Below are 461,373 nucleotides of genomic sequence, written 5' to 3' on the forward strand. Positions count from 1 at the left end.
GAGCCAACCTGGGCACAACAACCGGCGCGTGGCTATTCGCCACCGTCGGCATGAAGATGAGCCTCTCGGCTTTCGCATTGCCGATGCTCGTCTTTGGCGTGGTACTGAGTTTCCAACGATCCGGCGCACTGAAAGCTGGCGGCGCGGTCCTGGCCGGTCTGGGCTTTCTGTTTCTCGGCATCGATTTCATGAAGGAGGGATTCGAAAGCTACCAATCGGCGGTCGATCTGCGCGAATATGCGATGACGGGCCTGGCAGGACTGCTCGTTTATACGGCGCTCGGCATTCTGGCAACCGTCGTGATGCAATCAAGCCACGCGACGCTGGCCCTCACCCTCGCCGGCCTGGCCACAAACCAGATAACCTACGAGAACGCTCTGGCTCTGGCTATCGGTGCCAACATCGGCACCACGGTGACCGCGCTGATCGGCGGTCTCGGCGCGAACATCGCCGGCAAGCGCCTCGCAGGCGCCCACCTTTTGTTCAACGTGACGACGGCAGTAATCGCTCTGGTGCTGATCGAGCCCTTGCGCTGGTCCGTCGACAGCCTGTCAGCGCTTATGTCGATGCCTGACGATGACTATACGGTCAAGCTCGCCATGTTCCACACCCTGTTCAACTGCCTCGGTGTTGCCGTCATGCTGCCATTGATCTCTCAGATGTCGCGCGCACTGGAGCGCTGGATGCCGGAACGGGCGGAAGAGGCCGCAGCGCAGCCCAGGTACCTGAATCCGGCTGCGATGGATTCCCCCGATAGCGCGAACGCCGCCGTTCGCAGGGAGGTCTGGCACCTGTTCGACCAGGCGTTCATCATCCTCGCCCACGGTCTCCACCTGCACCGTGAACAGATCCGCAACTGCGATGACCTCGAAGTCATGATCAACAACAGCCGAGAGCGCATCGACATCGACATCGACCTGGTCTACCGACAGCGTGTCAAGCGCCTTTACAATGCCATCCTCGATTTCATTTCCGGGCGCATGACGCGCGCGTCACCGGCCAGTTCCACCGAATCACTCTACCGTCTGCAGCACGCCGCCGCCGAGATGGTGGAAGCCATCAAGCACGTCAAACACCTGCGCAAGAATCTAACGACTTACATGGCTGCGGATAACGCCGCTATCCGTAAGGAATACAATGATCTCCGGCTGCGGGTCGCGATGGTACTCCGGGAAACCCATCGATTTTACGAGGGCAGATTTGACGACCCCAGCACGGCAATACTGGAACTCGACGAGATCGCTGTGAGTGCCCGGGTGGACCGTGAATCCATGGTCGCGCGCGTGACGAAACTCCTCGGTGCAAAGCGGATCGATTCGGCAATGGCCACGTCCCTGCTCAACGACTCGGCCTATGCCAGCGAGACAGTAGATGCTATTTTGACAGGGACCCGAGAGCTCCTTACAGCCATGGATGTGGAGGCAGCCCGGACCACGGAAGCCCTGTCAGTGAGCGATGAGGGTCAGGCTGAGGTCTCCATCTGACGGGTAACGGGCTCGGATGGCGTCCCGGCCGACCAACCTTCGAACACAGCGGAGTTGGACAATGGGTTTCAAGGATCTGGTAGCGAAGCTCGACGATGCACTGGGCGAACTCGACAAGGGTAAGTCCCTCAAGCGCAAGGAACTGAAGCGCCTCGAGCAGGCGTTGAAGAAAAAGCGCGCAACCTATCGCGATCGGCTGAAATCGGGCTCGTCAGAGGAAACACGCGCTCAGACCGAAGTACGCCTACGCGTGGTCGAGGCGCAACTCGCCAAGCTGCGAGAGCTTCTGAAAGAGGACACGGCCCCGGCCGGCGGCACAGGCGAGCACAACTGACTGGCGTCCCTACCCGGGCTCTCAGGGCAGAAGCATCCCTCTAATGGTAAAGAACAGCATGGCCGCCAGCAGCCCCGATAACGGTACCGTAATCAACCAGGCAGCCACGATCTTGAACACCGCCGATCGCTTGACGAGCTCTTGCCGGTACAACCTTTTCAGGCCCTTGCGGTCACTTTTCGAGATCGGCGCCGGACGACCATTTTTCCCTTTCAGGTTCTTGAGGATTTCTCCTTTTTCCTCAAACGATGCCTCGTCGAATTCCTTCAGCACACGCTCGACTTTCTCCCGGTCCTCCCCGGCATGGTGTGCCTCGATCTCATGAATCTTCTGTCGATAGGTGGTTTTGAGATGCTCGCGCAGAAAGCCGACTCCGAACACCCCCCCGATGGCAATATGGGTCGAGCTCACAGGAAGGCCCAGCTGGCTCGCGATGATGACCGTTATCGCCGCCGCCATGGCAACGCAGAAGGCACGCATTCGGTCGAGTTCCGTAATCTCCGAGCCGACGGTGCGTATGAGCTTGGGGCCGAACAGTGCCAGGCCGAGGGCAATCCCGAGTGCTCCCACCAACAACACCCAGCTGGGAATCGCCGCCTTCGTCGCGACGCCCCCCTGAAGGACGGCTTCATTGATTGCGGCCAGCGGGCCCACCGCGTTCGCGACGTCATTGGCTCCGTGCGCGAAGCTTAGAAGCGCAGCCGAAAAAATCAGCGGGAAGGTAAACAGGCTGTCGACGCCCGCTTTACTGTTTTCCACCTCGGCCGAAGGTCGGGCAACCAGCCATTTTGTAAGTCGCCATACGATGACACCGACGATCGCGCCGAATCCAACGGCAGGTAGTATCCCGACGTCGACGACCTTACCGAGCCCCTTTATCATCAAATACGTGGCAAAGGCCCACGCCATGATGGCGACGAAGAGCGGCACGTTGTGTCTGGCGGCCTGAGCAATGTCCCGTTTGTAAGTGATTCGGCGCTTTAGCAGATACAGGGTAAGTGCTGCGATGCCCCCACCCAGTACCGGCGAGATAACCCAGCTGGCGGCGATTTGGCCAAACTGGGCCCAGTCCACGATGTCCACACCGCCCGCCGCTATGCCTGCGCCCATGACACCGCCGACGATTGAGTGGGTCGTGGAGACGGGGGCTCCAACGTAGGTGGCCGTGTTCAACCAGAGCGCCGCGGCAAGCAGCGCGGCTATCATGAGCCAGATAAACGTATCGGAATCTCCGATCAGCGCCGGATCGATGATCCCCTTTTTGATGGTGCTGACGACATCGCCACCCGCGATCAACGCGCCACTGGCCTCAAAGATCGCCGCTATCGCGATTGCCCCGGCCAGGGTCAAGGCCTTGGATCCGACGGCAGGCCCCACGTTATTGGCGACATCGTTGGCGCCGATGTTCATCGCCATGTACCCACCGATCATGGCCGCCGCCACCAGAATGACCATGTTCGGAGCATCCGCCCCGATCGAGCGGACATACAACATAATCCCGGCAAGAAAGACCACCGCCACGCCGATCCGAAATACCTCGGCCCGACCGTAACGCGTCGCTCTTTCTATGGCATTGATCTGCTCCAGTTCCATGATTCTGGCGCCATCCGTGAGTTACCGTTCATCCCAATACACTGTAGTCTATAGCCACACAATCTCTAGCCCCACGGTCCAGAGCGCTCAGGCCGGGCACGAATTCGATGCCTAACCCATACATTTCCAGAATCTCGCCGAGCTGCCCATTCTCTCGAATAGTCTTAAAGCCGCGCTCAAAAGCCCGGGCAATGGCGTTTGATCGGTCCGGCTCCTGCGGGGAAAGTGCCAGGTAACCCGCATGGCGCTCCTCGAGACAGCCGGCATTCACCAGACCCACCCGGTTCTGACTGGATTCGAACAGAAGCCGGTCATCGAGAAGTGCGTCGAAGCGCTCCCGTTTTACAAGCTCCCGGAGGCGATTGGACACGTCACCGCCCCCGATCAGAGTGACGCGCTCACCCTGATGGGTGGCAATATAAGCATCCATTTCTTCACCGTAACTGTAGCCTGAAGTAGCCACGAAACGCAGATTCTCGAGTGAATCCTGGCCGGTGTAGCGGTGGGGGTCATCTTCCGGGACGTAGAAACAGTATTCGGTGAGCGACACCGCATCGGCGGGAAAGATAAAATCGGGGGCCTCGCCCCTGAACGCAGGGACGATGGCGTCAATACGACCGTTCTCTGCCTCCCGAAGAGCCCGGTCGTAGGGCAGGTTCTTATACACGACCTCATATCCCTCGGACTCCAGCGCAGCACGGGCGATATCGACGCTGAACCCCGAGCGGGATCCAGCCGCATCACAGGCATACGGACACCAATAGGCCGGTGCGGCAATCGTCACCGTGAGCGATTCCTCGGCCTGGCTATCAGACCAGGCAAGCGAAACGGCCAGAGCTGCAAACGTCCCTATCAGAGCTTTCGCGACAATTCTCAACTCGAACGCACCAAAAGATATTCGGGATGACTTTTAAAATAAACCGGGGCGAGATCAGTCTGCCCTTGTTACTTTTTCAGGTTAATCTGCTTTGAACTGGAAGAGGCGATCTGCCCGCTCTTACCCTTGCCAACATACTCAACGGCACCGCCTGACTTTAGAAAAGCAGCCGTCTGCTCTTCAATCGTGGCGGACGTTAAGGTTACTTTTTCAGGTTTCTTGCTCATTCTGTTCTCCAAGGTAATTGTTGGCTTATTAACCAACTTCAATGGCCCATACTATCCGAAACTGGATGAAATTGTATGGCGTGAGCATCACCACCCGTCGCCGCTGGCTCAAATGCTTGGCCGGATCAGTCATAGTTGAACCGCTCCGACAGAATTCGGTGGGAGGGCGTGCCCCGCCCAATCAGATGCTCTTCAACGATATCCATCATGATCGCCGGCCCGCACATCACGAAGCCCCATTCGCTGAACTCTTGCTCTGAAAAAACGCGATCCATCAGCGCTGCATCTATGAAGCCTGTCTCCCCATGCCAGGTTTCTGGCGGTTCTGACAGCACATAGACTGTGTCCTCCGCGTCCAACTCCTCACGATAGGCAATCTGATCGATCTTGCGATTTCCATAGATCACCTTCACCTTGCGCGAATCGCCGGTCAGGCGCATTTGCCGGAGTATGCCCAACAGCGGAGCAAGCCCTACGCCACCGGCGATGAGAGCGACCCCAGGCTCAGTGCGAGCATCAACAGAAAGGTTGCCATAAGGGCCGTCAACGTAGGCCATTGTTCCAGCTTCTATCTGGCCAACGGTTCGTGTGAAGTCGCCAAGCTCCTTGATCATGAAGGATAGTTCCGGTCCGGCCGCCGGCGCTGAGCAGATGGAAAACGGGTTTTCATTCATCGAGAAAGTGCTGTGCCCCACGTTCAGCCAGACAAATTGCCCGGCTTTGTAATCAAGGCCCCGATGACCGTCAGGTTCCACGGTCACCTCCCACTGTTTTGGCGTCAACTGGACCACGGAGCTCACACGCCAGGGGCGAGCCTTTTGCCAAATGGGAACCACCAGGTAAACAGACAGCAGTGACCCAACCGCTACGCCCGTCAGTGCCAACCACACCCAGGTCATCACAGGCTGCGATCCATAGCGCCCCGCATACACGGTGTGATGCAACAGCAGAACCGCGATCAAAAGCGCGCCGAGCCCGTGTAACAGGCGCCATGTCTCGTATTTGTAGCCCAGTTGGGTCCGCCCGATGGCCATGACAACAAGCCCGGCAAGCAGCAGATAGGCGACAATGCCGGTCGACAGAGCGGAAAAATCGGTCGTGATCGTCAGTGCGCGCGTGGGGTCCCAGGGGCGCGGACCGCCGGACGGTGTCCCCTGGTAAAGGAACGGGTGCAGCAGCGCGAAGACCAATGCCGTGCGCGCCATGATCTGGTGAAAGCGCATGGTCACGTCCATGCCGATGCCCTTTGAAATGGCCTTGAACCGGCCGGACAGGATGAATTCCATGAGGATCATTGAGAAGGCGAGCATGCCGAGGCCGGATGCCAGTTCCTGATGGAATTGGCGCGGCGGCCCTCCGAGCCACACGGACAGAATCAGTGGCAATGTGACAACGGCAATGTAGACAACGACCAAAAAGAGCGGCTTCATCCGTTTAACCTGTTTCATTTCCTATGGCGCCGTCGCACAGTTTCACCCAAAAGCTCCCTTATTCGAAGCCCCAATAAAGACGACGTCAGAACACCCCTGTCGCCGCCAGCTCCCGGATAATCTCAATCGTTTCAATATCTGTGGCCACATAGGCCTCGTGGAGGTACTGGTCGTAAGGCATCGCATCTCGTCCGCTCTCGATGCTTGCTGAGCGGTATCGGAAACGGACAAAAAGCGATCCCGGTTCCGGCTCTTCGATATCCATGACAAGCGTTGCCGCCGGATCCGTATCTGTTGGCAGGGTTCGGTACTCTATTCTCGCCTCCGACCAAAACGTGACTTCGTCACATACCGCCAGTCCCGGCAGCTGCAGGCACCGTTTCATATAGGCCGGTTTCTGTTCAAGAATCTCGAATTCATCAACGCCCACCAGAAACTTGTCTGGCCGCCGGGCTCTGAGCACCAAGCCCTCCCACAACTGGAATCGAGTCAGAATCGGTAGCTCTGGCTTCGTCAGGTCGTTTATCTGAACAATATGCTCAAACGTCATTGGATCACCTGTCTGCTGATATGCTCTATCAGACACAGTGCCAGTCCTAAGGAATTTCGGAAAGCGAAAGAACGATGACCAGCAACCACAGAACCCCCATCGACCGTGAACGCCTCGCCGAGCTTGCCGCAGAGCCCCATTTCCACGGGGGCCGATATCGAAACCTGGCCCCGGTGCCCCGCCATGGGTTGGGTGACTTCCTGCGCTGGCAGCTGGCCCCCGGCCGCCGGTTCCCAAAGGGTAGAAGCGCGGCATCCAAAACCTGGTAGAACTGGACTGGTGGCAATCGACGCCACTGGCCAACAACAACGAGGTGTTCTGCCTGCCCACCCAGCACTTCAGCGGACGAACCCCGACGGATACCAACACCTCGCTATGGTGTAGCTGGCTCCTGGAGATGGACGGCTATCGGTTCTATTTCGGCGGTGATACCGATTATGGGCCGGTGTTTCGCGACATTGGCGAGCTGTTTGCGCCCATCGATCTGGCACTGCTCCCCATTGGCGCCTACGACCCACGCTGGTTCATGGCCCCGGTGCACGTGGCGCCCGAAGAGGCCGTCAGTTGCGCGCCTTCAAGACCGAGTGAATGCGGCGAACGGCGTCAACGTCTGACGCGCTCGATTCGATCAGATTCTCCAGCAGTTCCAGAACCCGCTTCTCATCATTGCTCCGAAGACCCGGCCAGAACACATAGGGAATGACATCCGGATTCCGGATGTAGAAAAGCGCGGCTTCCTGCGGTTTGGCGGTATCGCCCCTCAGACCGACGGTAAATCGCTGCCCGTCTCTGTCCACCAGTGTCACCACCAGCGAGTGTTCCGACTGCACTTCCCGGACCTCACCGACGGTGATCGGCGCCTCGAGCGCAGGGACGGACGTGATGTAATACTGAACACCGATAGCCCCCAAAAGGACGACTAACAGTGCCGCCAGAGCGATTGATTTCATGATGGACACTGCCTGAATGGATTAAACCGGTAATTCGATGGTGTCACCCGTGACACCGTCTTCGTTTACCGCCAGGGCTTCGGGGCGCATTTTGCTGTGGGTGTCTGCGATGACGCCGATTTGAATGCTCACGCCCCCTCTGCCCTCAGTGGTGATGGCCACCCGGCCCATGCACGTGGCCATGCGCGATTTCTTCCGGATCGGCGGCGCGAACGTCAAGGATTTCGAGATCGAAGGTCAGGGTCTTACCGGCCATCGGATGGTTAGTATCGACATCGGCAAACTTGTGCCCGACCTTAACGACAACCACATGGCGCGGACCCTGCTCGGTTTGCACCTGCGCGATCATTCCCTTTTTCCAGCGCTTGGCACCGACCAGATGCTTGATTGGCACACGTTGCAGGGCATCATCCTTGCGCGGACCGTAGGCTTTGTCCGGCGTGACGGTAACGCTGAAGGTATCGCCGGCGTCGCGACCGTCCAGGGCTTCTTCCAGTCCCCGGATAACGCCACCGTGGCCATGCAGGTAGGCGTTCGGCTCGCCGCCGTGGGAGTCTTCAATAACGTTGCCCTGGTCATCACGAACGCTGTAGTGAAACAAGACCACTTGATTCTTTTCGATTGGCATAGGGTTCTCTGCGACGGTTAAAAGTACGCCATTATAACCGGCCGCGGCGCTGACTTCAGGGGAGAAAGAGATAACACCTCAGCCTTGCCAATATGCCTTGGTAGGCTCATCCATCGGAAAGAAATGCTCAATCCGCAAATTCTGGGCGGTGACATCCAGGGGCGTGCCAATGGTTGCGATGGTGGAAAAGATTCTGAGCTGTTGATCCCCCAGATTCAGGGTGAAGGGAATCGCCGGGTAGTCCAGGTGTTCCACCACGTGGCTTTTCCAGTTTTCAGGCACACCCGGCATCGCCAGGGCCTGCTCCAGCAACCGGTTGGGCTGGTCCCGGAAGGGGCCGGCGAGATGCTCATGGTAAAGACGTTGCAACATGTGGCAGGCGATGTTCTCCCAATCGCCCACGAAGGGTTTCATACCCTTGCTATCCAACAGCGACAGCGGGAAGTTGGGCCGGGCCGGAAACTCGGCGCCCAACGCCACCATGCGGGCCATCATCGCCTGCATGGCCTGGTTGGCCATCACCAGATAATACTCGTTGTCGAACACCACCGCCGGGTACGGCATGTGCCCCTGCAACAGGTGCTCATTGGGTTCCCTGCTAATACCAAGTGTTCAGCCATTATCCTGACCGAGGGTAGGCCAAACCATTACCTCACAGGTAATTGAGACAATCACCACCCGGGTAGAAGCTTTGTAGTGTAGTCCAACCCATTGCGAAACCCGATTGAGGTGACTCCATGAAAAACTTCGTCCGTCAATTCAGTGTGAAGCAGATCATCCTGAGCGATGTCTTCCTCTCCACGCCCCTGGCGCTGGCGCTCATCCTGGCCGCAGAGCCCATTGCCCAGTTGGCCGGCGGCCCCGGCGCCACCTTCTACCTGGTGGTCGGCGTTGTGATGCTGCTGTGGTGCGTGGATATGGCCGCCATGGCGATGAATGAACGGTGGCACGAGAAATATTTCAACCTGATGATTGTGGTGGATGTGAGCTGGGCCCTGCTGTCCATTGCCCTGATGGTTTGGTTCGCGGCAACCCTTCAGCCCCTGGGCTGGGTGCTGTTCGCCCTGAACGTGCTGGTACCGCTGGATATGGCGTGGATGAAGCGGGTTGCTGCCGGTAAACCGCACCAGCCTGCGTTCAGATAAGACCTCGTTATTGAGATTGAAAACGTGCGGCTGAGCGCTCCCCGCCAGCCTCACGCCTCATTCGCCTTCCGATAGTGACCCTGATAATCAAAGATCCGTTCCTGCACCTGCCAATAGTGCTTCTGCTTGCGGGCAATCACAAAATCCGGTGCCGCCAGCAAGGCTTGCATCTCAAGCACCTCATCCGCCCTGCTGAACGCTTTCGGGGCCTGGCTGTTCGCGAACCGACGCCCGAACAGCTTGTTGAAGACGGTTCGCTGCGCCGGCTTGCCGAAATCAAACGACTCGCTGAGCTCCTCCCCATCTTCACCGTGATAGGTAATTCTCAGTGTGCTGTCGTTTTTGCCGGTCGGCGTGCTCAACGTCATCCCGGCGCAACGGATCACCATGGCATCCTTGAGTTTCAGGGCGTCCCGCAGCTGATCATCCGGATCGATGATCGCTTTCTGGCACCGGTGGCAGTTGCGGGCCGCGATATCGTTCTCGACGCCGCAGTGCGGACACTCCTTGAATCGGAAACGGTAGTCGCACTGTTGCGGGCGCTCATTCTGAACCCCATCCGCAGGTTCCAGCAGCCCCTGACACCGGCGTCCGTAATGTTCAACCACGCGACCGTCACTGTCGGTTTTGCCCCAGAAGATATTGGCGAAGCCACAACCCGGGCAGAACACCTGCACCGGCTCACTGTCGGGGTTCGGTTTCGGCTCCCCCACTTCCGGGTGATGCAGGTTCACGTGGTTGCCCGCGTAATCAATCACCAGACAATTCTGCTTGCCGTCGTCCAGGCGAAGCCCGCGGCCCACAATCTGCTGGTACAGGCTGACCGACTGGGTCGGCCGAAGAATGGCGATAACGTCCACATGGGGCGCATCAAAGCCCGTGGTGAGCACGGACACATTCACCAGATACTTCAACTGCCGCTGTTTGAAGTGCTGGATCAGCCGGTCCCGATCCTTCCGATCGGTCGCGCCGGTCACCAGGGCGGTCTGGCGTTCCGGCAGATAGCCGGTGATCTCCCGGGCATGCTCCACCGTGGCCGCAAAGATCATCACCCCCTGGCGCTCAGCGGCCAGTTCCATCACCTGCTCGATGATGGCGCGAGTCACCCGCTTGTGTTTGCTCAGCAGCTGGTTGACGTCCTTCTCGGCGTATTCGCCAAAGCGGTCCTGAGCCAGTGCGGAGAAATCGTATTGCGCCACCGCCGCGTTCACCAACTCGGGCTTGGTGAGGTACCCCCGGTTGATCATGTAGCTCAACGGCAGTTCGTAGATGCAATGCTGGAAAGGCTTGTCCCGCTCGTCACCCGAGCCGCGAACAAAGCCCCGGTAGTGATAGCGATAGATCCACCCCATGGCCAGGCGATAGGGTGTGGCGGTCAGCCCGAGTACCTTGAGGGCGTCATTCTGCTGCCGTAGCAGCTCAATGATTCGTTGGTACTGGCTGGTTTCCTCACCACTGACCCGATGACACTCATCGATGATGACCAGTGAGTACTCAGCCCGGAACTGATCCAGGTTCGCCGATACCGACTGCACACTGGCAAAAGTCACCTGATGCCGGTTTTCCTTTCGTTTCAGCCCCGCAGAGAAGATGCCGCCTTCCAGCCCATAACTCTGGTACTTGGCGTGATTCTGCTCCACCAGCTCTTTTACGTGGGTCAGCACCAGAATCTTGCGTTTGGCGAGGCGGGCCAGCTCGGCAATGACCAGACTCTTACCCGCACCGGTGGGCAACACGATGACGGCAGACTCATCGGATTGGCGGAAGTGCCTCAGCGTGGCATCGACCGCTTCCTGCTGGTAAGGCCGCAGCTTGAAAGGAGCATTCATTTGCAGAGCTTAATCGCTATCCGGATAAAGAGGCGGCCATACTAGCAAAAACCGGCACCTTTACCTGTGAGCCCGATAAATCTGGCTCGAACAACATCATCCGAAGCTGCGCGGGTCGGGCTTCTCTTCATCAAGCCAGGTGCCGCAGTGTTTACAATATTTGGCGTCGATTTCATGTCGATGTTTACCGCATCCCGGGCAGGCTTCATCGGAGTAGCGTTCCGCACGCAGGGTGCGAATCACTTCCGCGGAAAAAACCCCGACGGGAAGCGCAATGATCGAGTAGCCCGTCAGCATGATCATCATGGAAATAAACTGGCCCCAGGCCGTCACCGGCGTTATATCGCCGTAGCCCACGGTTGTCAGTGTCACGACTCCCCAGTAGATGGATTTGGGAATACTGGTGAAGCCCGCCTCGGCCGGCTCAATGAGATAGAGCAGCGAAGAGAAGATGGTCACGAGCATCAGTACGGCAAACAGGAAAAGCAGGATCTGGTGCCGGCTGCGAATCAGGGCGCCCATCAACAGCCGGCCCTCGCCTACGACCGTCATCATTTCCAGAACCCGAAACAGACGCAGGGTCCGTAGTAAACGCACGACGACGAGAGTCTGCGCACCCGGGAACAATAGCGCCAGCCAGGTAGGCAAGACGGCCAGAACGTCGATAACACCATAGAAGCTTTTCAGGTAAAGCTTCGGTTTTTCCAGGCAATAGATGCGTAGCGCCAACTCAAGGGTGAACAGCAGCGTTACGCCCCATTCCACAACATAAAAAAGCTCACCGTAACGGGCGTGATATTCCGGAACACTGTCCAGGAGAATTATCCCGACGCTGAGGAATATCAGCAGCACCAGGAAAACATCAAAGCCCTTGGCCAGGCGGGTATCGGATTCGAAAATGACCTGAAACAGGCGTGTTTTAATCCCCAGGCCACCAGGTTTTATCGTCGCCATCCAAGTTGCCTCCCTAACAGTCGCTGAAAATCGAAAATCCGGCGATTTCGTTCAACCCAGGACCACGTCCGAACCTTTCAAGACCTCCAGGGCTTCTTCCAGGCCCTGGATAATGCCACCGTGGCCAAGTAGATCATTATAACCAGCAGCGGCGGAGGCGCGGAAACGACGACCGGCAAAACGTGGACAAACTGGCGAGCGAGTCCTTTCCTGCCCAACAAACTGCTGGGAGGCCCCGGGCACTGAAACCGGGACATAGTGATTTTCCCCAGATCCGAAAACTTTGCTATGCAGGGCCTGTTAATTAGCGTACCGTCTCTTCCGTTGGAAAGATTTAGCAAAGCATTTCACGAATAAGACCTCTTGTGTTGCCACACCTTTTGTCCTGTTTTTGATCCTGCACGTTTTTTTGTTTCCCGCATATCGCTGATCAAAGATCACAACGATCCTTTGGCGGCACCTTATTGATTAATTTCAGGATAGCTATTTATGTCTACAATTACCGGCAACGTTAAGTTCTTCAACGAAGCAAAAGGTTTTGGTTTTATCACTCGTGAAGGCGGCGCAGACGTCTTTGTTCACTACAGCTCTATTCAGGGTAGCGGTTTCAAAACTCTGGCCGAAGGCCAGGAAGTTGAGTTCACCGTGACCCAGGGCCAGAAAGGCCCGCAGGCAGAGAACGTTATTGGCCTGTAAGTAACAGCCAATACGTGATGAAAAAAGGCAGCCTCGGCTGCCTTTTTTATTGATAACCAGAACCGGTTTAATCTCCAGCGCCCGGCGGAAAGAACAAAAACAAACCTGTTCCGGCTTTCCCTATATCACCGTTTCCGCAAGCATGCTAAAAGATGCCTCCCGGCAGTCGCCTGGGCATTCTCCCCATCAGGATATCAGCATGTCAGATAAATTTTTCTTCAAGGGTCGGCAGGACGCCCGCCAGCACCACACCGCTTACGGCGGCTTTCAGACCAACGCCAGCCAAAAGAGTGGCAGCCGGAAGTATCCGCTAACGCTGGTGGTTACGAGTGAAGCGCGCAAGCAGGAGGTTGAGGCCCAGGTGGCCAGGGCGAAGCTGCACGCGACTATTTTCGTTGATACCCGCGAGGGCGCCGTTGAATCCATCAACGAGCTCACCGCTATCCTGAATAAAGGAGGGACGGTCACCACGGCAAAATCGCCCTCCCGTAACGACCTCTGCAACTGCGGTAGTGGACTCAAATTCAAGAAGTGCTGTGGCTGACGACAGCCGGGGCACAGAGGGTAATGGCTATGATTGTTTGCGGAGTTGAGCTGACGGGCAGCGATGCGGTGGTGTGTTTGCTGAATATGGACAGGGGGCAGTTCAACCTGCCGGAATGCAAGGTGCGCAAACTGTCCCTGCCGAAAAACCACAGCCGTGAAGATCTGAAGCGGTTCCAGGCGGCCTTTGCGGAGCTAATGGCCGAGTACGGGGTCACCCGTGTCGCGATCAAAGAGCGGATGCCAAAAGGCAAATTTGCCGGCGGTGCCATCAGCTTTAAAATGGAAGCGGCCATTCAACTGATCACCGGCATTGATTTGACGGTGACCCTGCTGCCGCCGGCACTGATCAAGTCCACCCTGGCCGCCAACCCGCTGCCCATTGCGTTTGCCGACACGGGTTTAAAGGCTTTCCAGGAGACGGCTTTTACCGCAGCCTATGTAGGGCAGCTTCACGGTTGCGGCACCTGAAAGGATTACTGTGAGCACCCTCCATCGAAGTCAAAAAAACCAGGCCAGGCCGGTTCGCAAAGGTCTGCACCCGAGGAATCGACACAACCAGGGCTATGACTTCCCTGCTCTCATAAAAAGCCACCCGGCACTAGCGCCCCATGTAAAACCGAACACTCACGGCGACCTTTCCATCGATTTCGCTGACCCATTGGCCGTAAAGACGCTCAACGCCGCGTTATTAAACCGATACTACGACATTGCCCACTGGGATATACCAGATGGCGCGCTTTGCCCTCCCATCCCGGGCAGAGCCGACTATATCCACTACATTGCCGACTTGCTTGGGCCTGAGCAGCCCAACATCAAGCTGCTCGATGTAGGCACTGGAGCAAATGGCATCTACCCGATACTGGCCTGCCAGATTTACGGCTGGGAGTGTGTCGGTAGCGACATTAACACGGAGTCGCTTGAGAACGTCGCCACGATTATCGCCAACAACCCCACGCTCAAAGACCGCTTCACGCTGCGCACGCAACCCGATAAAAACCACATGTTTGAAGGGATCATTCAAGCAGGTGAGTTCTTTGACGTCAGCGTATGCAACCCGCCCTTCCATGCCTCGCTTGATGAAGCACTGAAAGGTAGCCAGCTTAAACTCAATAACCTTGCTCGTAGTCGCGGGGAGCGAAAAGCAAAAAACCAATCCCCCACACTGAACTTTGGCGGATTGGGAGCAGAGCTTTGGTGTAAGGGTGGCGAGCAGCTGTTTCTAAAAAAGCTGGTAAGAAAAAGCCAGGTGTACTCAACGCAATGCCGCTGGTTTACCAGCCTGGTTTCAAAAGCAGAGAATGTTAAGCCCGTAAAGAAGATGATTCGTAAGCTCGGTGCAACTGATGTACGGGAAATAGAGATGAAGCAGGGCAATAAGATTACGAGGGTATTGGCCTGGACATTCAGCCAGTGAACATCAACACCACACCAAGCCCGTAGAGCACCATGATCGCCACACTCTCGGCCCCGATTCGTCCGAGACCATAGCGTTCCCGACGTATCAGCCCCATGATCAGGATGGCCGCCATCAGCAGGGTCAGGGCGACCCAACGTTCCGAGTCGGCAGTCATCGTGTGGTAGATCGAGCCGTCCCGGTAGGCGATGTCAGAGGCGGCCATGAACAGCGTATCGAAGGCATTCCCGCCGATGATGCCGGCCACCGCGAGTGTGAGCGCGCCCCGCCTTACCGCAGCCACTGACGTGACCAGCTCCGGAATGGACGTACTGATTGCCGTCAGAAGAACACCCACGATTGTCTGGCTCAACCCGGCTTCCGAGCTGATCGCCGTGGCGGCGGGCTCCATTACCAGGCCGGCCACTCCGAGCGTTGCCATGAACACTGCAAATTCTGTCCAGAGACGGCTCATTGATGCCAGTTGGTTCTTGCTCTCCGGTTCGTCCTGCTTGGTATCACCGGTAACGGAGGGGTGCCACATGGGTTTGTCGCCGGCACTCTGGATGAGCCGGGTGCCGTAGAAATAGAAGCCAAGCAGTATCGGAGTAACGGGGTGGATGCTCCAGACGGTCACATCCGGCAGGCTCGGTGCCAGAAGGATCAACGCCAGGAGCGCGATCAGCAGTCCGTTCTGCATCATGTTCGGGGCTGAGGCAGCCGCGTGTTCCAGGTTCGCACGACGATAGACAATGTCGGCAATGGCCAGGAAAAAGGTCTGTACCGCGATACCCCCAAGAGCATTACTGACAGCCAACTCCGGATGCCCCCGGTAGGCTGCCGTGACCGAGAGCACCGCTCCACTCAAGGATGTCGCTGCCCCCAGAAGCACGGCGCCAGCTGTCGCCTCACCCAGCCCGGTCCGGTCGGCAAGCTGGTCGACCACGCGTGTGATGCGTGTTCCCGCGATAGCGATCACCAGGGCACAGACACTGAACACCCCCACGCTCTGTAACAGTGTCCAGCTGTCCGGATCCACGATCAGCACTGTCGTCCTCCCGCTGCTTCTGAATCTTACCGCTCGGCCAACGCATAACGGCGATGCAGCTCTCGCAAGGCGTCTGCAAGCTCGGAGAAGGGGCCCTCAGTGGGAACGCCCGGAACCACCTGATTGATGGGCAGGGTCGCGACGGGCGGTGGCGCCACGTTGAGTTCGTCCAGCCAGCTTGAAAGCTGTTCTGACGAACTCGCATAGACGATTCGCCCCAGCCCTACCCAGCCATGGGCTGCCGCGCACATCGGGCAGTGTTCGCCTGAGGTATACACGGTTGAGGCGGCTCGCTCATCCGGCGTCATATTGGCGGCGGCCCAGCGCGCTATTTCGAACTCGGGGTGGCGGGTTTCATCACCGCCAGCGGTTTCATTGTGGCCCTCGTACCTGACGGCACCGGTTTCATCCACCAGCACAGAGCCGAAAGGCGGGTTCCCGCTATCAACCGCCATCGAGGCCAGTTCCACGCAGCGGGCCAGGTGTTTCATATCGGTTTCGTTGATCACGATCTCTCCTTCATTGACCTCTGGCGTCCAGATAATGCATCCAAAGCAGGCGGGCGGCGACCGCTCGCCACGGCGCCCATTGCTCGGCAAACCCCAGTTGTCCCCCTCTCGTTGGCCGGGCATCCAGCTGCTTGATGTCCTGTATCGCGGATGCCAGTGCCAGATCGCCCTGAGGCCAGACATCCGGCCGTCGCAGCGCCATCATGTAGTAAATGTCGACTGTCCAGGGACCCAATCCGGGTACGTCTAAAAGGTGACTGCGGCCCTGTTCATCGTCAAGCGTTTCAAGCCGGGCTCGGACCTTGTGAAGATCGGGATCCCTTTCAGCCAGAGCATCAACGCCCATCCTCAAGGTGTCGTCGGTAATCGTCTGGTGGTGCATAAAGCCCTCGTCATTGGGGAAACACGGAGGTACTTCCCATAAGGACATGCCCTTAGCCCCGCAACGAATCCCGCCATGGACAGGATGCGTAAACCCTTAGGATTTCAATGACCCATCAATGAGGTGAAGCCAGTATGAAACCAATCTTCAAACACGGTTTAGCCGCAGTTGCACTGACACTGATTTCCGGCACCGCGATGGCAGCCGAACATGTTGTCGAAATGAAAAACGCCGGCGCTGACGGTGCCATGGTTTTTGAGCCCGGGTTCTTGAAGGCTGAACCGGGTGATACCGTCAAATTTGTCCTCACCGATCCCGCCCATAACTCGGTCTCTGTCGAAGTGCCAGAGGGTGCGGAAGGTTGGCAGGGAGCCATCAATAAGGAGATTACGGTAACACTCAATGAGGAAGGCGTGTATGTCTACAAATGCACTCCTCACGCCCCATTGAATATGGCCGGCGTCATTCAAGTGGGTGAACCGGTGAATTATGATTCTGCGAAAACCGCCGTCGATGAAGTGACCGCCGCAGCCGCGACGAACAAAGATCGGCTGGTCGGATATCTCGAACAGGTCGAGAAATAGTCCACCCCACCCAGTCGCGGCCACAAGGCCGCGGCCTTCTCAATTGACCTTATTAAAAGGGTAGCCACAAATTGGATATTGGTGGCCTCCAGCCTAACTTAGCGATTGGGCCGGGATTGTTTCTGGGACTATAATAACGTTGTCGATAACAGACTGGGCGTCCGAGACGTCGATTGTCAGTCTCCGGTTACGCACTGTCGAGACCAATTACTTTTGAGTGCATCCGGATGAAAGTTGGCGGTTTTTTCTTATTCTTCCTGCTTCTCTGTGCTCAGCCTGTCCGCAGTGATGAGTCATCCAGCCATCCGTTGGTTTTCTGCAACAGCCATTGGCCCCCGTATAGCTATGGCGATACTAACGGTCGTGCTATTGGCGGATATGCGATTGATTTTATGGAAGAGATATCACGGCGAACAAAGCAATCCCTGGACCTGCGGATCCTTCCCTGGCTCCGGTGCCTGCAAATGGCGCAAGATGGCGATGTTGACGGCATTATGCTGCTCACCGAGAACGAGGAGCGAAAGCAGTTCCTCCTTATGAGTGGCCCGATCATCTCGGATGCCAACCTGCTTTGGTACCGAAAGGACAGCCCGCACGCCCGTTCGAGGTTGACCTTCGCTGATTTGCAGGGGCTCAGAATAGGCGTGGTGACAGGTTTCAATTATGGCGAGCCGTTTAATCAGGCGGTGGCTCATTTGAACCTGACTCTGGATGAGGGGCCTTCCATTCAGAGCAATTTCAAGCGACTGGATCGTGGCTGGATTGACGTTGTTCTGGTTAACCGTATGGCCGCAAATTATTCACTTCACGACTACCCCCTTTTAAGAGCCCGCGTGATCTCAAGGGACGGGCCCTTTGAGCCTGCCGGTTTCCGAATAGGGCTGGCAAAAGCCGGGCGTGCTGCCCATTTGTTGGCAGATATCGATAATGCGATCGCCGATATGCGCACGGATGGCACTATTGACCGAATAATGCTCGAAAAGCCATTCGAGTACCGCTGATGTAACGGCAAGCCTCGATAGCTCTACCCCCCTGAGGACAGGCTTAAATACTGTCTAATTGATTACGTCGATAGCCCCAAGGGTTGGTTCAATTCCCCTCCCCCAAACAAGATTGACCATCCTTGCATCAAAATTGTTACAGACCGGCTGCTCTCTCCTCGGCAACCGCCCGTGGTGCGCCCAGGGCGAGCAGAACCGCGCCCGTTGAACAGGCGAGCATGGACATGACAATGGTCGGCAGCGTTGGATCCCCGGACACCGAGGAAAGGGTGCTGATGGCCCCCGCAATGGTGAACTGGGATGCGCCCAGCAGGGCCGCCGCCGTGCCACTGAGCTGAGGAAAAAACTCCATGGCGTTGGCCATATTATTGGGCACGATGCCGCCCTGACAGCCAATTGCGACAATGATGCAGCTCGCCACCAGCCAGAGTGACCCCTCGGAAAAAACCGTTGTCGTCAGCACGATCAGAGCCAGCCATTGAGCGATGACCTGGGCGCGCACCAGCTGCACCGACGCAAACTTTCTCAGCAGAGGACGATTCACCAGGTTCAGCCCCGCCATGAAGGCAATATTGGCGGCAAACAACACAGCAAAGGTGCCGTTGGATAGGCCGTACCATTGTTGATAAATGAACGAGGAATGAGTAATGAAAAGCAGCATGGTACTAAAGCAGAGCACCTGGATACCGATAAACCGCATTGTGGTCCTGTGCTTCATTACCAGCAGGTAGTTTGTCACAAGGGTACGAACCGGAGTGGCTGTCCGTGGCCTTGGCTGCAGCTTCGGGAAAAGGGCCAGATTGAGAATCAGGACAAGGAAGACGGCATAGCCGGCCAGCATCAGGAATATCCACTGCCACTCGCCCAGCGCCAGCATCAGCGACCCCAGAGAGGGCGCAGCCGCCGGGGCGATGAACATGATCAGCCCGATGAGCCCGAACAATCGAGCAGCATCCTGCCCGCTGACCTCGTCGCGAACGATGGCCGGCACCGATACAGCGCAGAAGGCCCCGCCAACTCCCTGCACGACACGCCAGACCATCAGCTCAGACAGGGTTTCTCCCAGGGATACCAACATTGCACCGGCAGCAAAGATCAACAGCCCTCCGACAAGCACGGGCTTACGGCCATACCGGTCGGACAGGGGCCCGCCAACCAATTGCGCCAGACCGAGCGTGGTGACATAGGCGCTGAGCGTCAGCCCCACGTGCCCATGATCAATACCCAGACTGTCGGCGATGTCCGGGAACGCGGGCAAGTAAGCGTCGAGCGCCAGTGGCCCGATTGCCACCGTCATGCCCAGCAGGATGGCCAGGTGCAGGTGCGACAAGGGAGATCTCCACAAAAGATAGAATCCTAACCATACGGTGTCATCCCTTATCGGACCATGCGTATTATCAGAAATCTTAAAGGATCGCGCCGAATCGGGGATCATCGGTGTCCAGCGCAAGCGACGCCCCAAGGGGACAAAAACGGGGTGTCGCGGTATTCAGTTCGACGTCAGTGCTTTGCTTTCGTCACTACGTCCGGCATGGCCGCTTCACCGGTCGTGCCGGCCAGAATTCGGTCAGCATCCAGTGAAGCAATCGGTACCCGGGCGTCCCTGGGGACGTCGCCGCTCAGTTGCAGCTCAAGGTAGCGGAGCGCACACACCCGAAGGAAGGACGTGAAGTTACCAAGATCATGGCCGGCATCAATGGATTCGTGGTACAGCCGGGTGATCATCTGCGGCAGGTTCATGCCATCCCGTTCGGCCAACTCGGCCAACACCTGCCAGAAGGCGTTTTCCATCCTCACACTCGTTACCATGCCATCAATACGCAGGGAGTGGGTCCGGCTGACCCAAAGCTCGGGATCGGCGTTGATGAAGAGCTTGCACATGACGACCTCCCTGGAAGCGATGGAGAGTGATGGAAAGTACTGAGGGGCCGGTGGACTGGCCCCGGTTGCGTTACTGGTCCAGCAACTTGAAGAACTGCGCCAGCCAGGCCGGGTGGGCGGGCCACGCGGGCGCTGTTACCAGATTAGCATCGGTGACCGCCTGATCAACCTCGATACCGGCGAAGGTTCCGCCGGCCAGTTCCACTTCCGGCTGGCAGGCCGGGTAGGCCGAGCACTTGCGGCCTTCGAGAACCCCCGCGGCGGCCAACAACTGGGCACCGTGGCAGATCGCCGCCACCGGCTTATTGGTCTCGAAGAAATGACGAACCAGCTTCTGCACCTCCTTATTCAGGCGAAGGTACTCCGGGGCGCGACCGCCGGGCACCACCAGCGCGTCGTAATTAGCCGGGTCCAGCCCCTCGAAATCCGCATTCAGGGCAAACCGATGGCCCGGTTTTTCGGTGTAGGTCTGGTCGCCCTCGAAGTCGTGGATGGCTGTCGCCACGGTGTCGCCCGCTTTCTTGTCCGGGCACACGGCATGAACCGTATGGCCCACGGCCTGCAGTGCCTGGAAGGGCACCATGGTTTCGTAGTCTTCGGTGAAATCACCGGTGATCATCAGAATCTTCTTCCCGCTCATGGCTGTCTCCTTGTGCTTGTTTTGTGCGTTTGGAAACAGTAGCAGCGGCAGTGATTAAGCGGGTATTAAGGGAGTACTACAGATCTCACAGCGCAAGCGCTTGGAAGAGGCCCCCATAACCGGAATACCCCACTACCTCAGCAGGCGGTTCAGGGTCGAAAAAAAAGCCTTCCCGTTAGAGGAAGGCTTTTTCTGAGGCGCAAAGATCAAATTGCAGGCTTGTCGCGTTTCAGCACCTGCCCTTTTTCGCCTGGCCCGGTGGGCAGAAATGGCCACCAGACTTCCGGTAAGACCGGCGATCGTCATAATCATAGTCATGACGACGGCGATCATGTTCGCGATAGTATTCTCTATCATGGTCTCTGGTGGTAATGGCTGTTCCCGTTGCCGCACCGACGGCACCGCCGAGAATAGCACCGTCCCTGCCACCTACCTCGTTGCCGATGGCAGCCCCAATGGCTCCGCCAATACCGCCACCCAGCGCGGCGTCGGCTGTGTCATCCGCAACGGCACCCAATGAGGTGGCACTCAGAGATAGAAAAACGAGCAGTGATTTCATGTTCATTGATGTAAATCCCATTGTTCAGGTGGTCTGACCTGCCCGGTATGACGGGTAGGAATCCAGTGGCTCCATCGTCCCATCAGTCACATACCAGGTTTGTGAACCACTCCGAGACTATCAGAAATACACGCGATGCCACCCTTACCTTTTATTTATATTTCAACATGTTACAAAGTGTAAAGGGGGCAGACTGACCCTCCTGAAGTCAATCCGCCCCCTTTTGATCCTGCGTCAGCGTCTGGCCTCAGGAACCGGCTCCCGGGGATTCCACGGGCACACCCTGCGTCTGGCGCTCAAAGTAATCCCGCGTCAGCCGGAAGACCACCGGGCTGAGGGCAATGATGGCAATCAGGTTGGGCAAGGCCATCAGCGCATTCAGCGTATCGGCCACCAACCAGACAAAATCCAGGCTGAGAACCGCGCCGAGGGGAACGGCGAGGATCCACAGCACCCGAAACGGCTTGATCGCCCGGGTGCCGAACAGGAACTCCACGCATTTCTCGCCATAGAACGACCAGCCCAGGATGGTGCTGAAGGCGAACAACGCCAGCGCGATGGCGACCAGATAATTCCCGACCCCCGGCAAGGCAAGACCGAACGCCGCCGAGGTCAATGCCGCGCCGGACTCGCCGGAATCCCAGATTCCGGAGGTGACAATCACCAGGCCGGTGACCGAGCAGACGACGAGGGTGTCCAGCAGGGTACCCAGCATGGCAATCAATCCCTGGCGAACCGGGTCCCGGGTCTTGGCGGCCGCATGGGCGATGGGGGCAGAGCCCAGGCCGGCCTCGTTGGAAAACACACCACGGGCGACACCGAAGCGAATGGCCGCCCAAACGGCCGCCCCGGCAAAACCACCCTGCGCCGCGTGCCCTGAAAACGCACTCTCAAGGATCAGCGCCATGGCCGGGCCGATCTGATCGGCATTGATGGCAAGCACCACCAGACCGGCCAGGATGTAGGCGACGGCCATGAACGGCACCAGTTTGCCGGCCACTGAGCCGATGCGCCGGATTCCGCCCATCAACACGGCTCCCACCAGCACCATCACCACCAGGCCGGTCGCCAGTTCGGGCACGCCAAAGTTGGTTTCGATGACCTGGGCAACGGAGTTGGATTGAACCGTGTTACCAATACCAAATCCGGCGACGGCACCAAAGATCGCAAACGCGGAACCCAGCCAGGCCCAGCGCCGGCCCAGGCCGTTCTTCAGGTAGTACATCGGGCCCCCGACGTGGTTGCCCTCCTCATCCACTTCGCGGAACCGCACGGCCAACACCGCTTCCGAATACTTGGTGGCCATACCCACCAGAGCGGTCACCCACATCCAGAAAAGCGCGCCCGGGCCGCCGAGGAACACCGCCGTGGCAACGCCCGCAATGTTCCCGGTGCCAACCGTGGCCGCCATGGCGGTCATCAGCGCCTGGAAAGGCGACACCTCACCGGTCTGCTCGTCATCCTTACCGACCTTGACGCCGCCGGCGAGCAGTTTGAACCCGGTGCCGATGCGCAGGATCGGCATCAGTTTCAGGCCAAGACTCATAAAAAAGCCCACGCCCAGAATGAGAATGAGCATGGGCCAACCCCAGACGATGGCGTTGATGTCCCCTAATACAGAACTCACAGAATCCATTGGATCAATACCTCTTGTTGTTGTCGTATGGTGCGTAGAGCGTTAAGGATCAGTGCATCAGTGCCAGCCCCTGTTCCGGGGTCACGGATTCGATACCCTGGGCCGCGCCCACCGACGGGCAGGTCAGCACGCCATTGACCACATTCAACCCGTTCAGCAGCCCCGCGCTGTCCGCCAGTGCCCGGGGAGCCCCTTTGTTGGCGATCTGGAGGACATAGGGCAGCGTGGCGTTGTTCAGGGCGTAACTGGAGGTTCGGGCGACCGCGCCGGGCATGTTGGCCACGCAGTAATGAACCACACCATCCACAATGAAGGTGGGCTCGGCGTGGGTCGTCGGCGTTGAGGTTTCAAAGCAACCGCCCTGGTCGATGGCCACATCCACCACCGCCGCGCCGGGCTTCATTCGGGAAATCAGTTCGCGACTGACCAGCTTGGGCGCGGCCGCTCCCGGGATCAGCACACCACCAATGACCAGATCCGCCTGCGATACGGCGTCCGCAACGGCCTTCGAGGACGAAAACAGGGTCTGCACCCGGTTGCCAAACACCGCATCGAATCGGCGCAACACGGAAATGGAGGTGTCCAACACAGTGACACGGGCGCCCATTCCAACCGCCATCTGGGTGGCATTGAAGCCCACCACGCCGCCGCCAATTACCACCACCGTGGCCGCGTTCACACCGGGAACACCACCGAGCAGCAGCCCCCGACCTTCCCGGGAGCTCTCAAGGCAGTGAGCGCCGGCCTGGATGCTCATACGGCCCGCCACTTCCGACATGGGCGCCAGCAGCGGCAATGCGCCGTTACTGTCCGTCACGGTCTCATAGGCGATGCAGGTAGCGCCGCTGGCCAGGAGGTCTTTGGTCTGAGGTACGTCCGGCGCCAGATGCAGGTAGGTAAACAGCGTGTGGTGAGGCCGCAGCAGGGACCGCTCGCTGGCCTGTGGCTCCTTGACCTTGACGATCATCTCCGCCTGTTCGAAGACGGCTTCGGCCGACGGGACCAGCCTGGCGCCTGCTGACTCGTATTGTTCATCGGTAAGATCGATACCCGCGCCGGCACCAGTCTGCACCACCACCGAATGGCCCTGGGCAACCAGCTCATGGACCGCCTCTGGCGTCAGTCCAACCCGGAATTCATTGTTTTTGATCTCTTTGGGTACACCCACAATCATAGGCATTTGCTCCTGTCGGGCAGTGAATGAACGCGACCCGCGGGTCACGCTGACGTTTTAAAGTCTAAAGAGGGCCGACAGGATAAAATCCCGAATAAAACTACTAATTCACGATTTGATCCTTTTGTTTTCTCAACTACAGTATTTTCTTCTATTTCGGCGAAACATACTGGTATGAGGAGCAACGCCATGCGGAAACTGGATCGTATCGACCTGGCCATCCTGGATGAGCTGCAGAACAATTCGAAGATCACCAATCATGAGTTGTCCAACCGGGTGAACCTGAGCCCGACGCCCTGCCTGGAAAGAGTCCGGAAGCTCGAACGGGACGGCTATATCAAGAACTACCGTGCCATCCTCAACGCCCGGAAATTGGGTATCGGCCTCACGGTGTTTGTCGAGATCAGCCTGACCCGAACCGGACCGGACGTGTTCGCACAGTTCAAGGAAGCGGCCATCGACGTTCCGGAAGTCCAGGAGTGCCACCTGGTGTCCGGCAATTTCGATTACCTGATCAAGGCCAGGGTGGCGGATGTCGAACACTACCGTTCGCTGTTGGGCGCAACCATCCTGGCGCTGCCGGGGGTGAATGATTCACGGAGCTACATCGTCATGGAGACCGTGAAAGAGGGGCAGGTACTGAGCATGAAGAGTGTTATGGAGCATACCGTCGTCTGAACGAGCTCACCGCTGTCCTGAACAAAGGAGGAACGGTTACCACGGCGAAATCGCCCTCCCGCAACGACGTCTGCACCTGCGGCAGCGGCCTCAAATTCAAGAAGTGCTGTGGCTGACAACAGCCGGGGCACAGAGGGCAATGGCTATGATTGTTTGCGGGGTTGAGCTGACGGGCAGCGATGCGGTGGTAGTTTGTTGAGGGCGTTTCAGGAAACGACTTTTATTGCTGCCTATGTGGGGCAGCTGCAAGGTCGTTGAGCCGGCGAGAGGCTATTCTGGTCACTAACCTTCAGCTTTCCCGGACAGTGGAGATACCGTCAATCTCGGTCACCGTTTTGGCATCGGCCCGCTCAATGATTTTCAGCAGGGTGGATTGGATCGTTTCGTCTTCGCGGGCATCACCGCCACTTACAAACGTCTGCTTCTGGGGATCCGCACCCGCTTCCTCGGTATAGGAAATCACAACCTCGCTGGCTGAATCCGGCGTTTTGCCAAAGTCCGCTTTACCAAAGTACTCCAGCGAAACCAACGGATAGCCGTGAAAGCCCTTCTTAACCTGCTTCGCAATACGCTTCTTTGCTTTATCCACATTCATAGTAAGGGCCTGTCGCTGCGGTTGTAATCTGAGTGTATATCAGCACCCAGTCGATACCATTCACCAATTCTATGCCCTTAACCCCATCCAAAATAGCTCTGCCCCGGTTTTTACTTTCACCGGAAAGCCCGGGCCAGGAAATCAAGCTGGTCCTCGATGGACTGCTCCAGAGCCTCGCCCTGATACACATCAAAATGACCGACCGGATAGTGCTTCACTTCCGCGTTCGGCATTCGCTCGGCCGCCTTGGCGGCAACATTCGCGGGGGCGACCGTATCCTGGTCGCAAATCAACATCAGTGCCGGGCAGGCGACTTTGCTGGCCGACTGGATGGGCCGGAAAAAGGGAAACGTGTAACTCACGCCCGCTGCAACGTAATTCGACGCATTGTCGGCCAGCAAGGGCACATACCCCTCCTGGCAGTCCTCAGCCGTCATCATGCCCAACTCGCCGGGGCGGGCGGCCGAGGCAATATACCGGGGAGACATCCCCAACCCACGACGAAGCCAGTCCACCGTTCCGTACCAGGTCAGGCGCACCGCCTGCATAGGGCCGGCATAATCGACAACACTCATCAAAGACGCCAAACCATCCATCATCGGGCACTGGGCGATGGTGCATCGCACGTTGCCATCCTTTGCCGCGGCCGCAATCACAAGCCCGCCCGAAAACGACGTGCCCCACAGGCAAATGCGTCTCCCATCGATACGATCCAGCTGCCGCACAAAATTCAGTGCCGCCAGCCAATCGGCCACCTCCTTCCGAGCACTCAGCGCCTGCCGTGGCTGACCATCACTTTCACCAAAATGGCGGTAGTCAAAGGCAAAGACCGCATAACCCGCCTTGCAGAAGGCTTCTTTAAACGGTGCCAGACCACTGGCATGAGTCAGCCCAAAACCATGCGCCATCACGACACACGGCAAATTCCTGCTATCGACATCCGGCGTGTAAAGAACACCGCGACAGGTTGTACCGTGACTCGGGAATTCCAGTGGGGATTCGATCATTGCCCGGCTCTCGTATGTGAAGGTTGAGGATCTCAGGATAGCTCATGGATTCAAGGCCAGACCGTAGGATGGCCGGCGATCACCAAATCATCATCCTGGCCCGGGGATGTTTTTCAGAAGCTCGGCATTGGTGGGGTACTTCTCAAGCAGCTCAACCAGCTTTTTTGTGCCCTCTAGCGGTTTGAGACCGCCAAGCGCCCGGCGCAATGCTCTTATTTTGTCTGAATCTTTGGGATCCAACAGCAGCTCTTCACGTCGTGTACTGCTTTTCGAAATATCCAGCGCGGGAAAGATTCGCTGACTCGCAACGTCTCTCGATAAAACCAGCTCCATGTTCCCCGTGCCCTTAAATTCCTCAAAGATAACCTGGTCCATACGGCTGCCGGTATCCACCAAAACGGTTGCCAAAATGGTCAGCGAGCCGCCATTCTCAATGTTTCGTGCCGCGCCAAACAACCTCCGCGGGATCTCCATCGCTCGAGCATCCATCCCGCCAGACATAGTACGACCGCTGCTCTTTCGCTCCGCATTATGCACACGCGCAAGCCTGGTGAGAGAATCAATCACAATCATGACGTTGTGACCCTCGCCCGCTTGTTGGCGGGCGATATCAAGAAGCTCATCGGCAACGCGAACGTGATGAGCATAGCTCTCATCCGAAGAAGAAGCGTGTACCTCAGCCGGGACGCTACGCCTGAAATCGGTGACCTCTTCGGGACGCTCATCTATCAATAACGCGTAAAGTTTAATCTCGGGATACGCCTTTCCCACCGCCTGGCAAATGTGCTTTAAGATCGTCGATTTTCCAGACCCCGGCGGTGCCACGATCAAACCTCGCTGCCCCATTCCAATCGGCGTGATCAAATCCATCGCGCGCACCGTGAGCTGTTCGGAGCCCAACTCCAGGCGAATCCCCGGCGCTGGATTGATAGCCACAGCGTTTAAAAAACGTTTCTGTGGATCAGCTTCGACCTCAACCACAGCTTCGGCTTCCTCAGCCACTGGTTTAGGGTCCTGATTTCGTTTTCGGGTTAAGCTTAATGTCTTTCTCGTCATGATTGTTTGATAGCCCTTGTTTTATAGTATCCAAAAAATAAATCTGTCCCGGTTTTCGGACCTTCGAGCGACGGCTCCACGGGCCCAACGGAGGGAATTCAAACTGCAATCAGGTGACATTGGCAATGAGTGAGACAACCGAGGACAAAACAGCATCAGCGCCGCCACCCGCAAAGAAGGGCTTCAGTGGCTTGCATGTCTTTGGCATTGTCCTGATCACCATCGTTGCCACCGTCGGCGTCGGTTACTGGTGGTTAAGCCACTATGTGTTTCCTGAGAACTTCGAACCCGTAACCCTGAATGCCAGTGAACAGGATTCCCTCAACAATAAACTGAATACTCTGGGCATTGATACCCAAGGCGGCGAATCCGGCCGCCCGTTGCAGCCGGTCCCCTACAGTGAGGAAGGCGCCAGCCGGGAAGTACGCTTTAGCGAGCGGGAACTCAACGGTATGCTGGCCAATAACACTGATCTGGCTCAGAGACTCGCGGTCGACCTTTCGGACGACCTGCTGAGCGCCCTCCTTCTGGTGCCTCTTGACAAGGACTTCCCGGTACTCGGCGGCAGGACCCTACGAGTCAATGCCGGTGTGGAACTCTCCTTTGCCAACGGTCGCCCCCTGGTCAAGTTAAGGGGCGTCAGCCTCATGGGCGTACCCATTCCGAATGCCTGGCTGGGCAACCTCAAGAATGTGGACCTGGTTAACGAGTTCGGCGCCAACCCGGGATTCTGGCAATCGTTTGCAGCGGGTGTGGATTATATCCAGGTTGAGGATGGCCGGTTGCTCGTCCGGCTCAAGGAATAGCGCTGGGCCACCAGAGAAGCCGAGAAAATAGATCTGCCCCCGTTTTCCAGGTGAGTCCGAGACGGGTGTCCCCGCCCCGGACTGGCCCTCAGACCCGCTCAAGGGTTACCGGAACCGGCCGGCATACAGTGTTGCAGACCGGAGAGTGGTCCCTGGCAAACGACAAGAGATCATCCAGCTCCTCGTCGCTGCAGTCAGCCTCAATGTCCATGAGGATACGAATGTTCTCGTAGCCGGCTACAGCCTCGTCATTTAGCGCCAGCAGTCCTTCCAGGTTGATATTGCCCGACAGTCTGGTTGACAGTTTTCGGATGGTGATGCCCCGTGCCGCGGCATGCAGGACCGTGGTGGTGGTAACACAGCCGGCCAGAGCATGCAGGAGAAATTCCACCGGGTTGGCACCTTCGTTATTGCCCAGCAGGATCGGGGGCTCACCATTGGTGAAGACGAAGTCTTCGTGACGGGATTCGTCTTCAGCGCCGGCTCCGTAGAATCCGCGGATGGCAGAGCGATTTTCACCTCCGTCCACCCATTCGTTTCTTGCCCGGAATTCGAACTGCGCGAGGCCTGGGTCGTTTTTCAGGGCTTCAACGGTCTGGCCCATCTGGATCAGATCAAGGCCATTACGGGTCTGAATATTTACTTGTGTGTTCATTTTTCTCACCTTGCTTCGTCGTCTAAAGGGACCCGGCGGACCGGGAGGCGCTCTTTGTGGCGTCTGGGTATACATTAAGGGATCACTGCGTACTGAGTCAGATGGAGTTCTGACAAAAAGAAGGCATTTGTGCCACCAATTGCAGGGAGGATGAAACATGGGCCAACAGCAGAAAAAAGTTCTGATTCTGGCTCTGCCCGAAACGGCAGGTTCGGCGCTGTATGGAATGGTGGATGTGCTTATGGCGACGGGCAAAATCTGGCAGACCCTGGTGGGGGATCCAATTCCATATCAACCGTTTGATGTGCAGATTGTTTCCGTCGACTCGGCGCCATTTCATTGTGGCCATGGCATTCCCGTTGAGCCGGCGTACGCCATTGCGGATGACCCTGCCGCTGATATCCTGATCCTCCCGGAGATCTGGCTGGGGCCCCAAGAAGAGATCGGAGGCCGCTATGAAGCGCTTATGGACTGGATTAAGCTCAGATTCCGTTCGGGTACAACGATCTATTCCGCCTGTTCCGGATCGGTATTACTGGCAGAGAGTGGTTTGCTGGATAACTGCGACGCAACGTCTCACTGGGGTTATCAGGAGCTTTTTCGAACGCACTATCCCCGGGTGCATTTCCGGCCGGAGACCAACCTTGTTTATGCCCACCCCGATGGCCGGTTGGTGACGGCGGGCGGAACGACATCGTGGCATGACCTGGCACTGCATATCATTGCCCGATACGTGGGTATCGGTGAAGCGCTCCGCATTGCAAAAGTGTACCTGCTGAAATGGCACGGAGAAGGCCAACTGCCGTTCACGGGGCTGGTCCGGCAAACACACCATGCCGACTCGGCTGTGCGCAAATGTGAGGAATGGCTCAAGGTGCATTGGCGGGATCCCCGGGCCATTGCCCTGCTGGTAGAGTCCTCCCCTCTGCCAGAGAGAACACTCAAGCGGCGGTTCAAGGCTGCCACTGGTTCCTCAATGATTGAGTACCTTCAGAACCTTCGCATTGAAGCGGCCAAGCGCGCACTGGAACAGGGCAGATTGTCAGTGGAGGAGGTAAGCCTGGAGGCCGGTTACGAGGATGTATCCTTTTTTCGCCGGTTATTCAGGCGCCTGACGGGCCTTACACCTGGCGAGTACCGGCGTCTGTTTCGACCTCTTGTTGAAGAATTGGCGGATCTTTCCGAGGCTTAGGCATTGATCGGAGGAAATAAATCTGTCCCGGTTTTCCATCATGTTAATCCCTCGGTTCATTGAACGTTGAGCCAGTGTGATACCACGGCGGTGATATCGTCGAAAACACCGGCGCCGAGTTCCGCGGCCCGGGCCCCATCCGATTCCTGATACTTGCCCGTTTTCACCAGCGCCGCCTGGAGCCCCGCCTTCCGGGCGCCGCCAATATCCGCTTCCACATCGTCGCCGATCATCAGGCAGTCGCCCGGCGCCAGCCCCATGCTGTCACAGGCCTCCTGGAACATGGCCTCGCCGGGCTTGCCAATAATGGTGGCGTCCACCCCGGCCGCATACTCCAGGGCGCGAATGAAGGGGCCGGCATCCAGGTGCAGACCGTCGGATGCCTTGAAGTAACGATTCATGCCCACCGTCAGCAAGGGCGCGCCTTCCATCAGCAGAGCGAAGGCCTGATCCAGCCGACGGTAATCGAAGCGTTCCCCGGCATCACAGACCACGACCGCATCTGCATCGGAGAAGGAAGCCGGTTCGAACTCTTCCTCAATGTCAGGATGCACCAGCAGCCAGGCTTTCAGCTTCCGGGCCTTCACGTAACGCGCGACTGCGGCCGGTGCCGTCAGCACCTCTTTCTCATTGACCTCGAAACCCAGTTTGCGGAGTTCGTCCAGCACGGCCCGGGAGGGCTTGCGGGACGTGTTGGTGAGAAAGCGGCAGGGCACACCCGCCTCGCGGACCCTGGAAAGGGCGGCCCGGGCGCCGGTGACGGCCTCTCCCCCTTCGTGGAGCACACCGGAAATATCGAGACAGAATCCCTGGGGTTTTGGCATGGCCAGTTATCACGCCACAATCCATTCCCGCGCCTGAGCCGCTTGATCCGTCGAAAACACGCGTAGATCTCCAGGCATCAGGAAACTGAAAAGCTTCATGGTGTGGCCTATCCAACCCACATCGGTTACCACAGCAAACTTCTCCCAACGATCCCGGTGACCCAAGCCCGCCTTGGTATCTTCCCAGACGGCTCCAGGGGCGATGCCATCAAAATCCGAGGCCGTTTCATAGTAGAGTCGCAACTTGGACTGACCCTCAAGCGCCGTCTCAACAGCGGGCATAAGAACCGACTCGTAATCTTGCTTCGTGACATGGCCATGACAAGCGAACGCCAGTACGTTATCCGGAAAGTCCGTTAACACTTCAATCATCGCCGTTCCCCCTACCTGCAATGGGCCTTACCTCAGTGTAGTCAACTCGGCATGGGATTTTTCAGGGGGCAGATGAAGGGGCTGGAGCTTGTGGTGAGCAGAGAACGGATGCCAAAAGGCAAATTTGCCGGCGGAGCATTGAATCTTATGGTGGTTCCGCAAATTTAATCGCCGGTGCGCATCTCGCGAATGCGCATCGGCATGGCATCGATACGGCGGAAAATAGCGTCAAGGTCGAGGCTGGATTCGCGGCTTTTGATCCCGCCGTCTTTTCCGATCAGCAGCACCCGATCTTCAGAATGGCCCTTTGCGAGCAGTTCGTTGATGTCGTGCTCAACACCACCGGACACCGTTGCCTGATTTGAAACCAGACCCTCCCCGGTGTTCACGAACCAGATAACGTCACGGTCATCGAGTTCGGCGCGGGCATCCCTGAGGATTTCAGCAGCGCCCTCCGTTTCCGACGCTGCCTGAACCAGGATCAGGCGGTTTTTCCATTGATAGTCGCCCAGATTGTTCATCTCCGCTCCGTAAGCCGTTAGCGAAACAAGCACCAGCAGCGTTGCCAAAAACCGGCGGACGTTGTGCAAATCAGATCCTCCGTAACGCATCATCAAGATCCAATTTACGAAATGTTTGGCGCAACGTCTCTCCGGCCAGTCGTGCTTCCCATTGCCTACGTTGTTCCAGCACCGAGTCTTCGGCAGGTACGGAATCGAGAACGGACAATGCATAACTCCGGAGCCATTCACTCTGGTACTCAATCACAAGATCGGACGAAGCCGCAGTACCGGACCCGGAGTAGGCAAAGCAGTGCCGGACATTGCGCCTGAGGCTTTCCCGATTCTGAGCGGTCACGACTGGGCAGTCAAAAGCCATAGCAACAAGCCAGCGCCCCCGAAAAGAAGCACTGCAAAATGGACCGTCAGGTTCTTCTGGATGGTTGGGGCGGGCTTAGCGGTGAAGCTGAAATAATCCTCACCGAACAGCCCTACTCCGCAGCGCTCACAGTAGTTTTTCGAGTAAGAGACCCGGAGCTCAGATGGCTCAAATCTTTTCCGACAGCTGTAACAACTGGGCTTTATCACTTCTTGCTCCGATTTGTCTGGAAACCCGGGCACAATCACCCTGGCCTGTCTTGGCATCAGCGCCCTTTGCTGTATTAATACTTCGACCATCAACCGCCGACCAGCTTAATGACCCGCTCCAGCATCGGGTCTTTGCCTTCCTCGCGCCCTTTTCGGCCGAGGTACTTGAGACGGATGTGTGGCGGGATGCCGACATCTTCGTAGATCTCACCGTCGTAGGCCCGATAGATTTCATTCGACAGGGTCAGGTGCCAGCCATTTGGCAAATGGCGCTCGAGCGTGTCGGAAAGGATGCCCTGGGTAGGCTCGCCTATAAGAGTGAGACGGGGATGCTGCAGCAATGAGAGCACGAAGATTTCTGCGGCACTGGCCGTTAGCTCGCTGGTCAGCACAAACAGGTTGCCCTGGTAAGTCTCATTGACAGGTGTGACATAGACAGACTGCTTTCCGGTGAATCCATTGCCATGACGGGCTGACTTCGTGAACGCCAGCCGTTTGCGATCCATCAGGTACGCTGCAAAGCGCAGTGCGACACCATCGTACCCCCCACCATTATTGCGAAGATCGATCACCAGATTGGGCAGCTCGCCAACATCTGCCAGCACCCGCTTCATCACACTATCGACCGCCCTGAGATCCGCAGCCGGTTTGCCTGACTTGCCGCTTTGCCCGGCCATGGCCCGGATATTCAGGTAACCGATGAGGCCATTAAGCCGCCCCCACTCCACCAGCCGGTTGCCGCCATGGCTAACGGCGCCTGAAAGATAATCTTCATGGATCAAGTCACGCGCCGACTCGTTGATCTCGCCCAGGTAGCTGGTGAGCTCACGGTCATCATTGGCATCTTCAAGTTCCCGTGTCAGCCGCCTGAAGAGCGCCGGCTCGGCACCTGCCCGGTAATGACCCAAGGGTGAATGCAGGCGAATATGGCCATCCTTCAGGGGCCGTAGCATCGCAACCATGATGGCAAAGAGCGTTTCCTGTGATGGGTTCGCGTTAATCTGGGGAAGATAGTGCTGATGCGCCTGGTCCCAGGCCACACCCTTGAGTTCAAACAGGGCGTATTGCTCGTGAAAGGTTCGCCAGAAAACGTCAAAGTTGTATTGCGGATCCTTTGCCTTGTGCCTGTGACTTTCAGTGACACTGGCGGGCAATCCTTTCAGGCGACGGAAGCTGATGCGTGCTACGCCCGTTACCCGATGGGCACTGAACGCCTGGCCACCAGGGGATACCACCAGATCTTCGTAATAGTGATCGAGTTCTTCAATACTGCCCTCATGAATTTTCAGGCAGCTGATGCTGGTTTCTTCAAAAAGGGTGTACCAATCTTCCTCGATCAGCAACACAGTGCCGTAACCCTGGGAACGCCAGACACCCTGCAGGCTTGCAAAATCAGGGCTGGAAAGAGAACTGCCGGGACGTTGGGCGGGTTTCATAGAGGACTCCAGGTCCATTTCTGTTGTTTTCAGACGTCAGGCTACAGTCACACAACCGGGCTTTAGCCCATCGGACTCACGGGCCGCCATGTATTCACAACAGTAAATCTGTCACGGTTTTCCCACCCGATCAAACCGGCAGTTCAATAATCTCACCAACCACGCCCTCTTCACTCACCTCCAGCCGCCCTACCGTGATCGGCAGCGTAAAACGCCGGGGCCCGGCACCACCGGGATTGAAGTAAAGCACGTCGCCAATCCATTCATTGCGGGGTTTGTGGGAATGGCCGGCGATCACCACGCGGTAACGGCCTTGCGGATTGAATTCGAGGGTTTTGACGTCGTGAAGCATGTAAAAGGCGTGGCCGAGAAATTCCAGATCCTGAACATCAGGGAGCGTCGCTGCACGGCCTGCTGTATCGATATTGCCGCGGATAGCAACCAAGGGAGCGATGGCCTGCAGTGCTTCCAGAACCTCATCCCGACCCACGTCACCGGCATGAAGGATCAGATCCGAGCCCTCCAGAGCCTCCAGGGCTTCGGGACGCATCTTGCTGTGGGTGTCTGCGATTACCCCGATTTGCATGTTTACGCCTCGTTCAGTCTCTCAGTCGACCCACCTGGCCCGTGCGCGTGGCCAGGCAGATAAGCGTTGCTATAGTGAAACAAGCCCGCCTCACTCACATAGTGGCGAGATCCAGTGCAAACGTACAACCCATGGCAGGAGTTTCCCCATGCCCACATACACCGTCACGGTCGCGAATCTGTCTCTGTCGCCGCAGCAGAAATCACAGATCGCCGAAGCCATCACAGCCGCCCACAACGCGCAAACCGGCGCTCCCCGGTTCTTTGCCCAGGTTCTGTTTTCTGCGGCCAATAAGGACGACCACTTTGTGGGTGGCAGAGCGAACACCGCGCCTCAGGTGTATGTGCACGGCCTGGTGCGGGAGGGCAGAAGCATCGAGATCAAACAGGCCCTGATGAGCCAGATGCTTGAAGAAATCGCCCACATCGTGGACATCACAGCTGAAGATGTCTGGATCTATCTGCAGGACATTCCGGCCACCCAGATGATCGAGTTTGGGCGGTTTTTGCCAGCGCCGGGAGATGAAGCTGAGTGGGAGAAGGGATGTCTCCAGGAAAGCGGGCCAGCTTAACCAAATAACCGCAATAATAGATCTGAAGCGGTTTTCTGAAACACGTCGACACCTCTTCATCATCCATTTTCATCAAGTTTCTTGTAATAAAGTTCGTCAATGAGCTTTTGCAATGCAGCAGGGTGAACTGGTCGTTTCTTTTGTTTTAGAGTTACCCCAGACTTCCCGGCCCCAAAGATCCCAGAAACTCCCCCTAAAATAAACAACAATGAAAAACCCAAAGTGAACGGGGCCAAAACCAACCCGATTAGCACCATAAAGCATCCATCCTTAACGTCCTCATGCTCATCTTTTAAAGTTTTTAACGCACTTTCATCCAGCACACTGTAGAGGTCATTATCTAAACCAAGCACATCGTGAGTGAACAGTTCAGACTGACCTCGACCACAGAGGGGCTTAGCCGGATCGTTGCTATATCTTCCAAATGCGCGCTGCTTATCAAAATGATCTAGGAGCGTTTGCTCAACGTCCCAAGCATCCGCCCGAAAAGTGAAGAAAAACTCACGCTCAATTAATCTTTCGTCACCTGTATTTCCATACGCCATACGCTCCATCAGGGTCGACTTGCTTGTAAAGCCAACTTTATAAAACGTTCCTTGTGCTGTTCTGAGTCTCGCATAGTAGACATGGCCCGATGGGTCTCGTGGCCTTCTAAACCACCTTTTAAGCTTTTTTAGCATCGATAGGTTTTCCGAAATATTTTTTTTATAAGCCAGCATTGCTAAGCCAAAAAAGAAACTACATCTAACTCATTACCCAGAGTTCACGGAAAACCGGGACAGATCTATTTTTGGCCAGCACCCCGCCCTGTCTAGGCCTTATTATATCCTTGGTTTTGAGCCATAGAATCCATTCCACTTTTCGGCATTTCACAGTTACCGAAGCTCGGGGGGAGGGACCCAAATAAGCACTTGCCGACAAGAGGAGTCGCGAAAATAAATCTGTACCGGTTTCATGTACAAAAAAGAGGAATAGAAAAAAACACAAATCTGTTCAGGTTTTCCTTGGACGACATGACGCAATTGCGCCCTCTTTTTGGCAAAGAAATATCCCTCACATCTTTCATAATTTATATTTTTTTAATTCTTTTTCGTTTACAAAGTACAAATTACCCTTAGCTCTAGTACAGGCCACATAGAGCTTATTCTTAGTAGTCGAGGGCAATTGATCTAGTTTTCCTGAACTAAATGCATGAAACGTTTTTTGATTAAGTACCACACATACATCTTCAAAGTGATCGATCCCCTTAGTGCTTCCCCAGTTTTCAGTATATCCATAGTAGGAACTAGACTTTTGATAAAACAACTTAACTATGGAATTGTTGAAAACGATATCTTCGATCTCCTGACTTTGGTCAACTAGGCGAACATCTACTTCATCTTTACGATGAGACTCAATTTCAATTGCCAATTGATTTTTTACAAAGGAACAGACGCTTGGGCTACATCGGTAACTGTGTGACAGAGACTCAAGGTCTATATAAAAGCCCGCTTTGGATAATTTTTCACAATACTTATCGAAGCAGGCGTGCAAATTTTTTTGAGTATTTCCATCTCTGCTGGTATCAAACGTGTGCTGATAGAAATCGCCCACGAGCTGAATGTCAATGTTTGCGCTAGCCAGTGCGCACAAAAAATTGAAATCATTAGCTGCAAAATCCTGCACTTCATCAATACATACGAGGTCGAAAAAATTCTCTATTCGCTCAACTACTTCGGGGAGAACGTCAAACTCAATTAGAAATTTGGCTATTCTGCTAGAAAGCAATCGACCATTTTTGTCAAAGTAGTGTTCAATCTTATCTTTTCGACTCCGCTGAGAATATTTCGGCAGCGGATAATTAAAATTAATTCCCTTAGATTTTAGCTCGTAACCACACAAAGGTCGAAAGCAAAAAGAATACAAGAAAGTAAAATACGAATAAACCTTAATTCCTTCAGGGATTCTTCCAAATTTTCTTAATACTCTATTTCTTATATTTCTGGTGTTGTTATCCGTATACGTCACGATAAGACATCGGCTGTCTTCCTCAAGCCAGTCAATAATTCTTGATGTTTTACCGGAACCAGCAACTGCGAAGATTACTCGTTTATCCATGCAACGGCCTGCTTAATATATCTTGGGATATCTAGATCATCTGCATGCTGGTCTAAAAGTTTAAATGCTGCCTCAGCCTTATTATCAAGCATAAATTCAAGCGGCGTTTTTTTAATCTTTCCTCCTGAGAACAATTCATCGCAAATAGCCTTATTATCTTGATAAATGCAGACTTCAAATGTATAGCGAGAATTGTCTTCATCTGAGAAAACTCGAACATTACTTGCAACATAATCCACATAATTATCTATGCAATTAGATTGATAATTTCTATCGTTATCTCGAATGACTGCAACTTTTATCCCTAATGCCCTTGCCAATTCTATGTACCTTTTAAAACTGGTTCCACCGACAGAAATTACATGTACGGAGTCTTCCTCAAGGCTTCTATTCGTTTCGCTAGAATATAATGCTTCCAGAAGCATATATTCAGCATCCCCCTCTACAAGGACAACCTTGTCTGAAAGAACAAACTCTAGAATATTGTTGTCAGGGGCCTTCATAAAAAACTTGGCCGTCGATTCTGACAGATCCCTCATAACCAGGGGGTTATCGCTAGAGCTGTTGAGTAGTATCGAATTACGTAAGCCTAGACGCGTACTGATTAGGCTATTATGTGTTGCAATTATTATTTGGTTTTGGTGAGACTCCGATATCTTGGAGATTAACCTCTTCATATTGGAATGGCTCAAATGATTCTCTGGCTCTTCCAGCAACAGAGTATTTATTGACGTCTGATCTTGGATTCTATTTAATGCGAACTCGGTTTTAATGAAGCATTGCTGGCCTTTCCCTCTTTCATCTATCGGAATCTGGTCTTGCAAAAGTGATATATCTGTTTCTAAATTAAATTTTGCGCCAGATTTTACTGAAAAATCATATTCACCTAACCTATCATTCACATCTTTAAGATTATTTTCCTTAAACACAATCTTGTGATTTCGGTATTCATTCTTCAACCTAACTCTAGTTGGATGATCAACTATTGAATCATATATCGACTTTGTATACTCCCTATTGGCATAGTCGCTATTAATTTGCGAGCTATCAATAGTCAAGCAATTTAAGAAACGGCGATATCCAGAATATGCCTCTCCATTAAACGTAATAAATTTTACAATATAATATTCAAAGGGAAAATTTTCGTTTTCCTCAGCGATAACCTGATTTATTTCGGCAGCTAATTCTTCATTCGGCTGACAAATCATGTGCAATCCGCTCAAGCTTTTATTTTCGGAATTGTGCTTCCCAACCAAATCGGGATTTCTATCATCGCTTAAATAAAGCTCGACGTGTATTTCTGGGAGGTTTTCAAAGGATCTATCCGTGGCAAAAAAATTTTCTATAGAAGTTTTATTCAGAATAGATTCAATACCAATAGTCTCTACCTTATTGCGACTACCGCTCGCTACTAACTCTATCGCTTGAAGGATTGAGCTCTTTCCTGCCTCATTGTCACCAATTATCGTATTGGTCTCAGAGTTAAACTCAACCTCAAAGTACCCAAACCTTTTAAAGTTAAATAGCTTTAGCTTTTTAATATACTGCATTGCTCACATCCTCATGAGACACAAAAGTAATACCCAAAAATTTCAGTTCGCCGCATAGTGATTAGACAAAGATCCAGTCTTTCATTTTTTGGTCTCGACCTCGAACTTGCCATACCGGGAGACGATCATATGGTCGATCTGGGTGGTGCCGTCTTCGGTGGGCAGGGTGACGTTTTTGATGAGGTGGTAACGGGTTTTATCGAGGAATAGCTTGGCTGAAAGATTAACCACCGCTTCCCCAGATTTGCCTTTGAACCAAGGCGATTTGATGACCGCCGCAACGAGGAAGAACGGAATCAGATACCAGATGGCCGTTGGAATGGCGTTTTGGAGGGTGTGCAGTAGCTGTGTGTAGTCCATCCGTTATCCTTAACAGCGGCGTAAATCCGTTTCTTATAACTACACACTAGCCTAATCGTAAGGAAACTTCCTACCCGTCGGACGTAAAATTTGGTAACCCCAGTACAAAAAAACCGCCCGAGTTAGGGGCGGCTTTTAGAATCAGCAGCGAACAGATCAGTTGAGGCTTTTCCTCAGTCCCGCCCGTCACGCTTGTGCCGCATCAGCGCATAGATGCCAGCAGCCACGGCCGCACCAGCCGCCAGGAAGTATTCAATATGCACACCATCGCCCAGGGCTTCGTGGCCTGCATGGCCAAAGGCAGCACCTGAAATCAGCAGCAGGCTGGCACTAAGAGTCAGTCGGTTAGTCAGTTTCATGATCGTTTCTCCGTAGTCCGTTTGTATCTCAAAATCCGGTTTCGTTAAGCAGTCTCGGCAAGCTTCTCAGGCCGACGCTCCGGCAACATGCCCCGCTCCAGAATGAAGCTGATGATCGTCTCCAGTCCTACCCCGTCGTACAGGTTGGTGAACACGAAGGGGCGTTCGCCGCGCATTTTCTTGCTGTCCCGCTCCATTACCTCCAGGGAGGCATGCACCTGTTCGGCGATGTCGATCTTGTTGATGATCAGCAGGTCGGACTTGGTGATGCCGGGACCGCCTTTGCGGGGGATCTTGTCGCCGGCGGAGACGTCGATCACGTACAGGGTGAGGTCGCTCAGTTCCGGGCTGAAGGTGGCGGAGAGGTTGTCGCCGCCGGATTCCACCAGTACCAGTTCCAGATCCGGGTGGCGGCGCTGGAGGTCGTCGATGGCTGCCAGGTTCATGGAAGCGTCTTCGCGGATGGCGGTGTGCGGGCAGCCGCCGGTTTCCACGCCGAGGATGCGGTCTGCGGCCAGAGCTTCGTGGCGCAGGAGGAAGTCGGCGTCTTCCCGGGTGTAGATGTCGTTGGTTACGACGGCGATGTCGTAGTGGTCCCGCAGGGCTTTGCACAACTGGCGCAGCAGGGCGGTTTTACCGGAACCAACCGGTCCACCGACTCCAACTCTCAGGCAATGTGTCATGGCAGATCTCCTCAATTGTTATTCAGCTTCTGAAAAGCCGTGAATACTGTGTTTCGTGTAAGGCACTTCCGAGCGCCAGTCCCGGCAGGATGGGCCCGAGTTCGTGATCGTCTCGTTCCAGGGCAGTGTCTACCGCCGCCACCAATTGCGGGCGCAGCCGTTCGATGATGCGTTGCGCGGCGGTGTGCCCCAGGGGCAAGGCTTTGCAGGCTACGGCGAGCTGGTTTTCCAGCCAGGCCCAGGCAAAGCCGAGCAGCGTCTGGCGCACAGGCACAAACCGTTTGTGGGCGGCCCAGGCGAACATGGTGATGTAGCCCGGCTCTTCCGGGATCAGATGTGGCTCCGGCAGCAGCTCGAGGTTGCGCAGCAGGGTGACCAGGGCACCGCCCAGGCGGGTGTCTTCGTCGCTCAGCTCGGCGGTTTCCCGGGTGGCGTGCAGCCAGTCGTTCCAGTGGGCCAGCTTGTCGGCATCGCTTTCCGCCCAGGCGCCCTGCAAACGCGCCAGCAGGGGCAGTTCGCAGCGGCTCAGACCATCTTCCAGCACGCCTTCAACCCACTCGGCCAGTTCGGCTTCGTTGTTCACCCAGCCCAGTTCGAAGGCGCTTTCCAGGCCCTGGGACCAGGCGAAGGCACCGATGGGCAGTGCCGGGCTCACCAGTTGCATCAGGCCCAACAGGGCCAGATCGCCAGCCGGGCCCGCGCCGGCCTCAGTGGGTGTGGGTGTGTTTGTGACTGTGGCCATGGCTATGCCCGTGGTCGTGGTCGTGTGAATGGCCGTTCCCGTGGGAATGGCCGTGGCTGTGACCGTTTCCATGCCCGTTCCCATGAGAGTAGCCGGCCTGGGTGTAGGCACCGGGTTCGGGGTCGAACGGGGCGGTGTGGTGAATCAGCGTGGCGCCGAGACGTTCCGCCAGTTCTTCCAGCACGTGGTCCGGGGTGATGCGCACATAGGCGCCCTTGTCGTCCATGCCGATGGCCAGGGTCACGTGGCGATTGCCCAGGTGGTAGCACAGGCGCGCCAGGGGCTGGCCGTTTTCGATGCGGGCGGTCACCACCTGCTCCTCGGCCGCTCGGACGCGGATGACCTCGCCGGTTTTGGCCTGCAGCAGGTCACCGTCACGCAGTACGGGGCCACGGTCGAGAAACAGGCCCACGTCCACTTTTGTTTGAGTGGTGGCGCGCAGGCGACCTCGGATGCGCAGTTCGTAGGGCAGGATCAGGTTGTCGAGAATCTCGGAGCTCTCGATCCCGGCCGCTTCCTGTTCACTCAGTCGTTTTGTCAGTTCCAACATAGTGTGTTCCTCTCAGAGCAGCCCTGAGCTGTCTTGATTAAAAAAGATGATAACGCTGGGCCAGGGGCAGTTCGGTGGCGGGCTCACAGGTGAGCAGCTCGCCGTCGGCGTGTACTTCGTAGGTTTGCGGGTCCACGGTGATGTGTGGGCAGCCATCGTTCAGTTTCATATCGCTCTTGCGCACCTCGCGCACGCCCTTGCAGGCAGACAGCGGGCTGTCCAACCCGAGCTCTTTACCAATATCGGCGTCCAGGGCGGCCTGGCTCACGAAGGTCAGGCGGGTGGCACTGGCGGCCTTGCCGAAGGCCCCGAACATGGGGCGGTAATGCACAGGCTGGGGCGTGGGGATGGACGCGTTGGCATCGCCCATGGGCGCTGCGGCAATCATCCCGCCCTTGAGGATGGTGGCCGGCTTCACGCCGAAGAACGCCGGGCTCCACAGCACCAGATCCGCCAGCTTGCCCACTTCCACGGAGCCCACTTCGTGCGCAATGCCGTGGGTGATGGCGGGGTTGATGGTGTACTTGGCGATGTAGCGTTTGGCGCGCAGGTTGTCGGCGCCCAGGGCTTCGTCTTCCGGCAGCAGGCCGCGTTGCTGTTTCATCTTGTGGGCGGTCTGCCAGGTGCGGCACACCACTTCGCCCACCCGGCCCATGGCCTGGGAATCGGAGGCGATCATGGAGATCACGCCGAGGTCATGCAGGATGTCTTCCGCGGCAATGGTCTCCCGGCGGATGCGCGAATCCGCGAAGGCGACGTCTTCCGGGATGTTCGGGTCCAGGTGGTGGCACACCATCAGCATGTCGAGGTGTTCGTCGATGGTGTTCACGGTGTAGGGCCGCGTCGGGTTGGTGGAGGACGGCAGCACGTAGTCCTTGGAGCAGGCGGTGATGATGTCCGGTGCGTGGCCGCCGCCGGCGCCTTCAGTGTGGTAGGTGTGGATGCAGCGTTCTTTGAACGCGGCCAGGGTGTCTTCCACGAAGCCGGATTCGTTCAGGGTGTCGGTATGGATGGCCACCTGCACGTCGTACTTGTCCGCCACGGTGAGGCAGTTGTCGATGGAGGCCGGGGTGGTGCCCCAGTCTTCGTGCAGTTTCAGGCCGATGGCGCCGGCTTTGATTTGCAGTTCCAGGGATTCCGGCAGGCTGGCGTTGCCCTTGCCCAGGAAGCCGATGTTCATGGGCATCGAGTCCACGGCCTGGAGCATTTTACCCATGTGCCAGGCGCCCGGGGTGCAGGTGGTGGCGTTGGTGCCGGTGGCCGGGCCGGTGCCGCCGCCGAGCATGGTGGTGATGCCGCTCATCAGCGCTTCTTCGATCTGCTGGGGGCAGATGAAGTGGATGTGGGCGTCGATGCCACCGGCGGTGAGAATTTTGCCTTCACCGGCGATGATTTCGGTGCCGGGGCCGATGACGATGGTTACGTCCGGCTGGGTGTCGGGGTTGCCGGCTTTGCCGATGGCGGCGATGCGGCCTTTCTGGATGCCGACGTCGGCTTTGACGATGCCCCACCAATCCAGAATCAGGGCGTTGGTGATGACGGTGTCCATCACGGAGTCATCGGCGCGCTGGCTTTGTCCCATGCCGTCCCGGATGACTTTGCCGCCGCCGAATTTTACTTCGTCGCCGTAGTGGGTGCTGTCGCTTTCCACTTCGATCCAGAGGTCGGTGTCGCCCAGGCGGACTCGATCACCCACCGTGGGGCCGTACATGTCGGCGTAGGCTTGTCTGGTTATCTTCATTCTATTCCCTCATGTTCTGGTGCCTGGGCCGGTCGAGACATCCCTTCCGGGAAACGCTCCTGGCGGCACATCCATGTGGCGCTTGGGCTCCGCCATCCATGGCTTCGCACATTCCCGGAAAGCTCTACCCGACCGACCCTGCTAGTCATTTCGTGGAGTCCAACTTGCCCATTACTTCGGCTCGGAAACCGTAGATTTCGCGGCTGCCGCTGAATGGAATCAGCGTTACTTCGCGGCTTTGGCCAGGTTCGAAGCGGATGGCGGTACCGGCGGCCACATCCAGTCGGTAGCCCCTGGCCTTGGCGCGGTCAAAATCGAGAGCGGGATTGGCTTCGGCGAAGTGGTAGTGGGAGCCGATCTGGACCGGGCGGTCGCCGGTGTTGGCGACTTCAATCTGGATGCGCTCGCGGCCTTCGCAGAGTTCGATGTCGCCGTCTTTCAAATCGTATTCACCGGGGATCATGGCGCGCTCCTTAGACAATCGGGTTGTGGACGGTGACGAGCTTGGTGCCGTCCGGGAAGGTGGCTTCCACCTGCACTTCGTCGACCATTTCGGCGATGCCGTCCATCACGTCGTCGCGGGTGAGGATTTCGGTGCCGGCGGTCATGAGCTCGGCCACGGTGCGCCCTTCCCTCGCCCCTTCCATGATTTCGGCACTGATGAGGGCGACGGCTTCGGGGTAATTGAGCTTCAACCCCTTGGCTTTGCGGCGTTCAGCCAGCAGGGCTGCGGTGAACAGCAGCAGTTTGTCTTTGTCTCTGGGCGTTAATTCCATCGGTTATCGCTCCGTTAATCGCATATCGTTCAGGTCAGCCAGATTCTTGGAATGCTGGCAGGCTGACCGGTGAGTCTTGGTCTGAGCAGTTCCCAGGCTTGCTGGCATATCGCCCAGGCTTCGTTTCGTTCCTGCCCCAGGTAGCGCAGCAGCACCACGCCGCGACGGCGGGTGACCGCCCAGCGGTGGTTGGCGGGCAGGGTTTCCCGGAGTTCTTCGATGGCGGCGGCTTCGTCGTCCAGGCCGACCACCCACAAGGTGGCCTGGACGGTGGCGCCGCCCTGGCCCCAGTGGCCTTTGAATCTGGGGTGGTTCGGGTCCATGGGCTGGCGTTCCAGCCACAGTGGGCGGCCGTCCATCAGCAGGCGGAATTTCTGTTCCAGGTGGCCGGAGACGAACGGCAGTTGGCTGGCCGGGCGACCGAGGGCGAGGATTTCCCAGCCGATGCATTTGGCGCCGGTGGCCAGTTCGATGGTGGTGCTCTGTTCGCCCCGGGAGCCGTCGAAGGCGAGGGTTTCCTGGGGCAGGTATTCGAGGATGCCGCCCTTCTCCACGCTCAATTGAGTGTGCTGGGCCCAGGCGACGCCGTGGCTGTCGGCCTTGTAGAGTTTGGCGGCGGCCGGGGTGGTCAGCAGGGTGTGAGCGCCCTCACCGACCCGGGCCTGGATGCTCAGGGCATCGCCGCTGACCAGTCCGCCCGGTGGGTGCAGCAGGTACACGTGGCAGCAGCCGTTGCGGCCTTCCGGGTAGAACGGGCGCTGGACCCGCAGCGGCCCCTGATGACGCACGTGGGTCATGCGGGTGGCGGTTTTCTCGCCATCCGGGCGGGCGTTGAAGCCCAGCGAGATCGACGCCGCCCAGCGCCGGCCTTCGTCGAAGCGGTGGCCGGAGTCGTTGGCGGCAGGCAATGGCTGAAAGACCGTCATACCGTCAGGTGCTTCTTGATCAGGTCATCGGTCAGTTCCGCGATTTCACCCTCGGCGACGCGGCGGCCGCGGTCGAGGATGGCGAAGCGGTCGGCGTACTTGCGGGCGAACGGGAGCTTCTGTTCCACCAGCAACACGGTGAGGCCGTCTTCCTGGATCAGCCGCTGAATGACCTCGCCAATCTGGGCCACGATGTTGGGCTGGATGCCCTCGCCCGGCTCATCCAGAATCAGCAGGCGCGGTTCGATCACCAGCGCCCGGCCGATGGCCAGTTGCTGTTGCTGGCCGCCGGAGAGGTCGCCGCCCCGGCGGTGGCGCATTTCTTTGAGCACCGGGAAGAGTTCGTAGACCCGCTCGGGGATTTTCTTGCTGCCGTCGGCGCGCACGGCCAGGCCGGTGCGCAGGTTTTCTTCCACGGTCAGCAGCGGGAAGATCTGCCGGCCCTGGGGCACGTAGCCGATGCCGAGGCGGGAGCGGTCTTCGATTTTCTTTTTGGTCAGTTCCACGTCCTGGCCGAATTCGATGGAGCCGCTTTTTACGGTTTCCTCACCCATGATGCATTTCATCAGGGTGGTCTTGCCCACGCCGTTGCGGCCCATCACGCAGGTGCACTGGCCCTGGGGCACGTCCAGGTCCAGATCCCAGAGGGTGTGGCTTTCGCCGTAGAACTGGTTCAGTTTGTCGATCTTCAGCATCACGCCTCCTCCCCGAGATACACCTTGATCACTTCCGGGTCGTTGGCGACCTGGTCCATGGAGCCTTCCGCCAGCACGCTGCCCTGGTGCAGCACGGTGACCTTGCGGGCGATGGAGCGCACGAAGCCCATGTCGTGCTCCACCACAACCACGGACTGCTTGCCCGCGAGGCTGGTGAGCAGCTCGGCGGTGCGTTCCATTTCCTGTTCGGTCATGCCGGCGACCGGCTCGTCCACCAGCAGCAGGCGCGGCTTCTGCATCAGCAGCATGCCGATCTCCAGCCACTGTTTCTGGCCGTGGGAGAGGATGCCGGCCAGGGCGTCACGCAACTCCTTGAGGCCGATCATTTCCAGCACTTCGTCGATGCGGTCCCGGAATTCCGGTTTCATGATCGCGGTGAGCGTGGGGAACACGCGCTTGTCCGCCGCCATGGCCAGTTCCAGGTTTTCGAACACGGTGAGGGCTTCGAACACCGTGGGCTTCTGGAACTTGCGGCCGATGCCGAGGGAGGCGATGTCTGGCTCGTTCATGGTGAGCAGGTTGTGGCGGCTGCCGAACCACACCGAGCCAGTGTCCGGGCGGGTCTTGCCGGTGATGATGTCCATCATGGTGGTCTTGCCCGCGCCGTTGGGGCCGATGATGCAGCGCAGCTCGCCGTCGTCAATGGTGAGGTTGAGGTTGTTGATGGCCTTGAAGCCGTCGAAGCTCACGTTCACGTCGTCCAGATACAGGATCGGGCCGTGGCGGACGTCTACCGGCGACTGCACCTGGGTGAGAAACTCGAACACGTGTTCCCGGTCACTCAGCTCCTGAAAAATGCTCATGCGGTGGACTCCTGCGCGGCGGGTGTGTGGCTGGTGTCATCGGCTTTCTTTTTACGGAACAGCAAGCCGGCGATGCCCTTGGGCAGGAACACGGTGACCAGTACGAACAGGCCGCCGAGGGCGAACAGCCAGGCGTCCGGCATGATGCCGGTGAACACCGTCTTGGCGTAGTTCACCAGCAGCGCGCCGATCACCGCGCCGTACAGGGTCGCGCGGCCGCCGAGGGCCACCCACACCACGATCTCGATGGAGAACAGCGGCGAGAATTCACTGGGGTTGATGATGCCCACCTGGGGCACGTAGAGCGCACCGGCCACGCCCGCGAGCATGGCGGAGACCACGAACACGAACAGCTGCACCCGTTCCACCCGGTAGCCCAGGAAGCGGGTACGGGCCTCGGCATCGCGGCAGGCGACGCTCACCCGCCCAAGCTTGCTGGTGACAATGCCCCGGCAAACCACGTAGCCAATGGCCAGGGCGATGCCCGTGGCGATGAACAGGCCGAGCCGGGTGGCGTCGGTGCGCAGGTCAAAGCCGAGGATGTCCTTGAAATCGGTCAGGCCGTTGTTGCCGCCAAAGCCCATTTCGTTGCGGAAGAACGCCAGCATCAGCGCAAAGGTGAGCGCCTGGGTGATGATGGAGAGGTACACCCCGGTGACCCGCGAGCGGAAGGCCAGGAAGCCGAACACCAGGGCCAGGATGCCCGGCGCCAGCAGCACCATCACGAAAGCGAACCAGGCCATGTCGAAGCCGTGCCAGTACCAGGGCAGCTCCTGCCAGTTCAGGAACACCATGAAGTCCGGCAGGATCGGGTCGCCGTAGACGCCGCGATCGCCGATCTGGCGCATCAGATACATGCCCATGGCGTAACCGCCGAGGGCAAAGAAGGCACCGTGGCCCAGGCTGAGGATACCGAGGTAACCCCAGACCAGGTCCACCGCCACCGCCAGCAGGGCGTAACACAGGTATTTACCCAGCAGGGTGACCGTGTAGGAGCTGACGTACAGGGCGCTGTCCTGCGGCATGAACACGTGCAGCGCACTTACAACGACCAGGGCGGTGAACAGCACGCCCAGGAAAATCTGAGTGGACCGTTCCTGCAAGGGTCTCGTTAACCACATACCTCAACCCTCCGCGGCTCGGCCTTTCTGGGGGAAGAGCCCCTTCGGCCGTTTCTGGATGAACAGGATGATCAAGACCAGCACCAGGATCTTGGCAAGCACGGCACCCGCCCAGGGTTCCAGCAGCTGGTTGATGGTGCCCAGGGACAGGCCCGCCAGCAGGGTGCCCCAGAGGTTACCCACGCCGCCGAACACCACCACCATGAACGAATCGATGATGTAGCTCTGGCCCAGGTTGGGGCCCACGTTGGTGATCTGGGACAGCGCGACACCGGCCAGGCCGGCCACGCCGGAGCCCAGGCCGAAGGTCAGGATGTCCACCTTGGTGGCCTTGATGCCCATGGAGCGGGCCATGGCCCGGTTCTGGGTGACGGCGCGGACTTCCAGGCCGAGGCGGGTCTTGCGCATGATCAGCATGAGGCCGGCGAACACCACCAGGGCGAAGCCGATCACGTACATGCGGTTGAGGGTGAGCGACAGCGCTTCGTTGATCATCACCGAGCCACTCATCCAGTCCGGAGTAATCACGGTGCGGTTCAACGGTGAAATCACCGTGCGCACCAGTTGTTGCAGGATCAGGCTGACGCCGAAGGTGGCCAGCAGGGTTTCCAGCGGGCGGCCCTTGAGGTGCTGGATCACGCTGCGCTCGATGGCGATGCCGGCCAGCGCCGCTACCAGGAAACCGGCGGGAATGGACAGCACCAGCGCCAAACCGGGCTGGCCCGGCAGCAGTTGCTGCATGCCCCAGGTGGTGTAGGCGCCGAGCATGATCAGCTCGCCGTGGGCCATGTTGATCACGCCCATTACGCCGAAGGTGATGGCCAGGCCGATGGCGGCCAGTACCAGCACCGAGCCGAGGGAGAGCCCGAAGTAGAGGGTCTCGGCGGCGCGGTTCAGTTTCAGTTTCTGTTCGATGCTTTTCATCGCGGTTTGCGCGGCCGAGACCAGCTGCGGGTCGTCGCTGCGCATGGCCTGTTGGAGTGCCGCGCGGGCTTCGGAGTTGAGGCTGCCGGAGAGGGTGGCCACGGCGGCCACATCGCCCTGCTCTTCCACGCGGTAAATGGCCAGCGCTTCGGTCAGGGCCGCCTGAACCGACTCGCTCTCTTCGGCGTCAATCAGTTCCGGCAAGCGCTCGGCCAGGGTGTCGTCCACGCTGCCTTTGAGGGCGCGGGCGGCGGATAAACGGTTGTCCTCATCGGGACTCTTGAGATCGATCACCGACAGGATGCCTTCCAGCTCATTACGCAGGGCGTTGTTGACGCGGATGGTGTCGATGTCGCGGCGGGAGACTTCGCCGAGGTTTTCGCGGGTGAGCGCACTTTCCACGGTCCAGTCACGGCCGCGGTTTTCCAGCACGATGATGAACTGGCCGCTGGATTCGATGCGGCCCAACTTATTGCTGGCAAAGGCTTCGAGCCAGCCCCGGGCGCGGTCATCGCCACTCTCGGCGATGCGGTTAACAACCGCTTTTTTTTCCTTGAAGGAAGATTCCGCCAGGGCGGTGAGCAGTTGCTGTGCTTCCGTGTCTTCCACCTGGGCCTGCGTGAGGGCGGGCCAGAGCAGAAAACAGACGAGCAGAAGCTGACTGAGCGATCGGAGGATGCCCATGGTTGCGTCCTGTCCTTGAAATTAGATGGGTTGCCAGTTGAAGGCGGGCGGGGAGTATTTACCCCGCCCGCAGGCTCAGTCAGCCCTTACTCGGAAGCAACTTCTGCCTTGCCGCCACAGGTACCGGAAACCACGTTGAAGTTTCCGCAGAACAGCGGCTTGCGCCAGTCACTGATCAGGTCCTTGGAACCCGGCAGGAAGTCAGACCAGGCATCGCCAGCCACGGTGGACGGGGTCTCCCAGACCACGGAGAACTGACCGTTGTCCTGGATCTCGCCAATCAGCACCGGCTTGGTGATGTGGTGGTTGGGCATCATGGTGGCGTAGCCGCCGGTGAGGTTGGGCACGCTCACACCGATGATGGCATCTTTCACCGCGTCCACATCGACCGTTCCGGCTTTCTTGACCGCCTCGACGTACATGTTGAAGCCAATGTAGTGCGCTTCCATCGGATCGTTGGTGACGGCATCTTCCTGGCCGGTGTACTCAACCCAGGCATCGATGAAGTCGTAGTTGGCGTCGGAATCCACGCTCATGAAGTAGTTCCAGGCGGCCAGGTGGCCAACCAGAGGACCGGTGTCGATACCGGACAGCTCCTGCTCACCCACGGAGAAGGCCACCACCGGGATGTCGGCGGCATCGATGCCCTGGTTACCCAGCTCGCGGTAGAACGGCACGTTGGCATCACCGTTGATGGTGGAGACCACGGCGGTCTTCTTGCCGGCGCTGCCGAACTTCTTGATGTCGGACACGATGGACTGCCAGTTGGAGTGACCGAACGGCGTGTAGTTGATCATGATGTCGTCGGCGGCCACGCCCTTGTCCTTGAGGTAGGTCTCGAGGATCTTGTTGGTGGTGCGCGGGTAGACGTAGTCGGTACCGGCCAGTACCCAGCGCTCAACGCCGATGTCGTTCATCAGGTAATCCACCGCCGGAATGGCCTGCTGGTTGGGCGCGGCACCAGTGTAGAAAACGTTCTCGGAGGATTCTTCACCCTCGTACTGGACCGGGTAGAACAGAAGGCCGTTCAGCTCTTCCACCACCGGCAGTACGGACTTGCGGGATACCGAGGTCCAGTTGCCAAAGATCACGTCCACTTCTTCTTTCGCCAGAAGCTCGCGGGCTTTCTCGGCAAACAGCGGCCAGTTCGAAGCCGGGTCAACCACCACCGGCTCCAGCTGACGGCCCAATACGCCGCCGGCTTCGTTCTGTTTTTCGATCAGCATCAGCATGGTGTCTTTCAGGGTGGACTCACTGATGGCCATGGTGCCGGAGAGGGAATGCAGGATACCGACCTTGATGGGATCTTCCGCAGCAACGGAGTTAAAGGAGATGGAAAGCGCCAGTGCAGAGAGACCCAGTTTCACGTGTTTTTTGATGCTCATTTCGTCATCCTTTTCGATTGTAGTGGGGTTGCGCAGTTCGTCTGTAACGCACCCCTGCTCTGCATTAGCTGTTCCAGACCCACAACATTTCAAATATTTTCAGTTACTTAAGTAGTATACAAGGCGGTGTCGGCTGCCTTTACGCCCCATTCGGATGCACCAAAACATGAGATACGGGTGCATGTTCGCCCCTTCCTGGTGCGCGCCACCCCATAAGCATCTAACTTTCAATATATTTATCAATTACTTGACCAGATGACCACAGATCAAACGCACCAAAAAACCCTCAGTTAGCATACTCATTAAATATCGTTGTTTTGGTGCCTGCGCCCCGTTCCAGTGCGCACTCTTGCCGTTACCGGAACAGCTACGCCACGAATAACTGACTGAAAAACAAACACATCCAGGGTTTATCCAGGGGTGGCACGGGCCTTGCCAATCAGGTTGTATACAAGTTCACAACCCACATGAGGACCCCACCGTGTCGACAACAGGCTGGACCATTAATGACTGGAAACGGGCATACCACGATGGCGCAACTCCGGAGTCCCTGATCGGGGCCTTGCTGGATAGTCTCGATACCGGTGATAACGCCTGGATAGCCCGACTGGACCGGAATGGACTGACCAAAGCGCTGACGACACTCGACGCTCTTGTTGCGGCCGCCGGAGGCGATAAAAGCGCACTGCCGCTGTACGGCATTCCCGTAGCGGTGAAGGACAACATCGACGTGGCCGGCTTCGAGACCACCGCAGCCTGCCCGGAATTCGCCTATCGCCCCGAAACCGACGCCACCACGGTCGCCAGGCTCAAGGCCGCTGGCGCCATTGTCATTGGCAAGACCAATCTGGACCAGTTTGCCACCGGCCTGGTGGGCACACGGTCCCCTTATGGCGCCGTGGCCAACAGCTTCAAGCCCGAGGTGATCAGCGGCGGGTCCAGCTCCGGCTCGGCCTCGGTGGTGGCCCGGGGGCTGGTACCCTTTGCCCTCGGGACCGACACCGCCGGGTCCGGTCGCGTACCGGCCGGCCTGAACAACCTGGTCGGCCTCAAGCCCACCAAGGGGTTGTTCAGCATCAAGGGCGTCGTGCCAGCATGCCGCTCGCTCGACTGCGTCTCGGTGTTTGCGCTGACGGTGAACGATGCCGGCGACGTGGCCGAGGTGCTGTCGGGCTTTGATCCGGACGACGCGTTCTCTCGCAACCTGCCGGAAAGCCTGCCCCTGAATGCCCCGGCGATCCGCCGGCCGGGCCCGATACGGCGGCTGGCAGTCCCGGAGCACCCGAACTGGTTCGGGGATCAGCAGGCCGAGGCCGCCTGGCACACCGCCCTTGGCCAGTGGCGACTGCAGGATATCGAGCTGGTGCCCATGGATTTCAGCCCGATGCTGGAGCTGGCCGCGCTGTTGTACGAAGGCCCCTGGGTGGCGGAACGCAAGGCCGCCGTGGAGGACTTCATGGCCAGCCACCGCGACGCCATGAACCCGGTAGTAAGGGGCATCATCAACAACGCCGACCGGTTTGATGCCACCCAGACCTTCAAGGCCCAGTACCGCAAGGAGGAACTGCTGCGCCACATTGATGACCTGCTCGCCGAGGTGGACGGGCTTCTGGTGCCCACGGCCCCGACCGCGCCCACCATTGACGCCGTGAATGCCGACCCGGTGGTTCTCAACAGTCAGCTGGGCACCTGGACCAATTTTGTAAACCTGGCCGACCTCAGTGCCCTCGCAGTGCCCGCGGGCTTCCGCGACGATGGCCTGCCCTTTGGCGTTACCCTGGTCAGTGGCGCCTGGAAGGACCGGGAACTGCAGCACCTCGCCTGTCAGTGGCTCAACGCCAACCCGACGCCTCTCGGTGCCACCGGCATAACCCGGCCCGAAGCGCATCCGGCAACCGGCAGCTCCACGCCTCTGATCCAGGTCGCGGTGGTCGGCGCCCACCTCACCGGGATGCCCCTGAACCCGCAACTGACCGACCGCCATGCGGTGCTGCTGGAACACACCACCACGGCGAACGCCTATCGCCTTTTCGCCCTGGCGGGTACCACGCCGCCCAAGCCCGGCCTGAAACGGGTGGCCCAAGGCGAGGGTCGCGACATCATCGTTGAAGTCTGGGAAATGACACCGGCGGCTTTCGGCTCCTTTATCGACCTGATTCCGCCGCCGCTGGGCATCGGTAACGTCGAGCTGGCCGACGGCCGGTGGGTAAAAGGCTTCATCTGCGAGGGTTACGCCCTGGAGTCGGCCCGGGACATCACCGAGTTTGGCGGCTGGCGGGCGTTTATGGACGCCTCCTGAGCGACAGGGCCCCACAATACGGAGCAAGCATCCTATGGGTGAACAACCCTCCCGCAGAAAGGCGAGCATGTCGGACCAGGTGTACGACAGCCTGAAAACCGACATCTTCGAATTTCGCCTGCTGCCCGGCGACAAATTCAGCGAGGGTGATATCGCAACCCGGCTGCGTGCCAGCCGGACACCGGTTCGGGAAGCGCTGTACCGGCTTCAGCGGGAGGGCTACGTTGAGGTGATGTTTCGCAGCGGCTGGCAGGTAAAGCCACTGGATTCCGAGCTGATCGAAGAGCTCTACGATCTGCGCATCACCCTGGAAAAAGCCGCCATCGACAAACTCTGTGCCCAGGCCGAACAACCCCAGGTGCTGCGTGCACTGACCGCCATCTGGAACCCGGACCACCCCTCCGAGCGCGCGGTGGGTAGCACCCTGCGGGCGCTGGATGAAAGCTTCCACTGTGACCTGGTGGCTGCCGCCGGAAACCGGGAGATGACCCGCATCCATCAGGAAATCACCGACCGCCTGCGCATCATCCGGCGGCTGGATTTCACCCGTGAAGACCGAATGAACGACACCTATGCCGAACACGCGGCCATTCTGGAGGCGCTCCGAAATGACCGGCCTCAGGCGGCCAAGGAACGACTGAGCCAGCATATTCGAAGCAGCCAGCGTGCCGTTCGTGAAATCACCATGGAGCGGATTCGTGAGGCTGCGGCCGAGCACCGGCGTGGCGACGCCATCTCGCCCCGAGGCGCATGAATACTGAATTCCCGTTCACTTTTGTCGTCGTCGAAGCGCTTACATCCCCGTAGGATATATCGCACAGATCCCGGAGCGATTCTCCGGTTTTGCGCCCGCGCGCCCTCGATAGAATGGGAAGTGTCAGGGATGACAAGCCAGCAAGGAACGTTGGCTCATGGAAGATAACTCCAGGGATTTGGAGTTGCCCTACGGATCAGGGCGTACATGGAAGATCGCACGGATGAAGTGCTCAGGATGGGCACGCGGCCTGAAGGATCAGGCAGGGGTCAGCCACGGGCTTCGGGACCACAGGGAATGTGGTCCTGGCCGTGCACTCGTTCCGGCTGTTTGCGTCCCGGCAAAACCACAAGACGACAACCAGTATCAGGAACCCACTTCCATGAAACGAACTTCCCTTTTCGCAACCCTCGTTCTGCTGTTCAGCCTTGTTACGGGCTTTGCCCACGCCGAGCCGGCCGCCATCAACATCAACACCGCCGACGTCGCCACCCTGGCTGAACTGACGGGTGTCGGGCAAAGCAAGGCCGAAGCCATTGTGGCCTATCGCGACGCGAACGGCCCGTTCACGGCACCGCAGGATCTGGCCAACGTGAAAGGCATTGGCGAGCGCACCATCGAGAAGAATGCCGAGCGCCTCGCCGTGAAGTAACTCCCTGTTCAGGCAGCGGCTGCCGTCGCTGCCTTTCACCTGATCCCCTACCCAAAAGTCGCCTGGCAACGCTCCGCACGTCACCCTATTATTGAGGGATAAAAACACCGACCGGTTCGAGCGCCTGCACTATGGTTGATCCCATCAAGGTTTACCCACCCAAACCTTCCAAAGTTTATTTTTTCGGCACCTGCCTGGTGGACATGTTCTACCCGGACGCGGGTATGGCCGGCATCCAGCTGCTGGAGCGGGAAGGCATTGAAGTGATCTTCCCCCAGGACCAGACCTGCTGCGGCCAGCCCGCGTTCACCTCCGGCTACCACGACGAGGCCCGGGCCGTGGCCCGCGCCCAACTGGAGCTGTTTCCGGAGGACTGGCCTATCGTGGTGCCATCCGGCTCCTGTGGCGGCATGATGCGCAAACATTACCCGGACCTGTTCAGAGACACCGGGCACGAGGTCAAGGCCGCGGAAGTCGCCGGGCGGGTCTGGGAACTGACGGATTTCCTGCTGCACGTCTGCCACATCAAGCTGGACGATCTGGGTGAGCCCACCACCGTTGCCATGCATACCTCCTGTTCAGCGCGCCGGGAAATGGGCGTGGCCGAGGTCGGCCCCAAGCTGCTGAGCCAGCTCGAGAACGTGAACCTGGTGGAGCAGGTCCGGGCCGAAGAATGCTGTGGCTTCGGCGGCACCTTCGCCATCCGCCATCCGGAAATCTCCGGTGCCATGGTCAGTGAAAAGGTGGATACGTTGGTTAATGCCGGCGCGAAGGAATTTGTGACCACCGATTGCGGTTGCCTGATGAACATTGACGGGTATGCCGAGAAGAATCGGAAGCCCCTGGCGGGCCAGCACATCCTGAGTTTTCTGTGGGAGCGCACCAACGGCAAGAAAGGGGACCCATCATGAGCGAGACAGCCGAGCATTCACCCCATCACATTGATGTAAAGGAATTCCATCCCCGCGCCCAGGCGGCGATTCACAACCCGAAAATCCGCCAGAACTTCCGCAAGGCGATGGACGGGCTGATGACCAAGCGCAAGAGTGCGTTCGAAGGCTGGGACCTGGAAACCCTCCGGGATCTGGGTGCCAACATCCGCCTTGGTGCACTTGCGAACCTGCCGGACCTGCTGGAGCAGCTGGAACAAAAGCTGACCGACAATGGCATCAAGGTGCACTGGGCCATTGATGGCGATGAGGCCTGCCGGATCGTGCGCGACATCTGTAAGGCCCGGGACGCCAAGACCGTCATCAAGGGCAAGTCCATGGTCTCGGAGGAAATGGAGCTGAACCATTACCTCGACGAGCAGGGCATCGAAGCTTTGGAATCGGACCTCGGGGAATACATCGTCCAGCTGGCCGGGGAAACGCCGTCGCACATCATCATGCCGGCGATTCACAAGAACACCGATGAAATCTCCCAGTTGCTGCACGAGAAAACCGGCACCGACCTGTCCCACGATGTCGAGTACCTGACCGCCAGTGCCCGCCTGCAGCTGCGTGAGAAATTCATGAACGCAGACGTGGGCGTCTCCGGCGTGAACTTCGCGGTGGCGGAAACCGGTACCCTCTGCCTGGTGGAAAACGAGGGCAACGGCCGGATGACTACCACCGTGCCGCCCTGCCACATTGCGGTTACCGGCATTGAAAAAGTGGTTCCGAACCTGGAAGACGTATCCGGCCTGCTCGCCCTGCTGACACGTTCGGCCACCGGCCAGCACATCACCACCTACTTCAACATGATCTCCGGCCCGCGCAAGCCCGGGGAACTCGACGGCCCGGAAGAGGTGCACGTGGTGCTGGTGGACAACGGCCGGTCGTCCATCTACCAGGACGATGAACTGCTGGACACCCTGCGCTGCATTCGCTGCGGCGCCTGCATGAACCACTGCCCCGTGTATACCCGTGTTGGCGGCCACACCTACGGCACCACCTACCCGGGCCCGATTGGCAGCATCCTGATGCCGCACCTGATCGGTCTGGACGAGGGCCAGCACCTTCCCACCGCTTCCAGCCTCTGTGGCGCCTGCGGTGAAGTCTGCCCGGTGAAAATCCCGATTCCGGACCTGCTGGTTCGCCTGCGCCAGGAATCCGTGGACGGCGACAAACTGCATCCGGCCAAGGTCCGTGGCCATGGCGCCAAGCGTGGTGCCATGGAAGCGATGATCTGGAAAGGCTGGAGCTGGATGCACGCGCGCCCCGGCGCCTACCGGTTCGGCACCAACATGGCGGCGCGTTTCCGCAAGCTCCAGCCGGGCCAGATAGGTGGCTGGACCCAGTACCGGACGGCGCCCAAACTCGCCCCGAAAACCCTCCACGAACGACTCAAGGAGCGCGGCCAGTGAGTTCCCGAGATACCATCCTTCAGCGCCTGCGAAACCGCTCAGGCGGCGAACTGACCGCTCCCGAGTGTGATTTTTCCGTGCTCAAGCGGCCGGACTGGCCGGTTTCCGAACGCATCGCGATGTTCGAGAAAACCATCGAGTCGGTTCACGGCGAAGTGCATCACTGCACCGAGGAAACCTGGGTGGACCGGCTGGCTGAGGTCCTCACCGCCCGAGGGGTGCGCAACCTGCTGGTTGCCAAAGAACATGAGATCGGCCTCAAGCTCCGGTCCGCAGTAGAGCGGGAAGACCTGCCCAACCTGGTGATTTACGACGAACCCATCGAAAGCTGGCAGGCAGCCCTGTTCCACGATGTGGACGCTGGCATTACCTCCACTCGCGGTGGCATTGCCGAAACCGGCTCCCTGATCCTTTGGCCCACCGCCGACGAGCCGCGGCTGATGAGTCTCGTGCCACCGGTGCATGTGGCGGTGCTGTACGCCAGTGAACTCTACACCACCTTCCATGAAGCGATGCAGGTTCAGGACTGGGGCGCTGGCATGCCCACCAATGCGCTGCTAGTCTCTGGACCTTCCAAGACGGCGGACATCGAGCAAACCCTGGCCTACGGTGTCCACGGCCCCAAAGAACTGATCGTGTTGATTATTGAATGATTCGAGGCGCTCTGCTGATCGCCCTGGCAGCCCTGCTCTGGGCGACCACGGGGATCGTCGCGAAATTTCTGTTCACCGGTACCGAGCTTGAAGCCATCACCCTTGGCTTCCTGCGCCTGGTGGTGGCCCTGCCATTTTTCTGGCTGCTGATGCGGCGCGAACAGCGCCGGCTCAAACGGTCCGGCCCGGACTCCCGAGTGCCCGGAACGTCGCTGCGACACCTCGGGCTGAAAGCCCTACTTCCGCTGGCCGCCCTCGGGCTGTTCCAGGCCTTCTACCAGGGCAGTTACCTGCTGGCCGTCGACCTGACTGGTGCCGGCATTGCCACCCTGATTGCCCTGTGCCTGCCGCCGGTTCTGGTGGCGATTCTGGCAGCTCCCCTGCTGGGCGAGAAACCCGGCTTGCTGACGGTGCTCTCACTCATCGCAGCCATCTTCGGCACCGCCATGCTGGTACTGAGTGACATGGACACCACCGGCACCCTGCGCCTGGCAGGCATCCTGATGGCCCTGCTGGCAGCCGTGGTCTATACCGGGTTTACCCTCACCAGCCGCTACAGCTCCGCGGGCACTCCCGTGTTCACCACCGCGTTCATCTGCTTCTTCACCGCCGCGCTGATCCTGTGGCCGGTGGTCTGGCTCACCGGCGGTTTTGAGGGGGTGGAAACACTGGGGATTCAACAGTGGCTGATGGTGGCCTACATCGGCGTGGTGCCCACCTGCATCGGCTACGTGAGTTTCTTTTCCGGCATGCGCACCACACCAGCCACCCTGTCCAGCATCATCGTGACGCTCGAACCGCTCTTTGTAGCCCTGCTGGCCTGGGTGTTCCTGGGAGAGATTCTGGGGCCTATCGGCATCGCCGGCGCCCTGATCCTGACGGCCGCCGTGATCGTGGCCTCACGCTATGGCGGGAAAGCCGGTACCGGCGCAGAGGCCGATACCAAAGGCTAGCGAGGATCAGCTAACCTTGCTTTGCTTCTGCATCATGTTCGGCTGCAGGATTTCGATCCAGTAGCCGTCCGGATCCTTGATAAACGCCAGACCTTTCATCTTGCCGTCGTCCGGCTTCTTGACGAACTCAACCTCAAGCTTCTCGAAACGCTCACACGCCGCGTAGACATCCGGCACCGCGATGCCGATATGGCCAAAGCCCTGGGGCTCGTCGTTGCCGTTGTGGTACGCGAAATCGTCGTCGTTCTCAGTGCCCCAATTGTGGGTCAGCTCGAGCATGGCTTCGCGGCCGAAGGTGTAGGTTGTGCGGTAGGCCTCGTCTGCTGGCACCTGTTGAGCCTGACGATCGTCCAGATAGCCCAGAAAGTAGAGGGTGAACTTCATCTCAGGGAAGTCCAGCTTGCGAACCAGGCGCATGCCCAAAACACGGGTGTAGAAATCCATGGATCGCTCGGGATCCTTGATGCGCATCATCGTCTGGTTGAAGACAAAGCCTTCGGTTTCGGGAACGGGTTCTTCGTAAAGGCCGGCAGCTTGTTCGAAATGCTTGGGCATGTTTTTCCCTTCTTTAGTTCGCAGAATTCAGAGGATATACCTGCGTGCGTTTCAAAGGGATTTCAAGGGTGTGAAAAAAGACCCCGCGGGCAGAGACGAACCGGCGGGGTCGGAGGGCCGCTTTGGGGCGGCGTTTCTTCAGAGACGCTCTGAAGTTTATTGCTCTGGGGTTTGGGGACTGGCCGAGGCGTGGGGGTGGTGATCGGGGGTGTTTTTCGGAAGAAAATCGCTGTCTGAGCGAAGCGAGTTTGCGATTCTTCTGGAGAAAAATTCCCCCGGTCGCCATCTCCCCCAAGACCATGGTAAGAAGGTATCGCCCAGATCAGGAGGCCAGCTGATGCTCCTCCCCCCGGTAATAAGCCTCCACCCGGGGATTCATGATCCGCTTCCACAGCGGCGGGATCATGGCGACAACGATCATGGCCGCATAGCCGGCCGGCAGTTGCGGGGCGATTTCGTGGTGCCTCAGTACCTGGTAGCGGCGCTTGGCGTAGGCGTGGTGATCGCTGTGGCGCTGGAGGTGGAACAGGAACACGTTGGTGAGGAAGTAGTTGCTGTTCCAGCTGTGCTCGGGCGTGGTGCGTTCGTAGCGGCCGTTATCCAGTTTGCGGCGGTGCAGGCCGTAGTGCTCGAGGTAGTTGACGATCTCCAGCAGGGTAAAGGCGACAAAGCTCTGCCCGAGGAAGAAGGCGGCACCCAGCCAACCAAAGGCTGCGGTGAACCCGATACACGCCAACGCACTGATGCTGTACCACCAGATCAACTCATTGCGCCAGCTCAGCGCTGTCAGGCCCTTGCGCTCCAGACGCTGAGCTTCCAGTCTCCAGGCGTTGAGAAAATTGCGCACATAGGCCTGGGGCAGGAACTCGTAAAGCGACTGATTGTAGCGGGACGAGGACGCGTCTTCCGGCGTGGAGACGTGCACATGGTGGCCGCGCAGATGTTCCACCTTGAAACCGCCGTAGCACACCAGTGAGAGCAGCAAACCACCGGCTCGGGTTTCCAGTTTTGCATCCTTGTGGATCAGCTCGTGGGCGACGTTGATCCCAAGGCCCCCGACGATGCCAATCGACAGGACCCAGCCAAGCCCACCGACCGCACTGAACGTGCCCGAGGCCAGCTCCAGCATGCTCCATACCAGCAGGATGGCAAAGCCGGCCACCCAGCCCAAGGTGATGAATCGGTAAAAGACTTCGCTGTTCAGCCGGGGCACATCCGCCTCTTCATCGGGGTTCAGGGCATCTTTTCCCAGCAGCATGTCCAGCACCGGAATGATGCCGAATACCACCACCGGCACACCCCATGAAAACAGGTTGACCAGGCCAGTGGCATGGCCCGCCGCCAGCAGCAGCGGCGGCAGAACCAGCGGAATCATGGCGATCAGGTAGCTGTATTTCTTCAGGGTCAGCAGGACTCTCCTGCGTGTGGCCTCACGGCTGACCGACATCTGACTGGTACTCATTGGACTCTCTCCTTCAGCATTCACTTGGGCGACCGATCGCTCGCCTGTTATTTTCTGCATTATTGTCCTACAATATGGCAGTCGTCAACATCTAATAAGAAATTTTCGACCACGCCCGGGAAGCCCCGCCGGATCAACGGGTTGTGGCTGTCCTTTTACACGGCTGTGATAGACTCATGCGCACAGATTCCAGCGCCGGGCTGATTCCGTCTGCGGCCAGCCGGCTTTTACGTCCTGTTCAGAGAGCCCTTATGGATTTTCAGGTGCCGAACACCCTGGCCGAAGAAATTGCCAACTACATGGCGGAGCGGATCATGACCGGGCAGATCCGGCCGGGCGAGCGCATCCAGGAGGCGACCCTGGCGTCAGAACTGAAGGTGAGCCGGGCCTCGGTGAAGGAAGCCCTGTACACGCTGGAACGCTGGCATTTGGTGGACATCACGCCGCGCAAGGGCGCATCGGCAACCCGGCTGGACGCCGAACACGCCTCCGAGCTTTATGACGTGTACATGCACCTGCTGATGATGCTCGCCGCCCGGCTGTGTGAGCGCTGGCAGGAAGCGGACCGGCAGCCCCTGCTGGATGCAGTGGCCCGAGTGGTTAAACAGATGAACCAACCGTCCGCCAACATCACGGCCATTGTCGAAGCCAGCTTCGGCGTCATGGAGGCCTGCTGCGATGTGGTGGGCAATCCCTACCTGACCGAGGCCCTGTCCAACTTCAAACCGGCTGTCAGCCGGGCCTACTATCTGAGCGCGGATCGTTACCGCAAGGGTCTGGACCAGACCAGCCAGTTCTTCACGCACCTGCCCCAGGCGGTTCTCGCCCGGGACGGCGACAAGGCCCAGACCCTGATTCGCGATTTTGCCGAACACCAGAAACTGCTGATCCAGCAGGCATTGACCTCATAGGACCAGGCCGCCGAGGTTGTGATTCAGCTCACAGACCTGTCGCGTTTTCCCACCTATCGTAACAACGTGTAACAAAATCGAGTTTCTGCTGCATTGGTTGTGCTGTCCTGCGGCCCGGAAGGCATTGATACGCTTTCCCTGTAAACAACAACAAACACCGAAAACGGATTTTGGGGCCACCATGACTCTGTCACACGCCTGTTCCAGCTGCGCACCGTCTGCCCACCAACGACTGTCCAGTCGCGTATCCGCACTGGTGTTGGCGCTTTCCCTGCCCTTGCCCGCGATGGCCGAATTCAGACCGCTGGACGACGGCGCCCTGGCCGGCGTGACCGGTCAGGCCGGTGTGACGATCGAAATGGAAACCAAAGTCTCGGTGGATCGGCTGAGCTGGATCGACGAAGGCTCGATCAATGTGAACGGCCTCAGGCTCTCCGGCCAGAACGACACGGTTCTGGACAACATGAAGGTGACCATCGATATCGCCGGCCAGGGTGAAGTACTGGAACACGGCTTTTCGGAGATTGCCCGCCGTGCCGATGCCGGGCTTTTGAGCACCGGCAACGCCGATGTTGCCGATGCTCTCGCGAAATACAGTCTTGCTGGCGAATTCGGCAAGCAGTTCAACAGTGGTGATCTGGTGATTCACCTGGGCGCAACCGACTACGGCGACCCCACGGTCCTGGACGATTACCTGAGAGCGGTGGACTTCGAACTGGCCGTCGACAGCCTGACGACCAGCGGCAGCGAAGGCACCACCAGTCTGTTTTCCAATGTCTTGCTGCAGGGCTACGTGGGCCCGACTGACCTGGTGATCCGTAACGGTGGTACCAATACCCGCACCCTGGCCAACGGCAACACGGTCTCCGGTTCGGAACTGCAGCTGGACACCCACTTTGAAATCACCAATGGCCACCTGAACTGGGACGCTGCCGATCTGCTCTTTGTATTCAACTTCGCCGCTGTCGGCATTGAGGGGCTCCAGATCCACAACCGGCGCGGTAACGACACCCTGGGCCATTTCGGCATGGCCAGCGCCACCGCCAAGCTGTCCCGGGGCACCAGCGCGGCCTCGGGCAAGGAAGGTCTGTCGGTGCACGATGTCGAGTTCCGGGCGGACATCGACATGCCCACATTCCGGATCGGCCCCAACAGCATTGGCAGCGTCCAGTTCACCGACTTCGCCATCACCGACACCACCATGATGGTGTATGGCCACTGACCCCCGACTGGACAACCCGCGCCTAACCTCCTGTAAACTGCCCGTCTTAACCTGACGGGCAGCCCATGACCGACTCCACCGAAAGCGATTACTCGAAACGGACTTCCTGGCGACGACTCACCGTCTTCAGCCTGATTTTTATCGCCATGACCGCCGCTGGTCTGTATGCGGTCTACGATCAGTTTGCCGGACGCAGCATTACCTTTGACCCCCGACTGATCGCGCCCTCCACCCTGCTGATGGCGGGGCTTCTGCTGCTGGTCTACTTCCTGTCCGATGGCCTGCGCTTGCACTTTACCCTGCGGGCCCTCGGGCACCGGTTGCCGTTCAAGGTGATGTTCCGCCTGGTGTTCATCAACCTGTTCTTTTCCAATGTCACGCCCATGGCAACCGGGGGTGGCTTCGCCCAGATCTGGTACCTGCACCGACACGGCGTGCCCATGGGGCGGGCCACCGCGGCCACAACGATTCGCACGGTGCTGGCCGTGCTGTTCATCTTCACGCTGACACCGGTGTTCCTGCTCACGCTAAGGGCGCTGAAGGACCACACCATCACCGGCAACATCGGCGTCGCCCTGGCGATTTTCATCTTTCTGTACCTGGGATTCTTTGCCATCCTGCTGTTCCGGACCCACTGGCTGATTGTGCCGCTGACCCGGCTGCTGGTGGCCCTTCGCCATCTTCACCTGATCAGCGAGGAACGCCACCGGCGCTGGCAGTTCAAAGCCCGGCGGGAGATGCTTCGGTTCTCGGACAGTTTCGGCGATTACATCAAGGGCGAGCCGCGGTACGTCATCCTGTCCATCCTGTTTACGGCCCTGTTCCTGCTCAGCCTGTTCAGCTTTCCGGCCCTGCTGATTCACAGCCTCGGCTATGACGTGGACTACCTGGTCACCCTGGGGTTGCTGGTCGTTACCACATTCATCATGTATTTCTCGCCCACGCCCGGCGCCTCGGGCATTTCCGAAGGTGTATTCGGAAGCTTCTTTCGCGATATTCTGTCGGGCAACCACCTGGTGCTGGTGACGGTAAGCTGGCGCCTGCTGACCATCTATCTGGGCATGATCATCGGGCTGATTGTGTTGCAGAGGGAACTGATCAAAGATCGCAGGAATCCGGAATGATTCTCCGAAACCCCTTGAAGCTGCTGTTCTACCTGTGCCTGGTGATTGTGATCCTGCTGGTGGGCTACAAGGCCTACCTCAATCTTTTCATGGAAGATTTCAAAGGCCTGCATACCGATCAGGTGGAGCGTATACAGAAGCGCACCAGCCCGGATGCGCCGATCAGCTTTGCCGTGGTTGGCAACATCAACAACTCCATCGGCATTTTCGAGGAACGCATCATTCCCGAGCTGAACAACTCCGGGATTGATTTCATGGTATCGGCGGGCAACGCCGTCAGCGGCGGGGGCGAGGACAAGTACCGGGCGCTCTATGGCAGCCTGGGACATCTCACCATTCCGTACCTGCTGACCTTTGGCGCCCACGAATACGAGGACTTCGGCAGTTTTCGCTTCTACGACCACTTCGGCCCGCATTTTTTCAGCATCAAGGCCGGCAGTAGCCGGCTGATCTTCCTGGACAGCACCGGCAAGACGCCCTGGCAGTGGCAGATTCGCTGGCTCAACGACCTGCTGGCCCAGGACGACTCCAGGGCCCGTATTCTATTTATCGGCCATCCGCCGCTGGAACCGGAGAAGAATGCGCCGTTCGATCAGCAGGATGATTACCTGCAGCCTCCGGAATTCCGGCAGGCACTCATGGCGGAAATCGAGCGACACGACATTGATCTGGCGTTCTCTGCCAACCTGTCGCTGTATTCAGAGGCCGAACAAGGCACTACCACGTTCATCACCACCGGTGGCGCCGGCGGCCTGGTGCTGAACAACGACACCAGCTTCTACCACTTCGTCAGGGTGAGCGTCGGCGCCGATGGCGAGATCAGCCATTCCCTGGAACGGCTTAAGGTTGGCCAGCATCCGGTTCTGAAACAGCTGGAGAGCCTCTGGTTCTTCATCTACTCCCTGATCTATTCCGGTTACCTGAACTTTATCCTGATCCTCGCGGTGTTCGTGGCCATTACCATCAAGCTCTACACCACGATTTTCGTCGGCAAGGACTACTACCCGGACTACGACCTGGACCCCTCCCCCTGGCTGGAAAAACCGCTCCGGGTGGCCATGTTCACCAACAACTATCTGCCATTTATCGGGGGCGTTCCCATCTCCATCGAGCGACTGCGACGCGGACTGGAAGAGCTGGGCGACAAGCTCCTGATCGTTGCCCCCCGCTACAAGGATCAGCCGGAGAACGAGGAACAGGTTCTGCGCGTGCCCTCTCTCCTGGCCATGGGCGAGAAGCGGGAGTTCCGTCTGGCGAATATATTCCTGGCCAGAATTCGCAAAGGGGTGAAAGCCTTCCGCCCGGACATCATTCACCTGCACCACCCCTTCTGGCTGGGCTCCCTCGGACTTTTCCTGGCCCGGACCCTCAAGGTGCCGGCCATCTACACCTACCACACCCGGCTGGAGCACTATGCCCACTTCGTGCCCCTGCCCGGCATGCTGTTTCGCAACCTGATCTCCCACGCCCTGATCAAGCGTTTCGCCAACAAGTGCGACGGTGTGATCGTGCCCACTTACTCCACCGAAGAGTACCTGCGCATGATTGGCGTAAAGACGCCCACGCACGTTCAGCCCACGGGCATCGAATACCAGCGCTTTCAGGAGGTCCGGGACGAGGATGTTCAGCGCTTACGAAACGAGCTGGCGCTGGATGACGAGAAAGTGTTTGTCAGCGTTTCCCGGCTCTCGAATGAGAAAAACATCGATTTCATGATCGAGGCGATCGATTCCCTGCGTCGGCAAACGCAGGTGCCTTTCCGGTTCCTGATGATCGGCGATGGGCACCAGCGCGACCGCCTGCAACAGAAAATCGACGATCTGGACCTGCAACGACATTTCACCCTGGTCGGCGCCGTGCCGCCTGAAGACATGGCCAACTGGTATCAGCTCGGGGATGCGTTCCTGTTTGCCTCCAAGTCGGAAACCCAGGGCATGGTCATCCTGGAAGCCATGGCAGCCGGCCTGCCGGTGGTTGCGGTACGCTCCAGCGGTATTGAGGACGTGGTCCGCCACGGCTTCAACGGGTTCAAGACCCCGGAAAATCAGGAGCTGTGGGTCCATGAAGTGAAACGACTGCTGGAAGACGATGAACTCCGCCGGGAACTGGCGGCCCAGGCCCTGGAATTCGCAGCGGACTACTCAGTGGAGCAGTTCGCCCGGGACGTTCGCAGTATCTACGCCAACACCCTGGCACTGGAGGCCAAGAAACGGAACCGGCACTGGCACCAGGAGCATTGATCGGGTTCACCTTGTGAGCCTGATCGGTTTAGACTGAATTCACGTATTACAAAAACCCTTTTATTGATCGGAGAGGTTACGTGAGCGAAATTCCCGTCGGTATCAGCACCTGCCTGCTTGGCAAGGAAGTCCGCCACGATGGCGGCCACAAGCACTCCCGATACTGTACTCAGGTCCTGTCCAGACACTTCCAGTTCCGCTCCATCTGCCCGGAACTGGAAGCAGGTCTGGGCGTACCTCGGCCCGCCATCCACTTGCGCGAATACACCGACGGTCTCCGGCTCATCGAAACCAAAGGCGAGAACGACCACACCGATGCCATGCAGGCCTTTATCGACGCGGTTATGCCATCTCTGGGCAATCTGCGCGGCTACATCCTGATGGCGAAATCGCCCAGCTGTGGCATGGAGCGCATCAAGGTCCATAACGAAGGTGGCAAAGTGACACGCCGCGACGGACGGGGCATGTTTGCCGAAGCTCTGATCCGCACCTACCCGCTGATGCCGGTGGAGGAAGAAGGCCGGCTGAACGATGACATGATCCGTGAAAACTTCATTGAACGCGTTTTCGCCTACGACGACTGGATGCAGAATGTGGCCGGAGACAATCTGACCGCGAAGACACTGATCGAATTCCACACCCGTCACAAGTTCCAGTTACTGGCGCACTCAGAGAAAATATACCGGCAGCTTGGCCCGATGCTGGGCGATCTGAAATCGGAGCCGCTCGAAACCATCGCCGACCGGTACATCCACCTGTTTATGGAGGCCATGAGCCAGAAGGTCAGCCGGGGGTCGCATATGAACGCCATGCAGCACCTGATGGGCTACCTCAGAGACTCCATGGGGGACGAGGACCGGAAGGTGCTGATGGAACAGATGGAAGCCTACCGACGCGGCGAGGTGCCGCTCGTTGTGCCCATGACCCTGCTGCGTATGGCCCAGCGCAGAGAACCGGTGGACTACCTCAGCGCGCAGCAGTACCTCACGCCCTATCCGGACGAGCTGGGGCTTCGCAACAACGTCTGATCAGAAGGTGTACAGTAGGGTCAGGGCGGTTTCGGTGTCCGTTCGCTCTTTTCCCTCAGGCGGGTCGGAGACGTGTTTGACCCGGAATGCGGTTTTCATGGACAGATTGCCAACCACCGTGGCCTGCAACGCCGTTTCCGATTCACTGATGGTGTTGTTTTCCTCCAGCCCCACCTCGGTGCTGAGCTTCTGACGAAACAGGGCTCGGTCAGAAATCGCGTAATCCAGCTGGGTGGCAAATCGGGCGATGGCAGAATCTTCCGCCTTGTTGCCGCTCTCATTGGGTTCATCCAGCCGGTTGTACCGGTAACCCAGACCGGTGGACACACTCCAGAACGAAAGGTCACCGGACTCCCACAGCCGGTTACCGTAGCCTGCGGTGACCGACGACTCGAAGTCATACCCGGAAAAGCGGTCGTCCTCCCAGCCACCCCGGAGAAACCAGTACTGGCGCTCGTCGAACTTGTAGTTGGTCTCGCCCTCCACCCGGTACTGCTCGGCGGTGGTTTCGTCATCAGCCTCGGTATGCCTGCCGCTGAATTCTGCGGTGTTGCGCCATCGAGGCAATTCATTACCAATGGCCAGCCGGCCATTGAGGTTGTTTTCCTCGGTATTGCCTGACGTCACCAGAACGCCCACTTCGAACTCAGCCTTGACGTCCCCACGATCCTGAGCCTGGGCTAGCGGCACGGCCCCAAGGAGGGCAACCGCAACGGCATTCCTGAGTTCCATGACGTTCTCCTGCTTCGTCGATTCAGGCTCCCGCTGATTTACGGGCCTTTTCACCTGCCACGCTCTTTTGCGCGTGGCGTTCACGCTCGGCCTTTTTACGGGCCTTGCGCTCGGCAATGATGCGGGCGGCTTCCCCCCCGACATGGGCCTCGCCGCGCTGCTCCGCCAGCCGCATCTGACGCTCACGCTCCGCAAACCGGGCTTTCTGCTCCTCGGTCAGCGAGTCGATGCACTGGTGGCAGCTCACACCCTGTTCGTATTCAGGACGCTGCTTGTCGTCCTCGGTAATCGGGCGCCGGCAGGCGTGGCACTGGTCATAGTCGCCGCGCTCAAGCTGGTGGTTCACCGTCACCCGGTCATCAAACACGAAGCACTCTCCGTGCCACAGGCTCTGCTCCTGGGGCACTTCCTCGAGGTATTTCAGAATGCCGCCCTTGAGATGGTAGACCTCCTCGAAGCCCTGCTCTTTCAGATAGGCCGTCGATTTCTCGCAGCGAATGCCGCCGGTGCAGAACATCGCGACTTTCTTGTGCCGGGACGGATCCAGGTTCTGCTTCACGTAGTCCGGGAACTCCCGGAAGGTATCGGTAGCCGGGTTCACGGCGTTCCGGAACGTGCCGATTTCCACTTCGTACTGGTTACGGGTATCGACCAGCACCACCTCCGGATCGGAGATCAGGTCATTCCAGTCCTGGGCCTCCACGTAGGTGCCAACGATGCGCTTCGGGTCGACCCCGTCCACGCCCATGGTGACGATCTCTTTCTTGAGTTTCACTTTGGTGCGTTTGAACGGCTGGATGTCCACAAACGATTCTTTGTAGTCGATTCCGTCGAAACGCCGGTCGCTGTCAATCCAGGCTTTGACCGCATCAATGCCTTCGCGGCTGCCGGCGATGGTGCCGTTGATCCCTTCACGGGCCAACAACAGTGTCCCGTGGACGTCGTTGGCCAGCATAATGTCCAGCAGCGGCTGGCGAAGGGACTGGTAATCATTCAGGACTGCGAACTTGTAGAGCGCGCAGACAACTACATCATTGCTCATCGATTTCTCCTGCGGGCCGGACCGTAAATCCGGAGCATGGGTTTGGTTTCATTCAAAGGCTCAGGCCAGAGAGGGCGCAATTTTTAACCAACTCTGGCCCGGGATCAAGTGCGGGCTGGCCGAAGCATGCCAGCCACCCGGTCAATCGGCCTTGCTGGCCAGCTCCCGTTCCACCACGGCGGACAACTGTCCCCAGCCGGGTCGGGGCAGGCGAATGTTATCCACAAGCACCGTCGGTGTGCTGGCAACCCGCAGTTGCATCGCCACACGGCGGCTCTGCTCCACGGCTTCCCGATGCAATTCCGTGGTCATGCACCGGCGAAAGCGCCGTTCCTCCAGCCCGAGATCTCCGGCGTAGCGGGTGAAGGTGGCAACCGGATCGCCGGAGCCACTCCATTCGGACTGGGCCGCGAAAAGCTGGTCATGCATTTCCCAATAGGCATCCTGGTCTCCGGCACAACGGGCAGCCAGTGCGGCGGGCATGGCATTCTGGTGCTGCTGCAACGGCAGGTCAAAATAGACAAACCGGACCTTGCCAGCCTCAACGTACTGTTCTTTCAGCTTCTGACTGGCATCGGAAAAGCGGCCACAGGCCGGGCACTGATAATCAGCGAACTCGCGCACCACAACGGGGGCATCAGCCGGACCCACCGACATACCGTACTGATCCAGCTCGGCCGGGAACGCATCGGCGTTGGGGGCGGCAACAGGCAGTTCATCCGAGGTAGGCTTCGGCTTGGCCGTCAGGAAGAACAGACCAATGGCAACCGCGGCCAATACCAGCACCGCCACCCCGATATAAAGGGGCTGATTTCCAGATTTCTTGGGCGCAGGGGCTCCGGTTTCCCTGCGACGTTTTGCTTCACCCATTACGGGCTCCTTCTTGTTGGTAGAGTTTTTTCCACGCATTCGACGGGCAACGACCATTTTCAGCGCCACCCCGGCAGGCTAAGATCCTTTATAACCTATATAAGTTCCAACAAAAATTAAGGAAAACTCATGGCCTTACCCGAATCCATCTCCAGCAACCTGACCCTGCCGCTCGTGGCGGCGCCGATGTTTCTGATCTCGGGCCCGGAGCTTGCGCTGGCCTGCTGCAAGGAAGGCGTGGTCGGCAGCTTTCCCGCCCTGAACCAGCGCACGAGCGAAGGCTTCGAGGCCTGGCTTGAACAGATGAACAGCGAACTCGACCGTTTCCGCCAGGAGAATCCTTCGGCCCCGCTGGCGCCTTACGCGGTCAATCTGATTGTCCATCGCACCAATCCGCGCTGGCAGGCGGACCTGGAATTGTGCGTCAAGCATCGGGTACCCATTGTCATTACCTCTCTGGGTGCCGCCAGCCAGGTTGTTGACGCGGTACACGGGTACGGCGGCCTGGTGTTTCACGATGTCACCAACCAGAAGCACGCGCGCAAAGCCGCCGAGGCGGGGGTAGACGGCGTCATCGCCGTGGCCGCAGGGGCCGGAGGCCATGCCGGCACCATCAACCCTGTTGTCCTGGTGCACGAAATTCGCGACGTCTTTGACGGCACCATTCTTCTGGCCGGCGGCCTGTCCCATGGGGAAGACCTGCTGGCAGCCCAGGCCATGGGCGCCGATCTGGGCTACCTGGGCACCCGCTTCATCAATACGGTTGAATCGCAGGCCGAGGAGGCCTACCGCAACATGATTATCGAGGCGGTGTCCGCTGACATCATCCACACACCGGCCGTTTCCGGCGTGCCCGCCAGCTTTATGCGCCAGAGTCTGGAAGCCGCGGGCTACCCGATGGACAAACTCAACCAGGCCGGCGACATTGATTATGGGGAAAAGCTGAAACCGGTGGACGACGAGGCGAAGGCCTGGAAAACCGTCTGGTCAGCGGGCCAGGGTGTCAGCCAGATTCACGACGTGCTCAGCGTCGAGGCCCTGGTCGGCCGCCTGAAAACGGAATACGACGCGGCCCGCACCCGACTCTGCGGTTGACGTGACGGGCAGCCTTCGCGCCGGCTGCCCGTTGATCCGGTTACACCCTGAACTGTGAGGCCTTGGCCTGAAGCGCCGACAACAGCTCGCCAATCTGGTGACTGGCCTTGTCCGAGCGGTGGATAGCCTCAACGGTGGTTTCCGAAGATCGGGCGATATCCTCGACGCTGACACTCACCTTGCCGGCATGCCGCCCTTCTTCCTCAGCCACCGAGGAGATGGTCAGTGCCCGCTCCTGCAGACTGCCCAGCAACTGATTGATCTGTTCAAAGTGCTCATCTGCCTTGCGGAATTCCGTCGAGGATTCGGCAACCTGCCCCGAGACCTGGTCTATCACCGATACCGCCTGGCGACTGCCCTGCTGCAGCCGCTCGATGATGGCCTGGATCTCGGTCGTGGATTCCTGGGTCCGGCTGGCCAGTGTGCGGACCTCGTCGGCAACAACCGCAAACCCCCGGCCGGACTCGCCCGCCCGTGCGGCCTCGATGGCCGCGTTCAGCGCCAGCAGGTTAGTCTGCTCCGCGATGGCACCGATCACCGACAGCACCGAGTTGATTTCCGTGCTCTGGTGGTTGAGTTCATTGACGGCGGCCACCGCCGACTCGACATTGCGCACCACGGCATCAAGCCGGTCCCGGACATCCCGTGAAATGCCCGCCGTCGCCTCGCTCTCGGCGCCAATGGTCTGCACCGAACCCGCCACTTCCTGAATGCTGGCGGCCACCTCGGCAATACTCCGGGACATGGCGGCCATCGTCTCGGAGACATCCGCCACTTCCCGCTGCTGGTGGTTTACCGCCGATACGGCGTCGCGGCTGATCTCCCCCTGCGCCCGGGCCTGCCCGGCCGCAGACTCCGCCGAGGCCTTCACATCCGACACCAGCTCCTGGATCCGCGCTATGAACTGATTCATACCCCGCGCCATTTCGGTCAGTTCGTCCCGGCCCTTCAGGGACACTCGTCGGGTCAGGTCGGCTTCGCCATCGGCGATGCTCCAGATTGCGGAACTCAGCCGGAGCACCCGCGGCAACAGGCCACCCCCGAGCACCGCCGCCACCAGGACAATCAGCACCAGCACCGAGCCGATGGCGAGAATCGAGAGATTCGCCGCCAGACTCGAGGCTTCGTTGTTCAGGGACTCCACCGTGTTGTGGATTCGCGCCTGGGTATCGGCTCCCATGCCGGCCAGTTGCTGCTGAAGCCGCTGGTTCACCTGCTCCGTCTCCGCTTCGAGAGTCTGGCGTGAGGCGTCAATGCTACCGGTGATGGTGGCGCTGAATTCCTGCTCCAGCTGAGCCAGATCCTGATTGATACCCTCCAGGGACAGACCCAGCTTGAGCTGGCCGATGGCGGAGCCCTGAGGCTTGATGTCGGCGGTAATAATCACCACATTGGGGTCACGGCTTGCCGCATCGAGGACCCGATTTGCCGCACCCCGGCCCTCACCCTGCTTCATAAGGGTGCGTACCCGGTCGTCGGTACGGTCCACGTAACGGGTCATGCGCTCGCCATACTGGTCGTAGTAAATGGCAAACAGGACCGACTCACGAGCATCCGCCAACTCAACCAGATCGGTCAGGCGGGGAATATCCCGGTCCCAAATCAGGGGCGCGGCAACCGCCGCCAGCACGTTGGCGAGACCCTGCGCCTCAGCCATAACCGCGTTTCGAACATTACTGGCCACACGCTCCTGCTGTTCGGTCTGCTGACGGGTCAGTTCGCTGGCCAGTTCGTCAATGGTCTTCTCTCGCATGGTCTGCAGACGACCACGCACATCTTCACGGGTTTCCCCAAACGACTCACTGACTTTCGTGCTGCTGGCTTCAAGGGCCGAGCCGGCAGTCTCCACCAGGCGCTCCACCTGGTTCGAAATCAACCACTGGCTGACCACAACCTGCGCCAGACCGGCGATAACCAGTATCAGGAAAACAGGCCTTAGCAGCCGACTTGTGATCAGCTGTTTCAAAAAACGAGGGGTCATAGGGACTCCGTCAACGTGTTTACTGCTGCATCCTTCGCGTTTATTTTCAGCGTCCCGTGCGATGGGTCTCGCATAGTTTTAGCAAAACCCGGACCATAGGGGAGCGTTTTTATGTAGGGATTTGTTGCAGGTATTTACACGTAGGGTTTTTCGGGGGGATTTATAACCAGGGGCTCCAGTGAACTTTTGCACAACTACCCCGTAACTCTTCAGGACATTCGACGGAAGGAGCACCACTATGCTCGGATTTTTGAAAGGCGATCCCAAGAAAAAGCTGCAAAAAGCCTATGAGGACAAACTCGAAAAGGCACTGCATGCCCAGCGCAACGGGGACCTTCGCACGCATGGCACACTGATGGAGGAGGCTGAAAAGATCTACGCGGAAATCCAGAAGCTCTCCGACGGAAAATAAACCGTCGGTTTACCGGTCAGTCACGATCCTGATTCTGCGAAAACTGGTCCAACTGCTGACGAAGCCGGCCGATTTCCCGGCGCATGGTATCCACTTCGTCGAGGAGTTCCAGTGACATGGCCAGCCCCGGCAGGTTCATTTTCAGATCCCGCTGCAGCCGCATGGCCTTCTGAAGACGCAGTAGTGCTGTCAGGTCGAATTCCCAATTCCGGACTTCCTCATGCTCAAGGGCTTCAACCGGCTCGATAATCCCGTAACTCACCATTTTCAGGACCAGTTCCGCATGGCAATCACCTCGCTCGCATATCTCGCGAAGCGTGAAGGTTGCCTGCTGCTCAACAATCTCGACCGTCAGCGTCTCGGTGTTTCTGCTCATGCCTTTACTCCATGATTACACGTGCAGCCTACTGCGTGGATTGAAGCTCTTTTCTGCCTCCGCCAGTTGCTTGTAGAGTTTTTCTGCCTCCGGTGCATGCTGCTCCGGCATCACAACCTGGAGAACGACAATCTGGTCGCCCGGGTGCTTGCCCGGGAATCCCTTACCCTTGAGCCGCAACTTCCGACCGCTGGACGATCCTTTGGGCACTTTCACGTTCACCCTCGAACCGACCGTCGGCACGGTGACAGTGGCGCCAAGCGCGGCTTCCCAAGGCGTAATCGGCATAGTGACCAGAATATCCCGCCCCTCGACGGCAAAGGTTGGGTGCGGCGCCAGCTCAATTTCCAGCAAGAGGTCACCCGCATCCCCGCCACCACTGCCCGGCGAGCCCTGCCCTTTCAGTCGCAGGTGCTGCCCCTCCCGCATCCCGGCCGGAATTTTGACCTTGAGGGTCTTCTGTCGAGGCATGATGTGGCCGTGTTCGTCCGGTTGGTGAACCGTGAAGGAGACCTGTTTTTCGCAGCCATGAAACACTTCCTCCAGAAACAGCGAAAGCCGGGCGTGAACGTCCTCACCCCGAACCCGCATGTTTTGACGGAAACCGCCGGCCCGACCGGTTGCGCCAAATCCGCCACGGGAGAAGCCACCGCCGGCCCGACCGCCACCACCAAAAATCTCCTCAAAGAAATCACTGAATTGAGCGGCATCGGCTTCAGTGTAGCCGCCACCGCCAAATCCGGACGCACTTTGCCAGCCCGGTGGCGGCTCAAACGAGCCATCCCCTCGGGCGCCGTACTTGCGCAACTGGTCGTATTCGGCCCGTTTCTCAGGATCCTTCAATACTTCGTAGGCCTCACCGACGTCTTTGAACTTTTCGTCGGCATCCGTTTCCTTACTGACGTCCGGGTGGTATTTCCGGGCCAGCTTGCGGTAAGCCCTCTTGATGTCCTCGGGAGAGGCAGACTCGCTCACACCGAGCGCGGCGTAATAGTCTTTGAAGTCCATTCTGGTCCTCACCACTGATTCCTGGTTCCGGACGAATTGTCCGGTTACTAAGAACAATATTTGATGAGGTGAGGGAAATTACAAGGCTGATGTTGTTTTCAGTTGAGACAGATCAGTTAGCGCGGGGATCAGGCTCAGAGAGCGCAGGGGGAGGAACCGTTCAGAAATGTGGAGCGCCAGGGATGGCGCGACCAAGCCCTACAGGGATGTATTCACGGGCGTTTTCTGAACGGTTGTTCGTCCTGGGCTCTGCCCCCGAGCTCTTAAAACCAGGGGGCAGTAGCACCGGAATTTACTTCACTTTCGGATCCAGCTCGCCGGAAGCATAACGCTCGAACATCTGCTCCAGGTTGATCGGCTTGATCTTGCTGGCGTTGCCGGCGGTACCGAAGGCCTCGTAACGGTCGATACAGACGTCCGTCATCGCCTTCATGGTCGCTTTCAGGAATTTGCGCGGATCGAACTCGGCCGGATTCTCGGCCAGGAAGCGACGTACGGCACCGGTACTGGCCAGGCGCAGATCGGTGTCGATGTTGACCTTCCGCACACCGTGCTTGATGCCTTCCACGATTTCCTCAACCGGAACACCGTAGGTTTCCGGAATCTCGCCACCGAACTCGTTGATGATCTTCAGCCACTCCTGGGGCACGGAGCTGGAACCATGCATAACCAGATGGGTGTCCGGAATCCGGGCGTGGATGGCCTTGATCTGGTCGATCGCCAGGATGTCGCCCGTCGGCGGACGGGTGAACTTGTAGGCGCCGTGGCTGGTACCGATGGCAATGGCGAGTGCATCGACATGGGTTTTCTGGACAAAATCGGCCGCCTCTTCCGGGTCGGTCAGCATCTGGCTGTGATCCAGGGTGCCTTCCGCGCCAATGCCGTCTTCTTCGCCGGCCTGACCGGTTTCCAGAGAGCCCAGGCATCCCAGCTCGCCTTCGACGGAAACGCCACAGGCGTGCGCCATTTCCACGGTGCGACGGGTCACGTCGACGTTGTAGTCGTACTCGGTCGGTGTCTTGCCGTCTTCACCGAGGGAGCCGTCCATCATCACGGAGCTGAAGCCCAGCTGAATGGAGCGCTGGCACACCGACGGGCTGGTACCGTGATCCTGGTGCATCACCACCGGGATATGCGGAAACTCCTCAACGGCCGCGAGAATCAGGTGGCGCAGGAACGGCGCACCGGCGTATTTGCGGGCACCGGCGGAGGCCTGCACGATCACCGGGGAGTCGGTCTTGTCGGCCGCTTCCATGATGGCCCGCATCTGCTCCAGGTTGTTTACGTTAAAGGCTGGCACACCGTAACCGTGCTCGGCGGCGTGATCCAGAAGTTGCCGCATCGAAATCAGGGCCATGGGTCGTCTCCTTCGTTTAGACGTTAATTAGTCGATTGAAACCTTTGCAGACTACGGAGCCTGCTGCGGCAGGCGGGACAAGCCATCCGGGACACGCTGTGAATACGTCCATGTACGCTTGAGCGCAGCTTCCCTGCTGCGCACAGTCCCGGATGGCTTGTCCCGCCTACCTTGCTTGTCTGTCTTCGGGCTGTTAAGCCCCCCGCTCTTCCAATACCGCTACTGCTGGCAGGGTCTTGCCCTCCACGAACTCCAGGAAGGCGCCACCGCCGGTGGAAATGTAGGAAATCTTGTCAGCTACGCCGTATTTGTCAACGGCGGCAACCGTGTCTCCGCCGCCGGCCAGGGAGAAAGCATCGCTTTCGGCAATGGCTTCGGCCAGCGCCTTGGTGCCGTTGCCAAACTGGTCAAACTCGAAAACCCCAACCGGACCGTTCCAGAGGATGGTCCTGGCGTTCTTGAGCAGGTCCGCGAACTTGCCGGCGGTTTCCGGGCCAACGTCCAGGATCATGTCGTCTTCGGACACATCCGAGATATTCTTGGTGGTGGCCGGGGCTGTCTCGGCAAATTCGCTGGCAACCACAACATCCACCGGCAGCGGAATTTCCACGCGGGCCGCGATGTCTTTCGCGGTGTCCACCAGGTCGTGCTCACACAGCGACTTGCCAACCGGATGACCGGCAGCGGCGAGGAAGGTGTTGGCGATACCACCACCGACGATGATCTGGTCGCAGACTTTTTCCAGGGCGTTCAGAACGTCCAGCTTGGTGGATACCTTGGAACCACCAACAATGGCAACCACCGGCTTGGCGGGGTTGTCGAGAGCCTTCCCGAGAGCTTCCAGCTCAGCAGCCAGCAGCGGGCCGGCACAAGCTTCCGGCGCGAAACGGGCAACGCCGTGGGTGGAGGCCTGGGCGCGGTGGGCGGTGCCGAAGGCGTCCATGACATAAACGTCACACAGGGCGGCGTACTTTCTGGACAATTCCTCATTGTCTTTCTTCTCGCCCTTGTTGAAGCGTACGTTCTCGAACAGCACGACTTCGCCGTCCGCAACGTCCACACCTTCAAGGTAGTCCTTGATGAGGCGAACGTCCTGGCCCAGTGCGGCGGACAGATGCTCGGCCACCGGCTTCATGGAGGAAGCCTCGTCGTAAACGCCCTCTTCCGGGCGGCCAAGGTGGGACATCAACATGACTTTGGCGCCGGCGTCTCTCGCCGCCTTGATGGTCGGCAGTGACGCACGGATTCTCGCATCACTGGTCACCTTGCCAGCCTTGACCGGCACGTTCAGATCTTCACGGATCAACACCCGCTTGCCGGCGAGGTTCAGGTCAGTCATCTTTTTGATGGCCATACTCTTGTTCCCTTGATTTGGTCTGTAATTCAGTTGTCAGTCTTACTCAGCCAACACCGGCTGACGTCGAGCATCCGGTTCGCAAAACCCCACTCATTGTCGAACCAGCACAATACTTTCACCAGATGCCCTCCGGTTACCCGGGTCTGGCCGCCGTCGACCACGCCGGAATGGGAGTCGTGGTTGAAATCGGAACTGGCGAGCAACTCATCGGTGTAACCAAGGATACCGCTTAAAGCACCGCTTGCGGCGCCCTCTAACAGTTTGTTAACCGCCGTCACCGACGTGGCGCTGCGCACATTAACCACCATATCGATGGCCGACACGTTCAGCGTTGGCACCCGCATGGCGACCGAACTGAAACGGCCGTCCATGTGGGGCAGCAGGCGTTCAATTCCGCGCGCCAGCCCGGTGTCCACCGGGACGATGTTATGGAGGGCACTTCGGGTGCGGCGCAGATCCTGATGGTGATAGGCATCGATCACCGGCTGGTCGTTCATCGCGGCGTGGATGGTGGTTGTGGTGCCCCACTCAACACCCAGGGCATCATCCAGCACCTTGATCACCGGGACCAGGCAGTTGGTGGTGCAGGAGCCGGCGGCAACAATCAGGTCATCGCCGGTCACTTCGCTGTCGTTGATACCGAACACCACGGTGCGATCCACATCGGATTCGGCGGGCTGCGAGAACAGCAGGTGCCCGGCCCCGGAATCAATGTGCTTCTGGGCGGTCGCCCGATCCGAGAACGCTCCCGAGCACTCAAGCACCAGATCCACGTCCAGCAGTCGCCACGGCAGGTCTGCGGGATCCGGGTGGTTCAGGATCCGGATCCGGTCGCCGTTTACGAGCAGGTCGTCGCCTTCCACGTCAATGGCACCCTGGAACCGGCCATGGGTGGAATCATAGCGTGTCAGGTGGGCAATGGTGTCGATATCCGACAGCTCATTGATCGCGACCACCTGAAGATGGTCGCGATAGCCGTTTTCATAAAGCGCCCGCAACACGCACTGACCGATTCGGCCGTACCCGTTGATGGCAATGCGAAACGGCGAGGTCTCTGTCATCACGCTTCCAGAAGTTCGGAGGCCACCTCGAGGACGTTATCGACGGTAAAGCCGAATTCCTTGAACAGCTCACCCGCCGGGGCAGACTCACCAAAGGTGGTCATGCCGATGATTCGACCATCCAGGCCAACGTACTTGTACCAGTAGTCGGCAATGCCGGCTTCGATGGCGACGCGATTGGTCACATCCAACGGCAGAACCTGCTGCTTGTACTCGGCGCTCTGGGCATCGAACACGTCGGTGGACGGCATGGAGACCACGCGTACTTTCCTGCCCTGCTCACGAAGCTTGGCAGCCGCGTCCTGCGCCAGGCCGACTTCGGAGCCGGTCGCAATCAGGATCAGGTCCGGTGTGCCTTCGCTGTCGGACAGGATGTAGCCACCCTTGGCGACATCGGCCAGTTGCTGGGCGTCCCGGGCCTGGGCCGGCAGTCCCTGGCGGGAAAATACCATGGCTGTCGGGCCGTCATTGCGCTCAAGAGCCGCTTTCCAGGCTACCGCAGACTCCACGGTATCCGCCGGGCGCCAGGTGCTCATGTTCGGCGTGGTGCGCAGGCTCGCCAACTGCTCGATCGGCTGGTGCGTCGGGCCATCTTCACCGAGGCCGATGGAATCGTGGGTAAAGACGAAGATGGAACGCTGCTTCATCAGCGCGGCCATCCGCACGGCGTTACGGCAGTACTCCATGAAGATCAGGAAGGTCGCACCGTAGGGTACGAAACCACCGTGCAGGGCAATGCCGTTCATGATGGCGGCCATGCCGAACTCGCGTACACCGTAATAAATGTAGTTGCCGCTGGCGTCTTCCTTGGTCAGGCCTTTGGTGCCGCCCCAGATGGTCAGGTTGGAACCGGCCAGGTCTGCGGAGCCGCCCATCAGTTCCGGCAGCAACGGGCCATAGGCGTTCAGGGTGTTCTGTGACGCCTTACGGCTGGCGATGGTTTCGCCCTTGTCCTGACACTCCTGGATGTAGGCCTGGGCCTTTTCCGAGAAATCGGCAGGCAGTTCACCGGCCATCCGGCGTTTGAACTCCGCCGCCAGCTCCGGCTCGGCTTTTTCATAGGCCGCGAAGGCCTGGTCCCACTCGCTCTGGGCCACTGCGCCTTTTTCCCGGGCATTCCAGGCCGCCGCAATCTCGGACGGGATCTCGAAGGCATCGTGGTTCCAGCCCAACTGCTCGCGGGTGAGGGCAATCTCGTCGTCGCCCAGAGGGGCGCCATGACAACTTTCCTTGCCCTGCTTGTTCGGGGAGCCGAAGCCGATCACGGTCTTGCAGCAAATCAGGGTCGGTTGCTCGGTGTTGGCACGGCCGGCCTCAATGGCGGCGCGGATCGCGTCCGCGTCGTGGCCGTCAACAGCCGGAATAACCTGCCAGCCATAGGACTCGAAACGCTGGGGGGTGTTGTCGGTGAACCAGCCATCGACCTCACCGTCGATGGAAATGCCGTTGTCATCGTAGAAGAAAATCAGCTTGCCGAGGCCCAGCGTACCCGCCAGTGAGGACACTTCGTGCGAGATACCTTCCATCAGGCAGCCGTCGCCGAGGAACGCATAGGTGTAGTGATCCACGATCTCGTGGCCGGGACGGTTGAACTGCGCGGCCATCGCCTTTTCGGCGATCGCAAAACCAACGGCATTGGCAATGCCCTGTCCCAATGGACCGGTGGTGGTTTCAACACCCGGGGTGTAACCGTACTCCGGGTGGCCCGGGGTCTTTGAATGCAGCTGACGGAAATTCTGCAGATCACTGATGGAAACGTCGTAACCGCTCAGGTGCAGCAGCGAGTACTGCAGCATGGAGCCGTGACCGTTGGACAGTACGAAGCGGTCACGGTTGGCCCACTGAGGGTTGGCCGGGTTGTGGCTCAGGTAGTCGTTCCACAGCACCTCGGCGATATCCGCCATACCCATGGGCGCACCCGGGTGGCCGGACTTGGCTTTCTGAACCGCATCCATGCTCAGCGCGCGAATGGCGTTGGCGAGATCTTTACGAGACGGCATTGACGTTTCTCCAGTATTTTTCGGGAAAGAATTCGGACTGTCTAAAAAAGAGGCGCGTATTTTCGCCGATTACTGTGTGCCGGGGCAAATCGGTATGTGGGGATTCCAGAAAACAGCCCCTGTGGATTCCCGAAACGGGCTGATTTCAAAGAATGATAAATCTATATCAAAATTTTTTGATATGGCTATTGATTGACCACCGGAACCCACCTACACTTCGCAACCATGACATCCATGAACGCACACGCGAACGACCTGTCCTCCGTGGACGCCCTGGCCCCGATCTTCAAGGCAAGCGGCGACCCACTGCGCCTGGAGATCCTGCGTGTGCTGCGCCGGGACACCTTCGGCGTACTGGAGCTGAGCCAGCTCTTCGAGATGCGCCAGTCCGGGATGAGCCACCACCTGAAGGTGATGCACAAGGCCGGCCTGCTGGAGCCGCAGCGTGAGGGCAACGCGATCTTCTATCGTCGCCCCCTGCATCTGGACAGCGACAAGTTGACGGACCAGACCATTCGCCAGATCTTCGAAACCGTGGACAAGGTGGAGCTGCCGGCCCATCTGCAGGCGAAGATCGAAGCCATCCGGACCCAGAGGGCGGACCAGTCCCAGGTCTTCTTTGCCCGGCACGCGGAGCAGTTCCGGGAGCAGCAGGAACTGATTGCGGCCTTCGACCTGTACGCCGAACCGGTAGCGGAGTTGTTGCGCAAGCGCGCGGCCAAACAGTCGTGGCAAACCACTCTGGAAATCGGACCGGGCGAAGGGGCCTTTCTCAAGGTGCTGTCTGAACTGTCCAGTCACGTCGTTGCCCTGGACAACAGCCGGGATATGCTCGCCAAGGCCACCCGGACCTGCATCGACGAGCGACTGAACAACGTGGACATGATTGAGGGCGTGACCGACACCCTGCTCGCCCGGGGCGACGCCTTTGATCTGGTGGTTGCCAACATGGTCCTGCACCACGTGCCCAGCCCGGCGGATATCTTTCTGGACGCGGCGGCCCTGATGAACAACGGCGGCTGCCTGGTGATCAGCGAACTGTGCAGCCACGACCAGGACTGGGCCAAGGAAAACTGCGGCGACCTCTGGCTCGGCTTCGAGCCGGAAGAGCTGACAGCCTGGGCCGCGGAGGCGGGATTGAACGCCGGAGAACAACTGTTTATCGGCCTGCGCAATGGTTTCCAGGTGCAGGTCCGGGAGTTCTGGAAGACATCGAGCCAGTCCTGAAAAGGGGCCGGCGAAAGGGAATATCAAAAAACTTTGATATGGGTGTAAGTAGTACTACGTATACCCGCAAAACACCAACAACGCGGTCACCGGCACCTGTCATTTTTGACACCCACCGGTACGAATTTGAATCGCTCAACGAGGAGCAATGCTATGGCTGACTACAACATCTTCACTTCCGAGTCGGTTTCCGAAGGCCATCCGGACAAACTCGCGGACCAGATTTCCGACGCGGTTCTGGATGCCATCCTGACCGATGACCCGCACGCCCGCGTGGCCTGCGAAACCATGGTTAAAACCGGTGTTGCCATCGTAGGCGGCGAAATCACCACCAGCGCCTGGGTGGATCTGGAAGACCTGGTACGTGGCGTGATCAAGGACATCGGCTACACCTCCTCGGAAGTTGGCTATGACGGTGACACCTGTGGCGTGATCAACATTATCGGCAAGCAGTCCGTCGACATTGCCCAGGGCGTTGACCGCCAGAAGCCGGAAGATCAGGGTGCCGGCGACCAGGGCCTGATGTTCGGTTATGCCAGCAACGAAACCGACGTACTGATGCCCGCTCCCATCACCTTCTCGCACCGTCTGGTCCAGCGCCAGGCCGAGGCCCGCAAGAGCGGCTTGCTGCCATGGCTGCGTCCGGATGCCAAGAGTCAGGTAACCTGCCGTTATGAGAACGGCCGTGTTGCCGGCATCGACGCCGTGGTGCTGTCCACCCAGCACGATGAAGACGTAACCCAGGCCGACCTGAAAGAAGCGGTGATGGAACTGATCGTCAAGCATGCCCTGCCGGCAGAGCTGCTGCACAAGGACACCCAGTTCCACATCAACCCGACCGGTAAGTTCGTGATCGGTGGCCCGGTTGGTGACTGTGGCCTGACCGGACGCAAGATCATCGTCGACACCTACGGCGGCATGGCCCGCCATGGTGGCGGTGCGTTCTCCGGCAAGGATCCGTCCAAGGTTGACCGCTCCGCCGCCTACGCAGGCCGTTACGTTGCCAAGAACATCGTTGCGGCCGGCCTGGCCGACAAGTGTGAGATCCAGGTGTCCTACGCCATCGGCGTGGCGCAGCCGACGTCTATCTCCCTGAACACCTTCGGCACCGGCAAGATCAGCGACGACAAGATCGTCCAGCTGGTACGCGAGCACTTCGACCTGCGCCCGTACGCGATCACCAACATGCTCGACCTGCTGCACCCCATGTACCAGGCCACCGCAGCATACGGCCACTTTGGCCGCGAGCCGTTCGTGATGACCGTTGGCGGCAAATCCTTTACCGCCTTCCCGTGGGAAAAGACCGATCGCGCGGCGTCACTGAAAGACGCCGCTGGTATCTGAATCTGTTTCGGGCGTATGTCAGATAGCATGCGCCCAACCCAAAATGACTGACAGGAGAACATCCATGAGCACTCCGGCAGAACAACTGAACAAGTTTGACGACTACAAAGTCCGTGACATTTCCCTGGCCGGCTGGGGCCGCAAGGAAATCAACATCGCCGAAGGCGAGATGCCGGCCCTGATCAAGCTCCGCGAGAAGTACAAAGCCGAGCAGCCACTGAAAGGCGCTAATATCATGGGCTGCATCCACATGACCATCCAGACCGCTGTGCTGATCGAGACGCTGATCGAGCTGGGCGCCTCTGTACGCTGGTCCTCCTGCAACATCTTCTCTACCCAGGACCAGGCCGCTGCCGCCATCGCGGCCCAGGGCATCCCGGTCTTCGCCTGGAAAGGCGAAACTGATGAAGAGTACGACTGGTGCCTGGAGCGCACCGTTGGTGCCGACGTCGACGGCTGGGAACCGAACATGATCCTGGATGACGGTGGCGATCTGACCGCCCTGCTCCACGAGAAATACCCGGAGATCCTGGCCAACTGCCACGGCGTCACCGAAGAAACCACCACCGGCGTTCATCGCCTGCAGGAAATGCTGCGCGAAGGTACCCTGAAAGTGCCGGCCATCAACGTGAACGATGCCGTCACCAAGTCAAAGAACGACAACAAGTACGGCTGTCGCCACAGCCTGAACGATGCCATCAAGCGTGCCACCGACCACTTGCTGGCTGGCAAGAAAGCCCTGGTGATCGGCTACGGTGACGTGGGCAAGGGCTCGGCCGCGTCCCTGCGCCAGGAAGGCATGATCGTGAAGGTGACCGAGGCCGATCCGATCTGTGCCATGCAGGCCTGCATGGACGGTTTCGAAGTGGTTTCTCCGTACCTCGAGGGCGTTAACACCGGCACCGAAGCCGGCGTCGACAAGGCCTTGCTGCAGAATACCGATCTGTTGGTCACCACCACCGGCAACATGAACGTGTGCGATGCGCACATGCTCAAGGCGCTCAAAAGCGGCGCCGTGGTGTGCAACATCGGCCACTTCGACAACGAGATCGACACCGCCTACATGCGCAAGAACTGGGAGTGGGACGAGGTCAAACCTCAGGTCCATGTGGTATACCGCGACAAGGCTGCCAACGATCACCTGATCCTGCTGTCCGAAGGCCGCCTGGTGAACCTGGGTAATGCGACCGGCCACCCGTCCCGGATCATGGACGGTTCCTTCGCCAACCAGGTACTGGCCCAGATGTACCTGTTCGAGCGCAAGTTTGCTGACCTTCCGGAAGACGCGCGGGAGAAAGGCGTTTACGTGCAGGTTCTGCCGAAGCACCTGGACGAGGAAGTGGCCCGCGCCATGGTTGAAGGCTTTGGCGGCGTGATGACCAAGATGACGCCGGAGCAGGCGAAATACATCGGCGTACCGGTCGAAGGCCCGTACAAGCCAGAAAGCTACAAGTACTGATCGGACGGGATCATGGAAAGTCAGACACAGTTCAAGCGCCGCTTCAGCTTTGAGTTTTTTCCGCCCAAGACCGATCAGGGCAAGGAAAAGCTGAAGAATGTGCGCAATCAGCTGGCCGAGGTGGACCCGGATTTTTTCTCGGTCACCTTCGGTGCCGGCGGTTCCACCCGGGACCGAACCATTGAGACCGTGCTCAACCTGCATTCCCAGGGCATTTCCACAGCGCCCCACCTCTCCTGCGTGGGCGGTACCCGCCAGGAAATCGGCGAACTGCTGGATGTGTATAAAGAGAACGGCATCAACCGGATTGTTGCCCTGCGGGGCGACATGCCCTCGGGCATGGGGGCAGCCGGCGAGTTGCGCTACGCCAACGAGCTGGTGGAGTTCATTCGCGAGCACAGCGGCGACACCTTCAATCTGGAGGTGGCAGCCTATCCGGAGTTCCACCCTCAGGCCCGCAACGCAGAAGAAGACCTGAAGAACTTTGCCCGCAAGGTGAAGGCCGGCGCCAACAGCGCCATTACCCAGTACTTCTTCAATGCGGACAGCTACTTTTACTTCATCGACCGTCTGGAGAAGATGAACGTCACCATTCCGGTGGTTCCGGGCATCATGCCCATCGTCAACTTCTCCAATCTGGTCCGGTTCTCTGACATGTGCGGTGCGGAGATCCCCCGCTGGATTCGCAAGCAGCTGGAAGCTTACGGTGACGACACCGACAGCATCCGCAAGTTCGGCGAAGAAGTGGTCACCAACATGTGTGAAAAGCTACTCGAGGCCGGCGCGCCCGGCCTGCACTTTTACACACTGAACCAGGCGGCACCGAGCCTGAACATCTGGAAAAACCTCGGCATCAACGAACGGGAAAAGATCTCGTTCTAATCACGCTCTGGCAGCCACGAAAAAGGGCGCTGGCCGACACGCACGTGCGTTGACGGCCAGCGCCCTTTTTCTACCCATACTAATAGTATCAGCAGCGATCCCGACTACCGGCTAATGGATTGATTGTTGATCATCTCACTGAGGTTGGTGACCTGCACTGACATACCTTTCTGGCTCGGCGGGTATTCTTCGAAGGTCTGCACAAACCTGGCAATGCCTTTCCCTGCCTGCCCCAGAATCCAGCTCCGGTTCTCGGCCCACTCGTCGTAGCCGCGTGCCTCGATGAAGCGCTCGAAAGGATCCAGCTTCAGATTGATCACAATAGGCGTGGACAGGGGGGTCTGTTCTGCCCGGAACCATTCTTCCTGATCGATGAACAACAGCTTCCAGTCGCCATAGCGCATACCGTGGAAGACCGTCTCGGTGAAGTAGAAGAACTCCTTGCGATTGCTCTTGCCGTTGTTGAGTAGGAGATCGCTCTGATCGTAGCCGTCCAGGTGAACTTTGTAGTCCTTCCCACCGATTTCCATTCCATCAAGCAGGTCTTCCTTGATGTCATCGTCGCCGACCCAGGCCATCAGCGTGGGCACCCAGTCCTCCATGGTCATGAATTCCCCGGTGTGGGTTGCCGCCGGAACCCTGTCCTTCCACTTCACCAGCATCGGCACCCGAAAGCCGCCTTCCCAGCCGCCAACCCCCTTCTCGCCATGGAAGGGATGGTTGCCGCCATCGGGCCAGGAATTGGAAGGGGCTCCGTTGTCGGTGGAGAACATCACGATGGTGTTGTCGTCTACTTCAAGCTCCTCTAGAAGCTTGAGCAGTTCGCCAACGTCGTCATCCAGTTCCATCATGCCGTCCGCGTAGAGTCCGTAACCGCTCTTACCTTCATACTCCTCGTTGAGGTTGGTGCGGTAATGCATGCGGGTAGTGTTGTGCCAGACGAAGAACGGCTTGTCGTCATTGACCGCCTCCTTGATGAAGCGCTTGGACTCCTCCAGAACGTCCTGGTCAAGATTCCGCTGAACCTCCCGACCCCAGGGGCCAAGGTCCTTGATCTCCTGTGTACCGTCCGGCATCGCCCTGGAGTGGATGATACCCCGCTGCTTGAGTCCATACTTCTCCAGCACCTCTTCATCTTTGGGGTAGTCATACTGCTCCGGGTATTCGCCGGCGTTAAGATGGTAGAGGATACCGTAAAATTCGTCGAAGCCGTGGGCGGTGGGAAGATGCTCATCGCGATCGCCAAGGTGGTTCTTGCCGAACTGGCCGGTGGCATAGCCATGATCCTTGAGCATCTGTGCGAGAGTCGGGTCACTGTCCTGAATCCCCTCCTTGGCTCCTGGCAGGCCAACCGTGGTCAAGCCGGTGCGGATCGGATACTGACCGGTGATGAAGGCCGCCCGCCCCGCCGTACAGGAGGCCTGGGCATAATGATCCATGAAGATCATGCCTTCGGTGGCAAGGCTGTCGATATTGGGGGTGGAGCCCCCCATCATTCCGCGATGATAGGCGCTGATATTCCACATTCCGACGTCGTCACCCCAGATGATGAGGATATTGGGCTTATCCGCTGCGGTGGCGGGCGCCAGGGAAAGGAACGTCAACGCGCAGGCCACCAGGGCAATCCGAAACATCTCCATTGCATAAGACTCCATCAAAAAGGTTTTATGGGGGCGCCTCGAACAGAAATCCTGCAATCTGCCGTGACCGACTCCCGCCTCGAACTCAGTTTAGACCACCCTTTGTATCCCGCTACCAGGCAGCACTTCGGAGGCATGATCCCCGGCGCATTTAGGCCTGCGCCTGCAAATTGCTGATCATTCAGCTAAACTCCCTGCGATGCAGTTCCATTAACGCTCCCCGGCGTTCACAGTCACCAGCCGTGATTGCCGGCCTGCCTTACCGGGCATACGGGGCATCATAAAAAAGCGAAAGGAGAAAGCATGAGTACAAAATGGCTGAAAACAGTTGGCGCCAGCCTGGCACTCACCGTCGCCGCAGGAACCGTCAGCGCAGAGACCCTGCGCGTCGTGACTGACCCGAGTTTTGTTCCGTTCGAAATGATGGATCAGGAAACCGGCGAGATGATCGGTTTCGACATGGAAATCATCCGCGAGGTGGGCAAGCGTGCCGGCTTCGAGATCGACCTCAACACCATGGATTTCAACGGCATCATCCCGGCCCTGCAGACCGGCAACGTGGATATCGCCATTGCCGGCATCACAATCACCGAAGAGCGTGAGCAGATTGTTGATTTCTCCGACCCGTATTATGACTCCGGTCTGCGCATTCTGGTGCGCGAGGGCGAAGACAGTGTGAAGGCCCTGGAAGATCTTGAAGGCAAGAAGATCGGCACCAAGATCGGCTCCACCAGTTACGATTACCTGATGAAGAACATCGAACAGGACGACGGCGTGACCCCGTATCCGGGCAGCTCCGACATGTACATGGCTCTGATGTCACGCGCCATTGATGCGGTGTTCTATGACGCTCCGAACGTTGGCTATTTCGCCCGCACCAAGGGTGAAGGCAAGGTCATGACCGTTGGCAAACTGTACGAAGGTCAGCAGTACGGCATTGCGCTCAAGGACGGCAGCGAATGGGTTGACGACGTCAACGACGCTCTGGCTTCCATGAAGGAAGACGGCACCTACAAGACCATTTACGAGAAGTGGTTTGGCCCGATGCCGGAAGGCATGTAAGGGCAACCGGACCTTCAGGGTCTGATTCCCTGCGCCGGGGTGGCACCACCCCGGCTATTCCTGACTGCAAAACCCTTCGGAGATTCTCACTGTGGAATTCCAGTTTCAGTTCGACTGGCAAGCAGCCATCGACTCTATCCCTTTTCTCATCAAAGGGATTCCCTACACTCTGTTGATCTCATTCGGCGGCCTGCTTATCGGCTTCGCCCTGGGCATCTTCTTTGGCCTTCTGAGCATCAACAAAAAATGGTTCCTGCGCTGGCCGGCGACCGCCTACATCGAAATTTTTCGCGGCACGCCTATCCTGGTCCAGGTACTGTTCATTTTCTACGGCCTGCCTGACCTGATCGGCGGCCCCATTGAGCCGCTGACCGCCGGCATTGCGGCCATCGCCCTGAACTCCGGCGCCTACATTTCAGAGGTTGTGCGTGGTGGCGTCCAGTCCATCGACAAGGGCCAGACCGAAGCCGGGCTTTCCCTTGGCCTGTCCCGGACCCAGACCTTCTGGTCCATCATCTGGCCCCAGGCGTTCCGCCGGATGATCCCGCCCCTCGGCAACCAGGCCATCGTCAGTATCAAGGACACCTCCCTGTTCTCGGTCATTGGCGTCGGCGAACTGGTCCGCCAGGGCCAGATCTACATCGCCAATACCTTCACCGCGTTTGAGGTGTATTTCGTGGTCGCGATCCTGTATCTCGCCATCACCCTCTCATTGTCCCTGATCCTCCGCTATGTTGAGCGGCGCGGTCTGGCCTCTGTCTGAAGGAAAGCGACTCATGACTGATATCGTAGAAATGAAGGGCATGAACAAGTACTTCGGCAAGCTGCATGTCCTGAAAGACATTGACCTGACGGTCGCCAAAGGCGAAGTGGTGGTGGTCATCGGCGCCAGTGGCTCTGGCAAATCCACCCTGATCCGCTGCGTCAACGGTCTCGAAGAGTTTGAATCCGGCCACCTCAAGGTGGATGGGCACCCGCTTGCGCCGAAGAGCGGCAATCCGAAATCCCTGGCCGAGATCCGCAAGGAAGTCGGCATGGTGTTCCAGCAGTTCAACCTGTTCCCGCATCTGACGGTGAAAAGAAACATCATGCTGGCGCCGAAAAAGGTTAAGAGCACCTCGGAAACGGTCGCCAACGCTACCGCTGAACGACTGCTGAACCGGGTCGGGATCGGTAACCAGGCGGACAAGTACCCAAGCCAGCTGTCTGGCGGTCAGCAGCAACGGGTGGCCATTGCCCGGGCACTGGCCATGGAACCGCGGCTGATGCTGTTCGACGAGCCCACCTCGGCACTGGATCCCGAAATGATCGGCGAGGTGCTGGACGTCATGCGCGAACTGGCCAAGGAAGGGATGACCATGATGGTTGTCACCCACGAAATGGGCTTTGCCCGCGAGGTGGCCGATCGGGTGATCTACATCCACGAAGGCCAGATTGTGGAACAGGGCAAGCCGCACGACGTGTTCGACAACCCTCAGAATGAGCGCACCCAGGCGTTCCTGTCCCGGGTTCTCGCCCACTGATCACGGTTTCGCCCTGACCGGCTGATGTGCATGTCTCCACGCTCGATCCTGGTGTGGAGACCATCCGCCGGCCCCTCTCCCATGGCAAGGTGGCCAGCTCGCGCTGTTAACTGTAATATCCGCTCAGGTTAACAGCCGACATTTTGAACCTGACAGCCAGACCGGAGATTCACCATGCGCAACGCCGATCTCGTCGCCCGCGGCCTCAAGTCCGTGTGGCACCCCTGCACCCAGATGAAAGACCACGAAACGCTCCCCCTGGTCCCCATCAAACGCGGCGAAGGCGTCTGGCTGGAGGATTTCGAGAACAACCGGTACATCGATGCGGTCAGCTCCTGGTGGGTCAACCTGTTCGGGCATGCCAATCCAAGAATTAACGCGGCCATCCAGGAACAGGTCAGCCAGCTGGAACACGTCATCCTTGCGGGCTTTACCCATGAGCCGGTGGTGAATCTATCCGAACGCCTGATCGAAGTGACCCCGGAAGGCCTGAACAAGTGCTTCTACGCGGACAACGGCTCCTCGGCGATCGAAGCCGCACTCAAAATGAGCTTTCACTACTGGAAGAACCACGGCAGGCCGGGGAAGAAAAACTTCGTGAACCTGAGCAACAGCTACCACGGGGAAACCCTCGGGGCGCTGGCACTCGGTGATGTGGCGCTGTACAAGGACACCTACCAGCCTCTATTAATGGAAGTCCTCACCGCCCCCTCCCCCGATGCCTTTAACAAAGAGGCGGGCGAGACCGACGAGGCCTACGCCCTGCGTCAGTTCGAGGCCATGGAAAAGCTGCTGGCCGAGAAGCACGACGAAATCTGCGCCGTGGTGGTGGAACCCCTGATCCAGTGTGCTGGTGGTATGCGCATGCACCACCCGATCTACCACACCAAATTGCGTGAAGCCTGCGACCGCTACGGTGTGCACCTGATCGCCGACGAGATTGCCGTCGGCTTTGGCCGCACCGGCACCCTGTTTGCCTGCGAACAGTCCGGCATCACCCCGGACTTCATGTGCCTGTCCAAGGGGCTAACGGCCGGCTACCTGCCATTGTCCGTGGTACTCACCACCGACAACGTCTACAACGCCTTCTACGACGATTACGAAACCCTGAAAGCCTTCCTTCACTCCCACAGCTACACCGGCAACCCCATCGGCTGCGCCGTGGCACTGGCCACCCTGGATATCTTCCGGGACGACAACGTCATCGAAAGCAATCGCCGGCTTTCCGCCTGCATGGCGGATTCCGTGGCGCACCTGGCCGACCACCCCAACGTTGGCGATATCCGCCAACACGGCATGACCCTGGCGGTGGAAATGGTCAAGGACAAAGCCTCCAAAACGCCTTTCCCGTGGCAGGAGCGCCGCGGCATTCGGGTTTATCAACACTCGCTGACCCGCCAGGCCTTGCTTCGCCCCCTGGGTAATGTGGTTTACTTCATGCCGCCTTACGTCATCACCGAAGACCAGATCCGCCACCTGGCACAGGTGGCGACCGAGGGCATCGAAATCGCCGTCCGGGACTGATCAGGGAACACAGGCATGCGCATCCCCAGAATTTACACCGACTCGCCGCTGAGCAGCGGCGCCACAGCCGAGCTGGACGACAACGCCGCCCAGCATGTCGGACGGGTGCTGCGCATGCAGCCGGGACAGGAACTGCGCCTGTTCAACGGCGACGGCCAGGACTACCCGGCCACCATAACAGCCGCCGGCAAAAAGCAGGTGGAGGTGATGGTGGGCCCTCCGGAGACCAATCCCACCGAATCGCCCCTGGAAATTGTCCTGGGGCAGACCCTGTCCAAAGGCGACCGCATGGATTACGCCGTCCAGAAAGCCGTGGAGATGGGCGTCACCCGCATCGTGCCCCTCACCACCGAACGCTGCGACGTGAAACTGAAAGGCGATCGGGAAGACAAACGCCTGAGACACTGGCAATCGGTGGCCGTCAGTGCCGCCGAGCAGTGCGGCCGGGCCAGGGTTCCCGACATTCTGCCCGTTATGACAGTCGCGCAATGGCTCGAATACAGCCGCGACTGCGACATCCGGCTGGTACTGCACCACCGCACCGAACAGTCCCTGAGCGCCATGACAAAACCTGGCCGCGTTGCGCTCATGATTGGCCCGGAAGGCGGGCTATCCGCGGACGAGATTGCCCTGGCTGAGCAAGACGGGTTTCTGCCAGTTGCCCTCGGACCGCGCGTACTCAGGACCGAAACCGCACCGGTTGCGGCCATGGCCCTGTGCCAATGGCTGTGGGGCGATATCGGAGAACCGGCCTAACGGCCGTAACGCCGTCTCAGACTGGCACCCAAGTCATTGACAGCACTCACCTCGACCAACATTATCCGGGTCTGACGACATGACTGATGCGAGTAGCGGATGACTAGCTTGTTCACCACCCCCGAATTCTGGCAGTACCTCAGCATTCCCATCATTGCTGCCCTGATCGGCTGGACCACCAACTGGCTCGCCATCAAAATGACTTTTTACCCGCTGGAATTCATCGGCAAGCCCCCCCTTCTGGGCTGGCAGGGCATCATCCCCTCCAAGGCCCGAAAAATGGCGGCCATCAGCGTCGACGCCACCATCTCCAAGATCGGCACCGTGCGGGAAATCTTCCAGCAGATCGACCCCAAGGTCCTCGCCACCCACATTGTTCATTCTGTCGAACCGCGCATCGAAGAATACGTCGATGAGATGATGCTACGGGAACACCCGACCTTCTGGGAAAACCTGCCCGCCTCCGCCCGCAACATGGTGTATGACCGGGTCCGGAAATCCACGCCACAACTGGTGGATAACCTGGTAGAGGACGTTTCCGCGAACATTGAGGACCTGCTCGACATCAAAGGCATGGTGATCGAACGGCTGGCCAGCGACAAACAGCTGCTGAACCGCATCTTCCTGGAATGTGGTCAGGTGGAGTTCCGTTTCATCGTCAATTCCGGGCTGTATTTCGGGTTCCTATTCGGCCTGATCCAGATGACGGTCTGGTACTTTTACCAGAGCTGGTGGGTGCTGCCGTTCTTCGGCCTGCTGGTAGGCTGGGCCACCAACTGGATTGCCCTGAACGTCATCTTCCGCCCGCTGCACGCCAAAAGGGTCGGGCCTTTCCGTATCCAGGGCCTGTTCCTGAAACGCCAGCCCGCAGTCGCGGAATCCTTCTGCCACATCGTGACCCATGAAATCCTCACCGTGGGCAACATCATCAACGCGATTCTGGATGGGCCGAAAGGCGACCGTGCGCGCAACATGGTGAAAAAGCACATCAAGCCGCTGGTGGACGAAACCGCCGGCCTGGGCAAGGCCCTCACCCAGGTGGCCTTCGGTCCCACCGGGTTTGCCACCCTGAAACACCAGGTGGGTGAAAAAGCGATCGAAATCTCACAAACCTCTTTCAACAACCCGGTCTTCGAGAAGGACCGGGCCCGGGCGGTTGAATCGATCATGGTGGAACGCATGATCGCCCTCTCCTCCGAAGAATTTCAGGACCTGCTCCGGCCCTGCTTCCAGGAAGACGAGATCAAGCTGATACTGGTGGGCGCGTTCCTGGGCATGGCCGCGGGTATCTGCCAGTTGGTGTTCGTGTTTGGTCAATCGGTAATGTAATCGATAGCCTTAATCAATCAGTCCTTTGCTGTGCAACCATTGGGTCGCCGACTATACTGCGCGCAGTTGGATGCGTACTTTATGACGACTGATTGGCCCGGAGGCAAGGGATGCCAGGTTTTCTGTCCTGGATTTCAGGATTATTTTCACACCCACAGCCGGCGGCGCCGGCACCAGAGCCGCGACTTTTCAACCCGGCCCAGGACCAATCCGAAAATGACGACCCGGAAACAGGCGCACTGCTCGCCCGGCAACTGGAAGAGCATCTGTTCTGCTGGCTGCTTGATGTTGAGCCGTCTGAGCTGGAAGGAGATCTTTCTTCTGCCACGGAGGTTCTTGAGGAACTGGAACATCGCCTGAGTGCTGGGCGAATGGAAGAACTTCCCCGGCAACCCATGAGCCTTCCCATGCTGATGCGCGCGCTGTCAGACGATGCCGCCGACCGCCACAGCCTGACCGAGATCATCCTTGGCGACCCGGCTCTGACCGACCAGCTGCTGCAAATAGCCAACAGCCCCTATTTTCGCCATGGCGAGCACACAATCGACTCGGTTGACCAGGCGGTCTTTCTGCTCGGAGTGGACGGCATTCGCAACGTGGTCTCCGCCGCCGTCATGCGCCCCATGATGGCGGCCCGAAATAGCCGGGAGGCGCTGTTTGCCCAAAGAGTCTGGCGCTGGGGGCTGACCTGCGCACGTGCCTCCGAACTGAGCGCCCGGGCACAGGAGGCTGATTCCAGCGCACATTTTATGGCAGGACTCCTGCCAGCGCTGGCCTACATCACCGTTCGCCGGGAATTGCACCGGATCTGCAGGGCTCGTCTGAAATGCGATCCCGATCCGGCCCTGACCCGGCACGCACTGGCACGTCACCAATGGGCAACCAGTCAACTCCTGGCCAACGAGTGGCACCTTCCTCCCAAGTTCAACGCCCTGCTCCTCGCCGCCGAGCGACCGGCGCCCCGGCAAACCCAGACGGCGCTGAACGATGGCATGATCATCGGGACCCGGGAAGTGCTGCAGCATGCCAACCAGCACAGTCTGGCCGAAGAGGACCTTCCGAAAGTGCTCCGGCTGGCGCCGGAGCAGATCGATCAGTTGCGGCAATCCTTGCGGGCAATGCTTCAGGAAGGCGGACGGTCAGCTGTGCGAGTGTGAGACCGTCTCTTTCTCAGCCTCTTCAATGGTTTCTTCAACCGTCCTGCCCGCTTTCAGAAGTTCCGCAAAGGATGTTGAGAGTCGTTCCTCGGTTCCGTGCAGTAGATCGAACGGCAGGTAAACCGGCAGCCGGTCGACCACACGGTCTTCATCACGACGGACAACCTTCAACACGTCAGCAAGGGATATCCCGTCCAGGCTTCGGCCCGGCACCAGCTGGTCTCCCTGACGTCCGGCCAGCGACAGCAACCCGGCACGGATCAGCTTGTCGCTCACGCCCCGGGTAACCTCACCGGGCACCCGCAACCGGTGCTCAAGCACTTCCTGCTGCGGGGCTCTCTCACCGTCACTGAACGGTTTAGCCACCATCCACATCAATGCCAGGGCCACCTTTTCCTGTAGCTCCGGCGCTAACTGGACCTTCTCCCGCTTGGCCACCGAACCGGGGTTCTGTAGGTAGAACGCCAGACTGGCGCCAAGGAGCAGGATCATCCAGTTCAGGTAGGTCCAGATCAGCAGAATGATCCCGATGGCAAAGCTGGAGTAGATGGCCGCATATTTGGCGGAGCCGGCCACAAACGAGGCAAACAGCATTCCGCCGGCCTGCCAGGACACGCCCGCGACCAAGCCGCCGATAAAGGCATAGCGAAGCTTCACCCGGGTGTTGGGCATAAAGATGTAGACGAAGGTGAAGGCGCCCACTACCAGGAAAAAGGGCGTGAACCGGCTGATCACCAGGATAAGCGAACCAAAGGGCTCGATATCCATCAGCGCCTGAACATAGGTAGAGGAGAAGATGGTGGCACTGGCACCAATGGCGGAGACCATCAACAGGGGGCCTACCATGATGACGCTCAGGTAATTACTGAAGCGCTGGGCCATGGAGCGCATGTCCGGCACCCGCCAGATCATGTTGAAGGAGCGCTCGATCTTCTGAAGCAGCGAGATCACCGTGTACACCAGCAGCGCCAGCCCCACCGAGCCCAGCACGCCAACTTTCATGTTGTCGACGAAACCCAATATCTTTTCCGCCAGTTCGATGCCCTGCGGGCCCATCGGCTCAAAGAACTGGAACAGAAACGGCTCCATCCGTTGGTGTACCCCCAGGGCCTTTAGCACCGAGAAACTCAGGGCCAACAGGGGAACGATGCTGAGCAGCGTGGTGTAGACCAGACTCATGGCGTGCAGGGTCAGCTGCCCACTCACGACATCCCGGACCAGGGCATAGGCCGAGCGCCCTACCTTGTAGAGCCAGGTCCACGGCCAGCTTTGTGGCGGATTCGGGTTTGCCAGGATCCAGTCTTCCGCCGACTGAAGCCGTTCTCGAAATTGGAATGAAGCCACTGAACACCCTGCTATGGAAAAGTTTTATACAGATTATCAGGCAGATACCCGACACAACAGAGTATGGTCGATTCCCAACTTTTTGCGACCAAAAAACTTTTAACTATAACCATATCAATTTTAATCACTTCCAATCATAAAGGCTCTTCTGTACAACGACGCGCACACGTGACTGTAGTATACGAACGGGTGTTCACTTATGCGTCTGAAACTTGCACTGGCCGCGATCACGGCCCTCGTCCCGGCCTCTGCGCTGGCAACCAACGGGTATTTCAGCCATGGATACGGCACCATTAATAAAGGCATGGCCGGCGCCGGAAGCGCCCTGTCCCAGGACAGCATCGCCGCCGCCACCAACCCAGCGGGCATGGCCTTCATTGGCACCCGGATTGACGGTGGTGTTGAGGTGTTTTCGCCAAAACGGAAGTACTCGGTAGACGGCAATCCGGCCCAGAACGACATGTTCCCCCTGACCCCGGGTACCTACGAAAGCAGCCGCGATGCATTTGCCATTCCCCATTTCGGCTTCAACCGGTCGCTGTCTGATAACACAGCGTTCGGCGTCTCGGTGTTCGCCAACGGCGGCATGAATACCGACTATCCGGGCGGCAATGGTGGTCCTTTCTACGCTGGCCGTACCGGCGTCAACCTCGAGCAACTGTTCATTGCCCCAACCTGGTCGTGGGAGTTTTCCGATAATCAGGCGATCGGTATTTCACCGGTGTTCGCGTATCAGCGCTTCGAGGCAGAAGGCCTCCAGGGCTTTGCCGCCTTCTCCTCTGACGGCGGCGCGGTATCGAATCAGGGTACCGACGATGCCTGGGGTTACGGTTACCAGATCGGCTGGCAGGGCGAAATCACCGACACCCTCCGGGGTGGGATAAGCTGGCGCAACATCCTGAAGATGGACGAGTTCGACAAATACCGCGGCCTGTTCGCCGAACAGGGGGACTTCGACATTCCGCAGATGTTTAACGCCGGCATTGCCTGGTCAGGCATTCCGGATCACTGGTTCCTGCTGGACGTTCAGCACATCCGCTACAGCGAGATCAACAGTGTCGGCAACCCGCTCCTGCCCAACCTGATGACTGCGCCCCTCGGGGCGGATCAGGGTGCCGGTTTCGGCTGGGATGACATGACCATCGTCAAGCTTGGCTGGCAGTGGCAGCAAACCCCCAGTCACGCCTGGCGCGCTGGTGTGAGTTATGGTGAAAACCCGATCTCCGATGAGGACGTGCTTCTGAACATCCTCGCGCCGGGGATTCAGGAATGGCATTTCACCGGCGGCTTCACCCATAACGTCACCAGCAACCTGGAACTGTCTGGCATGGCCTTCTTCTCACCCAAAAACAAGGTGACAGGGCCGAACCCACTGGCAGCCAACCAGACCATCACCCTCGAAATGCACCAGCTTGGCGCCTCTGCGAGCGTGGGCTGGACCTTCTGATAGGGTAATAAGCTCCCGACAAAAAGCCCCGGCCAAACCCGGGGCTTTTTTATCACGGTACTCAGGCGACCGACGCAAGATTCCGCGCCGTAATATCCACAATGCGTTGCCGGGCCTCGCGACTTGCCCAGGCCGAGTGTGGTGTGATGATCAGGTTCGGAATGTCGTTCGCCAGAAGCGGGTTACCGTTGCGCGGCGGCTCCTCGGTCAGCACGTCAAAGCCGGCGCCGCCAATCTCTCCGGCCCGAAGTGCATCCGCCAGCGCCTGCTCATTCACCAGCCCCCCGCGACTGGTGTTGATCAACAGTGCGTCGTTTTTCATCATCTTCAGCTCCCGCGCCCCAATCAGGTCCCGGGTCTCGTCGGTGAGCAGGCAATGCAGTGACAGCACATCCGCCTGCGGCAGGAGCTCGTCCAGAGGCAGCCGCGGGTAACCATCCACCTCGCCGGCTGACTGTCCGGGCCGTGCGCCCAGCAGAATTTTCATGCCGAAGGCCTCGGCGCGCTCGATCACGCCCTGCCCCAGATCGCCATACCCCACCACGCCCAGGGTGCGCCCTTCCAGCTCCAGGATCGGATGATCCATCAGGCAGAACATGTCGCTCTTGCCCCAGCGACCGGCTCGCAGGTCCCGGTCGTAATCCAGCAACCGGGTCGCCAGCGCCAAGATCAGCGCCATGGTGTGCTGGGCGACGGTGGACCGACCGTAATTGGTGACATTCAGCACACGAACGCCGTGCTCCTTCGCCGCTGCCTGGTCAATGTTGTTCAGACCCGTGGCAACCACGGCGATGGTGTTGAGCTCCGGGCAGGCCTCGAAATGCTCCCGCGTCAGCACCACCTTGTTGACGATCACCGTATCAAAGCCGCGGATACGCTCGAGCACCTCACCCGGCGCGGTTTTGCCATGCTTCACCAGATCTCCGGTGATACGCTCAATCGGGGTAAGGTCGACATCACTGCCCAACGTGTTGGCATCAAGGAATACGGCTTTCATACTTTTCTCCTGAATCAAGACAGGCAAAGATTAGGGTAGACTGAACCAAACGTCCAAATCGGGGAGAGCAAAACCATGGAACACCAGTTCTGGCACGAACGCTGGGCCAAGAAGGAAATCGGCTTTCACGAGGGCACGGTCAACCAGTACCTGTATGACCACTGGCCGGAACTGGCCGGCAAAGCCACCAGTGCCGTCTTCGTTCCGCTCTGCGGCAAGGCCCACGACATGTGGTGGCTCCACGACCGCGGTCACCCGGTGATTGGCGTCGAGCTCAGCGACGTGGCCTGCAAGGACTTTTTCGAGGAAGGCGGCGAGAAAGCCAAGGTCCATCCGGGCGAACCCTTCACCACCTTCAAGCACGACGACCTGCAACTCTGGTGCGGCGACTTCTTCCAGCTGGTGCCGGACGACCTCAAACACATCCGTCTGGTTTATGACCGCGCCGCACTGATCGCCCTGCCCCCGCACATGCGCAAAGGCTACGTCGAACACCTGACCGCAATCATCCCCGACGGCACCAAAATCCTGCTGATCACCCTCGATTACGACACTGAGATCAAGGGGCCTCCGTTCAACGTCAGCGACGACGAAGTCCGGGAACTCTATTCAGGGGACTACGAGATTGAGCACATCCTCACCAACACCCTGGCTAAGGACCATCCGTTCACCAAGCGCAAAGGCCTGGCTGGCGCCACCGAAAGCGTGTTTCGTCTGACCAAACGGTAACCTTCAAATCGCGTTACCGCATGTAGCGCGACCGGCGTGTGTGAGGGGACTTCCTGCAATGTCTTGTTTGTCTGAGCAAAAGCGAGTTTCAACAAGACATTGCAGGAAGTCCCCTCGCGCGCTCCAGCCATCAAACTCCCGCCTGACGTAACACAATTTAATGAACCTTAACCACTTCCCCACTGTCCAATTTTTCGAGCGTGAACTAAGCTCAGATTAAGCAAGCCGCCGTAGCAGAGTGATCGCAGGGCAGCTTGCAAGTATCCATTCCTTCCACCCATAACTAAACAGACCGCCCAGACCGGCGGAACCGATGCAACGGGGACATTGCGTGAACTAAGAGCCGACTATAAGAGAGCAAGCGAGGGGCTATCTATGACTATCATGCAGCACTTTAAAGACAGGTATGAGAGTACCCAGGAAGAAGAATTCAGCCTGGAGGAATACCTGGAGATCTGCAAAAAGGACCCAACGGCCTACGCCACGGCCGCTGAGAGAATGCTAATTGCCATCGGCGAACCCGAACTCGTCGACACCTCTCGTGACCCCCGCTTGTCACGCATCTTCTCCAACAAGGTTATCAAGCGATACCCTGAATTTTCCGAGTTCTACGGCATGGAAGACGCCGTGGAAAATATCGTGTCCTTCTTTCGCCATGCCGCCCAGGGCCTGGAAGAAAAGAAACAGATCCTGTACCTGCTCGGCCCGGTGGGCGGCGGCAAGTCCTCCCTCGCGGAAAAGCTCAAGTCTCTGATGCAGAAGGTGCCCTTTTATTCCATCAAGGGCTCGCCGGTGAACGAATCGCCACTCGGCCTGTTCGATCCATCGGAAGACGCCCAGATCCTCGAAGAGGAATACGGGATCCCGTCCCGGTACCTGACCTCCATCATGTCACCCTGGGCGGTCAAGCGCCTGCATGAGTTTGGCGGCGATATCAGCCAGTTCCGGGTGGTCAAGAAATACCCCTCGGTACTCGACCAGATCGGCGTATCGAAAACCGAGCCAGGGGACGACAACAACCAGGACATCTCCGCCCTGGTCGGCAAGGTCAACATCCGCATGCTGGAAGATTTCTCCCAGGATGATCCGGACGCCTACAGCTTCAGCGGCGGCCTGTGCAAGGCCAACCAGGGGCTTCTGGAATTCGTGGAAATGTTCAAGGCACCGATCAAGGTCCTGCACCCGTTGCTGACCGCGACCCAGGAAGGCAACTACAACACCACCGAAGGTATGGGTTCGGTGCCCTTCGATGGCGTAATCCTGGCCCACTCCAATGAATCCGAGTGGCAGACGTTCCGCAACAACAAGCACAACGAGGCCTTCCTTGACCGGGTGTACATCGTCAAGGTGCCCTATTGTGTGCGGGTGACCGAAGAGATCGAAATCTACAAGAAGCTGCTGAAAAACAGTTCCCTGTCTGGCGCACCCTGCGCTCCCGACACACTGGACATGCTCGCGCAATTCACCGTGCTGTCGCGCATCAAGGAGCCGGAGAACTCCAGCATTTTCTCGAAGATGCGAGTCTACGACGGCCAGAACATCAAGGACACCGACCCCAAGGCCAAGTCGATCCAGGAGTACCGCGATGCGGCCGGGGTGAATGAGGGCATGGACGGGCTGTCCACACGCTTCGCGTTCAAGATCCTGTCCAAGGTGTTCAACTTCGACACCGCAGAAGTGGCGGCCAACCCGGTCCACCTGCTGTATGTGATCGAGAAACAGATTGAGCAGGAGCAGTACCCGGCCGAGGTCCAGGAACGCTATCTGCGCTTCATCAAGGAATTCCTGGCGCCGCATTATGTCCAGTTCATTGGCAAGGAGATCCAGACCGCCTACCTCGAAAGCTACAGCGAGTACGGGCAGAACCTGTTTGACCGCTACGTCACCTACGCCGACTTCTGGATTCAGGACCAGGAATACCGCGACCCGGAAACCGGCGAGATCCTCGACCGCTCTTCCATTAATGACGAACTGGAGAAGATCGAGAAGCCCGCGGGCATCAGCAACCCGAAAGATTTCCGCAACGAAGTGGTCAACTTCGTACTCCGGGCCCGGGCCAATAATCAGGGACGCAATCCGTCTTGGCTCAGCTATGAGAAGCTGCGCAGTGTGATCGAGAAGAAAATGTTCTCGAACACCGAAGACCTGTTGCCGGTTATCTCGTTCAACCCGAAAGCCAGCCAGGAAGATCAGAAGAAGCACAAGCAGTTCGTCGAGCGCATGGTCGACCGAGGCTACACGGAGAAACAGGTACGTCTGCTTGCAGAATGGTATCTGAGGGTTCGCAAGTCTCACTAAGTCAGCGACCAAGTGCTGAACTGGAGTAACGTTATGGGTATGACCCACGTAGTCGACCGGCGACTGAACGGGAAAAACAAGAGCGCGGTGAACCGGGAACGGTTCCTGCGCCGCTACCGCCACCACATCAAGAAAGCGGTGGCGGACGCGGTGCAGCGGCGTTCCATTACCGACATCGAACGCGGCGAAAACGTCAGCATCCCGACCCGGGATATCGAGGAACCGATCTTCCATCATGGCCAGGGTGGTCGCCGGGAGGTGGTGCACCCGGGTAACCAGGAGTTCGTGGCCGGCGATACCATCCCGAAGCCGCCCGGAGGCGGTGGCGGAGGTCAGGGTCAGGGCAAGGCAAGTCCCGACGGCGAGGGCATGGATGAATTCGCATTCCAGATCACCCAGGAGGAATTTCTGGACTTCCTGTTTGACGACCTGGAACTGCCTAACCTGGCCCGCAAGAAGCTCAAGGACACCGATGCCTTCAAATACGTGCGATCCGGCTTCACCACCCAGGGGGTGCCGGCCAAGCTTGACGTGGTGCGTTCACTCCGTGGCGCCCACGCCCGCAGGCTTGGTCTTGGCGGGGCGCGCAAGAAGAAGATCCGGGAACTGGAAGAACAGCTGGCCGCCTTGAAGTCGGCTCCGGAAGATCTGGACCCGGCGTTCAGCCACGATGATCAGATACAGGTACTGGAAGAGGAAATCACCCGCCTGAAGGCGAACGTCCGACGCATCCCGTTTATCGACGAGATCGACCTGCGCTACCGGCAGCACCTGAAGCATCCGCAGCCGGCAACCAGCGCGGTGATGTTCTGCCTGATGGACGTCTCCGGCTCCATGACCCAGATGCATAAGGACATCGCCAAGCGCTTTTTCATTCTGCTCTACCTGTTTCTGAAGAAGAACTACAAGAAGATCGACGTGGTCTTCATTCGTCACCACACCAGCGCCAAGGAAGTGGATGAGGAAGAGTTCTTCTACTCGCGGGAAACCGGCGGCACCATCGTGTCGAGCGCGTTGAAGCTGATGAAGAAGATTGTCGAGTCCCGGTATCCGCCCTCCGAATGGAACATCTATGCCGCGCAGGCATCGGATGGGGACAACTGGAACGATGACTCACCGGTCTGCAGCAAGATACTGGCCGAGAGCATCCTGCCCCTGGTGCAGTATTACGCCTATATCGAGATTACGCCCCAGGATCACCAGATGCTCTGGTACGAGTACGAGAAGATCATGGAGCGTTTCCCCCAGAGCTTTGCCATGCAACAGATCGCCGACCCGGGGGAGATTTACCCGGTATTCCGCCACCTGTTCGAGAGGAAAGCCGCATGACCGATATGATGGACCGTCCCGGCGTTCCGGAAAGCCCGCATGCCGGCGACCGACAGCCCATATCCACGAGTTCCGAGTGGACCTTCGATCTGATCAGACAATACGACGACGAAATAGCCAAATGCGCGGCCGAGTTCGGCCTTGATACCTACCCGAATCAGATTGAGGTCATCAGTGCCGAACAGATGATGGATGCGTACAGTTCCGTGGGCATGCCGGTGGGCTATCACCACTGGTCCTTTGGCAAGCAGTTCCTGAGCACATCGAAAGGCTACCAGCGGGGCCAGATGGGTCTGGCCTATGAAATCGTCATCAATTCCGATCCCTGCATCGCCTACCTGATGGAGGAAAACACCCTGCCCATGCAGGCTCTGGTGATTGCCCACGCCTGCTATGGCCATAACTCCTTCTTCAAGGGCAACTACCTGTTCCGTACCTGGACCGATGCCAGCGCCATCATCGACTATCTGGTGTTTGCCCGACACTATGTGGCGGAATGCGAGGAGCGTTACGGCGTGGATGCCGTGGAACAGATTCTCGATTCCTGCCATGCCCTGATGAATTACGGCGTTGACCGTTACAAGCGCCCTGCGCCTATTTCCGCGGTGGAAGAACAACGCCGGCAAGTGGAGCGCGAGGAGTACCAGCAGCGTCGGATCAATGACCTGTGGCGCACCATCCCCAGGCTCGACGACGACGAGGATCCGGTCAAACGCCAGATGCGTTTCCCAGAAGAGCCCCAGGAAAACATACTCTATTTCATCGAGAAGAACGCGCCGCTGCTGGAAACCTGGCAGCGTGAAATTGTCCGCATCGTGCGCAAGCTGGGACAGTATTTCTACCCGCAACGGCAGACCCAGGTGATGAACGAGGGCTGGGCAACGTTCTGGCACTACACGCTCACGCACAAAATGTACGAGAAAGGCCTGGTCAACGATGGCTTCATGCTGGAATTCCTGCAGAGCCATACCGCGGTGGTCTATCAGCCGCCGTTCAACAGCCCCTGGTATTCAGGGCTGAATCCCTACACGCTGGGTTTCTCCATCTTCATGGATCTGCGGCGGATCTGCGAGAACCCCACCGATGAAGACCGCGAGTGGTTCCCGGACATCGCCGGCTCCGACTGGCTGGAAACCTTGCATTTCGCCATGAAGAACTTCAAGGACGAGAGTTTCATCCAGCAGTTCCTGTCACCGAAAGTCATGCGGGATCTGAAACTGTTCGCCATCCAGAACGACGACGAGGAAGACGTTTACCGGGTTACCGCCATTCACGATGACCCCGGTTACCGAATTCTGCGCGAGAAGCTGGCACGCCAGTACAACCTCAGTTACCGGGAACCCAATATCCAGGTCTGGAACGTGGACGTGCGCGGCGACCGCTCACTGACCCTCCGGCACATTCCCGTGGACCGGGTGCCCCTGGGCGACGAGACGGATGAAGTGCTGCGTCACGTACACCGGTTGTGGGGCTTCGACGTGCATCTGGAAAGCGTCGATGAGGGCACCATGGTTGAAGAGCACCATTGCCCAGCCCGGGAGTTTGAGGAGGACTGACCTGGAACCCACTGGCTTCACCGGACCGGCGCTGGCTGGTCCGGTCCTGCGCCATTGCGCCCCAGACTTACTGGTTCTCTGGCTGGCCACCAGCAGGAGCGAAACCTTCCATATCCGCATAATCGACGGCAAGGACTGCCTGGTGGATCGACCGGTGAGCGACCACGAACTTGTCCGGCTCAGAATTGGGGCTCACGCCTGGCTCAATCTCCTGACCATCTCTCCGGACTCCCCTCTGCCCCGCAATACCCGGCTCGAGTATGACCTCGGGCTAACCCGCGCTTCCGACCATGAGCACACGTGGATACAGGACTGGGCCCCTCACCTGTGTCCCGACGACCGCGAGCGCCCCGGCTTCACCCTGAAAGCGAAGCTGGACCGCATCCTTCATGGCTCCTGCCGGCGGCCACACCATCCCGCAGCCGACGGCCTGGTGCGGGCCGACGAGGAGCTGCACAAGGCCGAGCAGCTGGAAGATGTTCCGTCCCTGTTACTGATGACCGGCGACCAGATCTACGCCGATGATGTGGCCGGGCCGATGCTGCATGCCATTCACTGTGTTATCAATCAGCTTGGGCTTTACCATGAGCCCCTTGAGGGGGCTTCGCTCAGCCATAGCCGTGAGCTGACCTCCATGCCAAAGGCCTACTACCACCGGGATGCCCTGCTGCCGGAATCGGAATTCAACGAGGATCTGACCGAGCGTTTCTTCGGCGGCGTACGGAAGCCGGTTTTTACCACTGCCAGCGCCGGCAATCACCTGATCTCCTTTGCCGAAATCATGGCGATGTATCTGCTGGTGTGGTCGCCGGAACCCTGGGCCCTTGTCATCGCCGCCGAGCCCGTCAAAGACCCGAAAGAGCTGGCCCGATACCGCAGGGAACAGGCAGCCGTCGATGACTTTCGCAGGAGCCTGCCTCGGGCAACGCGCGCCATGGCCAACGTACCTGTCTACATGATCTTTGATGACCATGATGTGACTGACGACTGGAACCTCTCGGCCCTGTGGGAGACTACCGCCTATCAACATCCCTTTTCGCGGCGCATCATTGGCAATGCGCTGCTGGGTTATCTTTTGTGCCAGGGTTGGGGCAATCAGCCGCAATATTTCCGGGACATCATCGACCATTGCCAACAGCTGTTCGAAACCAGCAGCGAGCAGCATGAACTGGACAAGACGCTCCAGGACGAATTGATCGACCAGTTGTTTCAGTTTGATCACTGGCATTACACCCTGCCCACCTCACCCAGACTGGTGGTGCTGGACACGCGCACCCATCGCTGGCGCAGCGAGATTCGCCGCAGGCATCCTTCCGGGCTGATGGACTGGGAATCGCTTACCGATTTCCAGCATGAAATCATGGGCGAGCAGGCTGTCGTGGTGGTTTCGGCTGCCCCCATGTTCGGGGTGAAGCTGATTGAAATAATCCAGCAGATGTTTACCTTTTTCCGCAAGCCGCTGCTGGTGGACGCGGAAAACTGGATGGCGCATCGGGGCGCCGCCAGTGTGTTGCTCAATATTTTTGGGCATTCCCGAACGCCCAGACACTTCGTGATCCTTTCCGGGGATGTCCACTATTCCTTTGCCTACGACGTGCGCCTGCGCCACAAACAGAACGGCCCCCGTATCTGGCAGATCACCAGTAGCGGCATCAAGAACGAATTCCCCAATGGCCTGCTGGAGTGGCTGGACCGCCTCAATCGCTGGCTGTTTGCGCCCTGGTCGCCACTGAACTGGTTCACCAAGAGGCGGCGCATGTGGATTTCACCCAGACTGCCCGAGGGCCGGGAGGCCGGTGAGCGGCTGTGGAACTGCTCGGGAATCGGAGACGTGCGACTCGATGACGAAGGCGCACCAACCGCCATCCGGCAACTGGACGCCGGAGGCGGGGGCACAATTTTTCAGCCGCGGATCAAAGACGACTGATCAGGCATTGACCGAAGGCAGCCCGGACAATGCCATGGCCAGCTCCTGTTCGTCGTATTCATGGTCGCTCAGTTCACCGGCAAAATAGGAGGTGTAGGCCGCCATATCGAAATGGCCGTGGCCGCAGAGGTTGAACAGGATCACCTCGTCTTTGCCTTCCCGCTTACAGCGCAGCGCTTCATCAATGGCGCCCTTGACCGCATGATTGGCCTCCGGGGCAGGTACGATACCCTCGTTCTTCGCAAACAGAACGCCAGCCTCGAAGCACTCACGCTGGGTGTAGGACACTGCGTCAAACAGCCCCAACTCCTTGGCGTGGGACACCAGAGGTGCCATACCGTGATAGCGAAGACCGCCGGCGTGGAAACCCGGCGGTGTGAACCCCGAGCCCAGGGTGTGCATCTTAGTAAGCGGCGTCATGTGTGCGGTATCGCCGTAATCGTAGGCGTACTTGCCGCGGGTCAGGGTGGGACAGGCCGAGGGCTCTACCGCGACGATCCGGGATTTTTCACCGCCTCTCAGCGCGTGGCCCATAAACGGGAAGGCGATGCCGGCAAAGTTGGAGCCGCCACCGGTACAACCGACAATCACATCCGGCCAGCAGTCCGCCATTTCCATCTGCTGCATGGCTTCCAGGCCGATGATGCTCTGATGGAGCAGCACGTGATTGAGAACCGAGCCCAGGGCGTACTTGGTATTCGGGTCCTGCACGGCAAGCTCAACCGCTTCGGAGATGGCGATACCGAGGCTGCCGGTGTGGTCCGGTGTCTCGGCCAGCACCTTGCGGCCAAACTCGGTCAGCTCCGAGGGTGAGGCCACACACTTGGCACCGTAGGTTTCCATGACCGCCCGGCGATAGGGCTTCTGGTTGTAGGAAACCCGCACCTGAAACACCGTAACGTCCATATCAAACAAGGAACCGGCGAAGGACAGTGACGTGCCCCACTGACCGGCCCCGGTTTCGGTGGTGAGGGTACGAATGCCCGCCTCGCGGTTATAGAACGCCTGGGGAATGGCGGTATTGGGCTTGTGACTACCGGCCGGGCTCACGCCTTCGTATTTGTAGAAAATCTTTGCTGGAGTCCCGAGCGCCTTTTCCAGGCGATGGGCCCGGTACAGGGGGGCCGGCCGCCACAGGTTGTAGACGTCGCGTACCGGCTCCGGAATCTCGATTTCCCGTTCAGTGGTTATTTCCTGCTCGATCAGCGCCATCGGAAACAGCGGCTCCAGATCCGATGGCCCGACCGGTTGCTGTGTGCCCGGATGCAGCACCGCCGGAAGCGGCTCCGGCAGATCCGCCTGCAGGTTGTACCAGTACTTGGGCATCTGGCTTTCATCGAGAAGAAACTTGGTTTGCATTTTTTGGATTTCCTCGTTTTTGTTTGATTTTCAGACCGGTAACAGGGATTCAATCAGATCAACCAGCCAGGGCACCAGCAAGGCCGTAGCGAACGCTGAAAGCGCCATCGCGAGGCCGGAAAAGGCGCCCATTTGGGAGCTTACCTGAAACGCACGGGCGGTCCCGATACCGTGAGCCGCAACCCCCATGGCAATGCCCTTGGCGGTGTCGTCCCGAACGCGGATCCACTCGAACAGTTTGGTACCCAGCACGGCGCCCGTGATGCCAGTGACAACCACCAGCACCGCCGTCAGCGACGGAAGCCCACCGATTTTTTCAGAAATGCCCATTGCCACCGGCGCCGTTGCCGACTTTGGTGCCAGGGACATCTGAATCTCCAGAGACCCGCCCAGAAGCCGGGCCAGGGCAATGGAGCTACCGGCGGCAATGACAACGCCACAGAACAGCGAAATCGTCACCGGCAACCAGAGCTGTCGAAGCTTGGAAAACTGTTGATACAGGGGAACGGCCAAAGCCACCGTCGCCGGCCCCAGCAGAAAGTGGACGAACTGCCCACCCTCAAAATAATCGTTGTAGGACGTGCCGGTGAGCAGGAGCAGCCCGATCAACATCGCCACCGAGGTCACCACCGGATTGGCCAGTGGGCTGGCGTCGGTGCGCAGATACAGGCGGTAGGCCAGTCCATAGGCGACCAGGGTAATGGTCAGGCCCAGCAGCGGTGAGGCGGAGAGGTAGACCCAGATGTCTGTCAGAGCCGCGTCATTCATTGCCACGTCCCTCCCCGCCGGCACCGGGTTTAACCAGCCAGCGCGTGGTCAGTTGCATAATCAGCGCGGTCGCCACCATGGTGATGACCGTGCTCAGCAACAGGGACAGCGCGATAGGAATCCACTCATCGGCAATGCGGTTAAAGTGCGCCATCATGCCAACCCCGGCCGGAACAAAAAGCAGGGACAGGTGAGAAAGGAGCGCCGACGATGCCTGCTCGACGGATTCCGGCGTCTGGCCGCGAATCCACAGGGTGATGAAGAGCATGACCATGCCCAGCACCGGCCCGGGGATGGGTACCCCGGCAAGGCGTACGGTCACTTCGCCAATCAGCTGATACACCAGCAACAGCGTTATTCCATTGAGAAACTGCATCACGAGGGCTCCGCCGACAGACACCGGTTAATATCAGAGCATAGCCACTAACGGCCGGAGTGAACACTCAACGGAAGTCTGACAGGTGACCGCGGGCTCGTTCCGTTGAAAGCGTTAAATGTCGCAAAAGCCGGAACTTTCCGCTCACTAACATCGTGAACATGTCTGGTTATCAGTATACTTGCAGCTAACAACTAAAACCCCTTACACCCGTGGAGTACAACAAGGAATGAAACGCCTGGGAACATTGGATGCCTCCTGGCTGGCCGTTGAGTCTGAAGACACCCCGATGCACGTCGGAAACCTGCAGATTTTTTCGCTGCCCGATGGCGCTCCCGACACCTTTTTACGCGACCTCGTCACCCGGATGAAAGAAACCGGCGACGTGGCACCACCCTGGAACCTGAAACTGGCCTGGTCCGGATTCCTTGGACGCCTGGTGGCACCGGCCTGGAAGGTCGACAAGACCATAGACCTGGATTACCACGTACGCCATTCAGCCCTGCCCCGCCCCGGCGGCGAACGGGAGCTGGGCATCCTGGTTTCCCGGTTGCATTCCAATCCGCTGGATTTTGCCCGGCCGCTTTGGGAATGCCACGTCATCGAGGGGCTGGAGAACAATCGCTTCGCCCTCTACACCAAGATGCACCACTCCATGATTGATGGCATCAGCGGGGTTCGTTTGATGCAGCGGGTGCTGACCACCGATCCGGACAAACGCGACATGCCACCGCCCTGGTCCGTCAAACCGGAACGTCGGCGCGGCAGCAAGACCGACTCCGAGGCAAGCATTCCCGCCGCGGTGTCTCAGGCGATGGACGCACTGAAGTTGCAGGCCGATATGGCCCCACGGCTCTGGCAAGCCGGCAACCGTCTGCTGCACTCCGTGCGTCACCCGGAAGACGGGTTGACGGCTCCGTTCATGGGGCCGGTTTCCAAGATCAATCACCGGGTCACCGGGCAGCGTCGTTTCGCAACCCAGCACTATCATCTGGATCGCATCAAAAAGGTTGCCCATGAAACCGGGGCGTCCCTGAACGATATTGTGCTGTATCTGTGTGGCACTGCGCTGCGTCGTTTCCTGCTGGAGCAGGACGACCTTCCGGACACCGCGATGACAGCCGGCATTCCGGTTAACATTCGTCCGTCCGATGATCAGGGCACAGGCACCCAGATCAGTTTCATGATCGCGTCTCTGGCAACCGATGAGCCTGACCCGCTGAACCGGCTGCAGGAAATCAAGTCCTCCACCCGTCGCGCCAAAGAGCACCTTCAGAAGCTGCCGAAGAGCGCCCTGACCCAGTACACCATGCTGCTGATGTCGCCCTACATCCTGCAGCTGATGTCCGGGCTCGGCGGCCGGATGCGGCCGGTGTTCAACGTGACCATCTCCAACGTGCCGGGCCCGCAACGCACCCTCTATCTGGAGGGCGCCAAGCTGGAGGCAATGTACCCGGTGTCGCTGATTGCGCATGGCGGTGCACTGAACATCACCTGCCTGAGCTATGACGGTTCCTTGAACTTCGGCTACACCGGTTGCCGGGACACCCTGCCCAGCATGCAAAAACTGGCGGTCTACACCGGAGAGGCGCTGGATGAACTGGAAAGCCTGGTGATTCCGCCCAAGCCGAAAAAGGCCCGGAGCACTGCACGCAAGAAAGCCTAGTTCTTGCCGCTTTGCCAGTGGGCGGCGCCCACGAAGATCAGTTGAAGGAAGCGGATGGTCCGCTTCCGGATCTGGTCAATCTGGTAATCGTCGTCCGCCGCCACCCCGAGCAGATCCGTCAGACTGAACGCCACGCTGCGGACCACCAGGTCACAGGTCATTTCCAGATCACCGTCGCTAAGGTGGTCAACCAGCCTTAACCGTCGAAGGTCATTTGCCAGTTCACTGGCAAAAAATCGCATCTCGCTCCGAATGCCGTCCTGAACCGCCCGACTCTCGCCGGCCAGCCCCTGCGCCATGAACAGGAAAAAATTGCGGTTGGCCCGGGCATGACTGATAAAGATGTCGACTGACTCCTCAATCAGTTTATCCGCCTGTGATACATGGGCCCGGGCTTCACGCATCATACGCCGCAGGACCAGACCAAGCTCGTCCACCAGCTGCAGCCCCAGGTCGTCCATGTTCCGGAAGTGACGATAGAACGAGGTCGGCACCACGCCGGCCTGCCGGGTCACCTCCCGTATTCCCAGACTGGCGAAATGCCGCCCCTTGCCCACCAGTGTCAGCGCCGCCCCCATCAGTTTGTCGCGAGTTTCACCCGGCTTCCTGCGTTGTTTTTCCGCCATGGTCTGCTCATACCGATTGCTGTTGAACTCCGGTGACAAGTGTACACATCCGAAAAAATTAAAGTACCGAATGCTTGTCATTTTATGCCAGAACGACACACCTCATTGTGAAACCCCGACGCCCTGTGTACATTCGTACACATTAGTGAACAACTGTACACACGCGTGCGAATGGCACCACGGAGAAACGCTATGTTAGCGAGACATAACCAGAGCAAGGCGCTCCAGTGGCTCGGCAAGCAGCTGTTTAACCGGGAAGACCCGGCTGCCTTTTTTGACCCGCTGCTGGAACGCATCAACCCGATGTGGGTACAAGAGTACACACCGGCCCGGGTAGAGCAGGTCCTGCAGGAGACGTCGGACACCCGGACCTTTGTCCTGAAACCGGCCCGGCGCTGGCAGGGCTTCGAAGCCGGACAACATGTGAACATCTGTGTCGAAGTGGATGGCACGCGTCGCAACCGGACCTTCAGCTTATCCAGCTCGCCGATCCTGTGGCAGAAGCAGGGACTGATCACCCTGACCATCAAGCGTCTGCCCGGCGGACGGGTGACCAACTGGCTGCACGATCACCTTGATGTCGGGTCCGTGCTGGGCCTGGGCGAAGCCTTCGGCGACTTTACGGTACCGGAACCGGCCGCGCCGGTTCTGTTTATCGCCGGCGGCAGCGGTATTACGCCTGTCCTGAGTCAGCTCGAGACCATGGCAGCGCAGGATTACCGGGCACCGGTCACCCTGCTCTATTACGTGCGCACGTCTGAGGACGTGATTGCCCGGGAAAAGCTTGAGGCACTGACGGCCCGCCATCCCGCTCTGACCCTGACTATTATTGCCACCCACGACGGAACCGCACCCCGATATCTGTCGGACGCCGATCTGGGCACGGTTCCGGGACTCAACGCCCGCCAGGTCTTCCTGTGCGGCCCGAAAGGCCTGATGGACCTGGCAGGCGAGCTGCTCCAGAGCCGCGGCGTGCGGGAACGCGACATTCACTGCACCTTTTTTTCCGTGCCCCAGGCAAACATTGAAGATCAACCCCTGGGTGGCCAGGTCCGGTTTGCCCAGAGCGATCTTGAGGTGGGCTCGGAAGGCGACGCCAACTTGCTGGAGATCGCCGAAGCCGCAGGCCTGACGCCCCGCTACGGCTGCCGCATGGGCATCTGCCACCAATGCAGCTGCCGGAAGACCAGCGGCACCGTGATCAACCGCCTGACCGGCCAGAAGTCCGGTCCCGGCGAGGAGAACGTCCAGCTTTGCATCTCGGTGCCCCAGGGCCCGGTGTCCATCGACGTTTAATCCATGACCGAATGAGAAAGCGGTGCGCTGAAGCACCGAAGGGAGCACGACCATGAACACAATGACCGAAGCACAGCTCAGTGAACTGGAACAGGATCTCAATGCGATCCGGGACGAAGTCGTCGCGGATCTCGGCGAGCGCGATGCCCGCTACATCCGACGCATTGTTCGGCTGCACCGCACTCTGGAAGTGGGCGGCCGGGCGATGATGCCGTTTGGCTTCATCCCGCCGGTTTTCGTCGCAGCCACTGTAGCGCTCGGCCTCTCCAAGATCATTGAGAACATGGAGATCGGCCACAACGTGATGCACGGGCAGTACGACTGGATGAACGACCCCAGCCTGCACTCCCAGAGCTACGAATGGGATACCGTGTGCACCGGCGATTCCTGGCGCCGGACCCACAACTACGAGCATCACACGTACACCAACATCATTGGCAAGGACCGGGACTACGGTTACGCGCTGCTGCGCCTCAGTAATGACGACGAATGGAAACCCCGGCACAGCCTGCAGTTCATCAACTACATCCTGCTGAGTGTTTTCTTTCAGTGGGGGGTTGGCCTGCACGAACTGGAAAGCGAGCGCATTCGCCGCGGTGAGATCCGCCTGCGCGACAAGCTTCCGTTCCTGATGGATTTTTTCCGCAAGGGCGGGCGTCAGGCGTTCAAGGATTATCTGTTCTTCCCGCTGATCACCTTCCCGGTTGCCCCGATTGTGTTGGCGGGAAACGTCAGCGCAAACCTGATCCGGAACCTGTGGTCATCCACGGTGATCTTCTGCGGCCATTTCACTCAGGATGCGGAGACGTTTACGGGAGCGGAGTGTGACGGTGAAAGCAAGGGCCACTGGTACCTGCGCCAGCTTACCGGTTCCTCAAACTTCACCGGCGGCAAGTGGGTGCACCTGCTCAGCGGCCACCTCAGTTACCAGGTTGAGCACCACGTCTTTCCGGACCTGCCGGCCCACCGCTACCCGGAAATCTCGGCGCAGGTGCAGGCGGTGTGCCAAAAGCATGGCATTCCGTACAACACCGGCAGTTTTGCCCGGCAGTATGGCACGGTACTGAAGCGCATCTTTGCCTTTTCCCTGCCCGACCGGGTTCGCTCGAAAGTGCCAGCCCTCAGCATGGGTCAGGCGACCTGAAGCAACCTCAACAACTGTGGCCGGTGCTGATCCTGGATCACATCGGCCAGGGTGTAGCTGTCCAGCACCGCAAGAAATGCCTGCAGAGCCTCCCCGAACATGGACTTCAGGCCGCACACCGGCGCAATCCGGCAGGCATTCTTCGAGGAAAAGCATTCCACCATATTGAGATCCTGCTCCGTCTCACGCACCAGAATCCCGATACTGATATCGGTGGGTGCCATATGAAGGCGCATGCCCCCTTTCTTGCCTCGAATCGTTTCGATGTAGCCCTTCTTATTGAGCTGGTGGACCACCTTCATCAGGTGGTTTCTGGAAATGTCGTAGCTCTCGGCAATTTCCTGAATGGTCGCCAGGCGATCACCCTGCACCGCCAGATAAATCAGCACGCGCAGTGAATAGTCAGTGTAACGGGTGATGTGCATTCAGTACTCCAGTGTTTCGTTTCAAAAGGAAGGCCTTGCCAGTAGGTAGCATGCCGAACAGACCATCGCACTACCGGCCAGGGCCAGGACCATCATTGATGTACCCAGGGCAAAAAGTATCCCCCAGCTCAACGCCATCATGACGCATGCCAGACTCTTGGCCTTGGCTGGCACCACCCTGTTCCGGCGCCAATCTGCGATCACAGGGCCAAAACGGGGATGCTCCTCCAACCATCGGGCAAACGTCGGAGAGCCCTTACTGGCAAAAAAAGCTGCCAGAAGCACAAACGGTGTTGTCGGCAGAAGCGGAAGCACAACCCCTATTGCTGCCAGCCCTAAAGCTATATACGAAAGAATGCGAAATCCGGTTTTCCCGGAATGCTCAGGCATTGCAACGCCCCCTGAAATATTCATATCTGCATCCATTTTACCGGGATTCAATGAACAGGTCTCCCGAGACGACTCAGGAAAACCAGCCGGGCGACGTAGGCAATCTTGATGCCCACGGCAAACAGCAGGGTCCCGATGTGCGCCAGAATTTGCCATGGCAGCGACACAGCATAGGCAAACGGGTAAGCCAGAAGAATGGTCACCACCAGCCCAACGGCTGACCAGACCAGTGCACTATTTGAAAACGCCAACCACCTTTCCATACCTTCACCATAACATTGATACTAGTTACATCTTTAACTATAGAAAAGTTATCTGCGATCCACAACCAAAGATTCACTCTTTAGGCACAGAAGATACTCGGCGACGTTGCCCACCCAATTTAATTTATCTTGTTTACTTCTTTACAAATTAAGATGTATTATTTTTACACCTTTTAAAGAGGAGAAATGCCATGAACATTACATCATTGCCCTTAGGCCAGATCGCACGGGACTTTCCAGGCGCAACGACCATCCTCCATCAACTCAAGCTGGACTTCTGCTGCGGTGGCCACACAACACTGGAGCAGGCTGCCAGCTCCAAAGGACTCGACGCGAATCTGATAGCCGCAGACATTCAGGCACGTACCGACCAGCGTGAAGGCCAACCAAACCCTGCGACTCTCTCGATGGAGGCGCTGATCGAACACATTCTCAATCGCTATCACGACGTCCATCGCGAACAACTGCCAGAGCTAATCCGGATGGCAAAACGCGTTGAACGTGTTCACGGCAGCCACCCGAAGTGCCCATCGGGGCTCACAGGGCTACTCGAGGCGATGCAAGGCGAGCTGGAAAATCACATGAACAAGGAAGAGCAGATCCTGTTTCCGATGATCACCCGTGGCATCAACGGCATCGCCGTAGCGCCCGTCTCGGTCATGCGAGAGGAACACGAAAGTCACGGCGCCTTCCTGGATCAACTCAACGACACCGCCAACGGCATGAGCCTGCCCCGGGATGCCTGCAACACCTGGACAGCGCTTTATCTGGGGCTTGAGACCTTTCGGGACGATCTGAAACAACACATCCATCTCGAAAACAACATTCTTTTCAACCGCATTGATGGCCGCATGGGAGGAGCTTCCAATGGCTAATTACCGCCGACTCTGGCTAATCCTGATCGCAATACTTGCGCTGACTTTCGCCCTGCTGGGTTATTTCGGCACCGAAGTCTATCGCTCCGCCCCTCCAATTCCTGACCAGGTCGTCAGCGAAACCGGCGACGCACTGATGACGGAAGAAACTATCCTCGATGGCCAGACCGCCTGGCAATCCGTGGGCGGGATGCAACTGGGCTCGATCTGGGGCCACGGCGCCTACCAGGCGCCAGACTGGACGGCCGACTGGCTGCATCGGGAGTTAAAGGCCTGGCTGGAACTTGCAGCCGAGGAGAAATTCGGCCTGGCTTACCAGGACCTGAACGGGAAACAGCAGAATGCCCTGCAATACGAACTGAAAACCGAATACCGAACCAATAGCTACGACCCGGCGACAGGAGTCCTGACTCTGTCCGAGCGCCGTACCCGGGCCATTGCCGACACCGCCGACTATTACAGCCGGCTGTTTAGCAATGCCCCGGAACTCCGCTCCACCCGGGAAAACTATGCGATGAAGGAAAACACCCTGCCCAGCCCGGAGCGGCGCCAGCGGATGACCGAGTTCTTCTTCTGGACCGCGTGGGCAGCCGCTACGGAACGACCCGGCAGCAACGCCACCTACACCAACAACTGGCCCCACGAGCCACTGATCGACAACAAGCCGACTGCCGAGAACATAATCTGGTCTATCGTCAGTGTGGTCCTGCTCATCGCTGGTGTCGGTGGTTTGGTCTGGGCCTGGGCGTTCCTGCGCAAACACGATGAGGAAGAGCCGACCGCCCCCGTAAAAGATCCACTGGCCGGTTTCGCCCTGACGGCCTCCCAGAAAGCCCTCGGGAAATATCTGTTCCTGGTCGTCGCCCTGTTCGGGTTCCAGGTGATGCTGGGAGGCTTTACCGCGCACTACACGGTTGAAGGCCAGAGCTTTTACGGGATCAATGTTTCCGAGTGGTTTCCCTATTCCCTGGTTCGTACCTGGCATATCCAGGCCGCCCTGTTCTGGATTGCGACCGGTTTCCTGGCCGCCGGCCTGTTCCTGGCACCGATCATCAACGGTGGCCGGGACCCGAAATTCCAGAAACTGGGCGTGGATGTCCTGTTCTGGGCGCTGGTGGTCGTGGTGGTCGGCTCCTTTACCGGCAACTACCTGGCGATTGCCCAGATCATGCCCGAACATTTGAGCTTCTGGCTAGGCCATCAGGGCTATGAGTTCGTCGATCTCGGTCGCCTCTGGCAGATCGGCAAATTCACCGGCATCGCCTTCTGGCTGGTGCTGATGCTTCGCGGCATTGTCCCGGCTCTGAGACAACCCGGCGACAAGAACCTGCTGGCACTGCTGACCGCCTCCGTGGTGGCTATCGGACTGTTCTATGGCGCCGGCTTCTTCTATGGCGAGCGCACCCACATTTCGGTCATGGAGTACTGGCGCTGGTGGATCGTGCACCTGTGGGTCGAAGGCTTCTTCGAGGTATTCGCCACCACCGCCCTGGCGTTCATCTTCTGTAGCATGGGTCTGGTGTCCAGAACCGTGGCGACATCCGCCAGTCTGGCCTCCGCCAGCCTGTTCATGCTCGGCGGCGTGCCGGGGACCTTCCACCACCTGTACTTTGCCGGCACCACCACCCCGGTGATGGCGGTTGGCGCCACCTTCAGTGCCCTGGAAGTGGTCCCGCTGGTCGTTCTGGGCTACGAAGCCTGGGAGAACTGGCACCTTAAAAACAAGGCGCCCTGGATGGAAAACGTCCGCTGGCCACTGGTGTTCTTCGTGGCAGTTGCCTTCTGGAACATGCTCGGAGCCGGTGTACTTGGTTTCATGATCAACCCGCCGGTCGCGCTCTATTACATCCAGGGGCTGAACACCACGCCCACCCACGCCCATGCCGCCCTGTTTGGCGTCTACGGCTTCCTGGCCCTTGGCTTCACGCTGCTGATCCTGCGATACCTCAGGCCACAGGTGGTCTTCAACGAGCGACTGATGAAGGTAGGGTTCTGGGGGCTGAACCTGGGTCTGGTGCTGATGCTGTTTACCAGCCTGCTGCCAGTCGGCCTGATCCAGTTCTTCGCCAGCGCCAGTGAAGGCCTGTGGTATGCCCGCAGTGAAGCCTTTATGCAGAGCGACATACTGCAGTTTCTGCGCTGGGTGCGCACCATCGGCGATGTGGTGTTTATCGTCGGCGCCCTCGCCGTCGGTTGGCAGGTGGTAAAAGCCCTGTTCTTCCCTACCCTGGTTGCGGCCGAGGACGACGGAGCGCCGGAACAGGAACCCGTCCGCGCGTGAATCTGACCTTACCGGCGCCATGGAGGGCTCCGGAGGGTTACCCCTCGCGGGGTATCGGATTCGTTACACTAATTTGCGATACTGCGTCTATACTTGATCGAAAAGCATGCAGTAACAGGAAGCGACTCAATGCCGCAGAGCCCTCTGACAGACCGATTTGGCCGCACCGTGAACTACGTTCGGCTGTCCGTCACCGACCGGTGTGATTTCCGCTGTGTGTACTGCATGGCCGAAGACATGACCTTCCTCCCGCGCCAGCAGGTCCTGACCCTCGAGGAGATTGCCCGGGTCGCCCGCAACTTTGTTAGCCTCGGCACCGAAAAAATCCGCCTGACCGGCGGCGAGCCGCTGGTTCGCAAAGACATCCTGGAACTGGTAAAGGAAATCGGCACCTACGGTCTGCGCGATTTTGCCATGACCACCAACGGCAGCCAGCTGACGACCATGGCCGAGCCGTTGCGCAAGGCCGGCATGCACCGGCTCAACATCAGCCTCGACTCCCTGGACGCCGAAAAATTCCGGAACATCACCCGCACCGGGAACCTGAACCGGGTACTGGACGGCATTGATGCGGCTCGCGAAGCCGGTTTTCGGGGCATCAAACTCAACACCGTGGTGATGAAGGGCCGGAACGACGAGGAAATCCCGGAACTGATTGAGTTCGCCCGCAAGAAACAAGTGGACATCAGCTTCATCGAGGAGATGCCCCTGGGTGAGATTTCCGAGCACGATCGGGGACTGGCCCTATGCACCAGCGATGAAGTCCAAAGCATCATCCGCCGGCACCACGATCTGGTGCCCGCCACTGAAGACTCCGGGGGTCCGGCGCGCTATTACCGCATGCCGGACAGCCCGATCCGCGTGGGCTTTATTTCCCCCCACTCCCACAACTTCTGCTCCACCTGCAACCGGGTCCGGGTCACCGTGGAAGGCCGTCTGCTATTGTGTCTCGGCAACGAGCACTCGGTAGATCTGCGCCGAGTACTGCGAGGCAACCCGGTCACGGACGACAAGCTTCGGCAGACCATCATTAACGCCATGGACCTGAAGCCGGAGCGCCACCACTTCTCCAGTGAGGGCGACGTGCAGATCCTGCGGTTCATGAACATGACCGGGGGCTGATCCAACCCCGCTTGATGCCACGGTGCTCCTCACACTCCCCCAGCTCATCCTGTTCGGCGTTATTGCGCAGTTCCTGTTCTTGATTCTGCTTTGCATTACGCCCGCCAGGGGCCGGCGCATGCCCCGACTGTTATTGGCGATCATGATTGCCGGCTTCACCGGCACCCTGCTGGAAGTGTTCCTGCACACCACGGGACTCACCGCTACGTTTCCCGATGTCGCCTTCTCAGGCACCATCATGGCCATGCTTCAGCCCGGCGCCATTTACCTGTATACCAAATCGGTCATGTACCGGGATTTCAAGCCAAAGGCCCGGCACCTGTTACACCTTTTGCCGCTCCTCGCGGCGAGCCTGGTGTTCTTGGTCGGCTACTACAGCCTGCCTACAGAAACACAGGCCAGGATGCTGTCGGATAGCCACTACCCCGGTGTAATGAACTCCATCGCGGTGGCCCTCGCCCTGCACGGGATAATGCTCGGTTATCTGGGTGCAACGCTGAGGATGATCTCGCGCTTCGGACTTGAACTCCGCAACATTTTTTCCGATCTGGGCAACAAGGAACTGAGCTGGCTCAGAATCCTGCTCCTGGCCTACACCGCAGCCTGGTCCCTGAGTCTGGTTTACTGCGTGCTCGCCCACGTGATGCGAGTGACAGGCAGCCACGAAGGGCTGACTATTGCCACCACAGTCGTGAGTATTCTGGTTCTGCTCCCCATGTCGGTACTGGCTTTCCGGCAACCCGAGGCCTTTTCCGGAATTCCGAGCCCCGCGCTTTCCGAAGTGAAACCCGTTTCGTTAGAGACTGACGGCCCACCGGTCGAAGAACTTGCAGCACGAATCGAACAGTTGATGGAGCAGCAGCGTCCCTACCTGCACTCCAACCTTACCGTGAGCCGGCTTGCCCACCAGGCAGAGCTGACACCGAGGGACCTATCTCGATTTCTGAACCAGAAAATGGGCATGAACTTTTATGAGTTCGTGAACGGTTACCGCATCGAGCATGCCCGGGTGCGCCTCGCGAATCCCTCAGATAACGCATCCATCACCGACATCCTTTACGAATCCGGCTTCAACTCGAAATCCGTCTTCAACACCCTGTTCAGAAAAACCACCGGCAAGACTCCCTCAGAGTACCGACGCTTGAACCCGAACCGGTCATCGGCGTTCGATGGAAAATCCGAACGTTCGGATTCCTGAATCCGGACGCCGGCAGCCCTCCTTTCAGTCACCGTGGATTTGCAGCTGGCAACATGTGGCGTTTTCCCATGTCGCCCATCAAACCCGGACACGACCGAGAGGTGCATCATGAACACATCCCGTAAAACCAAACGAATCCTCATCCCTGCCCTGATCAGCGGAACACTGCTTTGGAGTTCATTCAGTTTCGCACACTGCGATTCCCTGGACGGGCCGGTTATCGAGGACGCCAGAGAGGCCCTGAATGAGCAATCCCTGAAGCCGGTTCTCAAGTGGGTTGGAACAGAGGATGAAGACCAACTGAAGATCGCCTTCCAGAGCACCATGGAGGTCCGGAGCCTTGATCCAAAGGCCCGTGAACTGGCTGACCAGTTCTTTTTCGAGACACTCGTGCGCCTGCACAGGGCAACTGAAGGAGCACCCTACACCGGATTGCAGCCGGCAGGCAGCGCGTCCGTTGCGGCCAAAGCTGCCGACAAGGCGCTTGCCGACGGTGCTGTTGATGCCCTGGCACAGAAGCTGGGTGACAACGTCACCAAATTTGTCCTGACGCAATTTCACAAGGTCAGGAAAGGCGCTGACGCAGAGACCGTCGCCGAGGGACGCGAATTCGTAGAAAACTACGTTCGTTACGTGCACTCAATCGAAGAAATCCATAACATCATCGCCGATGAACATGTAGGACACTGACACTACTTGCGGGGGGGAGGAACCGTTTACTGCTCCATCGCTGAAGCGTCCATGTCTCCCATATCGTGCATGTCCCCCTGGGGCATCTCGGTATTGATATGTTCCAGGGTGACTTCCCCGTAGGCGAGCACCTGCCCCCCGTACTCCTTACTGAACGCCTCGGCAGCTGCCTCCTCGGCAAAGGACGCCAGGGTCGGACCCATGGCACCGTCGCGCTCCGATCCGACCACGAAGAACGCCTCCCGGGCGTCGATCAGGGCAGTGTCATCCGGGCTTTGCCATTGGGTCTGGGCCATATCGTGAACATACAGGGTGTGGGCGCGATTCACGTTTTCCGGCTGCAGCATCCAGGCAAACATATCGCGGGTCGAGCAGAACTTGCGCACGTGCTGGTCTTTCTCGGTGATGGCCTCGCCTTTCGGACCGGGGAAGCCCTCAATCACCATGCCACACACATGGCATTCGTCACCGGATGCGATGTGCACGGGGTCGGGCCGGGTGTTGGCCTGCTCCTCATTATTGCCGCAGGCAGCAAGCAGGATGGTCGTCAGGATCAGGAATACCCAACGCAGGTATTGGTTGGTGCAAGTCATCAAGGAAACTCCGTTCAGATGCGACGATTTCGAAACAGCAAAAGGGCCCCGGCCAGCGGAACCGCAAACCAGAGTACCAGACCCAGCCAAAGCCCGGCGGCACTGATTGGCAGATCTGCACCAAGGCTGAGAACACCGCTGAGCTGAGCGTTATCGCTGAAGGCCACGATATTCAGCAGGCGATAGATATCGGTCGGATTGAGCATCAACAGCCACGGTAAAAGCTGCGAGCTGAACTGGCCCTCGCTCGCCACAAGGGTACCCAGCAGCGCGAGGTCGAAGATCAGCACAAAGAAAAACCAGATCGCCAGGGCCAGGCCGGCCGCGACTGGCTTCTCGCTGACTCTGACGCTGACCATATAAGCCAAAGCAATGAAGCCCCAGCCCAACAGGACCGTGGAGGCAATAAACCGGAACATGGCAACGGCCAGGCCGGCAATATCAACATCCTCCACCAGGAGTGCAATGGCCACGCCGGCAACGCCAAAGCCGATGAGCGTGGCAAGGGCCAGGGTCAATCCGTGGCCGAGAAATTTTCCGAGCAGCAGCTGGCTGCGACTGAGCGGGTAGGTCATCAACAACAACAGGGTACCGCCCTCCTCTTCACCAACGATGGCATCGTAGGCCAGCAACAGTGCTATCAGCGGGATCAGGAAGATTCCCAGGCTGGCCAGGCTGGCGATGGTGGCGGGCGTCGACGCGTAGCCGACCTGCCCCGAGGCAGCAGCGCCGAACCAGGCGATACCCAGGGCCAGGGTTGCGAACACCAGTGAGATGGCCATTAGCCAGCGGTTTCGCAGACTATCGCTCAGTTCCTTGCGGGCAATGGTCCAGATGCTGTTCATTGGCTGCCTCCACGGTGGGCAAGTCCACCAGAGCCGATGAAGTGCACGTAAATGTCTTCCAGACTCGGCTGGTGGATGCTGATATCAGCCAGCTCCCCGGAAGCCATCAAGGCCTGCAACAGTGGCATTTTATCCCCGGACTGCACGTCCACCGTCAAGCGCCCGCTGTCAGTACTGACCATCAGGCCATTGCTGGACGAGGCCCCGTCAATCACCTGTTCAAGAGCCGAAATACTGTTCACCGGCTCGAGCGACAGGGTGACCGGCATATTGGCCTGCCGCCTGAGGGCCGACAGGTCACCGACAGCCCTCAGGGCGCCCTCGGTGAGGATGGCTGCGCGGTCAATATAAGGCTCAACACCCGGCAGTACATGGGAACAGAGCACAATGCCGGTGCCTTCGTCGCGCAGCTTCCGAAGCAGCCGGTAGAGGTCTGCCGTCGCTACCGGATCAAGACCCACGGTGGGCTCATCAAGCATCAATAACTTTGGCCGCCCCAACAGCGCCTGGGCCAGGCCGAGACGCTGACGCATGCCCTTGGAGTAAGTTTTGGTGCGGGCATCCATGGCGTCGCCGAGTCCGACCCGCGCGAGCAGTTCGGGAACTTGCCCCGGCGACGCCCCTTTCAAACGGGCAAAATGTTTGAGGATCTCCCGCCCCGTAAGTTGCGGGTAGAACATTACATTTTCCGGCAGATACCCGATGTGCTGGGTCACCTCGGGATCGCCCGCCTCCCCGCCAAGAACAGACATCGCTCCCTGAGTGGGCTGCATCAGCCCCAGGATGAGTTTGATGGATGTGGTTTTGCCAGCCCCATTGTGACCAAACAGGCCCAGGATCTCGCCCGGCTCCAGGCGCAGGTCGACACCGTTCAGCACTGGCTTCTTGCCATAACGGAAACTCACATTCTCAAGACGAAAGCAGCTCATCAATGCTCCGGTTGCAGATCAGCGGGGATACGCATAAGGGGGTGGGAATCGGCTACACCTGCAGACTTGACCACGGGAAAGGTATCCTGAACCCAGCGCAGGGTATCCACCGCCGGGCTGAACATCAGAATCTTTGCCTCGGGATATTTCCACAGCAGGCGGTCGACATTGTCGTTGGGCTCGTAAGGCACGTCGCCCAAACCGTCCTGGTCTCGATCCCAACCCAGATAATCACTCCAGTAATTGCCTTCTCCCTTCCTTGACCACTCCTGGGTGCGGGTCGCGACATATTTAACCTGACGTTTATTGTTAAGAAAGGCATTCCCGAACACCTCGTTGTCTTCCGATCCGGCGGTCAGATGAATGCCAATGTTGCTTTCGGCAAACACGTTGCCTTCAAACGTGTTGTACAGGGAGTTATAGATAAACACGGCTTTGCCCTCGGCCCCATCAATCGCAACACCGGCAGTCTGCCCTTGCGACACCCCGGTCACCACGTTCCCGCGCAGTTCGGACTGGGTAATGAAGTTCATCAGGATGCCGTAGTTCTCGTCGTTCTCCGACCGGTTATTGAATACCTTCAGGCGCTTACTCTGCATCAACGCATAGCCGGTGCGGGTGCCTCGGGTGACGTTGTCCTCTAACAAATTATCCATCGAGTACATGTAATGAATGCCGTAACGCAGATCGGCCATCACATTGCCGCGGATGACATTACCATTAGCGGTTTCAATATAAATCGCATCCCGGGTCTGACGGATACGGTTGTCCTCAATCAGCGCCCCGGTGGTGTTGAACAGATGAATCCCGTTACCCCGGTCGTTAGGACGCATACTGGCGTCGCCACGGATCGTGTTGTTGCGAACAATCGCATCCGGTGCTGCATCCAGCCAGACCCCAAACGCCGGGCCTTGCAAACGGTTGCCCTCAACCACCACGCCACGGGACTCCCGAGCCACAAATATGCCAGCATCCAGCTCGTTCAGATCCCGGCCCCAGTTGCGCACCGAACAACCGGACAACGTCACCTCTTCAGCGACAATATCCACGGCATTCCCCTGCCCGCCGCCGTCGATCACCGTATCAGGATGGCAAGACACGGTTACCCCAGGCACCCGAAGAGCGAGGGATGCAACCTGCTCCGGGGGAAGTTGAAAAGTCGTGCCCGGTTCCAGGGCATCTAGTTGCTGTTGCAGGTCCGCATTCGCGGTCAGCGATAACAGAGCGACGCTCAGGGCCACCCCATAACGCAAAAGTTGGCACATCAATGTTTCTCTGAGAGGTGGATTTTCCTCGGGCTTTGCCAGAATTCTGGCAATTCAAGAGGAGGCTGCTTTCCAAAACTGTGCGAAGCCATGGATGGCGAAGCCCAAGCATCACATGGATGTGCCGAAGGAGCGTGTTTTGGAAAGCAGCCTCCTCTTGGATTGCTTCTCCCATGGTGAAGGTAAGGCCGGAACTCCCAAAGGAGCCCCGGCAAAGAGGAGGTCAGGCCTTCTCAACTATCATGCGACCGCGCATTTCCATGTGCAGGGCATGGCAGAACCAGTTGCAGTAGTACCAGTGAACCCCCGGGCGGTCTGCCACGAACGTCACCGACGAAGTCTGCTGCGGGCTGATTTCCATGCTCACGCCGTGGTTCACCATACAGAAGCCGTGCGTGACGTCTTCGATGGTGTCCTGGTTCGACACATACACTGTCACCTCATCGCCTTGTTTCACCTTGAACTCGGTCATACCGTACATGGGAGCAACCGAGGTCATGTACACCCGTACCTTGTTGCCGTCACGGATAACCTTGTTGTCAGCCTCCAGGGTGACACCATCCTGCTTCGCCTGCTCACGGGCCGAGGCAAAGTAAGGATCGTCGCGATCGTAGATCTTCTTCGTCTTGATCTGATCACGGCGCACCAGAATACAGTCGTGGGGCTCGGCAAAGGTTGGACCATCGTGCACCAGCTTCATTTCCTCACCGGAGATATCGATCAGCTGATCATTTTCCGGATGCAGGGGGCCCACCGGCAGGAACCGGTCCTTGGAGAACTTGGACAACACCACCAGCCACTTGCCATCGGCATCACGGGACTCGGTCAGTGAGGCATGGTTGTGGCCGGGCTGGTAATGCACATCAAGCTTCTGGCGGATGTAGTTCACCTTCTCGCCATTATAGTGCTTGATGGCATCGGCGATGTTCCATTTGCAGACCTGGCTGTCGATGAACAGCGTGGTGTACGCATTACCGCGACCATCGTACGTGGTGTGCAGAGGCCCAAGGCCCAGTTCCGGCTCGGCAACAACGACATCACGTTCTTCCTTCAACTTGCCGGCGAACAGGTCATCCAGCTTGTCGATTGCAATTACCGTACAGGTCGGCGACAGCTTGCCATTGGCAATGAAATATTTGCCATCGGGCGACGTATTCAGACCGTGCGGATTCTTCGGGACAGGTATATACCGGGTCAGTTCCGAACCATGGCGACCATCCACCACCGGTACCTTGGAATCGCCCAGGGTCTTGTAGTCGCCATCTTTGACGGCTTTCTCGATCCGTTCGATGTTGAAGACCACTGCCCAGTCGCGATCATTGCGCATGGTGCCGGCGAGATCCAGAGCCTTTTCGGAGTTATAACAGGTCGAGCAGGCATACTTGCCAGTGTAGTCCGCGTCGGTATTGTCGAGGTTACCATCGACGATCACCTGGAAGGCGACCTCCATGGTCTCGGCGTCCACCGCATTGAACATGGTAAAGCTGCTTTCAAGGCTGGTGTCACCGCCATCGTTCGGATGGGGAATCACGTACTCGGCGTTGCAGAACACGTACTTGGTCTTTGGCACCTTCTGCAGGCGCAGGCCATGGATCGCCTGCACATTGGGTATGGTGGTGATCTTGTCACACTTCATGATGTCGAGGCGGATGCGGGCCACCCGGGTATTGGCCTTGTCGTTGATGAACAGGTACTTACCGTCATACCGGCCATCGGTCATGGAAATGTGCGGGTGGTGGGCATCACCGTTCAGATGCGTGTTGTCATGCCCGAGGACATCCTTGCTCTCATTGGTGATACCCCAGCCCGTTGCCGAATCGACATTGAATACCGGAATCCGCATCAATTCCCGCATCGAGGGCACACCCAGAACGCGCACTTCGCCGGAATGGCCGCCGCTCCAGAAGCCGTAATATTCGTCCAGCTCACCCGGGTGCACCACAAAATTGTTGCGGGCGTTCTCGGCGGCTTCGGCAAAGGCCTCCCGGGACATCACTGCAGTACCAAGACCCGTTGCTCCTGCAACCCCTGCAAGAGCGGCGGCCCCCATGAAACGGCGGCGGCTAAGGCCGCTCTCGGTCGTTTCGGAAGCGTCCTTGATCAGCTCATCTCTCTTTTTCATCACATCCAACTCCGTTATTGGTCATGGCGGTTTTGCTTCTCGTTTTTCTGGTTATTTTCCTGCACTGCTTAGGGCACCTGCTTCACCGGAATCTCATCCGGGTGGCCTGGCGCGTTGTGACCACGGCGTTTGCCACGACGTTTGACGATCAGTGGCGGGCACTTGTGGTCGTTGAAATAGGTCACCTGACAGTCGAGGCAGTAATGGCACTCCATGTAATTGATGTGGCCGTCAGGATGGATGGCCTGGACTTCGCATTCGTGGTCACAGAGCCGGCAGGGATTGCCGCACTCCTTCCGGCGTTTCAGCCAGTCGAACACCCGCAATTTGCTCGGCAGTGCGAGGGCGGCGCCCAGCGGGCACAGGTACCGGCAGAAGACCTTGCGAGTGAACAGGTTGACCACCAACAGCACGACGGCATAGCTGACGAAGGGCCAGCTACGATCGAACTTGAGGGTGATGGCAGTTTTGAACGGTTCCACTTCGGCCAGTCGCTCGGCCGCCGCCATGGACTCCAGGGACACCCCGAACAGCACCAGAAGGATGATGTACTTGATCGCCCACAGTCGCTCATGCCAGGCGAAAGGTACGGTGTACTGGGGCACCTTTAGCCTGCGAGCGAGCTCGTTGAGGAGCTCTTGTAGGGCTCCGAACGGGCACAGCCAGCCACAGTAAACGGCGCGCCCCCACAACAATATGATCGCGGCCACCACCGCCCAGAGGATGAACAGCATCGGGTCAATCAAAAAGGTTTCCCAGGTGAAGCCGCTGATCATGCTGTTCACGAAAGTCAGCACGTTGACGATGGACAACTGCCCCAGGGCATACCAGCCGATGAAAAACAGGGTATAGACCAGGAAGCCAAGACGGATCCATCGGAAGATCTCCGGCTTTTGCACCAGCCAATCCTGGAAGAACAGGATGAACAGCAGCACACCGATCCCCAGGCCCAAGACCACAATCTGGAAATCGCGCTGGTACCACACCTGCACCCACATGGGCTGCTCCGCCAGCATTTCCTCTTCGGACAAAACGGGTTCCGGGCGGGTGTAGTACTGGTCTGGTAACTGGTAACTGAGCGGGAAAACCTGAAACTCACTGTCCAGTGGTCCCGTCTGGCGCTTGACGGTTAGCTCGAGGGTCCAGTCCGTGCCCGGGTCGAAGTCGTACTGTTGACGAACGATGAAGATGGCCATTTCACCGAAATCGGGCATGCCGTCAGCGTAGACATCGCTCAGACGGTAATAATCCAGGTCTCGAAAATTGAAGGTGTCACCGAATTGGCGAATCTGGATACGATCAAAAATGCCACCGCGTACATAGCCGGACCCCTTGAAGGAATAGTCTCCCTCAGCCATCACGGCTATGGCATGTTCGTCCTCCTTGAGTTCCGTGGTCAGCCACTGGTACTGGCTCTCGCCCAACAGGTTCCGGCCGATGGTGGGGACATTCAGATAAGCGGCATAGAGATCAATCAGCGGGTCGTCGCGTTCTTCCGGCGCGGCCTTGCCCACCTCCTCGGCGTCCGTGCCCTTGAAGGCATCATCGACCTGACCACGGGGCAGCAGCAGCCGGCGCACAGAACCCTCTCCGGTCAGTTCCTGCCAGCTCTTCGGCTCGAAGGCGCCGGTTTTCAGCTCCGACATGGGCGGCCGGCTGTCACTGGCGCCTTTCACCAGTCCCAGTTCGGCACCAACCTTGTGAGCCGTGCGCATGATCACTTCGTTGATCACCATCACCGTCACCGTCGCGCCGGACAGACCATCCACGGCAACTTTTCGCTCGCTGGAGGTGCCGCCAACGGTTACCCGCTGGTCGGCTTTCAAGCCGATGTACTGGTCGGTAAAATCATGCATCTTGCTCTCGGGAATACCCACCAGCAGGATCGGCTCGTGGTGTTCGATGACCCGGTTCTGGACGATCTTGCCCTTGGTGTCCAGGACCACTACCACATTGATCGGCTTGCCCGAATAGGCCGGTGTCTGGACAAAATCCAGGCTCTGATAGGCGTAGCCCTTGAGCTCATCCCCGGCGTACAGCTCCTGTATCGCCCGGTTGCCGTCACGGGGCGCCAGCTCTGTTACCGAGGGAAACGCTTTCTGGATGACCTGGCGGGCGGCAACCGGTTCATAGCCGGACAACGGCTCTGCCCAGGCGGCTGGCGCCAGGACGCCAGTCGCCCAGGTAATGGCAAGAAGAAGGCGGGTAGCGGTGCGTAACCATGCGTTCACTTCAGTCTCCCGAAGACGGCAACCTGTTTGAAGCCTAGACAAAATTTACAACAATCAAATACCGCTTATGGGATATGCCGCAGCACACGCCGCGAACAGTAGGCCTATTGAAGCGCGACCGCTTCGCCCCGGGTATTCAACGGCAAGTAGTTGGAGATATGCCCCAGACGGATAGACTCCACCATCATGGTGAGGGGCTGCTGGGCTTCGTCGGTGGAAGGCTCCATGCCGCCGCGTCCCGACATGGCCGCGACAAAGACCACATCCCAGGCCTGCCCGGTCGCGCGGGACTCCTCCACAAGCGCCGGGAAATCCGGGGCCTCATCGGGGGACTTATCCACGCAGATGACCGGCGTCAGGGCACCGCCCTCACCGCGCTCGAAAGCCTCTTTTTCCTCGACGGAGGCGTCGTCGGGCAACTCGGCCCGACAGAACACGAAAAGAAACCGCTGGGCATCGGTCTGGCCGCGGCTTGCTTGTACTAAATCTCTGTAGCTACTGATCATCAAACGAGTTCCTGAATAATGTGTGGCAGGGCAGGCTTAGGCCTGCCGGGCTATCAGTTGTGCGTGGTCACGACGCGCAAGGACCTGCTCGCAGACGTCCCGGATTGCCGCCTCGCCGTAACTCTGCCCATAGCGTTTCTTAAAGCCGGATTCATACAGCCGGACGTGCTCATCCGGTGTCACACCCACGTTTTCAAGGCAGCTCAGGGCGCATTGCAGCGGGCAACCGTCAATTACCGTGATCGGGCGACCGGAGCGGGCGGTCTTCACCAGTGCCGGCACCCTGCCGCCGACGCCGGAGATACAGGACATTTCGAACTCGCCGGCGTGGTCCAGCCTGACAGCCACGTTGTTCGCGAGCTGCGCCACGTCCGAGCAGCCGGAACAGGAATAGATAAGTGGACGTTGCTTTCTTGATGTCATACAGCCTCCTTCGAACAGAACCTGCAGGTATCAGGGCACGGGCATACCAGGGGTTTACTGGCTGACCTCGATCAACCGCTGCGGGTCGGAGATGAACAGCTTGCTACGATTCACCCGAATCAGGCCGTTGGCTTTCAGCTCGGCCAGGATCCGGGAGAAGGTCTCCGGTTGCATGGCCAGGCGCGAAGCCACCAGGCACTTGGGCAATGGCAACTCCACTTCGCCGGCCTGGTCGGTACCATTGGGTAGCAGGTCGATCAGATAACGGATGAGCCGGTCACGGGCATTCTGAACCGTCATGATTTCCAGATCGTGGAACCGAGAGACTGCGCGCGCCGCGTAATGGGCGAGTGCCTTCTCAGCGTAATCCGGACGTGCCGTGATGAGTGCCCGGTAGGCCTGGATCGGAATGCTCAGGACCACACTGCGTTTCATTGATTCCGCGTAACAGGCGTACCGGGCCGGGTTGGCGTAGATCATGACCTCGGCGAAACAGTCGCCCGTTTCCAGACTGTCAAGCGTTCGCTCGAAACCGGAATAGTCCAACCGGTACAGCCTTAACCGACCCGACACTACAAAATAGAAATGCTTGGCTTCGGTATCCTGGCGGTAAAGCAGTTCATGTTTCTCCAAGTGGATCTGCCTTGTACGCATGGACAGGTCACGGAAGTCTGCGCTGCTCAGGTCGCTGAAAAGAGGATGACGACGCAGTGCTGAAAATTCCTCCGGGCCGTCGTCAGCGTCAGGGTTCGGAAAGCCGATAACCGGGTCAGTAGTACAACTGGTCACGATGGACAAAGGCATAGTGCGATCCCTCGGTGATGGAGTTGTTTGGTGGAACGATCAAGTAACCGTCGGCCCTGCTGGCCACGGACAGCACGCCCGAACTCTGGGATCCGGCCAGGTCAGCCTTCAGGGCGCCTCCGTCGCTGCTGAGCATCACGCGCAGGTATTCCTGCCTGGGATTGGAGCGGGCACGGGCAAAGCCGGCAGCTACGGGTACCGGCAGGAAAGGCCGGTTTCTGGCGCCCATCAGCTGACGAATGAAGTCCACGGCTAAAACCTCGAATGTCACCAGAGCAGCCATGGGGTTTCCTGGTAATCCCAGAAAGGGAGTCTGGCCAATGTGGCCGAAAGCGAAGGGCTTGCCGGGCTTCATGGCGACCCCCCAAAGATGAAGGTTCCCCAGGGCCTGTACCGATGGCCGCACGTGATCTTCGTCGCCGACCGAGACGCCACCGGTAGTAATGACCAGATCGTGAGATTCGGCGGCGTTGGCGAGGGCGTCGCGAGTCGCCTCAAAGGTATCCGCGACCAGACCGGTCTGGGTAACCTGGCAGCCCAGACGCTCCAGGGCTGCCCGCAGTGAAAATGAATTGATGTCGTAGATTTGCCCGGCGCCCAATCGTTGGCCGGGTGAGACCAATTCGTCACCCGTCGTGACGACCGCCACACGAAGGGCGGCGAACACGTTGACGTCCGAGATGCCCTGGCTTGCCAGCAGGCCGATTTCAGCCGACTGGAGGCGGGTTCCGGCCGCCAGGAGCGGGCTGCCCGCCTGTATGTCCTCGCCAGCGCGCCGGATGTTCTGCCCCAGTGCCGGAACCATCTGGAGCTCGATTCGGCCATCAGCGAGCAGGTTCACCTGCTCTTGCGGGACTACGGTATCGATACCTGCCGGGACGGGGGCTCCGGTAAAGATTCTTACAGCCGTGCCTTTTTCCTGACCGGCAGGAAAAACGCCAGCCGGAACCCGCTGGGCGACCGCAAGAATCCGGTCCGCGGGCAGATCCTGAAGCTTCAACCCATATCCGTCCATAGCGCTGTTGTCATGAGGCGGCACGGTCTCCTCGGCATACAGATCTCGAGCGAGAATGCGCCCCTGGCAATGCGCCAGCGGGATCTGCTCCCGGCCCACCACAATTCGCGCCATGTCACTCAGGGCATGCTGGGCACGGTCGACAGGCATCAGCGACTTTGCCTGTTGGCCGGAGTACGACGGGCGCTCAATATCGCAGATACAATCGAACATCACGCTGCTCCCGAGAGAGATCGAGTGATGCAGGTTCCCTCGGCTTCGGGGATGAGCTGGTCGACGAAATTACAGGGACGGTGCCGGATATCCAGCTGTGGCCCAATGACCTCGTCCCAGGCCAGGGCGCAGGCTCGTGGCGCGCCGGGCATGGCGCAGATAAGAGTGCGATTGGCCAATCCCGCGACGGCGCGGGACTGGATAGTGGATGTTCCAATGCTGGCGAAGGACAGTTGACGAAAAAGTTCGCCGTAGCCCTCAACCGTTTTGTCGAACAGCGGCAGCAGAGCCTCGGGTGTGCTGTCTCGACTGGAGAAGCCGGTGCCGCCCGTTACGAGGATCACCGGCACTTCAGGATCTGCGATCCACGCTGAAACCAAGGCACGGATGGCGTAGATGTCATCTTTTACCAGTTTCCGGTCACACAGGCGGTGCCCGCCATCGCTGAGCCGCTGCTGCAGCGTATCGCCCGACTGGTCGTTGGTCAGTGAACGGGTGTCGGAGACGGTCAGCACCGCAATATCGAGCGGCTGAAAAGGCGCGTCGGCCGAAGCGTGTGACATGCTTAAATCCTCGCGGGAAAAGGGTTTCGACTGACATTAATGTTACCGGCAGAGGGAGCGCAGAGCGCTCCCTCTGAGGGGGTAGTTCGGTGGTTGTAAAGGGGTAGATCGAGAGAAGGTTATTGCATCAACGGTGTGTCGGGCAGATCCAGATCCACTCCGTGCACGCCATATTCAAAGGCCAGAACCTGAAGATATTGGCGGAATGCCCGCCTGGTCACGCTCTCGCTCAGGTACTGCCGGATCTGCGGTTTGACGTGCTCGTAGGGCAACTGTTCGCCATCGATGCGCTGGTCCACACGGACGATGTGCCAGCCGTACCGGGACTCGATCAGTTCCGGGCTGAGGCCTTCCTGCAGGCTGAGCACCGGTCGTTCAAACTCTTCGACGGTCTGGCCCTTGCTGATCTGGCCCAGACTGCCGTCCTGGTGTCGGGACTCGCAGGCAGAGTATTGTTTGGCCAGATCGGCGAAGCGGGAACGGCCATCCAGCAGGGCGGAAAGCAACTGGCGACCGGCTTCTTCCTGCCGGATCCGTTCCTGTACGTCGTCCGGGGCGGCCGCCAGCAGGATGTGGCTGACTGCCATGAGCGTGGGGCTCCGGAAGCGGACAGGGTTCGCCGCGTAGAAGCGTTCGCAGTCCTGCTCAGTCGGATCGGGAACGTTGAGTTCCAGCTCCAGCACCCGGGCAATGCGGTCTTCTTCATCGGCGATGTCATCCAGTTTCAGGCGGCTTGCCTGCTTCAGGAGAAGTTCGCGGAGAACGAGGCTTTTTGCCGCTTCGTGCCAGGCTTCGTCGACTTCTTCGGCCGGGTGGTGCTGCATTTCCCGGGCGATCTCCTCCTCTCCGATCAGGGTGTCACCCACGTAGACCGGCGGGAACTGGTTTCTGGGTTTTTCGGCGTCGCCGACGGGGATGAGTTGCATGGTATTCACCTCTGTCATCTCGGGGCCGATGAACGAGTTCACCAGCCCCGCTGTTTTGCTTTACGCGCGCTTGCGCACCACCTGGTACTTCCGCCCGAAATACTCCACCGGCACACTCAACATGTGTACCAGACGGGTGAACGGGAAGAGCACGAAGATGGTCAGGCCCAGGAAGATGTGGGTCTTGTAGATCCAGTGCACGTCGGCAATGTAGTCCGCCACACCGCCCTGCAGGGTGAAGATACCCTGGGCCCAGGCCGAGAACTTGAGCATGGTTCCGCCATCCAGGTGGCCCAGGGTGGGCAGGATGGTGAGCAGGCCCAGTGCCAGCTGGATAACCAGAATCACGATGATCATGTTGTCGGCAAATGAGCTGCTGGCCTTCACGCGCGGGTCGGTCAGCCGGCGCCAGGCCAACATGCCGCCACCAACAATGGCCATCACACCCGCGATGCCTCCGACTACGATCGCCATCACCTGCTTGGTGCCAGGGGTCATGAACGGCTCGTAGAGCGCGTGCGGGGTCAGCAGGCCAACCAGGTGGCCGAAGAAGATCACCAGCACACCGACATGGAACAGCACGCTGGCCATCACCATGTTTTTCTTGCGCAGCATCTGACTGGAATGGGCTTTCCAGGTGAACTGGCCCTGGTCATAACGGGCCCAGGTCCCGAGCACCAGTACCGCGATGGCGACGTACGGGTAGATTCCAAATAGCAGTGTGTTCAGGTAAGACATTGTCATTTCCTCCTGCGCCCTCAGGCGCGCCCTGCCTGACGGGGTGTGGCATCCGTCATCAGCTGATCACTCAGGTGAATGGTCTGGGTCTGTTCCAGTTCGCGGCGGCGCTGGCCTACAACGCCGCCGGTACTGCAGGAGCTGCCCTGATCGTCGACAAACTTCACCATTTCCTCTTCCCAGACTTTATCCAGGGCCTCCGGGGTGTCGTCGCGCTCTTCCGAGGCCACGATCTGCGCCAGCTCCTGGCGATTGACCTTGCGGCCGGATAGCACCAGCAGGGAATCCATCACCACGTGATAGAAGCTCTCACGCTGGTAAAGACGCTCGGCGAGCAGCCCCAGGATGTGGTGGATATCCTCCAGCCAGTTCCGGATTTCATCCCACGGGCGGGTGGAGAGATATTCCAGGAACAGCGGCAGGTAGTCCGGCAGCTCCCTGGCGTCAATCTCCAGGCCGTTGGCCCGGTATTGCTCCATCAGATCCACCATGGCCTGGCCGCGGTCACGGGATTCCCCGTGCACGTGTTCGAACAGCAGCAGGGACGTTGCCCGGCCCTTGTCGAAGATGCCGACGTAGTTCTCCTGCATGTCCATGAGGTCGCCGGCGCACACGATTTCCACCCCGCGGAGTAGCTGCTCCTTGTTCTGCCGGGGCAGCCGGGTGTCTTCAAGGACCGCGGCTACCAGGGCGTCCTTGGAGGCCTGGAGCTCTTCAGTGGGGTACTCAAGAACCCGTGCCAGTACTTTCAAAAGTTGCATCTCGGCCTCCTTATTCCTGCAGCTGTTTCGGGTCAACCTGCTTCACGGTCGACAGCTTCTGCACCATGCTGGTGGTCTGCTTGCGGCCACCGAACATGTTGAACTCGCTGTCCCCGTTGCAGCCGTCGCCGAAGCTGAAGCCGCAACCGTTGCGCTCGCCATAGGCGGTGGCGTCCGGGAAGGCTTCTTTGGCCAGCTCGCGGTGGCTGGTTGGAATCACGAACCGGTCCTCATAGTTGGCAATCGCCAGGTAGCGGTACATTTCGTCCGCCTGGGCCTTGGTGAGCCCAGCCTCCTCAAGGGCCCGCAGGTCTTCCCTGCCTTCTACGGTTTCAGCGCGCTTGTACAGGCGCATGGCCATGATCCGCTTGAGGGCACGCACGATGGGTTTCTCATCACCGGCGGTGAGCAGATTGGCCAGGTACTTGACCGGGATCCGCAGGCTTTCGATCTTCGGCAGCACCCCATCAAACTCGACCTTGCCGGCTTCCGCCGCCGACTGGATCGGGCTCAGCGGCGGCACGTACCAGACCATCGGCAGGGTGCGGTATTCCGGGTGCAGCGGCAGGGCCAGTTTCCAGTCCACGGCCATCTTGTAGACCGGGCTCTGCTGGGCCGCTTCGATGACATTCATCGGGATGCCGTCTTTCTTCGCCTGTTCGATCACTTTCGGGTCAAACGGATCCAGGAAGATTTCCAGCTGCTTCTCATACAGCTCGTGCTCCCCCGGAGCGCTGGCCACTTCCTCGATACGGTCGGCGTCGTACAGCAGCACGCCGAGGTAACGGATGCGGCCGACACAGGTCTCGGAGCACACGGTGGGCATGCCGGCTTCAATGCGCGGGTAGCAGAAGATGCACTTCTCGGACTTGCCGGTTTTCCAGTTGAAGTAGATCTTCTTGTACGGGCAGCCGGAGACACACATGCGCCAGCCGCGGCACTTGTCCTGATCAATCAGGACGATGCCGTCTTCCTCGCGCTTGTAGATGGCACCGCTCGGGCAGCTGGCCACACAGGCCGGGTTCAGGCAGTGCTCGCACAGACGCGGGAGGTACATCATGAAGGTGTTCTCGAACTGGCCGTAGATGTCCGCCTGCACCTGGTCGAAGTTCTTGTCCTTGCGGCGCTTGGCGAACTCGGTACCGAGGATCTCCTCCCAGTTCGGGCCCCACTCAATCTTCTGCATGCGCTGGCCGGAGATCAGCGAGCGCGGCCGGGCAACCGGCTGGTGCTTGCTGTCGCCCGCGGTATGCAGGTGCTGGTAATCGAAATCGAACGGCTCGTAGTAGTCATCGATCTCCGGCAGGTCCGGGTTGGCGAAGATATTCGCCAGGACCCGGAAACGGCCACCGATCTTCGGGCGGATCTTGCCGGAGCTGTCACGCATCCAGCCGCCCTTCCACTTGTCCTGGTTCTCCCACTCTTTCGGGTAGCCGATACCGGGCTTGGTCTCGACGTTGTTGAACCAGGCGTATTCCATGCCTTCACGGCTGGTCCAGACGTTCTTGCAGGTTACTGAACAGGTGTGGCAACCAATGCACTTATCCAGGTTCAGTACCATGCCGACTTGGGAACGGATTTTCATTTTACAGCCTCCTGAACAGTGTCATTGCCTTCGCCATCGAGCCAGTCGACGTTGTGCATCTTGCGCACCACCACGAATTCGTCGCGGTTGGAGCCGACCGTGCCGTAGTAGTTGAACCCGTAGGAATACTGGGCGTAACCGCCGATCATGTGGGTCGGTTTCGGGCAGACCCGGGTAACCGAGTTGTGGATACCACCCCGGGTACCGGTGATTTCCGAGCCGGGCACGTTCACGATCCGCTCCTGGGCGTGGTACATCATCACCATGCCGGGCATCACGCGCTGGCTGACCACGGCCCGGGCCGCGATAGCACCGTTGGCGTTGAACAGCTCGATCCAGTCGTTGTCCACGATGCCCATTTCCTTGGCGTCGTCCTCGCTCAGCCAGACGATGGGGCCACCGCGGGAGAGGGTCAGCATTAGCAGGTTGTCGCTGTAGGTGCTGTGGATACCCCACTTCTGGTGCGGCGTGATCCAGTTCAGCGCTTTCTCCGGGTTACCGTTGCTGCGCTGGTTAAGCATGCTGCCCACCGCCTTGGTGTTGATCGGCGGACGGTACACCAGCAGGCTTTCACCGAAGGCGCGCATCCACTCATGGTCCTGGTAGAACTGCTGACGACCGGTCAGGGTGCGCCAGGGGATCAGCTCATGAACGTTGGTGTAACCGGCGTTGTAGGACACGTGCTCGTCTTCCAGACCAGACCAGGTCGGGCTGGAGATGATCTTGCGCGGCTGCGCCACGATGTCCCGGAAGCGGATTTTCTCCTCTTCCTTGTTGGTGGCCAGGTGGGTGTGGTCCAGCCCGGTCATCTCGGACAGCGCCGCCCAGGCTTTTACCGCCACCTGGCCATTGGTTTCCGGCGCCAGGGTCAGGATCACTTCCGCCGCATCAATGGCGGACTCGATCTTCGGACGACCCGCGTTGGCACCCTCAATGTGGGTGTAGTTCAGGTCCTTGAGGAAGTTCACTTCCTTCTCGGTGTTCCAGCTGATGCCCTTGCCGCCGTTACCCAGCTTGTCCATCAGCGGGCCAAGAGAGGTGAAACGGGCGTAGGTGTTCGGGTAGTCGCGCTCCACAGTGATGAAGTTGGGGGCGGTCTTGCCCGGGATCAGGTCGCACTCGCCCCGCTTCCAGTCTTTTACGTCGAAGGGCTGGCCCAGCTCCGCCGGTGCGTCGTGCAACAGCGGCAGGGTCACCACGTCCTTCTCGACACCCAGGTGGCCCTCGGAAGCCTTTGAGAAAGACCTGGCGATGCCCTTGTAGATCTCCCAGTCGCTGCGGGCTTCCCACGCCGGGTCGGTGGCGGCGGTCAGCGGGTGAATGAACGGGTGCATGTCCGAAGTATTCAGGTCGTTCTTCTCGTACCAGGTGGCGGTCGGCAGAACGATGTCGGAATACAGGCAGGTGGTGGACATGCGGAAGTCCAGGGTCACCAGCAGGTCGAGCTTGCCTTCCGGCGCCTCGTCATGCCATTTCACCTCTTCCGGCTTGGCGCCGCCTTCATGGCCCAGGTCCTTGCCCTGCAGGCCGTTCTTGGTACCCAGAAGGTACTTCAGCATGTACTCATGGCCCTTGCCGGAGGAGCCCAGCAGGTTGGAGCGCCAGATGAACAGGTTGCGCGGGTGGTTCTGGGGCGCTTCCGGGTCCTCGCTAGCAAAGGCCAGGGAACCATCCTTCATGGACTGCGCCACGTAGTCGGCCACCTCCATGCCGGCCTTTTCCGCCTCGGCCGCGATCCCCAGAGGGTTGCGGTTGAGCTGCGGCGCGGAGGGCAACCAGCCCATGCGCTCGGCGCGTACGTTGTAATCGATCAGGCTGCCGCCGAACTTGGACTTGTCCGCCAGCGGCGACAGGATCTCGTCCACACCCAGTTTCTCGTAGCGCCACTGACCGGAGTGAGCGTAGAAGAAGGAGGTGGAGTTCATGTGCCGCGGCGGACGCTGCCAGTCCAGGCCAAACGCCAGCGGCTGCCAGCCGGTCTGCGGACGCAGTTTCTCCTGGCCGACGTAGTGGCTCCAGCCACCACCGCTCTGGCCGATGCAGCCACACATGATCAGCATGTTGATCAGGCCACGGTAGTTCATGTCCATGTGGTACCAGTGGTTCATACCGGCACCGACGATGACCATGGAGCGGCCCTTGGTCTTGTCAGCGTTATCGGCGAACTCACGGGCGATGCGGATTACTTTCTCGGCGGGCACACCGGTGATCTTTTCCTGCCAGGCCGGGGTGTAGGGCTTCACTTCCTCGTAGGAGATGGCGCCGTCATCCTCGCCCAGGCCCCGGCTGATGCCGTAGTTGGCGACCATCAGATCGTAAACGGTGACCACGCGACCTTCGGAGCCATCCGCCAGCTGGACCTTGCGGGAGCCCAGCTTGTGCTTGAGGACGTCCTTGATCTCCACGTGCTGGAAATGGTCGTGCTCGATACCGCCGAAATAAGGGAAAGCAACATCGACAACGTCGTCGTGTTTCTCGACCATGGACAGCTGCAGGTTCACATCAGAACCTTTCGCGGTCTGCTTCAGGTTCCATTTGCCCTTCTCGCCCCAGCGGTAGCCGATGGAGCCGTTAGGCGCGGTGAGCTCGCCGGAGGCTTCGTCAATGGCAATGGTTTTCCACTCGGGGTTGTTCTCTTCACCGAGGCCATCCACCAGGTCACTGGCGCGCAGGAACCGGCCCGGCACGTAGCTGCCGTCGTCCTTTTGCTCCAGCATCACCAGGTACGGCATGTCGGTATACCGGCGCACGTAGTCGGTGAAATAGGCACTGGGCTTGTCGACGTGGAATTCCTTCAGAATCACGTGGCCCATGGCCATGCCCAGCGCCGCGTCGGTGCCCTGCTTCGGGTTCAGCCACTCGTCAGACAGCTTGGACACTTCCGCGTAGTCCGGCGTGATAGCGACAGTCTTGGTGCCCTTATAACGAACCTCGGTGAAGAAGTGCGCGTCCGGGGTCCGGGTCTGGGGTACGTTGGAGCCCCAGGCGATGATGTAACCGGAGTTATACCAGTCGGCCGATTCCGGAACGTCGGTCTGTTCGCCCCAGGTTTGCGGCGAAGCCGGTGGCAGGTCACAGTACCAGTCGTAGAAGCTCATGCACACGCCACCGATCAGCGACAGGTAGCGGCTACCGGCGGCGTAGGACACCATGGACATGGCAGGAATCGGCGAGAAACCGATGATGCGGTCCGGACCGTGCTGCTTGGCGGTGTAGACGTTGGACGCACCAATCAGCTCGTTGACCTCGTCCCAGCTGGAGCGCACGAAGCCGCCCATGCCACGGCGCGGCTTGTATTCGGCGGTTTTCTTGGGGTCTTCAACAATTGAGGCCCAGGCTTCGACCGGATCCTTGTGCTGTGCTTTCGCCGCGCGCCAGAGCTTCATCAGGTGCTTGCGCATCAGCGGGTATTTCAGGCGGTTGGCGCTGTACATGTACCAGGAGTAGCTGGCGCCGCGAGGACAACCACGGGGCTCGTGATTGGGGAGGTCGGCACGGGTACGCGGGTAATCGGTCTGCTGGGTTTCCCAGGTGACCAGACCGTTCTTGACGTAGATTTTCCAGCTGCAGGAACCGGTGCAGTTAACGCCGTGGGTGGAGCGCACGATCTTGTCGTGCTGCCAGCGCTTGCGGTAGCTGTCTTCCCAGTCGCGGGAGACATCGTGGGTTTCGCCGTGCCCGTTGGCGAACGGCTCGCGCTTCTTCCTGAAGTAGTTCAGCTTGTCGATCAAATGACTCATGGTCTCTCTCCGTCTGCCGGATCGTTGTTCCGATTTGAGACCATTGTGTGTGAGAAAAAGCCCGAAATCTGCGTGGTTACTACCACATAACCCGGCCCTACCTCACTGGTGGTAGGGCGCTCATATCACCCGGTGGAGGAACGATTGACGCTCACGTTGGCGGCTGTCCCGGGCGAACATGAGCAAACAGCCCGCCAGCAGGATAAACAGAATCATGAATACCGCAGTGCGAATGCCCAACCAGTAGTTCACGGCACCAAAAATCACGGGCAGTAGAAACGCAACGGAACAGGCACCGACCAGTAGCAGACCCGACACCAGGGCCACGGACGCCTGGCCATTCAGAATGGCCAGGCGCTGAAGGCTGCCCATGGCACAGCCCATGGCAAGCCCCAGCGCTATGATGAACGCGGCCTCCACGGACAGGGGCAATGCAAACTCCAGCTCTATGACAGACTCACTGCCTCGGATGAACAGTGTCATCGGCGGGTAGGAAAGCACGAACAGGGAGACCAGACAGACTACCAACGACCGACTTATAACAGCCGCGGAACCATACCGGTCAGACAGGGCACCGCCAACGATCTGCGCAAGTGCCCCGGGAATCACAAACCACTGTGACAGACGCGCTCCTGCCTGGACATCCAACCGGAACTGGGAGGAAAGGTAATCTGGCAACCAGAGTGCCAGGGCAAAGAAACTACCTGCGACCACGCCGAAGAATGCGCAGGCCTGCCAACGCCGGATCCGTTTGTTGTTGCTGTACCTGCGCCGCAGCCCACCTTGGACAGCGGGGGCCGCCTTTGCATCCTCGGATGATGTCAGCATGAGCATCAACGCCAGAATCAGAAGCAACACCACCAGGTACGCGAGTGCCACGCCCCGCCACGAGAATGCCTCGGCAAACAACGGCACCAGGTAGTAGTTCAAACCGGCTCCGGTCACGCCACTGCCAAACACACCCAGTACCAGCCCCAGTCGTCTGAGTTCACAGTGGGCGGTCACAAATTGCAGCCCGGCGCAATAAAACCCGCCTGCCAGGCCCAATCCACCGGCCGCCAGCAGGTATCCGAAAAAGCTCCTGGTGCTCAGCAGAATAACCATACATCCAGCCAGGCCGGCCAGACACAGCAGCATAACCCGGCGCGCACCGACGTTCTGGGCCGCAAGACCCGCCGGAATCGCCAGCAGGGCGCTGACGGCCATAGGCATTGCCAGCAGGAAGCCAAACTGGAGGCTGCTCAGCGATAACTCTGCCCGCACATGCACACCAGCAACGGCAAAGAGGGTCCAGCAACCGGATGCAACAAAAAATCCCACGAGCGCCAGCGGAAGAACAACAGCCAGAGAGGTCAGTCTGTCTTCCTTGCCCTCCAGATCTTCCACCATTGGTCGCCTCCCATCGAAACCCAACTTTTAGTTTCATCTTTTGCCCTGCAAGGGGTCAAAGACTATGATGGGCTATCGCCTCTTGGGGTAAATGACTATTCTCAAGGAGGTAGAAGGCTTACTCCGGTTCAGTCACCATGCACATCGGGAACTGAGGTCGCCCGCTCTATGTCGAGGCAACCCAAAAGACGACGATCAATGAAATCCAGAACATCTCTCGTGAACCGGCTCGCGGTTGTTGTCGGAGCTGTGGTGCTCACCGCCCTGGTCAGCATGGCAGCCACCCTTGCCGTTTCAAAAAGCATCGAAGGCAACGCAACGGCCATCAACCAGGCTGGTGCACTCCGGATGGGAGCGTTCCAGCTCCTGTCCAGGGCCGCTGGCCCCAAGCAATACGAGCGGGATACCGGTTCCTTTGCCGGGCTCACCGAGAAGTACACAGCACGCCTGATTAATGTCGGCATTACCAAGGCCATTCCGGAAGACCCGGAGCACCCCCTGGCGAAGCAGTATCAAACGATTCTGGACTCCTGGAAATCCGGCCTCAAGCCCACGCTGGAGAGCCATACCCCCGGCGCACTGGTGAACGCCGATCTGATTGAGGCAACAGACGCCTACGTTCGCGAAGTCGACCAGATGGTCACCATGCTTGAGGAGCGCACGGAAGCCCGAATCGACCTCCTGCACCTGATCCAGATTATCAGCCTGGCCTTTTCCATCCTGATCATTCTCGCGCTGTTCATTGACCTGAAGAACCGTGTATTGCGGCCCTTGCGGAAGCTTGTTGATATTGCCGGCGCGGTCCGGCAACAGGATTTCTCACACAAGGCCCGCCTGAAAGGCTCTGATGAACTCGCCCAGCTCGGGCATGCGTTCGACCAGATGACCAGTGAGCTGGCTCTCACCTACCACGAGCTGGAAGAACGCGTCCGCAGCAAGACCGAAGAGCTGGAAAAGAGTCACGCCGCCCTGCAACTTCTTCATACTTCCAGCCGAAGCCTGTTCGCCAATCACGATCTGTGCGACGGCGCCGTGCCGATGCTGCAGCAACTGGAGCAACTGCTTGGCATTGGTCCTATGCAGATATACCTGCATGACAAAAACTCGTCCCAGCCCGTTCAGGCCGTCACGACCGCGACCCGCGAGCGGCCTTTCTACTGTCGGGACCATCACTGCAATGCCTGCCTCGTAGAGCCCGAGCAATACGAAGAACTGCCGGTCGAAGATAACGACGGCCGCCGCCTGTTGCTGCCCATTCGCACTCCCGGCCAGTTGCTGGGTACGCTGGAAGTCTGGTATCCGGCCGACCGGGAACTGTCCCAGACGGCCCGCCGGTTGCTGGAAACATTGAGTGACCAGTTGGCGACAGCCATTTTCCTTGAGCGCCAGATCACCGAGGAACAGCAACTGACACTGGCCGAAGAGCGCACCGTCATTGCCCGTGAGCTGCACGATTCACTGGCGCAGTCTCTGTCGTACCTGAAAATGCAGGTGGCCCGTCTGCGCAGACTCAACATTGTCGGTGAACAGGAGGCCACCCACGAGGCCATTCTGGATGAGCTCAGTACCGGCCTGAACAGCGCCTACCGGCAACTGCGTGAGCTATTGACGACCTTCCGACTCAAACTCGACACGCCCGACCTGTCGTCGGCACTCCAGTACACGGTTGAGGAATTCTCGGAACGACTCGGTAAGCCCGTGCAACTGTTTTACAATCTGCCGCCGAATACGCTGTCCCCGAATGAGGAAATCCACACCCTTCAAATCGTTCGCGAGGGGTTGGCCAATGCTGTGAAGCACGCCGACGCCAGCGAGGTCGCAGTCGAGGTAAGCTTCGAATCACCGAAGGTGAAAGCGCGGATCCGCGACAACGGCAAGGGGCTGCCCGGAGGCGACCAACCGGTCAATCACTACGGTCTTGTCATCATGCAAGACCGCGCCAGGACACTTGGTGGGCAGGTGCAGGTGAAGAACCGCGAGGAAGGGGGTGTGGAAGTGTCGCTGTCTTTCATCCCCAAAAGTCGAAACCTCATTCCGACAGAAGCGCCAAGCGCCTGACCCGGATTACATACAAGGTCTGCCATTGAGCAGACCGGAAAGCAGAAAAGGAACCAGAGTCCCCATGTCAGAGACCCCCGCGAGCATTCTGCTGATTGATGATCATCCGCTTCTACGCCAGGGCATCAAGCAGTTGATTGAAATGGAAGACGATATGGAAGTCGTAGGCGAGGCCAGCAACGCCTCCGACGGCATTCGTCTGGCCACGGAAATCGAACCGGACCTGATCCTGATGGATCTGAACATGCCCGAGATGAACGGCATCGAAGCCCTTGAGAAACTCCGGCAACAGAACATCAGCTCCCGGATCATCATGTTCACGGTTTCCGACTACGAGGACGATGTGGTTGCCGCCCTGCGCGCTGGTGCTGATGGCTACCTGCTCAAGGACATGGAGCCCGAGGACATGATCCGCCAACTGCACCAGGCAGCAGTGGGCAAGATGGTGATCAGCGAGCGACTGACCACGCTGCTGGCCCAGGCGCTGCGATCCAACAAACCGCAACAGGCCTCACGCCCGGACTTTGACAGCCTGACGCCCCGGGAGAAGGATATCCTGCGCCTGATTGCCGAGGGCCTTTCCAACAAGATGATTGGCCGTAAACTCGATATCAGCGACGGTACGGTAAAAGTGCACGTGAAGCATCTGCTGAAAAAGCTGAACCTGCGCTCCCGGGTCGAGGTGGCAGTTTGGGCGGTCGAGGAAGGCCTGCACCGATAGGCGTACCGTAAGCCGGGGCCCGAAAATGGTGGGTCGGGATCGGAAGAAGTCTTCTTTTGATCCCGCTTTCCGCCATCACTGCCTGAGTTATATCAAAGCCCCCAGCTGCCACGTCACCTATGCTGCTCCCGTTACCCAAAACGGAGCCAACCATGCCCCTGTCGCTGCCCAAACCTCCCTCATTTTCCGCACCGCCCCCATTGCTCAAGCAATCCATGGCGATGTTTCTGGAATTCTTGCCGTCTCCCAGTCCGGTACTCAGCGCCATCGACCAGCGCACTCCCATGCTATTCAAACAGCTGGTCGCCGAGGCGCCGTTGAATCGAATGTTCGCTGTCGCTATAGCCGACGGTGAGTTCGATTACTTTGAGGGCCGACGAGTACGACTGGAGGCCAACGGAGGTCAGCCAGGCGTGACCATCGGATTCTGGGAGGGAAGATTGCGGGTCATTGAAGGTCCCGGTGAAGCCACCATCCGGGGCTCTCTAACAGCTTTCAAAACTCTCGCCGAGCGAAAGCAGGATCCGGATCAGCTGTTCTTCCAACGCCGCCTTGTTATTGAGGGAGATACCGAACTGGGGCTTGCGTTGAAGAACCTGCTGGATGGCCTGGAGTGGAGTGTCAGCCTCAGGGCCATCCTGTTTCCAGGCCCCTGATGCAGGCCTCCAACTCCGGTATTTGTACAATCCGGCGGCTCGGGTCAGCCGTTACCAATCAGATCCATCCCCGGCTTGCCATACCAGTACCCGTTACAGGGTGGCGCTTCCACCAGCTGTAACGGGTCTGTAGCCGGCGCCTCGCCCCGGCGTACCTGATCGAAGCGCCTGATTACCTCATCCATGCCTTGATGCTCCGGGCTCAGGCGCACCGTGCTCACACCCATCCGCTCCATATCCGGCAGTTCCCGCATCAGGTCATAGCGGGAACCCGACAGGGTGGAAATACCGTTCAGGCGGAACAACTCCTGGGACTCTCTTGAGCGCAGTTCCATGCCATCCGGGTGCTGCAAACAGCGGAACTCACAGTTGTCCTTGGGCAGGTTGTAATGGCGGGCGGTGAAACAGCGGGAGGACCACGCCAGAGGCAGAAAGCCCCAGGCGAACACTTCGGCAGGCAACTCCAGGCCTTCCTGTTTCAAGCCGGTGATCAACTGTTCAAGGGTTTCCCTGCCCAGTTCCACTGGCAGGCTCCAACCTTTCAGTCCCTGCTTCGCCAGCATCTTGAGAGTGGCGACGTTATAGATGTTCATGGAGGGGCCGGTCACAAATGGAATGTGGTGATGGATGGCGACCTGCACGGCGCTCTGATCGTTGGCCTCCACCAGGAATTCGTTCTGATCGCAGATCCGGCGCAGGCGCCTCAAGTCGGCGTCGGACTCGATCAGGGTCTGGGTAGAAATCACCACCTCCTTGCCGCAGGCTTTGAGGTCCCGGGCCAGGTCAAACCAGTCGTCGGGCTTCAGTTCCCGCCGACGGGAGCAGACCGCCTCCCCCAGGTAAATGGTATCCACCGGCCACTCCGCCGCCTTGGCGTAAAAATCGAACACGCTCTGCCTGGACCAGAACCAGAGGATGGGGCCGAGAGAAAGTTTCATCATGATTGAAAGAACCTTATTTCCACTTTCGGTGATAGGCGCCCAGGGTGGTCAGCCCACCTTCGGAGAGCCCGGACAGAGTGTTGCGCCAGCCATCCTCTACGGCAAACATACCCGGTGTTCTTTTCAGGCTGTCCAGAGCCTGACGCCAGGTCCGTGCCACGTCGGCAATGTAGGCAGGGCTGCGCTGGCGCCCCTCGATCTTCACCGCGCTGATCCCCAGCGCCTGCAAGTCGGGCAACAGATCCAGAGTACTCAGGCTCACCGGTTCCTCGATGGCGTGATAGACGCTGCCTTCCACCTCGAACCGGCCCTTGCAGAGGGTCGGGTAACCGGCGGATTCACCCGGACCGTAACGGTCGATCAGCACATCGTTCAGGCGCGACTCCAGCCCCTGGGTGGTCTCCTGCCAGCGCACGGCCTTGGCGGGTGAACAGGCGCCGCGGGTGTTGGGGGATTCGTCCGTCAGGTAGGACGACAGGTAGCAGCGGCCCTCGGCCATAATGCACAGACTGCCAAAGGCGAAAACTTCCAGCTCAACCGGGCTTTGCTTTGCAACACCCCGCACCTGATCGAGGGAAAGTACCCGGGGCAGGACCGCCCGCCGGATATCGAAATTGTCCTTGTAGAATTTTAGGGCTTCATGGCTGGTGGCAGAGCCCTGAACGGACAGGTGCCGGGGAATGGTCGGATAACGGTTGGCGGCATAATCCAGCAGGCCCATGTCGGCCAGGATGATGGCGTCCACCCCCAGGCCTGCCGCCCGGTCCACGGCGCCTTTCCACAGTTCCCAGCCATCCGGTTGCGGGTAGGTATTGATGGCACAGAACACCCGGCTGCCCCGTTTATGGGCATATTCAATGCCTTCGGCGGCACGTTTGTCGTTGAAGTTCAGGCCGGCGAACTGGCGGGCATTGGTGCTGTCACGGAAACCGAAGTAGACCGCGTTGGCACCGTTATCGACAGCGGCTTTCATCGCCGGCAGGCTGCCGGCCGGACAGACGAGCTCCATGATTTTCTCCCCAAAAATAGATACTTGGAGAATAACGGCGAGAGCTCGGCGATGCCTTGACCTTTATCAGAGCCATAGCTCGGCGGGGTTTTACCTGCAAAGTTTCCTGACGGGGCAAATGGCAGAAAGCTTAAGCGTGGCCGACCGAGGGAGAAAGTGACCGACACCGGCAATTGCCGGTCTGCCGGGAGCAATGCGGAAACACCGCGATTATTAGCCTCGCACTTGCCCCAGTTTGCTATAGTTTACTTCCAAGGATTTTGTCTCCCGTGCTGGGAAGTTCCCCCCTTTTATCGCCAAACACCTTCGCGATCCCTAACGTGAAGCTGTTTTGCACATTCGAATCATCCATTGCCCGCTTCAAGGAAGAACGACCGGTGAAAACAGCGATACCGCCAGACCTACCTTATTCAGTTCCGTCCTCCGGCCTACCCGAGCCCGACGAACCCCAGGAAATCGTTGTGTATTATTGGGGGCGCATCATTGCTGCTCTTTTCGTATTAGTTCTGGTGGTGGGGGGCATAACCTGGGGCGCCTTTGAGATTTTTGGCACCGTGGAACAAAAGGAAGTGCTGGCAGAGAATCAGGAAGGTGAGGCGCCCCCTCTCCCCTCGGTATTCATCGACCAGCCCGCGTCCGCCGAGCCTGCATCTATCCAGTTCCCGAAGACCGCATCAAAAGAAAAACCGGAATCTGGCGCAAGCCCTCGCATGCCGGACCAGGCACTTTCGGTTCAAGCGGAAGTCGCAGAAACGCCTGTCTCCATGTCCGAAACTGCGGCCGGGACAGCGTCGAGTGAATCCAGTGCTGAACCCGCACCCCCTGAGCTGGCCAGGCAGGCGAGCGAACCGGTGTCATCGGTAGACCCCTCCTCCCTTCCGGCGCCGGCTGCAGGAGAATCCGAACCGCCCCCCGAAGATGCTGCGTCGATCAAGATACTGTCTGATCACTTGATCCGGGCGCAACTGAGTACCGGCCTGGCGGAAAAAGAGCCCATCGACGAAATCCCGAACGTTTTGACGATGGACAGCGACGGACTGATTCGAATTTACCTGTTTACCGAAATCCAGGGCATGGAAGATCAGCTGCACTTTCACGACTGGTACCTGGAGGACGAACGGGTTGCGCGGGTGGAAATCAAGCCGTCGGTTGACCCCATGCGCGCATCCTCAGCCAAGTATATCGACCGACACATGTTGGGAGACTGGCGAGTTGAGGTGATCACAGCAGAAGGCGAGCTTTTGGCCACGGGGGCGTTTTCCATTCTGCCTCTATAACCGAAGCCGGAAGCAGCATGGGAGCAAGGAGAAGTGCACCGTCTGAGTGACGCGGCTTGTTTTCACTGCCTCAGTCATACTCCGTATGCTGAGGCAGATCGTCCGTGATCTCGAACCAGGGCGCCTTACTGCCCACGAATACGTGGCGCTCCGCTTTTACTCCCGGGTCTATATCGAGTGTTCCGAGTGGAAAGCCATAGATCTCGGGGTTTGCATCGAATTTTGTGTAGAGGCTGGAACCGCAATTTGAGCAAAAGCCCTTGTGCTCACCCGGAGAGGATTCGTAGAACTTCATCAATTCCTGACCCTTGACTGTGTGCCAATCGGAAGACTGCACCTTTGCGCGGGTTCTGAACGCTGAGGCGTGTAGCTTCCGGCACATTGAGCAATGACAGTTCAGGACATCAGTCAGCGGACCGTTGATTTCGTATTGGATGCCTCCGCAGAGACAGCTACCCGTTTGCTTCATTGATGCACTTCCTTGTGTGACAACGCGAGCAGCAGGGGCGCGATGTCAGGAGCCTCCCTTGCCTGCATTGGTTATATCTTTTTTTTGATTCGCTGTACGAACTTTCTCCCAACACCGCAACGATGCACGTTGCCATCAGTGACGGGAAGACTTGTCTCCCCATTTTCCCGAGCGACTTTCAATCGTATGCCAAACAACAGTGACCTCGATTCTCTGAGCAAATCCAACAAAGTTTGAGCTTCAATTTGGTGCTTGGGGATGGGATTCTGGCCCGTAATGGTAGCTTTAACGTTATGCGCAATTACTAAGTCTCGGTAATCTTTAACATTGATCTTTTGCTTTAATTTCAGGATTTTATTTCGATGTTCCTGCAACTCCTGATCAACGTGCTCTTCATAGGTGGAAACCAAGTTGTACAGACTGAGATATTCGTATGTGGTTCCGGATGACTCATAGCCTTTACCGTCGAATAACAGTCGTGCGGTTGAGAGAATGATGTCATTGTGAACCGAAAGCTGAATTATCTTTGCAGCTTTCAAAGATAACCCACTGATCGCCTTGATGCCTTCCTCGTTGGAGTAGACCTCGTCGTAGAAGTGGACTGTCGTAATCAAACGGTCTAGCTCAACGATAAACCTATCGAGGTCCAGCATCTAATGCTCCAGTTCCGAGAAATATAACAGCTGATGCAACGACAAATGACGTCTATCCCTCACGCGGTTATCCCTCAACACCCAAGGAGGAACGGCATCGCTTTATCTTTAAAAATCAGATATATAGCCTTTCGAGCCACAAAAAATCCCGCGGAGATAAACGCAGTTTGTCGTTTTTGGTGCGAACTTCAGGTTCGTCTATCCCGCTTTCATCCAACCGCACTATTCCATAAATTTCATAGACTTGTAAGCTTTAACGCACTTATTCCACGACGTTTTGCGACACTTGTCGTTGATCTCCATAAGACCGTATGGCTCCCCAGCGTTCGTCAGAGTGCCTGCCGCCCCCGGCTTATGGGGAGGGAAGCGTAAATCGAAACTCGTCTGGGCTGACCCAAGCCATCCAGGGACTCAACCACGGATTCACCCGTGGAAAGGCCCTGAGAGATCACTCTCAGGGCTATTGGAGATCAGATAATCCGGGAAAACCGCTGGCTGGCGCCTTCCTTGCGGTACAGGTCGAAGATCTGGCAGATGGCGCGAATCAGCAGGCGGCCGGAGGGCTGTACCTGCAGGACCGTGCCCGCGTCGGCGATTAGCTCATCCTGCACCATCGGTTTGAGGCGATTCAGTTCATCGGCAAAGTAGCGATCGAAGTCTTCCTGCCACTCGGCGGCAAACTGCTGGCGATCCAGCCGGAACTGACAGATCAGCTGACCGATTACCCAGCGGCGGATGCGGTCATCCCGGCTCAGGCTCACACCCCGGGTGATCGCCAGCTGGCCGGCATCGATGGCCGCTTCCCAGGCTGGCAGGTCGTGGTTGTTCTGGAAGTAGGCATCGTCGGTCTGGCCGATGGCGGAGACACCCAGGGACACCAGATCGCAGTCGGAATGGGTGGTGTAGCCCTGGAAGTTCCGGTGCAGGCGACCTTCGCGCTGAGCCACCGCCAGACTGTCGTCCGGTTTGGCAAAGTGGTCCATGCCAATGTATTCGTACCCGGCCTCGAGCAGCCGGTTGATGGTGTTATGCAGGATGGTCAGCTTCTGCTGTGGACTTGGCAGGGTCTCGCTCTGGATGCGGGTCTGCGGGTAGAACCGGTCCGGCAGGTGCGCGTAGCTGAACACCGATAGCCGGTCCGGGGACATTTCGATCACCGCCTCCAGGGTCTCGGCGAAACTCTCCGGTGTCTGGTAAGGCAGGCCGTAGATCAGGTCGAGGTTGATGGAGCGGAAGCCAATCCGGCGGGCCTCGTTGAGAACCGCCTCGGTCATGTCCCGTGGCTGGATCCGGTTTACCGCTTTCTGCACCTGCGGATTTACATCCTGGACACCCAGACTAATGCGGTTAAAGCCCAGTTCCCACAGTGTCGGCAGGGTATCCTGATCGACCTCGCGGGGATCGATCTCCACGCTGTAATCCCGCTCATCACCGGTCTGCAGGTTAAAGAGTTCCGCGTAACCGGCCATCAGGTGCTGCATCACATCCCGCGGCAGGAAGGTGGGTGTGCCGCCGCCCCAGTGCAGCTGCTTGACCGGTCGGTCCGCCCCGAACAGCCTGGACTGGATGCCCGCCTCTTTCAGTACCCGCTCCACATAGGGCATCGCCTTGTCGCGCTTCTTGGTGATGACCTTATTGCAGGCGCAGTAATAACAGAGGTGGGCACAGAACGGCAGGTGGGTGTACAGGGACAAGGGCCGGGCACTGGCCTTGCTGCGGGCAGCCGCTTTGACCATGTCTTCCACCGTGTAATCGGGCGTGAACTCCACGGCCGTCGGGTAGGAGGTATAACGGGGGCCGCTGAGGTCATAACGGCGGATCAGGGCATCATCCCAGATGAAAGCCGGAAGTTCGTTTGAAGCAGCTGCAACGGCGGTTTCGGAAGACATAATAAAAACTCTGAACGTTGGAAGGAATCAGTAGACCGGAAAGTCCCGTCATTATCGCGAACTCCGGCCCGGCAACGATTGATGCGGGTCAGTTGGTGATGACTTTCAGTCTATCACTCGGCCTCCTGAACCACCCTTGCGCCCTTGGCGTATTCTGGCTACCCCCTTTGGGGCATACCGGAATCTATGGAGTAACCTGACATGGCCAACCTGATCCTGATCCTGGGCGATCAACTGACGCCCGACATCAGTGCCCTCGACGATGCCGACCCGAGCCAGGATCGGATCGTTATGGCCGAAGTCGGCGACGAGGCCGGCTACACCAACCACCACAAGAAAAAACTGGTGCTGCTGTTCAGTGCCATGCGGCATTTCGCCAGGCAACTCGAACAGGACGGCTGGCAGGTGCACTACCAGGCCTATCAGCCGGACAATGAATGCCAGAGCCTGGAAGCGGTGATTGCCGAACGGGTGAAGGCGTGGACGCCGGACAAAGTCATCACCACCGAGTGCGGGGAGTGGCGGCTGCATTCGCAGATCAGCCAGTGGCACGAAAGACTGGGTGTGCCCGTGGAGATTCGCCCGGATACCCGTTTCATTGCCAGCAAGCAGGAGTTTGCGGACTGGGCCGAAGGGCGAAAACAGCTGCGTATGGAGTTCTTCTACCGGGAAATGCGCCGAAAAACAGGCTTGTTGATGACAAGCGACGGCGATCCGGAAGGTGGCCAGTGGAACTTCGACGCCGACAACCGGAAAAAATGGACCGGCAAACCGCCGGCACCCGCCCCCTTCCGTGTCGAGCCGGATGCCATCACCCGGCAGGTGATCGCACTGGTGGATGACCACTTTGCCGATCACTTCGGCACCACCGAGGATTTCCACTTCGCCGTCACGCCCGAGGATGCCGGGGCGGCGCTCGAGCACTTCATCGATTTCGCCCTGCCCTGCTTCGGTGATTTTCAGGATGCCATTTCAGATACCGAAGACTGGCTCTTTCACTCCATCCTTTCGCCCTACATCAACTGCGGCCTGCTGGATCCACTTGCAGTCTGTGAGGCAGCCGCAAAAGCCTGGTATGCCGGGCAGGCGCCTATCAATGCGGTGGAGGGGTTCGTCCGGCAGATCATCGGCTGGCGCGAGTTCGTCCGGGGTATCTACTGGCTGCACATGCCGGAATACGCCCGGGAAAACCGCCTCGGCAACACCCGGGCCCTGCCCTGGTTCTACTGGACCGGGGACACCAAGATGCGGTGTATGCACAAGGCCATCGACGCCACCCGGCGCAATGCCTATGCCCACCACATCCAGCGACTGATGGTGACCGGCAACTTTGCCCTGCTCGCCGGTGTCACACCGGAAGAAATCTGCGACTGGTACCTCGCGGTCTACGCCGACGCCTACGACTGGGTGGAATTACCCAATGTGCTGGGCATGGTGATGCACGCCGACGGCGGCTATCTCGGCTCCAAACCCTACGCCGCCAGCGGCAAATACATCAACCGCATGTCCGACCATTGCAGCAACTGTCACTACAAGGTGAACAAGAGCACGGAAGACGATGCCTGCCCCTTCAACGCACTGTACTGGCACTTTATTGACCGGCACCGGGATGATTTCGCGGGGAATCCCCGGATGGGCATGATGTATCGCAACTGGGACAAACAGAAACCGGAGAGGCGGGAAGCACTGCTTCACCGGGCCGACGCGTTACTGGCGAATATTGAGAAACTATAGGTCGGACGCATTGGAAGACACATCCTAAAGTTCAAAGGCGCCCCCCTCGCAGGACTGTTACGCTCAGGTATCAGTGGCGCAACGAGAACGGTCATCATGAAGATACCGCCTATCATTGCTGGCCTGCTGGGCACCCTTGTATTACCGGTATGCCAGGCTCAGACCCGTGAACTCAATCTTTACACCTTTGAGGCCCCGCCTTATCAGGTGACGGACGCCATTGCCCCTGAACTCGGGAAGCAGGTTGCCGGCGAGACGGTCGAGACCATTGCCTGCGCGGCCGGACAGGCCGGCTGGTCTGCGAACATTCGCGTAACGCCGCCCAAACGTGCCATCCATTCTCTGCGCCGCAACCGAGTCGATGGCTATTTTGCGATTGACCCCTCGGCGGAGCTGGACGCCACTGCCCACCGTAGCGCGCCCGTTGCCAAGGCCAAATGGTATTTCTTCACCGTCACCCCCCAGGTCGACACACGTCGTGCCCGAATCGGCGTCGTGGATGGCAGCAACGAGGAATCCTGGCTCAGGGCGAACGGCTATGAGGTCTTTATGAGTGTGGCCTCTCCCGGTCAGTTACTCGCCTTGCTTGAGCGCGACCGGATTGATGCTGCGTTGATGGACGAGCGGGTAATGGCCGGACTCAAAGCCGACAGCTATGGTGCCGAGAAAAAACTGCACAAGCGATTCCTTCGCCAAGCGCCGCTTTATCTGTACCTCAGCAACGACTTCACCAGCGAGCATCCGGGATTTCTTGCCCGCTTCAACCGGCACCTGCCGGCCTGCATGAGCGATCAGGTCTCCCTGAAAACCGGTGATATCCCGCCCACCATCTAGCCACCCTGGCGGTTACGGCGGCCCGACCTCACAGGCGAGGACCAGGGCCCAGAATTCCGAGAAATCATTGACCACCACGTCCGGCTTGTCCGGGTGTTTGTGGGTGCCGGGGAAAATCCGGTTCAACCACGGCAGGTCCCATTGGGCGCCGTTGAAGAATACCGAGGTCATCCCTGCCCGTTTGGCGGCAATCACATCGGTGGTGCTGTCGCCGACATACCAGACGCTGGGGTCCGGCGGATAATCCAGTTTCTGCACCGCCAACAGCAACTGGTCCGGGTGGGGTTTGCGCAGGGGTGTATCGTCGCCGCACACGTCCACATCGAACAGATCCGTCCAGCCAGTGTCTTCCACGGCTGCCAGTTCGTGCTCAAAGAACTCGCGATCCCGGTTGGTGATCACCCCGACCTGCATGTGCAAACGTCTCAGTCCCTCAAGCACATCCCGCACCCGGGGCTCGAAAGCTTTCACGGTGCCGTAGTGAGTGCGGTAGTGATAATTGAAGGCCCGATGAGCAACCTGCTTCGACTCCTGATCGTCGCCAAACAGCACCTCAAAGATATCCGTCCGTGAAATCTTGCGGTCCGCCTTTACCTTCGGGTGAAGGCGTGCAAACTCCCGGACATAAGCCACCAGCCGGGCATCTTCCGGGGTCTTACTGTCTTCGGGCGCCACCATGCGGTCCATCAGGTCCAGCTTGTGAAAGTCCGGCAGCATGTCGTCCACGGCGTGGTACATGGCATCAAGGGTATCCACCAGCGTCGCATGCCAGTCGAACAGCACCACCGAGGGACGGATGAGCTTGACCACGGCAGGGTGCCAGTCCGCCTCCACCCGCGGTTCCGGCCGCCGGGGTGGTGGAAACGGTTTGGGCCGCACTTCGGCCGGTGCCTGACGAAACGCCTCCGGGTGGCTGCGTTCCAGCAGCGCCAACAGGTCCAGCAGGTCTTCGAAGCTGTCGAGAATGGCCGACGGGGCATCGCGAAAGGAAAACCAGCTGTTAATGCGATCAGGTTCCCAGCAGGCCCCGTTGTAGAACACGCCCGCCACCCCCGCCTTGTTCGCCGTCAGCATGTCGACGTAGCTGTCACCCACGTACCAGGCGCGATCATCCGCGGGCAACCCCAGCTTCTCCAGGGTCTTGAGGATGACTTCGGGATCCGGTTTGTACTCGGTAACGTCGTCGGCGCACACCGTCGCATCAAACAGATGCTGCCAGCGGCCTTCGTCAACGGTGACCATTTCCTTATCCAGGAACTCCCGGTTCCGATTGGTGGAGACCGCCAGCTTGATGCCCATGGCCTTGAGCGCCGACAGGTACTCATAAGCGCCGGGCTGGAAGGGTCGGACCTTGCCGAAGTACCGACGGTAGGCCTCGTTATAGGCGTTATGGGCGATCAGCTTGGCGTCCCGGTCATCGCCAAAAATCGCGTTGAAGATGTCGGTCCGGGACACCCGTCGCTCGGCCAGTATCCGCGGGTGCAGGCGCCGAAAGATCCGGATATAGCGAACCAGCCTGGCGTCATCCGCCGTCCGGCACTTGTCCTCGGGCAGCAGCCGTTCCACCAGATTCAGTTCTTCTAGCTGCGGCAGCATGTCTTCCATGGCACTGAACATGGCGTCGTGGGTATCCACCAGGGTGCCATGCCAGTCAAAAATCAGCACCGAAGGCGCCGCTATGGAATCGCTGAATCGGGCCATACATTCACTCCGTCAGAAAACCTTTTTCGACCGGCCTTGAAATCCGCAGCCATGCCGGTAAGACTCGAGGGGCTCTGATAAAAAAGATAAACGCAGTTTCCCGAACTTGCACATAACTCGCACATTAAAGAGTGCTCTCGATGTCTGCCGCCAGCTATCTTCTGCCCTACGATTTTTCGCCGATAACGGTGCTCAGCTTCGCACTGGTGCTGGGGCTGTATGGGGTAGCGCTGCTACGACTTCCAGAGGCCGACCGGCCGGGTCCCGGGCGAATCATCACTTTTGTGGCGGGGGTACTGCTGTGTTACGGCGTAATGCAGACCCGGTTCGACTACTATTCCCAATACATGTTTTTTGTCCACCGCGGCCAGCACCTGATTCTGCACCACCTGGGGCCGATCCTCATTGCACTGTCCAACCCGTTGCCGATACTGCGGTTCTGGTACGGCAGACTCGGCCCTGGAGCCCACCGAATGTTCAGGCCCCTCGGTCTGGTCTACCGGATACTGCAGCAGCCGGCCATCGCCTCGATTCTATTCGTCGGACTGATCTACTTCTGGCTCTGGCCTCCGATCCATTTCGACGCCATGTTAAGCCGCCAACTCTACTGGCTGATGAACTGGAGCATGCTGCTGGACGGCCTGCTGTTCTGGTGGCTGATCTTCGATCCACGGTCACCAGCCATCAGCAATGCCCTGGGCTACGGCAAGCGCATCCTTCTGCTGGCACTGGTGGCGATCCCGCAGATGATCCTGGGCGCCTGGATCGTGTTCTCCCGGGGCATGGTTTACGACGTTTATGAGGTCTGTGGCCGGGCCTGGCCGATGCCACCGGAGACCGACCAGCTGTTGGGCGGGCTGCTGACCTGGATCCCCCCGGCGATGATGAGCATTCTCGGCATCCTGATCATTCTTCGTCGTGCCATGCATGAGGATGGCAAATTCACCAGCCGCAAGACCGTAACGGAAGGGCCAGCATCATGAGACAGTACCTCACTCCCCGTAACCGGATGGCCGTGCTGGCAATACTGGCGCTCCTGCTCGTCCTGCAAGGCTGCTCCGACCGCAACGCCGACTGGCATGGCAAGGACATTAGCGGACTGATGCCAGACCTGGAATTCAGGTTGACCGGCACCTCGGGCAAACCGTTGACCGAGGCCGATACCGACGGGCAGATACGCCTGGTGTATTTCGGTTTCACCTCCTGCCCGGATGTCTGCCCGGCCACACTCAGCGGGCTCAGCAAGGCCATCAAGCAGATGCCGGAGGACTTGCAGGATGACGTCACAACCCTGTTCGTCAGTGTGGACCCACAACGGGACACACCGGAACGCATCGGCAGCTACGTGAATTTCTTTGGGGAGAACATCCTCGGCATGACCGCAGAGCAACCGACGCTGAGGGACCTGACCAAGCGTTACCGCACCACCTTCGGGTATGACGAGCCCGACGCTGACGGCAACTACCAGGTATCCCACAGCGCCGCGGTTTATGTGTTTGACGGAGCCGGCAATGCCCGTCTGCTGTTTCGCCCCGACCTGACGCCGCAGATGATGAGTGAGGACCTGACTACCCTGGCCCGGGAAAGTCGAACGTGATCCCGATCCTGCACCAACCAAGGCATTACCTGCTGATCTTCACCGGTGCCGGTCACGTATCTGTCCGCTACTGACTGGATGCCCGGCCCGCACCATGCACAAGAAACCGCATCTGCCTTCAAAAATCTGTCCGGTCTGCCAGCGCCCGTTTACCTGGCGCAAGAAATGGGCGAAAGACTGGGAGACCGTTCGGTACTGCAGCGAACGTTGCCGACGTAACCGGAGCAAACCAATATGACTACCGTCGTCTGGTTCAAGCGCGACCTGCGCACCCGCGACCATGCGCCGCTAAGTGCCGCGGCCGAACTCGGGGAACCGGTGATTCCGTTGTACGTGGTCGAACCTGAGTACTGGCAACTGCCGGACACTTCTGCCAGGCAATGGCAGTTCATCGAGGAGTCACTGGCGGATTTGCGACGCCAACTCCGGCGCATCGGCAGCGACCTGCTGGTGATGGCCGGACCGGTGCCCGAGGCGCTTGCCCGGCTGCACGCGGCGCATGGTATCGAACGAATCTTCTGCCACCAGGAGACTGGCGGCCAGTGGACTTTCGAGCGGGACAAAACGGTGATCGGGTGGAGCCAGAACCAGGGCATCGAGTTCCGGGAATGGCAGCAGTTTGGCGTGGTCCGCCGGCTGCAGGACCGGGACCTCTGGGACGACGCCTGGAGCCAGCTTATGCGCCAGGAAACGCCCCTGGCGCCGGAGCGGTTGGAGACCCCGGCCGATCTCGCCAGCCTGGCCACCTACCTCAGCCCACCGGCCGTGGCTGACGCGTCGGCCTGCCCGGATCGCCAGGCCGGCGGCAGCCAGCGTGGGGAGAAACTGTTGACCTCATTTCTGGAACGACGCTGTGTCGGCTACCAGTACAACATATCCAGTCCGGTCAGTGCGGTGCGCGCCTGCTCCCGCCTTAGCCCGCACATTGCCTACGGGACCGTCAGCCTGCGAGAGATTTACCAGGGCGCCAAGGCCACCGGTCAGCACCCCAGCAGCCTGCCCCGGAAGAAACGCAGCCTGACCAGTTTCCGCTCCCGCTTACACTGGCACTGCCATTTCATCCAGAAACTGGAAGACGAACCCGAACTGGAGTTCCGGGCCATGCACCAGGACCTGGAAGGGCTTAAGTCGGGCCCCGGCGATTCAGAGCGGCTGCAGCGCTGGCAGGAGGGACAGACCGGCTGGCCGCTGGTGGATGCCTGCATGCGCTCACTTCACCATACCGGCTGGATCAATTTCCGCATGCGCGCGATGCTGATGGCCGTGGCCAGTTACCAGCTCTGGCTGCACTGGCGCGATCCGGCCCTGCACCTGGCCCGCCAGTTCACCGATTTCGAGCCCGGCATCCACTACCCGCAGGCCCAGATGCAGTCCGGGCTCACCGGCATCAACGCCGTGCGCATCTACAACCCGGTCCTGCAGAGCCAGAAGCTGGACCCGGATGGTGAATTTATCCGGCGCTGGCTGCCCGAATTGCAGGGCCTGCCGGTGGACTTCATTCACACGCCCTGGCTGATGACCCCCGCCCAGAAGGAACGCTACGGCGGCAACACCTACATCTCCCCGGTCTGTGATCATGAGCAGGCGGCTCGCGTCGCCCGGAAGGCCGTTGGCGAGTTTCGGAAACAGCACGTCTCCCAGGCAGAGACTGATCGGGTATTGCACCGGCATGGCAGCCGCAAAGGTACCGTCCAGCAGCGGCCCAAAACACCCTCAAAGCCGGGGCCAGACAGCTCACAAATGTCGCTGTTCGACTAGCGACCTTCCCCGTCGTCTTCGGGTTCCTTCACCAGTGCCGGAAGCACAAGAACCGCGCAGGGCGCATTGACGGACACATGCTCCACGGTGGCCCGGCGCAGGGGCCATCTTCCGGTCGCCCCACGAGACACCAGGATCATCAGATCCACACAGATATTACCGGCCAGAGCGACCAGCTTCTCGCCCGCGCTGCCGGCCACCACATGCAGGGTCGCATTCTGATTCAGCGGCAGATATTTCCGGGCCAAAAGACTCAGCGTCCCCCGGACCTCGGCTTCCTTTTCAGCCGGTGCATCTTCGGTGACGTGGGGAAAGAAACCAGCGCCCCCGGGACTGAAGACACTGGCCAGGTGCAACTCGCCACCCTCGCTGAGCAGTCTGACGCCCTCTTCCAGGGCGCGCTTGCCTTCCCCGTCATCTTCAGGATCTATGGCGATCAAAATCTTACTGTACATCCTGGTTCTCCTCTTTGGGCACCGTAACGGCTTCCACTTCCGGGAAAGCGCGCCCCTGCACCAGCTCACTGACCGAGTAGCCCCGGTAATCCGCTCTCAGGGCCCGGAACAGAGCCACCGCCATAAACAGCAGCAGCACGCAGAACGGCAGGCCCAGGGACGTAATGACATTTTGTAGCGCATCCAGACCACCGGCCAGCAACAGGCTGGCGGCGATCACACCCTGGGCCGCTGCCCAGAAAATGCGCTGGCGTATCAGCGAAGGCTGGTCCTCCCGACGCGTGAGCAGGTCGATCACCAGCGAGGCGGAATCCGACGACGTGGTGAAGAAGATGATAATAATGACCACACTCAGCAACGATGCGAGCTCCGCAAGGGGAAACGCTTCAAGAAACGCAAAGATGGCCACCGAGGGATCCTGCTGGACCTGCTCCGCCAGTGCGACCTGACCGTTCATTTCCACGTTGATCGCGGAAAGACCGAAAACGCCAAACCACACCACTGTGAAGGCCGTCGGCGCAAACAAAACCCCCGCGACGAACTCCCGGATTGTTCGGCCGCGGGAAATACGGGCGATGAATATACCCACGTAGGGCGCCCAGGAAATGGTCCAGGCCCAGTAGAACAGGGTCCACTGCCGTTGCCAGTCCGTCTCCCTGAAAGACTCGGTCCAGAAGGCCAGCCAGGGTAGCGCATCAAGATAGTCGCCCACGCTCTGCACCATGCCCTCGGCGATGTGGACTGTGGGGCCGAAGACGACCACAAAGAGAACCAGCAGGACTGCAAGCAGAATGTTCAGTTGGGACAGGCGACGCACGCCTTTATCCAGACCCAGCGCCACCGACGTTGCGGCAATGCAGGCTATGACCGCGATCAACAGAACCTGGACCATCCCCGTGGAAGGAATACCAAACAGGTAGGACAGGCCGCTGTTCAGTTGCAGGGTGCCAAGGCCGAGCGAGGTCGCCACGCCGAACAGGGTACCGAGTACGGCAATGACATCCACCGCCCAGCCCCAGGGACCGAAGGCCCGATCCCCCAGAATCGGATAGAACAGGCTGCTGATCCGCATGGGCAGATTGTGCCGGTAGGCAAAGTAGCCAATGGCCAGCCCCGGCATGGCGAAGATGGTCCATGTGTGCAGGCCAAAATGGTAGAGCGATACCGTCATGGCATCACTGGCCGCCTGTTCGCTGCCTGCCCGGACACCCGCGAACGGAGGGGCCGAAAAATGGGAAATCGGCTCGGCCACCCCCCAGAACATCAGGATGGTGCCAATACCGGCCGCGAACAGCATGGTGAACCAGGTCAGATTGGAGTAGTCTGGGCGGGAATCGTCACTACCCAGCCGGATAGCGCCATAACGACTGACCGCAAGAGCCAGGAGAAACAGCAGCAGGGATGTGACCGAGAGGATATAGAACCAGCCGAGATTACGGGCCACCCAGCCAGTCAGAACCCCGAAGAATCCGGAGACTTCCGCATCAAACGGGATGGCGAAGATCACAAACAGGACCGCCATCCCCGCAGAGGTGAAAAATACCCCCGGTATCGTCTGCAGCCCTAATCGGCGTTGCAGCCGTTCCAGCACAAGAGCCTCCGTTTGCCTCAGAAAAGATTCGCGAAAGCCCTCACGCTATCACACGTTTTCGGGGTTCGGTGGAACAGAGATCAATTCCGGTTCAGTTGCTGCTGATGCTTGAACATCTGTTCCATCATGATCTGCATCTGGTCCATACGACGTTCCATCATTTCCATGCGCTGCCCATAATCCATATTGGCAGTTCCCGCCCCATTACCCTGGGCGTTTCCAGACTGCTTTTGTCCCTGATTGTTCATCATCCCCTGGCTATTACCCATCATTCCGGGCCCCATCATTCCGGGACCCATCATGCCCTGGTGCATCAGCTCCATCTGTTCTTCCATCGCCTCCCAGTGTTCCTCCATCAGACGCTGGCGCTCGGCTGGCGAACTGGCTTCCGGAACCTGCTGCATCATACCGTCCATTCTCGACCAGTTACGGTGCATCTGTTCCATCTGTTCCGGGCTCATCATCATGCCAGGCCCGTGTCCTGAGTAGGGGCCCTCACTGCCGTGGGCAAACGCCCAAACCGGGGCGGCTGCCAGGACACCAACGGCAACGATTTTTTTAATGGTAACCATGGTGAAACTCCTTGTTTAGGATTGTCGGTACTCTTCCAATGTAGTTGCCAAAACTGAACCGAAACTGAATTTTCCCAGTGCATTGACACAGGTTTGATCTGTATCAGTTATGCTAGTTCAGGGCCCTTCAAAAAGAAAAGGCGGGCATTGTCCCGGCTTGCTGATGGCCTCGAAAATCAAGGAACGCTATGAAAATTGGTGAAATCTCGAAACGCGCCAACATCCCCGTTGAGACCGTTCGATACTATGAAAAGATCGGTTTGCTTCCGGAGCCTGACCGCACGGACAGCGGCTACCGGTCCTATCGTCCGGCCCACCTCGATCGCCTGCTGTTCATCAAACGGTGTCGCAACCTGGACATGGCTCAGGACGAAATCCGCGAACTCATCCGCCTGGCCGAGAATCCGGAGGCGGATTGCAGCGGCGTGGACGCCTTGCTGGCGAGACACCTGCACCACGTTCGCGAGCGGCGGCAGGAGCTGGCAAGTCTGGAACAGACGCTCGAGAAGCTTCAGAAAGCCTGCACGGAAGGCCGGACGGTCCGGGAGTGCGGGATTCTTGGCGGCCTGACAACGGAACTGGAAGCCCTTGAGACCTCGGACAAGCACAATCACGTGCCCGGCACCCACGGCCAGGGCCACAGCTGACCGCCGCCTGATTCCTTGCACCGCTTGACTCTATAGTTGCTACAGGGTTTTAACTGTGTGAAAACATCATCAGGAGGTTTCTGCCATGGCATGCAGCTGCTCTGCGCCCGAACCCAAATCCCCGGCACCGGGATTCCGACGCGCTCTTTGGATTGCGCTCTGGGTTAATCTGGCCATGTTCTTCGTTGAAGGGTTAGCCAGCCTCCAGTCCAATTCGGTTTCCCTGCTCGCCGACGCCATCGACTTCTTTGGCGACAGCGCCAACTACATCTTGTCCCTGACCGTGCTCTCCATGGGCATGATCTGGCGCGGCCGCGCCGCGATGATCAAGGGGCTGACCATGGCTACGTTTGGCCTGGTGGTCTGGACCCGCGCCATCTGGATTGCCCAGAGTGGCATCACCCCCGAGCCTCTGACTATGGGTGCCGTCGGCCTGCTGGCCCTCGTCGCCAATGTCAGTGTTGCGGTCATGCTGTTCCGATTCCGCGAAGGCGATTCCGACATGAGATCGGTGTGGCTGTGTAGCCGTAACGATGCGATCGGCAATATTGCGGTCATGGGGGCGGCATTCGGGGTATTTGGCACCGGTAGCGCCTGGCCCGATCTCATCGTTGCCGCCATCATGGGTAGCCTCGCCGTCACCGCCGGGGTCAGCGTGGTCCGGCACGCCCGGAAAGACATCGCAGAGGCGCGGGCCACCAACGCTCAGGCAGCGTCCCCGAGCCCGGCCACGGGCTCGCGCTAGAACGCCAGCGAGACCATTACCGGAATAAAGACCAGGGCAAACAGCGTGGTCAGCAGTACCGTGCCCGCAGCCTGCCTCGGCGAGGTGTCGAGCAGAGTCGCGATGACCACGGTATTGGCGGCAATGGGGGTAATGGAAATCAGGAACATGGCCTTGTGGACCGCGGGCTCGTAGACACCGAGCACATTGGCGTCCAGCCACCAGAACACGGTGGCCACCAGCGGCCAGACCACAAACTTGCCAACGAAGGCCAGGCCGGTAAAACGGATATTGCCGGCCAATCCCCGGAAACTGGTGATACTCATTCCGATGATCATCATGCCGAGCACACTGTAGGCACCCCGCAGATTATCAAACAATGGCACAAACACATCCGGAATCCGGAAGCCGGACAGGTTCAGGAATACCGCAGCCAGGAACGCATAGACCGAAGGCAGCTTCGCGACCCGCCAGAGCGCCGCTTTCAGATCGTAACGGCCCCGGGCCGCCAGGTAGAACCCCACGGAGTTTTCGAACAGAGTGGTGCCGAGCATGCACACGATGTAGAGGCCCAACCCCTCTTCCCCGAACAGCAGCAAGGCCACGGGAACCCCGAAGTAGCCGGTATTGCCGGAGCCCACACACAGGGGAATAATGCTGGCACTGCCGTCGCTGATCACCCTTCTCGCCAGCTTGAGCTGGACAATACCCAGCACCGAGGCAATCCCGAAGGTCAGGAACGGGAGGAAAATGACTTCCGGGGACAGTGGCGCGGCCATCACACCCGAGAACACCACGGAGGGTGTCACGATATACAGCATGATACCGGCAATGTGCTTGCCGCTGGCCTCCAGATAACGCCCTGCCACCCAGCCGAGAGCAACGGTCACGTACAGCGGGATCAGTTTGATAAACAGTGCCAGCGCAGCGGCCATGAATGCTCCAGGCTAGAGAAGGGTGGTCGGGCGAAACCGCAAAGTGTAGCGTGAACCCGCTTTGACGGCCATTTTCCCGGCCCCGGGGGTTACGAGTTTTTCCCGGCAGCTCAGCGTCTTAACATACCTCAATGACTTAGATCATTTCCGGTCCGACGGCTCTGCTACCATAATTGCGAGATCGCTCATTACAGGGTTCACGCTATGAACAGCATCCTCAGGCCGGACGTGACCTCTTCCCCCTGTATGCTGGGAGAAGACCACGCAGACATTGTCCGGCAAGAACCGGGTCCGCAATCCGACGCATTGCTCCACGGACTGAGCCGTGTGTTCGGGATCCGCCCCAATGACAACCCGGATGACACGGACACCCGCCTGCTCACCGATTTGTCCCAGCTCTTCCAGCGCCAACAGATCGATAGCGAATCCCCGCTGGAAAGGCACGACCAGCCGTGGGCTCGCGTGTACCTGGTGCAACACGGCCTTCTGCGACTGTTTCGGGAGGCGCCAAGCGGAAAAGTGGCGATTCACCACTTCTTTTCCGAGGGTGACCTGGTCTGGCCGGTGTTTGGCCGCACCCGCACCGTGCGCAACACGTTGTGTCTAACCTCGGTGACCCCGGCAACGCTCTGGGTCGCGGATTTTTCCCGATTTCGCTCGACCATCCGTGCCCACGGCGAGGGGCTCTGGCCCCGCTTCGCGCTGGCACTGACCGAAGAACTGGCAGAGCTGACCAGCATGCGCGAATTCCGCAAACACACCATGCCTGCCCGGGAACGATACCAGCTGCTTCTTGAAGAGTATCCGGAGCTGGTCAAACGCGTGCCGGACAACCAGCTGGCGTCCTGGCTGGGCGTTGTGCCCGCCACCTTCTCCCGCCTGAAAACCGGAGCCATCAAAAATCCGGGCCGTTGAGGAACCAAAAAAAAGCAGCAGGGGAATACCCTGCTGCCCGAATTGCTCAACGCTTTCCGCACTAAATCTGTGTAGTTCTACGTTAAGGAGTGATTAAGTGATCACCTCAACGACCTGAACTAAACTTGTAATTAAAGTTTAGGGACCCTGACGTCCGGATGAAATTGGAACTTTTCAGGCAGGTTGTTCAGTTTTTCTGAGCATGATCACAGGATGTTCATCCTGCGGTATTGCGTACACGTGTACGCTAAAGTACCTTACCGCCATGACTAATACGGGTACTGTTTCCATGACTACCAACGAACTTCCATCGTCTTCCATCCACCATCGCATCGAGGAATGGCTGAACAGCGCCACTCATGGTATCGGCGCCATTCTGAGCGTGATTGGCACGATCGCGCTGGTCGTTGGAGCAAGCCAACTCGGTGACACCTGGAAGGTGGTGAGTTTCAGTATTTTCGGCGCATCGCTGATCCTGCTTTACATGGCCTCAGCGCTCTACCATGGTGCGCGACACCCGAAACTGAAGACAGCCTTCAAAACTCTCGATCATTGCGCCATCTTCCTATTAATTGCAGGCACCTACACGCCGTTCCTGCTGGTCAACATGCGCGGCACCGTGGGCTGGACTCTGTTTGCCGTCATCTGGTCGCTGGCGCTGACCGGCGTCGTGCTCAAGATCATTTTCAAGAACCGGTTCAAACTGGCCCGGGTCGGCATCTACATCGCCATGGGGTGGCTGATCATCTTCGCGTCTTCGGACCTGGTGGCCAACCTCAGCGAAACGGCATTGAACCTGACCATCGCTGGCGGTGTCGTTTACACAGCGGGCGTCGCCTTCTATCTGGCCGACCGCATACCCTATATGCACGCTGTGTGGCACCTGTTTGTTCTCGGCGGCAGCGCCTGTCATTTCAGCGCCATCTATTTCGGCGTGCTACCCCACGCGGTCTGATCAGAACGCCCAGACCATCGCCATCAGAACTCCCCACGCCAGCAAAGAGGCGGCCATCACGGTATAGGTGGCCGACATGGCTACCACATCGTTATCCGTCCGGTGACAGATCGCGCGTACGCCCTGATAGATCAGGGCACAGGTGAGAAACATGGCGACAAGCACCGCCACAACGCTCACCATCAGCACCGGGACCAGCAATGCCAACGACGAAAGCCAAAGAGGCAGTGGCGCGATTGCCGCCAGCAGGTAGGCATCCCGATAGCCGATTTCAAGTTTATGCCCCTCCAGAACCGCATGGATAAGCCAACCCATCACAAAAAAGGTCAGCAGTTCCGCCAAAAACAGGATAGTGGTTATCAGCCGCCACTCCTTCTCGCCGAAGCCGGCCATAAAACTGTCTCCGTACTGGGTACCGGCGTAATACAGAAGCACCGGCGGGAGGAAAGACATGGGGACGACGATCACCCAGGCCAGCAACGGGATTGAAAGATCCATGCGGCGTAACTCCTGCCACCCGCCGCCTTCAGAAAACGGCATTTTAATCAGATGACTGATGTTCATACCCCACCTCCGTGATACCAAAGATTGAGATATACTCGGCCCCAAAAGTCGCAAGCATAATACCTCTTATCTATTGTTTAGGCTTTCCACACCCAGCGGTCAAGGAGACGGAATGCCCCCAGGTGAAAAGAATGTTCATGCCTTCTGGCTATTTTTCCCGGCAGCATCGGTTCTGGCCGCCATCGCGGTGCCTCTTTCAATTAGGGCTGTCCTGTCGGGTACCGGCTGGCCTTCGGGTCTGACCGGTGCGGGCCACGGACATGAACTGATCTTCGGTTTTGCTCTGGCACTGATTGCCGGCTACACCCTTGGCCCACAGCCTCGTCGAATTCTGCTTCCGCTTTTTGCGTTGTGGCTACTGGCCAGGGTCAGTTGGCTACTCGCCCCCGATACCGCCCTTGCACAGTTGCTAAGCCCCGCGTTTGCTCTGGCGCTGGCGCGATACGCCGTGCCCCGCTTCAGCGCAGCCAAGAAATGGCGCAACAAAGCAGCCGCCCCCCTGATCCTCTTACTTTGCCTGCTGGCCGTGGGATTCCTGATCAGCCGGGACGCGAATCGCCATTTGCCATTTTCATTTCCAGACGCACACCAGCTCATGCAGAGTGCCATCCTCGGTCTGCTGATGCTGATGACATTTATCGGGGGGCGAGTGATTGCTCCGGCCGTTGCCGGAACTCTGGAGAAGCAGGGAATCCCCCTTAAAGCGCGCGTTCAGCCTCATATCGAGGGCACACTTATTCTCCTGCTCTCGGCATCTGTGGCGCTAAGCCTTGTTTCCGCGCCAGCGCTGCTTATTGGCTTCCTGCTTCTGGCAACAGCGGTGGGTATCATTATTCGTAGCGTCCGCTGGAAACTCTGGCTGTGCCGAAAGAGACCAGACTTGCTGGTCCTGGCTGCCGGCTACCTGTGGTTGGCTATCGGAGCCGGAATGACCGGGCTGCATCTCCTTGCGGGCGCATCCCCGGTCCCGGCATTGCACCTGATCACCATCGGCGCTCTGGGTACGCTGTCGACCAGTGTTATGCTCCGGCTTGCTTGGCAGCGGTCACATCGGATGTTTCCGCCTGCCTGGCAGGCACTTACCTCCGGCGCTGCCATCGCGACTTCGGCGATCAGCCGCTACCTCGCCGGTCCAACCCCGTTCAACGAGCCTGGGTGGTTATGGCTCTCGAGCAGCCTCTGGTCCTTAGCTTTTCTGGGTGTTGCGGTGCAACTGCTCATGCTGGCGGGATCCTCAAAAAATCGGCGGAAATGATTGGCTACCTCTACTGCGCCCGGTATCAAATCAACTACCACCTTAGGCCTACAACCTTCACAACCAACTGTTTTTATTGATTTTTAAAGACACCTTCTCGTTCTAAAAAAAGACCAAAAATCCGACCTTCATCCGAGCGCGCTATTCCTTGACATTTATCAGACATCGTCTGGCTAGTTGATTTGCACAATGTCTGCAAAGCCCAAAAAGCCACGGGTGCCGTGGCTCCGGGTTAGCAAACCAAGGAGCAAAAACCATGGCCAATAGCACCGCTGACGCCGGATCCACTGGCGTTAAAGACAGAACCAACGCCGACATCGAACACTGGGATGTCGAAAACCCACAATTCTGGGAGGAACAGGGCAAAGGCATTGCCACCCGCAACCTCTGGATCTCCATTCCCAGCCTGCTGATGGGCTTCGCCGTCTGGCTGATGTGGGGGATGATCACCACCCAGATGAAAAACCTGGGTTTCCCTTTCTCCGTTGAACAACTCTTTACCCTGAGCGCGATCGCCGGTCTCTCCGGCGCGACCCTCCGGATTCCGGCCTCCTTCATGATCAAGATTGCCGGTGGCCGCAACACGGTGTTTCTCACCACGTCGCTGCTGATGCTTCCTGCCCTGGGTACCGGCCTCGCCCTGATGAATCCGGACACCCCCTTTATTGTGTTCCAGGCTCTGGCTCTGCTCTCCGGTATCGGCGGCGGCAACTTCGCCTGCTCCATGAGTAACATCAGCACCTTCTACCCGAAGAGCAAGCAGGGTTATGGCCTCGGCATGAACGCCGGGCTCGGTAACTTTGGCGTCACCACGATGCAGGTTGTAATTCCCCTGGTCATGACCGTTGGCATCTTCGGCGCACTGGCCGGCGACCCGATGCAACTGCAAAGCCCCAGTGGCACCCTGATTGGTCGCATTGAAGCCGGCACCGACACCTGGATCCAGAATGCCGGATTCATCTGGTTGCTATTCCTGATTCCCCTGGCGTTCGCCAGCTGGTTCGGGATGAACAACCTGAAAGTGGTCACACCCAACCCGGGCAGCCCGATTTCCGCCTTCAGCAAGATCCTCGGTCTCTACGGCGTCGGTCTGCTGACGTCCATCGCCGGCGTCTGGGCACTGCAGATGATGAACATGTGGCTGGCATTGCCGGTGACCATTGTGCTGACCGTGGTGCTCTTGCGACTGATCCCGGGCGACATCAAGCCGAACATCAAGAACCAGTTCGCGATATTCAGCAACAAGCACACCTGGTCGATGACCGTGCTGTACATCCTCACCTTTGGCTCGTTCATCGGTTTCTCTGCCGCCCTGCCGCTGTCCATCACCGTCATTTTTGGCAATATGATGGAAGTCGCCGCGGACGGCACCATGACCCGCGTCGTTAATCCAGATGCGCCCAGCGCTCTCACCTGGGCCTGGATGGGCCCGTTCGTCGGTGCCCTGATCCGGCCGGTTGGCGGCTGGATTTCCGACAAGGTCGGCGGCTCCATCGTGACCCAGATTATCTCGGTGGTGATGGTGGCTGCGTCGGTCGCAACCGGCTATGTGATGATGCTGGCGTACAACAGCACCGATCCGAATACCTACTTCGCGCCCTTCCTGATCCTCTTCATCATCATGTTCGCGGCCAGTGGTATCGGTAACGGCTCCACCTTCCGCAGCATCGGTTTCATCTTTGACCAGCAGCAGAAGGGCCCGGTGCTGGGCTGGACCTCAGCCGTTGCCGCCTACGGCGCGTTCATTGCACCGCGGGTGATGGGTCAGGAGATTCAGGCAGGAACACCGGAAGTCGCCATGTACGGTTTTGCGGTCTTCTACGCTGTATGCCTGCTGGTTAACTGGTGGTTCTATCTGCGCAAGAACGCCTACATCAAGAACCCGTAATAACGACTGATCCGCCGGAGCCCCGGCCCCAGCAATGGGGCCGGGGCTTTGCTTTGCACAGAAAGTCACTGCCGCCGGCCAGAATGGTTTTGTAACCCATGGACTGCTACTTTTAATGTATTAACAAAGCATCTTAACGGTTACCGGAATTAAACCATGTCTTTCGATGATATCTTTGACGAAAGCTATGACCGCGCCCTGCTCACGTCGCCCAATGGCATTGAGTTCTTTGAAGCCTTCTACCGGCGATTTCTGAAATCCTCGGCAGAAGTCCGCATATTATTCCGCAATACCGACATGACGGCACAACGCCGGATGCTGAAGAAATCGTTCTTCAGCCTGATCGCATTCTATGCCAGTGGCACCATTGACGATGTACTGCGAAGGATCGCTTACCTGCACAGCGCCGACCAGCTCAATATAAAACCCCACCTTTACGATCTCTGGCTGGAATGCCTGATCGACACCGTCGCGGTGTACGATCCCGAATTCTGCGATGACGTCGAACTGGCCTGGCGGCTCATTCTGAGCCCCGGAATCACTTACATGAAGTTCGGATACGACCACTTCTGAAACCCTGACAACGTCCCGCTGGAACTGGGTAAAGGCGTGAAATAAAAAAACCGCCAGGATTGCGCCTGGCGGTTTTTTGATCCCCTCTCTAAGGTCAGCCAGCGGTGGCGGCCGCCTGCCGGCGACGCTCCTCTTCCTCGATCTGAAGATCCACCGATGACACCTGGTACTCCTCGGCAAAGCCGGATTCAGGCTCTTTCAGCCACATCACGCACAGAACCCAACTGATAAAGGCGCCCGCGGCGATAATGTAGAAGAACTGGGTCGGCGTGACGAAGGTGAAGATGGTGAGATAAACCACCGCTCCCACGTTACCGTAGGCCCCCGCCATGCCGGAAATCTGCCCGGTCAGCCGGCGCTTGATCGAGGGTATGATGCCGAAGGTGGCACCCTCCGCCCCCTGGACAAAGAAGGAGGTGAACACGGTAATTCCCACCGCAATGATCAGCGGCCAGCTGGAGTTCATCAGCCCCATCAGGGCGAAGCCCACGGAAATGCCAAACATGTAGCTGAGCATCACGAAGCGGCGGTTCCCGAGCCGGTCAGACACCAGACCACCCATGGGCCGGGCCACAAGATTCACGAAGGCAAAAGAAGCGGCGATGAGGCCTGCAGCTGTGGCGCTCAGGCTCCAGGTTTCCTCGAAGAACATCGGCAACATGGAGACCACCGCCAGTTCAGCGCCAAAGTTGGCAAAGTAGGTGCTGTTTAGCGCGGCGACGCTGTTGAACGGGTACTTGTCGTCCTCAGGTACGCCTTTCTTCAGGATAGGCACGTTTACCCGCAGGATCTGGATGATCTGGTAGCAGACGATGGCGATGATTACCGCGTAGCAGATGGTGGCCCCGGTAACACTCAGGTAGCCCATGTTCTGGATGCGCCAGACCAGAATGCCCAGGACGCCAACCAGGGGAATGGTCCACAGGATCAGCTTGACCATGTCGCCCCAGGTGCTGACTTCCAGCGCCACCGCTTTGCGCGGCTTGCGGTGCACCGTACCAACGGGGCCATCGGTGATCGCGAACCAGTAGTAGATACCGTAGGCCGCCATCACAATCGCGCTCTGGGCGATGGCCCAGCGCCAGCCGTCCTCACCGCCGTACATGTGCAGGGCGATGGTCGGCAGGGAAATGGCCGCAGCCGCAGAGCCGAAATTGCCCCAGCCGGCGTAGAAGCCTTCGGCAAAGCCGATGTCCTTGGGCTTGAACCACATGGCGGTCATGTGAATGCCCACCACGAAGCTGGCGCCAATGGAGCTGAGTACCAGCCGGCTGACGAGCAACTGGGTCATGGTATTACCAAACGCGAACACCAGCGCCGGGATGGCCATCAACACCATCAGCACCGAGAACACCCGACGCGGGCCGAAGCGGTCCAGGGCCATGCCCACGATGATCCGGGCGGGAATCGTCAGCGCCACGTTACAGATGGCGAACAGGCGGATATCGTCGGTGGTCAGCCAGTCGACGCTCTTTAGCATGCTTGATGCCAGCGGCGCCATGTTGAACCACACGTAAAAGGTTATAAAGAATGCAATCCAGGTCAGGTGCAGCGCCTTGATCTCGGCGTTCCTGAAGTGGAAGACGTCAGCGACTTTCATGTCAGCCTCCTTGGGCGATCAATTGAAAACTCGAACTTGCCGACTCAACGGCTGGGTAGGATAAGAAGCGGGCACTGAATCCGTCGGGCGAGAAACGAACTCACGCTGCCGAAGGTCATGTAATCCAGTTCGTCCACAAAACAGGTGAGGGAGCGGGCGATGAAGCCGCCATCCGGTTCATGGCTGTGGCGCGCAATCACCAGCATCTCCGGATGGACTTTTTTCTCGGCGGCGTACAGCAGCATCTTGCGCGGGTCGCCCTCCAGCAGCATGGTCTCGGCACCGACGTCTTCGTTCTGGCACACCTCCATGGCTTCGTTCAGGTAGCCTTTGAGTTCCGACACTTCCTGCTGGAACAGGTCTTCGTTGCCGGAGGTAATATCCCGAGGGTTCTCGGCAACCGCCACCAGAATGAGCTGGGGCTTCAGGTCGCGGAACATGGTGATCGTCTGGGCCAGCGCCAATCTGGCGTTCCGAGATCCGTCGTAGGCAATCATGATTTTCATGGGCTTCTCCGATGACAGGCACCCGCCCCGTTTGCCGGGGCCGCAATTGATATCTGTCAGCCATTACCCCACATCCCGAACACTCGCTTACTTGATGCAAATCAACGGATTCGGCGGGTACCCCACCAGAGAAATCAATGCCCTATCACCTACCCGGCGATTCGCGTCCATTCTCTACCACCGCGCCACCCTGCTGGAGGTACCTCCAATGCCCCGCATGAAAAAAACCCGTCTTTGGTATGGTTAAACCATCATCACATGCAGCAATGGAGGGCGGACATGACGACCCCGACACAGCCACAGCAGTACCGCGCCCTGGGTTTATCGACATTCTCGTTCACCCTGTGCTTTGCGGTCTGGACCATCTTCTCCATCATCGGCATCCGCATTGCCGAGGACCTCTCGCTCTCGGATACCCAGCTCGGGTTGCTGATGGCGACCCCGATCCTGACCGGCTCCATCAGCCGTTTATTCCTCGGCATCTGGACGGACCGATATGGCGGCCGCTGGGTATTCGGGATCCTGATGCTTACCACCGCCGCGTGCGTCTACCTTCTGACCCTGGCTACCACCTACCCGATGCTGCTCGTGGGGGCGCTTGGTGTGGGTCTGGCCGGGGGTTCGTTCATCGTGGGCGTGGCCTACACCGCCGCCTGGTTTGAGCCGGCGCGCCAGGGCACCGCGCTGGGGATATTCGGCGCCGGCAACGTTGGCTCCGCCGTAACCAACTTCGGCGCCCCCTTCCTGCTGGTGGCTCTGGGTTGGGAGCATACTGCGCAGGTCTACGCCACGGTCCTGGCGATCATGGGGGTTCTGTTCATCCTGCTGGCCAAGGAGGATCCGCTGGCGGCCGAGCGCAGGGGCGCGAAGGCGAAGTCATTCATGGAGCAGATGGAGCCGCTACGGGAACTCAGGGTGTGGCGCTTTGCCCTGTACTATTTCTTTGTCTTCGGGGCCTTTGTCGCCATGGCGCTGTGGCTGCCGCACTACCTGATCGGCGTTTACGGCCTGGACATCAAGACCGCCGGCATGATCGCCGCCCTGTACACCATCCCGGCCTCGCTGTTCCGTATCCTCGGCGGCTGGCTATCGGACCGTTTCGGCGCCCGGAGGGTCATGTACTGGACCTTTGGCGCCTCGGTCATCTGCAGCTTCCTGCTCAGCTATCCGCCCACCGATTACATCGTCCATGGCATTGAGGGCGACGTCAGATTCACTCTGGACATGACCCTGCCCATGTTCGTGGCACTGATCTTCACGCTCGGTTTTTTCATGTCCCTTGGCAAGGCTGCGGTGTACAAGCACATTCCGGTGTATTACCCCATGCACGTGGGCGCGGTTGGAGGCGTCGTGGGCATGATCGGTGGCTTGGGGGGCTTTATCCTGCCCCTGGCATTTGGCGTGCTGAATGACGTAACCGGCATCTGGCAGAGCTGCTTTATGTTGATGTTCGTTATCGTCGCCGCCGCCCTGATCTGGATGCATTACGCGATCCGTAAGGCCGAGCGTGTGGAGTGGGCTGCCCAGGAAGAGCGCACCGACCTGCCGGAGCTGGCCACCCCACATCTGTTCTACCCGCTGAACCGCCCTCACCGGCCGGAGCTTCCGTCATCCATGCCGCCGGGCGTGAAGCAATGATCCTCCATCGCCACTGAAAATCTCGCTCAAAACCTGCGCCCCCGATTCCGGGGGCTTTTTTGTCGGATATACTGGCCTGGGCAATCAAGAGAGGAATCCATGGCTAAGTGGCTGGTCAAGACAGAACCTTCCGAGTGCGGCATCGATGACTTCGCAGACGCACCCGAAAAATGCATTCCCTGGGATGGCGTGCGTAATTACCAGGCAAGAAATTTCCTACGCGAGATGGCGGAAGGCGATGAAGTGTTTGTCTATCATTCCAGCTGCAAACACATCGGCATCGCCGGTATTGTGAGAGTGGTCAAAGGCGCCTATCCAGACCCGACCCAGTATCATGCCGCCTCTCCCTACCACGATCCCAGGAGCACCCCGGACCAGCCTCGGTGGCAAGCGGTGGACATGAAATTTGTTCGGAAACTCCCCCGGCTAATCCCTCTGGACGAGATCAAATCCTTGCCCGGACTGGAGGAGTTGCCACTGGTTCGAAAAGGCAGTCGACTCTCGGTTATGCCGGTCAGTGAGGATGAATGGCAGATTGTTCTTGCGCAGGCCTGATAAGAAGATGAAATTCGACTGACAACGCTACCCCCGGCCCCACCGGACCATTAGAATCCCCCCATTCGAAGTTATCTGGAGTGTCAGAATGTCCCCGGAAATGAATTCCGCCACGGGTTTCAATCAGCTACGCCGAATCGAATCCAGCAAGCTCTTCCAGGGCATCGTCATTGCCATCATCATCCTGTCGGCGCTGACCATTGGCGCCAAAACCTACGATCTGCCCCCGTTCGTGGAGCAGAGCCTGACAGTGATGGATAATGCCATCACGGCGTTCTTTCTGATCGAGATCCTGTTTCGCTTTGCCGCCTGCCCCACCAAACGCCGTTTTCTGCTCGACGGCTGGAACCTTTTCGACACCATAGTGGTCATCGGCAGCCTGATCCCGCTGGACAATTCGGAGGCGGTGCTGCTGGGTCGTTTGCTGCGAGTCTTCCGGGTACTGCGCCTGGTTTCCGTCGTGCCCGAACTGCGATTCCTGATCAACTCGCTGCTCAAGGCCATCCCGCGCATGGGCTACATTGCGCTGCTGATGTTCATCATTTTCTACATCTACGCCGCCATGGGGGCGATATTCTTCGCGAAAGTGGATCCGGAGCTTTGGGGCGATGTCGCCATCGCGATGCTGACCCTGTTCCGGGTTGCCACCTTTGAGGACTGGACCGACGTCATGTACGCCACCATGGAGCAGTACCCGCTCAGCTGGCTGTACTACCTGACCTTCATCTTCCTAACCGCGTTCGTGTTCCTGAACATGATGATCGGGGCCATCCTGGAAGTGATGAGCGAGGAACAGAATGCCGAGGAGGCCCAGAAGGCCCACGACGAACGCGACGAGATCGCCCGTCAGCTCCAGTCGGTACAAACCCAGCTAGAGGAACTGACCCGGCAAATATCGGAACGGCGCTGAGTCTTCAGCCAAAGACCGGCTTGGACAGCGCCAGATGGAAGATCGCCGCCACTTGCACCAGAGCCAGAATGGCGGCAACTACCCGAACTGGTATGCCAAGGCTGGGCTTCAGGGCAAACACACCGGCAAAGATATAGCCGATCAGCAGGACAACCTTGGCTGTCAACCAGCCGTGAACGAGGGGCATCCATGGCGTCACGATTACCAGCCCTATGGCCGCCGTGAGCAGGACGGTGTCATTAGCATGGGGGATCCAGCGCAGTGGCGTCTGACGCCAACCGGGCCTGCCGACAAGATCCATCAGTAAACGGACGGCAAACAGGATGACCGTAATCAACGCTGTGGTCACGTGCAGGTGTTTCAGGATCAGATACGCACTCATCAGGCTTCCTTTTAAATCAATGCAGTAGCAACATTGTACGCACAAGTACCCGGTAGGGGGTATGTTCATTCGACGTAAAACCCTTCAACATACATATAAAATAAATGTATTGACGGGAGCCCAGTCATGAAGGCCATTCCTAACTCAGGCACAATGGAATCCGCCAGCATCCGCCAGCTATTCAGTTACCCGTTCCGCATTTTCTTCCTGTCCATGAGCATTCTGGCGCTCCTGGTCATTCCGGTCTGGGTGATGCTGGTGACAGGCGCCCTCAGCCTGCCCCTGGCCATGCCGGGCATTTTCTGGCACCAGCACGAGATGCTGTTCGGTTTCCTGTCCGCTGCCATCGCCGGATTTCTGCTGACTGCCGTTTGTGTCTGGACCCAGACCCCTCGTACCCACGGCAGCAGACTCGTCGCTCTATGGGGCGTCTGGCTTGCCGGCCGGCTGTTGCTGGCCTTCGGCAGCAGCCTGCCGGACTGGCTGGTCCATACCGTCAACCTGGCATTCCTGCCCCTGGTAATGCTGGATGCGGGCTGGCGCATCTGGCATGCAAGACAAGAGCGGCAATTGTTGATCATGGTAGTACTGGGGCTATTGTGGCTGATGCAGGTCGGGTTCGTACTCGAACTGGACATGACCTACAGTTACGGCGCACTGATTATGGCCATGGCGCTGATCAGCATCATCGGCGGTCGCATCACGCCGGCATTTTCCTCAGGCTGGATGCGCCAGCAGGGCCTGGATCCCTCCTCCATCAGAATCGTGCCCGCCCTCGACCTGGCGTCACTGGTTGCGATGATTCTGCTCATGGCCACTTTGGTTCTGGGCTGGCAAACCGCCAGTGGCTTACTCGCCATCGGCGCGGCAATCCTGATGGCGGTTCGGCTGGTCGGCTGGAAGGGCTGGCTTACCCGCAGAGAACCATTGTTGTGGATCCTGCACCTGTCGATTCTCTGGGTTCCGGTGGCCTTGGCATTACTGGCCGGCACCCTCCTGGCAGACTGGCCCTCCAACGCCTGGAGCCACGCCGCCGGAGCCGGTGCGGTCAGTTGCCTCATTCTGGGCGTGATTGCCCGGGTATCCCTCGGTCACAGTGGCCGCCCCCTGATTTTGCCACGAGGCATGGTTCTGGCGTTCGTGGCCATTCATCTGGCCGCCGCCATCCGCGTGCTGACGGCACTGACCCTGATTCCCTGGCATCCGGGCATTGGCATCAGCACCCTGCTGTGGCTATTGGCCTTCGGTCTATTCCTAGTGCGCTATACGGGGATCCTGGCCTCGCCCAGACCGGATGGGAAAGAGGGGTGACCAAAGGAGGAAAAGCTGGCGGCCTCACGCCGCCAGTTTGTCTTTGGCCAGGTCGGCAAAAAACTCCCGGGCATGGCGGAAGCGATCAGCCGGAAAATGAATACTGATGCCCTCAAGCGCGGCCATGAGCATTTCCAGATGGGCATCCCAGCCGGCGCCGGCGATAGGAACCAGGTCGTCATTGGGCAGGGACACCGTCAATCGAAGCCGGGTCGCGCCAGAGGATTCGCCCAGGGGATCGAGGATCCAGGTGAGTGGCCGTTCCGGATCATCTCCGGCGCTCCAGGAATAGGCCAGAAGGCGCTGCGGCTCGCAGGCGCGGAGCCGGCAATCGATGGGCGTACCACTGTTGCCGAAATCCAGCTGAACCCTGCCCCCGGGATGCAACTGAATCACTCCCGGCGCCAGCCAGCGAGCGAGGCAAACGGAATCGGTCAACATCTCCCATACCCGCGCGGGTGAATGCTCGAGTTCTCGCTCCAGGTGAATTTCCACCCGGCCATCACGCAACTCCAAATCGCCTTGGATGATCAGATCTGTTTCATTCATACCAGTCTCCTCACGGCCTAGACCCGCAACTGACTCCAGACTAGCAATGCTCCCGGTGCCGGTCTTTGATGACTATCAATCGTCCAATCGTCGGCGCGCCGGCAATCATCCACTAAAGGTCAATAGCTCCTCGCCAGATTCGAGCTACAGTTAGAGTAAATCATTCTGTAACAGAGACACTGGCACTATGAACCCGGATCATTTTGACAAAGAAGACCTCATCAAGTGCGGGCATGGCGAACTCTTCAAGGGTTCCATGCGCCTGCCCATCGATGAAATGCTGATGGTCGATCGCGTTACCCACGTGAGCGCGGACGACGGCGCCTACGGCAAGGGCAGCCTTGTCGCGGAGCTCGATATCAACCCGGACCTCTGGTTCTTCAAGGTTCACTTTGTCGACGACCCGGTGATGCCCGGCTGTCTGGGTCTGGACGCGATGTGGCAGCTGGTAGGCTTCTACCTGGCCTGGAGCGGCGGTGAAGGCAAGGGCCGCGCACTGGGTGCGGGCGAGGTCAAGTTCTTCGGCCAGGTACTGCCAACCGCCAAGCGGGTGACTTACCGCCTGGACATCAAGAGGCTGATCAAGCGCAAGCTCACCATGGCCATTGCCGATGGCAGCATGGAAGTGGACGGGCGGGAGATCTATACCGCCAAAGACCTTCGGGTTGGCATGTTCACCTCCACCGATGATTTTTAGGAGTTAACAAGATGCGTCGTGTTGTAATTACCGGCATGGGGATCGTCTCCAGCCTTGGTACCAACCAGAAAGAAGTCACCGAGTCCCTCAGGGAATCCCGCCCCGGCATCGGGTTCAGCGAAGAGGCACGGGATAACGGTCTGCGCAGCCACGTCTGCGGCCAGATCAACCTGAACCTGTCGGAATTGATCGACCGGAAGCTCTTTCGCTTCATGTGTCCAGCGTCCGGCTACGCCTACCTGGCCACCCGTGAGGCCATTGAGCAGGCCGGCCTGAGCGAGGAACACATCAAGGCCAACTCCACGGGCGCCATTTTCGGCACTGGCGGCGCGTCCACCGTGGAACTGCTGGATGCCATCGATACTCACCGGGAAAAAGGCATTCGTCGGGTTGGCCCCTACCGGGTACCCCGCACCATGGGCAGCGCGATCAATGCCTCCATTGCCACGGCGTTTGGCATTACCGGCGTGAATTACGGCATCACGTCGGCCTGTGCCACCAGCGCCCATGCCATCGGCCATGCCGCCGACCTGATCGCCCTGGGCCGTCAGGACATTATGCTGGCTGGCGGCGGTGAAGACATTCACTGGAGCCTCAGCCTGCTGTTCGACGCTATGGGTGCGTTGTCCACCAAGTACAACGAAACGCCGGAACTCGCCTCCCGCACCTACGACAAGGACCGGGACGGATTCGTCATCTCCGGCGGCGGCGGAACCCTCGTACTGGAGGCACTGGAGCACGCGGAAGCCCGTGGCGCGACCATTCTGGGTGAACTGGTAGGGTTCGGCGCCACGTCCGACGGCGCAGACATGGTGGCCCCCAGTGGCGAGGGCGCTATTCGCTGCATGCAGCAGGCCATGAAAAATGTCGAAGGTGACATCAGCTACGTGAACACCCACGGCACCAGCACGCCTGCCGGGGACGTCACCGAACTGAAAGCCCTGAAAGAGACCTTCGGGGACAAGATTCCCCCGCTGAGTTCGACCAAACCCCTGTGCGGCCATGCACTCGGCGCGGCCGGTGTGCACGAGGCCATCTACAGCCTGATCATGCAACGCGAAGGCTTTATTGCACCGTCGGCTAATATCCAGAATCTGGATGAAGGCGCCGAAGGTTACCCGATCGTGCGGGAACGGATGGACAACCAGAATCTGGATCTGGTGATGAGCAACAGCTTCGGCTTTGGCGGCACCAACGCGACACTGGTGTTCAGGAAAGTCTGACGGAGCGGTATTCAGCCGGTGACGTTCCCATCCAGCGCTTGAACGCCCGGCTGAATGCGCTCAATTCGGAGAACCCAAGCTGCTCGGCTATTTCAACCAGCGGCTTGGTTTTATCCTGCATGTAGGTAAGCGCCTGCTTACGCCGGACATCTTCCAGCAAACGCGCAAACGTAAGACCTTCCCGCTTCAGCTTCTTATGCAGGGTGTAACGGCTCATGTGCAGCTGAGACGCCACAACCTCCACGCCCACCTTACCTCGAGCGAGCTGAACGCTGATCAGCGAACTTACCCGCGCACTCAGGTTTACCCGCGCCACTTCCGGCCTCAGAGGCTCTGATGCCATGCAAAACTCCTCCCTTAACACAATATGGCCCAACAAGACACGGCGCCCAGCGTACACTTGTTAGCTGAAAATAATCAATAATACCTTTGAGTAGGATCAAGGGGGCACCGGATCGTTTGCGGCAAAATGCGCGCACTCACGCCTGCGCCCCAGGCCATCATTACGATCGAACCGATCCCACGGAGTCATCATGAACCCCCCTGAACTGCTCGCTCCCGCCGGCACCCCGGACCACCTCGAAACAGCTTTCGCCTACGGCGCCGATGCGGTTTATGCCGGACAACCACGGTACTCGCTGAGAGTAAGAAACAATAGTTTCAAGGACGTTGCAGCGCTTGGCGCGGGCATAGCGAGAGCCCATGAGCTCGGCAAGCAATTCTACCTGGTGTCCAACATCGCCCCCCATAACGACAAGGTGCGGACCTACCTGAGGGATCTGGAACCGGTGCTTGCCCTGAAACCCGACGCTCTGATCATGTCCGACCCCGGACTGATCATGCTGGTGCGCGAGAAGTGGCCGGATCAGCCCATCCACCTCTCGGTTCAGGCCAACGCCGTCAACTGGGCAACCGTTGAGTTCTGGCGCCGACAGGGCATCAGCCGTGTGATCCTGTCCCGCGAACTGGCGCTCGACGAGATCCGCGATATCCGGGAGCGAGTGCCGGAGATGGAACTGGAGGTGTTTGTCCATGGCGCGCTCTGCATGGCTTACTCCGGACGCTGCCTGCTGTCGGGCTACATGAACCATCGCGATGCCAATCAGGGCGCCTGCACCAACGCCTGCCGATGGAACTACAAGGAAGTCAGGCACCACCAGGATCAGAACGGCGACCTCATCCCCACCAGTGCCGACAACACCGTTGAGCAGGTATCGCCCCGGGAAATTCTTCTGGAGGAACCCAACCGCCCGGGTGGCTTCATCCCCGCCTATGAAGATGAGCATGGCACCTACATCATGAATTCCAAAGACCTTCGTGCGGTCCAGCACGTGGCGGAGCTGGCAGCCATGGGCGTGCACTCCCTGAAAATAGAAGGGCGCACCAAGAGCACCTATTATGTTGCCCGCACCACCCAGGTCTACCGCCGCGCTATTGATGAAGCCGCGAAGGGTATTCCTTTCGATATGGGCCTGATGGATGAGCTGGAAGCCATGTCAAACCGGGGCTACACTGAAGGCTTCCTCCGCCGCCATCCTCCGAGTGAATACCAGGCTTACGAGCACGGCTCGTCGACGCTCGGCACCCAGCAGGTCGTTGGCGCCATCAGGGACGACGACGGGCAATGGCTGACCATCGAGGTAAAGAACCGGTTCGCAACGGGAAATCCGCTGGAACTGGTCACCCCGGCTGGCAATCTCCGCTTTGCCGCCGAGACCATGGAAACCCTGAAAGGGAACAAAGTGGACTGCGCTCCAGGCAGCGGCCATACCGTCCGGATTCCCCGACCCGACGGCCTGCCGGCCAACCTGGATCACAGCTATCTGACCAGACTGTTGCACACGGAGGCCTGACTTGTGCGCCCAATCATCCCGCTCACCCTGACGTGGCTGTTGATCGCCAGCTCCATGACCTCTGCCGAGGTACTCTCAACCCGTGAAGCCATCCGGCAGCAAACCGGCGCGTTCATGGACATGATTGCCAACGGGCGGGTTGTCGCCGCGTACAACAGCCTGCGCCCGTTCCTGGGCGTTGACGCCGGCGCCTACGACGAATCAGCCAAAGAGGCCGCAACCTATTTTCAACAGGTTCGGCAACAGGCCGGCGAACCGGTGGGCAGCTCGCATGTGACCACGGAAGTCATCGCCAGCGACTTCACCCGGGAAACCTGGCTGCAGAAGTTCGAGGCCGCCGCCATCGCCTGGCGTTTCACCTACTACCAGCCAGACGTGAGCGGGTGGAAACTGATGGGCGTCAGCTACTCGACGGAACTGGATGCCCTGTACCACTCCCCCGATTAGCCATTCGTCGAACGTCGTACCAAACCTATCGGCCCAATAACCACTGCCTTGGTGCCGCCCACCCTGATTACGGTATAATCACCGCGCGCTCAATTTAATACCTGACTAATTTACTCTGGTATTGTATAATCGCTCGCCAGAAGCAGCGGGTTCAGCCGGTTTTTTCCGTTTGCAAACAGCAGCCGGCCAACATTGCCCGTCATCCAAAAACCGATTGCAGGGCGTACTCACGGAGTGAGCGACCACTGCAACACCCAAACTGATGACATCCGCCCGGCGGCCAGACTGAACAGGCCGCCGGCACACCAAGGGCCACAAGGCCCGTGATGAGAGAATACGGAGCGACGATCATGGCGACCACCGACAAAGAGGTGAACGAGCTGATCAAACGGGAATACGAACACGGTTTCGTGACTGACATCGAAGCCGACACGTTCGAGCCCGGCCTGAATGAAGACGTAATCGCCCGCCTGTCCGGGATCAAGAAGGAACCGGAGTGGATGCTGGAATGGCGTCTGAAGGCGTATCGTCGCTGGCTCGAAATGGAAGAGCCAGACTGGGCGCATGTGGGCTACCCGAAAATCGACTACAACGCGATTTCCTATTATTCCGCGCCCAAGCGTAAAGAAGACATGCCCCAGAGCCTGGACGAAGTGGATCCGGAACTTCTGAAGACCTATGAGAAGCTCGGCATCCCCCTGCATGAGCGTGAAAAGCTCGCTGGCGTTGCCGTGGATGCGGTCTTCGATTCCGTGTCCGTTGCCACCACCTTCAAGGAGCCGCTGGCCAAGGCCGGCGTAATCTTCTGCTCCATTTCTGAAGCGATTCAGGACTACCCGGAGCTGGTTAAGAAATACCTGGGTTCCGTGGTCCCTGCCGGCGACAACTTCTTTGCCGGACTGAACTCCGCGGTCTTCTCCGACGGCACATTCGTGTACGTTCCCAAGGGCGTGCGCTGCCCCATGGAACTGTCCACCTATTTCCGGATCAACGCCGCCAATACCGGCCAGTTCGAGCGCACGCTGATCATCGCCGAGGACAGCAGCTACGTCAGCTACCTCGAAGGCTGCACCGCGCCCATGCGCGACGAAAACCAGCTGCATGCAGCCGTGGTTGAACTGGTGGCACTGGACGATGCCCAGATCAAGTACTCCACGGTGCAGAACTGGTACCCGGGCGATGAAGAAGGCAAGGGCGGCATCTTCAACTTTGTGACCAAGCGCGGCGCCTGCATCGGCAAGAATTCCAAGATTTCCTGGACCCAGGTCGAGACCGGTTCAGCAGTCACCTGGAAATACCCAAGCTGCGTTCTGCGCGGTGAGAACAGTGTGGGTGAGTTTTATTCCGTCGCACTGACCAACAATTTCCAGCAAGCCGACACCGGCACCAAAATGATCCACCTGGGCAAGAACACGTCCAGCACCATCATTTCCAAAGGGATTTCAGCCGGCAAGAGCTCCAATGCCTACCGCGGCCTGGTCAAGTTCGGCCCGGGCGCCGAGGGGGCCCGCAACTTTACCCAGTGCGACTCCCTGCTGATCGGTGATCGCTGTGGGGCCCACACGTTCCCCTACATTGAGAGCAAGAACAAGTCCGCCATCGTTGAGCACGAGGCGACCACCTCCAAGGTCAGTGACGAGCAGATGTTCCTTTGCCGTCAACGCGGAATCGAACCAGAGCAGGCCGTATCCATGATTGTTAACGGCTTCTGCAAAGAGGTGTTCAAGGAACTCCCGATGGAGTTCGCGGTGGAAGCGGGCAAGCTCCTTGAAGTAAGCCTCGAAGGCTCGGTTGGTTAAACGCAGCGCCGCCCCAGGACACTGACAAACGAATTCATACAGATTAACGAAGAGAGAACCCGACAAATGCTGAGCATCAAGAACCTGCACGCATCCGTTGAGGGCAAAGAAATCCTCAAGGGCATCAACCTGGAGATCAAGGCCGGGGAAGTACACGCCATCATGGGCCCGAACGGCTCGGGTAAGAGTACCCTGTCCCAGGTGCTGGCAGGCAACGAGGCATTTGAAGTCACCAGCGGCGAAGTCAACCTTAACGGCGAGAACCTTCTTGACCTGGAAACCGAAGAGCGGGCGCGCGAGGGTATCTTCCTGGCATTCCAGTACCCGGTGGAAATTCCTGGCGTCAGCAACCTTCAGTTCCTGCGCACCGCGGTGAATGCCATGCGCGCCCACAAGGGCGAGCCGGAAATGAACGCGGCAGAGTTTATGAAGCTGGCGAAGGAAGTGTCCACGCAGGTCGACCTTGACCCGGCCTTCCTCAAGCGGGGCGTCAACGAAGGCTTCTCCGGCGGTGAGAAAAAACGCAACGAGATTCTTCAGGCGCTGTTGCTGCAACCCAAACTGGCCATCCTGGATGAAACCGACTCAGGCCTCGACATCGACGCCCTCAAGGTAGTGTCCGACGGCGTCAACGCCCTGCGCTCGGAAGATCGCGCCATCCTCATGGTGACCCACTACCAGCGCCTGCTTAACCACATCGTTCCCGATCACGTGCACGTACTGGCAGGCGGCAAGATCATCAAGTCCGGCGGCCGTGAACTGGCCCTGGAACTGGAAGAGCGCGGCTACGGCTGGCTGGGCATCAACGATGAAGAAACTGCCGACAGTTCAGCCAACTAAGGAGACCGTGGAATGAAACCCGCACCAACTCTTTCCACCGCGTTTCTGCACCCGGCCGGACAATCCCTGCCGGAGCCGCTGCTTGCCCTGCGCAAGCAGCGTGGCACTGCGCTGGTCGACATGCCGCTGCCAACGCGGAAGACGGAAAACTGGAAGTACTCCAGCAAGTACCTGAAGCTGACCGACGACATGGCTATTTCCCTGCCAGCCGAAGGTAAGGCCGGCAGCAGCCTCGCGGTGCCCGGTTACAAGGTGGTATTCCTGAATGGCGTCATGATGCCGGAGGCGAGCGAGTATCCGGATCTCGACGGCATCTCCATTCAGAATTTCGGCGACCTTTCCGACGAGGAAGCGACCGAATTGGCTGACCGTCTGGACAGCACCCTGGACAACAAGGCCGTGCAAATGGCCCGTCTGAACTCGGCCCGCTTCGAGGATGGCCTGCTGATCCGCCTGAAGCCGGACGCGGTTCTCGATCAGCCGCTGTTTATTGTCCATGAAGTCACAGCAAGCGCGAGCGGTTCTGCGTTTCCGAGAATCTTTGTCGACGCCGGCCGGCACAGCCAGATCACCCTGGTTGAGGAGTATATTTCCAGCGGCTCGGAAGCCGTGATGGTCAACACGGTCACGGAATTCAACCTGGCCGACGGCGCCAACGTCACCAGCGTGCGCCTGAACATGGAAGGTGAAAACGTGCAGCACATCGGCGCTACCGGCGTTCGCCAGCAACGCAGCTCCCGCTTCGAGAGTCACTGCGTCGGTTTCGGTGGCCCCCTGCGCCGCCACGACCTGCAGGTTCGCCTGGAAGGTGAAGGCGCGGAGTGCAAGCTTAACGGGGTGGTCGTCACCCAGGGCAAACAGCACTACGACAACCACACCAACATCGAGCATGTCGCGGCCCACTGCAACAGCGAAGAGACCTACCGCAACATTGCGGCCGACCAGTCTCACGCGGTCTTCAATGGTCGCATTCATATCCATCAGGACGCCCAGAAGTCCAATGCCGATATGAACAACAAAAACCTGCTGCTGTCCAACGGAGCAGAGATCGATACCAAGCCGGAGCTTGAGATCTACGCGGATGATGTGAAGTGCGCCCACGGCGCCACCATCGGCCAGCTGGATGAAATCTCCCTGTTCTATCTGGTCTCTCGCGGTATCGGTCGGCGCCAGGCCAACGTGCTGTTGACCATGGCCTTTATCAATGAGCTGGTCGAACAGATTCCGGTGGAAGCAGTTCGCGACACCGCACAAACGCGGCTGAACCAGTTCTTCGACCAGACCTTCGAGGAGGCGTAACCGGTTATGACCGATCTCTCCGTGGCAAACGCAGCCAATAAGCCGGCGTTCGACGTTGAAGCGATACGCCGGGACTTCCCCATCCTGTCACAACAGGTGAACGGGAAGCCCCTGGTGTATCTGGACAATGGCGCATCGGCCCAGAAGCCGCTGGCGGTGCTGGATGCCATGGACCGTTATTACCGGGAAATGCACTCCAACGTGCACCGGGGTGCGCATACCCTGGGGGACCGGGCAACGGCAGCGTTCGAAGGTGCCCGGGAAACCGTTCGCGACTTCCTGAACGCGGACAGCACCCGGGAAATCATCTGGACCCGAGGCACCACCGAGGCCATCAACCTGGTCGCCAACGGCCTGGCCAATCGCCTGAAGCCCGGCGATGAGATCCTGGTCAGCCAGATGGAACATCACGCCAATATCGTGCCCTGGCAGATGCTCGCCGAGCGCACCGGCGCGAAAGTGGTGCCGATCCAGATCACGCCGGATGGCGAGCTGGATCTGGAGTCCTTCACCAGCCTGCTGAATGAGCGAACCCGGATCTTTGCGATCACCCACGTCTCCAACGTTCTGGGTACCGTGAACCCGATCGCGGCATTGATCGAACAGGCCAAGGCCCACGGCATTCTCACCCTGGTGGACGGCGCCCAGGCGGTTCCCCACTATCAACCGGACGTACAGGCGCTGGGATGCGACTTTTACGTGTTCTCGTCCCACAAGCTGTTCGGCCCCACCGGCATTGGCGTGCTCTACGGCAAGGCCCAGTTGCTGGAGGAAATGCCGCCGTATCAGGGCGGCGGCGAGATGATTGAGCGGGTGTCCTTCGAACGCACTACCTGGAACACCCTGCCCTACAAATTCGAAGCCGGAACGCCCGCCATTGCCGAGGCGGTCGGCCTCGGCGCCGCCATTGATTACCTGGGTCGCCTGGACCGGCACGCGATGGAGGCTGCGGAAACCGCCCTGCTTGAGCGCGCCAACCAGCTGGTCGAGACGGTACCGGGCATGGAAATCATTGGTACCGCGAAACAGAAAGTGCCGGTCATGTCCTTTAAAATTGCCGGTCTGCACCCCAGTGACATTGGTACGCTGCTGGACCAGCAGGGCATCGCCATTCGTACCGGCCATCACTGCGCCATGCCGTTGATGGATTTTTATGGAGTTCCCGGTACTGCCCGGGCCTCCTTTGCGTTCTACAATACTTTGGACGAGGTGGAACAATTGTTCGCCGCCCTGCAGAAAGTCCAGCGCCTGTTTGCCTGATGGAGGTGGAATTATGACAGCCGAAGTCTTCACCCCGACGGTCGCCGTCACCATGACACCCAGCGCCGTCAAGCACGTGCGCAAGCAACTCGACAAGAAGCCGGAGGCCAAGGGCATCCGGCTGGCTATCAAGAAAAGTGGCTGCTCCGGTTTCAAATACGAGACCCAGTGGGTCGAGGAAGTCGCTTCCGACGACAGGGTCTTCCACATTGATGGCGTCGACGTGTTTGTCAAAGAGGAACACCTGCCCCTGGTCAACGGCATCGAGATCGATTTCGTGACCGAGGGCGTGAACTCCCTCTTTCAGTTCCGCAATCCGAATGCCACCGCCGAGTGTGGCTGCGGAGAAAGTTTCACCGTTGCCTGAGCCGTGCTGAACAGCAGCTCTCAGGTAGACAACAGATAACAGCGAGGCCAGTCTGGGCATGCAAGAACGGGAAGTGGTCCTGACCAAACGTGAGGTGGAAGCCCGCCTTGTTCCTGCCGGAACCGAAATCATGATCCCGGCGGATACCTTTGTGACCATCACACAGTCACTGGGCGGCACCTTCACAGTGGCAGTCAACGGCAACCTGGCCCGCATCGAAGGCCACGACGCCGATGCGCTCGGCAAACAACCCCTGGAAAGCAGCTTCGAGACGCCCGAAGATGGGAGTGTCAACGAGAACCAGGTGTGGGAAGCGCTGCGCAACTGCTACGATCCGGAAATTCCGGTCAACGTGGTGGATCTGGGCCTGATCTACGAGTGCCAGATCAACAATGGCACCGAAGACGGCAACCATGTCTACATCAAGATGACCCTGACGGCCGCCGGTTGCGGCATGGGTCCGGTGATCTGTGAGGACGTCCAGCGCAAGGTCGAACACGTCCCCAATGTGGACAAGGTAACCGTGGACCTGACCTTTGACCCGCCGTGGAGCAACGACATGCTCACCGACGAAGCCAAGCTTGAACTGGGAATGCTGTAATGACCGCTAGCGAACAGGACTTCAAGAACAACCCGCTGGGCACCGAAACAACCCTTGACGATGTGACCGACGCCTTCGACTTTCTCGACGACTGGGAAGAGCGCTACGCGTATATCATCGATCTGGGCAAACAACTGCCGGCGTTCCCGGATGAAGCCCGCGTGGAAGAGAATTACGTGCATGGCTGCCAGAGTCAGGTCTGGCTGATCCACTACTTCGATGAAGACACCGGAAAACTGTATCTGCTGATCGATTCGGATGCGATGATTGTCCGCGGGCTTGCGGCGATCATCCTGGTGGCACTAAACGGGAAATCCCCGAGAGAACTGCTGACCACGGACATCGACGAGCTGTTCGAAAGCCTGGACCTGTTCCGCCACATCTCTCCGACCCGCGGCAACGGCCTGCGGGCAATGGTTGGCAAGATTCGCGACATCGCCGCTGCCGAAGCGGCCTGACGGACCAGCCGCTCCTCTCCGGCCCGACATCACCAGACGATGGCGATGTCGTCCCGCTGGATATTTACCTGATTGCCGATCGTCGGCATGCGACCGTTACTGAAGTCCGGGTGCACATTGTTAAGCGTTACCGACAACTTCGCATCCCGGAGTTCCGGGGTGCCGCCCAGGGAATCAAAGTAACGGGCACTCCGATACAGGTGCAGTTCATCACCCGGGCGGAGTCCGGCCGTCGCCCCGGAGGCCAGGGTCACGGTATTGCCGTCGACACGGGTCACGCGGGTCATGAACGGCTGGCACGCCAACGCACCACTGACTTCACGAACCATCTGATCCAGCACGCCGTTCACCGCCTCACCGTAGGCCGTATGCTGGAATCCCGCTGAACCGAATCCATCCGATGCCCCGGGCCCGGCGTCCCACTCGGCCGTCGTGGAAAACTGTTGCTGGAATACCGGCGAACCACTGAACCCGTCAAAGATCATCAGGTCCACCACAAAACGCCGATTCTGATCGACCGCACCAATACCCCGCTGCATCCGGTCCAGCACCGACGTGCCCCAGGCCGAGGGATCGGCGACTCCGAGATCACGTATGACCCCGGTCACCACAAATTGCACACCCAACTCGCGGGCGAGCTGAAGCACGTTGGTCAACCGGTTATCACCCTGCTGGACCGTCGGGGCATTCAGCAGATCGTCGAACATCCGGGTGGTGGTTGCGCCAAAGACCTGCAACTCATTGCTAGCCCGCAGCCGATCCTGGAGTTGCTGCGGCAAGATCTCGCCGGCGTCATCAATGCGACCGATGCGGGCCTGGTCCGGATACAGCACAGGGAATCCCGTGATTGCCACCCGTTTTCTCAGGCTGACCGCCTCGCCGGCCGCGCAACGGCCACCCCGGCCCTCGGACATGTCCGCGCGCACGGTTACCCGCAACAGATTACCGCTCTGATACTCGTCCACCACGCGGGCATTGCGGGCCCGGGCATTGGCAGCGACCTGCATGCGGGATTCAGTGACCACACCATTCTCCATGGTATCCCGGGTACTGACCCGGGCTTCGTACTGCAGGGCAAGGTCCCGCAGGGCTGCCTGACGGGCATCGGCGCGCGCCGACTCCACATCCCCATGGACAATGGTGCCGTGGCCGACGCCCTCAAGCACAATGGCGTGAACAGTGCCGGTAAAAGCCAGTACCGTCGCCAACAGAATGCATCGTAGTACCCTGAATAGCACCATGAAATAAAGCCTCAAAATGCCTGCGGATCAGTCAAGATAGTACAGAGAGTCGACACCCTTACTCTGGACGTCGCCGATGCTGTCGTTATCCCGTGGCATGGGGATCGGGCACAAATCCTGGACCTGATCATCCGCGACCTTCGACACACAGGCGCGGAACCTCGGCTCCAGTTTCAGTTCCATCACGGTTTCAACCACGCCGTCGCTGTGCTCGTTCACTGCCACCATTTTGGCGCCGCGAATGTAGCTGTCGACATAGGTACGGAAGGTGTCATTGCGCAGGACAAAGTCATTCACCGTGGAGCTGCCGTAAATGACCGTCCCGTACACACGCTCGGCAAGATTGCGATAGGCATCAAGCTGCGACGCCCGCCTGGCCAACAGTCGTTTGCGGGTGTTCAGGCGGTCCCTGGAGGCATCCTCATAGGTGCCGAAGCCGCTGACCCGAACGGTAATCGGTTCCAGTTGGGCGTCACGCTGATCCGCATCCTGATACCCGCCATTCGACGCACACGCGCCGAGTGCCAGGGCAAGAACGGGAACAACTATCCTGCGAAGGTTCATTTCCACTCTCCGAAAAACATCATTTCCGGATCGCCATGAAAGATTCACGCCAGTTTCCCTAAGCCACTGATATTCCTGCCCACAAACCATCACATCCCAACCCCGGATTCCGGAGCGGCAAAAAACTGCCTCCGTTTACATATCGAAAACAAACCGTTACCGCTTAGGTCATGCTTCGCCCCGGGTTCTGCTCTAACCTCTTATTTCCAAGACATTTATCAGCATTATTGCCCGCTCTCGTAACAGGACACTTCATAAATGCATAACAACCGCCTGACCAAACTGTCCCTGGCCATTGGCCTGTCTGTGGCCTCTGCCTCCGTGCTGGCCAGCCCCCAGCAATTCATGTCGGCCCGCTCATTCGCAATGGGTGGCACCGGTGTGGCGACCGCCCACCCCGCTGACGCAGCGGCCACGAATCCGGCCATGATGGCAGGCAACCATCACGACTGGTCAGACGATTTCGGCCTGATACTGCCGTCGGTAAATGCCCGGGCAGCGGACGAGGAAGAAACCATTGATCAGGTCGATGACATTCAGGATGTGATCGACCAGTTTGAATCGGCGATCTCCGGTTTCGACCCGAATACCGACGATCCCCAGAGCATCCAGGACAGCGCCGCGGACCTCCGTGATCGTCTGGTGAACTTTGATCAGGATACCGTGCGGGTCAACGCCGGGCTGGGCCTGGCCCTGGCGATACCCAGCAAAACGATCTCCGTTGGTTTCTTCACCAACGCCAACCTGACCGCCACGGTTCGTGGCGAACTCGATGACAATGACGAAGCCCTGCTCGACGCGGTTGCCAGCGCGGCCACGGCACAGGATGTCGACAACGCCCTCGATAATGTGACCAATACCGATGGCAGCCTTCAACTGGACTCCCGGGGACGGATTCTGGCCTCGGCGGTCGGAGAAGTGGGCATCAGTTTCGCCCGGCAGTTTGAGCTGAACAACGGCGACCGATTCCAGCTCGGCCTGTCGCCCAAGCTTGTGGAACTTCGCACGTTCCAGTACACCGAAACGGTTTCCGGGTTTGAAGACGACGACTTCGACGCCGATGAAAACCAGACCGACAAGAGCGGTTTTAACGTCGACATCGGCGCTGCCTACCGGTTTGGCGAGGATCGCCAGTGGAACGCCGGACTGACCGTCAAGAACCTGATCCCGATGGAACTGGATTCTGCCCGGAGCAAGCCGGCCCTTGAGCAGCAGTACACCCTGAAACTCGACCCCATGGTTACCGCGGGTATCGCCCACAACAGCGAGTACCACGTCATCACCGCCGAGCTCGACCTGACCAAGAAAGAGGCCTTCGGCTACGAGGACGACACCCAGTGGCTGGCCCTGGGTGCGGAATTCGATGCCTACCGTTATGCCCAGTTGCGGGTCGGGGTGCGCCACAACCTGGCCAGCAATGACAACAACGACGGCATTGAGGAAGAGACCCAGTTTACAGCCGGTTTTGGTCTGAACCTGATGGGCGTGCGCATGGATCTGGGCGCACTCTACAGCGACGCCGACGTGGGCGCGGCCCTGGAGTTCGGCACCGAATTCTGACCCCGCACAGTGTGGTCAACAAAGCCCGCCCGGTTTTGACCGGCCGGGCTTTTTCTGTGTCTGCCGCCTCTGGTTTGCCTCTCCCCTTCAGGAGCCGGATAATCCCCGGATTGACTACTTGAGAGGAAACTACCCGTTCATGCAAACCTATCTGGTTGGTGGCGCTGTCCGTGATGAACTGCTGGGTCTGGAGGTCAAGGATCGGGACTGGGTCGTTGTCGGGGCCACTCCCGACAAGATGCTGGATCGGGGCTTCAAACAGGTGGGCGCGGATTTCCCGGTCTTCTTACACCCCGGTACCCGCGAGGAATATGCCCTGGCCCGTACTGAGCGCAAGCAGGGCCACGGCTATCACGGCTTCAGCGTTTACAGCGCGCCCGATGTCACCCTGGAGGAGGATCTCAAGCGTCGCGACCTCACCATCAATGCCATGGCCAGAAGCGAACAGGGCCAGATCATCGACCCGTTCCACGGCCGGCAGGATATCGACAAGCGCCTGTTGCGCCACGTTTCCGAGGCGTTTTCCGAAGACCCCCTGCGGATTCTCAGAACCGCCAGATTTGCCGCCCGGTTCCAGCCCCTGGGCTTCCGGGTGTGCGAGGAAACCATGGCCCTGATGCGCCGGATGGTGGCATACGGAGAAGTGGACCATCTCGTGGCCGAACGGGTGTGGCAGGAGTTCCAGCGGGCCCTCCATGAACAGGAGCCAGTTGCCTTCTTCGAAGTGCTGAGGGACTGTGGCGCGCTCGCCAGCCTGATACCGGAACTGACACAGGAAGGCCGGTTCGAGCAGGCCATGGCAGCGCTTCGCTGCAGCCATGGCGAGCAGGGCTCAACCGAAGAACGCGTTGCCGCACTCATGTCTCCGGTCCCCAAGCCTGACTGCGAGCGGCGCATGGCCGCGCTCAAAGCGCCGAACGACTGCCAGAATCTGGCCTGCCTTGTGGCGGAGTTCATCCCGGCCATCCGTCATCCGGACGCCACCGGTACCGGCCTAATCTCGGCCGAGAACCTGCTTTCGTTACTTGACGCAGCTGACCTCTGGCGCCGTCCGGAACGATTTGCGGCGCTGCTGAAGGTGTTGGCCTGCGCCCTGCCGAAATCGGACCAGCCTACCCTCCAACTGCTGGAACAGAGTGCCAATTGCGCATCCGGCGTAGAGCCGAGAACGCTGATGGCTGAGGGATTCAAGGGCAAGGCACTGGGCGAAGCAATCCGCCATGAGCGCCTGCGTCGTATAGAGCAGGCACTGTCCCACTCTTCCAACTGAGGAACCATCATGGCCGATACCGCTCCCGTTGCCCTGATAACCGGCGCTGCCCATCGCCTGGGCGCAAGAACCGCTCAGGCCCTGCACGACCGCGGCTGGAACACTGTCATTCACTACCGCAGCCGAAGGGAACAGGCCGAGACGCTGGCAGCCAGCCTGAACCGGATTCGCCCGGAGTCAGCCACTGCCCTGCAGGCGGATCTGAGCGACCTCGATCAGGTCCGGAGTCTCGGTGAAGTGTCGGCCGCCCAATGGGGCAGGCTGGACGGGCTGGTGAACAATGCCTCCGTGTTTTATCCCAACGCCACCCCGGAGGCGCGCCCTGAAGACTGGGACGCCATTCTCCATACCAACCTGAGGGCGCCGTTCTTTCTGCTCCAGTCATGCCTTCCGGCGCTTCGAGAGCAGGGCGGCAGTGTGGTCAATATGATCGATATCTACAGCGAAAAGCCGCTGACCGACCACCCGCTGTATTGCGCCAGCAAGGCCGGACTCGCAGCGCTGACCCGGTCCTGGGCCAAGGACCTGGCACCGGCCATCCGGGTTAACGGGGTGTCGCCCGGGGCAATCCTCTGGCCGGAAGGCGATGCCTCGGTCGACGACAGCCACCAGCAGACGATCCTGAACAAGACGCCGATGGCAAGGACTGGCCAGCCTGATGATATCGCCCGGACCATTGCCTTCCTGATGTGCGATGCGCCCTTTGTGACTGGCCAGATCCTGCCGGTGGATGGTGGACGTAGCCTGAACATGTGACCGCTGCTTTGGTCCCTTTGGCCGTTCGGCGCTTTCCGGATACAATGGCGGCAGAGTCCCATTCTGTCCGCGCGGTCACCCCGGGATCCGCGCCCAATCGAACCGGAGAACACCCATGCGTGATGTCGTCATCGTTGCAGCCAAACGTACTGCCATCGGAACCTTTGGTGGTGGCTTGTCGAGCCTGCGCGCCGACCAGTTAGGCACCGCGGTCATCAAGGCCATCCTGGAAGATACCGGCGTCCCCGCTGATCAGATTAATGAAGTCGTGCTCGGCCAGGTTCTGACCGCAGGCTGCGGCCAGAACCCGGCCCGTCAATCCTCGATCAACGCAGGCATCCCGGCATCCGTACCGGCCATGACCATCAACAAGGTCTGCGGCTCCGGCCTGAAAGCCGTTCATATGGCGGTCCAGGCGATTCGCTGCGGCGACGCCGAACTGATGATTGCCGGCGGTCAGGAGAGCATGAGCCAGGCCCCCCACGTCCTGCCTAACAGCCGTAACGGCCAGCGCATGGGCAACTGGAACATGGTCGACACGATGATAACAGACGGCCTCTGGGACGCCTTCAACGACTACCACATGGGCGTTACGGCCGAGAACATTGTCGAGAAGTATGGCATCAGCCGTGAGGAGCAGGATGAGTTTGCCGCTGCCTCCCAGCAGAAAGCGGTGGCCGCGCGCGAAGCCGGTTATTTTGATGGCCAGATCGTACCGGTGTCGATCCCCCAGCGGAAAGGCGATCCGATCGTGGTCAGCGAAGACGAAGGTCCACGGGACGGCGTCACCGGCGAAGGCCTGGGGAAATTGCGTCCGGCGTTCAAGAAAGACGGCACCGTTACCGCGGGCAATGCCTCGTCCCTGAACGATGGGGCCGCAGCGGTGATGGTGTGCAGTGCCGACAAGGCCAAAGAGCTTGGGCTGACCCCGCTTGCCACCATCAAGGCGCACGCCAACGCCGGAGTGGATCCGACCATCATGGGTACCGGCCCGATCCCTGCCAGCCAGCGCTGCCTGAAACTGGCGGGCTGGAGCGTTGACGACCTCGACCTGATTGAAGCCAACGAAGCCTTCGCCGCCCAGGCTATCTCCGTCAACCGGGATCTGGGCTGGGATACCAGCAAGGTGAACGTGAATGGCGGCGCCATTGCCCTGGGCCACCCGATTGGCGCCTCCGGTTGCCGGGTCCTGGTATCGCTGCTGCATGAAATGGTCCGGCGCGACGCCCACAAAGGCCTCGCCACCCTGTGCATCGGCGGTGGCATGGGCGTTGCCCTGGCTGTCGAGCGCTGAGCGCGATGCTGAATGTGGTGCTGTACGAGCCGGAGATTCCGCCGAACACGGGGAACATCATCCGGCTGTGCGCCAACACGGGCTGTCAGCTGCATCTGATCCAACCCCTGGGGTTTACCCTGGAGGACAAACAGATGCGGAGGGCCGGGCTGGATTACAGCGAGTACGCCACCGTCCGGATACATGAGAACTATCAGGCTTTTCTCGACACAGAGCAGCCAAAACGGCTGTTCGGGCTCACAACCAAGGCCAGCCGTCGGTATCATGAAGTGAGTTACCGGGCCGGTGATTACCTTATGTTTGGCCCCGAGACCCGGGGTTTACCCGCCAATGTGCGGGAAGGCCTGGCACCGGAGTGTCGGCTGAGAGTGCCGATGCGAAGGGAGAGCCGCAGTCTTAACCTGTCCAATACCGCAGCTCTGGTGGTTTACGAAGCCTGGCGACAACTGGGATTTGAGGGTGCCATCTGAGCCCCTGTTCCAGACATAAAAAAACCGGCCGAAGCCGGTTTTTTTATACAAGGTCGGGCAGATTCAGTGGGTCTGCTGCTCTTCCTTGGCCTCACCCGCTGCTTCGTCTTGCTTGCGCTTGAGCGCCTGGGCGTAAATCGCGTCGAAATTCACCGGCGCCAGCATCAGGGCCGGGAAACTACCCTTGCCAACGATGCCATCGATGGCTTCACGGGCATACGGGAACAGAATAGTCGGGCAATAGGCGCCCAGCATCTGGCCCAGTTGCGCGCCCTCAATACCCTGCACCAGGAATACACCCGCCTGCTGGATCTCGACGATGTAGGCAACCTTCTCACCCACCTTGGCGGTAACCGTCAGGGACAACACCACTTCATACTGGTTGTCGCTTACCTTGTTGTGCGAGGTGTTCAGATCCATATTGACCTGCGGCTTCCACTGCTCCTGAAACACCAGCGGAGAATTCGGTGATTCGAAAGACAGGTCCTTCACATAGATGCGCTGAAGGGCAAACTGGGGTTGGTTTTCGTTTTCACTGCCTGCTGCGGCTTGCTGATTCTCAGCCATGTTCAGTCCTTTCGTTCTCGATCAGGGGCTCTGGGCCCGTTGTTATGAAGTGTGCTGCCGGAACAGTTTACTGCGTGGCTCCGCCGGCTAATGTGAAACAGTGCGGCAGATTCCGGTTCAGATCAAGGGCCAGCCAGCACCGTTACTTTTTCACCAGGGGCAGGTTGCTGGCCTTCCAGTCGGCCACACCGCCATTGAGCCGGACCACATTCGAAAAGCCTTCGGCATTTAGTTGCTTCACTGCCATGGCAGAATGCTGGCCCATCTTATCGGCAACAATGATCTGCTTCTCCTTGAACTTGTTCAGCTCCGCCGCGCGGCTCTTGAGGCTGTTCAGGGGAATATTGACCGAACCGGTAATCCGGCCTTCGCCAAACTCCTTCCGGTCGCGGATATCCACCACCACGGCCTCATCCTTGTTGATCAGCGTCACAGCCCCCTGCGCGGATATTTTTGCCCCACCCCGGCGGGACTCAAGCAACAGGATGGCCAGCAGGAACGCCACGAACAGCGACACAAGAATGTAGTGGTTAACAACGAATTCGAACAAGCGATCCATGAAAATACCCTGAAAAATAATTTGGCAGGATTATACACACCCGGGCCCGGTCACAGAAGGCGGCCGACATGGCTTGTGCGAATGAAAACGGTTAGAATCTGCACTCCCGTTTACTTACATTTTCACCAAACCGGATGAAGTGATGACCGCGACCCGCAAGCCGACTGCACTCATTATCCTGGATGGCTGGGGCCACCGTGACCCGGCTGAAGACAACGCCATCAGCAACGCCAGCACGCCGTTCTGGGACAAGCTCTGGCAGAACCAGCCCAAGACCCTGATCAACACCTCGGGTATGTTTGTCGGGCTGCCCCAGGGCCAGATGGGCAACTCGGAAGTCGGACACATGAATCTGGGCGCCGGTCGTGTCGTCTACCAGAGCCTGACCCGCATCGACAAGGATCTTGAGGACGGCACCTTCCAGAAGAATGAGGTGCTCTGCGCCGCCATCGACAAGGCGGTCAGCAGCGGTCGCGCGGTTCACCTGATGGGCCTGATGTCGCCCGGCGGCGTTCACAGCCACGAGGACCACATCATCGCCGGCGCCGAACTGGCCGCAGCCCGGGGCGCGAAAGAAGTCTACATCCACGCCTTCCTTGACGGCCGGGACATGCCGCCACGCAGCGCCAAGCCCTCCCTGGAAAAAGCCGCTGCCCGGCTGGCAAGCCTGGGCGTTGGCCGGGTCGCCTCCATCGTAGGCCGCTACTATGCCATGGACCGCGACAACCGCTGGGACCGCGTGGAAGCCGCTTACAACCTGATGACCCAGGGCACTGCCGAATTCACCGCTGCGGACCCGGTAAGCGGCCTTGAGCAGGCGTACGAGCGCGGCGAAAACGACGAATTCGTAAAACCAACCCGGATTCACGCCGCTGGCGAGCCTGAAGGCACCATCAACGACGGCGACACCGTTTTGTTCATGAACTTCCGCGCCGATCGTGCCCGCGAGATGACCCGCACCTTCGTCGAGCAGGATTTCGACGGCTTCGACCGCCGGAAGCACCCGGAACTGGCCGATTTTGTGATGCTCACCGAGTATGCGGCAGACATCAAGACCAGCTGCGCCTACCCGCCCGAGCAACTCGTCAATGGCCTGGGTCAGTACGTCGCCGACCAGAACAAAACGCAGCTGCGCATTTCGGAAACTGAAAAGTACGCCCACGTCACCTTCTTTTTCAACGGCGGCCTTGAGACCCCGTTCAACGGCGAAGACCGTATTCTGGTGCCTTCCCCGAAGGTGGCCACCTACGATCTGCAGCCGGAAATGAGCGCGCCGGAAGTCACGGACAAGCTGGTTGAGGCTATCAGGAGCGGCAAGTACGACCTGATCGTGTGCAACTACGCCAACGGCGATATGGTCGGACACACTGGCAAACTGGACGCCGCCATCAAGGCTGCCGAATGCCTGGACGAGTGCGTCCGGCGTGTGGTCGAAGCCCTCGACGAAGTCGGCGGTGAATCGCTGATCACGGCGGACCACGGCAACTGCGAGCAGATGACCGACCCGGAATCCGGCCAGGTCCATACTGCCCACACCATCGGCCCGGTTCCGCTGATCTACACCGGTCCGCGCAAGGTGTCCCTGCTGGATGATGGCAGCCTGAGCGATGTCGCCCCGACCCTGCTGACCCTGATGGGTATGGACCAACCCGAGGAGATGACCGGACACAGCCTGGTCAAAATCGATTGATCTCAGGGCAGATAGCCATGCTGCAGTCGCTATCGGCCGTGGCGCTCGCTCTGTTACTGGGCGCAGCGCCGGCATACGCTCAGGACGAAGTCACACCGGCCCAGATCGAAGACCTCAAGGAACGAATAGAGGACATCGACGACTGGCTGGCCGATGCCGAGGACGATCGTTCTTCCCTGGAGCGCCAACTGGCCTCGACTGAGCGCAAAATCAGCACCTTAACCCGGGAGCGTCGGTCACTGCGCCAGCAGGCCGCCGAGCAGCAACAACGCCTGCGCGTCCTCAAGGATGAAGAACAGAGCCTGACCCGCACCCTTGATCGCCAGCGCGAGAGCCTGAAGCGTCAGATTCGGGCCGCCTGGATGGAAGGCGACGCCCCGGCGGTCAAGGTCCTGCTGAACGAAATCGATCCGGACCGGATCGCCCGGACCATGACCTACTACGAATACCTGAGCCGGGATACCGTCGACCGTCTGGAAGCCTTTCGCAAGAGCTTGCAGGAGCTCAAGGAAACCCGGGCCAACGTCCAGGCGACCCGGGTACAACTGGCCAGAACCGAAGCGGACGTCGCCCAGCGACAGGAACAGCTCGCCCAATCACGCAAGGAGCGTGAGGAAACCCTGGCAGCCCTGAACGCCGACATTCGGAATCGCCAGAGCGAGCGTGAGGAACTGGCGTCGGATCGAAAGCGCCTGGAGCAGCTCCTCAAGGAAGTTCAGCAGGCAATTGCCAGCATCCCCTCCCCCAACGAGTCACAGCCCTTCGGCTCTCTAAAGAAAAAACTACCCTGGCCCGTGCGAGGCAAAGTGCACAGTGGCTTTGGTGACCGCTACGCCGACGGCAAGCTTCGCCGCAACGGCCTGTTGATCGGCACCGGCGAGGACGCCGAAATCAAGGCCATCCATTATGGGCGCGTTGTATTCGCCAATCGGCTCAGGGGTTTTGGCCTGATCACCATCATTGATCACGGTGATGGCTACATGACACTCTACGGCCACAGTAGCAGCCTATTTACCAGCCCAGGCGACTGGGTGGCGGCAGGCGAACCGATTGCGCTGGCCGGGCGTACCGGCGGCACCGAAAGCCCGGCGCTTTACTTTGAAGTGCGCCACAACGGCAAGCCTGACAACCCCAAACGGTGGCTGGCCAACTGAAGCGCAGCATGAGGGCTGACAAACGCCCCAGCTAACGCCATACTGTCGGAAATCAGGGAATCCAGTCCAACTATCGGAATAAAAACGGGATAAGTGAATGAAACGGGTCAGAAGTCCACTCAACGCCTTTCCTTTGCGCGCCATTGCTCTCGCGACCTGTTTCAGCACAGCATCCGGACTGGCCCTCGCCCAGGATGAAGCCCAGGGCCAGCAACTGCTGGAAGGTATCCAGGATGGCGAACGGGTCGAAATCACCCTCCCGGATCCGGAAAAACAGCTTCCCCTGGACGACCTGCGCAAGTTCACCGAAGTGTTCAGCCGCATCAAAGACGCGTACGTGGAAGAGGTGGACGATCGCCAGTTACTGGAAAGCGCCATCAAGGGCATGCTCTCCGATCTGGATCCCCATTCTACCTACCTCGCGCCCAAAGATTACGAAGAACTGGAGGAGAGCACCTCCGGTGAGTTTGGCGGCCTCGGCATCGAAGTCGGCATGGAAAACGGTTTTGTGAAGGTAATAGCCCCGATCGACGACACGCCGGCTCAAAAAGCCGGCGTTCAGGCGGGCGACCTGATCATCAAGCTCGATGAAAAGCCGGTCAAGGGCATGGGCCTGGAAGAAGCGGTCCAGCTCATGCGCGGCAAGCCCGGCACCATCCTCACTCTGACCATCATGCGAGAAGGCGAAAGCGCGCCCATCGAGATCAAGGTTGAGCGCGATGTCATCAAGGTCACCAGCATAAAATCCCGGATGCTCGAGAATGGCTACGGCTACGTCCGCATTACCCAGTTCCAGGCGGACACCGGCGGCCAGTTCCTTCAGGCTCTTGGCTCGCTTGAGGACGACAACGGCAGCGATCTCGATGGCCTGGTCATCGATCTGCGCAACAACCCCGGTGGCGTGCTTCAGGCAGCCGTCGAAACCGCTGACGCCCTGCTCGATGAAGGCCTGATTGTCTACACGGAGGGGCGCATCCAGAGCTCACGGCTGCGTTTCAGTGCGAAGGCGGGCGATGTGATGGCGGACACGCCGATCGTGGTTCTGATCAACGGCGGCTCGGCCTCAGCGTCGGAAATCCTGGCCGGCGCTCTTCAGGATCACGAGCGCGCCGTCATCATGGGTACCCAGTCCTTTGGCAAGGGCAGTGTCCAGACCGTGATCCCGCTTGACGAGACCCACGCCATCAAAATGACCACCGCCCGTTACTACACCCCGGACGGTCGCTCCATCCAGGCCACCGGCATCAAACCGGATATCGAAGTCCGCCCGGCCGAGCTCAAAGAACTGGACAGCCAGCCCTTCTTCACTGAAGCAGATCTGAGCGGGCACCTTGAAGGCCAGAATGAGGGCGACCAACCGGCGACGGACGGGACTCCTGAAGATGCCTCAATGGCTTCACTGACCGACCGGGACTACCAGCTGCGCTCTGCCCTGAACCTTCTCCAAGGGATGCACATCCTCAACCGTAAGGGTAATGGCAACGCCACGTCAGAGGGACAGGACGCCGAGCAGTGAGGTTGTTGAAGTTATCCATCCTGGCGGCAGCATTGACTGCCATGCCCCTTGCCGCGCAAGAACCGGACAAGGAGGGCGCGGGCAGCTCCCTGCCGCCGACCATTGCCATCATCATTGATGACATGGGCCACAACCTCCACGAAGGCGAGCGCCTGGCCCGGATAGACCAGCCTCTGACCCTCGCGTTTCTGCCCTACCGGCGCTACACGGTCCCGCTGGCCAAACTGGCCCACCAGCAGCACAAGGAAATCATGCTGCACGCCCCCATGGCCAATACCCGAAACTTTGATCTCGGGCCCGGCGGGCTGACGTCCGACATGGATGAACGTCGCATCGCAACTACCCTGCGACGGTCACTGCAGTCCATCCCACACGTCCAGGGCGTGAACAATCATATGGGCAGCCTACTGACCCAGAAGCTCCAGACCATGGACTGGGTGATGCAGGAACTCAGGCAGTATCCGGTCTACTTCGTCGACAGCCGGACCATCGCCTCATCCGTCGCCGGCGATGTCGCCCGGGCCTACCAGATTCCGAGCCTGACCCGTGACGTTTTTCTTGACCACGAGCAGACTGAGGCGTTTGTCGACCGGCAGTTCAAACTGCTGATCAAGCGCGCGCGGGAAAACGGCAGCGCCATCGGCATCGGCCATCCGCACAAGGTGACGGTGGATTACCTGGAGAAACACTTGCCGGAGCTGGACGCCCAGGGTGTGGCCGTAGCGACCATCAGCGGGCTATGGGCCATCCGCAATGGCAATCGCGAGATGTTCGTGGAAGGGGAAAAGCAGGCCATACGACCTGCCTACGCCAGAAAGCCCTAATCGCGGACTTCGATCCCCTGACTCTTCATGAAAGCCTTGGCCTCGGGAATGGTGTGCTGACCGAAGTGAAAGATGGAGGCTGCCAATACCGCATCGGCGCCACCTTCGGTCACGCCATCGGCCAAGTGCTGGAGCTCACCAACGCCACCTGAGGCTATCACCGGAACAATCACCGCATCACTGATGGCACGGGTTAGCCCCAGATCGAAACCGATCTTGGTGCCGTCACGGTCCATACTCGTCAGCAGCAGCTCGCCGGCACCCATCTCGACCATTTTCCGGGCCCATTCCACGGCATCCAGCCCGGTGGGCTTGCGGCCACCGTGGGTAAAGATTTCCCAGCGCGGCTCTTCACCTTCTGAACTGACCCGCTTGGCGTCGATGGCTACCACAATGCACTGGCTACCAAAACGCTCGGCGGCTTCGTGCACGAATTCGGGATTGAACACCGCGGCGGTGTTGATGGAGACCTTGTCAGCACCGGCGTTCAGCAGCTTGCGGATATCGTCTACCGTTCGGACACCGCCACCGACGGTCAACGGAATGAAAACTTCGGCCGCCATGCGCTCGACCGTCTCATAGGTGGTGTCACGGCTTTCGTGACTGGCGGTGATGTCCAGGAAGGTAATCTCGTCGGCGCCCTGCTCGTTGTAACGGCGGGCCACTTCGACGGGATCGCCGGCGTCCCGGATATCAACGAAGTTGACCCCTTTTACCACTCGGCCTTTATCGACATCGAGACACGGGATAATGCGTTTTGCCAGACCCATGATTGCTCCCTTACGCCTTGAGGCCGTCGCAGAATGCCTGCGCTTCGGCAACGTCCAACGTACCTTCGTAGATGGCACGACCGGTAATGGCACCAAGAATTCCCTTGTCCGCGACGGTTGCCAGCCGCTTCAGGTCATCCATGTTGGTGACCCCGCCGGAGGCAATCACTGGAATACCACCCTCTTCAGCCAACGCAGCGGTGGCTTCCACGTTTACACCCTGCATCATGCCGTCGCGACTGATGTCGGTGTACACGATTGACTCGACGCCATCATTGGCGAAACGCCTGGCCAGATCGGTTGCCATCACTTCGGACACTTCCGCCCAGCCATCGGTGGCGACACGACCATCCTTGGCATCCAGACCCACAATGATGTGGCCGGGGAAGCGCTTGCACATCTCGGTCACAAACTCAGGTTCCTTGACCGCCTTGGTGCCAATGATCACCCACTGCACTCCGGCCTTGAGGTAGGCCTCGATCGTTTCTGCAGAGCGGATACCACCACCGATCTGGATCGGCAGGTCAGGATACTTGCGGGCAATGGCCTGCACGATTTCACCGTTGACGGGCTCACCGGCGAAGGCGCCATTGAGATCCACCAGATGCAGGCGACGGGCGCCGGCCTCTACCCAACGGGTGGCCATATCAACCGGGTCGTCACCGAAGACGGTTGAATCGTCCATCCGGCCCTGGCGCAGGCGCACACACTTACCGTCTTTGAGATCAATGGCAGGGATAATCAGCATAAAGCAATGTCCGTGTTAATCGTTCAGACGCTCCGGCGTTACTTGCCGGACCAGTCAACAAAGTTTTTCAGCAGCTGCAGGCCGGCCCGGGCGCTCTTCTCCGGGTGGAACTGCACCGCAAAGATGTTGTCGCGGGCGACGGCCGCAGCGAGGTCCACACCGTAGTGGCTACGCCCGGCGATGTCGGCATTACCCTCGGCCTCGGCGTAATAGCTGTGAACAAAGTAGAAGCGGTCGCCATCGGGGATGTTGTGCCACATCGGATGATCGACGGTCTGATGCACCTCATTCCAGCCCATGTGCGGCACCTTGAGGCGCTCACCGTTCTCGACCAGGTGGTCGCCAAAATAACGGACCTGGGAAGGAAAGAGATTAATACAGTCAACGCCGCCGTTCTCTTCACTGCGGGACATCAAGGCCTGCATGCCGACACAGATCCCCAGAAACGGACGGTCCCTGGAGACTTCCCGCACCAGTGCGTCCACCTCCAGACGACGGATTTCATGCATGCAGTCGCGGATGGCGCCGACGCCGGGCAGGATGACATGGTCTGCCTCGCGGATCTGATCAGCGTTATCGGTAACCAGCACCCTGACGTCCGGCGCCACGTGCTCAACCGCCTTACGGGCCGAGTGCAGGTTCCCCATGCCGTAATCGATAATGGCAACGGTCTTCATAATGGAATTCGGTGTCCTGTTCGGTGACGTGTTACAGAGAGCCTTTGGTGGACGGCGTAATGCCCGCCATCCGCTCATCCATTTCGATCGCCATGCGCAGGGCTCGGCCGAAGGCCTTGAAGACGGTCTCGATCTGATGGTGGGTATTCTTGCCCTTCAGATTATCGATGTGCAGCGTCACCATGGAATGGTTCACGAAGCCATGGAAGAACTCTTCGAACAGATCGACATCAAAACCGCCGACAGCCCCGCGGGTATAGGGCACGTCCATCATCAGGCCAGGACGACCAGACAGGTCAATCACCACGCGCGACAGCGCCTCATCCAGAGGCACGTAGGCGTGGCCATAGCGACGGATGCCTTTCTTGTCGCCCACGGCCTGCTTGAACGCCTGCCCCAGGGTAATACCGATATCTTCCACGGTGTGGTGATCATCGATATGCAGGTCACCTTGGGAAACGATGTTCAGATCCACCAGCCCGTGGCGGGCAATCTGGTCCATCATGTGTTCGAGGAAGGGAACGCCAGTATCAAAACTGGATTTACCGGTGCCGTCGAGGTCAATCTCAACGGTAATCTGGGTTTCGAGGGTATTTCGTTCTACCCGAGCCTTACGTTCGGCCATGGGGACTCCGTAGCAATTGGGCGGCAGACGACCGCAAACTTTCGATTCGCGGATTATACCTTTTATGCCCGCCGGAGTCCCACAACCGGTTTAATTGCCCTGATAGCCCGAAACGGTTCAGACGGCCTTTTTCAGGTTGCTCATGTAGGTGTCCACGAGGCTGTTGAACTCGTGCTTGATGACCGGGCTGATTGCCAGCTTCAGCAGACTCGGCAGCGGCACCGTAAGCTCGGCGCTGGTCTGGAATTTCACCGCCGTGACCTTGTCATCCTTGGCCGTAATGGTCCAGGAACCACGCACGACGCCGTTACCCTCGCCCTTGACCGGCTCCCAGGTGATACGCCCGGCTTCCTTGTCCGCGTGGTATTTGCAGGCGTAGATGGACTGGATCGCGTGCTTGTCGACCCCCACCTTTTCCATTTCCCAGCGGTAGGCGTTATCTCCCAGATCGGTCAGCTTGTGCACCTTCGGGAAATAGCTGGCAGAACGTGGCACATCCGCCAACAAATCAAAGACTTCATCGTAGCCACCGGAAATTTCGAGATCCCGGTTGAGCTCAATCGATACGGTAATAGCCACAGCCAACTCCTTCTTATGTTTATTTGCATCAATGTAGTCGGAAAATTGAGGATGTGTATTTTGGCCCAACACTACAGCATTGTCATACTCCCCCGCTGTTAATTTGTTAACCCTGCGTTATCCTTTGGCTAATTAGCCCCAGGATTCGCTCCGAATCCCAACAAGCTCTCCGGAAAAGGATGCCTCATTCATGAAAGCTGTTCGTTATCTGCTGATCGCGGTTATTGCACTGATACTGCTGGCCGTGGTGGCAGTCGCCGTTGCGATGGCGGTCATCAATCCCAACGATTACAAACCACAGATTGAGCAGGCAGTCGAGAAACAGACCAATCTTGACCTGGTCCTCGAAGGCGACATCGGATGGTCGTTCATCCCCCTTGGCCTTGAACTGAACAATGTGCAAGCCAACCTCGAAGGCAACCGTTTTGTGGCGCTGGAGCAGATGGTGGCCCAACTCGATTTCTGGTCTCTGATCAGCATGTCGCCCCAGGTGGATACCTTTGTCCTGAGCGGACTGGAAGCAAACCTTGAGGTGAACGAAAAAGGCGAAGGCAACTGGACGAGGATCATGCCGGAGCCTGCCGAAGGCGACGCGGGCGGCGAACAGGAGACCGCACAAGCCGAACAGGAACAGCAGGCGGAGCCGGCCGGGGAGGAAACCGGTGGAGAGCCGTTGAATTTCAACGTCGACAACGTCGAGATATCCAACGCGCAGGTGCACTACACCGACAAGAGTACCGGCCAGGCCGTCACGCTTGAAAACTTCAACGTGAACGCGAGCCAGATCACCCTGGGCTCGGAGTTCCCCCTGGATATCAGTTTCCGGGTCGAGACGGCCAAACCACAGTTTGAGGTAGACGGCAGCATCAGCGCCCGCCTCGCCGCCAACGAAGCGCTCAATGACTTTGCGGTATCCGGCCTGAAAGCCGTTTTCGACATGAACGGCGAACCCTTCGGCGGAAAATCCGTAACTGCGGAGCTGACCGGTTCCGCCAACGCCAATCTGGAGAACGAGACCGCGACCCTGAGCGAATTCACGGCCAGTGTCGCCAACCTCTCGATGACCACGGATCTGGACGTCAAAGGCTTTGGTGACAAGCCGTCCCTCAGCGGTTCGATTAATGTGCAGGAGTTTTCCCTGAAGGATCTGCTCAACGAGCTCGGGCAGCCTGCCGTGCCCACCAGCGATCCGGACGTGCTTGATGCCCTTGCATTTTCCACCAGCATTGGCGGCGAACCCGGCAAGATTGGATTGTCGGACCTGACGCTCAAGCTCGACGACACCACGTTCACCGGGGCTGGCAGCTACAACCTCGCCAACAGTGGGCTGGTCTTCAACCTCCAGGGCGACAAGCTGAATGCCGACCGCTACCTGCCGCCGAAATCCGAAGACGACACCAAAGCGGGCGAAAGCGCCAGTGGTTCGCAGGAGCAAACAGCCTCCACCAAGACGGCACAGAGTACTCCGGAAAGCGACCTGCTGCCGCTTGAAACCCTGCGCACCCTGCTGCTCGATATCGACTTCGGCCTGGCAGAACTGGTTGTCAGCAACCTGACCATCAACGAGGTCAAGGCCAGCACGACAGCCAAGGACGGCCTGATCAGGGTCGACGAGTTCAGCGGGAAACTCTATGACGGCAGATTCGGTGCCAATGTAACCCTGGACGCTCGCAGCGATAATCCGAAATGGAAGATCGGCTCTGATGTGACCAACGTGCAGACCTTGCCCCTGCTCACGGACCTCGCCGAGGTGGACATGCTCTCGGGCGGCGCCAACCTGAAGGTCAATGTGACGACCTCAGGCAACCGCGTTTCGGTATTGCGCGAGAAGGCAGACGGGCAAATCAGCTTCAACCTGGCCGAGGGGCAGTTCCGCAAGATGAACCTGACCCGCATGGCCTGCCAGGGCATCGCCATTGCCAACCAGGAAAGCCTGAGCACCAGCGACTGGGGCGCCACCACGCCCTTTAACGACATGCGCGGCACCCTGGACATCAAGGGTAACACCGTGACGAACACCGACCTTGTCGCCGCGCTTGCCGGCATGAAGCTCGAGGGCGTCGGCACCATCGACCTGAAGCAGACCACGCTTGACTACGAAGCCGGCCTGCGGATTGTCGGCGAAATCCACCGGGATGAAGCATGCCGGGTAACCGAATACGTTGAGAACGTGGTGATTCCGGTTGAATGCCGCGGCAACTTCTCGGAAGACCCGGCCGGCCTGTGCTCCTTCGACGGCTCCCGCTTCCGCGACACCCTGAAAACCATCGCCTCCAATGCCGCAAAAGCCAAGGCTGAGGAAGAGGTAGATCGGGCCAGGGAAAAAGCAGAGAAGAAGATCAATGAAAAGCTTGAGGAAGAGCTTGGCGACAAACTCAAGGGTCTGTTCAAGTAATGCCGGACCGCTTCGCCGATAAACTCCTCGACTGGTACGACCAACACGGCAGGCATGACCTGCCGTGGCACACAGACCAGAACGCTTATCGAGTCTGGGTCTCCGAGATCATGCTTCAGCAGACCCAGGTGGCCACCGTCATCCCCTACTTCAGTGCTTTCATGGAGCGGTTCCCGGACGTGAGGGCCCTCGCCGAAGCGCCGGTGGACGACGTACTGGGCCACTGGTCCGGCCTTGGCTATTACGCCCGTGCCCGAAACCTCCAGAAAGCCGCCAAAACCGTGGTCGAGGAATTCGGGGGCGAGTTCCCGGATAGCCAGGATGAACTGGAAACGCTGACCGGCATTGGGCGCTCCACCGCTGCCGCTATCGTGGCTCAGGCCTTCGGCAAACGCGCCGCGATTCTGGACGGCAACGTCAAACGCGTGCTGGCGCGCTATCACGCCGTTCCTGGCTGGCCCGGACAGACCGCTGTGCTGAAACAGCTTTGGCAACATGCCGAAGCACACACACCCGACGCCCGGGTAAGAGACTATACCCAGGCGATCATGGATCTCGGGGCTATGGTATGCACCCGCAGCCGCCCAAAATGCGACACCTGCCCGCTCCAGCGGGGCTGTACCGCGTACGCCAGGGGCGAGACAACGCTGTACCCCGGCTCCAAGCCCAAGAAGGCCAAACCCGAAAAGACCACCTGGATGCTCATCCTCGAGGACGCCGCAGGTCGCATCCTGATGGAACGCCGACCACCCAACGGAATCTGGGGAGGCTTGTGGAGCCTGCCTGAACTGGACCCAGCCATTGGGGCGGATGAACTGCAAGAGGCCTGTGAGCAACAGCTGGGTGTGAGATGCGGCGACCCCGACCTGATCAGCGGCTTTCGCCACACCTTCAGCCACTACCATTTGCACATCCAGCCCGCGAGGCTGACGGTGTCCGTGGATAACAACGTGGCCGATGATGACCGACTTCGCTGGCTGCATCGGGATGAAGCCCTGACGCTTGGCCTGCCCGCACCCATTCGCACGCTGCTGACAGAACCGGAGCAGGCCACCCTGCTCTGAGACCGACCTGCGCGACGGCTGCCCACGATCTGTTATCATGCCGCGGATTCAATTCGCCAAACAGGAGCCAACATGAGCCGCACTGTTTTTTGTCGCAAGTACCAGAAAGAGCTCGACGGCCTGGACTTTCCCCCGATGCCTGGCAAGAAAGGGCAGGAACTGTTCGACACCATCTCAAAACAGGCGTGGGAAGAATGGCAGGCGCAACAAACCATGCTGATCAACGAAAAACACCTGAGCCTGATGGACCCGAACACCCGGAAATACCTGCAGGCACAGATGGAACGCTTCTTCGACAATGAGCCGTTCGACAAGGCCGAAGGGTACGTTCCACCAGAGCAGTAACGCCTTTCTGATCAAAGCCTGATCAACCCTGAAAAGATTCGGAAATTTTTCCGGCGCAGCCTTGACTCAAAACATCGAAACCGGTTTAATAGCGCCCCGTTGCACAGCAGTAGCGCAACACGCCCGGATAGCTCAGTTGGTAGAGCAGGGGATTGAAAATCCCCGTGTCGGTGGTTCGATTCCGCCTCCGGGCACCATCAGATTCAATGACTTAGCCCGCCCTTGTGCGGGCTTTGTTGTTTCTGAAAAGCTGTTTGTAAGCAAGCCTACCCTTCTCCCGAACGCTCCCGTCCATAATCACGTGCATAGCAAGAACTCCAAGCTAGACTACGCTGGTATAGAACGACCTGAATGGAAAACCAGCAAAAGGTTTGAATATTTTCTTTCAATCGGACGGCGGTAACTGAATACCGGCTCTCGTTGATTCATTCTATGTATCAAGGGTGACAAGGATGTTTGTACGAATTTTCACGGTGATCATGCTGCTAGGGTTGGGCGCGTACCTGCAGGTACAGATACCGGCCAGCGATCATAGTTTATACACGTCCGGTGTATTGTGGTTTTTTATTTGGATACTGTTCACGCTTTTAAGATAAAGATGCTTAGCGTTCTCCCAAAACGATTCGCCTTCGTCGACTGATGAAAAAAGCTATCGGTGCGTCCCAGACACGTCCGGATTCAATCGCTGGATGTTTTCCCACAGGCGAGAGATGTAATCAGGCGGGAAGGTAAAGACGGGCAGATCCTCTTGCCGGACAAGACCTCGCTCCTCGGGCCCCAACCCATAATATAAGGTCATGAGTATGTCGCTGCTGGCCCAGGGGCTTTGGCGGAAGTAATGGTGACCGTTGCCGGAGGAGGAGCCCTCTGCTTCGCTGACATTGATAAAGCTTATCTGTCCTCGCAGTTTTTCCAACGCCTGGCGCGCCTGTGGGTGAATCTCATTACCGTCAGCCGTCCACAGCTCTCCCAGGCGGCGCTGGTTGGTTAGAAACCTTGAGATGCCAAGGGCCTTGTCATGCTCTGACACATAGATCGAGAGATGCCGGCTTACTCTCAAGAGACCATCAGCAAGCGAGTTTCCGAATGCGGCTCGGTCAATATCGCTACCGACCAGAATAACGTTGCCGATACGAAGGGCTTGCTGGATCTCCTCCTCGGTCCGGTTGTGGTTCATCAGCGCCAGCTGTTCCAGGGCTCTCACCACGAGCCTGGTTCCATTGCTATAGCCAATGATGTGAATCTCGTCAGCGACGGTTTTCTCGGCCAATACCTCCAAGAGCAATCGCAGATTTCTGGCGTATCCGATTGCTGTGTCCGAATCCCTGATGTAGGCCAGACGATGTGGTGTCGCCGGCCATGAATAAGCAATGAAAGCCCCACGATACCCCAGGAAGTGCCAAAGCTCCGCCGACACCAGCAAAGGGTTTTCAAAGGTCACCAGATAGCCATGGGTGTAAACATAAACGTCTTTTGAATCCGAGCGCGCCAGTTGTGAATTGATGGCTTCAGCAAAACGATCAACAGCGTCCGGCGGCAACGGCCCTTCTTCCGGTAGATCGACATCCACCCAGTAGGGAATCGTCTCTCCTACGATCCCCCACTCGGTCGCATCCACCACTTTTACCGGAAACTCATCCGTTCTGGATTTCAGTAGAGACACTTGCCGTGCCTGCTCCCAGGTCAGGTCACTCTCTCCCATCTGAATTTCGGCATAACCCAGGCGAAGAACCTGTCCACGCTCATTCAGGTAGAAGGACTCTTTATCATCCGGGCCGGCAGGCTGGCGGTCGGTTGCGTAAAGAATCCCGTCGTAGGGGATATCCAGATAGGGGGCTCGCTCTGGCAGCGGATTGAGTCGGTCACTACCGTAAACATCCGGTGGTGGCATAAGCTCCAGTTCGCCGACCGGTTTTTCCGCACATGCGGAAATAAGTTGTGTAATGAGCAGCAGGACGAGGCCCCATCCAAACGAGTAATCGTCAACCGAGCTGTCTCTCATGGACAAGCTACGCCTCCACATCCACAATCACCTGACTCAACCGGACCGAATAATCGCCGTGCCTCACAGTCGGCTGGCTTTTGGCGCCTGCCATGTTCCGAACTTCTCAAGATCGGGAGAATAGATCCGCATAATGACATTGAGATCGATATCTCTCCGCTCTATGGGTAGCCAGTTTTCCGCCGCCACCCCCTGAGGCCGCTCAGCAGAGATGACAATTCGGATGCCACCGTCCTCGTCCAGCTTGTAACCTGTATTCTCGCCAACGCTATATTTCTTGCGGTCATTGGGGATGAAAAAGCCGTTTTCCTTGTCATACAACGTCACCGACCAGAAGGCCCTGGCGGGCGGCATATCTTCAGGCGCCATCACAATTTCATAATCGAACATGGCGTTCATGGGTTCGCCGCTACCGGTGTTCACTGGCGGATAGAGGGCTTCCTTTGCCGGCTGCCCGATCGGTCCGATGACCGACTGGCTGGCCAGGGCTTCGGCTGTCATCTCGCCTTTTGGCTGGAAATACGTGAACCCACTCCGGCTGACGAACTCCTCATCGCCCATCTTCTCCAGGCTCTGGATTGCAAAGCGTTCGGCGATCTCTCGCAGGGCGGCGCCGTCGATCTCAACCACAGTCTCCGGGTCAAAGTCTTTACCTGGCTCAACACCGAGCGGCTCCAAAGCCTCGAGCAGAGCATTGTCTAACTCGTTACTAGGATCAAAGGTGGTATGGTTCACCACAAATTGCATGACTTCGAGGAAGCGATCCTCGAAGATCTCAAAATCTGAGCCAAATTCCGGGAAGCGTGCCATATCCTCCTTGAAATCCAGGCTTTTCAAGATACCCGGCGGGCTGCCCCAGGGAACGAAATGGGCGCCGTTGTCAGCTTTGCCCAGAAACTCAGACAGTGGCTCCAGATCCACGCCCCGCATCGCGGCAAGATTGGCGCGGAAGCGCTCGGGCTCGGCCGCGTGCGGCATGACTCGAAGCACAGCGCTGACGAAGTCGCCCGTCACCTCAAAGACTTCATCCACTCCTGGCACGGCTTCACCGCCGTAACCAGGGGTGCGCTGGCTGTAGAACAAAATCGTGGAGGGCTTGCCAAAGTCACCTTCGCCCGTGGACATCGGGATGTTCACATAATGGTCGTAAGCGGTAACCATGAGGGAAACATACTTCGAGTCAAATGCCGGGAGTTCCATCACAATCGGTTCCTCAGTCACGTCGACCATGGCCCCCAGATAGAGTGTGTCATTGTTCGGCCGCGCGATGGCCTGAACCGTGTGGTCAGCCAGCTCTGTGTTGGCTTTTACACGATTGTAGCCGCCCGAACTCATCGGGTTGTTCGCATCGAGCGCGAATTTGTTGTTGACATTGAACATGGCGACATAGGGGTAGGACCGAAGGACGAGATTCTCCATCTCCTTGTCGTTAAGGTCCGCCGCCGATGTGGTAGTTGTTCCGGCGATCGCGAAAATTGCAGCGTTAATAACGCACGTTACTGTGTACCTCATATCGCTTCTCCCTCTGCTAAACGACTTTCCCTCAAGGCGTGTACCAGACCGGTGAGGTATAGGCGCGTTCCTGGTGGCTCGGCGGGATTCCGTCCGGAAGCGATACACCGAAGACCTTCGCGTCGAAGGTGGTCCAACGCAGTGTGGGAATCTCAATGACTCGCACGTAATAGAACGCGCGCGACGCCGGGTCGAACTCCGGGTCGCTCCAGAAAGCCTGCAACCAGGCACTCCCAATTGAATTCGAGTAGGTCGCCTCGGAAACATTGACGGTATTGCCCACAGCCGGCAGCTTGCCGTCTGGCCCCGGAGGTCTGTCACCTGACCAGGCGACATCGAAGACCCTCTCCTGCCTCTCACCGCTTTCGTCGACCCAACCTTTGACCACTTGCACTCGGTCGAGATTGGCCCCGTCCGGATCACGCAGAGCACGGATGAGCATGGTTAAGGGTTTGCCGTCCTCGGCGGCTGTGAGGTCACCGCCCATGGGAACTCCGGATGCGTAGCCATACTCTGCGAAGTCAGAGCGATTCAGGTCTTCCTCTTTGAACTCCCACCCAGCAAACACCCGAACCCGTATCCGCGTGCCGGTGGTGGCAAACACCTCCTTGCGTTCAAAGGCGTCCCAGATGGCCTCACGCGTGTTCTCCCGCGCCCAAACCGCCGCAAGCCCGGATGCGAGGGCCTCGGCATGGACTATATCGTCACTGGGATCATCGGGAGTGGAACGGCCGGTAATTGGCTCGTTAAAGCGGACGGGATCACTGGTTGGCTCCACGGAGGCGGCCTTGCCGAAGAAGTTGTCCTCCTGCGTCGTCGCCAGTCCGGTGTGGGCATCGGTGGATCCGATCACACCGAACTTGAAGGGATTGGCCCCGAGTGAATCCTCGTATGCGAGCCCGCGCTTCCATGCCTCTCTGGCATATTCCCGGGGGAGCATCTCGGGCGTTTTCGGCTCGGGCCCAAAACTGCCTTTGTCCCAGGTACCGTAGTCGGCGAACTCATCACTGGGAGACAGCGCCGGGTGGGCCTCACCGTCCCCCTTGATCTGGGTGACTTCGTAAACCGGCTCGAACCTCATCCGCCGTTCCGCATAAGCTGCATCGATCGGTTCTTTGCTGGTCAGGGTAACGTCGTCAAACATCAGTCCATTCGACAGGTTGCCATTATGGGGAATGGCGAGCAGGCGGCCGTCCGTCGCCTCTTCATACTGTTCCATCCAGTCCCATAGGTCTTCAGGATCGCTGCTGTCATAGGCGCTGAACGGAACGATCTGATCCGCTTTATCCTTGCCATCGCGGAAAATGATATTGCGATGAAGGTTGTTGCCCTGTGGGCCGGAGGTCCACTCATAGCCAATCAGAGCCGTAAACACCCCTGGCGCATTATGCTGTTCCGCCGCGTCTGTCATTCTTTGCCACATGGATTCGTTGAATCCGGTCCCTTCAAGCGGGTCTTCAGGCTCTTCCGACAGGGCGAAGGTGTTGGCCCAGTATAAGTAGGACTTTGCCATGGCGTCCGCTGTGCCGGGAGCAAACAGCTCCGCTATTTCCTGGCCCCAGTTGGTACCCAGCAAAGCCTGGTTTTTCTCTTTGAGCCCGAAAAGCAGCCCCAGATTCTCTGCGTGATCGGCCACAACCAGAAAATCCAGGGGGCGTTGCAGCCGCGTGAGAATACCTTGGGAAGACTTCACAGTCTCTCCCTTGGCAAAGCGATAGGCATCGTCCGGCGTTGTCAGACCACCCACAAGGCCGGCATCCGCCGAGTACCCCGTGTGCAGATGGGTATCACCAAACAGCACCTGATTGGGAAAGTCATGTTGAATGTAGGGCGAGTACACGGCGTCTGAATCGGGCACCATGCCAACCAGTTCCTGCGCATTCAGTGGAGAAACCACCAAAGCGCCGACCAGTGCAAAGGGAATTATTTCTCGCATGATGCTCTCCTTGCCTGATTGGCATGCGATTCCAAACTAAAAACTCCAGGTCAAACCCAGCACCCATCCGGCTTGCTCGACGTCGTAGACAAAGCCGTCATCGTCATAGTCCACGTCGAAAACCCGGTACCCCAGCGTTGTGCCAATAGCCCTGTTCCACTGGAAGCCCCCATTAACCGAGAAGTCGTAGAACATGTCCGAGCCAACCCCGAACCCTCCTGCTGCTGCCCATCCCGCCAGGTAGAAGCTGGAATCCCCCAGTTGCAATCGCCCCCTGGCACCCAGGAAAGGATCCACCCACTCTTCCTTATTTTTTAACCGTATGTCAGCGAGTTCGCCGGAGCCCCCACCAAATGACAGGATGGTCTCAATGCCCCAATAGCGTACCCCGGCCAACAGGCCCAGTCGGGTTGGTCCCTGATCGTGAAATTCGTAGAGGTAGGCGGCCGAATAGGCCTCGTTCTTTGACGTGGATTTCAGGGAAAGGTCGATTTCAGGCGCCAGTTGCTCTTCGGAGCGGACGTCGGTGTAGAGCGTATCCAATACAAAGCCGTGGTGGCCCTTCCTCGCTTCAAAGATCAACATGAAGCTGGCTTCGGTATCGTCGAGGGCGTCGCTCGGACTTACATCGATGGGCACCACCGGAGAGCCCGGGATGGAGGACACATCGCCCTCAACGCCAGCGAACCAGAGGTAGGGACTTACGGCAAACGACCAATCCTGAGCCTGGGCAAGCGTCGGCAGTAGCAATAGAGCCCCGAGCAGGCACGCGATCACTGTGTTCATTGTCACACCCTCCCGGGGAAAGATCAGGGGATGGAAACGGGAGTCGGCCACTCCTTGGCAACAGCAGTGATACCTTGATGCCGCTTAATGCAGGGTTTCCCTCAAGTATTGAAGTCTAGTCGAGATATCAGGGACCACAATGCAAGACGTGCAGCCTGTTGCGCCAGCTTGACCCGCGTCAATGTCAGGGGCGTTTCCGGGGCCAGCGCAAGCTCTTCGGGACACCTTAGCGTGGACTATACTCTCGGGAAAGGCATCACATGCCGCCGTTTGATGCTGCCGGCACCTAATCTGATGAGCCGTCGACTGGAGGTGGACGCAATGCCAGAGCATAGCCCGCTCCCCCAACGAATTACTTACCGAGGCTGTTCGGTCAGCTTGATGATACTGGCGCTGGTGGTGGCGCTTCAGGGCTGCGCCAACTGGTCCGAAGAGGCAGGCGTAGAGAATACCTGGCGATCCGAGAGCACACCCACGTGGGAACCCGGAACAACCACCGCGGATGACGTCATCAACGCGTTGGGCCCGCCCTCCCAACTGATCAATCTGCGACAGCAGGCCGTTTATTACTACATGCGGGAACAGGTAACGGGCGAAGGGTACTTCCTGTTGCTCTATAACCGCTCCAGCAAGGTGACACGCTACGACCGGGCCGTCTTCTTCTTTGACGAGGATGGCCTGCTGCAGCGCTATGCCTACAGCAAGGAAACCCTGCCCGATGATTCGTAGGGCGATCGGATGGTCTGTGACCAGCACTGTACTGATCTGCCTCAGTGGCTGCACTCACTTCGATAATGATGTGGGTCGCAACTTCATGCCCGCCGTCGAGCGGGTCATGGCCGATAGCACCACCCCGGATTCCGCCCAAATCCTTGATGCGTTGGGGCCGCCGCACCAAATCACGGCCCTGCAGGATGGCTACTCATTCCTGTACCAGCAGGTGGACATTGACGAATTCCAGGTAGGAATCAGCTCATCGAAGCCGGTGCTGCGCGTCTTTAAACTGGCCTTCGCACGATCAACTGCCCACATCAGAACCGCCCTTTTCCAGTTCGATCATGCCGGAAGCCTGATCGCCAGTGGCACCGACGACACATACGCCAATATCGGCGATGGCGGTAGCCTCGCTTTTGTTCTCGCCGTCATGCCGGTGGTGGATGCGGAGAGTTACGAGCATGGCGAGGTGAATCCGGCCCTTTGGGGCATCAGCCTTCTGGATTCAACCACCATCGCCCGGGACCGAAGCAGCGACCTGGACAGCGGCGAAGGCGGATTTGAACTGCGCGGCAGCCCAAAACACGCTGGACAGCGCACCATGGAGTACCGCTGACAGCTGCCTCCTGGCGTGGGAATGGTTTTCCGTGCAGGCCGAACAGCGGCTGAAAAGCGAGCAAAGAGGAAACCTACAACCTGCGTTTTTGGGGCCCTATGTTCTAACTGACACTCAGTTTCTGACAAGCACCAGACGGTAAGCGCTCATGGCTGTGCAGTCGCAGGCTGACACCAATTCTTCTTCAACTCTCCACCCTACCCTGCTACAGCACCGGGAATCCCGGCGGCTGTAGTTCTTCCGGCAGTTCCGATTCAGGCGCTGGAGCGGAATCATCCAGTGCATTTGCTTCCACCGTGTCAGCTTCGTCACCTGTTGGAGCGACCTCCGGCTCTGGCGTCGGCTCTGGCGTCGGCTCCGGCTCCGGCTCTGGCTCCGGCTCCGGCTCCGGCTCTGGCTCCGGCTCCGGCTCCGGCTCCGGCTCTGGCTCCGGCTCCGGCTCTGGCTCCGGCTCCGGCTCTGGCTCTGGCTCTGGCTCCGGCTCTGGCTCTGGCTCCGGCTCCGGCTCCGGCTCCGGCTCTGGCTCTGGCTCCGGCTCTACAGGAGGATCTTCATCGTCTTCCTCATCATCGTCGTCCCTACCTGGCGGGCCGCCACCACCGCCATTACCTCCACCGTTACCTCCACCGTTGCCTGGTGGGTCGTCATCAACCGGGGGCTCTTCTTCGGGAGGGTCTTGGTCGTCTACGGGCGGTTCAGGGGGAGCTGGGGGTGTGCTGCCCCCGGGGGCCAGGTTAATCGATGCCCCCAGGTCTCGAGTCTGGCAGAGCAGGTTTCCGGATCGGGCAAACATGCAGGCTTCAAACACCAACTGAAAGTTGTTTTCACTCAGATCGGTTGGACTCTCCTCTCCCTGGCAGGACACCTGACCGCCGGCGTCCAGAAGGCACTCGATCTGGCCCAGGGCAGTGCAGGAAAAGTTGCCCCGGGTGCCCGGTTCTGCGCACTCTCGGAAGGCAATGTCCGTTCCTTCTGAGTCAGCGTCGCTGACCGCTCTGACCCAGACCGAGTATCGCTGTTCCGGTCTTACGGCAGCCACATTCCAACTGACGATGAAGGTCTGGTTCGGGAACACCGAATCCAGTTCCGTGCCGTCGCTGTCCGTGACAGCGGTCGCGCGAATGCTGATGGATTCGCCATCGTTGGCTCCGCTGCAGGCAACCAACGAGACTGCGACCAGCCCCACTCCTATGGGTCGTCCGAACATATCACCGGCCCCTCATTTCTTGACCCAAAAACCGCGGCCAGCAGGAATTTTTGAAATCATCGGGATGCCGTTGGCGTTGAGGATACGAATCACATCCGGTTGCGTGGAAAACGCCTCCCAGGTGCCGCGGTTGTGAAACCAGACAACACGCGCGTCAGCAAACACGGTCGCCAGATCGGTGATATCGCGCCCGGTGCCATAGAGGTTCCAGTCACCTGGAGTCATGGAGGAAATCAAGCCGCCATCAAAGGAGCCGGCTTCGATCTGGCAAGAGGAAGGGTCGTTCTTGCAGGAGGTTTTGGCTTCCTCAATGGCTTGCGCGACGAACGACTCAACGTCAATCCCGCAATATTCCATATCCTCCGCACACGCCGCCCGAATCTCTTCCTCAACTCTGAGTGCCACGCCCTCCGTGCTCAGGCTGTTCAACGTGAACGAGTAAAGTGCCTCTGAACGTTCACCCCTCGAATCGGTCACACGAATCCTTATCTGGTGCGCGCCACCGTTCACAAATACCACGCCGCCAAAAACACCGCCCTCGGCCGGGATCGCCTGGTAGTCAGGTTCTTCATCGGTCCAGAGCTCCGTGAGCACAACCGAGCGCCCCTCCGCCAGCTCGACATTGAATGAAAAGCTCAAGCTATCCAGATTGCTGGCTCCAGCCGTTTCCAAAGCCAGGTTGGAAATAACCGGAGCCGTCGGGCTGGAACCGAATTCCACCCAACCGATGTCGACATTGGCGCCTGCCACTCTCGGATTTCCTAGGTAATCCATTTCGGCCAGCGCAACCAATTGAGCCTGGGACGTCCCCGCGTCAATCAGGTCTGACCCTTCAAGGGGAGAGTAGTCCGGCCCCAGGGCCGGATCCGGCTGATTCAGGATATTGTCCTGCTGGTTAATCTGGGATTCCGGAAGTGGCAGCAAGGACAGGGAAATAAAGTTATTCAGTATCGTTGCGCGAGCATCGGCATTGGCAAAAGCGAACGCGGACGCATTGCCACCCAGGAAGAGCGAATTGGCAATGACCAGGTTATCGGCGTTCCCGGATTGCATCTTTATTGCTGGCGCACCGGTGTTACGCTCAAAGACACTGTTCACCACGCTGCAGGCTTGCTCACAACGAACCATACCGCTGTCGGTTCCATCCGGTACCTGATTCCGCTCAAACAGGCTGTTCTCTGCGTGGAATTCTCGGGACGCAGAGACAATGGAAAGCCGGGTCGCCGTGTTGTCGGAAACAACCGAACTCTTGAGCTCAATCGCTGCGCCGGCAATGGCGCCGCCGTTTTCCGACGCCTCGTTATTACGAAATTCCGACCCGGAGATTGTCAGGCGTCCGCTATAGGCGCAGATTGCCCCGCCCCGCCTCGCACGGTTAGAACGGAACTCCGAACCGGTCACCGAGCCGTCCAGGGCACCTTCCGAGTAAACAGCACCGCAGGCGTCGCTGACATTCCCCACAAACTTGCTCGCGTTGATGGCAAATGAGCCTCCGGAAAGGAAGACGGCAGAGCCTGAATTTGGCTTGTCGGAGAAATTGTCGACGAATTCGGATCGGTCCAGCAGCATGTCGGCATTCAGGACGGTCAGCCCGCCGCCGCGACGGCCAGCCGCCCCCACTTTGCCATTTTGAAACCGAATACCCTTGATCGAAATGCTGGCGGTATCGGCGGATGCATCACCACTCAGGTAAAGAATCTCACCCAACGACTGACCATCCAGAATCACCTCGCCTGGAATTTCGGCTTCAATCCTCAGGTCATAACTTTGGGTGCTGTCATAGGTAAACGGCTGGCCCGGGGACTCAGGAACGTAAAGGGCGGGGGAAAGTACGATGGTATCGTCCTGGCCGTTGGACGCCGCCGCCGTCAGTGCGCTCTGAAATTCGTCATTGGTTGAGACTTCGAAGAGCTGCGCGCTAACGGGCAACGCCATTAAGCCCGTTATGGTCGCGACCAATAGGGATTGATTGATGTTCACGATCTGTCGTCCCTGAACGTGTTGGTGTTAAACCAGGACTCCCAACTCCCTCTGGCAGCTTAGATGAACGCCATGTCGCTATTTTGTACAAATTTTAGTCAAGACTCTCCCTTTTTGCATCCTTTCGACCGGAAGAAAAAAACGCTCAAGGAGTGACTTTTTGTTTTACTCAGGTTTCCGGCAGCGCCTGCGATCAGTAAAGTCTTTAAGATTAGCGCGTTCCAAAGAGAACTCAATCCAACGCCACAAGACAATCAGAGTATGAAATCATGGCAGTCGTATCCTGGCTGTAGGTGGCTGACCAACCGGTAGAAAAGAATCTCACCACGTCCGTGTCATAACAGAGCTCACCTTGCGGGGTGATGTCATAGGGGGTCAGGGATTTTCTTTCCAATTCATTGGATGCGTTATCCTCGGGCAGCTCGAACTGGATGCGCCCCTCCACGTTTGCTTCATCCTCTCCGACGACTCGTGGAAAAAGTTCAAAACTGATGTCCGAAAACAACTGATCAGTGCGAATGGCGGGCTCAGTGCAGTTGGCATTATCAAAACGCTGCAGGTAATGGCGAACCTCTCCGGAGTTCGCAAACGATACGACGGAGCGGAAATACAGATCCTCAAATTCCGCCCGAGCCGGATCACAGGATGTCGCCCAACAGCCCGGAATGTCTGGGGACGTGTCAGAACAGATCAGACCATCGACCGTTGTTGAGGTTCTGCCAGAATCGTCGGTGCCGGCATCTTCAACCACCTCGCCACTGCCGGACCCGCCACACCCAGCTACAACGAGCACAACTCCCAGGAACATCCCTTTCAATTTCACGAGTACAAGCCTTCCTTTGGGGAACAACACGAACTATCAGTCTACTACGACTCTTCGCCCCTTGCGCCACAGATCATGCCGTATTTCCGACCACATACCCCGAAGGTTTTCGGCCGGCACCGAGCGCGGGGCAAGAACCTCGAGAGGCAAACCCTCTTCCCCCATCCGCTCGACGATACTCGAGTACGGGATGGTGGCCCGCAACGCGTTGTCGAACAGCTCACTGCGCCTGTCGACCAGATCCCGATGCAATTTCTTTCTGCGGTCAACCTGGGCAAAAAAGGGACGGAGTTTTTTGATGCCCAGTTTTTTATCCGCCACAAACTCCCGGAACTGGTCCCAGCTGTTCATCGATAACCAGGTTGGCAACAACGGCACGTAGACCTGGTCGGCGATCTTCATAACCTGCTCGGTTAAACGGGACAGGGTGGGCGGGCAATCCAGCACCACCAGACTTGTGTCCTCGGACAAAGGCGCGAGCAAGGACTTCAACACGCCGTTGCCATCCTCATGCTCGAGCTTGATATCGAAGTTACGAAAACTCTTGTGGGCAGGAATGAAATCCAGATCGGGATAGACATTCTCTTCGATGAACTTCGCGATCGGCGCAGTGCCCTCTAGCAACTTCGACAGCTTCTTGCCCTGAACCGGTTGGGCACCGGACAGGTAGAAACTCGCAGCGCCCTGGGCGTCGAGATCCCACAGTAACGTGGAACATCCTTCCCGACTGGCCAGATAGGCAATGTTGACGGCAGCTGCGGTTTTTCCGACTCCACCCTTGGGACTGTAAAACGCGATGACCCGCATAGAAAAATCTGACCTCTGATAATGCCGGAGTGCCCACGGGCTGATGCTTGCGGTTTAGAGACTGGAGCGTGCCCGGGACCAGGCAGCCTTTGGCAGCTCGGACGGGTGCGCTTTCGAGAACACTTTCCAGTCCAGCACTTTGCCGTCGGCATCAAAGTGCACAAAACCGGCAAAGCCGTCTTCCTCATGCCAGGTTTTTACGTAACCGACCAGCTCGCCCTCCTCCGAGAGCAGCTCAAACGATGACTGGGACTCGTCCGACTCAGACTCGGAAACTTCCTGACGATTCGATTGCAGGGTGTAGTTTGGATCGTTCAGCAGGGCCAGTGCGAGAAGATGGGCATTCATATTAGCGTGCTCCGATGGTTACATACGGTTACAGCTTTTGGCCCATCAAATATAGTTGCCCACGGAGAAATGAACACCCCTTCAGATCAATTTTTCCGACATTTTCGCTCAAAAAATAATCACCCGCTGCCGTGAGCGCGCGCTTTATTTACGCCCCATCTGCTCCATCATCCGGTTCACGGCTTCCAGGTGCTCAGGCTCGTTGTGACACATCCCCTGGAAGCAGGCACAGATATCCAGAAAGTCCTTGAGCTCCATGCGCTGAGCCATCTTCATCAACCGTTTGGTCAGTCGCGTTGCCTTGGGTGGCTGACTGGCCATTCGGCTGGCCAGCTTGAGCGCCTGCGGCATCAGGTCCTCAGCCGGCACCACCTCCATCACGATCCCCAATTCTCGGGCTTCGGCAGCCTCAACGATGCGGCCCGTCATGGTAAGCTCAAACGCACGCTGGTATCCGATCAGCCGCTGCATCAGCCAGGCACCACCATCACCGGGGATAATGCCCAGGTTGAGAAAGGTCTCGCCGAATTTCGCTTTGTCGGAAGCAATCCGGATATCCGCCATATTGGCCAGGTCAAACCCCGCGCCAATGGCAGGGCCGTTGACCGCCGCGATGATCGGAACCTCAACCGCCTGCAGTGCCAGAGGAATCCTCTGGATGCCCTGACGGTAACGCTCGGAACACTCGGCGACATCGCCGGCGAAATCACCGCCCCGCTCCGCCATGTCGCGGATGTTGCCACCGGCACTGAACGATGACCCGGCACCGGTGATGACCAGCACGGAGACATCCTCGCACCGGTTTACCCATTCGGCGGTAGTCACGATATCGTCTATCAGGTGTGACCCGGTCAGAGCGTTGCGCAGGTCATGCCGATTCAGGGTGAGGACGGCGACTCGCTCTTCAAGAGTCAGCAGTGCGTCAGTCAGTTGCGGCAGTGTATTCATAGTCGGTGCTCCACGCTTGTTTTTGACCTTGGCAATATACACCCATGGCCGTTTCGGTGCGCCTTACCTGATACCTTACCCCGTAAACCTCTACCTCAAAATACAGTCCCGGCTGTGTTGCTGGCTGATGGCGCGCCTCTGGCGGCGCAACGTGTTGCCCTTGTCGTTACTGTAACCGGTTCGGAGTTTTGACTGGATCCGATCCAGCTTGCGGCGGTAGCTGTCGCAGATCTTCTGGAGCTTTGCTCGGGATCGGGCGATTGCGTCGCTGCTTTTGGCTGGCCGATCCGGAGTAGACAGCAGTCCCCTTACGTTGTCGCGGATGCCGGACACGCGTTTTTCCTGACGGAGATTCTCGGACATCGACACTGTCGACGGCGGCCGGATCTCGATCTGCTGGTGGGCAATCTTGCCGGGTGGATAATCCGAGAAATGCGCGACGCCCTGGCTGTCGATCCAGGTGAAAACCTCGGACTGCGCCGGGGCACTAAAAAAAGCAATAAACACGAAGGCTGCCAGAATCCATGGCATAAGAATCCACTCCCTGTGGGTACGTTATGTGCCGCGGCAGTATAACGAACCCGATAGGGAATACCTTGAAGCCGCTACGATTTTTCTGATCCGGTAGTGCAATCCAATGCTGTACCGGCAATTCCGAATCAGTCTCCACCGACAAAATTTTGAGCAATTGATCATTCAGGACTACTTTATAAAGAGTTGACTGGCAGAAATGGCAGTTTTAGAAGCATGGTCTGTTTAGCGGGACATGGAACGCCCATCAGGACGTTCTTGTCGAAAGTATGTAGTTAGGCAAAAGATAGGGAACGTCGATGAACAGTAGACTATGGACTTTGATGAGTGCACTCATGTTTACCTTTGCTTTGTCAGCCTGCGGCGGAGGTGGCGGCGGCAGCACTACAAACTCGAGCGGTTCGGAAGGTAGCGAAAATGAGCCCGGTGACCTGGATCCGGTGGATGGGGATTTCTACTTCAGCAGCGAAACTAATAAGCGGTACCAGAATCCTGATGCCGATATTTTTCCGGAGAAATGTTCTTCAAGCGATTACTATTTTGAATCCGAAAACTTCATCGTGTTTTCAAACCTGACGACCCACTCCAACGACGATCTGAGAACCGCGGCAACCAAGGCCCAGAGTGCAATGGACTTCATCCTGCCGCAGTTCGGTTTGAACTGGGACACCTTTTACGCAATGAAGCGAGTGGTGAGTTTCAAGGATCTCAACCAATTTGCCCTGGAGGTCAGCCAGCTTACCTATGAAGATGGAAGTGGAACCGATAAGCGAGTAACGATCGACCAAATTTCCGACTACTTTGCGACGGAAATAGCAGAAAAAATGCCAGATGGATATACAGACTGGCAGAATATTAGTTCCAACCCTAACCTCCAGTATGCCTTCGTATACAACACCCTGGTCAACGAGAGAGATCCCAAGAAAGTCCGCGACGTCATGGTGGAAACCCACGAAGGGTATGAGCAATTTTTTGCGGATAACCCCAATTATGCCCCCAGCCAATCCCCTTGGCCGGACAAATGGGCCCCCTTCTTCAAAAAGATTCAGATTTGCGCCACCAGCAACGATCGAATCGGAAGATCATCCACCAGCGGAATCAAGATTTCGCCGGACTTTGCCGCCAGAGAGTACCGTCATGAGTTAACGCATCTCGTTATTAACCAGGTATCTAAAGTGACTGCGTTTTGGGCGAAAGAGGGTCAAACCCATCTGTTCCTGGGCGAAGACGTCCCCGCGTCCTTAACGGATGTCGCGGTTGTTCGTGACCATATCATTGGCACTGACGAAACCGATCCGGGCCTTGAAAATATCGATAAGTTCAAGAAGGCGTATGTAGAGCTTGTGGCAATAGAAGGCATTGATGCCCAAAGAGTGCTGGATTGGCATCGACTCTCGATGAACATCAAGGCGGAGTGGTTAGATCCAGATGGAACCGGGGGAACCATCACCGACGCCGAAAGAGAAGCATGGATAATGGAAGCATTCGGCGAAGTTATGCCAAAGAGCTACGACGCATTTTTCGACGACCTCTAGTCTACAGGAACAGAAAAGGCCGGTGGGAAACCACCGGCCTTTAAAGCGCCACCTGCTGGTGGCTCAACCCCGCCTTACTGATCCAGCAATTCAACCCAATGCTGAACCGGCACCTTGGCCTTGGTCTCCAGGTGCATCTGGCAACCGATGTTGGCAGTCACGATACGATCCGGATTGTCCACCGTCAGCGCCTTGAGCTTGTTACCCAGCAACTGCTGGCTCAGTTCCGGCTGCAGCACGGAATAGGTGCCCGCAGACCCACAGCACAGGTGCTTGTCCTTGGTTTCCGCCAGGTTCACCCCGGCCTTCGTAAGTACCTGTTCGACCACGCCGTTCTGCTGCATGGCATGCTGCAATGTGCAGGGGCAATGGAAGGCAACCTTGCCTGGGCTCTGGTGAAGCTTGAGTTTTTCGAGATCCTGCTTCAGCAGGAAGGCACCAAGATCGGTACACAGCTCGCTGACTTTGTGGGCCTTGGCCGCATACACCGGATCATCCTTCAGCAGATGGCCGTAGTCCTGAACCATGGCGCCACAGCCGGAAGCCGTCATGACGATGGCTTCGGCACCGGCCTCAATCGCCGGCCACCAGGCATCGATATTCTGACGCATCCGCTCCAGGCCCTTTTCATGCTCGGACAGGTGATAATTCACCGCACCACAGCAGCCGGCTTCGGGCGCTTCCACCATGGTGATGCCCAACTTATCCAGCACCCGGGCAGCCGCCGCGTTGGTATTGGGGGTCGCAGAAGGCTGCACGCAGCCTGCGAGCGCCAGCACAATCCGGTTGTGACTGGCGGCGGGCCACGGACTGGCCTGCTTTCTCGGCGGCACCTTGGTGCGCAGCTTTCCCGGAAGCACCGGCCTGAACACCTGCCCGAGCCGAAGCAGCAAGCCAAACAACTGGCGGTTGGGAAGCACCCGCGCCAGGCCCCAGCGAAGCCATTTGTCCTTGGGATCGCGCGGCAGCTCTTTTTCCATCAGACCACGGCTGATGTCGATCAGGCGACCGTATTGCACGCCGGACGGACACGTGGTCTCGCAGCTTCGGCAGGTCAGGCAACGATCCAGGTGTTCCCGGGTTTTTTCCGTTGCCTCCTCCCCTTCAAGGAACATTTTCATGAGGTAGATGCGGCCCCGTGGACCGTCGCGCTCGTCATTCAGTTCCTGATAGGTGGGGCAGGTTGCGGTGCAGAACCCGCAATGGACACAGGCCCGCAGAATGGATTCGGCCTCCTGCCCTTCCGCCGTGTTGGCAAATTGTTGAACGAGATTAGTTTGCATCGTATTCCTGCTCTTACAACCAGCTGTATAAGCGTCCGGGATTGAAAATGTTATCCGGATCGAAGGCGTTCTTGAGACGGCGCTGGATGCCCTTCAGGGCCTCCGGCTGATGGTGCATGACCTCACCGGAGCGGTCGCCGCCACGGAACAGGCTGACCTGACCTCCGGCAGCCCGGGCCAGGGGCTCCATGTCTTTGAGCTCACCGGGGCCACGGTACCAGCGCTGGGCGCCGGACCAGTCGATGAACCAGTTACCCTCAAGCTTCGGATTGGCGGCGGTAGAGCCGACGGAGAACCGCCATAGCGGGACATCGTTACCGGCAAAAAACTCGTGCTGCATGTCCTGGACGGATTGCCAGAACTCCTCGCCCTGCTCCATCACCTGGCCCGACCATTTCTCCGCCGTGGCTTCGACCGCCGACTGCGCCCCCGACAATCTCAGATAGACCTTGCCATCAACCCAGCACGCACCCGTAATGGGTTTTGGCTCGGCGGACCGGCTGTTCATGTAATGGATGACCTCATCCATCGACATGTCCTGGACCAGGGTCATGGACGCGGCGGGCTTGGGCATCACCTTGAGACTGATCTCCGTGATCAGACCCAGGCTACCCAGGGCACCGGCCTGCAGCCGGGACACATCGTAACCGGCCACGTTTTTCATGACCTGGCCACCAAAGCGTAGATGCTCGCCCTTGCCATTGAGCAAGCGGATGCCCAGCACCTGGTCCCGTACCGAGCCGGTCCAGGGCCGCGCCGGGCCGGACAGGTTCGCGGCCAGGGTGCCACCGATGGTGGAAGCCGCGCCCAGCCGGGGCGGTTCGAAGTGCAGGGCTTGCCCCTGCTCGGCCAAAGTGGCCTCAATCTCGCTCAGCGGCGTGCCCGCCCGGACAGTGAGAACCAGCTCTACCGGGTGGTATTCAACAATACCGGTATGCTCGCCCACGCTGAGGGTACCGGCATCAGGATCGGCCTCCCGGCCCATGAAGGCCTTGGTACCACCGCCGACGATATTGAGTTTGTGCCCGCCATCGCGGGCGTGGAGCACTTGCTCCTGCAATTGTTGGAAATTATCAGCCATGGGCGGCTTCCGTAGGTTCGTGCTTGTGTTGTTTGTGTTCGAGGGAACGGTATTCCTGGCAGAACTTGAGCGCCGGGACGCCCTTGCCCGGATTGAGAATGCCGGCGGGATCAAAGGCGGCCTTCACGTCGTGGAACTGTTGCAGCTCATCGTCACTGAACTGCACTGCCATCTGTCGAATTTTCTCAACGCCGACCCCGTGTTCGCCGGTAATGCAACCGCCCACCTCAACACACAGATTGAGAATGCTGCTGCCGAACGCTTCGGTGCGTTCGAACTCGCCTGGCACGTTGGCATCAAACAGGATCAGTGGGTGCAGATTGCCATCGCCGGCGTGGAAAACGTTGGCGACGCGCAGCCCGAACTCCTCGGACATTTCCTCCATACGAAGCAGGACATTAGCCAGCTCGCGCCGGGGAATAGTGCCGTCCATGCAGTAGTAATCCGGGGAAATCCGGCCAACCGCGGGGAACGCGGACTTGCGGCCCTTCCACAGCAACGCCCGTTCTTCCTCGCTCCGGGAGGTCCGTACCGAGGTCGCGCCGAACTTGCGGAACACCTCCTCGGCCTGAGCAATGTGCTCGTCCACTTCCTCTTCCGTGCCATCAACCTCGCACAGCAGCAGCGCCTTGGCCTCCCGGGGGTACCCGGCCCGGGCGAAGTCGTCGGCGGCGACAATGGCGTGACCGTCCATCATTTCCAGGCCACCCGGAATGATGCCGTGCGAGATGACGCCGCCGACGGCATCACCGCCATTCTGAACGCTGTCAAAACCGGCCATGACCACGCGGGCCACCTCGGGTTTCGGGAGCAGTTTCACCTTCACTTCAGTAACCACACCCAGCAAGCCTTCGGAACCGGTCATCAATGCCAACAGATTCATACCGCAGGCGTCCAGGCCGTCACTGCCGACAGTCACGACGTCGCCCTCGGCGGTGACCATCTCAACGCTGTGAAGGTTGTGCACCGTCAGGCCATATTTCAAGCAGTGCACGCCACCGGAGTTTTCAGCCACGTTGCCGCCAATGGTGCAGGCAATCTGGGATGACGGGTCCGGTCCATAGTACAGCCCGTACTGGGCAGCCTCCTCACTGATCGCGAGGTTGCGAACACCCGGCTGCAGCCGTGCCGTTCGTGCCAGCGGGTCGATCTCGAGGATACGATTGAACTTGGCCAGCGAGAGCACCACACCTTCCTTGTTGGGCATGGCGCCGGCACTGAGACCGGTACCCGCGCCCCGGGCCACCACGGGAACCTGGTTTTCGTTACAGATGCGCATGACCCGCTGCACCTGCTCAACCGTTTCCGGAAGCACCACCAGCAAAGGCATCTCGCAGTACATCGACATGCCATCGCATTCGTAAGGTTTCATGGTTTCGTTATCGGTGATAACGAAGTTCGGGTCGATAAAGGCCCGGAACTGCTCGGCCAGCTCGGCTTTGCTGACTTTCGGCTTGGTAGTCATAACGTTCTCTGGATTCGTATCACGTCATTCTCCGCTCATCTGCGGATGGTGCAGGCGGACCCGAAGGCCCGCCCGTTCACATCAGACAGCGATCAGCTGCGTTTGGTTTCAAAGTGGTCAATACCCGCCTGGGCGCAGTCCATGTCCTGCTGGGGCGTGCCCGAGCTCAGCCCGATGCCACCGACCACTTCGCCGTCCACAATCACCGGCAGGCCACCGCCCACGGAACTCAGACGACCACCGACCTCGGTGTGAATGCCAAACGCCAGGCTACCCGGCACGTTGGCCTTGTTGTAGTCGTGGGTGGCTTTCTTGGCGGCTGCCGCCGTGAACGCCTTGTCCTGGGCAATGGTCACACTGGTGATCTTGCCACCGTCCATGCGCTCAAAGGCGATCAGATTGCCGGATTCGTCAACGATCGCAATGCACATGGGCACTCCGATCTCTCGGGCCTTTTCCGCCGCGCCCTCAATCAGAATGCGGGCATCGGCCAGATCCAGCCTGTTAATAGTCAACATAGTGCGTTACTCCTCAAGTGTATTAGCCGTAAACCAGTCCCGGCAGCCAGGTCACGATGCCTGGAATCAGGATGCACATAAATAGTCCAAAAGCCTGAATGGCCAGGAATACCAGCGACGACTTGAAAATCGTGGCCATGGATATTTCAGGCGGGCATACGCCCCGGAGGTAGAACAATGCGTAACCGAATGGCGGGCTGAGGAACGACATCTGCATATTCACCAGATACAGCACACCAAACCAGAGCACAACGTCATCGCCTGCCACCGGTGGGAAACCGAGCAGCCCCGGGAACTCCAGCGCTTTGACGATAGGAATGAAGATAGGAACTGCCAGCAGCAGAATACCGACCCAGTCCAGGAACATACCCAGAACAACCAGCAGGAACATCAGCAGGAACAGGATGCCGTAAGGCGACATGCCCGTACCCAGGATGGCATCCGTCACAAACTGCTGCCCACCCTGAAGGATGTAGAAGCCAACAAAGACCGAGGCACCGAACATGATCCACAGCACCATGGCGGATGCCTTGGTCGTGGTTACCGATGCTTCCCGCAGTCCGGCAATGGAGAACTTGCCGTGCATCATGGCCACCACGATCGCACCAAAGGAGCCGATACCGGCCGCTTCCACAGGCGTTGCGATGCCGCCGAACAACAGGCCCAGCACCAGAAATACCAGAATCAGTGGAGCAATCAGGTTTTTCGTGAGCAGGAGCTTTTCCTTCATGGAAATCCGCTCTTCCACCGGTACCGGCGGCCCCAGCTTCGGATTAATCCAGCTGCGGATCAGCACATAGGCAATGTACATGGAAGACAGCATCAGGCCCGGGACCACGGAGCCGAGATACAACTCACCGACCGATTGCTGCGCAACAACCGCGTAGAGAATGGCCAGGATTGAGGGAGGAATCAGTATGCCCAGAGTACCGCCAGCCATGATTGAGCCCAGCGCGATCTTCTGATCGTAACCGCGCTTGAGCATCGCCGGCAGAGCGATGATGCCCATGGTGACAACAGCGGCACCAATAACACCCACCATCGCTGCAAGCAGGGTTGAGGCCAGAATGGTTGCTGTCGCCAGACCGCCGCTCAGGCCACCCATCCACTTGTAGACCACACTGAACATTTCCTCAATCAGGCCTGCGCGCTCGAGCATCGAGGCCATGAAGATAAACAGCGGTATCGCCGCCAGATCAGAGTTGGTCATCATCGGAAAGATGCGTCCCGGCACGAGGTTGAGCATCATTGCGTCGCCCACCAGGTAGATGAACATCACCCCCAGACCACCGGTCACGAAAGCCAGCGGCAGCCCCATCATCAGGGCCACGGCGAGAGAACCGAACATCAGGTAGGTCAAAGGCCCGACCTTGACGTCAGAAAGGCTACCGGAGAGTTTGAACAGGAACTGCTCATCGCTCCACGGGTCGTAGAAAAGAATGTTGATCATTTCGACACAGATGACAAACGCCAGTGCCACTGTGGCGATAATCATCAGCCAGGTACTCAGCTTCCCGACAAGGTTACTGCCCGGCGCAGTTGTTGTATTTGTAGTCATGCGGTGCGCTCCCGGCCAAGGCGGACAAACAGGACAATATCCTTGATCAGCTTGGAGATGCCTGCGAGTAAAAGAAGTGATGAACCCAGCACCATCATGCCTTTGGCCGGCCAGTGCTGAATGCCCCAGGTCTCAACCGTGGTTTCGTTCATGGCGTAGGAATCCAGGAAGAAAGTCCAGGAGGTGACCAGCAGAATCAGGGCGAAAATGAAGAAGAACATCGAAGTGAAGATGTCCAGACCAACTCTTCCCCGCGCCGGCAGCATGTTGTACATCACATCCACCCGCACATGGGCACCATGAAGCATGGCGAAGGCCCCGGCCAACATATACTGCATACCCAACAGCAGGAAGCTGGCTTCATGGACCCAGATGGAGGGCGTGTTAAAGACGTAGCGCATGATCACGCCAAAGAAATAGAACACAACGGCATTGATCGTCCAGAACGAAACGAACAGACCGGATTTGTCGCAAATCCAGTCCACTACCTTGGTAAACCAGTTCCCTTCGAACTGGAGATAAATAAGCGGATCATCCTCTTCCGCCTGTAATTCCCCTGGTGTCAATTCCGGCTCAGCACTCCCGCCTCCGTGACCACTGCTCCATTTGTCCCAGGCCATCATGATCAGCGGCATGACCGCAAGCCAGCCCCAGTAGAACCAGTGCGGCATTACGAATCCGAAACCTTCAAGATCAGACATGTTGTTACTTCCTCAGCCACAAAACGGGGAAGGCGGAACTCCTCGTTCGGAGTCGTCCCTGACCTTCCCCTTGTTTCTTATTTGTTAGTCCAGGAAGGTGTTACCGGCCCGGTACGCCTTCAAGATCAGATTCATCGATATAGCCGACGGTATCGTTCATCATATACTCGATCTGCATGTCGAAGATCTCACGGGCACTCTCGTCCTTGTTCGCCCACTTATACCAAATCGGGATGGCTTTGCGACGCCACTCATCCAGATCTTCCTGGCTCAGACGGCTCACGGTGTCACCCGCATCCTTGAACTTCTTCATGGCCTCAACGTTGCGTTTCTGAATGGTCAGGTAGTGCTTCTGGGAGTAGATGCGCACTTCGTCCTCTACCAGCTTCTGCAGTTTCGGATCCAGCGCATTCCAGGCACGCAGGTTGACGGTCAGGTCCATCAGATCCACCGGCTGGTAGATGGACATGACGCCGGGAGGTCCGAACAGGATGTAATCAGTCACCTGGGAAAAGCCCAGTTCCCAGTTCACCGCCGGCCCCACGTAATCGGCTGCGTCGATGGTGCCCTTTTCCAGGGCCGGGAAAATGTCAGAACCCGGCAGGCTCACGGTAGAAGCCCCGAACGCCTGAAAAACCTCGGCGACCATACCACCGGGAACCCGAAGCTTCATGCCTTTAAAGTCTTCGAGGCTGCTTACCGGATTCTTGGAGTGAATGATATTTGCGTCGTGCTGGATCGGGCCAACGTAGAACAGCCCGAACTTCTTGTAGATTTCCCGGGTCTTCTCGAGCATGCCCAGTGAGTAGAACATGGTGTCCCACTGATGAGGCTGATCGGGGCCGCCTGGATAGGATGACAGGAAAACCGAAGCGGGAATCTTGCCGGACCAGTACAGGGTGAACGGGTTCATGCCCTGAAGTACGCCACTGCGAACTGAATCGAACAGTGAGTTGTTATCGGCGGCAACGGCCTTGGCTGGGAAACATTTGAAAATCAGTTCACCGCCGGATTTTTCTTCCATTCCATTACACCAGTCTTCGAACAGGTCATAGCCGACCGTACCGGCATCCCAAACGGACTGGATTTTCCAGGTCGTTGCGGCCTGGGCCTGGCCTGCGCCCATCAGCATCGCGCCTGCGAAGGCCGCGCCCACCGCGGCCGTTTTCAGAAAACTTCTCCGAGGTGGGGCCTCGGCCGTGTCACCGTGAATACGGATGTTTTTATTCGAGTTCATCGACACATCTCCGTTAGCGTTGTTTTTCTCAGCGTCTGATCAACGCCGGTACGATGCAGTACAACGACCGGCATTAGAAAGATATTCGTAGCCAATCGCTGTTTAGTCCAGCCATCCTGGCACTGGTCAGACCAGTTTTTCCTGCATTACAAATGGACGAATTGGACGGAATCGGCCATATTTACAGGGCTTGGGAGCATACCGGTTGAAGGACTAATCACTTACAATTACAACAGTCACTGGTCAGACCAGCGAGTACAAACAGGCATCTGCATGGCGATATCCCAGGAAATTTCGTACCGATTGGAGCGACTTATTCTCGACGGTGGACTGGCGCCGGAACAAAAAATTCCGTCGGAACGGCAGCTGGCCGCACGCCTTGGCGTGTCCCGGGCAATCATCCGTGAGGCACTGCATGAGCTTCAGGGCCGCGGTGTCATCGAGACCCGGCACGGCAAGGGTTCCTTTGTCGCCAGCATGGTGCCCGGCTCCAACAGAATCGATGACCAGAGCCCGCTCATGCACCTGTTCGAGGGCCACCCCCGCACACTGTACGACCTCCTGGAAGTCCGCGAACAACTGGAGGGTCAGGCGGCATTCCTGGCTGCCCAACGGGCAACCAGCCTGGACCGGCACCGCATCACCAAGGCCTTCCGGGCTCTGGAAGAGACAGACCCGTTGAGCAACGCGCGCTCGGACCACAGTTTTCACCTGGCCATCGTGGAGGCGTCACACAATCCGGTTCTCGTCCATGTTCTCAACAGCCTGAAGAACATGATGCTGATGACGGTACAGGCCTCCGTGGCCAACCTGAACCCGCGGCAGGAAATGCGGAAAAAGATTGTCCGGCAGCACCGACAGCTGTACGAAGCGGTGATCTCTGGAAAACCCGGCGCCGCCCAGAAAGCTGCTACCGCCCACGTTCGATTTGTCAGCGATGCCATGCGGAATTTGGAGAAAGATGGCAGTGAAGTGATCCGGATGCCGGTCCCGCCGGACACGTCGGCACAACATTCGCAAACAAGTCTGTGATGCCGGCAGACTGCCACCGCATTTCGGACACTTTGATACACAGCGACATGCCACGTATTGTGGGTAACAGCGGCAAAACCCTCTGTAATGGGTATTGATTTCCGCAGCCACAGTCCGTAAAACATGCGCCTTTGACTGACAGCCTCGGGAGCTACCAATGGCGGACCAAGCGCCTTTGATCTGCAGGGATATTTACAAGACCTTCGACAAGCTGGAAGTGCTCAAGGGCATTTCCCTGGAAACCCGCAAAGGCGATGTTGTTTCCCTGATCGGCAGTTCCGGCTCTGGCAAGAGTACCTTCCTGCGCTGCATCAACCTGCTTGAAACTCCCACTTCCGGCGACATTATCGTGCACGGTGACCCAATCCGGTTCACAACCAACCGCAAGGGCGAACGAATTCCGGCCGATAACAAACAGGTTGAGCTGATCCGGGCCAAGCTGTCCATGGTGTTCCAGAGCTTCAATCTCTGGTCCCACATGACCGTGCTTGAAAACATCATTGAAGCGCCAGTGAACGTGCTGAAGGTGCCCAAGAAAGAAGCCATCGAACGCGCGGAAGCCTATCTCCAGAAGGTCGGTATCTACGAGCGCAAGGATTACTACCCGGCCCAGATGTCCGGCGGCCAGCAGCAGCGGGCGGCGATTGCCCGGGCACTCGCCATGGAGCCGGAAGTCATGCTGTTCGATGAGCCGACATCGGCCCTGGATCCGGAGCTCGTTGGCGAGGTTCTGAAAGTTATGCAGAGTTTGGCCGAGGAAGGCCGGACCATGATCGTGGTCACTCACGAGATGGCTTTTGCAAGGGATGTGTCAACTCAGGTCCTGTTTTTGCATCAGGGCGTGATCGAAGAACAAGGTACCCCCGAAAAAGTGTTTGATCATCCGGACTCGGAACGCATGAAACAGTTCCTGGCTCCCAACTTCTAACACTCGGTGCTATCTTGAATTCGTACTGGATGCAAAGCTTCCATAAAAAATAAGCCGAAAAGGCAAACCACTGGAGAAGTGACACATGAAAAAACTGATTGTTGCAGCGAGTTGCGCCCTGGCCATGGCGGCCGGCACCGTCCAGGCCAAGGACTGGAAAGAAATCCGTATCGCATTCGACGTGCCTTACGAGCCGTTCGAATACAAGGACGAAAATGGTGAACTGACCGGCTTCGAAGTCGAGCTGGCCGAAGCCATGTGCGAAGAAATGAAAGCGGACTGCGAATTCGTGATCCAGGCATGGGACGGCATGATTCCGGGCCTGCTGGCGCGCAAGTTCGACGCCATCATGTCCTCCATGTCCATCACGCCGGAGCGCGCCGAGCGCGTCCTGTTCTCCGAGCCGTACTACAACACGCCGGGCGGCTGGTTCGCTCGTGACGGGTTCGAGACCGACGTGACCGATATGGGCGCGATGGAAGGCAAGGTTGTCGGCGTTCAGCGCGGCACCACCATGGACACCTTCGTGACCGAAGAGATGGGCGGCATCGTCAGCATCAAGCGCTACACCACCGCAGACGACATGGTTCTGGATCTCGAGGGTCAGCGCCTGGACGTAGTCTTTGTTGACTATCCGGTCGGTGAGCAGACCATCCTGAGCAAAGACGGCTTCAAGGAAGTCGGTGAGCCCGTCAAGCTGGGTGAAGGCGTAGGCGTTGCCATGCGTCAGCGTGACAAGGATCTTGCCGGCAAGGTAAACGCGACTCTGAAGAAACTGAAGAATGATGGCACCTACGACACCATCATGCAGAAGTACTTCAACTACGACATCAAGATGTAAAACCGCAGGGGTGGCCACTCCGGCCACCCCTGATTACCGGACTTTTCCATGCTCGATCTGAAAGGCTATGGCCCGGCACTACTTGACGGGGCAGTCATCACCATTGAACTGGCCTTCCTCTCTCTGGCCGTGGCCGTCACTCTCGGACTGATTGGTGCCTCTTCCAAACTTTCCAGTAACCGTCTGGCCAAAGGTATTGCGACAGCCTACACCACGCTGATTCGCGGAGTACCGGACCTGGTCATGATGCTGCTGTTCTATTACGGCGGCCAGGTGGCCGTGAATAACCTCTCCGATATGCTGTGGGAGGCTTACGAAATCGACTTTTTCTTCCAGTTCGACCCGTTCATTTCTGGAGTTGTCACCATCGGACTGATCTTTGGCGCCTACATGACCGAAACCTTCCGCGGTGCCTTCCTGGCGGTCGAAACCGGGCAAATTGAAGCTGCCCGGGCCTACGGATTTACCCGCTGGCACACGTTCCGCCGCATTATTTTCCCGCAGATGCTTCGCCACGCGCTCCCGGGTATCGGCAACAACTGGCAGGTTCTGCTCAAGACCACCGCGCTGGTTTCCATCATTGGCCTGACGGACATGGTTCGGGTCGCCGAAGAAGCCGCCAAGGCCGAGCGTATGCCCTTTCACTTCTTCATACCGGTAGCGTTCGTGTATCTGGCACTGACGGCCGGTTCCGAGCTGTTCATCAAGTGGCTCGACAAGCGCGCCAATGTTGGCGTGGTTCAGGGGGGATAAACGATGCCGGACTTTATCGCCCAGTGGCTGAACCAGAACGAAATTTTCACCGCCATGACCATCATGGAATACTGGAACGGCCTGGTAAGCACCGTGCAGCTGGTGTTCCTGTCTCTGGTGATCGGCCTTCTCTGCGCTATCCCGCTGGCGATCATGCGCACCAGCAAAAACCCGTTCGTCTCCGGACCGGTGTGGCTTTACACCTACCTGTTCCGGGGCACGCCCCTGCTCATCCAGCTGTATATCATTTACTATGGCATTGCCCAGATTCCGGGTATCCAGGAAACCTTCTGGTGGGAGATCTTCCGGGAACCCTTCTACCCGGCACTGCTGGCCTTCACTCTCAACACGGCGGCCTACACCACCGAGATTATCCGGGGCGCGATTGCAGCGACTCCCCATGGCGAGATCGAGGCAGCCAAGGCCTACGGCATGAACTGGTTCATGCGGATCCGTCGCATTGTGCTGCCAAGTGCGGCCCGGCGGGCTGTGCAGGCGTATTCCAACGAAGTCATCTTCATGCTGCATTCGAGCGCAATCGCCAGTGTGGTAACCATTGTGGATCTGACCGGCGCGGCCCGGAACATATACTCCCGGTTCTATGCGCCGTTCGATGCGTTCATCTTTGTGGCACTGATCTACATGATGTTGACCTTCATTCTGGTGTTCGCGTTCCGCAAACTTGAGAATCATCTGTTGCGGCACCAGCGCCCGATTAACAACTGACGTTCACAAGTTCCCGAACTGCGGGTGCCCGGGCAGGCAGGGTGTTGCCTCCCGGGAGCCGCTCAAGCCCATCCATGGGTCGCTTGAGTGAAGCCATCCATGGCTTCACACACTCCCGGGAGGCAACACCCTGCCCGCCCCCAGACCTCTTTCGGGGATTCCAATGAGCGTGTACTCGAATCTCTTTTCTGATTCCTCTGACTGGCTTGACCACACCCTGAGTTTTGCCTCCGCCGAGGTCCCTGAAGTTCGCACCGAGCTGGTTGATGGCACCGCCATCGTCCGAAAAGCCCTGGGGATTCTGGAGCTCACGCCGCCAGCCGATCGGGCCAACACCAACCACGAAGCCCTTATCGTCTCCGCCGGCGTGCACGGCAATGAGACAGCACCCATCGAAGTACTCAACGGTTTGGTCAGTGAACTACTGAATGGCGACTGGCAGCTGGCATGCCCCACCCTGCTGATTCTTGGCAATGCGCCCGCCATGGTGGCCGGCGAACGGTTCCTGGATGTGAACATGAACCGGCTGTTCCACGGTGCCCACGAAAAGCCCGAGTACCGCGACCTGCCCGAGGCGTCGCGAGCCCGGCAGATTGAGGCGCTGTGTCGGCAGTTCTCCGAGAGCCACCCGGACCATGCGCTTTCTCACTATGACCTGCACACGGCGATCCGGCCATCCCGGCGGGAAAAGTTTGCGCTGTATCCCTTTGTGGACGGCCGTCGGGTGCCGGCTGATCAGTGCGATTTCCTGCGGGAGGCCGAGGTGGAAACCCTGCTGCTTCAACACAAGTCGGGCACCACCTTCTCGTCCTTTACGTCGTCTCAGCTGAGCGCCGAGAGCTTTACAGTGGAATTGGGAAAGGTTCGGCCGTTCGGTCAGAACGACCTGACCCGGTTCCGTGGCATCGGGGATGCCCTGCGCCGGCGGTTTCGCGGTGCCCCGGCGCCGCAGCCCAGCAGGTCATCAGCCGGGCTAACGGTATTTGAGGTCGTTCACGAGATTCTGAACACCGGGGCCAGCTTCGAGTTTCACGTCCCGGATGACGTGGCCAACTTTACCGAGTACGCGCCTGGCACGGTGATCTGGGAGGACGAAAATACCTGTTACCGGGTGGGTGATATCGCCGAATCCATCGTGTTCCCGAACCGGGATGTCCCGGTTGGCCAGCGCGCGGGCCTGTTGATCAGACCCCGGAAAGATTCCGGGGTCTGATCGGTCGCCGGTTCACGCTGGCGCGTTTTCGGGCTCGGGCACGGGCGTTTTGATCAGCTGCGTGCACACGGCCGGAATCACCAGCAGGGTCAGGACCGTGGACGCCAGCAGGCCGGAGATAATCGCCCAGGCCATCGGCGGCCAGAGCGTTGAGCTCGAGAAGGCCAGGGGCAACAGTCCCGCCACCGTGGTGGCCGTGGTCAGCAGGATGGGACGGGTGCGTTGCTCAACCGCCTTGCGCACGGCGTCACGAATACCCTCCCCCGCCTCCAGTTGCCGGTCCATCACATCCAGCAACACGATCGCGTTGTTCACCACAATCCCCACCAGGGCAATCACCCCCAGCAGCGACTGAAAGCCGAACGGCGAATCCGAGAGAACCAGCCCTGGGAAGATGCCCACGGTGGCCAGGGGCACGGTCAACAGAATGATGCCAACACGGCGGAACGAATTGAATTGCAGCAGCAGGAAAAACAGCAGCAACAGCACGCCAATCGGCGCGGCCGTCAGCAAGGCCCCATTGGCATCCCCCGAGCCCTCGGCGTCGCCGCCCATTTCGATACGGGTACCGGCCGGCAAGGGGTTGTCCTCAAGGGCACGATACAGGCCATCAAGGGCCCGGCTGAAGCCGTACCCGGTCAGCAGGTTCGCGGTGACGGTGTTCATTCTCACGCCGTCTCGAAGATACCGGACCGCCGGTTCCCAACTGGTCTTCACACTGGCAACCGCCGCCAGGGGTATGGCGTCGCCCTGATCGTTATAGATATTGACTGACAGCAGACGGGGCAGCGGCAGGGACGTGCCCTCCCGGGATCGCAGAACCAACGGGATCGGGTCTTCTTCCTGACGATAGCGCTCGGCGACGACGCCGAAGCTCTGACCATAGAGGCTCTGGGCTACGTCCGCCCGGGTCAGCCCGTAGCGGGCTGCGGTCGCATCGTCGACATTGATGGCGATGCTCGGCACGCCAATGTCCAGATCATGGCGGACATCAACGGTACCTTCGACATCGCGAAGAATGCCAAAGATCTGCTCCACCGCCTCGGTTCGGGTTTCGTCGTTGGCGTGATAAACCCGAACTTCCACCGGTGCCGCCCTCGGCGGTCCCTGACCAAGAATACCAACGGTGACATCCAGCTCCGGCATCTCCTGGCTCACATGGGCGCGAACCCAGCGGATCATCTCGGTGGTGTCCGCCAGGGTCGGAGTACGGATCACCAGACGAGCGCGGTTTGGCGCCTGGGGTGCCCGTTGCAGGTTGTAATAGAAGCTCGGGCCGGTAAAGCCGACAAACCGGTGAATTTCGACCGCATCAGGCTGGGTACGGATCATCTGTTCCAGATCCGCCGCCGCCTGCGCGGTGCGCGCCTGATCCGTACCTTCCGGCATATAAAGCTCGACGATAACCCGTGGCCGGTCGGCATTCGGGAAAAACTGTTGAGCCATGAATGGAGTCATCGCCACACTGATGGCCACCAGCAGAACCCCGGCGGCGATGAGTCGGCCGGGATAGCGCGAAACCAGGCCACCAAGAAATCGGGCCAGGCCAACCAACCGGTTCTTGCCGTTATTGGCCCGGGGCTTCAGGAACCTGGCTGCCAACAGGGGCACCGCGGAGATCGCCAGCAGGTAACTGACCGACAGAGTCAGCATGATCATGACCGGTACGCCCCGGGTGAAGTCGGCGGCACCGCCCTTGGATAACAACAATGGCGCGAAGGCGGCCAGCGTGGTTCCGGTGGAGGCGCCGAGGGGCCCTGCCAGCTCGGCCACGGCCTTGCGCAGCGCGTCCAGGCGCCGCATACCCTCGTCCAGGTGACCCTGGATGTTCTCGACGATAACAATGGCATTGTCGATGAGAATCCCGAGGGAAATGACCATGCCGATGACCGCTATCTGGTGCAGTACGCCGCCACCCAGGTCATAGAGGCCAACACTGATCAGCGCCACCATTGGCAGTATCGACGCCATCAGCAATCCCATGCGGATGCCCATGCCGGTGAACACGACCGCGACAATGATCAGGACCGACAGCACCAGGCTCCAGGCGAGGTTATCCAGACGCTCCTCCACCTTGTCCGGCTGGAAGAACATTTCCCGGATCTCGTAGGGCTGAAACTCTGACCGGATCGACTCCACCCGTTCCCGGACCCGCTGACCGAAACGGATCGCGTCGGTTGTCCCCTCCTCCATAATCACAGAGACCAGAACGACCCGTTCACCGTCGAACCAGGTTTCCGGCTGCCTCGGTTCCACCGGCCCCCGCCAGACATCGGCGGCAGCCGCCAGGGGTACCTGTGAACCATCAGGCAGTTCGATCGGCGTGGCCCGAATGGCATCAATGTCGGCAAACTCGCTGTTTGGCAGCACCGACAGACGACGCCCGTTGACCACCACAAAACCACCGGGAATGGTTTGGTTGCGCCGGGCCAGCGTATCCATGACCCGCGCCGGTGAAATGCCCAGCCGATACAGCGCGGCATCATCGAGCGCCAGGGTGATCTGCTCATCGGCATCGCCCTCCAGGTCAACTCGCGACACCCCGTTGATGCCCGAAAGATTCTGCTTCAGGCGTTCGGCCACCTCGCTCAGTTCCGTCACCGACGGTCCGCCGGCAACAGCCAGAACGATGGCCGGAATATCAATCAGCCGGTCATCCAGGGCCATCTGCCCGACATCATCCGGAAAATCCTTCCGGGCACGCTCCATGGCCAGTCGGACCCGGTCCCAGGCCGGATCGGTGTCGTAGATGGTGTCGTTCAGGCGCAGTTTTGCCAGAGCAACGCCGGTTCGGGCGGTGCCCTGAGTGAACTCAACTTCCTCAACCTGGCGCAGCTCATCAACGAGCGGCCGAAGAACAAGCCGCTCGACCGCATCGGCACTGGCACCCGGGTAGTTCACACTGATCATCCCGGCGCGGTAGGGAAATGACGGATCCTCCTGGCGGGGCATGGTGCTGTAGGCGGCCACCCCGAGCAGGCACAACATCGTGACCACCATGCCCAGCAGGCGCTGGCAGTTGAGAAGCCGGCGAGTCATCAGCGCACCTCCACTGCATCACCGTCGGTGAGGCGCGTCATGCCTGCGTAAACCACCTGGTCGCCCGGTGCGAGTGCATCCGCCCGAACCACAACACGCTCGCCAACAACCCGTTCCACAGTCACCGGAATACGTCTGGCCTCACCACCGCGCACCCTAAACACACCGGTACTATCGGCCATACGAATCACCGAGAGCAGCGGCACCGTCGTTGCCGAGGTTCGAACCGGCGTAATGCCAACCTCGACGGGCTCACCGGGTTCCAGGGTATCCACCGGCAGGCTGACCAGAACCGGGTGCAACTCGCCGCGCACCGCTCCGGCCTGGGCAATCTCCACCACCGAGCCGGTCTGCTTGCGCCGACTGCGGTCCTGAACGGACCAGACCGGCAGTTCCTGCTCCAACGCCACATGATCCAGCAGGTACGCTGGCACCCGCACTTCCACTTCCCGTCCCTGCGGCGAGGACAGACGCATAACCGGCTGGCCGGCGGCAACGAATTCATCCGGTTCCACCAACAGGGCTTCCACCCGGCCGGCAAAGGGCGCGCGCAATGCGCTCTCGTTCAGCAACTGGGTGGCTTCGGCCAGAGCGGCTTCGGCAGTGGCTACGCTGGCCCGGAGCGAATCCCGACGGGCACCAATCTGCTCCAGACTCTGCTCGGATACTACGCCGCGCTCGTGCAACCGACTTGAACGGTCCCATTCCCGCTTAGCCTGTTCGTATTGGGTATTCAGCTCCTCCAGCTTGGCCCGGGCCGAATCCCGGGCCGGCGCCAACGCGGGGTTGTACACTCGAGCCAGGACATCGTCTGCTGCCACCCGCTGGCCCAACTCAACCGCGCGCTCTTTCAGCGTCCCGCTTACCTGAAACGTCAGTGTCGCCCGCTGGGTGGCCCGAACAATCCCCGAAAAACGCAGCGGTATTCCTTCAGTCTGTCCCCCTGTTACCTCGGCAACGCGCACGGACACCTTAGGGCTCTCTGAGTCAGCAGACACATCACCGGCCTTACACCCGGTCACAATGATGGAGGAAACAAGCAGAAAAATAGCGGCGATTGAATGGGGAAGTGGCTTCATGATCAGTCCTTTCGTCCATGTTCGTGTCGGTGGCAGGTACCCGCTCCGTCGGAAACCCGAAAGATGCTTAACGACATAATGTCACTCTTTGACATTTTGTCAATAATCAGCTTTTATCCACTTTCAGGTATGATGCCCGTGCAGTTTCAGATAAATGGAAGACGCCATGAGTGAACCGCTTAAAACCCGCCGCGAACGGGAAAAACAGGCCCGACACGATGCCATTCTGGACGCAGCCGAGCTGGTGTTCTCGGAAAAAGGCTACGAGCGCACTTCCATGGACGACATCGCCCGCACCGCCAGTCTGAGCCGGGCGCTGCTGTATGTGTATTTCAAGGACAAAGCGGCGATTCAGCGAGGAATCATGCTGAGGGCCGGCCAGAGCCTGACCGCACGTTTCCAGGACGCGAAAGCAACCGCCGATACCGGGCTCGCGCAGATTTCGGCCATGGGCGAGGCGTATTACCGGTTTTATCAGGATGAGCCGGATTACTTTTCCGCTCTGACCCAGGCCTCAACGGCCATGGCGGAAGCGGACGAAAGTCAGGCGGAGGAAATGCTGTGCTCGAAGTCCGAGCTGATGGAGCTGATGATCGGTGCCATCCGCCAGGGGCTTGAGGATGGCACCATGAGTCGGGAACGGATCACGGACCCGGTGCAGACGGCACTCTACCTGCGGGGCGCCCTGCACGGCGTCATACTGCTATGCCAGTCCGAGCTTGGCGCGGCGGGTCATGGCGAGGCCAGCGGGAACTTCGCTGCCGATGCCCTGATCCGCCACACCATGGACATGCTGACGTCGTCGATCGCGTCCTAGAGCTGGAAATCGTAGATCGATCCCAAACCAAGAATACCGGTCAGCTCGTCAAGGGCCTTACGGACCTCTTGAAGCAGCATCGGATCCGCGAGGTCCTCCTGCGAAAGCCGGTCCCGGTAGTGGGCCTTGACCCAGGTTGTCAGGCGCTCATACAGGGCATCGGTGAGCAACACACCCCGGTGCATGGCCTGCTGCTCGTCGTCGTTCAGCACCACCCGTAACCGCAGACAGGCCGGACCGCCACCGTTGCGCATGGACTGTTTGACGTCGAACACTTCCACCGAGGTGATGGGGCCGCCGGACTTGACCAGTTCGTCCAGGTAGCGGCTGACCGAAGCCACTTCCCGGCACTCGCCCGGTACCGCCAGCAACATGCCATCGGGGGTATTCAGCAACTGACTGTTGAACAGGTACGAGGCCACGGCATCCTCAATGGGCACCTCGGAACTGCTGACCCGAACAGCGTCCAGCTCGGCGCCGGTCAGTCGGGACCGAATGTCCGCCAGCACCTGTTCCTCCTCGAGAAACGCCATTTCGTGATAGAACAGCGTGTTGCCATTGCCCACGGCAATCACGTCGTTGTGGAACACGCCGGCATCGATGGCCGCGGGGTTCTGCTGGGCAAAGACAACGCCCTGATCCTTAAGCCCGTGCAGACGGGCGATGGCCTGCGAGGCTTCCAGGGTCTGGCGTGCGGGGAACTTTTTCGGAGCAGGCGCCTGCTCATTGAACGCGATCTGGCCGTAGACAAAGAGCTCAACGCCCGGTTCTCCGTAACGGCCGCACAACCGGGTGTGGTTGGCCGCGCCTTCGTCACCAAACTGACTGACCGACGGCAGCGCCGGATGATGGGCGAAATAGCTTTCATCCGCGAAGATCGCCTTGAGCGCACGCCCGGTCACCACATGCTCAATGGAGCGGTGGAATTTGGCGCTCAGGTTCGCCGGGGTAAAGTGCACCCGGTGATCTCCGGTGTCGGCACTCGGGGAGACCGTCGCGGCATTGGCCGTCCACATGGTTGAGGCAGACGATACCGCCGCCAGAATGGACGGGCTGGCCTTGGACACGCTCTCGAGAATCTGGCTGTCGGTGCCCTCGAAGCCCAGCTTCCTGAGCGTCGGCATGTGCGGGCGCTCGTGCGGTGGCAGGATTCCCTGCACATACCCCCGGTCCGCCAGGCGCTTCATCTTCGCCAGCCCCTGAAGAGCCGCCTCTCGCGGATTGGACTCTGCGCGCACATTGGACTTCGAGGCAACATTACCCCAGGAGAGCCCGGCGTAGTTGTGGGTTGGGCCGACCAGACCATCGAAATTTGCTTCTACCGCGTGCTTCACCATCGCTGTCGGTTCCGTTCTTATTTGTCGAAATTGAGGCCGGGCGCGAGACTCTCCGGCACCTCACTTTTGCGGGCTTCCAGCGACGCCATTGGCCATGCGCAGTAGTCCGCTGCGTAGTAGGCACTGGGACGGTGGTTACCGCTGGCCCCCACACCGCCAAACGGCGCGGCACTGCTGGCGCCGGTGAGAGGCCGGTTCCAGTTCACGATGCCTGCACGCACTTCTTCCGCGAGGCGGTCGTAGAGTTTGCGGTCATCCGTCAGGATGCCGGCAGACAAGCCATAACGGGTATCGTTGGCCAGTTCCAGCGCGTCATCAAAGCTCTTGTACCGATAGACGGTCAGTAGGGGTCCGAAAAATTCATCGTCACTCAGATCCAGACCGGTCGCATCGACAATACCCGGCGTCAGCAGTCCGGTATCCGGCCTGACCTGTTTCATCTCCAGCAGAGACTTGGCGCCCTTCTCCAGCATGCTGGCCTGGGCAGCCAGGAGCTTCTCGGCCGCTTCCGCGGAGATCACTGAGCCCATGAACGGCTGTGGTTCAGCATCGAATTCCCCGACCTGGATACGGCCACACAGCTCAGCCAGACGATTCAGGAATTCGTCGCCCTTCTTCCCTTTCGGCACCAGCAGGCGGCGGGCACAGGTACAACGCTGACCGGCGGAAAGAAATGCCGATTGCAATGCATGGTGAGCCGCGCCGTCTACATCCGACACGTCCTGCACAATAAGAGGATTGTTACCGCCCATTTCCAGCGCCAGTATCTTTTCCGGCTGGCCGCCGAACTGTTCGTGCAGCAAGTGCCCGACCGTGGAACTGCCGGTAAAGAACAGTCCGTCGATCATGGGGTGGCCAGCCAGAGATTTTCCGGTCGTCGAGGCTCCCTGAACGAGGTTGATCACACCGTCCGGTGCGCCCGCTTTTTCCCATAGCTTGACCGTCATTTCCGCCACGCCGGGCGTCAGCTCACTGGGTTTGAACACAACGGTGTTACCCGCCAGCAGCGCAGGCACAATGTGTCCGTTCGGAAGGTGCCCCGGGAAATTGTAGGGGCCGAACACCGCCACCACACCGTGAGGCCGATGTCTCAGTACAGCCTGGCCACCGGCCACCTCGGATTCGGAATGCCCGGTGCGATCATTGTAGGCCTTCACGGAAATGGCGATTTTGCCAATCATGGCCGCGACTTCCGTGCGCGATTCCCAAAGCGGCTTACCGGTCTCCAGACCGATCTGATGGGCCAGTTCCTCCTTGTGGGCCTCAAGCTGATCACGGAACGCTTCGACCACAGCCTGGCGCTCCGCGAAGCTTTTCCGGCGCCACTTGAGGAAGGCGTTCCGGGCTTCACGGACAGCGGCATCAACATCCTCGAGATTGGCACTGTTGCCATCCCAGACGGTTTCTCCGGTAACGGGCTGAACCGACTCAAACCAGGCACCATGGCCCTCAAGCCATAATCCATCGATGAAAAGTCCGCCTGTCAGGTTTGCCATATCAGAGCACCTCCCGGTACTGGAATTCTGTAGATTGGAAATGCGGCGACGAGCTGCAATTCAGCTCTTCGTGGAACGGCTGCGGTGTTCCCGGATCCTGTCGTCCGCCTTGTCTTGTCCCCTGTAAGTATGGATGGGCAGAGGACCATTGTCTTTCAAGGGCGCCAGTCGAACCGGGTCGCCGGACTCAACATTCAGCGCCTCGGCCACCGCCGGAGGCATCTTGACGGTGTCGGGACCAATGCAACTGGCCGGTATCGTGGTAACCCGGAAGTCCCGGAATGAGCGGTTGGACACCATCACCCGTTCACTGGCCGGCACATCCAGATCCAGCGGGGTCTGGGTTATCATCGCGTACCGGTTGACCGAATCCCGGACCGTCCGGATGTTGTGGACGAAAGCCTCGACCACCGGGCCACCATCGAAGATATCGACCAGGCCATTGAAGTTGAAACCTTCCGCCTGAAGCATCCTGAGCGCCGGCGCGGTGTTGTCGTGTACCCGGCCAATAACGGCCCGGGCGGAATCCGGCAACATCGGAAGATAAATCGGGTACTTAGGCATGAGTTCGGCAATGAAGGCTTTGTTCCCAAGCCCCGAGAGCATGTCGGCCTGGCTGAACTCCATATCGAAAAACTTGCAGCCCAGGGCATCCCAGAGCGGACTGCGCCCATGCGGGTCCGACACCCCGCGCATTTCCGCAAACACTTTCTCGGAGAAATGCTTCCGGAACTCATCGAGGTACATGAAACGGCAGCGCGACAGCAGGAGACCGCAGCCGCCTCCCTTGTAGTCATCGGACAACAACAGCGAACAGATCTCGCTGGTATCGGTCATGTCGTTGGACAGGTGCAGGGTTGGCGTACGCACGTGTACCCCCAGCTCCCTGGAGGCATTGACCGTTACGCTGAGCCGATAATTGTAGAAGACTTCATCCAGCCCGACCCGGGCCTGAATGCCGCTGATGCCCACGGTTTTCTTTTTCTCGGTGTCTTCCAGGGCAAACAGGTATAAACCGGCTTCCGGCGCACAGCGCTGATTGAAAGTTTCCCGGGCATGGGCAATCTTTCGCTGCAGAAGTTCCCGGTCTGCCGGCAGGGTCGTAAGCCCCTTACCGGCGTTCTGCGCCATGGTGTAGAGATCATCAAGATCGTTTTCCTGAAGCGGGCGAATCACCAGCATTGCACGCCCTCCTTCCGGGTTACTGTTGTCATAGTGGCGCAATCCTTACGACATCGCCGGCGCTCTTGCCGAGCACCGGCCAGGTCTTCACAGACACTTTCAGTTCGTCATCCAGGGTTTCCTCGACGTGCGTCAACGTGCACCGGAAATCCGATGCTTCGCCAGCGGCAATCAGGCAGAGTTCCCCGGCTTCATCGTGCCGGCCATGCAGGGTTTTGCGATGACTGGTCACCAGGGTATGAAGCGAATCCGTTCGGGCTTCGAGCACCGGCCCGGCGTCGAAAATATCGAGGTAGCAACCGGCATGAAAGCCCTCGCGTTGCAACAGTTCGAAATTCGGCGCCGTCATTGCGTGGGCCCGCCCCAGCGCCGACTGGGCCTCTTCGGTCAGCAAGGTCACATAGATCGGATTGGGCGGCATCAGCTCGGCAATAAAGGTCTTGCTGAGCATGGCCGAGTACTGATCCGCGGTTTCAAAATCCATGTTGAAGAAATGCCGGGCCAGGCTGTCCCAGAACGGCACGCTACCATCCTCCAGCTGCACACCCTGAATCTCCACAACCACCCGCGATGAAAACCAGTCCCGATGCTCGGCAATGAACAACATCCTGGCCCGGGACAGCAGCTCAAACGCCTCGGTGCTCCGAAGTTCCGGACGGATGGAGAAAGAGCAAAGCAGGGTCTGGTCGGTCAGGGAATGGGACGGATACAGCACCTCAACACGGCGAGATACGCCCAGCTCATGGGAGGCGTGGATCAGGGCATCACGCCGGTAGTTGTAGAACGGCTGGCCGTTGCCGGCGCGGGCATCGATACCTGCCGTGCCATCCACAGAGCCGGTCGCCGTATTCTCCAGGACGAAGAGAAACCTCGGTGCCTCGCCGGCCGGAACTCGCCCGGCAAATGAAGCGACCGAGTGTTCTATTTTCTGCGCAAGGGCCTCCGACTGTTTGGGCAGGGTCGAGGAAAGGCGGGCACTCTGAGTGCCCGCGATCTCGAGAATCTGCTCCAAATCATCCGGTTGCGCCGGACGTACAAGCCACATATTGACTCCTTACGCCGCCAGCTTCTTCACCGCCGCTTCGAATCGCTCAAGCGCATCTTCAATGTCGGATTCCGGGATAATCAGCGAAGGTGCCAGACGCACAACGTTGGGGCCAGCCACCAGCACCATCACGCCCTCATCCAGACCCGCGTTGAGGAAGTCCTTGGCCTTGCCCTTCCACTCGTCAGTCAGCACACAACCGAGCAGCAAGCCCGCGCCGCGGACCTCACTGAACACGCCATAGCGCTCGCCGATGTCCATCATGCCCTTGCGCAGGCGATCAGACCGGGCCTTGACGCCCTTCAGAATGTCCGGCTGACGGATCGTATCCACAACTTTCTGTGCCACCGCACAGGCCAGTGCGTTGCCGCCATAGGTACTGCCGTGGGTGCCGACACCGAGGCTGGCCGCCACCTTGGCGGTGGTCAGCATGGCGGCAACCGGGAAGCCGCCGCCCAGGCCCTTGGCGCTGGAAAGAATGTCGGGGACCACACCATACATTTCATAGGCATACAGGTGCCCGGTACGGCCTACGCCGGACTGGACCTCATCGAAGACCAGCAGGGCGTTGTTGTCGTCACAAAGCTCGCGCAGCCCCTTCAGGAATTCCGGATCGGCCGGCATGACGCCGCCCTCGCCCTGAATCGGCTCGACCACAACGGCACAGGTTTTCTCTTTCGAGATCAGCTTCTTTACCGATTCCAGGTCATTAAAATCGGCGTGGTGAATACCACCGGGCGCCGGCTCGAAGCCTTCCAGATACTTGGGCTGACCACCAACACTGACCGTGAACAGGGTGCGCCCGTGGAAGGCGTTCTTGAATGAAATGATTTCGTTCTTCTCGGCGCCGTAGTGCTCCCAGGCATAGCGACGAGCCAGCTTGAACGCCGCCTCGTTGGCTTCACCGCCCGAGTTGGCAAAGAACACACGCTCGGCAAACGTGTGATCGCACAGGGTCTTGGCCAGGCGCAAGGCCGGTTCATTGGTCATGACATTGGACAGGTGCCAGAGTTTCTCTGCCTGGTCCTGCAGCGCTCCGATCAGGCCCGGGTGGGAATGCCCCAGACAGGTCACCGCGATACCGCCCTGGAGATCGACAAACTCCCGCCCTTCCTGATCCCAGATGCGGGACCCTTCGCCTCGGACCGGGATGATCGAACCGGGTGCGTAGTTGGGTACCATGACTTCGTTGAAAAGTTCGCGAGTGACGGGCTCTCTATTCATAAATCTCTCTCGGGAAACGCGGTTGGACGCACAAAGATAGTAAAGTTACCGCACCGGGCAAGTACGTACGTGTGCGGATGATATGCCCATGATACGCCACTCAGGGCATAAGAACATCCGGTTCCCCCACCGCCGGCAGTTCAATGATTTCCCGATGTTTGCCATCCCGGCCCATCAATGCCTTGATCAGCAGTTTGTAGGAATCCAGGTCAAACGTGACTGCCTGGCCCCGCAGCGACAGATCACGGGCATCACTTTCCTCATGGACCGTTGCCACGTGCATCCAGTTGTAGACCACGAGGATATCGGTTCGCCCGGCGAACCGGTCGCGCTCGACCACACCCACCGGCCCTTTCCATGGCCAGGTCTGCAAGCGAAGACCGTGGAACGCGATCTGGGTTCGGAGATTGTAACGGGTCACGTCCTCCAGGCCTTCGCAGGCACCTCTGCAACGCCCCAGAGCCCGCTGGAAACAGGCACCTTCGTGATCGGGCTCGAGTCCGAGCAGGCGGTTACACAGGTCATTTTTCGCGGCAATACCGCTGAGCGCCCGCTCGGCATCCCGCTTGCTCCGGAACAGGCCGAAATAGTCCCCCAAGCGGTGCGGCTTGATCTCCCGAACCAGGCGCGCCTGCAAAAAACCGTCGCTGTTTTCGCATAACTCGATACTCACCAGGTTCTTGGCGGCACGGGACCGACGATTGAACATCGGCTTCAGGGTCTTGATCTGTTTCAGTTCCAGTAACAGGGCGCCCAGCTCCCCGGCCGTTTCTGTCCAGTCCACCCGCCGCAGGCTCTCGGACATGCGGACGCCACGACTGGTGTTGTGATCCCCAGAAAAGTGGGAAGCCACCCGCTGGGCAATATTGGTGCTCTTGCCAACATAAAGCAGCACGTCGTTCTCACCGTAGAAGCGATATACACCAGGCCCGGAAGGCAGGTCCTGGAGCGTATCCGGAGGCAGGTGCGAGGGAATACTCGGGCGCTGAAGCAGATCCCGGACTGCCCTCTCCATTTGGTCATCGCCCTTGTCCATCCGGGCATGGAGGAAGAACGACAGCATGGCCTCCACGTCGCCCATGGCCCGATGGCGCTGCACTTGTGCCAGCCCATGGCGTTCAATCAGGGCATCCATGTTGTGGCGCCGGAATTCCGGATACAGACGGCGGGACAGCTTTACCGTGCACAACACCCTGGCCGAGAACGTCCGACCGAGCCGGCGGAACTCCGACTTGATGAAGCCATAATCGAACCGGGCGTTGTGGGCGACGAACACCGTGCCCTGCAACTGAGCTTCCAGGTCATCGGCGACGTCCGCAAACAGGGGCGCATCCGACACCATCTCATTGGAGATCCCCGTAAAATTCTCGATGAACCGGGAAATACGAGCCTCAGGGTTCAGCAGCGTCTGCCACTCTCCCACTGTTTTTCCGTCGCGCCAGAAACGAATGCCGATCTCGGTAATCCGGTCCCGGGAGGCGTTGCCTCCTGTCGTTTCGATGTCGAGAAAGGCAAACGTTGTGTTCTGCAGGTGTGTACTTTCGGATGTCATAGTTCAAGTGTACGTTTTACAACCAATCGCAGATGGCTGTATGGAAACGAAAAGCATCTTTAGACCTTCGTCTAAAAAAAGCGCGAATTAATTTGAAATGTCACAAATTCGTAACTACGGTGTTTCTGGGTCCAACAACAATAATGTGTGGAGACAACAACGATGCAAAGCAACAAATTAAGAACGGCAATTCGTGCGACAGCAGCTGTAGCAGTGATGGGTGCAGCTTCTCAGGCGGGTGCCGTTAGCTTGAATGTGGGTGACGACGTCGAAGCAAGCCTCTACGGCTACGCGCGCCTTAACATGAGCTACGATCTGGACGATAACCGGGCTGTATCAACTCGTGCCGGTACCTTTACCTCTTCCGCCAACCCTGACTCTGAAGGCCACTTTGGTGCCGATGTTCAGCAGAGCCGCTTGGGCATCAAGGTAAACCACGCTTCTGGCGTTGCCATCACAGTTGAAGGTGATTTCCGTGGCTCCGGCAATGGCGCTGGCAGTCTGCGTATGCGTCACGCCTTTGGTGAGTACAAGGGCCTGATGGCCGGACGTAACTGGTCTAACTACACAAGCTTCGTGGGCAACACCCCGACGCTCGACTTTGACAGCCTTGCCGGTACTGCGGGTAGCCAGGACCGTACGGAGCAGATCCGTTACACCACGGGCGCACTGTCCTTCTCTCTGGAAGACCCGAGTGCACAAGGCGTTCTCGGCGCAGGTGACAATACCCGCACCTCTGCCCCGGCCCTTACTGCTCGCCTTCAGGATTCAGCGGGTGGGTTCTCCTATGCAGCGGCGGTTCTGGTAAGCCAAGTCACTGCCGACGACGGCACCAACGATGACAGCGCACTGGGTTACGCTGCATTTGGTGCAGCATCACTTGATCTGGGCGACATGCTCTCTGTTCAGGGTGCGGTTAACTACACCGACGGTGCCAACGGCTACCTCTGGCGCTCAGGATCCAACTACTTTGGACCCAGCGCATATGTTGATGGCACCAGCATTGAAACCATTGAAGGCGTTGGCGGCTCCCTCGGCGTCAGCCTGGCACTCGGCGGTGGTCGCAGTGTTAACCTGGGCTACGGCCTGACGACTCTGGATCTGGACGACGCGATTGCGGCTGGCGCAACAACCAATGCCGACGCAGAGACCAACCAGAACATGTTCCTGAACTACATGTGGACCCCTGTCCAGAATGTGATGATGGGCGTGGAGTACGGTTACTTCGATCAGGAAACTGTTGCCGGCGACTCCACAGACGCCAACCGCGTTCTGTTCGCTGCTCAGTATAGCTTCTAACTTCCTTTAGAAGTTAACTCAGGGAAGGCCCCGGCATTTGCCGGGGCTTTTTCGTTCCATTCCGGTGCAACAGGCACCGTCATGATTCAAACCAGCCCCACCGCTTACACCACGCCAACCCGATCCTCAAAAAATTCAGAAACTTAGCAGCCCGAACTTTTTGGCACACCTGATGCTTAGTAACCCTTGCATGGAATGCGACGGAGACACTCCGCCCCGTTCAGCTTATTAACCAATGAGGTGACACGATGAAAAAGGCCAAAGACCAGAACCTGCTGTTCGAACTGACCCAGCCCTACGAGGCCGCAACGATGCAGGACCTGCACGACTACTTTGACTGGATGTTCTTCGCCAACTGAGAGCAAACCCTACACACAAAAAAGCCGGGAGGGCGTTATGCCCTCCCGGCTTTTTCATTCCCGGAAGACTTCGGATCCCGTCGCCGGTTTACAGCAACAGGGACCGAATATCCCCCAGCAGCTGGCTAAGCAGTGTCGTGAACCTTGCCGCATCGGCTCCGTTCACCGCACGGTGATCGTAGGACAGCGACAGCGGCAGCATCAGCCGGGGCTGGAACTCCTTGCCATCCCAGACCGGCTTCATGGCCGCCTTGGAGACGCCCAGGATCGCCACCTCCGGCGTATTCACGATCGGCGTAAATGCCGTGCCGCCAATACCACCCAGACTGGTGATCGTGAAACAGGCACCCTGCATCTCCGCAGGCTTCAACTGCTTGTCACGGGCCTTTTGGGCCAGGTCGGCACTCTCCGCCGCCAGCTCCCACAGCCCCTTCTTATCGACATCACGGATCACCGGCACCATCAGCCCGTGAGGCGTATCCACGGCAATGCCAATGTGGATGTATTTCTTGCGGATCACTTCCTTCTTGTCCATGTCCAGGGAGACATTGAACTGCGGCAGCTCCGCCAGCGCGGTAGCACAGGCCTTCAACATGAATGGAAGCGGCGTCATCTTCACGCCCTTCTTCTCACCGGCCGCTTTCTGCGCCTTGCGGAAATCCTCCATGTCGGTGATGTCCGCATCCTCGAACTGAGTGACGTGCGGCACATTCAACCAGCTGCGCTGCATGTTGGTGGCTGTCGCCGCCATCATGCGGGACATGGCCTCCTTCTCAATGTCACCAAACTGACTGAAGTCAGGCAGCTTCACGCCCGGGATTCCAGATGCAGTACCTACGGACCCGCCTTGCTGGGCCTGCTGCAACTGGCTCTTCACATAGGCCTGAACGTCGTCTTTCAGGATTCGGCTCTTTGGCCCGGATCCTTTGACCCGCGTCAGATCCGCGCCCAGCTCACGAGCCAGCTTGCGCACCGCCGGACCAGCATGGACCTTGGTACCAGGCGCGGGCGGCTCGTAGGTTGCTCCCTGGGGCTGCGGAGCCTCCTGTTCTTTTTTGGGCTTGTCGTCCGACTTGCCCTGTTCTACGGCAGCCTGCTGCTCCGACTCTGACTCCTCGTCGCTTTCGGGCTCTCCACCCTCTTCTTCGACGGTCATTTCAATCAGATCATCACCCTCGGAGAGCTTGTCGCCCTCGGACACCAATATCTTGCCGACCTTGCCGGCGAACGGCGAGGGAATCTCCATGGTCGCTTTGTCGGATTCGACGGTGACCAGGGGATCGTCAGCCTCAATGGAATCACCTTCAGAGACATTTATCTCGATAACCGGCACATTATCAAAGCCATCCAGAGCCGGGACCTTCACCGTTTCCTTTCTGGACCCTCCGGACTTCTTCGGAGCCGGTTTGCTTTTCTCTGGCTTGTCCTCGGATTTGGCTTCGGCCGCTTCCCCGGACTCATCCGACTTGTCTTCAGCCTCGTCACCGGAACCCGAAGCACCGCCGTCGGCGTCTGCCTCCATGGTTCCGACGACATCACCTTCCTTCACCTTGTCACCAACCTTCACGGTAATGCCGGTGATCTTGCCGGCACCCGGCGACGGCAGCTCGACCGACGCCTTGTCGGACTCCACCGTCAGAATGGGATCCTCTTCCTCTACCGAATCCCCCTTGCTGACGATAATTTCGATAACCTCGACCTCGTCCGCACCGCCGAGATCCGGAACCTTGATTTCCTGTTCACTCATGGCGGTCTCCTTAGCTCAGCACCGGGTTCGTTTTATTGCGATCGATTCCGTACTTCCGCATGGCTTCGAGAACCACGTCCTTCTTGATTTCACCGTCCTGGGCCAGCGCCGACAGGGCTGCCACGGCCACATGGTAGCGATCCACCTCGAAGTGGTTACGCAGCTTCTCGCGGGTGTCGCTCCGACCGTAACCATCGGTACCCAGGGTCACGAAGGTCTTCGGGATAAAGGCGCGAACCTGCTCGGAAAACAGCTTCATGTAGTCGGTGGACGACACCACCGGCCCCTGCTGTTTTTCCAGACATTCGGTGATATAGGACTTCTTGGGCGAATCATCCGGGTGCAGGCGGTTCCAGCGCTCGACATGCAGTCCGTCACGGGCGAGCTCGTTAAAGCTGGTCACACTCCAGACGTCAGTGGCAACCTCGAAGTCTTCCTTCAGCATGTCGGCCGCGGCACGCACTTCGTTCAGAATGGCGCCGGCGCCGAGCAGCTGTACCCGCGGGGTCTTTTTGCGGCCCTTGGTCTCGATCGAGTCCAAGAGGTACATACCCTTGATGATGCCGTCTTCGACCTTCTTACCTTTCGGCATGGCCGGCTGCTGGTAGTTTTCGTTCTCAATGGTCAGGTAGTAGTAGACGTTCTGGTTGTCCTCGAACATCTCCTTGATACCGTGCTGAACGATCACCGCCATTTCATAGCCGTAGGCCGGATCGTAGGACTTACAGCTCGGAATGGTCTGAGCCAGCAGATGGCTGTGGCCGTCCTGGTGCTGCAGGCCCTCACCGTTCAGTGTGGTGCGACCCGCGGTTCCACCGATCAGGAAGCCCCGCGCCTGGATATCGCCGGCAGCCCAGGCCAGATCGCCCACGCGCTGGAAACCAAACATGGAATAGAAAATGTAGAACGGCACCAGCGGGAAGTTGTTGGTGCTGTAAGACGTCGCCGCCGCAATCCAGGCCGCCATGGAGCCATCTTCATTGATGCCCTCCTCCAGGATCTGGCCCTTCTTGTCTTCTTTGTAGTACATGATCTGGTCACGATCCTCCGGCACATACTTCTGGCCTTCGGAGGTGTAAATACCCAGTTGACGGAACATGCCTTCCATACCGAAGGTCCGTGCCTCATCCGGTACGATCGGCACCACCCGCTTGCCAATGCGCTTGTCCTTGGTCAACGCCGTCAGTAGGCGGACGAAGGCCATGGTGGTGGAAATCTCCCGCTCCCCGGAGCCTTCCAGCAGCGCCTTGAAGGTATCCAGTGGCGGCGTTTCCAGGCGTTGGCAATCCTTGCGACGCTTCGGATAGAAACCGCCCAGTTCCTGCCGACGCTTCTTCATGTAGACCATTTCCGGGCTGTCAGGGGCCGGACGGTAATAGGGAACGTCTTTAAGCTCCTCATCCTTCAGCGGCACGCCGAACCGATCCCGAAACGCCTTGAGCTGGTCGATATCCAGCTTCTTCAGGGAATGCGCGGTGTTCTGCGCCTCGCCCGCGGTGCCGAAGCCATAGCCCTTGATGGTGTGGGCCAGGATCACGGTCGGACGGTCCCCATGGTCGTGGACCGCTTTGTGATAGGCGGCGTAGATTTTGTAGGGGTCATGTCCGCCACGGTTGAGCTTGCCGATGTCCTCATCGGACAGGTTCTCCACCAGCTTGGACAGCTCCGGATACTTGCCGAAGAAGTTCTTGCGGGTATAGGCCGGACCGTTGCTCTTGAAGTTCTGCAGATCGCCGTCGACAGCCTCGTCCATCACGCGCTGCATCAGGCCATCCTTGTCTTTCTCGAACAAGGGATCCCACATGCGCCCCCACACTACCTTGAGCACGTTCCAGCCGGCGCCACGGAAGATGCCCTCCAGTTCCTGAATGATCTTGCCGTTACCACGGACCGGACCGTCCAGACGCTGCAGGTTACAGTTGACCACGAAAATCAGGTTGCTCAGGTTTTCCCGACCCGCCATGGAAATGGAGCCCAGGGTTTCCGGCTCGTCACATTCGCCGTCACCGACAAAACACCATACCTTGCGCTCGCCCATGTCGATCAGCTCACGGCTGTGCAGGTACTTCATGACGTGGGCCTGGTAGATGGCCTGGATTGGCCCGAGGCCCATCGATACCGTCGGGAACTGCCAGTAGTCTGGCATCAGCCAGGGGTGCGGGTAAGACGATAACCCGGTGCCATCCACCTCTTCCCGGTACTTATCCAGTTGATCCTCTTCAAACCGCCCTTCCAGATAGGAACGGGCGTAGATTCCGGGTGAGGAGTGACCTTGGAAATAGACCAGATCGGACTCCCGCTTGTCATCGCCGCCGTGGAAGAAGTAGTTGAAGCCGACGTCGTAAAGCGTGGCCGCCGAGGAGAAGGAAGACACGTGCCCGCCCAGCTCTCCCGGACGCTGATTGGCGCGCAGGACCATCGCCATCGCGTTCCAGCGAATCAAGGACCGGATCCGGCGCTCCATAAACAGGTCACCCGGCATCCGCGCTTCCTTCGTTGCCGGAATGCTGTTGCGGAACGGCGTGGTAATCGAATACGGCAGCTCGGTGCCATCCCGGCTTGCCCGCTCGGACAGCCTCTCGAGAATATACTTGGCCCGGTCAACGCCTTCCTGCTCGATCAGAGACTCGAGCGCGTCCAGCCATTCACTGGTTTCAATGGGATCATCGTCCTGGTACATCAAACCCTCCCCTTGGCATCAAAGAGCGCATCGCGGGCCACGATCAGCAGCCAGGCGCATGCGGTGTCGATAAGCTGCGATGGATTGCAGAGTATTGTTATGGGTGTATCCGCGTGACGGTTGGGCTGCAGGACAGCACACAGAACCTCCATCAAGCATAGAACAGCTTTTCCACTTTTCCTGCCCGATTCACGCCCGATCACCCTGTAAGTTAACGGCTTTTGGCCCTGGGCAATCGATCTTGCCAGGAACTCAGGGATTACCTCGTCTTTCCGTAGTTTTTTTACTACATTATCGTTAGCAATATTAACTGAACAGGCACTTCAATCCATCGAAATGACATTACTTGCGATTAGTTACGTAAGAATGACCGTTTTCAGACCATCAAACAACCACATTCAGACCAAGGTCGTAGGATTCCTATCAATGTGCATTTAGTTCACACGCTAAAAATAATTTACCCACACCAATCACAGATTTTCCCGATAATTCGCCGATTTTCCTTACCTTTGCCCCCATATTAAGCAGATAAGCTCCCAGCACCACACGGTTTTTTAATTAGACCTGAAAACAAAGTTCAACTTATGTATACTCGCCTGCCCGTTTTTTAACCAGCGGAGCGATGGTGATCCCACGCTCCTGTCTTTTGGCACCCAACACAGAGGGCGATCTATGAACTCCATCGTCACCTTTCCGAACCGGATTCCCACAACCGAATTCGAGGAACGGCGCTTCAAGGTCTACACCGACCGTCAACTCGACAAGATCGAGATCATCCAGAACCTCCCCGAAGAAACCCTGTTCGAAATGAAGGTCGTAGCCAGCGTGCTGCCCTTCCGGGTCAACGAGTACGTGATCAACGAGCTGATCGACTGGAACAAGGTGCCCAACGATCCGATCTACCAGCTGGTCTTTCCGCAGAAAGGCATGCTGAAAGACGAGCACTACGAGCGCATGGCCAAGATGCACCGGGACGGTGCCGACAAGAAGGACATCCAGGCTGTCGCCAAGGAAATTCGCGACGAACTGAACCCGCATCCGGCCGGGCAGATGGAAATGAACATGCCGGAGCTTGATGGTGAGGTGCTTGACGGCGTTCAGCACAAGTACCGGGAAACCGTCCTGTTCTTCCCGGCCCAGGGCCAGACCTGTCACTCCTATTGCACCTTCTGCTTCCGCTGGGCGCAGTTCGTCGGTGACAAAGACCTGAAGATGGCCAGCACCGAAGCCGAAAAGCTGCACGGCTACCTGCAGGAACACACCGAAGTGACGGATCTGCTGGTCACCGGTGGTGACCCGATGGTGATGAAGACCAAGAACCTGGTCCAGTACCTCGAGCCCCTGCTTGAGCCGGAATTCGACCACATCCAGACCATCCGCATCGGTACCAAGGCGCTGACCTTCTGGCCCTATCGTTTCGTGACCGACAAGGATGCAGACGAGCTGATCGATCTGTTTGCAAAACTCGTGGATGCGGGCAAGCACGTCGCCATCATGGCCCACTACAACCACTGGCAGGAAATCACCACCGACATCGCCGAAGAGGCCATTCGCCGCATTCGCGCCACCGGCGCTGAGATCCGCGCCCAGGGCCCGCTGATCAAGCACGTAAACGACGATGCCGAGGCGTGGGCCAAACTGTGGAAGAAAGAAGTCCAGCTGGGCATCATCCCCTACTACATGTTTGTGGAGCGGGACACCGGCGCCAAGAACTACTTTGAAGTACCACTGGCCGAGGCGTTCCAGATCTACCGCGAAGCCATGAAGAGCGTCAGCGGCCTGGCGCGCACCGCTCGCGGGCCGTCCATGAGTGCGGGCCCGGGCAAGGTTGAGATTCAGGGCATCACCGAAGTCGCCGGCGAGAAAGTCTTCGTTCTGCGCTTCCTGCAGGGCCGCAACCCGGACTGGGTGCAGCGCCCGTTCTTTGCCAAGTACAGCGAGACCGCCACCTGGCTGCACGAGCTGGAGCCGGCGTTCGGCGAAGAGAAGTTCTTCTTTGAGGAAGAGTATGAGGCGATGAAGAAAGGGAACGGTTAACTCCACCCCTGTCTCAACCTGAAAAGCCGGGCGAAGCCCGGCTTTTCAGTAACTGCGATATCGGGACACAAGGCCTATCCGATTACCGAATTCAAGACTGCTCGTGCTTGGGCTGATAGTCGCTCATTTCGAGCCTCGGCCTTTCCGGGTCGGCTTCAGCAAGGGGGTCACACTCTTCGACAGTCTCGAGGCAGCGCGTGGTAAGCCTCTGGTACTCCTCGGTCCCTTTCCGCTTCCAGGCAATCTCCTTGTCGCTCAGGGCCCGCAATACCTTGGCCGGAGAGCCGACAATCAGGGAACCGGGATCGCATGAAAATCCGGCCTTCACAAACGCACACGCGCCTACGATGGATCGCGGCGCAATAACAGCCTCATCCATCACCACGGCATTCATCCCCACCATGGCATTCTCTCCCACCGTGCATCCGTGAAGGATGGCACCATGCCCCACATGACCGTTCACCTCGACCACCACATCCTTGCCGGGAAACGCATGGGTTACGCACGTATCCTGAATGTTTGCCCCTTCCTTTAAGACGATACGTCCAAAATCACCCCGCAGAGAGGCGGCCGGCCCCACATAACAGTTCGGGCCCACCCAGACATCGCCAATAAGAATCGCTGTTGGATGGACGTAAGCAGACGGATGAACAACAGGCTTTACACCTTCTATACTGAAACTGGGCATTTCCCCTCCCTCTTTCTGACCATGGCGAGCAAATCAATCACGATTCCTGATTCACTTTAGGGATCACTTTATAGTTTTTCGCGGCATTTTTCACAGAATCAGGATTCATAAAGCCATCTTTAGATAGGTCAATTCGCCCTTGAACCTGCCTCAAAACTTATTTTTTATCGATTTATCAGGCACTAACAAAACCACGCGAAGCCTCCTCAAATGTGATACAAAAGTTAGACTTTTGGGTTCTTGACGAGTATCAATTAAAAGATATACTTATTTTTCAATCGGCGACTTCGTCAATCGAACATCGCCTGGTGGTAACTCTGATTCCGAGTAGCTCAGATCTGCTACCAACAAAAACAAAGCCACACCGGATTGCTTATGCCAAACAACCTGCTCGTCGACGGACCCGTGGACGGGGTTCGCGTCTTCACGCTGAATCGTCCCGATGCGCTCAATGCCCTCAATACTGAACTGCTGGGCAACCTGTCGAGAGCGCTGGATGACGCCGAGGCCGACCCTGACACACGGGCCGTGGTGATTACCGGAAGCCAAAAGGCATTCGCGGCCGGCGCCGACATCAATGAAATGGCTGCACGAGACCTCGTCGGCATCCTGGAAGATCCCAGGGTCGCGCACTGGCAGCGCATAGACCGCTTTTCCAAACCCATCATCGCAGCCGTCAATGGCTTTGCGCTTGGCGGCGGCTGCGAATTGGCTATGCATGCCGACATTCTCATTGCCGGGGAAAATGCCCGCTTCGGCCAGCCGGAAATCAATCTCGGCATTATGCCGGGCGCGGGGGGCACCCAGCGGCTTGTGCGCAAAGTAGGCGAATCCCTGGCCATGCACATGGCACTCACCGGCGAGCCCATCAACGCAACTCGTGCCCTTCAGGCCGGCCTGGTCAGTGAAATCTGCCAACCCGAACTAACCGTGGAGAGGGCCGTTCAGATCGGGCAGTCCATTGCCCGGAAAGCCCCCATTGCCGTTCGCCTCACCAAAGAATCGGTGCGCAAGGCCAATGATATGAATCTTGCCGAAGGCCTGCGCTTTGAACGCCATGCCTTCACGGTACTCGCTGGCACGGAAGACCGGCAGGAGGGCCTCGACGCCTTCCGGGAAAAACGCAAACCCCGCTTTACGGGCCGCTAGACCGTCACCCCCGAAAGTCACCCTTTACTCTATTGATAGGACAACGCCATGACTCAGCCGAGCATTCTTCTCGAAATCGATCAGGGTGTGGCCCTGCTTACCCTCAACCGCCCCGACAACCTGAACAGCTTTAACGTCGAGATGCACGAGCAGATGCGCGAGGCTGTCAGCAAGGTACGCAAGGACAGCTCAGTTCGCGTACTGGTGATTACCGGGGCCGGCCGCGGTTTCTGTGCCGGTCAGGATCTGTCGGATCGGAGCGTGGCCCCGGGCCAGGAAGCTCCTGACCTCGGCGAGTCCCTCGAAAAATACTACAACCCGCTCATGCGCAGCCTGAGGGACTTGCCCATGCCGGTCCTGTGCGCGGTCAATGGCGTTGCTGCCGGCGCCGGCGCAAACATTGCGCTCGCCTGTGACATAACGCTCGCGGCGCGCTCCGCCAGTTTCGTACAGGCATTCTGCAAGCTCGGCCTGGTCCCCGATTCGGGCGGCACCTGGACCCTACCCCGGGTCGCCGGCATGGCACGAGCCAAAGGCATGGCCCTGCTGGGCGACAAGATCGGCGCGGAACAGGCGGAGAGCTGGGGCATGATCTGGCGCTGTGTTGATAACGAGGCGCTGATGGAAGAGACCATGAAACTGGCAAGGCACTTTGCCACCCAGCCCACCAAGGGCCTGGCCCTGATCAAGCGCGCTTTGCACGCCAGTGCCAGCAACACGTTTGAAGAGCAGCTCAACCTGGAGCGAGACCTCCAGCGAATGGCTGGCCGGTCCGAGGATTACCGTGAAGGCGTTGCCGCCTTCATGGAGAAACGCACGCCGACCTTCAAGGGGAAGTAAATGACTCAGGCACTTGATACCCAGACCGCGATCGCCGTCATCGGTGCCGGCGCCATGGGCTCCGGCATTGCCCAGGTCGCCGCCCAGGCAGGTCACAAGGTCTACCTTCACGATCAGCGCGAGGGCGCTGCCGAAGCCGGCCGGGCGGGCGTCGCAAAACAACTGCAGCGCCGGGTGGACAAGGGCAAGTTGGAGCAGCAAACCTTCGACGCCATTGTAGGCCGCATTCATCCGGTCAGTGCGCTGTCGGAAATCGCCGACAGCGGGCTGGTCATTGAAGCCATCGTCGAAGATCTCGAGATCAAACGCACGCTTCTGGCGGACCTCGAAGAGCTGTGCAACGAAGAAACCATCCTTGCCACCAACACCTCCTCCATCTCGGTCACCGCACTTGGCGCCAAACTCCGCCACCCGGAGCGCCTGGTAGGTATGCACTTTTTCAACCCGGCACCACTGATGGCACTGGTGGAAGTGGTAAAAGGCCTGGCGACGGATAATGCCGTGGCAGAGACTGTCCACGCCACCGCGACAAACTGGGGCAAGAAACCGGTGTTCGCCACTTCTACCCCCGGCTTTATCGTTAATCGGGTTGCCCGCCCGTTCTATGCCGAGAGCCTTCGACTGCTCCAGGAAGGGGCGGCGGACCCGGCGACCCTGGATGCCATCCTTCGGGAAGCGGGCAATTTCCGGATGGGGCCGTTTGAGCTGACCGATCTGATTGGTCACGACGTCAACTATGCCGTGACCAACTCGGTCTTCAACGCCTATTACCAGGACACCCGTTTTCTTCCCTCACTGATTCAGAAGGAACTGGTTGAGGCGGGTCGTCTCGGCCGCAAGAGCGGCCAGGGTTTCTACCGCTACACTGAAGGCAGTGAGCGCCCGGAACCTGGCACCGAGCCCGCTTGCCAGAGCGACGACACGCGCTTGATCGTCGAGGGCGAGACGGGACCTGCCGCCCAGCTGGTTGAGCGCTTCCGCGCGGCCGGCCTTGAAATTGTTGAGCGGGACGGACCCGGGCAGCTCCGGTTCGGCGAAGCAGTACTGGCTCTTACCGATGGCCGCATGGCAACAGAGCGCGCCCGACTGGAAGGCACACCCAACCTGACGCTGTTCGACCTGGCGTTTGACTTCGGCAAGGCCACCAGGCTGGCCGTTAGTGTCGCCGACCAGGCAACAGACAAGGCCCGTACCGATGCCTGCGCCCTGCTTCAGAAAGCGGGCATCTCCGTAAGCCTGATCGAAGATCGCCCGGGCCTGGTGGTCATGCGCACGGTAGCCATGCTGGCGAACGAGGCGGCTGATGCAGAGCTGCAAGGGGTGGCAACCAAAGAGGACATCGACCTGGCCATGAAAGCCGGACTGAACTATCCGGAAGGACCGCTGAGCTGGAGCGACCGGCTTGGCAATGGCCGAGTGTTTCAGGTTCTTACCAACATCCAGAACAGCTACGGCGAAGACCGCTATCGGCCAGCCTTGCTGCTCCGGAAAAACCATCATGCCGACAAGGGGTTTTACGCATGACCGATACCAACCCGCAACAACTGGCCGAACGCTGTGCGGAAGCCATGTTTGCCCGGGATCGGGCAAGCCAGAACCTCGGCATGAGAATCGAATCCATTGCCCCCGGCCGGGCCGTTCTGAGCATGACCGTGACCGACGACATGATTCAGGGGCATGGCTCCTGCCACGGGGGCTATCTGTTCACCCTCGCCGATTCCGCCTTTGCCTTTAGCTGCAACACCTATGACAAGGCCACCGTCGCCTCCGGATGCAGCATCGACTACATGTATGGCGCCAAGGCCGGCGACGTATTGACGGCAACGGCCGAAGAACAATCCCGTGGTGGCCGAACGGGCGTCTACGACATCACCTTAACCAATCAGGATGGCCGCACGGTTGCCCTGTTTCGGGGAAAATCCTACCAGGTCCGCGGCCCTGTTATTAATTCGGAGGAAAACTCATGAGCGCAGAGACTCGCTTGCAAGACGCCTACATCGTTGATGCCATTCGTACCCCGGTCGGCCGTTATGGTGGCGCCCTGGCTTCGGTCCGGGCCGATGACCTCGGGGCCATTCCGATGAAAGCCCTGATGGAACGGAATCAGGGCGTGGACTGGTCCAAGGTTGATGATGTCCTGTATGGCTGTGCCAACCAGGCGGGCGAAGACAATCGCGATGTTGCCCGCATGTCCTTGCTGCTTGCAGGCTTTCCGGTCGACGTCCCCGGCAGCACGATCAACCGCCTGTGCGGCTCCGGCATGGACGCGGTCGGGAGCGCAGCGCGGGCCATCCGTACCGGCGAAGCCAGCCTGATGCTTGCCGGGGGTGTGGAGTCCATGTCCCGGGCGCCGTTCGTCATGGGCAAGTCAGATACCCCGTTCAGCCGTAAGGCAGAAATTTTCGATACCACCATCGGCTGGCGCTTCGTCAACCCGGTCCTGAAAAAGCAGTACGGCATCGATTCCATGCCCGAAACCGCCGAGAACGTGGCCGCTGACTTTGGCATCTCCCGGGAAGACCAGGACGCGTTTGCCCTGCGCAGCCAACAGCGGACAGCCGCAGCTCAGGCGGCAGGCCGCCTGACGAATGAGATCACCCCCGTCAGTGTGCCCCGACGCAAACAGGATCCACTGATTGTGGACACCGACGAGCACCCCCGGGAAACCAGTCTTGAGAAACTGGCCTCCCTGCCCACCCCGTTCCGCGAGAACGGCACGGTGACCGCCGGCAATGCTTCCGGCGTCAATGACGGCGCCTGCGCCCTGTTACTGGCCAATAGCGACGCGATGCAGCAGTACAACCTGAAACCGCGGGCGCGCGTGGTCGCCATGGCGACCGTCGGGGTAGAGCCACGCATTATGGGCTTCGGTCCCGCGCCGGCCACTCGCAAGGTACTGAAAACCGCCGGCCTGGAGCTGGCCGATATGGACGTCATCGAACTGAACGAAGCGTTTGCCGCGCAGGCGCTGGCTGTCACTCGGGACCTCGGCCTGCCGGACGACGCAGAACACGTTAACCCGAACGGCGGCGCTATCGCCCTCGGGCACCCACTTGGCATGAGCGGTGCGCGCCTGGTGACCACGGCTCTGAATGAACTCGAACGCCGCCACAAAGAAGGCCTGAAGGCACGCTATGCGCTTTGCACCATGTGCATTGGTGTCGGACAGGGTATCGCATTGATTATTGAACGGGTCGACAGCGCTGGCTGATCCCTCGGATGCAACGCTCCCGTTAAGCACAAAAACAAGCAGGACAGACTTATGAGCTTACCATTACAAAAACTTGGCAAACTTGACCGCATGGAGACCGCCAGCATCGACGAGCTCCGCCACGAACAGCTGCAACGTCTGCGCTGGAGCGTCGTCCATGCCTACACCAACGTGCCTTTCTATCGAAACGCATTTGATGAAATCGGCCTGAAGCCGATGGACATCAACTCGCTGGACGATCTGGCCAAGATTCCCTTCACCACCAAAGGCGACCTGCGGGATAACTATCCGTTCGGCATGTTTGCCACTCCGATGGACCAGGTTGTCCGTGTTCACGCCTCCAGCGGCACAACCGGCAAGCCGACCGTGGTGGGTTATACCCAGAGTGATATCAACACCTGGGCCGACGTCGTTGCCCGCTCCATCCGGGCCGGCGGCGGCTCCCGGGGCGACAAGGTTCACGTGTCCTATGGCTACGGCCTGTTCACCGGCGGCCTTGGGGCCCACTACGGCGCCGAACGCCTTGGTTGCACGGTGATCCCCATGTCGGGTGGCCAGACCGAGAAACAGGTTCAGCTGATTACCGACTTCCAGCCCGACATCATCATGGTGACCCCGTCCTACATGCTCAATATTGCGGACGAAATGGAACGCCAGGGCATCGATCCCCACAAGCTGCCACTGCGCCTTGGCATCTTCGGCGCCGAGCCCTGGACCAACGCCATGCGCACCGAAATCGAGGAGCGGCTCGGCATCCAGGCGCTGGACATCTATGGACTGTCCGAAGTGATGGGCCCCGGCGTCGGCATGGAATGCATTGAGACCAAAGACGGCCCCACCATCTGGGAAGACCATTTCTATCCGGAAATCATCAACCCGGAAACCGGCGAAGTTCTGCCCGACGGGGAATACGGTGAACTGGTCTTCACCTCCCTGACCAAGGTGGCTCTGCCGATCCTGCGCTATCGCACCCGTGATCTGACCCGCCTGCTTCCGGGAACAGCTCGCCCGATGCGCCGTATCGACAAGATCACCGGCCGCAGCGATGACATGCTGATCATCCGCGGGGTCAACGTGTTCCCGAGCCAGATCGAGGAGCAGGTTCTCAAGTGTGAAGCGCTGGCGCCTCACTACGAAATCGAGGTGTACAAAGACGGGAATCTGGACTGCGTCGACATCCGCGCAGAACTGAAACCGAACGCCTCCGACAGTGAGGACACCCGTGCGGCTGCAGCCAAAGAACTGGCTCACCACATCAAGTCCTACATCGGCATCAGCACCCGGATTGAGATCGTTGAAGCCAACCGTCTTGCCCGCTCAGAAGGCAAGGCAAAACGGGTCCACGACCGCCGTAAATCATAACGGTCCAGCTCTCCACCTCTCGGCCGGGCAACGCCCCGGCCGAGCCAGCCCTCCCTGCTCTAACCAATTAGTTTTATTTTTTGATTTCCTTATATCCAGCAACTTTAAAAATCACTCAATAAAAACTGATTATCCTTTACTTTCATGATGATACTGACTTTCAGGCATCACCAATAAACCAACATGACACACAAAAACATTTCTTGATATTTATTCAGTATCATATAATATTAGATTAAGGTTCCACAGTATTTACAGGAACAGAACTGTTCACGGAGCAATAGAACAAAAAGCCCGATTCGGAGGTTATGTATGTACGCCCAGCTCGTTGAAACCGGCAGCAAGCGCCTTAAAACGTTGGAAGAGATGTCGCCCGAAGAGCGCGCGTTCCAGGAAAAGGTCGATGCGGAAACGAAAATCGAACCTAAAAACTGGATGCCTGAAGGGTACCGTAAGACCCTGATCCGCCAGATTTCCCAGCACGCCCATTCGGAAGTAGTCGGCATGTTGCCGGAAGGCAACTGGGTGACCCGGGCTCCCACTCTCAAGCGCAAGCTTCAGCTGATGGCCAAAATCCAGGATGAAGCCGGACACGGTTTGTACCTGTACAGCGCCATGGAAACCCTGGGCGCTGACCGCGACGAAGAAATCGAGAAACTGCACCAGGGCAAGGCCAAGTACTCCAGCATCTTCAACTACCCGACCCTGAACTGGGCCGATATGGGTGCGGTTGGCTGGCTGGTTGACGGCGCCGCTATTGTGAACCAGGTGGTGCTGCAGCGGACTTCCTATGGCCCTTACTCCCGCGCCATGATCCGCATCTGTAAGGAAGAGAGTTTCCACCAGCGTCAGGGCTACCAGATTCTGCTGGACATGATGCGCGAAGGCACCGAAGAACAGAAAGCCATGGTTCAGGACGCAATTAACCGTCTGTGGTGGCCAGCACTGATGATGTTTGGCCCGCATGACGACGAATCCCCCAACTCGCAGCAGTCCATGGCCTGGAAAATCAAGCGTAAGAGCAACGACGAACTGCGCCAGATGTTCATCGACCAGACTGTGCCCCAGCTTGAGTTCCTGGGATGCACCGCGCCTGACCCGGACCTGAAATGGAACGAAGAAACCGGCCACTACGATTTCGGTGAAATCAACTGGCAGGAATTCTACGACGTTCTGAAGGGTAACGGTCCGTGCAACCGCGAGCGGATCAACACTCGCAAGAAAGCAATCGACGAAGGCGCCTGGGTTCGCGAAGCAGCCGTCGCCTATGCCAAAAAACAAAAGCAGCGCGCAGAAGCCGCTTGATATCGGAGGAATCTATTATGTCTGAATGGCGCCTATACGAAGTGTTTGTACGCAGCAAGCATGGCCTCAATCACAAGCACGTCGGAAGCGTGCACGCTTCCGATGCAGAAATGGCCATGGAAAATGCCCGCGATCTCTACACACGTCGCAGTGAGGGTGTGAGCATCTGGGTTGTGCCTTCCGAATCGATCACCGCGTCTGCGTCCGACGAAAAAGAGGTCCTTTTCGATCCCTCTGAGGACAAAATCTACAGGCACGCCTCTTTCTACGAGCTGCCTGACGAAGTCGGACATATGTAAGGAGCGTTGGCATGACACAAACTGAAGCACTCAAAGAATACCTGCTTCGCCTGGCAGACTCCGACATGATTCTTGGCCAGCGCCTGAGCGAGCTGTGTGGCAAGGCGCCCGCGCTCGAGGAAGAGATGGCCCTGATGAACGTTGCACTCGACCTCGTCGGCCAGGCCCGCAACTGGTACGAGTATGCGGCTGAGCTGATTGACGATGGCCGGGATGCCGACAAGCTGGCGTTCCGCCGTGATGCCCATGACTATCGCAACCTGCTCCTGACCGAGCAGCCGAACGAAGACTATGCGGTCACCATGGGCCGGCAGTTCTTTTTCGATGTCTGGCACTACTTCACCCTCAAGAGCCTGACCGAGGCCAGTGACGAGCGGATTGCCGGCATTGCAGCCAAGGCGCTGAAGGAAGCCACCTACCACCTCCGTCGGTCATCCGAGTGGGTGAAACGCCTGGGTGATGGCACCGAAGAAAGCCACCGCCGCATGCAGGATGCGATCGATATCCTGTGGCGCTTCACCGGTGAGCTGATCACCCCGGACGAAACCGATGAGCTGATGGCGAAGGCCGGCATTGGCCCGGACCCTGAGCAGCTCAAGAACGACTGGCACGGCCTGGTCAATGAAGTGCTCGCCCAGGCCACCCTGACTCCCGGCGCCGAAGATGCCTGGATGTACATGGGCGGCAAACACGGCGAACACACCGAACATCTTGGTTTCATTCTGGCAGAAATGCAGTTTCTGCAGAGGGCCTATCCCGATGCCAAAACATGGTGATACAGACGCAAGGTCAGCGGTAGATATCCTGATCGCCAGCGACCGGGTACCGGCCAACGCTCGCCCCGACCTGCTGACCGAGAAAGATATCTGGGCCCTTCTGGAAGAGGTCAAGGACCCCGAGGTACCGGCGGTAAGCGTCGTGGAACTCGGCATTGTCCGGGCGGTTCGATGGGACGGGAAAGAACTGTCCGTCGATGTCACGCCAACCTATTCCGGCTGCCCGGCCACTGAGCTGATTGAGGAGCTGATTTCGGAGGCCCTGCGCGCGGCGGGGTTCCGGGATCCGAAGATCAATCAGGTGCTGACCCCCGCCTGGACCACCGACTGGATCACAGACGAAGGCAAAGAGAAGTTAAGAGCGTTCGGAATCGCACCGCCCCAGGGCAGCTCCAGCAAAATGAGCCTGCTCGGCGAGCCCGAGGTCATCACCTGCCCCCATTGCGGCAGCCACGAGACCGAGCGGGTCAGCGAATTTGGATCGACCGCCTGCAAGGCGCTTTATCGCTGCAGGGAATGTCTCGAACCCTTCGACTATTTCAAATGCATCTAGAGCCGATACGATCATGAATAAATTCTACCCACTGACCCTCAAAGAGGTCAGACCTGAAACAAGAAACGCCGTATCACTGTCTTTTGATCTGCCAAATGACCTGGCAGACAAGTTTGCCTACAAGCAAGGCCAGCACCTGATTGTCAGAACAAAAATGAACGGCGAGGAAGTCCGCCGCTCATACTCTATCTGCACCAGCGTAAATGATCAGGATCTGCGGATTGCCATCAAAAAGGTTCCCGGTGGCGTGTTTTCCACGTTTGCCAATGAGCAGCTCAAGCCCGGTGAAACCCTGGAAGTGATGCCGCCACAGGGGCATTTTTCCGTGGATCTGGACCCCGAGCGTGAAGGCAACTACCTCGCGGTTGCAGCCGGTAGTGGCATCACGCCCATCCTGTCCATCATCAAGACCACCCTTGAGACCGAGCCCAAGAGTGAAGTCACGCTCTTCTACGGCAACAAGGCGACCAGCAGCACCATGTTCCGGGACGAGCTTCAGGACCTGAAGAACGAGTACATGGCGCGCTTCAATCTGGTCTATATCTTCACCCGCGAAGAGCAGGACATCGACCTGTACAACGGCCGCATCGATCATGAGAAGTGTGATGCGCTGTTCGACCACTGGATCAATGCCAAGGACCTGACTGCTGCGTTCATTTGCGGCCCCCAGATGATGACTGAGACAGTGCGCGACTCTCTGCTCCGCCACGGCATGGACAAGAGCAAGGTCCATTTCGAGCTGTTTACCCCGGCTGGTGGGGCGCCCCAGGCTCGCAAGGACCGTGCAGACATCAAGGTCGACCCACAGTCCATCAGTGAAGTCACCGTGATCGCCGACGGCCGGTCACTGACCTTCCCGCTGGTGCGCGACACCAAGAGCATTCTCGACGCCGGCAACGAGGAAGGCGCCGACCTGCCCTTCTCCTGCAAGGCCGGTGTTTGCTCAACCTGCCGAGCCAAGGTGGTGGAAGGCGAAGTGGAAATGGACCAGAACTTTGCACTGGAGGATTACGAGGTCGAAGCAGGCTACGTACTCTCCTGCCAATGCTACCCGGTCACCGACAAGGTCGTTCTCGACTACGACGAAATGTAAGTCGTTTTTCGACAACGGCCCGACCCGACAAAGGCAAGTCCTGTACAGCAGGACTTGCCTTCACGTTTTCAGAAATGAACGGAGTTTCCAATGTCAGTCCTGAAAAGTTTCATCGCCGGCCAGTGGGTCGGTGAGAACGCAGCCAAGGCTCTGCCCAGTGCCGTGAATGGCGAGATCGTGGCCCACACCCACGACGATACCCTTGATTTCAAAGCTGCCGTCGAATATGGCCGTAAGGTCGGTGGCAAGAACCTGATGGCGATGGATTTCCAGGAGCGCGCCCTGGCCCTGAAGGCCATGGCCATGTACCTGCAGGAGCACAAGAAGGAACTGTACGCACTGTCGATGCACACGGGCGCCAGCAAGGGCGACAACGGCATCGATATTGATGGTGGCTTCGGCACCCTGTTTTCCTACGCCAGCATGGGCCGGCGCGAACTGCCCTCCGGTAACGTCCTCCACGAAGGGCCGGTGGTGCCACTGGGCAAGAACAACCACTTTGCCGGCACTCACATCATGGTGCCCCGCGGTGGTGTTGCAGTACACATTGATGCCTACAACTTCCCGGTCTGGGGCATGCTGGAGAAATTCGCACCCACGTTCCTGGCCGGCATGCCCTCCATCGTAAAGCCGGCCACGTCTACCTGCTACGTCACCGAACTGGCGGTTCGCCTGATGCAGGAATCCGGCGCCCTGCCCGAAGGCAGCCTGCAGTTGATCATCGGCAGCACCGGCGACCTGTTCGAGCACCTGGAAGAGCAGGACGTCGTGACCTTTACCGGTTCCGCAGCCACCGCCCGCAAGTTGCGCAATCACCCGAACATTATCAATCGCTCCATCCCCTTCAATGCCGAAGCGGATTCCCTGAACAGCGCCATCCTGGCTCCGGACGTCACCCCAGAGCACGAGGAATTCGACATTTTCGTGAAGGAAGTCGGCCGTGAAATGACCGCCAAAGCCGGTCAGAAGTGTACGGCGATTCGCCGTGTCATGGTGCCCCGCGATCAGGTTGAGGCGGTCTGTGACAAGCTCAAGGAGCGCCTGTCCAAGGTAACCGTGGGAGACCCCTCCGTAGAAGGCGTCCGGATGGGCGCACTGGCCTCCATCGACCAGCTGGAGGATGTCAAAGCCAATATCCAGGAACTGCTGAAGACCAGCGAGCTGGTCGTGGGTGGCGATGACAACTTCAAGCCAACCGGTGAAGGCACCGAAAACGGCGCATTCATCGAGCCGCACCTGCTGTTGTGCCGCGATCCGGAAAACGGCTGTGGCGCCCACGATATCGAAGCGTTTGGCCCGGTCGCCACGGTTATTCCCTACGACACCATTGAGGATGCTCTGGCGCTTTCCGCCAAGGGCCGTGGCTCTCTGGTCACCACGCTGACCACCCGCGATCCGGCCATCGCAGGCAAGATCGTTCCGGCCCTGGCGGCCTACCACGGACGCCTGCATCTGTTGAACGCGGAAGCGGCCAAGGAATCCACCGGCCATGGTTCGCCACTGCCCATGCTCAAGCATGGCGGGCCGGGCCGTGCCGGTGGTGGTGAGGAGCTGGGCGGTATCCGTGCAGTTCACCATTACCTGCAGCGCACCTCAATCCAGGGCTCGCCCACGATGCTGGCCGCCGTGACCGGCGAATACGTTCGTGGTGCGGAACTGATCGAATACGAAGTTCATCCGTTCCGTCGGCACTTCGAGGATCTGCAGATCAACGAATCCCTGCTGACCCACCGCCGCACCGTCACCGAAGCGGACATCGTCAACTTCGGCTGCCTGTCCGGTGATCATTTCTACATGCACTTTGATGAACTGGCCGCGAGGGAATCCCAGTTCGGCAAGCGCATCGCCCACGGTTACTTTGTGCTGTCCGCGGCGGCCGGCCTGTTCGTATCTCCGGGCGAAGGTCCGGTTCTGGCGAACTACGGCCTGGATACCCTCCGCTTTATCGAGCCGGTTGCTCCGGGAGACACCATCCGGGCACGGCTGACCTGCAAGCGCAAAATCGATCAGGGTCGGACATCGCCGGACGGACACCCACAAGGTGTCGTGGTCTGGGATGTCCAGGTTCACAACCAGAACGATGAAATGGTTGCGAGCTACGACATCCTGACACTGGTTGCCAAGAAGCCCGAGTAAAACCGGGCTGCCAGATTTTCTCCCTGTCTTGGACCCCAGGGAGAAAGTCACAGGCAAATAAAAGGGGGACAGGTTTAACGACCTGTCCCCCTTTTATTTGTGCTCCAAAAACGAGCTGGCGTTACATGCCCAGGTAGGCCTCACGGACTTTCTCGTTGCTCAGCAGTTCCTTGCCGGTCCCCTCAATCACCACACGGCCGGTTTCGAGGACATAGCCTCTATCGGCCAGGGCCAGCGCCTGAGAGGCATTCTGCTCAACCAGGAAGATGGTGATGCCTTCCTTTTTAAGCTCCTTGACGATGTTGAAGATCTCTTCGATGATCAGCGGCGCCAGGCCCATGCTGGGCTCATCAAGCAGCAACAGCCGGGGGCGGGCCATCAGTGCACGCCCCATGGCCAGCATCTGCTGCTGACCGCCGGAAAGCTCCCCGGCCAGGTTGTGACGCTTCTGCCGGAGAATCGGAAATTTGCCGTACATCCGCTCGAGATCCTCGGCGACTTCCGGCGTCCGGCCACGGGTGTAGGCCCCCAATAACAGGTTGTCATGGACACTCAGATCCTTGAATACCTGGCGTCCTTCCGGCACCTGAACGATGCCCTGACCGACCCGCTGATCGGCACCTACCTTGCCCAGATCCTTGCCCTCGAACATCACACTGCCACGATCGACCGGCTGCAGACCGGAAATCGTCATCAACAAGGTTGATTTGCCGGCACCATTGGCCCCGACCAGCGACACAATCTCGCCGCTGTTGATCTTTATATCGACGTCATGGAGGACTTCGATCTGGCCATAGGAGGTCACCAGGCCTTTGACGGAGAGCAGTTCCTGCTTCTCGTGGGGGGCCGTCATCCGCTCTTCGTGCTTCAGACCAAGACCACCGAAACGCTCAGGCGTATAGCTGACAATCTCGTGTCGAAGCTCCCGGAACTCATCACGGACCCGTTCCCCGAACAGGGGATCGTTCTCCACGTCCCGGGCTTCAATAATTTGATCCCAGTCTTCCTCGCTGAACAGATCGCGAGCTCTGGGGATCACCACGCCCTCTTCCTTGCGGATGTGTTTGCGCAGGGCTTCGGTAAAGCGGGCCAGCGCATGACTGAACTCTTCACGCCCTTCCGGCCACTGTTCCATGCAGACCTTGAGCAACTGACGCAGCTCGTTCACTTTCACATCGCCAATCTCATAGCCTCTGGAAAGCTTGTCCAGGAGCGGCACGGACTCCGGAGACTTTTCTCCGAGCAGCCGGTACAGCACTATTTCAGTAGGCTGACTGTGCACACGACGGGCAAAGTGCTGAATGTAATCGAAAATCGTGGTCAACAGCTTTTCGTCCGGACGCTGTTGATTGATGTTCATGTCGTGCAGAAGCTGATCGAGAAGATCAAGCGTGCGCCAGAGCGCCTGGTGCTCCCGCACAATGGTGCCAATCGCCTGCTCGCCGCGTGACTGGGCAGGCGCAATTCCCGTGTTTTGCTGTGTCATTCGAATTGCCTCCTTACTCAGCCACCCAGATAGGCAGCGATAACATCCGGATTCTGGCGGATTTCTGCCGGGGTACCTTCAGCCAGAACGCGGCCGTAGTTGAGAACCAGAAGCCGGTCGGAAATACCCATCACCAGTTTCATATCGTGTTCAACAAGCATCACCGTCGTACCCTCGTCGGCAATCTTCCGGATCAGCTGTTCCAGCGCCGCCGTTTCGGTTGCGTTGAGGCCGGCCGCCGGCTCGTCAAGGAGAATGATCCGCGGCTCGGCGGCGAGTGCCCGGGCAATCTCGAGGCGTTTGAGCGCACCGTAGGACATGGCCGACGCCTCGGTCTCGAGATACTCCCCGCAGCCTACATATTCCATAAGCTCCGCAGCCCGCGCACGCGCGGCCGCCTCATCCCGGCGCAATGCCGGCAAGCGGAACAACGTGGTGAACAGGTTACTCTTGAGTTTCAGATGACGACCAAGCATGACGTTTTCAATGGCCGTCATGTTCATGCAGATCTGCATCTGCTGGAATGTCCGGCACATGCCCCGCTCGGCGAGCTCGTTGGGCTCGAGATCGGTCGTGTTCTCGCCATTCAACCGAATTTCGCCGCCAGTCGGCGTATACAGTCCAGTGATCAGATTGAACAGGGTGGTCTTGCCAGCGCCATTCGGACCAATCACCGAATAGACCTGTCCGGCTTCCACCGCAAAGCTGACACCCTCAACCGCATGAACGCCACCGAAGGCCTTGTCCAGCCCCTTTACTTCAACCAGTGCAGTCATGCGGCACCTCCGGCTTTTTTCTTACCCAGTTTCTTGGAAACGACTGCGGTCAAGGTAGGCAGAAGGCCTTTCGGCATAAAAATCATGGTCAGCATGAGAATCAGGCCAAACATCACGGTCTCCAGCTCCTGGAAATCGGCCAGAACCTGAGGCAAGAGCTTCAGCACGACGGCGCCCAGAATGACACCGAACGTTGACCCCATGCCGCCCAGGACGACCATGGTGATGAACAGAATGGAGAACTCGAAGCTTGCGACGGCCGGCGTGATGAAGCCCTGAAAGTGGGCATAGAGACTGCCCATCAGGCTGGCGTAAACCGCAGAAATGACAAACACCAGGCTTTTGTATTTGGCGGTATTCACACCCACTACACGGGCGGCCACTTCCGACCCATGCACCGATCGCAAGGCACGGCCAATCGGCGATTCAATCAGATTCAGAGCGAACCAGACAGCCACCAGCAGGACCACACTGGCGAAGATGTACCAGGCCTGGAAGCCTTCAATCTGAAGACCAAACAGGGAGTACTGGCCAAACGTGCTCAGTTCCCAGCCGAACACCTCAAATGCGGGAACCGGCATACCGTCCGGGCCGCCAGTAAGAGCGCGCTCGTTGTTCAGGATAATGGCAATGATAAAACCGACGGCGAGGGTCGCCATGGACAGATAATGTCCCTTCAACCTCAGGATTGGTCGCCCGACCACCCAGGCAATGATACCCACAACAACGGCGCCAACCAGCAGCGCCGGTACTGACGGCCATCCGTAGGTCCCGGTTGCGATACCGGTGAAATAGGCGCCGAGGCCAAAGAAACCGGCGTGACCCAGACTGATCTGACCGGCGTAGCCTACCAGAAGGTTCAGGCCCACCACGGTGGCCGCAATAATGGCCATCTGGGTAACCAGCTCGTAGTGAAACGGGTTACCGAGAAAGGCAGGAAGAATAATCAGAATCAACGCGAGGACGATTATTCCCCGGAGGCGTGACTGCATAAGACGGTTCAACATCAGACACGCTCCACTACTTTGGCACCAAACAATCCGCGGGGGAGGAAGAACAGCACCAGCAGGATCATGGAGAATGCAACGGCATCCTTGTAGTCGGAGGACAGGTAACCGGCCGCCATTGCCTCGACCACGCCGAGCAGAAGCCCGCCGACAACCGCACCCAGACCACTGCCCAGACCGCCAATCGCCGCAGCAACGAAGCCTTTCAGGCCGAGGATGATGCCAATGTCATAAGAGGTGAAGGTAATCGGGGCCACCACAATGCCGGCGACCGAGCCAAGCAGCGCAGATACCATGAAGGCCAGCATCAGCACCATCTGTGTCCGGATACCCACCAGGCGCGCGGCTTCCTTGTTCATGGACGTGGCCAGGATCGCTTTACCGATCAGCGTCCTGGTGAAGAACAGTACGAGCGCCACGACAAGAACGGCGCCAATGCCGAGAACCCACAGGCTCTGACTGTTCAGGACAGCGCCAAACACCTGGATCGGCTCGTCACTCGTGAAATTCTGCATCACGTGGTATTCCTTACCCCATACAATCTGGGCAATACCGCGGATAAAGATCGAGGCGCCGATGGTGATGATAATGAGGGTTACCACGTCTGCCTGCTTTGCCGGAGCAATGGCAAACCGCTGCAAAAGAATACCCAGAATTCCGGCCAGCACAACGGCAAGAACCACCGCAAGGATCATGGGCACGCCCATGGCGGTGAGGGACACGGTCGCCATACCGCCGATCATCAGGAACTCGCCCTGGGCGAAGTTGATCACGTGGCTGGCGTTATAGATGAGGGTAAAGCCAAGGGCGATCAATGCATAGGTTGCACCGATAGTAACCCCGGTAAAGAGATACTGTAAGAATTCCGAGAACATAGCCTTGATTCCAGTCGAACTCCGGTTGACTGATTACCGCCCTGCCCAGGGTCGGATAATCAGCCAACGGAGAGACGAATTACAGGTAGGATCAGTTGATCAGTTTCCAGTCGCCGTCCTGGACTTCCAGAATCCGGAACGAGTCGGCATCAAGACCGTTGTGATCCTCAGGAGACATATTGAACTCGCCAGTCACGCCGACGTAGCCCTTGATGCCTTCCAGTGCCTTGCGAACGGCTTCCGGGTCAGTGCTTCCTGCCTCTTCGATCGCGCGGACAGCCAGCATCAGGCCGTCGTATGCGTAGGCACCGAAGGTTGATACCTTGGAATCCCAGCGAGCTTCGTATTCCGACTTGTAGTTCTGAACCACCTCTTTCTGGGGATCAGACTCCGGCAGGGAGTCCGGCACCAGCAGTGGTGAGGCGGGAAGACGAAGACCCTCGGCAGCGTCACCGGCAAGCTCGAGGAAGCTGTCGGATGCCACGCCGTGAGACTGGTAGAACGGAAGCTCGATACCCAGTTGGTTGTAGTTACGGGTAACGATCGCCGGGCCCTGCCCGAAACCGAAGTTCAGTACAGCCTGAACACCGTCGGTATTCCGGATGTTGGTCAGCTGCGCGGTCATGTCGGTGTCCGAGCCGCTGTAGGTTTCGTCTGCAACGACCTCGATACCCATTTTCTCGGCCACTTCCAGCGTCTGGGTACGGCCGGAGCTACCGAAGCCACCCGTACCGGAAATGAGACCGATCTTGGTGATGTCGCGGTTTTTCATGTCACCCAGAATCCGCTCTGCCGCCATGCGGTCGGATTGCGGTGTCTTGAACACCCACTCCTTCACCGGCGTGGTGATAACCACAGCCCCGGCCAACGAGATGAAGGGCACCCCTGCCTGCTGAACCAGCGGAGCGGCTGCCATGGTCGCACCAGTGGTGCTGCCACCAACGATGATATCGACCCGGTCAGAGCGGATCAGACGGCTGGCGAAGTTACGGGCGGAAGAGGCATTACCAACGTCATCGTAATGAATCAGTTCGAGTTGACGCCCAAGGACGCCACCATCTTCGTTAATCTTCTCGACGTACATCTCAAGCGTTTTCAGCTCGGGGTCACCGAGAAAGGAGGCTGGTCCCGTCACTGAGAGGAAGGACCCGATTTTGATTGGTTCGGCTGCCTGGGCGCTCATCATCATGAGACCAGCGGCAGCGACTGCTGCGCATTTACCCGCGCGACGCATCATTGTGCTAAGCATTGTTTTTGTTCTCCCGAATTGTGTGGGGGCTGAGCCACCCCGCTTTCATATCTCAGAAATAAGACGGTGGCCTGACATTTTCGCTCCACTTTCGTGTCACGAATCACGGACCACCACCCCGCTTCAAACCGGCCCTTACCTCACAGAACCAGACCAGAAAGACTCAGAATCTTCGCTACCGGCAAAAAACTCGATACCGTTGACGAATATCAAACGAAGTTATTGTATCATAAATCCAGTGTCAACCGGTTTTGATTTCATCCGGACGCACTGTTGAGAGTAAAGTCGACCTTCGGCGAAGCCGCCAGTTTGGGCGCGGGTAGAAGGTGCGCTTTACCTCGACGGCAAGAACCGCATAATAGCGACACGACAGAGTTTCTTAATTTTATGAATTCGATACCAAAACCATGTCAGCCAAGACTCAGCTAGAAAACCTTGTAAAAGATTTTCAGAAAAAGCGCCCTCTCAGAGCGGGCTCACTCATCATTACCGTTTACGGTGACGCGATTGCGCCGAGAGGTGGCACCGTGTGGCTGGGCAGCCTAATGAAGCTGCTGGAACCCATAGGCATCAGCCAACGACTGATCAGAACGTCGGTCTATCGCCTGGTCCAGGAAACCTGGCTCCAGACCGAGCGGATCGGGCGATGCAGCTACTACAGCCTGACCGGACCGGGATTGCGCCGATTCCAGCAGGCATTTCAGCATGTCTACAGCATTACCAATGAGGAATGGAGCGGGAGCTGGTGCCTGGTCTTCCTGAATCAGCTGGATTCCGAGACAAAGCAGAGGGTGCGGGACGAGCTGAAATGGCTCAGCTTTGGAAACATTGCACCCGGCGTCATGGAGCACCCCCGCTATACCCGTCACCAACTGATTCCAATGCTGCAGGAATGGGGAGCACTGGACGATACTATTGTCATGCAGACCCAGCCTCTGGAACAGAAAAGTCCCCGAGCCCTCAGACTGCAAGTCCGGGAAAGCTGGAATCTGGACGAGCTGGCGTATCGTTATCGACACTTTCTGGAGCAGTTCAGACCGCTTTGGCGGGAACTGCAGTCAAATGACAACCTGACACCTCAGGAATGCCTGCTCGCCCGGGTTCTCCTTGTTCATGAATACCGAAAGATTCTCCTGAGAGATCCACAACTGCCCGACGAACTGCTTCCCGGCGACTGGGAAGGTCGAAGCGCCAAACAGCTGTGCCGGAACCTTTACCGGAAAATCTACGCCCGCGCCGAGCAATGGCTGGATGAAAACCTCGAAAACGCCTCTGGCCCGCTGCCGAGCCCGAACGAGGCCTTTTACAAGCGCTTTGGCGGTCTCAGAGACACGCCTCGAATCGAGGACCACAATCGCACCGAGCCTGTCACCGAATAGCAAGCCCTTCAAAGTACGCGCTAACGGGGCGACAGGAAGTAGCGCTCAAGCAGATAAGGATCATCGAAATGCCTGCGCCCGACAAAGGCGACGGCGTGGTGCCCCCATTGGCGCATTCCTCCGGCCGACGGCACCCCGGCCGGCCACAACAGGAAGCGTTCAGGCCGCTCCGATCCGGCGACCAGGCCATCTCCGCCATACAGGCGCCCGCCGGCAGGGGAGCGCCCCCTCAGCCCATCAAGGGGCTCCAGGCGATAGGACGCCGTCTGCCCTTGCGGGTTTGATCCGCGGGTAGCCACATCTACCAGCTGGTGTTCACCCGCCGACAACGACAATGTTGGCGCTGCGCCGGGACTCGGAACCGAGCCCAGCAGCCAGAGTCGCTCAGCGATATAGTCAACGCTGCCATCCTGCCTCAGGCCACCATCCACCAGTAGCCACTGGTGGTAGCAACCACAGGGATGGATGGTGTCATACACCAAAGGCTCGCCGTTTTCATCGACCGTGACCCGCCAGACAAACCCGTCCAGCGCACCGGCGTAGATGTCGAGCCAATGCTCCGCTGGCCGGGCCGCAAACCACAGAACATACACCAGTTGAGGCAGGATTATGCCGTCCTGGTAGACATAGCCAAGCTGGGTATACACCACGGAGCCGGGGCTAAAACGCAAATCCCCGTTGTCGTCCCGAGCCGGCACCCCCGGTAGGTCATTGCGGTCACGCGTTTCGATCCGCCAACCAGGCGCATGGCGCTGGAATAGCGCACGGCGCGCTTGATCATCCAGCACCGGCACACCCAGAGAATCCCGCGGGAAAGCCTCTGACACGGCACGCTCGCCCGTAACCGCCTGGTCAGGCAGATAGGTCCGCCAGCCGGCGCGGGCATTATAATGGCCGAACTGATCGGCCAGCTCGCCCATAGCAGCCGTGGCACGCCAACGTATAATCGGCGAGACCAACGGATACAACCCCAGAACCCGGGCCCCGGTGCTGTAACTGTCCGGAACCTGGGCCGCTTCAGCCAGCCGGGGCCAGAACCCGGGTTCTGAGGCCAGCACAGCGATGGCACGGTCGGCACAGCCTTGCAACCCCTCCAGCCACTGCGTGGCTTCGGCCGGCCCTCCCTGCATCTCATATCGCCAGGCGGTCGCCGCCTTTGAATGCGCTCGCGTCAACCAGTCGCGACGCTGCCGAGCAGTCAGGCCGACGAGATCAAAGCTGGCAAGAAAGCGGTCGACCCGCAGATAGGGAAAGCCAGGCGGCGACCAATCCTGGGCATCGAAGCGGTCCCCGTCGGCGACCTGGTTCCGCCAGCGCAAAAACTGGCGGTCGCACTCTCCGGAAACCGCAACCACGGCAGCATCGGAATACTGGCGCGTCGCACACCCAACCATGACCACGGGTAGGAGCACTATCCAGAGAAGGTACCAGCAGTAACGCGCCATGGCGTCTCACCAATCGTAGTCGCACCTTCCCGTTTGAAGGCGCAACGAGCCGAATGGTTCCCTTGAAGTTTGGCGGCCGCTCCGGTCAGTGCATCAGGGTATAGAGCCTGCGACGGTAGGCGCGGACGTCGGGATTGTTGTTGCCCAGCTTGTCGAAGAGTTCGATCAGGGTCGTTTTGGCGGCCTCGTCCTTGTATTTGCTGTCGACCTGCATGAGCCGGATCAGTAGCTCCATTGCGTCGGCGTTGTTTTCCAGCAGGACGTGGTGCAACGCGAGCTGGTGCAGAGCATTGGGGTCCTTCGGATCCTGCTCCAGGGCCATTTCCAGATCCTTGATCGGTGGCAGCTCTGCCGACTGCTTCAGGAACTTCAGCCTTGCCGCCAGCTGTTTCGCCTGGTGCTGCATCTTCTCTTCCGGCGGCAGACTCTCAAGCACCTGCTCCGCAGTTTCCAGATCGCCCATTTCCGCCTTGAGCTGGGCGAGATCGATCAGCACCTTCAGGTTGTCCGGGTCCTTCCGGTTCAGCTCAGAGAGAATAGCCAGGGCGCCATCGACATCACCGCCCTCCCAGAGCCGATGGGCCTTGTCGTAGGGGTCTTCTTCCGGCGCCTCAACATGCTTGTCCAGTACCTTGCGGATTTCACCCTCCGGCAGGGCACCATTGAAGCCGTCCACCGCCTGGCCGTTCTTTACCAGAATGATGGTGGGCAGACTGCGAACACCCAGACTGGAGGTCAATTCTTGCTGTTCGTCGGCATTCACCTTGGCCAGCAGGAAGCCACCCTGATAGTCGTTCGCCAGCTTTTCCAGAACAGGGGTCAGCTGTTTGCAGGGCGCGCACCACTCGGCCCAGACATCCACCAGGATCGGCGTGGTCGCTGAGGCATCCATCACCTGCTGCTGAAAGTTTTCCATGGTGGCTTCAAAAATATACGGAGAATCGCTCATCCATTGCACCTGCATCGTCGAAAGAATCATCGTAACTGCCAGAGGACATGGGGTCAGAGTGCCGAAAATCAAGCGGCTACCGCTGCAATGCCAAATCCTTGAAATAGCCGTAACTGCCGTTACATAAGCTAGTAGGCGTTATTCCTGTCGCCGCAGTCCCAGCTGGCGACCGGACCATACCACAACCTTTCCCCATGGATACTTCACGGCATGAATGACGAAAATCGCACAGAGTCGCTTGAGGAATTCGAAGAAGACCTGACCGAGTACATTGGCAAGGATGAGCACAGCAAGAGCCTTGCCCTGCCACAGCAAATGATGCCGACGCGCATGTATGTGCTGCCCGTCTCGAACCGGCCCTTCTTCCCGGCCCAGGTTCAGCCCATCATGGTCAACCAGGACCCCTGGCAGGAAACACTCAAGCGCGTGGGCGAAACCGACCACCGGGTACTGGGCATCTGCTTTGTGGAGGAGCACGATGCCGAACAGGGCATTCCCGCCAGCGAACAACTGGAAACCATGGGTTGTGCCGTTCGCGTGCACCAGGCCCAGAACGAAGGCGGCAAGGTCCAGTTCATCGCACAGGGCCTGCAGCGCTTTCGCATTGTGCAATGGCTCCGGCGCAAGCCACCCTATCTGGTTGAGGTAGAGTATCCGCGGGAACCGAAAGAGGATCCCGATGAGCTGAAGGCCTACACCCTTGCCATCATCAGCACCATAAAGGAGCTGCTGCGCACCAACCCCCTGTATGGCGAAGAGGTTAAACAGTACCTGTCCCGATTCGGACCGGACGACAGCTCGCCGCTGGCCGATTTTGGCGCGTCCATGACCAGCGCCCCGGGCCACGAACTCCAGGACGTGATCAATACGGTTCCCCTGTTGCGGCGCATGGAGAAAGTACTGCTGCTGATGCGCAAGGAGCAGGAGGTGGCCCGCCTGCAGTCGGAAATCAGCGAGGAGGTGAACGCCAAGGTCCAGAAACACCAGCGCGAGTTTTTCCTTAAGGAGCAGCTAAAGGTCATCCAGCGCGAGCTGGGCATGGCCAAGGACGACAAGACCGCGGACGTTGAACGCTTCGAAGAGCGCATGGCCGGCCTGAACCCGCCGGAAGCGGTGGAAGAACGCTTCCGGGACGAGGTGCAGAAACTTCAGGTACTGGAGCAGGGCTCACCGGAATATGGCGTCACCCGAAATTATCTGGACTGGCTGACCCAGGTGCCCTGGGGCATCCATTCGGACGACCACTTTGATCTCGCCGAGGCCCGGCGCATTCTGGACCGGGACCACGACGGCCTCGACGACGTCAAGGACCGGATTGTCGAGTTCCTGGCCGAAGGCACCTTCAAGGGCGAGATCAGTGGCTCCATTCTGCTGCTCGTAGGCCCTCCCGGCGTCGGCAAGACCTCCATTGGTCATTCGGTTGCCGATGCTCTGGGCCGAAAATTCTACCGATTCAGTGTCGGCGGCATGCGAGACGAGGCTGAAATCAAGGGTCACCGTCGCACCTATATCGGCGCGATGCCGGGCAAGTTTGTCCAGGCACTCAAGGATTCCAAAGTCGCCAATCCGGTGATCATGCTGGATGAAATCGACAAGATTGGCGCCTCGTTCCAGGGCGACCCCGCCTCGGCGCTGCTGGAAACCCTGGATCCGGAACAGAACCGTGAGTTTCTCGACCACTACCTGGACGTCCGGATGGACCTGTCCAAGGTGCTGTTCATCTGCACCGCCAACCAGCTGGACACCATCCCCCGGCCTCTGCTGGACCGCATGGACGTGATCCGCCTGTCCGGATACATCGCCGAAGAAAAACTCGCCATTGCCAAGCATTATCTGCTGCCGCGCCTGCTCAAGCGGGCCGGTTTGCTGAAAAAGCAGCTCAACATCACCGATGCCGCCATTAAACAGGTGATTGAGGGATACGCCCGCGAAGCCGGGGTCCGAAACCTGGAGAAACTGCTGCACAAAATCATTCGCAAGGGCATCGTGAAGCTGCTGGAAACACCAGATGCCCCGGTCAGAGTCGGCGTCTCTGACCTGGCGAATTATCTTGGACAACCGGCATTCCGCAAGGAAAAATCCCTGAAAGGCATCGGCGTGGTCACAGGGCTGGCCTGGACGGCCATGGGCGGCGCAACGCTGAGCATCGAGGCATCACGCATTCACACCAGCCAGCGCGGCTTCCGTTTGACCGGCCAGCTTGGCGACGTCATGAAGGAGTCGGCAGAAATCGCGTACAGCTACGTGTCTTCCAACCTGAAACGCTTCAAGGGGGACCCGACGTTCTTCGACAAGTCCTTCGTGCACCTGCATGTCCCGGAGGGCGCAACCCCCAAAGATGGCCCGAGTGCCGGTGTCACCATGGCCACCGCCCTGCTGTCCATCGCCCGAAAGGAATCGCCGCAACAGAACATCGCCATGACCGGAGAACTCACGCTCACCGGCCAGGTGCTGCCTGTCGGAGGCATTCGGGAAAAGGTCATTGCCGCGCGGCGCCAGAAAATCGGTAACCTGATCCTTCCGGAGGCAAACCGCGGCGACTACGAGGAGCTGCCGGACTATCTGAAAGAGGGCCTGACCGTAAGTTTTGCCAAACATTACAACGATGTCTTTCAAGTCTGTTTTGGCAACAAGCCTCGCAAGGGCTCCAGCGTTCACTGAGAAACTGGCCTTACCGGTGAGCGGTCGTCTCGACGCTCACTCGTATCCCACCGTCATTGGCACTGAGCCGGTGCTCAAGCACGGGAGGCAAAGTGGCCCGCCCCCAGAGAAGGTTTGGCCGTCAGGACTTGGCATCCGACTTCCAGCCATCCTCCCGCAACACCGGGCCAACGTGCAGCACCGGCGACGCATCGATATCGTCGGCATCCATCATGTTGGCCACCCGCTGGAGCGAGGCCAGAATCATGGTCTGCTCCCACTCATCCAGGCTCTGGAACTTCTTGATGAAGTCTTCCTGCAAAGGGTTGGGCGCCCGGGCCAGTATTTCAGCGCCTTCATCGGTCAGGTGCGCATGCACCTTGCGCTTGTCCTGGGTGCTGCGCACCCGGTACACCAGGTTGCGATGCTCAAGCCGGTCGAGGATCGTGGTGACTGTGGCCTGGCTGAGACTGACCTTATCGGCAATGGTGCCAATGGTGACCTCTCCCAGGTCCCGGATCGTCCGCATGATCAGCAGCTGCGGGCCGGTCAGTCCGGCATGCTTGCTGAGCCGCTTGGAATGAAGGTCCGTTGCGCGGATAACGCGCCGCAGCGCCACAAGTACCTGTTCATAATTGTTCACAGCACTGCTCCGATCTGGGGGCAGGCCCCCCTGCTGATTTGAATCGGTGGCGTTCAGCGATTTTGCATACGCACGCTTGTCACTCGCCATCGGCTTAAGCCTCACTCCAATGAAGTCCCGGATGGGTATGGATCAATGAAAACGACCAATTTTATTTATACCACTAACTATTAGAGGTCTTTAGACCAGAAAATGCAAGTCGCTAAAATTACCTAGCGGGGTCCATACCTGCTCGCCTTGTGGGCTCGGGGGCGTTTTTTCGCCCGGCCACTATGCTAAGGTCTGCACCTTTCCGAAACCCTGTAAAACGGAAGCAGTTCAATGATCAGCCGACACCCAGACCGGTTTTTGCCCATGAGCACGACCTCTAAAACCCGCCCGGACCACCCGAGTCCGTTCAGCACCGTCCTGCGTGCCATGGCAGGCATCCTGGCGCTCACCATGACCCTCGCCGGGCAGGCTCTGGCGCAAGGCCAAGACACGACACCCCCCGGTCGTGAAGACGTTACAGCGGATGACGTGGCCGCAGCGCTCGCTGATCTGGAAGAGCCCATGTACACGCCATTTATCGAACTCTACCTGCTGGAAGAAAGCAAAGCCCTGCGCAAGGAAATGCAGAACACCCGGGCCGAACTGATCGAAAAGGTGGTCGACAAGGAACTGTCGGTGGCCGACAAGACCATGTCCTACGCTACCGATACCGTCACCTACTTCTTCTATCTGATCGCCGGCGCGACCTCGATCCTGGTTGTCATCGGCTGGAACTCGATCCGGGACATGCGCAACCAGCTCACCAGCCTCGCGGAAAAGCGGGTAAATGAACTGGTGGTGGAGTACGAGAAGCGACTCGAGGCCATCGAAGAGCAACTCAAGCAAAAGTCCGACATCATTCATCAGAACCAGGCGGAAATTGAACGCACCAATGAAGTGCATTCGCTCTGGCTTAAAGCAAGCCAGGAGACTTCCCAACAAAACAAGATTGCCGCCTACGACCAGATTCTCGACTTGCGACCGGACGACGTGGAAGCACTGAGTTACAAGGCCGACGCCGTACTTGAGATCCAGGAACCCCTGTGGGCCATCAGTCTTTGCCAACGTGCGCTAAAGCTGGCCCCGGATAATGGCCACGCCCACTACCAGCTGGCCTGTGCCTATGCCGAGATTGGGCGTTGGGAAGATTCGATCGCAACGTTACAAAAAGCAATCGACATTTCAGAGGCCTACCGGGACGATGCCTCGGTGGACCTCAGTTTCGAGCACTTGCGCGAGCACGAAAGCTTCCGCGCACTGGTATTTATCGACCAGGATGACAGCACGGACGCGTGACGCCTCTCAGAGCGGCACGGGCTTTGCTAGCAAGCTTGCTGATTGGAAGCTATCGACTTCCATTAGCCAGCTTTCAGAGCTCTGTGTTCACGAGCAAACTCTGGCCCGACCTGCTTGACAAGCAGCAGGCTGTGGTGTTTGTTTAACTCTCTGAGAACACAAGAATAACCCTGAACCAAACAGGACAGACCCAATGAGAACCTCAGTAACGAAACTCGCAACCGCTATCAGCACCTCCATCGCCCTGATGGGCGCCGGCCACGCGGCCGCCGAAATCCAGATCGGTATTGCCGGCCCGATGACCGGTCCCGTTGCCCAGTATGGTGACATGCAGTTCTCCGGTGCCCGTATGGCCATCGAACAGATCAACGCCAATGGCGGCGTGATGGGCGAAGAGCTCGTCGCCGTCGAATACGACGACGTGTGTGACCCGAAGCAGGCGGTCACCGTTGCCAACAATCTGGTCAATGACGGCGTCCGCTTTGTGATCGGCCACCTGTGTTCCAGCTCCTCACAGCCCGCCTCCGACATCTACGAGGATGAAGGCATCCTGATGGTGACTCCGGCGTCCACCAGCCCGGAAATTACCGAGCGCGGCTACGAGCTGGTATTCCGCACCATCGGCCTGGACAGCATGCAGGGCCCGGTTGCCGGCAACTACATCGCCAGCCTGAACCCGGAGCGGGTTGCCATCGTTCACGACAAGCAGCAGTACGGTGAAGGCATCGCTACCGCCGTGCGTGACACCCTCAAGGATCAAGGCGTCGAGATCGCCATGTTCGAAGGCATCACCGCCGGCGACAAGGACTTCTCTTCCCTGGTGACCAAGCTGAAGCAGGCTGACGTCGACTACGTTTACTACGGTGGCTACCACCCGGAGCTGGGGCTGATCCTGCGCCAGGCTGATCAGGCTGGCCTGGATGCTACGTTCATGGGTCCGGAAGGCGTTGGTAACAAAGACATTAACACCATTGCTGGTGAAGCGGCCGAAGGCCTGCTGGTTACCCTGCCGCCCAGCTTCGACAAGAAAGCGGAAAACCAGGAACTGGTTGCCGCGTTCGAAGACAAGGGCGAGGATCCTTCCGGCCCGTTCGTACTGACGTCCTACTCAGCCGTTCAACTGGTTGCCGAGGGTATCGAAAAGGCTGAGTCCACCGATCCGTTCGATGTGGCAGAAGCCCTGCGCAGCGGCGCTTTCCAGACGCCGATCGGTAATGTGGAGTATGACGAGGCCGGCGATATGAAATCGTTTGAGTTCGTTGTCTACGAATGGCATTCAGATGGAAGTAAAACTCCGGTAAACTAAGCCCAAATCGTTAACAAACGGTAATTTTAAGAGCACCTTCTCACCGCGATCCGGGAGAAGGTGTTTTTCTAGGCTCCTGTCGAACCTCCCCCACCCCCGGTCTGGATATCCCGGACCCGGTGAGCGGAAGCGGAGGGAGCAGGCTTTCGGAGTTTTCTAACAATGCAAGACCTCCTGTATTTCTCTCAGCAGCTCATAAACGGGCTGACGATCGGGAGCACTTACGCCCTGATCGCCATCGGCTACACGATGGTTTACGGCATCATCGGCATGATCAACTTTGCCCATGGTGAAATCTATATGATTGGCGCCTACACCGCGCTGATCGCCATTACCGGCCTCGCCTCCCTTGGCGTTGCATGGCTGCCGCTGATCCTGATCGTTGCACTGGTCTGTGCCATGATTGTATCCAGTGCGATGGGCTGGGCCGTAGAACGGGTCGCCTACCGGCCGGTTCGTGGGCGGCATCGACTGATTCCCCTGATCTCCGCCATCGGTATGTCGATTTTTCTGCAGAACTATGTGCACCTTGCCCAGGGCTCCCGCAACATTGGCTTTCCGGCACTGATTGAGGGTGGTTTCCAGTTTGGTTCAGACGGCGCCTTCCAGATGTCCCTGTCCTACATGCAGATCACCATCTTTATAACCACACTCATCTGTATGACCGCATTGTCCCTGTTCATTGCCCGCTCCCGTACCGGCCGCGCCTGTCGCGCGGTATCTCAGGATCTGGGCATGGCCAACCTGCTCGGTATCGACACCAACCGCATCATTGCGGCCACCTTCGTCATTGGTGCCGCGCTCGCCGCTGTTGCCGGACTTCTGCTGGGCATGTACTACGGCTCGGTCGATCCGCTGTTCGGCTTCATTGCCGGGCTAAAGGCGTTTACCGCGGCGGTACTTGGAGGCATTGGCAGCATCCCTGGTGCGATGCTGGGCGGACTGATACTGGGCGTGTCCGAAAGCATGACCTCCGGCTACCTAAGCGGCGAATACAAGGACGTGGTCTCCTTCGGCCTGCTGATCCTCATTCTGCTGTTCAAACCCACCGGCCTGCTCGGCAAACCGGAGGTTGAGAAGATCTGATGGCTGCTCAAAACTTTAAACACGCACTCTTCTGTGCCGTTATTACCCTGATTATTTCCTACCCCATCCTCGGGTTTAACCTTGAGGCCCAGGGCATCAACGTCACGATTGTTGGCGCTAACATCACCACGATTGTGGGCGTGCTCCTGGCAGCGCTTGTGGTGTTCTTCTTCCAGCTGTTCCGCGACAGCATCATGGGCAAGCTTGGCAACCTGTCCAGTCTGAGCTCCGGCACCCATAAAGAGCCGATGGCCGAAAACAAGCGAGCCAAGATCGAATCCTGGATCCTGACCGGGATTGTAGTACTCGCACTGTTCTGGCCATTCTTTGTGTCCCGGGGGGCCGTTGATCTGGCCACGCTGGTGCTGATCTACATCATGCTTGCGCTCGGTCTCAACGTGGTGGTTGGCCTCGCCGGCCTGCTGGACCTGGGTTATGTGGCCTTCTACGCCGTGGGGGCCTACACCTTCGCATTGTTGTCCCAATACCTGGGCGTTTCGTTCTGGTTCGCATTGCCGATCGGCGCTCTGCTGGCCGCAACCTTTGGCCTGGTACTCGGCTTTCCGGTACTCCGGCTAAGGGGTGATTATCTGGCCATCGTGACGCTAGGCTTCGGTGAAATCATCCGGATCCTGCTCAACAACTGGACCAACCTGACCGGTGGTCCGAACGGCATTGGTGGCATTCCCGATCCCACCCTGTTCGGAATGGAGTTTGGCCGCCGTGTTAAGGAGGAAGGCAACACCTCCTTCCACGAGACCTTCAACATTGCTTACAGCGGCGAACACAAGGTGATTTTCCTGTACCTGATCGCCCTGGTTCTAGCCGTGTTCACTGCCCTGGTCATCCGCCGCTTCATGCGCATGCCGGTTGGTCGCGCCTGGGAAGCCCTGCGGGAAGACGAAATCGCGGCCCGTTCCCTCGGTTTGAGCCGGACTGCAGTCAAGCTTTCGGCCTTTACCATCGGCGCGTTCTTCGCTGGCTTCGCCGGCACCGTGTTCGCCTCCAAGCAAGGCTTTATCAGTCCTGAATCCTTCGTATTCCTGGAATCGGCCATCATCCTGGCCATCGTGGTACTCGGCGGTATGGGCTCGCAGATCGGCGTGGTACTGGCGGCGATTGCCGTGACCATCCTGCCCGAACTGGCCCGGGAATTCTCCGAGTACCGCATGCTGATCTTTGGTGCCGCCATGGTACTGATGATGGTCTGGCGTCCGCAGGGGCTTATGCCTATGCGCCGTATTCACATTGAACTGAAAAAGCAGGAGTGACGGACGATGCTTGAAGTACAGAATCTGTCCATGCGCTTTGGCGGCCTGCTGGCGGTAGACCAAGTGTCACTGGACGTTCAGGAACGGGAAATTGTTTCCATCATCGGCCCCAACGGTGCCGGCAAGACCACTGTGTTCAACTGCATGAGTGGCTTTTACACGCCGACCGGCGGCAAAATCCTCTTTGAAGGCAGTGAAGTCCAGGGCAAACCGGATTACAAGATCTCACGGCTCGGCATGGTGAGGACCTTCCAGCACGTGCGCCTGTTCAACCAGATGACCGTGGTGGAAAACCTGCTGGTCGCCCAGCACCGGCACCTGAACACCAACCTGGTGGCCGGGCTGCTGAAAACCCCGAGTTACCGGGAGCGGGAACAGAAGTCGCTGGATCGGGCCGCCTACTGGCTGGACCGTGTGGGACTGATGGACCTGGCCAACCGGGAAGCCGGCAACCTGGCCTATGGCCAGCAGCGCCGCCTTGAAATTGCCCGCTGCATGGTCACCGAGCCCAAGCTGCTGATGCTGGATGAGCCGGCAGCCGGCCTCAACCCGGCGGAAACCAAGGACCTCAACCAGCTGATTGTCAGCCTGAAAGAGGATTACTGCGTTTCCGTGGTGCTGATTGAGCACGACATGAGCCTGGTTATGGATATCTCCGACCGGATCAACGTCATTAACCAGGGTCGCCCCCTGGCCAGTGGCACGCCGGAAGAGATCCGCCAGAATGACGACGTGATCAAAGCCTATCTGGGCGAGGCCTGAGGAAGAACCATGCTTTTATTAGAAGATGTCCACACCCACTACGGCAAGATCGAGGCCCTGCATGGGGTCTCCGTCGAGGTCAAGAAAGGCGAAATCGTGTCCCTGATCGGCGCCAACGGTGCCGGCAAGACGACGCTGCTGATGACCGTTTGCGGCAACCCTCAGGCCAGTTCCGGGCGCGTTATTCTCGAAGGCCGCGACATCACCCGGGAGCCGACGGCGCAGATCATGCGATCCGGCATCGCCATCGTTCCGGAAGGACGCCGGATCTTCTCCGGCCTGACGGTGGAGGAGAACCTGCACATGGGCGGGTTCTTCAATACCAAGACGGAGATCCGCAAGAGCCAGGAGCACGTTTACGAACTCTTTCCCCGTCTGAAAGAGCGTGAATCCCAGCGAGCAGGTACCATGTCCGGCGGCGAGCAGCAGATGCTCGCCATCGGGCGCGCCCTGATGAGCAGGCCCAACATGATCATCCTGGATGAGCCGTCACTGGGGCTCGCGCCACTGGTGATCAAGCAGATCTTTGAGATTATCGGGCACCTTCGGGACGAAGGCATCACGGTGTTTCTGGTTGAGCAGAACGCTCATCAGGCACTGAACCTGGCGGACCGGGGCTATGTCCTTGAGACCGGGAAGATCCGACTGCAAGACACCGGCAAGAACCTGCTGGCCAATCCGGATGTGCAGAACGCCTACCTCGGCGGCTGATACTTCCACAACCGGAACCCGACTAAAGCCGGCACTTGTCATCAGGTGCCGGCTTTTTCATTTCCGGCCCTGCCGCATTACCCTATTTTGAGAAATTTCACGGCCAAATCAATTACTCACATAACTTTACGCTTGCGATTACAGGATATGCACTATACTCAGTGGAACGGTCATCCTGTCTCCACAGAAACCAGTCAGGGCCGTTCCCGCAATGCCGCCGGTTTACCCATCTGGTGGCGCGGTATGCGACGACAGCTAAACCACATAAAGGAGTGGATAATGAAAAAACTGATCGCAGGTGCAATTCTTCTGGGCGCCTCTTCTATGGCCTTCGCACAGCCAGGCTGTGGCATTGGCGCAATGGTCTGGAAGGGACAGTCCGGTATTGCCCCCCACGTCCTCGCCGCCACAACCAACGGCACCTTTGGCAACCAGACCTTTGGCATGACCACGGGCACCCTGGGCTGTCAGACCAACCAGGCTGTCCAGTCCATGGCCATGTACATGGATAGCAACATCGACAAGGTGGCCCGTGACATGTCCCGTGGTACCGGTGAGAACCTGGACACCCTGGCGGTTCTGCTGGGCGTTGATTCCGCTGATCGTGACGCCTTCCGCAAGGTACTTCAGGACAACTTCGCGACCATCTTCCCGAGCTCTGATACCACCTCTGGCGAAGCGGTTGATGCCATCGTTGCCCTTCTGGAGCAAAACGATTCACTGAGCAAATACGTCGCAGCTTAATTCTGCCTCGTACAGGGATGCTCATGCGCCAGGGACGGCGCGCTATCCTGACCCATTCGCTCTCAGATCCGGACGCATCAAACACCCATGGGCTATACGCTTCGCCTTGGGCCAGCCATGCTCTGGCTGGCCCTCACCGTGCCTGTGCAGGCAGACACCCCCCGGAATACCCAAACACTCTCTCAGGATCCAGCCTGGCTGACACTGGGCCATTACCAACCCGATACTCTGGGCGGCGGCTTCACCAGCCAGGCCGATGACCCGGACTTTTTCCTGAGTGACAACGGCAAACACTCCCCGAGGTCTGAAATTGAGTCGACACTCGCCGCGATCCAGCGCCCCGGCAATGGCGACGGGCACGCCCAATGCCGCTTTCCCGCGCGAACAACCTGGCTCCGGGAGAAACTCGAACTTTCTCTACCCGAGGTCAACTGCCCGGCCTACGAGGAATGGACCGACACCCTCAACACCGAGACCGTCACGCTGGTGTTCGCTGCCTCGTACCTGAACAGCCCCTCGTCCATGTTCGGACACACCTTCCTCCGGCTCGACCCGCCCCAGGAAGACGAGGAAACCAACCTGTTGCTGGCCAACACCATTTCCTATGCGGCGGATGCCGCCGCCCACGACAGTGAAATCCTGTTTGCCTACAAGGGCATCTTTGGTGGGTACCCAGGCATTACGACCGTGCAGCCGTACTACGAAAAAATCCGTCTGTACTCGGACATCGAGCATCGGGACCTTTGGGAATACAAGCTCAACCTGACCCAACTAGAAGTCGACCTGATGCTGGCACATGCCTGGGAGATCCGGGACCACAACTTCGATTACTACTTCTTTGATGAGAATTGCGCTTACCGCCTGCTGGCGTTGATTGATGTAGCACGGCCCGGCACCGACCTGCTGGCTGAAGTGAGCACCCACGCCATTCCCTCCGACACCGTTCGCTGGGTGGTCGACAAGGATCTGGTGGCCGAAGTCTACTACCGCCCTTCCGCGGCAACCTCCGTCGCCTACAGCCTGGAGACCCTGCCCGACGATCATCAGACGCTGGCCGCCGCGGTAGCCAACGGCTACGTTGAGCCCGGCGCAGAAGCAGTCCGGGAGCTAAGCCCGGAAGAAAGGGCCCATGTGCTGGATGCTACCTACGACTACGTGCGCTATCAGAGCGAGGCCGAGGGCTGGCCACGTGAATTCGCCGCTCCCCTGTCCCACGACCTGCTGACCGAGCGCAGCCGGATCGACGATGCCACCGCGCCGGCCCTGCCACCTGAACCTGCCATCCGTGACGATCAGGGGCATAATACCTTCCGCGCGAGCATTGGAGCCGGACAACTGGCCCACCGGGAATACACCCAACTGACCCTCCGCCCGGCCTATCACGACGTTCTGGATCCGCCGGCCGGTTACCGTGCCGGGGCACAACTCCAGTTCCTTCGGCTCGATGCCCGCTATTACACTGACAATGACGAACTGCAGCTGGAACAGCTGATCGGCGTGGAAATCCGCTCCCTGAGCCCCAGAGATCAGTTCTTCTCGCCGCTGTCCTGGCAGGTCGGCTTTGGCGGACGGCGCACGGACACCGGCAGCAAGCGGGTTCTGACGCCTTATCTCGAGGGCGGTGCCGGAGGCAGCTGGATGCTGGGCAAGCGGGTCCAGGCGTTTGCCATCGCCACGGCCGACCTTGAAATCGACGACGATCTCGACCGGGGTTATGACGCTGCTCCGGGCGCAGACCTCGGGTTGCTGCATCAGAACAACCGGTTCAGCCTGATTGCCGGCGCCAAAACCAAAGCCTGGATCGTCAGCAGCCAGCATCGACAGGACCAGGTCTATGCCCGCGGCAACTGGCATCTCGGCCGGGATTTCAGCGCGTTTGCCGAATTCACCCGGGAAGACCACTTCGACAGGTACCAGAGCACATGGCAAGCCGGACTCCACGCCTACTTTTAACAGTCGCAAGAACCAGGGCCGGTGCGCTTGCCCTGGTGGTGATGACGGGCGCCCTGCTGCAAAGCGGCTGCAGCGGCGTGTTCTTCTTCCCGGACAAGGTGACCTACATTACCCCGGACCGGCTGAACCTGGCCTACGAGGACATCTACCTCGACACCCCCGACGGTGAAACCCTGCATGGCTGGTGGCTTCCGGCAGAAACCGCACAAGAAGACACCAAGGGCACCGTCTATTTTCTCCATGGCAACGCCCAGAACATCAGCAGTCATATCCTCAACGTCGCCTGGCTGCCGACGGAGGGCTACAACGTCTTCGCCATCGATTACCGGGGCTATGGCAAGTCCACCGGCGCACCGGACATTGAAGGCGCCCTCCATGATGTGGAGACGGGCATGCGCTGGCTGGCAGGGAAACCGGAGACTCAAGACACCCCGGTGTTTCTCCTGGGCCAAAGCCTGGGCGGAGCACTCGGCATCCCTCTGGCCAGCGAATGGGTGAAACGGGACGAGGGGCCTGAAATCCAGGGCGTGGTACTGGATGGCACTTTCTCAGGCTTTCGCGGCATTGCCAGGGAAAAGCTGGACAGTTTCTGGCTGACCTGGTTGTTCCAGATCCCCCTGAGCTGGACAATTCCAGCCGAGTACGAGGGCGTCGATCGCATCGACGACATCAGCCCCGTACCCACACTGGTCATCCACAGCGTCCGCGATGGCATCATCCCCTTCCACCACGGCAAAGAGCTCTACAAAGCGGCAGAAGAGCCAAAACAGTTCCTGCAGACCGACACGCCACACGCTGCAACCTTTGTAATTCCCGCCTACAAAAAAATCGTCCTCGATTTTCTCTCAAAGGCGAGTGACAGGTTTTGAGCAGCTATTGGGAGGCTCTTTCAAAACTGTTGAGGGCCAAGGACGGCCCGAAACAAGCCCACATGGACGTGCTCGTAGCGTGTTTTGAAAGAGCCTCCCAATAGCTGCCGCCCCCGAAGCAGGGGCTCCAAAAGCAAAAAAACCCGCCAATCCAGAAGAGAGGCGGGTTTCTTAAAACCGTCTAGCGCTTAGCTATCAGGCAGAGAAGTCAGTCGGCTGCTCGCCTTCCTGAACTTCCTTCATGGACAGCTTAACGCGGCCACGGTTGTCCACATCCAGTACCTTGACCAAAACTTCCTGACCTTCGCTCAGCTCGTCAGTCACGTTCTCGATACGGCGCTCGGAAATCTGTGAAATGTGCACCAGACCATCTTTGCCAGGCAGGATGTTGACGAACGCGCCGAAGTCGACGATGCGCTCAACACGACCCTTGTAGATCGCGCCAACCTCGATTTCCGCAGTGATTTCCTTAACCCGGTTAACGGCAGCCTGCGCCGCTTCCTGGTTGTCCGCGTAAATCTTCACGTTGCCATCGTCGTCCAGATCGATAGACGCACCAGTCTCGTCGCAGATTGAACGGATAGTCGCGCCACCCTTGCCGATAACGTCACGGATCTTGTCCGGGTTGATCTTGACGGTGGTAATGCTCGGTGCACGTGCCGACAGCTCCGAACGGGACTCGGCGATGACCTTGTTCATCTCACCCAGGATGTGCAGACGCGCTTCCTGAGCCTGCTCCAGGGCCAGCTCCATGATCTCGTCGGTGATACCGTTGATCTTGATGTCCATCTGCAGGGCAGTAACACCGTCTTTGGTACCGGCAACCTTGAAGTCCATGTCGCCCAGGTGATCTTCGTCACCCAGAATGTCAGTCAGGACCGCGAACTTGTCGCCTTCCTTGACCAGACCCATGGCGATACCGGCAACCGGCGCTTTCAGGGGAACACCTGCGTCCATCAGGGCCAGACTGGAACCACACACCGACGCCATAGAGCTGGAGCCGTTGGATTCGGTGATCTCTGAAACCGCACGGATAGTGTACGGGAATTCTTCGATGGTGGGCATAACCGCGGAGATACCACGCTTCGCCAGGCGACCGTGACCGATCTCACGACGGCCCGGGCTGCCCATACGACCGGCTTCGCCAACGGAGTACGGAGGGAAGTTGTAGTGGAACAGGAACGGGTCCTTACGCTCACCATGCAGGGCATCGATGATTTGCATGTCACGAGCGGTGCCCAGGGTGGTGGTTACGATGGCCTGAGTTTCACCACGGGTGAACAGGGCCGAACCGTGAGTGCTGGGCAGAACGCCTACTTCGATTTCGATCGGACGAACAGTCTTGTTGTCACGGCCATCGATACGCGGCTTGCCATCAATGACCTGCTGACGGACAACCGACTTCTCGATCTTGCCGAAGTACTTCTTGACCTCGTCACCGGAGGGCTGACCTTCCTCTTCGCCAGCAAACTTCTCAACGGCAGCGGTCTTGATCTCGCCCAGACGAGCATAACGCTCCATCTTGTCGCGGATGCTGTACGCTTCCTCGATGGCCCCGGCGAATTCGCCCTTGATGGCGTTCAGCAGCTCGGTGTTTTCAACTTCCGGAGTCCACTCCCAACGCGGCTTGCCAATCTCGGCAGCGAATTCCTTGATCGCGCTAACCGCAACCTGCATTTCCTGATGAGCGAACAGAACACCACCCAGCATCTGGTCTTCGGTCAGGCCTTTGGCCTCGGACTCGACCATCAGGACCGCGTCTTCGGTACCGGCAACGACCATGTCAAGCAGCGACGTTTCGAGCTCTTCGAAAGTCGGGTTCAGGAAGTAGCCACGCTCATTGGTGAACGCAACGCGGGATGCACCGATGGGACCGTCGAACGGAATACCGGAAATCGACAGTGCTGCAGAGGCCGCCAGCATGGCAGCAATGTCCGGATCCTGGGTCTTGTTGGCAGACATGACCGTCAGCACGACCTGCACTTCGTTCATGTAGCCATTCGGGAACAGCGGACGAATCGGACGGTCGATCAGACGGGAGGTCAGGGTTTCCTTCTCGGAAGGACGACCTTCACGCTTGAAGAAACCACCCGGGATCTTGCCAACGGCATAGGTTTTTTCAGTGTAGTTAACCGTCAGCGGGAAGAAGCCCTGGCCCGGCTTGGGCTCCTTGGCGCCTACCACGGTACCCAGTACGGATACGTCATCGATGGTCACCAGAACGGAACCGGTAGCCTGACGGGCAATACGACCGGTTTCGAGAGTGACGGTCTTGCCGCCCAGCTCAAACGTTTTCTTTACAGGTTTCAGATCCACAAAAAACTCCTGATCACTCTATGTCAGATAGATTCAACCTACACGCCCATGCGTGCGGTCGTTGGTCTGCAGGTGTCAGCCATATGATCCGAAAGGCAACCCGTCTGAAAGCTAACAGGCTGTTGCAAAACCCCGGAGAGCGATGGGTGCTCAACTCAGACCCACCCGGGCTTTTCAACAACCTGCTATCAATTTCGGCTTTCCATTACGACAGGGTATCCGTCGAACTCACTGACACAGCCACTGCAGTCTTACTTGGTGAGAAAAGCACAACCGGCAGAACCTCGAAAGGATCTACCGGCTGCCGGCATGCTCAGGCCTTAGCCAGAGCAGCCTTCAGGTCGAAAAGACCGGATTAGCGACGCAGACCCAGACGCTGGATCAGTTCCAGGTAACGGTCGGCGTTCTTACGCTTGAGGTAGTCCAGCAGCTTACGACGCTGGTTTACCATCCGGATCAGACCACGGCGGGAATGGTGATCCTGCTTGTTGGTCTTGAAGTGATCCTGCAGCTTGTTGATGTTGGCGCTCAGCAGTGCAACCTGAACTTCAGGAGAACCGGTATCGCCATCACCTTGCTGAAAATCCTTAACGATCTGTGACTTCTCACTGGCAGAAAGTGCCATATTTCACCTCATTGTTTGCGATGCTCTCGAATACGGCCGAACCGCGCATCTCTACAGCCCGGCTAACCAGCGACACGCCTAGCGTTTGTCGCTGTTCTTCACCAATCGGCGTGGGACCAGCTTGACCCCCTCACCTTCGGTGATTGCTTCCGCCAACCCCACGAAGCCCTCGTTGCCATACACGCGCACGAAACCTTCCTGAGATTGACCGGTTATTCTAACTGGTTGTCCGTTCAATATCGACACCAGCGAAGGCCCCGCCAGCTTCACTTCCGGGAACATCGAAAGTGCGGCATCCGGCGCTACCAGAAGCCCGTCAAGGCTCTCGCCGCGCTCTCGCATCGCCTCCAGTTCCGGGACGTCATGGGCATTATCCAGGGTAAATCCGGACGCCATGGTTCGGCGCAAAGCCGTCACATGGGCACCACAACCCAGCGCCGCCCCAATATCCTCAACGAGTGAGCGAATATACGTACCCTTGGTGCAGCTTACAGCAACGTCCAGTTCGTTCTCACGCACCGCCAGTAGGGTCAGATCATAGATCGTCACCGGCCGGGCGGGACGCTCCACTTCGATACCCTCGCGGGCGTATTCATAAAGCGGGCGCCCCTTGTGCTTGAGCGCTGAGTACATGGAGGGAACTTGCTGGATATCGCCACGAAAGCGGTCGAGAACGGACTCCAGGTTTTCTGGCGACAGGTCCGCGGCAACCGGTCTCTCTTCAACCACCGCGCCTTCGCTGTCTCCGGTTTCCGTCCGGATGCCCAAGCGCGCGGTTGCTATGTAGGCCTTGTCGCTGTCCAGCATCATCTGGGAAAACTTGGTGGCCTCGCCAAAACACAGCGGCAGCACACCGGTTGCCAACGGATCCAGCGCACCGGTATGACCTGCCTTGGCGGCCCCATACAGGCGCTTGACCTGCTGCAGGATGCCGTTGGAGGTAATCCCCACAGGCTTGTCGATCACCAGAATTCCGTTGACGTCACGACCTTTGCGTCTGCGGCTCAAGCGTTCTGCTCCGGATCATTCTGGCTGTCATCGCCATCGCGGTCGACCGCCGGCTTATCGCCGACAGCCTTGCGAATGAGACTGTCCATCTTGCGGCTGTATCCCTGCAGGGTATCGAAGTGGAACCGAAGCTGGGGAACGACCCGCAGCTTCATCGCCCGTCCGACCTGGCCTCGCAGGAAACCCGAGGCCTTGGCCAGTACCTTGAGGGAATCCTGAACCTCCGGGGACTCCTCGGTCAGATCCTCGGTAGACAGAAGCGACACGTAAACATCGGCATAGCCGAGGTCACGGCTCACCTTGACCGCATTGACCGTGACCATGCCGACCCGCGGGTCTTTGACTTCCCGCTGGATCAGCTGGGCCAGTTCCCGCTGCATCTGATCGCCGATACGATCAATACGACTGAACTCTCTTGGCATCAGGCCCCCGTGGACTCGAGCTTACGCTCGACTCGGACGCGGTCGAAGACTTCGATCTGGTCACCGACCTTCACGTCATAGCCCTTTACGCCGATACCGCATTCCATGCCGTTACGAACCTCGGGGACGTCGTCCTTGAAGCGACGCAGGGATTCCAGCTCGCCTTCAAAGATCACCACGTTGTCCCGCAGGACGCGGATCGGCTTGTTACGGTATACGGTCCCTTCAGTCACCATACAACCGGCGACCTGACCAAACTTCGGCGAACGGAACACGTCACGCACATCGGCGATACCGACGATGTCCTCGCGGAATTCCGGCGCCAGCATGCCGGTAAGGGCTGCCTTCACATCATCAATCAGGTTATAGATGATGCTGTAATAGCGCAGGTCGAGGCCTTCCTGTTCAACCAGCCGCTTGGATGCCGCATCCGCACGAACGTTGAAACCGAAGATGACCGCGTTGGTCGCCATGGCCAGACTGATGTCGGTCTCGGCAATACCACCAACCCCGGACGAAACAATCTTGACCTGAACTTCGTCATTACCCAGGTCTTGCAGCGCCTTGGTAATGGCTTCCAGCGAGCCACGAACGTCGGTCTTGAGCACGACATTGAGGGTTTTGACCTCGTCCTTGCCCATGTTCTCGAACAGATTTTCCAGCTTGGCAGCCTGCTGACGCTGAAGACGCTGCTCACGCTCACGAGTCTGACGGAACTCGGCGAGTTCTTTCGCCTTCTTCTCGTCCGCCACAGCGAAGAATTCGTCACCCGCGTCCGGCGTACCGTTAAGCCCCAGGATCTCCACCGGAATGGACGGTCCCGCTTCTTTGGCCTGCTTGCCGGCTTCGTCGGTCATCGCCCGAACCTTACCGAAGTAGGAACCGGCTACAACCATGTCGCCCTGGCGCAGGGTTCCGTTCTGAACCAGTACAGTGGCGACGGAACCACGGCCGCGCTCGAGGCTGGACTCGACCACAACACCCTTGGCCGGCGCATCCGGAGAGGCTTCCAGCTCAAGGATTTCAGACTGCAGCAAGACCGCTTCCAGAAGTGCCTCAATGCCGTCACCGGTGTGTGCGGAAACGGGGACGAACTGGACATCGCCACCCCAGTCTTCCGGCACAACCTCCAGGGCCGCCAGTTCACTCTTGATGCGATCGGGGTCAGCACCCTCCTTGTCCATCTTGTTGATGGCCACGACAAGCGGAACGCCCGCGGAGCGCGCATGCTGAACCGCTTCCTTGGTCTGCGGCATGACGCCGTCATCCGCTGCAACAACCAGGATGACGATATCGGTGCACTGGGCGCCACGAGCACGCATAGCGGTAAACGCCGCGTGGCCCGGGGTATCCAGGAACGACACCATGCCGTGATCGGTTTCAACGTGGTAAGCACCAATGTGCTGAGTGATACCGCCGGACTCGCCAGAGGCAACCTTGGTGCGACGGATGTAATCCAGCAGCGATGTCTTACCATGGTCAACGTGACCCATCACGCTGACCACCGGGGCACGCTTGGTTTTCTCGCCCCCTTCAAAGGAAAACTCGCTCAGCACTTCTTCTTCAAAAGCGTCGTCGCTGACGGTCTTTGCCTTGTGGCCCAGCTCTTCAGTTACCAGAACAGCAGTTTCCTGATCCAGCGCCTGATTAATAGTGGTCATCACGCCCATACCCATCAGGGTCTTAATCACGTCTGCGGCCTTGACCGCCATACGCTGGGCAAGGTCACCTACGGTGATCGTTTCGGGAATCTCTACTTCTCTGACCATTGGTTTGGTCGGCCTCTCGAAGCCATGACGCTTCTCTTTGGGTTTCTTTTTCGCACGCAGCGGCTTCCGCAGGGTGGTATCTTCTTCGTCCTCGGAAATCACCAGAGGCTCGTCCACCGGACGGCTGCGCGGACCACGATGGCCTGCCGATTTCTTCTTCGGCTTGCCTTCTTCAATCTCATCGCCGCGCTCGCGAGCTTTTTCCTTTTTCTTCTTCGGCTTCCTGTCTTTGCCTTCCCCTTCAGGTGGCGGGATAGGCATATCTTCCGGCGCCGGAACCGGTTCGGGCTCGGCCGCCTTCTTCGGTTTTTCCTCTGCAACCGGCTCGGCCTGCTCCGGGGCAGCCTCTTCACTCGGCTGCGCAGGAGTCTCGGCCTCAGCCTGAGGTGCCGGCTCTGCGGCGGCTGCTTGCGGCGCTTCCGCGACCGGAGCCGACTCCGGCTTACGCTCCTCTTCCGCAACTTCCGGCTGAGACGCCTCACCCTCAGGCTGCAGTTCAGCGCGCTTGATGTAGGTGCGGCGCTTGCGAACCTCCACGTTGACGGTCTTGGCCTTACCCGCCTTGAGTGTGGTGGTGGTTTTGCGCTTCAGGGTGATCTTGCGCGGTTCTGAGTCCGCCTCACCGTGGTTCTTTCTCAAATAGGCCAGCAACTGCTGCTTCTCATCGCTGGACACAGAATCATTTTCGGAACGGGCTTTCAGGCCCGCCTCAACGATCTGCTTCAGCAAACGATCCACGGGAGCGCCTACGTCTTCGGCCAGTTGTTTTACCGTTACTTCAGCCATACTGGTCCTCCTCCCGAATTAAGCCTGGTCTTCAAACCAGGGGGCACGTGCCGTCATGATCAACTGACCCGCACGCTCTTCATCCATACCTTCAATCTCGAGCAGATCGCCTACCGACTGCTCCGCCAGATCTTCCATAGTCCGCACGCCCATACCGGCCAGCTTGAATGCCAGGCTGCGGTCCATGCCGTCCATTCCCAGAAGATCTTCTGCCGGCTCGGCGCCCTCAAGCGCCTCTTCACTTGCCAGCGCCTGATTCAGCAAAACGTCCTTGGCGCGGCGACGAAGCTCGCTGACGGTGTCTTCGTCAAAGCCCTCAATCGCCAACATTTCTTCCATCGGCACATAGGCCACTTCTTCAATGGACGTAAAGCCTTCATCAATCAGGACACCGGCGAATTCATCGTCCACATCCAGATTACTGGTGAAGTGATCCACCAGACGATTGTACTCCTGTTCCTGGCGCTCGCCGGCTTCTTCTTCGGTCATCACGTTCAGAGTCCATCCGGTCAGCTCGGTCGCCAACCGGACATTCTGCCCGTTACGACCGATCGCCTGCGCCAGGTTATCTTCCGCAACCGCGACTTCCATGGTGTGGCGGTCTTCATCCATGACAATGGAAGCCACCTCCGCCGGTGCCATGGCGTTGATCACCAGCTGCGCGGGGTTATCGTCCCAAAGCACGATATCGACCCGCTCACCGCCCAACTCGTTGGACACCGCCTGGACGCGTGACCCGCGCATACCGACACAGGCGCCGACCGGGTCGATCCGGCGATCATTGGTTTTTACTGCAATCTTGGCGCGGGAGCCGGGATCACGGGCGGCACCACGGATCTCGATCAGCTCTTCTGCGATCTCGGGCACTTCAATGCGGAACAGTTCAATCAGCATTTGCGGCGCGGTGCGGCTGAGGATCAACTGCGGACCGCGATGATCCGTCCGAATCTCCAGCAGCAACGAGCGAACCCGATCGCCCATGCGGAAAGTTTCCCGGGGGATCAGGTTTTCGCGGGGCAACAACGCCTCAGCGTTCGCGCCCAGGTCCACAATCACGTTGTCACGGGTGACCTTCTTGACGGTCCCGGACACCAGCTCACCGACACGGTCACGGTAGCTGTCGACGATCTTGGTGCGCTCAGCTTCCCGAACTTTCTGGAAAATGATCTGCTTGGCCGCCTGAGCACCAATCCTGCCGAAGGCGACGGATTCGGTTTTCTCTTCGTGGATGTCACCGGGCTTCAGGTTGCTGTCAATTTCTTCCGCTTCCTGCAAGGTCAGCTCGGTACCCAGGGCCGGAACTGCATCGTTATCGACGACCAGCCAGCGACGGAACGTTTCATATTCGCCGGTACGACGATCGATGGAAACGCGGATATCGGCTTCCTCGTCCTCGTACCGTTTTTTGGCAGCGGTGGCGAGCGCAAGCTCGATCGCCTCAAAAATCACATCCTTCTCGACTCCCTTCTCGTTCGAGACGGATTCAACCACCAGCAAGATCTCTTTACTCATTCGATTGCCCTGCCCTCAAAATAAACTGTGCGTCCACTGACTTTTGTTCAGGTGTGTTCATTCAAATACCGGGATGATGTGCGCCCGCTCGATGCTATCGAACGGCAGCATATACTCGTGGTCATCGACCAGCAGAATCACATCATCACCCTCAACGCCCTTGATCAGCCCCTGAAACTTGCGACGGCCTTCAAACGCCATGCGCAACCGGATCTGGACCTGATGGCCCGCAAAGGCTTCATATTGCTCCAGGCGAAACAGCGGTCTGTCCATTCCGGGCGAGGAAACCTCCAGGGTATATTCCGTCTGGATCGGGTCTTCCACGTCCATCACGCCGCTGATCTGGCGACTGACTTTTTCGCAGTCCTCAACCGAAATGCCGTTCTCGACATCATCGATAAACACCCGCAGTTTCGAGTGGTGACCCTGCGAGCGATATTCAATCCCCCAGAACTCATAGCCCAGGCCTTCGACCACCGGCCGAAGAATGTCTTCCAGTTGCTTAAGCTTGGCTGACAAGTTATGCCGTCTCCGTTTTCAAATTTACCGGCCCCAAAAACAAAAAAAGGGCTGTTGATCAGCCCTTTTTATGCACCAGGGCCTGATGCGCCAGGCCCCTTAATCAAAAAGCCCCTGAAAATGGGGCCCTTTGTTGCAAGAACTCACAGGAAGCAAACCGGTGAACCGCTTCCTGCTGACAGACACCTGGCCTGCCAGAACCTGCGCGCTTACACGCGCTGGCTCCAATATCCGCCGGAGTATAGAGACGCCGGAGGAACTGGTCAAGGACTGACCAAAAAAAACGGCCTGGAGATTCCAAGCCGTTTTCCTACTATATGGTGCCCGGGGCCGGACTCGAACCGGCACGGCTTTCGCCACTACCCCCTCAAGATAGCGTGTCTACCAGTTCCACCACCCGGGCAACACTCTTACTCGAGCTCAGGGAGATCAGACTCCCTGCTCTCGGTCTCGCTGTCCGGCGCTGATTCACCTTCCGCAGCCTGCTCAGTCGGGGCAGCTTCCTTGGACTCCTGAACAACAGGAATACCAGCTTCACCCGCCACTTCGGCACGCTGCTTGGCGAATACCGCCAGCGAAAAACTTGTCACAAAAAAGACGATTGCAAGAATCGTGGTAAAGCGGGTCAGGAAACTTCCGCTACCCTGACTACCGAAGACAGTCTGGGATGCACCACCACCAAATGCGGCGCCGGCATCTGCACCCTTGCCCTGCTGGATCAGCACAAGACCCACCAGTGCCACCGCGATAACCACGTGCACAACGACTACCAGTGTTTCCATCCAATCCATATCGACTCTCGCGAACCTTTAGCTTTTGGTACCCGCCGGCATGGACCGGCAAATACTCACAAAATCTTCTGCTACCAGAGATGCCCCGCCGATCAAACCGCCGTCAATATCCGGCTCGGCAAAAAGGGCCGCTGCATTATCCGCTTTTACACTGCCGCCGTAAAGCAGGGAAATACTTTCGGCTGGCGCCCCGATCTCTGCAAGCACCCCGCGGATCGAAGCGTGCATTGCCTGGGCATCTTCCGCAGTGGCGGTCTTGCCTGTGCCGATCGCCCAGACCGGCTCGTACGCCACCACGATATTGCTCCACTGGTCGGCACCGACACTGGCCAATCCTTCCTTGACCTGCGCGGCAACCACCGCTTCGGCACGACCGGCCTCACGCTCATCCAAGGTTTCGCCAACACAGACAACCGCTGTCAGGCCACAGGATGCCAATCGTTCAACCTTGGCGGCAACCACATCATCGGTCTCGCCGAACAACTGACGCCGCTCCGAGTGACCAACCAGAGCGTAACGACACCCCTGATCTTTCGCCATGTCTGCCGAAATTTCTCCGGTGTAGGCCCCTGACTGCCACTGACCGACGTTCTGGACGCCGACAGCCAAACTGCTGCCTGCCTGCTCTACGACATCACTGACATAAATCGCGGGAGGAATAATAACAACCTCCACGCCATTATCAAGAGCGCCGGTCTCCGCCCGGACTTGATCAACAAGGTTCCTGGCGAGGTCTTTCGACCCGTTCATTTTCCAGTTTCCGGCTACGATCTTGCGACGCATAACAGTTCCCAATTCCAAGGGAGGGCGAACTATACAGCAGTGCCTCCCGACAGACAACCGCCTGAAAATACAAAATTAAGCGGCAGAATTCTCCACCACCACCGCCAACTCCCGGGCAATGCGCGCAATCTCCGCCGCATCGTGCCCCTCGGTCATCACACGGATCAGCGGCTCAGTGCCAGACGCTCGCAGCAGGACCCGACCAGCATCGCCAAGCTGCGATTCAGCCTTGCGCACGGCGGCAACAATATCTTCACGGGCATGAGGGTCGAAGCGCCGCGCAACCCGGACGTTTACCATGGTCTGTGGCAGCTTGCTCATTCCCTGGCGCAGTTCGGCGAGACTCTTGCCGGACTTGCTCACGGCCAATAAGACCTGCAGCGCAGAAACAATACCATCCCCCGTGCTGGTGCAATCCCTGATCACCATGTGACCAGAGCCTTCGCCGCCAAGCACCCAGTTGTTGGCCAGCAGCCGCTCCATCACATAACGGTCACCCACCTTGGCACGCTCGAACTCGATACCCTGCTCACGCAAGGCAAGCTCGACCCCAAGATTGGTCATGAGAGTTCCGACGACCCCGCCCTTGAGCCGGCCCTCGGCAAAACGCTGGGAGGCGATCACATACAGCAGTTCATCACCATCCACTTCGGAGCCGTCGCGGTCGACCATCAGCACCCGATCACCGTCGCCGTCAAAGGCAATACCCAGATCAGCCCCTTGATCGACAACGGCCTGCTTGAGCCTGGCAAGATAGGTAGACCCGACGTTGAGGTTGATGTTGAGGCCGTTTGGCTCACCACCAATGACCGTCACTTTGGCACCCAACTCCTGAAAGACCTTGGGCGCAACGTGGTAGGTTGCACCATGGGCACAGTCGAGGACAATCTTCATGCCATCGAGGGCGAATTCATTGGGCACCGTGCTTTTGCAAAACTCCACATAGCGGCCAGGAGCATCGTCAACCCGCGAGGCTTTGCCCAGCTCTTCGGAGGAACAGACCTCAAGAGGCTTATCGAGCCAACGCTCGATCTCCGCTTCCAGCGCATCATCAAGCTTGGTCCCGGCGTGCGAGAAAAACTTGATGCCATTGTCATGGTGCGGGTTGTGGGAGGCACTGATAACAATCCCTGCAGACGCCCGAAAGGTCCGGGTCAGGTAAGCAATGGCTGGTGTGGGCATGGGGCCGAGCAGCTTTACGTCGACGCCAGCCGCAGAGAGTCCGGATTCCAGAGCCGATTCGAACATATAACCGGAAAGCCGGGTATCCTTACCGATCAGCACACTGTTGCGCTGCCCGTCGCGTTTGAACGCCTGTCCAGCTGCCCAGCCCAGCTTGAGCATGAACTCCGGGGTAATGGGTGACTCGCCGACCCGGCCCCGAATCCCGTCGGTGCCAAAATATTTTCTCTCGGACATTAACGCGCCTCCTTCATCGCCGTCACCACCTTGACGGCATCCACTGTTTCGCGGACATCATGCACCCGTATGATGCTGCCCCCTTTCATGGCTGCTATTGTCGCGGCGGCAAGACTTGCGGGCAACCGTTCATTTACGTCGCGACCGGTGATCGCACCCAGCATGGACTTTCGGGACATACCAATAAGGAGAGGATGGCCCAACACGTGCAACTGCTCAAGGGCGGAGAGCAGCCGGAGATTGTGCTCCAGGGTCTTGCCGAAACCGAAACCCGGATCCAGGATGATATTCTCTGGCCGCACCCCGACATGCTCAGCCACTCGCATGCGCTCGGTCAGAAAGGAACTGACGTCCCGGCAGACATTTCGGTATTCCGGACGGTCCTGCATGGTGTCCGGCTCGCCTTGAATGTGCATGATGCAGACAGGAATATCGGCGGTCGCCGCTGCCTCGGGAGCACCATCCCGCTGCAACGCCCGGACATCGTTGATCAGCCCGGCACCCAGGCGCGCGGTCTCAGCCATCACCTCCGGCGCACTGGTATCTACCGAGACCACCACCTCCAGTTCCCGGACAATCGCCTCGACCACCGGACATACCCGGTCCAGTTCCTCCTGAACCGAGACCGGTGCGGCGCCGGGCCTGGTGGATTCACCACCCACGTCAATGAATGCCGCACCATCCGCGATCATTTGCCGAGCTCGAGCCATCGCCGCCTCCGGGCGATTGAATTGACCACCATCCGAAAAAGAATCCGGCGTGACATTCAGGACACCCATTACGTGACAGCGAGACATATCCAGTACCCGCCCGGCAAAATTCATTTCCATAGCAAACCTTTTTTCGGGAGAACAAAAACAAACGCCGCCCGGAGTCCGGGCGGCGCAGAGGTATCGCTTTCGAGTCGCGGTTGTGTCAGTGCTCGCCCGCAGGCCGACCAACACCGGGCTGACGGCCATCATCGGAGCCCTTGGGCTCGGACGCGGACTCAGGCTCGTCAACCTTCGCACCACCGGTCGGACCACTGTCACCCCAACCTTTGGGAGGACGCGGGACCCGGCCTTCCATGATGTCGTCAATCTGGAACCGGTCGATGGTCTCGTACTTCATCAAGGCGTCGGCCATCAGGTCGAGCTTGTCGCGATTATCGATCAACAACTGACGGGCCTTCTCGTAACACTCATCAATGATGTTACGGACCTCCTCATCAATACGCTGCGCGGTTTCCGGCGAATAAACGGTCTGCGACTGACCGGCGGAACGCCCCAGGAACGGCTCTTCGCTGTCGGTATCGTACTGCAGCGGCCCAAGCTTTTCGGACAGGCCCCAGCGGGTAACCATATTGCGGGCGAGACTGGTGGCCCTCTCGATGTCGTTGGACGCACCGGTGGTGACGCCATCAAACCCGAGGGTCAGCTCTTCGGCAATTCGACCACCAAACAGGCTGCAGATCGAGCTGATCAGGAAGCGCTTGCTGTGGCTGTACTTGTCCTCTTCCGGGAGGAACATGGTCACACCCAGGGCACGTCCGCGAGGAATGATGCTGACCTTGTAGACCGGGTCATGCTCGGGCATCAGACGCCCGACAATGGCATGCCCGGACTCATGGTACGCAGTATTCCGCTTTTCCTTCTCGCTCATCACCATGGACTTGCGCTCGGCGCCCATCATGATCTTGTCCTTGGCGAGTTCAAATTCTTCCATGGACACCAGACGCTGGTTGCGGCGCGCGGCAAACAACGCCGCCTCGTTCACCAGGTTGGCAAGATCCGCGCCGGAGAACCCGGGCGTGCCGCGAGCAATCAGGACCGGTTCAACGCCATCCGCCAGGGGCACTTTCTTCATGTGCACCTTAAGAATCTGCTCCCGGCCAATGATATCCGGAAGGCCGACAACAACCTGACGGTCGAAGCGTCCCGGACGCAACAGCGCCGGATCCAGCACGTCAGGACGGTTGGTGGCCGCGATGACAATAACGCCCTCGTTGCCCTCGAAACCGTCCATTTCGACCAGCAGCTGGTTCAGGGTCTGCTCGCGCTCGTCGTGACCACCACCCATGCCAGCGCCACGATGGCGACCGACCGCATCGATCTCGTCGATGAAGATGATGCACGGACTCTGCTTCTTGGCCTGCTCGAACATGTCGCGCACCCGAGAGGCACCGACGCCCACGAACATTTCCACAAAATCCGAGCCGGAAATGGAGAAGAACGGCACCTTCGCCTCACCGGCGATCGCCTTGGCAAGCAAGGTCTTACCGGTACCAGGCTGCCCCACCATCAAAACACCTTTCGGAATGCTACCGCCAAGACGCTGGAATTTGCTGGGATCCCGCAAGAAGTCCACCAGCTCCTTCACGTCTTCCTTGGCTTCGTCCACGCCCGCCACATCGGCGAAGGTCGTCTTGATCTGATCCTCGCTCATCAGGCGCGCCTTGCTCTTGCCGAACGACATGGGGCCCTTGCCGCCACCGCCGCCTTGCATCTGTCGCATGAAGAACACGAACAGCGCGATGATGATCAGTATCGGGAATGCAGCCACCAGCAACTGAGTCCACAGGCTCTGGCGCTCGGGCTCCTTACCGATGACTTCCACGTTGTTGGCCAGCAGATCGTCCATCAGCTTGTTATCGGAGACCTGTGGTCGGATCGTCTGGAACTGGGACCCATCACCACGGGTACCCTGGATTTCCAGACCATCGATCGTCACCTTGTTGACCTGGCCCTGCTGGACCATCTCAACAAACTGAGAATAATTGACTTGTTGCCCGCTGGTGGTGGGGGAGAAATTCTGAAACACCATCAGCAGCACGGCGGCTATAATCAGCCAGAGAACCAGATTTTTTGCCATATCGTTCAAGGATCATCACCTGTGAATTGAAGAGCTGTCCGCGGGGGAACCACCCTTTTCTGACACCTTACACCAATTGTACGCCCGTCCACCAGAAACGGCCCATCCGTATCGGCCACAGACGGGCGACCCTAGGGTCGGCCCTGACAGCCCATGCAATCCTGAAAAAATTGCGGCCACACCTCACATATTGGGCGCCAAATCTGAAATTACAACGCCCGGATTGCGGTTTGACCCGGCCACTGTTGAAATGTTCCTGCAACAGCACCTTCCGGACCGACGAACGGCGGGCGCCGACAGCATTCTGGCCACCAGTTTCCAGGCTGTACGTGTTAACGGCCATTTTTACCCGGAAGTGATCTGTTACAATCCTGCAATTATACGACTTTGCCAGCGTACATCGCTGACGTTTAGCTAATTGCACCTATAAAGAGATTACATCATGAGTCTTTCACCGGAACAGCGCCGGGAATACCGGGCCATTGCCCACAATCTGAAGCCAGTCATCATTGTCGGCGACAAAGGCCTGTCCGATGGGCTTCAGGAAGAGCTCGAGCGCGCGCTGAACGACCACGAACTGATCAAGGTCAAAGTGGCCAACCAGGATCGGGACGCCCGCCAGGAAGCAGTCAATGCCCTTTGTGAGGCCTCGGGGGCCGAATTGGTCCAGTCCATTGGCAAGATCGCGGTGATTCTGCGCCGGGCCAAAAAACCCAATCCCAAGCTCTCCAACCTGCTGCGCCACAAGAACTGAAACCGGGCGCCAATCAGGGACAAAAAAGCCGGCTAGGGGTAACCCCGAAGCCGGCTTTTTCATGGGCGCACGTCGGTATCAGACGTATTCCACTTCTTCGATTTCGTATTCGACGGTGCCGGAGGGCACCCGAATGGCCACCACATCGCCCTCGTTCTTGCCCACCAAGGCACGGGCAATGGGTGAGGAGATGGAGATCTTGCCGGCCTTGATGTCGGCCTCGTCCTCTCCGACGATCTGGTAAGCCACCTGCTCGTCGGTGTCCATATTCAGCAAATGGACCGTGGTCCCGAAGATCACCTTGCCGGTGTTCTCCATGGTGGTGACATCGATCACCTGGGCCGCGGACAACTTGCCTTCGATCTCCTGGATGCGACCTTCGATGAAGCTCTGCTGCTCCCGGGCCGCATGGTACTCAGCATTTTCTTTCAGATCGCCGTGCTCACGAGCGTCGGAAATCGCTGCAATCACCCGCGGGCGATCTTCGGACTTCAGCTTCTGAAGCTCGGCGCGAAGGCGACTCTCGCCGCCCTTAGTCATCGGTACTCTGTCAGCCATAGTCTCACTTTCCTGCGTGCAGATCCTGGAGGCGACGTACAGTGCGCTCCGGGCCGAATTTGATGGCCCGACAGAAGGCTTCGCCGCCCGCCAGGGTCGTTGTATAGGTCACCTTGGTCTGTAGCGCGGACTGGCGAATCTGCGCCGAGTCCGAAATCGCCTTGCGACCTTCGGTGGTATTGATAATCAGCTGAACCTGACCATTCTTGATCGCATCCACAATGTGCGGACGCCCTTCGCGGACTTTGTTCACCCGCTCGACTTCAATGCCGGCCTCTTTCAGGGCCTTGGCCGTGCCGGTGGTGGCAATCAGCTTGAACCCGGCGTCAGCCAGATCGCGTGCGACCTTCACCGCCTCGGGCTTGTCGACATCGCGAACCGACATGAACGCCGTACCCTTCACCGGCAGACGCTCTCCCACGGCCAGCGCGGCCTTGGCAAAGGCTTCGTCAAAACTGTCGCCCAGCCCCATAACCTCACCGGTCGACTTCATTTCCGGGCCAAGGATGGGATCCACCGCCGGGAACTTGTTGAACGGGAACACGGACTCCTTCACCGCGAAATAGGTCGGAATAATCTCCTTGGTGAACCCCTGATCCGCCAGAGAGACACCCGCCATCGCCCGCGCCGCAACCTTGGCCAGGGAGACGCCAATGGCCTTGGAAACAAAGGGCACTGTCCGGGAGGCACGCGGATTGACTTCAATCACGTAGATCTCGTCATCCTGCCAGGCGAGCTGCACATTCATCAGGCCGACCACGTCCAGCTCGATCGCCATCTTCTTAACGGCATCGCGCATTTCATCCTGAACCTGCTGGGACAGGGTGTAGGGCGGCAGGGAGCAGGCAGAATCACCGGAGTGTACGCCGGCCTGCTCAATGTGCTGCATGATGCCACCAATCACCACGTCCTTGCCGTCACAGATGGCATCGATGTCGACCTCGATGGCGGCATTGAGAAAGTGGTCCAGCAGCACCGGGCTGTCGTTGGACACCAAAACCGCGTTGCGCATGTAACGTACCAGCTCGTCTTCATCGTAGACGATTTCCATGGCGCGACCACCCAGTACGTATGATGGGCGAACCACGAGCGGGTAGCCGATCTCACGGGCGGCCAGAATGCCTTCCTCGTGACTGCGCACGGTAGCGTTCTCCGGCTGCTTGAGCCCCAGACGGGTAATCATCTGCTGGAACCGCTCGCGGTCCTCCGCCCGGTCAATGGCGTCCGGGCTGGTACCGATGATCGGTACGCCGGCCGCTTCCAGACCACGGGCCAGTTTCAGCGGGGTCTGGCCACCGTATTGCACGATCACGCCCTTGGGTTGTTCGACGTTGATGATTTCCAGCACGTCTTCCAGGGTGATCGGTTCGAAATACAACCGGTCGGAGGTGTCGTAGTCGGTGGAAACTGTCTCCGGGTTGCAGTTGATCATGATGGTTTCGTAACCATCCTCACGCATCGCCAGGGCCGCATGCACACAGCAGTAGTCAAACTCGATCCCCTGACCGATGCGGTTCGGACCGCCACCGATAACCACGATCTTGTCGCGGTCACTGGCGTCCGCCTCGCACTCTTCCTCATAGGTGGAATACATGTAGGCGGTATCGGAGGCGAACTCCGCGGCGCAGGTGTCCACCCGCTTGTAGACCGGGCGGATGCCCAGATCGTGACGAAGCTTGCGAAGACTCACTTCCGAGATACCCAGCAGCTTGGCCAGACGGGCATCGGAAAAACCTTTGCGCTTGAGACGGAACAGGGTGGCCTGATCAATATCGGCCTTGCCAGCGGATTTCAGGGTCTGCTCTTCCCGGATCAGATCTTCAATCTGAACCAGGTACCAGGGGTCGACGTGGGTATGCACGAACACATCGTCGACGCTCATGCCGGCACGGAAGGCATCACCGATGTACCAGACTCGCTCGGCGCCGGGCACATTCAGCTCACTGATGAGGGTTTCCTGGGAATCCTCCGAGCTCAGATTCTCCAGCTTCTCATCGAACCCCTCAGACCCGACTTCCAGACCACGCAGGGCTTTCTGGAGAGATTCCTGGAAGGTACGACCGATCGCCATCACCTCACCCACGGATTTCATCTGGGTAGTCAGCCGGGCGTCAGCCTGGGGGAATTTCTCAAAGGTGAACCGCGGAATCTTGGTGACCACGTAGTCAATGCTGGGCTCAAACGAGGCCGGAGTGACGCCACCGGTGATCTCATTGCGCAGCTCGTCCAGGGTATACCCCACCGCGAGTTTGGCCGCGACCTTTGCGATCGGGAAACCGGTCGCCTTGGAGGCCAATGCCGAGGAACGGGACACACGCGGGTTCATCTCGATCACCACCATGCGGCCGGTATCGGGGTTGATGCCGAACTGAACGTTGGAACCGCCGGTTTCCACGCCAATCTCACGCAGAACCGCCAGGGAGGCGTTCCGCATGATCTGGTATTCCTTGTCCGTCAGGGTCTGGGCCGGGGCCACGGTGATCGAATCACCGGTGTGCACGCCCATGGCGTCGAAATTCTCGATGGCACAGACGATGATGCAGTTGTCCGCCTTATCGCGGACCACCTCCATCTCGTATTCCTTCCAACCTATCAGCGACTCGTCAATCAGCAGCTCATTGGTCGGGGAAAGGTCCAGACCACGGGTGCAGATCTCTTCGAACTCATCACGGTTGTAGGCGATACCGCCACCGGAACCACCCATGGTGAACGAGGGGCGGATGATGCACGGAAAGCCGATGTCATCGGCCACTTTCCAGGCCTCGTCCATGGAATGGGCGATGGTGGCACGGGGGCACTCGAGGCCGATCTTCTTCATGGCCTTGTCGAAGCGGTCCCGGTCTTCCGCCTTGTCGATGGTGTCGGCGTTGGCGCCGATCATTTCGACACCGTGTTCCTGCAGCACCCCGTGCTTTTCCAGATCCAGCGCACAGTTCAACGCGGTCTGGCCGCCCATGGTCGGCAACAGGGCGTCGGGCTTTTCCTTTTCAATGATCTTGGCGACGGTTTTCCAGGTGATCGGCTCGATGTAGGTCGCATCGGCCATCACCGGGTCGGTCATGATGGTCGCCGGGTTGGAGTTGACCAGAATGACCCGGTAGCCCTCTTCCCGCAGGGCCTTGCAGGCCTGGGCTCCGGAGTAGTCAAACTCGCACGCCTGCCCGATCACGATGGGGCCCGCGCCCAGGATCAGGATGCTTTTGATGTCAGTACGTTTTGGCATGTCGTGGTAAACCTGTCAGCAACTTTGAAATTCTTGCAGCGCAAAACGCGGCGCGTGTCGTACCCGGACATCGGCCCGGGAGCACTGCCCTCAGGCAGACCGGGCTTCCATCAGCCGGATAAATTCGTCAAACAGCGGCGCCACGTCGTGGGGGCCCGGACTGGCTTCCGGGTGTCCCTGGAAACTGAATGCCGGTTTATCGGTGCGTCGGATACCCTGCAAGGTGCCATCGAACAGGGATTTATGCGTCGCCTCCACGGTACTCGGCAGGGAGCTCTCGTCCACCGCGAAGCCATGGTTCTGACTGGTGATCATCACCGTGCCGTCCGCAATGTTCTGCACCGGGTGATTGGCGCCGTGGTGGCCGTGCCCCATCTTCATGGATTTTGCACCACTGGCCAGGGCCAGCAGCTGATGCCCCAGGCAAATGCCGAACACTGGAATCTCGGTCTCCAGAACCTCGCGAATCGCCGTGATGGCATAGTCACAGGGCTCCGGGTCACCGGGGCCGTTGGACAGGAACACACCGTCCGGGTTCATCGCCAGCACCTCGGAAGCCGGCGTCTGGGCAGGCACCACGGTGATGTCGCAGCCCCGGGAGGCCAGCATCCGCAGAATGTTGAACTTGACGCCATAATCCCAGGCGACCACTTTGAACCGTGCCTCGCCACGCTCGCCGTAGCCGTCGGTCAGGGTCCACTCGCTCTGGGTCCAGTTCCAAACCTTTTCAGAGGTCACTTCCCTGGCCAGGTCCATGCCCTTCAGGCCCGGAAACGCCTTGGCCAGTTCCAGGGCGCGCTCCGCCGTGGCATCGGCGCCGGCAACAACGGCACCGTTCTGGGAACCCTTATCGCGGAGGATGCGCGTCAGACGACGGGTATCGATATCGGCAATGCCAACAATGTTGTTGCTTCGCAGGTAGTCGTCCAGCGCCCCCTTGCTGCGCCAGTTGCTGGCAACCAGCGGCAGATCGCGGATGATCAGGCCGGCAGCCTGGACGCGATCGGATTCCACGTCCTCTTCATTCACACCGGTGTTGCCGATGTGAGGATAGGTCAGTGTGACAATCTGGCGGGAGTAGGACGGATCGGTGAGAATTTCCTGGTAGCCGGTCATGGCGGTGTTGAACACCACTTCACCACTGGTTTCGCCGTCAGCGCCAATGGCGGTGCCGTAAAACAGGCTTCCGTCTGCGAGTGCAAGGATTGCAGGTGTGCTCAAGGCTTGTATCCTCATCGAGTGGCGTATCGGTTCGTCACGAACAGGAACGCAAGCGCAAATTCAGGTCGCAAAAAAGCGAGAGGGAGTCAAAACTCCGTCCCGCTTTTTATTGTCCGGGAACCTTATTTGTTCCCTGGGCGTTTTTCAAAGCTACGCTTGGTGCAGTTAAACCGCCTTATTGTAAAAAATAAGCGGCTTTCTGTCCATGTATAATCGCCCGCGCGACTCTATTTGAGCGACAACACATCCTGCATGTCGTACAGCCCGGCTGACTTACCCTTAAGCCAAAGAGCTGCCCGCATCGCGCCCTTGGCAAAGGTCATGCGACTGCTCGCCTTGTGGGTAACCTCAATCCGCTCACCCTCGGTGGCAAACAGCACGGTATGATCCCCCACCACATCCCCGGCACGAATGGTTTCGAAACCGATTTCTTTCCGGGTCCGCTCGCCGGTGAAGCCTTCACGACCATAAACCGCGCATTCTTTCAGATCGCGACCAAGAGCATCGGCGACCACTTCCCCCATCCGCAGGGCGGTACCCGATGGCGCATCTTTCTTATGGCGGTGATGAGCCTCAATGATCTCAACATCGTAATCATCGCCCAGAGTCTGGGCTGCAGTGCGCAACAGGTTCAACACCACATTAACGCCGACACTCATATTTGGGGCAAACACCACCGGCGTGGATTCCGCGGCCAAGGCCAACTGCTCTTTCTCGGCCTCGGACATTCCCGTGGTTCCAATTACCAGCATTTTGCCGTTGGCCTTGCAGAATTCCGCGTTCGCCAGGGTGAGATCCGGAAAGGTGAAATCGATGAGTACGTCAAAATCATCTTTCACCGCATCCAGACCACCGGCCATCTTGATACCGGTTTTGCCGATGCCGGTCATTTCCCCGGCGTCGGCCCCGACCAAGCTGCTACCCGGCTCGACGACGGCCGCACCCAGCTCAAGGCCTTCGGTGCCGTCAACGGCCTCGATCAACACCTTGCCCATGCGCCCGGCGGCGCCGATGATTGCTACCCTCATGCTCGCATTTCCCTTTCGTCTGCTCGTCAGAATTTCATTTCGTCGAAGAAGCTTTTGACACCCTCGAACCAGGAGGTTTTCTTCGGAGCATGCTCGGTACCGTTGCCGCCGTCCAGAGTTTGCTGAAACTCATCCAGCAATTCCTTCTGACGCTTGGTCAGGTTGACCGGCGTCTCGACGATCACTCGGCACAGCAGGTCGCCTGCCGGACCACCTCGAACCGGGCTTACCCCCTTGTTACGCAGACGGAAAAGCTTGCCAGTCTGGGTCTCGGGGGGAATCTTCAGCTTCACCCGACCATCGAGCGTTGGCACTTCCAGCTCTCCCCCCAGGGAGGCATCGACAATACTGATCGGAACTTCGCAATACAGGTTGCGACCATCCCGGGTAAAGATGGAGTGTTCACGCACAGCGATCTGAACATACAGGTCGCCCGGCGGCCCACCATCGATGCCCATCTCACCTTCGCCGGAGAGACGGATGCGATCGCCGGTATCCACGCCCGGCGGCACTTTGACCGACAGCGTCTTTTCTTCCTGAACCCGGCCCTGACCATGACAGGACTTACACGGGTTCTTGATGATCTGACCAGAGCCCCGACATGTGGGACATGCCTGCTGCACGGTGAAGAAACCCTGCTGCATCCGGACCTGCCCCATACCCTTACAGGTACCACAGGCTTCCGGCGTTGAACCTTTCTCCGCACCACTGCCATCGCAGACTTCACATTCCCGGTGGCCGGGAATCTTGATCTGGACGTTCTTGCCTTTTACGGCCTCTTCGAGATCCAGCTCCAGCGTGTAGCGCAAATCCGCACCGCGGGTGTTGCGGCCACGTCCGCCACCGCCACCAAAGATGTCTCCAAAGACATCACCGAAAATGTCGGAGAAGCTGGCACCGCCACCTCCGAAACCACCACCGGCCTGGCCATCGACGCCAGCATGACCGAACTGGTCATAGGCAGCCCGCTTGGAGTCGTCTGCGAGAATCTCGTAGGCTTCGCTGGCCTCTTTAAACTTGTTCTCGGCTTCGGTGTCATCCGGGTTACGGTCGGGATGATACTTCATTGCAAGCTTGCGGTAGGCTCGCTTGATTTCCTTCTCGTCCGCATCCCGGGAAATTCCGAGAATGTCGTAATAATCGCGCTTGGCCATGCTTTTAAAACCCTGTTTTTAAACGCGGAAAACGCGGGGAATTCCCCGCGTTTTCCAACTGCCTGATGTACGTCAGAATTACCGCTTGTCGTCGTCTTTGACTTCTTCAAACTCGGCGTCGACGGCGTCGTCAGCCTGCTGGGCCTGAGCATCTTCCTGCCCGCCAGCTTGCTCGGCCTGCGCGCCCTCTTCTGCATACATCTTCTGAGCCAGCTCCGAAGAGACTTCCGTCAGCTTCTGGGTCTTGGCTTCAATGTCGTCCTTGTCCGATCCTTCCAGGGCGGTCTCGAGCTCCTTGATGGACGCCTCGATAGACTCTTTCTCGCTGTCACTGACCTTGTCGCCGGCTTCGGTCAGCGTCTTGCGAACGGCGTGAACCATCGCATCACCCTGGTTGCGAACCTGGACCAGTTCCTCGAACTTGCGATCTTCCTCGGCGTTGGCCTCGGCGTCCTGCACCATCTTCTCGATCTCGTCATCGTTCAGACCGGAAGACGCCTTGATCACGATGGACTGTTCCTTGCCAGTCGCCTTGTCTTTTGCAGACACGTTCAGGATCCCGTTCGCGTCGATGTCGAACGTCACCTCAATCTGCGGCACACCCCGCGCTGCCGGCGGAATGTCCGCCAGATCGAAACGACCCAGTGATTTGTTCTGGGCGGCTTGCTTCCGCTCACCCTGAACCACGTGGATGGTAACGGCAGTCTGATTGTCATCCGCTGTGGAGAACGTCTGCGATTTCTTGGTCGGGATCGTGGTGTTCTTGTCGATTAGCGGAGTCGCCACGCCGCCCATGGTTTCGATACCCAGGGTCAGCGGCGTCACATCCAGCAGCAGCACGTCTTTCACGTCGCCGGAAAGTACGGCGGCCTGGATGGCAGCACCCATGGCCACGGCTTCATCCGGGTTCACGTCTTTGCGAGCGTCTTTACCGAAGAACTCCTTAACCTTTTCCTGCACCAGCGGCATGCGGGTCTGACCGCCGACCAGGATAACCTCGTCGATTTCGCTTCCGCTCATGCCCGCATCTTTCAGGGCCACTTTACACGGCTCAAGGCTGCGCTGAACCAGATCTTCTACCAGCGACTCGAGCTTGGCGCGGGTCAGCTTGACGTTCATGTGCTTCGGACCGCTGGCATCGGCCGTGATGTACGGCAGATTCACGTCAGTCTGCTGGCTGCTGGAAAGCTCGATCTTGGCCTTCTCACCAGCTTCCTTCAGACGCTGCATCGCCAGGGAGTCGCCGCGCAGGTCAATGCCACTATCCTTCTTGAACTGGTCGGCCAGGAACTCAATGATCTTCAGGTCGAAATCTTCACCGCCCAGGAAGGTGTCCCCGTTGGTGGCCAGAACTTCAAACTGGTGCTCGCCATCAACATCGGCAATTTCAATGATGGACAGGTCGAAAGTACCGCCACCAAGGTCATATACCGCCACGGTACGATCGCCACTCTTCTTGTCCAGGCCATAGGCCAGGGCTGCGGCGGTCGGCTCGTTGATAATGCGCTTCACGTCCAGACCAGCGATCTTACCGGCATCTTTGGTGGCCTGACGCTGACTGTCGTTGAAGTAAGCCGGCACGGTGATCACCGCCTCGGTCACTTTCTCGCCAAGGTAATCTTCGGCGGTTTTCTTCATCTTCTTGAGCACTTCTGCAGACACCTGAGGTGGCGCCATCTTCTCGCCTTTCACCTCTACCCAGGCATCACCGTTGTCCGCCTTGGCGATCTTGTACGGCACCATTTTGATGTCTTTCTGAACGACATCGTCTTCGAAACGACGACCGATCAGACGCTTGATGGCGTACAGGGTGTTATTCGGGTTGGTAACAGCCTGACGCTTCGCAGACTGGCCTACCAGCGTTTCGCCGTCATCGGTGTACGCGATGATCGACGGGGTCGTGCGATCACCCTCGGCGTTTTCAATAACCTTGACCTTGTCACCATCCATGATGGCAACACAGGAGTTTGTTGTTCCCAGATCGATACCAATAATCTTGCTCATTGAGTCACTCCAATTCTTCTGAATGCTTTCCCGGAGAGTATTGCCCCGGCTTTCGCCATTTACTGGCTATATTGGCGCTTTAATCGGCTTTTCAAGCCTGCTCATCAATTTTTGGTGCATCTTCTGCCTTGGCGACCATCACCATGGCCGGACGTACAACACGGCCATTCAGCAGATAGCCCTTCTGCACCACAGCTACAACACTGTTTGGCTCGGCATCGGGAGCCGGCACCATGGACATGGCTTCGTGCTGCTGGGGGTCAAACGGCTCGCCAACCGGGTTGAGCTGCTCGACGTTGAATTTGCCGAGACTGTTCATGAACAGGTTGAGCGTCATTTCCACACCCTCCCGGATGGACGCGACCAGCTCACCGGTATTCTCATTGGCTTCAGTGCTTTCGACCGCCTTTTCCAGGCTGTCCGCAACCGGCAGCAATTCCTTGACGAACTTTTCCAGAGCGAACTTGTGCGCTTTCTCGACGTCGATCTCGGCGCGCCGGCGGACATTCTGCATCTCGGCCTGGGAGCGCAGCATCTGCTCCTGGGCTTCCTTGACCTGGGCCCGCAAAGCATCAACCTCGGAATCTTCGCCCTCGACAAACTCGTCTTCCGCCTGCGCTTCTTCCGCGGCAGCCTCGGTCGCCCCTTTCAATTCGTCTTCTACCTGTTCGTTGCGGTTTTCGTCGGTGCTCATGACCACTCCTGCTAACTATCCGGCGGCCGACATCAACTCGGCCGATTCAACATGACTTCCGACCGCAGCGAGCCGGAAAAATGTAGTTGCGAACGGATATGGGGCCCAGCTTGCAGGTTTCAACCACCCCACCCGTCAATCCGACAGAAATTCGTCCCGAGCAATTTGCAAACAACAAGAACCCTGTATATATTCACAGTCACTGTATGAAATCACAGTATTCGGCTAGCCCCTGATCCGGGAGGGTCCGCCAGGCATTTCGAAGGACGCGGAGGTTTTCTGCATGCTCACACAGCTCACGGTTTCCAATTACGCCATTGCCGAACGGGTGGAACTCCAGTTCAGCAAAGGCATGACAGCCCTGACCGGAGAAACCGGTGCCGGCAAATCGATTGTCCTGGACGCCCTCGGGCTGGCGATGGGCGGTCGTGCCGACGCGGGCGCAGTTCGCCATGGAGCCAAGCGTGCAGACATTACCGCCACCTTCGATGTCTCAGACATCCCTGAAGCCGCTCAGTGGCTTGAAAGCCACGAGCTGGATGATGACAGCGACTGCATCCTGCGCCGCGTGATCAGCAAGGACGGACGTTCACGCGCCTACATCAATGGCCAGCCCTGCCCGCTGGCCCACCTGAAAGACCTCGGCGGCCTGCTGATGGATATCCACAGCCAACACCAGCATCAGTCGCTGCTGCGCAAAGAAACCCACCGAAAACTGCTGGACGAATTTGCTGGCGTGGAAAGTCTCGCTGCGGACACCCACATTGCCTGGAAAGCCTGGAACCAAACCCGAAACCGCCTGACCGAGCGTCAGCAGAATGCCGACGAGACCGAAGCAAAACTGCAGCTGCTGCGCTACCAGGTCGAGGAACTGGACCGGCTAGCACTGGAAGATGGAGAGCAGGAACAACTGGAACAGGAACAAGCGCAACTGAGCCAGGCCGACGCGGTGCTACACAGCAGTCATCAGGCCGCCTTGCTCTGTACGGAAGAAGAAACCAGTGCAGCAGACATGGTGCGCCAGGCACTGCAACAACTGGAGCAACTGCCAGTGGACGTTCCCGCCCTGGCTGACACCATCCAGATGCTGAACGAAGCCCAGATCCAGATCAGCGAGGCCGGCGACAATCTGCGCCGCTTCGTGGACGACTACGAGGCCGACCCGGAACGATTGGCCCAGGCCGAGGAACGACTGAGCGCAATCTACCAAATGGCCCGCAAGCATCGGATCACCCCGGAAGAACTGCCGGAACTGCACCAGCGACTGTCTGCGGAACTGGCAGAGCTGGACGGCGGCGCCGGCAGCCTCGAACAGTTGGAAGCGGAACTGGTAAAGCAACGCAGCGCGTTCGACGAACTCGCCGGCAGACTGACGGAAGCACGCGAACAGGCGGCGGTGGAGCTGGATCAGCGCATCGCCGAGGAACTGGCACAACTGAGCATGCCAACGATGCAGTTCGTGACCCACCTGAACCGCAACGCCAAGGATGAGCCCGCCCCCCATGGCCAGCAGGACATCGAATTCCTGGTCAGTGCCAACCCCGGGCAACCGGCTCGCCCGCTGGCCAAAGTTGCCTCCGGCGGCGAACTTTCGCGGATCAGTCTCGCCATTCAGGTCGTGGTGGCCCAGACCTCAACCACACCAACCCTGGTCTTTGATGAAGTGGACGTGGGCATTGGCGGTGGCACCGCCGAAGTGGTCGGTCGGCTGCTACGGAGCCTGGGTGAAAACGGACAAGTTCTGTGCGTGACCCATCTGCCGCAAGTGGCGGCGCAGTGCCATCAGCACCTGTTTGTCAGCAAGTTTACCGAAAGGGACGCAACGTTCTCGAAAATTGAAACACTGGACGATCAGGGAAGGATCAGTGAAGTGGCACGCATGCTGGGCGGCGTCGACATGACCGAGCACACCATTGCACACGCCAGGGAAATGTTTTCCAAGGGGCAGGCCACCCACCACTGAGGCCACTCTCCCACAACCTCTACCCCTCTCGATCCTGAGAGCTGTTGGGGCGGGTGATTCACCCGCCCCTTTTTTATACTTATGATTTGATCGGTTTTACGTAGAGGATCAGGCTGTGATCAACGATCTCGTAGCCGCGCTCCTCGGCGATCTTTTTCTGGCGCTCTTCGATGACGTCGTCAACGAACTCAATGACCTCGCCGGTCTGTGTACAGACCATGTGGTCATGGTGATCATCGCCAGCCATCTCGAAGACCGCGTGACCGCCCTCAAAGTTATGGCGCAGCACCAAGCCCGCCGCTTCGAACTGGGTCAGCACCCGGTAGACAGTCGCCAGCCCCACGTCATCTCCCTGCTCCAACAGTTTCTTGTAGACGTCTTCGGCACTCAGGTGGTGCTCGTCGGCATTCTCAAGAATATTGAAGATCTTGACTCTCGGCAGAGTAACTTTGAGACCGACTTTTCGTAATTCGGCGTTTTCAGATGACATGTTACTATTCACTCTTTGGTGTGCCTCACGGCTTCCGGTATGATGAAGCCGCCATGAACGGTTACCCCGTGCCACACCTGCCTCTGGCAGGCGATTTCAAGATAGAGGATTTCCCCCGGCGATGCAAAAGCTTACAGCTCTGATTCTCACTCTCATTCTGACCGGATGTGGCTTCCCGGGCGTTTACAAAATCAACGTCCAGCAAGGCAACATTGTGACCGATGAAGAGCTGACCTCCCTCACCGAGGGCATGCCCCGCAGCCAGGTACACGCGGTGATGGGAACGCCGATGATGCTGAACCCGGTTGATGCCTCCCGGGAGTACTACATTTACACCTTTCAGCGCAGTGGCGGGGACATTCGGGAACAGCGCATCATCGTCTACTACGACAATGACCAGTTTTCCCACTACGAAGCCCAGCTTCTGGAAGATACTCCAGCTTACTGACCGGAAACCTAACTCTTCTTCTTGGCCCGGTTCAGGCGCGCCTGTTTTGGGTCAATCTTGAGCGGCCGGTAAAGTTCCACCCGATCCCCGTCACGCAGCTGATGGGCGCCGGGGTCCTTAATCACCTTACCGAAAATACCCATGTCGATGTCATCCGGATCAACTTCCGGGAAAATTCCTACGATCCCCGACAACTTGACCGCCTCAAGTGCGGTGGTGCCCTCAGGCACGACTACCGGTACTATTTCCTGTTTGTCCGGGCGGGCGTAAGCGATCTCAACGTGCGGCATCACAAACCTCCCGAGTACAATTCGTCCGCGCGCTTGCAGAAGGCATCTACCATTGTATTCGCAGCCTGACTGAACACCGTTCCGAAGGCCATGCGAGAGAGCGAGCCGGCAAACTCGAACTCCAATGTCAGGATCACCTTACAGGCATTGTGGTCCAGGGATTTGAAGTGCCAGCGCCCGGTCAGGTTCCGGAATGGGCCGTCCACGAGATTCATCTCTATGGCCTCCGGCATCAGCAGCTGATTCCGGGTCGTCAGGGTGTGCCGCACGCCGCCTTTGGCAATTTCCATGGAGGCGGTCAGTTCCCCGTCATTTTCCTCATGGATCTCGGCGTTGGCACACCAGGGCAAGAACTCCGGGTAACGGGCAACATCGTTCACGAGGTGAAACATCCGCTCCGCGGAGTGCATGACAAGGGCTGTTTTATCAATCTGATGGGGCATTGGAACTGGCTGTCCTGCTTGCAAGCGCTCTCTACAAATAAAGAAGTGCGTGGAAACTCACACCTGATCAAACGCTATGATAAAGGATATCGCCGTCTTTGGGGGCATTTTCCCCCGGGACCGACTCCTTCGTCGGTTGATTTCCCGACCGCGGTTTTTCGGCCGGCGGCTCCATCGGTTGGCCGCCGCCCTCTTCCGTTGCTGCCTGCGGAACCGAGGTGTCCGGCGCCCGCTCGCCAAGCACTGCTTCGCCCTCAATTTCAGACAGCACCGTTGCCGGCTGACCGCACCAGATTCCGTCACTGCCGGAATCGCAAAGATTGGTCAGGGAGAACGTGGTGTACTGGATACCGATGTAGGCAACCACCACCGGTAGCACCAAACGCATCACCCAGAACCAGATCGCTGCGAAAAAGGCCGGGGCCTGCCCCAGGATACGGTGCGACAAGCTCCGGGTAAGCCGCCAGCCGGTGAACACGGAAATCAGGATGGCAACGGCCGGAATCAACAGACCTCCCGTGATGAGTTCCAACCAGCGGAAGACCGTTGCACCGGCAAAACGATCGTCAGCCCAGATGTTGAACGACAGCAGGGAAGCCAGACCGGCGAACCAGACCATCAGGCCCACAATCAATGCAGACCAGCCACGGGGGGCGCCTGTCCATTCCCGAAACCAGCCGACTACCGGTTCCATCAACGCCAGTGAGGTGGTCCATACGATCATCACCACCATCAGGAAAACCGTCGCAATCACGAACTGACTGGCCGGTAGCTGTCCGAGAGTAACCGGCAGCGACACGAACAACAGGCCAAAGCCGCGCTCACCATCAAAACTGCTGCCATCGGTCGCCACTGCAAAGATCATCATACCCGCGATGATGGCCACGAGGGTGTCCATCAATACCACGGCGAGAATTGATCGTTTCAATTGAGTATCGGGTGCCGTGTAGGCGCCGAAAATTGCCCACACCCCCATACCCAGACCAAGAGTAAAAAAGGCGTGAAACAGAGCCGCCTTAACGCTCTCCAGGGTCACGTCCTCCGGGTGCATTTCCAGAATATGGCTCACCGCACCGCCTATGCGGCCGTGCCAGGCCGCCAGGGCAAAGAGCCCCAGCATCAGCAGCAACGTGCCCGGCACCACCACCCTGAGCGTCCGCTCAAGCCCCTTGACCACGCCCTGGATGGATACCCATATCACCAGAATCAGAAACAGGGCGTGCCAGCCCATGAACAGGCGGTACTCCCTGGGATCCGACACCAGGCCTGAGAGAATGGCGGTGGCCCCCCGCTGGTCGACCCCGGAGAACTTATCCATGGCACCAAAGAACACGTAAGCCAGGGCAATGGCCCCGAACACCACGGTAAAGGAGAGCACCAGAAACGCCGCCAGAATGCCCAGACGACCCGCCAGCATCCACGCACCGGACACCTTGGCGCTCCGAATGTAACCATCCATGGCCAGCACGATGCCGTGACGGGAATACCGGCCCAGAGTGGCTTCGGTCACCATCAGGGGCAGCGTTACCAACAACAGGCAGCCCAGGTAGAGCAAGATAAACAGACCGCCACCGTGCAGGCTGGCCAGGTAAGGGAACTGCCACAGGTTCGCCAGGCCCACGGTGGCGCCGACCGCGGCCCAGAAAAAGGTGGTTTTGCGGGTGAAGGACCCGATAGGTGTCTGATACGGCGTAGGCATTCGTGTCCCTGATAGGTTCTGGCAACACATTGTAGCCGATCGACTCGCAGACGCACGACCGGGCAACCCGGATAACGGCGATTTCGTGACCGGTCTGGCACTCCTGAGCTACAATGCGCGTTTTGCCGGCAAAGCTGCCGGCCGATTCGTTCATTCGTCCGAACCCGGATTACCTGATTCATGAGCAAGAAAAAGCCCGGAACGCCGAGCAGTACCATCGCCCTGAACAAAAAGGCGAAACACGAGTACCACATCGAGGAGCGCTTCGAAGCCGGCCTCGCCCTGCTGGGCTGGGAAGTCAAATCGCTACGTGCGGGCAAGGCCCAGCTCACGGACTCCTATGTGTTGCTGAAAAATGGCGAAGCCTGGTTGTTGGGGGCGCACTTCACCCCGCTGGTCGCGGCCTCCACCCATGTGATCGCAGACCCGACGCGCACCCGGAAGCTGCTGCTTCACGCCAAGGAAATTGCCAAGATTATCGGAAAGGTGAACCAGACCGGTCACACCTGCGTGCCTCTCGCCCTGTACTGGAAAAAGAACAAGGTAAAGTGCGAGATTGCCCTGGTGAAAGGCAAGAAAGAATTCGACAAACGCGCGACCGAAAAAGAGCGCGACTGGAACCGCCAGAAGCAGCGCATCATGCGCGACGCCAACGCCTGAGTCTGTTTTCCTCCCAACCTCTCAATATCTGACATCCGTCAAGTGCGACACGCCCCGGTGTGTCGCATACTCACTCTCTTTGCGCATCTTTTCATCAGGCCTATACTCGGGATCCTGATGCTCGGCAAAGGGAATGCTTATGTCATCCACTCGTACACCGATGTCTGCGGTCGATCGCGCCTGGCTGCGCATGGACACGCCAGAGAATCCGATGATGATCTGCGGAGTGCTGGCGCTGGACCGAACGGTTTCGGTCAGCCATCTGAGGCGCATTCTGGAGGAGCGCTTCCTCCGTTTTCGTCGGTTTCGTCAACGGGTGGTCGATAAGGGTGACCGGGCGTTCTGGCAGGACGATCCCCTGTTCGACATCGACAATCACCTGCACCAGATAGCCCTGCCGGGCAATGCCGATAAAGCCCAGCTTCAGAAACTGGTTGGCGACCTGAACAGCACCGCCCTGGATTTCCGCCGCCCGCTGTGGCAAATGCACTATATCGACAATTACCAGGGCGGCAGCGCCTTACTGATCCGTATTCACCATTGCATTGCCGACGGTATATCGCTGGTTCGGGTGATGCTCTCCCTCACCGACCGGACGCCGGAACCGAAACTGCAAAAAGTGGCGTCGGTCTCGCCCTCGCCTGCCCTGAAATCAACGTGGTTCCGCAGCGCCCTCAATCGGGCCGTGGACAATGTGCAGACGGCAAATTATCAGGCCCGCCTGTTTATCCAGTCGGTCCGTGAGGAACCGAATTATCCGGTCAAGCTGGCAACCACGGCAGGCGCGGTTGCCCTCGACCTGCTCAAACTCGGATTGGCCCCCTTCGAGCCGAAAACCGGACTGCGAACGCCGCTTTGCGGTCGCAAACAGGTGGCCTGGGCCGAACCGCTGGACCTGGCTCAAGTGAAAGCCTGCGCCAAGGCACTGGGCGGGACGGTGAACGATGTTCTCATGTGCACCGCCACCGGCGCTCTGCAACGACACTTTGCAGCGCACAAGGAGGCCATTCCGGAGTGCGGCCTGCGCGTTGCCGTGCCCTTCAACCTGCGACCACTGGATCAACCCATCGAGACCCTTGGCAACAAGTTCGGTCTGGTACTGGTACCGCTGCCGGTGGAAGTAGAGGATCCGGTCATGTGCTTCCGCCAGGTTCAGGAGAACATGAACCGCCTAAAGCGTTCTTACCAGGCTCAGGTTACCTACAGCCTCCTTGATTTATTCGGCCGCGGCCCCGACATCCTGGAACGGCGGGCGCTGGACCTCCTGAGCAACAAGGCGTCGGCGGTGCTGACTAACGTGCCCGGCCCCACAGAGCCACTGTATCTGGCCGGCGGAAAGGTCACCCAGCCCATGTTCTGGGTACCCCAGAGCGGCAGCATCGGTATTGGCATGAGTATTTTCAGTTATGCCGGCACCGTTCAGTTCGGCATTACCATGGACAAGAACATCCAGGCAGACCCGGATGCCGTCATGAGGTACTTTCAGGAAAGCTTCGAAGCCCTGAGCCACGTGGCCCTGGCCGGCCGACAGGGCGGACCGGGCGCGCAAGGCCGGGTGGCCTGAGTAAGTACAAGTAGCGGGCGTGAATTACGGAGATTTGGAAAGAACCCTTGAAGTCCGGCAAACCGGACACATATACTGAGCATAAGGGGACGACATGGCTTCGACGCTGGTGGCGAACCCTTGAGTGCATGTCGAGATGGCAGCGAATCTCGTTAATCCAAAGCTGCAATGCAATAGTCGCAAACGACGAAAACTACGCACTAGCAGCGTAAGCTGCTAGTCGTCCTGACTGGGTCGCCCGTAGCCCAGAGCAACATCTCAGGACGTCATCGCTTACGGGATGCTCCGTTAGACAGAGCTCACTGGCTAACGGCTAAGATTTAAAGAGATCGCTTCTTGCACCCTGACCTTCGGGTCGCTTGAAGTTAAATTAATAGAAGGACGCTAAGCATGTAGACCCTCAAGGTTGAGTACTGGCGGACGCGGGTTCAATTCCCGCCGTCTCCACCAAACACAGATTTAGCCGGAACCCACCGGAACCTAAATCACCTCCAAAAGCCCCGCCAGCCGGGGCTTTTCTCGTTTTAACCGTCCAAATTATTCCAACGAGTTCCACTGGAATCCGGATATTATTGTGGGTAACTTTGTGGGTACAAATCGAGCCTAACCACACTGGTTCGCATCCATACCCACAACCACAACGGAAAGCCATGAGCAGAGCGGCCAACAAGCTGACCAACACGGCGGTTAAGAACGCCACAACTGGGGGTAAAGCACAGCGTAAGCTTGCAGACGGTGGCGGGCTGACTCTGGTAGTGAAACCAGAATCAAAAGTGTGGTGGTTCCGATATCGTTACGACGGAAAGGAGAGAACCCTCACCCTCGGCGCATACCCACAAACCTCACTCAAGGAAGCAAGGGCCAAGCGCGACGAAGCAAAGCAACTGTTGGCTGAAGGGATTGACCCCGTTACCCACAGGGCTACCCACAAAACCAAGCGCGTAGAGGCCACCGCTAACACCTTCAAGGCCTTAGCAACCGAATGGCTGGAGGAAGTACACCAGAAAGCCGTAGTAGAAGAACACTACAACCGGAACGTTCGCCGCCTTGAGCAACACGCCTTCCCGAAGCTGGGCCGGCGCCCTATCAGCGAGATAGAACCATTAGACATATTGGAGCCACTGCGGGATGTTGTGAAAACCGGGCGAGTAGAAACAGCCCATAGGGTAAAAACCTTGATTGGTCAGGTATTCCGATACGCAGTCAGCACCGGCCGCGCGCAGCGAGACATGACCGCAGACATACGCGACATCCTGCCCGCCTCGGAAACGAAACATCACGCGGCGGTAGTGACACCAGACGAAATAGCCGACCTCCTCAAACGAATTGACACCTACTGGGGAACCCCGACCGTTTGCATGGCACTGAAGCTATCGCCCCTGCTGTTCCTGAGGCCCGGCGAACTTCGCTCAATGAAGTGGGAACAAATCGACTGGGATGCCGCCACTTGGACAACCGAGCGCACCAAAAACGGAGAGCCGTTGGTGGTGCCACTTGCACGCCAAACAATCGAGCTGCTGGACCAAATCAAAGCGGTTAACGGCAAGTGGGAGTGGGTGTTTCCTGGCGGCCACAGCAAGACCAAACCCATGAGCAACAACGCGATCAGAACTGCCCTGACCAGGCTGGAGCTGCACGGCATCATGTCTGCACATGGATTCAGGGCCATGGCCCGAACCGTTCTCACCGAGCGCTTGGGCTTCCGGGCGGAGATCGTGGAGATGCAACTCGCCCATCGAGTGAAGGACATGCACGGAAGAGCCTATAACCGCACAACCTGGCTACCGGAACGCCGCAACATGATGCAGCAGTGGGCGGATTACCTCGACACACTTAAGGATCCGGAAAATAACCTCAAACCCATAAAGCGGGCGGCCAATAAATAGATATCCAGGCTGGTCTCTATTGAAACCCAGACCCATCGATTCTTCCTATTGGAAAATCAAGTAACCTGTAGGCCTTTAGAGGAACGATTATCGGAAAGAGTAAACAGAGGGGTTAACTGGAAATCCCATCCTGGCAAAATAAGGAAGACTTGGTGCGAGACTATTATTACCTATGTGACCTGCACAACAGCCCCTTCAATCTAACCCTCACTGACGCTCTGTACCTGGGGGCAACAGAAACACTCACGGTTTATACCTTTATCAGCGAGTTGGTTGTGCTAAAGGGGGCTATGAGTGATTCCACCCTCAACACGACTGAGTCGTCAATCTTTGTTCAGGTTCCACCGAGCCTTATCCGGACTATCGAGCGTGATGTTGTCAGCCTATCCAATAACCTCCTGAACACCTCCGAAACTAGCGAGAGTAGTGGCGCTTCACGCGAGTATACGCTGGCACATGCCTACATCGACAGGTGGCTCAGGAGCCCCTTGAAGAGTTCGTCGTTCGAGAATGAACTAGCCAACGGCCCTCTTTGGGTAGATCTCGATAAAGACCCGGGGTACCTTGATTCGCCCATTTTTACCCCAGCTCGCCGTCCCCCTAAGGTAAAGGCTCACGACCTAATCTGCTGGGCCGGCGACCTTCAAACCCTTGCGGATCAAAAAATTATCGAGCGCAGAAATCAGCCCTCCCCCACACGTGACGAGTTGATGGAAGGTTTACCCTCAGATTTTGCAAAGTTGCTCAATGCTCTCGCTGACAACGAACTCTCAGATCTCGAGGCATTGATCAGAGCTTGGCGCCTTTATTGGACAAATGTAGATCGAAGTGACCGCAGCTCCTTTCCCAAAAAGGAAGAGGTCAAAGCGTGGCTAGAAAAACAGGGGCTCAGCAAAAAAAATGCAGATTCAGGCGCAACGATGATTACACCTCGCTGGGCGGCAAACTGGCGCAAATAAATCCCCTCCACCCCTCGAACTCGCTCTATCACTGGGCTAGAGGCAGGGCCTCCACCCCTTGACCTCCAACCCCTACACCTGCTCAAAAACGAATAGAAAGACGAGGATTCCCTGGAACCCAACCGGAACCATGAGGAATCCACATGCAAAAAAACACCGAAACCCTCAAAACCCACCGCCAATATTTGGAGAGAATGCTGCGCCGCACGGAAGTGGAGGCCATCACCGGACGCAGTCGAAGTTCAATCTACGACGGGATCGCCACAGGCACTTTCCCGAAGCCGGTAAAAATCGGAGCCCGCGCCGTGGCGTGGCCCGAATCGGTAATCCGTAACTGGATCGCTGAGCGCATGGAAGGGGGCCAGGCATGATAAAGGCACCCGCCCCCGAAGGGGCAAGGCACCAGACCCGTAACCAGTGTAGCGTCACCACCAGCTGCGCAGATCGGCTGGAGGCCATACGCATCGCTTTGCTGGAGAATGGCATAGAACCAGCCAACCCGGATGACTTCCTATCACAGCTGGCCAACCACGAGGGCCGCTTCATCCGAACCGGCAGCGCCAGCAAGCCTCGCAGTAAGAACGCATGGGGAGTGGCCTACCACTCGAGAGGCTTACCCATCATCGTGATCGCCGGTGACTGGTCAACCGGGGCCGAGATGAAATGGGTAGCCTGGAACGAAAGCAGCATCACACCTGAAGAACGCCGAGAACTGCAACGCAGTATGGCAGACGCCAAACAGGCGAGAGAGGAAGAGCAAGCACGCCAGTGGGAAGCCAAAGCCGCAGCGGCTGCTCGACACTGGCACTCCAGCCACTCCGCAGATCCAGAGCACCCCTACCTTCAAAGTAAGGGCATACAGCCCCACAAAGCCCGCCAGAATGGCTGCGAACTCGTTCTGCTATTGACCGACTTCAACGGCAAAGCTTGGAGCCTACAGACCATAAATGAGGCGGGGAATAAGCGACTGATGGCCGGCGGTAAGAAGGCTGGTCATTTTGTTGTTGTAGATGGCCCGGAATACCCCGCGCGCATTCTTATTTGTGAGGGCTATGCCACTGGCTGCACCCTGGCGGAACTAGACCGAGATGCTCTAGTACTAGCAGCAGTAGATTGCGGCAACCTCAAGGCCGTGGCAACCGGAGCCCGGAACCGCTGGCCTGATGCTGACCTGATTGTGTGCGGAGACGACGACCGCGCCACACCGGGCAACCCGGGCGCAACAGCCGCACGCGCCGCAGCACTGGCCGCCGGGGCAAGGCTTGCCCTGCCCGAATGGCCGCCCGAGGCACCCAAGCACCTTTCCGATTTTAACGACCTGCATGAATGGCTAAGGGGGCAGCTATGAAACCAGACTGCCTGTTTTCGGAGGGAACAGAGGGAACACGGGGAACAAACGCGAACGACGAGGGTTCAAGCGTTCCCTCTTCAGAAAGTTCCGAGGGAACCGAGACCACACTGAAACCGGTCTACCCTTCAGAGCATCCACCAACACATTTACCGGAGCCAGACATTGAGCGCCCGTGTTTCCGGAACCACCCCGACTGGTTTCGTCTCCATCGCACGCCCCAGAAGCCAGGGCTCTACTGGCACGGCACCAAAATCCCCAGAGGAGACAGCGAACCGGAGCCCATAGATGTATGGATCAGCACGCCCCTTGAGGCCGCTGCGGAGACCCGAGATGAAATCGGCAGTGGATATGGCTTGATCCTTCGCTTCTGGGATTCTCAGGGCCGCGTTAAGGAGTGGGCCGCGCCAATGCACATGCTCAAGGGAAGTGGGGAAGAACTGCGAGGAGAGCTGCTGGACAACGGTGTAAGAATAAACCCAAAAGCTCACAGACTGCTCTGCGAGTGGATGATGGAACAGTACCCAGCGAATAGGGTCGTGGCGGCCACGCGCACCGGCTGGAACCGGGACAACACAGCCTTCGTTCTGCCAGGTCGAACCATTGGAGACAACAGCTACCGCTTTCAGTCTGAGCACGCAGCTCACGATGCGTACCTACGACGCGGATCTCTTCAAAGCTGGAAGGAAGAGGTCGGCCAGCTCTGCGCGGGCAACCAGTTACTGATCATTTCGGTGTCATGCGCTTTCGCCGCCCCGTTGCTCAAGATAGCAGCCCAAAGAGAAGCCGGAGGCGCCGGACTCCACCTTCAGGGAGACTCATCCAAGGGTAAAACCACTGCGCTTCAGGCGGCTGCAAGCGTATGGGGCAGCCCGGGCTATGTCATGACCTGGCGGGGAACCGGGAACGGGCTAGAAGCCACCGCAGCCGCCCGCAACGACACTCTCTTGCCCCTGGATGAAATCAGCGAGAGCAACCCAAGGGAAATCGGCACTGTCGTATACGCTTTGGCAAACGGCCAGGGAAAGCAACGCGCTCGGAGAACGGGCGGGGCCCGCGAATCTCAACGCTGGCGGATCATGCTGCTCTCCAGCGGCGAGCGAACACTCAGCAGCCATATGGGAGAGGCCAACCAGAAAACCAAAGCCGGTCAAAGCGCCCGACTACTGGACATTCCTGCTACAAACCGCCGTTACGGCTTGTTCGACTATCTGCACCGTCATAAAAGCGCTCGCGCCATGGCCGACCATTTGAAACAAGCCACCAACCAGCATTACGGCCACGCTGGCCCCGCTTTCGTGGAGGCGGTGCTGGAAGATTCTAGAGATCTGAAACACCACTACGCCGCGATCATGATGAGATCAGAGTTCACGGGAAGAGATGGTTTGGAATCGCGGGCCGCCGGCACTTTCGCCCTGATCGCTATGGCAGGAGAACTGGCCACAGACTACGGTCTCACAGGTTGGGACAAAGGTGCTGCCATTGAGGCTGCCTTAGAAATGTTCGCAGCCTGGCGTGAGAACCGGGGGAAGGAGAAGGATGAGACCAGCCAGATCCTGGCGAGCATCCGCGAATTTATCGCCAAGCATGGGAACGCCCGCTTCGCGCCAAAAGAAGACCCGGATTCGCACCACGGAGCCCGAGAACGTGCCGGATACTGGCTGGAAAGCTCAGGAGGGCGGATACACCTTTTTTTCAGCCATGGGCTTAGAGAAGCCGCAATAGGCTTTGATTTGAAGCGCATTCTGAAAGCCCTGGACGACGCCGGGTGGATTGCTGAACACGACCAGGGGAAGAGCTCGAAAAAGACCCGAATCGGTAGCGACACATTCGGCCTGTACTGGATCAAGCCAGATGAGGGGGCCGATGAATGAGCGTTGAACACATCCTCGAAGCGCTTGGAATCGAAGCCGTTCCCCCTGTTCCCTCAGGGGCAGCACCAAAGGGAACAGATAACGGTCAGACAAAACAACGATGTTCCCTGCGTTCCATCCGTTCTCCGGCGAAGCAGGTAACGGCCAAGACTCAACGAGAGCGCACACATCCGACGCTCCGCCAGCTGCAAGAAACGGTAGACCCTGACGCCTTGCTACAAGACATAGCCCAAACCCTCCAGGCTAACCCCGCACGCTCGAGGCGCCTGCTGGATGCAGACGACCTTCAGGACATAGCCGAAGGGGCAATCAGCCGAGCCCACGTGTTGGCCCACTTCGGCCTGAAGCGTTCAGAGGGTCAACCGCTGGGTGACGATACAACCGAGCCCATCGGAAGACCAGAGAGCCGTCCAGGCCAAATTGAACGGATGAGGCCATCGAAGCCTTCCCACGACGCCATGATCAACCACCTGATGCTATGCAATCGCTGCTTTGCTCCCAAGAACAGGTACTGCACGGAAGGTCAACAGCTGCGAGATGAATACTACGCCGCTTACGAGCGCTCAAAGGAACTCCCGAGCCCTGCCTAGCCTTGCCTAACCCCGCCAAGTAACGTAAAACAACTATATATCGAGTGGTTAGCAAGCAATTAACCCATAGTCATTGCTCACAACACTCCGGAACAAACGAAGGCACGAACCGACACACATTGTCGCTCCGTGCCTTTGCGCTTTATTAGATAGCGAAAGCATTAAACCCTCAAAGGGAACTACTAAGCAATGAACAACACGGAACAGCAATTCCTCAAGACCCTGGACGACAAGCTCTGGAAAGCAGCCTGTAAGCTGCAGTCCGCTATGGATGCCGCCAACTATAAACATATCGTGCTGGGCCTGATCTTCCTGAAATACGTCTCAGATGCCTTCGAGGAGCGCCAGGAAGAGTTACTGGAACGATTCCAGGACGAGAGCGATGAGATTTACTACTTACCACCAGAAGAATATGAGAGCGACGAAGATTACCGGCAAGCCCTGACAGAAGAGCTGGAAGTGCTGGATTACTATCGCGAGGCCAACGTATTCTGGGTACCTAAACCGGCCCGCTGGAGCACTTTAAATGAAAAAGCCTCACTGCCCGTGGGATCTGTTATCTGGCAGGATGAAGGCGGAAACGATGTAAAACTGCGTTCTATCTCCTGGCTCATCGACAACGCTTTGGAGGAAATCGAAAGGAGCAACGTTAAGCTCAAAGGCATCCTTAACCGCATTAGCCAGTACCAGCTAGAGAACGAGAAGCTGCTGGGCCTGATCAACACCTTCTCCAACACCTCCTTCACCAAGCCCGTGTTCGACGGTGAGAAGCTGAGCCTGCACAGCAAAGACATCTTAGGCCATGTGTACGAATATTTTTTGGGCCAGTTCGCCCTCGCTGAAGGCAAGCAAGGTGGTCAATACTACACCCCAAAGAGTATCGTCACCCTGATCGTGGAAATGCTCGAACCTTACTCGGGCCGAGTGTATGACCCGGCAATGGGTTCTGGTGGTTTCTTCGTATCCAGCGACAAGTTCATCGAAGAACACGCAAAAGAACAGCACTACAGTGCCAGCGAACAGAAGAAACACATCTCCGTATACGGCCAGGAGTCCAACCCAACCACCTGGCGACTAGCCGCTATGAACATGGCCATTCGGGGCATCGACTTCAACTTTGGCAAGAAAAACGCCGACAGCTTTTTGGACGACCAGCACCCGGACCTGCGCGCCGACTTCGTAATGGCGAACCCTCCCTTCAACATGAAGGACTGGTGGAGCGAATCCTTGGCAGAGGACAGCCGCTGGAAATACGGCAACCCGCCCAAGGGCAACGCGAACTTTGCGTGGATGCAGCACATGATCCACCACTTAGCACCGACAGGAAGTATGGCCCTGCTGCTGGCCAACGGCTCAATGAGCTCCCACACCAACAATGAAGGCGAAATCCGCAGGCGACTAGTGGCAGCCGACCTGGTGGAGTGTATGGTTGCCCTCCCCGGCCAACTGTTCACCAACACTCAGATCCCAGCCTGTATCTGGTTCATAACCCGAGACAAAGCTAACGGCACGGTGCGCAACGAGCAGAAGCGCGACCGCCGGGAGGAGTTCCTTTTCATAGACGCTAGCAACCTGGGCTTCATGCGGGATCGTGTGATCCGAGACTTTACCAACGAAGACATTGCCAAAATCGCCGACACTTTCCATGCCTGGCAACGCGGTGAAGGCTACGAAGATGTCGCTGGGTTCTGCAAATCCGCCAGCCTAGATGAAATCAGGAAGCATGACTTTGTGCTGACTCCAGGGCGATATGTGGGTGCAAAGGAGCAGGAAGACGATGGTGAGCCCTTTGCGAAGAAAATGGCCAGGTTAACCGAACAACTGCGAGGGCAATTTACTGAGAGTGAGCGTCTGGAGGCCGAGATCAAGCGCAACCTTGGGGGGCTAGGTTATGAGTGCTGATAAGTTTCCTTCGCATTGGAAACTATTGCCTCTATCTGAAGCTGTGGATGCGCTGATTGATTACAGAGGCAAGACCCCCAAGAAAACTGATCACGGAGTTCCATTGATCACCGCCAAAATCGTGAAGGGCGGAACTATTTTGCCTGCAACGGAATACATCGCAGAGGAAGACTACGAGTCTTGGATGGTTCGGGGGCTCCCCATGGCCGGTGATGTGGTAGTTACCACGGAAGCTCCTCTTGGTGAAGTGGCTCAGTTGGCAGATGGGAACGTGGCACTAGCGCAGCGCATCGTGACACTCCGGGGAGCCAAAGGCCTTTTGCAAAACGACTATCTCCGCTATGTCATGCAAGCCCCCTACGTCCAAGACCAACTGGAGTCTCGAGCAAGTGGCTCTACAGTGAAAGGCATCAAACAAAGCGAATTGCGAAAAATCATACTGCCGATTCCGCCCGAAAATGAACAACGAGGGATAGCGCGTCACCTTCGAGCCCTTGATGAAAAAATCCAGAACAACCACCAAATCAGTCAAACCCTCGAACACATAGCCCAGGCTATCTTCAAAAGCTGGTTTATCGATTTTGAGCCGGTCCAAGCCAAAATCGCCGCGCTGAAGGATGGCGGCAGCGCAAAAGACGCGCTGTTCGCCGCCATGCAGACCATTTCCAGCAAGGACGGGGCTCAGCTAAACCGCCTCCAGGCCGAAGAGCCAGAGCAATATGCTGAGCTCCGCGCCACCGCAGAGCTATTTCCGTCAGCTATGCAGGATTGTGAGTGGGGAGAGATTCCAGAGGGGTGGCGCGTTAGCCAAGTCGGTAACGAGCTGACCGTAATGGGCGGTGGCACACCATCGACAAGGAATGATGATTTCTGGGGAGGTGGGGATATTCATTGGGCAACTCCTAAAGACCTCTCAAGCCTAAAGCATAAGGTCCTCATCGATACCGAAAGAAAAATAACTTCAGCTGGCTTAGCCAAAATCAGCTCTGGGCTACTGCCGATTGATACGGTGCTAATGTCATCTCGAGCCCCCGTTGGGTACCTAGCTCTGGCAAAAACTCCTGTGGCGATCAACCAAGGCTTCATCGCAATGAAGTGCGACAAAACCCTCTCACCGGAATACGTCCTGCAGTGGTGTGCATCTGAGATGGATGAGATTAAAGGGCGCGCCAGTGGTACGACATTTGCGGAAATAAGTAAAAAGAACTTCAAGGTTATTCCTATAGCTGTCCCCCCCCACGAATTGATCAACGCGTACACCAAACTAGCGAAAAGTGTATACGAAAACATTGAAATCTTAGTCAGGAAAACGGGGTCGTTAGCAGACCTCCGCGACACGCTGCTACCGCAACTTCTTTCCGGCGCTCGCTTGATCGACCAAAAGGAGGCCTGAGTGATGGATTACCTAAAACCGGCCTTTGACAGCTTTTTGAACGAGCAAGGTACAGTTGAAATAGCCGGTTATTCATTTTGCAGAGACACCATTCTTCGAGAGATGGAGTCGGTAGGCTACAACGAAGCCTTTCTTGAATGGTGCGAGCGAAGAAAGGCAAATAATCTCTCCCGTGCTGAGGAGATTTTGGAACAGTTCGATAGCAATTCTGCACGCTTTAGAAAGCTCAAAGAGATCTATGGTCGTGGCGCAATAACACCATTTGTGGGCGCTGGAATGTCAAAGCCCAGCGGATACCCTGGCTGGACAGGCTTTCTTTATCGCGTTCTTACGGAAACCCGGGTTCCACCAAAGGATTTTGATCAACTGATAACCAACGGCGAATACGAGGAAGCTGCAGAAGCGTTGCATGATGATTTACCTGCAGGATGCTTTCTAGAGTATGTGGAAAACGAGTTTGGGGCAGATCGGGAGGTCTCTGGGCCGGTGCAGAGGCTTCCCTACCTATTTAGTGGAGCGGTGATAACCACCAATTTTGATGATGTTTTGACGAAGGCCTATAGCTCGGCCGATCTGGAGTTTAACGAAATTCTCGAGGGCGCGGATGCAGTCGAGTTTCCTCGAATACTTGGTGAAAACAAAAAAGTATTGGTCAAACTTCACGGCAAAGCGAATTCTTCAAGAAAGCGGGTGCTTACAAAGTCAGAGTATGACAGGCATTACGAGAGCGACCATGCTTTAGAGAGTGTAATCGAAGCGATTAGCACACGATCGCTGCTATTCATCGGATGCAGTCTAACAATAGACCGAACATTGGCATGTTTAGGGCGCATTGCGGCTCAAAAGGGCGTTGAAAACATTCCACGGCACTATGCTTTTTTGAAGCTGAGAGACGATGAAGACAGGTTGGCTAGACGTGATGAGCTTGCGAGAGCCAACGTATACCCGATCTGGTATACCGATGACCATGACGAAAGCTTAGAGGCATTACTTGAAGCTTTAGCTCAGGGACAGGATTCATGAACGAAGATAAACTAGAAAAACTCTGCCTCAAGTGGTTTGAAGAGGGGGGCTGGGAAACAGCCCACGGATCGGATTTGGGACTTGAAAACGATAATCCCGAGCGTCCTGACTACCGGCAGGTTTTGTTGTTGACGGATCTCGAAGCGGCAGTACAACGCATCAACCCGCACCTGCCCCAGGCCGCCATTGAACAGGCTGTGGCAGTTGTCCGCAAACCCGAGAGCTTGGATGTAGTGGTCAGCAACCGGGCATTTCACCGGCTGCTTCTGGACGGCGTCCCGGTAGAGTACAAAATTGACGATGAGGTCATTCATGACCAAGCCTTTCTCGTGGATTTTACTAACCTGTCCTCTAACCGCTTCCGGGCAGTCAACCAGTTCACCATCGAAGGCTACAAGCAACTGCGCCGGCCAGATGTGATCTGCTTTGTAAACGGCCTGCCATTAGCCGTGCTGGAGCTGAAAAGTCCCGAAGTCGAGAACGTGAATATCTGGGATGCCTACAACCAGATCCAGACGTATAAAGATGAAATAGCCGATCTTTTCGCCTATAACGAGGCGATCATTATCAGTGATGGTTACGTGGCTCGGGTGGGCTCCCTCACCGCCAATCAAGAACGCTACATGCCTTGGCGCACCATTAAGCATGAGGACGACAAGCCTTTACTCGAGTGGCAGCTGGAGACAATGGTGCGGGGCTTCTTCGACCGAGAACTTTTCTTGGATTACATCCGCTACTTCGTAATCTTCGAAACAGATTCGGACAAACTGATTAAGAAGATTGCCGGCTATCATCAGTTCCACGCCGTGCGCGAGGCGGTTAAAGCGACGGTTACAGCGGCAAAACAACAGGATCGGAGGGATTCCCAAGAGAAACGGGCTACCTATGGCGATGAGGTCACGTCGGGCAGCAAGAAAGCGGGCGTGGTTTGGCACACCCAGGGTTCCGGCAAAAGCATTTCCATGTGCTGTTATGCTGGCAAGCTGTTACAGCAGCCGGAAATGAACAACCCTACCTTAATTGTAGTGACCGACCGTAACGACCTCGATGGCCAGCTATTCGCCACCTTCAGCGCGGCCCGCGAACTGCTAAAGCAGGAACCAGTGCAAGCCGAAGACCGTGATACGCTGCGCCGCATGTTATCTGAACGGGAATCCGGCGGCATAATCTTCACTACAGTTCAAAAGTTCGCGCTGCTAAACGGTGAGTACGACCATCCGATTCTGAATGATCGGCACAATATCGTGGTGATCTCAGATGAAGCCCACCGCAGCCAATACGGTCTCAAAGCCACCCTTAAGAAGGACGGCACCTACAAGTTTGGTTACGCCCGCCACATGCGAGACGCCCTCCCCAATGCCTCGTTCATTGGCTTCACCGGAACCCCCATCGAAAACGAGGACAAGGACACTCGCGCAGTCTTTGGCGATTACGTATCGATCTATGACATTCAGGATGCCGTCGACGATGGCGCAACCGTGCCCATCTACTATGAGTCCCGCTTGGCCAAGCTGGATATCAATAGCGATTTGATCGAGGAACTGTCTGATCAAGTAGAAGAAGTAGTCGAAGACGATGAAGACGTCGGCAGCCGCGAAAAAACCAAGGGCGAATGGAGCCGACTGGAAAAATTGGTGGGCGCCGGCCCGCGTCTGAAGAAGGTGGCAGAAGACTTGGTGAACCACTATGAAACGCGCTCCAGCACCATCGATGGCAAGGGCATGATCGTAGCCATGAGTAGGGAGATAGCGGTTCACTTGTATAACGAGATTGTCGCCCTGCGCCCCGAATGGCACGACGATGATCCCGAGAAAGGCGCTATCAAAATTGTGATGACGGGCTCCGCTTCTGACCGCGCCCTGCTGCAACCACACATATACAACAAGCAAACCAAGAAGCGGTTCGAGAAGCGGTTCAAAGACATCAACGACTCGCTCAAACTGGTGATCGTGCGAGATATGTGGCTGACCGGCTTTGATGCGCCATGCTGCCACACCATGTACGTGGACAAGCCAATGAAGGGCCACAATTTGATGCAGGCCATTGCACGGGTAAATCGCGTGTTCAAGGACAAACCCGGCGGATTGGTGGTCGACTACATCGGGATTGCCAGCGAACTGAAACAAGCACTGAAAACATATACCGATGCTAAAGGTAAGGGCTCTCCCACCCACAGTGCTGAAGAAGCCTACGCTGTCCTGCTGGAGAAGCGTGACATAATCCGCGGCATGCTCGCCCCTGGCCCCCAGGGAAAGGGTTTGGACTACAGCGGATTTGAGACCGAGCCTCAAAAGTATCTAATACCGACTGCCAACTACGTTCTGGGCCTCGAAGACGGTAAAAAGCGCTTTTTAGATACCGTATTGGCGATGAATAAAGCCTTTTCTCTGTGCGCAACCCTCGGCGAAGCCCAAACACTGCAGAAAGAAGTGGCATTCCTTTCACAGGTAAAAATCGCCATCACCAAGTTCACCAGCGTGGACAAGAAGCTGACCGAGGAAGAGAAGAGCACTGCCCTGAAGCAGATTCTGGACAATGCACTTGTAGCCGAGGGGGTAACCGATGTATTCGCCCTTTGCGGCCTGGACAAGCCCAATATCGGGCTGCTCTCTGAGGAGTTCCTCGAGGACGTTCGTCAGATGCCCTACAAGAACTTCGCCGTAGGACTGTTAGAGAAACTGCTTAAGGATGAAATCAAGGCACAAACCCGAAACAACGTTGTGCAGGAGAAAAAATACTCCGACCGCCTGCAAGAAACGCTTCGAAAGTATAACAACCGAGGCATCGAAACGGCACAAGTGATTGAAGAGCTCATAGCAATGGCCAAGCAGTTCCAGGCAGAAATGGAGCGAGATGCCGCCCTCGGCCTGAATCCGGACGAAGTGGCCTTCTACGACGCCCTAGCCAGCAACGAAAGCGCCATGCGGGAGCTGGGCGACGAGATTCTGATAAAGATCGCCGTGGAGATCACCGACAAGCTGCGAAAATCCACCACGGTGGATTGGCAAGTGCGGGAGAGCGTGCGGGCCAAGCTGCGAATTCTGGTCCGCAGGACATTGCAGCGTTACAAATACCCGCCTGACAAGGCTCCTGCTGCCATTGAGTTGATCATGGAGCAGGCTGAAGCCCTGTCTAACCACTGGACGAAATGATAGATGAATATCCAAAAATCAAGCTGGAGCGAACCAGAGCGTCGTCCATGTAGACGCAGAAGCCTTGTCTATCGGGTGGAGAGAGAAGGCAGAAGTTTAGCCTATTAGAAAGGGGTGAGTATTTTTTTACTCATTCTGATCTGATGTTTTCCTCTCATGTTGAAAAATGTTGAACGTAGAACAGCTCTCAAATCCAAATGTTGACGAATGTTGACATCTAAAACGCTAACGAGCGGGCACACGACGACGGAAAATCTAAGATTTTAGAGTTTAGCAATTCCTGAGGTAGCGAGAGATTTTTGCGGGTATAGACGTGGGTAAACGCCGACCCAAAAATAACAACAAACGATTTAAATCAAAGACTTGAATGACACGTTCAGTGGACGCCGTCTCCACCAACTACCCAGAAAAAAGCCCCTGATTTCAGGGGCTTTTTTTTATGAACGGAACAGTCGCGTGGCTTTTCACTGTTGCGATTGCCATCTGGAAACCTCAGTGGTTTGGCTCGGCAAATCGACAGCGGAACTCCTGTCGAGTTTACGAACGGGTTCGAATGTCCTGTGGATCGGACAAAAGACTTTCGAGAAACCCAAACTAGTGAATGTCCGCCCGGGCTTCTCAGCGAACCTTGCGCCCAAGGTGGCCGGATCCACACCGACAGATTGCGTGAAGCGCTCGAAAGAGGACCTCGAGTCATCCGATACCGGAGGACCCGGTAGTGCATCCGCAAACGCCGAAATAGCCAGCGCGTGACTTACTATCAACATGAGCAGCGGACACGTTTTCCTTGTCAATAACCCAAGCGCCCAGATAATGAACGTCGTGCCCCCTGTGAGATCGCAGTCACCCTCAGCTGGGGCGTGAGCAATTCCTGATACCGTCATTGCTACTTGCTCCCGTCATCAGCGGCGTTTCGGGGACTCAATCCACCTCCGTCGACGCTAAAAGTCGGTATCGTAAGTTGCCGGGTCCAGCCCTCGACGGTGATTGGTTCAAATTTGCCTCGCTCCTCGACTGGGAAACGGATCGATTTGCCCGGTCGGACATTCAGTTGGAACTGGCTGTCGCGCACGACAGCCACGCCGCTGACGATGACATAGGGAATTCCGGTGGTCGGCAGCCCCTGCTCGCCGGCCTTGTAGGTGGCATTATCCGTCACTGAATGGGGATCGAAGATCGTGATGTCGGCGATCATACCCTCTTGAAGTCGGCCACGTTCCTGCATTCCCTCGAGCCCGGTAAGCCCTAGGTGATACGCCGGCCAATAAGCCATCTGTGCGATTGTGAACATCAATGGCACCCCGTTCTCTCGTGCCGCGCGCAAAGTCTTCCCGCGTGTGCCAGCCGTGCGCGGATGGCCGACGTATTCTTTGGGTGGCAGATCCCAGGAGTCAATTCCTTTACCGGACCACATCGCGTCGGAGGCCACTATCATGTGCGGCATTCGCATCCAATACGGCAGCCAATCATCCCGCTTGGGATTGAACGCAAAGATCGTGCGATCAGGGTGTGCTTTGGACGTTTTTTCCCACTCTTCCTGAGTCAGGAATTTGTCTTGAACTGGGTCGTAGATGGTTTCTTCATAAGATCTGCCACCGGCGAGGACAGCGAATTTCTCGGGCGAAAAAAACTCAGCGGAGATGGCTGTGGATGCGGCGGAATATGGATAATACTCCGACCATACGTTGTATCCTTGAGCACGTGCTTTCTGCAGCTTCTCCTCGTTCTCCCACCAGCCGTATTCATTGTTGTGGTTCAGGGAAAATGGCGCATCGAGCGCCATAGCATTGGCGAGAAGTTCGCTGGTACCGAGGGGGCCTTCAGGATTGCTGGGGTTGCCATGGAACCGAACATGGGCGCCAAGCAGGCGACCGTAGTTTGCCGCTACTTCCTGAGTCTTGAACATCTCGAAAGTGGTTACACCCTCGCTCATGTAGCCCACGGTCGAGGCGATGCTCAAGGCGCCCTGACGTAATTCCTCATCCATGTACCCGAGTATCTTATTCAGCTGGTCCAAATTGCTGCGTGTGACCGACCACCCTGGCACGCCGTCTTTCTCCACGGCTTGGGCACGCAGTGCGAAAACGCTGGTGGCGTCATGCCATCCGCTGGTGTCGACCTCCGGATCATGAACCCGCGTGCGAGTCATTTCCTGACTGACACCGGTGCCGTAGTTCAGTGGCCAGCCAGACTCATCCTTCTCGGCGTACCATTCGGCGACGTGAATCGCGCCGGCTTCAAGGTCCATGCCGGTGGTTACGCCATCAAGGGCGGCGAGCTTCAGCGACAGTCCGTCGAGTGCGTGGAAGTGCAGGTCTATGAAGCCCGGCGCAACGACGTGCCCGGTGGCATCGATGGCCTCGGAACCCTTGATGGCTTCAGGCGTTATTCTGGCGATTCGGCCATCTTTAACACCAACATTGAGAACGGCGTCGAGCATGGACTCGGGATCCATTACGCGACCGTTGTTGATCACGAGATCATAATCTTGGGCAAACGAAGGAATCGAACCGCCGAGAAAGAAGGCTGCAACAAAGATTTTTGAATGGTTCATGTTGTATCTCCCTGAATCGCAAACTTGGTCTACCTTGATCTACTGACCAAATCCTCAACGATGCTATGTGCAGCAATGCCGTAGCCAACCAGTTCCGATCGGCTAAAAGGCAATTCGCCCCCGCAGGCCGAAAAGCGCGGTAAAGTCCTCATCCGGGTTAAGGGCGGGATCCGCGATCAACTGAACGCTTGGGGTGATTTGTACACGCTCAACAACCTGCCAGCCCTGAAAGATCTCCAGGGTATATTGGTCGTTGAGTTCTTCGCCGAAGGTATCCCGGTTGGGCCGACTCCAATTCAGACCGACCCCCAGAAGATCGCGCCCAAGCACCTTCGCGTACCCGATCCCCGCGCTGACGGACGCCTGATACAGACTGGCACCGTCTTCGGCCCACCCCCCGCGGAAGAAAGGCAGCCAGTGGTCGCCGGCTTGGCTTGCCAGTGAAAAATTAATCCCCCATCCATCGGGTGTTTCAGCCTCATCACGCTCATCGATTTGCCAAACAGTAATATGGGCATTGTCGATAAACAGCTTTTCACGTACAGGGGTCCAGCCGAGTTCGAGACTCTTGAAAGTCTCAAAATCATCGACGAAGGTTTCGAACCCGCCACCAAGATCGGTGGCATCTGCATTAGCATCGGCGACACCGCCCACCGCATACACCGTATCGGTTAGGAAGCCTCCAACCATTGCTCCAAACGCTCCGTCGGGCAAACCGCCCATTGATCCAGAGCCGGTGGCGAAGGCGAAATTCGAGAAGCCACTCCACGGGCTCGCCAGAGCGTACACATCGACATAATCGGTAACGTCCAGATAGCCAATGTAGCTAACGCCTCGACCGCCGGCGAAGCGCTGCTGCCAGAACAGGTGGGTGGTGCGCCATTCCTGGTCACTGAAACAGCAGTGATTAAGGCCCGCATAGCCAACCTCCGGGCCAAAGTCACTTGGGGCCACATCCGTGTAGGCATGCCGGTTTTCAAACTTGAAAACCAGACTTCCGGTATTGGCCCCTTCCAGCCCCAACAGGTCCCAGGTACCAAAAAATCTGAAGGCTCCACCTGCGGATGTATCCTCGCCAATGCTTTCCGTCGCTGCAAAACCCAAGGCGTTGTAGTCGAGTCCGAAATCGAGTCCCGATCGCTCTTTTGTTTCTGCCTTCCAGTTGTCCCACCGCTTCCCCATGGGTTCTGTGCCTACTAGATCCGGCTTGTTCTCTCGATCATCAACGAGCTGGTTTTCCACTGCGTCTGGAGCTGTCAGTTGCCTGGCCGCATCCGAACTCTGCCCTGCGGCAGTCGACGAAATTACGGCCAGACCAATTGCAGTGAGACCAATTGTTGAGATGTGAGTCATCGTTCTGCGTCCTTCGGGTGGAGCATCGGGCAAATGTCCCGGAGCGCGGGCAGCAGCTGATCAGTCGCGGAAACGAGTCAATTGCATTTGTAGTCCACGAGCAAAACCACGTTTCTTTTCTATAGTTGATCGCGACGACAGGCACCCAAGATTATGTATGCAGATTTTCCAGGCCAAATAGTGCCTTTGCTTCGTTGCCCGAATGGGATCAATACACTAGGCTCGAATGAAGATATTTCCCATTCCGGTGTCATTCACGTTCCCAGCTTCCGTGAGAGTTAGGCAACGGCAGTTCCATATTGGAGGGGCTGCATGGCAAACAGTTTCGACAGGGTCATCCTGACATCTAAAGGCCGCGTGCTTCATGTTGTCGTTGTCTCGCAATTTTTTGGAACGCGTGAGGAGGTATGCTGCAGGACTCAACAGCAGGCAATGTGCGAGACCGAGGAAGAGGTTTGGGGCTAATGGGCAGCACCTCTCCCAGTGCCCGGAGGGAGCCTGGAGAGCGGGTCAAACGTTTGGAGAAAATCGTGCGGATCGCCGAAGGACACTTTGTCGCGGCCTCCAATAGGCCCCTATCTCTCAGGGATCTTTGCGCGGCGACCGGCGTTGGCAAGGGTACCTTATATTCAGCTTTCCATTTGGTTTGCGGTGCTCCGCCGATGGCCTATTTCCGGAAACTCCGATTGATACAGGCGCGGATCTTTCTCCTTACTTCCGAACCCTCCCGCGGACGTGTCAAGCAGGCAGCGCTCAATGCAGGATTTGTGGAGTTCGGACGCTTCGCCGTGGAGTATCGCAAGGCGTTCGGCGAGTCGCCATCTTCGACCCTGAACCGATTTCAGGATTGATTGTCATGGGCCGGTAGGAAAGCCCCAAAGACTGAGAATTATTGTGAGCGCTGTTCCTAATGACTTCCTGACTCCAGCCGATACCCCCTGCAAGGCATGGTCACCATTTGAAACAAAGCTGTTGAATCTCGCTTCAGGGCAAAGCTGCTACTATGGCTACATACCTGAAACAGGTCAGCTCGCGGTTTTATCCACGTGCCACCCCAATCAATACGCCAGCAAGCCTCGGAGCGCTCGGGGCTCTTGTTTGTGAAAGGATCCAGTCGTATGTCCAGCAAAACGAAACAGGCCCAGAAACTCCTGCTGTTTCGGCTGTCCGGTGCCCGCCTGTTCGGGATCGGCACACTGAAAATTCGCGAAATTCTTCCGTTCATGCGGTTGAGCAAACTGCCCCATAGCCACCACGCGGTGATTGGCACGGCCACCTTCCGGGGCTCCGCGGTGCCGGTGATTGATATGGCGGCGGCGGTTGGCAATCCCCCGCTCACGCCGGAGGAACAGCAGAAGGCCTCGATCATCATCACCGACATTCAGCGTCAGGAGATCGGGTTTCTGGTACGCGGCGTACACCAGATCATCGAAGCGGACTGGAAACACGTCATGCCGCCACCCAAGGCGCTGGGGGAGCGAGCCTTCATCACCGGACTGCTGGACGTGGACGGGGATATCATCCAGCTGCTGGATGTCGAACTGTTGCTGGCCAAGGTTTACCCGGAATCCCTGGTGACCAGAGATGTGAGTCTCACCGATGTCGAGAGCGAAACCCTGAAGGCGCTGAATATTCTGCTGGTGGACGACTCCCAGGTGGCCCGCAAGCAGCTCTCTGACGTGCTGGACAGCAAGGGCATTTCCTACCAGGTCACCTCGAACGGTGACGAGGCATTGCAGATTCTGCTGAAGGACGACGAGCTGGGCCGGCCCATCGACATCCTGGTGAGCGATATCGAAATGCCCGGGCTGGACGGTTACGAACTCACCTTCAACGTGCGTGACAACTCGACCCTGAAGCAGCCCTACGTGATTCTGCACACCTCACTGAACAGCGAGATGAGCCTGAGTTACGCCAACCAGGTTGGCGCTAACGAGGCGCTGACCAAGTTCGATGCCGAAGAGCTGCTGCAGGCGATGTTGCGGGGCGCCAGGGAAGCCCGCTAGAGCGAGAACCAGTTTCGTTTGATGGTCTCGTACTGCTCGTTCGAGATCACCCCGCTCTCGGATAACCGGCGCATTTCGGCGACCGCCAGAGGAATCCGTCGTTTGCCATCGGGCAATTGGGCTTGCCCCCGGGCAATTCCCGACAGGACCCCGTCGATGAATTTCGCCACCCGGGCTTCGTCAGATACCAGCGCGTCCACCCGAAACAACACCACATCGCTGTTCAAAGCCAAAAACTCATAGCAGTGTTTGCGCAACCGCAGCGCCAGCGCCATGAGCACCACCGCCAAGCCAACCGGCGCCAGCAGCCAGAGAAGTGCCGCTGGCAGGAACGAGTAGATGGCTGCAGGCAGGGTCAGCAGGCAAATGGCCGCAAACCAGAGTTTATACCGATAGTCCTTCACCTCCCGCGGGGTCGGGTCGACAAAGGTCAGGTCAATGATCTGTTCCGGCAACTCTTTGGTCCGCTTGTGCGTGTTCACCGACAGGTAGTGCTGGTTAAAGCGTTTGAACAACGTGCTGGTTTTTGCCCGGACATTGGTCTGCCGGAATTTGCTGTCGATCTGCCAGGAGTCCCGGGGGGGCACCCCCCACCCCGGGCGTTCCAGCTCAAGGTTCGGTGCGCCCCAGCTGTCCAGATTGATGATATCGGTCTGGCCTAATGCAACGGTCACGATCTTAATCCTTCTTATGGTGTCGGGAACTCGAATTTTTCCGGGTCGTTGTACAGGTGGGCGCCACTGTCGAGCCATTCTGCGATCAGGCGAAGCTCCGCCTGCGTCAGCATGCCCATGTGGGATTGCCGAATGGCCTCCGTCCCAGTGGTTTCCACTTCGTACTGGTCGTCGTCCGGATCGTTATCAAACAGGCTGAAGAAACGGGCACTGGCGATGGCTCCCCGCGCGCTCATCAACCGGCGTGCGAAGCAAACGCCCGGGTCTGGCAGGACGGTCAGATCACCCTGAACGCCGTCCGGGCAGGCACCGTCGACCGTTGGATCCACTTCAACCCACTCGCCGTTCTCCTGCTTCAGGTAATAGTCGGGTTCGAACAACTCAACATAGGATTCCAGCTGGCGCCCATCCCAGGAAGCATTGCCGTTGCCCAGCAACAGGTTGGTGCTGGCACCGCCCCCGCCGCCGCCCTCAGCACAAGATTTACTCTCCGCCGCCCGGTGGCAGTTCTGGCACGAAGTGACGGAACTGGTATTCGGGTCGACACGGCAACTGTTCCAGATCGGCTGGATATGCTCCTGATAATTGATGGTGGCCTTGCAGTCGCTGGTCCAGTTGGTCAGGCACGACGCGTCAGTGACGGGCGCTGGCGTGTTCAGGTCCGCATAAGGAATCTCGAACGCCAGGGAATCATCCGGTGGATTGCTCCAGTAATCCTCGTAGCGCACGGTGTCGGCCCAGGTCGTGGTCAGCTGGCCCAGCGAGTTCAACAGGGCCTCGGCCATGGTGTCTTTCCAGTTGGCCGCAATGATGGTGGGGTTGGCGTTCGGGAACGGCATGGCATCGCCCGGCGCACCGGGGTTGGCCGAGGCCAGCTCGATGTCCGTGCGGGCGTGGGGAATGTCCACTTCCGGATCGTGGCAGCCGTAGCACTTCAGCAACTGCCCGTCCTCCAGCAACAGCGACTGCGGGTGCTGGGTCAGGTAGTTGTAGTTGTAATCCTCGGCGGCAATCAGGTCCACGCGTTTACCGTATTTGTTCACCACCTCGAAGGTGAAACTGGTGTCGGCCGGCACTTTCACCATGGCGGACCCATCGGGCTCAACCATGGCGTATGAGAGCACGTCGTAAAGTATCCGGTTACCGGAACCAACCAGAGGGGTCAGGCCCAACGGTGGCTGGGGGCCGTCACTGGGATTGAGAATGGGATCGGTCAGGATAGCCTGTTCAAGCTCAGCCGGGATCTCGCGCGCGCCCAGCACCCGGATGAACCGCTCGGAACGGTCGTCCGGAAGGGTCAGCGAAGGATCACGCCGGGTTTCAATACCGCCGTCATACAATTCCGCCATGTCCGCGCCGTCCATGTCGTAGACGCTGCGAATATGGAACACGGCGGTGTTCTCTTCCAGGTTCAGGGTGTGCTGGTCACCGGTATAGGGCTCGGCCAGTTCGTTTTCATCGGCGATCACGATATCGGTGTACAGTGCGCGCTTGTGGCCCTGTACCACCGGCAGCCGGGTATTCTGCTGCGGATCCACCATCCAGATGCCGTATTGCGGATCGCTCAGGTTATCGACGGTCGATGAGCCTTCGCAGACGCCGGTGATCTGTGCGTCCGAGGTCAGGCACTGGGCCCAGCTGGCCAGCAGCCGGCCGGAGCCATCGCCGTAGGGGGCGACCGCGCTGTACCAACCGGCGGGCGACACCTGGTTCGGGTAGAAGTTGACCAGGCCGGGGGTCATGGATTCTTCCGCCTCGCCGATCACACTCTCGTCCACCGGCTTGCCGACGGCGAAGAAGTTCTGACTGTTGACCACCACCACATCGCCGCCATAAATGGGGTTGAAGACGTGGCGCATGATCGTCAGCAGGTTACCGTCATCCAGTGGGATCGGATCCATGTAGTGAATAAAGGAAGCGTCGGTAAATTCCTCACTGAGGCTACCGAAGTAACGGTGGACGTTGCCGCCGCTCGGGGTAATGCGGTACATGCTGAGCACGTCCTCTACGAAGACTCGCTCACCTTCCACCTCACCCGCCAGTGAAGCACCACACTTGTCTTCCACAGTCCATTCCTTGGGCTGTTCCAGGCCGGACGGGAATTTACCGCCGTTGCCCTGACCATAGCCGCCGCCATGGGGCTGCTGGTTGAAGTTGGGGTCATCAATATTGTCGAGCGTGCAGTCCTGCAGGGTCTCATAGATTCGCCCGAAGCGAATGAACACGACCTGGCCGTCGTTCATGGTACTCGGCTCGATGTCGTGGAACTGACCAAAGGTAATCTGCGCCAGTTCGGTGCCATCGGGGTTCACCGAATGCAGCAGCGAGGCCGGCTCGTTGAAATCCTCCAGATACTCACGCAGGTCCAGCAGGCGCCAATCGCCCCGGCCATGTTGCCGCGACGACGAGAAGATGATCTTGCCTTCGTTGGTGTAGGTCGGGTTGGTGTCCTCACCGGCGTTCGCTAGGTCATCGTCCGCCAGAACGCGGCGAACCGTGCCTGTCGCGAACGTGTATTCGTAGATGTTCCAGGTGAAGTTGTTCGGGCTGTTCGCAGGACCATGGGCCGCAAAGACCATGCGCTCCCCGTCCGGCGAAACGTCCAGATCCTTGACGTCGTAGGAGGTACTGCCGAAGTAGTTATCAAGAATGCTGCGCTCACTGGAGCTCAGGGCAATTCGATCACGCACCATCAGCTTGGCCCCGGGCCTGAAGGCATAGGGCGCACGCGGATCCAGGGGCGGTCGAATATTGACTGACGACGTATCCCCCATATCCGGATAATTCCGGACCACGTAAGCAAAGGGCTGGTCAGAGAGGATGGCCTGATCGTTTTCGCTCAGTTCTCCCTCAAAGCAACCACTCAGGCCGACGGCGGCCAGACCAGCCAGCACAAGACCGCGGGCCTTCCTTTGAAATGTATGCATGATCCTACTCCCCTGCCTGAACATCCGAAGTCAATGAGGCTCCGACCGGAAATGGCCGGAGCTCGTTGACCATTAACCAGGCATAAAATCGAACTTGTAATTGACCGGTGTTGCCGCGACATCCTCCGGCCCGAAGGAAATCATCTGGATCCGGGCCAGAAGCTTGAGCTCCAGCTTCTGATCCGCCAGCTGGCTGTCCACCAGATTGATGCTGGAGATACTGCCGTCCGGCTCAATCACGATGTGGAACACGAACTTGCCCTTGAGCCCCGGATCGCTTCGCAGCGCCCGGTTATACAAGGCGTAGATGGCGCCCTTGTGCTGCTCGAACACCCGGCGAATGGATTCCATGTCGCGGCCACCGTCCACGCTGGAGCGATGGGAGCCGCCACTGCTGCTGCCACTGCCGCCGCCTCCGGTACCACTGCCGATCGGGCTATCAACCGAGGTGGACGAGTGCGCAGCCAACTGTGTGCCGCTGCCGGAATCGTTCATCACCGAGCTGTTCACGCCACCGCTGGTCTTGGTGGCCGACGTGGCCCCCAGCACCGAGCGGGCGGCTTTGGCCGCAGCGCCGGTTTTCACGTTGGTGTTCTGAGCCTGAAGCTTCGCCACGTCCAGTGAACTGCGCAGTGAAGACAGTTCATCGGAGAAGGCCGCCACACCCATCTTGGACACCTTTTCCCGGGCCTTCTTCACTTCCTTGGCCGGCGCCGGTTCCGGAGCGGCCTTTTTCTCGGCCGTTTCAGGCTTCTCTTCCTGTTTGACCGGCTCGGGCGGTGGCGGCGGCGGTGCAACCTTGCGCTGTTCGATCAGCACCTTGGCCAGGCTGGGTGGTACCCGTTCCTTCTCTTCACGCTCGATCTCCGGTAGCGGTAGCCAGGGAAAGACCACAGCCAGCAACAGGAGCAACAGCAACAGGCGTTTCAGAATGCGTTTGAAGCGGCTGTCTTCGTCGCCACTGGCATCCCAGGGCAGAGCGAATTCGTAGGGTGTTGTTGTCATTGCAGTCATCGATTCCCTCCGTCAGGCGCCGCTGGTGCTGGAAACGCGTGAAACGGCCATGGAAAGGTCCCGATAATCCGCCTTGGCACAGGTGAGCATCACCCGCTTCAGGAGTTCATAGGGAATTTCCTGGTCACCCAGTATGGTTACCGCCCGTCCCAGGGTTTTCTCACGCTCCGTCAGCTCCGTGCGCTTGGTGGCCTGAAACCGAAGCTCTTCCATCAGGCCGTCAATCAGGCCGTTGGAGGTGATCACCTCGTTGATCGTGGCCACGGGGCGGCCGTCCACGAGGATGTCCTCCTCGGTGATGGTCACCACGGTGGTTTCCTTCGGGCGCTCTTCCGCGGTGGAATCCGGCAGGACAACATCGTTGACCTTGAGGATTTCGTTACTGCCAGAGTTGAGCAGCAGGAAGAACACCAGGATGGTGAAGATGTCCATCAGGGAAACCAGGTTCAGCTTGGCCGGTTTCATGAACGCCTTGGCGCTGCCCTGGAGGCCGAAGGAAGTCAGTTTTTCATTCATGACTTCCCTCCTTTCTTCGTCGGTGCATCACCCAGGGAGATGTCCGGGAACAGCTCCACATCCACGGCTTCGGCAACCACAACGGTCTTGGCCGAGCGCAGCGTATCCATGGTCGATACCAGCGACTGATAGGTCACCCCCGGCTCCGACAGCAGCAGGGCATCTTTCTTGGCGATGTTCTTGGCTGCCAGCCGACGCTTGATCTCCTGCAGTACATCGGAGAGGGCGCGGAAATCGTGATGCGCCTCCTTGCCATCGTCCGTGGCCTCGACCCGGTCAATGGTCTTCACCAGGTTGCCGCTGGGGTAATACACCTCGATCGCGGATTCCCGCACCACCACCTCAAGCTGCCGGTTTTCCTCGGCGCTGGCGGTCTGGGCGCCGGTCAGATCGGGCAGGTTGAGCTCAAGAATTGAGATGTGGTTGAACACCATGCTCATCAGCAGCACCGGCACCAGAACGATCATGAGGTTCATGAACGCGGTGATGTCGATGTCCGCTTCTTCAGGTTCTCTGCGTTTTACAAACATAACGGGTTACCTGCTGCGATCAGGCGTCGGATTCACGGGTATTAACGGACCGACGGTTGCTGCGAACGATGGTATTCAGAGCCTTCACACCGGCCATCTCGATGCTCTCGACGATTTCCAGAGTCTTGTTCTGCAGCAGGGAGTGGATCAGCAGCAGCGGAATGGCGGCGATCAGACCAAAGGCGGTGGTGTTCATGGCCACCGAGATGGACTGTGACAGCAGGGTGGCCTTGTCCGCCGGGTCGGCGTTGGCTACTGCGGTAAACGCCGCGATCAGACCGATGATGGTGCCCAGCAGGCCCAGCAGGGTGGAGACGTTGGCCAGAATGGACAGGTAGTTGGTGCGCTTGGACAGGCGCGGGATGCTTTCCATCACACCTTCCTGCATGGCGGCGTGGATGTCGTCACGACGCGGCGAAGCGCGCATGGTGTCCAGCGCCACGGCGACCAGACGACCAATGGCAGATCCGTTGTCCTGGGCCACTTTCTCGGCCTCGTCGAACTTGTTTTCATTCATCAGAGGCAACAGCTCACCGTAGGCGTGCTTGTTGGAATGGAAGGCGCGCTTCAGGAACAGCCAGCGCTCAACGGCAATGGCCAGGCCGACCATCAGCACCAGCGCGATCGGGAACATGAAGGCGCCGCCTTCCTGGAAGAATGAAACAATGCTTGAGTAAAAGTTCATGATGGGTACTCCACACGTCGCTAATCGAATAGATCGGTTTTGGTTGTTGCTTTACTCGGACGTGCCCGCGGGCGCTTCCAGAGAAAGTTCGTCGTAGAACTGCATGGTTCTTGAGTGAATATCCCGGTCCACCACTTCAAACACCTTGCCGGACACAGAGGTGATTGACCGGTAAAGCTGATCGGGCCCTTCCGGTGGTTTCCAGGGAATGAAGTAACTGACCGAGGGCTGCTCCTTGTCACCGACAAAGGTGCTTTCCAGGTCAATCTTGTCCTGCCCCGAGGCGCCCGGCGCCAGGGTCAGTGACGCGAGGGCGGCGATAACGGCGAGGTGCGCTCTGGTTTTCAGCATGGCGATCTCCTAGCCTTTCTCTTCAGTGTTTTCGGCTTCCAGGCTCTTCTCCGCCGCCATGGGCTCGGCGGATGCCGACTCTTCCGTCGCCTTGGGTGCCGGCGGCGGATTGTCGATAAAGCTGGTCTCGATGCCTGTACGGCGCCGGATCTCGATCAGCCAGTCGGCCACCTGCGGGTTGTCGCCTTCGGTCAGGAAGTCGTAGGCCTCGAAATGCGGCTGAGCCGATGCCGGCTGGTTCATGTACAGGTCGTACAGGATCGCCAGGTTCAGGTGAGCCTCGGGAAAGTCTTTCCAGAGCTCCAGCGCAGCGACATAGGTGTCGCGGGCGGCCTCGAAATCGCCACTGCGCCGCTGAAACAGCGCCAGGGCGAGATAGGCGTTTACGTTCTCCGGATTGACCGCCAGCGCCTTTTCATAGGACTTCTCCGCCCGTTCCATGCGCTCGCCGATTTCCGCCAGCTCACCCAGCTTCACCCAAGGCCCGGACAGATCCGGGTAATCCCGGGTGATGCCCTCAAACGCCTTGCGGGCATCCCGGTATTGTTCATCGGCCATCAGGCGGTTTGCCGCCTGGAAACGGGCGACGGCCTCCGGCGGAACCGGCGCGGAAGCTCCGGTGTAGGGATTCGGAGCCGGCACGTAGGCCACCTTCTTGCCTTGCGCATCGTAGGCCTGCCTGGGCAGGTAACGCTGGCTGGCCTCGCCGTTCTTTGGCTTCACCGGCTTGCTTTCCACCACTTTGGGGGCCGGGGCGTCAGGGGCGCCGCCGGTACCGCCGACAGTGCCCAGTCCAGCGCAACCGGAGAGCAGCACCGCGGTCATGAATGCGCCCGTGCGCCAGGGCTTAACGGATACCATCGCCATACGCCACCTGTACTTCCTGTTTGTCGAATCGAGCCGGGTTCAGCTTCGCCATCGCGTCGAAGCTCTTTGCGATCCAGGGGTTGAACATGCCGCCCCAGGACCGTTCGATGTTGGCCTGGTGCACCTCAATGGCGAGGTCCTCGAACGGAATCGCCTGTTCCTCAAGCACCAGCTCGTACTGCATCGCTTCAAGCTGGCTGAGGCCACTCGGCCGGGGGGCGTCCATCAGCTCGCGGGCGAACTGGCCATAGAGATCGGCGATATTGAACGTCGCCCGGGTGGTCTGGCCGGCGATCTCGTAACCCACCGCTTTCTGGTACCGGTCCAGGGCGTTCTTGAGCTTTTCGTTCTTGCGCGGAATGCTCTTGTTCAGCGGGTGACGGAGACGAACCCGGTCAAACTCGATGCGCCAGTAGTCGCCGTACTCGTTGTTCGCCCAAGCCGCCAGCCACGCCGACCGGTCACTCTGCCAGTTGGCCGGAGCCTTGTTGTGGCCGTCGATCACCCGGCGCAACCAGTACAGGTGGCGGTTCAGGTCATCCATCCGCTTGTACAGGTAGGCGACGTGGTAGCGCGCTTCCATGCGGGTGTCGAACGGCTCCTCGTAATCGAAGGCCCACTTCTTGAAGTAGGTGAGTGCCTGCTGCTCCTCGCCTGCCTTTTCGTACAGCTCGGCGGACAGGAACAGCGCATCCCGGCGCACATCGGCCTTGGCATTGCTGCGATAAATACCTTCGTACTCCCGGGCCGCCTTCAGCCACTGCTCATCCTGCTCGTAGGCCCAGGCAATCTTCTGGGGCAGGTCCGCGGCCAATTTATGGTTTGGGAAAAGCCGGCGGAGCTCGTTCATTTCCGCCAGGGCCGGATCCCAGTCCTCGAGGGTCATCAGGTGGGTGGCGGCGTCAAACTGGGCGATCACCCGCACATCGGTATTCGGCGCCACCACCTTGATGCGAAGAAACTGCTCCACGGCACCAGCCAGGTCGTCGGCCTCCAGGGCCTGTTCACCCTGCTTGTAGATGGTGACGGCCATGCGCTCGGTGACTTCGGTGTACTGCTTGTCGCTGGTATCGATGTAGCGAAGCTGACTGCGATAGCCCGCTTCCGCCTCGGGGAACCGGCCCAGCTCATACTGGCTGTGGGCAATCACACCCCAGGCCGTGCGGTTCAGCTCACGGTCGACATCGCCTTCGCGGCTGACAATGCTCGTGGCCACTTCCAGGGCGCGTTCATAGCGCCCCAGAGCGAACAGTTCCTCGGAGGTTTTGGCCAGCACGGAACCGGAACGCTCGTCATCCCGGTAGGCCTGGACAAACCGCAGCTGGCTGTCGACGCCCTTGCTGCGCCAGGCGGTGACGGCTTCCGAGCCCTTGCCACTGGCCGCGATCAGACGCTCCAGTTCTTTCTGGTAAGCGATGATGGCAGCGTAGCCGGCATCGGGACCGTATTTCGGGTGCTTGAACTCGTAGGCGCTACGCTCGTAGTGGGTAATAGCGGTCGGGTAATCGCCGCCATCGAAAGCCGCTTCGGCCCGCATGTACACCATTTCCGGAATACGGGGATCGTTCGGGAAGGTCTGCTCGTACTCGCCGTAAAACTCGGCCGCCTTCAGGAAGCTGGTGCGCTGCTCGGACGCACGGGCCACCTTGCCGGCCGCGTCCACTGCCCCTTCGGCCAGCTCGCGCTTCAGACGCTGGCCGGTGGCGTGGTAGTGACGCGCCAGTTCGTCGATGTACGTCTTCAGGTTGGGAATGACCTTGGCCTTGATGTCCCCAGATTTGGTATTCCAGAACTCAGACCGGATACCGTAGTTGCGAACGTACCTTTCTTTCTCCGGCAGCACCTGCTGGGAAAATTCCCCATCCACATAGGCGCGGATCATGTCAGCGTGCATTTCCGGCGCGCGGTCGGAGTCCGGGTTCTGCATGACGAAGGCCCGGAAGGATGAGGCCGAATCCTCGTACCGTTCCTTCTCAAGGTAATGCTTGCCCAGACTGGAGTAGAGAATCCAGGTGTACTTGGCGCTCTCCGGCCGGTTGGCGAACATGCTGTCGATCTTCGAGGCGCCCCCGGCGTAGGCCAGGCCGACGCTCATGATGCGCAGGGTGTCATCCACCAGCGAGCGGTTGACGTTGTCCAGCTTCTCGACCTTGCCGTCTTCGGGCACCAGGCGGTCCAGCACCTGGGAGAAGGCCATCAGGCTGTTGTCGTAGTCCGACAGTTTGTACTGGGACCAGCCCAGCAGGTAGTAGGAGTTGTTCAGGAAGGCCGAATCCCCGCCCAGGGCGATGACCGCCTTGTAGGCCTGTTCCGCCTGCTCGTACTCTTCGTGCCGGAAATGGATATCGCCCTTGCGGAAGTAGACCTCGGCCAGTCGCTGCGAGTGGGGGTGATCCTGAATGAACTGTTCAAGAACGGTACGGGCATCCTGGTCCCGACCATCCAGATCGTAGGCCTTGGCGAGCTGGTACATGGCCTCGGCGTTTTCATCGGAACCCGGGTACTTCTTCAGCAGTTCCTGGTAGGCGTCGATGGCGTCGGGGAAATAACCGGTGTCGCCCGGCAGCACGCCGCGTAACTGGTTGTAGTCACCTTCCAGCATGTAAACACTGGCAATGCGGCGCTCGATCTGTTCCTTGAGCTCCCGGTCCTCGATGGTTTTCAGCAGCTCCCGGTATTCCCGGCGCACGTCTTCGTGCATCACCCGCGGCAACGGGATATCTGCCAGCGGCTGATGGTTTTCCTGAATCCGGCCGATGGTGGGGCCGCCATCGAAGCTGGCGCAGCCGCCAATGAACAGGGTCAGCAGCAGAATCCTAGATCGCATGATCGCCTCCTTCCGCCTGGTCTGCGGGGGCAGCAGCGGACTCCGGCGCCGACTGTCCTTCGTCTTCAATCACTTCGAGGTCCTGCAGGGAGCGGTCCAGAATCCGGACCTTCGCCAGTTGAGCCTCGACCTGGTACTGCTCCAGGCGCTGCTGGTGGATATCCAGCTCGGTGGCCACCAGCGTGCGCATGACGTCTTCAAGGCGAGTGATCAGTCCTTCCGTGCGCACCATCTGGTCGTCGACCTGCGCCATCATCCGGACCACGGCCTGACTGAACTGGTCACCTTCGGAAATGGCGTGCGCGCCATTGAGCGCATCAAGCATGTTTTCGCCACGGGTAATATCAAAGGCCAGGTCTTCGAGCTGCCACTTCAGGCGTTCCTGAGCATCCTCGGGGAGGCTGGCCATACGGCTGGACAATATCTGATAGCGTTCACGGCTCTCGGCTACCTGGCGCGAAAGCCGGGACAGGCCCTGACGGTAGCTCTCACCGTCAATGCTGCCAGCTCGGGCAGCCAGAATGACGTCGAAATCATCACGTCGTGCCTGCCAGTTTTCGAGGTTATTGCGAATGGCATACAGATCTCTCAGATCCTTGAGCACAGACTGGAAGCTGTGATCGGACATGAGCTCGACCAGGAACGGCGAGAGATGGTTAACGGAGACCGACGGCGCGGCGCCAAACCAGTCGCTTTCACCCAGCACCTGGTCAAGGTTCTGGACAAACAGCTCCATCACGTCCGCGTGATCCAGTGACTGCCGGGCTTTCTGGAGCCAGTCCAGGGCCTCCCGGAATTGGTGATCGGCGTCGATAAAGCCCTGGGCCGCCCGTCCGTTAAGACCCATCTGCTCGTAGACATGGGGCTGGAGCAGAATCGCCTCCTGGACTTCCGGCAACGCAATGGAACGAGTGGTCAGTACATCAAGGGGGCCGAGCGCATCGCGGAAGGCGCCCTCATTAATGGCCATCCAACTGGCACCCAGCAGGCCCCGGTTGGAGTAGGCACCGGTGCTGCTGATCCGCGAAAGCTGCAGGCCTGCGTTGTTTTGATCGTCCCGGCGGGCGTAAAGGAAGGAAAGCGCCATTCGCGCCCGGTCGGCCAGCCGGTGAAGTTCCTCGCTGCCATCAGCCAGGTCAATGACCTTTTCCAGAGCTGCGATGGCGCGGCCGGAATTTTCCTGAGAACCAAAGGCAATGGCCAGGTTGAAATAGAAGTAGGGCGCGAACGGGCTGTCGTCATCAATACTGTCGGCAACCGCCTCACCGGCCGAAAAGTAACCCAGCTTCACGTTCACCAGGGCCGCCAGATAACGGTATTCGGAATCCACCGCCTCCGGAAGCGGGCCCTGGATATTGCTCAGGTTACGGGCCGCGACGCTGGTATCGCCGCGAAGGTATTGCATCTTACCAAGATAGAACCAGGCCCGGTTGCGTACCTCTTCGGTCAGGTTGCCACGGGCAACCCGGGTGAAGATATCCTCGGCCTGGGTATCCAGTCCGTAGGACAGGCTGATACCGCCTTTCAGCAGCTCCGGGTAAGTACCGTGATTCTGGACGCCACCATGGTCCTCCGCCCAGGCATACTCGACCAGGGCTTCAAAATAATTCTGCTGGTAGAACTCGAACAGGATTGCACCGTACTTGAGGTCCTGTACCTCAGACATCGACGACGCGGCGCCGACCGGCAGGCACACAGCCCCGAGAGCCAGCCCGGCCAGGGTGCCTCTGAGCGTTCGATGGGCAGCGCGTACGAGCATCATGGCTTACCACTCCCGGACGGTAAATTCAGGCTGCTGCCGCGCTTCGGAGTCGGCAATACTCAGCTCCACATACTTTGGCCCCTGGGCTTTTGTGAAGCGCAGGCTGCTGCCACGTTTGTACTCGCGACCATTGGGCCCCTGCCCGATAAAAAACGCCGACAGGGTATGCTCGCCAGCACTGATGTTGCCCAGATGCAGCCGATGCATCCCGCCCTTCGACAGGGCCGCACGCTCTTCTTCGCTGTACAGGTATGAGGCAATGGTTTCGTTGTCCAGCCGCAGCTCAACCCCTTCCAGATGGAAGAACTCGCCAACGTTCAGCGACAGGAACACATGAAAACGGGTGTTCGCCGGAAACAGCAGATCTTCCTCAAGCACCCGGAGATCCTTGTTCAGGACCACCACGGACTGCTTGAGGTCCTGGATATCGCGGGACAATTCATTGACCGCACGCTGCGCCCGCTCGCGGCTCTTGCGAACCGACATTGGCGTTTCAATAATCTGGTCGAGCGCTGCCGCCGGGGCACCTACCCGGGCGCTGTCCTGAGCAGCATCCTCGCTCGCGACCGCGTGACTACCCGCAGACAGCATCAGGGACAGAAGTCCAACCCGCATCCAGCCTGATTTCGTTGTTGCCGGTCTGTACTCAGACCCCGGTTTTTGAGACGTCACCATCTTGCTCCTGTGCCATTTCGCCGGATTGGCGCTGACAATTCACCGTGAACAATCAGGGGACTGACTTTTGAGTTGACCGACTCTGCCCGGAAAGCTCTTTTTAGACGGCTCTTGCTTGATCGGACGGTCAGTTTTTTTGGGAGATGCTTCATTCGTCAAATTCTGTTAAATACGCTAACACAGCTTTTCCATGAAAAACTTAATCATTTTCTTTTCGATTAAGTTTCTGTGAATCCCTTCGCGAAACGACGCATGGACTATTGCTGAACGCCAGGGGGCTCGTCAGAGTTCCAATTGAATTCAGATTTTTTTCAATAAAAACAGATCTTTACATTAGTTCACATTATTTAACAAACCTGTTGGGCATCGGCATCGAACTTATGAACGCGATCACAGACACCTTCACTAACTTGCCGTATCCGTTCCCCGGCAACCTCTGTCGGAACGTTTTCCTGTCACTGCTGTTGCTGACCGTGCCGATGGCAGACGCCGACGCACAGACAGCGTTCGAGGAAGACAGCGCTGTGCTCGAGGTGGTGGATCCGTTTATTGAACTGCACACCGCACCGGGCCGGGGCTACCCGGTGTTCCATGTGATCGAGAAGGGCGAGCAGGTTGAGCTGCTGAAACGCAAGACCAACTGGTACAAAGTGCGTTCTGCTTCCGGGGAGGAAGGCTGGACCAAGGCGGCGCAACTTGGTCGCACCCTGCTGCCGACCGGGCTTCCGGCAGACCTGCCCGAAGTCGGCCACGGCGAATACCTGGCGTCCAGCTGGCGCGTGGGCTTTACCACCGGCCTGTTTGAGCAGTCCACCAGCTTCAGCCTGGCGGTCGGTTACCGCCCCCTCACCTGGCTGGGTGCGGAACTGGAAGCCGGCAAGATCTATAACCGCTCGGTCACCAGTGATTACTACAGCGCCAACCTGATCATCGAGCCATTCCACCAGTGGGACCTGACCCCCTACGCGTTGGCCGGGGTTTCCCGGTTTTCCTTCGATGCTCGCCAGAAGGTCCTGCTGAGCGACCTTGGTAATGCGGATGCCGTCAACGTCGGTGGCGGCCTCAGCTACTACATCGGTCGCAACTTTCTAGTTCGTGCCGAGTACCGCGTGTACTCGGTTTCCTCCAATTCAGAAAGCACAGGTTTAAGTGAATGGAAAATCGGTCTGAACACCTTCTTCTGATCTCAGATTTCTCTGGCTACGGGACCGGCAAGGCACTGCTACTGGCGTGCTCGCTGGCCATTCCACAATGGGCGACTGCGCAGGCCACCCGAGACGGCGACAAACCGGCTCCGGTTCAGGTGATCGCGCCCGAGGTGAAACCCCGCAGTATCCAGGAGGCGGATATCGATGCGGAGTTTTTCGAGGTCGGTGCGTTTGCCGGCATGATGACGATCGACAACTTCAGCAGCGAACCGTTGGTGGGGGTCAGCGCGGCCTTCCACGCCACCGAGGACTTTTTCCTGCAGTTCAATTACGGGGTTACCGAGGCAGGGCTGACGTCGTTCGAGGAGCTCAGTGGCGTTAACGTAAGGCTACTGAGCGATTCCGACCGGGACTACAGCTACTACGACTTCCTGGTGGGCTACAACATTTTTCCGGGCGAGGTGTTTTTCAGCGATTCACTGACCTTCAACTCCGCCTTTTATCTGGTGGGGGGTGTCGGCAACACCGAGTTCGGTGGGGAGAGCAACTTCACGACAACCCTGGGCACCGGGTTCCGGGTGGTGTTACTGGACTGGCTGACCGTTCACGTGGACTTCCGGGACCACATGTTCACCAGCGACCTCATTCGCGAGTCCCAACTGACCCACAACATTGAGCTGTCGTCCGGGTTTACCCTGTTCTTCTGACTGCGTAAACCCGGAAACTGCCGGGCGCCTCAACTGCGCCCGGCAGCGACCTCATCCATCAACCGGGAAAGGTCATCTTCGATCTCTTCAATCCAATCCTGCCAGTCGCTTCGGTACTCCCCGAAACGCGCCTGGTCCAGCTCTGTCAACCGGAACCGGGTCTGGGTAACCGCCCGGCCACTCTCGGCGAAGGCCTGAAGGTCCGGCTCGTCCAGACGCTCGCGCTGCCTGTTCAGGTCCTGCCGTGAGGCCTCCAGCAGACCGCGGTCCCGGGGGCTGGCGTCAGGCTCACCTTTCAGCGCCTCTTCGATGGACTCGGTCAGCTCCTCGATGTGTTTCTGGAGCTTTTCACCGTATTCCTCAAGCGCTTCCCGGGAACGTTGTTCTGCTTCCGACGACAGCGCCTCCAGCTCACTGGCCAGCTCCTCCAGACGCTCATCCACGCTGTCGGACGACCGGTTGATGCTCTGGCTCAGGCGTTCACTCAGGTCGCTGAGCGTTCCGATAACATCGTCAAACATTGAGCGTGACGTCACCGCCCGTTGCGTAAGCTCGTAATCGACCGTCCAGTCGCCTTCCCGACGCTCCAGGTAGGTCAGGACCTTCTTGCGATCGTCGTTATCTGCACTGAGGAACCTGGTCTCTACGGTCGCGCGGGAGCCATCGATGACAATCTTGCCCCAATCGATGGAGATGGTTTGCCAGTCGGTACCGAAACCATCGAATTGCGAGGGATCCGCCAGGGTCGACAGCTCGGCGACCTCATCGGCATCGTTCTCCGTCACCGAGTGCCAGAACGCTTCGGTCACTTCCCGGGGCGTCTCGGGATTACTGCAGCCGACGAGGAACACGAGCATCGATGCGACGGCGATGCCGCGCGGCAGTGAACGAATCATGCAAATACTTCCCTTGGTTCAGAGTATGGTGTGCATGATACACCGCCTACAGCTGGCAGGTCAGGTCTGCCAGCTCTTCGTCGAACACCCGGCGGTTCTCGCTGTAGTCCACCGGAACGTCCACCAGGTGAACACCGCCCTCTGAAAGTGCCCGCTCCAGGGTCGGCCGCAAGTCCTCGGTGCGCGCTATGCGGTGGCCGGTGGCACCATAGGAGTCGGCGTACTTCACGAAATCCGGGTTTCGGTAGTCGAGCCCGAAATCCTCGAACCCCTCCTGTCCCTGCTTCCACTTGATCATGCCGTAGGCGCTGTCGTCGATGACCAGCACCACCAGATTGAGATTCAGACGCACGGCGGTCTCCAGCTCCTGACTGTTCATCATGAAGCCGCCATCACCACACACCGCCATCACCTTCAGGTGCGGATACAGCATGGCCGCCATCATGGCGCTGGGCAGACCCGCCCCCATAGACGCGAGGGCATTGTCCAACAGCACCGTGTTGTTGTCATAGGCCGGATAATTGCGGGCGAACCAGAGCTTGTACATGCCGTTATCCAGGGCAATGATGCCGTCCTCCGGCATCACCCGGCGCACGTCGCTCACGATCCGCTGGGGGATAACCGGAAACCGCTCATCGTCCGACCGGTCCTTCAGGTGCCGGTCCACCGCCGCCTTGACGTCCATGAACCAGGAGAAATCGTGGCTTGCGCAATGCCCGCAGTGTTCCGCCATGTACTCCACGCTGTTGGCGATGTCGCCTACCACCTCATGTTGCGGGAAGTAGACCGGATCGACATCGGCACCGCTGAAGTTCACATGGATAACCTGCTTGCCGCCGGCCTTCATGAAAAACGGCGGCTTCTCGACCACGTCATGGCCCACGTTGATGACCAGGTCGGCGCGGTCGATAGCGCAATGGACGAAATCCCCGGCTGACAGGGCAGCATTGCCCAGATAGCGGGGGTGGCGCTCGTCCACCACACCCTTGCCCATCTGGGTGGTAAAGAACGGAATGTTGGTGACGTTGACCAGATGGATCAGTGCCTGGGACACCCGTTTCCGGTTGGCGCCCGCCCCGATCATAATCAGTGGATGCCGGGCCTTTCGCAGCATGTCACAGGCCATCTCCAGGCTTTTCACACTGGCGGAGGGCCGCCTGGCGTCGCTGGGCTCGAAGATATGGGTATCCGGCTCCGGGCGCTCCGCCGCGATGTCTTCCGGCAGCTCCAGGTGGACCGCTCCGGGCCGCTCCTCCGAGGCCAGTCGGAAGGCTTCCCGCACCTTCGCGGGGATGGTGTTGGCATTGCTGATCTGACGGGTGTACTTGGTAAGGGGACGCATCAGGTCGACCACGTCGAGGATCTGGAACAAGCCCTGCTTTGACGACTTGATCGGCTTCTGACCGGAAATCATCATCATCGGCATGCCGCCAAGCTGGGCGTAGGCAGCCGCAGTAACCAGGTTGGTCGCCCCCGGGCCGAGGGTCGAGAGGCAAACGCCCACCCGTCCGGTCAGGCGGCCATAGGTCGCGGCCATAAAGCCAGCAGCCTGTTCGTGGCGATTCAGCACCAGCTGGATACTGGATGTGCGCAGGGCCTCGAGAAAATCCAGGTTCTCTTCACCCGGCACCGCGAAGATGTACTTTACCCCTTCATTCTCCAGGGCCTTGATGAACAGCTCTGCCCCATTTCGCGCCCCGGCGGGTTGGTCGTTTGCCATGGTCGTCCCCTGTGCAACTGGATGTGATTCCGAGCATAGCATTCTATCGCCATAACGCCGCTCCCTGACTAACAGTACGTTGAGCCAGGGCAGCGGATGTCCACCGAACAGGAAAAGTTGTGAGCGGGAAAGCAGGAACCGGCAGGGCCTGCCGTCAGTTGGAGACCGGCGGTTCCGCCTGGAGGGCTTCGGCCGGAACCCGGTCTTCGCCCCAGCTGCGATAGACGCCATCGACCACGCGTTTCAGCTCGTCCTCACCGACATCGGCGGGCTCGCCGCGCTCGAGGGGATCGTAATGGAAGATGTACAGTCGGGACGTGAACTGTTCGAACGGCAGGGAGGATTCTCCAAAGCGCTCGCCATGACCGGCGGTACTCACGCGTACCTCATCGCCCCAGTTCTGGCCGCTGTCATTGTTGGGATTGAAGAAGTACACCCGCATCTCGCCATCGGGATCCAGCGCCACCCGCAACACGGTAATGGCGTGCCAGCCGATGAACCGGGCCGCACTGTCGGTAACGGCAACGCCCGCGGGCTGAGGATGGATCAGCGGCTGGTTACCGTTATAGAACGGGTGATAACTGGCGTAAAAGTGGCGAATAAACCCTTCCAGGTCGTCCAGCTTGCCGGTGGCTACATCGACATTGATGGCAAAGCCACGGCCAGCGGACCAGCCATGGAATTCCGGGTTCACCCACTGGTGCGGGTCGCCTTCCCGATTGGCCACAAGCCGGCCCATCTCGGCGTAGATGCGGTCCAGATGAGGCACCACCACCAGCGATACCGGGTCGAGATCGAGGGTCACTTCCGAGGCTACGCCACTCTGGCTGAGGGCCGACGACACCGGCTTGCCCTCAAAATGCATAATGATTTCATTGTCCCGGGCGGCCCAGGCCAGCATCTGCAGCAGATAGTCCGGATCGTTGTATGCCCACATTGAGAGGGCCCGGGCGGACTGGCAGGTGGGGTTATTGCCCTGGCCGACGCCAAGGGGCTGGCCCAGCATGCTGAGCACGCCCTGAATCAGCCAGGCACCGGGCGCGGGCTGATAGCCATAAGCCAGTTGCAGACGTTCACGGGCATTCGGGCTCAGGGACAGCCGGGCCTGACGCCACAAAGCGGGGGCCAACGGCGGCTGATAAAGAATGCCCCGTTCCAACAACAGGGCCAGACCATAAAGCCCCTGCGCGGTCTCCGGAAACACCCCTTCCTGAATCAGCGTACAGACCAGTTCGCGGTAACACAGCAGGCAATCCCGTCCGGTACTCGACAAACCCAGGGCTTCACTGAGCAGGGCATCCTGGTCCTCCAGGATGAAGCGGACAAAACAGGCGTGATACGGCGACACCAGTCCCGTATCGTGCATGGAGCGGGCGAAGCCTGTGGCTTCGTTCTGAAGGGCCTGGGCGTCCATGGATTCCAGGCGCTGTTCGTAAACCACCGCCCCCGGATCTTCACTGCAGGCCCGGGTGGGCCCGTACAGACTGGAAATCAGGCGATCGGCGCCCCGGCCGGCACCACCGAGATCCGCCTGGGGATCGGCGCGGCAAATGGCGATCTGGGTGATCATCTTGCGCACGTCCGTGACCTGGATCGGTCGCTGCTGCAGAATCCGCCAGATCTCCTCGATCAGGCTGTCGATGACGTGCTCGTAGCCAATATGCTCAGCGACATACTGGACCACCGCCTGACTGATGTGAGCCAGTTTGCCTTGCTCACGCTCTGCCTCGCCGGTCATGCCGAACAGCAGACCGAGATTGATGGCCAGTACCTGGGTCAGGTAGTGATGGGCCTGCTCCGCCGAAACCGACGGATGCAGGTAAAATCCGCGAGCCACGGCCAGGAGGCGCAGCTCGCTGAAGGCTTCGATGACCACCGTGTCTGCGTTCTGGCTCTGCAGGGCATGGGTGGTCAGGGCGGGCAGAAGAATGCCGGGATCGGCCCAGTCGGTGCCAATATACACGCCCGCGAGCTCAAGTCGCTCGGCACGCTCTTCAATGGCCCGGCATCCCTCCGGTTGCTGCAGGACCCGTCGGGCAATGTCGAACACGCGTGGAAGCTTGCCGGCCTTGGCGAACGGCCGGCTTTCTTCCAATGCCTGGATTGACTCATCCAGTCGTTGCACCAGCTTGTCGAAATTGACTGCCGGTACTGCGCTGCCCGGTTGGTGATCGTTCAAACGATTATCCTCAGGGCCTGCACCAAACCCGTCTGTTATTAAAGCTTCTCCTGATTATACATAGAAATCGAGTTCTTCCTGATGTTTCAGGAGATCCCGCATGGTGTACGGATCCTCACCGAAGAAGTAGACCAGCCCCCAATGGGTACCGAAGGCGGTCCGCTTGGTCACGGTTTCCTCCAGCGGCGGGGTCAGCTCGTGAGACTCGAAATACTCGTGATTCTCGGTCTCTTCGGGAATTTCCAGCCTGCTGACCACACGGCGACGCGGATAGACACCGAAGCACCCGGCGTAACCCTTGGCATCCACCACCTCTTTCGGGAAGAAGTTTTTCACTTCCTCGTCGGTGGTCTTGGGATCGAAGGTCAGGATCATGCCCTGATAGGCGTTGAAGCCATAGGCACGCTCAAGCAGCTCGAATACCTTGAACCCGGGTGGGCGGTAGGCCACCTCGCCAAAGTACATGGTGCTGTCGCTGGTCACGAAGTATTCCGGGTGGATAAAGCCGAAATCAATATCGAAGGTCTTGATCAGCTTCTCGATCTCACCCCGGATCTGGTCTCGATACTTCTCCAGGTCCGGCGTTGCGGGAACAAAGACGGAATAGCCCAGGGTCACGTATTCGGAGATGTTGAGGAACGCGATCTTGCCGTTATGAATCCAGGCCTCCACCGCGAATTCCCAGCCATCGAGGTGGGATTCCATGAGTACCGGGAACTCTTCTTCCGGGATGGTATCCACTTCGTCGGGAGTACGGATTACCCGGTGCCCCAGACACCCTGCCTTGTCGAAAGCCTTGAGGTGAATCGGGTCATTCGGGTCACCGTCGAGTTTCAGCAGGGTCTGGTTCACCCGCTTCAGGAAACGGATGACGTCACCCTTGTCGTGCGCCTCCTCGAAGATCCCGACCCGGATACCACCCAGCTGAGCACGACGCTTCATCAATGCCTTGTCGCGCAACAACATGGCCTGACCGAACAGGCGCGGCTTGTCCATCAGGACCGAGTTGATCGCACCCGCCCACTCGACGGTTTCCTCGAACAGCGGGATGGCCACATCCACGCCCATCTCTTTTAGCGTCTGGGCGATTTCGACGGAGCGGTCGTTGAGACGTTCGAAGTTCCAGGGAACGTAGGGGATGTCGTGCTCTTTGCAGTAGGCTTCTGCCCAGTCCGGAGCAACAACCACATAGCGCCGGTCGAATTTGTCTGCGGCTTCTACAGCGTTCAAGCTCCAACCAAGGAGTGCAATATACCCCTTGTCCGGATTGTACTTATGCTCGCTCATAGGCTCTCTCCTTTGCGTGGGGTGTCTATTAACCCTACGCGTTACTTGGGAAATCGCAAATCAGACTGCCCCTAAAACGAAAAAAGCACCGCGAGTGCAGGTTTTTAAAACCCGCACTCTCGGTGCTTAGGAGCCTGTTATACCGATTAGGAATATCAGTTCAGTTTTAGTGTTGAGAGCGTTCTTTCACGTACTTTGGTCAGTAACGCCTCGTCCTCCACCAGCGACTGTCCGTAGGAAGGAATCAGCTGTTTAAGCCGTTCTTGCCAGTCTGCGGACTTCAGACTTTCCGGGAAACAGCGTTCGAGAACATCAAGCATGGCATTGGCAGCGGTGGAGGCCCCTGGAGACGCGCCCAACAGGGCCGCCAGCGTGCCATCTTTGGCGGCCACGATCTCGGTACCGAACTCGAGCTTGCCGCCACCGCCTTCCTGCTGCTTGATGATTTGTACCCGTTGACCGGCCATCTTCAGCTCCCAGTCTTCCTCTCGGGCATCCGGGAAGAAGTTGCGCAGCGAGGCGACCCGGTCGCTGTGCGACTGGAACACTTCACCAATCAGGTAGCGGGTCAGGTCCATGTTGCTCTTGCTCACGGACAGCATCGGGCGCAGGTTGGTGGGCTTGACCGACCCGAACAGGTCGAAGATCGAGCCCTGTTTCAGGAAGCGGGTGGTGAAGCCGGCAAACGGTCCGAACAGCAGCGCCGGCTCGCCATTGATGATTCGGGTATCCAGGTGCGGCACCGACATTGGCGGCGCGCCAATCGGCGCCTTGCCGTAGACCTTGGAATGGTGCTGTTCGACGATGTCCGGCTTGCGGCACACCAGCCACTGACCACTGACCGGGAAACCTCCGTAACCCCGGGCCTCTTCAATACCGGACTTCTGCAGCATGGGCAGAGCGCCGCCACCGGCACCCAGGAATACAAAGCCTGCCTCCAGCTTGGTGAGTTCACCGGTTTTCTGGTTCCTGACCCGGACTTTCCAGCGGCCATTGTCGCGCTGGTCAATGTAGTGCACGGGGCTGCTGAGCATCAGCTCGAAATTGGGCTGGCTCTCCAGGTATTCCACCATGCTGCGGGTCAGTGAGCCGAAATCCACGTCGGCCCCATGTTTGATGCGAGTGGCAGCCACCCTTTGCATCGGATCCCGATCCTTCACCACCAGCGGCATCCACTCTTCCAGATCATCCGGGGACTCGGTGTATTCCATCTCCCGGAACAGGTGGTGGGCGCTCAGGCGTTCGAAACGGCGCTTGAGGAAAGCCACGTTTTTCTCACCCCAGACAAAACTCTGGTGTGGCGTACGGTTAATGAAGGTCTTGGGATCGGGAAGCATGCCCTGCTCCACCAGGTACGACCAGAACTGGAGGGACACCTCGAACTGGGCGTTGATCTGGAGCGCCCGATCAATGGCGACATCACCGTCCCCGGTTTCCGGCGTGTAGTTGAGCTCACAATATCCGGCGTGGCCGGTACCTGCGTTGTTCCACCCGTCTGTGCTCTCATGGGCAACGTGATCAAGACGTTCCACCATGACGATGTCCAGGGACGGATCGAGTTGCCTGAGCATCATGCCGAGGGTGGCGCTCATGACGCCACCACCGACCAGCACTACGTCTGCCTGTCTTGCGGCCATTGGTCTATACCCCAGCTAGTATTAAGCCTGTGTGCTCCTCCACGATCAGCAGAAGAGCCTGTCGAAAGCCGGTCAAGCGCAAGGTAAAAGGCGCTGCCGTCTGCTCTCGGTCTGAATGTGGGCGCAATTATCCCGATTTCCGCTGAAATAATAAATTGCGATTGTCAATCGATTCGCTTTGCGGACGCCTATTACCGACACCAGGACACCGCCTGGGTCAATTACGAACAGTGGTTTGCTCCGGGTCAAAGGTCTAAAATCCCGCCCCACAAACTTTTCCCGGGCCGGTTACGGCCTGCCCCTTTGAAATGAAAATCTGGACGGGATTACCCGATGTCTGCCCTAGAAGCTGTTCTGATCGCTCTTGCTGTTCTGGCGCTGCTTGGCGTTATTTTTGAAGAAATCATTCATGTCAACAAAGCCAAGGTCACACTGTTCTTTGGCACCCTCAGCTGGATTGTTCTGTTTCTTGCCAGTGGAAGTGAGGGCGAAACTGACGCTATTTCGACCGGCCTGTCTGAAAGCATTGCCGAGATAGCGGGTCTTTGGTTGTTCCTGGTCGCGGCTATGACGTTCGTTGCCTACCTGAACAAGAAGGGGATGATCGAAAACCTGATTTACCTGATCATGCCGAAACAGGTAAGCGAACGGAAACTGCTGTTTCTGACCGGACTTTTCTGCTTTATTTTCTCCTCTTTGGCAGACAATATCACCGCTACGTTAGTCTCATGTTCGTTGATCCTGTCACTGGATCTGGAACTGAAAAAGCGCCTCCAATTCGTCACCCTGGTGGTCTTTGCCGTCAACTCCGGGGGCGTGTCCCTGATCACCGGCGACGTCACCACGCTGATGATTTTCCTGGCGGACAAGGTAGAAATCCTGACCTTGCTGACACTGGCGATTCCCGCCTCCATTACCGTGTTCATCCTGGCCGTCTTTCTCTCCAAGGGGCTCACAGGCACCGTCACCCTTCGTTCCACCAAGAACGAAATCCGTCCCGTCGACGCAGTGATCAGCGGCCTGTTTTTGTTAACGATCCTGAGCACCATTGCCGGCAACGCCCTGTTCGGCGTGCCACCGGTTCTGACCTTCCTGTTCGGGCTGTCGATCATGTTCCTGGTGTCCCGGTTCATGAGCGACGATTCTGATCTGGACCCGATTCTCGAGTACATTCGTATCATTGAGTTCGAGACGCTGCTGTTCTTCCTGGGCATCCTGCTGCTGGTGGGCATGCTCAAGGAAATTCACGCGCTGGATTCATTTGTGGCGATCTACGATATTTTGCCGCCGCTATATGCCAACTACCTCATGGGTATCTTCTCGGCGGTAATTGATAACGTGCCGTTGACGGCCGCCCTGCTCAAGGCCGGCATTACCATGAACCCGGGCGAATGGATGGGCCTGACCTACGCCGTGGGCGTGGGTGGATCCTTGCTGGTGATCGGTTCCGCCGCCGGCATCGTGGCAATGAGCAAAATCCCGGGGCTGACCTTTGGTGCCTACATGCGGTATCTTGCCCACCTCTTGGCCGCCTATACCCTGGGCTACGCCGGGGTATTCATGCTCGGACGTTTCATTAACTGAGGTTTTTCTATGGTAATGGCAATTGGCGCAATCATCGCCGGCCTGGTCCTGCTGGTCTGGAGTGCCGACAAGTTCGTTGAGGGCGCTGCCGCCACCGCCAAGCACCTGGGCATGCCCGCGCTGCTGATTGGCATGGTTATCATCGGCTTCGGCACCTCCGCGCCGGAACTCGCGGTATCGGCCATGGCCGCGGCCGACGGCAACCCGGGGCTGGCACTGGGTAACGGTTATGGCTCGAACATCACCAACATTGCGCTGATCGTTGGCCTGACGGCGGTCATCGCCCCCATTGCCGTGCATTCCCAGGTGATCCGCAAGGAGCTGCCGCTGCTGGTGGTATTGACGCTGATCGCCGGTGCCCAGTTGATTGACGGGGAGCTTTCACGGCTGGATGGCTGGGTACTGCTGGCCGTGTTTGCTGCGGTCATGGGCTGGTCGATTTTTCAGGGCCTTCGAGGTAAGGATGACCCGCTAGGGGGCGAAGCTGACGCCCAAGTAATTGCTCACCCCATGCCCCTGAAAACCGCCGTTATCTGGCTGGTGATCGGCCTGATACTGCTGATTGTCAGTTCGCGGCTGCTGGTCTGGGGGGCCGTGACCATAGCCCAGGCGCTCGGGGTCAGTGACCTGATCATCGGCCTGACCATCGTGGCGATCGGTACCTCACTGCCGGAGCTGGCCTCGGCCCTCGCTGCAGTCAAGAAAAACGAACACGACCTGATCCTCGGCAACATTCTCGGCTCCGGGATCTTCAATACCCTGGCGGTGGTTGGCCTGGCCGCCGCCATCGAACCGCTCAAGGTGGACCCGGAAGTCCTGTATCGGGACTGGACCCTGATGCTCGCTCTTACGGTGGGGCTGCTGCTCATGGGCTCTGGCCTCACCGGTTGGCGACGACTCGTCAGCCGTGTGGACGGCACCGTACTGATGCTCGTTTATGTCGCCTACACCGGCTACCTGCTCTCCACCGTGGTGGCCGCCTCCACGGCCTGAACACCGCAACGGCGACGCTGTTATTCAGCCTCGCCGTTGCCGAGCAGCTCCTTGAGCCTGCTTCGCACATCGGTCATGACCTCATCGAGGTCTGCCTTGGTCTTGCCTGCCGTATCCAGTGGGGCGCCGACGCGTACATCCACCGGCTGCCCCAGATTGATCTGCCAGGTCCGGGCCGGCAGTACCCGGTGAATCCCGCGAACCGCCACGGGTACGATCACTGCTTCAGTATCCAGGGCAAGGTGAAAACAACCCTTCTTGAAAGGCAGCAGCTTACCGTCCGGCGATCGGGTCCCCTCCGGCGCTGCCCACAGTACAATGCCGCTTTCCATCATTGCACGGGCAAGTTTGAGGTCCTGCACGGCACGCTCGTGATTCGAACGATCGACGGAGGGAAACTCGGCCGCCCGCATGGCCTGACCCAGCAGCGGGATCCCGAACAACTCCTTTTTGGCCAGCATCCGGACGGAGCCGGGCAGCGAGACAAAGGTCACCGGAATGTCGTAGTGGCTGGAGTGGGTGCACATGATGATGTAACGCCGGCCGTCCCCGAAATCGGGCACTTCGCCCCGCACCGTCAGGCTGGCCCGCACCAAGCGCAACAGGGCCGCCGACCATTCCCGGCAATACTGATCCACGATCGGTCGGTTCAGCCTGCCGAACAGGGCCCTCAACAGGATCAGCAACGAATACAGGGCCGTCAGGCCCACCGACCCCAACACCACCCCCGCACGCCGGAGCAGGGTGGCCGATTCCGTCAGCGGGTTCATTTTCAGTCGAATCATCAAGACAACACCGTTTTGATCTTTTGACCTTTCAAGGCGTTAACGCCAGCGACGGATTATAGCGGCTGCGGCTTGCGCTGAATAACCAACCCCGCAAATTGATCATTAGTTAACCAGGAGCTATATGTAATAAGGATATTCTTCGCTGTCGAACGCCTGTGCAGCGAAGACCTACCGTCAGATAACAATATCGAGGGAGACGGATCATGAAACAGGGAACCACCATCCAACGGGGACCGAACGACCCCGGGCCTGTCAACGAGGGGCGGCGCCGGATTCTGATGGGCAGCGCCGGTGCCATGGCCGCCGTCAGCCTTCTGGGAATCACGCCGCTGGCCAAAGCGGAAGAACCCAAAACCCTGCCTGACTACGCCGCCTGGAAGGAACGAAATGCGCTCATCGTCCACAGCACCAACACCATGGAAACCCGACGGGATGCCATCGGCCAGGGCGTGGTGACGCCAAGCGACCGCTTATTCATCCGCAACAATCTGCCGACCCCGCCGGAGTCCATCGTCGCCGACCGGGACGCCTGGGAAGTGCGGATCGAAGGCGTGAAAAACCCGACAACCATGACTATTGGCGAGCTTAAGGAGATCGGCGTGGCGACCGTGGCCTCGGTCCTGCAGTGCTCCGGCAATGGCCGTGCCTTCTTCCCCCACGGCGCCGGCGGAACCCAGTGGTCGGTTGGCGCCGCGGGCTGTGTCGTGTGGACCGGCGTACCACTGAAGGAGGTGGTTGACGCACTCGGGGGCATGGCCGACGGTGTGGAATACATCACCAGCACCGGGGGCGAGGAGCTGCCCGATGGACTGGATCCGAAGCAGGTTACAGTGGAGCGCTCGGTGCCGACCCGGGCCCTGGAAAACGCCCTGCTGGCCTGGGAACTGAATGACGAGCCCCTGCCCCTGACCCACGGCGGCCCGCTCCGGATGGTGGTACCCGGGTTCTACGGGGTCAACAACGTCAAATACGTCAAGCAGGTGGCCTTTACCGAAAACCAGACCGACGTGAAGATCCAGGCTTCCAGCTACCGCATCCGCGACGTTGGCGAGAAGGGCGCGCCGGACCAGCCATCGATGTGGGAGATGAACGTCAAGTCCTGGGTCACCTCACCTCTGGAAACCGGGCGGAGCGGTCGCAATATGATCTATGGCGTGGCACTGGGTGGCACGGTCGACCTGGAGAAAGTCGAGGTGTCGGTCGATGGCGGCAAATCCTGGAAGCAGGCCCGTTTCCTGGGGCCGGATCTGGGCCCCTTCGCCTGGCGTCCGTTCGTGCTGGCCGCAGACCTCTCGCCCGGCGAGTACCGGATCGTCAGCAAGGCGACCGATGTCGAGGGCAACAGCCAGCCGGAAGGCCGCACCGACAACGAACGAGGCTATGGTCACAACGGCTGGAGCGACCATGGCGTGACCGTTGCCGTCAGCTAAAACCATCGGGGCGGCAGTCAGTTGGTCCGCCCCGTTTACGCACTTCTGGACCAGAATCATGATCAAGCATGCAGTCGTGAGCCTTGCCTGCACTTTGCTGGCGACCAACGCTCTCTCGGATGAGCTCGCCGAGCAGGGCAAGAAAGTCTTTACCGAACTGGCCCAGCCATCGTGCACCATCTGCCACGCGCTGTCGGATGCCGGTTCCGCCGGGGAGATCGGGCCGAATCTGGACGAACTGGCGCCCTCGGTAACGCAGGTTCAGAATGCCGTGAAAGGCGGGGTGGGACTCATGCCGGCGTTCGGCGATTCATTATCACAGGCGCAGATTACCGCCGTTGCCCACTATGTGGCTTCCGTGACGGGCGGTGGCCCATAAAAAAACGGGGCCTTCGCCCCGTTTTCTGTTACCGGTTTTCCTTGAACACCATGGCAATGGAATTCAGGCAGTACCGCTGACCAGTGGGCGGCGGGCCATCCGGGAATACGTGCCCCAGGTGGCTGTCGCACCGGGGGCAACGGATCTCCGTGCGGGCCATGCCCAGGCTGTTGTCTTCCAGATAGCGAATGTGTTCCGGATCGTAGGGCTGGAAAAAGCTGGGCCAGCCGGTACCGGAATCAAACTTGGAATCCGAGCTGAACAGCGGCAGATCGCACAGGCGGCAGTGATAGGCGCCTGACATCTTGTTGTCCAGCAGCGTGCCACAGAACGGGTGCTCAGTTCCGTGATCCAGCAACACCTCGCGTTCTTCCGGTGTCAGGTCGGCCGCTTTTTCGTCAACCTGCGCTTTCGTCAGCGGCGTCAGGTCATAACCTGCAGCAGATTTACTCATGGTTCAGCTCCTCAGGCCATGTTGTTATCGGAATCGTCGGAATATTCAGGTTTCAAACGGTCACCGTAGTTGTCCACCAGTTTCTCCATTTTCGGCGCTGCAACCGCCATGATGTAGGGCTGGTAGGGATTCCGGGCCGCGAAATTCTGATGGTAGGCCTCGGCCGGATAGAACGCATCCAGCGGCTCCAGCGTGGTCACGATCGGGTCCGGATAAACCCCGGCAGCGCCCAGCTGCCGGATATACGACTCGGCCACCTGCTTCTGTTCCGGCGTTTCGTAAAAAATCGCAGAACGGTACTGGGTGCCCCGGTCGTTGCCCTGGCGGTTCAGCTGCGTTGGGTCGTGGGCGACCGAGAAGAATACCTTAAGCAGCTCGCCAAAACTGACTTTCCCGGGGTTATAGTGGACATCCACTACCTCGGCGTGACCGGTCTTGCCGGTGCAAACCGCCTCGTATTTGGCGGTTTCCGCGCTCCCGCCGGCGTACCCTGATTCGACCGATTCGACACCGTCCATGGCCAGGAACACCGCCTCGACGCACCAGAAGCAGCCACCGGCCAATACCAGCCGGGCCGCATCACCGCCCTGGGGGAGATTCTGTTCGGGATCCGGGAAACGGCTGCGGGGCACATTCAGCCCGGGAATATCACACGATGTCACCATGATGTCCTCGATAAATAAGATGCTGTTGGTTGGGACGTTTAACGTTCCAGATTGTGGCTGTTACGGTACGCTTTTGCCAATGGCTCAGTCCCTGTACCCAAACATGAACATTGCACCGTTCCGGTTGCATACCCCGACAGGCCAACCATAATGACAGACAGGGTTTGCCACTATGCGATCTGACAATCGCCCGTTCGGCATATCAAGGACAGAAACATGACGGCAAGGGCTCGAACACCCAAAAATCAGGACGAGTTGCTGGAATATCGCCTGAGCCTGCGACTGGGGCCCGTTCACGCCCGCCAGAGGCTGGGTATTGAACGCGAAGCAGAGGCCCTGGTCTTCGGCCAGGACGGCGGCTCCTTCCACCTGGAGAACGTCACCAACGCTCCCGGTTTTATCCGCTTCTGCCTGAAACTGGTCGGCCTCTTCGGTCGGGGACAGGCGAACAGCCGGCGTCTGGATACCGTCTACAACCGCTTCCGCCTACCTGATCTGCCGGCGGCCTTCGAAGGCTTCCGGATTCTGCACCTGACCGATCTCCACGTGGACATGGACGAAGCCAATCTGCAGGCGGTGATTCGCCAGATTGAACCTCTGGACTACGACCTCTGCGTGCTCACCGGTGACTACCGCCGGCTAACCTGGGGGCCGGTGGACGATGCCCTGGACGGCATGTCCCGCCTGCGTGACGCCATTCGTGGCAAAGCCTATGCCGTACTCGGTAATCACGACAGCATCCGCATGGTGCCCGGCCTGGAAGACATGGGCTACTCACTGCTGATGAACGAAATGCTCCCCATCGAACACAAAGGTGACAGGATCTACCTGGCCGGCGTGGACGACGCGCATTTTTACAAGGTTCACAACCTACACCGGGCCGGAGACGACATTCCCGTGAACGGTACCAGCATCCTTCTGAGCCACACCCCGGAAATCTGGCGGGAAGCCGCACACGCCGGCTACGATGTCTTCCTTTGCGGGCACACCCACGGCGGACAGATCTGCCTGCCCGGTGGTATCCCGGTAACGCTGGATTCCGACTGCCCGCGCCACCTGGGTCGGGGCTACTGGCAGGCCAATGGCATGCAGGGGTACACCTCCCCGGGTTCCGGCACCTCGGTTGTCAACGTACGGCTCAACTGTCCACCAGAGGTGACCGTCCATACCCTGACCCGGGGCCCGCAATAGCCGGCCAAAGGTCAATGGGGATGGCGACGTATCCCCAGCCGGTACAGGAGTGGTGAGAACAGAATATTGGCGAGGGTAAATGCGACCACGACCAACGTCGCGCTCCACCAACCCACCGGTAACCAGAATACCGCCAGAACCATTGGCAGGGACGACTCCGGGATCTGGTCCAGGCCCAGCGCCCGGGCACTCGACCCGAGGCCGAGCCGACGCTTGAGAAAGCTGCTGAGCAGGTCACCCAACAGGCCCAGCACGCCGAACACCAAGCCAAAAGCAAAACCCAGCCCGCTCCACAGGGAAAACAGCGCGCAACTCAGGGTACCGAAAACCAGCCCGCGCCAGGTTTTGCTGGCTCCGAGAACCGGCCGTCCATCTGGCCAGAGACGGCCCCCATCAATGGGCGCCGCCCAGTGCTGCTTCAGAACGCGGGCAACAACGACCGGTACGCCATTGGCGAGCACCAGCATCACAAACAACTCCAGTGATATCAGCAAGTGCTCCTGCTCCCTCTTGGTCCAGACCTGATCACCACAAAGGCGGTACGGCGGCTCGTCAGGCAATGCCGCCGCGCGTCAGCTTCAACGGATCCATCAATTGCTCCAGTCGCGTGCGACTGAGCCCGCTGCGCTCCTCGGCCACATCAATCACCGGACGGCCCGTGCGATAGGCCTCCTTGGCAATGTCCGCCGCCAAGCTGTAGCCAATCTCCGGATTCAGCGCGGTCACCAGTACCGGGTTTCGCCCCACGCCCGCATCCAGAGTCTCCGTATTCACAGTAAAGCCCCGGATCGCCTTGTCGGCCAGCATATTGGCCGAGTTGCTGAGCAGGTCGACCATGTCCAGCAGATTACCGGCCACCAGCGGCAACATGACGTTGAGCTGGAAATTGCCGGATTGGCCGGCAATGGCAACGGCACTGTCCAGCCCCATCACCTGGGCGCCAACCATGGCGACCGACTCCGGGATAACCGGGTTAACCTTACCCGGCATGATGCTGCTGCCTGGCTGCAGGGCCGGCAGGCTGATCTCGGCCAGGCCATGAATGGGACCACTGTTCATCCAGCGAAGATCGTTGGCGATCTTGGTCAGTACAATGGCGGTGCCCCGAAGCTGGGACGACAGCGCCACCGGCGCATCGATCGCGCTCTGCCCGAGGAATTTGTGATCAAGGGTGCCAAAACCATAGCCGGTATTGGCTTTCAGGAACTTGATGAACTGATCGGCGAACTCCGGCGCCGCATTGACCCCGGTGCCAACGGCCGTACCGCCCTGGGGCACAGACAGGAGGCCGTCGGCAGCGGATTCAACCCGTTCTTCCGTCACCAGCAACTGTTCCCGCCAGGTCCGGAGCTCCTGCCCCAGCGTGACGGGCATGGCATCCATCAGGTGGGTACGCCCGGTTTTGACCTGCTCCGAGAGCTCCGCCTCGCGCTCGTAGATCATGCCTCGCAGGTGCGTCAGTGCGGGAATCAGTTGTTGCTTCACCGCGATCACGGCGCTGACATGGATCGCCGTCGGAATCACGTCGTTGGAACTCTGACTCATGTTGACGTGATCGTTGGGATGAACGTCCTGCCCCTGCTTTCTGGCAATGGCCGCGATCACTTCGTTGGCGTTCATGTTGGTACTGGTACCGGAGCCGGTCTGATAACGATCGACCGGAAACTGATCCGAAAACTCGCCCTGAACCAGCGCTTCACAGGCGGAGACAATGGCATCCCGCCGGTCGTTGTCGAGCAACCCCAGGCTGGCGTTGGCCTCTGCTGCGGCCCACTTGATGTGGGCAACCGCGGCAATAAAGGCCGGGGGCATCGGCTGACCACTGACCGGAAAATTGTCCACGGCCCGCTGGGTCTGGGCTCCCCAGAGCGCATCAGCCGGCACATGAACGTCGCCCAGGCTGTCTTTTTCGGTTCGATACTCGCTCATCTTCCCTCCTGTCTGTCCATTTACACGGGATCGTCAGCGTTTACGGCACACCGGACCGTTTGTATCAGCCGGAATTCGATCTGAGCCGGACATGGTCGCAAATGCCCGTTACCTGCTCAAAGTTCACGATCAGGGTGTGCACGGTGTTGGTGTAGGTGTCGTGCAAATGGAACTTGAACCGGTGCTGTTTCTCTCCTTGAAGGTAGGCATCGTATTCCCTGACAAGTTCCCGCACATCGCCGCCTTCATTCTTGGTCCAGGTGGCATTGAACGGTCCGAGAACGGCACCGCCGGCGAGGCAGACGGTGACTTCGTGATTGGTGAGTCCGGATTCCTGAGCATTCATGGTCGCTCCCCTTGCTGTTGAACAACGGAACATCCTTCCATGAAGTGTAGTCGTTCCGCGTTCTACTGCTTCAAGCGGTCGACAGCAGGCTGGTCAGCAGGGCACGCAACCGGTTGGGCTTGACCGGTTTGTTCAGGATAGGGAGGTTGTGAACACGCATCAGGCGCCGGGTGTCGTCACTGCGGTCGGCGGTAATCACCGCAGCGGGTATATCACGCCCGAGACTGCCGCGGACGGCATGGATCGCCTGGTCGCCGGTCAGCTCGTGATCAAGGTGGTAGTCGGCCAGAACCACCGCGGGCGCAGCCTCCGCGTCGAGCTGGGCCAGCAACGCCAGCGCTCCGGCCTCACTGGGGGCGGTCAACACCGAGCAACCCCAGCGCTCCAGTAGCAGGCTCATGCTTTCAAGAACCGCCGGCTCGTTATCAATCACCAGCACCCGGGCGCCGTTAAAGCCACTGTCGAAGGCGTGAAGATTCTCGGGCTCTGTAGGCGGTTGTCGCGCCAGAGTCTGCCCTACGGGCAGGCTGACGACAAAACGGGAGCCCTGGCCCGGCCTCGATGCCACGTCAATGTCGTAACCCAGCACCCGGACCATCCGCTCCACAATGGCCAGCCCCAGACCAACCCCCTGACGCCCCCCAGTCCCCTGGGGCAGCAGTTGATGGAATTCGGTGAAAATATCTCTCAGCTTGCTGGCCTCGATGCCGACACCGGTATCCCAGATTTCAATCCGGAGCCGGTCACCCCGGCGACGCAGTGCCAACAGCACACCGCCACTGCGGGTGTAGCGAAAGGCATTGCTCAACAGGTTGCGCACGATGCGGATAAGCATGCGATGATCGGTTCTGACCATCGCCGGCCGGGTGTGGACCCGAAAATCCAGGCCGGCGTTGGTGGCGACGGCATCAAACTCCTCGCCCAGGCCTTTCAGCAAGGCTTCAAGGTCGGTCAGCGCCAGGTCCGGCTGCATGGCTTGCTGGTCCAGTTTGGAGATATCCAGCAGGTCCGCCAGCAGATCCTCCGCCCCTTCCAGGGCCCGATGCACCTGGTGCACCATCCGGTTCTCCTGCTCCGGCAGATGGCTGTCCTGCAGGGCGGAGATCATCAGCCGGGCGGCATTCAGCGGCTGCAGGAGGTCGTGACTGGCGGCGGCCAGATACTTGTCTTTGCTGCGGTTGGCTTCCCGTGCCGCTTCCATGGCCAGTACCAGTTCGCGCTCGACCTTTTCCCGCTCTTCGATCTGGTAGCGCAGGCCCACGTTGGCGTTCTGCAGGGCTTCCGTGCGTTCCTCCACCCGATGTTCCAGGTCGAGGTTCAGCTGTTCCAGTTTCTGGCGGGCCTGGACCCGTTCGGTGATGTCAGCCACAAAGGCCTCCACCACTTCCGGCCCGAGGTCGGGCCGACGCAGCAGGGTCAACGCTACCGGCACCGGGGTCTGATCCGCCCGCCGCAGCCGGGTTTCCCGGGCGCTGAGACGGCCGTTGTCGAGCAGTTCCTGGCGAACGGCGTCAAATTCGGCGGCGCTGCAGAACAGCTGTTCCCTCAGTCGGATCACCCGCTCTTTCAGATCATCAGCGCTCGGGTAGCCACAGATACGGGCCATGGCAGGGTTGCAGTCGAGAAAGCCGCCCCGGAGGTTGGCCCGAAAAATTCCATGCAGGGCATTCTCGAACAACCACTTGTAGCGGTTGCGCTCCTGCTCGAGCTCGTCAATCCGGTCCTGCAACGCCGGGTAATAGTTCTTGCGCACGGACTGGCTTCCCAACCCGAGCAGATCGCCAATTCCGTAGCCACTGTCCTGTTGGTCAGAGGGCTTCTTCATAGACAACCTGAACATCCCGCAAGGACGATTTTCGGGGGTTGGTAAGAATGCAGGGGTCCTGCAGGGCGAAACCCGAGAGATGAGGTATATCCGAAACCGTCACACCCAGTTTCGCCAGGCTCGACTCCAGCCCCACCCGCCTCTTCAGTTCAATGATGCGCTGCATCAGCCGCCGTTTGATGTCGGCACGACCCATGCCCCGGGTGTCGATATCCATGGCCTCCGCCACCCGGCGGAAACGGTCTTCGGCCGAGGCGTAGTTGAAGGCTACCACATGCTCCAGCAAAAGCGCGTTGCACAGCCCGTGGGGCAGATCCAGAAAACCACCGAGACTGTGGGACATGGCGTGGACCGCGCCGAGAATGGCGTTGGAAAACGCCAGTCCCGCCTGCATGGACGCCAGCATGATCTGTTCCCGCAGATACGGATCGGCGGTGTTGTCGATCAACGGCTCCAGGTTGCGGTTGATCAGACGAATGGCCTCAAGCGCGTGGGTATCGGTCAGCGGTCCGCTGCCCGTAGACACAAACGCCTCGATCGCGTGTACGAGGGCATCCACACCGGTGCAGGCGGTGAGGTAGGCGTCCATGGTTTCCGTTACTTCCGGATCGATCAGGGAGACGTCCGGAACCACAGCTTTGCTGATGATGGAAAACTTGAACCGGCGAGCAGGGTCGGAAATGATCGCGAATTGGGACACATCGGCAGAGGTACCGGCGGTGGTCGGAATCAGAATCAGCGGCGGTGACGGGTTCGAGATGGTGTCGACCCCCTCAAACTCCAGGATGTTCCGGCCATGGGTGGCCACAATGCCGATCCCCTTGGCACAGTCCATCGGGCTGCCACCGCCAATGGCGACAATCACGTCGCATTCACTGGACTTGTAGAGTTCGGCCCCCTCCATGACCTCGGCCACCTTGGGGTTGGGCGACACGTCGGTGAACACCGTCGTGCGGATGCCGGCCTCGGTCAGCAGGTCGACAACCTCCTGGACCCAGCCGACCGCAGCCACGCCCGGGTCCGACACCAGCAGTACGTGGCGAGCGCCGAAATTGCTGGCGAAATTGGCAACGGACTTTCGGGACCCGGCACCGAAAACGATTTCAGGGGAAACGAATTTGCGCAGAGCAGATATGTCGTGACTCATCGGGCGCTCTCGACACGTTGTTGTTATAGGAATACCCGAGAGTTTAACTCAAGTGATCGGCCTGAACATCGGCATTTTGGCTATGTTTCCGGTAAAAGCTGCAGAGCCACTCCATGGCTCCGGCCTGACTGGTCTGCTGGCGAAACCCATGCCCCTCGCCCTCGAACCAGTGCAGTTCGGGCGCGCCACCCGTCGCCCGGATTGCCGCCACCATGGCACGGGTCTGTTCGGGCACCACCACCCGGTCCAGACTGCCCTGGAAAAACACCACCGGGGCCGTAATGCTGGCAGCATGATTCAGCGGCGTGCGATCCTGCCAGCGTTCCGGAAACGCCTCGGGCGCGCCCAGCAACCAATCCAGATAACCGGATTCGAACCGGTGAGTGGCAGCCCTCAACCGCAACGGGTCGGTCACGCCGTAAAGGCTGGCACCGCCAGCAAAGCGGTCGCTGAGCACCAGCGCCATCAGGGCGGTGTAGCCTCCGGAGCTGCGGCCCTGAATAAACACCCGGTCGCCGTCCACCAGGCCAAGGTGCGCCAGATGGTTGGCGGCACGCCCCATGTCCTCCACGTCAGCCTCGCCCCAACGACCGGCCAGGGCCATGCGGAAGTCGCGACCAAACCCGCTACTGCCCCGGTAATTGATTTCTGCCACCGCAAAGCCCCGCTGGCACCAGAACTGGACCTGCGGATTGAACACCGGGTAAGCGGTCGAGGTGGGCCCACCATGGGCTATGAGGATAAGCGGCGGCAGCTCGCCGGCCCTCGACTCGGGGCGGTAGAGGAACCCCTGAATGGCGAGGCCACCGCCCGTGTCCGCTGGAATGGCAACATTCTGTGGACGCACCACCGGCCAGGCTTCCCAGGGCACCTCGCCCCCGGCCACAACCTCGACCACACCGGTCACGGCGGATATCTTCAGCACGGCATCCAGGGTGGCGTCGGAGCGGGCAATGCAATAGACGTGGTCACCCAGGCTCTGTACGCAGCGGAAATCCGTGTACCCACTGGCCAGCCGCTCCGGCGGTCCCGACGCCCCCGCTTGCAGCCACAGTTCGGCCACACCCTGCCGGTAGCTCACGCGGACCCAGCCGCCCTCGGGCAAGCCGCAGTGGTGTCGTTCACCCAGTTGCCAGGGAGCACTGGCATGATCCAGCGCCGGCGCATCCGTCGGTGACCAGCCCCCCACTCCGCCGTGATTCAGGAAACGATAGGGCTGCCACCAGCCCTTGTGGTCCGACAACAGCCACAAGGCATCACCGTAAAACACCGGCTGCTGAACGCTGGCGTCGACAGGCGGTAACCATGCCCGGGCGTTGAACAGAACGCCGTCGTCGTTAATCTCCGCGGTCCAGAGTGTCGAGTGAATCCAGGGCATGTCCGGCAGCTGCCAGCTGACCCAGGCCATCCGGCGGCCATCCGGCGAGAGTGCCGGCGCACCGTAAAAATCCTGGCCCTGATGGAGCACGGCCAGATGCCCCCGGTCATCAATGGCCACCAGCTGTTGACCGCCATTGCTCTCACGCACGGCCAATACCCGTGGACGGACGTTGTCGGCAACGAGCCCGCCGTAGCTGCCGGGATGATCCCGAGTCAGGGCCTGTTGGCTGCCGTCATTGAGGCCAAGTCGCACCACCTGATGCTGTTCCGACACGGCATACAGGCAGCCAGCCCCGGCACACAGGGCGCCGCCGCCATAGCCGTTGACCCGGCTGCGCACCTGCATGGTGTGGCCGGGCCTGACAGTCTCGCCGTCACTCAGGCCAACGATCACGGCGCCACCGACCGCCGGGTCAAACTCCAGCCAGAAGATGCCCGAATCAGAGACCACCAGCTCTCCCCGCTGTCTGAGTGCTGCGGCGGCTTGCCAGGCACTCAGGGGCGGTTGGGCGTTATTCGCCGTGGCGATGGTGTCGGTGGATTCGGCGCATTCAGCCCCGAAAGAAGAGCCGTGAATTGTTCGCATTCCGGAAGGTTAACTCCTCGATGCCGGCCGTGGCGTGATCCGCGGCTCTCCTGGCCGCAAGAATCCGATCGTGATGGGGCGATTTGCTGCAGACCGGATCGGCGTTGTCCGCGTTTCCGGTCAGCAGGTAGGCCTGGCAGCGACAGCCACCGAAGTCCTTGCCCTTCTCGTCGCAGGAGCGGCAGGGCTCCGGCATCCAGCTGTCGCCCCGGTAGTGATTGAAACCGGGGCTGTCGTACCAGATGCTTCGCAATGCCGTGTCTCGCACGTTGGGGAATTCGATGGGCAGCAGACGCGCACTGTGGCACGGCAACGCGGTGCCGTCCGGGGCCACCGTCAGGAACAGGCTGCCCCACCCGTTCATGCAGGCCTTGGGGCGCTCCTCGTAATAGTCGGGCGTCACGAAAATCAGCTTCATGACTGATCCTTTGGCCTCAAGCCGACGGCGATAGGCATTCACCTCGGCCTCGGCCTTGTCCAGCTGGGCTTTCGACGGCATCAGGCCCTCCCGGTTCTCGAAGGCCCAACCGTAATACTGGCAGGTCGCCAGCTCCACGTAGTCGGCCCCCAACCGGTCACACAGATCGATGATGTCGGTCATCTGGTGAATATTGTGACGGTGGATCACGAAATTCAGCACCATCGGGTATCCGGCGTCCTTCACCGCCCGCGCCATCGCCAGCTTCTGGTCGAACGCCTTGCGCGAGCCGGCCACCGCGTTGTTCAGTTCCGGATCGGAGGCCTGGAAACTGACCTGGATGTGATCCAGACCGGCGTCGGCAAACGCCTCCACCTTGGCCTCGTTCAGGCCCAGCCCGGAGGTGATCAGATTGGTGTAGTAACCCAGGTGACGGGCTTCGGCTATCAGCTCCGGCAGGTCCTGGCGCACCAGCGGCTCGCCCCCGGAAAAGCCCAACTGGGCCGCCCCCATGGCCCGTCCCTGGCGCAACACACTGACCCACTGTTCGGTGCTCAGCTCCTGCTCGGTCTGGGCAAAGTCCAGTGGGTTGGAGCAATAGGGGCACTGCAGGGGGCAGCGATAGGTCAGCTCCGCCAACAACCAGAGTGGCGGACCGACGGCGGCAGCAGGCGGAACGGATCGGTCGGCGGTCATGGCATTTCAATCCAGTGCTGCTGTTCGGCATCCTGCAGGAACTCGGTCACGTCCCGGGCCAGGGCGCCGGCGTCCGGGAATTTCTGTTCCAGTGACGCCACGATATCGGCCACGGTACGCTGCCCGTCCACTTCGTTCAGGATGGCCCCGGCGCTGCCATTAAGTTTGACCATGCCTTCCGGATAGAGCAGCACATAGGCCTCCTGGGCTGGCTCCCACTGGAAGCGGAAGCCCCGGCGGAATTTCGGTGTCCGGGCCATCACGTCTGCCATCACAGCCCCCGGTGCCACACTTGTTGACCGGTGACGGTGTGGTACGGCGGCGTTTGATGCATGTAAGCCATCGTCAGCGCATCCAACATAGACCATAAGATATCCAGCTTGAATTGAAGTATGTCTAGGGCCCGGGCCTGCTCGCCCTGGGAGGTGAAATGATCGAGCGTGATCGTGAGCCCGTGTTCGACATCCCGGCGGGCCTCGGACAGACGCTTGCGGAAATAGCTGTAGCCGCCCTCCTCGATCCAGGGGTAATGTTGGGGCCAGCTATCGAGTCGGGATTGGTGAATCTCCGGCGCAAACAGCTCGGTCAGCGACGAACAGGCGGCCTCCTGCCAGGTGGCCCGGCGGGCAAAGTTCAGGTAGGCGTCGACCGCAAACCGGACACCGGGCAACACGTGGCGTTGATCGATGACCTCTTCCCGGCTCAGCCCCACAGCTTCGGCCAGACACAACCAGGCTTCGATGCCCCCCTCGTCACCGTCATGACCGTCATGATCCAGAATCCGTTGCAGCCACATCCGCCGTACGCCGGCGTCCGGGCAATTGGCCATAATTGCGGCGTCTTTCCGGGGAATGTTGATCTGGTAGTAGTACCGGTTCGCCACCCAGCCACGGATCTGTTCCGGCGTGCACTGCCCGCCGTACATGGCTTTATGGTAGGGATGGTGAATGTGATAGAACTGCCCCTTGTCCCGCAGGGCCCGCTCAAAGTCCTGACGGTTCAAGGCGGTGGTGGCAATGGCGTTCATGGCTACCCCGACAGATTGATGTGCATCCCGTCCCAGGCGACTTCAATACCATGCTGCGCCAGTTCGGCACGTTCGGCAGAGTCTTCGTCGAGGATCGGGTTGGTGTTATTGATATGGATGAGAATCTTGCGCCGGGCCGGCATAGTGTCCAGCACCTCGATCATCCCACCCGGGCCGCTCTGGGCGAGATGCCCCATGGCCTGCCCCGTCTTGGTACCCACCTCCTGGCGGATCATCTCATCGTCGTGCCAGACGGTACCGTCCACCAGCAGGACATCGGCTTTGTCCATCCAGTCCAGGATACGCTGGTCCGGTTCGCCCAGGCCCGGCGCATAGAGCACCGTCTGGCCAGTGCGTGTATCTTCCAGAAAAATTCCGATGTTATCGCCGGGATGCGGCTTGTCCCGTCGGGGTGAATAGGGTGGCGCATTGCTGAGCAAGGGGATGGCGGTCAGCTGAATGGATGGGGCGCAAGGAATGGTGAACGGTACCTGCTCGGACGCTTCGATCGGCTGCCAGTTCAACCCGCCATTCCAGTGTTCCAGCATACGAAACAGCGGAAAACCACCACTCAAATCCTCGTGTACCTGGGCGGTGCACCAGACATCCATCGGCAACCCTTCACGCAGGGACAACAAGCCGGTGGTGTGGTCCACCTGGCTGTCCATCAGCAGAATGGCATCAATGCCGGTATCGCGCAGGGCCCGGGCCGGCTGCATGGCCGCAAACGAGGCCAGCTGGGCTCGGATATCCGGGGATGCATTGAACAGGACCCAGTGCTCACCATCGTCGCTCACCGCGATGGAGGACTGGGTGCGGGCACGGGCATTCAGGCTGCCTCTGCGGAAGCCGTCGCAATTGGCGCAATTGCAATTCCACTGGGGGAAGCCACCGCCGGCGGCGGAGCCAAGGACATGAATCTGCATGAACAGAACTCCGGAACGAAAACGGCCAGCGTATAGGGGCTGGCCGTCCTCTCTTTCAGCGATTGGCGAAGTACATGGTGACTTCGAAACCGATGCGCAGATCTTCGTAGGCTGGTTTGGTCCACATAATGCTCACCTCTTGTCGTCGTTGTCAGGCATTGATGGTGATTTATCAGTCTAGCCGATAACTCACTATTCATCGTAACGGCGCTGTTACCACCTCTATATGCTACTTTGGCACTGTTTTTCGGGGGCCTAAAGGCGCATTCCGGGGTTGGCCACATCGGGCTTTCCGGCCACAAAAAAAGGCCCTGGGAAGGGCCAAAAGAGAGTGACGGAAAACCCAAAACTTCCGCAGAAGTGCCACCGACCAGACGCCGGCAGCGGGAAGGTGCACATCCATTGTGCAGACTCACATGCGGGCCCGTGTGGAAGGGCCCGCGTACCGCAGTGACCAATCAGAAGAAGCCCAGCGGGTTGGTGTCGTAGCTCACCAGCATGTTTTTGGTCTGCTGGTAATGCTCCAGTGCCATCTTGTGGGTTTCGCGGCCAACACCGGATTTCTTGTAGCCACCGAAGGCGGCGTGGGCCGGATAAGCGTGGTAGCAGTTCATCCAGACCCGACCGGCCTGAATGTTACGGCCCATCCGGTAAGCCAGGTTGGTGTCACGGGTCCAGACGCCGGCACCCAGACCGAACTCGGTGTCGTTGGCGATGGCCAGGGCCTCTTCCTCGGTACGGAATGTGGTCACGCCCACCACCGGTCCGAAGATTTCCTCCTGGAACACGCGCATTTTGTTGTCGCCCTTGAACAGGGTCGGTTGGATGTAGAAGCCGTCGTTGAACTCCTCACCCAGGTCCTCGCGGTCGCCGCCAGTGAGCACCACGGCGCCCTCTTCCTTGCCGATGGCCAGGTAGGACATGATCTTGTCGAACTGCTCCTTGCTGGCCTGGGCACCCACCTGAACGTCGGTATCCAGCGGGTTACCGCGCTTGATCGACTTGGTGCGCTGAACCACCTTCTGCATGAACTCTTCGAACATGTCTTCCTGCACCAGCGCCCGGGACGGACAGGTACAGACTTCACCCTGGTTGAAGAACGCCAGCACCAGACCTTCCACGCACTTGTCAATGAATTCGGGCTCGGCCTTCATCACATCAGAGAAGTAGATGTTGGGAGACTTGCCACCCAGCTCCACAGTCGACGGAATGATGTTCTCGGCGGCGCACTTGAGGATGTGGGAGCCGACCGGGGTGGAGCCGGTGAAGGCAATCTTGGCGATGCGCTTGCTGCTGGCCAGGGCCTGACCGGCTTCGATGCCGTAGCCGTTAACGATGTTGAGCACGCCCGGCGGCAGCAGGTCACCGATGATTTCCATCAGCACCAGGATACTGGCCGGGGTCTGCTCGGCCGGCTTGAGCACGGTGCAGTTACCGGCGGCCAGGCACGGGCCCAGCTTCCAGGCCGCCATCAGCAGCGGGAAGTTCCAGGGAATGATCTGGCCCACTACACCCAGGGGCTCGTGGAAATGGTAGGCCACGGTGTTGGCGTCGATTTCGCCCAGGTGGCCTTCCTGCGCACGCAGGCAGCCGGCGAAGTAGCGGAAGTGATCGGCCGCCAGTGGGATATCGGCATTCAGGGTTTCACGGACCGCCTTACCGTTGTCCCAGGTCTCGGCAACCGCCAGCTTCTCCAGGTTCTCTTCAATACGATCGGCAATTTTCAGGAGGATGTTGGAGCGCTCCTGTACCGAGGTTTTGCCCCAGGCCGGTGCGGCCTTGTGGGCGGCATCCAGCGCCACTTCGATGTCTTCGGCGGTGGAGCGGGGAATCTCACAGATCACATCACCGGTCACCGGGGTGATGTTCTCGAAATACTGTCCTTTCACCGGGGCAACCCACTCGCCACCGATGTAGTTCTCATAACGGGATTTGAAAGAAACGACGGAGCCATCCTTTCCTGGTTGTGCGTAGATCATGGTCTCGACCTCTTGTTGTGTTTATCGCGGGCAACGCGGCCTGTCGCGCTTACTCATTCAATGTAGACCCCAACCAGACGAACGTGAATGATTCGATGGGGGCGAAAAACTCCTCCCTTGGTAGTAGTTGCCGGGACCGACGGCCGGGCTCTCCTGAGCACCGGCGTGCACCGCAAGGGTGCAAACGCCCCGACAGGACGCACACAAATCCGGCGAATCGCAATGAAATCGGGCAAAAACAGGTAGTTGGGAGGTTGGCACAGACACTGCAAAGCCTTTGTTACGCAGCGAGAAGTCGGTTACTGAAACCACAATCAAAGCGCGACAATCTGACAAATGGTCAACTAGGGTTCCGGCCTGCCCTTGCCCCGAACGGGGAATGCAGGCGACTGGTCCGAGAGTTGACGGCCTTTTCCAAGGCTACACGGCGGGACAAAAGCCCGGGAGGATCGTTCAGTTACTGACGCCTCTCGTGTTGTTGAAACACACCCAGCCATGAGGAAAAGGTTATGTTGCACACCGCAACCCCCCTCTACGACGATCTGATTCCCGGCGGATCCCACTGGTCCTTCATCATGCGCCGCGGCCACGTGTTGCGCCTGATCGATGAAACCGGCGGCACCAATGTCGGCATGTTGATGTACAACCCCGAGAATCCGCTCGAACGCTACAACATGCCGGACACCCTGAAGAACCAGCACACCTTCCTGCTGACCAAAGGCCACGTGCTGCTGTCCGACATGGGTCGGGTCTTCGCCTCCATCGTGCGCGATGACCTGGGCTGGCACGACACCGTGAGCGGCACCTGCAACGCCGATCTGGTGGCCCAGCGCTGGGGCCGGAAAACCTATCAGGAAGCCCACAACCACTACCATCGCAATGGCTTCTCAAGCTTCCTGAACGAGTTGGCGAAATACGGACTCGGCAAGAAGGACCTCACCGCCAACCTGAACTGGTTCAGCAAGATGCAAACCGACGACGACGGCAACATGGCGTACGTCAGTGATCACTCCCACGCCGGCGCCACCGTGGACCTGCGGTTCGAGATGGACACCATCGTGGTGCTGCACACCTGTCCGCACCCCCTTAACACTGCCGCCGAGTACCCAAGCCATCCCCTGCGCTACCAGCTGTTCAGGGCTGCACCGGTGACCGATGCCGACCCCTGCAAGATCTCGTCACCGGAGGCCACCCGCGCCTTCGCCAATACCGCCCTGTATCACCTGATGCAGCCCTGATCCAGAGGAGGCCGGACATGATTAGAGAAAGCGCACTGAACGCAGAAACCGCCAGCTTCCGCGAGACGGTCCCGGCGGGGGAATACTTCCTGAAGGTGGTCAAGGCCGGGGAAACCGTCCGCATTCTGGACCTGGAGGGTAACCAGGCGGCCGACACCCTGTTCTACAACGCCCACAACCCGACCGAACGCTACAGCGCCGTGGACACCATCCGGGAGCAGGGCAACGTCTACCTGACCGCCGGCTCGAAGCTGATGTCCTCGGAAAACAACGTGATGCTGGAGATCACCGCCGACACCTGCGGCCGCCACGACACCCTCGGGGGCGCCTGTGCCGCCGAAAGCAACACCACCCGCTATGCCCTGGAAAAGAAATGCATGCACGCCTGCCGCGACAGCTGGCTGGTAGCGGTCACCGAGCATGAAGAGCTGGGCATGACCAAGCGGGACATCACCCACAACATCAACTTCTTCATGAACGTGCCGGTCACCGCCGAGGGCGGGCTGACGTTTGCCGACGGCATCTCTGACGCCGGCAAATACGTCGAACTGCGGGCCGAAATGGATGTACTGGTGATGATTTCCAACTGCCCCCAGTTGAACAACCCATGCAACGCCTACAACCCGACGCCCATCGAGGTGCTGGTATGGAGCTGAACCGGCACATCGACAAAGTCCTGATCGCCAACCGCGGCGCCATCGCCTGCCGGATCATCCGGACCCTGCGGGCCATGGGCATCACCTCGGTGGCGGTCTACGCCGAGGCCGATGCCGACTCGCTGCACGTGCGTCAGGCAGACGAAGCCTGGCCACTGGGCGAGGGCCCGGCGGCGACCACCTACCTGGACCAGGACAAACTGTTTGAGATCGTGGTCGAGAGCGGGGCCGGCGCCATTCATCCGGGCTACGGCTTTCTCAGCGAGAACGCCGGGTTTGCCCGCCGGTGCGAGGCCGCGGGCGTGGTGTTCCTCGGCCCCACCGCGGAACAGATGGAACAGTTTGGCCTGAAGCACACCGCCCGGGCTCTGGCGGAAGCCGCCGGCGTACCACTACTGCCGGGCACCGCCCTGCTCTCGAACCTCGACGACGCCCTGGCCGCCGCCGAACAGATTGGCTACCCGGTGATGCTGAAGAGCACCGCCGGTGGTGGCGGTATCGGGATGTCCCGCTGCTACGGGGCGGACGATCTGCGCAACAGCTTCGAGTCGGTCCAGCGCCTGAGCCAGAACAACTTCAGCAACAGCGGCGTGTTCCTGGAGAAATTTGTCGAACACGCCCGCCACATCGAGGTGCAACTGTTCGGTGATGGCCAGGGCCAGGTCGTCGCCCTGGGCGAGCGCGATTGCTCGGCCCAGCGCCGCAACCAGAAGGTGATTGAGGAGGCCCCGGCGCCGGGACTGACGGAGACGGTCCGTGAGCGCATGCACGCCACTGCCCGCCAGCTTGGCGAGCGTATCGCCTATCGCAGCGCCGGCACCGTGGAATTCATCTACGATCCGGACACTGCCGAGTTCTACTTCCTCGAAGTGAACACCCGCTTACAGGTGGAACACGGGGTCACGGAACAGGTCTACGGCGTCGACATCGTGCGCTGGATGGTGCAACTGGGCATGGGCACCCTGCCCGACCTGTCGACACTGGCCGGCGATCTAAAACCCTCTGGCCACGCCATTCAGGCGCGGCTGTACGCCGAGGATCCCAACAAGGACTTCCAGCCCAGCGCCGGGTTGTTGACCGATGTCCACTGGCCGGACGACGACAGCCTGCGGGTCGATCACTGGATCCAGCCGGGCACCGAGGTCTCGCCATTGTTCGACCCCATGCTGGCCAAGGTCATTGTTCACGACCGGGACCGCGACTCCGCCCGCCAGCATCTGATCGCCGCGCTGGACGACAGCCAGCTGTACGGCATCGAAACCAATCTGGCCTACGTTCGCCAGGTCCTGGACGACCCGCGGTTCGTCGAAGGCCGGCTGTTCACTCGCACGCTCAACGAATTCGACTACCGCCCCGCGACCGTGGACGTCGTCAGTGGCGGTACCCTGACCACCATTCAGGATTACCCCGGCCGGATCGGCTACTGGGAAATCGGCGTGCCGCCGTCCGGTCCGTTCGACAGCTATTCGTTCCGGCTCGGTAACCGCCTACTGGGCAATGAGGACGGCGCTCCCGGCCTGGAGATCACCCTGAAAGGACCCACCCTGGTCTTCAACCGGGCCACCCAGATCGTCCTGACCGGCGCCGAGCTGAATGCCAGCCTGGACGGTGAGCCGGTAGGCTTCTGGAAGGTGGTGGAGGTGCCGGCCGGTGCCACACTGACGCTCGGCGCCACCACCGCAGACGGCGCCCGGGCTTACGTCCTGTTCCGGGGCGGACTGGACTGCCCGGAATACCTGACCTCCCGCAGCACCTTCACCCTGGGCCAGTTTGGCGGCCATTGTGGTCGGGCCCTGCGGGCCGGTGATGTGCTTGCCCTGCCGGACGCCGCTCCGGTTGCGGCCACGACCCTGCCGGTTGACCTGAAACCGACCATCGGCAAGACCTGGGAGTTGCATGTGACCTATGGCCCCCATGGCGCGCCGGACTATTTTACCGGGCAGGACATCGACACCTTTTTCGATAGCGACTGGGAGATCCATTACAACTCCAGTCGCACCGGCGTACGTCTGATCGGACCAAAACCCGAATGGGCCCGCAGCGACGGGGGCGAAGCCGGCATGCATCCTTCCAACATCCACGACAACGCCTACGCGGTGGGCACGGTGGATTTCACCGGGGACATGCCGGTGATTCTCGGCCCGGACGGCCCCAGCCTGGGCGGATTCGTCTGCCCGGTCACGGTCATCAGCGCAGACCTCTGGAAACTGGGTCAGCTCAAGGCCGGCGATAAGGTCCGGTTTGTGCCGGTCAGCCAGGACCAGGCCGTGGCCCTGCGCATAGCCCAGGACCAATCGGTGGAGACGCTCTCCACCCATCCCGTTGCCGTGACACCCATCCATCCGGAAACCCCGATTCTGGCCTCACTGGACACCGAACAGCATGAAACCGGCGTGATCTACCGTGCCGCCGGCGACAACTACGTGCTGGTGGAATACGGGCCGATGGAGCTGGATATCCGCCTGCGCTTCCGGGCTCATGCGCTGATGCTCTGGCTCAGGGACCACAACCATCCCGCCATTCTGGAGCTGACGCCGGGCATCCGTTCCCTGCAGGTGCATTACGACAGCCGCGCACTGGAACAAGGGACCCTGCTGGAGCTGCTGATCACAGCCGAGCAGGACCTGGAGCGGCAGCCTGAATGGGACGTTCCCGCCCGCATCGTGCACCTGCCCCTGTCCTGGGATGACGAGGCCTGCCACACCGCCATCGCCAAATACATGCAGTCGGTGCGCAAGGACGCCCCCTGGTGCCCGAGCAACCTGGAGTTCATCCGGCGCATCAATGGCCTGGACAGCATCGACCAGGTCAAGAAGACCCTGTTTGAGGCCAGCTACCTGGTGATGGGGCTGGGCGATGTCTATCTAGGCGCGCCGGTGGCCACGCCCCTGGACCCACGGCATCGACTGGTCACCACCAAGTACAACCCGGCCCGGACCTGGACCGCGGAAAACTCCGTTGGCATCGGCGGCGCCTACCTGTGCATCTATGGCATGGAAGGCCCCGGGGGCTACCAGTTTGTGGGGCGCACCCTGCAAATGTGGAACCGCTACCGCACCACCGAGTTCTTCGAAGACGGCAAGCCCTGGCTGCTTCGGTTCTTCGACCAGGTGCGCTTTTACGAGGTCAGCGCCACGGAATTGCAGCGAATCCGGCGCGACTTTCCCAACGGCGATTACCCGATCCGGGTCGAGGAGACCCGCTTCAACCTCCGGGACTACGAACAGTTTCTCGCCGACAACGACGATGAGATCCGGGCGTTCACCGGCCAGCGGCAGCGAGCCTTTGATGAGGAACTGCAACGCTGGATCGAATCCGGCCAGATCAACTTCAGTTCCGAAGCGCCCATGGAAGACACCGGCGAGGACGACATCACCAACCTCCCGGACGGTCAGCATGCGGTGGAAAGCCACGTGGCCGGCAATCTCTGGGAGTGTCTGGTGCAGGCCGGCGACGTCATCGAGGCCCAGCGGCCGGTGGCAATCATCGAGTCCATGAAAATGGAAATCGAACTGCTGAGCCCCGTCAGCGGCCGCGTGGTCGAGATACGCCGGGAGGCGGGCCAGGCGGTTTCACCGGGCACCCCGGTGGTGATCGTGGAAGCCATAACCGAGTGACATGCCAACAACCCACGCAACAAGTGATAACAACCGTAGAACACCAACCCTGCAACAACGGGCAAGGCCCGAGGAGAGACACCATGAAAAAACGTGACTTCAGCAAACGTCTTGCGGCCGGTCTGGTAACGGCCTCCCTGTCCCTGGGTGCACTGGCCCAGGAAAAAGACTCCTTCAGCATCGCCTGGACCATCTACGCCGGCTGGGTTCCCTGGCAGTATGCCGAGGACTACGGAATCATGAAGAAGTGGGCGGACAAGTACGACATCGACGTCGACATCGTGCAGGTCAACGACTACATCGAATCCATCAACCAGTTCACCGCCGGCCAGTTTGACGGCGTAGTCGCCACCAGCATGGACGGCCTGTCCATTCCTGCCGCCTCCGGTGTCGACACCACCGCACTGATTGTCGGCGACTACTCCAACGGCAACGACGGTCTGGTGTCCAAGGACGCCACGGGCATTGCCGAGCTGGAAGGCGAAACCGTGCACCTGGTCGAGCTGTCCGTATCCCACTACCTGCTGGTCCGGGCCCTGAACACCGTCGGACTGGAGGAGCGTGACATCAGCGTGGTGAACATTTCCGACGCCGACCTGGTCTCGGCGTTCCAGACCGACGACGTCCGCCATGTGGCGACGTGGAACCCGCTGCTGGCAGAGGTGGAAGCCTATCCGGACGCCACCAAACTGTTCGATTCCAGCGAGATCCCGGGCCACATCAAGGATCTGACCCTGGTGAACACCGAAACCCTCGCGGACAACCCGAAGCTGGGCAAGGCCCTGGTCGGCGCCTGGTATGAAACCATGAGCATCCTGGCGTCCGACAGCGAGGAAGGTCAGGAAGCCCGTGCGTTCCTGGGTGAACTGTCCGGTACCGATCAGGCGGGCTACGAAGCCCAGCTGGCCGGCATGAAGATGTTCTGGGAGCCGCAGATGTCGGTGGACTTCATCAACAGCGAGGAAGCCCATGACGCGATGGACAGCGTTCGCCAGTTCTCCTTCGACAAGGGTCTGCTGGGCCAGGGCGCGATGAGCCCGGACTTTGTCGGTATCGAGTTTCCGGACGGATCGGTCATGGGTGACGAGGGCAACGTGAAGTTGCGCTTCAACGATGACTACATGGCGATGGCGGCGGACGGCGAGCTTTAAGCTCGCCCGGACTTGCCTGATCAACCACCGAAGGGCACGATATTCGTGCCCTTTTTCATGCCCTGGGGAGGGTTGGTGCGGGGTGCCCTTTACGAAACACGCTCCTTGCGGCACGTCCATGTGACGCTTGAGCTCCGCCATCCATGGCTCCGCACAGTTTCGTAAAGGGCACCCCGCACCAACCTTCAGAGCTCACAGTTGTTACAGAGTTTTCGATACCAATGCGCCGTACCAAGGAAGACGCCGAAAAAACCCGCCTGACTGTGCTTGAAGCTGCGCTGACCCTGTTCAGCCGAGACGGCTATTCACTCACGACCCTGAGTCGAATTGCGAAAGAGGCCGGCTGCAGCCGGGGCCCGATCTACTGGCACTTCCAGACCAAGGACGACCTGTACGAGGCGGTGCTCGCCTATTCCCAGGAACCGCTGGAGGCTCTGGTGGCAGAGTGCCAGGCCATGGACAACCGGCCCGTCGATGCCATGAACCATTTCATCGAACGCTGGCTGGGGCTACTTGCCAACGACCGGAAATACCGGCAGTCGTTCGAGATCCTGCTGAACAAGACCGAACTGACCGACGCGATGAACCGGACCCTGAAGCGGGAACGGCAGCTGACCCGGTCAATCATTGCACTGTTTCAGACGCTCGTGGAGCAGGCACAGAAGGATGGACAGATAACCACGGAGGAAGCCCCGGAAGACCTCGGACTGCTGAGTTATACCTACCTGATGGGCATCACCCAGACCTGGCTGTTCTCTCCCCGGCTGTTCTCGCTGAAACAGCAGGCGCCGTTCTTCCAGCGCCAGTTCTGGCGGCTACTGGTGGGCCGGGACTAGGCGTCGGCCCATGGCAATCAGGACGCAGCCAAAGCCGTACATCAGCACGCTGTAGACCACGGCCGGAATCGACATCTCACTGGATTCAAGCAGGGTCAGGGCCACCATTAGGGCGATGGTACCGTTCTTGATGCCCAGCTCCACGGCAATGGCCAGGGATTCCCGCTGCGACAATCCCACCAGGCGGCTGACGCCCAGCCCCACAGCAACGCCAATCAGGTTCAGCAGGAACGCCGCCGGCCCTGCTTGCGACAGCAGCTCAGGCAACCGCTCCCGCGATCCCCACAGCAGGGCGATGATCAGTAACAGCAGCACAATGCCGCCAAAAATACTGACGATGCCCTCGGCTTTCTGCGCCTTGGCCGGCGCCCGGGTGCGGATGAACATGCCAATGGACACCGGCAGCAGCACGATCACCACCAGCATGGCAATGGTCTTGCCCACCGGCAGGGAAATGTTGGCGGCCTCGCCGAAATACATCTGCAACGCGTAGTTGGTGAAGAAGGGCAAGGTCACGATGGTAATCAGGCTGGCCGAGACGGTCAGCAGAATGGACAGGGCAATGTGGCCTCGGGCCAGCAGCACAAACAGGTTCGAGGTGGTGCCGCCGGGGCAGGCGGCAATGATGACCAGCCCCACGGCAAGCGCCGGCGCCAGCCCCAGTGTGCCGGCGATGGCAAAGGCCACCAGGGGCATCAGCAGGATCTGGGCCACGGTGCCAACAACGATGCTGCGTGGATTCCTCGTGACCTGGCCAAAATCCCGGATGGTGAGGGTCAGGCCGATACCAACCATGATGATGAACAGGGAAACTGGCAGACCGATCGAGATCAGCGGACTGGACTCCACGTTGTGTCTCCTGATTATTGTTGTTGGTGAGTCCTGCCCAATGACAGGAACCTTGCAGTCTAGTCGAAAGATCGCCTCCAGAATGTAAAAGAGTTGACAGTCTTGCGGGCGGAATTCTGTTGGGGCGACCCTGGTCGCCCCGGATTTCCATCCACCCGCAGCAATCAGAACATTTTCAGGTAACGTTCAACTTCCCAGGACGAAACGTGGTTCTGGTAACTTTCCCACTCGCCCCGCTTGAACTCGATGAAGCTGTTGAACATTGCCTCACCGAACACCTCCTTCGCCAGTGGATCCGCTTCGAACGCCTCGATCGCCTCACCCAGGTCCCGGGGCAGGTATTCAATGCCCTGCGCGGCAATGTCGGCATCGCTGTAGTTGTACATGTTCTCATGGTGCGGAGCACCGGCATCCAGACCGTCACGAATCCCCTCGAGGCCTGCGGCTAAAATCAGGGCACCCCCCAGATACGGGTTGCAGGCAATGTCTGCGGCCCGACATTCGATGCGGCCACCCATGCCGGGAATGCGGATCATGTTGGTGCGGTTGTTGGAGCCGTAACACATGAACACCGGCGCCCAGGTGGAGCCGGACATGCTGCCCTGACGCACCAGCCGCTTGTAGCTGTTCACCGTGGGAGCGATGACCGCGCTGATGGCCGCGCCGTGTTTCAGGACGCCGGCAATGAAGTGGTAGGCGATCTTGCTGATGCCGCAGTCGTGCAGGTCATCGCCTCGGGGTTCAAACAGGTTTTCACCGGTTTTGAGGTCGGCCAGGGACATATTGTAGTGGGCGCCGCTGCCGGTACGGTCGGCGAAAGGCTTGGGCATGAAGCTGGCAAAAGCACCGTGCTTGCGGGCGATTTCATTGGCCATCATCCGGAAGAACACCAGGCGATCCGCCATGGTCAGGCCGTCGGCATACTTGAAATCGGTTTCGAACTGGCCGTTGGCGTCTTCGTGGTCGAACGAATAGACATCCCACCCCAGCTCGTTCATGGCGTCCACCAGTTCGTCCATGATCGGCAGGTTGTCCATCAGGGTACGGGGGTCGTAACAGGGCTTGCCCAGGTTGTCGCGGTCACTGAGCGGCGCAAAGCCGCCGTCCTCCGTATCCCGGAACAGGAAAAACTCGGTTTCTATCCCCAGATTAAAGCGGTAACCCATGTCTTCGGCAGCGCTCAACTGACGCCGGAAAATGTTTCGGGAACAGGCTTCAAACGGCGCGCCATTCAGGTACAGGTTGCCCGGAAACCAGGCCAGCTGACGGTTCCATGGGCAGACTGCAACACCGCTGGCGTCTGGCATGGACGCCACTTCGTCGTCAGAGATGTCCTGGGGCACGCCGTCCAGCGCCGCGCCCGTGTAAAGTTCAGAGCCTTCCATCATCTGCCCCAGGTGGGCTAATGGCACAAATTTGCCTTTGGTCACCCCATGGATGTCCACGTAGCTGGCAATGGCGTACTTAACGCCCGCGTCGGCGAGCGATTTTTGCAGAGATTTGGTGTCGGTCAGGTCGGTCATGATGATTCCTCACTTGACCCGGCTGTCCGGGTCGATCAATGGATTTCTGGCACGTTTCTTTCTACAAAACCCATATTCAACTTACATGCCAGCATGTATGTAAAGAGGCCTGAGGCAGGACCGACCCACTTCAGAGCCGAAGCCGGAGGCGAAGAATAAATGTCAACAAAACAGTGGATTATCGAGGATTTTGAGGCGGGCGATCTGGGTCTTTCGAGCGGCGAAACTCTGGCCGCGGCACGGCTGCATTACCACCAGATCGGGGAACTGAACGCACCAAAAGATAACCTGATCCTGTTGCCGACGTACTACGGTGGTGCGGCGGCGGGCAATCACCCCTGGGTTGGAGCGGGCAGCCCGCTGGACCCGGACCGATACTGCATCGTGATTCCTTCCTTGCTGGGGGCCGGTGAGTCCTCGTCCCCGTCCAACACCTTCGGTGCCCTGGGTGGGCACCGATTTCCCCGAGTCAGCCTGTACGACAACGTGCAGCTTCAGAAGCGTCTTGTGGATGACGTGTTCGGTGGGGCCCGCCTGGCCCTGGTGATGGGCTGGTCCATGGGCGGCATGCAGGCGTTACAGTGGGGCAGTCTGTTTCCGGACCGGGTGGATGCGGTCCTTGCCACCTGCTGTACGGCCCGCTGTTGTCCCCACAATCGCGTTTTCCTGGAGGGCGTGAAAGCGGCCCTGACCTGTGATCAGGACTTCCGGGACGGCCACTACCAGGAGCCGCCGGTTCGCGGGCTCCGTGCGTTTGCCCGGGTATATGCCGGCTGGGCGTACTCCCAGGCCTTCTTCCGTCATCAGCGTTGGCGAGAGGCCGGCTTCGAGTCCATTGAGCACCTGTTGCAGTGTTGGGAACAGGACCATCTGGCCCAGGACGCCAACAACCTGCTGACCACCCTGGACACCTGGCAACGGGGCAACCTTGCCGACAACCCGATCTATGCGGGTGACATCACCGCGGCGCTATCCAACATCACCATGCCCACGGTCATGATGCCATCGGCCACTGACCTCTATTTCACCGAGGAGGATGCCATCGCCGACGCCCGGGGCATGCCCGGGGCCCGGGTGCAGACGTTGTCATCGGATTGGGGCCATATCGCCGGCGGTTCCGGTCGCGAGGCTGCCAGCCACCGTCAGATCCTGCAGGCGGCCCGGTCACTGCTGGCCCGGCAGGAGCGTTAACAGTGCACAGGTATCCTCGACGCCCTGAATTGGTGCCACGCTCCAGCCAGCCCGATGGCGGCAGGTACCAGTTATTGCGGTTCGGGGAAGCTGGCACGCAGTCTGCAACGGCAAACACTGACGGTTTACCAAACCCTTATCCGTTCACAGCAGCCATTCACAGAACACCGCAGACCGTGCGGCAAGTACAACGGACACAATGGGTGACTAGGGTTCCGATCCGGGCAGAAATCCACCATCAGCCCGGGTGGCTGGTCCGAGAGTTACCGACCTCTGGGAGGTTACACGGCGGGACAAAAGCCCGGGAGACAGAATCGCACGCAATTGCCTGATCTGCGATGACCGTGCCGTGTTGTGTGACCAGAGGAGAAGCCTTATGCGACTGATCAACCGCCACCCCGGGCGGGTCTCCGCCACCCTGCTGGGGCTATTACCTTTCCTGCTCATCATGCTGATCTACAGCCTCGCCTCCCAGGAGCGCCTCGCGGAAAACCCGAATGACAAACTGCTGCCCGGCCTCGAACAGATGACCTCAGCGGTCGACCGCATGGCGTTCCAGGAGGACCGGCGCAGCGGCGACTTCCTGATGTGGCAGGACACCACCGCCAGCCTCGCCCGGCTGGGCATGGGCGTTGGTATTGCCGCCCTGCTCGCGCTCGCTGTCGGCCTCTTGAACGGCGTTCTTCCGCTGGTGCGGGCCAATCTGGCGCCCCTGGTCTCGGCTTTGTCCATGGTGCCGCCGCTGGCCATTCTGCCCATCCTGTTCATCGTCTTCGGCCTGGGCGAGTTGTCCAAGGTGATGCTGATCGTCATCGGTACTGCCCCGATCATGATGCGCGATGTCGCCCAGAGGGTGCGGGAATTGCCCGGCGAACAGCTGATCAAAATCCAGACCCTTGGCGCCAACTCCTGGCAGGTCATCACCCGCATGGCACTGCCCCAGGTCCTGCCACGGTTGATTGACGCCGTGCGCCTGAGTCTGGGACCCGCCTGGCTGTTCCTGATAGCGGCCGAGGCCATTGCGTCCACCGAGGGACTCGGATACCGGATCTTTCTGGTCCGCCGCTATCTGGCGATGGACGTGATTCTGCCCTACGTGATCTGGATCACTATCCTCGCCATCGTCATCGACCAGTGCCTGCGCCTTGCCAACCGCAGGCTGTTCCCGTGGTACAACGCAGGAGGCCACTGATGAGTTTCATTACCGTCAACAAACTGTGGAAAGAATACGGCGACCAGGTGGTCCTGGAGAACCTGAACCTGAACGTCAAACAGGGCGAGTTCTGTACGCTGGTGGGCGCCTCCGGCTGTGGTAAATCCACCTTTTTGAAGATGCTGCTGGGCCAGGAAACCGCCAGCCGTGGTGAGCTGTTGCTGGAAGGTGAGGCGTTTCCGGCCGAACCGGACCGCAACCGGGGCATTGTGTTCCAGCGATATTCCGTATTCCCGCATCTTACGGTGCGGCAGAATGTGCTGATGGGCCTGGAATTGGAACAGAAACCCTGGCTCGGCAAGCTGTTCGGCGCCGCGCGCCGGGAAGCACTGGAGCGCGTGGACGCCATGCTGGCGTCAGTGGGCCTGAGTCCGTCCGCCCACAAATGGCCCCATGAGCTGTCCGGCGGCATGCAGCAGCGCCTCGCCATTGCCCAGTCCCTGATCATGCGCCCCCGGGTGCTGTTGCTGGACGAACCTTTCGGTGCCCTTGATCCCGGCATTCGGGGCGACATGCACGACCTGCTGCTGAAACTCTGGCAGGAAACCGGAACCACCATCTTCATGGTAACGCACGACCTGCAGGAAGGTTTCTACCTGGGTACCCGGCTACTGGTCTTCGACAAGGTCCGCAACGATCCCCACGACCCCCAGGCCTTCGGGGCCACCATTACCTACGACCTGCCCATCGGACAGACCGACCGCAAGCTACTGGACGACATCAACCAGTCAGTGGCCGAAACCGCGAGGCACCAGGCGGCCTGAGCGCAGCGGCCAGGAACAAAAAAGGTCGCCCGGAGGCGACCTTTTTTGTTGACCGGCAGGATCAGTTGCTGGCAACACGATCCTTCGGCAGCTTGAAGGTCCAGACCATACCGCCCTGGTTGAACTCCTTCACCACCTTGGCCACTTCGCCACCCCAGAGTGGAACCGCACCACCCCAGCCGGAGGCCACGGAGACGTACTGTTCACCGTCCATCTCCCAGGTAATCGGCGTGCCCACCACGCCGGAGCCGGTGTTGAACTTGTACAACTCCTCGCCGGTCTTGGCGTCGAACGCCTTCAGGTAGCCTTCGGGCGTCCCGGTGAACACCAGATCACCCGCAGTCGTCATCACACCACCCCACAGAGGCGCAGTGTTCTCATGACGCCACACTTCCTCTCCGGTTTTCGGATCCATCGCCCGCAACACGCCGATGTAATCGTCGTTGGCCGGCTTGATGGTGAAGCCCGCACCCAGGAAGGCGGCACCTTTCTTGTAGGAGACCGGCTCGTTCCAGATGTCCATGGACCACTCGTTGGAAGGCACATAGAACAGGCCGGTGTTCTGGCTATAGGCCATGGGCATCCAGTTCTTGCCGCCCAGGAACGCGGGCTGAGCTACAACCGGGTTGCCCTTGGTGCCTTCGGTGGCATTGGGATCACCCGGACGGCCGCCTTCCGTGAAAATCGGGCGACCGGTCTCGGGATCCAGCCCCTTGGCCCAAGTGATCTTGTCGACAAACGGAAAGCCGCGGATGAAGTCGCCGTTCTCTCGATTCAGCACGTACATGAAGCCGTTACGGTCGGCCGTGGCGGCCGCCTTGACGGTCTTGCCGTTTTCCTCGTAATCGAACGAAATCAGCTCATTGACACCATCGTAGTCCCAGCCATCGTGGGGCGTGGTCTGGAAATGCCACTTGATGCTGCCATCGTCCGGATCAATGGCCAGGCGGGAGGATGAAAACAGGTTGTCCCCGGGACGCAGGTGCGAGTTCCAGGGTGCCGGGTTACCGGTGCCAAAGAACAGGGAATCGGTATCCGGATCGTAGGTGCCACCCAGCCAGGTGGCCGCGCCGCCATTCTTCCACATGTCACCCGGCCAGGTGACACCGGCCTTGCCACCGGAAATGCCGTTCTCGATGGCCTTGCCGTCTTTGTAGACGTAGCCCATGTGACCTTCCACGGTCGGACGGGTCCAGAGCTTCTCGCCGGTGTTGGGGTCGTAGGCTTCTACCTTGCCGACAATACCGAACTCACCACCGGAGACGCCAGTGATCAGCTTGCCCTTCACCACCAGCGGTGCGGCGGTAATGGCGTAGCCGGCCTGGTAATCCGCGACCTTCTTGATCCACATCGGCTTGCCAGTGTCCTTGTTCAGGGCGACCAGCTTGGCGTCCAGGGTACCGAAAATCACCTTATCGTCGTACAAAGCGACCCCCCGATTGACCACGTCACAGCACGGCATGATGCCGTCGGGCAGACGGGCGTCGTATTGCCAGATTTCCTCACCGGTCATGGCATCGATCGCGTATACGCGGGAGTAGGAGGCGGTCACATACATCACCCCATCCTTGATCATGGGCTGGGATTCTTGGCCACGCATCTTCTCACTGCCGAACGAGAAGGCCCACACCGGCTGCAGGTACTGGATGTTGCTGGCATTCAGGTTGTCCAGCGTGCTGAACCGCTGGCCCTGGGTGCCCATGCCGTAGCTGACAATATCTTCAGGGGTATTGGCATCGTTCATGATGTCTTCGTCAGTGACCGCCTGGGCCCCGTAGGACACCGCCAGTGCCAGTGCGCTGGCGGCAATGCGAATCCCGAACTTGTTCGATCTCATGGTTGCGCTCTCCAATTCTCTTGTTATCGGTTTTTCGGTGAACCGGGAAAGTTTCCCGCCTCTGCACTGATTCTTCGCTTTGATGGAAAAACCAACAATTACTCACCGGCACAGGTTTTCTCATCACTTGGTAGTACTACTTCCCAAAAGAAAGCCCGCGATAGGGCGCGGGCTTCGATTCAAGATATCGCTCCTGGCGACTACTACGGGCTTTGAAGTTCGCCCTCAGCCCGGGCGATGGCCTCTTCACTGAGAAACTCCCGGTAGTACTGGGGCACGCTGTACTGCAAATCGAGCTTGGCGAACACCGCATCGAGCTCTCCACCCTTCACCAGGTTGCCGATGATTTCCTCCAGGGCGTAACCCAGCTGACGATGGGTGTGTTTGATGGCCATGCCCACATCCCACACCTGCTTGCCGATACCGGGAAAGCCGTTGCTCGCCAGTCTGAACGCGCCATTCTCCGGCCGGGCCAGTTCATGGTCGATCTCCGCCCGCATGCCCATGACCGCACTGACCTCCCCCGCCCGCATGGCTTCGAAGGCCGCCTTCACATTGGGATAATGGCGTACCTGCTCCCGCATGCGACCCTGTAGCCCGGAGGTCAGATAAAAATCCGGCAGAGTGTCGATCTCGACCCCGACGGGGTGGTACTGGAAGACCGCGACCGTTTCCACCGAGCCCAGCTGTTCCGGGTTGAAGGCGACCTGCCAGGTCTCCTGCTGATAAGGTCCGAACAGCACCACCTGTTCGTTGATGTACTCACCGGTGGAGTCCTGCATGTAGGCGTATTCCTTGTCGTAAGGCACGCGCATCATCACATCCGCCAGCCGGCGCTTGGCCAGATAGTGGCCTTTCCAGACGTTGTTCCGGAGGTCATCACCGAGGTTTTCGTCGGGCACGATCCAGTGCACCTTGAATTCCACGCCCAGTTCCCGGGCAATGCGTTTTCCGATTTCGACATCGATGCCCCGGGGCTCGCCGTTCACCTCGAAGGAATAGGGAGGGAAGTTCTCGTACACCCCGACCTTGAGATAGCCGGAGTCGACAATGATGTCGTAGGTCCGGTCGGCCGGACGGTTCAGCAGCGGGTCGCCATCGTCAACCTCCTGGCCCCAGGCCAGCGGAACGAACAGCAGCAGAGCAAGTACCAGAGACAGTGTTTTCATGGTTTCTCCCCAACGACGTCAGGCCGGCGCTGGGCCGGCCCGGGATCAGACCTTCAATTTACCGCGCCGGCCATTCATTCAGGCTTGGGCAGGGACTCCACATAGGTCTTGATGGCCCACATGGCGTTCTGGTCCAGCGTCTTTTTCCAGGACGGCATACCGCGGTCGGTTCCGTTCCGTACCCGGGTAATGTAGTACTCGTCGTCCCATTCAGTCAGCTCCCGCAGATCCGGGGTCAGCCCGCCGGACATCGCGCGAATGCCGTGACAGCCGGCGCAGTTGCCGGCGTAGGCGCTTTCACCAACCTCCACGGCCTGGGCATTTTTGTCACCGTGCTCGTTACCCTCACGGAACGGGTTCTGGGCCAGAACCTCTTCACCCAACGTCGGTAGGTTGCCGGTATCAACCTCCTGCGGTGTGACATTTCCATGGGCGAGGACCAGGCCGGCGGCACCAAACAGTGCGGCCGAGAACAGGGTTTTGAGTGAAAAGGATGTTGTCATTGTTGCCACCTCGGTTGTGATTCCCCGTGCGCTGGCTGTTGGATTTATCAGTGACCAGCTTTCTGACTCTCAGTCTAGGAACCCCGAACGCCAATCCGAATGCCACTTTGGAGGATTCGGCCTAGTTCCTTGGTAGTAGACGGGAGGTCTGAATGAGCCTTTCTCCTCCTTTAGTACTGCCGGATTGCGACTTTCTGAATATTTCCGCCCCTGCCCGCCTTCTCTAAGCTCGGGGGAAAGACAACAAAAATCAGGAGCACCCATGTACCGCAGATGCTTGCGTCTGTTCGCCATGGCGGTCGTCGCCACCTTGTCCACTGCATCACCAGCGGCACCCTCGGTGGACGTTGCCATCGGCTATATCCAATGGCGTCCGGACCAGGGACCGGTGCTGTCCAACGTGATTCCCGAGCCGCACGACGCGGGCCTGCGCGGCGCCGAGCTGGCGATCGACGATAACAGCACCACCGGCAAATTCCTGGGCCAGACCTATTCCCTTCAGAGGGAAGTGGCGGAGTCAGGAGAGGCCGCCATCGCCGCCTTTGACGCCATGCGCCAGAACGGCATTCGGCTGTTTGTCGTGAACGCTCCGGCCGGAACACTCAAGACCATGACGGCAAAGGCCGGCGAGGACACCCTGATCTTCAACGCCGGGGCCAGTGACGATGCCCTGCGCACCGGGCAGTGCCCTGTCAACCTGATGCACACCATGCCCAGCTACTCGATGCTCACCGATGCCCTCGGTCAGTGGCTCAACCAGCGGCGCTGGGACGAGGTTTTCCTGATTACCGGGCCCACCAAGGCTGACAAGGGCTGGGCCGACGCCTTCCGTCGCTCCGCCAGGCGCTTCGGGCTGGAGATTGTCGCGGACAAACCCTGGACCTTTGATGCCGACCTGCGCCGCACTGCCTCCAAAGAATTACCCCTGTTTACCCAGGCCGGTGATTACGACGCCGTGGTGGTCGCCGATGTGCGCGGGGATTTTGGCGAGTACGTGCCGTTCAATACCTGGCTGCCACGACCGGTGGTGGGTACCCAGGGCATGTCCCCGGTTACCTGGCACCGGGTGGTGGAAAGCTGGGGTGCGGCGCAACTGCAGAACCGCTTCCGTGAACTCGCCGGCCGTGACATGAACGGCGAGGACTATGCCGCCTGGGCAGCCATCCGCGCCATCGGCACGGCCGTCACCGACCTCAACTCCGCCAACCCCATGGACATACGGACGTTCCTTTTCAGTGACGATTTCCAGCTGGCTGCGTTCAAGGGCCGAAAGCTCACCTTCCGGGACTGGAATGGTCAGCTGAGGCAACCCATTCCGCTCACCCATCCAAGAGGTCTGGTGGCGCGAGCGCCCTTTGAGGGCTTCCTGCATCCGAACACCGACATGGACACCCTCGGCTTCGACCGGCCGGAGAGCAAGTGTCGAATCAATGACTGACCGCGTTGGCGGCATCCGCGTAAAAAAGGAGTCTCACCATGAAAGCCCTGCTCAAACAGACCGCGCTCACCGCCATGATCGCTCTCTCGCCTCCCGCACTGGCCAGTCTGGCCTACGTGTCCAACGAGAAAGACAACACCATCTCGATCATCGATACCGATACCCAGGCCGTGGTCGAGACCATTGACGTCGGCCAGCGCCCGCGGGGCATCCTGCTGTCCAGGGACTACACCAAGCTGTACATCTGCGCCAGCGACGACGACACCGTGCAGGTAATGGATCTGGCCACCCGCAAGATCATCGATACCCTGCCCTCCGGCGAGGATCCCGAGCAGTTCTCCCTGCACCCGAATGACCGGCATCTGTATATCTCCAACGAGGACGATGCCATCGTGACCGTGGTGGATGTCACCAACAAAGACGTGCTGGCGCAGATTGATGTCGGGATCGAACCCGAGGGCATGGCGGTCAGCCCGGATGGCAAATGGGCGGTCAACACCAGCGAGACCACCAGCATGCTGCACTGGATCAATACCGACACCTTCAAGATCGAGAAGAACATCGTGGTGGGTCAACGCCCGCGGCACGTGGAATTCAGCCGGGACAGCAAGATCGCCTGGGCCTCCGCCGAAATCGGCGGCACCGTTCACATCATCGATGTCGACACGCTTGAGCAGATCCACGAGATGACGTTCAAGGTGCCCGGTGTCAACCAGGACCGGGTGCAGCCCGTGGGGATCGAGCTGACCTCCGACGGCAAGTACGCCTTCGTGGCGCTGGGCCCATCCAACCATGTGGCGGTGGTGGATGCCCAAACCTACGAGGTGCTGGATTACCTGCTGGTTGGCGCCCGGGTCTGGCAACTGGATCTGGATAAAGACGAAAAACACCTCTATACCACTAATGGGGTCTCCGGCGATGTCTCGGTCATCGACGTGGACCAACTGAAAGTCATCAAATCCATCAAGGTAGGCCGCTACCCCTGGGGTGTGGTTATCGACCCGACAACATGACCATAGAAGCCCGCAACCTCAGCTTCCGCTACGGCGACAAACCGGTGCTCAAGGAGGTCAGTTTTGCCCTGACCCCGGGTCACTTTCACGCCTTGCTGGGACCCAATGGCGCGGGCAAGTCGACTCTGTTTGGCCTGCTGACACGGCTGCTGGCCCTGCAGCACGGCGATGTCCTGATGGCCGGGGAATCCCTGAAACGCCAGCCCTCGGAAGCGATGCGCCGGATCGGCGTGGTGTTCCAGCAGAATGCCCTGGATCTGGACCTGACGGTCAGGCAAAACCTCATGTACCACGGTGCGCTGCACGGCTTGTCCCGACAGCAGACCCGTGGCCGGGGCGACCGCGAGCTGGAACGTTTCGGATTGCTGGACCGGGCAGATGATCCGGTACGCAAACTCAATGGTGGCCACCGGCGCCGGGTGGAAATTGCCCGCGCCCTGCTCCACCAGCCGTCGCTGCTCTTACTGGACGAGCCCACCGTTGGCCTGGACGTGGCCAGCCGCCGGGCACTCAACGACCATGTCCGCACACTCTGTGCGGACGAGGGCCTGACCGTGCTCTGGGCAACCCACCTGATCGAGGAGGTACGACCGGAGGACCACGTGTTGATCCTGCATCAGGGCCAGTTGCTGGCCGATGGTTCGGGCCGCTCGATCTGCGAGGCCGAGGGGGCCCGGGACCTGGCCGAAACTTTCGAATCACTGACGGGAGCGGCACCATGAGCCCGGCCCAGTACTGGCATTGTTTTGTTGGCATCCAGACCCGGGAATGGCTGCGGTTCTGGCAACAGCGAACCCGCTTTGCCAGCGCCCTGGTGCGCCCGCTGTTGTGGCTGGTGGTGTTTGCCGCCGGTTTCCGGGCGGTACTGGGCATTTCCATCATTCCGCCCTATGACACCTACATCACCTACGAGACCTACATCGCCCCCGGGCTGTGCGGCATGATCATTCTGTTCAACAGCATGCAGGGCGCGCTCTCAATGGTGTACGACCGGGAGTTGGGCAGCATGCGGGTACTGCTGATGAGCCCCCTGCCCCGGCCGTTCCTGCTGGTGACCAAGCTGCTCGCCATGGGCGTGGTGTCGGTGGGGCAGGTGTACGTTTTCCTGCTGCTGGCCCTGCTGGTGGATGTAGAGCCTCCCCTGTGGGGCTATCTGGCGATCCTGCCCGCACTGGTGCTGACCAGCCTGATGCTCGGTGCCCTCGGTCTTCTCATCGCCACCTGGATCAAGCAACTGGAGAACTTTGCCGGTGTCATGAACTTTGTCATCTTCCCGATGTTTTTCCTGTCCTCGGCCCTGTATCCGCTGTGGCGGATGAACGAGGCCAGCCCATGGCTCTACTGGATCTGTCAGCTCAACCCGTTTACCCATGCGGTGGAAGCGATCCGATTTTCGCTGTATCTGGAGTGGAACCCGATGGCCTACGGCATAACAGCCGCCATTACCGTGGTGCTGGCCCTGATGGCAACGGCCGGATTCCGGCCTCAGCGGACCAGGATTCTTGGAGGAAAACCCGCATAGAGTCTGGTGGCGATTGGTGGATACGGCTTTCCAAAACTGTGCGGAGCCATGGATAGCGGAGCTCAAGCGCCACAGGGGTGTGCCGCAAGGAGCGGGTTTTGGAAAGCCGTATCCACCAATTGCCTGGCACGGAGTCAGGTCAGGAGTCCAAGGGCTCAGGCTTTCTCAGCTGGCAAAGTATGTCATCGACCAAACCCGGCTCGCTCACTACGTCGTCCCACTGCAATCGCGCCGGCGAGCCGTCGAGGTACCACAGCCGGTTGGCCAGGATTTCCGCATCGGTACCATCGTGGGTGACGCAGATCATCGCCATGCCGGGCCGGGCATCGAGAATTCCGGCAATCAGGTTTTTCAGTTCGCCCGCCATCACCGGGTCCAGTGATGCAAACGGCTCGTCCAGCAACAGCAGATCGGGTTCGACCGCCAGACAACGTGCCAGGGCGGCTCGCCTCGCCATGCCCAGGGACAGTTGGTCGGGCAGGTACTGCCCGTACCCCGCCAGGCCGACCTGTTCCAGCAGAGCATCGGCCTTCTGGCTGCTGGCGCCCGCCAGCTGGAGGTTCGCGTTCAGGGTTCGCCAGGGTAGCAGGCGGTGTTCCTGAAACAGGTAACCAACCCGCAGGGAGTCGCGACCGATGACGGCTTCATTCGGCACGGATTTATCCAGTCCGGCAATGACGTTCAACAGGGTCGTCTTGCCAATACCGGACGGGCCCAGCAGGCAGATCCGATCCCCCCGCTCCACATCGGCGAAGATCTCCCCAAGCACCGGCTGGCCGTATTCGCGACCTGCAATTCTGAGTTCAAGCATGGGCGGCCTCCGGCTGGCGCCAGCGGCTGGAGCGCCGTTCCAACGGCTGCAGAATGACCAGTTCGATCAATTGGACCACGGCGATGAACGCCAGACTGTAGGCCAGGATGGCGGCCACGTCGAAAACCTGAAACGCCATGTGCAGCTGGAAACCGATGCCGCTCGAGCGGCCCAGCAACTCGACCACCAGGACAATTTTCCAGATCAGCGCCAGGCCGCCGCGGGTGGCGGCCATCAGGTAAGGAAAAAGCTGGGGCACCCAAACTTCTCGGAACCTCTGCCAGCGGGATAACCGGTAGACGGTAGCCATTTCCTCCAGCCTGAAATCGAGGCTGCGGGCACCTTCACGGACGGTGACGGCAACGTTGGGGACCTTATTGATCACCACGGCCACTACCGCGGCCACTTCCACCAGCCCGAACCAGACGTACATGAGGATGATAGTGACCAGGGCCGGCAGGTTCAGCAGCATAACCAGCAGGGGATCAAACAGGGCGTTGGTCAGGGGCGAACGGCCCATGGCAATCCCGATCAAAGTTCCCAGGAACGTGGCCAGCACAAACGCGACGAGCACCCGCCGCAGGGTGGCACCCAGATGCTGCCACAAGGCTCCGGACCCGGCTTCGCGGACGAGCGTATCCAGCACCTCGGCCGGGGCTGGCAGCAGCGGCGACTGGATCAGCCCGGCGGCCGCAGCCCACAACACCAGGACCGACGGCAGCACGACCCAGTAGCTCCAGAGCGGAGGCCGGCTTCGGCGCAAGGACCCAGTCCCGGCGCTCACGGTCCACCCCGGTGGAACAGGGTCTCCGGCATCAACGTCTTCGATTCCGCACCGGTCAACACCAGCAGCTTTCTCAGATCGGCGACCCGTTGATCGGTCAGGGGTTCGGGCGTCCCGGCGATGAAACCGGTCCGCAGTGCTTCAAACACCCCCGGATCGGCCGTGCGCATCAATGGCCGCATGCGGCGCCAATAGTCGGGTTGTTCTGTGAGTTCGGCTTTCGCCTCAGCAACGGAACGGGCAAAGCCGTTAATCAGCTCAGTATTCTCGCTGGCCCAAGGCTCCGGAAAAACGTATCCGAGCACGGGCAGATCGCTGTCCAGTTCCATGGCCGTGAGCAGATCCTCCATGCCGAAGGCCGAACGCCAACCGCCCTCGCCCTTCAGACGGGCGGCAAAATGCCAGTAGGTGACGATGGCATCCACCTGCCCTCGCCTCAGGGCCTGGCTGAGCAAAGGGGGCGCCGCGTACTGCACCTCGGTGGCATCACTCAGATCCAGACCCTGCCGTTCGGCCACCTTCTGCAACAGGATCCAGCCCTTGCTGTCCGGGCCACCGGCCACACCCACCCGTAACCCTTCAAGGTCACTGACTGATGTGACTGGTGACTGCTCAGCCACGACAATGTCGCCGATGCTGGAGGAGAAAGGTACATACAGGAAGGCACTGCCGGCCTGATACCGTGACTGAGCCCAGAGCAGGTCAGCCACCGCACCGTTGACCGTGCCGCTGGTCACGGCCAGGTGGGATGCCGGCAGGTTCGCCACGGGCCTGATTGCCAGGGTGTAGTCATGCCGGCGATCCAGCTGCCGGTCGACGATGTGGCTCAGCTCCCAGTGCGCGGTGCCAAACTGCAGCACACTCACGGACAGCGTTGGCAGGGGTGCGCCCTGGTCGGCATCGACCGTCGGCAGCCAGAGCTGGAACAGGACAAGTGCGGCGCAAATCACATGCCGGCGAAATCCGCGTTTTTGTAGGTATCGGTTCATTTCTCCACCATACGAACCCCGCCGCCGGGCAAGAATAGTACTTTGGTGCCTGTTTTTTGGTGCGATGGTCGCATTCACCCGGCGGCCGGTATCGCGTGTAATGAAACCATCATAAAAATAACCAGAGGTCTGGCGAGACCACGCCACCCCTTCTGCACTGGAGGCCGCCATGCTGAACGAGCCCGATGCCGCACTCTCATCCGAAACCCGCTATCATGAGTCGGAAACGCACCTCGATAACGACAACAAACAGGTAGATGTAGTCATGGAGCCGGCGTACAAGATCCTGATTGCCGACGACCACCCGCTGTTTCGCGAAGCCATCAGCAGTGTCATTGCTTCCGGCTTTGAGGGCAGTGAGATTGTCGAGACCGACGATCTGGACAGCGCCCTGGAAATCACCCGGGCGAACGATGACCTGGACCTGATTCTGCTGGATCTGAACATGCCGGGCATGCACGGCCTGAACGGTCTGATCACCCTGCGCAACGAAGCCCCCACCATTCCCGTGGTGATCGTCTCCGCCGAGGAAGACAAACAGGTGGTGTTGCAGGCCATCACTTACGGCGCCGTCGGCTTTATCACCAAGTCGTCGCCCCGGGCACAGATGACCGAGGCCATCCAGCAGATTCTCAACGGTAACGTGTACCTGCCTTCGGACATCATCCGAACCGGCAAGGAAAGCAGTCATCGCAGGAACCGCAATGACGGCAACCCGATCTCGCCGGAACTTCTGAACTCCCTGACCCGGCGGCAACTGCTGGTGCTGGAACGGATGTCGAAGGGCGAATCCAACAAGCAGATCGCCTATAACCTCAACATCGCGGAGACCACGGTCAAGGCCCACGTTTCGGCAATTCTGCGAAAGCTGGGTGTGCACAACCGTGTGCAGGCCATCCTCTCGGCCAGTGATGTGGATTTCAGCCAGTATCTGAAGCGCTAGTCGGCGGGAGCAAGAAACACCGGGTCAGCCCGGTTTTTTTATGCCTGGGCAGGACCCGAACCGCCGATCAGGTGATTCAGGGTACTGCGAAGCTTGAGTGGCTTCACCGGCTTGTTCATCAGCAGGTGGCCGAGCCCCCGGATGTGGTGTTTCAGCTCGTTGGTGTAATTGGCGGTGATCATGATCACCGGTGCCGGACAGGACCGGCGACCATTGATAGTCGCCACCACATCCACGCCCGTTTCCTCGTTATCCAGATGGTAATCCGCGAGGATCAGGTCCACCGGGCTGCTGGCCGGATCCAGCTGGCGTTCGAGATCCGCCAGCGAAACCGCGGTAATGACCTGACAGTCCCAACCCTCCAGCAGCGTCTGCATGCCGCGGCAGATGGCATGGTCGTTGTCGATCACCCAGATACGGGCGCCGCCCAGCCCCGAATCCAGCATGGCGACCCGGCCATCATCACCGGACGGTCGCCGGGGCTGGAGCCTGCCAAGGGGCACCCGGACACTGAACACAGATCCCCGACCCTCGGCAGAGGAGACCCGAACCTCATGCCCCAGCATCCGGGAAATTTTATCGACAATCGCCAGGCCCAGGCCCAGACCCTTGTCTGGCTGGGACCCGGATGGGCGGATTCGTTTGAACTCCTGGAAAATCTCGGTGAGCTTGTCTTCTGGGATCCCGGGGCCGGTATCCCAGACCTGCAACAGCACATGATCACTTCGACGGCGGCAGCCCAGCAGGATACGCCCGGAACCGGTGTACCGGATGGCGTTGGTCAGAAAATTGCGAAGAATGCGCGCCAGCAACTGAGAATCCGACTCTACCACCACCGATGACGGCACGAAGTCCAGCTCCAGGCCCTCGGCCACCGCCATCTGGCGGAACTCCCGGGCAATGTTGTTGAGCAGGTCCCGAAGATCGAAGGCGGTGACATCGGGCTTGATCACGCCGGCGTCCAGCTTGGAAATATCCACCAGGGTACCCAGCAGGTTTTCGACGTCATCAAGGGAGGTACTGACCGAGCGCACCAGGCTTTCCGCCTTGGGTCCGAAGGACTGCTCCAGCAGGGCACTGGTGAACAGCCGGGCGGCGTTCAGCGGCTGCAGCAGATCGTGGCTGACCGCGGCCAGGAATTTGGTCTTGGACAGGTTGGCCCGTTCCGCCTCGAGTTTGGCGTCCCGCAGCCGGGCCTCCACCGCCGCACGCTCGTCGATTTCCTGACGTAACTGGCTGTTCAGGCCCGTCAGGGCAGCCGTGCGTTCTTTCACCCGCCGTTCCAGGTGATCGTAGGCCTGTTCCAGCGCCAGAGCGGTCTTGCGCCGGTCGGTAATGTCGCGGATCAGCACGAAGAAGCCGGTAATAACATCGTCGGCGTCATGATTGGGCACGTAGGAACGCAGCATGTAGCGGATGTCGCCCTGCTCTCCGGTCTCCTCGAATTCGAAGGTAACGCTTTGCCCGGCCAGCGCCTGGTGCACCTGTGGCAGCAGCCGCTGATAAAGACCGGGGGCATGGACCTCGTCCAGCCGTTTGCCGAGCGGCGATTCGCCGTTGCGGCCGTACCAGGACTCGTAGACCTTGTTGCAGAACTGCACCGTCATGTCGGCGCCGACGTAGGCGATCAATGCCGGTACATGGTCGGTCACCACGCGGATCCAGCGTTCACTTTCTTCCAGCGCCTTGATCCGGCGCGCCATTTCACTGTTCTTGACGTCGGTGATGTCGGAATAGAGCACCACCAGTCCACCCTCGCGGGTTGGCCGCTCGGTCATCTGGACCCAGCGGTCGTTGGCCAGCAGGAACACCACGCCCTCGGAGTCCGGATGGCTGTGTTCCTCCTGAATCAGGCCCGAGGTCAAGGCCTGGGTCTTCACTTCGGTGATGGACGTACCGGCTCCGGGCGGTGCCAGGCTGGCGTGGCGCCAGTAGCTGCGGAAGCGGCTGTTGCTTTGGATCAGGCGATGCTGATGGTCAAACAGGACGAAGCCGTCGGCAATGCTCTCAATCGCATCGCTCAGGCGTTGACGGGTGGTTTCCGCCTCTTCCCGGGCGCGGTTCAGCGCCTTGTTGCTGCCCTTGAGCTCTTCCATGGCCTGGTTCAGGGCCTCGGTGCGTTCCCGCACCTGCTCCGCCAGCACCACCGAATGCTCAAACGCAGCGTAGGGCTCGGGTTTGTGGGCCGAGCCGGACTCTACCCGCTCGATCAGGGCATCCCGGATTTTCCGCAGGCGTTCGTTCTCCGCCTCCAGGGCCGCGATGCGGTCCTCCTTGAGCGTCTCGGGGCTGTTCTCAGCGGGGTGCGGAATGGACATCAGGTTCGCCAATGACAACCCCCGTAAACGTCTGGTTGATGTGCATGCCGTCAAACTGCTCGCCATAGGTATTGAAGCCGATCACCCTGTGGTGGCGCAGAAACTCCGAAACGGCGTCTACCTCTCCGGTAAGCTCTGCCTCGAGGCGACGCAGGAAACAGTCACAGCCAATGGTTACCAGGGGTGGTCCCACCACCCGCTCGGACGCCTCGATCTGTGTGCGAACGCTGTCCAGCAGTGATTCCGGTTCCATCGCGGTCATTACGATGCCAGTCTCAACGGCACAGTAGAACGTCAGGCTCTTGTCGGGGTTCACACGCTGGATGGATCGGACGAAGTAGTGCCCGCCAATCTTTACGCCCATCGGACGAAGCGCAAACATCTTGCGATCCAGGGCGTCCACCTCGACGCCGACCGCCCGGGCATAGGCATCGGCGGCGGGCTCGGCGTTGAGTTCGAACACCGTACGGCTCTCGGCGCAGGCATCGGTCACCACCAGCTTCTGACTGCGCTCGACCATGTGGTGGGTGGAGAACACGCGGAAATCCAGCGGAGTGTTGACCAGCAAGACGGTCGCCGCGCCCGTGTGGAACTGCCCATCGTAGAACACATGGGTATTGGCCAGGCGTTCATCGTCGCCAGCGGACCCACCAAACTGGGGGATGGTGCCCAGCGCCGCATTGAGAGTAGCCAGTACCAGCTCTTCGCGACTGGACAGGCCGTCCAGAAGGGTGATGGCAAAGGTATTGCCCTTCACCGGGGCCAGTCGCGCGTCCCGACAGGTGTTCAGGAGTCCGTCGATGACGCCCTGCGCGTCCTGCAGCGTGAACTGGTCCAGCTCCCGGATGAGCGCGCAGTCGATGGCGAAATAGCGCCGGTCGAAACCGATGGCCGTGATGCAGCCCCGGCCATACCCCTCCGGGGTAATTTCCCCGGCCGAGGTACAACCGCAGACACGGACACCGCGAAACTCATGCTCCAGGGCGATACCCAGGCGACCAAGATCGTACTCCGCGGAACAGAAAAAGAGGACACAGCCGAGGTGATCGTGATTGAGCTGGCTGGCGAGGTTGCTGGCTGCCAGCATCGGATCCCGTACACTGGCACTGGCCACCCGCACGGCGGGCTGGGTCGTTGCTGGCTTCATAAAGGCTGGCTTCGGAAATGAATGATTCCTTTCCGATTCTACGGCATCCGTACAGGCAGCCAATGCGACTTCAGTGCTTTTAATAGGCGCGCCAAAATGATCGTAAGCCATTGATTTTAAAATCTCCCGAATCAATGCCAAGTGACGCGGCCGGTTCCATCCCTGGCAAACCGGCACTTTAGTCTTAGTCAGGCGCCCAGGGTCAGAAAGTAACGATGGCACCCAATGCAAGGGTATCGATCTCGGCCGCGTCTGCGCCGGTCGATTTGGTGGCTTGCTCGAACATGTTGTATTCGGCCACCAGCTTGAAGTTGCTGTTCACATCGTGGAACACCGCCAAGGAGGTGTTTTCGGTCTCGAAGTCAGCCTGGTCGGAATCCGTTTCGCCATAGGACAGCACGAACCGGTTGGCACCCAGGGTATAGGAGCCCTGAACCAGGTAGCCGTCGGCATCCTCTTCCGCCAGCGGTGCCGCCGTATCGGTGATCAGTACCGGCACATCGCCTTCCGAGGTGAAGCCGGAAGCGGTCAGGGAGAAACCGGCAACGGCAGCCCGGACACCGTAACCAAGCCCGGTTGAGTCAACGGAGGTGGTGGCATTCTCGGACTTCTGCGAACGGCCATTGACCCAACCGGTCAGTGCCACGCCACTCAGATCGGCACTGTAAGCGACTTCGGCCTCGAGCCGGGGCGCGGATTGCTCGGACTGGGCGCCAGGGGTTGTGTTGGCAGGTTCGAAGATACCGGCCGCCACGTTCAGGCCGCCCAGATCCGGGGTCCGGTAGGTGATCTGAGCAGACGGGTTCGGGTAGGGGTAGCCGGTGCGGATGTTGCCGAAGGAAACCCCAGTCGGCGCACCCGGCGAGCCGAAGCCCATCAGGATTTCATCCAGGAAGATGTTGGACCGCGCGTACAGGCCAAAGTCCTTACCGATCAGCACCTGGCCAAAGGAGCCGTCCACCGTGGCGTATAGCTGGCGAACATCAATCGCGGTGTCGGTGGGCGATTGCAGGCTGTCATTGATCGTTGACCAGAAGGACGAGCGTCCACCCATGGTCAGATCGCCTACTTCCTTACTGAAGTTGAAGCCGATGGTGTTGGGGAGGAATCCCATTTTGACGTCTGAGTTACGGGTGTCGGCCAGCTTGTCGTCGCGGTTCACATAGAACGCGTTGAAGTAACCGTCTACAGAAAAGGACGTGCCGTCCTGATTGTAGACTTCAACCGCTGCATGGGCACCGGCACTGGCGCCCAAGGCGGCGGCCATCGCAATCGCCAGGCCTGACTTTCTGAAATTGTTGTTGTTCATACTTCCCCCGGTTGTTTTTGGAAATCGGGGTACCGGGATATCCGGCAGCCCCAGGCGTGGTCTGTCGCCTGAATTCCATGGTCGGGGAAGGACAAGTGCGGGGAAATGCGCCAAGGGAGCAGGTTTTCTGCTCAATTGGGAGGCATCAGAAACAGAACTTTGGGATTACGACCAACCCGGGAAGCGCTGAAGTTCGCTCAGGCAGTCGGCAAGGAAATCGGCAGGGTCGGCCATGATGGCCTCGTCCGCCACCACACCGAACTGGATCTGGCCGGCATAGCTGACAATGCTGACACCCAGGCCGATGTCCCCGGCCTGGGGCACCCAGAACATCTGCTCGGTGATGCGGCAGCCGGCAATGTACCGGGCCTCGGGCGTGCCCGGAACATTCGAGACCACCGCACTGGCCTTGCGGTAGAACACGTCCGCCACCGGCTGTCGCCAGGGTTCGGGGATGGCCGAGGCAGTCGCCGCCAGGCCCCAGGCAATGCCCGGTTGCCAGCTCTTTTTCAGGCGCCGGGTTTCATGCTTGATACGGTAAAGACGCTCAAGCGGGCTTTCGCCATCCACCGGCAGGGGCACAAATACAGTGCCGAAGTAGTTGCCCAGGGTTCCCGGCTCGGGTTGCAGATCATCCGGGAGCCGGGAACGAATATCCACAGGCACAGCCGCATGCAGCACCGCATCGTCAAGCGCGTCGCCTGCAATTCCAAGCCGGGAACGAACCGCGGCGGCGACACAGCTGAGCAACACGTCGTTGATGGTCACATTGGTGGCGCGGGCGACCGACTGGAAGTGATCCAGCGCCACCGGCTCTGACCAGCGACACTGCCGCCGACCCAGCAGAGGGCGTTTCAGGTCGGAGGGGCTGTCTTCCGGCTCCACCAGAAACTCGCTGACTTCATGCACCAGCTTGAGGCTCTTCTGGGCCGCGCGCTCCAGCCACCACCCGGCCGACTGACCCTGGCCGGTATCCCGGGGGGCCGGACCGGCCTCGCCGATGGAGCCTTCCTGCGCCGCTTCACTCGCGACCAGCTGCGCCAGCCACGCCGTCGCGGCGGCGGTCCACCGCGAAAGCTCAGCGGTTTCCGAGGCGCCATAGATGGCAGGGTGCTGTTGCGGTGAGGGTGGGCAGAGCCGCTCAAAAACCCCCAGCAGGGACAGACCGTCGGCGTAACAGTGGTGCATCCGCAGCAGCAGCGCCGCGCCGCCTTCAGCATTGGGCGCCAACCAGAACTTCCAGCGTGGCCGATACAGAGCGAGAGGCTGATTCAGCCGGGCCGAAACCCACTCCTGCAGCTCGTCCGGGGTAAAGCGGTCAAGCACCACGTCCAGGTGGTGCTTGAGATCGAACACCGGGTCCGGTTCCCACCACCATGCCGGGGCTCGCTTGACCGGCAGGAACCGGAAGCGTTCCCAGGCCATCCAGTAAACCCGCAGGAACTCCCTGAAGCGGGGCGCGGTCAGTCCATCTACCCGCAACATGACCGTGATGGTCATTGGATTTTCCGGTTTTTCCAGGGCCAGCCACGCTGAATCCGCAGGCAGCAGGAGATGCGATTGCTCGTGACTCAAAACCTGGACGTCCCCGGTGGATGGTGAAGATACGTAAAAACCGAACTCCGCATTGTGCCAGACAAGCCGCACCGTCTCCATATAAGGAGCTTGTGCACAGCATTACAAAAAATTACCTGTGAACAACTGTTCAGATCTATACTCGTTATAAGCCTTGATGCAATGGTTATGAACACCGCTGAACTGGCATCGATTGGCCCTGGTGGAGCGTAAATAAGTTAATCAGTGCCAATAAATGCGTAACCGGTTCGGGGTACAACAGGGTCACCAGCAGGTTCCAACGTCAACAACAAGCCATTGCAGCGCTGGTTAGGAGAGCCATCATGAAAGCGAGCCACGTTCGCAAACTGATCAAGCCCATCGAGAATGCCTACTCGGAGATGTTCTCCGGCCGGGTCTATCGGGTGGGTAAAGGCGCCGTTTCGGTTCGTAATCACAGCGGCAAGGCGGAACAGACCGTTGTCGGCGTCCACGGCTTTCTGGAAAACCACTGCTACTTTACCCAGGCCTACGAGGGACCGACCACCGAACTGATCCTGCTCACCTGCAGCAACTACCACATACCGGTCAACGGCGTGACCCCCGAAACCCCGACCTGGGAGGTGCCGATCAAGCACCTGGAAGGCACCATTGAGTACGACGCCTGCATCCTGAACCAGGCCCTGGCGAACCTGCCCAGCACCCGTAATATCCGGGTTCATGGTCATTCCCGCGGCGGCGCAGTAATCCTGGAAGCCATGAAACAGTGGCCGGAACTCTACGAGGACATTGAAGTGGTGCTGGAGGCTCCGGTACTGCCCCAGGGAAAACTCCATGCCCTGGTGACAACATTACTGGAACCGGTCAGTCACGGAATGTGGCCCTGGCTGATTCGTCTGATCAACACAGCCCCGTCCTCGGCATACGGCCAGACTTTCTTCGGCAAGATGAACCCGCGCAAGAAACAGCTGCTCAGCAAGCTGTTCTCGGCCACCCAGGACCACCTCACCATCGTCCGCAATATCGAGAACATCATGGACTGGATGGCTCGCACGGATCCCAGCGTGTACAACCACGTCCGTCATGGCACCTTCCTGATCCCGGCTGTGGACCGGATTCTGGACCGGACGGCCATGCTGGCCAGTGCCCGCCAGAGCCCAACCACCATGCGCATTGTCGAGACCGAGGCGCCCAGTCACTTCATCACCCTGGACAGCAAGGAATGGGTGCCCGGCTTCGAAACCCTGCCGGCGACCGCCCAGGGCTAGTGTTCTGCCAGCCAACCTCCGTTAAACTACCCGGTCTTCAACCGGGCCTTGCCCCTCAGGTTTAACGGAGTTAACCACCATGTACCGTGAGCGCCTTGTCGCCACCGAGGTCTCATCCAACAGCGCCCGCCGGCTTCAGCGCCTGCTGCTGGAGTACCACGATTTCCGACAGCACAAGGCCGCACACCCGTTACTGGACCACACCTTCAGGGTTGCCGACTGGCAGGCCCAACGGCTGAAAGCCACTCATCGTGACCTGTACGAGCACCCCGGCTACCACACCGGTCTGGAATTCCTGCTGACCGATCTGTACGCGCCCGCAGCCATGACGCACCGGGACGACAACATCGACCGGGTGTTTCCGAAAATGGTGAAGTGGCTGCCGGACCACCTGCTGGGCACCCTTGCCGGCCTGGTGGAACTGAACCTGATTACCCAGCGCCTCGACCTGGAACTCGCCGAACGACTCCACCGGCGGCAGATTGCGGCGGAGGCACTGACGGTCGAAGACTATTGTCAGGCGTTTCGTGAGAGCGAACAGCTGGCGTTGCGCAAACGCCAGATCGATCTGGTGGCCGAGGTTGGCCTGCAACTGGACCGGTACGTGCGCAACCGCACCCTGGGCTGGCTCTTGACCATGACCCGAACACCGGCGGAAATGGCGGGCCTGACCGACCTGCACAGTTTCCTGCACCGGGGCTTCAGTGCGTTTCGCAGGATGGACGACGTCGAGTTGCTGATTGAGCGGCTGGTCACCCGGGAACGCCGGGTCATGGAACACATCCTGAGCGACCACCCGGAGCCATTCCAGCTGCCGGGCGACCTGTGATGGAACCGTGTGCCGGGATCAGACCTTGATGATCTGATCCAGCTGGGAGTGGATTTCCTGCTCGATGCGGGACTTGAACGGCCGGAGCATCATGCCCAGCTCCAGGTGGATATGCAGGTCCGCATGACTGAGATTAAGCTGGCCTTTGACGCCGCTGCGCTTGAACTTGAGCACATCCCCTTCCCACTGGTAGTTCACATCGAACTGCTGTGACAGGTCCTTCGCCAGGGTTTCCGCGGCTTCGCGGGCGTGTTCCTTGTCCAGGCTGTGCGGACGGTGTACATCAATGACAGACATAGTTCAGCTTTCTCTCGGAAAATGATCGGTTTTATAGTTTAGGGTGGTATTAAACTTGCCGCCACCCTTGTAGCAACCCCGCCAGCCGTTAGAATACGGGGTTCAGATTCAGACAGGATTTCTCTCATGAGCGAGCAGCAACCGTCGGCCAATCAGGCCCAGACCAGTCAGGGCCCGGATGACGTCACCCATTTCGGCTTTCGCGATGTCCCCAAGAGCCAGAAGGCGAGCCAGGTGGCGGAGGTATTCCACAGCGTGGCCGGCAAGTACGACCTCATGAACGACCTGATGTCCATGGGCATCCACCGTCTGTGGAAACGCTTTACCATTGAGCTGTCTGGCGTTCGACCGGGTCACCAGGTGCTCGACATCGCCGGCGGTACCGGGGACCTGACCATGAAGTTTTCCGATCTGGTGGGCCCGTCGGGCAAGGTGGTCCTGGCCGACATCAATGCGTCCATGTTGCAGGTCGGGCGCGGGCGCCTGATTGATCGTGGCTACGCCGGCAACATTGAATACGTTCAGGCCGACGCCGAACACTTGCCGTTCCCGGACAACAACTTCAATGCCGTGTCCATCGCCTTCGGCCTGCGCAACGTGACCGACAAGGATCAGGCCCTGAGGGACATGGCCCGGACGCTCAAACCCGGCGGCAAGTTGATGGTGCTGGAGTTTTCCAAGCCCACCAATCCGCTGCTGAGCAAGGCCTACGACACCTATTCCTTCACCGCCCTGCCGCTGATGGGCCAGCTGATCGCCGGCGACAGCGACAGCTACAAGTACCTGGCCGAGTCCATTCGGATGCACCCGGATCAGGACACCCTGAAGGGAATGATGGAGAACGCCGGACTGGTGAACTGCAAGTACTACAACATGACCGGCGGCATCGTTGCCCTGCACGTGGGAATCAAGCCCTGATGTTTCCCGGCCCGACCCTGCTTGCCGGCGTTACCGCCATCATCGAGGGCGCGCTGAACCATGCCCTTGAACTGGATCCGGCCGGCCGGCGGGCCTTGCTGGGCGCATTGGACGGCCCGGTACAGATCAATCTGACCGCACCACTGCCGCTCACGTACTCCCTGCATGGCTCCGGGCACCGGGTCCGGGTCGGTAGTCAGGCAGTGGATTCACCGGCCCTGGAAATCAGCGGCAAACCCATCGCCTTTGCTGCCCTGGCCACCGGTGATGACCGGGTGTTCAGTGACGGCCGACTGACGATTGTTGGCGACACCGCCCTTGCCCACCAGCTGCAACGGGCACTGAACCAGCTTGACCCGGACTGGGAAGCGGCCATGGCCCGTCATATTGGCGATGTGCCCGCCCACTTTCTGGGCCAGCGCATTCGCGGCGCCGTCAAGTGGAGCCGTCAGGCCTTTAACTCCCTCAACGCCAATGTGGAAGAGTATGTGCACGAGGAAAGTCGCAGCCTTCCCGGGCGCCGGGAACTGGAAGCAACCTTTGAGGACATTGACGACCTCAGCCTTCGCACCGAGCGCCTGGAAGCTCGCATAGACCACCTCGAAAACCGCGCCACCCCTGACGAACGGGAGAATCCGTGACCCGCCTGCGACGCCTGTTCCGAATTGCCTGGGTATTCTGCCGCTACCGGCTGGACACGTTTTTACCCCTGGCGGAACTGCCCCCGCCTCTGAAGGTGTTCTTCCTGCTGGCACCCTGGCACCTGTTCCCGAAACCCAAGCTGAGTCGGGGAGATCGTCTGCGGCTGGCGCTGGAGGAGCTTGGCCCGGTGTTCGTCAAGTTTGGCCAGATCCTGTCGACCCGTCGCGACCTGCTGCCGGACGACATGGCCGAATCCCTGAAGAACCTCCAGGACCGGGTGCCGCCGTTCCCCAGCCATGTTGCCCGGGAAATCATCGAAACGTCCCTGGGCGCGCCGGTGGCGGACCTGTTCATGGAGTTCACGCCAGACCCCATGGCCTCGGCATCCGTTGCCCAGGTACACGCAGCCACCCTGCGCAATGGCCAGCAGGTGGTGGTAAAGGTCTTGCGCCCCGGCATCGAGCGGGTGATCCGCCAGGATCTGGCGCTGATGTATCTGATGGCGGGCCTGCTGGAGAAGTACTGGTCCGAGGGCAAACGCCTGCACCCGGTGGAGGTGGTCGCAGACTACGACGCCACCATCCACGATGAACTCGACCTGCAGCGGGAGGCCGCCAACGCCAGTCAGCTGCGCCGTAACTTCGAGAACTCGTCACTGATCTACATTCCCTTTATCGACTGGGACTACACCCGCAAGTCGGTGCTGGTCATGGAACGCATTCACGGCATCCCCATCGCCGATGTGCCCGCCCTGGAGGCCGCCGGCGTCAACATGAAGGTGCTGGCCGAGAAAGGAGTCGAGATCTTCTTTACCCAGGTGTTCCGGGACAGTTTTTTCCACGCCGACATGCATCCGGGCAATATTTTTGTCGACGTCTCCAACCCCGCCGATCCGAAGTACATCGCCATCGATTTCGGCATCGTCGGTACGCTGGCGCCGGACGACCAGAGCTACCTCGCCCGCAACCTGCTGGCCTTTTTCCGGCGGGATTACCGGCAGGTCGCCCAGTTGCACATCCAATCCGGCTGGGTCCCGCCGGATACTCGGGTGAACGAATTCGAGGCCGCCATCCGCACCGTGTGCGAACCGATCTTCGAGAAACCGCTGAAGGACATTTCCTTCGGCCATTTCCTGTTACGCCTGTTCCAGACCGCCCGCCGCTTCAACATGGAAGTACAGCCGCAGCTGGTGCTACTGCAGAAAACCCTGCTGAATGTGGAAGGTCTGGGGCGTCAACTGTACCCTGAGCTGGATCTGTGGAGCACCGCGCAGCCGTTCCTGGAGAGCTGGATGCGCCGCCGCATTGGCCCCTCCGGGCTGATCAAATCGCTGCAGACCCACCTGCCCTCCTGGCTGGAGCAATCCCCGGAAATGCCGCAGTTGGTGCACGATGCACTCCTGCAGCTGCGGGAAGCCGGTCCCACCGAGCAACAGAATCAGGCTACACTGGAGTTGCTGCGGGAACAGCAGGTTCGTTCGGATCGTCGCTGGCGCCACGGACTGGCGGTCATCATTCTGGTCGCGGCCGCTGTCATCGGTACCCAACCCGAGGCTCAGGCCTGGGTCGAGCGCGTGCCGCTCTGGAGCTGGGCGCTGTTTGCCGCGGCCGGTGGTCTGGTACTGCGCGGCAGTCGGTAACTGAAAACGCATTCAGGATTCACAGAAATGAAAGATTCATCCGATAACGTCGACAACCCTGACTGGCTGGGCGCCATTCGCTGGACCGCCGATGGTCTGGTTCCGGCCATTGCCCAGGACGCCGCCACCGGTGACATCCTGATGATGGCCTGGATGAACCGGGAGTCCCTGCGCCTGACCGCCGAGGAGGGCCACGCGGTGTACTGGTCGCGCTCCCGTGGCAAGCTCTGGCGCAAGGGCGAAACCTCGGGCCACCAGCAGGTGGTGAAGGACATTCGCCTCGATTGCGACGAAGACGTAATCCTGCTGAAGGTTGAGCAGAAAGGCGGCATTGCCTGCCATACTGGTCGGCGCAGCTGCTTTTACCGGACACTGAAAGAGGGCCGTTGGACCAGCGTTGAGCCGGTCATCAAGGACCCCGATGCCATTTACGGCGGCAACTGAGGAGCACCCAAGGTGAGTGATGTACTGAAACAGCTGGCACTGGTACTGGAAGAGCGAAAACAGGCGGATCCAGACACATCCTATGTCGCCAGCCTGCATGCCAAAGGGCTCAACAAGATTCTTGAGAAGGTCGGCGAGGAGTGCACCGAAACCCTACTGGCCGCAAAGGACGCTGAACACACTGGCGACACCAGGGACGTGGTCTACGAGACGGCAGACCTCTGGTTTCACAGTATGGTGATGCTGTCCCGACTGGGCCTAGGCCCGGGCGACGTGATTGATGAACTTGCCCGTCGCTTTGACCTGTCAGGTCTTGAGGAAAAGGCTGCCCGGAGTAAGTAACCGGCACCTACCTCATTGGAGGGTTACCGCCCAACAACCAGTTAACGTACACTACAACAAAGCAGCAACATTAAAACGAGGGTCCCGTGATGGGTATCAGTATCTGGCAACTTTTGATCGTACTGGGCATTGTGATTCTGTTATTCGGAACCAAGAAACTGCGCAATATCGGCAGTGATCTGGGCGGTGCCATCCGCGGCTTCAAGAAGTCCATGAACGATGAGGACAACAAGGCGGCGGATCAGGATTCCCTGCAGGAAAAGACCGACGCCCAGAGCCAGCAGGCCGAGACTGAAGAAAAGCCACGGGACAAGTCCCACAGCTGAGACCTGGCTGAATGTTCGATATCGGCTTTCTTGAGCTGCTGATCTGCGGCGTCATCGCACTGCTGGTGCTCGGGCCCGAGCGCCTGCCTACTGCCGCCCGCGCTGCCGGGCGGTGGATCGGTGGTGCCCGGCGCATGGTCAGCCAGTTCACCTCGGAACTGGACCGCCAGCTCAAGGCCGAGGAGCTTCGGGAAGAGCTTCGCAAGGCCGGCGATGTCGGCCTGGATGACGTCCAGAAAACCGTGCGCGGGGCTCTGGATGAAGCCAAGCGCTACGAGCACATGATCCTGCCCGAGGACGAGACCCGAAAGCCGCGCCCGGCACCGGCAACCCGACGGGTCGCCGAACAGGGCACCGGAGCCACAGCGGACGAAACCGCACAGGCGTCATCGCTGGATTCCGCCAGCCAAGGCTTCGAACCTAACAATCACACCGAGCCGGAGGGCAATCACCAACCCGGCTCCGAGCAAGGCCCGTCGGATAACCGTTCATGACTTCAAAGCCAGACGGCAACCAGATGTCCCCGGAACACCAGGAAATGCCCCTGATCGAGCATTTGCTGGAATTGCGCAACCGTCTGCTGAAGATGGTCCTGGCGGTGGTCATCTGCTTCGCCGCCATCTATCCGTTTGCCAACGAACTCTATCTCTGGCTGTCGGAACCGATCCGGTCACTACTGCCGATCGGACAGACCATGATCGCCACCGACGTTACCTCGCCCTTCTTCGCCCCCCTGAAGCTGGCGCTCGTGCTGTCGGTCTTCGTGGCCATACCCGTCATTCTGTACCAGCTCTGGAGCTTCGTCGCGCCCGGCCTGTATGCCCATGAAAAGCGCCTGGCGTTTCCCCTGCTGTTCACCTCGGTCCTGCTGTTCTACGCCGGCGCCGCCTTTGCCTACTACGTGGTTTTCCCCCTGGTGTTTGGCTTCTTCACCGCCATCGGCCCGGAGGGCATTGTCGAACTGCCGGACATCAGCAGCTACCTGAACTTCGTACTGAAAATGTTCTTTGCCTTTGGTGTGGCCTTCGAGATTCCCATTGCCACTGTGCTGCTGATCCTCACTGGCGCCACGACCCCGCAGGACCTGGCTGCCAAACGTCCCTATGTGGTGGTCGCCTGCTTTATCATTGGCATGCTGCTGACGCCGCCGGACATCATTTCCCAGACGCTGCTGGCCGTGCCCATGTGGATTCTGTTTGAGTTCGGGATTATTTTCGGGCGTCTGGCCAAGCGCGAAACGGCCGAACCGGAATCCGACGAGCCTGCCGGCGAATGAACCTGGCGTTGCTGTTCGAGGAAGACTTTACCAGTGCAGACCGGGCCCGGCTGACCGGTCGACGGCTAGCTCACCTGCATTCGGTCATACGGGTCAGCACCGGAGACTGTATTCCCGTCGGTCGGGTCGACGGCAAGATCGGCACCGGCGAGGTACTGAGTCTGACCGACACCGAAGCCGAGTTGCGGGTCGCGTTTGACCAGACGCCACCGGCTGCCCTGCCCCTGACCCTCATACTCGCGATGCCCCGACCCAAGATGTTCCGCCGGGTCCTGCAAACCTGCGCAACGCTGGGCGTCAAGGACATCTGGCTGATCAACAGCTACAAGGTCGAGAAAAGCTTCTGGCAGACGCCCTGGCTATCCGAGGACAACCTGCGGGAAAACCTGACCCTGGGGCTGGAACAGGCCCGGGACACGGTCATGCCCCGGGTCCACATCCGCAAGCTGTTCAAACCGTTTGTGGAAGATGAGCTGCCGGCCCTGCTGGCGGGCAAGCAGGCGCTGGTCGCCCACCCGGGTACCGATACCCCCTGCCCCACGCACCTGAACCGGCCCACCGCTCTGTGCATCGGACCGGAAGGGGGCTTCACCCCCTACGAGGTTGGCAAGCTTGAAGAGGCCGGCTGCGATGCCGTCCACCTGGGGGCGCGTATTTTGCGCGTGGAGACAGCGGTACCGGTTCTGGTCAGCCGACTCTTTGACGCCTGCCTCTGAGTCAGGCCGAGCGCGCCGCCCAGAGTTTCTGTAACGGGGTGATCACCGCCACCAGCACAGCACCTGCCACCACGCCAAAGAGACCATTGGACAGGGTCGGGATCAGCGCCTCCGCCACGCCACCAAAGCCCTCGGCAAAGTGGTGAATGGCCTCGTAAACCGGCGGTAGACCGTGGGTGAGAATGCCACCACCGACCAGGAACATGGCGATGGTGCCGAGAATCGACAGGGTTTTCATCATGTAGGGCGCAAGCCAGAGTATCCCCCGCCCGATTTTCTGTGCCACCTCACTGTCCTTCTGGCTCAGATACAGGCCACCGTCGTCCAGCTTTACGATGCCCGCGACGAGGCCGTAGACACCAACGGTAATCATGATCGCCACCACCGAGAGCACCAGGAACTGCATACCGATGCCCTGGCCAGTGACGGTGCCCAGGGTAATGGCGATAATCTCGGCGGACAGGATAAAGTCGGTGCGAATCGCCCCTTTGATCTTATCCTTCTCCAGCGCCTTCATATCAACGTCGGGGTTCTTCAGTGCCTCGTGCAACTCGCTCTTGTTAGTCTCATCGTCCTGCCGATGCAGGAACTTGTGAGCCAGCTTCTCAAACCCTTCGAAACACAGAAAAGCGCCGCCCAGCATCAGCAGCGGAGTCACCAGCCAGGGCACAAAAAAACTGATGGCCAGGGCGGCCGGCACCAGAATCGCCTTGTTGAGCATGGAGCCCTTCGCCACTGCCCACACCACGGGAAGTTCCCGGGCGGGCTTGACCCCCGTCACCTGTTGGGCGTTAAGGGCGAGATCGTCCCCAAGCACACCCGCGGTTTTCTTGGTGGCGGTTTTCGTCATCAGGGAGACATCGTCGAGAATGGTGGCGATGTCATCGATGAGCGCAAGCAGGCTACTTCCAGCCATGGTCGGATTTCCTTAACGTGTGAATTCAGGCCCTGGCCTTCAGCGGCTCAGCCCCATGGCTTCGGCGGCCAGTCGATGCTTGATCGGACCAAGGCCGTCCAGCCATCTCATTCCGGTATTCCTCAGCCACCGCAGCGGCAATTCATCCCGCGCGAACAGTTGCTTGAACCCTTCCATTGCCGCCATCATGGCCAGGTTCTCAGCCTTGCGGCGGCGCTGGTAACGGGCAAGGACCAGAGGTTCAGCAGGGCTCAGGCCGGCGCTGTGGGCCCGGGACAGCTCGTCCTGTAACGCTCGGACATCGCCATAGCCGAGGTTGGCCCCCTGCCCCGCCAACGGATGTATCGTGTGGGCCGCATCACCCACCAGCGCAAACCCGGGGGCGACATAATCCTTGGCATGGCGCTGGCGCAGCGGGAAGGCGAACCGACGGGAGACTGACTCCACGGCGCCCATTTGCCTTTCAATGGACGCTTCCAGCTCCGCAACAAATTGAACATCGTCCAGCGCCATCAGCCGCCGGGCTTCGTCGGTATCCTGGGACCAGACAATGGAACAGAAATGCTCGTCGCCCGATTCCGACAGCAGTGGCAGAAACGCCAGCGGACCGGTTGGCGAAAACCGCTGCCAGGCGGTAAACCGATGGCTCTGGGCGGTCTTGACGGTGCAGACGATGGCCTGTTGATCGTAGTCCCATTCCCGGGTGGGCAGGCCCACCCACTGTCGCAGGCGTGAATTTGCACCATCGGCGGCCACCACCAGTTGGGCGCCCAGCCGATGACCATCCGCCAGCTCAACGCCTCGCTGGTCGCCATCCTGCCACCACCCGGTCACCTTGACCCCGTCGATCAACGCCACGTCACTGGCGTCCAGCGCACCAAACAGGGCCCGGACAATGGTCCGGTTTTCCACGATCGTACCGAGAGCCCGGGCCTGAAGCTCGGCGGCCTCAAAGTGAATGCGACCGGTACCCTCGCCATCCCAAACGTTCATATTCTGGTACGGGCAATGGCGGTCTTTGACCACCGCCCGCCAGATACCCAGATTCTCCAGCAACTGCTGGCTGGCCACAGAAATGGCGCTCACCCGGGGCTCGAAACCGTCCACGTCTTCAGCGGGGCACGGCCTCTCAACCAATGAGGCGCGGTCACTGCCCTCGACCAGGCCGACCCGCCACCCCTGCCGGGACAGACCCAGGGCCAGGGCGGAACCGATCATGCCACCGCCCACCACCAGAATATCGAACGTCCGGATGTTACTCATGCCCTGCCGGCTCCCCACGTGCGCCCCCGGGTTTGTTGATAACCGCCCGGCGCCCGCCAATCCCCATGGCCTTCCGGGCAAACCAGCGTTTTGCGCCTGGCAGCAGATCGAGCCCCACCAGCCCGGCATCGCGGGCTGCCGCCACCGGCGCCAGAGACTGGCCAAAAATTCGGATCAATGAGTCCGAAAACTGCACCGTCTGCTGCCAGTCCTCGCGATGGAGCCGCTGGTAACGGTGCAGAACCCGGAGATCTCCCAACGACTGGCCCTGCTCGGCTGCCAATCGGAACTGCTCCACCAGTGTCATCAAGCCCCGCAGCGCCAGGTTAAAGCCCTGGCCAGCTACCGGATGCAGGGCGTGGGCGGCATTGCCGACCAGCGCCACACCCGGCCGGACGGGCTCATCAACGGTGATCAACTTCAGTGGATAATGACTGCATTCACCCATTCGTGTGAAGCGGCCGAGCCGCCAGCCAAAGCGCTCCTGCAACCATTGGCACCGATGTGACTCGGACAACCCGAGCACCTCATCAAGGGCCTCATCAGAAAGAGTCCAGACCAGCGCCGACTGGTGGCCGGCGCGGTTTGCCGCGCCGTGGGGAAGGAGCGCCATGGGGCCGGCGTCGGTAAACCGCTCGAAGGCGGTGAACTGGTGGCTGTCACCGGTCGAAACGTTGGCGATCAGCGCGTTCTGACCGTAACTGTGATTGCGGGTCTGAAATCCCAGGGTTTCACGCAGTCCGGACCGGCCACCGTCAGCGACCACCAGGCACTGGGCAGTCAGGCTCTGGGTTTCGGTACCGGTTTTCAGGGCCACGCGAACGCCCGACGCCTGGGGTGTCATATCGACCACTTCCGCCGGGGCCTTCCACTGCACCCCGGTTTCCAGCAGTTCGCGCATCAGGCACAAGCCCATCCAGCGGTTGTCGGCGACATAGCCGAGGGCTTCCTGGCCATGGTCTTTGGCATTGAGGCGAGTGGCGCCGAATCGTCCCCGGTCCGACACATGAATGTGACGGATCGGCGTGGCGTGTTCCGACAATCGGGACCACAGCCCCAACTCTTCGAAGATCAGCCTCGAGCCCCAGGCCAGGGCGGTCGAGCGGGCGTCGTAGCTGGGCTGATAGTCTTCCGGAAGGGCGTCGGCCGACAGGGGAAAGGCCTCGACGACCGTGACCCTCAGCCCGGGAACCACGCGCGACAGGGCCAGGGCCAGGGTGGCTCCGGCCAGGCCACCACCGGCAATGATCAGGTCGGTATCGAAGCGGCTCACCGTCTCAGTCCGCCATCAACGCTTCAATGTCGGGGATGGTCTTGGGCACACCATCGGTCAGCACCCGGCAACCTTCTTTGGTCACGACCACGTCATCCTCGATGCGGATTCCAATGCCGCGCCACTTTTCATCGACACCGGTGTTGTCCGGCGCAATATACAGGCCCGGTTCGACCGTCAGCGCCATGCCCGGCTCCAGCAAACGCCAGGCCTCGCCGACCTTGTAGTCCCCGACATCATGGACATCCAGACCAAGCCAATGCCCGGTCCGGTGCATGAAGAAAGGCTTGTAGGACTCTTTGGCAATGGCGTCGTCCAGGGTTCCCGACAGCAGGCCCAGATCAATCAGGCCCTGGGTCAGCACCCGGAGCGCCGCCTCATGAGGGTGGTTCCAGTGGTTGCCCGGCCGCACCGCATCGATGGCCTCGTACTGCGCCGCCAGCACCACCTCGTAGAGAGCCCGCTGCTCAGCGCTGAACTTGCCGCTGACCGGGAAGGTCCGGGTGATATCCGAGGCGTAGCATTCGTATTCGCAGCCGGCGTCGATCAGGACCAGATCCCCCTCTTTCAACGGTGCACTGTTCTCAATGTAATGCAGGATGCAGCCGTTGGCACCACCACCCACGATGGACGGGTAGGCGGTGGAGCGGGCGCCATGATCCATGAACGTGTGGATCAGTTCCGCCTCCAGATTGTATTCACAGCCACCCTTGCGGGCGCGTTTCATGGCCCGGCAATGCGCCTCGGCGCTGATTTCGCCGGCCTTGGCCATGACCTTGATTTCATTGGCACTCTTGAACAGACGCAGGTCGTGCAGGAAGTGCTCCAGGGAGACAAACTCTCCGGGCGGGTGGGCACCGCTGCGCACCTTGCTGCGGATGGTTTTGACCCATCCCATCACCTTGCTGTCGAACTGCTGATCCTTGCCGAGGGGGTAGTAAACCCGGCTGCGGCCTTCAATCATGCCCGGCAGGATGTCGTCGATATCGGAAATCGGGAAGGCATCATCCAGGCCAAAGCGCTCAATGGCGCCTTCCGGACCGACCAGGAAGCCATCCCAGAGCTCCTTCTCGGGATTTCGTTCCTTGCAGAACAGCACCGATTCGCCGTGCTCTCGACCGGGGATCAGGGCCAGCACCGCCTCGGGCTCGCCAAAGCCGGTGAGGTATTGAAAATCGCTGTCCTGTCGAAACGGATGCAGCACGTCACGATTGCGCACGCGCTCCGGCGCCGCCGGGATAATGGCGATACTGTCTGGTGCCATGCGCTCCATCAACCTGCGACGGCGCTCGGCAAATTCCTTAACGGGTATCATGGACGACATAAACTCTCCCGCGGTGTGGACCCTGATCAGTGCAGGGTCGGGGATTGAGAGGCCGGCTTCTCCGGGGCGTTGAACTCGGTAAAGACTGCCAGGGCCCCAAGCCGGACGTATTCTGTGATTTCCAGCAACTGCTGCTCGCTCTCGTCGCTGGCTTCCTCCTCGTCCGAGAGCTGGCTGATCGCTACCATGTCCTCGATCAGCTCGCGAATCTCATCAGGCGCCTGCCCCAGGGATTCACCGGCCGACAACGCCATGCCTTCGAGGAAACCGCGCACCCAGGCCACGAGAGCCTCAAGGCGCTGCTCGATGGCGTAGTCATCATCGGGCAATAAAGGATGGAAACTCATATCGGTCGATTTCAAGAGTGCCAGGGTCTGTTCGTACGCCCTGTTCATAAACGGCGCCAGATCGTCGGACTCCTCGGCCGCGCTCTCGGGCAACCCCATGTGCTCGCAGACCGTGTTCAGCCACTCCGGCTCTTCGATACGGGCACCGGCGGCCAGCCGACCACAGAGGACTCCGTGCAGTTCGGAGGGGTGGCTAAACGCCTTGTGAGCGGTAAAAACGTTGGCCCAGCGCTCGAATTCAGCGGCTCGGGCAGCACCGGAGGTGTCGGTTTCGGACATGAACCAGGACATTCCTGTGTTGTTGAATGAAGCTTCTATCCTAGCATTCAGGCGCTTTCAAGACACGGCCCGGTTGCTTTTCGAAAAGCAAGACACCAAAATGTTATAACATATCACATTCAAACTCGGGATCTTATGATGGTTTCAAGCCGATCTCTGTCACTACTGATCGCCCCTCTGATCGCCACCGGGGCCACCTTCGCAGCTGAAAACCCAGGCTCTCACCAGCATGGTCATGCCGAACTGCAGCTGGCCATTTCAGGGCAACAGGTTGAATTGCTCTTGCGGTCTCCGGCTCATAACCTGCTCGGCTTCGAGCATCGGGCACGCACCCCGGAGCAGCAACAGAGGGTGGATTCGGTGGCCCTCTGGCTGAACGAGACGCCGCTGATCAACACCCCGGCCGCAAGCTGCACCCTCGAGACCGCCGACCTTCAGTCCGGCATCACCGGAACCATCGAAGACCACCAGCACGGCGACCATGGCCAGCATGCCGATTTCGAGGTCATTCAGGTGTTGAACTGTCCCGACCTGGGCAATTCCGACATCCTGAGCACACCGCTGATCGAACGCTTTCCCGGACTGGAATACCTTGAAATCGCATGGATCGGCCCGAGCGGCCAGGGCGCCGTCCGACTGGCGCAGGATGAGAACCGCTTCAGCCTGGCTCCCTGAACTCACTCCTGGTAGGGCTTCACCGTGTCCGCAACCATGGAGTAGGAGGAGGTACCGAGATCGTTCTCGGTGCGTTCAATGACCAGCGTCCCCTCGATCCAGACCGGATCATAGAGCGCCTCCAGCTTGAAGCCTTCGCGGTATTTCACATGGATAATCTGGTTGGGCGGGGGCGGAGGTACATGGATGCAAGCGCCGTAGTAGGGCACCAGAAAGAACTCCAGGATCCGCATGTCCTGGGTGGTTTTCAGGGGTACGACAAAGCCGGGAATACGACCCTCGACATCGCTCATTTCCGGCACCACGCGGCCGGTCATGATTTCGTCTGGCAGCAACGACGCACCATCGCCCTCGTGCACCACTTCTGGCATATTTTCCAGCAGCGCAAGATCTTCCGCTGGCATAAGTTCCAGCCAGTCGATTTCCCGGGGCTCGGCATCAACCGACAGCGAATGACCCAGCACGAGCGCCAGAAGACCTGATAGCAACAATCGCACTGTCGGGCGATAAACGGAACGGGACATCAGCAAGTGTTCTCCATAGGATCGGGGACATGAATTTCAGCAATCATACACCGGACGCACAGCAATCAACATGAAGCCCACAACAGAGTCAGCACCTCATCGCCCCCGAGGGCCCGCCCTCGCGCTTGAAGCCAGTGACCTCTCCCACCTCTGGGACGATCGGCAGCTCCCGATCGCCTTTCCAGACCTGGCCCTTCCGGCCGGCGAGCACCTGTTTCTCCATGGCCCCAGCGGCAGTGGCAAGAGTACGCTCCTGAGCCTGCTTTCCGGCATGTTAAAGCCCGCCACCGGCGGCGTCCGACTCCTGGGCACCCCGATACACCAGCTCAGCGCCGGCAAACGGGACCAATTCAGGGCGCACCACATTGGCGTCATTTTCCAGCAGTTCAACCTGGTGCCTTACCTGACCGCCGAGGGCAACGTCACCCTGCCCTGCCGGCTGTCGGCACAGCGGCGCGACGCTACCGACCCGGACCCGGTTCAGGAATCCCATCGGTTACTGACCGCGCTGGCCATTCCGAGAGACTGCTGGCGACGCAGTGTCACCCGGCTGAGCATCGGCCAACAGCAGCGCATTGCCGCCGCCCGGGCCCTCATCGGCGGCCCGGAAATCATTCTGGCCGATGAGCCCACTTCAGCCCTGGACAGCGATAACCGCGACCGGTTCCTCGACCTCCTGCTGACACTGGCCGAAGAACGCAACACGTCGGTCCTGTTTGTCAGCCACGATCGAGCCCTGGCCCAGCACTTCACCCACCAGGTTCGACTGGGGGGAGAGGGCCTATGAGCGCGCAACTTGCATTTTCCCTCGCCGCCGCCAGCCTCTGGTATCGACGACGGGTTCTCGGACTGGTCTGCCTGACCCTAACCCTGAGCGTTACCCTGTTGCTGGGCATCCAGTATTTTCGCACCGAGATCAAACAGTCGTTCACCAGCACGATCAGCGACACCGATCTCATCATTGGCGCCCGAAGCGGGCAGTTGAACCTCCTGCTTTATACGGTGTTCCACATGGGCGATGCCACCAACAACATCCGCTGGTCGACATTTCAGACGCTGCAGGAAGACGAACGCATTGACTGGCTGATTCCGATTTCACTCGGGGACAGCTACCGGGGCTTCCGGGTCGTGGGCACCGGGAACGCGTTTCTGGAGCATTTCCGCTTTGGTCAGGGAAAGGCACTGCAACTGGCCGATGGCCAGTGGTTCGAGCAGGTGTTTGACGTTGTCCTCGGAGCCGGAGTCGCCAGCACGCTGAGACACGCCGTAGGTGACCGCATCGTGCTGTCCCACGGCGGTGGCCGAACCAGCTTTTCCAATCACGACGACACGCCCTTCCGGGTTACCGGCGTGCTCGGACACACCGGAACGCCAGTCGATCAGGCCGTCTACATCAGTCTGGCTGGCATGGAAGCGATGCACGTTGGCTGGGAGTCCGGCGTCGCCATCCCGGGCCGGACGCTCACGCCGGAGCAGGCCGAAGACCGGGATTTCACGCCGGACGCAATCACCGCCGCCTTTGCCGGACTAAAGCAGCAAATTCTGACCTTTCAGGTCCAGCGGGCACTGAACCAATACGCCGGGGAGCCCCTGTCTGCGATTCTGCCCGGCGTTGCCCTGAGCGAACTCTGGCGCCTCATGAGCCAGTTTGAACGCGCCCTGCTGGGGATCACAGCGTTCGTGGTGGCGACCAGCCTGATCGGACTGATTGCGGTCCTGCTGACCCTGCAGGCCCAGCGTACCCACGAAATTTCCATCCTGCGGGCAACAGGCGCCTCTCCAGGCCTGATTGCCGCACTGTACCTGATTGAGTGCGTGGCCCTGGCACTGGTCGCCTGCGTCCTCGCGGTGGCCCTCGGGGCCCTCGCAGTATCTGCGCTCAGTCCCTGGCTGCAGGAAACCTACGGCCTTCAAACCCGGCTGCGCCCCCTTAACACCGTGGAATGGAGTCTGCTCGGCGCCGTACCGCTGGCGGCGCTGCTGGTGGCCCTGATTCCGGCGGTCAGCGCCTGGCGCAAGAGCCGCGCCCTGGGCCTCGGAGACACTGCAGAGGAGTGACAGACGTCACGCTGGCATGGTAATGACAACCCTGTAAATTGACCAACTTAGCGTCCAGACTTATAGTTGATTGCAACCACAACAACCAATGTTGGGCACGTGATGGAACAGTCCGAAGTACAGGCATTAGCGGACAAGCTGGACAAGCTGATTGAACACTGTCAGAAACTGGAGCGGGATAACGCCACCTTGCGGGACTTGCAGGATGACTGGAACCGGGAACGAGCCCAGTTGATGCACAAGAATGATCTTGCGAAAAACAAGATCGAAGCCATGATTGGCCGCCTAAGGGCACTGGAGCACCACTGATGTCTCAGTCATCGACCACCGTAGAGGTGAAGATTCTCGACAAGGAATATCTGGTTGCCTGCCCGGAGGAGGAACGCGAAGCCCTGCTGCGCGCCGCCAGACACCTCGATAGCAAGATGCGCGAAATCCGTTCCAGTGGCAAGGTCTTCGGCACCGAGCGTATTGCCGTGATGGCGGCCCTGAATATTACCCACGAACTGCTGGAGCGGGACACCATGTCCGACGCCACCAGCTCCCTTCTTCAGGCCATGGAGAGCAAGCTGGACAGTGCCCTGGGGGAATCCTCAGGACAGTAGGGATTCTTAACTTGTGGTAAGGGTTACAGAATCGGTATTGCAATCAGCCCCGCGTGTGCCCGTATAATGGGATTAACTTCCTGGGCTGTTCGGGATCATCGGATACGTCCTCGAGCCGATGCGCACTACCCAGGTGGCTACTTCAGGGCATTGTGAGCACGTCCCCGACAGGGGAAAGCCTAATATGTCACAGCGGCCACCGACCTTGAACTTTGGGTTCAAGGGCCACATCCGATAACGGCAGCCCGGGAAGCTTTATTTTGAGCCAGTTTATCGACTCCCAACCGTTCGACGCCCATCCTGATACCTGTTCACGCAGCAAGCTCCGCAAACACCTGCGCAAACGAAGACGTTCCCTGTCATACGAGCAGCAACAACAGGCCTCCGAACACCTCGCCCTGAATCTGCTGAACAACCCCGATCTTCACCGCGCCAGACACATTGCCATTTACCTGCCGAATGACGGCGAGATCGATCCGGGCCTGTACATGGACCTGGCCCAACGCAAGGGCATCCGCTTCTACCTGCCGGTACTTCACCCCATCCACAAAGGCAGACTGGTTTTCAGCCCCTATTCCGACGACATCGAGCTTCGACCCAATCGTTTCGGCATACCAGAACCGGCGTTCAGCAACGGACTCAGGCGCCCGGCCTGGGCCCTGGATGCCGTATTGTTTCCACTGGTGGGGTTTGACGAAAACGGGGGACGACTCGGCATGGGAGGAGGCTTTTATGACCGGACCTTTGCCTTCAGTCGGCTGCGGCCCGGGCTGGCGCCCAAACTGATCGGGCTTGCCCACGATTTTCAGAGAGTAGGGCAGTTACCCATTGAGCCTTGGGATGTGCCTCTGCACGGCGTGGTAACGGACCGGCGGTGTTACCGGTTCAGCCGCCCCTCAACTACCTGAAGCGAACTGATGGTAACGCCAGCCTGAATGCGGGGCTGGTCTTCGGAAGCGTGAAGAGACGTGAAACCGGTGATGACAAGGCCAACAGCAAATATCAGCACGATGGCTTTAATAATGTCAGGCTTGCCGCCCATGTCTTCGCTTCCTTCAAAGTTAGTTATTAAAATGTTTGAAAATCAGGTAGCTATTCTTGTTTCCGAGAATTAATCGAAAGATTAACACGCATCTTGAGTTTTACAATTTTTGACAGGTTACCGTTCTGTAACCTTTTCATGGAGCACGGACTCCCGCGTCGAGTCAGTCAGACTGGTGATTGCCGGCGCCAAGAAACAGCTGATACGCCTCATTATCGGTCATGTTCTCGTACCGGAACCCGACCTTGTCGAGCATTTGCTCGAAGTCTTTTACTTCCGAGTCGTCCACCTGGGCACCGAGCAGAACCCGGCTGTAGGCGGCGCCGTGGTTGCGGTAGTGGAACATGGAAATGTTCCAGCGGGTCCCCAGGGACATCAGGAATTTCATCAGCGCGCCCGGACGTTCCGGGAACTCGAACTGGAACACCTTTTCATTGGTGATGCTGGGTGCATGGCCGCCAACCATATGGCGGATGTGCTGCTTGGCGAGATCACTGTCGGTCAGATCGATCACACCGTAGCCGGATTCCCGTAGGTCCTGCACCAGGTCCTCGCGCCCATGGCCACCGGCCTGAATCTGGATACCAACGAAGATCGTCGCCTCATTGCGGTCAGCGAAGCGATAGTTGAACTCGGTGATGCTGCGCTTGTGCAGGGCGTTGATGAACGTCTTGAACGCCCCGGGCTTCTCCGGAATGGTCACTGCCAGGATCGCTTCGCGCTGCTCACCGATTTCGGTCCGCTCGGACACGTAACGCAACCGGTCGAAGTTCATGTTGGCACCGCTGAGGGTGGCCACCATGTTTTCACCTTCGATCTGCTCCCGCTGGATGTACTTCTTGATGCCGGCAACACCCAGGGCGCCCGCCGGTTCAGCAATCGACCGGGTGTCCTCGAACACGTCCTTGATGGCGGCGCAGATTTCATCCGTGGAGACGGTGATCACCTCGTCGACGTGATCCTTGCAGATCTCCCACGGGTATTTGCCAATCTGTTTGACCGCCACCCCGTCGGCAAAAATGCCCACCTCATCCAGGACGACACGCTTGCCCGCCTTCATGGCTGCCTGCAGACAATTGGAATCTTCCGGCTCGACACCGATGACCTTGATCTCGGGACGCAGGTACTTGATGTAAGCCGCCATCCCGGCAATCAGGCCGCCACCGCCGACGCAGATAAAGATGGCATGGATCGGTTTGCTGAACTGCCACATGATCTCCATGGCAACCGTACCCTGCCCCGCAATGACATCGGGATCGTCAAAGGGCGGGATGTAGGTATAGCCATGCTTCTGGATCAGTTCCTGAGCATGGGTAGCGGCTTCGTCGAAGGCATCACCCTTGAGCACCACACGGGCACCATGGTCCCGTACCGATCGCACCTTGATCTCCGGGGTGGTCTGCGGCATGACAATCACGGCCTTGATACCCAGCTTCTTGGCCGCCAGCGCCACGCCCTGGGCATGGTTGCCGGCCGAGGCACAAATCACGCCCTTGGACTTCTGCTCCTCGGACAGTTGTGCAATCCGGTTGTACGCACCGCGAATCTTGAAAGAAAACACCGGCTGAAGGTCTTCGCGCTTGAGCATAATATTATTGCCAAACCGCTTGGACAGACTACGGGCTTCAGTCAGGGGTGTTTCGATGGCCACGTCATAGACGCGCGCATCGAGAATCTTCTTGATGTAGCGTTGCGGCATAGTGCTTCCGGTGATTGATGAGTGGCTGGGAAAAACCCACAGTGTAGAAAGTTTGCACGGCAGCCGTCTATAAGCAGACCGCTCCGAAGAGCTATAATGTCGCTAAACTCATCCAGATTTCCCACCCGGAGCTTGCCATGACCCAGGACGAACTCAAAAAAGCCGTAGCGAAAGCCGCGATCGACTACATCGCACCGCGTCTCGACAGCGACAGTATTATTGGTGTCGGCACCGGCAGCACCGCCAATTTCTTCATCGATATGCTGGCGGATATGAAAACCGAGTTTGACGGTGCCGTGGCCAGCTCCGAGGCCACGGCGGAGCGCCTGAAAAGCCATGGCATCCCGGTGTATGACCTGAACAGCGCCGGCTCGCTGGAGTTCTATGTGGACGGCGCCGATGAAGCCAATGAGCGACTGGAGCTGATCAAGGGCGGCGGCGCTGCGCTGACCCGCGAGAAGATTGTGGCGGCGGTGGCCAAGACCTTCATCTGCATTGCCGACGAATCGAAGATGGTGGGTGTACTGGGCAGCTTCCCGCTCCCCGTCGAGGTCATCCCGATGGCCCGTAGCCATGTGGGCCGGGAAATCGTAAAACTGGGGGGCGACCCGGTGTACCGGGAAGGCGTGGTCACCGACAACGGCAACATCATTATTGATGTCCACAACCTCGACATCTCCCGTCCGATCGATATTGAAGAAAAACTGAACAACATCGTAGGCGTGGTGACCAACGGCCTGTTTGCCCGTCGCCCTGCGGACCTCCTGCTGCTTGGCACCAGCACCGGGGTGAACAGCATTCCCCGTCCGGGCGCCTGACCGGCGTTACGCTCGGGTTCAAGCTAAAGCTGGCCTCCGGGCCGGCTTTTTTGTTGTCCCAAAAATCGAAAACCAAGCGCTTGCTTGGTAGTCGAAAGTGCGCAACACTGCACTCTATGATTTCAGATCACAGGGAGCCCCAGCGTGTCCGACTTCTTCAACGACATCCACGAACAGGCGCGCCTGAGCGCCCGAAAATTCATCAGCACCCATGTCCTTCCCCACATTGACGACTGGGAAGAAGCCGGCGAATTTCCGCGGGAGCTTTACCGGCAAGCAGGCGACGCCGGCCTGCTCGGCATTGGTTTCCCGGAAGAACTCGGGGGCACCGGCGAGGGCGACATTTTCCTCCGTGTGGCAGTTTCTGAAGAGCTTATGCGATCCACCTCCGGCGGTCTGGTGGCCAGCCTCGGCTCCCTTGACATCGGCTTGCCACCGGTCGCCAAATGGGCGCGACCGGAAATCCGCGAACAGATCGTGCCACCGGTTCTTCGGGGCGAGAAGATTGCCGCCCTGGCCGTCACCGAGCCAGGCGGCGGTTCCGACGTGGCGCACCTCAAGACCCGCGCCGTCAGGGACGGCGACGATTTCGTCGTCAACGGCAGCAAGACGTTCATCACCAGCGGCCTGCGCGCCAATCACTACACCGTGGCCGTGCGCACCGGTGGCGAGGGCCACGGCGGAATCAGCCTGCTGCTGATCGACCGCGACATGCCCGGTTTTTCGACCGGCAAGAAACTACGCAAGATGGGCTGGTGGGCCAGCGACACCGCAGAGCTGTTTTTCGAGGATTGCCGGGTGCCGGCCGATCGTCTGATTGGCGCCGAAAACGCCGGTTTCATTGCCATCATGAGCAACTTCCTGGCCGAACGCCTGAGCCTGTCGATCATGGCTTACATGACCGCCCAGCTGGCGTATGAGGCCGCCCTCGACTACGCCAACCAGCGCGAGGCCTTCGGCCGCAACCTTATCGGCTTCCAGGTTACCCGCCACAAACTGGTGGACATGGCGACTCAGATTGATGTGGCGCGGGAATACACCTACCGCTGTGCCGATCTGATGCAGGCGGGCAAGAATCCGATCAAACAGGTCGCCATGGCGAAAAATTTCTCGGTCGAGGTCTGCGAGAAGGTCACCCGGGAGGCGGTACAGATCTTTGGCGGCATGGGCTACATGCGGGAATCGGTGGTCGAACGGCTCTACCGGGACGCCAAGATCCTGTCGATCGGCGGAGGCACCACCGAAATCATGAAGGAGCTGATCAGCAAACAGCTGAAGCTCTAGCCTGACAGGCAAGACCAACGTTTAGTTTCGAACTGCAGGAGACTTCCGTATAATTGCGTCCACTTTTTAGCCGCAGTTAAACACACTATCCAAACGCACCCAGGAAGAATCGACTATGCAATTCGATAACATCCCCTCAGGCAAGAATCCGCCTGACGACATTTACGTTGCCATCGAAATCCCGGCCAACAGCTCCCCGGTCAAGTACGAACTGGACAAGGACATGGGTGCCCTGCTGGTCGATCGGTTCATGGCCACGCCAATGTTCTACCCGGCCAACTACGGGTTCATCCCCCACACCCTGGCCGACGACGGCGACCCACTGGACGTACTGGTCGTAACCCCGTACCCGGTCCAGGCCGGCTCGGTTATCCGCTGTCGTCCGGTCGGCGTCCTGAACATGGAGGACGAGGCCGGCGGCGATGCCAAACTGGTCGCGGTTCCCCACGACAAGCTGACCACCTCCTACCATGGCGTCAAGGAAATCGATGACCTGCCGGAACTGCTGCGCGACCAGATCCAGCACTTCTTCGAGAACTACAAGACGCTTGAGCCGGGCAAATGGGTCAAGGTGCAGGGCTGGGATAACGCCGCTGCCGCCAAGAAAGCCATCGAAGACTCGATCAAGGCCTACAAGGGCTGATCAACCCGTCTTCGAAGCACAAAAAAACCGGGCAAAAGCCCGGTTTTTTTGTTTTCGAGAGTGCTTTCGTCTTAGCCCCGAGACAGCAGATCCCGCATGTCGCTGATGGCTGCGTTGGCCCGGGACAGGTAGGCAGCCATGGTCAGGGAATGGTTAGCCAGCACACCGAAACCGCTGCCGTTCAGCACCACTGGACTCCACATCGAGCCCTGCGCGCCTTCCAGCTCGATAATGACCTGCTTTACGCTGGCCATGGCGTTCTTGTCCTGAAGCACCTTACGGAAATCCACCTCAATGGCCCGGAATATGTGCAGCAGTGCCCAGGAGCTGCCGCGAGCTTCGTAAAAGACGTCATCGATCCTGGTCCAGGGCGTTTGCACGTCAACCGCGCCGGTTTCTTCGGCCAGCGGATCATCCTGAATAACATTGGCAACCGCATCCGATACCGACGCTTTGCCGACGCTCTCCCCCAAGGTGCGGGACAGGCTACCGAGACGCGTTTCAAGATCGGCCAGCCAGTTGCTCAGGTTGTCCGCCCGGGCAAAGAACTGGGCATCGGGCTTTTCAGGGTCTGACAGGCGATTGAGATACCGTTTCAGCGCCCGGATCCCGCGACGATATTCGGCTTCGGTGGAGGGAATCGCCCAGCTATTGCTGTCAAAATGAAACTGAGGCTCGGCAATGGTCAGGTCACGGTCCTCCGCAGATTGGCTCTGGGATCGGCTGACGTCCTTGCGCATGGCCCGGGACAAGTCCCGAAGCTGCACCAATACGCCGTACTCCCAGTTGGGCATGTTGTCCATCCACAGGCCCGGTGGAAAAATGTCGTTGGAGATGTAGCCGCCCGGCTTGTCGAGAAGTGTCTCGGCAATGCGGATCATGGTCACTGTGGTTGCGAACCCGGTGATCGGCTCCCGCTGCATTTCATTGGCGACCGTGCGGGTATGCTCCCGAACCGAGAAAGCGTCGGGCTCGCTGCTCCAGTACATGCCAAGGACCACGGTGACCAGAAGGTACACTACGAGCACGACCAGAATGAACTTGCCGATCATTCCGCTGCCGCCGGCGTAATCCTGAACGTCGTCTTTCTTGTCCCTGAAATACTGTCTGAGTTTGCCTGGCATAGACTGTTATTCCCCTGTCGGTTGGTTATCAGCAGCAAATGGTCGACCAAGATGGTACCCCATGGCCCCGTCAATACCCAGTTTGCACACCACTGAGTACTCCGCCGACGTTTCGACACCGGTCGCAAATACCTTCACGCCCCGGCTGTGCGCGATGGACACCACGGACTCCAGATAGAAACGGTTGTCGTCGTGGGTGTCTATATCGTGAATGAATGAGTTATCAATACGCAATGCCTGTACGCTCAGATTCCTGAGGTAACTGAAGGGCACCCCGCCGACGCCAAAGCGATCCACCAGCACCGGCACCCCGAGACGCACCAACGCGCGGACCAGCAGCCCCACTGCGGTCCGGTGATGATGGATGGTGTGCTCTGAAATACCGATCCAGAGGTTTGCGGCACCCGGACCCGCCGCCTCCAGCATGGCAAGCATCTCCTTGCGGAAGGATTCACTGGCCACGGAGGCGCTGCTCAGCGACACCGCCAGCGGCTCGTCCGGGCGCTCGGCCAGACGTTTCAGCACGCGCTGGATCAGCAGCCGGTCAATGTCCGAAATCAGGCCAAACCGCTCTGCCATGGGAATGAATGCGCCAGCCTTCAGGGGGCCATCCGGGCCCTCGATGCGGGAAAAGACCTGATGATAGACCGGCTGCGACTGATGCTCACTGATCATTGGCTGCAACCACAGCGACAAACTCTGCTCACGTATGGCCTGACTGATAATGACCCGCCAGGTCTCGAGATTGTGGTGCCCCTCTTTGTCCGGCTCGGCGAGGTGACACCCGGTCTCCTCGTTCCTCTGCGCCAGCCGCAGAGCTTCGTCCGCCGCCGCCAGCAATTCGCGAGTGCCGCGGCCGTCACCGGTTCGCGCCAGGCCAGCATGGACGGCAGTTTCCAGTGGCGCGGCAAGATCCGCGTAGACGCCATCCAGTTCGGTCACCAGATCCTGACACCAGATGCCGGCATCCGCGGGCATCGCACCGGGCACATAGATGGAAAATTCGGCACCGTTGCGACGCCCGGCAAACGACCCCATGTGCGCAGTCACAAACCCGTTGATCACCGCGGCCGCCCGCAGCAACAAACGGTCGGCCTCGCTGCGACCATAGGTGTGGTTGTAGGTGGCAAAGTCCCACAGCTGAACCAGAATCAGGACTCCGGGCGCCGCCTTTTCCTCCGACTCCACCTCCACTTTCAGGCGCTGATCAAAGGCACTGCGACTCGCCAGGCCGGTCACCGGATCCTCGTTATTCACCCGACGCAGATGCTGAATCAGCTTTGCCTGCCCCTCAAACAACTGGCCAAGGTCGTCCGCCATCTGATTCATCGCGGCCGTCACCTGGTTCACCTCCCGGGTAGACCTGACGGTCACCCGCTGCCGGAAATTCCGACGACCGAGCGCCTGAGCCTGTCGTTCCAGCGCGCGCAGAGGCCGCAAGGTGCGCTTGAGCAACAAAAACAGGGCGAACAGCCCCACGCCACCGATGATTGCCGTACTGGCGACCAGGCCGACGGTAATCCGCCAGAGATCGGTGTAAGCACGGCCCGGGTTACTGACGACCTCCACCTTGCCCAGCCGACTCCAGCCCCGAACGACTTCCGCTTCCGCCACCGTCAGCTCAAGATCTGCAAACGTCCGAAACCACGGCGGTACGTCAGTGTCGGCCAGCGTCATCTCCCGCCCCGCCACCTCACTGCCCTGATGGTTCAGGTAACGCACGGACAGATAGCGGCCGCTGTCAAACACGGCATCGATCAGCGATGCCGCGGCAACCGGGTCCCGGGCGTCAATGGCATTGGACAGGGACAGACCGACGGCCGTCGCACCGTCCCGGGCGTGCCCGGCGAGCTGTTCCGAGACGTAGGTGCGAAAGTAGCCGTAACTGGTAATGAAGCCGGCCACGAGGATCACAACCAGCAGAGAACCGGTGAATAGCAGCAGGATAGTCCGCAGCGTGGCCGCGCCATACTGGGTTCGATCAATGCAGATGTGCTTCCGTGTCATGGAAGGTTTCTCCGATTGACTGTGCGCCAGCCGGTCGGTGGATTGTGACTTGCACCGCAGAGTTGACAAACATTTACATGGAGCAACCTACGCCGACAACATTAAACACTATAGACTCTGCCTAGAGACTAAGGTGGAAAAATCGTCCAGACCGGGACGGACGACCGATAACGAAAAAGAGACAGGCCGGAGCACCATGAACGACGAAAGCCAGAAAGAGAAACTCAGGCAGCATTTCGCGCGACGCGTGACAACCCAGGCCCGGGTTGTTCTCGACACCTGGCAGAAGATTCATGCGGACAGATCGATTTCGGGCGCGCACCACAGTGAATTCACCGCCGCTACCGACAAGCTGGTGCGCTACGCCCAGCGGTTTGAAATGGCCAGCCATGCCGACGCCGGCAGGAAAATCCTGGGGCTACTGGCCGACTGGCCCGCTGACGCCCCACTGGATGAAGCACTCGAGCGACAGATCCAGGATGCCATTGAGGCGCTTTCCCGCAGCACACTCAGGCGCACCGACCAGGACAACTCCGAAGCACCGCAACAGTTCCGGCGCACCCCGGTGTATATTGCCCTGGCCAACACGGAGATGGCCGGACGCCTGATCCGCCAGCTGGAGTTTTTCGGCTTCCGCGCCTCGGCCTTCGGCTCGGCGGAAGAGCTCATTGAGGCCTGCGCGCTGCACAAGCCCGAAACCATCCTGATGGACGTGAATTTCGGCGGCGCAGTCAATGCCGGCCTGGCGACTATCGAGCAACTGCAGGAACGCCACGACACCCCGATTCCGATCATTTTCATGAGCGACGAGGACGGCACCATCGAAACCCGCCTGCGCGCTTCACGCTGTGGTGGCGAGGAGTTCTTCTACCCCGCCGTCGATCCGGGTCAGCTGATCGAAAAGATTGAGACCTACACCCACGGCAACACCGTCGAACCCTACAAGGTTCTGGTGCTCGACGACTCCCGGGCCCAGGCCAAGTACATGGAAACGGTGCTCAAGAAGGCGGGCATGACCGCCCATATCATCACCGACCCGATGCAGATCATTCATGCCCTGGAGGAGTTCTCGCCCGAGATCATCATCCTTGATATGTACATGCCCGGCTGTACCGGCATGGAAATCGCCCGGGTAATCCGCCAGCAGGACCGATTCCACAGCGTACCCATCATCTACCTGTCTGCCGAAGAGGATGTCACCAAACAGCTGCACGCCATGAGCCTGGGCGGCGATGACTTCCTGACCAAACCCATCGACCCCAAACACCTCGTCGCCACCATCCACAACCGTGGACGGCGGGCGCGTTCGCTGCTGGCCCTGATGATTCGCGACAGCCTGACTGGCCTGTACAACCACACCCATACCCTGCACCTGCTGGATCAGGAAATTGTCCGGGCACGACAGAAAGATCAGCCGCTGAGTTTCGCGATGATCGACATTGATTACTTCAAGAAGGTGAACGACACCTTCGGCCACCCCATCGGCGACCGGGTACTGAGAAGCCTTTCGATGTTCCTGAAACAGCGGCTTCGCAAGACCGACCACATCGGACGCTACGGTGGCGAGGAGTTTGCCATCATTCTGCCCAACACCCGCCCCAGCGATGCCCGGAACGTCCTGAACGAGATTCGCGAACGGTTTTCCGAGCTTCATCAGCCGGCGGGCGACCGGGAGTTCAACGTCACCTTCAGCTGCGGCGTGGCCGCCTGGCAGGGAGAATCGTCACAGGCCCTGTGTGAGCGGGCCGATCGCGCCCTGTACGACTCCAAGAACGCGGGCCGGAACTGCGTCAGTACGTCATCCGAATAGGCCAGCCCGGCCAGTTTACCCCCGCCATTTCAAACCCGCCCAGGACAGGGGCGGGCATGCCTGTCCGCCTGCCTTGTATGAAACCAACGTCGTATAGCGCCTGAGCCCGCTGTTGACGACAATGATTGTCATCAACGGAAAGCGTCCTTTTCGATGCAGAAGCCGTCTTTTTACGACCAAAGGACAACATGGATGATTGTCAAAAAGTGTTGATCTGAATGAAACAAGCACGCACCATTGTGGGAACGTGCTGTTATTTTCGGCGATCCTGTAAAAAAGACAACAAGGCAGACTGAACCATGTCGACAATTCTCGTGCTCCACGGCCCGAACTTGAACATGCTCGGAACTCGCGAGCCTGAGGTCTACGGGTACGAGACACTGGGCGACATCGACGACCGGCTTCGGCAGACTGCGGCAGAAAAGGGCCATCACCTGCTGCACCTGCAGTCCAATGCCGAGTACGAGCTGATCGAGCGGGTTCATGAAGCCAGGGCGGAAGGCGTGGATTACCTGATCATCAATCCGGCAGCCTTCACGCACACCAGCATTGCACTGAGAGATGCCGTGCTGGCGACCGGCATCCCCTTCATCGAGGTGCATCTTTCCAATGTCCATGCGCGGGAACCCTTCCGCCATCATTCGTATTTTTCCGATATCGCCGAGGGCGTTATCTGTGGGCTGGGTAGCCAGGGGTACGACCTCGCTCTCCGGGCAGCCCTGCAACGCATTCACCGATAGACCAGACATAACGGGACTGGATTAACTATGGATATTCGCAAAGTCAAAAAACTGATCGAGCTGCTCGAGGAATCCGATGTCGAGGAGCTGGAGATTCATGAAGGTGATGACTCGGTTCGCATTTCCCGGCGCCGCGAACAGGTAGCCGGCACCCAGTACGTAAGCCACTACCCGGCACCAGCGCCACAGTCTGCACCGGCACAGGAAGCAGCACCGGCACCGGCCCAGGAAGACTCGGCACCCGCGGCGCCGAGCGGCCATTCCGTGAAATCCCCGATGGTCGGCACCTTCTACCGCTCGCCCTCACCCACTGCCAAGGCGTTCGTGGAGGTTGGTCAGTCGGTCAAAGCCGGTGACGTTGTCTGCATCGTGGAAGCGATGAAGATGATGAATCAGATCGAGGCCGACAAGGACGGTACCGTCTCTGAGATTCTGGTCGAGAACGGCCAGCCGGTAGAGTTTGACCAGCCTCTGATCGTCATTTCCTGAACGCGGTGATTGCTACTCATGGCCATGTTAGAAAAAGTTCTGATCGCAAACCGGGGTGAAATTGCCCTCCGGATCTTGCGCGCCTGCAAGGAGCTGGGCATCAAGACGGTGGCAGTGCATTCCCAGGTCGACCGAGACCTGATGCACGTCAGGCTGGCAGACGAATCCGTCTGCATCGGCCCGAATAGCCCGCTGGACAGCTACCTCAACATTCCGACCATCATCAGTGCCGCCGAAGTGACTGACTCCGTGGGCATCCATCCGGGCTATGGCTTCCTCGCCGAGAATGCCGATTTCGCCGAACAGGTGGAGAAAAGCGGTTTTCACTTCATTGGCCCCAGGGCTGACACCATTCGCCTGATGGGGAACAAGGTGTCTGCCATCAACGCCATGATCCGAGCCGGTGTTCCCACCGTTCCCGGGTCAGACGGCCCGCTCACCGATGACGACGACCGCACCCTGCGTATTGCCCGCGAAATCGGTTACCCGGTAATGATCAAGGCAGCCTCCGGTGGCGGCGGCCGTGGTATGCAAGTGGTTCATTCCGAGGCGGCGCTGCTGAAAGGCGTCCAGATCACCCAGAGCGAGGCCCGGAACGCATTCGGTGACCCGACGGTGTACCTGGAGAAGTTCCTCGAGCGGCCGCGCCACGTGGAAGTCCAGGTGCTGGCCGACATGCACGGCAACTGCATCCACCTGGGTGACCGCGACTGTTCCATGCAGCGCCGAAACCAGAAGGTGATCGAGGAAGCTCCGGCTCCGAATGTGAACCCGGAGTCGCGAGCACGCACCCTCAAGGCCTGCGTCGATGCCTGTAAGGAAATCGGCTACGTGGGTGCCGGCACCTTTGAGTTCCTGTACCAGGACGGTGAGTTCTACTTCATCGAAATGAACACCCGAGTGCAGGTGGAGCATCCGGTGTCGGAAATGGTCACGGGCGTGGACATCGTGCGCGAGCAGCTGCGCATTGCCAGCGGCCTGCCGCTGCAATACAGCCAGGAGGACATTCGCATCTCCGGCCACGCCATTGAGTGCCGGATCAACGCCGAGGATCCCAAGACCTTCGCACCCAGCCCCGGCAAGGTGAAGCATTTTCACGCCCCGGGCGGTAACGGTGTCCGCGTCGACTCCCACCTTTACAGCGGTTACACGGTGCCGCCGTTCTACGATTCCCTGGTGGCCAAACTGATCACCTGGGGGGACGACCGGGAAATTGCCCGCCGGCGCATGAAGAACGCTCTGGACGAACTGGTGGTCGAGGGCATCAAGACCAATCAGCCCCTGCACGCAAAACTGGTACGCGATGGTGGCTTCAAACAGGTAGACTTCACCATTCATTACCTTGAAAAACTGATGCGGGACTGAGGTCCTGCATCACCACTGCAGGAACGCCTATGCCCTGGATACAACTTCAGATCCCGGCTGATCCGGACAACGCGGATCAGCTGGAGGATCTGCTCATGGAAATGGGGGCCGACGCCGTTTCCATGGAAGACGCCGCCGATCAGCCGCTTTACGAACCGGATCCGGGCACGACCCCCTTGTGGAGCCAGACCACGGTGACCGGTCTGTTTCAGTCCGACCGGGACATCAACCAGTTGTGCGCGGATGTTCGGGATGCCTGGCATCAGAACACCCAGCAGACCCTGGCCGACATCGAGGTTACTCTGGTCGAGGACAAGGACTGGGAACGGGCCTGGATGGACGACTTCCACCCCCTGAAATTCGGTGAGCGCCTGTGGATTGTGCCCAGCTGGCATGATGCGCCCGACCCGGATGCCGCCAACCTGATGCTGGATCCGGGCCTGGCCTTCGGCACCGGCACTCACCCGACCACGGCGCTGTGCCTTGAATGGCTGGACGGTCAGGATGTCCGCGACCGGCAGGTGACCGACTATGGCTGTGGCTCCGGAATTCTCGGCCTGGCCGCTCTCCTGCTCGGCGCCAATCACGTGGTTGGCGTCGATACCGATCCTCAGGCGCTGGAAGCCAGCCGCGAGAATGCCCGCCGCAACGGCGTGGACGACAGCCGTCTCGACCTCTACCTTCCCGATAATGAGCCGAATACCAAGTCCGACGTCATGCTTGCCAACATCCTGGCACAGCCGCTGATCGGACTGGCACCGCACCTGGCCGCCCTGACCAAACCCGGCGGTAGCCTGGTGCTGTCGGGCATTCTGTCGCATCAGGCGCGGGAGGTCATGGCCGCGTATGAGCCCTGGTTCGTGATGGACGAGCCGGAACAGCGCGAAGAATGGATCCGCCTCACAGGACGACGCAACGGCGGGTGACGAACAAGGCCTTAACGACTAAACTCCGCACTCGTAGCCTAGTCGCTTTCAGGAACGACGCATGACCCAGAGCAGCCTGCAGACCCAATGCCCAAAATGCCAGACCCGTTTCCGGGTCACGGACGAACAACTTGGTATTGCCAAGGGCAAGGTACGCTGCGGCAACTGCATGGCCGTCTTCAATGCCATCGATCATCAGGTCCTGCCCCGATCCACCCAATCCCAGGCGCCCGCCAAGCCAGCGCCGGAAGGCTCGGGGAGTACCGCCACGGGCGGCTCGTTCGCCACGGAAGAGGATTTCGTCTTCGCTGACAACCCCGAAGAAGATGCGGCCGAGGGTCCGTATGCCGGCACCAGGATGACATTCTCTGACGATGAGCTTAGCGACAGTTTCCGAACCGCCGGCAGCAAGACCGAATCGGATTTTCACGATGCGGATGACGATTCGCCACACAACGATGTCGATGAGAGCTGGGCAGAAGCCATTCTCGAAGACACCGACAAGCCGTCAACGCCCCCCCGAAACGAGGAGGCACCCAAAAAGCCCGAGCCCCGCCCGGAACCAGCGTCACAGCCCACCAGACGGTGGTCTGAACCCTTTACCGTACCAGCCCCTGCGCCGGAGCCGGAGATCACCGCCGACTTCGAACCCGAACCGGTCCGGCCAGAGACGTCGGAGCAACCTGGTGACGATTTCTACGACACCTTTGCTGACGAGCCTCGCTTCGAGTCCGACAGCCGCAATGAACGGCTTGGCGAACCAATGGCAGCCACCATCCCGTTCGACGACCTCCGCCGGGAACCGTTATCGGTCCGGGGCGGCGGCACTGGCAAGCTGCGCACACTGACCTGGACCCTGGTGGTACTCGCGCTGATTGGCGTTCTGGTTGCGCAGGTCACCTGGTTCCAGTTCGATCGACTGGCGGCCATTCCGGAACTCCGTCCATTCTATGAAAAAGGCTGCGAGCTGGCTGGTTGCGAACTGGAACCGCTGGTCAATGTCGATGCCATTCAGAGCCGTAAGCTGGTGGTCCGGACAGACCCGGAAAACCGCACCCAGCTGGTGGTGGATGCCGTCATCATCAACCGTGCCGATTTTGAACAACCGTTCCCGGCCATTGCCCTGACCTTTTCCAACCTGAATGGGGATGTGGTGGCCCAGAGTATCTTCACGCCCGAGGAATACCTGGCCGGTGACGGGCAGAAGCTCGACACCATGCCCAAGGATACGCCGGTCCGGATAGCGATCGAGATCCGCGATCCGGGCAAGGATGCCGTGAATTACAACCTGAATTTCCGCCCCTACTCGCCCTGAAAAGGTAAGCAAGTATTTACTCGACAGTGAACGCCGACCGCCACCAAACAGAACAAAAGTCAACCAGAAAGCACGAAAAATAATCAGTTTTTTCGTGAGTTAGCCCCTTCAATCAGACCTCCCCCGACGGTATCATTAGCGCCCTTCGGATACTGGATCGATTACTTATTGAACAATTGACCAGATCCGACTTTTGCATAACCCGCTGTGACACGGACTCAGATCATGCTGCCAACGGCAAAAATCGGGCCGTACACCTTGCCCAATCCGCTCATTGTTGCGCCCATGGCTGGCGTGACGGACCGCCCCTTCCGGCTGTTATGCCGCAGGATGGGAGCCGGCCTTGCGGTATCGGAAATGGTCATAGCGGACAGCAAGCTCTGGCATACGCGAAAATCCCGGACGCGCCTGAACCATGAGGGCGAACCGGAACCCCGTTCGGTGCAGATTGCCGGCGGTGATCCCGACATGCTCGCTGATGCCGCCCGACAGAACGCCGAATTCGGTGCCCAGATTATCGACATCAATATGGGGTGCCCGGCCAAGAAGGTATGCAACAAGGCTGCAGGCTCCGCCCTGATGAAGGACGAGGGCCTGGTTCGCGAGATTCTGAACGCCGTGGTGAGCGCGGTGGACATCCCGGTAACGCTGAAAATGCGGACCGGATGGGATTCGGACAACAGGAACGCGGCGGTGATTGCCCGGATGGCGGAGGATGCAGGCATCCAGGCCCTTGCCATCCACGGTCGCACCCGGGCCGACAAGTACATGGGGAACGCCGAGTACGACACCATCGCCGACGTCAAATCCCGGGTGCAGATTCCGGTATTCGCCAATGGCGACATCAGCTCTCCGGAGAAGGCACGGCACGTGCTGGAACACACCGGAGCCGATGGACTGCTGATCGGCAGGGGTGCCCAGGGACGACCGTGGATTTTCCGGGAGATTCTCCATTACCTGGAGACCGGAAAACATCTGCCGGAACCGCCATTGAGTGAGGTGGAACGGATTCTGATCGAACACCTGGCCGCCCTGCACAGCTTCTACGGCGAGAAGATGGGTGTGCGTATTGCCAGAAAACACGTGGGCTGGTACCTGCAGTCCCACGACCAGAGCAAACAGTTCCGTAAACGCTTCAACGCTATCGACGATGCGCTGGAGCAGACAGACAGTATTCAACAGTATTTTGCAGGCTTACGAAATGGAGAGGTATTCGCAGCATGACCGCTGAGACTTTGGCAAACGAGAATCTAAGCACCCCGGCCAGCGACGATATTCACCAGCTTCAGACGGTGAATGGCAGCGGCAACAGCGTCACCCTGCGTGACAGCGTCGAGGTTGCCCTGAAGAACTACTTTGCGCAGCTTGATGGCGCGCCGGTAACCGAGGTGTACCAGCTGGTGCTCTCCGAAGTAGAGGCCCCGCTGCTGGAGCAGGTGATGAAATACACCCGCAACAACCAGACCAAGGCCTCGACCATGCTGGGGCTGAATCGCGGCACCCTGCGCAAAAAACTGAAGCAGTACGGTCTGCTATAATCCAGACACCCTGACATGACAAGGGCCTCCCGGAAACCATTCGCGAGGCCCTTATTCGTTCATCTCCAGCGAAGAAAGTGACTCATGGCAAACCAGGCTAACTCCCCCATTCGTCGCGCGCTGATCAGCGTAAGTGACAAGACCGGCATCGTCGATTTCGGCCGGGCCCTCACCGAACGCGGCGTCGAACTGCTCTCCACCGGAGGTACCTTCAGACTCCTGAAGGAAAACAAAATTCCGGTGACAGAAGTGTCCGACTACACCGGGTTCCCGGAAATGATGGACGGTCGGGTCAAAACCCTGCACCCGAAGATCCACGGGGGCATTCTCGGCCGCCGCGGCACTGACGATGCCATCATGGGCGAGCATGGTATAGACCCGATCGACATGGTGGTGGTCAACCTGTACCCGTTCGAGGAAACCGTTGCGAACCCCGACTGCGACCTGCCCACGGCGATCGAGAACATCGATATCGGTGGCCCGACCATGGTCCGCGCGGCGGCCAAGAACCACAACGATGTAGCCATCGTGGTCAACGCGTCGGACTATTCACGGGTTCTGAAAGAGCTCAAGGACAACGACGGCGAGCTGACTTACAGCACCCGCTTTGACCTGGCAGTGAAGGCGTTCGAGCACACCGCCGGCTACGACGGTGCGATAGCCAACTACCTCGGCGGCCGCACGCCGGACAACGACAACGCCGATTTCCCGCGGACCTTCAATGCCCAGTTCGTGAAGGTCCAGGACATGCGATATGGCGAAAACCCGCACCAGCGCGCCGCTTTCTACGCCGAGCGCAATCCGAGAGAAGCCTGTGTTGCCACTGCCAAACAGTTGCAGGGCAAGGAACTCTCCTACAACAACGTGGCGGACACCGATGCCGCGCTCGAGTGTGTGAAGCCATTTGCCGACCCGGCCTGCGTTATCGTCAAGCACGCCAACCCCTGCGGCGTTGCCATTGGTGCGGACATCCATCAGGCCTACGAACTGGCCTTTGCCACTGACCCGACCTCGGCCTTCGGGGGCATCATCGCCTTCAACCGGGAACTGGATGCGGACACGGCCAAGGCCATCATCGACCGCCAGTTCGTGGAAGTCATCATTGCCCCGACGATCGCTCCGGAAGCGGTTGAACTGGTGGCCGCGAAGAAGAACGTACGACTGCTGGCGTGCGGTGAGCTCGATGCCGAGCGCACCCAGACCATGGACTTTAAACGGGTCACCGGCGGCCTGCTGGTGCAGGACCGTGACCTGGGCATGGTGGCCATGGCCGACGTCAAGGTGGTCACCACCCGCCAGCCGTCCGAGGAAGAGCTCAACGACCTGCTGTTTGCCTGGGAAGTGGCCAAGTACGTCAAGTCCAACGCCATTGTTTACGCCAGGGCCGGTCGCACCATTGGTGTCGGCGCCGGTCAGATGAGCCGGGTCTACAGTGCCAAGATTGCCGGCATCAAGGCGGCCGACGAAAACCTGGAAGTCAAAGGGTCAGTGATGGCGTCAGACGCCTTCTTTCCGTTCCGGGACGGCATTGATGCCGCCGCCAAGGCCGGCATTACCGCAGTCATCCAGCCCGGCGGATCCATGCGCGACCAGGAAGTGATCGACGCGGCCAACGAGCACGGCATTGCCATGGTGTTCACCGGCATGCGCCACTTCCGCCACTGATTCCGGACCAGCAAAAGGATTCCCAACATGAACATTCTTGTGATCGGTAACGGTGGCCGCGAACATGCCCTCGCCTGGAAAGCTGCGCAGTCCCCTGACGCAGACCGAGTGTTTGTCGCGCCAGGCAATGCCGGTACCGCCCGTGAGCCGGGTCTGGAAAACGTCAACATTGACGTGATGGACCTGGACGGACTTGCCAACTTTGCCGCCACCAACAACGTGGGCCTGACCATCGTGGGTCCGGAAGCGCCCCTGGTCGCCGGCATTGTCGACAAATTCGAGGATCGGGGCCTGCGCGTGTTTGGCCCCAGTGCCGGCGCCGCCCAACTCGAGGGCTCCAAGGCCTTCACCAAGGACTTCCTGGCACGCCAGAAAATTCCGACCGCGGCCTACGGCAACTTCACCGACGTCGATGAAGCCCTGGCCTATGTCCGCGAACAGGGCGCCCCTATCGTGGTCAAGGCTGACGGCCTGGCGGCCGGTAAAGGTGTGATTGTGGCCATGACCCTGGCCGAAGCCGAAGACGCAATCCGCGACATGCTGGCCGGCAACGCCTTCGGCGACGCCGGCAGTCGCGTGGTGGTCGAAGAGTTCCTGGACGGCGAAGAAGCCAGCTTCATTGTCATGGTGGACGGTGAGCACGTACTGCCGATGGCCACGTCTCAGGATCACAAGCGGGTGGGTGACGGTGATACCGGCCCGAACACCGGTGGCATGGGCGCTTACTCCCCTGCCCCGGTGGTCACCGCCGACGTACACCGGCGCATCATGGATGAGGTCATCTATCCGACCGTACGCGGCATGGCCGCTGAAGGCCACCCGTACAAGGGCTTCCTGTACGCCGGCCTGATGATCGACGGCAAGGGCGCCCCGAAGGTCATCGAATTCAATTGCCGTTTCGGTGACCCGGAAACCCAGCCGATCATGCTGCGCATGCAGTCGGACCTGGTCGAGCTGTGCGGCGCCGCCATTGATGGCACGCTGGACCAGTGCCGCTCCGATTGGGACGAACGCGCCTCGGTTGGTATCGTGCTGGCCGCCGGAGGCTACCCGGGCAGCTATAACAAGGGCGATGTCATTTCCGGCTTGCCGGCATCCGAGACCGAAGGCGAAAAAGTCTTTCACGCCGGAACCCGGCTGAATGGCGATCAGGTCGTGACCAACGGTGGCCGGGTCCTGTGCGCCACCGCACTGGGCAGTACCGTGACCGAGGCCCAACAACGGGCGTACGCCTTGGCCGAAACCATCCAGTGGGAGGGCGTATTCTATCGCAAGGACATTGCTCATCGGGCCATTTCCCGGGAGCAATCCTGACCCAGCCCACGGTATCAAGGCCCGGTCATTGACCGGGCTTTTTTTTGGGATATGGTAGAGCTCGGAACAGGAAGCCCCCTTATTGCCTACCAGGAACCGTCCCCATGCCCCGTCGTCGCCCGCTTACCCTACTTTTTATCGCCTTGATTGCCGTTGTTGGCAGTGCCTGCTCGCGGCAGGGCATCTACGAAACCGCCATTGATCTGGAGCGCTCCAGCTCCGGACTGGAAGCGGATACGATTCAGGTCGGCGAGCTTGAGATCGCCTACCTGCGCAACTCGGAAACGACCCCGGGTGACACCATCGTGATGGTGCACGGGTTCGGGGCCAACAAGGATAACTGGACCCGACTCGCGAACCAGTTGACCGCCGACTTCAACGTTTACGCCATCGACTTGCCGGGCCATGGCGAGAGCAGCAAGCCCCTGGACCTCGGCTACACCCTCGAAGAACAAACCGGGCACCTCTCAGCGATTCTGCAAGCCCTGTCGATCGGTGAGTCGCACATGATGGGCAACTCCATGGGCGGTGCCATTACTGCCCTGTACGCGGCACGCTACCCCGATCGCATCAAGACGGCGGTGCTGTTCAACCCGGCCGGAATCTTCGAATACGAAAGCGAACTCGTTGACCTGGTTCTGGAGGGCGATAACCCGCTGATTCCCTCTAAACCCGGCGATCTGGAGCGGTTGATGGACTTTGCCCTGGAGGAGAAGCCTTTCGTACCCTGGCCCATCCTGGACGTGATGGAGGAAAAAGCGATTGCCAACCGGAATGTCAACGAGGTGATCTTCGCAGCAATCCGGGACAGTGGCTATGAGTCTGCTTTTCGCAGCCGCCTCGCATTGATCCAGGATCCGGTGCTGGTAATCTGGGGCAAGGAAGACCGGGTCATCAATTATCGTAATGGCGACCTGTTTGTGGCTGCCATACCCGATGCCCGTCTCCAGTTGCTGGAAGGTATTGGGCATGCCCCGATGATTGAGGCACCGGAACGTTCCGCCGAACTCTTTCACTCGTTCCTCGAGTCGGCACGGTGACAAGTCAACATTTCGAGTAAATTCAGGCAGATTCCACGTTTATCGACTACACCGGACTGGTAAAACAGGATAGCCTTGCAGGCATCCCCAGTGTTCGAAAAAAAGACTGTCTCATGCCCGAAGCTCTCTGGATCTCATTTGCTTTTGCCCTGGGCCTGCTGGTCAAAGCCATCGGGTTGCCCCCCCTGGTGGGCTATCTGGCCGCAGGCTTCCTGCTCAGCGCCGTGTCGGCGTTCTCCGGGCTGACCATCGAAGCCACCGAAGCGCTGAACCACATTGCCCACCTCGGCGTGCTGCTGCTCCTGTTCACCGTTGGACTCAAACTGAAACTGCGGTCTATTGTCAGCCGGGAAGTGATCGGTGGCAGCCTGCTGCACTTTGGCATTACCTGCGCAGTCTTTACCCCCGGCCTGTATCTGCTGATGGACCTGCCCTGGCAAACCGCCCTCCTGCTGGCCATTGCCCTGTCGTTTTCGTCTACCGTTCTGGCAGCCAAGGTTCTGGAAACCAAACGGGAACTTCGTGCTTTCCACGGCCGGGTAGCCATTGGCATCCTGATCATGCAGGACCTGATCGCCCTGGTGGTCATGAGTCTCGCCGCCGGCCAGACCCCCTCCCAATGGGCCCTGATCGTTTTCGGGTTGCCGCTGCTGCGCCCGTTGCTGTATCGGCTGCTTGACGCCAGCGGACATGAGGAGCTGCTGGTGCTGCTGGGGCTTCTGTTAGCGCTGGTGCTGGGCGGGTATGGCTTTGAATCCGTCGGCCTGAGTTCCGAGCTCGGCGCCCTGGTGTTCGGTGCCATGCTGTCCAACCATCCCCGCTCCCAGGAACTGTCCAAATCCTTGTGGAGCGTGAAAGAGGTGTTCCTGGTGGGATTCTTTCTCCAGATCGGGATCGGCGGACTACCGGACAGCCAGGCACTGACTTTTGCGATAGTGGCGACCCTGGTACTGCCCCTGAAAGGCATCCTGTTCTTCTTTTTGTTACTGGCTTTCCGCCTGCGGGCGAGAAGCAGCTTTCTCAGTGCCCTGGCACTGACCAACTACAGTGAATTCGGCCTGATTGTCGCCAGTGTTGCCCTGCCGGAATGGCTGGTGCCGCTGGCCATTTCGGTCTCACTCTCGTTCGTCATTTCAGCACCACTGAACCGCTTTGCACACCTGCTCTATGAACGCTTCGGATCCGGGCTCACCCGCTTCGAAAGTCAGAAACATCACCCGGACGAACAGCCCCTGTCTCTCGGCAATACCCGGGTACTTGTCATGGGCATGGGGCGGACAGGCACCGCCGCCTACGACTGGATCTCCAAACAGGAACCGGATCTGATGGGCCTGGACTCTGACCCCGCCAAGGCCCATCAACACCAGAAGCAGGGCCGCAACGTCGTGTTCGCCGATGCGGAGGATGCATCTTTCTGGAACGGCCTGCACATGCCCGAGGTGCATTCCGTCATCCTTGCCCTGGGTGACATTGAGGGCAAGCTCATCGCCGCGCGCATGCTGAGAAAACTGGGATTCCGGGGTTATATCGTTGCCCACACCATGTATGACGATGAAGCCCGCCAGATCAGGGAGGCCGGCGCCAATGACGCCTACCTGACCATGAACGAAACCGGTGTAGCGCTCGCCAGCCACATCATAAGCCGGGCCACAGAGCGGTCGGACTGACACACACGGGCAGCTCTAGCGCGCACAGGTCCGAAAGCCGGTGAATACGTCATTGCGTTGCGGCAGGTAGGCCTGGCGATAGGTGCCGCGAATCAGGCAGGAGGATGTCGCACAACTGCCCCCGCGAGTGACCTTGTGATCGCCAAACTGCAGGGTCGACATAAACGGGTACATGTCGATCCTGAAGCCGTCATAGGGGAAGAACTGGTTGCTGGTCCACTCCCAGACGCCGCCAATCATCTGGCGACAGCCGAAGGGGCTGTCTGATGCCGGGTAATCGTACACCGGATTCTGTCCCAGGCACTGGCCATCAAGGTCCGCCAGTGTTTCCTCGGGGCGCTGGTTACCCCAGGGAAAACGCCGGACGGGCTGACCCGGCCGGTTACCCAGGGCGGCCACCTCCCACTCGAACTCGGTCGGCAGCCTGCGCCCGGCCCAATTGCAGAACGCCTCGGCTTCCCAGTAACTGATATGCGTCACCGGGGCATCCGGCTTCAGAGGCTGCCAGTGATCAAACAGGCGCTCTTGCCACTGTTGCTGATGCCAGCGCCAGTACAGGGGGTGCGCCGGGACCCGGGACATGGGCTGCTGGCTGCCATGCACCAGGGCAACGTCCACCTCGGTCTCAAGCCACTTTCGCCCGCCGAATGACCACAACTCCGGCTTCTGGTAGCCACCGTCATCGACAAACTTACGGAACTCTGCATTCGACACTGGCTGCCGGGAAATGGCGAACGAGTCCAGATCAAGCTCGAACCCCGGCTTCTCGTTGTCGAATGCGAAATCGGTGGTGGCGTAGGCTTCTGAATCTCCGGGCATGCCAATCAACCAACGACCCGCCGGGATTGTCACGTCACCGGCAACCGGTTGGCCCGGGGCCGGGCGATCGGTAACCGCGCCCGGTGGTTTCGGGTAGCCCACGGTCTGCCGGCACCAGATCAGCGATTCGATGTGCATATTCTGATGAAAAACGGCGTACCGGTTCAGGTACAGTGTCCGGTCGTCCAGCGGACGGCTCCGGATGCGTTCGGCGACACGTGCATAGATGGTGTCGAAATAGTCCAGGGTCGCTTGTCGCCCGGGAAAAAGGGCGCGGTTCCAGCGGTCCCGGTGCTCGACGTGGAACGAATCCCACAGGTCATCCATGGACGGATCAAAACTCGGCGTGCCATCCAGCAGATTGAAAACGAACACTTCATAGAAAAACGCCGCGTGCCCCATCTCCCACAATGGCGGGTTTACACCCGGGTGATAAGGCACCGCCAGTTGTTCCTCTGGCAAGGAAGTAATCAGCGCACGCGTGCGTTGCCGCGTACGCTCAAGCTCAAGTAACAGGTCATCCTGCATTGCCTGAGCAACATCCATTGATTTCATCTCACCCATAAGCTACGTCGTCTTCCGGTATTTTTTTCAGCATAACAGATGGATTCCCGGTGGCGGACCCCAGGCACTGTCGACTACTTTTACAGTATTACGCAGTGGCTGATTTCCGGATCTCGCAACCACCTGAATGCGCGACCGATACGAATTGTGGCATGTATCCTGTATACCGGCTTGAACCGCCAGACCGTCTTTCTGGCTCGTGTGACGGGTCACAGGGCCGTGACCAGGCAGCTCGCCTTGCCGGCTTACAGGTTTTCTCTACACAACTGGCAGTCCCGTTTTCCCAGGCATCACTCTCGTGGAGGTTTGCCA

Annotated in this window: 428 protein-coding genes, 2 tRNA genes, 2 other RNA genes, 1 pseudogene and 2 riboswitches (2 of these 435 cut by a window edge); of the genes and pseudogenes, 207 read left to right on the forward strand and 226 right to left on the reverse strand. The window is 59.0% G+C overall.

The window, feature by feature from the left end; genetic code table 11:
* On the forward strand, positions 1–1,484 hold the 3' portion of the coding sequence (locus KZO34_RS05800; RefSeq protein ID WP_219474257.1) for a Na/Pi cotransporter family protein. It extends 325 nt beyond the left edge of the window; the window shows 1,484 of its 1,809 coding nt (coding positions 326–1,809); the start codon falls outside the window, past its left edge; the stop codon is at positions 1,482–1,484.
* 61 nt (positions 1,485–1,545) lie between these two features.
* Positions 1,546–1,818, forward strand: coding sequence for a hypothetical protein (locus KZO34_RS05805; protein WP_219474260.1), 273 nt, complete (start codon positions 1,546–1,548; stop codon positions 1,816–1,818).
* Between the two features lie 21 nt (positions 1,819–1,839).
* On the opposite strand, the gene KZO34_RS05810 is transcribed toward KZO34_RS05805, so the two are convergent.
* The 5 genes from KZO34_RS05810 to KZO34_RS05830 form a co-directional block, all read right to left on the reverse strand.
* Positions 1,840–3,411 carry an inorganic phosphate transporter gene (locus KZO34_RS05810; RefSeq protein ID WP_219474262.1) on the reverse strand — a complete coding sequence of 524 codons (1,572 nt, stop codon included), beginning with the start codon at positions 3,409–3,411 and terminating at the stop codon, positions 1,840–1,842.
* Positions 3,412–3,439: 28 nt separating this feature from the next.
* A complete protein-coding gene (locus KZO34_RS05815; protein ID WP_219474264.1) occupies positions 3,440–4,288 on the reverse strand; it encodes a substrate-binding periplasmic protein in 849 nt (282 codons plus the stop codon).
* 68 nt (positions 4,289–4,356) lie between these two features.
* Entirely contained in the window at positions 4,357–4,515 is a 159-nt protein-coding gene (locus KZO34_RS05820; protein ID WP_219474267.1) for a hypothetical protein, read from the reverse strand.
* A 125-nt stretch (positions 4,516–4,640) separates the two neighbouring features.
* The gene (locus tag KZO34_RS05825) at positions 4,641–5,963 is read right to left on the reverse strand and encodes a ferredoxin reductase family protein (protein ID WP_219474270.1); all 1,323 of its coding nucleotides are present in this window, start codon (positions 5,961–5,963) and stop codon (positions 4,641–4,643) included.
* Positions 5,964–6,030: 67 nt separating this feature from the next.
* Positions 6,031–6,495: an AtaL-like protein gene (locus tag KZO34_RS05830; protein ID WP_219474274.1), complete on the reverse strand. Its 465-nt coding sequence runs from the start codon at positions 6,493–6,495 to the stop codon at positions 6,031–6,033.
* 74 nt (positions 6,496–6,569) lie between these two features.
* Between KZO34_RS05830 and KZO34_RS18635 the strand changes: the two genes are divergently transcribed.
* Positions 6,570–6,764, forward strand: coding sequence for a hypothetical protein (locus tag KZO34_RS18635; RefSeq protein ID WP_257900208.1), 195 nt, complete (start codon positions 6,570–6,572; stop codon positions 6,762–6,764).
* Between the two features lie 44 nt (positions 6,765–6,808).
* A pseudogene (locus KZO34_RS18640) lies at positions 6,809–7,006 on the forward strand (MBL fold metallo-hydrolase); the annotation flags it as partial.
* Between the two features lie 49 nt (positions 7,007–7,055).
* On the opposite strand, the gene KZO34_RS18645 reads toward KZO34_RS18640, so the two are convergent.
* The 3 genes from KZO34_RS18645 to KZO34_RS05845 all read right to left on the reverse strand — a co-directional run bounded on the left by KZO34_RS18645 (position 7,056) and on the right by KZO34_RS05845 (position 8,649).
* Positions 7,056–7,445 carry a hypothetical protein gene (locus KZO34_RS18645; RefSeq protein ID WP_257900209.1) on the reverse strand — a complete coding sequence of 130 codons (390 nt, stop codon included), beginning with the start codon at positions 7,443–7,445 and terminating at the stop codon, positions 7,056–7,058.
* A gap of 145 nt (positions 7,446–7,590) precedes the next feature.
* The gene (locus KZO34_RS05840) at positions 7,591–8,073 is read right to left on the reverse strand and encodes an FKBP-type peptidyl-prolyl cis-trans isomerase (protein ID WP_219474277.1); all 483 of its coding nucleotides are present in this window, start codon (positions 8,071–8,073) and stop codon (positions 7,591–7,593) included.
* Positions 8,074–8,151: 78 nt separating this feature from the next.
* Positions 8,152–8,649: an MmyB family transcriptional regulator gene (locus tag KZO34_RS05845; protein WP_257900210.1), complete on the reverse strand. Its 498-nt coding sequence runs from the start codon at positions 8,647–8,649 to the stop codon at positions 8,152–8,154.
* Positions 8,650–8,810: 161 nt separating this feature from the next.
* On the opposite strand from KZO34_RS05845, the gene KZO34_RS05850 reads away from it, so the two are divergent.
* Positions 8,811–9,218 carry a hypothetical protein gene (locus KZO34_RS05850; RefSeq protein WP_219474281.1) on the forward strand — a complete coding sequence of 136 codons (408 nt, stop codon included), beginning with the start codon at positions 8,811–8,813 and terminating at the stop codon, positions 9,216–9,218.
* A gap of 50 nt (positions 9,219–9,268) precedes the next feature.
* Here KZO34_RS05850 and KZO34_RS05855 read toward each other — a convergent pair whose 3' ends face one another.
* Together KZO34_RS05855 and KZO34_RS05860 are read right to left on the reverse strand one after the other, a co-directional pair.
* Positions 9,269–11,047 (reverse strand): DEAD/DEAH box helicase, encoded by a 1,779-nt coding sequence (locus KZO34_RS05855; RefSeq protein ID WP_219474284.1) that lies wholly within the window; start codon positions 11,045–11,047, stop codon positions 9,269–9,271.
* A 96-nt stretch (positions 11,048–11,143) separates the two neighbouring features.
* Positions 11,144–12,001: an ion transporter gene (locus KZO34_RS05860; RefSeq protein WP_219474289.1), complete on the reverse strand. Its 858-nt coding sequence runs from the start codon at positions 11,999–12,001 to the stop codon at positions 11,144–11,146.
* A 489-nt stretch (positions 12,002–12,490) separates the two neighbouring features.
* Here KZO34_RS05860 and KZO34_RS05865 point away from each other — a divergent pair, with 489 nt between their 5' ends.
* The 4 genes from KZO34_RS05865 to rlmF all read left to right on the forward strand — a co-directional run bounded on the left by KZO34_RS05865 (position 12,491) and on the right by rlmF (position 14,657).
* Positions 12,491–12,697: a cold-shock protein gene (locus KZO34_RS05865; protein WP_219474292.1), complete on the forward strand. Its 207-nt coding sequence runs from the start codon at positions 12,491–12,493 to the stop codon at positions 12,695–12,697.
* A 199-nt stretch (positions 12,698–12,896) separates the two neighbouring features.
* Positions 12,897–13,241 carry a PBPRA1643 family SWIM/SEC-C metal-binding motif protein gene (locus KZO34_RS05870; RefSeq protein ID WP_219474297.1) on the forward strand — a complete coding sequence of 115 codons (345 nt, stop codon included), beginning with the start codon at positions 12,897–12,899 and terminating at the stop codon, positions 13,239–13,241.
* Between the two features lie 29 nt (positions 13,242–13,270).
* Positions 13,271–13,711, forward strand: coding sequence for a DUF3010 family protein (locus KZO34_RS05875; RefSeq protein WP_219477197.1), 441 nt, complete (start codon positions 13,271–13,273; stop codon positions 13,709–13,711).
* A 10-nt stretch (positions 13,712–13,721) separates the two neighbouring features.
* On the forward strand, positions 13,722–14,657 hold the full coding sequence (gene rlmF / locus KZO34_RS05880) for a 23S rRNA (adenine(1618)-N(6))-methyltransferase RlmF (RefSeq protein WP_219474301.1): 936 nt from the start codon (positions 13,722–13,724) through the stop codon (positions 14,655–14,657).
* On the opposite strand, the gene KZO34_RS05885 is transcribed toward rlmF, so the two are convergent.
* From KZO34_RS05885 to KZO34_RS05895, 3 genes are read right to left on the reverse strand one after another with little or no spacing between them, the layout of a single operon-like run.
* A complete protein-coding gene (locus tag KZO34_RS05885; RefSeq protein WP_219474304.1) occupies positions 14,647–15,684 on the reverse strand; it encodes a sodium:calcium antiporter in 1,038 nt (345 codons plus the stop codon). The genes rlmF and KZO34_RS05885 overlap by 11 nt on opposite strands.
* Before the next feature lie 26 nt (positions 15,685–15,710).
* Positions 15,711–16,193 (reverse strand): nucleoside deaminase, encoded by a 483-nt coding sequence (locus tag KZO34_RS05890; RefSeq protein WP_308318775.1) that lies wholly within the window; start codon positions 16,191–16,193, stop codon positions 15,711–15,713.
* A gap of 10 nt (positions 16,194–16,203) precedes the next feature.
* On the reverse strand, positions 16,204–16,575 hold the full coding sequence (locus KZO34_RS05895) for a DNA-3-methyladenine glycosylase family protein (protein ID WP_219474308.1): 372 nt from the start codon (positions 16,573–16,575) through the stop codon (positions 16,204–16,206).
* 134 nt (positions 16,576–16,709) lie between these two features.
* On the opposite strand from KZO34_RS05895, the gene KZO34_RS05900 reads away from it, so the two are divergent.
* Positions 16,710–17,159, forward strand: a complete 450-nt coding sequence (locus tag KZO34_RS05900; protein WP_219474311.1) for a pseudoazurin — start codon at positions 16,710–16,712, stop codon at positions 17,157–17,159.
* Between the two features lie 227 nt (positions 17,160–17,386).
* Positions 17,387–18,160 carry a substrate-binding periplasmic protein gene (locus KZO34_RS05905; RefSeq protein WP_219474317.1) on the forward strand — a complete coding sequence of 258 codons (774 nt, stop codon included), beginning with the start codon at positions 17,387–17,389 and terminating at the stop codon, positions 18,158–18,160.
* 136 nt (positions 18,161–18,296) lie between these two features.
* On the opposite strand, the gene KZO34_RS05910 is transcribed toward KZO34_RS05905, so the two are convergent.
* From KZO34_RS05910 to KZO34_RS05920, 3 genes are all read right to left on the reverse strand, one after another.
* On the reverse strand, positions 18,297–19,490 hold the full coding sequence (locus KZO34_RS05910) for a multidrug effflux MFS transporter (protein WP_219474322.1): 1,194 nt from the start codon (positions 19,488–19,490) through the stop codon (positions 18,297–18,299).
* A 170-nt stretch (positions 19,491–19,660) separates the two neighbouring features.
* Positions 19,661–20,041 (reverse strand): ribbon-helix-helix domain-containing protein, encoded by a 381-nt coding sequence (locus KZO34_RS05915; RefSeq protein ID WP_219474324.1) that lies wholly within the window; start codon positions 20,039–20,041, stop codon positions 19,661–19,663.
* A 70-nt stretch (positions 20,042–20,111) separates the two neighbouring features.
* Positions 20,112–20,681, reverse strand: coding sequence for a DJ-1/PfpI family protein (locus KZO34_RS05920; RefSeq protein ID WP_219474327.1), 570 nt, complete (start codon positions 20,679–20,681; stop codon positions 20,112–20,114).
* A 268-nt stretch (positions 20,682–20,949) separates the two neighbouring features.
* Between KZO34_RS05920 and KZO34_RS05925 the strand changes: the two genes are divergently transcribed.
* Complete coding sequence (locus KZO34_RS05925; protein WP_219474330.1) at positions 20,950–21,201, forward strand: hypothetical protein; 252 nt, start codon at positions 20,950–20,952, stop codon at positions 21,199–21,201.
* Between the two features lie 286 nt (positions 21,202–21,487).
* Here the strand turns inward: KZO34_RS05925 and KZO34_RS05930 are convergent, their stop codons facing one another.
* Positions 21,488–22,876 carry an alanine/glycine:cation symporter family protein gene (locus tag KZO34_RS05930; protein WP_219474333.1) on the reverse strand — a complete coding sequence of 463 codons (1,389 nt, stop codon included), beginning with the start codon at positions 22,874–22,876 and terminating at the stop codon, positions 21,488–21,490.
* A 49-nt stretch (positions 22,877–22,925) separates the two neighbouring features.
* Complete coding sequence (gene ald / locus KZO34_RS05935; protein ID WP_219474337.1) at positions 22,926–24,050, reverse strand: alanine dehydrogenase; 1,125 nt, start codon at positions 24,048–24,050, stop codon at positions 22,926–22,928.
* A 189-nt stretch (positions 24,051–24,239) separates the two neighbouring features.
* Here ald and KZO34_RS05940 point away from each other — a divergent pair, with 189 nt between their 5' ends.
* Positions 24,240–24,728 carry an Lrp/AsnC ligand binding domain-containing protein gene (locus KZO34_RS05940; protein ID WP_374706517.1) on the forward strand — a complete coding sequence of 163 codons (489 nt, stop codon included), beginning with the start codon at positions 24,240–24,242 and terminating at the stop codon, positions 24,726–24,728.
* A gap of 17 nt (positions 24,729–24,745) precedes the next feature.
* Positions 24,746–24,844: an SEC-C metal-binding domain-containing protein gene (locus KZO34_RS05945; RefSeq protein ID WP_257900332.1), complete on the forward strand. Its 99-nt coding sequence runs from the start codon at positions 24,746–24,748 to the stop codon at positions 24,842–24,844.
* A gap of 173 nt (positions 24,845–25,017) precedes the next feature.
* Here the strand turns inward: KZO34_RS05945 and KZO34_RS05950 are convergent, their stop codons facing one another.
* From KZO34_RS05950 to rho, 3 genes are all read right to left on the reverse strand, one after another.
* Positions 25,018–25,323 carry a hypothetical protein gene (locus KZO34_RS05950; protein WP_219474345.1) on the reverse strand — a complete coding sequence of 102 codons (306 nt, stop codon included), beginning with the start codon at positions 25,321–25,323 and terminating at the stop codon, positions 25,018–25,020.
* Positions 25,324–25,439: 116 nt separating this feature from the next.
* The gene (locus KZO34_RS05955) at positions 25,440–26,330 is read right to left on the reverse strand and encodes an alpha/beta fold hydrolase (protein ID WP_219474348.1); all 891 of its coding nucleotides are present in this window, start codon (positions 26,328–26,330) and stop codon (positions 25,440–25,442) included.
* 90 nt (positions 26,331–26,420) lie between these two features.
* On the reverse strand, positions 26,421–27,332 hold the full coding sequence (rho, locus tag KZO34_RS05960) for a transcription termination factor Rho (protein ID WP_308318776.1): 912 nt from the start codon (positions 27,330–27,332) through the stop codon (positions 26,421–26,423).
* Between the two features lie 179 nt (positions 27,333–27,511).
* On the opposite strand from rho, the gene KZO34_RS05965 reads away from it, so the two are divergent.
* Positions 27,512–28,192: a flagellar basal body-associated FliL family protein gene (locus KZO34_RS05965; protein ID WP_219474354.1), complete on the forward strand. Its 681-nt coding sequence runs from the start codon at positions 27,512–27,514 to the stop codon at positions 28,190–28,192.
* Between the two features lie 88 nt (positions 28,193–28,280).
* On the opposite strand, the gene KZO34_RS05970 is transcribed toward KZO34_RS05965, so the two are convergent.
* The gene (locus KZO34_RS05970; protein ID WP_219474357.1) at positions 28,281–28,847 is read right to left on the reverse strand and encodes an OsmC family protein; all 567 of its coding nucleotides are present in this window, start codon (positions 28,845–28,847) and stop codon (positions 28,281–28,283) included.
* 157 nt (positions 28,848–29,004) lie between these two features.
* Between KZO34_RS05970 and KZO34_RS05975 the strand changes: the two genes are divergently transcribed.
* Positions 29,005–30,039 (forward strand): GlxA family transcriptional regulator, encoded by a 1,035-nt coding sequence (locus tag KZO34_RS05975; RefSeq protein WP_219474360.1) that lies wholly within the window; start codon positions 29,005–29,007, stop codon positions 30,037–30,039.
* A 56-nt stretch (positions 30,040–30,095) separates the two neighbouring features.
* On the opposite strand, the gene KZO34_RS05980 is transcribed toward KZO34_RS05975, so the two are convergent.
* The 5 genes from KZO34_RS05980 to KZO34_RS06000 form a co-directional block, all read right to left on the reverse strand.
* On the reverse strand, positions 30,096–30,863 hold the full coding sequence (locus KZO34_RS05980) for a TIGR01458 family HAD-type hydrolase (protein WP_219474364.1): 768 nt from the start codon (positions 30,861–30,863) through the stop codon (positions 30,096–30,098).
* Between the two features lie 9 nt (positions 30,864–30,872).
* Positions 30,873–31,235, reverse strand: coding sequence for a SpoIIAA family protein (locus tag KZO34_RS05985; protein WP_219474366.1), 363 nt, complete (start codon positions 31,233–31,235; stop codon positions 30,873–30,875).
* A 164-nt stretch (positions 31,236–31,399) separates the two neighbouring features.
* Positions 31,400–31,825: a DUF4174 domain-containing protein gene (locus KZO34_RS05990; RefSeq protein WP_257900211.1), complete on the reverse strand. Its 426-nt coding sequence runs from the start codon at positions 31,823–31,825 to the stop codon at positions 31,400–31,402.
* 587 nt (positions 31,826–32,412) lie between these two features.
* Positions 32,413–33,759 (reverse strand): S41 family peptidase, encoded by a 1,347-nt coding sequence (locus KZO34_RS05995; RefSeq protein WP_219474372.1) that lies wholly within the window; start codon positions 33,757–33,759, stop codon positions 32,413–32,415.
* 130 nt (positions 33,760–33,889) lie between these two features.
* Complete coding sequence (locus KZO34_RS06000) at positions 33,890–34,345, reverse strand: metallophosphoesterase family protein (protein WP_219474375.1); 456 nt, start codon at positions 34,343–34,345, stop codon at positions 33,890–33,892.
* A 148-nt stretch (positions 34,346–34,493) separates the two neighbouring features.
* Here KZO34_RS06000 and KZO34_RS06005 point away from each other — a divergent pair, with 148 nt between their 5' ends.
* Positions 34,494–34,916 carry a tautomerase family protein gene (locus KZO34_RS06005; RefSeq protein WP_219474378.1) on the forward strand — a complete coding sequence of 141 codons (423 nt, stop codon included), beginning with the start codon at positions 34,494–34,496 and terminating at the stop codon, positions 34,914–34,916.
* Positions 34,917–34,975: 59 nt separating this feature from the next.
* Here KZO34_RS06005 and KZO34_RS06010 read toward each other — a convergent pair whose 3' ends face one another.
* The 17 genes from KZO34_RS06010 to urtA form a co-directional block, all read right to left on the reverse strand.
* The gene (locus tag KZO34_RS06010) at positions 34,976–35,596 is read right to left on the reverse strand and encodes a hypothetical protein (RefSeq protein ID WP_219474380.1); all 621 of its coding nucleotides are present in this window, start codon (positions 35,594–35,596) and stop codon (positions 34,976–34,978) included.
* Between the two features lie 382 nt (positions 35,597–35,978).
* Positions 35,979–37,013, reverse strand: a complete 1,035-nt coding sequence (locus KZO34_RS06015; RefSeq protein ID WP_219474382.1) for an AAA family ATPase — start codon at positions 37,011–37,013, stop codon at positions 35,979–35,981.
* Positions 36,998–38,563 (reverse strand): ATP-dependent nuclease, encoded by a 1,566-nt coding sequence (locus KZO34_RS06020; protein WP_219474385.1) that lies wholly within the window; start codon positions 38,561–38,563, stop codon positions 36,998–37,000. The genes KZO34_RS06015 and KZO34_RS06020 overlap by 16 nt, the downstream gene beginning before the upstream one ends.
* Positions 38,564–38,644: 81 nt before the next feature.
* The gene (locus KZO34_RS06025) at positions 38,645–38,923 is read right to left on the reverse strand and encodes a nuclease-related domain-containing protein (RefSeq protein WP_219474388.1); all 279 of its coding nucleotides are present in this window, start codon (positions 38,921–38,923) and stop codon (positions 38,645–38,647) included.
* 173 nt (positions 38,924–39,096) lie between these two features.
* Complete coding sequence (locus KZO34_RS06030; protein ID WP_219474390.1) at positions 39,097–39,282, reverse strand: hypothetical protein; 186 nt, start codon at positions 39,280–39,282, stop codon at positions 39,097–39,099.
* Between the two features lie 44 nt (positions 39,283–39,326).
* Positions 39,327–39,965 (reverse strand): urease accessory protein UreG, encoded by a 639-nt coding sequence (gene ureG, locus KZO34_RS06035; RefSeq protein WP_136631683.1) that lies wholly within the window; start codon positions 39,963–39,965, stop codon positions 39,327–39,329.
* Positions 39,966–39,987: 22 nt separating this feature from the next.
* Positions 39,988–40,707, reverse strand: a complete 720-nt coding sequence (locus KZO34_RS06040; protein ID WP_219474392.1) for an urease accessory protein UreF — start codon at positions 40,705–40,707, stop codon at positions 39,988–39,990.
* Positions 40,673–41,257 (reverse strand): urease accessory protein UreE, encoded by a 585-nt coding sequence (locus KZO34_RS06045; RefSeq protein ID WP_219474394.1) that lies wholly within the window; start codon positions 41,255–41,257, stop codon positions 40,673–40,675. Before KZO34_RS06045 ends, KZO34_RS06040 begins: the two co-directional genes overlap by 35 nt.
* Positions 41,258–41,294: 37 nt before the next feature.
* Positions 41,295–42,998 (reverse strand): urease subunit alpha, encoded by a 1,704-nt coding sequence (ureC, locus tag KZO34_RS06050; RefSeq protein ID WP_219474397.1) that lies wholly within the window; start codon positions 42,996–42,998, stop codon positions 41,295–41,297.
* A gap of 145 nt (positions 42,999–43,143) precedes the next feature.
* Positions 43,144–43,461 (reverse strand): urease subunit beta, encoded by a 318-nt coding sequence (locus KZO34_RS06055; protein WP_219474401.1) that lies wholly within the window; start codon positions 43,459–43,461, stop codon positions 43,144–43,146.
* 10 nt (positions 43,462–43,471) lie between these two features.
* Positions 43,472–43,774: an urease subunit gamma gene (ureA, locus tag KZO34_RS06060; RefSeq protein WP_070964506.1), complete on the reverse strand. Its 303-nt coding sequence runs from the start codon at positions 43,772–43,774 to the stop codon at positions 43,472–43,474.
* Positions 43,775–43,803: 29 nt separating this feature from the next.
* Entirely contained in the window at positions 43,804–44,700 is an 897-nt protein-coding gene (locus KZO34_RS06065) for an urease accessory protein UreD (RefSeq protein WP_219474404.1), read from the reverse strand.
* Positions 44,697–45,395 (reverse strand): urea ABC transporter ATP-binding subunit UrtE, encoded by a 699-nt coding sequence (gene urtE / locus KZO34_RS06070; protein WP_219474408.1) that lies wholly within the window; start codon positions 45,393–45,395, stop codon positions 44,697–44,699. Before urtE ends, KZO34_RS06065 begins: the two co-directional genes overlap by 4 nt.
* Positions 45,395–46,219, reverse strand: a complete 825-nt coding sequence (urtD, locus tag KZO34_RS06075) for an urea ABC transporter ATP-binding protein UrtD (protein ID WP_219474410.1) — start codon at positions 46,217–46,219, stop codon at positions 45,395–45,397. Before urtD ends, urtE begins: the two co-directional genes overlap by 1 nt.
* Complete coding sequence (gene urtC, locus KZO34_RS06080; protein WP_219474414.1) at positions 46,216–47,340, reverse strand: urea ABC transporter permease subunit UrtC; 1,125 nt, start codon at positions 47,338–47,340, stop codon at positions 46,216–46,218. The genes urtD and urtC overlap by 4 nt, the downstream gene beginning before the upstream one ends.
* A 3-nt stretch (positions 47,341–47,343) precedes the next feature.
* Entirely contained in the window at positions 47,344–48,948 is a 1,605-nt protein-coding gene (urtB, locus tag KZO34_RS06085) for an urea ABC transporter permease subunit UrtB (RefSeq protein ID WP_219474416.1), read from the reverse strand.
* A gap of 86 nt (positions 48,949–49,034) precedes the next feature.
* Complete coding sequence (urtA, locus tag KZO34_RS06090) at positions 49,035–50,333, reverse strand: urea ABC transporter substrate-binding protein (RefSeq protein WP_219474419.1); 1,299 nt, start codon at positions 50,331–50,333, stop codon at positions 49,035–49,037.
* Positions 50,334–50,814: 481 nt separating this feature from the next.
* Between urtA and atzF the strand changes: the two genes are divergently transcribed.
* The 7 genes from atzF (at position 50,815) to KZO34_RS06125 (ending at position 57,991) form a co-directional block, all read left to right on the forward strand.
* Positions 50,815–52,632 (forward strand): allophanate hydrolase, encoded by a 1,818-nt coding sequence (gene atzF, locus KZO34_RS06095; RefSeq protein ID WP_219474422.1) that lies wholly within the window; start codon positions 50,815–50,817, stop codon positions 52,630–52,632.
* A gap of 34 nt (positions 52,633–52,666) precedes the next feature.
* Positions 52,667–53,386 carry a GntR family transcriptional regulator gene (locus tag KZO34_RS06100; protein ID WP_219474425.1) on the forward strand — a complete coding sequence of 240 codons (720 nt, stop codon included), beginning with the start codon at positions 52,667–52,669 and terminating at the stop codon, positions 53,384–53,386.
* A gap of 382 nt (positions 53,387–53,768) precedes the next feature.
* Positions 53,769–54,038 carry a ComEA family DNA-binding protein gene (locus tag KZO34_RS06105; protein ID WP_219474428.1) on the forward strand — a complete coding sequence of 90 codons (270 nt, stop codon included), beginning with the start codon at positions 53,769–53,771 and terminating at the stop codon, positions 54,036–54,038.
* Positions 54,039–54,169: 131 nt separating this feature from the next.
* Positions 54,170–54,949, forward strand: coding sequence for a (Fe-S)-binding protein (locus KZO34_RS06110; protein WP_219474431.1), 780 nt, complete (start codon positions 54,170–54,172; stop codon positions 54,947–54,949).
* Positions 54,946–56,385 (forward strand): LutB/LldF family L-lactate oxidation iron-sulfur protein, encoded by a 1,440-nt coding sequence (locus KZO34_RS06115; RefSeq protein ID WP_219474433.1) that lies wholly within the window; start codon positions 54,946–54,948, stop codon positions 56,383–56,385. The genes KZO34_RS06110 and KZO34_RS06115 overlap by 4 nt, the downstream gene beginning before the upstream one ends.
* On the forward strand, positions 56,382–57,038 hold the full coding sequence (locus KZO34_RS06120) for a LutC/YkgG family protein (protein ID WP_219474435.1): 657 nt from the start codon (positions 56,382–56,384) through the stop codon (positions 57,036–57,038). The genes KZO34_RS06115 and KZO34_RS06120 overlap by 4 nt, the downstream gene beginning before the upstream one ends.
* The gene (locus KZO34_RS06125; protein WP_219474439.1) at positions 57,035–57,991 is read left to right on the forward strand and encodes a DMT family transporter; all 957 of its coding nucleotides are present in this window, start codon (positions 57,035–57,037) and stop codon (positions 57,989–57,991) included. Before KZO34_RS06120 ends, KZO34_RS06125 begins: the two co-directional genes overlap by 4 nt.
* A 6-nt stretch (positions 57,992–57,997) precedes the next feature.
* On the opposite strand, the gene gloA is transcribed toward KZO34_RS06125, so the two are convergent.
* Positions 57,998–58,546 (reverse strand): lactoylglutathione lyase, encoded by a 549-nt coding sequence (gloA, locus tag KZO34_RS06130; RefSeq protein WP_219474442.1) that lies wholly within the window; start codon positions 58,544–58,546, stop codon positions 57,998–58,000.
* 322 nt (positions 58,547–58,868) lie between these two features.
* Complete coding sequence (locus tag KZO34_RS06135; RefSeq protein WP_219474447.1) at positions 58,869–60,008, reverse strand: alkane 1-monooxygenase; 1,140 nt, start codon at positions 60,006–60,008, stop codon at positions 58,869–58,871.
* A gap of 251 nt (positions 60,009–60,259) precedes the next feature.
* Here KZO34_RS06135 and KZO34_RS06140 point away from each other — a divergent pair, with 251 nt between their 5' ends.
* The 5 genes from KZO34_RS06140 (at position 60,260) to KZO34_RS18780 (ending at position 66,533) form a co-directional block, all read left to right on the forward strand.
* On the forward strand, positions 60,260–60,919 hold the full coding sequence (locus tag KZO34_RS06140) for a GntR family transcriptional regulator (RefSeq protein ID WP_219474451.1): 660 nt from the start codon (positions 60,260–60,262) through the stop codon (positions 60,917–60,919).
* Between the two features lie 256 nt (positions 60,920–61,175).
* Positions 61,176–62,141 (forward strand): DUF6160 family protein, encoded by a 966-nt coding sequence (locus KZO34_RS06145; RefSeq protein ID WP_374706528.1) that lies wholly within the window; start codon positions 61,176–61,178, stop codon positions 62,139–62,141.
* Positions 62,142–62,206: 65 nt separating this feature from the next.
* Entirely contained in the window at positions 62,207–63,265 is a 1,059-nt protein-coding gene (locus KZO34_RS06150; protein WP_219474457.1) for a lysylphosphatidylglycerol synthase transmembrane domain-containing protein, read from the forward strand.
* The gene (locus KZO34_RS06155) at positions 63,262–65,505 is read left to right on the forward strand and encodes a glycosyltransferase (protein WP_219474460.1); all 2,244 of its coding nucleotides are present in this window, start codon (positions 63,262–63,264) and stop codon (positions 65,503–65,505) included. The genes KZO34_RS06150 and KZO34_RS06155 overlap by 4 nt, the downstream gene beginning before the upstream one ends.
* An 80-nt stretch (positions 65,506–65,585) precedes the next feature.
* Positions 65,586–66,533 (forward strand): YbgA family protein, encoded by a 948-nt coding sequence (locus tag KZO34_RS18780; protein WP_219474464.1) that lies wholly within the window; start codon positions 65,586–65,588, stop codon positions 66,531–66,533.
* On the opposite strand, the gene KZO34_RS06165 is transcribed toward KZO34_RS18780, so the two are convergent.
* The 3 genes from KZO34_RS06165 to KZO34_RS06175 all read right to left on the reverse strand — a co-directional run bounded on the left by KZO34_RS06165 (position 66,534) and on the right by KZO34_RS06175 (position 69,177).
* Positions 66,534–67,265: a DUF481 domain-containing protein gene (locus KZO34_RS06165; RefSeq protein WP_219474467.1), complete on the reverse strand. Its 732-nt coding sequence runs from the start codon at positions 67,263–67,265 to the stop codon at positions 66,534–66,536.
* 22 nt (positions 67,266–67,287) lie between these two features.
* Positions 67,288–68,307 carry an oxygen-dependent tRNA uridine(34) hydroxylase TrhO gene (gene trhO / locus KZO34_RS06170; protein WP_219474471.1) on the reverse strand — a complete coding sequence of 340 codons (1,020 nt, stop codon included), beginning with the start codon at positions 68,305–68,307 and terminating at the stop codon, positions 67,288–67,290.
* A 141-nt stretch (positions 68,308–68,448) separates the two neighbouring features.
* A complete protein-coding gene (locus tag KZO34_RS06175) occupies positions 68,449–69,177 on the reverse strand; it encodes a DsbA family protein (protein ID WP_219474474.1) in 729 nt (242 codons plus the stop codon).
* Positions 69,178–69,306: 129 nt separating this feature from the next.
* Between KZO34_RS06175 and KZO34_RS06180 the strand changes: the two genes are divergently transcribed.
* Positions 69,307–70,272 (forward strand): NAD(P)H-dependent flavin oxidoreductase, encoded by a 966-nt coding sequence (locus tag KZO34_RS06180; protein WP_219474477.1) that lies wholly within the window; start codon positions 69,307–69,309, stop codon positions 70,270–70,272.
* A gap of 40 nt (positions 70,273–70,312) precedes the next feature.
* Here KZO34_RS06180 and KZO34_RS06185 read toward each other — a convergent pair whose 3' ends face one another.
* Positions 70,313–72,253, reverse strand: a complete 1,941-nt coding sequence (locus tag KZO34_RS06185) for a methyl-accepting chemotaxis protein (RefSeq protein WP_219474481.1) — start codon at positions 72,251–72,253, stop codon at positions 70,313–70,315.
* A 238-nt stretch (positions 72,254–72,491) separates the two neighbouring features.
* Here KZO34_RS06185 and KZO34_RS06190 point away from each other — a divergent pair, with 238 nt between their 5' ends.
* On the forward strand, positions 72,492–72,665 hold the full coding sequence (locus KZO34_RS06190; RefSeq protein ID WP_219474484.1) for a DUF6435 family protein: 174 nt from the start codon (positions 72,492–72,494) through the stop codon (positions 72,663–72,665).
* Positions 72,666–72,681: 16 nt separating this feature from the next.
* On the opposite strand, the gene KZO34_RS06195 is transcribed toward KZO34_RS06190, so the two are convergent.
* From KZO34_RS06195 to tkt, 6 genes are all read right to left on the reverse strand, one after another.
* A complete protein-coding gene (locus tag KZO34_RS06195) occupies positions 72,682–73,041 on the reverse strand; it encodes a chaperone modulator CbpM (protein ID WP_219474487.1) in 360 nt (119 codons plus the stop codon).
* A 15-nt stretch (positions 73,042–73,056) separates the two neighbouring features.
* Complete coding sequence (locus KZO34_RS06200; protein WP_219477203.1) at positions 73,057–74,049, reverse strand: DnaJ C-terminal domain-containing protein; 993 nt, start codon at positions 74,047–74,049, stop codon at positions 73,057–73,059.
* A gap of 292 nt (positions 74,050–74,341) precedes the next feature.
* Entirely contained in the window at positions 74,342–75,406 is a 1,065-nt protein-coding gene (gene fba / locus KZO34_RS06205; protein WP_219474491.1) for a class II fructose-bisphosphate aldolase, read from the reverse strand.
* 193 nt (positions 75,407–75,599) lie between these two features.
* Positions 75,600–76,760, reverse strand: a complete 1,161-nt coding sequence (locus KZO34_RS06210; protein ID WP_219474494.1) for a phosphoglycerate kinase — start codon at positions 76,758–76,760, stop codon at positions 75,600–75,602.
* 29 nt (positions 76,761–76,789) lie between these two features.
* Positions 76,790–77,824 (reverse strand): type I glyceraldehyde-3-phosphate dehydrogenase, encoded by a 1,035-nt coding sequence (locus tag KZO34_RS06215; protein ID WP_219474496.1) that lies wholly within the window; start codon positions 77,822–77,824, stop codon positions 76,790–76,792.
* A complete protein-coding gene (gene tkt / locus KZO34_RS06220; RefSeq protein ID WP_219474499.1) occupies positions 77,824–79,824 on the reverse strand; it encodes a transketolase in 2,001 nt (666 codons plus the stop codon). Before tkt ends, KZO34_RS06215 begins: the two co-directional genes overlap by 1 nt.
* Before the next feature lie 225 nt (positions 79,825–80,049).
* On the opposite strand from tkt, the gene KZO34_RS06225 reads away from it, so the two are divergent.
* The 4 genes from KZO34_RS06225 to metF all read left to right on the forward strand — a co-directional run bounded on the left by KZO34_RS06225 (position 80,050) and on the right by metF (position 84,736).
* Positions 80,050–81,051 (forward strand): metalloregulator ArsR/SmtB family transcription factor, encoded by a 1,002-nt coding sequence (locus tag KZO34_RS06225; protein WP_219474501.1) that lies wholly within the window; start codon positions 80,050–80,052, stop codon positions 81,049–81,051.
* A 153-nt stretch (positions 81,052–81,204) separates the two neighbouring features.
* Entirely contained in the window at positions 81,205–82,395 is a 1,191-nt protein-coding gene (gene metK, locus KZO34_RS06230; RefSeq protein ID WP_219474504.1) for a methionine adenosyltransferase, read from the forward strand.
* 64 nt (positions 82,396–82,459) lie between these two features.
* Positions 82,460–83,854, forward strand: coding sequence for an adenosylhomocysteinase (gene ahcY, locus KZO34_RS06235; protein WP_219474507.1), 1,395 nt, complete (start codon positions 82,460–82,462; stop codon positions 83,852–83,854).
* 12 nt (positions 83,855–83,866) lie between these two features.
* Positions 83,867–84,736, forward strand: coding sequence for a methylenetetrahydrofolate reductase [NAD(P)H] (gene metF, locus KZO34_RS06240; protein WP_219474509.1), 870 nt, complete (start codon positions 83,867–83,869; stop codon positions 84,734–84,736).
* Positions 84,737–84,840: 104 nt separating this feature from the next.
* Here the strand turns inward: metF and KZO34_RS06245 are convergent, their stop codons facing one another.
* On the reverse strand, positions 84,841–86,376 hold the full coding sequence (locus KZO34_RS06245; protein WP_257900213.1) for an arylsulfatase: 1,536 nt from the start codon (positions 86,374–86,376) through the stop codon (positions 84,841–84,843).
* Between the two features lie 303 nt (positions 86,377–86,679).
* On the opposite strand from KZO34_RS06245, the gene KZO34_RS06250 reads away from it, so the two are divergent.
* From KZO34_RS06250 to KZO34_RS06280, 7 genes are all read left to right on the forward strand, one after another.
* On the forward strand, positions 86,680–87,438 hold the full coding sequence (locus tag KZO34_RS06250) for a transporter substrate-binding domain-containing protein (protein WP_219474511.1): 759 nt from the start codon (positions 86,680–86,682) through the stop codon (positions 87,436–87,438).
* 91 nt (positions 87,439–87,529) lie between these two features.
* Positions 87,530–88,201, forward strand: a complete 672-nt coding sequence (locus KZO34_RS06255) for an amino acid ABC transporter permease (RefSeq protein WP_219474513.1) — start codon at positions 87,530–87,532, stop codon at positions 88,199–88,201.
* Between the two features lie 13 nt (positions 88,202–88,214).
* The gene (locus KZO34_RS06260) at positions 88,215–88,961 is read left to right on the forward strand and encodes an amino acid ABC transporter ATP-binding protein (RefSeq protein ID WP_257900214.1); all 747 of its coding nucleotides are present in this window, start codon (positions 88,215–88,217) and stop codon (positions 88,959–88,961) included.
* Positions 88,962–89,135: 174 nt separating this feature from the next.
* Positions 89,136–90,485, forward strand: a complete 1,350-nt coding sequence (locus KZO34_RS06265; RefSeq protein ID WP_219474517.1) for an adenosylmethionine--8-amino-7-oxononanoate transaminase — start codon at positions 89,136–89,138, stop codon at positions 90,483–90,485.
* Between the two features lie 15 nt (positions 90,486–90,500).
* Positions 90,501–91,241, forward strand: a complete 741-nt coding sequence (locus tag KZO34_RS06270) for a 16S rRNA (uracil(1498)-N(3))-methyltransferase (protein ID WP_219474522.1) — start codon at positions 90,501–90,503, stop codon at positions 91,239–91,241.
* Positions 91,242–91,340: 99 nt separating this feature from the next.
* Positions 91,341–92,570: a DUF445 domain-containing protein gene (locus KZO34_RS06275; protein ID WP_219474525.1), complete on the forward strand. Its 1,230-nt coding sequence runs from the start codon at positions 91,341–91,343 to the stop codon at positions 92,568–92,570.
* 110 nt (positions 92,571–92,680) lie between these two features.
* Positions 92,681–93,727: an HDOD domain-containing protein gene (locus KZO34_RS06280; protein ID WP_219474529.1), complete on the forward strand. Its 1,047-nt coding sequence runs from the start codon at positions 92,681–92,683 to the stop codon at positions 93,725–93,727.
* Here the strand turns inward: KZO34_RS06280 and KZO34_RS06285 are convergent.
* On the reverse strand, positions 93,710–95,071 hold the full coding sequence (locus KZO34_RS06285) for a YihY/virulence factor BrkB family protein (protein ID WP_219474532.1): 1,362 nt from the start codon (positions 95,069–95,071) through the stop codon (positions 93,710–93,712). The genes KZO34_RS06280 and KZO34_RS06285 overlap by 18 nt on opposite strands.
* Before the next feature lie 199 nt (positions 95,072–95,270).
* Here KZO34_RS06285 and KZO34_RS06290 point away from each other — a divergent pair, with 199 nt between their 5' ends.
* Complete coding sequence (locus KZO34_RS06290; RefSeq protein ID WP_219474535.1) at positions 95,271–96,518, forward strand: OmpP1/FadL family transporter; 1,248 nt, start codon at positions 95,271–95,273, stop codon at positions 96,516–96,518.
* Positions 96,519–96,579: 61 nt separating this feature from the next.
* Here KZO34_RS06290 and KZO34_RS06295 read toward each other — a convergent pair whose 3' ends face one another.
* Positions 96,580–97,515, reverse strand: coding sequence for a D-2-hydroxyacid dehydrogenase (locus tag KZO34_RS06295; protein ID WP_219474539.1), 936 nt, complete (start codon positions 97,513–97,515; stop codon positions 96,580–96,582).
* 75 nt (positions 97,516–97,590) lie between these two features.
* On the opposite strand from KZO34_RS06295, the gene tmpT reads away from it, so the two are divergent.
* From tmpT to KZO34_RS06320, 5 genes are all read left to right on the forward strand, one after another.
* Positions 97,591–98,244: a thiopurine S-methyltransferase gene (gene tmpT, locus KZO34_RS06300; RefSeq protein WP_219474542.1), complete on the forward strand. Its 654-nt coding sequence runs from the start codon at positions 97,591–97,593 to the stop codon at positions 98,242–98,244.
* A 375-nt stretch (positions 98,245–98,619) separates the two neighbouring features.
* Positions 98,620–100,542 carry a PrkA family serine protein kinase gene (locus tag KZO34_RS06305; RefSeq protein ID WP_219474545.1) on the forward strand — a complete coding sequence of 641 codons (1,923 nt, stop codon included), beginning with the start codon at positions 98,620–98,622 and terminating at the stop codon, positions 100,540–100,542.
* Positions 100,543–100,575: 33 nt separating this feature from the next.
* Positions 100,576–101,871: a YeaH/YhbH family protein gene (locus tag KZO34_RS06310; protein WP_219474547.1), complete on the forward strand. Its 1,296-nt coding sequence runs from the start codon at positions 100,576–100,578 to the stop codon at positions 101,869–101,871.
* Positions 101,868–103,427 carry a SpoVR family protein gene (locus KZO34_RS06315; protein ID WP_219474551.1) on the forward strand — a complete coding sequence of 520 codons (1,560 nt, stop codon included), beginning with the start codon at positions 101,868–101,870 and terminating at the stop codon, positions 103,425–103,427. The genes KZO34_RS06310 and KZO34_RS06315 overlap by 4 nt, the downstream gene beginning before the upstream one ends.
* A complete protein-coding gene (locus tag KZO34_RS06320; RefSeq protein ID WP_257900215.1) occupies positions 103,369–105,354 on the forward strand; it encodes an alkaline phosphatase D family protein in 1,986 nt (661 codons plus the stop codon). The genes KZO34_RS06315 and KZO34_RS06320 overlap by 59 nt, the downstream gene beginning before the upstream one ends.
* On the opposite strand, the gene KZO34_RS06325 is transcribed toward KZO34_RS06320, so the two are convergent.
* Genes KZO34_RS06325 through KZO34_RS06335 form a run of 3 tightly spaced genes read right to left on the reverse strand, consistent with a single transcriptional unit; the run spans position 105,355 to position 107,857 of the window.
* Positions 105,355–106,713 (reverse strand): TrpB-like pyridoxal phosphate-dependent enzyme, encoded by a 1,359-nt coding sequence (locus KZO34_RS06325; protein WP_219474555.1) that lies wholly within the window; start codon positions 106,711–106,713, stop codon positions 105,355–105,357.
* A gap of 30 nt (positions 106,714–106,743) precedes the next feature.
* Positions 106,744–107,481 carry an LrgB family protein gene (locus tag KZO34_RS06330; protein ID WP_219474559.1) on the reverse strand — a complete coding sequence of 246 codons (738 nt, stop codon included), beginning with the start codon at positions 107,479–107,481 and terminating at the stop codon, positions 106,744–106,746.
* Positions 107,474–107,857 carry a CidA/LrgA family protein gene (locus tag KZO34_RS06335; protein WP_219474562.1) on the reverse strand — a complete coding sequence of 128 codons (384 nt, stop codon included), beginning with the start codon at positions 107,855–107,857 and terminating at the stop codon, positions 107,474–107,476. Before KZO34_RS06335 ends, KZO34_RS06330 begins: the two co-directional genes overlap by 8 nt.
* 229 nt (positions 107,858–108,086) lie before the next feature.
* On the opposite strand from KZO34_RS06335, the gene KZO34_RS06340 reads away from it, so the two are divergent.
* On the forward strand, positions 108,087–109,523 hold the full coding sequence (locus KZO34_RS06340; RefSeq protein ID WP_219474565.1) for a WS/DGAT/MGAT family O-acyltransferase: 1,437 nt from the start codon (positions 108,087–108,089) through the stop codon (positions 109,521–109,523).
* On the opposite strand, the gene KZO34_RS06345 is transcribed toward KZO34_RS06340, so the two are convergent.
* Positions 109,520–110,149: a TetR family transcriptional regulator gene (locus KZO34_RS06345; protein WP_219477211.1), complete on the reverse strand. Its 630-nt coding sequence runs from the start codon at positions 110,147–110,149 to the stop codon at positions 109,520–109,522. The two genes, KZO34_RS06340 and KZO34_RS06345, sit on opposite strands and share 4 nt — an antisense overlap.
* A 192-nt stretch (positions 110,150–110,341) precedes the next feature.
* On the opposite strand from KZO34_RS06345, the gene KZO34_RS06350 reads away from it, so the two are divergent.
* Entirely contained in the window at positions 110,342–111,445 is a 1,104-nt protein-coding gene (locus KZO34_RS06350; protein WP_219474569.1) for a ferredoxin reductase, read from the forward strand.
* Between the two features lie 52 nt (positions 111,446–111,497).
* Positions 111,498–112,589, forward strand: coding sequence for a fatty acid desaturase family protein (locus KZO34_RS06355; protein WP_219474572.1), 1,092 nt, complete (start codon positions 111,498–111,500; stop codon positions 112,587–112,589).
* Here the strand turns inward: KZO34_RS06355 and KZO34_RS06360 are convergent.
* Genes KZO34_RS06360 through KZO34_RS06370 form a run of 3 tightly spaced genes read right to left on the reverse strand, consistent with a single transcriptional unit; the run spans position 112,577 to position 113,655 of the window.
* On the reverse strand, positions 112,577–113,014 hold the full coding sequence (locus tag KZO34_RS06360; RefSeq protein ID WP_219474576.1) for an RrF2 family transcriptional regulator: 438 nt from the start codon (positions 113,012–113,014) through the stop codon (positions 112,577–112,579). The two genes, KZO34_RS06355 and KZO34_RS06360, sit on opposite strands and share 13 nt — an antisense overlap.
* A gap of 21 nt (positions 113,015–113,035) precedes the next feature.
* Positions 113,036–113,455, reverse strand: coding sequence for a YbaN family protein (locus KZO34_RS06365; protein ID WP_257900217.1), 420 nt, complete (start codon positions 113,453–113,455; stop codon positions 113,036–113,038).
* Positions 113,452–113,655 (reverse strand): hypothetical protein, encoded by a 204-nt coding sequence (locus KZO34_RS06370; protein ID WP_257900218.1) that lies wholly within the window; start codon positions 113,653–113,655, stop codon positions 113,452–113,454. Before KZO34_RS06370 ends, KZO34_RS06365 begins: the two co-directional genes overlap by 4 nt.
* Positions 113,656–113,858: 203 nt before the next feature.
* Here KZO34_RS06370 and ytfE point away from each other — a divergent pair, with 203 nt between their 5' ends.
* From ytfE to KZO34_RS06395, 5 genes are all read left to right on the forward strand, one after another.
* A complete protein-coding gene (gene ytfE, locus KZO34_RS06375) occupies positions 113,859–114,542 on the forward strand; it encodes an iron-sulfur cluster repair protein YtfE (RefSeq protein WP_219474586.1) in 684 nt (227 codons plus the stop codon).
* Positions 114,535–116,823 carry a nitric-oxide reductase large subunit gene (locus KZO34_RS06380; protein WP_219474590.1) on the forward strand — a complete coding sequence of 763 codons (2,289 nt, stop codon included), beginning with the start codon at positions 114,535–114,537 and terminating at the stop codon, positions 116,821–116,823. The genes ytfE and KZO34_RS06380 overlap by 8 nt, the downstream gene beginning before the upstream one ends.
* 129 nt (positions 116,824–116,952) lie before the next feature.
* Positions 116,953–117,945, forward strand: a complete 993-nt coding sequence (gene moaA / locus KZO34_RS06385) for a GTP 3',8-cyclase MoaA (RefSeq protein ID WP_219474595.1) — start codon at positions 116,953–116,955, stop codon at positions 117,943–117,945.
* A gap of 118 nt (positions 117,946–118,063) precedes the next feature.
* Positions 118,064–119,143, forward strand: coding sequence for a helix-turn-helix domain-containing protein (locus tag KZO34_RS06390; protein ID WP_219474598.1), 1,080 nt, complete (start codon positions 118,064–118,066; stop codon positions 119,141–119,143).
* A 108-nt stretch (positions 119,144–119,251) separates the two neighbouring features.
* Positions 119,252–119,833: a DUF6448 family protein gene (locus KZO34_RS06395; protein ID WP_219474601.1), complete on the forward strand. Its 582-nt coding sequence runs from the start codon at positions 119,252–119,254 to the stop codon at positions 119,831–119,833.
* Positions 119,834–119,859: 26 nt separating this feature from the next.
* Here KZO34_RS06395 and KZO34_RS06400 read toward each other — a convergent pair whose 3' ends face one another.
* The 17 genes from KZO34_RS06400 to KZO34_RS06480 form a co-directional block, all read right to left on the reverse strand.
* Positions 119,860–120,426: a nitrous oxide reductase accessory protein NosL gene (locus KZO34_RS06400; RefSeq protein WP_219474604.1), complete on the reverse strand. Its 567-nt coding sequence runs from the start codon at positions 120,424–120,426 to the stop codon at positions 119,860–119,862.
* Between the two features lie 14 nt (positions 120,427–120,440).
* Positions 120,441–121,271 (reverse strand): ABC transporter permease, encoded by an 831-nt coding sequence (locus tag KZO34_RS06405; RefSeq protein ID WP_219474609.1) that lies wholly within the window; start codon positions 121,269–121,271, stop codon positions 120,441–120,443.
* Positions 121,268–122,200 (reverse strand): ABC transporter ATP-binding protein, encoded by a 933-nt coding sequence (locus KZO34_RS06410; RefSeq protein ID WP_219474611.1) that lies wholly within the window; start codon positions 122,198–122,200, stop codon positions 121,268–121,270. Before KZO34_RS06410 ends, KZO34_RS06405 begins: the two co-directional genes overlap by 4 nt.
* Positions 122,200–123,465: a nitrous oxide reductase family maturation protein NosD gene (locus KZO34_RS06415; RefSeq protein WP_219474614.1), complete on the reverse strand. Its 1,266-nt coding sequence runs from the start codon at positions 123,463–123,465 to the stop codon at positions 122,200–122,202. The genes KZO34_RS06410 and KZO34_RS06415 overlap by 1 nt, the downstream gene beginning before the upstream one ends.
* Before the next feature lie 223 nt (positions 123,466–123,688).
* Entirely contained in the window at positions 123,689–125,587 is a 1,899-nt protein-coding gene (nosZ, locus tag KZO34_RS06420) for a TAT-dependent nitrous-oxide reductase (RefSeq protein ID WP_219474617.1), read from the reverse strand.
* Between the two features lie 68 nt (positions 125,588–125,655).
* A complete protein-coding gene (gene nosR / locus KZO34_RS06425; RefSeq protein ID WP_219477215.1) occupies positions 125,656–127,776 on the reverse strand; it encodes a transcriptional regulator NosR in 2,121 nt (706 codons plus the stop codon).
* Between the two features lie 146 nt (positions 127,777–127,922).
* Entirely contained in the window at positions 127,923–128,324 is a 402-nt protein-coding gene (locus KZO34_RS06430; RefSeq protein ID WP_219474619.1) for a ribonucleotide reductase subunit alpha, read from the reverse strand.
* 36 nt (positions 128,325–128,360) lie between these two features.
* A complete protein-coding gene (locus tag KZO34_RS06435) occupies positions 128,361–128,747 on the reverse strand; it encodes a putative zinc-binding protein (RefSeq protein WP_219474623.1) in 387 nt (128 codons plus the stop codon).
* A 54-nt stretch (positions 128,748–128,801) separates the two neighbouring features.
* Positions 128,802–129,551, reverse strand: coding sequence for a Crp/Fnr family transcriptional regulator (locus tag KZO34_RS06440; RefSeq protein ID WP_219474627.1), 750 nt, complete (start codon positions 129,549–129,551; stop codon positions 128,802–128,804).
* On the reverse strand, positions 129,517–130,779 hold the full coding sequence (locus KZO34_RS06445; protein WP_219474630.1) for a molybdopterin molybdotransferase MoeA: 1,263 nt from the start codon (positions 130,777–130,779) through the stop codon (positions 129,517–129,519). The genes KZO34_RS06440 and KZO34_RS06445 overlap by 35 nt, the downstream gene beginning before the upstream one ends.
* Positions 130,779–131,342 carry a molybdenum cofactor biosynthesis protein B gene (gene moaB / locus KZO34_RS06450; protein ID WP_219474634.1) on the reverse strand — a complete coding sequence of 188 codons (564 nt, stop codon included), beginning with the start codon at positions 131,340–131,342 and terminating at the stop codon, positions 130,779–130,781. Before moaB ends, KZO34_RS06445 begins: the two co-directional genes overlap by 1 nt.
* A 119-nt stretch (positions 131,343–131,461) precedes the next feature.
* Entirely contained in the window at positions 131,462–132,268 is an 807-nt protein-coding gene (locus tag KZO34_RS06455) for a peptidylprolyl isomerase (RefSeq protein WP_219474639.1), read from the reverse strand.
* Positions 132,269–132,328: 60 nt separating this feature from the next.
* Positions 132,329–133,006 carry a respiratory nitrate reductase subunit gamma gene (narI, locus tag KZO34_RS06460; RefSeq protein ID WP_219474642.1) on the reverse strand — a complete coding sequence of 226 codons (678 nt, stop codon included), beginning with the start codon at positions 133,004–133,006 and terminating at the stop codon, positions 132,329–132,331.
* A gap of 20 nt (positions 133,007–133,026) precedes the next feature.
* The gene (gene narJ / locus KZO34_RS06465) at positions 133,027–133,767 is read right to left on the reverse strand and encodes a nitrate reductase molybdenum cofactor assembly chaperone (RefSeq protein WP_219474644.1); all 741 of its coding nucleotides are present in this window, start codon (positions 133,765–133,767) and stop codon (positions 133,027–133,029) included.
* A gap of 10 nt (positions 133,768–133,777) precedes the next feature.
* Complete coding sequence (narH, locus tag KZO34_RS06470) at positions 133,778–135,352, reverse strand: nitrate reductase subunit beta (protein ID WP_219474647.1); 1,575 nt, start codon at positions 135,350–135,352, stop codon at positions 133,778–133,780.
* A complete protein-coding gene (locus KZO34_RS06475) occupies positions 135,349–139,092 on the reverse strand; it encodes a nitrate reductase subunit alpha (RefSeq protein WP_219474651.1) in 3,744 nt (1,247 codons plus the stop codon). Before KZO34_RS06475 ends, narH begins: the two co-directional genes overlap by 4 nt.
* A 120-nt stretch (positions 139,093–139,212) precedes the next feature.
* Complete coding sequence (locus KZO34_RS06480; protein WP_219474656.1) at positions 139,213–140,481, reverse strand: MFS transporter; 1,269 nt, start codon at positions 140,479–140,481, stop codon at positions 139,213–139,215.
* A gap of 198 nt (positions 140,482–140,679) precedes the next feature.
* Here KZO34_RS06480 and KZO34_RS06485 point away from each other — a divergent pair, with 198 nt between their 5' ends.
* The 3 genes from KZO34_RS06485 to ubiT all read left to right on the forward strand — a co-directional run bounded on the left by KZO34_RS06485 (position 140,680) and on the right by ubiT (position 143,916).
* Positions 140,680–142,539, forward strand: a complete 1,860-nt coding sequence (locus KZO34_RS06485; protein ID WP_219474659.1) for a histidine kinase — start codon at positions 140,680–140,682, stop codon at positions 142,537–142,539.
* A gap of 64 nt (positions 142,540–142,603) precedes the next feature.
* Positions 142,604–143,260: a two-component system response regulator NarL gene (gene narL, locus KZO34_RS06490; RefSeq protein WP_219474663.1), complete on the forward strand. Its 657-nt coding sequence runs from the start codon at positions 142,604–142,606 to the stop codon at positions 143,258–143,260.
* Between the two features lie 152 nt (positions 143,261–143,412).
* The gene (gene ubiT, locus KZO34_RS06495; RefSeq protein ID WP_257900219.1) at positions 143,413–143,916 is read left to right on the forward strand and encodes a ubiquinone anaerobic biosynthesis accessory factor UbiT; all 504 of its coding nucleotides are present in this window, start codon (positions 143,413–143,415) and stop codon (positions 143,914–143,916) included.
* A gap of 44 nt (positions 143,917–143,960) precedes the next feature.
* Here the strand turns inward: ubiT and KZO34_RS06500 are convergent, their stop codons facing one another.
* Both KZO34_RS06500 and ubiU read right to left on the reverse strand, forming a co-directional pair.
* Complete coding sequence (locus KZO34_RS06500) at positions 143,961–144,857, reverse strand: U32 family peptidase (protein WP_219474672.1); 897 nt, start codon at positions 144,855–144,857, stop codon at positions 143,961–143,963.
* Between the two features lie 13 nt (positions 144,858–144,870).
* A complete protein-coding gene (gene ubiU / locus KZO34_RS06505) occupies positions 144,871–145,866 on the reverse strand; it encodes a ubiquinone anaerobic biosynthesis protein UbiU (protein WP_219474676.1) in 996 nt (331 codons plus the stop codon).
* A 377-nt stretch (positions 145,867–146,243) separates the two neighbouring features.
* Here ubiU and KZO34_RS18785 point away from each other — a divergent pair, with 377 nt between their 5' ends.
* Positions 146,244–147,143, forward strand: a complete 900-nt coding sequence (locus KZO34_RS18785) for a DUF2914 domain-containing protein (protein ID WP_219474679.1) — start codon at positions 146,244–146,246, stop codon at positions 147,141–147,143.
* Between the two features lie 70 nt (positions 147,144–147,213).
* On the opposite strand, the gene KZO34_RS06515 is transcribed toward KZO34_RS18785, so the two are convergent.
* The 3 genes from KZO34_RS06515 to hemN all read right to left on the reverse strand — a co-directional run bounded on the left by KZO34_RS06515 (position 147,214) and on the right by hemN (position 150,154).
* Positions 147,214–147,612, reverse strand: a complete 399-nt coding sequence (locus KZO34_RS06515) for a GFA family protein (protein WP_219474683.1) — start codon at positions 147,610–147,612, stop codon at positions 147,214–147,216.
* 71 nt (positions 147,613–147,683) lie between these two features.
* On the reverse strand, positions 147,684–148,265 hold the full coding sequence (locus KZO34_RS06520; protein ID WP_219474686.1) for an AbiU2 domain-containing protein: 582 nt from the start codon (positions 148,263–148,265) through the stop codon (positions 147,684–147,686).
* Positions 148,266–148,735: 470 nt separating this feature from the next.
* Positions 148,736–150,154, reverse strand: coding sequence for an oxygen-independent coproporphyrinogen III oxidase (hemN, locus tag KZO34_RS06525; RefSeq protein WP_219474689.1), 1,419 nt, complete (start codon positions 150,152–150,154; stop codon positions 148,736–148,738).
* Positions 150,155–150,355: 201 nt separating this feature from the next.
* Between hemN and KZO34_RS06530 the strand changes: the two genes are divergently transcribed.
* Both KZO34_RS06530 and KZO34_RS06535 read left to right on the forward strand, forming a co-directional pair.
* Entirely contained in the window at positions 150,356–151,888 is a 1,533-nt protein-coding gene (locus KZO34_RS06530; protein WP_219474692.1) for a cryptochrome/photolyase family protein, read from the forward strand.
* A gap of 96 nt (positions 151,889–151,984) precedes the next feature.
* On the forward strand, positions 151,985–152,722 hold the full coding sequence (locus KZO34_RS06535) for a substrate-binding periplasmic protein (protein ID WP_219474694.1): 738 nt from the start codon (positions 151,985–151,987) through the stop codon (positions 152,720–152,722).
* Between the two features lie 12 nt (positions 152,723–152,734).
* Here KZO34_RS06535 and KZO34_RS06540 read toward each other — a convergent pair whose 3' ends face one another.
* Positions 152,735–154,423 (reverse strand): HAD family hydrolase, encoded by a 1,689-nt coding sequence (locus KZO34_RS06540; protein ID WP_219474698.1) that lies wholly within the window; start codon positions 154,421–154,423, stop codon positions 152,735–152,737.
* A gap of 140 nt (positions 154,424–154,563) precedes the next feature.
* Here KZO34_RS06540 and KZO34_RS06545 point away from each other — a divergent pair, with 140 nt between their 5' ends.
* The 4 genes from KZO34_RS06545 (at position 154,564) to KZO34_RS06560 (ending at position 157,778) form a co-directional block, all read left to right on the forward strand.
* Entirely contained in the window at positions 154,564–155,406 is an 843-nt protein-coding gene (locus KZO34_RS06545; protein WP_219474701.1) for a cytochrome c oxidase assembly protein, read from the forward strand.
* Entirely contained in the window at positions 155,403–156,020 is a 618-nt protein-coding gene (locus tag KZO34_RS06550) for an SCO family protein (RefSeq protein WP_219474703.1), read from the forward strand. Before KZO34_RS06545 ends, KZO34_RS06550 begins: the two co-directional genes overlap by 4 nt.
* 94 nt (positions 156,021–156,114) lie before the next feature.
* Positions 156,115–156,258, forward strand: coding sequence for a DUF2256 domain-containing protein (locus KZO34_RS06555; protein WP_219474705.1), 144 nt, complete (start codon positions 156,115–156,117; stop codon positions 156,256–156,258).
* Positions 156,255–157,778 (forward strand): FAD-binding domain-containing protein, encoded by a 1,524-nt coding sequence (locus KZO34_RS06560; protein WP_219474707.1) that lies wholly within the window; start codon positions 156,255–156,257, stop codon positions 157,776–157,778. Before KZO34_RS06555 ends, KZO34_RS06560 begins: the two co-directional genes overlap by 4 nt.
* Here the strand turns inward: KZO34_RS06560 and KZO34_RS06565 are convergent.
* The 3 genes from KZO34_RS06565 to KZO34_RS06575 all read right to left on the reverse strand — a co-directional run bounded on the left by KZO34_RS06565 (position 157,775) and on the right by KZO34_RS06575 (position 160,396).
* Positions 157,775–158,233 (reverse strand): universal stress protein, encoded by a 459-nt coding sequence (locus KZO34_RS06565; RefSeq protein ID WP_219474709.1) that lies wholly within the window; start codon positions 158,231–158,233, stop codon positions 157,775–157,777. The genes KZO34_RS06560 and KZO34_RS06565 overlap by 4 nt on opposite strands.
* The gene (locus KZO34_RS06570; RefSeq protein ID WP_219474712.1) at positions 158,223–159,824 is read right to left on the reverse strand and encodes a BCCT family transporter; all 1,602 of its coding nucleotides are present in this window, start codon (positions 159,822–159,824) and stop codon (positions 158,223–158,225) included. The genes KZO34_RS06565 and KZO34_RS06570 overlap by 11 nt, the downstream gene beginning before the upstream one ends.
* Positions 159,825–159,904: 80 nt before the next feature.
* Positions 159,905–160,396: a DUF4175 domain-containing protein gene (locus tag KZO34_RS06575; protein WP_219474714.1), complete on the reverse strand. Its 492-nt coding sequence runs from the start codon at positions 160,394–160,396 to the stop codon at positions 159,905–159,907.
* Positions 160,397–160,584: 188 nt separating this feature from the next.
* On the opposite strand from KZO34_RS06575, the gene cadR reads away from it, so the two are divergent.
* Positions 160,585–161,043, forward strand: a complete 459-nt coding sequence (gene cadR, locus KZO34_RS06580) for a Cd(II)/Pb(II)-responsive transcriptional regulator (RefSeq protein ID WP_219474717.1) — start codon at positions 160,585–160,587, stop codon at positions 161,041–161,043.
* A gap of 85 nt (positions 161,044–161,128) precedes the next feature.
* The gene (locus KZO34_RS06585; protein ID WP_219474719.1) at positions 161,129–161,788 is read left to right on the forward strand and encodes a cation transporter; all 660 of its coding nucleotides are present in this window, start codon (positions 161,129–161,131) and stop codon (positions 161,786–161,788) included.
* On the opposite strand, the gene KZO34_RS06590 is transcribed toward KZO34_RS06585, so the two are convergent.
* On the reverse strand, positions 161,785–162,702 hold the full coding sequence (locus KZO34_RS06590) for an AEC family transporter (RefSeq protein ID WP_219474721.1): 918 nt from the start codon (positions 162,700–162,702) through the stop codon (positions 161,785–161,787). The genes KZO34_RS06585 and KZO34_RS06590 overlap by 4 nt on opposite strands.
* 204 nt (positions 162,703–162,906) lie before the next feature.
* Between KZO34_RS06590 and KZO34_RS06595 the strand changes: the two genes are divergently transcribed.
* Together KZO34_RS06595 and trhA are read left to right on the forward strand one after the other, a co-directional pair.
* Entirely contained in the window at positions 162,907–163,617 is a 711-nt protein-coding gene (locus KZO34_RS06595; RefSeq protein ID WP_219474724.1) for a Crp/Fnr family transcriptional regulator, read from the forward strand.
* Positions 163,618–163,906: 289 nt separating this feature from the next.
* Positions 163,907–164,572 carry a PAQR family membrane homeostasis protein TrhA gene (gene trhA, locus KZO34_RS06600; RefSeq protein WP_257900220.1) on the forward strand — a complete coding sequence of 222 codons (666 nt, stop codon included), beginning with the start codon at positions 163,907–163,909 and terminating at the stop codon, positions 164,570–164,572.
* Here trhA and KZO34_RS06605 read toward each other — a convergent pair whose 3' ends face one another.
* Positions 164,573–165,136, reverse strand: coding sequence for a Yip1 family protein (locus tag KZO34_RS06605; protein WP_219474729.1), 564 nt, complete (start codon positions 165,134–165,136; stop codon positions 164,573–164,575). It abuts the gene before it with no gap.
* A 112-nt stretch (positions 165,137–165,248) separates the two neighbouring features.
* Between KZO34_RS06605 and KZO34_RS06610 the strand changes: the two genes are divergently transcribed.
* The 3 genes from KZO34_RS06610 (at position 165,249) to KZO34_RS06620 (ending at position 168,852) form a co-directional block, all read left to right on the forward strand.
* Complete coding sequence (locus KZO34_RS06610; RefSeq protein ID WP_219474731.1) at positions 165,249–166,391, forward strand: NnrS family protein; 1,143 nt, start codon at positions 165,249–165,251, stop codon at positions 166,389–166,391.
* A 256-nt stretch (positions 166,392–166,647) separates the two neighbouring features.
* Positions 166,648–168,279 carry an MFS transporter gene (locus KZO34_RS06615; RefSeq protein WP_219474734.1) on the forward strand — a complete coding sequence of 544 codons (1,632 nt, stop codon included), beginning with the start codon at positions 166,648–166,650 and terminating at the stop codon, positions 168,277–168,279.
* Between the two features lie 156 nt (positions 168,280–168,435).
* Entirely contained in the window at positions 168,436–168,852 is a 417-nt protein-coding gene (locus KZO34_RS06620; RefSeq protein ID WP_219474736.1) for a globin family protein, read from the forward strand.
* A gap of 94 nt (positions 168,853–168,946) precedes the next feature.
* Here KZO34_RS06620 and KZO34_RS06625 read toward each other — a convergent pair whose 3' ends face one another.
* Together KZO34_RS06625 and KZO34_RS06630 are read right to left on the reverse strand one after the other, a co-directional pair.
* On the reverse strand, positions 168,947–170,452 hold the full coding sequence (locus tag KZO34_RS06625; protein WP_219474738.1) for an MFS transporter: 1,506 nt from the start codon (positions 170,450–170,452) through the stop codon (positions 168,947–168,949).
* A 44-nt stretch (positions 170,453–170,496) separates the two neighbouring features.
* Positions 170,497–170,958 carry a universal stress protein gene (locus KZO34_RS06630; protein ID WP_219474741.1) on the reverse strand — a complete coding sequence of 154 codons (462 nt, stop codon included), beginning with the start codon at positions 170,956–170,958 and terminating at the stop codon, positions 170,497–170,499.
* A 279-nt stretch (positions 170,959–171,237) separates the two neighbouring features.
* On the opposite strand from KZO34_RS06630, the gene KZO34_RS06635 reads away from it, so the two are divergent.
* The 3 genes from KZO34_RS06635 to KZO34_RS06645 all read left to right on the forward strand — a co-directional run bounded on the left by KZO34_RS06635 (position 171,238) and on the right by KZO34_RS06645 (position 174,061).
* Positions 171,238–172,596, forward strand: a complete 1,359-nt coding sequence (locus KZO34_RS06635) for an MFS transporter (RefSeq protein WP_219474743.1) — start codon at positions 171,238–171,240, stop codon at positions 172,594–172,596.
* A 99-nt stretch (positions 172,597–172,695) separates the two neighbouring features.
* A complete protein-coding gene (locus KZO34_RS06640; RefSeq protein ID WP_219474745.1) occupies positions 172,696–173,151 on the forward strand; it encodes an EVE domain-containing protein in 456 nt (151 codons plus the stop codon).
* A gap of 88 nt (positions 173,152–173,239) precedes the next feature.
* Entirely contained in the window at positions 173,240–174,061 is an 822-nt protein-coding gene (locus KZO34_RS06645; RefSeq protein ID WP_219474747.1) for an ion transporter, read from the forward strand.
* 4 nt (positions 174,062–174,065) lie between these two features.
* Here the strand turns inward: KZO34_RS06645 and KZO34_RS06650 are convergent, their stop codons facing one another.
* Positions 174,066–174,443 (reverse strand): SirB2 family protein, encoded by a 378-nt coding sequence (locus KZO34_RS06650; protein WP_219474750.1) that lies wholly within the window; start codon positions 174,441–174,443, stop codon positions 174,066–174,068.
* 126 nt (positions 174,444–174,569) lie between these two features.
* On the opposite strand from KZO34_RS06650, the gene KZO34_RS06655 reads away from it, so the two are divergent.
* Positions 174,570–175,754 carry an NnrS family protein gene (locus KZO34_RS06655; protein WP_219474752.1) on the forward strand — a complete coding sequence of 395 codons (1,185 nt, stop codon included), beginning with the start codon at positions 174,570–174,572 and terminating at the stop codon, positions 175,752–175,754.
* A 24-nt stretch (positions 175,755–175,778) separates the two neighbouring features.
* Here KZO34_RS06655 and KZO34_RS06660 read toward each other — a convergent pair whose 3' ends face one another.
* Complete coding sequence (locus KZO34_RS06660; protein ID WP_219474754.1) at positions 175,779–176,303, reverse strand: SRPBCC family protein; 525 nt, start codon at positions 176,301–176,303, stop codon at positions 175,779–175,781.
* Between the two features lie 187 nt (positions 176,304–176,490).
* Between KZO34_RS06660 and fabA the strand changes: the two genes are divergently transcribed.
* Together fabA and fabB are read left to right on the forward strand one after the other, a co-directional pair.
* Positions 176,491–177,000 (forward strand): bifunctional 3-hydroxydecanoyl-ACP dehydratase/trans-2-decenoyl-ACP isomerase, encoded by a 510-nt coding sequence (fabA, locus tag KZO34_RS06665; protein WP_219474758.1) that lies wholly within the window; start codon positions 176,491–176,493, stop codon positions 176,998–177,000.
* Between the two features lie 11 nt (positions 177,001–177,011).
* Positions 177,012–178,223 (forward strand): beta-ketoacyl-ACP synthase I, encoded by a 1,212-nt coding sequence (fabB, locus tag KZO34_RS06670; RefSeq protein WP_219474761.1) that lies wholly within the window; start codon positions 177,012–177,014, stop codon positions 178,221–178,223.
* Here the strand turns inward: fabB and KZO34_RS06675 are convergent.
* Entirely contained in the window at positions 178,210–178,566 is a 357-nt protein-coding gene (locus KZO34_RS06675; protein ID WP_219474764.1) for a helix-turn-helix transcriptional regulator, read from the reverse strand. The two genes, fabB and KZO34_RS06675, sit on opposite strands and share 14 nt — an antisense overlap.
* Positions 178,567–178,756: 190 nt before the next feature.
* On the opposite strand from KZO34_RS06675, the gene trhP reads away from it, so the two are divergent.
* The 9 genes from trhP (at position 178,757) to KZO34_RS06720 (ending at position 187,147) form a co-directional block, all read left to right on the forward strand.
* Entirely contained in the window at positions 178,757–180,076 is a 1,320-nt protein-coding gene (gene trhP / locus KZO34_RS06680) for a prephenate-dependent tRNA uridine(34) hydroxylase TrhP (RefSeq protein ID WP_219474767.1), read from the forward strand.
* Between the two features lie 3 nt (positions 180,077–180,079).
* Positions 180,080–180,523, forward strand: coding sequence for a hypothetical protein (locus KZO34_RS06685; protein ID WP_219474771.1), 444 nt, complete (start codon positions 180,080–180,082; stop codon positions 180,521–180,523).
* Between the two features lie 350 nt (positions 180,524–180,873).
* Positions 180,874–182,322 carry a Fe-S cluster assembly protein SufB gene (gene sufB, locus KZO34_RS06690; protein ID WP_219474774.1) on the forward strand — a complete coding sequence of 483 codons (1,449 nt, stop codon included), beginning with the start codon at positions 180,874–180,876 and terminating at the stop codon, positions 182,320–182,322.
* Positions 182,323–182,388: 66 nt separating this feature from the next.
* A complete protein-coding gene (gene sufC / locus KZO34_RS06695) occupies positions 182,389–183,162 on the forward strand; it encodes a Fe-S cluster assembly ATPase SufC (protein WP_219474778.1) in 774 nt (257 codons plus the stop codon).
* A 12-nt stretch (positions 183,163–183,174) separates the two neighbouring features.
* Positions 183,175–184,461 carry a Fe-S cluster assembly protein SufD gene (gene sufD, locus KZO34_RS06700; protein ID WP_219474780.1) on the forward strand — a complete coding sequence of 429 codons (1,287 nt, stop codon included), beginning with the start codon at positions 183,175–183,177 and terminating at the stop codon, positions 184,459–184,461.
* Positions 184,462–184,467: 6 nt separating this feature from the next.
* Positions 184,468–185,721, forward strand: coding sequence for an aminotransferase class V-fold PLP-dependent enzyme (locus KZO34_RS06705; RefSeq protein WP_219474783.1), 1,254 nt, complete (start codon positions 184,468–184,470; stop codon positions 185,719–185,721).
* A 13-nt stretch (positions 185,722–185,734) separates the two neighbouring features.
* Positions 185,735–186,088 (forward strand): HesB/IscA family protein, encoded by a 354-nt coding sequence (locus tag KZO34_RS06710; protein WP_219474787.1) that lies wholly within the window; start codon positions 185,735–185,737, stop codon positions 186,086–186,088.
* Positions 186,089–186,146: 58 nt separating this feature from the next.
* The gene (sufT, locus tag KZO34_RS06715) at positions 186,147–186,689 is read left to right on the forward strand and encodes a putative Fe-S cluster assembly protein SufT (protein WP_219474790.1); all 543 of its coding nucleotides are present in this window, start codon (positions 186,147–186,149) and stop codon (positions 186,687–186,689) included.
* Positions 186,689–187,147, forward strand: a complete 459-nt coding sequence (locus KZO34_RS06720; protein WP_219474792.1) for a SufE family protein — start codon at positions 186,689–186,691, stop codon at positions 187,145–187,147. Before sufT ends, KZO34_RS06720 begins: the two co-directional genes overlap by 1 nt.
* 29 nt (positions 187,148–187,176) lie before the next feature.
* Here the strand turns inward: KZO34_RS06720 and KZO34_RS06725 are convergent, their stop codons facing one another.
* Together KZO34_RS06725 and KZO34_RS06730 are read right to left on the reverse strand one after the other, a co-directional pair.
* A complete protein-coding gene (locus KZO34_RS06725; RefSeq protein WP_219474795.1) occupies positions 187,177–188,388 on the reverse strand; it encodes a flagellar assembly protein T N-terminal domain-containing protein in 1,212 nt (403 codons plus the stop codon).
* 27 nt (positions 188,389–188,415) lie between these two features.
* Positions 188,416–188,952, reverse strand: coding sequence for an LPP20 family lipoprotein (locus tag KZO34_RS06730; protein WP_219474798.1), 537 nt, complete (start codon positions 188,950–188,952; stop codon positions 188,416–188,418).
* 258 nt (positions 188,953–189,210) lie between these two features.
* Here KZO34_RS06730 and traF point away from each other — a divergent pair, with 258 nt between their 5' ends.
* From traF to trmL, 5 genes are all read left to right on the forward strand, one after another.
* Positions 189,211–190,512, forward strand: a complete 1,302-nt coding sequence (gene traF / locus KZO34_RS06735) for a conjugal transfer protein TraF (RefSeq protein ID WP_219474801.1) — start codon at positions 189,211–189,213, stop codon at positions 190,510–190,512.
* A gap of 139 nt (positions 190,513–190,651) precedes the next feature.
* Entirely contained in the window at positions 190,652–191,782 is a 1,131-nt protein-coding gene (locus KZO34_RS06740) for a multifunctional CCA tRNA nucleotidyl transferase/2'3'-cyclic phosphodiesterase/2'nucleotidase/phosphatase (RefSeq protein ID WP_219474805.1), read from the forward strand.
* 9 nt (positions 191,783–191,791) lie between these two features.
* On the forward strand, positions 191,792–192,538 hold the full coding sequence (locus tag KZO34_RS06745) for a pteridine reductase (RefSeq protein ID WP_219474808.1): 747 nt from the start codon (positions 191,792–191,794) through the stop codon (positions 192,536–192,538).
* A gap of 115 nt (positions 192,539–192,653) precedes the next feature.
* Positions 192,654–193,832, forward strand: a complete 1,179-nt coding sequence (locus tag KZO34_RS06750; RefSeq protein ID WP_219474811.1) for an acetyl-CoA C-acetyltransferase — start codon at positions 192,654–192,656, stop codon at positions 193,830–193,832.
* 5 nt (positions 193,833–193,837) lie between these two features.
* Positions 193,838–194,302, forward strand: a complete 465-nt coding sequence (gene trmL, locus KZO34_RS06755; protein WP_219474815.1) for a tRNA (uridine(34)/cytosine(34)/5-carboxymethylaminomethyluridine(34)-2'-O)-methyltransferase TrmL — start codon at positions 193,838–193,840, stop codon at positions 194,300–194,302.
* 63 nt (positions 194,303–194,365) lie between these two features.
* Here trmL and secB read toward each other — a convergent pair whose 3' ends face one another.
* Together secB and KZO34_RS06765 are read right to left on the reverse strand one after the other, a co-directional pair.
* Positions 194,366–194,869, reverse strand: coding sequence for a protein-export chaperone SecB (gene secB, locus KZO34_RS06760; protein ID WP_219474818.1), 504 nt, complete (start codon positions 194,867–194,869; stop codon positions 194,366–194,368).
* A gap of 142 nt (positions 194,870–195,011) precedes the next feature.
* Positions 195,012–195,428, reverse strand: coding sequence for a rhodanese-like domain-containing protein (locus KZO34_RS06765; protein ID WP_219474820.1), 417 nt, complete (start codon positions 195,426–195,428; stop codon positions 195,012–195,014).
* A 142-nt stretch (positions 195,429–195,570) separates the two neighbouring features.
* Between KZO34_RS06765 and gpmM the strand changes: the two genes are divergently transcribed.
* From gpmM to KZO34_RS06785, 4 genes are all read left to right on the forward strand, one after another.
* Positions 195,571–197,118, forward strand: coding sequence for a 2,3-bisphosphoglycerate-independent phosphoglycerate mutase (gene gpmM / locus KZO34_RS06770; protein ID WP_219474824.1), 1,548 nt, complete (start codon positions 195,571–195,573; stop codon positions 197,116–197,118).
* Between the two features lie 17 nt (positions 197,119–197,135).
* On the forward strand, positions 197,136–198,272 hold the full coding sequence (locus tag KZO34_RS06775) for a murein hydrolase activator EnvC family protein (RefSeq protein ID WP_219474827.1): 1,137 nt from the start codon (positions 197,136–197,138) through the stop codon (positions 198,270–198,272).
* A 97-nt stretch (positions 198,273–198,369) separates the two neighbouring features.
* The gene (locus KZO34_RS06780; protein ID WP_219474829.1) at positions 198,370–199,788 is read left to right on the forward strand and encodes a S41 family peptidase; all 1,419 of its coding nucleotides are present in this window, start codon (positions 198,370–198,372) and stop codon (positions 199,786–199,788) included.
* 41 nt (positions 199,789–199,829) lie between these two features.
* A complete protein-coding gene (locus tag KZO34_RS06785; RefSeq protein WP_219477217.1) occupies positions 199,830–200,612 on the forward strand; it encodes a divergent polysaccharide deacetylase family protein in 783 nt (260 codons plus the stop codon).
* On the opposite strand, the gene hisF is transcribed toward KZO34_RS06785, so the two are convergent.
* From hisF to KZO34_RS06810, 5 genes are all read right to left on the reverse strand, one after another.
* Positions 200,609–201,382 carry an imidazole glycerol phosphate synthase subunit HisF gene (gene hisF, locus KZO34_RS06790; protein WP_219474831.1) on the reverse strand — a complete coding sequence of 258 codons (774 nt, stop codon included), beginning with the start codon at positions 201,380–201,382 and terminating at the stop codon, positions 200,609–200,611. The two genes, KZO34_RS06785 and hisF, sit on opposite strands and share 4 nt — an antisense overlap.
* Positions 201,383–201,392: 10 nt before the next feature.
* Complete coding sequence (gene hisA / locus KZO34_RS06795) at positions 201,393–202,130, reverse strand: 1-(5-phosphoribosyl)-5-[(5-phosphoribosylamino)methylideneamino]imidazole-4-carboxamide isomerase (protein ID WP_219474832.1); 738 nt, start codon at positions 202,128–202,130, stop codon at positions 201,393–201,395.
* Positions 202,131–202,168: 38 nt separating this feature from the next.
* Complete coding sequence (gene hisH, locus KZO34_RS06800) at positions 202,169–202,807, reverse strand: imidazole glycerol phosphate synthase subunit HisH (RefSeq protein WP_219474834.1); 639 nt, start codon at positions 202,805–202,807, stop codon at positions 202,169–202,171.
* A gap of 31 nt (positions 202,808–202,838) precedes the next feature.
* On the reverse strand, positions 202,839–203,432 hold the full coding sequence (gene hisB / locus KZO34_RS06805) for an imidazoleglycerol-phosphate dehydratase HisB (protein ID WP_219474837.1): 594 nt from the start codon (positions 203,430–203,432) through the stop codon (positions 202,839–202,841).
* A gap of 117 nt (positions 203,433–203,549) precedes the next feature.
* Complete coding sequence (locus tag KZO34_RS06810; RefSeq protein WP_219474839.1) at positions 203,550–204,011, reverse strand: SRPBCC family protein; 462 nt, start codon at positions 204,009–204,011, stop codon at positions 203,550–203,552.
* A 190-nt stretch (positions 204,012–204,201) separates the two neighbouring features.
* Between KZO34_RS06810 and KZO34_RS06815 the strand changes: the two genes are divergently transcribed.
* From KZO34_RS06815 to KZO34_RS06830, 4 genes are all read left to right on the forward strand, one after another.
* Positions 204,202–206,406: an AsmA family protein gene (locus tag KZO34_RS06815; protein ID WP_219474842.1), complete on the forward strand. Its 2,205-nt coding sequence runs from the start codon at positions 204,202–204,204 to the stop codon at positions 206,404–206,406.
* Positions 206,406–207,470: an A/G-specific adenine glycosylase gene (gene mutY, locus KZO34_RS06820; protein WP_219474846.1), complete on the forward strand. Its 1,065-nt coding sequence runs from the start codon at positions 206,406–206,408 to the stop codon at positions 207,468–207,470. The genes KZO34_RS06815 and mutY overlap by 1 nt, the downstream gene beginning before the upstream one ends.
* Positions 207,471–207,542: 72 nt before the next feature.
* Positions 207,543–207,815 carry an oxidative damage protection protein gene (locus KZO34_RS06825; RefSeq protein ID WP_219474848.1) on the forward strand — a complete coding sequence of 91 codons (273 nt, stop codon included), beginning with the start codon at positions 207,543–207,545 and terminating at the stop codon, positions 207,813–207,815.
* Between the two features lie 121 nt (positions 207,816–207,936).
* Positions 207,937–208,012 (forward strand) — tRNA-Phe (locus tag KZO34_RS06830).
* Between the two features lie 452 nt (positions 208,013–208,464).
* Here the strand turns inward: KZO34_RS06830 and KZO34_RS06835 are convergent.
* The 4 genes from KZO34_RS06835 to KZO34_RS06850 all read right to left on the reverse strand — a co-directional run bounded on the left by KZO34_RS06835 (position 208,465) and on the right by KZO34_RS06850 (position 214,051).
* Positions 208,465–209,817 carry an alpha/beta hydrolase gene (locus KZO34_RS06835; protein WP_219474852.1) on the reverse strand — a complete coding sequence of 451 codons (1,353 nt, stop codon included), beginning with the start codon at positions 209,815–209,817 and terminating at the stop codon, positions 208,465–208,467.
* Positions 209,818–209,880: 63 nt separating this feature from the next.
* Entirely contained in the window at positions 209,881–211,329 is a 1,449-nt protein-coding gene (locus KZO34_RS06840; protein WP_219474857.1) for a DUF1214 domain-containing protein, read from the reverse strand.
* A 31-nt stretch (positions 211,330–211,360) separates the two neighbouring features.
* A complete protein-coding gene (locus tag KZO34_RS06845) occupies positions 211,361–213,265 on the reverse strand; it encodes a DUF3604 domain-containing protein (RefSeq protein ID WP_219474861.1) in 1,905 nt (634 codons plus the stop codon).
* A gap of 36 nt (positions 213,266–213,301) precedes the next feature.
* Positions 213,302–214,051, reverse strand: a complete 750-nt coding sequence (locus KZO34_RS06850; RefSeq protein ID WP_219474863.1) for a hypothetical protein — start codon at positions 214,049–214,051, stop codon at positions 213,302–213,304.
* 321 nt (positions 214,052–214,372) lie between these two features.
* On the opposite strand from KZO34_RS06850, the gene KZO34_RS06855 reads away from it, so the two are divergent.
* Positions 214,373–214,780, forward strand: a complete 408-nt coding sequence (locus KZO34_RS06855; protein ID WP_219474865.1) for a hypothetical protein — start codon at positions 214,373–214,375, stop codon at positions 214,778–214,780.
* 16 nt (positions 214,781–214,796) lie between these two features.
* The gene (locus KZO34_RS06860) at positions 214,797–215,381 is read left to right on the forward strand and encodes a hypothetical protein (protein ID WP_219474867.1); all 585 of its coding nucleotides are present in this window, start codon (positions 214,797–214,799) and stop codon (positions 215,379–215,381) included.
* Positions 215,382–215,586: 205 nt separating this feature from the next.
* Here KZO34_RS06860 and KZO34_RS06865 read toward each other — a convergent pair whose 3' ends face one another.
* The 7 genes from KZO34_RS06865 to KZO34_RS06895 all read right to left on the reverse strand — a co-directional run bounded on the left by KZO34_RS06865 (position 215,587) and on the right by KZO34_RS06895 (position 222,025).
* A complete protein-coding gene (locus tag KZO34_RS06865; protein WP_219474869.1) occupies positions 215,587–216,588 on the reverse strand; it encodes a hypothetical protein in 1,002 nt (333 codons plus the stop codon).
* A gap of 12 nt (positions 216,589–216,600) precedes the next feature.
* A complete protein-coding gene (locus tag KZO34_RS06870; RefSeq protein ID WP_219474871.1) occupies positions 216,601–218,568 on the reverse strand; it encodes a right-handed parallel beta-helix repeat-containing protein in 1,968 nt (655 codons plus the stop codon).
* A gap of 232 nt (positions 218,569–218,800) precedes the next feature.
* Entirely contained in the window at positions 218,801–219,421 is a 621-nt protein-coding gene (locus tag KZO34_RS06875) for a hypothetical protein (protein ID WP_219474872.1), read from the reverse strand.
* A gap of 6 nt (positions 219,422–219,427) precedes the next feature.
* On the reverse strand, positions 219,428–220,198 hold the full coding sequence (locus tag KZO34_RS06880; protein ID WP_219474874.1) for a ParA family protein: 771 nt from the start codon (positions 220,196–220,198) through the stop codon (positions 219,428–219,430).
* A gap of 54 nt (positions 220,199–220,252) precedes the next feature.
* Positions 220,253–220,546, reverse strand: coding sequence for a hypothetical protein (locus KZO34_RS06885; RefSeq protein WP_219474875.1), 294 nt, complete (start codon positions 220,544–220,546; stop codon positions 220,253–220,255).
* 144 nt (positions 220,547–220,690) lie between these two features.
* Positions 220,691–221,494, reverse strand: coding sequence for an enoyl-CoA hydratase-related protein (locus tag KZO34_RS06890; RefSeq protein WP_219474876.1), 804 nt, complete (start codon positions 221,492–221,494; stop codon positions 220,691–220,693).
* A 90-nt stretch (positions 221,495–221,584) separates the two neighbouring features.
* Positions 221,585–222,025, reverse strand: coding sequence for a DUF4124 domain-containing protein (locus KZO34_RS06895; protein WP_219474877.1), 441 nt, complete (start codon positions 222,023–222,025; stop codon positions 221,585–221,587).
* Positions 222,026–222,348: 323 nt separating this feature from the next.
* On the opposite strand from KZO34_RS06895, the gene KZO34_RS06900 reads away from it, so the two are divergent.
* On the forward strand, positions 222,349–223,560 hold the full coding sequence (locus tag KZO34_RS06900; protein WP_219474878.1) for a hypothetical protein: 1,212 nt from the start codon (positions 222,349–222,351) through the stop codon (positions 223,558–223,560).
* Positions 223,561–223,634: 74 nt separating this feature from the next.
* On the opposite strand, the gene glcF is transcribed toward KZO34_RS06900, so the two are convergent.
* From glcF to dctP, 7 genes are all read right to left on the reverse strand, one after another.
* Positions 223,635–224,843, reverse strand: a complete 1,209-nt coding sequence (gene glcF / locus KZO34_RS06905) for a glycolate oxidase subunit GlcF (RefSeq protein WP_219474879.1) — start codon at positions 224,841–224,843, stop codon at positions 223,635–223,637.
* Between the two features lie 13 nt (positions 224,844–224,856).
* A complete protein-coding gene (glcE, locus tag KZO34_RS06910) occupies positions 224,857–225,924 on the reverse strand; it encodes a glycolate oxidase subunit GlcE (protein WP_219474881.1) in 1,068 nt (355 codons plus the stop codon).
* Positions 225,917–227,389, reverse strand: coding sequence for an FAD-linked oxidase C-terminal domain-containing protein (locus KZO34_RS06915; RefSeq protein ID WP_219474882.1), 1,473 nt, complete (start codon positions 227,387–227,389; stop codon positions 225,917–225,919). Before KZO34_RS06915 ends, glcE begins: the two co-directional genes overlap by 8 nt.
* A gap of 92 nt (positions 227,390–227,481) precedes the next feature.
* Complete coding sequence (locus tag KZO34_RS06920) at positions 227,482–227,907, reverse strand: GlcG/HbpS family heme-binding protein (protein ID WP_218635505.1); 426 nt, start codon at positions 227,905–227,907, stop codon at positions 227,482–227,484.
* 22 nt (positions 227,908–227,929) lie between these two features.
* Positions 227,930–229,465: a TRAP transporter large permease gene (locus KZO34_RS06925; RefSeq protein WP_219474884.1), complete on the reverse strand. Its 1,536-nt coding sequence runs from the start codon at positions 229,463–229,465 to the stop codon at positions 227,930–227,932.
* Positions 229,462–230,166, reverse strand: coding sequence for a TRAP transporter small permease subunit (locus KZO34_RS06930; protein WP_219474887.1), 705 nt, complete (start codon positions 230,164–230,166; stop codon positions 229,462–229,464). The genes KZO34_RS06925 and KZO34_RS06930 overlap by 4 nt, the downstream gene beginning before the upstream one ends.
* Positions 230,167–230,266: 100 nt before the next feature.
* The gene (gene dctP, locus KZO34_RS06935; protein WP_219474889.1) at positions 230,267–231,403 is read right to left on the reverse strand and encodes a TRAP transporter substrate-binding protein DctP; all 1,137 of its coding nucleotides are present in this window, start codon (positions 231,401–231,403) and stop codon (positions 230,267–230,269) included.
* Between the two features lie 273 nt (positions 231,404–231,676).
* Here dctP and KZO34_RS06940 point away from each other — a divergent pair, with 273 nt between their 5' ends.
* The 6 genes from KZO34_RS06940 (at position 231,677) to astE (ending at position 236,896) form a co-directional block, all read left to right on the forward strand.
* On the forward strand, positions 231,677–232,435 hold the full coding sequence (locus KZO34_RS06940; RefSeq protein ID WP_219474894.1) for an FCD domain-containing protein: 759 nt from the start codon (positions 231,677–231,679) through the stop codon (positions 232,433–232,435).
* Positions 232,436–232,592: 157 nt separating this feature from the next.
* A complete protein-coding gene (locus KZO34_RS06945) occupies positions 232,593–233,363 on the forward strand; it encodes an ABC transporter ATP-binding protein (RefSeq protein WP_219474896.1) in 771 nt (256 codons plus the stop codon).
* Between the two features lie 85 nt (positions 233,364–233,448).
* The gene (locus KZO34_RS06950; protein WP_219474898.1) at positions 233,449–234,204 is read left to right on the forward strand and encodes a transporter substrate-binding domain-containing protein; all 756 of its coding nucleotides are present in this window, start codon (positions 233,449–233,451) and stop codon (positions 234,202–234,204) included.
* A 48-nt stretch (positions 234,205–234,252) separates the two neighbouring features.
* On the forward strand, positions 234,253–234,957 hold the full coding sequence (locus KZO34_RS06955) for an ABC transporter permease (protein WP_219474899.1): 705 nt from the start codon (positions 234,253–234,255) through the stop codon (positions 234,955–234,957).
* 3 nt (positions 234,958–234,960) lie between these two features.
* Positions 234,961–235,683, forward strand: a complete 723-nt coding sequence (locus KZO34_RS06960; protein WP_219474900.1) for an ABC transporter permease — start codon at positions 234,961–234,963, stop codon at positions 235,681–235,683.
* Positions 235,684–235,846: 163 nt separating this feature from the next.
* Positions 235,847–236,896: a succinylglutamate desuccinylase gene (gene astE, locus KZO34_RS06965; RefSeq protein WP_219474902.1), complete on the forward strand. Its 1,050-nt coding sequence runs from the start codon at positions 235,847–235,849 to the stop codon at positions 236,894–236,896.
* 12 nt (positions 236,897–236,908) lie between these two features.
* On the opposite strand, the gene KZO34_RS06970 is transcribed toward astE, so the two are convergent.
* Both KZO34_RS06970 and KZO34_RS06975 read right to left on the reverse strand, forming a co-directional pair.
* Entirely contained in the window at positions 236,909–239,935 is a 3,027-nt protein-coding gene (locus KZO34_RS06970) for an efflux RND transporter permease subunit (protein ID WP_219474905.1), read from the reverse strand.
* A complete protein-coding gene (locus KZO34_RS06975) occupies positions 239,935–241,014 on the reverse strand; it encodes an efflux RND transporter periplasmic adaptor subunit (protein WP_219474907.1) in 1,080 nt (359 codons plus the stop codon). Before KZO34_RS06975 ends, KZO34_RS06970 begins: the two co-directional genes overlap by 1 nt.
* 166 nt (positions 241,015–241,180) lie before the next feature.
* Here KZO34_RS06975 and KZO34_RS06980 point away from each other — a divergent pair, with 166 nt between their 5' ends.
* Complete coding sequence (locus KZO34_RS06980; RefSeq protein WP_219474909.1) at positions 241,181–241,831, forward strand: TetR/AcrR family transcriptional regulator; 651 nt, start codon at positions 241,181–241,183, stop codon at positions 241,829–241,831.
* Here the strand turns inward: KZO34_RS06980 and astB are convergent.
* The 6 genes from astB to KZO34_RS07010 all read right to left on the reverse strand — a co-directional run bounded on the left by astB (position 241,828) and on the right by KZO34_RS07010 (position 249,667).
* Entirely contained in the window at positions 241,828–243,168 is a 1,341-nt protein-coding gene (gene astB / locus KZO34_RS06985) for an N-succinylarginine dihydrolase (protein WP_219474912.1), read from the reverse strand. The two genes, KZO34_RS06980 and astB, sit on opposite strands and share 4 nt — an antisense overlap.
* Before the next feature lie 17 nt (positions 243,169–243,185).
* Positions 243,186–244,664: a succinylglutamate-semialdehyde dehydrogenase gene (astD, locus tag KZO34_RS06990; protein ID WP_219474915.1), complete on the reverse strand. Its 1,479-nt coding sequence runs from the start codon at positions 244,662–244,664 to the stop codon at positions 243,186–243,188.
* 60 nt (positions 244,665–244,724) lie between these two features.
* Positions 244,725–245,846: an arginine N-succinyltransferase gene (gene astA, locus KZO34_RS06995; RefSeq protein ID WP_219474918.1), complete on the reverse strand. Its 1,122-nt coding sequence runs from the start codon at positions 245,844–245,846 to the stop codon at positions 244,725–244,727.
* Positions 245,847–245,874: 28 nt separating this feature from the next.
* A complete protein-coding gene (locus KZO34_RS07000; protein ID WP_219474922.1) occupies positions 245,875–246,891 on the reverse strand; it encodes an arginine N-succinyltransferase in 1,017 nt (338 codons plus the stop codon).
* 9 nt (positions 246,892–246,900) lie between these two features.
* On the reverse strand, positions 246,901–248,115 hold the full coding sequence (locus KZO34_RS07005) for an aspartate aminotransferase family protein (protein WP_219474925.1): 1,215 nt from the start codon (positions 248,113–248,115) through the stop codon (positions 246,901–246,903).
* Positions 248,116–248,215: 100 nt separating this feature from the next.
* Complete coding sequence (locus KZO34_RS07010) at positions 248,216–249,667, reverse strand: exonuclease domain-containing protein (protein ID WP_219474928.1); 1,452 nt, start codon at positions 249,665–249,667, stop codon at positions 248,216–248,218.
* Between the two features lie 216 nt (positions 249,668–249,883).
* Here KZO34_RS07010 and KZO34_RS07015 point away from each other — a divergent pair, with 216 nt between their 5' ends.
* Complete coding sequence (locus tag KZO34_RS07015) at positions 249,884–250,966, forward strand: porin (RefSeq protein WP_257900221.1); 1,083 nt, start codon at positions 249,884–249,886, stop codon at positions 250,964–250,966.
* A 447-nt stretch (positions 250,967–251,413) separates the two neighbouring features.
* Here KZO34_RS07015 and aceF read toward each other — a convergent pair whose 3' ends face one another.
* Together aceF and aceE are read right to left on the reverse strand one after the other, a co-directional pair.
* Positions 251,414–253,072, reverse strand: coding sequence for a dihydrolipoyllysine-residue acetyltransferase (gene aceF / locus KZO34_RS07020; RefSeq protein ID WP_219474933.1), 1,659 nt, complete (start codon positions 253,070–253,072; stop codon positions 251,414–251,416).
* Positions 253,073–253,082: 10 nt separating this feature from the next.
* Positions 253,083–255,752, reverse strand: coding sequence for a pyruvate dehydrogenase (acetyl-transferring), homodimeric type (aceE, locus tag KZO34_RS07025; protein WP_219474936.1), 2,670 nt, complete (start codon positions 255,750–255,752; stop codon positions 253,083–253,085).
* Positions 255,753–256,424: 672 nt separating this feature from the next.
* On the opposite strand from aceE, the gene KZO34_RS07030 reads away from it, so the two are divergent.
* Positions 256,425–257,789, forward strand: coding sequence for a KamA family radical SAM protein (locus tag KZO34_RS07030; protein ID WP_219474938.1), 1,365 nt, complete (start codon positions 256,425–256,427; stop codon positions 257,787–257,789).
* A gap of 91 nt (positions 257,790–257,880) precedes the next feature.
* Here the strand turns inward: KZO34_RS07030 and paaY are convergent, their stop codons facing one another.
* On the reverse strand, positions 257,881–258,477 hold the full coding sequence (gene paaY, locus KZO34_RS07035; RefSeq protein ID WP_219474940.1) for a phenylacetic acid degradation protein PaaY: 597 nt from the start codon (positions 258,475–258,477) through the stop codon (positions 257,881–257,883).
* Between the two features lie 375 nt (positions 258,478–258,852).
* Between paaY and paaF the strand changes: the two genes are divergently transcribed.
* The 12 genes from paaF to paaZ all read left to right on the forward strand — a co-directional run bounded on the left by paaF (position 258,853) and on the right by paaZ (position 271,201).
* Positions 258,853–259,626, forward strand: coding sequence for a 2,3-dehydroadipyl-CoA hydratase PaaF (gene paaF, locus KZO34_RS07040; RefSeq protein WP_219474943.1), 774 nt, complete (start codon positions 258,853–258,855; stop codon positions 259,624–259,626).
* 48 nt (positions 259,627–259,674) lie between these two features.
* Positions 259,675–260,466, forward strand: coding sequence for a 2-(1,2-epoxy-1,2-dihydrophenyl)acetyl-CoA isomerase PaaG (gene paaG, locus KZO34_RS07045; protein ID WP_219474945.1), 792 nt, complete (start codon positions 259,675–259,677; stop codon positions 260,464–260,466).
* Positions 260,467–261,990: a 3-hydroxyacyl-CoA dehydrogenase PaaH gene (gene paaH / locus KZO34_RS07050; protein WP_219474949.1), complete on the forward strand. Its 1,524-nt coding sequence runs from the start codon at positions 260,467–260,469 to the stop codon at positions 261,988–261,990. It begins immediately after the preceding gene.
* Positions 261,987–262,433 carry a hydroxyphenylacetyl-CoA thioesterase PaaI gene (gene paaI, locus KZO34_RS07055; protein ID WP_219474951.1) on the forward strand — a complete coding sequence of 149 codons (447 nt, stop codon included), beginning with the start codon at positions 261,987–261,989 and terminating at the stop codon, positions 262,431–262,433. The genes paaH and paaI overlap by 4 nt, the downstream gene beginning before the upstream one ends.
* Positions 262,430–263,677, forward strand: coding sequence for a 3-oxoadipyl-CoA thiolase (gene pcaF / locus KZO34_RS07060; protein ID WP_308318779.1), 1,248 nt, complete (start codon positions 262,430–262,432; stop codon positions 263,675–263,677). Before paaI ends, pcaF begins: the two co-directional genes overlap by 4 nt.
* Before the next feature lie 51 nt (positions 263,678–263,728).
* The gene (paaK, locus tag KZO34_RS07065; protein WP_219474954.1) at positions 263,729–265,039 is read left to right on the forward strand and encodes a phenylacetate--CoA ligase PaaK; all 1,311 of its coding nucleotides are present in this window, start codon (positions 263,729–263,731) and stop codon (positions 265,037–265,039) included.
* 312 nt (positions 265,040–265,351) lie between these two features.
* Positions 265,352–266,344, forward strand: a complete 993-nt coding sequence (gene paaA / locus KZO34_RS07070) for a 1,2-phenylacetyl-CoA epoxidase subunit PaaA (RefSeq protein ID WP_219474957.1) — start codon at positions 265,352–265,354, stop codon at positions 266,342–266,344.
* 17 nt (positions 266,345–266,361) lie between these two features.
* The gene (gene paaB / locus KZO34_RS07075) at positions 266,362–266,643 is read left to right on the forward strand and encodes a 1,2-phenylacetyl-CoA epoxidase subunit PaaB (protein WP_219474962.1); all 282 of its coding nucleotides are present in this window, start codon (positions 266,362–266,364) and stop codon (positions 266,641–266,643) included.
* An 11-nt stretch (positions 266,644–266,654) separates the two neighbouring features.
* The gene (gene paaC, locus KZO34_RS07080) at positions 266,655–267,419 is read left to right on the forward strand and encodes a 1,2-phenylacetyl-CoA epoxidase subunit PaaC (protein ID WP_219474967.1); all 765 of its coding nucleotides are present in this window, start codon (positions 266,655–266,657) and stop codon (positions 267,417–267,419) included.
* On the forward strand, positions 267,403–267,972 hold the full coding sequence (gene paaD / locus KZO34_RS07085) for a 1,2-phenylacetyl-CoA epoxidase subunit PaaD (protein ID WP_219474971.1): 570 nt from the start codon (positions 267,403–267,405) through the stop codon (positions 267,970–267,972). Before paaC ends, paaD begins: the two co-directional genes overlap by 17 nt.
* Positions 267,973–267,985: 13 nt before the next feature.
* Positions 267,986–269,065: a 1,2-phenylacetyl-CoA epoxidase subunit PaaE gene (gene paaE, locus KZO34_RS07090; RefSeq protein WP_219474974.1), complete on the forward strand. Its 1,080-nt coding sequence runs from the start codon at positions 267,986–267,988 to the stop codon at positions 269,063–269,065.
* 90 nt (positions 269,066–269,155) lie between these two features.
* Positions 269,156–271,201, forward strand: a complete 2,046-nt coding sequence (gene paaZ, locus KZO34_RS07095) for a phenylacetic acid degradation bifunctional protein PaaZ (RefSeq protein WP_219474977.1) — start codon at positions 269,156–269,158, stop codon at positions 271,199–271,201.
* 121 nt (positions 271,202–271,322) lie between these two features.
* On the opposite strand, the gene KZO34_RS18870 is transcribed toward paaZ, so the two are convergent.
* The 5 genes from KZO34_RS18870 to KZO34_RS07120 form a co-directional block, all read right to left on the reverse strand.
* Positions 271,323–272,687, reverse strand: coding sequence for an ATP-binding cassette domain-containing protein (locus tag KZO34_RS18870; RefSeq protein WP_219474980.1), 1,365 nt, complete (start codon positions 272,685–272,687; stop codon positions 271,323–271,325).
* Positions 272,688–272,704: 17 nt separating this feature from the next.
* The gene (locus KZO34_RS07105; RefSeq protein ID WP_219474983.1) at positions 272,705–273,463 is read right to left on the reverse strand and encodes an ABC transporter ATP-binding protein; all 759 of its coding nucleotides are present in this window, start codon (positions 273,461–273,463) and stop codon (positions 272,705–272,707) included.
* Positions 273,460–274,470 carry a branched-chain amino acid ABC transporter permease gene (locus tag KZO34_RS07110; RefSeq protein WP_219474985.1) on the reverse strand — a complete coding sequence of 337 codons (1,011 nt, stop codon included), beginning with the start codon at positions 274,468–274,470 and terminating at the stop codon, positions 273,460–273,462. The genes KZO34_RS07105 and KZO34_RS07110 overlap by 4 nt, the downstream gene beginning before the upstream one ends.
* Positions 274,470–275,345, reverse strand: coding sequence for a branched-chain amino acid ABC transporter permease (locus tag KZO34_RS07115; protein WP_219474987.1), 876 nt, complete (start codon positions 275,343–275,345; stop codon positions 274,470–274,472). The genes KZO34_RS07110 and KZO34_RS07115 overlap by 1 nt, the downstream gene beginning before the upstream one ends.
* Positions 275,346–275,436: 91 nt before the next feature.
* Positions 275,437–276,594 carry an ABC transporter substrate-binding protein gene (locus tag KZO34_RS07120; RefSeq protein ID WP_219474991.1) on the reverse strand — a complete coding sequence of 386 codons (1,158 nt, stop codon included), beginning with the start codon at positions 276,592–276,594 and terminating at the stop codon, positions 275,437–275,439.
* A 407-nt stretch (positions 276,595–277,001) separates the two neighbouring features.
* Between KZO34_RS07120 and paaX the strand changes: the two genes are divergently transcribed.
* Positions 277,002–277,973 carry a phenylacetic acid degradation operon negative regulatory protein PaaX gene (paaX, locus tag KZO34_RS07125; RefSeq protein WP_219474994.1) on the forward strand — a complete coding sequence of 324 codons (972 nt, stop codon included), beginning with the start codon at positions 277,002–277,004 and terminating at the stop codon, positions 277,971–277,973.
* 20 nt (positions 277,974–277,993) lie between these two features.
* On the opposite strand, the gene KZO34_RS07130 is transcribed toward paaX, so the two are convergent.
* Both KZO34_RS07130 and trxA read right to left on the reverse strand, forming a co-directional pair.
* Positions 277,994–279,418: a hypothetical protein gene (locus KZO34_RS07130; protein WP_219474997.1), complete on the reverse strand. Its 1,425-nt coding sequence runs from the start codon at positions 279,416–279,418 to the stop codon at positions 277,994–277,996.
* Between the two features lie 85 nt (positions 279,419–279,503).
* Positions 279,504–280,367 carry a thioredoxin gene (trxA, locus tag KZO34_RS07135; RefSeq protein ID WP_219475000.1) on the reverse strand — a complete coding sequence of 288 codons (864 nt, stop codon included), beginning with the start codon at positions 280,365–280,367 and terminating at the stop codon, positions 279,504–279,506.
* 210 nt (positions 280,368–280,577) lie between these two features.
* Here trxA and lon point away from each other — a divergent pair, with 210 nt between their 5' ends.
* Positions 280,578–283,028, forward strand: coding sequence for an endopeptidase La (gene lon / locus KZO34_RS07140; RefSeq protein ID WP_219475002.1), 2,451 nt, complete (start codon positions 280,578–280,580; stop codon positions 283,026–283,028).
* A gap of 121 nt (positions 283,029–283,149) precedes the next feature.
* Here lon and KZO34_RS07145 read toward each other — a convergent pair whose 3' ends face one another.
* Positions 283,150–283,650, reverse strand: coding sequence for a MarR family winged helix-turn-helix transcriptional regulator (locus KZO34_RS07145; RefSeq protein ID WP_219475004.1), 501 nt, complete (start codon positions 283,648–283,650; stop codon positions 283,150–283,152).
* A 441-nt stretch (positions 283,651–284,091) separates the two neighbouring features.
* Here KZO34_RS07145 and KZO34_RS07150 point away from each other — a divergent pair, with 441 nt between their 5' ends.
* The 9 genes from KZO34_RS07150 (at position 284,092) to KZO34_RS07190 (ending at position 293,678) form a co-directional block, all read left to right on the forward strand.
* Positions 284,092–284,976 (forward strand): tetratricopeptide repeat protein, encoded by an 885-nt coding sequence (locus tag KZO34_RS07150; protein WP_257900343.1) that lies wholly within the window; start codon positions 284,092–284,094, stop codon positions 284,974–284,976.
* Between the two features lie 193 nt (positions 284,977–285,169).
* Entirely contained in the window at positions 285,170–286,282 is a 1,113-nt protein-coding gene (locus KZO34_RS07155) for a branched-chain amino acid ABC transporter substrate-binding protein (protein WP_219475008.1), read from the forward strand.
* Between the two features lie 162 nt (positions 286,283–286,444).
* Positions 286,445–287,368: a high-affinity branched-chain amino acid ABC transporter permease LivH gene (gene livH / locus KZO34_RS07160; RefSeq protein ID WP_219475011.1), complete on the forward strand. Its 924-nt coding sequence runs from the start codon at positions 286,445–286,447 to the stop codon at positions 287,366–287,368.
* A complete protein-coding gene (locus tag KZO34_RS07165; protein ID WP_219475014.1) occupies positions 287,368–288,639 on the forward strand; it encodes a high-affinity branched-chain amino acid ABC transporter permease LivM in 1,272 nt (423 codons plus the stop codon). Before livH ends, KZO34_RS07165 begins: the two co-directional genes overlap by 1 nt.
* Positions 288,640–288,645: 6 nt before the next feature.
* Positions 288,646–289,401: a high-affinity branched-chain amino acid ABC transporter ATP-binding protein LivG gene (gene livG, locus KZO34_RS07170; protein WP_219475018.1), complete on the forward strand. Its 756-nt coding sequence runs from the start codon at positions 288,646–288,648 to the stop codon at positions 289,399–289,401.
* Positions 289,402–289,410: 9 nt separating this feature from the next.
* Positions 289,411–290,112, forward strand: a complete 702-nt coding sequence (locus KZO34_RS07175; protein ID WP_219475021.1) for an ABC transporter ATP-binding protein — start codon at positions 289,411–289,413, stop codon at positions 290,110–290,112.
* A gap of 279 nt (positions 290,113–290,391) precedes the next feature.
* A complete protein-coding gene (locus KZO34_RS07180; RefSeq protein ID WP_219475024.1) occupies positions 290,392–290,856 on the forward strand; it encodes a DUF3015 domain-containing protein in 465 nt (154 codons plus the stop codon).
* A gap of 87 nt (positions 290,857–290,943) precedes the next feature.
* A complete protein-coding gene (locus tag KZO34_RS07185) occupies positions 290,944–292,809 on the forward strand; it encodes an Lnb N-terminal periplasmic domain-containing protein (protein WP_219475028.1) in 1,866 nt (621 codons plus the stop codon).
* Positions 292,779–293,678, forward strand: coding sequence for an alpha/beta hydrolase (locus KZO34_RS07190; RefSeq protein WP_219475031.1), 900 nt, complete (start codon positions 292,779–292,781; stop codon positions 293,676–293,678). The genes KZO34_RS07185 and KZO34_RS07190 overlap by 31 nt, the downstream gene beginning before the upstream one ends.
* 195 nt (positions 293,679–293,873) lie before the next feature.
* On the opposite strand, the gene pnp is transcribed toward KZO34_RS07190, so the two are convergent.
* The 13 genes from pnp to ftsH all read right to left on the reverse strand — a co-directional run bounded on the left by pnp (position 293,874) and on the right by ftsH (position 308,487).
* Positions 293,874–295,988 (reverse strand): polyribonucleotide nucleotidyltransferase, encoded by a 2,115-nt coding sequence (gene pnp / locus KZO34_RS07195; protein WP_257900344.1) that lies wholly within the window; start codon positions 295,986–295,988, stop codon positions 293,874–293,876.
* A 361-nt stretch (positions 295,989–296,349) separates the two neighbouring features.
* A complete protein-coding gene (gene rpsO, locus KZO34_RS07200) occupies positions 296,350–296,619 on the reverse strand; it encodes a 30S ribosomal protein S15 (RefSeq protein WP_219475037.1) in 270 nt (89 codons plus the stop codon).
* Positions 296,620–296,697: 78 nt separating this feature from the next.
* Positions 296,698–297,627, reverse strand: a complete 930-nt coding sequence (truB, locus tag KZO34_RS07205; protein ID WP_219475040.1) for a tRNA pseudouridine(55) synthase TruB — start codon at positions 297,625–297,627, stop codon at positions 296,698–296,700.
* Entirely contained in the window at positions 297,624–298,049 is a 426-nt protein-coding gene (gene rbfA, locus KZO34_RS07210) for a 30S ribosome-binding factor RbfA (protein WP_219475043.1), read from the reverse strand. The genes truB and rbfA overlap by 4 nt, the downstream gene beginning before the upstream one ends.
* Positions 298,049–300,604 (reverse strand): translation initiation factor IF-2, encoded by a 2,556-nt coding sequence (gene infB, locus KZO34_RS07215; protein WP_219475049.1) that lies wholly within the window; start codon positions 300,602–300,604, stop codon positions 298,049–298,051. Before infB ends, rbfA begins: the two co-directional genes overlap by 1 nt.
* Before the next feature lie 18 nt (positions 300,605–300,622).
* Positions 300,623–302,116: a transcription termination factor NusA gene (gene nusA / locus KZO34_RS07220; RefSeq protein WP_219475052.1), complete on the reverse strand. Its 1,494-nt coding sequence runs from the start codon at positions 302,114–302,116 to the stop codon at positions 300,623–300,625.
* Positions 302,117–302,173: 57 nt separating this feature from the next.
* A complete protein-coding gene (rimP, locus tag KZO34_RS07225; protein ID WP_219475054.1) occupies positions 302,174–302,635 on the reverse strand; it encodes a ribosome maturation factor RimP in 462 nt (153 codons plus the stop codon).
* 318 nt (positions 302,636–302,953) lie between these two features.
* Positions 302,954–303,038: transfer RNA gene (locus KZO34_RS07230), tRNA-Leu, on the reverse strand.
* Positions 303,039–303,045: 7 nt separating this feature from the next.
* A complete protein-coding gene (secG, locus tag KZO34_RS07235) occupies positions 303,046–303,426 on the reverse strand; it encodes a preprotein translocase subunit SecG (protein WP_219475056.1) in 381 nt (126 codons plus the stop codon).
* 18 nt (positions 303,427–303,444) lie between these two features.
* On the reverse strand, positions 303,445–304,209 hold the full coding sequence (gene tpiA, locus KZO34_RS07240) for a triose-phosphate isomerase (protein ID WP_219475059.1): 765 nt from the start codon (positions 304,207–304,209) through the stop codon (positions 303,445–303,447).
* A 75-nt stretch (positions 304,210–304,284) separates the two neighbouring features.
* On the reverse strand, positions 304,285–305,628 hold the full coding sequence (gene glmM / locus KZO34_RS07245) for a phosphoglucosamine mutase (RefSeq protein WP_219475061.1): 1,344 nt from the start codon (positions 305,626–305,628) through the stop codon (positions 304,285–304,287).
* Positions 305,628–306,458, reverse strand: a complete 831-nt coding sequence (gene folP / locus KZO34_RS07250; RefSeq protein WP_219475063.1) for a dihydropteroate synthase — start codon at positions 306,456–306,458, stop codon at positions 305,628–305,630. Before folP ends, glmM begins: the two co-directional genes overlap by 1 nt.
* Positions 306,459–306,543: 85 nt before the next feature.
* Positions 306,544–308,487, reverse strand: coding sequence for an ATP-dependent zinc metalloprotease FtsH (gene ftsH / locus KZO34_RS07255; RefSeq protein ID WP_219475066.1), 1,944 nt, complete (start codon positions 308,485–308,487; stop codon positions 306,544–306,546).
* Between the two features lie 433 nt (positions 308,488–308,920).
* Here ftsH and yhbY point away from each other — a divergent pair, with 433 nt between their 5' ends.
* Complete coding sequence (gene yhbY / locus KZO34_RS07260) at positions 308,921–309,232, forward strand: ribosome assembly RNA-binding protein YhbY (RefSeq protein ID WP_257900222.1); 312 nt, start codon at positions 308,921–308,923, stop codon at positions 309,230–309,232.
* Between the two features lie 78 nt (positions 309,233–309,310).
* Here yhbY and greA read toward each other — a convergent pair whose 3' ends face one another.
* From greA to grpE, 7 genes are all read right to left on the reverse strand, one after another.
* Positions 309,311–309,790, reverse strand: a complete 480-nt coding sequence (gene greA, locus KZO34_RS07265) for a transcription elongation factor GreA (protein ID WP_219475069.1) — start codon at positions 309,788–309,790, stop codon at positions 309,311–309,313.
* 4 nt (positions 309,791–309,794) lie between these two features.
* Positions 309,795–313,013, reverse strand: coding sequence for a carbamoyl-phosphate synthase large subunit (gene carB, locus KZO34_RS07270; protein ID WP_219475071.1), 3,219 nt, complete (start codon positions 313,011–313,013; stop codon positions 309,795–309,797).
* 90 nt (positions 313,014–313,103) lie between these two features.
* The gene (carA, locus tag KZO34_RS07275; RefSeq protein WP_219475076.1) at positions 313,104–314,234 is read right to left on the reverse strand and encodes a glutamine-hydrolyzing carbamoyl-phosphate synthase small subunit; all 1,131 of its coding nucleotides are present in this window, start codon (positions 314,232–314,234) and stop codon (positions 313,104–313,106) included.
* A 227-nt stretch (positions 314,235–314,461) separates the two neighbouring features.
* Complete coding sequence (gene dapB, locus KZO34_RS07280; RefSeq protein WP_219475079.1) at positions 314,462–315,262, reverse strand: 4-hydroxy-tetrahydrodipicolinate reductase; 801 nt, start codon at positions 315,260–315,262, stop codon at positions 314,462–314,464.
* Positions 315,263–315,288: 26 nt separating this feature from the next.
* The gene (gene dnaJ, locus KZO34_RS07285) at positions 315,289–316,416 is read right to left on the reverse strand and encodes a molecular chaperone DnaJ (RefSeq protein WP_219475081.1); all 1,128 of its coding nucleotides are present in this window, start codon (positions 316,414–316,416) and stop codon (positions 315,289–315,291) included.
* A 78-nt stretch (positions 316,417–316,494) separates the two neighbouring features.
* Entirely contained in the window at positions 316,495–318,420 is a 1,926-nt protein-coding gene (dnaK, locus tag KZO34_RS07290; RefSeq protein WP_219475086.1) for a molecular chaperone DnaK, read from the reverse strand.
* Positions 318,421–318,511: 91 nt separating this feature from the next.
* A complete protein-coding gene (grpE, locus tag KZO34_RS07295) occupies positions 318,512–319,114 on the reverse strand; it encodes a nucleotide exchange factor GrpE (protein ID WP_219475089.1) in 603 nt (200 codons plus the stop codon).
* A gap of 283 nt (positions 319,115–319,397) precedes the next feature.
* Here grpE and recN point away from each other — a divergent pair, with 283 nt between their 5' ends.
* Positions 319,398–321,077, forward strand: coding sequence for a DNA repair protein RecN (gene recN, locus KZO34_RS07300; RefSeq protein ID WP_219475094.1), 1,680 nt, complete (start codon positions 319,398–319,400; stop codon positions 321,075–321,077).
* Positions 321,078–321,156: 79 nt separating this feature from the next.
* On the opposite strand, the gene fur is transcribed toward recN, so the two are convergent.
* Positions 321,157–321,567, reverse strand: coding sequence for a ferric iron uptake transcriptional regulator (gene fur, locus KZO34_RS07305; RefSeq protein ID WP_219475097.1), 411 nt, complete (start codon positions 321,565–321,567; stop codon positions 321,157–321,159).
* A 121-nt stretch (positions 321,568–321,688) separates the two neighbouring features.
* Between fur and KZO34_RS07310 the strand changes: the two genes are divergently transcribed.
* Positions 321,689–322,015, forward strand: a complete 327-nt coding sequence (locus KZO34_RS07310) for an outer membrane protein assembly factor BamE (RefSeq protein ID WP_219475100.1) — start codon at positions 321,689–321,691, stop codon at positions 322,013–322,015.
* Positions 322,016–322,023: 8 nt separating this feature from the next.
* On the opposite strand, the gene KZO34_RS07315 is transcribed toward KZO34_RS07310, so the two are convergent.
* The 3 genes from KZO34_RS07315 to KZO34_RS07325 form a co-directional block, all read right to left on the reverse strand.
* The gene (locus KZO34_RS07315; RefSeq protein WP_219475103.1) at positions 322,024–322,305 is read right to left on the reverse strand and encodes an RnfH family protein; all 282 of its coding nucleotides are present in this window, start codon (positions 322,303–322,305) and stop codon (positions 322,024–322,026) included.
* Positions 322,305–322,748 (reverse strand): type II toxin-antitoxin system RatA family toxin, encoded by a 444-nt coding sequence (locus KZO34_RS07320; protein WP_219475107.1) that lies wholly within the window; start codon positions 322,746–322,748, stop codon positions 322,305–322,307. Before KZO34_RS07320 ends, KZO34_RS07315 begins: the two co-directional genes overlap by 1 nt.
* 67 nt (positions 322,749–322,815) lie before the next feature.
* The gene (locus tag KZO34_RS07325) at positions 322,816–324,447 is read right to left on the reverse strand and encodes a sodium-dependent transporter (protein WP_219475111.1); all 1,632 of its coding nucleotides are present in this window, start codon (positions 324,445–324,447) and stop codon (positions 322,816–322,818) included.
* Positions 324,448–324,627: 180 nt separating this feature from the next.
* Here KZO34_RS07325 and smpB point away from each other — a divergent pair, with 180 nt between their 5' ends.
* The 12 genes from smpB (at position 324,628) to KZO34_RS07385 (ending at position 340,798) form a co-directional block, all read left to right on the forward strand.
* Positions 324,628–325,107 (forward strand): SsrA-binding protein SmpB, encoded by a 480-nt coding sequence (gene smpB / locus KZO34_RS07330; protein ID WP_219475114.1) that lies wholly within the window; start codon positions 324,628–324,630, stop codon positions 325,105–325,107.
* A gap of 139 nt (positions 325,108–325,246) precedes the next feature.
* On the forward strand, positions 325,247–326,671 hold the full coding sequence (locus KZO34_RS07335; RefSeq protein ID WP_219475116.1) for a wax ester/triacylglycerol synthase family O-acyltransferase: 1,425 nt from the start codon (positions 325,247–325,249) through the stop codon (positions 326,669–326,671).
* A gap of 85 nt (positions 326,672–326,756) precedes the next feature.
* Positions 326,757–327,121, forward strand: a transfer-messenger RNA (tmRNA) gene (gene ssrA, locus KZO34_RS07340).
* Between the two features lie 200 nt (positions 327,122–327,321).
* Complete coding sequence (locus KZO34_RS07345) at positions 327,322–328,557, forward strand: tyrosine-type recombinase/integrase (protein WP_219475119.1); 1,236 nt, start codon at positions 327,322–327,324, stop codon at positions 328,555–328,557.
* A 152-nt stretch (positions 328,558–328,709) separates the two neighbouring features.
* Positions 328,710–329,516: a hypothetical protein gene (locus KZO34_RS07350; protein ID WP_219475121.1), complete on the forward strand. Its 807-nt coding sequence runs from the start codon at positions 328,710–328,712 to the stop codon at positions 329,514–329,516.
* Between the two features lie 143 nt (positions 329,517–329,659).
* Complete coding sequence (locus KZO34_RS07355; RefSeq protein WP_219475124.1) at positions 329,660–329,887, forward strand: helix-turn-helix transcriptional regulator; 228 nt, start codon at positions 329,660–329,662, stop codon at positions 329,885–329,887.
* A complete protein-coding gene (locus KZO34_RS07360) occupies positions 329,884–330,864 on the forward strand; it encodes a toprim domain-containing protein (RefSeq protein ID WP_219475126.1) in 981 nt (326 codons plus the stop codon). The genes KZO34_RS07355 and KZO34_RS07360 overlap by 4 nt, the downstream gene beginning before the upstream one ends.
* On the forward strand, positions 330,861–332,738 hold the full coding sequence (locus KZO34_RS07365) for a DUF927 domain-containing protein (RefSeq protein WP_219475129.1): 1,878 nt from the start codon (positions 330,861–330,863) through the stop codon (positions 332,736–332,738). The genes KZO34_RS07360 and KZO34_RS07365 overlap by 4 nt, the downstream gene beginning before the upstream one ends.
* A 779-nt stretch (positions 332,739–333,517) precedes the next feature.
* Entirely contained in the window at positions 333,518–335,230 is a 1,713-nt protein-coding gene (locus tag KZO34_RS07370; RefSeq protein ID WP_219475133.1) for a class I SAM-dependent DNA methyltransferase, read from the forward strand.
* The gene (locus KZO34_RS07375; protein WP_219475137.1) at positions 335,220–336,623 is read left to right on the forward strand and encodes a restriction endonuclease subunit S; all 1,404 of its coding nucleotides are present in this window, start codon (positions 335,220–335,222) and stop codon (positions 336,621–336,623) included. The genes KZO34_RS07370 and KZO34_RS07375 overlap by 11 nt, the downstream gene beginning before the upstream one ends.
* Before the next feature lie 3 nt (positions 336,624–336,626).
* On the forward strand, positions 336,627–337,646 hold the full coding sequence (locus KZO34_RS07380) for an SIR2 family protein (RefSeq protein ID WP_219475141.1): 1,020 nt from the start codon (positions 336,627–336,629) through the stop codon (positions 337,644–337,646).
* Positions 337,643–340,798, forward strand: coding sequence for a type I restriction endonuclease subunit R (locus KZO34_RS07385; RefSeq protein ID WP_219475144.1), 3,156 nt, complete (start codon positions 337,643–337,645; stop codon positions 340,796–340,798). Before KZO34_RS07380 ends, KZO34_RS07385 begins: the two co-directional genes overlap by 4 nt.
* Before the next feature lie 886 nt (positions 340,799–341,684).
* On the opposite strand, the gene KZO34_RS07390 is transcribed toward KZO34_RS07385, so the two are convergent.
* Together KZO34_RS07390 and KZO34_RS07395 are read right to left on the reverse strand one after the other, a co-directional pair.
* Positions 341,685–343,352: an amidohydrolase family protein gene (locus KZO34_RS07390; protein WP_219475147.1), complete on the reverse strand. Its 1,668-nt coding sequence runs from the start codon at positions 343,350–343,352 to the stop codon at positions 341,685–341,687.
* Between the two features lie 102 nt (positions 343,353–343,454).
* Complete coding sequence (locus tag KZO34_RS07395) at positions 343,455–344,705, reverse strand: carbohydrate porin (protein WP_219475150.1); 1,251 nt, start codon at positions 344,703–344,705, stop codon at positions 343,455–343,457.
* Between the two features lie 464 nt (positions 344,706–345,169).
* Between KZO34_RS07395 and KZO34_RS07400 the strand changes: the two genes are divergently transcribed.
* The gene (locus KZO34_RS07400; RefSeq protein ID WP_219475152.1) at positions 345,170–345,556 is read left to right on the forward strand and encodes a helix-turn-helix domain-containing protein; all 387 of its coding nucleotides are present in this window, start codon (positions 345,170–345,172) and stop codon (positions 345,554–345,556) included.
* Between the two features lie 267 nt (positions 345,557–345,823).
* Positions 345,824–346,711: a chemotaxis protein gene (locus KZO34_RS07405; RefSeq protein ID WP_219475156.1), complete on the forward strand. Its 888-nt coding sequence runs from the start codon at positions 345,824–345,826 to the stop codon at positions 346,709–346,711.
* On the opposite strand, the gene KZO34_RS07410 is transcribed toward KZO34_RS07405, so the two are convergent.
* The 11 genes from KZO34_RS07410 to KZO34_RS07460 form a co-directional block, all read right to left on the reverse strand.
* The gene (locus KZO34_RS07410) at positions 346,708–347,385 is read right to left on the reverse strand and encodes a hypothetical protein (protein ID WP_219475159.1); all 678 of its coding nucleotides are present in this window, start codon (positions 347,383–347,385) and stop codon (positions 346,708–346,710) included. The two genes, KZO34_RS07405 and KZO34_RS07410, sit on opposite strands and share 4 nt — an antisense overlap.
* Before the next feature lie 14 nt (positions 347,386–347,399).
* Positions 347,400–350,312 (reverse strand): hypothetical protein, encoded by a 2,913-nt coding sequence (locus KZO34_RS07415; RefSeq protein WP_219475162.1) that lies wholly within the window; start codon positions 350,310–350,312, stop codon positions 347,400–347,402.
* Positions 350,313–350,384: 72 nt separating this feature from the next.
* On the reverse strand, positions 350,385–351,326 hold the full coding sequence (locus KZO34_RS07420) for an AgmX/PglI C-terminal domain-containing protein (protein ID WP_219475165.1): 942 nt from the start codon (positions 351,324–351,326) through the stop codon (positions 350,385–350,387).
* Positions 351,327–351,338: 12 nt separating this feature from the next.
* On the reverse strand, positions 351,339–351,842 hold the full coding sequence (locus KZO34_RS07425) for an ExbD/TolR family protein (RefSeq protein ID WP_219475169.1): 504 nt from the start codon (positions 351,840–351,842) through the stop codon (positions 351,339–351,341).
* Positions 351,839–352,372, reverse strand: coding sequence for an ExbD/TolR family protein (locus KZO34_RS07430; protein WP_219475172.1), 534 nt, complete (start codon positions 352,370–352,372; stop codon positions 351,839–351,841). The genes KZO34_RS07425 and KZO34_RS07430 overlap by 4 nt, the downstream gene beginning before the upstream one ends.
* A 19-nt stretch (positions 352,373–352,391) precedes the next feature.
* Complete coding sequence (locus KZO34_RS07435; RefSeq protein ID WP_219475174.1) at positions 352,392–353,057, reverse strand: MotA/TolQ/ExbB proton channel family protein; 666 nt, start codon at positions 353,055–353,057, stop codon at positions 352,392–352,394.
* 51 nt (positions 353,058–353,108) lie between these two features.
* Entirely contained in the window at positions 353,109–353,408 is a 300-nt protein-coding gene (locus KZO34_RS07440; RefSeq protein WP_219475177.1) for a hypothetical protein, read from the reverse strand.
* A 9-nt stretch (positions 353,409–353,417) separates the two neighbouring features.
* Positions 353,418–354,275: a tetratricopeptide repeat protein gene (locus KZO34_RS07445; protein WP_219475179.1), complete on the reverse strand. Its 858-nt coding sequence runs from the start codon at positions 354,273–354,275 to the stop codon at positions 353,418–353,420.
* Positions 354,256–357,102 carry a tetratricopeptide repeat protein gene (locus KZO34_RS07450; RefSeq protein WP_219475182.1) on the reverse strand — a complete coding sequence of 949 codons (2,847 nt, stop codon included), beginning with the start codon at positions 357,100–357,102 and terminating at the stop codon, positions 354,256–354,258. The genes KZO34_RS07445 and KZO34_RS07450 overlap by 20 nt, the downstream gene beginning before the upstream one ends.
* Complete coding sequence (locus KZO34_RS07455) at positions 357,092–358,864, reverse strand: tetratricopeptide repeat protein (RefSeq protein ID WP_219475186.1); 1,773 nt, start codon at positions 358,862–358,864, stop codon at positions 357,092–357,094. The genes KZO34_RS07450 and KZO34_RS07455 overlap by 11 nt, the downstream gene beginning before the upstream one ends.
* A 3-nt stretch (positions 358,865–358,867) precedes the next feature.
* Positions 358,868–359,479, reverse strand: a complete 612-nt coding sequence (locus KZO34_RS07460; RefSeq protein WP_219475189.1) for a hypothetical protein — start codon at positions 359,477–359,479, stop codon at positions 358,868–358,870.
* Positions 359,480–359,919: 440 nt separating this feature from the next.
* Here KZO34_RS07460 and KZO34_RS07465 point away from each other — a divergent pair, with 440 nt between their 5' ends.
* Complete coding sequence (locus KZO34_RS07465) at positions 359,920–360,723, forward strand: SH3 domain-containing protein (RefSeq protein WP_219475192.1); 804 nt, start codon at positions 359,920–359,922, stop codon at positions 360,721–360,723.
* On the forward strand, positions 360,693–361,394 hold the full coding sequence (locus KZO34_RS07470; RefSeq protein ID WP_257900223.1) for an outer membrane beta-barrel domain-containing protein: 702 nt from the start codon (positions 360,693–360,695) through the stop codon (positions 361,392–361,394). Before KZO34_RS07465 ends, KZO34_RS07470 begins: the two co-directional genes overlap by 31 nt.
* A 29-nt stretch (positions 361,395–361,423) precedes the next feature.
* Here the strand turns inward: KZO34_RS07470 and KZO34_RS07475 are convergent, their stop codons facing one another.
* From KZO34_RS07475 to mqo, 5 genes are all read right to left on the reverse strand, one after another.
* Entirely contained in the window at positions 361,424–362,290 is an 867-nt protein-coding gene (locus KZO34_RS07475) for a hypothetical protein (RefSeq protein ID WP_219475196.1), read from the reverse strand.
* A 46-nt stretch (positions 362,291–362,336) separates the two neighbouring features.
* Positions 362,337–364,010 (reverse strand): acetolactate synthase large subunit, encoded by a 1,674-nt coding sequence (locus KZO34_RS07480; protein ID WP_219475200.1) that lies wholly within the window; start codon positions 364,008–364,010, stop codon positions 362,337–362,339.
* A 154-nt stretch (positions 364,011–364,164) separates the two neighbouring features.
* Positions 364,165–366,189: a hypothetical protein gene (locus tag KZO34_RS07485; RefSeq protein WP_219475204.1), complete on the reverse strand. Its 2,025-nt coding sequence runs from the start codon at positions 366,187–366,189 to the stop codon at positions 364,165–364,167.
* A gap of 54 nt (positions 366,190–366,243) precedes the next feature.
* Positions 366,244–367,476, reverse strand: coding sequence for an ATP-grasp domain-containing protein (locus KZO34_RS07490; RefSeq protein ID WP_219475207.1), 1,233 nt, complete (start codon positions 367,474–367,476; stop codon positions 366,244–366,246).
* 155 nt (positions 367,477–367,631) lie between these two features.
* The gene (mqo, locus tag KZO34_RS07495; protein ID WP_219475212.1) at positions 367,632–369,113 is read right to left on the reverse strand and encodes a malate dehydrogenase (quinone); all 1,482 of its coding nucleotides are present in this window, start codon (positions 369,111–369,113) and stop codon (positions 367,632–367,634) included.
* Positions 369,114–369,446: 333 nt separating this feature from the next.
* Here mqo and nhaD point away from each other — a divergent pair, with 333 nt between their 5' ends.
* Both nhaD and KZO34_RS07505 read left to right on the forward strand, forming a co-directional pair.
* Positions 369,447–370,697: a sodium:proton antiporter NhaD gene (gene nhaD, locus KZO34_RS07500; RefSeq protein ID WP_219475214.1), complete on the forward strand. Its 1,251-nt coding sequence runs from the start codon at positions 369,447–369,449 to the stop codon at positions 370,695–370,697.
* A gap of 9 nt (positions 370,698–370,706) precedes the next feature.
* Positions 370,707–371,690: a calcium/sodium antiporter gene (locus tag KZO34_RS07505; RefSeq protein ID WP_219475217.1), complete on the forward strand. Its 984-nt coding sequence runs from the start codon at positions 370,707–370,709 to the stop codon at positions 371,688–371,690.
* A gap of 20 nt (positions 371,691–371,710) precedes the next feature.
* Here KZO34_RS07505 and KZO34_RS07510 read toward each other — a convergent pair whose 3' ends face one another.
* Positions 371,711–372,475 carry a lysophospholipid acyltransferase family protein gene (locus tag KZO34_RS07510; RefSeq protein ID WP_219475219.1) on the reverse strand — a complete coding sequence of 255 codons (765 nt, stop codon included), beginning with the start codon at positions 372,473–372,475 and terminating at the stop codon, positions 371,711–371,713.
* 206 nt (positions 372,476–372,681) lie between these two features.
* Here KZO34_RS07510 and sorT point away from each other — a divergent pair, with 206 nt between their 5' ends.
* Both sorT and sorU read left to right on the forward strand, forming a co-directional pair.
* Positions 372,682–373,908: a SorT family sulfite dehydrogenase catalytic subunit gene (gene sorT, locus KZO34_RS07515; protein ID WP_219475222.1), complete on the forward strand. Its 1,227-nt coding sequence runs from the start codon at positions 372,682–372,684 to the stop codon at positions 373,906–373,908.
* Positions 373,909–373,966: 58 nt separating this feature from the next.
* Positions 373,967–374,287: a SorU family sulfite dehydrogenase c-type cytochrome subunit gene (gene sorU / locus KZO34_RS07520; RefSeq protein ID WP_219475225.1), complete on the forward strand. Its 321-nt coding sequence runs from the start codon at positions 373,967–373,969 to the stop codon at positions 374,285–374,287.
* A 28-nt stretch (positions 374,288–374,315) separates the two neighbouring features.
* Here the strand turns inward: sorU and msrB are convergent, their stop codons facing one another.
* Entirely contained in the window at positions 374,316–374,741 is a 426-nt protein-coding gene (msrB, locus tag KZO34_RS07525) for a peptide-methionine (R)-S-oxide reductase MsrB (RefSeq protein WP_219475228.1), read from the reverse strand.
* An 11-nt stretch (positions 374,742–374,752) separates the two neighbouring features.
* Complete coding sequence (msrA, locus tag KZO34_RS07530; protein ID WP_219475231.1) at positions 374,753–375,406, reverse strand: peptide-methionine (S)-S-oxide reductase MsrA; 654 nt, start codon at positions 375,404–375,406, stop codon at positions 374,753–374,755.
* A 216-nt stretch (positions 375,407–375,622) separates the two neighbouring features.
* On the opposite strand from msrA, the gene KZO34_RS07535 reads away from it, so the two are divergent.
* Positions 375,623–376,597, forward strand: a complete 975-nt coding sequence (locus KZO34_RS07535; RefSeq protein ID WP_219475238.1) for a metallophosphoesterase — start codon at positions 375,623–375,625, stop codon at positions 376,595–376,597.
* An 11-nt stretch (positions 376,598–376,608) separates the two neighbouring features.
* On the opposite strand, the gene KZO34_RS07540 is transcribed toward KZO34_RS07535, so the two are convergent.
* The 12 genes from KZO34_RS07540 to exaC all read right to left on the reverse strand — a co-directional run bounded on the left by KZO34_RS07540 (position 376,609) and on the right by exaC (position 388,856).
* Positions 376,609–377,091 carry a CDP-archaeol synthase gene (locus KZO34_RS07540; protein ID WP_219475241.1) on the reverse strand — a complete coding sequence of 161 codons (483 nt, stop codon included), beginning with the start codon at positions 377,089–377,091 and terminating at the stop codon, positions 376,609–376,611.
* Between the two features lie 58 nt (positions 377,092–377,149).
* On the reverse strand, positions 377,150–378,526 hold the full coding sequence (locus tag KZO34_RS07545) for a class II fumarate hydratase (RefSeq protein ID WP_219475246.1): 1,377 nt from the start codon (positions 378,524–378,526) through the stop codon (positions 377,150–377,152).
* Between the two features lie 64 nt (positions 378,527–378,590).
* On the reverse strand, positions 378,591–378,872 hold the full coding sequence (locus tag KZO34_RS07550) for a hypothetical protein (RefSeq protein ID WP_219475248.1): 282 nt from the start codon (positions 378,870–378,872) through the stop codon (positions 378,591–378,593).
* Positions 378,873–378,942: 70 nt separating this feature from the next.
* Positions 378,943–380,697 (reverse strand): PAS domain-containing hybrid sensor histidine kinase/response regulator, encoded by a 1,755-nt coding sequence (locus KZO34_RS07555; RefSeq protein ID WP_219475252.1) that lies wholly within the window; start codon positions 380,695–380,697, stop codon positions 378,943–378,945.
* A complete protein-coding gene (gene ercA / locus KZO34_RS07560; protein ID WP_219475257.1) occupies positions 380,681–381,844 on the reverse strand; it encodes an alcohol dehydrogenase-like regulatory protein ErcA in 1,164 nt (387 codons plus the stop codon). Before ercA ends, KZO34_RS07555 begins: the two co-directional genes overlap by 17 nt.
* 43 nt (positions 381,845–381,887) lie before the next feature.
* Positions 381,888–383,810 carry an alpha/beta hydrolase family protein gene (locus KZO34_RS07565; RefSeq protein WP_219475261.1) on the reverse strand — a complete coding sequence of 641 codons (1,923 nt, stop codon included), beginning with the start codon at positions 383,808–383,810 and terminating at the stop codon, positions 381,888–381,890.
* Positions 383,776–384,924, reverse strand: a complete 1,149-nt coding sequence (pqqE, locus tag KZO34_RS07570; protein WP_219475264.1) for a pyrroloquinoline quinone biosynthesis protein PqqE — start codon at positions 384,922–384,924, stop codon at positions 383,776–383,778. Before pqqE ends, KZO34_RS07565 begins: the two co-directional genes overlap by 35 nt.
* Complete coding sequence (gene pqqD / locus KZO34_RS07575) at positions 384,921–385,196, reverse strand: pyrroloquinoline quinone biosynthesis peptide chaperone PqqD (RefSeq protein ID WP_219475269.1); 276 nt, start codon at positions 385,194–385,196, stop codon at positions 384,921–384,923. The genes pqqE and pqqD overlap by 4 nt, the downstream gene beginning before the upstream one ends.
* Positions 385,196–385,951: a pyrroloquinoline-quinone synthase PqqC gene (pqqC, locus tag KZO34_RS07580; RefSeq protein ID WP_219475272.1), complete on the reverse strand. Its 756-nt coding sequence runs from the start codon at positions 385,949–385,951 to the stop codon at positions 385,196–385,198. Before pqqC ends, pqqD begins: the two co-directional genes overlap by 1 nt.
* Positions 385,952–385,953: 2 nt before the next feature.
* Positions 385,954–386,877: a pyrroloquinoline quinone biosynthesis protein PqqB gene (gene pqqB / locus KZO34_RS07585; protein ID WP_219475276.1), complete on the reverse strand. Its 924-nt coding sequence runs from the start codon at positions 386,875–386,877 to the stop codon at positions 385,954–385,956.
* Positions 386,878–386,932: 55 nt separating this feature from the next.
* Positions 386,933–387,004, reverse strand: a complete 72-nt coding sequence (gene pqqA / locus KZO34_RS07590; RefSeq protein WP_007153157.1) for a pyrroloquinoline quinone precursor peptide PqqA — start codon at positions 387,002–387,004, stop codon at positions 386,933–386,935.
* Between the two features lie 331 nt (positions 387,005–387,335).
* Positions 387,336–388,856, reverse strand: a complete 1,521-nt coding sequence (gene exaC / locus KZO34_RS07595; RefSeq protein ID WP_219475279.1) for an acetaldehyde dehydrogenase ExaC — start codon at positions 388,854–388,856, stop codon at positions 387,336–387,338.
* A gap of 333 nt (positions 388,857–389,189) precedes the next feature.
* Positions 389,190–389,305: riboswitch (guanidine-I (ykkC/yxkD leader) on the forward strand.
* Positions 389,306–389,365: 60 nt separating this feature from the next.
* Here exaC and KZO34_RS07600 point away from each other — a divergent pair.
* From KZO34_RS07600 to KZO34_RS07620, 5 genes are all read left to right on the forward strand, one after another.
* Positions 389,366–390,094: an urea amidolyase associated protein UAAP1 gene (locus KZO34_RS07600; RefSeq protein ID WP_219475281.1), complete on the forward strand. Its 729-nt coding sequence runs from the start codon at positions 389,366–389,368 to the stop codon at positions 390,092–390,094.
* Positions 390,095–390,111: 17 nt separating this feature from the next.
* On the forward strand, positions 390,112–390,750 hold the full coding sequence (locus KZO34_RS07605) for an urea amidolyase associated protein UAAP2 (RefSeq protein WP_219475284.1): 639 nt from the start codon (positions 390,112–390,114) through the stop codon (positions 390,748–390,750).
* Positions 390,741–394,367: an urea carboxylase gene (uca, locus tag KZO34_RS07610; RefSeq protein WP_219475286.1), complete on the forward strand. Its 3,627-nt coding sequence runs from the start codon at positions 390,741–390,743 to the stop codon at positions 394,365–394,367. Before KZO34_RS07605 ends, uca begins: the two co-directional genes overlap by 10 nt.
* 83 nt (positions 394,368–394,450) lie before the next feature.
* Complete coding sequence (locus tag KZO34_RS07615; RefSeq protein WP_219475288.1) at positions 394,451–395,518, forward strand: putative urea ABC transporter substrate-binding protein; 1,068 nt, start codon at positions 394,451–394,453, stop codon at positions 395,516–395,518.
* 221 nt (positions 395,519–395,739) lie between these two features.
* Complete coding sequence (locus KZO34_RS07620; RefSeq protein WP_219475290.1) at positions 395,740–396,354, forward strand: TetR family transcriptional regulator; 615 nt, start codon at positions 395,740–395,742, stop codon at positions 396,352–396,354.
* Here KZO34_RS07620 and KZO34_RS07625 read toward each other — a convergent pair.
* Together KZO34_RS07625 and glnT are read right to left on the reverse strand one after the other, a co-directional pair.
* Entirely contained in the window at positions 396,334–397,203 is an 870-nt protein-coding gene (locus tag KZO34_RS07625) for a bile acid:sodium symporter family protein (RefSeq protein WP_219475292.1), read from the reverse strand. The genes KZO34_RS07620 and KZO34_RS07625 overlap by 21 nt on opposite strands.
* A 164-nt stretch (positions 397,204–397,367) precedes the next feature.
* Positions 397,368–398,726, reverse strand: coding sequence for a type III glutamate--ammonia ligase (glnT, locus tag KZO34_RS07630; RefSeq protein ID WP_219475295.1), 1,359 nt, complete (start codon positions 398,724–398,726; stop codon positions 397,368–397,370).
* Between the two features lie 159 nt (positions 398,727–398,885).
* Here glnT and KZO34_RS07635 point away from each other — a divergent pair, with 159 nt between their 5' ends.
* From KZO34_RS07635 to KZO34_RS07645, 3 genes are all read left to right on the forward strand, one after another.
* The gene (locus tag KZO34_RS07635) at positions 398,886–399,917 is read left to right on the forward strand and encodes an alpha/beta fold hydrolase (RefSeq protein ID WP_219475298.1); all 1,032 of its coding nucleotides are present in this window, start codon (positions 398,886–398,888) and stop codon (positions 399,915–399,917) included.
* A gap of 196 nt (positions 399,918–400,113) precedes the next feature.
* A riboswitch (guanidine-I (ykkC/yxkD leader) is annotated at positions 400,114–400,227 on the forward strand.
* A gap of 66 nt (positions 400,228–400,293) precedes the next feature.
* A complete protein-coding gene (locus tag KZO34_RS07640; protein WP_219475300.1) occupies positions 400,294–401,109 on the forward strand; it encodes an ABC transporter permease in 816 nt (271 codons plus the stop codon).
* A complete protein-coding gene (locus KZO34_RS07645; RefSeq protein ID WP_219475306.1) occupies positions 401,109–401,894 on the forward strand; it encodes an ABC transporter ATP-binding protein in 786 nt (261 codons plus the stop codon). Before KZO34_RS07640 ends, KZO34_RS07645 begins: the two co-directional genes overlap by 1 nt.
* Before the next feature lie 61 nt (positions 401,895–401,955).
* Here KZO34_RS07645 and KZO34_RS07650 read toward each other — a convergent pair whose 3' ends face one another.
* The 3 genes from KZO34_RS07650 to pedF form a co-directional block, all read right to left on the reverse strand.
* Positions 401,956–403,731 carry a PQQ-dependent methanol/ethanol family dehydrogenase gene (locus tag KZO34_RS07650; RefSeq protein ID WP_219475307.1) on the reverse strand — a complete coding sequence of 592 codons (1,776 nt, stop codon included), beginning with the start codon at positions 403,729–403,731 and terminating at the stop codon, positions 401,956–401,958.
* A gap of 203 nt (positions 403,732–403,934) precedes the next feature.
* The gene (locus KZO34_RS07655) at positions 403,935–404,900 is read right to left on the reverse strand and encodes a substrate-binding periplasmic protein (RefSeq protein WP_219475309.1); all 966 of its coding nucleotides are present in this window, start codon (positions 404,898–404,900) and stop codon (positions 403,935–403,937) included.
* Positions 404,901–404,974: 74 nt separating this feature from the next.
* Entirely contained in the window at positions 404,975–405,403 is a 429-nt protein-coding gene (pedF, locus tag KZO34_RS07660) for a cytochrome c-550 PedF (RefSeq protein ID WP_219475311.1), read from the reverse strand.
* A gap of 262 nt (positions 405,404–405,665) precedes the next feature.
* Here pedF and KZO34_RS07665 point away from each other — a divergent pair, with 262 nt between their 5' ends.
* From KZO34_RS07665 to KZO34_RS07680, 4 genes are read left to right on the forward strand one after another with little or no spacing between them, the layout of a single operon-like run.
* Positions 405,666–406,841, forward strand: a complete 1,176-nt coding sequence (locus KZO34_RS07665; protein ID WP_219475312.1) for an ABC transporter substrate-binding protein — start codon at positions 405,666–405,668, stop codon at positions 406,839–406,841.
* 38 nt (positions 406,842–406,879) lie between these two features.
* Complete coding sequence (locus tag KZO34_RS07670; protein WP_219475313.1) at positions 406,880–407,854, forward strand: YVTN family beta-propeller repeat protein; 975 nt, start codon at positions 406,880–406,882, stop codon at positions 407,852–407,854.
* Positions 407,851–408,576 carry an ABC transporter ATP-binding protein gene (locus tag KZO34_RS07675; RefSeq protein ID WP_219475315.1) on the forward strand — a complete coding sequence of 242 codons (726 nt, stop codon included), beginning with the start codon at positions 407,851–407,853 and terminating at the stop codon, positions 408,574–408,576. The genes KZO34_RS07670 and KZO34_RS07675 overlap by 4 nt, the downstream gene beginning before the upstream one ends.
* Positions 408,573–409,376 carry an ABC transporter permease gene (locus KZO34_RS07680; RefSeq protein WP_219475317.1) on the forward strand — a complete coding sequence of 268 codons (804 nt, stop codon included), beginning with the start codon at positions 408,573–408,575 and terminating at the stop codon, positions 409,374–409,376. The genes KZO34_RS07675 and KZO34_RS07680 overlap by 4 nt, the downstream gene beginning before the upstream one ends.
* Positions 409,377–409,515: 139 nt before the next feature.
* On the opposite strand, the gene KZO34_RS07685 is transcribed toward KZO34_RS07680, so the two are convergent.
* Genes KZO34_RS07685 through KZO34_RS07695 form a run of 3 tightly spaced genes read right to left on the reverse strand, consistent with a single transcriptional unit; the run spans position 409,516 to position 411,960 of the window.
* Positions 409,516–410,187, reverse strand: a complete 672-nt coding sequence (locus KZO34_RS07685; RefSeq protein ID WP_219475320.1) for an ABC transporter ATP-binding protein — start codon at positions 410,185–410,187, stop codon at positions 409,516–409,518.
* Complete coding sequence (locus KZO34_RS07690) at positions 410,180–410,950, reverse strand: ABC transporter permease (RefSeq protein WP_257900224.1); 771 nt, start codon at positions 410,948–410,950, stop codon at positions 410,180–410,182. The genes KZO34_RS07685 and KZO34_RS07690 overlap by 8 nt, the downstream gene beginning before the upstream one ends.
* A gap of 17 nt (positions 410,951–410,967) precedes the next feature.
* Positions 410,968–411,960, reverse strand: coding sequence for an ABC transporter substrate-binding protein (locus KZO34_RS07695; RefSeq protein WP_219475322.1), 993 nt, complete (start codon positions 411,958–411,960; stop codon positions 410,968–410,970).
* Positions 411,961–412,225: 265 nt separating this feature from the next.
* Here KZO34_RS07695 and KZO34_RS07700 point away from each other — a divergent pair, with 265 nt between their 5' ends.
* A complete protein-coding gene (locus KZO34_RS07700) occupies positions 412,226–412,903 on the forward strand; it encodes a response regulator transcription factor (RefSeq protein ID WP_257900346.1) in 678 nt (225 codons plus the stop codon).
* A gap of 38 nt (positions 412,904–412,941) precedes the next feature.
* Here KZO34_RS07700 and KZO34_RS07705 read toward each other — a convergent pair whose 3' ends face one another.
* The 4 genes from KZO34_RS07705 to KZO34_RS07720 all read right to left on the reverse strand — a co-directional run bounded on the left by KZO34_RS07705 (position 412,942) and on the right by KZO34_RS07720 (position 419,252).
* On the reverse strand, positions 412,942–415,221 hold the full coding sequence (locus tag KZO34_RS07705) for a NahK/ErcS family hybrid sensor histidine kinase/response regulator (protein WP_219477237.1): 2,280 nt from the start codon (positions 415,219–415,221) through the stop codon (positions 412,942–412,944).
* Complete coding sequence (nosP, locus tag KZO34_RS07710) at positions 415,199–416,368, reverse strand: nitric oxide-sensing protein NosP (RefSeq protein WP_374706518.1); 1,170 nt, start codon at positions 416,366–416,368, stop codon at positions 415,199–415,201. Before nosP ends, KZO34_RS07705 begins: the two co-directional genes overlap by 23 nt.
* A 202-nt stretch (positions 416,369–416,570) precedes the next feature.
* Entirely contained in the window at positions 416,571–417,677 is a 1,107-nt protein-coding gene (locus KZO34_RS07715) for a porin (RefSeq protein ID WP_219475329.1), read from the reverse strand.
* A 165-nt stretch (positions 417,678–417,842) separates the two neighbouring features.
* Positions 417,843–419,252 carry a WS/DGAT domain-containing protein gene (locus tag KZO34_RS07720; protein ID WP_257900225.1) on the reverse strand — a complete coding sequence of 470 codons (1,410 nt, stop codon included), beginning with the start codon at positions 419,250–419,252 and terminating at the stop codon, positions 417,843–417,845.
* A gap of 323 nt (positions 419,253–419,575) precedes the next feature.
* Here KZO34_RS07720 and KZO34_RS07725 point away from each other — a divergent pair, with 323 nt between their 5' ends.
* Both KZO34_RS07725 and KZO34_RS07730 read left to right on the forward strand, forming a co-directional pair.
* Entirely contained in the window at positions 419,576–420,499 is a 924-nt protein-coding gene (locus tag KZO34_RS07725) for an alpha/beta hydrolase (RefSeq protein WP_219475336.1), read from the forward strand.
* Positions 420,500–420,578: 79 nt separating this feature from the next.
* Positions 420,579–421,328, forward strand: a complete 750-nt coding sequence (locus KZO34_RS07730) for an FFLEELY motif protein (RefSeq protein WP_219475339.1) — start codon at positions 420,579–420,581, stop codon at positions 421,326–421,328.
* Positions 421,329–421,346: 18 nt separating this feature from the next.
* On the opposite strand, the gene KZO34_RS07735 is transcribed toward KZO34_RS07730, so the two are convergent.
* Positions 421,347–421,625 carry a polyhydroxyalkanoic acid system family protein gene (locus KZO34_RS07735; RefSeq protein WP_219475342.1) on the reverse strand — a complete coding sequence of 93 codons (279 nt, stop codon included), beginning with the start codon at positions 421,623–421,625 and terminating at the stop codon, positions 421,347–421,349.
* Positions 421,626–421,751: 126 nt separating this feature from the next.
* On the opposite strand from KZO34_RS07735, the gene ubiE reads away from it, so the two are divergent.
* The 9 genes from ubiE to KZO34_RS07780 all read left to right on the forward strand — a co-directional run bounded on the left by ubiE (position 421,752) and on the right by KZO34_RS07780 (position 427,928).
* The gene (gene ubiE / locus KZO34_RS07740; RefSeq protein WP_219475344.1) at positions 421,752–422,543 is read left to right on the forward strand and encodes a bifunctional demethylmenaquinone methyltransferase/2-methoxy-6-polyprenyl-1,4-benzoquinol methylase UbiE; all 792 of its coding nucleotides are present in this window, start codon (positions 421,752–421,754) and stop codon (positions 422,541–422,543) included.
* Positions 422,543–423,184 (forward strand): ubiquinone biosynthesis accessory factor UbiJ, encoded by a 642-nt coding sequence (locus KZO34_RS07745; protein WP_219475347.1) that lies wholly within the window; start codon positions 422,543–422,545, stop codon positions 423,182–423,184. The genes ubiE and KZO34_RS07745 overlap by 1 nt, the downstream gene beginning before the upstream one ends.
* Positions 423,181–424,824 (forward strand): ubiquinone biosynthesis regulatory protein kinase UbiB, encoded by a 1,644-nt coding sequence (ubiB, locus tag KZO34_RS07750; RefSeq protein ID WP_219475350.1) that lies wholly within the window; start codon positions 423,181–423,183, stop codon positions 424,822–424,824. The genes KZO34_RS07745 and ubiB overlap by 4 nt, the downstream gene beginning before the upstream one ends.
* A 27-nt stretch (positions 424,825–424,851) precedes the next feature.
* Positions 424,852–425,268: a phosphoribosyl-AMP cyclohydrolase gene (hisI, locus tag KZO34_RS07755; RefSeq protein ID WP_219475353.1), complete on the forward strand. Its 417-nt coding sequence runs from the start codon at positions 424,852–424,854 to the stop codon at positions 425,266–425,268.
* Between the two features lie 12 nt (positions 425,269–425,280).
* Positions 425,281–425,610, forward strand: coding sequence for a phosphoribosyl-ATP diphosphatase (locus tag KZO34_RS07760; protein ID WP_219475357.1), 330 nt, complete (start codon positions 425,281–425,283; stop codon positions 425,608–425,610).
* Positions 425,611–425,699: 89 nt separating this feature from the next.
* Positions 425,700–425,936, forward strand: a complete 237-nt coding sequence (gene tatA / locus KZO34_RS07765; RefSeq protein WP_219475359.1) for a Sec-independent protein translocase subunit TatA — start codon at positions 425,700–425,702, stop codon at positions 425,934–425,936.
* Between the two features lie 11 nt (positions 425,937–425,947).
* Complete coding sequence (tatB, locus tag KZO34_RS07770) at positions 425,948–426,430, forward strand: Sec-independent protein translocase protein TatB (protein WP_219475362.1); 483 nt, start codon at positions 425,948–425,950, stop codon at positions 426,428–426,430.
* The gene (gene tatC, locus KZO34_RS07775) at positions 426,427–427,212 is read left to right on the forward strand and encodes a twin-arginine translocase subunit TatC (RefSeq protein ID WP_219475364.1); all 786 of its coding nucleotides are present in this window, start codon (positions 426,427–426,429) and stop codon (positions 427,210–427,212) included. Before tatB ends, tatC begins: the two co-directional genes overlap by 4 nt.
* A complete protein-coding gene (locus tag KZO34_RS07780) occupies positions 427,209–427,928 on the forward strand; it encodes a 16S rRNA (uracil(1498)-N(3))-methyltransferase (protein ID WP_219475368.1) in 720 nt (239 codons plus the stop codon). Before tatC ends, KZO34_RS07780 begins: the two co-directional genes overlap by 4 nt.
* 1 nt (position 427,929) lies before the next feature.
* Here the strand turns inward: KZO34_RS07780 and KZO34_RS07785 are convergent, their stop codons facing one another.
* From KZO34_RS07785 to KZO34_RS07805, 5 genes are read right to left on the reverse strand one after another with little or no spacing between them, the layout of a single operon-like run.
* Positions 427,930–428,844, reverse strand: a complete 915-nt coding sequence (locus KZO34_RS07785) for a DUF808 domain-containing protein (RefSeq protein ID WP_219475370.1) — start codon at positions 428,842–428,844, stop codon at positions 427,930–427,932.
* A gap of 39 nt (positions 428,845–428,883) precedes the next feature.
* On the reverse strand, positions 428,884–430,107 hold the full coding sequence (locus KZO34_RS07790; RefSeq protein WP_219475373.1) for an FAD-dependent monooxygenase: 1,224 nt from the start codon (positions 430,105–430,107) through the stop codon (positions 428,884–428,886).
* Positions 430,100–431,380, reverse strand: coding sequence for a 2-octaprenyl-6-methoxyphenyl hydroxylase (ubiH, locus tag KZO34_RS07795; RefSeq protein WP_219475375.1), 1,281 nt, complete (start codon positions 431,378–431,380; stop codon positions 430,100–430,102). The genes KZO34_RS07790 and ubiH overlap by 8 nt, the downstream gene beginning before the upstream one ends.
* 4 nt (positions 431,381–431,384) lie before the next feature.
* A complete protein-coding gene (gene pepP, locus KZO34_RS07800; RefSeq protein ID WP_219475378.1) occupies positions 431,385–432,704 on the reverse strand; it encodes a Xaa-Pro aminopeptidase in 1,320 nt (439 codons plus the stop codon).
* A 26-nt stretch (positions 432,705–432,730) separates the two neighbouring features.
* Positions 432,731–433,330, reverse strand: a complete 600-nt coding sequence (locus KZO34_RS07805) for a UPF0149 family protein (RefSeq protein ID WP_219475382.1) — start codon at positions 433,328–433,330, stop codon at positions 432,731–432,733.
* Positions 433,331–433,465: 135 nt separating this feature from the next.
* On the opposite strand from KZO34_RS07805, the gene KZO34_RS07810 reads away from it, so the two are divergent.
* Entirely contained in the window at positions 433,466–434,005 is a 540-nt protein-coding gene (locus KZO34_RS07810; RefSeq protein WP_219475385.1) for a ZrgA family zinc uptake protein, read from the forward strand.
* 2 nt (positions 434,006–434,007) lie between these two features.
* Here KZO34_RS07810 and KZO34_RS07815 read toward each other — a convergent pair whose 3' ends face one another.
* A complete protein-coding gene (locus tag KZO34_RS07815) occupies positions 434,008–434,529 on the reverse strand; it encodes a DUF3299 domain-containing protein (RefSeq protein WP_219475388.1) in 522 nt (173 codons plus the stop codon).
* A gap of 70 nt (positions 434,530–434,599) precedes the next feature.
* Here KZO34_RS07815 and KZO34_RS07820 point away from each other — a divergent pair, with 70 nt between their 5' ends.
* From KZO34_RS07820 to KZO34_RS07845, 6 genes are all read left to right on the forward strand, one after another.
* A complete protein-coding gene (locus KZO34_RS07820; protein WP_219475390.1) occupies positions 434,600–435,316 on the forward strand; it encodes an ABC transporter ATP-binding protein in 717 nt (238 codons plus the stop codon).
* Positions 435,313–436,587, forward strand: coding sequence for an ABC transporter permease (locus KZO34_RS07825; protein ID WP_219475393.1), 1,275 nt, complete (start codon positions 435,313–435,315; stop codon positions 436,585–436,587). The genes KZO34_RS07820 and KZO34_RS07825 overlap by 4 nt, the downstream gene beginning before the upstream one ends.
* Positions 436,588–436,689: 102 nt before the next feature.
* Positions 436,690–436,896: a TIGR02449 family protein gene (locus KZO34_RS07830; RefSeq protein ID WP_218635662.1), complete on the forward strand. Its 207-nt coding sequence runs from the start codon at positions 436,690–436,692 to the stop codon at positions 436,894–436,896.
* Entirely contained in the window at positions 436,896–437,192 is a 297-nt protein-coding gene (locus tag KZO34_RS07835; RefSeq protein WP_219475395.1) for a cell division protein ZapA, read from the forward strand. Before KZO34_RS07830 ends, KZO34_RS07835 begins: the two co-directional genes overlap by 1 nt.
* 74 nt (positions 437,193–437,266) lie before the next feature.
* A non-coding RNA gene (gene ssrS / locus KZO34_RS07840) (6S RNA) lies at positions 437,267–437,448 on the forward strand.
* 4 nt (positions 437,449–437,452) lie between these two features.
* Entirely contained in the window at positions 437,453–438,100 is a 648-nt protein-coding gene (locus tag KZO34_RS07845) for a 5-formyltetrahydrofolate cyclo-ligase (RefSeq protein ID WP_219475398.1), read from the forward strand.
* On the opposite strand, the gene KZO34_RS07850 is transcribed toward KZO34_RS07845, so the two are convergent.
* Positions 438,070–438,234, reverse strand: coding sequence for a hypothetical protein (locus KZO34_RS07850; protein ID WP_219475400.1), 165 nt, complete (start codon positions 438,232–438,234; stop codon positions 438,070–438,072). The two genes, KZO34_RS07845 and KZO34_RS07850, sit on opposite strands and share 31 nt — an antisense overlap.
* Before the next feature lie 163 nt (positions 438,235–438,397).
* Positions 438,398–439,933 carry a threonine ammonia-lyase, biosynthetic gene (ilvA, locus tag KZO34_RS07855; protein WP_219475403.1) on the reverse strand — a complete coding sequence of 512 codons (1,536 nt, stop codon included), beginning with the start codon at positions 439,931–439,933 and terminating at the stop codon, positions 438,398–438,400.
* 137 nt (positions 439,934–440,070) lie between these two features.
* Between ilvA and rpiA the strand changes: the two genes are divergently transcribed.
* The 3 genes from rpiA to ppa all read left to right on the forward strand — a co-directional run bounded on the left by rpiA (position 440,071) and on the right by ppa (position 442,678).
* Positions 440,071–440,751, forward strand: coding sequence for a ribose-5-phosphate isomerase RpiA (gene rpiA, locus KZO34_RS07860; protein ID WP_219475406.1), 681 nt, complete (start codon positions 440,071–440,073; stop codon positions 440,749–440,751).
* 144 nt (positions 440,752–440,895) lie between these two features.
* Positions 440,896–442,035: an acyl-CoA dehydrogenase family protein gene (locus KZO34_RS07865; RefSeq protein WP_219475410.1), complete on the forward strand. Its 1,140-nt coding sequence runs from the start codon at positions 440,896–440,898 to the stop codon at positions 442,033–442,035.
* A gap of 115 nt (positions 442,036–442,150) precedes the next feature.
* Positions 442,151–442,678, forward strand: coding sequence for an inorganic diphosphatase (gene ppa, locus KZO34_RS07870; protein ID WP_219475414.1), 528 nt, complete (start codon positions 442,151–442,153; stop codon positions 442,676–442,678).
* Positions 442,679–442,749: 71 nt separating this feature from the next.
* Here the strand turns inward: ppa and KZO34_RS07875 are convergent, their stop codons facing one another.
* The gene (locus KZO34_RS07875) at positions 442,750–443,802 is read right to left on the reverse strand and encodes a DUF2333 family protein (RefSeq protein ID WP_219475418.1); all 1,053 of its coding nucleotides are present in this window, start codon (positions 443,800–443,802) and stop codon (positions 442,750–442,752) included.
* Between the two features lie 6 nt (positions 443,803–443,808).
* Positions 443,809–445,809, reverse strand: a complete 2,001-nt coding sequence (locus tag KZO34_RS07880) for a bifunctional diguanylate cyclase/phosphodiesterase (protein ID WP_219475421.1) — start codon at positions 445,807–445,809, stop codon at positions 443,809–443,811.
* A 196-nt stretch (positions 445,810–446,005) separates the two neighbouring features.
* Here KZO34_RS07880 and KZO34_RS07885 point away from each other — a divergent pair, with 196 nt between their 5' ends.
* From KZO34_RS07885 to KZO34_RS07940, 12 genes are all read left to right on the forward strand, one after another.
* A complete protein-coding gene (locus KZO34_RS07885; protein ID WP_219475423.1) occupies positions 446,006–447,619 on the forward strand; it encodes a diguanylate cyclase in 1,614 nt (537 codons plus the stop codon).
* Between the two features lie 299 nt (positions 447,620–447,918).
* The gene (gene aroQ, locus KZO34_RS07890) at positions 447,919–448,359 is read left to right on the forward strand and encodes a type II 3-dehydroquinate dehydratase (RefSeq protein WP_219475426.1); all 441 of its coding nucleotides are present in this window, start codon (positions 447,919–447,921) and stop codon (positions 448,357–448,359) included.
* 27 nt (positions 448,360–448,386) lie between these two features.
* On the forward strand, positions 448,387–448,848 hold the full coding sequence (gene accB, locus KZO34_RS07895) for an acetyl-CoA carboxylase biotin carboxyl carrier protein (protein WP_219475429.1): 462 nt from the start codon (positions 448,387–448,389) through the stop codon (positions 448,846–448,848).
* 18 nt (positions 448,849–448,866) lie between these two features.
* Entirely contained in the window at positions 448,867–450,213 is a 1,347-nt protein-coding gene (gene accC / locus KZO34_RS07900; protein ID WP_219475432.1) for an acetyl-CoA carboxylase biotin carboxylase subunit, read from the forward strand.
* A gap of 29 nt (positions 450,214–450,242) precedes the next feature.
* On the forward strand, positions 450,243–451,139 hold the full coding sequence (gene prmA, locus KZO34_RS07905) for a 50S ribosomal protein L11 methyltransferase (RefSeq protein ID WP_219475435.1): 897 nt from the start codon (positions 450,243–450,245) through the stop codon (positions 451,137–451,139).
* A 61-nt stretch (positions 451,140–451,200) separates the two neighbouring features.
* On the forward strand, positions 451,201–452,454 hold the full coding sequence (locus KZO34_RS07910) for a DUF3426 domain-containing protein (protein WP_219475439.1): 1,254 nt from the start codon (positions 451,201–451,203) through the stop codon (positions 452,452–452,454).
* A gap of 225 nt (positions 452,455–452,679) precedes the next feature.
* Entirely contained in the window at positions 452,680–453,678 is a 999-nt protein-coding gene (gene dusB, locus KZO34_RS07915) for a tRNA dihydrouridine synthase DusB (protein WP_219475442.1), read from the forward strand.
* Positions 453,675–453,992: a DNA-binding transcriptional regulator Fis gene (gene fis / locus KZO34_RS07920; protein ID WP_219475445.1), complete on the forward strand. Its 318-nt coding sequence runs from the start codon at positions 453,675–453,677 to the stop codon at positions 453,990–453,992. Before dusB ends, fis begins: the two co-directional genes overlap by 4 nt.
* A gap of 84 nt (positions 453,993–454,076) precedes the next feature.
* Positions 454,077–455,657, forward strand: a complete 1,581-nt coding sequence (purH, locus tag KZO34_RS07925; protein ID WP_219475448.1) for a bifunctional phosphoribosylaminoimidazolecarboxamide formyltransferase/IMP cyclohydrolase — start codon at positions 454,077–454,079, stop codon at positions 455,655–455,657.
* A gap of 27 nt (positions 455,658–455,684) precedes the next feature.
* Positions 455,685–456,971 (forward strand): phosphoribosylamine--glycine ligase, encoded by a 1,287-nt coding sequence (gene purD / locus KZO34_RS07930; RefSeq protein ID WP_219475451.1) that lies wholly within the window; start codon positions 455,685–455,687, stop codon positions 456,969–456,971.
* 104 nt (positions 456,972–457,075) lie between these two features.
* Complete coding sequence (locus KZO34_RS07935; protein ID WP_219475455.1) at positions 457,076–458,011, forward strand: alpha/beta fold hydrolase; 936 nt, start codon at positions 457,076–457,078, stop codon at positions 458,009–458,011.
* A 113-nt stretch (positions 458,012–458,124) separates the two neighbouring features.
* The gene (locus KZO34_RS07940; RefSeq protein ID WP_219475460.1) at positions 458,125–459,678 is read left to right on the forward strand and encodes a cation:proton antiporter family protein; all 1,554 of its coding nucleotides are present in this window, start codon (positions 458,125–458,127) and stop codon (positions 459,676–459,678) included.
* A gap of 15 nt (positions 459,679–459,693) precedes the next feature.
* Here KZO34_RS07940 and senA read toward each other — a convergent pair whose 3' ends face one another.
* Complete coding sequence (gene senA / locus KZO34_RS07945; protein WP_219475463.1) at positions 459,694–461,061, reverse strand: selenoneine synthase SenA; 1,368 nt, start codon at positions 461,059–461,061, stop codon at positions 459,694–459,696.
* Between the two features lie 311 nt (positions 461,062–461,372).
* Between senA and KZO34_RS07950 the strand changes: the two genes are divergently transcribed.
* Position 461,373: a 1-nt sliver of a sigma-54-dependent transcriptional regulator gene (locus KZO34_RS07950; protein ID WP_219475465.1), read on the forward strand. It continues 1,397 nt past the right edge of the window; just 1 of its 1,398 coding nucleotides falls inside the window; only part of the start codon is in view: it crosses the right edge, with 1 base visible at position 461,373; its stop codon lies off the right edge, out of view.

The sequence above is a fragment of the Marinobacter sp. F4206 genome (assembly GCF_019392195.1).
Lineage (GTDB): Bacteria > Pseudomonadota > Gammaproteobacteria > Pseudomonadales > Oleiphilaceae > Marinobacter.

Coding starts and splice junctions, on each gene's coding strand:
- tatA (WP_219475359.1), top strand. CDS start 425,700: ATGGGTATCAGTATCTGGCAACTTTTGATCGTACTGGGCATTGTGATT.
- KZO34_RS06155 (WP_219474460.1), top strand. CDS start 63,262: ATGATTCTCCGAAACCCCTTGAAGCTGCTGTTCTACCTGTGCCTGGTG.
- narJ (WP_219474644.1), bottom strand. CDS start 133,767: ATGCAACTTTTGAAAGTACTGGCACGGGTTCTTGAGTACCCCACTGAA.
- KZO34_RS07130 (WP_219474997.1), bottom strand. CDS start 279,418: ATGGCGCGTTACTGCTGGTACCTTCTCTGGATAGTGCTCCTACCCGTG.
- KZO34_RS07510 (WP_219475219.1), bottom strand. CDS start 372,475: ATGATTCGACTGAAAATGAACCCGCTGACGGAATCGGCCACCCTGCTC.
- KZO34_RS06125 (WP_219474439.1), top strand. CDS start 57,035: ATGATTCGAGGCGCTCTGCTGATCGCCCTGGCAGCCCTGCTCTGGGCG.
- KZO34_RS06880 (WP_219474874.1), bottom strand. CDS start 220,198: ATGCGGGTCATCGCGTTTTACAGTCCCAAGGGTGGAGTCGGAAAAACC.
- KZO34_RS06135 (WP_219474447.1), bottom strand. CDS start 60,008: ATGAGTACCAGTCAGATGTCGGTCAGCCGTGAGGCCACACGCAGGAGA.
- KZO34_RS07735 (WP_219475342.1), bottom strand. CDS start 421,625: ATGTCTGTCATTGATGTACACCGTCCGCACAGCCTGGACAAGGAACAC.
- KZO34_RS06595 (WP_219474724.1), top strand. CDS start 162,907: ATGAACAGCATCCTCAGGCCGGACGTGACCTCTTCCCCCTGTATGCTG.
- lon (WP_219475002.1), top strand. CDS start 280,578: ATGAATGACGAAAATCGCACAGAGTCGCTTGAGGAATTCGAAGAAGAC.
- KZO34_RS05810 (WP_219474262.1), bottom strand. CDS start 3,411: ATGGAACTGGAGCAGATCAATGCCATAGAAAGAGCGACGCGTTACGGT.
- paaZ (WP_219474977.1), top strand. CDS start 269,156: ATGTCAGTCCTGAAAAGTTTCATCGCCGGCCAGTGGGTCGGTGAGAAC.
- KZO34_RS07935 (WP_219475455.1), top strand. CDS start 457,076: ATGCCCCGTCGTCGCCCGCTTACCCTACTTTTTATCGCCTTGATTGCC.
- KZO34_RS07605 (WP_219475284.1), top strand. CDS start 390,112: ATGATTAGAGAAAGCGCACTGAACGCAGAAACCGCCAGCTTCCGCGAG.
- hisB (WP_219474837.1), bottom strand. CDS start 203,432: ATGGCCGAACGTAAGGCTCGGGTAGAACGAAATACCCTCGAAACCCAG.
- sorT (WP_219475222.1), top strand. CDS start 372,682: ATGAAACAGGGAACCACCATCCAACGGGGACCGAACGACCCCGGGCCT.
- ureC (WP_219474397.1), bottom strand. CDS start 42,998: ATGAAGATAACCAGACAAGCCTACGCCGACATGTACGGCCCCACGGTG.
- KZO34_RS07640 (WP_219475300.1), top strand. CDS start 400,294: ATGCGACTGATCAACCGCCACCCCGGGCGGGTCTCCGCCACCCTGCTG.
- trhA (WP_257900220.1), top strand. CDS start 163,907: ATGACTACCAACGAACTTCCATCGTCTTCCATCCACCATCGCATCGAG.
- hisI (WP_219475353.1), top strand. CDS start 424,852: ATGAAAGATTCATCCGATAACGTCGACAACCCTGACTGGCTGGGCGCC.
- ilvA (WP_219475403.1), bottom strand. CDS start 439,933: ATGCCGCAACGCTACATCAAGAAGATTCTCGATGCGCGCGTCTATGAC.
- tatC (WP_219475364.1), top strand. CDS start 426,427: ATGACTTCAAAGCCAGACGGCAACCAGATGTCCCCGGAACACCAGGAA.
- KZO34_RS07675 (WP_219475315.1), top strand. CDS start 407,851: ATGACCATAGAAGCCCGCAACCTCAGCTTCCGCTACGGCGACAAACCG.
- KZO34_RS06550 (WP_219474703.1), top strand. CDS start 155,403: ATGAGACAGTACCTCACTCCCCGTAACCGGATGGCCGTGCTGGCAATA.
- KZO34_RS06705 (WP_219474783.1), top strand. CDS start 184,468: ATGACCGATCTCTCCGTGGCAAACGCAGCCAATAAGCCGGCGTTCGAC.
- KZO34_RS07670 (WP_219475313.1), top strand. CDS start 406,880: ATGAAAGCCCTGCTCAAACAGACCGCGCTCACCGCCATGATCGCTCTC.
- hisH (WP_219474834.1), bottom strand. CDS start 202,807: ATGAAGACCGTTGCCATTATCGATTACGGCATGGGGAACCTGCACTCG.
- cadR (WP_219474717.1), top strand. CDS start 160,585: ATGAAAATTGGTGAAATCTCGAAACGCGCCAACATCCCCGTTGAGACC.
- pcaF (WP_308318779.1), top strand. CDS start 262,430: ATGAGCGCAGAGACTCGCTTGCAAGACGCCTACATCGTTGATGCCATT.
- recN (WP_219475094.1), top strand. CDS start 319,398: ATGCTCACACAGCTCACGGTTTCCAATTACGCCATTGCCGAACGGGTG.
- KZO34_RS05985 (WP_219474366.1), bottom strand. CDS start 31,235: ATGATTGAAGTGTTAACGGACTTTCCGGATAACGTACTGGCGTTCGCT.
- KZO34_RS06395 (WP_219474601.1), top strand. CDS start 119,252: ATGAACACATCCCGTAAAACCAAACGAATCCTCATCCCTGCCCTGATC.
- KZO34_RS07460 (WP_219475189.1), bottom strand. CDS start 359,479: ATGCGGGTTGGACTTCTGTCCCTGATGCTGTCTGCGGGTAGTCACGCG.
- KZO34_RS06945 (WP_219474896.1), top strand. CDS start 232,593: ATGGCGGACCAAGCGCCTTTGATCTGCAGGGATATTTACAAGACCTTC.
- hisA (WP_219474832.1), bottom strand. CDS start 202,130: ATGCTGATTATCCCTGCCATTGATCTCAAAGACGGTAAGTGTGTGCGC.
- paaI (WP_219474951.1), top strand. CDS start 261,987: ATGACCGATACCAACCCGCAACAACTGGCCGAACGCTGTGCGGAAGCC.
- tkt (WP_219474499.1), bottom strand. CDS start 79,824: ATGCCGTCTCGTAAAGATCTCGCCAACGCCATTCGCGCGCTGAGCATG.
- KZO34_RS05920 (WP_219474327.1), bottom strand. CDS start 20,681: ATGAGCGGGAAGAAGATTCTGATGATCACCGGTGATTTCACCGAAGAC.
- moaB (WP_219474634.1), bottom strand. CDS start 131,342: ATGTCACACGCTTCGGCCGACGCGCCTTTTCAGCCGCTCGATATTGCG.
- KZO34_RS05855 (WP_219474284.1), bottom strand. CDS start 11,047: ATGAATGCTCCTTTCAAGCTGCGGCCTTACCAGCAGGAAGCGGTCGAT.
- KZO34_RS07680 (WP_219475317.1), top strand. CDS start 408,573: ATGAGCCCGGCCCAGTACTGGCATTGTTTTGTTGGCATCCAGACCCGG.
- KZO34_RS06410 (WP_219474611.1), bottom strand. CDS start 122,200: ATGAGCTGCTTTCGTCTTGAGAATGTGAGTTTCCGTTATGGCAAGAAG.
- KZO34_RS06360 (WP_219474576.1), bottom strand. CDS start 113,014: ATGCACATCACCCGTTACACTGACTATTCACTGCGCGTGCTGATTTAT.
- KZO34_RS07505 (WP_219475217.1), top strand. CDS start 370,707: ATGGTAATGGCAATTGGCGCAATCATCGCCGGCCTGGTCCTGCTGGTC.
- narH (WP_219474647.1), bottom strand. CDS start 135,352: ATGAAAATCCGTTCCCAAGTCGGCATGGTACTGAACCTGGATAAGTGC.
- paaG (WP_219474945.1), top strand. CDS start 259,675: ATGACTCAGCCGAGCATTCTTCTCGAAATCGATCAGGGTGTGGCCCTG.
- KZO34_RS06645 (WP_219474747.1), top strand. CDS start 173,240: ATGTCCCCGGAAATGAATTCCGCCACGGGTTTCAATCAGCTACGCCGA.
- hemN (WP_219474689.1), bottom strand. CDS start 150,154: ATGTCTTCCGAAACCGCCGTTGCAGCTGCTTCAAACGAACTTCCGGCT.
- KZO34_RS06765 (WP_219474820.1), bottom strand. CDS start 195,428: ATGGATCGCTTGTTCGAATTCGTTGTTAACCACTACATTCTTGTGTCG.
- urtC (WP_219474414.1), bottom strand. CDS start 47,340: ATGTGGTTAACGAGACCCTTGCAGGAACGGTCCACTCAGATTTTCCTG.
- KZO34_RS05870 (WP_219474297.1), top strand. CDS start 12,897: ATGTCAGATAAATTTTTCTTCAAGGGTCGGCAGGACGCCCGCCAGCAC.
- secB (WP_219474818.1), bottom strand. CDS start 194,869: ATGGCTGAGAATCAGCAAGCCGCAGCAGGCAGTGAAAACGAAAACCAA.
- KZO34_RS07010 (WP_219474928.1), bottom strand. CDS start 249,667: ATGACATCCGAAAGTACACACCTGCAGAACACAACGTTTGCCTTTCTC.
- paaX (WP_219474994.1), top strand. CDS start 277,002: ATGTCAGCCAAGACTCAGCTAGAAAACCTTGTAAAAGATTTTCAGAAA.
- KZO34_RS06015 (WP_219474382.1), bottom strand. CDS start 37,013: ATGGATAAACGAGTAATCTTCGCAGTTGCTGGTTCCGGTAAAACATCA.
- KZO34_RS06635 (WP_219474743.1), top strand. CDS start 171,238: ATGACGACCCCGACACAGCCACAGCAGTACCGCGCCCTGGGTTTATCG.
- KZO34_RS05840 (WP_219474277.1), bottom strand. CDS start 8,073: ATGCCAATCGAAAAGAATCAAGTGGTCTTGTTTCACTACAGCGTTCGT.
- glmM (WP_219475061.1), bottom strand. CDS start 305,628: ATGTCCGAGAGAAAATATTTTGGCACCGACGGGATTCGGGGCCGGGTC.
- KZO34_RS06290 (WP_219474535.1), top strand. CDS start 95,271: ATGCGTCTGAAACTTGCACTGGCCGCGATCACGGCCCTCGTCCCGGCC.
- paaC (WP_219474967.1), top strand. CDS start 266,655: ATGACACAAACTGAAGCACTCAAAGAATACCTGCTTCGCCTGGCAGAC.
- KZO34_RS06185 (WP_219474481.1), bottom strand. CDS start 72,253: ATGACCCCTCGTTTTTTGAAACAGCTGATCACAAGTCGGCTGCTAAGG.
- KZO34_RS07875 (WP_219475418.1), bottom strand. CDS start 443,802: ATGCCAGGCAAACTCAGACAGTATTTCAGGGACAAGAAAGACGACGTT.
- KZO34_RS06270 (WP_219474522.1), top strand. CDS start 90,501: ATGCGCATCCCCAGAATTTACACCGACTCGCCGCTGAGCAGCGGCGCC.
- KZO34_RS06190 (WP_219474484.1), top strand. CDS start 72,492: ATGCTCGGATTTTTGAAAGGCGATCCCAAGAAAAAGCTGCAAAAAGCC.
- tatB (WP_219475362.1), top strand. CDS start 425,948: ATGTTCGATATCGGCTTTCTTGAGCTGCTGATCTGCGGCGTCATCGCA.
- dnaK (WP_219475086.1), bottom strand. CDS start 318,420: ATGAGCAAGATTATTGGTATCGATCTGGGAACAACAAACTCCTGTGTT.
- KZO34_RS07395 (WP_219475150.1), bottom strand. CDS start 344,705: ATGACTCACATCTCAACAATTGGTCTCACTGCAATTGGTCTGGCCGTA.
- dapB (WP_219475079.1), bottom strand. CDS start 315,262: ATGAGGGTAGCAATCATCGGCGCCGCCGGGCGCATGGGCAAGGTGTTG.
- livG (WP_219475018.1), top strand. CDS start 288,646: ATGCTTGAAGTACAGAATCTGTCCATGCGCTTTGGCGGCCTGCTGGCG.
- KZO34_RS06175 (WP_219474474.1), bottom strand. CDS start 69,177: ATGGGTGAAGCAAAACGTCGCAGGGAAACCGGAGCCCCTGCGCCCAAG.
- ureA (WP_070964506.1), bottom strand. CDS start 43,774: ATGGAATTAACGCCCAGAGACAAAGACAAACTGCTGCTGTTCACCGCA.
- fabA (WP_219474758.1), top strand. CDS start 176,491: ATGAACCCGGATCATTTTGACAAAGAAGACCTCATCAAGTGCGGGCAT.
- KZO34_RS05995 (WP_219474372.1), bottom strand. CDS start 33,759: ATGAAACCCGCCCAACGTCCCGGCAGTTCTCTTTCCAGCCCTGATTTT.
- paaY (WP_219474940.1), bottom strand. CDS start 258,477: ATGCCCAGTTTCAGTATAGAAGGTGTAAAGCCTGTTGTTCATCCGTCT.
- KZO34_RS06345 (WP_219477211.1), bottom strand. CDS start 110,149: ATGGCGGAAAAACAACGCAGGAAGCCGGGTGAAACTCGCGACAAACTG.
- KZO34_RS07655 (WP_219475309.1), bottom strand. CDS start 404,900: ATGAAAACACTGTCTCTGGTACTTGCTCTGCTGCTGTTCGTTCCGCTG.
- fis (WP_219475445.1), top strand. CDS start 453,675: ATGACCGCTGAGACTTTGGCAAACGAGAATCTAAGCACCCCGGCCAGC.
- KZO34_RS06825 (WP_219474848.1), top strand. CDS start 207,543: ATGAGCCGCACTGTTTTTTGTCGCAAGTACCAGAAAGAGCTCGACGGC.
- KZO34_RS06500 (WP_219474672.1), bottom strand. CDS start 144,857: ATGATGAAACTTTCTCTCGGCCCCATCCTCTGGTTCTGGTCCAGGCAG.
- KZO34_RS06740 (WP_219474805.1), top strand. CDS start 190,652: ATGCAAACCTATCTGGTTGGTGGCGCTGTCCGTGATGAACTGCTGGGT.
- paaF (WP_219474943.1), top strand. CDS start 258,853: ATGCCAAACAACCTGCTCGTCGACGGACCCGTGGACGGGGTTCGCGTC.
- mutY (WP_219474846.1), top strand. CDS start 206,406: ATGCCGGACCGCTTCGCCGATAAACTCCTCGACTGGTACGACCAACAC.
- KZO34_RS06485 (WP_219474659.1), top strand. CDS start 140,680: ATGAAATCCAGAACATCTCTCGTGAACCGGCTCGCGGTTGTTGTCGGA.
- KZO34_RS06785 (WP_219477217.1), top strand. CDS start 199,830: ATGCCCCTTGCCGCGCAAGAACCGGACAAGGAGGGCGCGGGCAGCTCC.
- KZO34_RS06000 (WP_219474375.1), bottom strand. CDS start 34,345: ATGCAAATCGGGGTAATCGCAGACACCCACAGCAAGATGCGTCCCGAA.
- uca (WP_219475286.1), top strand. CDS start 390,741: ATGGAGCTGAACCGGCACATCGACAAAGTCCTGATCGCCAACCGCGGC.
- KZO34_RS05930 (WP_219474333.1), bottom strand. CDS start 22,876: ATGGATTCTGTGAGTTCTGTATTAGGGGACATCAACGCCATCGTCTGG.
- KZO34_RS07315 (WP_219475103.1), bottom strand. CDS start 322,305: ATGCCGCACGTTGAGATCGCTTACGCCCGCCCGGACAAACAGGAAATA.
- trmL (WP_219474815.1), top strand. CDS start 193,838: ATGCTGAATGTGGTGCTGTACGAGCCGGAGATTCCGCCGAACACGGGG.
- KZO34_RS07700 (WP_257900346.1), top strand. CDS start 412,226: ATGGAGCCGGCGTACAAGATCCTGATTGCCGACGACCACCCGCTGTTT.
- KZO34_RS18635 (WP_257900208.1), top strand. CDS start 6,570: ATGACCAGCAACCACAGAACCCCCATCGACCGTGAACGCCTCGCCGAG.
- sufB (WP_219474774.1), top strand. CDS start 180,874: ATGGCGACCACCGACAAAGAGGTGAACGAGCTGATCAAACGGGAATAC.
- moaA (WP_219474595.1), top strand. CDS start 116,953: ATGCCGCAGAGCCCTCTGACAGACCGATTTGGCCGCACCGTGAACTAC.
- KZO34_RS07555 (WP_219475252.1), bottom strand. CDS start 380,697: ATGAAGAAGCCCTCTGACCAACAGGACAGTGGCTACGGAATTGGCGAT.
- KZO34_RS07185 (WP_219475028.1), top strand. CDS start 290,944: ATGGGCTATACGCTTCGCCTTGGGCCAGCCATGCTCTGGCTGGCCCTC.
- grpE (WP_219475089.1), bottom strand. CDS start 319,114: ATGAGCACCGACGAAAACCGCAACGAACAGGTAGAAGACGAATTGAAA.
- KZO34_RS06180 (WP_219474477.1), top strand. CDS start 69,307: ATGGCCTTACCCGAATCCATCTCCAGCAACCTGACCCTGCCGCTCGTG.
- KZO34_RS07335 (WP_219475116.1), top strand. CDS start 325,247: ATGTCATCCACTCGTACACCGATGTCTGCGGTCGATCGCGCCTGGCTG.
- KZO34_RS07835 (WP_219475395.1), top strand. CDS start 436,896: ATGTCTCAGTCATCGACCACCGTAGAGGTGAAGATTCTCGACAAGGAA.
- ytfE (WP_219474586.1), top strand. CDS start 113,859: ATGAACATTACATCATTGCCCTTAGGCCAGATCGCACGGGACTTTCCA.
- KZO34_RS07535 (WP_219475238.1), top strand. CDS start 375,623: ATGACGGCAAGGGCTCGAACACCCAAAAATCAGGACGAGTTGCTGGAA.
- KZO34_RS06650 (WP_219474750.1), bottom strand. CDS start 174,443: ATGAGTGCGTATCTGATCCTGAAACACCTGCACGTGACCACAGCGTTG.
- exaC (WP_219475279.1), bottom strand. CDS start 388,856: ATGATCTACGCACAACCAGGAAAGGATGGCTCCGTCGTTTCTTTCAAA.
- KZO34_RS06585 (WP_219474719.1), top strand. CDS start 161,129: ATGGCATGCAGCTGCTCTGCGCCCGAACCCAAATCCCCGGCACCGGGA.
- KZO34_RS07820 (WP_219475390.1), top strand. CDS start 434,600: ATGAAGCCCACAACAGAGTCAGCACCTCATCGCCCCCGAGGGCCCGCC.
- aceE (WP_219474936.1), bottom strand. CDS start 255,752: ATGTACCAGGACGATGATCCCATTGAAACCAGTGAATGGCTGGACGCG.
- KZO34_RS07030 (WP_219474938.1), top strand. CDS start 256,425: ATGAACTCCATCGTCACCTTTCCGAACCGGATTCCCACAACCGAATTC.
- KZO34_RS07370 (WP_219475133.1), top strand. CDS start 333,518: ATGAACAACACGGAACAGCAATTCCTCAAGACCCTGGACGACAAGCTC.
- KZO34_RS06865 (WP_219474869.1), bottom strand. CDS start 216,588: ATGTTCGGACGACCCATAGGAGTGGGGCTGGTCGCAGTCTCGTTGGTT.
- KZO34_RS06815 (WP_219474842.1), top strand. CDS start 204,202: ATGAAAGCTGTTCGTTATCTGCTGATCGCGGTTATTGCACTGATACTG.
- KZO34_RS06520 (WP_219474686.1), bottom strand. CDS start 148,265: ATGCTGGACCTCGATAGGTTTATCGTTGAGCTAGACCGTTTGATTACG.
- KZO34_RS05975 (WP_219474360.1), top strand. CDS start 29,005: ATGGGCCAACAGCAGAAAAAAGTTCTGATTCTGGCTCTGCCCGAAACG.
- KZO34_RS07490 (WP_219475207.1), bottom strand. CDS start 367,476: ATGAGCGAGCATAAGTACAATCCGGACAAGGGGTATATTGCACTCCTT.
- dnaJ (WP_219475081.1), bottom strand. CDS start 316,416: ATGGCCAAGCGCGATTATTACGACATTCTCGGAATTTCCCGGGATGCG.
- KZO34_RS06315 (WP_219474551.1), top strand. CDS start 101,868: ATGACCGATATGATGGACCGTCCCGGCGTTCCGGAAAGCCCGCATGCC.
- KZO34_RS07705 (WP_219477237.1), bottom strand. CDS start 415,221: ATGTCCATTCCGCACCCCGCTGAGAACAGCCCCGAGACGCTCAAGGAG.
- KZO34_RS06200 (WP_219477203.1), bottom strand. CDS start 74,049: ATGGACTTCAAAGACTATTACGCCGCGCTCGGTGTGAGCGAGTCTGCC.
- KZO34_RS05905 (WP_219474317.1), top strand. CDS start 17,387: ATGAAAGTTGGCGGTTTTTTCTTATTCTTCCTGCTTCTCTGTGCTCAG.
- ubiT (WP_257900219.1), top strand. CDS start 143,413: ATGCCCCTGTCGCTGCCCAAACCTCCCTCATTTTCCGCACCGCCCCCA.
- pepP (WP_219475378.1), bottom strand. CDS start 432,704: ATGTCGTCCATGATACCCGTTAAGGAATTTGCCGAGCGCCGTCGCAGG.
- KZO34_RS06845 (WP_219474861.1), bottom strand. CDS start 213,265: ATGCGAGAAATAATTCCCTTTGCACTGGTCGGCGCTTTGGTGGTTTCT.
- KZO34_RS06940 (WP_219474894.1), top strand. CDS start 231,677: ATGGCGATATCCCAGGAAATTTCGTACCGATTGGAGCGACTTATTCTC.
- msrA (WP_219475231.1), bottom strand. CDS start 375,406: ATGGTGACATCGTGTGATATTCCCGGGCTGAATGTGCCCCGCAGCCGT.
- paaE (WP_219474974.1), top strand. CDS start 267,986: ATGAATAAATTCTACCCACTGACCCTCAAAGAGGTCAGACCTGAAACA.
- metK (WP_219474504.1), top strand. CDS start 81,205: ATGGCTGACTACAACATCTTCACTTCCGAGTCGGTTTCCGAAGGCCAT.
- KZO34_RS05980 (WP_219474364.1), bottom strand. CDS start 30,863: ATGCCAAAACCCCAGGGATTCTGTCTCGATATTTCCGGTGTGCTCCAC.
- prmA (WP_219475435.1), top strand. CDS start 450,243: ATGCCCTGGATACAACTTCAGATCCCGGCTGATCCGGACAACGCGGAT.
- nosZ (WP_219474617.1), bottom strand. CDS start 125,587: ATGAAAAAGAGAGATGAGCTGATCAAGGACGCTTCCGAAACGACCGAG.
- senA (WP_219475463.1), bottom strand. CDS start 461,061: ATGGGTGAGATGAAATCAATGGATGTTGCTCAGGCAATGCAGGATGAC.
- KZO34_RS06530 (WP_219474692.1), top strand. CDS start 150,356: ATGGCCAACCTGATCCTGATCCTGGGCGATCAACTGACGCCCGACATC.
- KZO34_RS05940 (WP_374706517.1), top strand. CDS start 24,240: ATGCGGAAACTGGATCGTATCGACCTGGCCATCCTGGATGAGCTGCAG.
- urtA (WP_219474419.1), bottom strand. CDS start 50,333: ATGAGCATCAAAAAACACGTGAAACTGGGTCTCTCTGCACTGGCGCTT.
- KZO34_RS06215 (WP_219474496.1), bottom strand. CDS start 77,824: ATGACAGAGACCTCGCCGTTTCGCATTGCCATCAACGGGTACGGCCGA.
- ppa (WP_219475414.1), top strand. CDS start 442,151: ATGCAATTCGATAACATCCCCTCAGGCAAGAATCCGCCTGACGACATT.
- accB (WP_219475429.1), top strand. CDS start 448,387: ATGGATATTCGCAAAGTCAAAAAACTGATCGAGCTGCTCGAGGAATCC.
- KZO34_RS07470 (WP_257900223.1), top strand. CDS start 360,693: ATGGAAAATCGGTCTGAACACCTTCTTCTGATCTCAGATTTCTCTGGC.
- KZO34_RS06960 (WP_219474900.1), top strand. CDS start 234,961: ATGCCGGACTTTATCGCCCAGTGGCTGAACCAGAACGAAATTTTCACC.
- KZO34_RS07620 (WP_219475290.1), top strand. CDS start 395,740: ATGCGCCGTACCAAGGAAGACGCCGAAAAAACCCGCCTGACTGTGCTT.
- purD (WP_219475451.1), top strand. CDS start 455,685: ATGAACATTCTTGTGATCGGTAACGGTGGCCGCGAACATGCCCTCGCC.
- carB (WP_219475071.1), bottom strand. CDS start 313,013: ATGCCAAAACGTACTGACATCAAAAGCATCCTGATCCTGGGCGCGGGC.
- narL (WP_219474663.1), top strand. CDS start 142,604: ATGTCAGAGACCCCCGCGAGCATTCTGCTGATTGATGATCATCCGCTT.
- KZO34_RS07850 (WP_219475400.1), bottom strand. CDS start 438,234: ATGGGCGGCAAGCCTGACATTATTAAAGCCATCGTGCTGATATTTGCT.
- KZO34_RS06630 (WP_219474741.1), bottom strand. CDS start 170,958: ATGAAAATCATGATTGCCTACGACGGATCTCGGAACGCCAGATTGGCG.
- msrB (WP_219475228.1), bottom strand. CDS start 374,741: ATGAGTAAATCTGCTGCAGGTTATGACCTGACGCCGCTGACGAAAGCG.
- gloA (WP_219474442.1), bottom strand. CDS start 58,546: ATGCCCAAGCATTTCGAACAAGCTGCCGGCCTTTACGAAGAACCCGTT.
- KZO34_RS07715 (WP_219475329.1), bottom strand. CDS start 417,677: ATGAACAACAACAATTTCAGAAAGTCAGGCCTGGCGATTGCGATGGCC.
- KZO34_RS07465 (WP_219475192.1), top strand. CDS start 359,920: ATGAACGCGATCACAGACACCTTCACTAACTTGCCGTATCCGTTCCCC.
- dusB (WP_219475442.1), top strand. CDS start 452,680: ATGCTGCCAACGGCAAAAATCGGGCCGTACACCTTGCCCAATCCGCTC.
- pqqE (WP_219475264.1), bottom strand. CDS start 384,924: ATGACCGCCGACCGATCCGTTCCGCCTGCTGCCGCCGTCGGTCCGCCA.
- KZO34_RS06390 (WP_219474598.1), top strand. CDS start 118,064: ATGCCCCGACTGTTATTGGCGATCATGATTGCCGGCTTCACCGGCACC.
- KZO34_RS06775 (WP_219474827.1), top strand. CDS start 197,136: ATGCTGCAGTCGCTATCGGCCGTGGCGCTCGCTCTGTTACTGGGCGCA.
- KZO34_RS06730 (WP_219474798.1), bottom strand. CDS start 188,952: ATGAACCTTCGCAGGATAGTTGTTCCCGTTCTTGCCCTGGCACTCGGC.
- KZO34_RS07175 (WP_219475021.1), top strand. CDS start 289,411: ATGCTTTTATTAGAAGATGTCCACACCCACTACGGCAAGATCGAGGCC.
- glcF (WP_219474879.1), bottom strand. CDS start 224,843: ATGCAAACTAATCTCGTTCAACAATTTGCCAACACGGCGGAAGGGCAG.
- KZO34_RS07635 (WP_219475298.1), top strand. CDS start 398,886: ATGTCAACAAAACAGTGGATTATCGAGGATTTTGAGGCGGGCGATCTG.
- gpmM (WP_219474824.1), top strand. CDS start 195,571: ATGACCGCGACCCGCAAGCCGACTGCACTCATTATCCTGGATGGCTGG.
- KZO34_RS07475 (WP_219475196.1), bottom strand. CDS start 362,290: ATGATTCGTTCACTGCCGCGCGGCATCGCCGTCGCATCGATGCTCGTG.
- KZO34_RS05970 (WP_219474357.1), bottom strand. CDS start 28,847: ATGAACACACAAGTAAATATTCAGACCCGTAATGGCCTTGATCTGATC.
- KZO34_RS06045 (WP_219474394.1), bottom strand. CDS start 41,257: ATGTTGGAACTGACAAAACGACTGAGTGAACAGGAAGCGGCCGGGATC.
- KZO34_RS06165 (WP_219474467.1), bottom strand. CDS start 67,265: ATGGAACTCAGGAATGCCGTTGCGGTTGCCCTCCTTGGGGCCGTGCCG.
- trhP (WP_219474767.1), top strand. CDS start 178,757: ATGAACCCCCCTGAACTGCTCGCTCCCGCCGGCACCCCGGACCACCTC.
- KZO34_RS07480 (WP_219475200.1), bottom strand. CDS start 364,010: ATGGCAAACGACCAACCCGCCGGGGCGCGAAATGGGGCAGAGCTGTTC.
- KZO34_RS07880 (WP_219475421.1), bottom strand. CDS start 445,809: ATGACACGGAAGCACATCTGCATTGATCGAACCCAGTATGGCGCGGCC.
- KZO34_RS07650 (WP_219475307.1), bottom strand. CDS start 403,731: ATGAGATCGAACAAGTTCGGGATTCGCATTGCCGCCAGCGCACTGGCA.
- KZO34_RS07360 (WP_219475126.1), top strand. CDS start 329,884: ATGATAAAGGCACCCGCCCCCGAAGGGGCAAGGCACCAGACCCGTAAC.
- rpiA (WP_219475406.1), top strand. CDS start 440,071: ATGACCCAGGACGAACTCAAAAAAGCCGTAGCGAAAGCCGCGATCGAC.
- KZO34_RS06915 (WP_219474882.1), bottom strand. CDS start 227,389: ATGACTACCAAGCCGAAAGTCAGCAAAGCCGAGCTGGCCGAGCAGTTC.
- KZO34_RS06005 (WP_219474378.1), top strand. CDS start 34,494: ATGCCCACATACACCGTCACGGTCGCGAATCTGTCTCTGTCGCCGCAG.
- KZO34_RS07105 (WP_219474983.1), bottom strand. CDS start 273,463: ATGACTGCACTGGTTGAAGTAAAGGGGCTGGACAAGGCCTTCGGTGGC.
- KZO34_RS07180 (WP_219475024.1), top strand. CDS start 290,392: ATGAAAAAACTGATCGCAGGTGCAATTCTTCTGGGCGCCTCTTCTATG.
- KZO34_RS06330 (WP_219474559.1), bottom strand. CDS start 107,481: ATGAATGACGCGGCTCTGACAGACATCTGGGTCTACCTCTCCGCCTCA.
- aroQ (WP_219475426.1), top strand. CDS start 447,919: ATGTCGACAATTCTCGTGCTCCACGGCCCGAACTTGAACATGCTCGGA.
- KZO34_RS07785 (WP_219475370.1), bottom strand. CDS start 428,844: ATGGCTGGAAGTAGCCTGCTTGCGCTCATCGATGACATCGCCACCATT.
- hisF (WP_219474831.1), bottom strand. CDS start 201,382: ATGGGTCTGGCAAAACGCATTATCCCGTGTCTCGATGTCGATAAAGGC.
- sufD (WP_219474780.1), top strand. CDS start 183,175: ATGAAACCCGCACCAACTCTTTCCACCGCGTTTCTGCACCCGGCCGGA.
- narI (WP_219474642.1), bottom strand. CDS start 133,006: ATGTCTTACCTGAACACACTGCTATTTGGAATCTACCCGTACGTCGCC.
- KZO34_RS07390 (WP_219475147.1), bottom strand. CDS start 343,352: ATGAACCATTCAAAAATCTTTGTTGCAGCCTTCTTTCTCGGCGGTTCG.
- KZO34_RS06305 (WP_219474545.1), top strand. CDS start 98,620: ATGACTATCATGCAGCACTTTAAAGACAGGTATGAGAGTACCCAGGAA.
- KZO34_RS07405 (WP_219475156.1), top strand. CDS start 345,824: ATGTCCAGCAAAACGAAACAGGCCCAGAAACTCCTGCTGTTTCGGCTG.
- KZO34_RS07455 (WP_219475186.1), bottom strand. CDS start 358,864: ATGATGCTCGTACGCGCTGCCCATCGAACGCTCAGAGGCACCCTGGCC.
- KZO34_RS07550 (WP_219475248.1), bottom strand. CDS start 378,872: ATGAATGCTCAGGAATCCGGACTCACCAATCACGAAGTCACCGTCTGC.
- KZO34_RS07825 (WP_219475393.1), top strand. CDS start 435,313: ATGAGCGCGCAACTTGCATTTTCCCTCGCCGCCGCCAGCCTCTGGTAT.
- KZO34_RS06925 (WP_219474884.1), bottom strand. CDS start 229,465: ATGACTACAAATACAACAACTGCGCCGGGCAGTAACCTTGTCGGGAAG.
- traF (WP_219474801.1), top strand. CDS start 189,211: ATGCATAACAACCGCCTGACCAAACTGTCCCTGGCCATTGGCCTGTCT.
- folP (WP_219475063.1), bottom strand. CDS start 306,458: ATGGAAATGAATTTTGCCGGGCGGGTACTGGATATGTCTCGCTGTCAC.
- KZO34_RS06975 (WP_219474907.1), bottom strand. CDS start 241,014: ATGAAGCCACTTCCCCATTCAATCGCCGCTATTTTTCTGCTTGTTTCC.
- KZO34_RS06725 (WP_219474795.1), bottom strand. CDS start 188,388: ATGGTGCTATTCAGGGTACTACGATGCATTCTGTTGGCGACGGTACTG.
- fabB (WP_219474761.1), top strand. CDS start 177,012: ATGCGTCGTGTTGTAATTACCGGCATGGGGATCGTCTCCAGCCTTGGT.
- KZO34_RS06980 (WP_219474909.1), top strand. CDS start 241,181: ATGAGTGAACCGCTTAAAACCCGCCGCGAACGGGAAAAACAGGCCCGA.
- KZO34_RS06675 (WP_219474764.1), bottom strand. CDS start 178,566: ATGGCATCAGAGCCTCTGAGGCCGGAAGTGGCGCGGGTAAACCTGAGT.
- glcE (WP_219474881.1), bottom strand. CDS start 225,924: ATGGCTGATAATTTCCAACAATTGCAGGAGCAAGTGCTCCACGCCCGC.
- KZO34_RS06355 (WP_219474572.1), top strand. CDS start 111,498: ATGAACACAATGACCGAAGCACAGCTCAGTGAACTGGAACAGGATCTC.
- glnT (WP_219475295.1), bottom strand. CDS start 398,726: ATGACCGACCTGACCGACACCAAATCTCTGCAAAAATCGCTCGCCGAC.
- KZO34_RS07415 (WP_219475162.1), bottom strand. CDS start 350,312: ATGCATACATTTCAAAGGAAGGCCCGCGGTCTTGTGCTGGCTGGTCTG.
- KZO34_RS07910 (WP_219475439.1), top strand. CDS start 451,201: ATGACCCAGAGCAGCCTGCAGACCCAATGCCCAAAATGCCAGACCCGT.
- KZO34_RS07380 (WP_219475141.1), top strand. CDS start 336,627: ATGGATTACCTAAAACCGGCCTTTGACAGCTTTTTGAACGAGCAAGGT.
- ercA (WP_219475257.1), bottom strand. CDS start 381,844: ATGAGTCACGACATATCTGCTCTGCGCAAATTCGTTTCCCCTGAAATC.
- KZO34_RS07695 (WP_219475322.1), bottom strand. CDS start 411,960: ATGAACCGATACCTACAAAAACGCGGATTTCGCCGGCATGTGATTTGC.
- KZO34_RS07015 (WP_257900221.1), top strand. CDS start 249,884: ATGGGTGCAGCTTCTCAGGCGGGTGCCGTTAGCTTGAATGTGGGTGAC.
- KZO34_RS06380 (WP_219474590.1), top strand. CDS start 114,535: ATGGCTAATTACCGCCGACTCTGGCTAATCCTGATCGCAATACTTGCG.
- KZO34_RS06930 (WP_219474887.1), bottom strand. CDS start 230,166: ATGTCTGATCTTGAAGGTTTCGGATTCGTAATGCCGCACTGGTTCTAC.
- KZO34_RS05830 (WP_219474274.1), bottom strand. CDS start 6,495: ATGACGTTTGAGCATATTGTTCAGATAAACGACCTGACGAAGCCAGAG.
- KZO34_RS06620 (WP_219474736.1), top strand. CDS start 168,436: ATGTCTTTCGATGATATCTTTGACGAAAGCTATGACCGCGCCCTGCTC.
- KZO34_RS06325 (WP_219474555.1), bottom strand. CDS start 106,713: ATGCAAACCAAGTTTCTTCTCGATGAAAGCCAGATGCCCAAGTACTGG.
- rpsO (WP_219475037.1), bottom strand. CDS start 296,619: ATGGCACTTTCTGCCAGTGAGAAGTCACAGATCGTTAAGGATTTTCAG.
- KZO34_RS06320 (WP_257900215.1), top strand. CDS start 103,369: ATGAGGGCACCATGGTTGAAGAGCACCATTGCCCAGCCCGGGAGTTTG.
- KZO34_RS06025 (WP_219474388.1), bottom strand. CDS start 38,923: ATGGACTACACACAGCTACTGCACACCCTCCAAAACGCCATTCCAACG.
- KZO34_RS05865 (WP_219474292.1), top strand. CDS start 12,491: ATGTCTACAATTACCGGCAACGTTAAGTTCTTCAACGAAGCAAAAGGT.
- KZO34_RS07685 (WP_219475320.1), bottom strand. CDS start 410,187: ATGCTTGAACTCAGAATTGCAGGTCGCGAATACGGCCAGCCGGTGCTT.
- tmpT (WP_219474542.1), top strand. CDS start 97,591: ATGGAACACCAGTTCTGGCACGAACGCTGGGCCAAGAAGGAAATCGGC.
- KZO34_RS07665 (WP_219475312.1), top strand. CDS start 405,666: ATGTACCGCAGATGCTTGCGTCTGTTCGCCATGGCGGTCGTCGCCACC.
- KZO34_RS06140 (WP_219474451.1), top strand. CDS start 60,260: ATGGATTTTCAGGTGCCGAACACCCTGGCCGAAGAAATTGCCAACTAC.
- KZO34_RS06195 (WP_219474487.1), bottom strand. CDS start 73,041: ATGAGCAGAAACACCGAGACGCTGACGGTCGAGATTGTTGAGCAGCAG.
- KZO34_RS06275 (WP_219474525.1), top strand. CDS start 91,341: ATGACTAGCTTGTTCACCACCCCCGAATTCTGGCAGTACCTCAGCATT.
- KZO34_RS07435 (WP_219475174.1), bottom strand. CDS start 353,057: ATGAACTTTTACTCAAGCATTGTTTCATTCTTCCAGGAAGGCGGCGCC.
- KZO34_RS07730 (WP_219475339.1), top strand. CDS start 420,579: ATGTACCGTGAGCGCCTTGTCGCCACCGAGGTCTCATCCAACAGCGCC.
- KZO34_RS07885 (WP_219475423.1), top strand. CDS start 446,006: ATGAACGACGAAAGCCAGAAAGAGAAACTCAGGCAGCATTTCGCGCGA.
- KZO34_RS06840 (WP_219474857.1), bottom strand. CDS start 211,329: ATGAGGTACACAGTAACGTGCGTTATTAACGCTGCAATTTTCGCGATC.
- KZO34_RS05850 (WP_219474281.1), top strand. CDS start 8,811: ATGAAAAACTTCGTCCGTCAATTCAGTGTGAAGCAGATCATCCTGAGC.
- dctP (WP_219474889.1), bottom strand. CDS start 231,403: ATGAACTCGAATAAAAACATCCGTATTCACGGTGACACGGCCGAGGCC.
- infB (WP_219475049.1), bottom strand. CDS start 300,604: ATGGCTGAAGTAACGGTAAAACAACTGGCCGAAGACGTAGGCGCTCCC.
- KZO34_RS06225 (WP_219474501.1), top strand. CDS start 80,050: ATGACATCCATGAACGCACACGCGAACGACCTGTCCTCCGTGGACGCC.
- KZO34_RS06055 (WP_219474401.1), bottom strand. CDS start 43,461: ATGATCCCCGGTGAATACGATTTGAAAGACGGCGACATCGAACTCTGC.
- KZO34_RS05805 (WP_219474260.1), top strand. CDS start 1,546: ATGGGTTTCAAGGATCTGGTAGCGAAGCTCGACGATGCACTGGGCGAA.
- smpB (WP_219475114.1), top strand. CDS start 324,628: ATGAGCAAGAAAAAGCCCGGAACGCCGAGCAGTACCATCGCCCTGAAC.
- KZO34_RS06950 (WP_219474898.1), top strand. CDS start 233,449: ATGAAAAAACTGATTGTTGCAGCGAGTTGCGCCCTGGCCATGGCGGCC.
- ald (WP_219474337.1), bottom strand. CDS start 24,050: ATGATTGTGGGTGTACCCAAAGAGATCAAAAACAATGAATTCCGGGTT.
- KZO34_RS06280 (WP_219474529.1), top strand. CDS start 92,681: ATGCCAGGTTTTCTGTCCTGGATTTCAGGATTATTTTCACACCCACAG.
- KZO34_RS05875 (WP_219477197.1), top strand. CDS start 13,271: ATGATTGTTTGCGGAGTTGAGCTGACGGGCAGCGATGCGGTGGTGTGT.
- KZO34_RS06920 (WP_218635505.1), bottom strand. CDS start 227,907: ATGTTGACTATTAACAGGCTGGATCTGGCCGATGCCCGCATTCTGATT.
- trhO (WP_219474471.1), bottom strand. CDS start 68,307: ATGAGCAATGATGTAGTTGTCTGCGCGCTCTACAAGTTCGCAGTCCTG.
- KZO34_RS07150 (WP_257900343.1), top strand. CDS start 284,092: ATGACCCTCGCCGGGCAGGCTCTGGCGCAAGGCCAAGACACGACACCC.
- KZO34_RS06105 (WP_219474428.1), top strand. CDS start 53,769: ATGAAACGAACTTCCCTTTTCGCAACCCTCGTTCTGCTGTTCAGCCTT.
- sorU (WP_219475225.1), top strand. CDS start 373,967: ATGATCAAGCATGCAGTCGTGAGCCTTGCCTGCACTTTGCTGGCGACC.
- KZO34_RS07420 (WP_219475165.1), bottom strand. CDS start 351,326: ATGACTGCAATGACAACAACACCCTACGAATTCGCTCTGCCCTGGGAT.
- mqo (WP_219475212.1), bottom strand. CDS start 369,113: ATGGCCGCAAGACAGGCAGACGTAGTGCTGGTCGGTGGTGGCGTCATG.
- KZO34_RS07115 (WP_219474987.1), bottom strand. CDS start 275,345: ATGTTCTCGGAATTCTTACAGTATCTCTTTACCGGGGTTACTATCGGT.
- urtE (WP_219474408.1), bottom strand. CDS start 45,395: ATGCTGAAGATCGACAAACTGAACCAGTTCTACGGCGAAAGCCACACC.
- KZO34_RS06210 (WP_219474494.1), bottom strand. CDS start 76,760: ATGGCCATCAAAAAGATGACTGACCTGAACCTCGCCGGCAAGCGGGTG.
- rbfA (WP_219475043.1), bottom strand. CDS start 298,049: ATGCCAAGAGAGTTCAGTCGTATTGATCGTATCGGCGATCAGATGCAG.
- KZO34_RS06590 (WP_219474721.1), bottom strand. CDS start 162,702: ATGGCCGCTGCGCTGGCACTGTTTATCAAACTGATCCCGCTGTACGTG.
- KZO34_RS06970 (WP_219474905.1), bottom strand. CDS start 239,935: ATGACTCGCCGGCTTCTCAACTGCCAGCGCCTGCTGGGCATGGTGGTC.
- KZO34_RS05900 (WP_219474311.1), top strand. CDS start 16,710: ATGAAACCAATCTTCAAACACGGTTTAGCCGCAGTTGCACTGACACTG.
- pqqB (WP_219475276.1), bottom strand. CDS start 386,877: ATGCAGATTCATGTCCTTGGCTCCGCCGCCGGCGGTGGCTTCCCCCAG.
- KZO34_RS07120 (WP_219474991.1), bottom strand. CDS start 276,594: ATGCTTAGCACAATGATGCGTCGCGCGGGTAAATGCGCAGCAGTCGCT.
- KZO34_RS07830 (WP_218635662.1), top strand. CDS start 436,690: ATGGAACAGTCCGAAGTACAGGCATTAGCGGACAAGCTGGACAAGCTG.
- paaH (WP_219474949.1), top strand. CDS start 260,467: ATGACTCAGGCACTTGATACCCAGACCGCGATCGCCGTCATCGGTGCC.
- KZO34_RS06030 (WP_219474390.1), bottom strand. CDS start 39,282: ATGAAACTGACTAACCGACTGACTCTTAGTGCCAGCCTGCTGCTGATT.
- paaB (WP_219474962.1), top strand. CDS start 266,362: ATGTCTGAATGGCGCCTATACGAAGTGTTTGTACGCAGCAAGCATGGC.
- KZO34_RS06610 (WP_219474731.1), top strand. CDS start 165,249: ATGCCCCCAGGTGAAAAGAATGTTCATGCCTTCTGGCTATTTTTCCCG.
- KZO34_RS06575 (WP_219474714.1), bottom strand. CDS start 160,396: ATGGTTACCATTAAAAAAATCGTTGCCGTTGGTGTCCTGGCAGCCGCC.
- KZO34_RS07190 (WP_219475031.1), top strand. CDS start 292,779: ATGGCAAGCCGGACTCCACGCCTACTTTTAACAGTCGCAAGAACCAGG.
- sufT (WP_219474790.1), top strand. CDS start 186,147: ATGCAAGAACGGGAAGTGGTCCTGACCAAACGTGAGGTGGAAGCCCGC.
- KZO34_RS06110 (WP_219474431.1), top strand. CDS start 54,170: ATGGTTGATCCCATCAAGGTTTACCCACCCAAACCTTCCAAAGTTTAT.
- KZO34_RS06480 (WP_219474656.1), bottom strand. CDS start 140,481: ATGGTGGAAGATCTGGAGGGCAAGGAAGACAGACTGACCTCTCTGGCT.
- KZO34_RS07815 (WP_219475388.1), bottom strand. CDS start 434,529: ATGTCCCGTTCCGTTTATCGCCCGACAGTGCGATTGTTGCTATCAGGT.
- pqqD (WP_219475269.1), bottom strand. CDS start 385,196: ATGGCAGACGTGATGGCCCGGACACCGAAATTCCGCCGGGGCTTCCGC.
- trxA (WP_219475000.1), bottom strand. CDS start 280,367: ATGAGCGATTCTCCGTATATTTTTGAAGCCACCATGGAAAACTTTCAG.
- KZO34_RS06895 (WP_219474877.1), bottom strand. CDS start 222,025: ATGCCATGGATTCTGGCAGCCTTCGTGTTTATTGCTTTTTTTAGTGCC.
- KZO34_RS05820 (WP_219474267.1), bottom strand. CDS start 4,515: ATGAGCAAGAAACCTGAAAAAGTAACCTTAACGTCCGCCACGATTGAA.
- fur (WP_219475097.1), bottom strand. CDS start 321,567: ATGTCATCTGAAAACGCCGAATTACGAAAAGTCGGTCTCAAAGTTACT.
- KZO34_RS06555 (WP_219474705.1), top strand. CDS start 156,115: ATGCACAAGAAACCGCATCTGCCTTCAAAAATCTGTCCGGTCTGCCAG.
- KZO34_RS06350 (WP_219474569.1), top strand. CDS start 110,342: ATGTTAGCGAGACATAACCAGAGCAAGGCGCTCCAGTGGCTCGGCAAG.
- KZO34_RS07725 (WP_219475336.1), top strand. CDS start 419,576: ATGAAAGCGAGCCACGTTCGCAAACTGATCAAGCCCATCGAGAATGCC.
- KZO34_RS06835 (WP_219474852.1), bottom strand. CDS start 209,817: ATGAGAGACAGCTCGGTTGACGATTACTCGTTTGGATGGGGCCTCGTC.
- KZO34_RS06540 (WP_219474698.1), bottom strand. CDS start 154,423: ATGGCCCGATTCAGCGATTCCATAGCGGCGCCTTCGGTGCTGATTTTT.
- KZO34_RS06625 (WP_219474738.1), bottom strand. CDS start 170,452: ATGAAAGTCGCTGACGTCTTCCACTTCAGGAACGCCGAGATCAAGGCG.
- KZO34_RS06565 (WP_219474709.1), bottom strand. CDS start 158,233: ATGTACAGTAAGATTTTGATCGCCATAGATCCTGAAGATGACGGGGAA.
- KZO34_RS07425 (WP_219475169.1), bottom strand. CDS start 351,842: ATGAATGAAAAACTGACTTCCTTCGGCCTCCAGGGCAGCGCCAAGGCG.
- KZO34_RS06900 (WP_219474878.1), top strand. CDS start 222,349: ATGAGTGCACTCATGTTTACCTTTGCTTTGTCAGCCTGCGGCGGAGGT.
- KZO34_RS06720 (WP_219474792.1), top strand. CDS start 186,689: ATGACCGCTAGCGAACAGGACTTCAAGAACAACCCGCTGGGCACCGAA.
- metF (WP_219474509.1), top strand. CDS start 83,867: ATGGAAAGTCAGACACAGTTCAAGCGCCGCTTCAGCTTTGAGTTTTTT.
- KZO34_RS06655 (WP_219474752.1), top strand. CDS start 174,570: ATGAAGGCCATTCCTAACTCAGGCACAATGGAATCCGCCAGCATCCGC.
- KZO34_RS07645 (WP_219475306.1), top strand. CDS start 401,109: ATGAGTTTCATTACCGTCAACAAACTGTGGAAAGAATACGGCGACCAG.
- urtD (WP_219474410.1), bottom strand. CDS start 46,219: ATGAGCATTTTTCAGGAGCTGAGTGACCGGGAACACGTGTTCGAGTTT.
- KZO34_RS06710 (WP_219474787.1), top strand. CDS start 185,735: ATGACAGCCGAAGTCTTCACCCCGACGGTCGCCGTCACCATGACACCC.
- ubiE (WP_219475344.1), top strand. CDS start 421,752: ATGAGCGAGCAGCAACCGTCGGCCAATCAGGCCCAGACCAGTCAGGGC.
- KZO34_RS06780 (WP_219474829.1), top strand. CDS start 198,370: ATGAAACGGGTCAGAAGTCCACTCAACGCCTTTCCTTTGCGCGCCATT.
- KZO34_RS06150 (WP_219474457.1), top strand. CDS start 62,207: ATGACCGACTCCACCGAAAGCGATTACTCGAAACGGACTTCCTGGCGA.
- KZO34_RS06615 (WP_219474734.1), top strand. CDS start 166,648: ATGGCCAATAGCACCGCTGACGCCGGATCCACTGGCGTTAAAGACAGA.
- KZO34_RS05915 (WP_219474324.1), bottom strand. CDS start 20,041: ATGTGCAAGCTCTTCATCAACGCCGATCCCGAGCTTTGGGTCAGCCGG.
- KZO34_RS07600 (WP_219475281.1), top strand. CDS start 389,366: ATGTTGCACACCGCAACCCCCCTCTACGACGATCTGATTCCCGGCGGA.
- KZO34_RS07445 (WP_219475179.1), bottom strand. CDS start 354,275: ATGGCGATGGTATCCGTTAAGCCCTGGCGCACGGGCGCATTCATGACC.
- livH (WP_219475011.1), top strand. CDS start 286,445: ATGCAAGACCTCCTGTATTTCTCTCAGCAGCTCATAAACGGGCTGACG.
- pqqC (WP_219475272.1), bottom strand. CDS start 385,951: ATGAACGCCATTGCCACCACCGCCTTGAACCGTCAGGACTTTGAGCGG.
- ureG (WP_136631683.1), bottom strand. CDS start 39,965: ATGACACATTGCCTGAGAGTTGGAGTCGGTGGACCGGTTGGTTCCGGT.
- KZO34_RS07005 (WP_219474925.1), bottom strand. CDS start 248,115: ATGAATAGAGAGCCCGTCACTCGCGAACTTTTCAACGAAGTCATGGTA.
- KZO34_RS06605 (WP_219474729.1), bottom strand. CDS start 165,136: ATGAACATCAGTCATCTGATTAAAATGCCGTTTTCTGAAGGCGGCGGG.
- KZO34_RS05860 (WP_219474289.1), bottom strand. CDS start 12,001: ATGGCGACGATAAAACCTGGTGGCCTGGGGATTAAAACACGCCTGTTT.
- paaK (WP_219474954.1), top strand. CDS start 263,729: ATGAGCTTACCATTACAAAAACTTGGCAAACTTGACCGCATGGAGACC.
- KZO34_RS06405 (WP_219474609.1), bottom strand. CDS start 121,271: ATGAACAGCATCTGGACCATTGCCCGCAAGGAACTGAGCGATAGTCTG.
- fba (WP_219474491.1), bottom strand. CDS start 75,406: ATGGCCCTGATTTCGATGCGGCAACTTCTGGATCACGCCGCCGAGCAC.
- KZO34_RS06660 (WP_219474754.1), bottom strand. CDS start 176,303: ATGAATGAAACAGATCTGATCATCCAAGGCGATTTGGAGTTGCGTGAT.
- KZO34_RS06535 (WP_219474694.1), top strand. CDS start 151,985: ATGAAGATACCGCCTATCATTGCTGGCCTGCTGGGCACCCTTGTATTA.
- nosP (WP_374706518.1), bottom strand. CDS start 416,368: ATGAAGCCAGCAACGACCCAGCCCGCCGTGCGGGTGGCCAGTGCCAGT.
- KZO34_RS07545 (WP_219475246.1), bottom strand. CDS start 378,526: ATGAGCGAGTATCGAACCGAAAAAGACAGCCTGGGCGACGTTCATGTG.
- purH (WP_219475448.1), top strand. CDS start 454,077: ATGGCAAACCAGGCTAACTCCCCCATTCGTCGCGCGCTGATCAGCGTA.
- secG (WP_219475056.1), bottom strand. CDS start 303,426: ATGGATTGGATGGAAACACTGGTAGTCGTTGTGCACGTGGTTATCGCG.
- KZO34_RS07365 (WP_219475129.1), top strand. CDS start 330,861: ATGAAACCAGACTGCCTGTTTTCGGAGGGAACAGAGGGAACACGGGGA.
- KZO34_RS06065 (WP_219474404.1), bottom strand. CDS start 44,700: ATGACGGTCTTTCAGCCATTGCCTGCCGCCAACGACTCCGGCCACCGC.
- KZO34_RS06955 (WP_219474899.1), top strand. CDS start 234,253: ATGCTCGATCTGAAAGGCTATGGCCCGGCACTACTTGACGGGGCAGTC.
- KZO34_RS06400 (WP_219474604.1), bottom strand. CDS start 120,426: ATGACTTGCACCAACCAATACCTGCGTTGGGTATTCCTGATCCTGACG.
- KZO34_RS06340 (WP_219474565.1), top strand. CDS start 108,087: ATGAAACGCCTGGGAACATTGGATGCCTCCTGGCTGGCCGTTGAGTCT.
- KZO34_RS07780 (WP_219475368.1), top strand. CDS start 427,209: ATGAACCTGGCGTTGCTGTTCGAGGAAGACTTTACCAGTGCAGACCGG.
- astA (WP_219474918.1), bottom strand. CDS start 245,846: ATGCTGGTGATTCGCCCGCTTCAGGAAAACGATCTTGATGATCTCTAC.
- KZO34_RS07430 (WP_219475172.1), bottom strand. CDS start 352,372: ATGTTTGTAAAACGCAGAGAACCTGAAGAAGCGGACATCGACATCACC.
- astE (WP_219474902.1), top strand. CDS start 235,847: ATGAGCGTGTACTCGAATCTCTTTTCTGATTCCTCTGACTGGCTTGAC.
- accC (WP_219475432.1), top strand. CDS start 448,867: ATGGCCATGTTAGAAAAAGTTCTGATCGCAAACCGGGGTGAAATTGCC.
- ubiU (WP_219474676.1), bottom strand. CDS start 145,866: ATGGAGCTCGTCTGTCCGGCCGGCAGCCTGCCGGCGATGAAAGCCGCT.
- KZO34_RS07165 (WP_219475014.1), top strand. CDS start 287,368: ATGGCTGCTCAAAACTTTAAACACGCACTCTTCTGTGCCGTTATTACC.
- KZO34_RS06850 (WP_219474863.1), bottom strand. CDS start 214,051: ATGAACACAGTGATCGCGTGCCTGCTCGGGGCTCTATTGCTACTGCCG.
- KZO34_RS06295 (WP_219474539.1), bottom strand. CDS start 97,515: ATGAAAGCCGTATTCCTTGATGCCAACACGTTGGGCAGTGATGTCGAC.
- KZO34_RS06260 (WP_257900214.1), top strand. CDS start 88,215: ATGACTGATATCGTAGAAATGAAGGGCATGAACAAGTACTTCGGCAAG.
- ahcY (WP_219474507.1), top strand. CDS start 82,460: ATGAGCACTCCGGCAGAACAACTGAACAAGTTTGACGACTACAAAGTC.
- KZO34_RS07940 (WP_219475460.1), top strand. CDS start 458,125: ATGCCCGAAGCTCTCTGGATCTCATTTGCTTTTGCCCTGGGCCTGCTG.
- KZO34_RS07400 (WP_219475152.1), top strand. CDS start 345,170: ATGGGCAGCACCTCTCCCAGTGCCCGGAGGGAGCCTGGAGAGCGGGTC.
- KZO34_RS06640 (WP_219474745.1), top strand. CDS start 172,696: ATGGCTAAGTGGCTGGTCAAGACAGAACCTTCCGAGTGCGGCATCGAT.
- KZO34_RS06115 (WP_219474433.1), top strand. CDS start 54,946: ATGAGCGAGACAGCCGAGCATTCACCCCATCACATTGATGTAAAGGAA.
- KZO34_RS06435 (WP_219474623.1), bottom strand. CDS start 128,747: ATGACATCAAGAAAGCAACGTCCACTTATCTATTCCTGTTCCGGCTGC.
- KZO34_RS07355 (WP_219475124.1), top strand. CDS start 329,660: ATGCAAAAAAACACCGAAACCCTCAAAACCCACCGCCAATATTTGGAG.
- KZO34_RS07440 (WP_219475177.1), bottom strand. CDS start 353,408: ATGCTGAAAACCAGAGCGCACCTCGCCGTTATCGCCGCCCTCGCGTCA.
- KZO34_RS06020 (WP_219474385.1), bottom strand. CDS start 38,563: ATGCAGTATATTAAAAAGCTAAAGCTATTTAACTTTAAAAGGTTTGGG.
- greA (WP_219475069.1), bottom strand. CDS start 309,790: ATGGCTGACAGAGTACCGATGACTAAGGGCGGCGAGAGTCGCCTTCGC.
- KZO34_RS06440 (WP_219474627.1), bottom strand. CDS start 129,551: ATGCCTTTGTCCATCGTGACCAGTTGTACTACTGACCCGGTTATCGGC.
- KZO34_RS06560 (WP_219474707.1), top strand. CDS start 156,255: ATGACTACCGTCGTCTGGTTCAAGCGCGACCTGCGCACCCGCGACCAT.
- KZO34_RS07325 (WP_219475111.1), bottom strand. CDS start 324,447: ATGCCTACGCCGTATCAGACACCTATCGGGTCCTTCACCCGCAAAACC.
- KZO34_RS07565 (WP_219475261.1), bottom strand. CDS start 383,810: ATGCGAACAATTCACGGCTCTTCTTTCGGGGCTGAATGCGCCGAATCC.
- tpiA (WP_219475059.1), bottom strand. CDS start 304,209: ATGCGTCGCAAGATCGTAGCCGGAAACTGGAAAATGAACGGGTCGAAA.
- KZO34_RS07810 (WP_219475385.1), top strand. CDS start 433,466: ATGATGGTTTCAAGCCGATCTCTGTCACTACTGATCGCCCCTCTGATC.
- KZO34_RS05895 (WP_219474308.1), bottom strand. CDS start 16,575: ATGCACCACCAGACGATTACCGACGACACCTTGAGGATGGGCGTTGAT.
- KZO34_RS18645 (WP_257900209.1), bottom strand. CDS start 7,445: ATGAAATCAATCGCTCTGGCGGCACTGTTAGTCGTCCTTTTGGGGGCT.
- KZO34_RS07320 (WP_219475107.1), bottom strand. CDS start 322,748: ATGCCCCATCAGATTGATAAAACAGCCCTTGTCATGCACTCCGCGGAG.
- KZO34_RS07375 (WP_219475137.1), top strand. CDS start 335,220: ATGAGTGCTGATAAGTTTCCTTCGCATTGGAAACTATTGCCTCTATCT.
- KZO34_RS06475 (WP_219474651.1), bottom strand. CDS start 139,092: ATGAGTCATTTGATCGACAAGCTGAACTACTTCAGGAAGAAGCGCGAG.
- astD (WP_219474915.1), bottom strand. CDS start 244,664: ATGGCAAACCTGACAGGCGGACTTTTCATCGATGGATTATGGCTTGAG.
- KZO34_RS07790 (WP_219475373.1), bottom strand. CDS start 430,107: ATGAGTAACATCCGGACGTTCGATATTCTGGTGGTGGGCGGTGGCATG.
- KZO34_RS07110 (WP_219474985.1), bottom strand. CDS start 274,470: ATGTTGAACCGTCTTATGCAGTCACGCCTCCGGGGAATAATCGTCCTC.
- KZO34_RS06265 (WP_219474517.1), top strand. CDS start 89,136: ATGCGCAACGCCGATCTCGTCGCCCGCGGCCTCAAGTCCGTGTGGCAC.
- yhbY (WP_257900222.1), top strand. CDS start 308,921: ATGAGTCTTTCACCGGAACAGCGCCGGGAATACCGGGCCATTGCCCAC.
- KZO34_RS07745 (WP_219475347.1), top strand. CDS start 422,543: ATGTTTCCCGGCCCGACCCTGCTTGCCGGCGTTACCGCCATCATCGAG.
- KZO34_RS06040 (WP_219474392.1), bottom strand. CDS start 40,707: ATGGCCACAGTCACAAACACACCCACACCCACTGAGGCCGGCGCGGGC.
- paaA (WP_219474957.1), top strand. CDS start 265,352: ATGTACGCCCAGCTCGTTGAAACCGGCAGCAAGCGCCTTAAAACGTTG.
- KZO34_RS06430 (WP_219474619.1), bottom strand. CDS start 128,324: ATGATCAGTAGCTACAGAGATTTAGTACAAGCAAGCCGCGGCCAGACC.
- KZO34_RS06245 (WP_257900213.1), bottom strand. CDS start 86,376: ATGGAGATGTTTCGGATTGCCCTGGTGGCCTGCGCGTTGACGTTCCTT.
- paaD (WP_219474971.1), top strand. CDS start 267,403: ATGCCAAAACATGGTGATACAGACGCAAGGTCAGCGGTAGATATCCTG.
- KZO34_RS06885 (WP_219474875.1), bottom strand. CDS start 220,546: ATGAATGCCCATCTTCTCGCACTGGCCCTGCTGAACGATCCAAACTAC.
- KZO34_RS06250 (WP_219474511.1), top strand. CDS start 86,680: ATGAGTACAAAATGGCTGAAAACAGTTGGCGCCAGCCTGGCACTCACC.
- KZO34_RS06750 (WP_219474811.1), top strand. CDS start 192,654: ATGCGTGATGTCGTCATCGTTGCAGCCAAACGTACTGCCATCGGAACC.
- KZO34_RS18870 (WP_219474980.1), bottom strand. CDS start 272,687: ATGACACAGCAAAACACGGGAATTGCGCCTGCCCAGTCACGCGGCGAG.
- KZO34_RS05955 (WP_219474348.1), bottom strand. CDS start 26,330: ATGATCGAATCCCCACTGGAATTCCCGAGTCACGGTACAACCTGTCGC.
- KZO34_RS06745 (WP_219474808.1), top strand. CDS start 191,792: ATGGCCGATACCGCTCCCGTTGCCCTGATAACCGGCGCTGCCCATCGC.
- KZO34_RS07000 (WP_219474922.1), bottom strand. CDS start 246,891: ATGTGGCTTGTACGTCCGGCGCAACCGGATGATTTGGAGCAGATTCTC.
- pedF (WP_219475311.1), bottom strand. CDS start 405,403: ATGACAACATCCTTTTCACTCAAAACCCTGTTCTCGGCCGCACTGTTT.
- KZO34_RS06445 (WP_219474630.1), bottom strand. CDS start 130,779: ATGTTCGATTGTATCTGCGATATTGAGCGCCCGTCGTACTCCGGCCAA.
- KZO34_RS05825 (WP_219474270.1), bottom strand. CDS start 5,963: ATGAAACAGGTTAAACGGATGAAGCCGCTCTTTTTGGTCGTTGTCTAC.
- KZO34_RS06335 (WP_219474562.1), bottom strand. CDS start 107,857: ATGCAGTTTCTCAATGGAATAACGCTGTTGCTGGTGTATCAGCTGATT.
- KZO34_RS06455 (WP_219474639.1), bottom strand. CDS start 132,268: ATGCAACTCATCCCCGTCGGCGACGCCGAAAAACCCAGAAACCAGTTC.
- KZO34_RS06855 (WP_219474865.1), top strand. CDS start 214,373: ATGCCAGAGCATAGCCCGCTCCCCCAACGAATTACTTACCGAGGCTGT.
- KZO34_RS07345 (WP_219475119.1), top strand. CDS start 327,322: ATGAGCAGAGCGGCCAACAAGCTGACCAACACGGCGGTTAAGAACGCC.
- KZO34_RS05925 (WP_219474330.1), top strand. CDS start 20,950: ATGGCCACCAGACTTCCGGTAAGACCGGCGATCGTCATAATCATAGTC.
- KZO34_RS06890 (WP_219474876.1), bottom strand. CDS start 221,494: ATGAATACACTGCCGCAACTGACTGACGCACTGCTGACTCTTGAAGAG.
- KZO34_RS06415 (WP_219474614.1), bottom strand. CDS start 123,465: ATGTGCCAACTTTTGCGTTATGGGGTGGCCCTGAGCGTCGCTCTGTTA.
- KZO34_RS07450 (WP_219475182.1), bottom strand. CDS start 357,102: ATGCGATCTAGGATTCTGCTGCTGACCCTGTTCATTGGCGGCTGCGCC.
- KZO34_RS06545 (WP_219474701.1), top strand. CDS start 154,564: ATGTCTGCCGCCAGCTATCTTCTGCCCTACGATTTTTCGCCGATAACG.
- KZO34_RS07615 (WP_219475288.1), top strand. CDS start 394,451: ATGAAAAAACGTGACTTCAGCAAACGTCTTGCGGCCGGTCTGGTAACG.
- sufC (WP_219474778.1), top strand. CDS start 182,389: ATGCTGAGCATCAAGAACCTGCACGCATCCGTTGAGGGCAAAGAAATC.
- nhaD (WP_219475214.1), top strand. CDS start 369,447: ATGTCTGCCCTAGAAGCTGTTCTGATCGCTCTTGCTGTTCTGGCGCTG.
- KZO34_RS07805 (WP_219475382.1), bottom strand. CDS start 433,330: ATGTCCGAAACCGACACCTCCGGTGCTGCCCGAGCCGCTGAATTCGAG.
- nusA (WP_219475052.1), bottom strand. CDS start 302,116: ATGAGTAAAGAGATCTTGCTGGTGGTTGAATCCGTCTCGAACGAGAAG.
- urtB (WP_219474416.1), bottom strand. CDS start 48,948: ATGGGCATCCTCCGATCGCTCAGTCAGCTTCTGCTCGTCTGTTTTCTG.
- KZO34_RS07385 (WP_219475144.1), top strand. CDS start 337,643: ATGAACGAAGATAAACTAGAAAAACTCTGCCTCAAGTGGTTTGAAGAG.
- KZO34_RS06310 (WP_219474547.1), top strand. CDS start 100,576: ATGGGTATGACCCACGTAGTCGACCGGCGACTGAACGGGAAAAACAAG.
- astB (WP_219474912.1), bottom strand. CDS start 243,168: ATGGTGAAGCACGCGGTAGAAGCAAATTTCGATGGTCTGGTCGGCCCA.
- aceF (WP_219474933.1), bottom strand. CDS start 253,072: ATGAGTGAACAGGAAATCAAGGTTCCGGATCTCGGCGGTGCGGACGAG.
- KZO34_RS05950 (WP_219474345.1), bottom strand. CDS start 25,323: ATGAATGTGGATAAAGCAAAGAAGCGTATTGCGAAGCAGGTTAAGAAG.
- KZO34_RS06515 (WP_219474683.1), bottom strand. CDS start 147,612: ATGAAGCAAACGGGTAGCTGTCTCTGCGGAGGCATCCAATACGAAATC.
- KZO34_RS06010 (WP_219474380.1), bottom strand. CDS start 35,596: ATGCTAAAAAAGCTTAAAAGGTGGTTTAGAAGGCCACGAGACCCATCG.
- KZO34_RS05965 (WP_219474354.1), top strand. CDS start 27,512: ATGAGTGAGACAACCGAGGACAAAACAGCATCAGCGCCGCCACCCGCA.
- KZO34_RS07155 (WP_219475008.1), top strand. CDS start 285,170: ATGAGAACCTCAGTAACGAAACTCGCAACCGCTATCAGCACCTCCATC.
- KZO34_RS06100 (WP_219474425.1), top strand. CDS start 52,667: ATGGGTGAACAACCCTCCCGCAGAAAGGCGAGCATGTCGGACCAGGTG.
- KZO34_RS07310 (WP_219475100.1), top strand. CDS start 321,689: ATGCAAAAGCTTACAGCTCTGATTCTCACTCTCATTCTGACCGGATGT.